Annotated in this window: 412 protein-coding genes, 5 tRNA genes, 1 other RNA gene, 2 pseudogenes and 3 riboswitches (2 of these 423 running past the window's edge); of the genes and pseudogenes, 165 read left to right on the top strand and 255 right to left on the bottom strand. The window is 66.1% G+C overall.

Translation table 11 applies throughout. The annotated features are described in order from the left end of the window. A protein-coding gene (locus HUT07_RS15435; protein WP_176021660.1) for a 3-deoxy-7-phosphoheptulonate synthase class II crosses the window boundary here: on the bottom strand, positions 1–406 show its 5' portion. 986 nt of this gene lie to the left of the window's left edge; the window shows 406 of its 1,392 coding nt (coding positions 1–406); the start codon lies at positions 404–406; the stop codon falls past the left edge of the window. A gap of 223 nt (positions 407–629) precedes the next feature. Here HUT07_RS15435 and HUT07_RS15440 point away from each other — a divergent pair, with 223 nt between their 5' ends. Next, complete coding sequence (locus tag HUT07_RS15440) at positions 630–2,756, top strand: TonB-dependent receptor (protein ID WP_176021661.1); 2,127 nt, start codon at positions 630–632, stop codon at positions 2,754–2,756. 114 nt (positions 2,757–2,870) lie between these two features. Here HUT07_RS15440 and HUT07_RS15445 read toward each other — a convergent pair whose 3' ends face one another. From HUT07_RS15445 to HUT07_RS15675, 47 genes are all read right to left on the bottom strand, one after another. Next, a complete protein-coding gene (locus HUT07_RS15445; RefSeq protein ID WP_176021662.1) occupies positions 2,871–3,377 on the bottom strand; it encodes a disulfide bond formation protein B in 507 nt (168 codons plus the stop codon). Between the two features lie 189 nt (positions 3,378–3,566). After that, the gene (gene rplQ, locus HUT07_RS15450; RefSeq protein ID WP_176021663.1) at positions 3,567–3,950 is read right to left on the bottom strand and encodes a 50S ribosomal protein L17; all 384 of its coding nucleotides are present in this window, start codon (positions 3,948–3,950) and stop codon (positions 3,567–3,569) included. 197 nt (positions 3,951–4,147) lie between these two features. Beyond that, complete coding sequence (gene rpoA, locus HUT07_RS15455) at positions 4,148–5,146, bottom strand: DNA-directed RNA polymerase subunit alpha (protein ID WP_004145453.1); 999 nt, start codon at positions 5,144–5,146, stop codon at positions 4,148–4,150. Positions 5,147–5,201: 55 nt separating this feature from the next. Continuing rightward, the gene (gene rpsD / locus HUT07_RS15460) at positions 5,202–5,831 is read right to left on the bottom strand and encodes a 30S ribosomal protein S4 (protein ID WP_025879319.1); all 630 of its coding nucleotides are present in this window, start codon (positions 5,829–5,831) and stop codon (positions 5,202–5,204) included. A 15-nt stretch (positions 5,832–5,846) separates the two neighbouring features. Beyond that, positions 5,847–6,236, bottom strand: coding sequence for a 30S ribosomal protein S11 (gene rpsK / locus HUT07_RS15465; RefSeq protein WP_004145443.1), 390 nt, complete (start codon positions 6,234–6,236; stop codon positions 5,847–5,849). A gap of 11 nt (positions 6,237–6,247) precedes the next feature. Beyond that, entirely contained in the window at positions 6,248–6,604 is a 357-nt protein-coding gene (gene rpsM, locus HUT07_RS15470) for a 30S ribosomal protein S13 (RefSeq protein WP_025879318.1), read from the bottom strand. 346 nt (positions 6,605–6,950) lie between these two features. Continuing rightward, positions 6,951–8,318 carry a preprotein translocase subunit SecY gene (gene secY, locus HUT07_RS15475; protein ID WP_025879317.1) on the bottom strand — a complete coding sequence of 456 codons (1,368 nt, stop codon included), beginning with the start codon at positions 8,316–8,318 and terminating at the stop codon, positions 6,951–6,953. 7 nt (positions 8,319–8,325) lie between these two features. Then, on the bottom strand, positions 8,326–8,769 hold the full coding sequence (gene rplO / locus HUT07_RS15480) for a 50S ribosomal protein L15 (RefSeq protein WP_089239007.1): 444 nt from the start codon (positions 8,767–8,769) through the stop codon (positions 8,326–8,328). 4 nt (positions 8,770–8,773) lie between these two features. Beyond that, a complete protein-coding gene (gene rpmD, locus HUT07_RS15485; RefSeq protein ID WP_025879315.1) occupies positions 8,774–8,965 on the bottom strand; it encodes a 50S ribosomal protein L30 in 192 nt (63 codons plus the stop codon). Beyond that, the gene (rpsE, locus tag HUT07_RS15490; protein WP_025879314.1) at positions 8,958–9,500 is read right to left on the bottom strand and encodes a 30S ribosomal protein S5; all 543 of its coding nucleotides are present in this window, start codon (positions 9,498–9,500) and stop codon (positions 8,958–8,960) included. Before rpsE ends, rpmD begins: the two co-directional genes overlap by 8 nt. A gap of 161 nt (positions 9,501–9,661) precedes the next feature. Continuing rightward, on the bottom strand, positions 9,662–10,015 hold the full coding sequence (gene rplR, locus HUT07_RS15495) for a 50S ribosomal protein L18 (RefSeq protein WP_176021664.1): 354 nt from the start codon (positions 10,013–10,015) through the stop codon (positions 9,662–9,664). Positions 10,016–10,101: 86 nt separating this feature from the next. After that, complete coding sequence (gene rplF / locus HUT07_RS15500; RefSeq protein ID WP_176021665.1) at positions 10,102–10,626, bottom strand: 50S ribosomal protein L6; 525 nt, start codon at positions 10,624–10,626, stop codon at positions 10,102–10,104. A gap of 17 nt (positions 10,627–10,643) precedes the next feature. Next, positions 10,644–11,042 (bottom strand): 30S ribosomal protein S8, encoded by a 399-nt coding sequence (gene rpsH / locus HUT07_RS15505; protein ID WP_025879311.1) that lies wholly within the window; start codon positions 11,040–11,042, stop codon positions 10,644–10,646. Positions 11,043–11,275: 233 nt separating this feature from the next. After that, positions 11,276–11,581, bottom strand: a complete 306-nt coding sequence (gene rpsN, locus HUT07_RS15510; RefSeq protein WP_089239001.1) for a 30S ribosomal protein S14 — start codon at positions 11,579–11,581, stop codon at positions 11,276–11,278. 18 nt (positions 11,582–11,599) lie between these two features. Continuing rightward, positions 11,600–12,142 (bottom strand): 50S ribosomal protein L5, encoded by a 543-nt coding sequence (gene rplE / locus HUT07_RS15515; protein ID WP_025879309.1) that lies wholly within the window; start codon positions 12,140–12,142, stop codon positions 11,600–11,602. 11 nt (positions 12,143–12,153) lie between these two features. Next, on the bottom strand, positions 12,154–12,471 hold the full coding sequence (gene rplX, locus HUT07_RS15520; protein ID WP_025879308.1) for a 50S ribosomal protein L24: 318 nt from the start codon (positions 12,469–12,471) through the stop codon (positions 12,154–12,156). Positions 12,472–12,487: 16 nt separating this feature from the next. Beyond that, on the bottom strand, positions 12,488–12,856 hold the full coding sequence (gene rplN / locus HUT07_RS15525; protein ID WP_025879307.1) for a 50S ribosomal protein L14: 369 nt from the start codon (positions 12,854–12,856) through the stop codon (positions 12,488–12,490). 12 nt (positions 12,857–12,868) lie between these two features. Further along, a complete protein-coding gene (rpsQ, locus tag HUT07_RS15530) occupies positions 12,869–13,138 on the bottom strand; it encodes a 30S ribosomal protein S17 (RefSeq protein ID WP_004145355.1) in 270 nt (89 codons plus the stop codon). Positions 13,139–13,149: 11 nt separating this feature from the next. After that, a complete protein-coding gene (gene rpmC, locus HUT07_RS15535) occupies positions 13,150–13,335 on the bottom strand; it encodes a 50S ribosomal protein L29 (RefSeq protein WP_025879306.1) in 186 nt (61 codons plus the stop codon). After that, entirely contained in the window at positions 13,335–13,748 is a 414-nt protein-coding gene (rplP, locus tag HUT07_RS15540; protein WP_025879305.1) for a 50S ribosomal protein L16, read from the bottom strand. The genes rpmC and rplP overlap by 1 nt, the downstream gene beginning before the upstream one ends. 5 nt (positions 13,749–13,753) lie before the next feature. Further along, positions 13,754–14,488, bottom strand: a complete 735-nt coding sequence (gene rpsC, locus HUT07_RS15545; RefSeq protein ID WP_176021666.1) for a 30S ribosomal protein S3 — start codon at positions 14,486–14,488, stop codon at positions 13,754–13,756. Positions 14,489–14,506: 18 nt separating this feature from the next. Continuing rightward, the gene (rplV, locus tag HUT07_RS15550; RefSeq protein WP_004145348.1) at positions 14,507–14,842 is read right to left on the bottom strand and encodes a 50S ribosomal protein L22; all 336 of its coding nucleotides are present in this window, start codon (positions 14,840–14,842) and stop codon (positions 14,507–14,509) included. Positions 14,843–14,854: 12 nt separating this feature from the next. After that, positions 14,855–15,124 (bottom strand): 30S ribosomal protein S19, encoded by a 270-nt coding sequence (rpsS, locus tag HUT07_RS15555; RefSeq protein WP_108767850.1) that lies wholly within the window; start codon positions 15,122–15,124, stop codon positions 14,855–14,857. A 6-nt stretch (positions 15,125–15,130) separates the two neighbouring features. Continuing rightward, positions 15,131–15,958, bottom strand: coding sequence for a 50S ribosomal protein L2 (gene rplB, locus HUT07_RS15560; protein ID WP_004145339.1), 828 nt, complete (start codon positions 15,956–15,958; stop codon positions 15,131–15,133). A gap of 10 nt (positions 15,959–15,968) precedes the next feature. Further along, entirely contained in the window at positions 15,969–16,268 is a 300-nt protein-coding gene (rplW, locus tag HUT07_RS15565) for a 50S ribosomal protein L23 (RefSeq protein ID WP_025879303.1), read from the bottom strand. After that, a complete protein-coding gene (gene rplD / locus HUT07_RS15570; protein ID WP_176021667.1) occupies positions 16,265–16,870 on the bottom strand; it encodes a 50S ribosomal protein L4 in 606 nt (201 codons plus the stop codon). The genes rplW and rplD overlap by 4 nt, the downstream gene beginning before the upstream one ends. A 12-nt stretch (positions 16,871–16,882) precedes the next feature. Further along, on the bottom strand, positions 16,883–17,533 hold the full coding sequence (rplC, locus tag HUT07_RS15575; protein WP_176021668.1) for a 50S ribosomal protein L3: 651 nt from the start codon (positions 17,531–17,533) through the stop codon (positions 16,883–16,885). A gap of 11 nt (positions 17,534–17,544) precedes the next feature. After that, positions 17,545–17,856, bottom strand: a complete 312-nt coding sequence (gene rpsJ / locus HUT07_RS15580; RefSeq protein WP_010341589.1) for a 30S ribosomal protein S10 — start codon at positions 17,854–17,856, stop codon at positions 17,545–17,547. Positions 17,857–18,189: 333 nt separating this feature from the next. Beyond that, positions 18,190–19,380 (bottom strand): elongation factor Tu, encoded by a 1,191-nt coding sequence (tuf, locus tag HUT07_RS15585; protein WP_100463176.1) that lies wholly within the window; start codon positions 19,378–19,380, stop codon positions 18,190–18,192. Between the two features lie 51 nt (positions 19,381–19,431). After that, positions 19,432–21,573 carry an elongation factor G gene (gene fusA, locus HUT07_RS15590; RefSeq protein ID WP_176021669.1) on the bottom strand — a complete coding sequence of 714 codons (2,142 nt, stop codon included), beginning with the start codon at positions 21,571–21,573 and terminating at the stop codon, positions 19,432–19,434. Positions 21,574–21,711: 138 nt separating this feature from the next. Next, a complete protein-coding gene (rpsG, locus tag HUT07_RS15595; RefSeq protein ID WP_025879343.1) occupies positions 21,712–22,179 on the bottom strand; it encodes a 30S ribosomal protein S7 in 468 nt (155 codons plus the stop codon). 12 nt (positions 22,180–22,191) lie between these two features. Then, positions 22,192–22,566, bottom strand: a complete 375-nt coding sequence (rpsL, locus tag HUT07_RS15600) for a 30S ribosomal protein S12 (protein ID WP_025879344.1) — start codon at positions 22,564–22,566, stop codon at positions 22,192–22,194. A 394-nt stretch (positions 22,567–22,960) separates the two neighbouring features. Continuing rightward, positions 22,961–27,199, bottom strand: a complete 4,239-nt coding sequence (gene rpoC, locus HUT07_RS15605; RefSeq protein WP_176021670.1) for a DNA-directed RNA polymerase subunit beta' — start codon at positions 27,197–27,199, stop codon at positions 22,961–22,963. Between the two features lie 89 nt (positions 27,200–27,288). Then, entirely contained in the window at positions 27,289–31,443 is a 4,155-nt protein-coding gene (rpoB, locus tag HUT07_RS15610; RefSeq protein ID WP_176021671.1) for a DNA-directed RNA polymerase subunit beta, read from the bottom strand. Positions 31,444–31,769: 326 nt separating this feature from the next. Beyond that, entirely contained in the window at positions 31,770–32,135 is a 366-nt protein-coding gene (gene rplL / locus HUT07_RS15615) for a 50S ribosomal protein L7/L12 (RefSeq protein ID WP_176021672.1), read from the bottom strand. Positions 32,136–32,198: 63 nt separating this feature from the next. Then, the gene (gene rplJ / locus HUT07_RS15620; RefSeq protein ID WP_004145252.1) at positions 32,199–32,735 is read right to left on the bottom strand and encodes a 50S ribosomal protein L10; all 537 of its coding nucleotides are present in this window, start codon (positions 32,733–32,735) and stop codon (positions 32,199–32,201) included. A gap of 389 nt (positions 32,736–33,124) precedes the next feature. Continuing rightward, entirely contained in the window at positions 33,125–33,823 is a 699-nt protein-coding gene (gene rplA, locus HUT07_RS15625) for a 50S ribosomal protein L1 (protein ID WP_176021673.1), read from the bottom strand. 4 nt (positions 33,824–33,827) lie between these two features. Then, positions 33,828–34,256, bottom strand: a complete 429-nt coding sequence (gene rplK, locus HUT07_RS15630; protein WP_004145248.1) for a 50S ribosomal protein L11 — start codon at positions 34,254–34,256, stop codon at positions 33,828–33,830. A 196-nt stretch (positions 34,257–34,452) separates the two neighbouring features. After that, the gene (nusG, locus tag HUT07_RS15635; protein ID WP_176021674.1) at positions 34,453–35,013 is read right to left on the bottom strand and encodes a transcription termination/antitermination protein NusG; all 561 of its coding nucleotides are present in this window, start codon (positions 35,011–35,013) and stop codon (positions 34,453–34,455) included. A 10-nt stretch (positions 35,014–35,023) separates the two neighbouring features. Next, entirely contained in the window at positions 35,024–35,437 is a 414-nt protein-coding gene (secE, locus tag HUT07_RS15640; RefSeq protein WP_176021675.1) for a preprotein translocase subunit SecE, read from the bottom strand. A gap of 48 nt (positions 35,438–35,485) precedes the next feature. After that, positions 35,486–35,561 (bottom strand) — tRNA-Trp (locus tag HUT07_RS15645). 101 nt (positions 35,562–35,662) lie between these two features. After that, the gene (gene tuf, locus HUT07_RS15650) at positions 35,663–36,853 is read right to left on the bottom strand and encodes an elongation factor Tu (protein WP_100463176.1); all 1,191 of its coding nucleotides are present in this window, start codon (positions 36,851–36,853) and stop codon (positions 35,663–35,665) included. Positions 36,854–36,892: 39 nt separating this feature from the next. Then, positions 36,893–36,968, bottom strand: a tRNA-Thr gene (locus HUT07_RS15655). A 48-nt stretch (positions 36,969–37,016) separates the two neighbouring features. Continuing rightward, positions 37,017–37,090, bottom strand: a tRNA-Gly gene (locus tag HUT07_RS15660). A 26-nt stretch (positions 37,091–37,116) separates the two neighbouring features. Further along, positions 37,117–37,202, bottom strand: a tRNA-Tyr gene (locus HUT07_RS15665). Between the two features lie 144 nt (positions 37,203–37,346). Continuing rightward, positions 37,347–38,357, bottom strand: a complete 1,011-nt coding sequence (locus tag HUT07_RS15670) for an isoaspartyl peptidase/L-asparaginase (protein WP_176021676.1) — start codon at positions 38,355–38,357, stop codon at positions 37,347–37,349. 65 nt (positions 38,358–38,422) lie between these two features. Next, complete coding sequence (locus tag HUT07_RS15675) at positions 38,423–39,442, bottom strand: cyanophycinase (protein WP_176021677.1); 1,020 nt, start codon at positions 39,440–39,442, stop codon at positions 38,423–38,425. A gap of 170 nt (positions 39,443–39,612) precedes the next feature. Between HUT07_RS15675 and HUT07_RS15680 the strand changes: the two genes are divergently transcribed. The 6 genes from HUT07_RS15680 (at position 39,613) to HUT07_RS15705 (ending at position 53,967) form a co-directional block, all read left to right on the top strand. Beyond that, complete coding sequence (locus HUT07_RS15680) at positions 39,613–42,351, top strand: TonB-dependent receptor (protein ID WP_176021678.1); 2,739 nt, start codon at positions 39,613–39,615, stop codon at positions 42,349–42,351. A 178-nt stretch (positions 42,352–42,529) separates the two neighbouring features. After that, positions 42,530–45,295, top strand: coding sequence for a response regulator (locus HUT07_RS15685; RefSeq protein WP_176021679.1), 2,766 nt, complete (start codon positions 42,530–42,532; stop codon positions 45,293–45,295). Continuing rightward, positions 45,292–46,509 (top strand): EAL domain-containing response regulator, encoded by a 1,218-nt coding sequence (locus HUT07_RS15690; RefSeq protein ID WP_176021680.1) that lies wholly within the window; start codon positions 45,292–45,294, stop codon positions 46,507–46,509. Before HUT07_RS15685 ends, HUT07_RS15690 begins: the two co-directional genes overlap by 4 nt. 126 nt (positions 46,510–46,635) lie before the next feature. Next, on the top strand, positions 46,636–49,836 hold the full coding sequence (locus HUT07_RS15695; protein ID WP_176021681.1) for a hybrid sensor histidine kinase/response regulator: 3,201 nt from the start codon (positions 46,636–46,638) through the stop codon (positions 49,834–49,836). Next, entirely contained in the window at positions 49,833–50,474 is a 642-nt protein-coding gene (locus HUT07_RS15700; RefSeq protein ID WP_176021682.1) for a response regulator transcription factor, read from the top strand. Before HUT07_RS15695 ends, HUT07_RS15700 begins: the two co-directional genes overlap by 4 nt. Positions 50,475–50,634: 160 nt before the next feature. Beyond that, positions 50,635–53,967 (top strand): autotransporter outer membrane beta-barrel domain-containing protein, encoded by a 3,333-nt coding sequence (locus HUT07_RS15705; protein ID WP_254898881.1) that lies wholly within the window; start codon positions 50,635–50,637, stop codon positions 53,965–53,967. A gap of 399 nt (positions 53,968–54,366) precedes the next feature. Here HUT07_RS15705 and HUT07_RS15710 read toward each other — a convergent pair whose 3' ends face one another. From HUT07_RS15710 to HUT07_RS15750, 9 genes are all read right to left on the bottom strand, one after another. Then, complete coding sequence (locus HUT07_RS15710) at positions 54,367–55,008, bottom strand: hypothetical protein (RefSeq protein WP_176021683.1); 642 nt, start codon at positions 55,006–55,008, stop codon at positions 54,367–54,369. 110 nt (positions 55,009–55,118) lie between these two features. Further along, a complete protein-coding gene (gene ychF / locus HUT07_RS15715; RefSeq protein WP_025879150.1) occupies positions 55,119–56,210 on the bottom strand; it encodes a redox-regulated ATPase YchF in 1,092 nt (363 codons plus the stop codon). A 119-nt stretch (positions 56,211–56,329) separates the two neighbouring features. Continuing rightward, entirely contained in the window at positions 56,330–56,908 is a 579-nt protein-coding gene (gene pth, locus HUT07_RS15720) for an aminoacyl-tRNA hydrolase (RefSeq protein ID WP_176021684.1), read from the bottom strand. A 50-nt stretch (positions 56,909–56,958) separates the two neighbouring features. After that, positions 56,959–57,576 (bottom strand): 50S ribosomal protein L25/general stress protein Ctc, encoded by a 618-nt coding sequence (locus tag HUT07_RS15725; protein WP_176021685.1) that lies wholly within the window; start codon positions 57,574–57,576, stop codon positions 56,959–56,961. A 108-nt stretch (positions 57,577–57,684) separates the two neighbouring features. Further along, complete coding sequence (locus HUT07_RS15730) at positions 57,685–58,644, bottom strand: ribose-phosphate diphosphokinase (RefSeq protein WP_025879147.1); 960 nt, start codon at positions 58,642–58,644, stop codon at positions 57,685–57,687. 138 nt (positions 58,645–58,782) lie between these two features. After that, positions 58,783–58,859 (bottom strand) — tRNA-Gln (locus HUT07_RS15735). An 11-nt stretch (positions 58,860–58,870) separates the two neighbouring features. Next, on the bottom strand, positions 58,871–59,740 hold the full coding sequence (gene ispE, locus HUT07_RS15740; protein ID WP_176021686.1) for a 4-(cytidine 5'-diphospho)-2-C-methyl-D-erythritol kinase: 870 nt from the start codon (positions 59,738–59,740) through the stop codon (positions 58,871–58,873). Continuing rightward, positions 59,737–60,396 carry a lipoprotein insertase outer membrane protein LolB gene (lolB, locus tag HUT07_RS15745; RefSeq protein ID WP_176021687.1) on the bottom strand — a complete coding sequence of 220 codons (660 nt, stop codon included), beginning with the start codon at positions 60,394–60,396 and terminating at the stop codon, positions 59,737–59,739. Before lolB ends, ispE begins: the two co-directional genes overlap by 4 nt. Beyond that, positions 60,393–62,078 carry a tetratricopeptide repeat protein gene (locus tag HUT07_RS15750; protein WP_176021688.1) on the bottom strand — a complete coding sequence of 562 codons (1,686 nt, stop codon included), beginning with the start codon at positions 62,076–62,078 and terminating at the stop codon, positions 60,393–60,395. The genes lolB and HUT07_RS15750 overlap by 4 nt, the downstream gene beginning before the upstream one ends. A 63-nt stretch (positions 62,079–62,141) precedes the next feature. Here HUT07_RS15750 and hemA point away from each other — a divergent pair, with 63 nt between their 5' ends. The 4 genes from hemA to ppk2 are packed head-to-tail and all read left to right on the top strand — an operon-like array spanning position 62,142 to position 67,026. Continuing rightward, positions 62,142–63,425 carry a glutamyl-tRNA reductase gene (gene hemA / locus HUT07_RS15755; protein WP_176021689.1) on the top strand — a complete coding sequence of 428 codons (1,284 nt, stop codon included), beginning with the start codon at positions 62,142–62,144 and terminating at the stop codon, positions 63,423–63,425. After that, positions 63,403–64,485 (top strand): peptide chain release factor 1, encoded by a 1,083-nt coding sequence (prfA, locus tag HUT07_RS15760; RefSeq protein WP_176021690.1) that lies wholly within the window; start codon positions 63,403–63,405, stop codon positions 64,483–64,485. Before hemA ends, prfA begins: the two co-directional genes overlap by 23 nt. Positions 64,486–64,490: 5 nt before the next feature. Further along, positions 64,491–66,197 (top strand): tetratricopeptide repeat protein, encoded by a 1,707-nt coding sequence (locus tag HUT07_RS15765; protein WP_176021691.1) that lies wholly within the window; start codon positions 64,491–64,493, stop codon positions 66,195–66,197. Between the two features lie 46 nt (positions 66,198–66,243). After that, positions 66,244–67,026 carry a polyphosphate kinase 2 gene (ppk2, locus tag HUT07_RS15770; protein WP_176021692.1) on the top strand — a complete coding sequence of 261 codons (783 nt, stop codon included), beginning with the start codon at positions 66,244–66,246 and terminating at the stop codon, positions 67,024–67,026. A gap of 588 nt (positions 67,027–67,614) precedes the next feature. Here ppk2 and HUT07_RS15775 read toward each other — a convergent pair. Together HUT07_RS15775 and HUT07_RS15780 are read right to left on the bottom strand one after the other, a co-directional pair. Beyond that, positions 67,615–68,178, bottom strand: a complete 564-nt coding sequence (locus HUT07_RS15775; RefSeq protein ID WP_176021693.1) for a TlpA disulfide reductase family protein — start codon at positions 68,176–68,178, stop codon at positions 67,615–67,617. Continuing rightward, on the bottom strand, positions 68,175–69,449 hold the full coding sequence (locus HUT07_RS15780; protein ID WP_176021694.1) for a YihY family inner membrane protein: 1,275 nt from the start codon (positions 69,447–69,449) through the stop codon (positions 68,175–68,177). Before HUT07_RS15780 ends, HUT07_RS15775 begins: the two co-directional genes overlap by 4 nt. Positions 69,450–69,526: 77 nt before the next feature. Between HUT07_RS15780 and wrbA the strand changes: the two genes are divergently transcribed. The 3 genes from wrbA (at position 69,527) to HUT07_RS15795 (ending at position 71,017) form a co-directional block, all read left to right on the top strand. Then, positions 69,527–70,120: an NAD(P)H:quinone oxidoreductase gene (wrbA, locus tag HUT07_RS15785; RefSeq protein ID WP_093818977.1), complete on the top strand. Its 594-nt coding sequence runs from the start codon at positions 69,527–69,529 to the stop codon at positions 70,118–70,120. Next, positions 70,117–70,452: a DUF2069 domain-containing protein gene (locus HUT07_RS15790; RefSeq protein WP_176021695.1), complete on the top strand. Its 336-nt coding sequence runs from the start codon at positions 70,117–70,119 to the stop codon at positions 70,450–70,452. The genes wrbA and HUT07_RS15790 overlap by 4 nt, the downstream gene beginning before the upstream one ends. 79 nt (positions 70,453–70,531) lie before the next feature. After that, a complete protein-coding gene (locus tag HUT07_RS15795; RefSeq protein ID WP_025879135.1) occupies positions 70,532–71,017 on the top strand; it encodes an asparaginase domain-containing protein in 486 nt (161 codons plus the stop codon). Between the two features lie 306 nt (positions 71,018–71,323). Here the strand turns inward: HUT07_RS15795 and HUT07_RS15800 are convergent, their stop codons facing one another. The 3 genes from HUT07_RS15800 to sufT form a co-directional block, all read right to left on the bottom strand. Beyond that, positions 71,324–73,063: a S8 family peptidase gene (locus HUT07_RS15800; protein WP_176021696.1), complete on the bottom strand. Its 1,740-nt coding sequence runs from the start codon at positions 73,061–73,063 to the stop codon at positions 71,324–71,326. Between the two features lie 448 nt (positions 73,064–73,511). After that, positions 73,512–74,606 (bottom strand): branched-chain amino acid aminotransferase, encoded by a 1,095-nt coding sequence (locus HUT07_RS15805; RefSeq protein WP_176021697.1) that lies wholly within the window; start codon positions 74,604–74,606, stop codon positions 73,512–73,514. Between the two features lie 59 nt (positions 74,607–74,665). After that, positions 74,666–75,217 carry a putative Fe-S cluster assembly protein SufT gene (sufT, locus tag HUT07_RS15810; protein WP_025877975.1) on the bottom strand — a complete coding sequence of 184 codons (552 nt, stop codon included), beginning with the start codon at positions 75,215–75,217 and terminating at the stop codon, positions 74,666–74,668. A gap of 121 nt (positions 75,218–75,338) precedes the next feature. On the opposite strand from sufT, the gene HUT07_RS15815 reads away from it, so the two are divergent. Then, on the top strand, positions 75,339–75,758 hold the full coding sequence (locus HUT07_RS15815) for a hypothetical protein (RefSeq protein WP_176021698.1): 420 nt from the start codon (positions 75,339–75,341) through the stop codon (positions 75,756–75,758). A 143-nt stretch (positions 75,759–75,901) separates the two neighbouring features. Here the strand turns inward: HUT07_RS15815 and HUT07_RS15820 are convergent, their stop codons facing one another. Beyond that, entirely contained in the window at positions 75,902–77,362 is a 1,461-nt protein-coding gene (locus HUT07_RS15820; protein WP_176021699.1) for an NAD(P)(+) transhydrogenase (Re/Si-specific) subunit beta, read from the bottom strand. After that, positions 77,359–77,679 (bottom strand): NAD(P) transhydrogenase subunit alpha, encoded by a 321-nt coding sequence (locus tag HUT07_RS15825; protein ID WP_176021700.1) that lies wholly within the window; start codon positions 77,677–77,679, stop codon positions 77,359–77,361. Before HUT07_RS15825 ends, HUT07_RS15820 begins: the two co-directional genes overlap by 4 nt. 97 nt (positions 77,680–77,776) lie before the next feature. Between HUT07_RS15825 and HUT07_RS15830 the strand changes: the two genes are divergently transcribed. From HUT07_RS15830 to HUT07_RS15840, 3 genes are read left to right on the top strand one after another with little or no spacing between them, the layout of a single operon-like run. Next, a complete protein-coding gene (locus tag HUT07_RS15830) occupies positions 77,777–78,361 on the top strand; it encodes an RNA polymerase sigma factor (protein ID WP_176021701.1) in 585 nt (194 codons plus the stop codon). After that, the gene (locus HUT07_RS15835; protein WP_176021702.1) at positions 78,358–78,684 is read left to right on the top strand and encodes a hypothetical protein; all 327 of its coding nucleotides are present in this window, start codon (positions 78,358–78,360) and stop codon (positions 78,682–78,684) included. The genes HUT07_RS15830 and HUT07_RS15835 overlap by 4 nt, the downstream gene beginning before the upstream one ends. A 3-nt stretch (positions 78,685–78,687) precedes the next feature. After that, positions 78,688–79,152 carry a DUF3106 domain-containing protein gene (locus HUT07_RS15840; protein WP_176021703.1) on the top strand — a complete coding sequence of 155 codons (465 nt, stop codon included), beginning with the start codon at positions 78,688–78,690 and terminating at the stop codon, positions 79,150–79,152. Positions 79,153–79,226: 74 nt separating this feature from the next. Here the strand turns inward: HUT07_RS15840 and HUT07_RS15845 are convergent, their stop codons facing one another. Together HUT07_RS15845 and HUT07_RS15850 are read right to left on the bottom strand one after the other, a co-directional pair. Then, positions 79,227–80,306 carry an NAD(P) transhydrogenase subunit alpha gene (locus HUT07_RS15845; protein ID WP_176021704.1) on the bottom strand — a complete coding sequence of 360 codons (1,080 nt, stop codon included), beginning with the start codon at positions 80,304–80,306 and terminating at the stop codon, positions 79,227–79,229. 52 nt (positions 80,307–80,358) lie between these two features. Next, positions 80,359–82,686: a DUF1631 domain-containing protein gene (locus HUT07_RS15850; protein ID WP_176021705.1), complete on the bottom strand. Its 2,328-nt coding sequence runs from the start codon at positions 82,684–82,686 to the stop codon at positions 80,359–80,361. Positions 82,687–83,018: 332 nt separating this feature from the next. Here HUT07_RS15850 and HUT07_RS15855 point away from each other — a divergent pair, with 332 nt between their 5' ends. The 4 genes from HUT07_RS15855 to HUT07_RS15870 are packed head-to-tail and all read left to right on the top strand — an operon-like array spanning position 83,019 to position 85,870. Then, the gene (locus tag HUT07_RS15855) at positions 83,019–83,600 is read left to right on the top strand and encodes a nitroreductase (protein WP_176021706.1); all 582 of its coding nucleotides are present in this window, start codon (positions 83,019–83,021) and stop codon (positions 83,598–83,600) included. Continuing rightward, positions 83,597–84,529, top strand: a complete 933-nt coding sequence (locus HUT07_RS15860; RefSeq protein ID WP_176021707.1) for a 5'-3' exonuclease H3TH domain-containing protein — start codon at positions 83,597–83,599, stop codon at positions 84,527–84,529. Before HUT07_RS15855 ends, HUT07_RS15860 begins: the two co-directional genes overlap by 4 nt. Further along, positions 84,526–85,080 (top strand): NUDIX hydrolase, encoded by a 555-nt coding sequence (locus tag HUT07_RS15865; protein ID WP_176021708.1) that lies wholly within the window; start codon positions 84,526–84,528, stop codon positions 85,078–85,080. The genes HUT07_RS15860 and HUT07_RS15865 overlap by 4 nt, the downstream gene beginning before the upstream one ends. Next, positions 85,073–85,870, top strand: coding sequence for an N-formylglutamate amidohydrolase (locus HUT07_RS15870; protein ID WP_176021709.1), 798 nt, complete (start codon positions 85,073–85,075; stop codon positions 85,868–85,870). Before HUT07_RS15865 ends, HUT07_RS15870 begins: the two co-directional genes overlap by 8 nt. Before the next feature lie 112 nt (positions 85,871–85,982). Here the strand turns inward: HUT07_RS15870 and HUT07_RS15875 are convergent, their stop codons facing one another. Together HUT07_RS15875 and HUT07_RS15880 are read right to left on the bottom strand one after the other, a co-directional pair. Then, positions 85,983–86,654, bottom strand: coding sequence for a hypothetical protein (locus HUT07_RS15875; protein WP_176021710.1), 672 nt, complete (start codon positions 86,652–86,654; stop codon positions 85,983–85,985). Continuing rightward, entirely contained in the window at positions 86,651–88,069 is a 1,419-nt protein-coding gene (locus HUT07_RS15880) for an MFS transporter (protein ID WP_176021711.1), read from the bottom strand. The genes HUT07_RS15875 and HUT07_RS15880 overlap by 4 nt, the downstream gene beginning before the upstream one ends. Before the next feature lie 106 nt (positions 88,070–88,175). On the opposite strand from HUT07_RS15880, the gene HUT07_RS15885 reads away from it, so the two are divergent. Continuing rightward, entirely contained in the window at positions 88,176–89,060 is an 885-nt protein-coding gene (locus tag HUT07_RS15885; RefSeq protein WP_176022565.1) for a LysR family transcriptional regulator, read from the top strand. A gap of 130 nt (positions 89,061–89,190) precedes the next feature. On the opposite strand, the gene pip is transcribed toward HUT07_RS15885, so the two are convergent. Together pip and prmC are read right to left on the bottom strand one after the other, a co-directional pair. After that, on the bottom strand, positions 89,191–90,132 hold the full coding sequence (pip, locus tag HUT07_RS15890; protein ID WP_176021712.1) for a prolyl aminopeptidase: 942 nt from the start codon (positions 90,130–90,132) through the stop codon (positions 89,191–89,193). 49 nt (positions 90,133–90,181) lie between these two features. Further along, positions 90,182–91,039 carry a peptide chain release factor N(5)-glutamine methyltransferase gene (prmC, locus tag HUT07_RS15895; protein WP_176021713.1) on the bottom strand — a complete coding sequence of 286 codons (858 nt, stop codon included), beginning with the start codon at positions 91,037–91,039 and terminating at the stop codon, positions 90,182–90,184. Between the two features lie 323 nt (positions 91,040–91,362). Between prmC and ahpC the strand changes: the two genes are divergently transcribed. From ahpC to HUT07_RS15920, 5 genes are all read left to right on the top strand, one after another. Further along, a complete protein-coding gene (ahpC, locus tag HUT07_RS15900) occupies positions 91,363–91,926 on the top strand; it encodes an alkyl hydroperoxide reductase subunit C (protein ID WP_004144811.1) in 564 nt (187 codons plus the stop codon). 239 nt (positions 91,927–92,165) lie between these two features. After that, the gene (ahpF, locus tag HUT07_RS15905) at positions 92,166–93,758 is read left to right on the top strand and encodes an alkyl hydroperoxide reductase subunit F (protein WP_176021714.1); all 1,593 of its coding nucleotides are present in this window, start codon (positions 92,166–92,168) and stop codon (positions 93,756–93,758) included. Positions 93,759–93,838: 80 nt separating this feature from the next. Then, positions 93,839–94,804: a LysR substrate-binding domain-containing protein gene (locus HUT07_RS15910; RefSeq protein WP_176021715.1), complete on the top strand. Its 966-nt coding sequence runs from the start codon at positions 93,839–93,841 to the stop codon at positions 94,802–94,804. Between the two features lie 123 nt (positions 94,805–94,927). Then, a complete protein-coding gene (gene rnk / locus HUT07_RS15915) occupies positions 94,928–95,332 on the top strand; it encodes a nucleoside diphosphate kinase regulator (RefSeq protein ID WP_176021716.1) in 405 nt (134 codons plus the stop codon). A 58-nt stretch (positions 95,333–95,390) separates the two neighbouring features. Next, entirely contained in the window at positions 95,391–96,347 is a 957-nt protein-coding gene (locus HUT07_RS15920) for a transaldolase (protein WP_176021717.1), read from the top strand. A 534-nt stretch (positions 96,348–96,881) separates the two neighbouring features. On the opposite strand, the gene msrA (HUT07_RS15925) is transcribed toward HUT07_RS15920, so the two are convergent. Both msrA (HUT07_RS15925) and HUT07_RS15930 read right to left on the bottom strand, forming a co-directional pair. Next, positions 96,882–97,547, bottom strand: a complete 666-nt coding sequence (gene msrA / locus HUT07_RS15925) for a peptide-methionine (S)-S-oxide reductase MsrA (protein ID WP_176022566.1) — start codon at positions 97,545–97,547, stop codon at positions 96,882–96,884. A 30-nt stretch (positions 97,548–97,577) separates the two neighbouring features. After that, positions 97,578–97,841 carry a DUF2007 domain-containing protein gene (locus tag HUT07_RS15930; protein ID WP_089238899.1) on the bottom strand — a complete coding sequence of 88 codons (264 nt, stop codon included), beginning with the start codon at positions 97,839–97,841 and terminating at the stop codon, positions 97,578–97,580. A gap of 238 nt (positions 97,842–98,079) precedes the next feature. Between HUT07_RS15930 and HUT07_RS15935 the strand changes: the two genes are divergently transcribed. From HUT07_RS15935 to HUT07_RS15955, 5 genes are all read left to right on the top strand, one after another. Further along, positions 98,080–99,828, top strand: a complete 1,749-nt coding sequence (locus HUT07_RS15935; RefSeq protein ID WP_176021718.1) for a glutamine--tRNA ligase/YqeY domain fusion protein — start codon at positions 98,080–98,082, stop codon at positions 99,826–99,828. A gap of 181 nt (positions 99,829–100,009) precedes the next feature. After that, entirely contained in the window at positions 100,010–100,741 is a 732-nt protein-coding gene (locus HUT07_RS15940) for a DUF6348 family protein (RefSeq protein ID WP_176021719.1), read from the top strand. Between the two features lie 94 nt (positions 100,742–100,835). Continuing rightward, positions 100,836–101,396 (top strand): nucleoside deaminase, encoded by a 561-nt coding sequence (locus tag HUT07_RS15945; RefSeq protein ID WP_176021720.1) that lies wholly within the window; start codon positions 100,836–100,838, stop codon positions 101,394–101,396. Continuing rightward, a complete protein-coding gene (gene rlmM / locus HUT07_RS15950; RefSeq protein WP_176021721.1) occupies positions 101,380–102,447 on the top strand; it encodes a 23S rRNA (cytidine(2498)-2'-O)-methyltransferase RlmM in 1,068 nt (355 codons plus the stop codon). The genes HUT07_RS15945 and rlmM overlap by 17 nt, the downstream gene beginning before the upstream one ends. Positions 102,448–102,496: 49 nt before the next feature. Beyond that, the gene (locus HUT07_RS15955; protein WP_176021722.1) at positions 102,497–102,892 is read left to right on the top strand and encodes an EF-hand domain-containing protein; all 396 of its coding nucleotides are present in this window, start codon (positions 102,497–102,499) and stop codon (positions 102,890–102,892) included. A gap of 169 nt (positions 102,893–103,061) precedes the next feature. Here the strand turns inward: HUT07_RS15955 and HUT07_RS15960 are convergent, their stop codons facing one another. After that, a complete protein-coding gene (locus HUT07_RS15960; RefSeq protein ID WP_176021723.1) occupies positions 103,062–104,243 on the bottom strand; it encodes a UbiH/UbiF family hydroxylase in 1,182 nt (393 codons plus the stop codon). Then, complete coding sequence (ubiH, locus tag HUT07_RS15965; protein WP_176021724.1) at positions 104,240–105,445, bottom strand: 2-octaprenyl-6-methoxyphenyl hydroxylase; 1,206 nt, start codon at positions 105,443–105,445, stop codon at positions 104,240–104,242. Before ubiH ends, HUT07_RS15960 begins: the two co-directional genes overlap by 4 nt. 108 nt (positions 105,446–105,553) lie before the next feature. Here ubiH and HUT07_RS15970 point away from each other — a divergent pair, with 108 nt between their 5' ends. The 10 genes from HUT07_RS15970 to HUT07_RS16015 are packed head-to-tail and all read left to right on the top strand — an operon-like array spanning position 105,554 to position 115,452. Then, a complete protein-coding gene (locus HUT07_RS15970; RefSeq protein WP_176021725.1) occupies positions 105,554–106,138 on the top strand; it encodes a hypothetical protein in 585 nt (194 codons plus the stop codon). A gap of 8 nt (positions 106,139–106,146) precedes the next feature. Next, positions 106,147–106,701 (top strand): cob(I)yrinic acid a,c-diamide adenosyltransferase, encoded by a 555-nt coding sequence (locus HUT07_RS15975; RefSeq protein WP_176021726.1) that lies wholly within the window; start codon positions 106,147–106,149, stop codon positions 106,699–106,701. Positions 106,702–106,707: 6 nt separating this feature from the next. Continuing rightward, complete coding sequence (locus HUT07_RS15980) at positions 106,708–107,646, top strand: histone deacetylase family protein (protein ID WP_176021727.1); 939 nt, start codon at positions 106,708–106,710, stop codon at positions 107,644–107,646. Between the two features lie 47 nt (positions 107,647–107,693). Next, a complete protein-coding gene (gene lptD, locus HUT07_RS15985; RefSeq protein ID WP_176021728.1) occupies positions 107,694–110,237 on the top strand; it encodes an LPS-assembly protein LptD in 2,544 nt (847 codons plus the stop codon). After that, positions 110,234–111,577 carry a peptidylprolyl isomerase gene (locus HUT07_RS15990; RefSeq protein WP_176021729.1) on the top strand — a complete coding sequence of 448 codons (1,344 nt, stop codon included), beginning with the start codon at positions 110,234–110,236 and terminating at the stop codon, positions 111,575–111,577. The genes lptD and HUT07_RS15990 overlap by 4 nt, the downstream gene beginning before the upstream one ends. Positions 111,578–111,580: 3 nt before the next feature. Next, positions 111,581–112,561 carry a 4-hydroxythreonine-4-phosphate dehydrogenase PdxA gene (gene pdxA / locus HUT07_RS15995; protein ID WP_176021730.1) on the top strand — a complete coding sequence of 327 codons (981 nt, stop codon included), beginning with the start codon at positions 111,581–111,583 and terminating at the stop codon, positions 112,559–112,561. After that, positions 112,558–113,361: a 16S rRNA (adenine(1518)-N(6)/adenine(1519)-N(6))-dimethyltransferase RsmA gene (rsmA, locus tag HUT07_RS16000; RefSeq protein ID WP_176021731.1), complete on the top strand. Its 804-nt coding sequence runs from the start codon at positions 112,558–112,560 to the stop codon at positions 113,359–113,361. Before pdxA ends, rsmA begins: the two co-directional genes overlap by 4 nt. A 13-nt stretch (positions 113,362–113,374) precedes the next feature. Next, on the top strand, positions 113,375–113,758 hold the full coding sequence (gene apaG / locus HUT07_RS16005) for a Co2+/Mg2+ efflux protein ApaG (RefSeq protein WP_025877914.1): 384 nt from the start codon (positions 113,375–113,377) through the stop codon (positions 113,756–113,758). A 15-nt stretch (positions 113,759–113,773) separates the two neighbouring features. After that, positions 113,774–114,811, top strand: coding sequence for a symmetrical bis(5'-nucleosyl)-tetraphosphatase (locus HUT07_RS16010; RefSeq protein WP_176021732.1), 1,038 nt, complete (start codon positions 113,774–113,776; stop codon positions 114,809–114,811). Further along, positions 114,808–115,452: a DUF1287 domain-containing protein gene (locus tag HUT07_RS16015; RefSeq protein WP_176021733.1), complete on the top strand. Its 645-nt coding sequence runs from the start codon at positions 114,808–114,810 to the stop codon at positions 115,450–115,452. The genes HUT07_RS16010 and HUT07_RS16015 overlap by 4 nt, the downstream gene beginning before the upstream one ends. A gap of 48 nt (positions 115,453–115,500) precedes the next feature. Here HUT07_RS16015 and HUT07_RS16020 read toward each other — a convergent pair whose 3' ends face one another. From HUT07_RS16020 to HUT07_RS16065, 10 genes are all read right to left on the bottom strand, one after another. Next, on the bottom strand, positions 115,501–115,992 hold the full coding sequence (locus HUT07_RS16020) for a dihydrofolate reductase (protein ID WP_176022567.1): 492 nt from the start codon (positions 115,990–115,992) through the stop codon (positions 115,501–115,503). Between the two features lie 2 nt (positions 115,993–115,994). After that, on the bottom strand, positions 115,995–116,576 hold the full coding sequence (locus tag HUT07_RS16025) for a hypothetical protein (RefSeq protein WP_176021734.1): 582 nt from the start codon (positions 116,574–116,576) through the stop codon (positions 115,995–115,997). Next, positions 116,573–117,367, bottom strand: coding sequence for a thymidylate synthase (locus HUT07_RS16030; RefSeq protein ID WP_176021735.1), 795 nt, complete (start codon positions 117,365–117,367; stop codon positions 116,573–116,575). Before HUT07_RS16030 ends, HUT07_RS16025 begins: the two co-directional genes overlap by 4 nt. Beyond that, positions 117,364–118,251 (bottom strand): prolipoprotein diacylglyceryl transferase, encoded by an 888-nt coding sequence (gene lgt, locus HUT07_RS16035; RefSeq protein WP_176021736.1) that lies wholly within the window; start codon positions 118,249–118,251, stop codon positions 117,364–117,366. The genes HUT07_RS16030 and lgt overlap by 4 nt, the downstream gene beginning before the upstream one ends. A gap of 84 nt (positions 118,252–118,335) precedes the next feature. Then, positions 118,336–118,830: a TPM domain-containing protein gene (locus tag HUT07_RS16040; protein ID WP_176021737.1), complete on the bottom strand. Its 495-nt coding sequence runs from the start codon at positions 118,828–118,830 to the stop codon at positions 118,336–118,338. Continuing rightward, entirely contained in the window at positions 118,830–119,717 is an 888-nt protein-coding gene (locus HUT07_RS16045) for a TPM domain-containing protein (protein ID WP_176021738.1), read from the bottom strand. The genes HUT07_RS16040 and HUT07_RS16045 overlap by 1 nt, the downstream gene beginning before the upstream one ends. Before the next feature lie 3 nt (positions 119,718–119,720). Then, complete coding sequence (locus HUT07_RS16050; protein ID WP_025877902.1) at positions 119,721–120,341, bottom strand: LemA family protein; 621 nt, start codon at positions 120,339–120,341, stop codon at positions 119,721–119,723. Positions 120,342–120,927: 586 nt separating this feature from the next. After that, positions 120,928–122,088 (bottom strand): MFS transporter, encoded by a 1,161-nt coding sequence (locus HUT07_RS16055; RefSeq protein WP_176021739.1) that lies wholly within the window; start codon positions 122,086–122,088, stop codon positions 120,928–120,930. Between the two features lie 208 nt (positions 122,089–122,296). Next, positions 122,297–123,046, bottom strand: a complete 750-nt coding sequence (locus tag HUT07_RS16060; RefSeq protein ID WP_100434065.1) for a TerC family protein — start codon at positions 123,044–123,046, stop codon at positions 122,297–122,299. 33 nt (positions 123,047–123,079) lie between these two features. Continuing rightward, complete coding sequence (locus HUT07_RS16065; RefSeq protein ID WP_176021740.1) at positions 123,080–123,475, bottom strand: diacylglycerol kinase; 396 nt, start codon at positions 123,473–123,475, stop codon at positions 123,080–123,082. A 223-nt stretch (positions 123,476–123,698) separates the two neighbouring features. On the opposite strand from HUT07_RS16065, the gene HUT07_RS16070 reads away from it, so the two are divergent. After that, positions 123,699–124,397, top strand: coding sequence for an SGNH/GDSL hydrolase family protein (locus tag HUT07_RS16070; RefSeq protein ID WP_176021741.1), 699 nt, complete (start codon positions 123,699–123,701; stop codon positions 124,395–124,397). A gap of 288 nt (positions 124,398–124,685) precedes the next feature. On the opposite strand, the gene HUT07_RS16075 is transcribed toward HUT07_RS16070, so the two are convergent. The 3 genes from HUT07_RS16075 to HUT07_RS16085 all read right to left on the bottom strand — a co-directional run bounded on the left by HUT07_RS16075 (position 124,686) and on the right by HUT07_RS16085 (position 127,559). Continuing rightward, positions 124,686–125,957: a HAMP domain-containing sensor histidine kinase gene (locus HUT07_RS16075; protein WP_176021742.1), complete on the bottom strand. Its 1,272-nt coding sequence runs from the start codon at positions 125,955–125,957 to the stop codon at positions 124,686–124,688. 150 nt (positions 125,958–126,107) lie between these two features. Then, complete coding sequence (locus tag HUT07_RS16080) at positions 126,108–126,821, bottom strand: response regulator transcription factor (RefSeq protein ID WP_002811889.1); 714 nt, start codon at positions 126,819–126,821, stop codon at positions 126,108–126,110. Between the two features lie 90 nt (positions 126,822–126,911). Continuing rightward, complete coding sequence (locus HUT07_RS16085; RefSeq protein ID WP_176021743.1) at positions 126,912–127,559, bottom strand: arylesterase; 648 nt, start codon at positions 127,557–127,559, stop codon at positions 126,912–126,914. Positions 127,560–127,634: 75 nt separating this feature from the next. Between HUT07_RS16085 and HUT07_RS16090 the strand changes: the two genes are divergently transcribed. The 3 genes from HUT07_RS16090 to HUT07_RS16100 all read left to right on the top strand — a co-directional run bounded on the left by HUT07_RS16090 (position 127,635) and on the right by HUT07_RS16100 (position 131,214). Continuing rightward, on the top strand, positions 127,635–128,282 hold the full coding sequence (locus HUT07_RS16090; protein WP_176022568.1) for an ATP-binding cassette domain-containing protein: 648 nt from the start codon (positions 127,635–127,637) through the stop codon (positions 128,280–128,282). Next, a complete protein-coding gene (locus HUT07_RS16095) occupies positions 128,279–130,792 on the top strand; it encodes an FtsX-like permease family protein (protein WP_176021744.1) in 2,514 nt (837 codons plus the stop codon). The genes HUT07_RS16090 and HUT07_RS16095 overlap by 4 nt, the downstream gene beginning before the upstream one ends. 68 nt (positions 130,793–130,860) lie before the next feature. After that, a complete protein-coding gene (locus HUT07_RS16100) occupies positions 130,861–131,214 on the top strand; it encodes a DMT family protein (protein WP_138953239.1) in 354 nt (117 codons plus the stop codon). A 99-nt stretch (positions 131,215–131,313) separates the two neighbouring features. On the opposite strand, the gene HUT07_RS16105 is transcribed toward HUT07_RS16100, so the two are convergent. The 5 genes from HUT07_RS16105 to HUT07_RS16125 form a co-directional block, all read right to left on the bottom strand. Next, on the bottom strand, positions 131,314–132,249 hold the full coding sequence (locus HUT07_RS16105; protein ID WP_176021745.1) for a DUF6607 family protein: 936 nt from the start codon (positions 132,247–132,249) through the stop codon (positions 131,314–131,316). A 72-nt stretch (positions 132,250–132,321) separates the two neighbouring features. Continuing rightward, positions 132,322–132,924, bottom strand: a complete 603-nt coding sequence (locus tag HUT07_RS16110) for a Hemin transport protein (RefSeq protein WP_176021746.1) — start codon at positions 132,922–132,924, stop codon at positions 132,322–132,324. Positions 132,925–132,928: 4 nt separating this feature from the next. After that, a complete protein-coding gene (locus tag HUT07_RS16115) occupies positions 132,929–135,115 on the bottom strand; it encodes a TonB-dependent hemoglobin/transferrin/lactoferrin family receptor (RefSeq protein ID WP_176021747.1) in 2,187 nt (728 codons plus the stop codon). 152 nt (positions 135,116–135,267) lie between these two features. Continuing rightward, the gene (locus HUT07_RS16120; protein WP_005412278.1) at positions 135,268–135,462 is read right to left on the bottom strand and encodes a hemin uptake protein HemP; all 195 of its coding nucleotides are present in this window, start codon (positions 135,460–135,462) and stop codon (positions 135,268–135,270) included. Positions 135,463–135,659: 197 nt separating this feature from the next. Beyond that, a complete protein-coding gene (locus tag HUT07_RS16125; RefSeq protein ID WP_176021748.1) occupies positions 135,660–136,631 on the bottom strand; it encodes an aldo/keto reductase in 972 nt (323 codons plus the stop codon). A gap of 193 nt (positions 136,632–136,824) precedes the next feature. Here HUT07_RS16125 and HUT07_RS16130 point away from each other — a divergent pair, with 193 nt between their 5' ends. The 4 genes from HUT07_RS16130 (at position 136,825) to HUT07_RS16145 (ending at position 141,287) form a co-directional block, all read left to right on the top strand. Then, positions 136,825–138,123 (top strand): nucleoside transporter C-terminal domain-containing protein, encoded by a 1,299-nt coding sequence (locus HUT07_RS16130; protein ID WP_176021749.1) that lies wholly within the window; start codon positions 136,825–136,827, stop codon positions 138,121–138,123. A gap of 25 nt (positions 138,124–138,148) precedes the next feature. Then, the gene (locus tag HUT07_RS16135; protein ID WP_176021750.1) at positions 138,149–139,114 is read left to right on the top strand and encodes a ribokinase; all 966 of its coding nucleotides are present in this window, start codon (positions 138,149–138,151) and stop codon (positions 139,112–139,114) included. A gap of 339 nt (positions 139,115–139,453) precedes the next feature. After that, positions 139,454–140,449, top strand: a complete 996-nt coding sequence (gene dusB, locus HUT07_RS16140; RefSeq protein WP_176021751.1) for a tRNA dihydrouridine synthase DusB — start codon at positions 139,454–139,456, stop codon at positions 140,447–140,449. Between the two features lie 10 nt (positions 140,450–140,459). Continuing rightward, positions 140,460–141,287, top strand: coding sequence for a class I SAM-dependent methyltransferase (locus HUT07_RS16145; protein WP_089238831.1), 828 nt, complete (start codon positions 140,460–140,462; stop codon positions 141,285–141,287). 1,044 nt (positions 141,288–142,331) lie between these two features. On the opposite strand, the gene HUT07_RS16150 is transcribed toward HUT07_RS16145, so the two are convergent. The 3 genes from HUT07_RS16150 to HUT07_RS16160 all read right to left on the bottom strand — a co-directional run bounded on the left by HUT07_RS16150 (position 142,332) and on the right by HUT07_RS16160 (position 145,988). After that, positions 142,332–143,363, bottom strand: coding sequence for a metal-dependent hydrolase (locus HUT07_RS16150; protein WP_176021752.1), 1,032 nt, complete (start codon positions 143,361–143,363; stop codon positions 142,332–142,334). A gap of 118 nt (positions 143,364–143,481) precedes the next feature. After that, on the bottom strand, positions 143,482–144,282 hold the full coding sequence (locus HUT07_RS16155) for a UDP-2,3-diacylglucosamine diphosphatase (protein WP_099820276.1): 801 nt from the start codon (positions 144,280–144,282) through the stop codon (positions 143,482–143,484). Next, on the bottom strand, positions 144,279–145,988 hold the full coding sequence (locus HUT07_RS16160) for a lysophospholipid acyltransferase family protein (RefSeq protein ID WP_176021753.1): 1,710 nt from the start codon (positions 145,986–145,988) through the stop codon (positions 144,279–144,281). The genes HUT07_RS16155 and HUT07_RS16160 overlap by 4 nt, the downstream gene beginning before the upstream one ends. Positions 145,989–146,301: 313 nt before the next feature. Between HUT07_RS16160 and metK the strand changes: the two genes are divergently transcribed. Together metK and HUT07_RS16170 are read left to right on the top strand one after the other, a co-directional pair. Next, on the top strand, positions 146,302–147,513 hold the full coding sequence (metK, locus tag HUT07_RS16165; RefSeq protein ID WP_176021754.1) for a methionine adenosyltransferase: 1,212 nt from the start codon (positions 146,302–146,304) through the stop codon (positions 147,511–147,513). Positions 147,514–147,694: 181 nt separating this feature from the next. Next, complete coding sequence (locus HUT07_RS16170; protein WP_176021755.1) at positions 147,695–148,201, top strand: acyl-CoA thioesterase; 507 nt, start codon at positions 147,695–147,697, stop codon at positions 148,199–148,201. A 67-nt stretch (positions 148,202–148,268) separates the two neighbouring features. On the opposite strand, the gene ppc is transcribed toward HUT07_RS16170, so the two are convergent. Then, the gene (gene ppc / locus HUT07_RS16175) at positions 148,269–150,980 is read right to left on the bottom strand and encodes a phosphoenolpyruvate carboxylase (RefSeq protein ID WP_176021756.1); all 2,712 of its coding nucleotides are present in this window, start codon (positions 150,978–150,980) and stop codon (positions 148,269–148,271) included. Between the two features lie 237 nt (positions 150,981–151,217). After that, positions 151,218–153,728 (bottom strand): prolyl oligopeptidase family serine peptidase, encoded by a 2,511-nt coding sequence (locus tag HUT07_RS16180; protein WP_176021757.1) that lies wholly within the window; start codon positions 153,726–153,728, stop codon positions 151,218–151,220. Between the two features lie 123 nt (positions 153,729–153,851). Next, positions 153,852–153,934, top strand: a riboswitch (S-adenosyl-L-homocysteine riboswitch). Positions 153,935–153,970: 36 nt separating this feature from the next. Here HUT07_RS16180 and ahcY point away from each other — a divergent pair. From ahcY to HUT07_RS16195, 3 genes are all read left to right on the top strand, one after another. Continuing rightward, positions 153,971–155,416, top strand: coding sequence for an adenosylhomocysteinase (gene ahcY, locus HUT07_RS16185; RefSeq protein ID WP_176021758.1), 1,446 nt, complete (start codon positions 153,971–153,973; stop codon positions 155,414–155,416). A 515-nt stretch (positions 155,417–155,931) separates the two neighbouring features. Continuing rightward, the gene (ybaK, locus tag HUT07_RS16190) at positions 155,932–156,405 is read left to right on the top strand and encodes a Cys-tRNA(Pro) deacylase (RefSeq protein WP_176021759.1); all 474 of its coding nucleotides are present in this window, start codon (positions 155,932–155,934) and stop codon (positions 156,403–156,405) included. After that, a complete protein-coding gene (locus tag HUT07_RS16195; protein ID WP_176021760.1) occupies positions 156,405–156,890 on the top strand; it encodes a hypothetical protein in 486 nt (161 codons plus the stop codon). The genes ybaK and HUT07_RS16195 overlap by 1 nt, the downstream gene beginning before the upstream one ends. 102 nt (positions 156,891–156,992) lie before the next feature. Here the strand turns inward: HUT07_RS16195 and HUT07_RS16200 are convergent, their stop codons facing one another. Next, on the bottom strand, positions 156,993–157,628 hold the full coding sequence (locus HUT07_RS16200; RefSeq protein WP_176021761.1) for a TonB family protein: 636 nt from the start codon (positions 157,626–157,628) through the stop codon (positions 156,993–156,995). 112 nt (positions 157,629–157,740) lie between these two features. Further along, positions 157,741–158,298, bottom strand: a complete 558-nt coding sequence (locus HUT07_RS16205) for a DUF3228 family protein (RefSeq protein WP_176021762.1) — start codon at positions 158,296–158,298, stop codon at positions 157,741–157,743. Positions 158,299–158,434: 136 nt separating this feature from the next. Here HUT07_RS16205 and HUT07_RS16210 point away from each other — a divergent pair, with 136 nt between their 5' ends. From HUT07_RS16210 to HUT07_RS16220, 3 genes are all read left to right on the top strand, one after another. Beyond that, positions 158,435–159,949 (top strand): amidohydrolase family protein, encoded by a 1,515-nt coding sequence (locus HUT07_RS16210; RefSeq protein ID WP_176021763.1) that lies wholly within the window; start codon positions 158,435–158,437, stop codon positions 159,947–159,949. Positions 159,950–160,021: 72 nt separating this feature from the next. Continuing rightward, positions 160,022–160,849: a methylenetetrahydrofolate reductase [NAD(P)H] gene (metF, locus tag HUT07_RS16215; RefSeq protein WP_176021764.1), complete on the top strand. Its 828-nt coding sequence runs from the start codon at positions 160,022–160,024 to the stop codon at positions 160,847–160,849. Between the two features lie 41 nt (positions 160,850–160,890). Further along, positions 160,891–161,469: a DUF4124 domain-containing protein gene (locus HUT07_RS16220; protein WP_176021765.1), complete on the top strand. Its 579-nt coding sequence runs from the start codon at positions 160,891–160,893 to the stop codon at positions 161,467–161,469. 193 nt (positions 161,470–161,662) lie between these two features. Here HUT07_RS16220 and HUT07_RS16225 read toward each other — a convergent pair whose 3' ends face one another. The 3 genes from HUT07_RS16225 to HUT07_RS16235 form a co-directional block, all read right to left on the bottom strand. Next, a complete protein-coding gene (locus tag HUT07_RS16225) occupies positions 161,663–162,616 on the bottom strand; it encodes a Nudix family hydrolase (RefSeq protein WP_176021766.1) in 954 nt (317 codons plus the stop codon). Positions 162,617–162,714: 98 nt separating this feature from the next. Further along, positions 162,715–165,432, bottom strand: a complete 2,718-nt coding sequence (gene secA, locus HUT07_RS16230; RefSeq protein WP_176021767.1) for a preprotein translocase subunit SecA — start codon at positions 165,430–165,432, stop codon at positions 162,715–162,717. A 207-nt stretch (positions 165,433–165,639) separates the two neighbouring features. Continuing rightward, positions 165,640–166,593 carry a M23 family metallopeptidase gene (locus HUT07_RS16235; protein WP_108267187.1) on the bottom strand — a complete coding sequence of 318 codons (954 nt, stop codon included), beginning with the start codon at positions 166,591–166,593 and terminating at the stop codon, positions 165,640–165,642. Between the two features lie 12 nt (positions 166,594–166,605). Between HUT07_RS16235 and HUT07_RS16240 the strand changes: the two genes are divergently transcribed. Further along, the gene (locus tag HUT07_RS16240; RefSeq protein ID WP_176021768.1) at positions 166,606–167,055 is read left to right on the top strand and encodes a DUF721 domain-containing protein; all 450 of its coding nucleotides are present in this window, start codon (positions 166,606–166,608) and stop codon (positions 167,053–167,055) included. Between the two features lie 280 nt (positions 167,056–167,335). On the opposite strand, the gene lpxC is transcribed toward HUT07_RS16240, so the two are convergent. The 15 genes and pseudogenes from lpxC to mraZ all read right to left on the bottom strand — a co-directional run bounded on the left by lpxC (position 167,336) and on the right by mraZ (position 184,166). After that, positions 167,336–168,247: a UDP-3-O-acyl-N-acetylglucosamine deacetylase gene (gene lpxC / locus HUT07_RS16245; protein ID WP_089238783.1), complete on the bottom strand. Its 912-nt coding sequence runs from the start codon at positions 168,245–168,247 to the stop codon at positions 167,336–167,338. 193 nt (positions 168,248–168,440) lie between these two features. After that, the gene (ftsZ, locus tag HUT07_RS16250; RefSeq protein WP_025876577.1) at positions 168,441–169,676 is read right to left on the bottom strand and encodes a cell division protein FtsZ; all 1,236 of its coding nucleotides are present in this window, start codon (positions 169,674–169,676) and stop codon (positions 168,441–168,443) included. A 161-nt stretch (positions 169,677–169,837) separates the two neighbouring features. After that, on the bottom strand, positions 169,838–171,073 hold the full coding sequence (ftsA, locus tag HUT07_RS16255) for a cell division protein FtsA (protein ID WP_025876580.1): 1,236 nt from the start codon (positions 171,071–171,073) through the stop codon (positions 169,838–169,840). Between the two features lie 68 nt (positions 171,074–171,141). Beyond that, a pseudogene (locus tag HUT07_RS16260) lies at positions 171,142–171,819 on the bottom strand (cell division protein FtsQ/DivIB); the annotation flags it as partial. Continuing rightward, complete coding sequence (locus HUT07_RS16265; protein ID WP_176021770.1) at positions 171,816–172,778, bottom strand: D-alanine--D-alanine ligase; 963 nt, start codon at positions 172,776–172,778, stop codon at positions 171,816–171,818. The pseudogene HUT07_RS16260 and the gene HUT07_RS16265, both read right to left, overlap by 4 nt. Continuing rightward, entirely contained in the window at positions 172,775–174,211 is a 1,437-nt protein-coding gene (gene murC, locus HUT07_RS16270; protein WP_176021771.1) for a UDP-N-acetylmuramate--L-alanine ligase, read from the bottom strand. The genes HUT07_RS16265 and murC overlap by 4 nt, the downstream gene beginning before the upstream one ends. A 40-nt stretch (positions 174,212–174,251) precedes the next feature. Then, on the bottom strand, positions 174,252–175,349 hold the full coding sequence (murG, locus tag HUT07_RS16275; RefSeq protein WP_176021772.1) for an undecaprenyldiphospho-muramoylpentapeptide beta-N-acetylglucosaminyltransferase: 1,098 nt from the start codon (positions 175,347–175,349) through the stop codon (positions 174,252–174,254). Next, positions 175,346–176,665 (bottom strand): putative lipid II flippase FtsW, encoded by a 1,320-nt coding sequence (gene ftsW / locus HUT07_RS16280; protein WP_176021773.1) that lies wholly within the window; start codon positions 176,663–176,665, stop codon positions 175,346–175,348. Before ftsW ends, murG begins: the two co-directional genes overlap by 4 nt. After that, positions 176,665–177,750, bottom strand: a complete 1,086-nt coding sequence (mraY, locus tag HUT07_RS16285; protein WP_176021774.1) for a phospho-N-acetylmuramoyl-pentapeptide-transferase — start codon at positions 177,748–177,750, stop codon at positions 176,665–176,667. The genes ftsW and mraY overlap by 1 nt, the downstream gene beginning before the upstream one ends. Continuing rightward, positions 177,740–179,134, bottom strand: coding sequence for a UDP-N-acetylmuramoyl-tripeptide--D-alanyl-D-alanine ligase (gene murF / locus HUT07_RS16290; protein WP_176021775.1), 1,395 nt, complete (start codon positions 179,132–179,134; stop codon positions 177,740–177,742). The genes mraY and murF overlap by 11 nt, the downstream gene beginning before the upstream one ends. Further along, positions 179,131–180,639, bottom strand: a complete 1,509-nt coding sequence (locus HUT07_RS16295; RefSeq protein WP_176021776.1) for a UDP-N-acetylmuramoyl-L-alanyl-D-glutamate--2,6-diaminopimelate ligase — start codon at positions 180,637–180,639, stop codon at positions 179,131–179,133. The genes murF and HUT07_RS16295 overlap by 4 nt, the downstream gene beginning before the upstream one ends. Further along, positions 180,636–182,480, bottom strand: coding sequence for a penicillin-binding protein 2 (locus tag HUT07_RS16300; protein WP_176021777.1), 1,845 nt, complete (start codon positions 182,478–182,480; stop codon positions 180,636–180,638). Before HUT07_RS16300 ends, HUT07_RS16295 begins: the two co-directional genes overlap by 4 nt. Beyond that, positions 182,477–182,740 (bottom strand): cell division protein FtsL, encoded by a 264-nt coding sequence (gene ftsL, locus HUT07_RS16305; protein WP_025876599.1) that lies wholly within the window; start codon positions 182,738–182,740, stop codon positions 182,477–182,479. The genes HUT07_RS16300 and ftsL overlap by 4 nt, the downstream gene beginning before the upstream one ends. Continuing rightward, complete coding sequence (gene rsmH / locus HUT07_RS16310) at positions 182,737–183,705, bottom strand: 16S rRNA (cytosine(1402)-N(4))-methyltransferase RsmH (RefSeq protein WP_176021778.1); 969 nt, start codon at positions 183,703–183,705, stop codon at positions 182,737–182,739. The genes ftsL and rsmH overlap by 4 nt, the downstream gene beginning before the upstream one ends. A 14-nt stretch (positions 183,706–183,719) precedes the next feature. Then, on the bottom strand, positions 183,720–184,166 hold the full coding sequence (mraZ, locus tag HUT07_RS16315) for a division/cell wall cluster transcriptional repressor MraZ (RefSeq protein WP_025876601.1): 447 nt from the start codon (positions 184,164–184,166) through the stop codon (positions 183,720–183,722). 324 nt (positions 184,167–184,490) lie between these two features. On the opposite strand from mraZ, the gene HUT07_RS16320 reads away from it, so the two are divergent. Together HUT07_RS16320 and HUT07_RS16325 are read left to right on the top strand one after the other, a co-directional pair. Continuing rightward, entirely contained in the window at positions 184,491–185,243 is a 753-nt protein-coding gene (locus HUT07_RS16320) for an NRDE family protein (RefSeq protein ID WP_176021779.1), read from the top strand. Positions 185,244–185,341: 98 nt separating this feature from the next. After that, complete coding sequence (locus HUT07_RS16325) at positions 185,342–185,821, top strand: DM13 domain-containing protein (RefSeq protein ID WP_176021780.1); 480 nt, start codon at positions 185,342–185,344, stop codon at positions 185,819–185,821. Between the two features lie 125 nt (positions 185,822–185,946). Here the strand turns inward: HUT07_RS16325 and rnpB are convergent. Both rnpB and rsmI read right to left on the bottom strand, forming a co-directional pair. Further along, positions 185,947–186,298, bottom strand: an RNA gene (rnpB, locus tag HUT07_RS16330) — RNase P RNA component class A. Positions 186,299–186,427: 129 nt separating this feature from the next. Then, on the bottom strand, positions 186,428–187,246 hold the full coding sequence (rsmI, locus tag HUT07_RS16335) for a 16S rRNA (cytidine(1402)-2'-O)-methyltransferase (protein ID WP_176021781.1): 819 nt from the start codon (positions 187,244–187,246) through the stop codon (positions 186,428–186,430). A gap of 81 nt (positions 187,247–187,327) precedes the next feature. Here rsmI and HUT07_RS16340 point away from each other — a divergent pair, with 81 nt between their 5' ends. The 4 genes from HUT07_RS16340 to HUT07_RS16355 are packed head-to-tail and all read left to right on the top strand — an operon-like array spanning position 187,328 to position 191,447. Continuing rightward, complete coding sequence (locus HUT07_RS16340) at positions 187,328–189,049, top strand: penicillin-binding protein activator (protein ID WP_176021782.1); 1,722 nt, start codon at positions 187,328–187,330, stop codon at positions 189,047–189,049. After that, complete coding sequence (locus HUT07_RS16345; protein WP_176021783.1) at positions 189,039–189,407, top strand: YraN family protein; 369 nt, start codon at positions 189,039–189,041, stop codon at positions 189,405–189,407. Before HUT07_RS16340 ends, HUT07_RS16345 begins: the two co-directional genes overlap by 11 nt. A 49-nt stretch (positions 189,408–189,456) precedes the next feature. Continuing rightward, positions 189,457–190,065, top strand: a complete 609-nt coding sequence (locus tag HUT07_RS16350) for a metal-dependent hydrolase (protein ID WP_176021784.1) — start codon at positions 189,457–189,459, stop codon at positions 190,063–190,065. Further along, positions 190,062–191,447 (top strand): FAD-linked oxidase C-terminal domain-containing protein, encoded by a 1,386-nt coding sequence (locus HUT07_RS16355; RefSeq protein WP_176021785.1) that lies wholly within the window; start codon positions 190,062–190,064, stop codon positions 191,445–191,447. The genes HUT07_RS16350 and HUT07_RS16355 overlap by 4 nt, the downstream gene beginning before the upstream one ends. Positions 191,448–191,610: 163 nt before the next feature. Here HUT07_RS16355 and HUT07_RS16360 read toward each other — a convergent pair whose 3' ends face one another. Continuing rightward, positions 191,611–194,841, bottom strand: a complete 3,231-nt coding sequence (locus HUT07_RS16360) for an autotransporter outer membrane beta-barrel domain-containing protein (protein ID WP_176021786.1) — start codon at positions 194,839–194,841, stop codon at positions 191,611–191,613. Between the two features lie 346 nt (positions 194,842–195,187). On the opposite strand from HUT07_RS16360, the gene HUT07_RS16365 reads away from it, so the two are divergent. Together HUT07_RS16365 and HUT07_RS16370 are read left to right on the top strand one after the other, a co-directional pair. After that, complete coding sequence (locus tag HUT07_RS16365; protein WP_254898884.1) at positions 195,188–197,578, top strand: autotransporter outer membrane beta-barrel domain-containing protein; 2,391 nt, start codon at positions 195,188–195,190, stop codon at positions 197,576–197,578. A 542-nt stretch (positions 197,579–198,120) separates the two neighbouring features. After that, on the top strand, positions 198,121–198,531 hold the full coding sequence (locus HUT07_RS16370; protein WP_176021787.1) for a hypothetical protein: 411 nt from the start codon (positions 198,121–198,123) through the stop codon (positions 198,529–198,531). A 91-nt stretch (positions 198,532–198,622) separates the two neighbouring features. On the opposite strand, the gene thiL is transcribed toward HUT07_RS16370, so the two are convergent. The 5 genes from thiL to HUT07_RS16395 all read right to left on the bottom strand — a co-directional run bounded on the left by thiL (position 198,623) and on the right by HUT07_RS16395 (position 202,584). Then, positions 198,623–199,585 (bottom strand): thiamine-phosphate kinase, encoded by a 963-nt coding sequence (gene thiL, locus HUT07_RS16375; RefSeq protein ID WP_176021788.1) that lies wholly within the window; start codon positions 199,583–199,585, stop codon positions 198,623–198,625. A 126-nt stretch (positions 199,586–199,711) separates the two neighbouring features. Beyond that, positions 199,712–200,191 carry a transcription antitermination factor NusB gene (gene nusB / locus HUT07_RS16380; RefSeq protein ID WP_049469504.1) on the bottom strand — a complete coding sequence of 160 codons (480 nt, stop codon included), beginning with the start codon at positions 200,189–200,191 and terminating at the stop codon, positions 199,712–199,714. Beyond that, positions 200,188–200,655 (bottom strand): 6,7-dimethyl-8-ribityllumazine synthase, encoded by a 468-nt coding sequence (gene ribH, locus HUT07_RS16385; RefSeq protein ID WP_025876639.1) that lies wholly within the window; start codon positions 200,653–200,655, stop codon positions 200,188–200,190. Before ribH ends, nusB begins: the two co-directional genes overlap by 4 nt. Positions 200,656–200,860: 205 nt before the next feature. Then, positions 200,861–201,961: a 3,4-dihydroxy-2-butanone-4-phosphate synthase gene (ribB, locus tag HUT07_RS16390; RefSeq protein ID WP_176021789.1), complete on the bottom strand. Its 1,101-nt coding sequence runs from the start codon at positions 201,959–201,961 to the stop codon at positions 200,861–200,863. Beyond that, positions 201,958–202,584: a riboflavin synthase gene (locus tag HUT07_RS16395; RefSeq protein WP_176021790.1), complete on the bottom strand. Its 627-nt coding sequence runs from the start codon at positions 202,582–202,584 to the stop codon at positions 201,958–201,960. Before HUT07_RS16395 ends, ribB begins: the two co-directional genes overlap by 4 nt. 77 nt (positions 202,585–202,661) lie before the next feature. Beyond that, a riboswitch (FMN riboswitch) is annotated at positions 202,662–202,808 on the bottom strand. A gap of 200 nt (positions 202,809–203,008) precedes the next feature. Between HUT07_RS16395 and HUT07_RS16400 the strand changes: the two genes are divergently transcribed. From HUT07_RS16400 to HUT07_RS16430, 7 genes are all read left to right on the top strand, one after another. Continuing rightward, positions 203,009–203,632, top strand: coding sequence for an outer membrane beta-barrel protein (locus HUT07_RS16400; RefSeq protein ID WP_176021791.1), 624 nt, complete (start codon positions 203,009–203,011; stop codon positions 203,630–203,632). Between the two features lie 149 nt (positions 203,633–203,781). Next, on the top strand, positions 203,782–204,663 hold the full coding sequence (locus HUT07_RS16405) for a hypothetical protein (RefSeq protein ID WP_176021792.1): 882 nt from the start codon (positions 203,782–203,784) through the stop codon (positions 204,661–204,663). After that, positions 204,650–205,294, top strand: coding sequence for a hypothetical protein (locus HUT07_RS16410; RefSeq protein ID WP_176021793.1), 645 nt, complete (start codon positions 204,650–204,652; stop codon positions 205,292–205,294). Before HUT07_RS16405 ends, HUT07_RS16410 begins: the two co-directional genes overlap by 14 nt. An 11-nt stretch (positions 205,295–205,305) precedes the next feature. Then, positions 205,306–205,890, top strand: a complete 585-nt coding sequence (locus HUT07_RS16415; protein ID WP_176021794.1) for a hypothetical protein — start codon at positions 205,306–205,308, stop codon at positions 205,888–205,890. Between the two features lie 172 nt (positions 205,891–206,062). Beyond that, positions 206,063–206,926, top strand: a complete 864-nt coding sequence (locus HUT07_RS16420) for a hypothetical protein (protein ID WP_176021795.1) — start codon at positions 206,063–206,065, stop codon at positions 206,924–206,926. A gap of 29 nt (positions 206,927–206,955) precedes the next feature. Then, a complete protein-coding gene (locus tag HUT07_RS16425) occupies positions 206,956–207,609 on the top strand; it encodes a hypothetical protein (protein ID WP_176021796.1) in 654 nt (217 codons plus the stop codon). Positions 207,610–207,732: 123 nt separating this feature from the next. After that, positions 207,733–208,470: a hypothetical protein gene (locus HUT07_RS16430; RefSeq protein ID WP_176021797.1), complete on the top strand. Its 738-nt coding sequence runs from the start codon at positions 207,733–207,735 to the stop codon at positions 208,468–208,470. A gap of 17 nt (positions 208,471–208,487) precedes the next feature. Here HUT07_RS16430 and ribD read toward each other — a convergent pair whose 3' ends face one another. From ribD to HUT07_RS16460, 6 genes are all read right to left on the bottom strand, one after another. After that, complete coding sequence (gene ribD / locus HUT07_RS16435) at positions 208,488–209,573, bottom strand: bifunctional diaminohydroxyphosphoribosylaminopyrimidine deaminase/5-amino-6-(5-phosphoribosylamino)uracil reductase RibD (RefSeq protein ID WP_176021798.1); 1,086 nt, start codon at positions 209,571–209,573, stop codon at positions 208,488–208,490. A 153-nt stretch (positions 209,574–209,726) separates the two neighbouring features. After that, positions 209,727–210,248: a transcriptional regulator NrdR gene (gene nrdR, locus HUT07_RS16440; protein ID WP_025876654.1), complete on the bottom strand. Its 522-nt coding sequence runs from the start codon at positions 210,246–210,248 to the stop codon at positions 209,727–209,729. A gap of 94 nt (positions 210,249–210,342) precedes the next feature. Continuing rightward, positions 210,343–210,786 (bottom strand): hypothetical protein, encoded by a 444-nt coding sequence (locus HUT07_RS16445; protein ID WP_176021799.1) that lies wholly within the window; start codon positions 210,784–210,786, stop codon positions 210,343–210,345. A gap of 30 nt (positions 210,787–210,816) precedes the next feature. Next, positions 210,817–211,245 (bottom strand): hypothetical protein, encoded by a 429-nt coding sequence (locus HUT07_RS16450; RefSeq protein WP_176021800.1) that lies wholly within the window; start codon positions 211,243–211,245, stop codon positions 210,817–210,819. Continuing rightward, positions 211,245–212,498, bottom strand: a complete 1,254-nt coding sequence (gene glyA / locus HUT07_RS16455; protein WP_176021801.1) for a serine hydroxymethyltransferase — start codon at positions 212,496–212,498, stop codon at positions 211,245–211,247. Before glyA ends, HUT07_RS16450 begins: the two co-directional genes overlap by 1 nt. 255 nt (positions 212,499–212,753) lie before the next feature. Beyond that, on the bottom strand, positions 212,754–213,230 hold the full coding sequence (locus HUT07_RS16460) for an RcnB family protein (protein WP_099820331.1): 477 nt from the start codon (positions 213,228–213,230) through the stop codon (positions 212,754–212,756). Positions 213,231–213,482: 252 nt separating this feature from the next. Between HUT07_RS16460 and ettA the strand changes: the two genes are divergently transcribed. The 4 genes from ettA to HUT07_RS16480 all read left to right on the top strand — a co-directional run bounded on the left by ettA (position 213,483) and on the right by HUT07_RS16480 (position 218,524). Continuing rightward, positions 213,483–215,147 (top strand): energy-dependent translational throttle protein EttA, encoded by a 1,665-nt coding sequence (gene ettA, locus HUT07_RS16465; RefSeq protein WP_025876664.1) that lies wholly within the window; start codon positions 213,483–213,485, stop codon positions 215,145–215,147. A 243-nt stretch (positions 215,148–215,390) separates the two neighbouring features. After that, on the top strand, positions 215,391–216,080 hold the full coding sequence (locus tag HUT07_RS16470) for an outer membrane beta-barrel protein (protein ID WP_176021802.1): 690 nt from the start codon (positions 215,391–215,393) through the stop codon (positions 216,078–216,080). A gap of 63 nt (positions 216,081–216,143) precedes the next feature. Further along, positions 216,144–217,460, top strand: coding sequence for an NCS2 family permease (locus tag HUT07_RS16475; RefSeq protein WP_025876668.1), 1,317 nt, complete (start codon positions 216,144–216,146; stop codon positions 217,458–217,460). Positions 217,461–217,525: 65 nt separating this feature from the next. Then, positions 217,526–218,524, top strand: coding sequence for a DUF4434 domain-containing protein (locus tag HUT07_RS16480; RefSeq protein WP_176021803.1), 999 nt, complete (start codon positions 217,526–217,528; stop codon positions 218,522–218,524). An 87-nt stretch (positions 218,525–218,611) separates the two neighbouring features. Here HUT07_RS16480 and HUT07_RS16485 read toward each other — a convergent pair whose 3' ends face one another. The 28 genes from HUT07_RS16485 to purL all read right to left on the bottom strand — a co-directional run bounded on the left by HUT07_RS16485 (position 218,612) and on the right by purL (position 263,573). Then, entirely contained in the window at positions 218,612–219,745 is a 1,134-nt protein-coding gene (locus HUT07_RS16485) for an acyl-CoA dehydrogenase family protein (protein ID WP_176021804.1), read from the bottom strand. 4 nt (positions 219,746–219,749) lie between these two features. Further along, positions 219,750–220,433 (bottom strand): alginate O-acetyltransferase AlgF, encoded by a 684-nt coding sequence (locus tag HUT07_RS16490; RefSeq protein ID WP_176021805.1) that lies wholly within the window; start codon positions 220,431–220,433, stop codon positions 219,750–219,752. Beyond that, positions 220,430–221,908: an AMP-binding protein gene (locus HUT07_RS16495; RefSeq protein ID WP_176021806.1), complete on the bottom strand. Its 1,479-nt coding sequence runs from the start codon at positions 221,906–221,908 to the stop codon at positions 220,430–220,432. The genes HUT07_RS16490 and HUT07_RS16495 overlap by 4 nt, the downstream gene beginning before the upstream one ends. A gap of 27 nt (positions 221,909–221,935) precedes the next feature. Beyond that, positions 221,936–222,169, bottom strand: coding sequence for a phosphopantetheine-binding protein (locus HUT07_RS16500; protein ID WP_032978935.1), 234 nt, complete (start codon positions 222,167–222,169; stop codon positions 221,936–221,938). A 16-nt stretch (positions 222,170–222,185) separates the two neighbouring features. Then, a complete protein-coding gene (locus HUT07_RS16505; RefSeq protein WP_176021807.1) occupies positions 222,186–223,766 on the bottom strand; it encodes an MBOAT family protein in 1,581 nt (526 codons plus the stop codon). 13 nt (positions 223,767–223,779) lie between these two features. After that, complete coding sequence (locus HUT07_RS16510) at positions 223,780–224,904, bottom strand: cell division protein FtsQ (protein ID WP_176021808.1); 1,125 nt, start codon at positions 224,902–224,904, stop codon at positions 223,780–223,782. Between the two features lie 4 nt (positions 224,905–224,908). Further along, a complete protein-coding gene (locus HUT07_RS16515; protein ID WP_176021809.1) occupies positions 224,909–225,937 on the bottom strand; it encodes a twin-arginine translocation pathway signal in 1,029 nt (342 codons plus the stop codon). 21 nt (positions 225,938–225,958) lie between these two features. Further along, on the bottom strand, positions 225,959–228,772 hold the full coding sequence (locus HUT07_RS16520) for a tetratricopeptide repeat protein (protein ID WP_176021810.1): 2,814 nt from the start codon (positions 228,770–228,772) through the stop codon (positions 225,959–225,961). Then, positions 228,769–230,916 (bottom strand): glycosyl transferase family protein, encoded by a 2,148-nt coding sequence (locus HUT07_RS16525; protein WP_176021811.1) that lies wholly within the window; start codon positions 230,914–230,916, stop codon positions 228,769–228,771. The genes HUT07_RS16520 and HUT07_RS16525 overlap by 4 nt, the downstream gene beginning before the upstream one ends. Before the next feature lie 6 nt (positions 230,917–230,922). Then, a complete protein-coding gene (locus HUT07_RS16530; protein WP_176021812.1) occupies positions 230,923–233,124 on the bottom strand; it encodes a hypothetical protein in 2,202 nt (733 codons plus the stop codon). Next, positions 233,121–234,305 (bottom strand): UDP-N-acetylglucosamine 2-epimerase (non-hydrolyzing), encoded by a 1,185-nt coding sequence (gene wecB, locus HUT07_RS16535; RefSeq protein WP_176021813.1) that lies wholly within the window; start codon positions 234,303–234,305, stop codon positions 233,121–233,123. Before wecB ends, HUT07_RS16530 begins: the two co-directional genes overlap by 4 nt. A 147-nt stretch (positions 234,306–234,452) precedes the next feature. Next, positions 234,453–235,637 carry a nicotinate phosphoribosyltransferase gene (pncB, locus tag HUT07_RS16540; RefSeq protein ID WP_176021814.1) on the bottom strand — a complete coding sequence of 395 codons (1,185 nt, stop codon included), beginning with the start codon at positions 235,635–235,637 and terminating at the stop codon, positions 234,453–234,455. A gap of 391 nt (positions 235,638–236,028) precedes the next feature. Then, complete coding sequence (locus tag HUT07_RS16545; RefSeq protein WP_176021815.1) at positions 236,029–236,868, bottom strand: glycosyltransferase family 2 protein; 840 nt, start codon at positions 236,866–236,868, stop codon at positions 236,029–236,031. Continuing rightward, positions 236,865–237,719 carry a glycosyltransferase gene (locus tag HUT07_RS16550; RefSeq protein ID WP_176021816.1) on the bottom strand — a complete coding sequence of 285 codons (855 nt, stop codon included), beginning with the start codon at positions 237,717–237,719 and terminating at the stop codon, positions 236,865–236,867. Before HUT07_RS16550 ends, HUT07_RS16545 begins: the two co-directional genes overlap by 4 nt. A gap of 513 nt (positions 237,720–238,232) precedes the next feature. Further along, positions 238,233–240,440, bottom strand: coding sequence for a type II secretion system secretin GspD (gspD, locus tag HUT07_RS16555; protein WP_176021817.1), 2,208 nt, complete (start codon positions 240,438–240,440; stop codon positions 238,233–238,235). A gap of 9 nt (positions 240,441–240,449) precedes the next feature. Next, positions 240,450–241,238, bottom strand: a complete 789-nt coding sequence (locus HUT07_RS16560) for a general secretion pathway protein GspN (RefSeq protein ID WP_176021818.1) — start codon at positions 241,236–241,238, stop codon at positions 240,450–240,452. Continuing rightward, positions 241,228–241,947 carry a type II secretion system protein GspM gene (gspM, locus tag HUT07_RS16565; RefSeq protein ID WP_176021819.1) on the bottom strand — a complete coding sequence of 240 codons (720 nt, stop codon included), beginning with the start codon at positions 241,945–241,947 and terminating at the stop codon, positions 241,228–241,230. The genes HUT07_RS16560 and gspM overlap by 11 nt, the downstream gene beginning before the upstream one ends. Beyond that, entirely contained in the window at positions 241,922–243,091 is a 1,170-nt protein-coding gene (locus HUT07_RS16570) for a PilN domain-containing protein (protein WP_176021820.1), read from the bottom strand. The genes gspM and HUT07_RS16570 overlap by 26 nt, the downstream gene beginning before the upstream one ends. Next, a complete protein-coding gene (locus HUT07_RS16575; RefSeq protein ID WP_176021821.1) occupies positions 243,088–243,951 on the bottom strand; it encodes a general secretion pathway protein GspK in 864 nt (287 codons plus the stop codon). The genes HUT07_RS16570 and HUT07_RS16575 overlap by 4 nt, the downstream gene beginning before the upstream one ends. After that, positions 243,948–244,580: a type II secretion system protein J gene (locus HUT07_RS16580; protein ID WP_176021822.1), complete on the bottom strand. Its 633-nt coding sequence runs from the start codon at positions 244,578–244,580 to the stop codon at positions 243,948–243,950. The genes HUT07_RS16575 and HUT07_RS16580 overlap by 4 nt, the downstream gene beginning before the upstream one ends. Beyond that, positions 244,577–244,996 carry a prepilin-type N-terminal cleavage/methylation domain-containing protein gene (locus HUT07_RS16585; RefSeq protein WP_176021823.1) on the bottom strand — a complete coding sequence of 140 codons (420 nt, stop codon included), beginning with the start codon at positions 244,994–244,996 and terminating at the stop codon, positions 244,577–244,579. Before HUT07_RS16585 ends, HUT07_RS16580 begins: the two co-directional genes overlap by 4 nt. After that, a complete protein-coding gene (locus HUT07_RS16590; protein WP_165376228.1) occupies positions 244,993–245,487 on the bottom strand; it encodes a GspH/FimT family pseudopilin in 495 nt (164 codons plus the stop codon). The genes HUT07_RS16585 and HUT07_RS16590 overlap by 4 nt, the downstream gene beginning before the upstream one ends. Positions 245,488–245,493: 6 nt before the next feature. After that, positions 245,494–245,937 carry a type II secretion system major pseudopilin GspG gene (gene gspG, locus HUT07_RS16595; RefSeq protein ID WP_032951922.1) on the bottom strand — a complete coding sequence of 148 codons (444 nt, stop codon included), beginning with the start codon at positions 245,935–245,937 and terminating at the stop codon, positions 245,494–245,496. 49 nt (positions 245,938–245,986) lie between these two features. Then, positions 245,987–247,207 carry a type II secretion system F family protein gene (locus HUT07_RS16600; protein ID WP_176021824.1) on the bottom strand — a complete coding sequence of 407 codons (1,221 nt, stop codon included), beginning with the start codon at positions 247,205–247,207 and terminating at the stop codon, positions 245,987–245,989. A 24-nt stretch (positions 247,208–247,231) separates the two neighbouring features. Next, positions 247,232–248,953, bottom strand: a complete 1,722-nt coding sequence (gene gspE, locus HUT07_RS16605) for a type II secretion system ATPase GspE (protein WP_176021825.1) — start codon at positions 248,951–248,953, stop codon at positions 247,232–247,234. 135 nt (positions 248,954–249,088) lie between these two features. Further along, complete coding sequence (locus tag HUT07_RS16610) at positions 249,089–250,975, bottom strand: S8 family peptidase (RefSeq protein WP_176021826.1); 1,887 nt, start codon at positions 250,973–250,975, stop codon at positions 249,089–249,091. A gap of 162 nt (positions 250,976–251,137) precedes the next feature. Further along, complete coding sequence (locus tag HUT07_RS16615; RefSeq protein ID WP_176021827.1) at positions 251,138–259,249, bottom strand: ESPR-type extended signal peptide-containing protein; 8,112 nt, start codon at positions 259,247–259,249, stop codon at positions 251,138–251,140. 439 nt (positions 259,250–259,688) lie between these two features. Continuing rightward, entirely contained in the window at positions 259,689–263,573 is a 3,885-nt protein-coding gene (gene purL, locus HUT07_RS16620) for a phosphoribosylformylglycinamidine synthase (RefSeq protein ID WP_176021828.1), read from the bottom strand. A 905-nt stretch (positions 263,574–264,478) separates the two neighbouring features. Between purL and HUT07_RS16625 the strand changes: the two genes are divergently transcribed. Further along, complete coding sequence (locus HUT07_RS16625) at positions 264,479–266,590, top strand: glycosyl hydrolase family 18 protein (protein ID WP_176021829.1); 2,112 nt, start codon at positions 264,479–264,481, stop codon at positions 266,588–266,590. A 120-nt stretch (positions 266,591–266,710) separates the two neighbouring features. Here the strand turns inward: HUT07_RS16625 and HUT07_RS16630 are convergent, their stop codons facing one another. Further along, entirely contained in the window at positions 266,711–267,502 is a 792-nt protein-coding gene (locus HUT07_RS16630) for a thioredoxin fold domain-containing protein (RefSeq protein WP_176021830.1), read from the bottom strand. A gap of 100 nt (positions 267,503–267,602) precedes the next feature. Further along, on the bottom strand, positions 267,603–268,580 hold the full coding sequence (xerD, locus tag HUT07_RS16635; protein ID WP_176021831.1) for a site-specific tyrosine recombinase XerD: 978 nt from the start codon (positions 268,578–268,580) through the stop codon (positions 267,603–267,605). A 56-nt stretch (positions 268,581–268,636) separates the two neighbouring features. Between xerD and HUT07_RS16640 the strand changes: the two genes are divergently transcribed. Continuing rightward, entirely contained in the window at positions 268,637–269,125 is a 489-nt protein-coding gene (locus HUT07_RS16640; protein WP_176021832.1) for an RDD family protein, read from the top strand. Positions 269,126–269,207: 82 nt separating this feature from the next. Here the strand turns inward: HUT07_RS16640 and lptG are convergent, their stop codons facing one another. Together lptG and lptF are read right to left on the bottom strand one after the other, a co-directional pair. Then, the gene (lptG, locus tag HUT07_RS16645) at positions 269,208–270,314 is read right to left on the bottom strand and encodes an LPS export ABC transporter permease LptG (RefSeq protein WP_176021833.1); all 1,107 of its coding nucleotides are present in this window, start codon (positions 270,312–270,314) and stop codon (positions 269,208–269,210) included. Next, positions 270,311–271,393, bottom strand: coding sequence for an LPS export ABC transporter permease LptF (gene lptF, locus HUT07_RS16650; RefSeq protein WP_176021834.1), 1,083 nt, complete (start codon positions 271,391–271,393; stop codon positions 270,311–270,313). Before lptF ends, lptG begins: the two co-directional genes overlap by 4 nt. A gap of 104 nt (positions 271,394–271,497) precedes the next feature. Here lptF and HUT07_RS16655 point away from each other — a divergent pair, with 104 nt between their 5' ends. From HUT07_RS16655 to HUT07_RS16675, 5 genes are all read left to right on the top strand, one after another. After that, positions 271,498–272,976 carry a leucyl aminopeptidase gene (locus HUT07_RS16655; RefSeq protein ID WP_176021835.1) on the top strand — a complete coding sequence of 493 codons (1,479 nt, stop codon included), beginning with the start codon at positions 271,498–271,500 and terminating at the stop codon, positions 272,974–272,976. Between the two features lie 97 nt (positions 272,977–273,073). Next, positions 273,074–273,499 carry a DNA polymerase III subunit chi gene (locus tag HUT07_RS16660; protein ID WP_176021836.1) on the top strand — a complete coding sequence of 142 codons (426 nt, stop codon included), beginning with the start codon at positions 273,074–273,076 and terminating at the stop codon, positions 273,497–273,499. A gap of 19 nt (positions 273,500–273,518) precedes the next feature. After that, entirely contained in the window at positions 273,519–273,710 is a 192-nt protein-coding gene (locus HUT07_RS16665; RefSeq protein ID WP_025879360.1) for a YqaE/Pmp3 family membrane protein, read from the top strand. Between the two features lie 34 nt (positions 273,711–273,744). Further along, complete coding sequence (locus HUT07_RS16670; protein WP_176021837.1) at positions 273,745–276,573, top strand: valine--tRNA ligase; 2,829 nt, start codon at positions 273,745–273,747, stop codon at positions 276,571–276,573. Positions 276,574–276,679: 106 nt separating this feature from the next. Continuing rightward, positions 276,680–277,501 (top strand): EamA family transporter, encoded by an 822-nt coding sequence (locus HUT07_RS16675; RefSeq protein WP_176021838.1) that lies wholly within the window; start codon positions 276,680–276,682, stop codon positions 277,499–277,501. A 45-nt stretch (positions 277,502–277,546) separates the two neighbouring features. Here HUT07_RS16675 and rimI read toward each other — a convergent pair whose 3' ends face one another. The 3 genes from rimI to pssA are packed head-to-tail and all read right to left on the bottom strand — an operon-like array spanning position 277,547 to position 279,335. After that, a complete protein-coding gene (gene rimI / locus HUT07_RS16680) occupies positions 277,547–278,044 on the bottom strand; it encodes a ribosomal protein S18-alanine N-acetyltransferase (protein WP_176021839.1) in 498 nt (165 codons plus the stop codon). Continuing rightward, on the bottom strand, positions 278,041–278,559 hold the full coding sequence (locus HUT07_RS16685; protein ID WP_176021840.1) for a hypothetical protein: 519 nt from the start codon (positions 278,557–278,559) through the stop codon (positions 278,041–278,043). Before HUT07_RS16685 ends, rimI begins: the two co-directional genes overlap by 4 nt. Then, complete coding sequence (gene pssA, locus HUT07_RS16690) at positions 278,556–279,335, bottom strand: CDP-diacylglycerol--serine O-phosphatidyltransferase (RefSeq protein WP_176021841.1); 780 nt, start codon at positions 279,333–279,335, stop codon at positions 278,556–278,558. The genes HUT07_RS16685 and pssA overlap by 4 nt, the downstream gene beginning before the upstream one ends. Positions 279,336–279,415: 80 nt before the next feature. Here pssA and HUT07_RS16695 point away from each other — a divergent pair, with 80 nt between their 5' ends. The 3 genes from HUT07_RS16695 (at position 279,416) to HUT07_RS16705 (ending at position 282,687) form a co-directional block, all read left to right on the top strand. Continuing rightward, complete coding sequence (locus tag HUT07_RS16695; RefSeq protein ID WP_176021842.1) at positions 279,416–279,793, top strand: DUF4124 domain-containing protein; 378 nt, start codon at positions 279,416–279,418, stop codon at positions 279,791–279,793. 585 nt (positions 279,794–280,378) lie between these two features. Further along, positions 280,379–282,082, top strand: a complete 1,704-nt coding sequence (locus HUT07_RS16700; protein ID WP_176021843.1) for a proline--tRNA ligase — start codon at positions 280,379–280,381, stop codon at positions 282,080–282,082. A gap of 221 nt (positions 282,083–282,303) precedes the next feature. Then, a complete protein-coding gene (locus HUT07_RS16705) occupies positions 282,304–282,687 on the top strand; it encodes an H-NS histone family protein (protein WP_089238647.1) in 384 nt (127 codons plus the stop codon). A 93-nt stretch (positions 282,688–282,780) separates the two neighbouring features. Here the strand turns inward: HUT07_RS16705 and HUT07_RS16710 are convergent, their stop codons facing one another. Continuing rightward, entirely contained in the window at positions 282,781–284,040 is a 1,260-nt protein-coding gene (locus HUT07_RS16710) for a threonine/serine exporter family protein (RefSeq protein WP_176021844.1), read from the bottom strand. Between the two features lie 92 nt (positions 284,041–284,132). Here HUT07_RS16710 and HUT07_RS16715 point away from each other — a divergent pair, with 92 nt between their 5' ends. Genes HUT07_RS16715 through HUT07_RS16730 form a run of 4 tightly spaced genes read left to right on the top strand, consistent with a single transcriptional unit; the run spans position 284,133 to position 287,651 of the window. After that, entirely contained in the window at positions 284,133–285,254 is a 1,122-nt protein-coding gene (locus tag HUT07_RS16715) for an ABC transporter permease (RefSeq protein ID WP_176021845.1), read from the top strand. Position 285,255: 1 nt separating this feature from the next. Beyond that, positions 285,256–286,083, top strand: a complete 828-nt coding sequence (locus HUT07_RS16720) for an ABC transporter ATP-binding protein (RefSeq protein ID WP_176021846.1) — start codon at positions 285,256–285,258, stop codon at positions 286,081–286,083. Between the two features lie 3 nt (positions 286,084–286,086). Beyond that, positions 286,087–287,013, top strand: a complete 927-nt coding sequence (locus HUT07_RS16725) for an MlaD family protein (protein WP_176021847.1) — start codon at positions 286,087–286,089, stop codon at positions 287,011–287,013. Next, the gene (locus HUT07_RS16730) at positions 287,010–287,651 is read left to right on the top strand and encodes an ABC-type transport auxiliary lipoprotein family protein (RefSeq protein ID WP_176021848.1); all 642 of its coding nucleotides are present in this window, start codon (positions 287,010–287,012) and stop codon (positions 287,649–287,651) included. The genes HUT07_RS16725 and HUT07_RS16730 overlap by 4 nt, the downstream gene beginning before the upstream one ends. Positions 287,652–287,735: 84 nt before the next feature. Here HUT07_RS16730 and HUT07_RS16735 read toward each other — a convergent pair whose 3' ends face one another. The 3 genes from HUT07_RS16735 to HUT07_RS16745 are packed head-to-tail and all read right to left on the bottom strand — an operon-like array spanning position 287,736 to position 289,732. Beyond that, positions 287,736–288,320, bottom strand: coding sequence for an alpha-ketoglutarate-dependent dioxygenase AlkB (locus tag HUT07_RS16735; protein WP_176021849.1), 585 nt, complete (start codon positions 288,318–288,320; stop codon positions 287,736–287,738). Positions 288,321–288,366: 46 nt separating this feature from the next. Next, positions 288,367–288,999 carry a CoA transferase subunit B gene (locus HUT07_RS16740; protein WP_176021850.1) on the bottom strand — a complete coding sequence of 211 codons (633 nt, stop codon included), beginning with the start codon at positions 288,997–288,999 and terminating at the stop codon, positions 288,367–288,369. Position 289,000: 1 nt separating this feature from the next. Beyond that, positions 289,001–289,732, bottom strand: a complete 732-nt coding sequence (locus HUT07_RS16745) for a CoA transferase subunit A (protein WP_176021851.1) — start codon at positions 289,730–289,732, stop codon at positions 289,001–289,003. 173 nt (positions 289,733–289,905) lie between these two features. On the opposite strand from HUT07_RS16745, the gene HUT07_RS16750 reads away from it, so the two are divergent. From HUT07_RS16750 to HUT07_RS16760, 3 genes are all read left to right on the top strand, one after another. After that, positions 289,906–292,518: a DEAD/DEAH box helicase gene (locus HUT07_RS16750; protein ID WP_176021852.1), complete on the top strand. Its 2,613-nt coding sequence runs from the start codon at positions 289,906–289,908 to the stop codon at positions 292,516–292,518. Positions 292,519–292,700: 182 nt separating this feature from the next. After that, positions 292,701–294,047 (top strand): phosphomannomutase, encoded by a 1,347-nt coding sequence (locus tag HUT07_RS16755; protein WP_176021853.1) that lies wholly within the window; start codon positions 292,701–292,703, stop codon positions 294,045–294,047. A 14-nt stretch (positions 294,048–294,061) separates the two neighbouring features. Beyond that, positions 294,062–295,465 carry a mannose-1-phosphate guanylyltransferase/mannose-6-phosphate isomerase gene (locus HUT07_RS16760; RefSeq protein ID WP_176021854.1) on the top strand — a complete coding sequence of 468 codons (1,404 nt, stop codon included), beginning with the start codon at positions 294,062–294,064 and terminating at the stop codon, positions 295,463–295,465. Between the two features lie 75 nt (positions 295,466–295,540). Here HUT07_RS16760 and rfbD read toward each other — a convergent pair whose 3' ends face one another. Genes rfbD through rfbB form a run of 4 tightly spaced genes read right to left on the bottom strand, consistent with a single transcriptional unit; the run spans position 295,541 to position 298,942 of the window. Further along, positions 295,541–296,434 carry a dTDP-4-dehydrorhamnose reductase gene (gene rfbD / locus HUT07_RS16765; protein WP_176021855.1) on the bottom strand — a complete coding sequence of 298 codons (894 nt, stop codon included), beginning with the start codon at positions 296,432–296,434 and terminating at the stop codon, positions 295,541–295,543. Then, positions 296,431–296,988, bottom strand: coding sequence for a dTDP-4-dehydrorhamnose 3,5-epimerase (rfbC, locus tag HUT07_RS16770; protein ID WP_176021856.1), 558 nt, complete (start codon positions 296,986–296,988; stop codon positions 296,431–296,433). The genes rfbD and rfbC overlap by 4 nt, the downstream gene beginning before the upstream one ends. Further along, the gene (gene rfbA / locus HUT07_RS16775; RefSeq protein WP_176021857.1) at positions 296,985–297,872 is read right to left on the bottom strand and encodes a glucose-1-phosphate thymidylyltransferase RfbA; all 888 of its coding nucleotides are present in this window, start codon (positions 297,870–297,872) and stop codon (positions 296,985–296,987) included. Before rfbA ends, rfbC begins: the two co-directional genes overlap by 4 nt. A gap of 14 nt (positions 297,873–297,886) precedes the next feature. Continuing rightward, positions 297,887–298,942 (bottom strand): dTDP-glucose 4,6-dehydratase, encoded by a 1,056-nt coding sequence (gene rfbB, locus HUT07_RS16780; protein WP_176021858.1) that lies wholly within the window; start codon positions 298,940–298,942, stop codon positions 297,887–297,889. Between the two features lie 286 nt (positions 298,943–299,228). Here rfbB and HUT07_RS16785 point away from each other — a divergent pair, with 286 nt between their 5' ends. From HUT07_RS16785 to HUT07_RS16850, 14 genes are all read left to right on the top strand, one after another. Beyond that, positions 299,229–299,975: an electron transfer flavoprotein subunit beta/FixA family protein gene (locus tag HUT07_RS16785; protein WP_176021859.1), complete on the top strand. Its 747-nt coding sequence runs from the start codon at positions 299,229–299,231 to the stop codon at positions 299,973–299,975. Continuing rightward, on the top strand, positions 299,975–300,916 hold the full coding sequence (locus HUT07_RS16790) for an electron transfer flavoprotein subunit alpha/FixB family protein (RefSeq protein WP_176021860.1): 942 nt from the start codon (positions 299,975–299,977) through the stop codon (positions 300,914–300,916). Before HUT07_RS16785 ends, HUT07_RS16790 begins: the two co-directional genes overlap by 1 nt. Positions 300,917–301,180: 264 nt before the next feature. Next, on the top strand, positions 301,181–303,607 hold the full coding sequence (locus HUT07_RS16795) for an LTA synthase family protein (RefSeq protein WP_176021861.1): 2,427 nt from the start codon (positions 301,181–301,183) through the stop codon (positions 303,605–303,607). Between the two features lie 239 nt (positions 303,608–303,846). Continuing rightward, positions 303,847–304,818: a glycosyltransferase family 2 protein gene (locus tag HUT07_RS16800; protein WP_254898885.1), complete on the top strand. Its 972-nt coding sequence runs from the start codon at positions 303,847–303,849 to the stop codon at positions 304,816–304,818. Continuing rightward, the gene (locus HUT07_RS16805) at positions 304,815–305,573 is read left to right on the top strand and encodes a hypothetical protein (RefSeq protein WP_176021862.1); all 759 of its coding nucleotides are present in this window, start codon (positions 304,815–304,817) and stop codon (positions 305,571–305,573) included. Before HUT07_RS16800 ends, HUT07_RS16805 begins: the two co-directional genes overlap by 4 nt. Further along, complete coding sequence (locus tag HUT07_RS16810) at positions 305,570–305,818, top strand: acyl carrier protein (RefSeq protein ID WP_176021863.1); 249 nt, start codon at positions 305,570–305,572, stop codon at positions 305,816–305,818. The genes HUT07_RS16805 and HUT07_RS16810 overlap by 4 nt, the downstream gene beginning before the upstream one ends. 11 nt (positions 305,819–305,829) lie before the next feature. Further along, positions 305,830–306,564, top strand: coding sequence for an SDR family NAD(P)-dependent oxidoreductase (locus HUT07_RS16815; RefSeq protein WP_254898886.1), 735 nt, complete (start codon positions 305,830–305,832; stop codon positions 306,562–306,564). Beyond that, positions 306,565–307,965, top strand: a complete 1,401-nt coding sequence (locus HUT07_RS16820) for an AMP-binding protein (protein ID WP_176021864.1) — start codon at positions 306,565–306,567, stop codon at positions 307,963–307,965. It begins immediately after the preceding gene. Then, positions 307,962–309,068, top strand: coding sequence for an acyl-protein synthetase (locus HUT07_RS16825; RefSeq protein ID WP_176021865.1), 1,107 nt, complete (start codon positions 307,962–307,964; stop codon positions 309,066–309,068). Before HUT07_RS16820 ends, HUT07_RS16825 begins: the two co-directional genes overlap by 4 nt. Next, a complete protein-coding gene (locus tag HUT07_RS16830) occupies positions 309,065–310,288 on the top strand; it encodes an acyl-CoA reductase (protein ID WP_176021866.1) in 1,224 nt (407 codons plus the stop codon). The genes HUT07_RS16825 and HUT07_RS16830 overlap by 4 nt, the downstream gene beginning before the upstream one ends. A gap of 4 nt (positions 310,289–310,292) precedes the next feature. Beyond that, a complete protein-coding gene (locus HUT07_RS16835; RefSeq protein ID WP_176021867.1) occupies positions 310,293–310,658 on the top strand; it encodes an EamA family transporter in 366 nt (121 codons plus the stop codon). A gap of 3 nt (positions 310,659–310,661) precedes the next feature. Beyond that, positions 310,662–311,288, top strand: coding sequence for a class I SAM-dependent methyltransferase (locus HUT07_RS16840; protein ID WP_176021868.1), 627 nt, complete (start codon positions 310,662–310,664; stop codon positions 311,286–311,288). 29 nt (positions 311,289–311,317) lie between these two features. Next, the gene (gene rffA / locus HUT07_RS16845) at positions 311,318–312,451 is read left to right on the top strand and encodes a dTDP-4-amino-4,6-dideoxygalactose transaminase (RefSeq protein WP_217706642.1); all 1,134 of its coding nucleotides are present in this window, start codon (positions 311,318–311,320) and stop codon (positions 312,449–312,451) included. Continuing rightward, positions 312,448–314,349: a hypothetical protein gene (locus HUT07_RS16850; protein WP_176021870.1), complete on the top strand. Its 1,902-nt coding sequence runs from the start codon at positions 312,448–312,450 to the stop codon at positions 314,347–314,349. Before rffA ends, HUT07_RS16850 begins: the two co-directional genes overlap by 4 nt. A gap of 59 nt (positions 314,350–314,408) precedes the next feature. On the opposite strand, the gene HUT07_RS16855 is transcribed toward HUT07_RS16850, so the two are convergent. From HUT07_RS16855 to HUT07_RS16925, 15 genes are all read right to left on the bottom strand, one after another. Beyond that, positions 314,409–315,410 (bottom strand): acyltransferase, encoded by a 1,002-nt coding sequence (locus tag HUT07_RS16855; RefSeq protein WP_176021871.1) that lies wholly within the window; start codon positions 315,408–315,410, stop codon positions 314,409–314,411. A gap of 31 nt (positions 315,411–315,441) precedes the next feature. Next, positions 315,442–315,795, bottom strand: coding sequence for a hypothetical protein (locus tag HUT07_RS16860; protein WP_176021872.1), 354 nt, complete (start codon positions 315,793–315,795; stop codon positions 315,442–315,444). Between the two features lie 231 nt (positions 315,796–316,026). Continuing rightward, positions 316,027–316,632, bottom strand: a complete 606-nt coding sequence (locus tag HUT07_RS16865; RefSeq protein ID WP_176021873.1) for an HAD family hydrolase — start codon at positions 316,630–316,632, stop codon at positions 316,027–316,029. After that, a complete protein-coding gene (locus HUT07_RS16870; RefSeq protein ID WP_176021874.1) occupies positions 316,629–317,336 on the bottom strand; it encodes a nucleotidyltransferase family protein in 708 nt (235 codons plus the stop codon). The genes HUT07_RS16865 and HUT07_RS16870 overlap by 4 nt, the downstream gene beginning before the upstream one ends. Before the next feature lie 50 nt (positions 317,337–317,386). After that, on the bottom strand, positions 317,387–317,977 hold the full coding sequence (locus tag HUT07_RS16875) for a D-sedoheptulose 7-phosphate isomerase (protein WP_176021875.1): 591 nt from the start codon (positions 317,975–317,977) through the stop codon (positions 317,387–317,389). Then, positions 317,974–319,002, bottom strand: coding sequence for a dehydrogenase (locus HUT07_RS16880; protein ID WP_176021876.1), 1,029 nt, complete (start codon positions 319,000–319,002; stop codon positions 317,974–317,976). Before HUT07_RS16880 ends, HUT07_RS16875 begins: the two co-directional genes overlap by 4 nt. Further along, positions 318,999–319,967 carry a GDP-mannose 4,6-dehydratase gene (locus HUT07_RS16885; RefSeq protein WP_176021877.1) on the bottom strand — a complete coding sequence of 323 codons (969 nt, stop codon included), beginning with the start codon at positions 319,965–319,967 and terminating at the stop codon, positions 318,999–319,001. Before HUT07_RS16885 ends, HUT07_RS16880 begins: the two co-directional genes overlap by 4 nt. 10 nt (positions 319,968–319,977) lie before the next feature. Then, on the bottom strand, positions 319,978–323,235 hold the full coding sequence (locus HUT07_RS16890; RefSeq protein WP_176021878.1) for a glycosyltransferase: 3,258 nt from the start codon (positions 323,233–323,235) through the stop codon (positions 319,978–319,980). Then, entirely contained in the window at positions 323,232–324,593 is a 1,362-nt protein-coding gene (locus HUT07_RS16895; RefSeq protein WP_176021879.1) for an ABC transporter ATP-binding protein, read from the bottom strand. Before HUT07_RS16895 ends, HUT07_RS16890 begins: the two co-directional genes overlap by 4 nt. After that, positions 324,583–325,377 (bottom strand): ABC transporter permease, encoded by a 795-nt coding sequence (locus tag HUT07_RS16900; RefSeq protein ID WP_176021880.1) that lies wholly within the window; start codon positions 325,375–325,377, stop codon positions 324,583–324,585. Before HUT07_RS16900 ends, HUT07_RS16895 begins: the two co-directional genes overlap by 11 nt. Continuing rightward, positions 325,377–326,561, bottom strand: coding sequence for a cystathionine gamma-synthase (locus tag HUT07_RS16905; RefSeq protein ID WP_176021881.1), 1,185 nt, complete (start codon positions 326,559–326,561; stop codon positions 325,377–325,379). The genes HUT07_RS16900 and HUT07_RS16905 overlap by 1 nt, the downstream gene beginning before the upstream one ends. A 123-nt stretch (positions 326,562–326,684) precedes the next feature. Continuing rightward, on the bottom strand, positions 326,685–328,055 hold the full coding sequence (locus tag HUT07_RS16910) for a pyridoxal-phosphate dependent enzyme (protein ID WP_176021882.1): 1,371 nt from the start codon (positions 328,053–328,055) through the stop codon (positions 326,685–326,687). Positions 328,056–328,408: 353 nt separating this feature from the next. After that, positions 328,409–328,645, bottom strand: coding sequence for a YdcH family protein (locus HUT07_RS16915; protein ID WP_025878453.1), 237 nt, complete (start codon positions 328,643–328,645; stop codon positions 328,409–328,411). Positions 328,646–328,968: 323 nt separating this feature from the next. Continuing rightward, on the bottom strand, positions 328,969–329,853 hold the full coding sequence (locus HUT07_RS16920) for a hypothetical protein (RefSeq protein WP_176021883.1): 885 nt from the start codon (positions 329,851–329,853) through the stop codon (positions 328,969–328,971). Beyond that, entirely contained in the window at positions 329,850–330,215 is a 366-nt protein-coding gene (locus HUT07_RS16925; RefSeq protein ID WP_176021884.1) for a DUF4398 domain-containing protein, read from the bottom strand. The genes HUT07_RS16920 and HUT07_RS16925 overlap by 4 nt, the downstream gene beginning before the upstream one ends. A 121-nt stretch (positions 330,216–330,336) precedes the next feature. On the opposite strand from HUT07_RS16925, the gene HUT07_RS16930 reads away from it, so the two are divergent. The 3 genes from HUT07_RS16930 (at position 330,337) to HUT07_RS16940 (ending at position 334,322) form a co-directional block, all read left to right on the top strand. Continuing rightward, positions 330,337–331,464 carry a PilT/PilU family type 4a pilus ATPase gene (locus tag HUT07_RS16930; RefSeq protein WP_176021885.1) on the top strand — a complete coding sequence of 376 codons (1,128 nt, stop codon included), beginning with the start codon at positions 330,337–330,339 and terminating at the stop codon, positions 331,462–331,464. 133 nt (positions 331,465–331,597) lie between these two features. Then, positions 331,598–332,881 (top strand): putative DNA modification/repair radical SAM protein, encoded by a 1,284-nt coding sequence (locus HUT07_RS16935; RefSeq protein ID WP_176021886.1) that lies wholly within the window; start codon positions 331,598–331,600, stop codon positions 332,879–332,881. Then, the gene (locus HUT07_RS16940; RefSeq protein WP_176021887.1) at positions 332,862–334,322 is read left to right on the top strand and encodes a UdgX family uracil-DNA binding protein; all 1,461 of its coding nucleotides are present in this window, start codon (positions 332,862–332,864) and stop codon (positions 334,320–334,322) included. Before HUT07_RS16935 ends, HUT07_RS16940 begins: the two co-directional genes overlap by 20 nt. Before the next feature lie 45 nt (positions 334,323–334,367). Here the strand turns inward: HUT07_RS16940 and maiA are convergent, their stop codons facing one another. Together maiA and HUT07_RS16950 are read right to left on the bottom strand one after the other, a co-directional pair. After that, positions 334,368–335,036 (bottom strand): maleylacetoacetate isomerase, encoded by a 669-nt coding sequence (gene maiA, locus HUT07_RS16945; protein ID WP_176021888.1) that lies wholly within the window; start codon positions 335,034–335,036, stop codon positions 334,368–334,370. 14 nt (positions 335,037–335,050) lie between these two features. After that, positions 335,051–336,040 (bottom strand): fumarylacetoacetate hydrolase family protein, encoded by a 990-nt coding sequence (locus tag HUT07_RS16950; protein WP_176021889.1) that lies wholly within the window; start codon positions 336,038–336,040, stop codon positions 335,051–335,053. A gap of 734 nt (positions 336,041–336,774) precedes the next feature. Between HUT07_RS16950 and HUT07_RS16955 the strand changes: the two genes are divergently transcribed. Further along, positions 336,775–337,689 carry an IS110 family transposase gene (locus tag HUT07_RS16955; protein WP_176019965.1) on the top strand — a complete coding sequence of 305 codons (915 nt, stop codon included), beginning with the start codon at positions 336,775–336,777 and terminating at the stop codon, positions 337,687–337,689. A 513-nt stretch (positions 337,690–338,202) separates the two neighbouring features. Then, a complete protein-coding gene (locus tag HUT07_RS16960) occupies positions 338,203–339,624 on the top strand; it encodes a DEAD/DEAH box helicase (protein WP_176021890.1) in 1,422 nt (473 codons plus the stop codon). A 234-nt stretch (positions 339,625–339,858) separates the two neighbouring features. Here HUT07_RS16960 and HUT07_RS16965 read toward each other — a convergent pair whose 3' ends face one another. The 3 genes from HUT07_RS16965 to HUT07_RS16975 form a co-directional block, all read right to left on the bottom strand. After that, positions 339,859–340,086 (bottom strand): hypothetical protein, encoded by a 228-nt coding sequence (locus HUT07_RS16965; RefSeq protein WP_176021891.1) that lies wholly within the window; start codon positions 340,084–340,086, stop codon positions 339,859–339,861. Positions 340,087–340,261: 175 nt separating this feature from the next. Further along, entirely contained in the window at positions 340,262–342,862 is a 2,601-nt protein-coding gene (locus HUT07_RS16970; protein ID WP_176021892.1) for a M14 family zinc carboxypeptidase, read from the bottom strand. Between the two features lie 64 nt (positions 342,863–342,926). Continuing rightward, positions 342,927–345,566: a TonB-dependent receptor gene (locus tag HUT07_RS16975; RefSeq protein WP_176021893.1), complete on the bottom strand. Its 2,640-nt coding sequence runs from the start codon at positions 345,564–345,566 to the stop codon at positions 342,927–342,929. A 195-nt stretch (positions 345,567–345,761) separates the two neighbouring features. On the opposite strand from HUT07_RS16975, the gene queD reads away from it, so the two are divergent. Beyond that, positions 345,762–346,124, top strand: coding sequence for a 6-carboxytetrahydropterin synthase QueD (queD, locus tag HUT07_RS16980; RefSeq protein ID WP_108265045.1), 363 nt, complete (start codon positions 345,762–345,764; stop codon positions 346,122–346,124). Positions 346,125–346,707: 583 nt separating this feature from the next. Here queD and asnB read toward each other — a convergent pair. Then, entirely contained in the window at positions 346,708–348,609 is a 1,902-nt protein-coding gene (gene asnB, locus HUT07_RS16985; RefSeq protein WP_176021894.1) for an asparagine synthase (glutamine-hydrolyzing), read from the bottom strand. Positions 348,610–348,954: 345 nt separating this feature from the next. Here asnB and HUT07_RS16990 point away from each other — a divergent pair, with 345 nt between their 5' ends. Continuing rightward, complete coding sequence (locus tag HUT07_RS16990; RefSeq protein ID WP_099821602.1) at positions 348,955–349,644, top strand: winged helix-turn-helix domain-containing protein; 690 nt, start codon at positions 348,955–348,957, stop codon at positions 349,642–349,644. After that, positions 349,641–350,984, top strand: coding sequence for an ATP-binding protein (locus tag HUT07_RS16995; protein WP_176021895.1), 1,344 nt, complete (start codon positions 349,641–349,643; stop codon positions 350,982–350,984). Before HUT07_RS16990 ends, HUT07_RS16995 begins: the two co-directional genes overlap by 4 nt. On the opposite strand, the gene HUT07_RS17000 is transcribed toward HUT07_RS16995, so the two are convergent. After that, positions 350,981–352,453 (bottom strand): HAMP domain-containing sensor histidine kinase, encoded by a 1,473-nt coding sequence (locus HUT07_RS17000; protein WP_176021896.1) that lies wholly within the window; start codon positions 352,451–352,453, stop codon positions 350,981–350,983. The two genes, HUT07_RS16995 and HUT07_RS17000, sit on opposite strands and share 4 nt — an antisense overlap. Then, on the bottom strand, positions 352,450–353,169 hold the full coding sequence (locus tag HUT07_RS17005; RefSeq protein ID WP_025878436.1) for a response regulator transcription factor: 720 nt from the start codon (positions 353,167–353,169) through the stop codon (positions 352,450–352,452). The genes HUT07_RS17000 and HUT07_RS17005 overlap by 4 nt, the downstream gene beginning before the upstream one ends. A 144-nt stretch (positions 353,170–353,313) precedes the next feature. Between HUT07_RS17005 and msrB (HUT07_RS17010) the strand changes: the two genes are divergently transcribed. The 4 genes from msrB (HUT07_RS17010) (at position 353,314) to HUT07_RS17025 (ending at position 358,071) form a co-directional block, all read left to right on the top strand. Then, positions 353,314–353,889, top strand: coding sequence for a peptide-methionine (R)-S-oxide reductase MsrB (msrB, locus tag HUT07_RS17010; RefSeq protein ID WP_176021897.1), 576 nt, complete (start codon positions 353,314–353,316; stop codon positions 353,887–353,889). A 2-nt stretch (positions 353,890–353,891) separates the two neighbouring features. Further along, positions 353,892–355,655: a cytochrome c biogenesis protein DipZ gene (locus tag HUT07_RS17015; protein WP_176021898.1), complete on the top strand. Its 1,764-nt coding sequence runs from the start codon at positions 353,892–353,894 to the stop codon at positions 355,653–355,655. Between the two features lie 14 nt (positions 355,656–355,669). Further along, complete coding sequence (gene msrA / locus HUT07_RS17020; protein WP_176021899.1) at positions 355,670–356,407, top strand: peptide-methionine (S)-S-oxide reductase MsrA; 738 nt, start codon at positions 355,670–355,672, stop codon at positions 356,405–356,407. Positions 356,408–356,619: 212 nt separating this feature from the next. Continuing rightward, positions 356,620–358,071 (top strand): PLP-dependent aminotransferase family protein, encoded by a 1,452-nt coding sequence (locus HUT07_RS17025; protein WP_176021900.1) that lies wholly within the window; start codon positions 356,620–356,622, stop codon positions 358,069–358,071. 212 nt (positions 358,072–358,283) lie between these two features. On the opposite strand, the gene bioD is transcribed toward HUT07_RS17025, so the two are convergent. Beyond that, positions 358,284–358,967, bottom strand: coding sequence for a dethiobiotin synthase (gene bioD / locus HUT07_RS17030; protein WP_176021901.1), 684 nt, complete (start codon positions 358,965–358,967; stop codon positions 358,284–358,286). Positions 358,968–359,034: 67 nt separating this feature from the next. Here bioD and HUT07_RS17035 point away from each other — a divergent pair, with 67 nt between their 5' ends. Both HUT07_RS17035 and HUT07_RS17040 read left to right on the top strand, forming a co-directional pair. Then, a complete protein-coding gene (locus tag HUT07_RS17035) occupies positions 359,035–359,517 on the top strand; it encodes a GAF domain-containing protein (RefSeq protein ID WP_176021902.1) in 483 nt (160 codons plus the stop codon). Then, positions 359,514–359,876, top strand: coding sequence for a TfoX/Sxy family protein (locus tag HUT07_RS17040; protein WP_176021903.1), 363 nt, complete (start codon positions 359,514–359,516; stop codon positions 359,874–359,876). Before HUT07_RS17035 ends, HUT07_RS17040 begins: the two co-directional genes overlap by 4 nt. Before the next feature lie 33 nt (positions 359,877–359,909). Here the strand turns inward: HUT07_RS17040 and HUT07_RS17045 are convergent, their stop codons facing one another. Next, complete coding sequence (locus tag HUT07_RS17045) at positions 359,910–360,488, bottom strand: histidine phosphatase family protein (RefSeq protein ID WP_176021904.1); 579 nt, start codon at positions 360,486–360,488, stop codon at positions 359,910–359,912. A gap of 176 nt (positions 360,489–360,664) precedes the next feature. Continuing rightward, positions 360,665–360,886: riboswitch (cobalamin riboswitch) on the top strand. 117 nt (positions 360,887–361,003) lie between these two features. Between HUT07_RS17045 and btuB the strand changes: the two genes are divergently transcribed. Continuing rightward, on the top strand, positions 361,004–362,845 hold the full coding sequence (gene btuB, locus HUT07_RS17050; RefSeq protein ID WP_176021905.1) for a TonB-dependent vitamin B12 receptor: 1,842 nt from the start codon (positions 361,004–361,006) through the stop codon (positions 362,843–362,845). Between the two features lie 120 nt (positions 362,846–362,965). On the opposite strand, the gene gph is transcribed toward btuB, so the two are convergent. Genes gph through HUT07_RS17065 form a run of 3 tightly spaced genes read right to left on the bottom strand, consistent with a single transcriptional unit; the run spans position 362,966 to position 365,402 of the window. After that, entirely contained in the window at positions 362,966–363,634 is a 669-nt protein-coding gene (gene gph / locus HUT07_RS17055; protein WP_176022572.1) for a phosphoglycolate phosphatase, read from the bottom strand. A 50-nt stretch (positions 363,635–363,684) separates the two neighbouring features. Then, positions 363,685–364,476: a class I SAM-dependent methyltransferase gene (locus HUT07_RS17060; protein WP_176021906.1), complete on the bottom strand. Its 792-nt coding sequence runs from the start codon at positions 364,474–364,476 to the stop codon at positions 363,685–363,687. Further along, complete coding sequence (locus HUT07_RS17065) at positions 364,473–365,402, bottom strand: LysR family transcriptional regulator (protein WP_176021907.1); 930 nt, start codon at positions 365,400–365,402, stop codon at positions 364,473–364,475. Before HUT07_RS17065 ends, HUT07_RS17060 begins: the two co-directional genes overlap by 4 nt. Before the next feature lie 105 nt (positions 365,403–365,507). Between HUT07_RS17065 and HUT07_RS17070 the strand changes: the two genes are divergently transcribed. Both HUT07_RS17070 and HUT07_RS17075 read left to right on the top strand, forming a co-directional pair. After that, complete coding sequence (locus HUT07_RS17070; RefSeq protein WP_176021908.1) at positions 365,508–366,146, top strand: NAD(P)H-binding protein; 639 nt, start codon at positions 365,508–365,510, stop codon at positions 366,144–366,146. Between the two features lie 164 nt (positions 366,147–366,310). Continuing rightward, a complete protein-coding gene (locus tag HUT07_RS17075; RefSeq protein ID WP_176021909.1) occupies positions 366,311–367,222 on the top strand; it encodes an MBL fold metallo-hydrolase in 912 nt (303 codons plus the stop codon). Between the two features lie 270 nt (positions 367,223–367,492). Here HUT07_RS17075 and dinB read toward each other — a convergent pair whose 3' ends face one another. Next, positions 367,493–368,563: a DNA polymerase IV gene (gene dinB / locus HUT07_RS17080; RefSeq protein ID WP_176021910.1), complete on the bottom strand. Its 1,071-nt coding sequence runs from the start codon at positions 368,561–368,563 to the stop codon at positions 367,493–367,495. Positions 368,564–368,754: 191 nt separating this feature from the next. On the opposite strand from dinB, the gene fabA reads away from it, so the two are divergent. Next, positions 368,755–369,270, top strand: coding sequence for a 3-hydroxyacyl-[acyl-carrier-protein] dehydratase FabA (fabA, locus tag HUT07_RS17085; RefSeq protein WP_004154008.1), 516 nt, complete (start codon positions 368,755–368,757; stop codon positions 369,268–369,270). After that, the gene (gene fabB / locus HUT07_RS17090; RefSeq protein ID WP_176021911.1) at positions 369,270–370,478 is read left to right on the top strand and encodes a beta-ketoacyl-ACP synthase I; all 1,209 of its coding nucleotides are present in this window, start codon (positions 369,270–369,272) and stop codon (positions 370,476–370,478) included. The genes fabA and fabB overlap by 1 nt, the downstream gene beginning before the upstream one ends. A gap of 56 nt (positions 370,479–370,534) precedes the next feature. Here the strand turns inward: fabB and HUT07_RS17095 are convergent, their stop codons facing one another. Genes HUT07_RS17095 through HUT07_RS17105 form a run of 3 tightly spaced genes read right to left on the bottom strand, consistent with a single transcriptional unit; the run spans position 370,535 to position 372,983 of the window. Beyond that, positions 370,535–371,218: an HAD family phosphatase gene (locus HUT07_RS17095; RefSeq protein ID WP_176021912.1), complete on the bottom strand. Its 684-nt coding sequence runs from the start codon at positions 371,216–371,218 to the stop codon at positions 370,535–370,537. Continuing rightward, positions 371,215–371,916 carry a pseudouridine synthase gene (locus HUT07_RS17100; RefSeq protein WP_176021913.1) on the bottom strand — a complete coding sequence of 234 codons (702 nt, stop codon included), beginning with the start codon at positions 371,914–371,916 and terminating at the stop codon, positions 371,215–371,217. Before HUT07_RS17100 ends, HUT07_RS17095 begins: the two co-directional genes overlap by 4 nt. Next, positions 371,913–372,983 carry a class I SAM-dependent methyltransferase gene (locus HUT07_RS17105; protein WP_176021914.1) on the bottom strand — a complete coding sequence of 357 codons (1,071 nt, stop codon included), beginning with the start codon at positions 372,981–372,983 and terminating at the stop codon, positions 371,913–371,915. The genes HUT07_RS17100 and HUT07_RS17105 overlap by 4 nt, the downstream gene beginning before the upstream one ends. A 158-nt stretch (positions 372,984–373,141) precedes the next feature. Here HUT07_RS17105 and HUT07_RS17110 point away from each other — a divergent pair, with 158 nt between their 5' ends. Next, positions 373,142–373,405 (top strand): hypothetical protein, encoded by a 264-nt coding sequence (locus tag HUT07_RS17110; protein WP_176021915.1) that lies wholly within the window; start codon positions 373,142–373,144, stop codon positions 373,403–373,405. 113 nt (positions 373,406–373,518) lie between these two features. Here HUT07_RS17110 and HUT07_RS17115 read toward each other — a convergent pair whose 3' ends face one another. Next, a complete protein-coding gene (locus tag HUT07_RS17115; protein ID WP_176021916.1) occupies positions 373,519–373,809 on the bottom strand; it encodes a DUF3247 family protein in 291 nt (96 codons plus the stop codon). A gap of 51 nt (positions 373,810–373,860) precedes the next feature. After that, a complete protein-coding gene (locus HUT07_RS17120) occupies positions 373,861–375,846 on the bottom strand; it encodes an ATP-binding protein (RefSeq protein WP_254898887.1) in 1,986 nt (661 codons plus the stop codon). Positions 375,847–376,096: 250 nt separating this feature from the next. Here HUT07_RS17120 and HUT07_RS17125 point away from each other — a divergent pair, with 250 nt between their 5' ends. Then, on the top strand, positions 376,097–376,663 hold the full coding sequence (locus HUT07_RS17125) for a DUF3016 domain-containing protein (RefSeq protein WP_176021918.1): 567 nt from the start codon (positions 376,097–376,099) through the stop codon (positions 376,661–376,663). Positions 376,664–376,725: 62 nt separating this feature from the next. Here HUT07_RS17125 and alr read toward each other — a convergent pair whose 3' ends face one another. Both alr and HUT07_RS17135 read right to left on the bottom strand, forming a co-directional pair. Continuing rightward, positions 376,726–377,796 carry an alanine racemase gene (gene alr / locus HUT07_RS17130; RefSeq protein ID WP_176021919.1) on the bottom strand — a complete coding sequence of 357 codons (1,071 nt, stop codon included), beginning with the start codon at positions 377,794–377,796 and terminating at the stop codon, positions 376,726–376,728. Beyond that, complete coding sequence (locus HUT07_RS17135) at positions 377,775–379,079, bottom strand: D-amino acid dehydrogenase (RefSeq protein ID WP_176021920.1); 1,305 nt, start codon at positions 379,077–379,079, stop codon at positions 377,775–377,777. The genes alr and HUT07_RS17135 overlap by 22 nt, the downstream gene beginning before the upstream one ends. Before the next feature lie 149 nt (positions 379,080–379,228). Here HUT07_RS17135 and HUT07_RS17140 point away from each other — a divergent pair, with 149 nt between their 5' ends. Further along, complete coding sequence (locus tag HUT07_RS17140) at positions 379,229–379,708, top strand: winged helix-turn-helix transcriptional regulator (protein WP_176021921.1); 480 nt, start codon at positions 379,229–379,231, stop codon at positions 379,706–379,708. Positions 379,709–379,765: 57 nt separating this feature from the next. Here HUT07_RS17140 and HUT07_RS17145 read toward each other — a convergent pair whose 3' ends face one another. Continuing rightward, positions 379,766–379,921, bottom strand: coding sequence for a lana protein (locus tag HUT07_RS17145; protein WP_176021922.1), 156 nt, complete (start codon positions 379,919–379,921; stop codon positions 379,766–379,768). Between the two features lie 434 nt (positions 379,922–380,355). After that, positions 380,356–380,730: a classical arabinogalactan protein 4 gene (locus HUT07_RS17150; protein ID WP_176021923.1), complete on the bottom strand. Its 375-nt coding sequence runs from the start codon at positions 380,728–380,730 to the stop codon at positions 380,356–380,358. A 137-nt stretch (positions 380,731–380,867) separates the two neighbouring features. Between HUT07_RS17150 and msrB (HUT07_RS17155) the strand changes: the two genes are divergently transcribed. The 5 genes from msrB (HUT07_RS17155) (at position 380,868) to HUT07_RS17175 (ending at position 384,151) form a co-directional block, all read left to right on the top strand. Continuing rightward, on the top strand, positions 380,868–381,335 hold the full coding sequence (msrB, locus tag HUT07_RS17155) for a peptide-methionine (R)-S-oxide reductase MsrB (RefSeq protein WP_176021924.1): 468 nt from the start codon (positions 380,868–380,870) through the stop codon (positions 381,333–381,335). Positions 381,336–381,436: 101 nt separating this feature from the next. Further along, entirely contained in the window at positions 381,437–382,291 is an 855-nt protein-coding gene (motA, locus tag HUT07_RS17160; RefSeq protein ID WP_012509934.1) for a flagellar motor stator protein MotA, read from the top strand. A gap of 3 nt (positions 382,292–382,294) precedes the next feature. Then, a complete protein-coding gene (gene motB, locus HUT07_RS17165; RefSeq protein WP_176021925.1) occupies positions 382,295–383,233 on the top strand; it encodes a flagellar motor protein MotB in 939 nt (312 codons plus the stop codon). Positions 383,234–383,352: 119 nt separating this feature from the next. Further along, entirely contained in the window at positions 383,353–383,862 is a 510-nt protein-coding gene (locus tag HUT07_RS17170) for a hypothetical protein (RefSeq protein ID WP_176021926.1), read from the top strand. A gap of 13 nt (positions 383,863–383,875) precedes the next feature. Then, the gene (locus HUT07_RS17175; RefSeq protein WP_059065859.1) at positions 383,876–384,151 is read left to right on the top strand and encodes a DUF4031 domain-containing protein; all 276 of its coding nucleotides are present in this window, start codon (positions 383,876–383,878) and stop codon (positions 384,149–384,151) included. A gap of 137 nt (positions 384,152–384,288) precedes the next feature. Here the strand turns inward: HUT07_RS17175 and HUT07_RS17180 are convergent, their stop codons facing one another. After that, positions 384,289–384,831 carry a hypothetical protein gene (locus HUT07_RS17180; RefSeq protein WP_089238429.1) on the bottom strand — a complete coding sequence of 181 codons (543 nt, stop codon included), beginning with the start codon at positions 384,829–384,831 and terminating at the stop codon, positions 384,289–384,291. Positions 384,832–384,921: 90 nt separating this feature from the next. On the opposite strand from HUT07_RS17180, the gene HUT07_RS17185 reads away from it, so the two are divergent. Continuing rightward, positions 384,922–385,170, top strand: coding sequence for a DUF3297 family protein (locus tag HUT07_RS17185; protein WP_025878401.1), 249 nt, complete (start codon positions 384,922–384,924; stop codon positions 385,168–385,170). Positions 385,171–385,230: 60 nt separating this feature from the next. Here HUT07_RS17185 and HUT07_RS17190 read toward each other — a convergent pair whose 3' ends face one another. The 4 genes from HUT07_RS17190 to HUT07_RS17205 form a co-directional block, all read right to left on the bottom strand. Then, positions 385,231–386,874, bottom strand: a complete 1,644-nt coding sequence (locus HUT07_RS17190) for a Na+/H+ antiporter (protein WP_176021927.1) — start codon at positions 386,872–386,874, stop codon at positions 385,231–385,233. A 107-nt stretch (positions 386,875–386,981) separates the two neighbouring features. Next, a complete protein-coding gene (locus HUT07_RS17195; RefSeq protein WP_176021928.1) occupies positions 386,982–387,638 on the bottom strand; it encodes an alpha/beta fold hydrolase in 657 nt (218 codons plus the stop codon). After that, entirely contained in the window at positions 387,635–388,444 is an 810-nt protein-coding gene (locus tag HUT07_RS17200; protein ID WP_176021929.1) for a class III extradiol ring-cleavage dioxygenase, read from the bottom strand. The genes HUT07_RS17195 and HUT07_RS17200 overlap by 4 nt, the downstream gene beginning before the upstream one ends. 43 nt (positions 388,445–388,487) lie before the next feature. Continuing rightward, complete coding sequence (locus HUT07_RS17205; RefSeq protein ID WP_176021930.1) at positions 388,488–388,898, bottom strand: DoxX family protein; 411 nt, start codon at positions 388,896–388,898, stop codon at positions 388,488–388,490. Between the two features lie 94 nt (positions 388,899–388,992). Here HUT07_RS17205 and HUT07_RS17210 point away from each other — a divergent pair, with 94 nt between their 5' ends. Next, complete coding sequence (locus tag HUT07_RS17210; RefSeq protein WP_176021931.1) at positions 388,993–389,874, top strand: LysR family transcriptional regulator; 882 nt, start codon at positions 388,993–388,995, stop codon at positions 389,872–389,874. Positions 389,875–389,923: 49 nt separating this feature from the next. On the opposite strand, the gene HUT07_RS17215 is transcribed toward HUT07_RS17210, so the two are convergent. Beyond that, entirely contained in the window at positions 389,924–392,986 is a 3,063-nt protein-coding gene (locus tag HUT07_RS17215; protein ID WP_176021932.1) for an EAL domain-containing protein, read from the bottom strand. Between the two features lie 174 nt (positions 392,987–393,160). Here HUT07_RS17215 and HUT07_RS17220 point away from each other — a divergent pair, with 174 nt between their 5' ends. Further along, positions 393,161–395,272: a M13 family metallopeptidase gene (locus HUT07_RS17220; RefSeq protein ID WP_176021933.1), complete on the top strand. Its 2,112-nt coding sequence runs from the start codon at positions 393,161–393,163 to the stop codon at positions 395,270–395,272. 247 nt (positions 395,273–395,519) lie between these two features. On the opposite strand, the gene HUT07_RS17225 is transcribed toward HUT07_RS17220, so the two are convergent. After that, positions 395,520–396,449, bottom strand: coding sequence for an oxygenase MpaB family protein (locus HUT07_RS17225; protein ID WP_176021934.1), 930 nt, complete (start codon positions 396,447–396,449; stop codon positions 395,520–395,522). A 310-nt stretch (positions 396,450–396,759) separates the two neighbouring features. Here HUT07_RS17225 and HUT07_RS17230 point away from each other — a divergent pair, with 310 nt between their 5' ends. Then, complete coding sequence (locus HUT07_RS17230; RefSeq protein ID WP_033832034.1) at positions 396,760–397,374, top strand: hypothetical protein; 615 nt, start codon at positions 396,760–396,762, stop codon at positions 397,372–397,374. A 39-nt stretch (positions 397,375–397,413) separates the two neighbouring features. Here the strand turns inward: HUT07_RS17230 and HUT07_RS17235 are convergent, their stop codons facing one another. The 13 genes from HUT07_RS17235 to HUT07_RS17295 all read right to left on the bottom strand — a co-directional run bounded on the left by HUT07_RS17235 (position 397,414) and on the right by HUT07_RS17295 (position 410,285). Next, positions 397,414–397,758: a hypothetical protein gene (locus tag HUT07_RS17235; protein WP_176021935.1), complete on the bottom strand. Its 345-nt coding sequence runs from the start codon at positions 397,756–397,758 to the stop codon at positions 397,414–397,416. A gap of 32 nt (positions 397,759–397,790) precedes the next feature. Then, positions 397,791–398,561: a LytTR family DNA-binding domain-containing protein gene (locus HUT07_RS17240; RefSeq protein ID WP_100462764.1), complete on the bottom strand. Its 771-nt coding sequence runs from the start codon at positions 398,559–398,561 to the stop codon at positions 397,791–397,793. Then, positions 398,551–399,810, bottom strand: coding sequence for a histidine kinase (locus tag HUT07_RS17245; RefSeq protein WP_176021936.1), 1,260 nt, complete (start codon positions 399,808–399,810; stop codon positions 398,551–398,553). The genes HUT07_RS17240 and HUT07_RS17245 overlap by 11 nt, the downstream gene beginning before the upstream one ends. A 161-nt stretch (positions 399,811–399,971) precedes the next feature. Next, positions 399,972–401,621 (bottom strand): M28 family metallopeptidase, encoded by a 1,650-nt coding sequence (locus HUT07_RS17250; RefSeq protein WP_176021937.1) that lies wholly within the window; start codon positions 401,619–401,621, stop codon positions 399,972–399,974. 761 nt (positions 401,622–402,382) lie between these two features. Continuing rightward, complete coding sequence (locus tag HUT07_RS17255) at positions 402,383–404,029, bottom strand: CsgG/HfaB family protein (RefSeq protein ID WP_176021938.1); 1,647 nt, start codon at positions 404,027–404,029, stop codon at positions 402,383–402,385. Positions 404,030–404,045: 16 nt separating this feature from the next. Beyond that, positions 404,046–404,720, bottom strand: a complete 675-nt coding sequence (locus tag HUT07_RS17260; protein ID WP_176021939.1) for a hypothetical protein — start codon at positions 404,718–404,720, stop codon at positions 404,046–404,048. A gap of 133 nt (positions 404,721–404,853) precedes the next feature. Next, a complete protein-coding gene (locus HUT07_RS17265) occupies positions 404,854–405,954 on the bottom strand; it encodes a hypothetical protein (RefSeq protein WP_176021940.1) in 1,101 nt (366 codons plus the stop codon). Then, a complete protein-coding gene (locus HUT07_RS17270) occupies positions 405,945–407,141 on the bottom strand; it encodes a hypothetical protein (RefSeq protein ID WP_176021941.1) in 1,197 nt (398 codons plus the stop codon). Before HUT07_RS17270 ends, HUT07_RS17265 begins: the two co-directional genes overlap by 10 nt. 107 nt (positions 407,142–407,248) lie before the next feature. Continuing rightward, a complete protein-coding gene (locus tag HUT07_RS17275; RefSeq protein ID WP_176021942.1) occupies positions 407,249–408,511 on the bottom strand; it encodes a sigma-70 family RNA polymerase sigma factor in 1,263 nt (420 codons plus the stop codon). A 45-nt stretch (positions 408,512–408,556) separates the two neighbouring features. Further along, positions 408,557–408,913, bottom strand: a complete 357-nt coding sequence (locus HUT07_RS17280; RefSeq protein ID WP_176021943.1) for a DUF1428 domain-containing protein — start codon at positions 408,911–408,913, stop codon at positions 408,557–408,559. Between the two features lie 24 nt (positions 408,914–408,937). Beyond that, positions 408,938–409,348, bottom strand: coding sequence for a VOC family protein (locus HUT07_RS17285; protein WP_176021944.1), 411 nt, complete (start codon positions 409,346–409,348; stop codon positions 408,938–408,940). Between the two features lie 33 nt (positions 409,349–409,381). Beyond that, a complete protein-coding gene (locus tag HUT07_RS17290; RefSeq protein WP_176021945.1) occupies positions 409,382–409,804 on the bottom strand; it encodes a VOC family protein in 423 nt (140 codons plus the stop codon). 67 nt (positions 409,805–409,871) lie between these two features. After that, positions 409,872–410,285 (bottom strand): YciI family protein, encoded by a 414-nt coding sequence (locus HUT07_RS17295; protein ID WP_176021946.1) that lies wholly within the window; start codon positions 410,283–410,285, stop codon positions 409,872–409,874. A gap of 714 nt (positions 410,286–410,999) precedes the next feature. Between HUT07_RS17295 and HUT07_RS17300 the strand changes: the two genes are divergently transcribed. Beyond that, complete coding sequence (locus HUT07_RS17300; protein ID WP_049464203.1) at positions 411,000–411,407, top strand: YciI family protein; 408 nt, start codon at positions 411,000–411,002, stop codon at positions 411,405–411,407. On the opposite strand, the gene HUT07_RS17305 is transcribed toward HUT07_RS17300, so the two are convergent. Continuing rightward, the gene (locus HUT07_RS17305; protein WP_176021947.1) at positions 411,385–413,469 is read right to left on the bottom strand and encodes an SMP-30/gluconolactonase/LRE family protein; all 2,085 of its coding nucleotides are present in this window, start codon (positions 413,467–413,469) and stop codon (positions 411,385–411,387) included. The genes HUT07_RS17300 and HUT07_RS17305 overlap by 23 nt on opposite strands. 150 nt (positions 413,470–413,619) lie before the next feature. Here HUT07_RS17305 and HUT07_RS17310 point away from each other — a divergent pair, with 150 nt between their 5' ends. Then, the gene (locus HUT07_RS17310; RefSeq protein WP_176021948.1) at positions 413,620–415,155 is read left to right on the top strand and encodes a hypothetical protein; all 1,536 of its coding nucleotides are present in this window, start codon (positions 413,620–413,622) and stop codon (positions 415,153–415,155) included. A 7-nt stretch (positions 415,156–415,162) separates the two neighbouring features. Here HUT07_RS17310 and HUT07_RS17315 read toward each other — a convergent pair whose 3' ends face one another. After that, a complete protein-coding gene (locus HUT07_RS17315; RefSeq protein WP_176021949.1) occupies positions 415,163–415,939 on the bottom strand; it encodes a lytic transglycosylase domain-containing protein in 777 nt (258 codons plus the stop codon). A 381-nt stretch (positions 415,940–416,320) separates the two neighbouring features. Further along, positions 416,321–417,694, bottom strand: a complete 1,374-nt coding sequence (cycA, locus tag HUT07_RS17320) for a D-serine/D-alanine/glycine transporter (protein ID WP_176021950.1) — start codon at positions 417,692–417,694, stop codon at positions 416,321–416,323. 228 nt (positions 417,695–417,922) lie between these two features. Here cycA and HUT07_RS17325 point away from each other — a divergent pair, with 228 nt between their 5' ends. After that, on the top strand, positions 417,923–419,542 hold the full coding sequence (locus tag HUT07_RS17325) for an EAL domain-containing protein (RefSeq protein ID WP_176021951.1): 1,620 nt from the start codon (positions 417,923–417,925) through the stop codon (positions 419,540–419,542). A gap of 294 nt (positions 419,543–419,836) precedes the next feature. Here HUT07_RS17325 and HUT07_RS17330 read toward each other — a convergent pair whose 3' ends face one another. Together HUT07_RS17330 and HUT07_RS17335 are read right to left on the bottom strand one after the other, a co-directional pair. Next, on the bottom strand, positions 419,837–421,021 hold the full coding sequence (locus HUT07_RS17330) for an MFS transporter (protein WP_176021952.1): 1,185 nt from the start codon (positions 421,019–421,021) through the stop codon (positions 419,837–419,839). Next, positions 421,018–422,196 carry a serine hydrolase domain-containing protein gene (locus tag HUT07_RS17335; RefSeq protein WP_176021953.1) on the bottom strand — a complete coding sequence of 393 codons (1,179 nt, stop codon included), beginning with the start codon at positions 422,194–422,196 and terminating at the stop codon, positions 421,018–421,020. Before HUT07_RS17335 ends, HUT07_RS17330 begins: the two co-directional genes overlap by 4 nt. A gap of 227 nt (positions 422,197–422,423) precedes the next feature. Here HUT07_RS17335 and HUT07_RS17340 point away from each other — a divergent pair, with 227 nt between their 5' ends. Beyond that, positions 422,424–423,323, top strand: a complete 900-nt coding sequence (locus tag HUT07_RS17340) for a LysR family transcriptional regulator (protein ID WP_176021954.1) — start codon at positions 422,424–422,426, stop codon at positions 423,321–423,323. A 166-nt stretch (positions 423,324–423,489) separates the two neighbouring features. Next, positions 423,490–425,097 carry an ATP-binding cassette domain-containing protein gene (locus HUT07_RS17345; protein WP_176021955.1) on the top strand — a complete coding sequence of 536 codons (1,608 nt, stop codon included), beginning with the start codon at positions 423,490–423,492 and terminating at the stop codon, positions 425,095–425,097. A 158-nt stretch (positions 425,098–425,255) separates the two neighbouring features. Here the strand turns inward: HUT07_RS17345 and HUT07_RS17350 are convergent, their stop codons facing one another. Beyond that, a complete protein-coding gene (locus HUT07_RS17350) occupies positions 425,256–426,581 on the bottom strand; it encodes a GTP-binding protein (protein ID WP_176021956.1) in 1,326 nt (441 codons plus the stop codon). A gap of 69 nt (positions 426,582–426,650) precedes the next feature. On the opposite strand from HUT07_RS17350, the gene HUT07_RS17355 reads away from it, so the two are divergent. Continuing rightward, positions 426,651–427,022 (top strand): MerC domain-containing protein, encoded by a 372-nt coding sequence (locus HUT07_RS17355; RefSeq protein ID WP_176021957.1) that lies wholly within the window; start codon positions 426,651–426,653, stop codon positions 427,020–427,022. An 85-nt stretch (positions 427,023–427,107) separates the two neighbouring features. Here HUT07_RS17355 and HUT07_RS17360 read toward each other — a convergent pair whose 3' ends face one another. Beyond that, a complete protein-coding gene (locus HUT07_RS17360; protein ID WP_176021958.1) occupies positions 427,108–427,392 on the bottom strand; it encodes a metal-sensing transcriptional repressor in 285 nt (94 codons plus the stop codon). A 46-nt stretch (positions 427,393–427,438) separates the two neighbouring features. Here HUT07_RS17360 and dmeF point away from each other — a divergent pair, with 46 nt between their 5' ends. The 3 genes from dmeF to HUT07_RS17375 all read left to right on the top strand — a co-directional run bounded on the left by dmeF (position 427,439) and on the right by HUT07_RS17375 (position 429,912). After that, on the top strand, positions 427,439–428,419 hold the full coding sequence (gene dmeF / locus HUT07_RS17365) for a CDF family Co(II)/Ni(II) efflux transporter DmeF (RefSeq protein ID WP_176021959.1): 981 nt from the start codon (positions 427,439–427,441) through the stop codon (positions 428,417–428,419). A gap of 91 nt (positions 428,420–428,510) precedes the next feature. Next, the gene (locus tag HUT07_RS17370) at positions 428,511–428,927 is read left to right on the top strand and encodes a hypothetical protein (RefSeq protein ID WP_176021960.1); all 417 of its coding nucleotides are present in this window, start codon (positions 428,511–428,513) and stop codon (positions 428,925–428,927) included. A 142-nt stretch (positions 428,928–429,069) separates the two neighbouring features. Then, a complete protein-coding gene (locus HUT07_RS17375; protein WP_176021961.1) occupies positions 429,070–429,912 on the top strand; it encodes an MnmC family methyltransferase in 843 nt (280 codons plus the stop codon). A 3-nt stretch (positions 429,913–429,915) separates the two neighbouring features. Here the strand turns inward: HUT07_RS17375 and HUT07_RS17380 are convergent, their stop codons facing one another. The 3 genes from HUT07_RS17380 to HUT07_RS17390 all read right to left on the bottom strand — a co-directional run bounded on the left by HUT07_RS17380 (position 429,916) and on the right by HUT07_RS17390 (position 432,830). After that, a complete protein-coding gene (locus tag HUT07_RS17380; protein ID WP_176021962.1) occupies positions 429,916–430,884 on the bottom strand; it encodes a polysaccharide deacetylase family protein in 969 nt (322 codons plus the stop codon). A 115-nt stretch (positions 430,885–430,999) separates the two neighbouring features. Beyond that, on the bottom strand, positions 431,000–431,644 hold the full coding sequence (locus tag HUT07_RS17385; RefSeq protein ID WP_176021963.1) for a hypothetical protein: 645 nt from the start codon (positions 431,642–431,644) through the stop codon (positions 431,000–431,002). A 373-nt stretch (positions 431,645–432,017) separates the two neighbouring features. Beyond that, complete coding sequence (locus HUT07_RS17390) at positions 432,018–432,830, bottom strand: alpha/beta hydrolase (RefSeq protein WP_176021964.1); 813 nt, start codon at positions 432,828–432,830, stop codon at positions 432,018–432,020. A gap of 218 nt (positions 432,831–433,048) precedes the next feature. On the opposite strand from HUT07_RS17390, the gene HUT07_RS17395 reads away from it, so the two are divergent. Beyond that, positions 433,049–433,528 (top strand): nuclear transport factor 2 family protein, encoded by a 480-nt coding sequence (locus tag HUT07_RS17395; RefSeq protein WP_176021965.1) that lies wholly within the window; start codon positions 433,049–433,051, stop codon positions 433,526–433,528. Between the two features lie 22 nt (positions 433,529–433,550). Here HUT07_RS17395 and HUT07_RS17400 read toward each other — a convergent pair whose 3' ends face one another. Then, positions 433,551–434,069, bottom strand: a complete 519-nt coding sequence (locus HUT07_RS17400) for a hypothetical protein (protein ID WP_176021966.1) — start codon at positions 434,067–434,069, stop codon at positions 433,551–433,553. 173 nt (positions 434,070–434,242) lie between these two features. Between HUT07_RS17400 and HUT07_RS17405 the strand changes: the two genes are divergently transcribed. After that, complete coding sequence (locus HUT07_RS17405) at positions 434,243–434,641, top strand: XVIPCD domain-containing protein (RefSeq protein ID WP_176021967.1); 399 nt, start codon at positions 434,243–434,245, stop codon at positions 434,639–434,641. Positions 434,642–434,671: 30 nt separating this feature from the next. Here the strand turns inward: HUT07_RS17405 and HUT07_RS17410 are convergent, their stop codons facing one another. The 6 genes from HUT07_RS17410 to HUT07_RS17435 form a co-directional block, all read right to left on the bottom strand. Beyond that, positions 434,672–435,640, bottom strand: a complete 969-nt coding sequence (locus tag HUT07_RS17410) for an XVIPCD domain-containing protein (RefSeq protein WP_176021968.1) — start codon at positions 435,638–435,640, stop codon at positions 434,672–434,674. Then, positions 435,640–436,473, bottom strand: a complete 834-nt coding sequence (locus HUT07_RS17415) for a hypothetical protein (RefSeq protein ID WP_176021969.1) — start codon at positions 436,471–436,473, stop codon at positions 435,640–435,642. The genes HUT07_RS17410 and HUT07_RS17415 overlap by 1 nt, the downstream gene beginning before the upstream one ends. Positions 436,474–436,489: 16 nt before the next feature. Next, on the bottom strand, positions 436,490–437,650 hold the full coding sequence (locus HUT07_RS17420; protein ID WP_176021970.1) for a YncE family protein: 1,161 nt from the start codon (positions 437,648–437,650) through the stop codon (positions 436,490–436,492). Between the two features lie 180 nt (positions 437,651–437,830). Then, complete coding sequence (locus HUT07_RS17425; RefSeq protein WP_176021971.1) at positions 437,831–438,841, bottom strand: XVIPCD domain-containing protein; 1,011 nt, start codon at positions 438,839–438,841, stop codon at positions 437,831–437,833. Positions 438,842–438,843: 2 nt separating this feature from the next. Further along, positions 438,844–439,479, bottom strand: coding sequence for a hypothetical protein (locus tag HUT07_RS17430; protein WP_176021972.1), 636 nt, complete (start codon positions 439,477–439,479; stop codon positions 438,844–438,846). Beyond that, the gene (locus tag HUT07_RS17435; RefSeq protein WP_176021973.1) at positions 439,476–440,402 is read right to left on the bottom strand and encodes an XVIPCD domain-containing protein; all 927 of its coding nucleotides are present in this window, start codon (positions 440,400–440,402) and stop codon (positions 439,476–439,478) included. The genes HUT07_RS17430 and HUT07_RS17435 overlap by 4 nt, the downstream gene beginning before the upstream one ends. A gap of 581 nt (positions 440,403–440,983) precedes the next feature. Between HUT07_RS17435 and HUT07_RS17440 the strand changes: the two genes are divergently transcribed. From HUT07_RS17440 to HUT07_RS17460, 5 genes are all read left to right on the top strand, one after another. After that, positions 440,984–441,499 (top strand): hypothetical protein, encoded by a 516-nt coding sequence (locus tag HUT07_RS17440; protein WP_176021974.1) that lies wholly within the window; start codon positions 440,984–440,986, stop codon positions 441,497–441,499. A gap of 181 nt (positions 441,500–441,680) precedes the next feature. Beyond that, the gene (locus HUT07_RS17445) at positions 441,681–442,190 is read left to right on the top strand and encodes a hypothetical protein (RefSeq protein WP_176021975.1); all 510 of its coding nucleotides are present in this window, start codon (positions 441,681–441,683) and stop codon (positions 442,188–442,190) included. Position 442,191: 1 nt separating this feature from the next. Beyond that, positions 442,192–444,543 carry a hypothetical protein gene (locus HUT07_RS17450; RefSeq protein ID WP_176021976.1) on the top strand — a complete coding sequence of 784 codons (2,352 nt, stop codon included), beginning with the start codon at positions 442,192–442,194 and terminating at the stop codon, positions 444,541–444,543. After that, entirely contained in the window at positions 444,534–445,169 is a 636-nt protein-coding gene (locus HUT07_RS17455) for an XVIPCD domain-containing protein (RefSeq protein ID WP_254898888.1), read from the top strand. The genes HUT07_RS17450 and HUT07_RS17455 overlap by 10 nt, the downstream gene beginning before the upstream one ends. Positions 445,170–445,262: 93 nt before the next feature. Beyond that, positions 445,263–446,897 (top strand): hypothetical protein, encoded by a 1,635-nt coding sequence (locus HUT07_RS17460; protein ID WP_176021977.1) that lies wholly within the window; start codon positions 445,263–445,265, stop codon positions 446,895–446,897. Positions 446,898–447,099: 202 nt separating this feature from the next. Here HUT07_RS17460 and HUT07_RS17465 read toward each other — a convergent pair whose 3' ends face one another. Together HUT07_RS17465 and HUT07_RS17470 are read right to left on the bottom strand one after the other, a co-directional pair. Then, positions 447,100–448,071, bottom strand: coding sequence for a lytic enzyme (locus HUT07_RS17465; RefSeq protein ID WP_254898889.1), 972 nt, complete (start codon positions 448,069–448,071; stop codon positions 447,100–447,102). A 4-nt stretch (positions 448,072–448,075) separates the two neighbouring features. After that, entirely contained in the window at positions 448,076–448,669 is a 594-nt protein-coding gene (locus HUT07_RS17470; protein ID WP_254898890.1) for a hypothetical protein, read from the bottom strand. A gap of 388 nt (positions 448,670–449,057) precedes the next feature. Between HUT07_RS17470 and HUT07_RS17480 the strand changes: the two genes are divergently transcribed. From HUT07_RS17480 to HUT07_RS17490, 3 genes are all read left to right on the top strand, one after another. Then, on the top strand, positions 449,058–449,267 hold the full coding sequence (locus HUT07_RS17480) for a hypothetical protein (protein ID WP_176021980.1): 210 nt from the start codon (positions 449,058–449,060) through the stop codon (positions 449,265–449,267). 91 nt (positions 449,268–449,358) lie between these two features. Then, the gene (locus HUT07_RS17485; protein WP_176021981.1) at positions 449,359–449,784 is read left to right on the top strand and encodes an energy transducer TonB; all 426 of its coding nucleotides are present in this window, start codon (positions 449,359–449,361) and stop codon (positions 449,782–449,784) included. Positions 449,785–450,236: 452 nt separating this feature from the next. Next, positions 450,237–450,605: a hypothetical protein gene (locus HUT07_RS17490; RefSeq protein WP_176021982.1), complete on the top strand. Its 369-nt coding sequence runs from the start codon at positions 450,237–450,239 to the stop codon at positions 450,603–450,605. Between the two features lie 111 nt (positions 450,606–450,716). On the opposite strand, the pseudogene HUT07_RS17495 reads toward HUT07_RS17490, so the two are convergent. Then, positions 450,717–450,812 (bottom strand): annotated as a pseudogene (locus HUT07_RS17495) (transposase); the annotation flags it as partial. Positions 450,813–450,948: 136 nt separating this feature from the next. Here HUT07_RS17495 and HUT07_RS17500 point away from each other — a divergent pair. The 5 genes from HUT07_RS17500 to HUT07_RS17520 all read left to right on the top strand — a co-directional run bounded on the left by HUT07_RS17500 (position 450,949) and on the right by HUT07_RS17520 (position 455,789). Beyond that, a complete protein-coding gene (locus HUT07_RS17500) occupies positions 450,949–452,043 on the top strand; it encodes a hypothetical protein (protein WP_176021983.1) in 1,095 nt (364 codons plus the stop codon). A gap of 201 nt (positions 452,044–452,244) precedes the next feature. Next, positions 452,245–453,495, top strand: a complete 1,251-nt coding sequence (dcm, locus tag HUT07_RS17505; RefSeq protein ID WP_176021984.1) for a DNA (cytosine-5-)-methyltransferase — start codon at positions 452,245–452,247, stop codon at positions 453,493–453,495. Positions 453,496–453,497: 2 nt separating this feature from the next. Continuing rightward, complete coding sequence (locus tag HUT07_RS17510) at positions 453,498–453,929, top strand: very short patch repair endonuclease (RefSeq protein ID WP_176021985.1); 432 nt, start codon at positions 453,498–453,500, stop codon at positions 453,927–453,929. A gap of 18 nt (positions 453,930–453,947) precedes the next feature. After that, entirely contained in the window at positions 453,948–455,300 is a 1,353-nt protein-coding gene (locus HUT07_RS17515; protein WP_254898940.1) for a type II restriction endonuclease, read from the top strand. Positions 455,301–455,561: 261 nt separating this feature from the next. After that, on the top strand, positions 455,562–455,789 hold the full coding sequence (locus HUT07_RS17520; RefSeq protein ID WP_176021987.1) for a hypothetical protein: 228 nt from the start codon (positions 455,562–455,564) through the stop codon (positions 455,787–455,789). 551 nt (positions 455,790–456,340) lie between these two features. On the opposite strand, the gene HUT07_RS17525 is transcribed toward HUT07_RS17520, so the two are convergent. The 3 genes from HUT07_RS17525 to aceE all read right to left on the bottom strand — a co-directional run. Then, positions 456,341–457,357 (bottom strand): ImmA/IrrE family metallo-endopeptidase, encoded by a 1,017-nt coding sequence (locus HUT07_RS17525; RefSeq protein WP_176021988.1) that lies wholly within the window; start codon positions 457,355–457,357, stop codon positions 456,341–456,343. Further along, positions 457,327–457,653: a hypothetical protein gene (locus tag HUT07_RS17530; protein ID WP_176021989.1), complete on the bottom strand. Its 327-nt coding sequence runs from the start codon at positions 457,651–457,653 to the stop codon at positions 457,327–457,329. The genes HUT07_RS17525 and HUT07_RS17530 overlap by 31 nt, the downstream gene beginning before the upstream one ends. A gap of 330 nt (positions 457,654–457,983) precedes the next feature. After that, positions 457,984–457,989, bottom strand: the 3' end of a protein-coding gene (aceE, locus tag HUT07_RS17540) for a pyruvate dehydrogenase (acetyl-transferring), homodimeric type (protein WP_100554575.1). The gene runs 2,682 nt beyond the window's last position; the window shows 6 of its 2,688 coding nt (coding positions 2,683–2,688); its start codon lies beyond the right edge, outside the window; the stop codon is at positions 457,984–457,986.

Raw genomic sequence — 457,989 nt, forward strand, 5'->3', positions numbered from 1 at the left:
CGGCCGAGCGCGGCTTGGCGTACTGCCCGGCGAAACGGCCGACGCGGATCACCGGCTGGCGCAGGCCGTGCACCAGCACCAGGCTCATCTGCAGCAGCACCTTCAACCGGTTGGAAATCGTGCCCGATTCGCAGTCGCTGAAATTCTCCGCGCAGTCGCCGCCCTGCAGCAGGAAGCGCTTGCCTTCCTGGGCGTCGGCCAGCTGCTGCTTCAGCGCCAGGATCTCCCACGAGGTCACCAGCGGCGGCAGCCGCTTCAACTCGTGCAGCGCGGCATCCAGTGCCACCGGATCGGGATAGGTCGGCATCTGCAGCGCGGTCTTGCCCCGCCAGCTCTCCGGTGACCAGGCAGCGCCAGCAGCGGTGGCGGCAGGATCGGGAGCGGGCGGAACGGCGGACAGGCTCATCACGGACATCCGGGGGTGGGGGGCGGTCATGGTCGCAGAGCCAGCCGCTGACGCAAAGGGCCAGGCGTCGCTGCGATTGCCTGAACGGCGTGGAAAGGGGCCACGTGATCGGCCAGAAACGGCATGGTCGCCACCGCTCGACAGGCGCATGATCGGCACGCAGTTGTTACGGAGTAACACTTCCTCATGGACCGGCCCCTTCCCTCTTCCCTGCCCATCTCCCATGAAGCCCTCCCTGCTCACCACCGCCATCACCTTTGCCCTGATCCTGGCCAGCCAACCCGTGCTTGCCGCCGACACTGATTCCAGCACGGCTGCGGTCAAGGACCTCGACGTGGTCACCGTCAGTGCTCAGCTCGACCAGGCCCGCAACGCCCTGTCGCCGGACATCGGCAGCAGCCAGTACCAGATCACCGCCGAGGACATCCAGAAGCAGCCCCTGGGCGCCTCTGCCCCGCTCAGCCAGGTGCTGCTGCAGGCTCCGGGCGTGGTCCAGGACTCCTACGGCGGCGTGCACGTACGCGGCGACCACGCCAACCTGCAGTACCGCATCAATGGCGTCCTGCTGCCCGAATCGATCTCCGGCTTCGGCCAGACCCTGGACGCACGCACCATCAAGAGCATCCGCCTGATGGACGGCGCCCTGCCGGCCCAGTTCGGTGAACGCACCGCTGCAGTGGTGGATATCACGACCCGCAGTGGCGCCGAGCTGGGCAATGGTGGCAGCGCCGGCATCACCACCGGCTCGTACGGCAAGGTCAACCCGAATGCCTCCTGGTGGGGCAACCAGGGCCGCTGGAGCTGGTTCCTGACCGGCAACTACGACCAGAACGAGGTCGGGCTGGAGAACCCCACCAGCGCACGCAAGCCGCTGCATGACGATACCCACCAAGGGAAAGCGTTTGCCGATCTGACCTATCTGGTCAACGACAGCACCCGCCTGAGCGTGTTTGCCGGCTTTGCCAACAACCGCTTCCAGATCCCGGTCAACCCCGGGCAGACCCCGCAGTTCGGTTACCTGGACACCACCACCTACGATTCCAGCCAACTGGACGAAACCCAGCGCGAGACCACCCGCTTCGGCATGCTGGTCCTGCAGGGCACGCTGGGCCAGACCGCGTACCAGCTCTCGGCCGGCCAGCGCTACAGCGATGTGGCCTACAACCCGGACATCGTCGGCGACCTCGTGTTCAGCGGCGTCGCCTCGCAGGTCCAGCGCAGCAACCGCGCCAACACCCTGCAGGCCGATTTCTCCACACCATTGGGCGATAACCACACCCTGCGCTATGGCCTGTATGGCAACTACGAACATGCCGCGGCCAACAACAGCAGCTGGGTCTTCCCGGTCGATGCCGATGGTCGGCAGACCAGCACCACGCCGCAGCTGATCCCGGACCGCAACGCCTTCCACGCCAGCACGGCCGCGCTGTACGTGCAGGATGAGTGGCGGATAGGGGATGACTGGACCGTCAACTATGGCCTGCGTGGCGACCGCTTCAAGGCGTTCGGCCACACCGAGGGCCAGCTCAGCCCGCGCCTGGGCGTGGTCTGGAATGCCAGCGGCAGCACCACCGTGCATGCGGGCTATTCGCGCTACTTCACCCCACCCGCCAGCGAACTGGTTGCCGGCAGCGATCTGGCATTGTTCGACGGCACCAGCAACCAGCAACCTGCCGGCGGCAGCAACACGCCGCTGTCCGAGCGCAGCGACTACTACGACATCGGCGTGTCACAGCAGGTCGGCGACCACCTCACTCTCGGCCTGGACGCCTATGACCGGCGCGTGCACCGCCTGCAGGATGAAGGCCAGTTCGGCGCCGCCTACATCTACTCCACCTTCAACTATCGGCGCGGCCACATCCACGGCCTGGAGTTCAGCGCCGACTACAGCAACGGACCGATCAGCGCGTACTTCAACGCCGCCTACAACAAGGCGATGGGCACCCAGGTCATCACCAGCCAGTACAACCTCGATCCGGATGCATTGGCCTACGTGCAGCAGAACTGGATCCACCTGGACCACGACCAGAAGCTGACTTCCTCGGGTGGCATCAGCTACGCCTTCTCCGGCCACAACCGGGTGGGTGCGAACTACGTGTACGGCAGCGGCCTGCGTTCGGACAACGAGGGCGTGCCCAATGGCGGCGAGCTGCCGTCATACCTGCAGCTCAATCTCAGCGCCGCACATGACTTCAACGCCGACAGCGGCCATCCGCTGCATGTGCAGCTGGCGGTGCTCAACACGCTGGATCGCAGCTACCAGCTGCGCGATGGCGGCGGCATCGGCGTATTCGCGCCGCAATGGGGCCCACGTCGTGGCGCCTATCTGAGCCTGCAGCAGGATTTCTGAGCTGGCGCGCGGTGGCGCCGGCCAGCGGCCGGCACTACCAGAACCCAGTAGAGCCACGCCATGCGTGGCTGCCGATATGCGGTAGAGCCACGCCATGCGTGGCTTCAGACTGGATCAGCGCTTGACCTTGCGCAGCGACACAACCAGCGCCCACAGCGCCAGCAGCACGAACCACACGCCCGACCACATCGGCATGGTCAGGCCAAGGAAGGTCCAGTCGATGTTGCCGCAGTTGCCGGTGCCGGTCAGCACGGTGCGGAACACTTCCAGCGGCCCCATGGTCTCGCTCAGGAAGGCCAGCGGCGGACCACAGGTCGCACCCATCTCCGGCGGCAGCATCTGCACGTAGACATGGCGTGCGGCGATGCCGACGCCCACGGCAGCGGCAATGAAGACGAGAACGCCGTAGGTCGCCCGCCCCGGACGGTTGGACGGCCCATGCAGCGCACCGATCAGGAACAGCAGGCCCAGGGCCGCAAACGCCAGGCGCTGGAAGATGCACAACGGACAGGGCTCCAGCCCCATCTGCAACTGCAGGAAGATGGCGTAGCCCAGCAGGCCCGCGCAGATCAGGAAGCCCAACAGGAACTGGGCGCGGAAAGGCCAGCGCAGAGGATTCATCGGCAACGCTCGTGTAGTACGGACCGCAAGCGTAACCGAGAGCAGGCGCCGTTCGAACCACCACACGCCACGCCTGTCGGAACGGTGCAGGTCGGATCGCCCTGCAGATACCAAGGGATCGACCCGCAGAAACGGAAAAACCCGGCACAAGGCCGGGTTCTTCACCGAATGACGGGTGTCGCGCGTCGATTACTCTTCGACGGCTTCAGCCACGACCGGACGGTCAACCAGTTCGACGTAGGCCATCGGCGCGTTGTCGCCGGCGCGGAAGCCGCACTTCAGCAGGCGCAGGTAGCCGCCCGGACGGTTCGCGTAGCGCGGGCCCAGGATGGTGAACAGGTTGCCGACGGCTTCGTTGTCGCGCAGGCGGGCGAAGGCCAGACGACGGTTGGCGACGGAGTCGACCTTGGCCAGGGTGATCAGCGGCTCGGCGACGCGGCGCAGTTCCTTGGCCTTCGGCAGGGTGGTCTTGATCAGCTCGTGCTTGAACAGCGAGGAGGCCATGTTCTTGAACATCGCTTCGCGGTGGGCGCTGGTACGGCTGAACTTACGGCCGGATTTCTGGTGACGCATGGTGATATTCCTTGGTTAATGATGTGGCTGTGCGGATCGTTGTCGCCTTCCTGGCGCTGCTGCTCGGACTGCGGTTGGTCCTGGCCATCCGTCCTGGACGACCTGCCCGCGAACCTTCGTTCGTCGTGGCGGTATTGCCTTGGTGCAATGGCCCCGTCGTTGCCGACGGGGCCATGCAGTCCTGCAGGAAGGCTATATCAGCCCAGCATGCCGTGGCTGGCGACGCCGGCCGGCGGCCAGTTCTCCAGCTTCATGCCGAGCGACAGGCCACGCTGGGCCAGCACTTCCTTGATCTCGGTGAGCGACTTCTTACCCAGGTTCGGGGTCTTCAGCAGCTCGACTTCGGTCTTCTGGATCAGATCGCCGATGTAGTAGATGCTCTCGGCCTTCAGGCAGTTGGCCGAACGCACGGTCAGTTCCAGATCGTCGATCGGGCGCAGCAGCACCGGATCCACGCCGTTGTTGGCCGGCTTCGCCGCACCGCGGTCGCGGTGGGTGAAGTCACCGAACACCGACAGCTGATCGCTGAGGATGTCGGCAGCGGTACGCACTGCTTCTTCGGCGTCGATGGTGCCGTTGGTCTCGATATCGATGACCAGCTTGTCCAGGTCGGTGCGCTGTTCGACACGAGCCGCTTCCACGGCATAGGCGACGCGGCGGACCGGCGAGAACGAGGCATCCAGGACCAGACGGCCGATGGCACGGGTTTCTTCGTCCGGACGACGACGCGCAGCAGCCGGCTGATAGCCGAAACCACGCTCGATCTTCAGACGCATGTTCACTGCCGTGTCCTTGGTCAGGTGGCAGATCACGTGGTCGCCGTTCAAGATCTCCACATTGTGGTCGACCTTGATGTCGGCAGCGGTGACAACGCCCGGACCCTGCTTGGACAGGGACAGCGTCGCGCTGTCGCCGGAGTGCATACGGATGGCCACGTCCTTCAGGTTCAGCAGGACTTCCAGCACGTCCTCCTGCAGACCTTCGACCGTGGTGTACTCATGCAACACGCCGTCGATTTCGACTTCCGTGATGGCGAAGCCCGGGATGGACGACAGCAGCACGCGACGCAGGGCATTGCCCAGCGTATGCCCGTAACCCCGCTCCAAAGGTTCGATAACGACCTTTGCACGGGTGTCGGTAAGGCGTTCGATCTGCGGACCGCGAGGACGCAGAACCTGGTTGGCGGTAACCGTCATGTTGCGGGTTCTCCTAGTGAACCCCCGGCCGTCGCCGGGGGCTCTCCAATGTGAATTACTTCGAATACAGCTCGACGATCAGCGCTTCGTTGATGTCCGCAGGCAGATCCGAACGATCCGGAACAGCCTTGAAGATGCCGGAGAACTTGCCGGAATCCACTTCAACCCACGACGGGCTCAGGTCATGCTGGGCGGCGACGGTCAGGGCTTCCTGGACGCGCAGCTGCTTGGCAGCCTTTTCAGACAGAGCGATGGCGTCGCCAGCCTTGACCTGGTACGAGGCCAGGTTGACCGACTTGCCATTCACGGTGACGCCGCGGTGCGACACCAGCTGACGGGCAGCCGGACGGGTCACGGCGAAGCCCATGCGGTAGACAACGTTGTCCAGGCGGGTTTCCAGCAACTGCAGGAGGTTCTCGCCGGTGTTGCCCTTCTTGGTCGAGGCCTTCTTGTAGTAGTTGCGGAACTGACGCTCCAGCAGACCGTAGATACGCTTGACCTTCTGCTTTTCACGCAGCTGGGTAGCGTAGTCGGACAGCTTGCCCTTACGGGCAGTGGCGCCATGCTGGCCGGGCTTCTGCTCCAACTTGCACTTGGAATCCAGCGCACGCGCCGGGCTCTTCAGGGACAGGTCGGCGCCTTCGCGACGGGCGAGCTTACAGGTAGGACCGATATAACGAGCCATTTCTTATCGCTCCCTTTAGACGCGACGCTTCTTCGGCGGACGGCACCCGTTGTGCGGGATAGGCGTCACGTCGATGATGTTGGTGATCTTGTAGCCGACGTTGTTCAACGAACGCACGGCCGACTCACGGCCCGGACCCGGACCCTTGATGCGGACTTCCAGCGACTTCACGCCGTAGTCCAGCGCAGCACGACCGGCCTTCTCGGCAGCCACCTGGGCTGCGAACGGGGTCGACTTGCGCGAACCGCGGAAGCCAGCGCCACCGGAGGTCGCCCACGACAGAGCGTTGCCCTGGCGGTCGGTGATGGTCACGATGGTGTTGTTGAACGAAGCGTGGACGTGGGCAACGCCGTCGGTGACGACGCGCTTGATCTTCTTCTTGGTCTTAGCAGCAGGCTTAGCCATTTATAGGTCCCTTACTTCCTGATCGCCTTGCGCGGGCCCTTGCGGGTGCGGGCGTTGGTACGGGTGCGCTGGCCACGCAGCGGCAGACCGCGACGGTGACGCAGGCCGCGGTAGCAGCCCAGGTCCATCAGGCGCTTGATCGCGATGCCGATTTCACGGCGCAGATCGCCTTCCACGATGTACTTGCCGACTTCGGCGCGCAGGCGCTCGATTTCCGGCTCCGACAGATCGCGGATCTTGGTGGTCGAAGTGACGCCTGCGACTTCGCAGACCTTCTTCGAACGGGTACGGCCGATGCCGTAAATGCTTTGCAACCCGACCCAGACATGCTTCTGGGCTGGCAGGTTGACGCCTGCAATACGCGCCATGACGCGGTTCTCCAGCTGAGTGATGGCCGACAGCGCGCTCAAGGCACGCCGATCCGGCAGGATGGATCAAAAAAGTGAACCAGTGATACTAACAAGGTTCCGGTTTACTTGGAAGCCCGTGAAACCAGAGGTTTCATGAACCCGGCCCGGGGAGTGTGCCCAGGCTCCGGCGCCGGATGGGGTTGGACCTGGAGTTTCCTCCCGGGCCGCCCGCGCTACTCCAGCGCGGGACCACCTCATCACACCCCCACCCGGAACCGCTGCGGGGGCCGCCCTTCGTTTGTGTGGCCGGAGTCCGCGAAGCGGAGGACCATCACGTCAGGAAGACGAAAGTATAGCAGGCTAATCAGCCGCGAGCAAAACCGCCGCGGTTGCCGCCCTTCAGGTTGGCCTTCTTCAGCAGGCTCTCGTACTGGTGGGACATCAGGTGCGCCTGCACCTGGGCGATGAAGTCCATCACCACCACCACCACGATCAGCAACGACGTACCGCCGAAGTAGAACGAGGCATTCAGCTGCGTGCGCATCAGCTCCGGCAGCAGGCAGACGATCACCAGGTAAGCCGAACCGGCAGCGGTCAGTCGGGTCAGCACGCCGTCGATGTAGTCGGCGGTGGCCTTGCCCGGACGGATGCCCGGAATCAGCGCACCCGACTTCTTCAGGTTGTCGGCGGTTTCCTGCGAGTTGAACACCAGCGCGGTATAGAAGAACGCGAAACCGGTGATCAGCGCAGCGAACACGATCATGTGCAGCGGCTCGCCCGGACCCAGGGCATTGGCGACCTTCTGCAGGGTCTGGCCAAAGGTGCTCTGGTTGGCCGCCTGGCCGGACCACATGGCCAGGGTGGCCGGGAAGGCCAGCAGGCTCGAGGCGAAGATCGCCGGGATGACGCCGGCCATGTTCAGCTTCAGCGGCAGGAAGGAGGTCTGGTTCATGTACGCGTTGCGACCGCCCTGGCGGCGCGCGTAGTTCACCGTGATCCGGCGCTGGCCGCGCTCGACGAACACCACGAAGAAGGTGAAGGCGAGCACGACGATGGCGATCAGCAGCAGCTGGATGAACTGGATGTTGCCGTCGCGGTAGGCGTCGAAGGTGTGGATGACCGCACCCGGCAGGCCCGCCACGATACCGGCGAAGATGATCAGCGAGACGCCGTTGCCGATGCCGCGCTCGGTAACCTGTTCACCCACCCACATCAGGAACATGGTGCCAGCGGTCAATGCGACCACGGCGGTAAGCACAAAGCCCATGCCCGGCATGTACACGACCGGTGCGCCGGTCGGCGACACCTGGCCCTGCAGCGCCAGAGCGATCGAACCGCCCTGCACCACCGCGAGCAGCACGGCGCCGATGCGCGAATACTGGGTGATCTTGCGGCGGCCGGACTCACCTTCCTTCTGCATCGCCTTCAAGGCGGGGAAGATGTGCACAGCCAGCTGCATCACGATCGATGCCGAGATGTAGGGCATCACGTTCAGCGCGAAAATGCTGAAACGGTGCAGGGCGCCGCCCGAGAACATGTTGAACATGTCCACGATGCCGCCGCCCTGCTGTTGCATCATGGCAAGCATGGCATCGGGATTGACGCCCGGCACCGGCACGTAGCAGCCGATGCGATAGACGATCAAAGCCCCGACGACGAACAGCAAACGTTGGCGAAGTTCGGTGAACTTGCCCATTCCGCCCGCGAGGTTACCAATGCCAGCTTGCGCCATGACTTTCTTACTCCGTTACGCTGCCGCCGGCAGCTTCGATCGCAGCCTTGGCACCAGCCGTGGCAGCAACACCCTTCAGGGTGAACGCCTTGGTCACTTCGCCCTTGACGACGACCTTGGCCTTCTTGGCAGTGCTCGGGACCAGCTTGGCAGCACGCAGGGCAGCGAAGTCGATCTCGCCGGCCGGCAGCTTGTCCAGCTGATACAGCAGCACTTCAGCGGTGTCCTTGGCGATCGGCGAACGGAAGCCGATCTTCGGCAGACGACGCTGCATGGGGGTCTGGCCGCCTTCGAAGCCAGCCTTGATCTTGCCGCCACCCTTACGGGCGAACGAACCCTTGTGGCCACGGCCGCAGGTCTTGCCCAGGCCGGAGCCGATACCACGACCGACGCGGGTGCGCTCTTTACGCGCGCCCGGTGCCGGGCTCAATTCATTCAGATGCATGGTCATTGGATTATTCCTCAACCTTGACGAGGTAGTGGACCTTGTTGATCAGGCCGCGAACCTGCGGGCTGTCCTTCAGTTCACGCACATCGTTCAGCTTGCCCAGACCCAGCGCACGCACCGACAGGCGATGACGCGCCTGGGCACCACGCAGGCCGCGAACCAGACGGACCTTGACGGTCTTGTTGGTTTCATTAGCCATGGTTGAGATCCTCCACCTTCTTGCCGCGCTTGGCCGCGATGCGAGCCGGCGACTGCGCTGCAGTCAGGCCCTTCACGGTGGCACGCACCAGGTTGATCGGGTTGCGCGAGCCGGTGGCCTTGGCCAGCACGTTCTTCACGCCAACTGCTTCCAGCACGGCGCGCATGGCACCGCCGGCGATGACGCCGGTACCTTCGGAAGCCGGCTGCATGAACACGCGCGCTGCGCCGTGACCATCCTTGATGGTGTGCCACAGGGTGCCGTTGTTCAGATCGACGGTGACCTGGTTCTTGCGAGCCTGCTCCATCGACTTCTGGATGGCGACCGGCACTTCACGTGCCTTGCCATAACCGAAACCGACCTTGCCTTCGCCGTCGCCGACAACAGTCAGGGCGGTGAAGGTGAACTGACGGCCACCCTTGACGGTCTTGCTGACGCGGTTGACCGCGACCAGCTTTTCGATCATGCCGTCGTCGACTTTCTCTTCGCGGTTACGGTCGCGATCGCGACCCCGCTGCTGACGTTCTTCTGCCATGTTTATTCCTTGGTTGTTGGGTTATGTACGGCTCGAAGCCGCTTATGGTTGTGGAGTGCTGCGTTGTTGCGGTGGGCCGCTGCAGAAGAGCGGCGCCGCCCAGCCTCACTCAGGCTGGCGAGCAGGCGGGCACGGGGGCGCAAGCCCCCTGCCCTGATCCCTTAGAACTGCAGGCCGGCTTCGCGGGCAGCGTCAGCCAGGGCCTTGATGCGGCCATGGTAACGGTAACCCGAACGATCGAAGGCAACCTTCTCGATGCCGGCGGCCTTGGCGCGCTCGGCAACGATGCGGCCAACCTTGGCGGCGGCATCGGCGTTCTTGCCGTTCTTCAGGCCTTCCTTGACGTCGGCCTGGGTGGTGTTGGCAGCAGCCAGCACCTTCGAGCCGTCGGCGGTGAAGACCTGTGCGTACAGGTGCTGACCGGTGCGCAGCACCGACAGGCGGGCCACACCGAGCACACGGATGTGGGCACGGGTCGACTTGGCGCGACGCAGGCGGGCGATGTTCTTGTTCATGATGTTTTTTCCTTGAAAGCTGAAGGTTGGGCTTTTCCCTGGAAAGTCCGCACATGGATGTGCGGGCTCTTGCGAGGGACTCGCGCTTACGCCTTCTTGGCTTCCTTACGGATGATGACTTCGTCGGAGTACTTCACGCCCTTGCCCTTGTACGGTTCCGGCTTGCGGAACGCACGGATCTTGGCGGCAGCTTCACCGACGGCCTGCTTGTCAGCGCCCTGGACCAGGATTTCAGTCTGGGTCGGGGTGCTGATGGTGATGCCTTCCGGCGCCACGAACACGATCGGGTGCGAGTAACCCAGCGACAGGCTGAGGTCCTTGCCCTGCATCGCGGCACGGTAACCCACGCCGACCAGCTCAAGCTTGCGCTCGAAGCCTTCGGAAACACCCTTGACCATGTTGGACAGGATGGCGCGGACGGTACCGGTCAGCGGGATCAGCTCCACGTTGTCGGTGCTCAGGGTGGCAACGCCGTTTTCGACATTGATGTTGATACCAGCCGGCTTGGCCAGCGACAGGGTGCCCTTCGGGCCCTTGGCGGTGACGTTGTCGTTCTGGACGTTCAGTTCAACCTTACCCAGGTCGATCGGCTTCTTGGCTACGCGGGACATGGTCTACTCCTTTCGCCTTAGGCCACGAAGCACAGGACTTCGCCGCCGACGCCCAACTGGCGCGCCTGCGCATCAGTCATGATGCCCTTGGAAGTGGAAATGATGGAAATGCCCAGGCCGTTCATGACCTTCGGCAGTTCGCTCTTGCCGCGGTACTGGCGCAGGCCCGAACGCGAGAAGCGCTTCAGGGTCGCGATGACCGGCTTGCCTTCGAAATACTTCAGCACGATTTCCAGCTCGGACTTGTTGTTCTCGAGCGCGGTCACGCGCAGGTCGGCGATGTAACCCTCGTCCTTCAGGACCTGGGCGATCGCAACCTTGATCTTGGACGACGGGGCTTTCACCGTCTGCTTGCCAACCGCGGCCGCATTCTTGATGCGGACCAGCAGGTCGGCGATGGGATCAGTCATGCTCATATGAGTACCTTTGAGTGCACCGATATCCGCTTTCGCGAAAATCTGTTGTCTCCTGGAAACGGGCCAGGCCCCCTCCCCCTACGCGTCGCGCAGAGCAAGACGCGGGAGTATACGCCAAAAGAGCCCGACTTGCGTCGGGCTCTTCAGGTTTTTTGCAGAGGGAAAGCTGAACGCTTCCCCTCCCCGGCTGCGAAGGCCCCCAAAGGCGCCTTCGCTGGCAGGTCCGGCTGGGATTACCAGCTGGCCTTGCGCAGGCCCGGAACGTCACCACGCATGGTGGCTTCGCGCAGCTTGTTGCGACCCAGGCCGAACTTGCTGTACACGCCACGCGGGCGGCCAGACAGTTCGCAACGGTTGCGGTGGCGGCTCGGCGACGAATCGCGCGGCAGCTTCGACAACTTGGTGGAAGCCTCGATCTTCTCTTCGTAGCTCGCGTCCGGGGAGGACACGATCTTCTTCAGAGCAGCACGCTTGACAGCGAACTTTTCAGCCAGCTTCTTCCGCTTGATGTCGCGGTTGACCATGGAGGTCTTTGCCATTTCGGTTTCCTCGACGAATCAGTTACGGAACGGGAACTTGAACGCTGCCAGCAGCGCCTTCGCTTCCGCGTCGGTCTTCGCAGTGGTGGTGATGGCGATATCCATACCGCGGATCGCGTCGACAGCGTCGAAGTCGATTTCCGGGAAGATGATCTGTTCCTTCACACCCATGTTGAAGTTGCCGCGACCGTCGAAGGAACGACCGGAAACACCACGGAAGTCGCGCACGCGCGGCAGCGAGATGTTGATCAGGCGGTCCAGGAACTCGTACATCTTGTGGCGACGCAGCGTGGTCTTGCAGCCGATCGGCCAACCATCACGGATCTTGAACGATGCCACCGAGATACGCGACTTGGTGACGATCGGCTTCTGGCCCGAGATCTTGGTCATGTCGCCAACGGCGTTTTCCAGGATCTTCTTGTTGGTGGCCGCTTCGCCGACACCCATGTTCAGGGTGACTTTGACCAGCTTCGGCACCTGCATGGAATTGGTGTAACCGAACTGCTTCATCAGCGCCGGAACCACTTCTTCCTTGTAAAACTTTTCGAGACGGGAAGTCATCTTCTCATTCCTCAGGCGTCGAGCGCCTCACCGCTGGAGCGGAACACACGCAGTTTGCGTCCATCCTCCAGCACCTTGAAGCCAACGCGCTCGCCCTTGCCCGAAGCCGGGTTCAGCACATTCACGTTGGAGATATGGATCGACGCTTCACGCTCGACCACGCCGCCGGCAACACCTGCCTGCGGGTTCGGCTTGGTGTGGCGCTTGACGATGTTCACGTTGGCGACGACCAGACGGTCGCCATCGACGCGGACGACTTCGCCCTGCTTACCCTTGTCCTTGCCGGCGTTGACGACAACCTGGTCGCCCTTCTTGATACGGTTAGCCATGATTATCTCCTGTCGCTCACAGCACTTCGGGAGCGAGCGAGACGATCTTCATGAACTTCTCCGAACGAAGTTCACGAGTCACCGGCCCGAAGATACGGGTCCCGATCGGCTCCTGCTTGTTGTTAAGCAGAACGGCAGCATTGCCGTCGAAGCGGATCAGCGAGCCGTCGGCGCGACGCACACCCTTGCGGGTACGCACCACGACGGCGTCATACACTTCACCCTTCTTGACCTTGCCGCGCGGAATCGCATCCTTCACGGTGACCTTGATGATGTCGCCGATGCCGGCGTAACGGCGCTTGGAACCACCCAGCACCTTGAAGCACATCACTCGCTTGGCACCAGAATTGTCGGCGACGTCAAGGTAGCTCTGCATCTGGATCATGATTCAGACTCCTTATTCAGCCGCACGCGTGATGACTTCCACCACGCGCCAGTTCTTGGTCTTGGACATCGGAGCAATCTCGGTCACGCGGACGACATCGCCTTCCTTGCAGGCGTTGTCGGCATCGTGGGCGTGCAGCTTCGTCGAGCGCTTGATGTACTTGCCGTACAGTGCGTGCTTGACCTGACGCTCGACCAGGACGGTAACCGTCTTGTCCATCTTGTTGCTGACGACACGGCCTTCGACCGTGCGCAGCGCTTTGTTTTCAGTATTGTCGCTCATAGCGGCCATCCTTACTTCGTGCTGCCGAGCAGGGTCTTGACGCGAGCAATTTCGCGACGCACCCGGCGGATGTCGTGTGTCTTCGGCAGCTGGCCGGTGACCTGCTGCATACGGACAGAGAACTGTTCCTTACGCAGGTCGATCAGGTGGGCCTTGAGGTCGTCAGCCGACTTTTCACGGAGAGTTTTGATATCCATCAGCGCACCGTCCGGGTCACGAAAGTGGTGGTGACCGAGAGCTTGGCAGCGGCCAGGCGGAACGCCTCGCGTGCCACTTCTTCGGTAACACCCTCGATTTCATAGATCATGCGGCCGGGCTGGATCTGGGCCACCCAGTATTCCACGTTGCCCTTACCCGAACCCATTCGAACTTCGATGGGCTTCTTGGTGATGGGCTTGTCGGGGAACACACGGATCCACATCTTGCCGCCGCGCTTCACGTAGCGGCTGATCGAACGGCGAGCCGCTTCGATCTGACGCGCGGTCAGCTGACCGTGGGCGGTTGCCTTCAGGCCGTACTCGCCAAAGCTGACAGCGTTTGCGCTCCAGCTGAGGCCTTCGTTACGGCCCTTGTGCACCTTGCGGTACTTGGTTCGCTTGGGTTGCAACATTGTCGTTACCTCGCTTCACGAGCCGGGCGCTGACGGTCACCGCGGTCGCCGCGATCGTGACGATCGTTGCGCGACGGGGTGTCGTCCTGCTTTTCCTGGCCAACCTGGGAGAAATCGAAGACCTCGCCCTTGTAGATCCAGACCTTGATGCCGATGATGCCGTAGGTCGTCTTGGCTTCAGCGAAGCCATAGTCGATGTCGGCACGCAGCGTGTGCAGCGGCACGCGGCCTTCGCGGTACCACTCCGAACGGGCGATTTCTGCACCGTTGAGGCGGCCACCGACGTTGACCTTGATGCCCAGGGCACCCAGGCGCATCGCGTTGCCGACCGAGCGCTTCATTGCACGGCGGAACATGATGCGACGCTCCAGCTGCTGCGCGATCGATTCGGCAACCAGCTGTGCGTCCAGCTCGGGCTTGCGCACTTCGGTGACGTTGATGTGCGCCGGGACGCCCATCATCTCGCTCACTTCCTTGCGCAGCTTCTCGATGTCCTCACCGCGCTTGCCGATCACCACGCCCGGACGGGCGGTGTGGATCGTCACGCGAGCGGTCTTGGCCGGACGCTCGATCAGGATCTTGCTGATGCCGGCCTGAGCCAGCTTCTTGCGCAGCATGTCGCGCACTTTCAGGTCGGCTGCCAGGTAACCAGCGAACTCGGCCTTGTTGGCGTACCACTTGGAGTTCCAGTCCTTGGAAATGCCGAGGCGGATACCAACCGGATGAACTTTATGACCCATGGTCTTTTCCTTATCCGCTTACTTGGCGGCGCCCACAACCACAGTGATGTGGCTGGTGCGCTTGAGGATGCGGGTACCGCGGCCTTTCGCCCGCGCCATGAAACGCTTCAGGGTCGGACCTTCATCTACCATGATGGTCTGAACCTTCAGCTCGTCGACGTCGGCGCCCTGGTTGTTCTCGGCATTGGCAATAGCCGACTCCACCACCTTCTTGATCAGGTGGGCAGCCTTCTTGTCCGAGAACTTCAGCAGGTTGACGGCACGCTCGGCCGGCAGACCGCGCACCTGGTCAGCGACCAGACGTGCCTTCTGCGGGGAGATGCGCGCGGTGCGCAGGATGGCTTTCGCTTCCATTGTCATCTCTCCTTACTTGCCCGACTTCTTGTCACCACCGTGACCCTTGAAGGTCCGGGTGATGGCAAATTCGCCGAGCTTGTGGCCGACCATGTTCTCGTTGACGAGAACCGGGATGTGGTTCTTGCCGTTATGCACGGCAATGGTGACGCCTACCATGTCAGGCAGGATCATCGAACGACGCGACCAGGTCTTGACCGGACGCTTGCTACCCGCAGCGGCAGCCACCTTAGCAACCAGGTGGTGATCGACAAACGGGCCCTTCTTGAGTGAACGTGCCATGGTCGATTAGCCCCTACGATCGCGGACGATGAACTGCTGAGTGCGCTTGTTATGGCGCGTCTTGTAACCCTTGGTCGGAACACCCCACGGGGTGACCGGATGCGGATTACCCTGGCCGGCCTTCGCCTCACCACCACCGTGCGGGTGGTCAACCGGGTTCATGGCAGCACCACGAACGGTCGGGCGGACGCCGCGCCAGCGCTTGGCACCGGCCTTGCCCAGCTTTTCCAGGCTGTGCTCGTCGTTGCCGACTTCGCCGATGGTTGCGCAGCACTCGACCGGAACCTTGCGCATTTCACCCGAGCGCAGGCGCAGGGTGGCGTAGATGCCTTCACGAGCGACCAGCTGCACCGCAGCACCCGCAGCACGGGCGATCTGAGCGCCCTTACCCGGCTTCAGCTCGATGCAGTGGATGGTGGTGCCGACCGGGATGTTGCGCAGCGGCAGGGTGTTGCCAGCCTTGATCGGGGCGTCCGAACCAGCGATCACCTGATCACCAGCCTTCAGGCCCTTCGGGGCGATGATGTAGCGACGCTCACCGTCGACGTAGCACAGCAGAGCAATGTGGGCGGTGCGGTTCGGATCGTATTCGATGCGTTCCACGCGCGCCGGGATGCCCAGCTTGTTGCGCTTGAAGTCGATGATGCGGTAGTGCTGCTTGGCACCACCACCGACGTGACGCACGGTGATGCGGCCATGGTGGTTACGACCACCCGAGCGGCTCTGCGACTCGACCAGTGCGGCGTGCGGAGCACCCTTGTGCAGGTCGGGAGTAACCACGCGCACGGCCGAACGGCGGCCGGGGGAAGTGGGCTTGAATTTCATCAATGGCATGGGATGTACCTCAGGCCTTGGCCGTTACATCGATCGACTGGCCGTCGGCCAGGCGAACGTACGCCTTGCGCCAATCGCCGCGGCGGCCAGCACGGTTACGGAAGGACTTGTTCTTGCCCTTGACGTTGACCACGTTGACTGCTTCGACCTTGACGTCGAACAGCTGCTCAACCGCGGCCTTTACATCGGCCTTGGTGGCTTCGTTCGAAATTTCGAAGACGTACTGATTGGAGAGTTCCTGCAGGCGCGCGGTCTTTTCGGAGACACGCGGGGCGAGCAGCACGCTGAAGATTTTTTCGTTGCTGTTCATGCCAGCCACTCCTCGACCTTCTTGACCGCGTCAGCGGTGATGACGACCGTGTCGGCACCGACCAGCGACACCGGATCCAGGCCCTGGACGTCACGCACTTCCACGTAGGGAATGTTGCGAGCCGACAGGTACAGGTGCTCGGAGGCTTCTTCAGTGACGATCAGCGGGCGCTTGCCCACTTCCAGGCCGGCCAGCTTGGCGATCAGACCCTTCGTGTTGGTCACTTCGACATCGAAGGACTCCACGATGGTCAGACGGCCCTGACGGTTCAGCTCGGACAGGATCGCGCACATGGCGGCACGGTACTGCTTACGATTGACCTTCTGCTCGAAGCTGCGCGGCTTTGCCGCGAAGGTGACACCGCCGCCGACGAAGATCGGAGCCGTCAGTGCGCCATGACGCGCGCCGCCGCCCTTCTGCTTCTTCGACTTCTTGGTGGTACCTGCCACTTCGGAGCGAGTCTTCTGCGCCTTGGTGCCGGCGCGACCGGCGTTGCGGTAAGCAACGACAACCTGGTGAACCAGATCTTCGCTGAAATCGCGACCGAACACGGCGTCGGAGACCGAGACCTTGTTATTGCTACCCGTGATAACGAGTTCCATCGTCATCTCTCCTTATGCCTTGCTCGCCGGACGGACGATCACGTCGCCACCCGCCGCGCCCGGAACGGCGCCGCGAACTGCGATCAGACCGCGCTCGACGTCGACCTTGACAACTTCCAGGTTCTGGGTGCTCTGCTGCACGGCGCCCATGTGACCGGACATCTTCTTACCCGGGAACACGCGGCCGGGCGTCTGGCGCTGACCCAGCGAACCCGGCGCGCGATGCGACAGCGAGTTGCCGTGGGTAGCGTCACCCATACGGAAGTTGTAGCGCTTGATGGTGCCCTGGAAGCCCTTACCCTTGGTGACACCCTGGACGTCGACGATCTGGCCGACTTCAAAGATGTCCGCCTTGACTTCGCCACCAACGGCGAAATCGCCGAGCTGGGAATCTTCAACGCGGAATTCCCACAGGCCACGGCCCGCTTCCACTTTCGCCTTGGCGAAGTGGCCGGCTTCCGGCTTGTTGACCAGGGCAGCGCGACGCGCACCGACGGTCACCTGCACGGCGCTGTAGCCGTCAGACTCGACGGTCTTGATCTGCGCGATGCGGTTGGGGGTTGCTTCGATCAGGGTCACCGGGATGGAACGACCATCTTCGGTGAACACGCGGCTCATGCCAGCCTTGCGGCCCACGAAGCCCAACGAATACTTCTTCGTCATGGTCGTAGTCCTCAGGTCAGCTTGATCTGAACGTCGACGCCGGCAGCCAGTTCGAGCTTCATCAGCGCGTCCACGGTCTTGTCATTCGGGTCAACGATATCGAGCACGCGCTTGTGCGTGCGGGTCTCGTACTGGTCACGCGCGTCCTTGTCGACGTGCGGGGAGACGAGGATGGTGTAACGCTCGATCTTGGTCGGCAGCGGGATCGGGCCACGCACTTGCGCGCCGGTCCGCTTCGCCGTCTCAACGATCTCGCTGGCCGAACGGTCGATCAGACGATGATCGAACGCTTTCAGCCGGATCCGGATCTTTTGGTCCGCCATGGCGGTAGGTTCCTTCGATAAAAGAGCGACAGACAAAGCCTCTGGGTTGCTTTGCCCCATGAAATCCTTGAATGCAGACGGCCTGCACTCCCGCAGGCCGACAAGGTCAATCCGTAGACCCCAAAAGCACAGGCAGACCCGTGAAACCGGCCTGCCCAGACGGAGAAGCATAATGGCACGCAAGGCAGCTGTCAACAGTCTCCTGTTGACGCCGCCTGAATGGCATTGACCCTTCCTGGTCCGGGGAACACAAGGCACATCCTGTGCCTACTTTCCCGTTTGATACGCCCCGATGCCCTACCCAGGCAACATCGGGGCGCAGAGTCTAACAGATTACTCGAGGATGGTGGCAACCACGCCAGCACCGACGGTACGACCACCTTCGCGGATTGCGAAGCGCAGGCCGGCGTCCATGGCGACCGGGTTGATCAGGGTGACAACCATCTTGATGTTGTCGCCCGGCATCACCATCTCGACGCCTTCCGGCAGCTCGACCGCACCGGTGATGTCGGTGGTACGGAAGTAGAACTGCGGACGGTAGCCCTTGAAGAACGGGGTGTGGCGGCCGCCTTCGTCCTTCGACAGCACGTAGACTTCGGCGTCGAACTTGGTGTGCGGCTTGATCGAACCCGGCTTGGCCAGAACCTGGCCACGCTCGACGTCGTCACGCTTGGTGCCGCGCAGCAGCAGACCGGCGTTGTCGCCTGCCTGGCCCTGGTCCAGCAGCTTGCGGAACATTTCCACGCCGGTCACGGTGGTCTTCTGCACCGGACGGATGCCGACGATTTCGATTTCTTCGCCGACCTTGATCACGCCGCGCTCGATACGACCGGTCACCACGGTGCCGCGGCCCGAGATCGAGAACACGTCTTCGACCGGCATCAGGAATGCCTTGTCGACGTCACGCTCCGGGGTCGGGATCCAGGTGTCCAGCGCCTCGACCAGCTTGATGACGGCCGGCACGCCGATCTCGCTCTGGTCGCCTTCCAGCGCCAGACGGGCCGAACCCGAGATGATCGGGGTGTCGTCGCCCGGGAAGTCGTACTTGCTCAGCAGCTCGCGGACTTCCATTTCAACCAGTTCCAGCAGCTCGGCATCGTCAACCATGTCGGCCTTGTTCAGGAACACGACGATGTACGGCACGCCGACCTGACGCGACAGCAGGATGTGCTCGCGGGTCTGCGGCATCGGGCCGTCAGCGGCCGAGCACACCAGGATCGCGCCGTCCATCTGGGCAGCACCGGTGATCATGTTCTTGACGTAGTCAGCATGGCCCGGGCAATCGACGTGGGCGTAGTGACGGACGGTGGATTCGTATTCGACGTGCGCGGTCGAGATCGTGATGCCACGTGCCTTTTCTTCCGGCGCGGCGTCGATCGCGGAGTAATCCTTGAACTCGCCACCGAAGCGCTCGGCACCGATCTTGGTCAGTGCGGCGGTCAGCGTGGTCTTGCCATGATCGACGTGACCGATGGTGCCGACGTTGACGTGCGGCTTGGTGCGCTCGAACTTACCCTTTGCCATTTCGTTCTACCTTTTAGTTCGTAAGTGGTTTGGAGGACCTGAGCGTTACGCTCAGGCCTTCTTCATGACTTCGTCGGCGATGTTGTTCGGCGCCGGCTCGTAGTGGTCAAATTCCATCGTGAAGGTGGCGCGCCCCTGGGTCTGCGAACGCAGCGAGGTCGCGTAGCCAAACATTTCGCCCAGCGGGATCATCGCGTTGATGATGCTGGCCGAACCGTCACCAGTGGTATCAGAACCCTGCAGAACGCCGCGACGACGGCTCACGTCGCCCATCACGTCACCCTGGTAATCCTCCGGGGTCACGATCTCGACCTTCATGATCGGCTCCAGCAGGACCGGCTTGGCCTTGCGGAAGCCTTCCTTGAAGGCCATCGAGGAAGCGAGCTTGAACGCCATTTCCGAGGAGTCGACGTCGTGGTACGAGCCGAACACCAGCTTCACCTTGACGTCCACGACCGGGAAGCCAGCCAGCGGACCGCTGGTGATGGTTTCACGCAGGCCCTTTTCGATCGACGGAATGAATTCCTTCGGAATCACGCCACCGGTGATGTCGTTGATGAACAGGAAGTCGTCCTTGATGCCAGCGGCGATCTTCGGATCTGCACGATCGGCCTCGGTGATCGGCGACAGCTCGATCACGACGTGACCGTACTGACCCTTACCACCGGACTGCTTGGCGTGCTTGTAGTCCGACTTCACGTCCGACATGGTGATCGTTTCGCGGTAAGCCACCTGCGGCTTGCCGACGTTGGCTTCAACGTTGAACTCGCGCTTCATGCGGTCAACGATGATGTCCAGGTGCAGCTCGCCCATGCCCGAGATGATGGTCTGGCCGGACTCTTCGTCGGTCTTGACGCGGAACGACGGATCTTCCTGGGCCAGACGACCCAGTGCCAGACCCATCTTTTCCTGGTCGGACTTGGTCTTCGGCTCGACAGCCATCGAGATGACCGGCTCCGGGAACACCATGCGCTCGAGGATGATCGGCTGATCCATGGAGCACAGGGTGTCACCGGTGGTGGTGTCCTTCAGGCCCACGGCAGCGGCGATGTCGCCTGCCAGCACTTCCTTGATTTCTTCACGGTTGTTGGAGTGCATCTGCAGGATACGGCCGATGCGCTCCTTCTTGCCCTTCACCGAGTTCAACAGCTGATCGCCTGCGTTCAACGTGCCCGAGTAGACACGGAAGAAGGTCAGCGCGCCGACGAACGGATCGGTGATGATCTTGAAGGCCAGGGCCGAGAACGGAGCCTTGTCGTCCGACTTGCGGCTCATTTCCTTGGTCTCATCGTCAACGTCGGTACCGGTCACGTCCGGCACGTCGATCGGCGACGGCAGCAGCTGGATCACGCCGTCCAGCATGGCCTGCACGCCCTTGTTCTTGAACGCCGAGCCGCAGTACATCGGCACGATGTCAGTGGCCAGGGTGCGCACGCGCAGGGCTTCGATGATCTCGGCCTCGGACAGCTCATCGCCGCCCAGGTACTTGTCCATCAGCTCTTCGCTGGCTTCGGCAGCCGCTTCGATCATGAAGGTACGGGCTTCGGTCGCTTCAGCCAGCAGTTCGGCCGGCACATCGCTGTACTCGAACTTCATGCCCTGCGAGGCCTCATCCCAGTGGATGGCCTTCATCTTCAGCAGATCGACGACGCCCTTGAAGCCTTCCTCAGCGCCGATCGGCAGCTGCATCGGAACGGCCTTGGCACCCAGCTTCGCCTTCAGCTGGCCAACGACCTTGCTGAAGTTGGCACCGGTACGGTCCATCTTGTTGACGAACGCGATGCGCGGGACCTTGTAACGGTTGGCCTGGCGCCACACGGTTTCCGACTGCGGCTGCACGCCACCGACGGCGCACAGCACGAAGACGGCACCGTCGAGCACGCGCAGCGAGCGCTCCACTTCGATGGTGAAGTCGACGTGCCCGGGGGTGTCGATGATGTTGAAGCGGTGCTCCGGCAGGGACTTGTCCATGCCCTTCCAGAACGCGGTGGTCGCAGCGGACTGGATCGTGATGCCACGCTCCTGCTCCTGCTCCATCCAGTCCATGGTGGCGGCGCCGTCATGCACTTCACCGATCTTGTGGCTCTTGCCGGTGTAGAACAGGATGCGCTCGGACGTGGTGGTCTTGCCGGCATCGATGTGGGCCATGATGCCGAAATTGCGGTAACGCTCGATGGGAGTGGAACGGGCCACGGGGAGCCTCTCAGATTTCTTGGATTTCGGATGGCCGAACGCCGCCTTTCGGCGGCCTTCGGATTGGCGCAGCCCTTCTGGGGCCGCGAGGCAGCACCGAGATGGTGCTGCCCTGCCTGTTTTACAAGGCCGTCAAACTCACCAGCGGTAGTGGGCGAAGGCCTTGTTGGCTTCGGCCATGCGGTGGGTTTCTTCGCGCTTCTTGATGGCGCCGCCACGGTTTTCCGAGGCGTCGATCAGTTCAGCAGCCAGCTTCTTCGGCATGGTGTTCTCACCACGCTTGCGCGCGGAGTCGATCAGCCAACGCATGGCCAGAGCCATCTTGCGCGAGGCGCGCACTTCGACCGGCACCTGATAGGTGGCACCACCAACACGGCGGGACTTGACTTCGACCGACGGAGCCACGTTTTCCAGAGCCTTCTGAACCAGCTCGACGGAATTCGGGTTCTTCTCACCGATCACGTCCATGGCGCCATAGACGATCTTTTCAGCGACCGACTTCTTGCCGCTCAGCATCACCATGTTGATGAAACGGGCGATGGTTTCGCTTCCGTGCTTCGGATCCGGCAGGACTGCGCGCTGCGGCGTATTACCTTTACGAGACATGTGTGCTTTCCCTTAGCTCTTCGGACGCTTGGCGCCGTACTTGGAACGGCCCTGGCGACGCTTGGCAACGCCGGAGGCGTCGAGCGAACCACGAACGGTGTGGTAACGCACACCCGGCAGATCCTTGACGCGACCGCCACGGATCAGGACCACGGAGTGCTCCTGCAGGTTGTGACCTTCACCGCCGATGTAGGAAATCACTTCTTCCTGGTTGGTCAGGCGAACCTTGGCAACCTTGCGAAGCGCCGAGTTCGGCTTCTTCGGAGTAGTGGTGTAAACGCGCGTGCAGACGCCACGGCGCTGGGGGCACTTTTCGAGAGCCGGCGAGGCGCTCTTATAAGTGGTTGCCTGCCGCGGCTTGCGGACAAGCTGATTGATCGTCGCCATCAGTATGTTCTTCTGAGAGAGGCCGAAAAAACCGGCCATGAATGCGGATATGTGCGAGCAGGCGAAAAACCGGCCTGCTGAGACAGACGATTGTAGCAACCTGGCGAAAACGCGGTCAAATGCGCACACGCCAAGCCAGCCCTGATCCTGGGCCGTTACAGGGGAGCCTTCTCCATGCCCCCCGTTCAGGTTGTCGTCCGACCCATCGCTGGGCCGGGCGGCATCCTACCTCATCGAGGGCGAACAGACCAGCGGCCTGTGCCCTCGAATGCAGATCCGGCCGGAGCCGGTCCTGCGTGATGCGTTGTCCGGCACGGAGCCGGAGCATCCAGCAGGGAACGGCCAGTGGCCGCCCCCTGCCCGATCGAGGTCCGGCCGAGGCCGGACCCGCCGATCAATCCTCGGCCTGCTCGGCGTCGGTCGACTCCACCACCACTTCCGGCGCGGCCACGACCGGGGCTGCAGCTGCCGGGGTGCCGGCGAGGGTCTGCATTTCCGAGTCGGTCAGCCCGCTCGCGTTGCGGCGGCGGTTGGCGTGGTACGACAGACCGGTACCGGCCGGGATCAGACGGCCGACGATCACGTTCTCCTTCAGGCCGCGCAGGTTGTCCTTGGTACCGCGGACGGCAGCCTCGGTCAGCACGCGGGTGGTTTCCTGGAAGGAAGCCGCCGAGATGAACGACTCGGTTGCCAGCGACGCCTTGGTGATGCCCAGCAGGACCGGATCGAAACGAGCGATCAGCTCGTTGCGGGTGGTCAGGCGTGCATTTTCCTCGATGACGCGCTGACGCTCGACCTGTTCGCCGTTCAGGAACTTGCTGCTGCCCTGATCGGTGATCTCGACCTTGCGCAGCATCTGGCGGGTGATCACCTCGATGTGCTTGTCGTTGATCTTCACGCCCTGCAGGCGGTACACGTCCTGGATTTCCTTGACCAGGTAAGCCGCCAGCGGCTCGACACCCAGCAGACGCAGGATGTCCTGCGGGCTCGGCTCGCCGTCGACGATGGTTTCGCCCTTCGTCACGTGCTCACCTTCGAACACGATGACCTGACGGTACTTCGGAATCAGCTCTTCGTGTTCCGAACCATCGGTGTCCTTGATGATCAGGCGCTGCTTGCCCTTGGTGTCCTTGCCGAAGCTGATGATGCCCGAACGCTCGGCCAGCACCGCCGGATCCTTCGGCTTGCGCGCTTCGAACAGATCGGCCACGCGCGGCAGACCACCGGTGATGTCGCGGGTCTTGGACGCTTCCTGCGGAATCTTGGCAACCACGTCACCCACGCCGACGGCGGCGCCGTCCTGCAGGTTGACGATCGAGCGCGGCGGCAGCAGGTACTGCGCCGGCAGGTCGGTGCCCGGAATCGACAGGTCGTTGCCCTTGCCATCGACGATGCGGACGATCGGACGCAGATCCTTCGCCTGGGCGCCGCGGCGCTTCGGGTCGGTGATTTCGCGCGACGCCAGGCCGGTCAGCTCATCAGTCTTCTCGATGACGGTGATGCCGTCGACGAAGTCGATGAAGCGGATGAAACCAGCCACTTCCGAAACGATCGGGTGGTTATGCGGATCCCAGTTGGCCACGGTCTGGCCAGCCTTGACCGCATCACCGTCCTTGGAGGTGATGGTCGCACCGTACGGCAGCTTGTAACGCTCACGCTCACGGCCGTGCGCATCGAGCACGGACATTTCGCCCGAGCGCGACACTGCGACCAGCGAGCCGTTGGCATGGGCCACCGACTTGAGGTTGCTGAACTTGACCGAGCCGGTGGTCTTGACCGTGATGTTGTCGACCGCAGCAGCTCGCGATGCCGCACCACCGATGTGGAACGTACGCATCGTCAGCTGGGTACCGGGCTCACCGATGGACTGGGCGGCGATGACGCCGACCGCTTCACCGATATTGACCAGGTGGCCGCGGGCCAGATCGCGGCCGTAGCAGCGACTGCAGACGCCGAAGGCCGATTCGCAGGAGATCGTCGAGCGGACCTTGATGGTCTGCACGCTGGCCTCTTCAAGCTTGGCGACCCAGGCTTCGTCGAGCAGGGTGTTGCGGGTGACGATCGGATCTTCGTCGTTACCCGGCAGGAACACGTCCTCGGCAACCACGCGACCCAGCACGCGATCCTTCAACGGCTCGACCACGTCGCCGCCTTCAACGATCGGAGTCATGATCAGGCCTTCGGTGGTACCGCAATCCACCTCGGTGATCACCACGTCCTGTGCGACGTCGACCAGACGACGGGTCAGGTAACCCGAGTTCGCGGTCTTCAGCGCGGTATCGGCCAGACCCTTACGGGCACCGTGGGTGGAGTTGAAGTACTCCTGCACGTTCAGGCCTTCGCGGAAGTTCGCCTTGATGGGCGTCTCGATGATCGAGCCATCGGGACGGGCCATCAGGCCACGCATGCCGGCCAGCTGACGGATCTGCGCCTGGCTACCACGCGCACCGGAGTCGGCCATGATGTACAGGGAGTTCATCGACTTCTGGTCGATGGTCTCGCCCTTGGCATTGACGACCTTCTCGGTACCGATGGTGTCCATCATCGCCTTGGCGATGCGCTCATTGGTGCGCGACCAGATGTCGACCACCTTGTTGTAGCGCTCGCCGGCGGTGACCAGACCCGACTGGTACTGCTCCTGGATTTCCAGCACTTCGGCTTCAGCCTCGGTGAGGATGCCCTTCTTCTCGTCCGGAATCAGCATGTCGTCGATGCCGATCGAGACGCCGGCACGGGTCGCATAGGCGAAGCCGGTGTACATCAGCTTGTCGGCGAACACGACCGTGTCCTTCAGACCCAGCTGACGGTAGCTGGAGTTGATCAGGCGGCTGATGTTCTTCTTGGTCAGCTCGGTGTTGGCCAGCGCGAACGGCAGGCCTTCCGGCAGGATTTCAGCCAGCAGGGCGCGACCGATGGTGGTATCCACGATCGAGGTCTTGCTCTGCTTGTTGCCTTCCTCGTCGGTCACCACCTCGGTGATGCGGACCTTGACGCGTGCGTGCAGTTCCACCACGCGGTTGTCGTAGGCGCGCTTGACTTCGGCGATGTTGGCGAAGGCCATGCCCTCGCCCTTCTTGTTTTCCAGCGAGCGGGTCATGTAGTACAGACCCAGCACGACGTCCTGCGACGGCACGATGATCGGCTCGCCGTTGGCCGGCGACAGGATGTTGTTGGTGGACATCATCAGCGCACGCGCTTCCAGCTGGGCTTCCAGCGAGAGCGGCACGTGGACGGCCATCTGGTCACCGTCGAAGTCGGCGTTGAACGCGGTGCAGACCAGCGGGTGCAGCTGGATGGCCTTGCCTTCGATCAGGACCGGCTCGAAGGCCTGGATGCCCAGACGGTGCAGGGTCGGCGCACGGTTCAGCATCACCGGATGCTCGCGGATGACCTCTTCCAGGATGTCCCAGACTTCGGCTTCTTCGCGCTCGACCAGCTTCTTGGCGGCCTTGATGGTGGTGGCCAGGCCACGACGCTGCAGCTTGGCGAACACGAACGGCTTGAACAGTTCCAGCGCCATCTTCTTCGGCAGGCCGCACTGGTGCAGGCGCAGGTACGGACCGACCACGATGACCGAACGGCCCGAGTAGTCCACGCGCTTGCCCAGCAGGTTCTGACGGAAGCGACCCTGCTTGCCCTTGATCATGTCGGCCAGCGACTTCAGCGGGCGCTTGTTGGTGCCGGTGATGGCACGGCCACGACGGCCGTTGTCCAGCAGCGCATCGACCGATTCCTGCAGCATGCGCTTTTCATTGCGCACGATGATGTCCGGCGCGCTCAGCTCGAGCAGGCGACGCAGGCGGTTGTTGCGGTTGATGACGCGGCGGTACAGATCGTTCAGATCGGAGGTCGCGAAGCGGCCACCATCCAGCGGGACCAGCGGACGCAGGTCCGGCGGCAGCACCGGCAGCACGGTCATGACCATCCACTCCGGACGGTTGCCCGATTCCAGGAAGGCTTCGATCAGCTTGATGCGCTTGGTGAGGCGCTTCAGCTTGGTTTCCGAACCGGTGCTGGCGATTTCTTCGCGCAGGCGGGTCATTTCCGACTGCAGGTCGATGGTGCGCAGCAGCTCGTACACAGCCTCGGCGCCCATGGCGGCGTCGAAGTCGTCACCGTGCTCCTGGCGGGCCTGCAGGTACTGTTCTTCGGTCAGCAGCTGGCGGCGCTCCAGGGCGGTCAGGCCCGGCTCGGTCACCACGTAGGCTTCGAAGTACAGCACGCGCTCGATATCGCGCAGGGTCATGTCCAGCATCAGGCCGATGCGCGACGGCAGCGACTTCAGGAACCAGATGTGCGCGACCGGCGAAGCCAGGTCGATGTGGCCCATGCGCTCGCGGCGCACCTTGGCCAGGGTCACTTCGGTGCCGCACTTCTCGCAGACCACGCCGCGGTGCTTCATGCGCTTGTACTTGCCGCACAGGCACTCGTAGTCCTTGACCGGTCCGAAGATGGCGGCGCAGAACAGGCCGTCGCGTTCCGGCTTGAAGGTACGGTAGTTGATGGTTTCCGGCTTCTTCACTTCGCCGAAGGACCACGAACGGATCAGGTCCGGCGAAGCCAGCGCGATCTTGATCGCGTCGAAGTCCAGCGTCTGGCGCTGCTGGTTGAAGAGGTTGAGCAGGTCTTTCATGGTGTTCTCCAGAAGGAGGAATGCTGTGTCGATGGGCTTTCAGTTGACTGCCAGCGGCGCGGCGGCGTTGGCCGCCGCGCCGGCATGGATCAGTTGTCTTCCAGTTCCATGTTGATGGCCAGCGAGCGGATTTCCTTCACAAGCACGTTGAAGGATTCCGGCATGCCCGCGACCATCTCGTGCTCACCGTCGACGATGTTCTTGTACATCTGGTTGCGGCCCTGCACGTCATCGGACTTCACCGTCAGCATTTCCTGCAGGGTGTAGGCCGCGCCGTAGGCTTCCAGCGCCCAGACTTCCATTTCACCGAAGCGCTGGCCGCCGAACTGCGCCTTGCCGCCCAGCGGCTGCTGGGTAACGAGCGAGTACGGACCGGTCGAACGGGCGTGCATCTTGTCGTCGACCAGGTGGTTCAGCTTCAGGTAGTGCATGTAGCCGACGGTGGTGTGGCGATCGAAGGCTTCACCGGTGCGGCCGTCATACAGCTGGGTCTGGCCACTGCTCGGCAGGTCGGCCAGTTCCAGCATGCGCTTGATTTCCGCTTCGGTGGCGCCGTCGAACACCGGGGTAGCCATCGGCACGCCGTCGGTGAGGTTACGGGCCAGACGCAGCAGTTCCTCGTCGCTGAACTGCGACAGGTCGACACGGTTGGCCACGTTGGTGTCGTCGTGGTTGTAGATGTCGTCCAGGAACTTGCGCAGGTCGGCGACCGCAGCCTGGGCTTCCATCATCGCCTGGATCTTGCGACCCAGACCCTTGGCGGCCCAGCCCAGGTGCACTTCCAGGATCTGCCCGATGTTCATACGCGACGGCACGCCCAGCGGGTTCAGCACGATGTCCACGGTTTCGCCCGAGGCCATGTACGGCATGTCCTCGACCGGCACCACGTTGGACACCACACCCTTGTTGCCGTGGCGGCCTGCCATCTTGTCGCCCGGCTGGATGCGGCGCTTCACGGCCAGGAACACCTTCACCATCTTCAGCACGCCCGGGGCGAGGTCATCGCCGGCGGTGATCTTGCCGCGCTTGTCAGCGAAGCGACGCTCGAACTCCTTCTCGTGCGCCTGGATCTGCTTCTGTGCGCGCTCGATGGCTTCGGCAGCGTCCTCGTCCTTCATGCGCAGCACGAACCAGTCAGCCTTCTTCAGGCCATCCAGGTAGGCGTCGGAGATGACGTCGCCCTTCTTCAGGCCGGCGCCGCCGTTGACCACCTTGCCCACGATCTGCGAACGCAGGCGCATGTAGATGGCCGCTTCCAGGATGCGGAACTGGTCGTCGAAGTCCTTCTTGACGCGCTTGATTTCAGACTCTTCGATCTGACGGGCGCGCTTGTCCTTCTCGATGCCGTCGCGGGTGAAGACCTGCACGTCGATGACGGTGCCGTCCATGCCCGGCGGCACGCGCAGCGAGCTGTCCTTCACGTCCGAAGCCTTCTCGCCGAAGATCGCGCGCAGCAGCTTCTCTTCCGGGGTCAGCTGGCTTTCGCCCTTCGGGGTGACCTTGCCGACCATGATGTCGCCGGCGCGGACTTCGGCACCGATGTACACCACGCCGCTCTCGTCCAGGCGGTTCAGCGCCTGCTCGGAAACGTTCGGGATGTCGGCCGAGATTTCTTCCGGCCCCAGCTTGGTGTCACGCGCAACGCAGGTCAGCTCTTCGATGTGGATCGTGGTGTAGCGATCCTCTTCCACCACGCGCTCGGAGAGCAGGATGGAGTCTTCGAAGTTGTAGCCGTTCCACGGCATGAAGGCGATCAGCATGTTCTGGCCCAGGGCCAGTTCACCGATGTCGGTGGACGGACCATCGGCCAGCACGTCGCCACGCGCCACCACGTTGCCCACTTCCACCAGCGGACGCTGGTTGATGCAGGTGTTCTGGTTGGAGCGGGTGTACTTGATCAGGTTGTAGATGTCGACGCCGGCATCGGACGCATCGGTGATCTCGGCTTCGTTGACCTTGACCACGATGCGGGCGGCGTCGATCTGCACGATCTCGCCACCACGACGTGCATTCACGGTCACGCCCGAGTCACGCGCCACGGCGCGCTCGATGCCGGTACCGACCAGCGGCTTCTGAGCACGCAGGGTCGGCACTGCCTGACGCTGCATGTTCGCGCCCATCAGTGCGCGGTTGGCGTCATCGTGCTCCAGGAACGGAACCAGCGCGGCCGCGATCGACACGGTCTGCATCGGCGAGACGTCCATGAAGTGGACTTCCGCCGGCGGCTTCAGCAGCGATTCGCCCTGGAAACGGCAGGGAACGAACTGCTCGGTCAGCATGCTGTCGGCATTGGTCAGGGCGTTGGCCTGCGCAATGACGTACTCGTTTTCTTCGATGGCCGACAGGAACTCGACTTCATCGTAGACCTTGCCGTCCACGACCTTGCGGTACGGGGTCTCGAGGAAACCGTACTGGTTGGTGCGGGCGTACACGGCCAGCGAGTTGATCAGGCCGATGTTCGGGCCTTCCGGGGTTTCGATGGTGCAGACGCGGCCGTAATGGGTCGGGTGCACGTCGCGCACTTCGAAGCCGGCGCGCTCACGGGTCAGGCCGCCCGGGCCCAGGGCCGAGACGCGACGCTTATGGGTCACTTCCGACAGCGGGTTGTTCTGATCCATGAACTGCGACAGCTGCGAGGAGCCGAAGAATTCCTTGATCGCCGCAGCCACCGGCTTGGCGTTGATCAGCTCCTGCGGGGTCAGGCCTTCCGACTCTGCCATCGACAGGCGCTCCTTGACCGCGCGCTCGACGCGGACCAGGCCCACGCGGAACACGTTCTCGGCCATTTCACCGACCGAACGCACGCGACGGTTGCCCAGGTGATCGATGTCATCGACCACGCCACGACCGTTGCGGATCTCGGTCAGGACCTTGATCACGTCCAGGATGTCCGAGCTGTCGCCATGGGCGGCAACCAGGCGCTTGGACTCTTCGTCGTTGCGCTCGCCGTAGTACTTGCGGTCGTACAGCACGGCTTCGCCGGTGGTTTCCTTGCGGCCCACGCGACGGTTGAACTTCATGCGGCCGACCGCGGACAGGTCGTAGCGCTCGAAGGTGAAGAACAGGTTGTGGAACAGATTCTGCGCGGCATCCTTGGTCGGCGGCTCGCCCGGACGCATCATGCGATAGATCTCGACCAGGGCTTCCAGCTGGGTCTTGGTCGGATCGATGCGCAGGGTGTTGGACAGGTACGGGCCACGATCCAGGTCGTTCACCCACAGGGTGCCCACTGCATCGACGCCGGCCTTACGGAAGTTCTGCAGCTGCTCGTCGCTGATTTCGTCGTTGGCCTGGGCCAGCAGTTCGCCGGTCGAGGCATCGACCACGTCGTGCGACAGGATGCGGCCGACGATGTAGTCGTCCGGCACGGCCAGGGCAGCGATGCCCGAGGCTTCCAGCTGCTTGATGTGGCGCGCGGTGATGCGCTTGCCGGCTTCCACGATGACCTTGTCGCCGTCGGCGAGGTCGAAGCCCAGGGTTTCGCCACGCAGGCGCTCCGGCACCAGCTCCAGCTGGACGCCTTCATCCGGGTTGATGTGGAAGGTGTTGATCTCGAAGAACTCGGCCAGCATCTCTTCGTTGCTGTAGCCAAGCGCACGCAGCAGGATCGACACCGGCAGCTTGCGGCGACGATCGATACGGGTGAACAGTGCGTCCTTCGGGTCGAACTCGAAGTCCAGCCAGGAGCCGCGGTAAGGAATGATGCGGGCGCTGTACAGCAGCTTGCCCGAGCTGTGGGTCTTGCCACGGTCGTGGTCGAAGAACACACCCGGCGAGCGGTGCAGCTGCGAGACGATGACGCGCTCGGTGCCGTTGACGATGAAGGTGCCGTTGTCGGTCATCAGCGGGATTTCGCCGAGGTAGACCTCCTGCTCCTTCACGTACTTGATGGCCTTGGTCGACGACTCGCGGTCGTAGATCACCAGGCGCACGGTGACGCGCAGCGGCGCACCGTAGCTCATGCCACGCTGACGGCACTCACGCTCGTCGAAGACCGGATCGCCCAGCTTGTAGCCGACGTATTCCAGGGCAGCATTGCCGCTGTAGCTGGCGATCGGGAAGACCGACTTCAGTGCAGCGTGCAGGCCGTGGTCCGTGCGCTTGGCCGGATCGACGTTTTCCTGCAGGAATTCACGGTAGGAATCCACCTGGATGGCGAGCAGGAACGGCACTTCGAGAATCGAACGCTGCTTGCCGAAATCCTTGCGGATACGCTTTTTTTCGGTGAACGAATAGGACGTCATGAGGTCTTCCACCTTGTTGTGCGGGTCGTGCGCCCACGACCCGAAGGGAACTTGAAATTGTCAGTTGGAAGTCGCTGGTATTGCCGGCACCAGCACGCCTTCTCCCGCTACTTCCAACTGCCAACTCGTCTGCATCCACTCCCCCGCCGCCGCGCGTTGCGCTGGCCGACCAGGGTTTGACCGCAGCCCGTGTTGGGCTTTCTCACCGTATTTCCGTAGAACCGCGCCATGATTGACGGGCCCTACAACAACGACCAAAGGCCGGGGGCTTACGCCCCCAGCCTTGGCTGCATCGCCGGATTTCGATGGCGACGCAAAGGAAGTGCTTACTTGACTTCGACAGTCGCGCCAGCAGCTTCCAGGTCCTTCTTCATCTTCTCGGCTTCGTCCTTCGAAGCGTTGTCCTTCAGGACGCCGCCGGCTTCGGCCAGGTCCTTCGCTTCCTTCAGGCCCAGGCCGGTGATGGCGCGGACGGCCTTGATGACTTCGACCTTCTTGTCGCCAGCGGTCTTCAGGGTGACGACGAATTCGGTCTGCTCTTCAACGACGGCAGCCGGGCCAGCCGCAGCAACGGCGACCGGAGCAGCGGCGGAGACGCCGAACTTCTCTTCGATGGCCTTGACCAGCTCCATCACTTCCATCAGGGACTTCTCGGCGATGGCGTCGACGATCTGTTCGTTGGTAAGGGACATGATAATTACCTTTGGATGTTTTTCTGGATTGAGGTTCCGTCAGGAACCACGATTGGTCGAAACTCAGGCGGTCTCGGCGGCCGGTTCAGCAGCGTCGGCGGCGACGTCGCCACCATTCTGCTTGTCGCCGATTGCCTTGATGGCGCGGGCGAACATCGTGACCGGCTCGGTCAGGACGCGTGCCAGCATTGCCAGGGCCTGGTCGCGGGTCGGCAGCGAAGCCAACACGTCGACATGGCTTGCCGGGAACACTTCACCACCGATTGCGACGACCTTGGCCTTCAGCTTGTCGTTGCCCTTGGCGGCTTCCTTGATCAGGCGACCGGCAGCGCCGGGTTCCTCAAGCGAGAACGCGTACAGCAGCGGACCGACCATCTGGTCCTGTGCGACTGCGAACTCGGTGCCTTCAACAGCACGCGACGCCAGGGTGTTCTTGACAACTTTCAAGAAAACGCCGGTTTCACGAGCCTGCTTACGCATCGCGGTCATCTGAGCGACCGTGGTGCCAGCGTATTCGGCTGCGATCAAGGAGTGGGCCTTGGCGGCGATGTCTGCCAGCTCCGCGACTACTTCTTGCTTCTGGGACAGATTGAGAGCCATTGCACTCCTCCGATTGAACTCCGCTTACGGCTCCTGCCGTGTGCGGTCCTGTGCGGCATCCGTCCTGGACGCCGGGAACATCGGAATGATGTTCCGGGGGGGTGGGCCGTTCTAGACCTGGAGTGGGCCAACCTGGGTAACCCCAGACGTGCGTGAACCAGAAAAACTCCAGAAGGGCACCATCTACGCAGGGTGATTCCGGGGAATCGATTAAGCGTTCGTGACTGCTCCGGCGGCGACTCCCTGCCAAATCGAGCTTCCGTGCCCGTCGCCGGCATGCCACGACCGCACCTGCGGTCTTTGACGGCTACCACCGGCGATGGGTTGCCGGCGATGCCTTCAAATGTCACGGTCGCGGGGCCCGAAGAACCCGCGACCGCTTGAAACGATTACTTCAGGCTCAGCGACGACTGGTCGACGGTGACGCCCGGGCCCATCGTCGAGCTGACCGAAACCTTCTGCAGGTAGGTGCCCTTCGAGGTGGCCGGCTTGGCCTTGATCAGGTCCTGCAGCAGCGCGGTCAGGTTCGACTTCAGCGCGTCTTCGGCGAAGTCGGCCTTGCCGATGGTGCAGTGGATGATGCCGGCCTTGTCGGTGCGGTAACGCACCTGACCCGACTTGGCATTCTTCACAGCCTCACCCGGGTTCGGGGAGACGGTGCCGACCTTCGGGTTCGGCATCAGGCCGCGCGGGCCCAGCACGGTACCCAGCTTGCCGACGACGCGCATTGCGTCCGGGGTCGCGATCACGACGTCGTAGTTCAGATCGCCGGCCTGCATCTTCTCGGCCAGATCGTCCATACCGACGGCTTCTGCACCAGCGGCCAGGGCTTCATCAGCCTTGGCACCGGCCGGAGCGAAGACAGCGACGCGGACCGACTTGCCGGTACCGGCCGGCAGCACGGTGGAGCCACGGACCTGCTGGTCGGACTTCTTCGCGTCGACGCCCAGGCGCACAGCAACGTCGATCGACTCGACGAACTTGGCCTTGGTGGCGGTCTTCAGGATGTTGATTGCGTCCTCGAAGGCGTACGACTTGCCCGGGACAACGGCGGCCTTGATGGCCTTCTCACGCTTGTTCTGTGCCATCTGATTAACCCTCCACCACGAGGCCCATGGAACGGGCAGAGCCAGCGATGGTACGCACGGCGGCGTCCAGGTCGGCGGCAGTCAGATCCGGTTCCTTCGCCTTGGCGATCTCTTCCAGCTGCTTACGGGTGACCTTGCCGACCTTCTCGGTGTTCGGGCGCTTGGAGCCCGACGAGATGCCAGCGGCCTTCTTCAGCAGGGTGGTGGCCGGGGTGCTCTTGGTGATGAAGGTGAACGTACGGTCCGAATAGGCCGTGATGATCACCGGAACCGGCAGACCCGGCTCGAGCTTCTGCGTGGCGGCATTGAAGGCCTTGCAGAATTCCATGATGTTCAGGCCGCGCTGACCCAGCGCAGGACCGACCGGCGGCGAGGGGTTGGCCTGACCGGCCTTCACCTGCAGCTTGATATAACCGACAACTTTCTTTGCCATGTGAGTACTCTCCGGGTGCTAGCGCCTTGCGACAACAGGCTCCCCATCGGACCGGGAATCACGCGTCCCGGCATCGCGTTTTGAAATCATGCCGAAGGCCACCTTTCGGTGGCCTCGTCCCGCCAGCTTCCCAACGGGAGCCGCGCAGCATATCAGGTTTTTTCTTCACATGCCTGAAGCGGCATGTGAATACAGATCAGACGGCCTTTTCGACCTGGCCGAACTCGAGCTCGACCGGAGTGGCGCGGCCGAAGATCAGCACCGAGACGCGCAGACGGCTCTTCTCGTAGTTGACCTCTTCGACGACACCATTGAAGTCGTTGAACGGACCTTCGGTGACGCGGACCATCTGGCCCGGCTCGAACAGCACCTTCGGGCGCGGCTTCTCGACGCCTTCCTGGACACGATTCAGGATCGCTTCCGCCTCGGAGTCTGCGATCGGCAGCGGGCGATCGGCGGTTCCGCCGATGAAGCCCATGACGCGCGGAGTTTCCTTGACCAGATGCCAGCTTTCGTTGTCGATGCGCGGGATGCCCGCTTCTTCGTGGGTCTCGATCTGGACCAGCACGTAACCCGGGAAGAACTTGCGCTCGGAACGGCGCTTCTGGCCGGCGCGCATTTCGATCACTTCCTCGGTCGGAACCAGGACGTCGCCGAAGCGCTCTTCCATGCCGTCACGGGCGATGCGATCTCGCAGAGCCTGCGCCACCGACTTCTCGAAGCCCGAATAGGCGTGAACGACGTACCAACGCTTCATGCATTTCTCCTTAGCGGCTCAGGAACCACTGAGTCAGTTTCTGGATGAAGAAGTCGAACCCACCCAGCAGCAGGCTGAGGATCAGGACGACGACAATCACCACCCAGGTCATGCGAACGGCTTCCTGACGGGTCGGCCAAACCACTTTACGTAGTTCGAAGCGCGACTCGGAAAGGAATTCGCGGGTGTCGCGCCCCTTGCCGGTCAGCATGAACACGCCGATACCGCCGACCAGACCGACCACGACCGCCAACGCACGCAACTGACCCGCCCACGCACCCAGCTGGGCAGCGCGACCGGAATCGGCGGAGAACCAGAACCAGACGAACAGACCTGCCAGCACCAGCAGCGATGCGAGGACGTACTTGACGATATCCCCGCCTTGCGCGGAGGTGTCCTTGGAATGTTCGATCTTGCTATTCATCAGGCTGTGTCTGCTTTAGCGGCAAGGCCGCTGGGTAAGGTGGGCAGATGGCACGCCAGGAGGGACTCGAACCCCCAACCTGCGGTTTTGGAGACCGCTGCTCTGCCAATTGAGCTACTGGCGTACGTAGAAAACTTGCCTTCCCTTAGACGGCGAAGGCGGACCGAGGTTCCCGGCCCGCCACTCGCCAGACCGGCAGCGCTATGCGACCGCCGGCATGCAGGCTTACTCGAGGATGGTGGCAACCACGCCAGCACCGACGGTACGACCACCTTCGCGGATTGCGAAGCGCAGGCCGGCGTCCATGGCGACCGGGTTGATCAGGGTGACAACCATCTTGATGTTGTCGCCCGGCATCACCATCTCGACGCCTTCCGGCAGCTCGACCGCACCGGTGATGTCGGTGGTACGGAAGTAGAACTGCGGACGGTAGCCCTTGAAGAACGGGGTGTGACGGCCGCCCTCGTCCTTCGACAGCACGTAGACTTCGGCGTCGAACTTGGTGTGCGGCTTGATCGAACCCGGCTTGGCCAGAACCTGGCCACGCTCGACGTCGTCACGCTTGGTGCCGCGCAGCAGCAGACCGGCGTTGTCGCCTGCCTGGCCCTGGTCCAGCAGCTTGCGGAACATTTCCACGCCGGTCACGGTGGTCTTCTGCACCGGACGGATGCCGACGATTTCGATTTCTTCGCCGACCTTGATCACGCCGCGCTCGATACGACCGGTCACCACGGTGCCGCGGCCCGAGATCGAGAACACGTCTTCGACCGGCATCAGGAATGCCTTGTCGACGTCACGCTCCGGGGTCGGGATCCAGGTGTCCAGCGCCTCGACCAGCTTGATGACGGCCGGCACGCCGATCTCGCTCTGGTCGCCTTCCAGCGCCAGACGGGCCGAACCCGAGATGATCGGGGTGTCGTCGCCCGGGAAGTCGTACTTGCTCAGCAGCTCGCGGACTTCCATTTCGACCAGTTCCAGCAGCTCGGCATCGTCAACCATGTCGGCCTTGTTCAGGAACACGACGATGTACGGCACGCCGACCTGACGCGACAGCAGGATGTGCTCGCGGGTCTGCGGCATCGGGCCGTCAGCGGCCGAGCACACCAGGATCGCGCCGTCCATCTGGGCAGCACCGGTGATCATGTTCTTGACGTAGTCAGCATGGCCCGGGCAATCGACGTGGGCGTAGTGACGAACGGTGGATTCGTATTCGACGTGCGCGGTCGAGATCGTGATGCCACGTGCCTTTTCTTCCGGCGCGGCGTCGATCGCGGAGTAATCCTTGAACTCGCCACCGAAGCGCTCGGCACCGATCTTGGTCAGTGCGGCGGTCAGCGTGGTCTTGCCGTGGTCGACGTGACCGATGGTGCCGACGTTGACGTGCGGCTTGGTGCGCTCGAACTTACCCTTGGCCATGGCTGCTTATCTCGAATTCGTCTGGTGTGGTGCTGAAGATGGTGCTCACAAAAGGAATCGAACCTTCGACCTCTTCCTTACCAAGGAAGTGCTCTACCGACTGAGCTATGTGAGCGAGTTTTGCATTATGGCATGAACTCGATAATATTCAAAGTTCACTCAATGGAGCGGGAGACGGGGATCGAACCCGCACCATCAGCTTGGAAGGCTGAGGTTCTACCATTGAACTACTCCCGCACCGGGAATGTGCCACAACGTGAAGCTGGTGGAGGGAGGTGGATTCGAACCACCGAAGGCGTAAGCCAGCAGATTTACAGTCTGCCCCCGTTGGCCGCTTGGGTATCCCTCCTTTTACCACCCCGTCCCGTGCCGCCGAAGCGTTGCGGTGTGTGGTGGTGAGCCCGCAATTCTGGAGATGAAGCGGGGGTCTGTCAACGCTTTTTTTCACTTTTTTTCACACGCGTCGCAAACCCCTTGATACGCAAGGGTCTGCTCACGGCAGTGCGATTGTCTCGTCGGCAAAGATGGCCACGTGGGCAACACCATCGGCCCCGATCCAGCCCCGATACATGCCCTGGGTGTTGAACGGCGCTGCTGCTTTTCCATCTGCGGAGAGCACGATCGCCCCGCCGTCGCCGCCCATCTGCGGAATCGCGTCGTTGATCACGCCCTTGCCCGCCTGCTCCGGCGATTGACCGAGGTAACGCATGCGCGCGCAGATCTCATGCGCTGCCGCGGTGCGGATGTAGTACTCGCCCCAGCCGGTACCCGATACCGCACAACGCGCATCGGCCCAGGTGCCGGCACCGATGATCGGCGAATCACCGACACGGCCATAGCGCTTGTTGGTCATGCCGCCGGTGGAAGTGCCTGCGGCCAGGTGCCCCTGTGCATCCAGGGCGACCGCACCGACCGTACCGAAGTGCTTTGCGGTTTCCAGGTCGGCATGCGCCTGCCCGCTCGCTTCTTCCTTCAATGCACGCTGCAGCTGCTGCCAGCGCTTGTCGGTGCGGAAGTAGGAGGGATCGACCAGGGTTACGCCCTGTTCGGTGGCAAATGCTTCGGCGCCCTGCCCCACCATCATCACATGCTTGGATTTCCGCATCACCGTCTGCGCGAGGAGGATCGGGTTGCGCACGCGCTGCACGCCGGCCACTGCACCGGCTGCCTGGGTGGCACCGTCCATCACCGCAGCGTCCAGTTCATTGCGCCCTTCGTGGGTGAACACTGCGCCCTTTCCCGCGTTGAAGGTCGGATCATCCTCGAGCACGGTGATGGCCGCGGTGACCGCCGCCAGTGCAGGACGCCCGGCGGCAAGTTCGGCATGGCCCTTGAGCAACGCCGCCTTCAGCGCAGCGCGCGCGGCCTGTTCTTCCGCCGCAGAGAGATCCTTGCGCTCCACCCCGGCGCCGCCGTGGATGACCAGCAGCGGTGATGCAGCGGGTGCGGCCTGGGCCAGCAGTGGCAGGGACAACAGCGCGGACAGCGCCAGGCGCAGTTTCATCGGGATCTCCAGAACACGGGATTGATAGAGGCAGGCAGTGCCGGGCCATGCCCGGAACCACCCGATCATTGACGAATCAGTTCGATCTGGCCGTCATCGACGTCGGCCATCGCCTGGTAGGCTGCGTCGGCCTGCAGATCGTCCAGGCGCATGCGACTGCCACTGGCAACCACGGTGACCGGCACCGCGTGGAAGCGCAGGGGTTCACCTTCCACCAGCCGATCAGCGTCGCGTCCGGGGCTGACCACCCAGACTTTGCCTTCGCCGTCGGCGCTGTAGACCTGGGCCTGGCCGTCAGGCTCCACGCAGAGGGCGGTGTCTTCATCGACGCCGATGCCGACCATGTCCGGGTCACCACTGTCATGTGCGGCGCGGGCCACGAACACGATCAGGCGGCCGAGACGGTCGCGCTTGTCGAAGTGGGTGTCGGTGACCACCCGCTGCAGGTAGGGCAACTGCAGGAAGCCACGATCCATGGTCACCGCCTCGCCCATCGGGTTGGCCAGGGCGCTGGCCGAGTCGATGCTGCCGCCGTCCAGTGCGCCATAGGCGTAGCCGCCGAGGATGGCCAGCCCGGCGCTGGTGCCGGCAATCGGCTTGCCGGCGCGCACGTGGGCATTCAGTGCACGATTGAGCGCGGTGCCCTTCCAGAAGCGGATGTAGCGGGACTGGTCGCCACCGGCGATGAAGATCGCGTCGGCCGCAGCCACGACGCGCAGCACGGCCGGGTCATCAGCGCCGCGACGGTTGTCGAACACCAGAGTCTGCACGGCGGTGGTGCCGCCGATGTCGTGGTACAGACGCTCCTGAAGCTCATCGGTCCCGGAGGCGCGCAGGATCAGCACGCGGCCATTGCCCGCCTGGCGCAGCCACCACTGGAAGGCTTCAGGCACCCATTCGCCGCCGCCCATCAGCATCATCGCGGGGGATCGCGGACCAGGCCGAGGCGCATCCAGATCGCCTACTTCGTAGTAGGCGAAGCCGGGCTCCATCAGCTCCTGTGCAACCGCCGGCGATGACCCGCAGAACGCCAACAGCAGCAGGGCGATGAGCGGGCCATGCAGCCCGTGGCAAAGGCGTCGCATCTTGATCTCCCTGAACAAAAACGACTTGCAACCGTTTTCACTCTTTGCCAGACATATCCCCAGTAGTCAAGGACATAAAAAAGGCGTTAAATGCGCGCGCCCATTCCTGAAATGTGAATGGGGGACAGGGCCCCTCCTCTGCGGGCCGGCATTACTTCCGAGAATTTCTCATGCGTAGACAGGCGATGGCGTGGTCGATCCAGCTGGCGTTGATGGGCGTTGCTGCTTCGGCCGCGGCTCAGACTCCCGCTTCCTCTTCGGTACAACAGCTGGACGCGGTGCAGGTGACCGGCTCACGCATCCCGCGCGCCCAGGTGGAGGGGCCGGCGCCGATCACTGTCATCAACGCAGAGCAGATCCGCTCCAGCGGCTTCACCAGCGTGCCGGACGTGCTGCGCGCGATGACCCAGAACGGCGGCGAGACGCAGAGCCAGCAGTCGTCCAGCGGCGCCGATTTCTCGCCGGGCGCACAGCAGGTCGATCTGCGCGGGCTCGGCCCGAACCACACCCTGGTGCTGGTCAACGGCCGCCGCATCGCCGACTTCCCGATGCCGTTCCAGGGCCGCAGCAACTTCACCGATGTGTCCAACATCCCGCTGGGCATGATCGAGCGCATTGAAGTGCTGACCGGTAGCGCCTCGGCCATCTACGGCTCGGACGCGATCGCCGGCGTGGTCAACTTCATCCTGAAGAAGCAGGCCGATGGCACCACCATCGACATGCGGATGGGCACCACCACCGAAGGTGGCGGCGATTCCTTCGACATGAGCCTGGCCAGTGGCTTCAGCCGCGGCAACTTCAACGCGGTGTACAGCGTGGAACTGCAGTCGCAGACCCCGCTGTGGGCGTACGAGCGCGAGCAGCAGGACTCCACCCAGGACGGCCCCACCGAAGGTTCGCGCATTGCCCGCCGTGCCTACCTGCGCACCGACTACAACGATGACTACCTGGACCCGGGCGCTGCGACCTGCGAGGCGCTGGCCGGGCAGAACCAGGGCAGCACCTACCGCGCGTTCCGCCCCCGCTACGGCTACTACTGCGGCAGCGATGCGTCGATCGGCTACGGCACCATCCTCAGCAAGCGCCGCGGCGCCAATGGCTATGCCTCGCTCAGCTACGACTTCGACAACGGCCAGCAGTGGTTCGCCGATGTGCAGCTGGGCTACCACAGCCTGGCGCTGATGCGCGATGTCACCTCCTGGGGCCGCATGGCGCCCGATGGTGACGAGTCGGGCTACTTCAACAATGCAGCCACCGGTGAGATCGAGTTCTGGCAGCGCCAGTTCTCGCCGGAGGAAATGGGCGGCCTGCGCAACGCCATGGTGCGCAGCACGCAGAAGACCTTCAGCGTGACCACCGGTTTCAAGGGCAACCTGACCGGCAACTGGGATTACGAAGCCGCCCTGAGCCATTCGCAGTACCAGTCGCGGATCAGCTGGCCGCAGATCGTGGCGGCTAAGGCCAACGACCTGTTCCTGGGCCCTCAGCTGGGCGAGGACGATGATGGCTTCCCGATCTACAACGCCGATCCGGACCGTCTGTACCGGCCGCTGACCCGTGCCGAGTACGATTCGATCGCCGCACGCACCACCTATACGCCGAAGTCGCGCACCGAAACGGCCGCCTTCACCCTGACCAACGGCGCACTGTTCGGCCTGCCCGGCGGCGACGCCGGCTTTGCCGCCACCGTGGAAGTGGGCCAGCAGGCGTACGCGCTGAATCCCGATCCGCTGGCCACGCAGTACTACTACTACAGCTGGAAGGATTCCAACGGCGAAGGCTCGCGCAACCGCTGGGCGACCGCCGCCGAACTGCGCATGCCGCTGCTGGACAGCGTGAACCTGAGCGTGGCCGGCCGTTACGACCAGTACCGCTATTCGGGCAACACGATCGGCAAGGCCACCTGGAGTGGCGGCCTGGAATGGCGCCCGATCGACACCCTGCTGGTACGTGGCTCCTACGGCACCGCGTTCCGCGCACCGGACCTGCACTACGTATACGCCGGCCCCGGCAATGACGAGACTGCCGGCAACGACTACTACGGCTGCCTGACCGACGGCGCCGATGACTGCAGCGATTACGAAGAGAACCTGGTGCGCAGCCGCGAAGGCAACCGTCGCCTCGACCCGGAAACCAGCACCTCGTGGAGCGCCGGCTTCGTCTGGTCGCCCGGCGGCGGCTTCGATGTCAGCGCGGACTGGTTCGACATCGACATGCGCAACCAGGTGCAGGACATGAACGTGGACGCGATCCTGCGCGACGAGGCGGCCTGCCGCTTGGGCGAGCTGGACGCCGCCTCGGCCACCTGCGTGGACGCGCTGGCCCGTGTGACCCGTACCGACGACGGCCGCCTGTATGGCGTGCACGTGAACCCGGTGAACATCGCCCGCGAGCGCACCCAGGGCGTGGACGTAGGCCTGCGCTGGCGGGTGCAGACCGGCATCGGCGAGTTCTCCTTCAGCGGCAACCACACCTGGGTGAAGAAGCACGACTTCCAGCAGTTCCCGGGCGATCCGGTGGAAGACCAGTTCGCAGTGAACAGCGGCTTCGATATTCCCCGTACCAAGACCAGCGTCAGCGTGACCTGGGAGAAGGATGCCTGGTCGGCCACCGTGTACGGCTCGCGCCTGGGCAAGCTGCCGACCTCGGACAGCTACGACCAGGTGTTCGACGAGGAAAGCGGCGACAGCCCGTGGATCAAGGCGACCTACCGCTACAACGCTTCGCTGCAGTACCGCTTCGACGATCACTCGCGGTTGTCGCTGTCGGTGGTCAATGTGTTCAACAAGATGCCGCCGAAGGACAAGACCTACACGTCGTACCCGTACTACGACGTGTCCTGGTTCGACAGCGTCGGCCGCACCATCAACCTGCAGTACACGCACAAGTTCGGCGGCAGCGCGCTGTAAGGGTGCACCTGCTGGCGGCACGCCACGGACCCCCGCTTCGGCGGGGGTCTTTTTTTGAGCGTCAGCTCCGGCCCCAGCCTGAACGGTTCCCAGCCAGCGCCCACCGCTATGGGCTGCAGGCCGCTTTTTAGGACATGGCTGATTCCGGGCGGGTGACCGTCCTCCCTAGGATCGGTGCATGTTCCGATTCCCTCGCCCTTCCCTGCCCCAGGTCGCACCGCCGACCACCGCATCGGTGCTGCTGCACTGGCTGACGGTGTGCGTGTTCCTGTGCCTGGCAGCCGCCACTGGTTTCTATCTGCTGACGGCGTTGACCGAAGACATCTCCAGCCACCGCCGTGACATGAACGCTGCCGCGTACAGGGCGCAGATCTACTTCGACCAGCGCGAGGCCCTGCTGCGTTATCTGGGCGATTCGGTGGTGGTGGGTGATCCGGCTGCGCCGTCCAGCGAGGGCGTCCGCCAGTTGCCACTGGATGGGCCGGGCGGAAAGCCCGGCCAGCGCCTGCTGCTGTCGCCGCGCGCGGAACACACGCTGCAGACCCTGCAGACCCACCTGCTGCTGGTCGATGTGCGGGGAACACATTGGCTGGCGGGCGGCCAGGCCGACGTGGACATCGCCGGCCTGCCCACTTTGCAGGTGCTGCGACAGCGCAGCGGCACGCATGCCGCTACCGATCCGGTGTACTGGCTGCGCGCGGGCGATGCCGGCGTCGCCCTGGCACAACCGGTACAGGCCGGACCGCAGTCAGGCCAGTGGCTGATGCTGCTGCTGGACAGTGCGGCTGCCTCGGACATGATCGATGGCCAGGGCATCGGCGGCTACGCCCTGCTGGACCGTGACGGGCAGCCCGCCCTGTCAAGCCTTGCCCCACGCCTGGACAGCGCAGGCTGGAAAGCACTGCAGCAGCGCCAGGACGACAGTTTCGGCGTGCTCTGGAGCACGGGCCTGCCGCGCGGCGTCGCCCTGGTGAAGGGCGTGGGCAACGACGGCTGGCGGCTGGTCTATCACCTGCCTCCGCGCCTGCTGCTCGGCGACATGGCGACTTCGCTGCTGATCAGCAGTGCATTGCTGCTGCTGGCTGGCATTGCCCTGCGCCTGCTGCGGCACCGCGTCGACCGCCAGTTGATCCAACCGGCCGTGCTGCAGCACCGGCGCCTGCTGGAAAGCCTGGATTTCAGTTCGACGGTGATCGACCTGGCGCCGGTCGGCATCTGTGTCCTGCGTCGCAGCGACCGCCAGCTGCTGCTGTCCAACCAGCTGCTGCGCGACTGGCTGGGCGAGGACGGCACCGACAGCGATTGGCAGGCACCGTGGCGCGGGCATGCCGGCGAACGCGGTCGCGGGCTGGAGTTCACCGCACGCGACGGTCGCCAGTTGCAGGTACTGCATGCCGCCTGTCGCTACCAGGATGATGACGTGCTGCTGTGCGTGTTCCATGACATCTCACGCCACCGCCAGGCGCAGGCTGCGCTGTCCTCGGCGCGGCAGGCGGCAGACGCTGCAAACCAGGCCAAGAGCGCGTTCCTGGCAACGATGAGCCATGAAATCCGCACGCCGCTGTACGGCGTGCTTGGCACGTTGGAGCTGCTCGGCCGCACGCCCCTGGATGCCCGTCAGTCGCAGTACCTGCGCACCATCGAGAGTTCCTCCTCGGTGCTGCTGCAACTGATCAGCGACGTGCTGGACGTGTCCAAGATCGAGTCGGGCCAGCTGAGCCTGGAGCCGGCATCGTTCTCACCGCGCGAGCTGACCGAAAGCATGCTGCGCAGCTTCGCCGCTGCGGCGACGCGCAAGGGCCTGCAGGTACTGGTCTGCACCGATCCACGGTTGCCGACGCGCGTGCTCGGCGATGCCGACCGGATCCGCCAGGTGCTGGGCAATCTGCTCAGCAATGCCATCAAGTTCACCGAGCATGGCCGGGTGGTGCTGCGCGTGCGCTTGGTGCAGCGCGAAGGCGAGTCGAGCGTGCTGGCCTGGCAGGTCACCGATACCGGCGTGGGCATCGCCACCGAGGAGCAGGCGCGCCTGTTCGAGCCCTTCCGCCAGGTCCGCGGTGCCGCAAGCGCACAGGGCACCGGGCTGGGGCTGTCGATCAGCGACCGCCTGGTGCGGTTGATGAGTGGCGAACTGCGCGTGGTCAGCGAACCAGGACTGGGCAGCAGCTTCACCGTGCGCCTGCCCTTGCCGGTGCTGGCCGCGACCGAGGATGGCCCCGCATTGCTGCCCGAACCGGCGGTCTACGTGCGCGGCCGCGATCGCGAACTGGTCGACAGTGCCTGTGGCTGGCTGCGCCGCTGGGGTGCCAATGCGCAGCCTCTGCAGGGCGACCCTGCCCTGCTCGACCACGCCGGCGCGATCCTGATGGATGGCGAGGCGGAGCAACCGCTGGCGTGGCAGGGCCCGCGCGTGCTGGCCTCGATCGATGGTGGCGACCAGCCCACAGCCACCACCGATGGCGCGATGCTGGTGACCCTGCACGGCATGTCCTCGATCGGCCTGGCGGTCGCACGCCAGCAGCGGCAAAGCGCAACGCTGCCGACCGCAGCGCGCGATGTGCAACCCGGCCCGCTGGGACTGCGGGTGCTGGCCGTGGAAGACAATCCCATCAACCGGGTGATCCTGGCCGAACAGCTGCAGGCGCTGGGCTGTGAGGTGGAACTTGCGCAGGATGGTGTCGAGGCATTGCAGCTGTGCCAGACCCACGACTTCGACCTGGTGGTCACCGACATCAACATGCCGCGCATGGACGGCCATACCCTGGCGCGCCGGCTGCGGGCAGAGGGCAATCTGCTGCCCGTGATCGGCGCCACTGCCAACGCGACCGCCGAGGAGCGCGAGCGTTGCCTGGCCAGCGGGATGCAGGGCTATCTGAGCAAACCCATCGACATCGCACGCCTGCGTCAGGCGCTTTCCGCTGTTCGTCAAGGAGATCCTGCATGACCCACCGCGTCCTGATCCTGGAAGACCAGCCGTTCCAACGTGGTTATCTCGTCAATCTGTTCAGTGCCCGTGCCGGTATGCAGGTCGATGCCTGCGAAGACGTAGACGCGGCGATCGCCCTGTGTGCCTGCCAGGCATACGATCTGGTGGTGAGCGATCTGTTGATGCCCGGCCAGGACGGCATCCAGTTCATCCAGGCACTGGCCGCGCAACCGCGCCCGCCGCGGCTTGCCGTGGTCAGCGCAGCCTCGCGGCGGATGATGAGTTCAGCGCGGTTGATGGCCGAATCACTGGGCCTGGACGTGGTGGGTCTGTTGGCCAAGCCGGTCGCCGCCAGCGATGTCGATGCACTGCTCGATGCATTGGCCGAGAGCCGGCCAGCCGTGCGTACCAGCCCGGCCTTGCTGACTCCCGAGCCGGACGCGGCGCAGTTGCGGCAGGCGCTGGCCGAGGGCAGCCTGACCGCCTGGTTCCAGCCGAAGAAGTCGTTGCAGTCCGGGCGCGTGGTCGCTGCCGAAGCACTGGTGCGCTGGCGCCACCCGCAGCTGGGGACGCTGGCGCCAGGCAGTTTCCTGCCGGCGCTGTGCCGTCATGGCCTGGAGCGCGAACTGCTGTACGCGATGCTCACGGCCAGCATCCAGGCACAGGCACGCTGGCGCGCCCAGGGATTCCGCGTGCCGGTATCGATCAACCTGCCGCCGCACCTGCTGGAGCAGTCCGATCTTCCGGATGAGCTGCTGGCGTTGACCCTGGCCGCTGGTGGCAATCCGGCAGACCTGTGCTTCGAACTGATGGAGAACAGCACCACCCGGCACGTCAGCGACTTCTATGCAGGGGCGTGCCGGTTGCGGATGAAGGGGTTCGGCTTGGCCCAGGACGACTTCGGCCAAGGGCTGAGCTCGGTGCACAACCTGGTCAATACACCGTTCACCGAGGTCAAGATCGATCGTGCGCTGGTCAGCGGTTGCGCGCGCGATCCCGCCCTGCACCTGACCTTGACCACGGTGATCGCGCTGGCCAACCAGCTCGGCCTGACCATCGTTGCCGAAGGCGTGGAGAGCGACGCCGATCTGGCCGCGCTGCGGCAGCTCGGCTGCAACCAGGTCCAGGGCTTCCTGATTTCGCAGGCGCTGCCCTCGGACGACTTCACTCGTCTGCTGGACGAAGATGTTCCCTATGCTGCAGCTGGCAGCAACCGGGCCGGGTCGCGCTGACAGGCGCGGCCGAAAGGCTTCACAATCCCATCAAGAGTCATTGACGATCCTCGTTGCGCGGCGACACCGGCCGTGCCCTGGGCCTTTCGGGCCGCCATCGACCGCCTACTGTTCCGAGACCTGTCCATGCCGGCCGAGGCCGCTCCCGTACGCCGACTCGCCCGCCGCTCCCTGCGTGTACATGCGCTGTTGATTGGCGTGGTGGTGCTGGCCACCCTGCAGGCCGGCCTGCTGCTGTCCACCGGCAGCCAGCTGTTCAACGAAGAACAGAGCAAGATCCGCTATCACTTCCGTCGCCTGGACGGCACGCTGCAGGAACAGGATCGCTTCCTGCGGCAATGGCGCCTGCATGACGTGGGGAGCAGCGGCCCGCCGGTGGACGAGGCCGTCTCACGCGCACCGCCCAGCCCGTTGTTCGCCAGCTTCGCCCGCATCGGTGGCGACGGCGGCGCCTCGACACAGGCAACGGCCGAACTGGGCGACCGCTTCCTGCGCTTCTACGGCGCTTTCTGGGCCGCCTCGCGGTTTCCGCCTCCGCAATGCCTGCTGGTCGATGGCCAGGGCCGCCGTGGCCTGCTGGCACCCATCCAGACGACGCGCGGTGATCCCGGCCAGAGCAGCCCACATCACCTGCAACCGGCACTGACCGCCATCCACCAGGTTCTACGCGAACGACCGGCGCTGCGACGCGGCAACGTGGTCTGGACACCGGTGGCCTGGCGCGAGGGACAGACCCGGCTGCTTGCCATCGCGCACGCGCCGCAGGATGCCCGCCTGTGGGGCGAGAGCGAGGATGAGTCACTGGCCGCGGTGGCCTGCCTGCTGGATCCGGGCCGCGTTGACGACTACCGCCAGGTGATGGGTACACCGGTTTTCGAACGGATGTCGCTGTTCGATGGCAGCGGCCGCCTGCTGCTGGGTGACGCCAACGATGCCAGCCGCGCCGGCACGTCCTGGCGCGCGGGCCTGGACGGCCTGCTGTTCCGCATGCGCAGCGAACAGGGGTGGCTGGCGGTGTATCACGTTGGCTGGCAACAGGTGTTCCAGCACCCGCGCGGGCCCCTGCTGGGAAGCATGGTGGTGGCGTTGCTGCTGGCCACCGGTGGCGTGCTGATCCTGCGTGCCTACCGGCGTTCGGTGATCGAGCCATTGCGCCGCAACCATGCGCGGCTGCTGGAAAGCGAAGCCTTCAGCCGCACCCTCCTCGACAACGCGCCGATCGGGTTGTGCCTGCTGCGTCGTACCGATGGCCGCGTACTGCTGGACAACGCACTGGCGCGCCAATGGCTGGGGCAGGACCATGATGAGGGCGGCTGGCACGGCCCCTGGCGGCGCAGCGTGCTTGCCGCCGGCGGCACCACGGCGGGCGGCGGTCTGGCCTATACCACGCCGGACAACCGCCACCTGCTGATCACCGCAACGCCCGCGCGCTATCGTGGCGAGCCCGCCGTGCTGTGCTTGTTCATCGATCTCAGCAGCCAGCATGAGGCCGAGCAGGTGCTGCAGCAGGCACGGCGTGCGGCCGACCAGGCCAACCGGGCCAAGAGCCAGTTCCTGGCCACCATGAGCCACGAGATACGCACCCCGCTGTACGGTGTGCTGGGCACGCTGGAACTGCTGGGCCTGACCCCGCTGGATGCGCGCCAGCAGGACTACCTGGATACGATCCAGCGCTCGTCCTCGACGTTGATGCAGCTGATCAGCGACATCCTGGATGTCAGCAAGGCCGAGGCCGACCAGCTGAGCCTCGAGCCCAGCGCGTTCGATCCGGTGCGGTTGACCGAGGACGCGCTGGATTCCTACGCCGCCGCCGCCGCGCACAAGGGCCTGCAGTTCTACGCCTGCATCGAGCCGGACATGCCGGTTGCGGTCAACGGTGATGCCGCGCGCATCCGCCAGATCCTCAACAACCTGATCAGCAATGCGCTGAAGTTCACCGACAGCGGCCGGGTCGTGGTGCGTCTGGGTGCGCTGCACAGCGAGGGTCGCTGCTGGCTGCGCTGGCAGGTGGCCGATACCGGCATCGGCATCGCCAGCGAGCACCAGGCACATCTGTTCGAACCCTTCTTCCAGGCCAACCCGGGCACCGATGCCATGCGCGGCACCGGATTGGGCCTGGCGATCTGTGCGCATCTGACCACGATGATGGAAGGCCACCTGCGGGTGGTCAGCGAAAGCGGCCTGGGCAGCAGTTTCTCGGTCGAGCTGCCGCTACCGGAGGCCGCAGCCGATCCGCTGCAGGCTGCACCACCGCGGTTGCCGGCAGCGTTGCCGGTGCAGGTCCGCGGCAGCGTTCGCGAGTTTGCACACTCGATCTGCGAGCGCTTGCAGCAGCGCGGTGCACAGGCCAGCGTGCATCGCGACGATGCGCCGGAGCTTGCCGATCCTGGCACGGTGATGCTCGACCTCGTACTGGACGAGGGCACGCCCACGTGGAGTGGACCGCAGGTGGTGGCCTGCCGCGAAGGTGGAATTCAGCCGCAGCAGGTGCAGGGACATTGGCAGGTCGGCGTGCATCGCCTGGATGCGATCGTGATGGCGTTGGCGGCTGCGGCGGGGCAGCCCCTGCCTGCCGGCGTCAATGGGCGCCTACCTGCGCCGCGCAGGTTCGGCCTGCAGGTGCTTGTCGCCGAAGACAACCCGATCAACCAGGCGATCCTGCGTGGTCAGCTGGAGCAGCTCGGTTGCCATGCGGTGGTTGCCAGCGACGGCAATGAAGCCCTGCGCTACTGGCAGCAGCGTCCCTTTGCCCTGGTGCTGACCGACCTCAACATGCCGGGACTGGATGGCTACGGTCTGGCCCGCGCATTGCGCGCGCGCGGGGTTGGCGTACCGATCCATGGCGCAACCGCCAACGCCGACCCGGCCGAACGGCAACGCTGCCACGAAGCGGGGATGCAGGGCGTGCTGGTCAAGCCGATCACCCTGGCAGCATTGCAGCGCCTGCTGACCCAGGTTGCGGCCCTGCCGCACGGCGAGCCCATCGACGATGACGCCGATGCGTCCCTGCAGGTTCCGGAAAAAATGCAGGCATTGTTCGTGCAGACCATGCAGGCCGACCTGGACAGCCTGCAACGGGCAATCGACGATGCCGCGCCAGAGCGCATTGCACAGGTACTGCACCGCATCCGCGGCGCACTGGTGATCGTGGGCGCACCGGCACTGGTGGCGCACGGCCAGCAGATCGAACAACAGATCGGCGACGGCGATGAACTGCCCGTGCTCGCCGAGGCCATCGACCATTTCCAGCGGCGCCTGCAGCGACTTCTGCAACCGTTGGCGCACGCCATCGCCCCCTCATCTTCCAGCAACCCGACGCCGCCATGACCACCCGCATCCTCATCGCTGACGACCACCCGATCGTGCTTGCTGGCATCCGCGATGTACTGGCCGGCGAACTGGACCTGGATGTGGTTGGCGAGGCAGCCGATCCGGTGACCCTGATCGAGCTGATGTCCAGCGCCCAGCCCCACGCGGTGATCACCGACTACAGCATGCCGGGCGATGACAGCTTCGGTGACGGCATCAAGCTGATCTCGTTCCTGCATCGCAGCTTTCCCGACGTGCGCCTGCTGGTGTTGACGATGGTCTCCAATCCCTCGCTGGTGGCGGCCATGTACGCTGCCGGTGCCAGCGGCGTGGTGCTCAAGAGCCACGGCCTGGGCAGCCTGGTACAAGCGCTGCGCACGGTGCTGGCAGACCGCGTGTACCGTCCGCCGGGTCTGCTGCCGGTTGCAGCTGCAGAACCCGCCGATGCCGAGGAGGTGCTGGCGCGCCTCTCGCCGCGCGAGCTGGAAGTCATCCGTCTGTTCACCGGCGGAATGAGCGTGGGGGAGATCGCCCGCCAGCTGCAGCGCAGCGCGAAGACGGTCAGTACGCAGAAAATCAACGCGATGCGCAAACTGGGGGTAGATAGCGACCAGGCGCTGATCGAGTACTGCCTGCAGGCATCGTTGTTCGGCTGAGGCGTCCACATCACTGAACCCTTCCCTGCCCACGCGCAGGGGAAGAATGGCTTTAGGAAACGCCTGATTCCATCGGACAGGCCTGGTTTCTAGTCTGGATGCATCCCGCCACGGTGACGATTTCCCATCGTCATCGCGTTGCCGGCGGGAGAGAAACCGGATGGCGCCTGCTGCGGCCATCGCACGCGGTTTCCACAGCGACGCGGCCCTGCCGCGCCAGATCGCGCAGCCGCGCTGCGCCCTGCCACAGGAATACACCAGCATGAACGCCTCTTCCCCACGGCGCCGCCGTGCGTCCGCCTGCGCGCGCGCGTCGCGCCTTCCCTTGATTCCCAGCCTGCTGGCCAGCGCGCTGTGGGCGGCATTGCCGGTCCATGCAGCGGATCTGACCGGCCCGCTCAAGGTCACCGATGGCGGCAGCCTGCAGTTGGGTGCCGACGACACCCTGTTGCACAGTGCCGGAGGCTTCGCGCTGGACGTCGATGGTGCCGGCAGTACCGCCACCGTGGATGGCAGCCGCATCGAGATCACCGGGGGCGGTAGCGGCATCCAGGCCAAAGCCGGCGGCAACGTGCTGGTCGAAGGCGGTCACATCCAGCTGGGCAATGGCAGCGGCAGCACTGCCGGTTATGCGCTGAACGCCAGCGGCCTGGGCAGCGTCATCCGCGCCAACAATCTGGTCATCGACGCCTATCGCAACGGCTCCGGCTACGGCACGGTCAATGCTACCGCCGGTGGCAAGCTCTGGTTGAATGGCGGCAGTGTCAGCAGCGGCGGCCACGCGCTGTACTCCAGCGGCGTTGGCAGCGAGCTGCATGTATCGGGAACCACCATCAACAACGGTGCCAACAGCGCTGCGTACGCCGATGGCGGCGCATTGCTGTCGCTGGAATCGCTGACAATGACCTTCGCCGAGGCCGCCAGCGGTTACAGCGGTCGCGTCTCCAGCAGCGGCAACGGCAGCGTCCTGTCGCTGCGCGAGGTGGACGTGGTCAACGGCAACTTCGATATCAGCAATGGCGGCGCGCTGCAGATCGTGGGAGGCAGTGCCAGCGGCAGCGGCGGCAGCATCCGCCTGCTCGGAAATAGTGGCAACCGGCTGTACTCCACCGCCGATATCACCGGTGGCCGTTTCGAGACCATCGGCGGCTATGGCGTCAACGTCAACAGCTGGGCCAAGCTGACCGCCAACGGCGCCCACTTCACGGTGCGCGATGGTTATTCCGGCATCTGGCTGTCCGGTGCGGACTCGCTGGCCGACCTCACCGACACCACGATCAGCACTTATGGCGACAACGGCTACGGCCACGGCGTGGACGTCTGGGGTGGTACCGCCACGATCACCGGCGGCAGCATCGATACCCACGGCGATGGTGTCTACGGCCTGCGCGCATCGGGCAGCAACCCACCGACGCCCTATTCGCGCATCCGTGCCAAGGGTCTGGACATCACCACCTCCGGCACCGGTGGTGGCGGCGTCTTCCTGGGTGGCAGCACCGCCGACATACAGCTGGACGGCGGCTCGATCACCACGCGGGGTGCATCTTCGTTCGGCATCGTGCAGATGAACACCGCCAAGCTCACCGCCGACAACCTGAGCATTCATGCACAAGGGACGAATTCGGGTGCCTATCGTTCCTACATCACGGTGTTCGGACCGCACTGGGACCGTCTGGTGTTCAACAACAGCCGCCTGCAGACCCAGGACGGTCCCGCGCTGTGGCTGCAGGGCAGCAACCACGAGCTGACGCTCAACAACACCGATGTCGTCGCGCGCCAGCTGGGCAACCTTGATGGTGGCCGCTTGCTGCGGGTGAGCGATACGGTGTTCACCGATGGCAGTTCAGTTGCCACCTCGGACATTCTTTTCACTGCCGACAACAGTCGCCTGACCGGCGATGTGGTGGTCGACAGCGCCACCGCCAACGTGCAGATGACGCTGCGCAACGGCACCGTGCTCAACGGCGCGCTGCGCAACGATTCGGGCTACCAGGTCGCACAGCTGGCGATGGATGACAGCAGCCAGTGGAACGTGCGTGGCAATTCCAGCGTCGGTTCGCTGGACCATGCCGGCACCATCGCCTTTGTCGCTCCCACCACTGATGACTTCAAGACCCTGACCGTCACCGGCGACTATGCTGGCAACGATGGGCATTGGCTGTTCAACCGCGCGCTGGGCGACGACGCCTCGCTGGGTGACCAACTGGTGATCCAGGGCAACAGCAGCGGCACGGCCTCTGTCAGCGTGCGCAACGCGGGGGGCGCCGGCGCCCTGACCAGCGAAGGCATCCGCCTGATCAGCGTGGGCGGCCAGTCCGATGCGCAGTTCACGCTGCAGGGACGCGCGGTGGCCGGTGCTTACGACTACTTCCTGTACAAGGGCGGCGTCTCCACGCCGGACGACGGCAACTGGTACCTGCGCTCGGAATACGGATCGCCGGTCGACCCGCCGGAACCACCCGATCCGCCGCAGCCGCCGATCGACCCGCCGGCCCCACCGATCGACCCGCCTGCTCCGCCGATCGATCCGACGCTGCCGCCGGCCCCGCCGCGCGTGGAGCGACCGGAGCCGGCGGTGTACATGGCCAACCAGAGCAGTGCGCTGGGCATGTTCCGGCACAGCCTGTACGACCGCAGCGGTGATCCTGCCGATGCGACCGACGGCGGCAGCGACGCCATTGCATGGGCACAGGTGCGCAGCAGCCAGCCCGGCAGCCGTGGCCACCAGGTGGATGTGGACAGCCAGCTCAACAGCGTGCTGCTGGGCGTCGGTCGTCGCTTCGAAGCCAATGCCGGCGGCCAGCTGCAAGCGGGGGTGATGGCCGGTCAGGGCCGGGCGCGCAACGACAGCCGTTCACAGGTGACCGGTTACACCGCGCACGGTGTGGTCAACGGCACCAGCCTGGGTCTGTATGCCACCTGGCTGCAGGACGCACGGATGGACCACGGCGCGTATGTGGATGGTTGGCTGCAGTACGGGCGATTCCGCAACAGCGTGCAGGGCGAAGGGCTGCAGAAGGAGCACTACCGCTCGCACAGCTGGACCGGTTCGGCCGAGGCAGGCTATGTGCTGCCCGTGCAGCGCACGGCGCAGCGCAGTGTCTACCTGGAGCCACAGCTGCAGGTGATCCACAGCCGCTACGACGCCGACCGCGTGGTCGAAGCCAACGGCACGGTGGTTGAAGGGCGCGACAAGGACAGCACCACCACGCGTGTGGGCCTGCGCCTGTACACGCGTTCGCTGACGCAGGGCGAGGGGCAGGTACAGCCGTTCGTCGCGGTGAACTGGTGGTCCGGTGGCAACGACGCGGCCATCGCCGTGGACGGCGAACGCCTGCACCGGCAGTTGCCGCGTGACATCTACGAAGCCAAGGCTGGCGTGCAGGTGAATCTGTCGGGTGGCTGGCGCGGCTGGGGTGAAATCAGCCGGCAGACCGGTGGCATGGGCTTCCGCGATACCAGCGGTCAGCTGGGCGTCTCTTACCGCTGGTAAGACCTGCCACGGGCGAGCCCAGCGAGGGGTCCGACGAAGCATCGTCGGACCCCTCGTTGTTTTCCACATCACGCGTGGAAATCGGTGGGGGTTGGATGTGGACAAGTGGGCGCGAGCACTGCCGCACAAGCGTTTGCAGGTGTGGTGATTTTTTATCCAGGCCGACGTTTGTTTTTCCACACGGCACGTGGAAAGCGATGGGAACTTGGTGTGGACAAGTGGGTGCGAGCGTTGCGGCGCAGGCGTTCCAAGGTGTGGTGAAAATTTGTCCATGCCGTGCGGTGCCAACCAAGGTTGGCACCCCCCCAGGCGGGCTACCCGCGGTTTTCCACACCGTGCGTGGAAAGCGGTGGGGGTTTGGTGTGGACAAGTAGCTGCGAGCCACGCACTGCAGGCGTTTCAGTGCGCGGTGATTTTTTGTCCAGAGGCACGCCAACGCAGCGTCAGCAGCAGCAACACCCCCAGCAGCGCAGCACCAATCAGGCAGGACAGAGCAATATGGAAGTCCGTTCCGCCACTGGCGATGTGCCGGACGGCGGCTGTGCCGTCGATGCCCATCGCGCGCATCCGGCTCCAGCCCCGCAGCACTTCCACTGCGGAACGCAGGCCGCTGTAGAGCAGCGGCAGGGCGAAGATCAGCAACGCCACACGCAGCACCCACACGCCCACGCGTTGCAGCCGGTTGCTGGCGGTGCGCAGGACGGGCGCCGTGGCATTGGCCAGCCGGGCGCAGGCGATGGCGGCGGATGTCGCACCCCAGGTTGCCACTGCGGCGATCATCAGCATCACGCCGGCCAGCCCCGACAGCGTAGACGTCAGTCGCCGCCAGACGAAGGTCAGACCGCCACGCCAGGACGGCGCATCGCCCATCAGCATGTGCACGGCGCCCTGCACATGTTCGCGGTCCTGCAGCGAGAAGGCCGTTGCCACCGCGCCCAGCGTGATGACAGCACACACGGCCACGGCCAGCAGCAGGAGCAGGCCCAGCAGCAGCCGGGCAGCACCGCCGGGGCGCGGCATGTCGGATTGCGGGGGCGTCATGGCCAAACCTTCCCTGGTCGCTCGATTCGCCGCGCAGGATGCCGCGCAGCCCCGGAAACAACAAGGCCCCGCACTGCGGGGCCTTGCTGGACATCACGACGCGTAGTCGATCAGACGTTGAAGCGGAAATGCAGGATGTCGCCTTCCTGCACGCGGTATTCCTTGCCTTCCAGGCGCAGGCGACCGGCTTCCTTGGCACCCGCTTCGCCCTTGTACTTGATGAAGTCGTCATACGCGATGGTTTCGGCGCGGATGAAACCCTTCTCGAAGTCGGTGTGGATGACCGCGGCGGCCTGCGGCGCGGTGGCACCCTTGCGCACGGTCCATGCGCGTACTTCCTTTACGCCCGCAGTGAAATAGGTCTGCAGGCCCAGCAGGCTGTAGGCCGCGTTGATCACGCGGTTCAGGCCCGGCTCGGTCAGGCCGAGGTCGGCCAGGAAGGTATCGCGGTCTTCGTCATCCAGCTGCGACAGCTCTTCTTCGATCGCCGCCGACACCGGCACGACCTGTGCGCCTTCTTCGGCGGCACGGGCGCGCACAGCGTCCAGGTGCGGGTTGTTCTCGAAGCCGTCTTCCAGCACGTTGGCGATGTACATCACCGGCTTCAGGGTCAGCAGGAACAGATCGCGCACCAGCGCCTTCTCTTCCTCGTCCAGGCCGGCCGAACGGCCGGCCTTGCCATCAGCCAGCGCGGCCTGCAGCTTGGCCAGCACCGGCTTGCGTGCCGCCGCGTCCTTGTCGCCGCCCTTGGCCGCACGCTCGGCGCGGTTCAGTGCCTTCTCGACGCTGTCCAGGTCGGCCAGGGCCAGTTCGGTATCGATGGTGTCGATGTCCGAAATCGGGTCGACCTTGTTGTTGACGTGGATGACGTCAGCGTTCTCGAAGCAGCGCACCACGTGGGTGATCGCATCCACTTCGCGGATGTGGGCCAGGAACTTGTTGCCCAGGCCTTCGCCGCTGGCGGCACCGGCCACCAGGCCAGCGATGTCGACGAACTCCACCGCAGTCGGAATGACCTTCTGCGGGTTGATGATCGCCGCCAGCTCGTTCAGGCGCGGATCCGGCACCGGTACGATGCCGACGTTCGGTTCGATGGTGCAGAACGGGAAGTTCGCCGCGGCGATGCCCGCCTTGGTCAGCGCGTTGAACAGGGTCGACTTGCCGACGTTGGGCAGGCCGACGATGCCGCATTTGATACCCATGGGTGACAGCTCTCTGGGGTGAAAGTGATTGGTGAAACAGCGCACGCGCTGCTTGGCCAATCCATCTCGTTGCCGATCAATGTTCGTGCCAACCGAGGTTGGCACCTACCAGAAGCGGGTCAGCGGGGAGTGTGCAGCCGCTTCATCGCTTCGCTGAAGTCGCCCTGCACTGCCAACGGCAGCACGTCGATCGCATCGTCGATGGCGCGCGAAATCAGTACTTCATCATCCTTGGACGGGCGTCCCAGCACCCAGCCCACCACGCGGTCCTTGTGGCCGGGATGGCCAATGCCCACGCGCAGGCGATGGAACTTGCCATGGCCGAGCAACCGGATGGTGTCACGCAGGCCGTTCTGTCCACCGTGGCCACCGTCGAACTTCAACCGCGCCACGCCGGGCGCCAGGTCCAGTTCGTCGTGGGCCAGCAGGGTCTCCTCCGGCTCGATCTTCCAGAACCGCTGCGCGGCGGTGACCGACTTGCCGCTGAGGTTCATGAAGGTGGCGGGCTTGAGCAGCCACACCGTCTGCCCAGCGATGTCGACCTTGGCGGTCTCGCCAAACAACTTGCTGTCCACGTTCCATCGCGCACCGGCCTTTTCAGCCAGGGCCTCAACGAAATGAAACCCGGCATTGTGCCGGGTCCGGGCGTGCTCCGATCCGGGGTTGCCCAGACCGACGATCAGTCGCAATCCTGCCATCGTTCCATCCAGATACGGCGCCTGCCCCGAAGGACAGGCGCCGCGGGGTATTACTCGGCCGCTGCTTCTTCAGCGTCGGCAGCGTCCTGCTTGCCGTGCTTGGCAGTGACGATCGCGTCGTCGTGGTCCTTGCCCAGCGCCAGCGCCGGGATTTCCACGCCCTTCGGCAGCTTGATGTCCGACAGGTACACAACGTCGCCAGCCTTCAGCTCACCCAGGTCGACTTCGATCGACTCCGGCAGGTCCTTCGGCAGGCAGCTGATGGACACTTCCTTCAGTTCGTGGGCGACCACGACGTCGGCAGCCTTGCCAGCCGGCGAGGTGTCTTCGTTGATGAAGTGCAGCGGAACCGAAGCGGTCAGCTTCTCGTTCTCGTTCACGCGCAGGAAGTCCAGGTGCATGATCAGCTGCTTGAACGGATGGCGCTGCATGTCACGCAGCAGCACCTTCTGCACCTGGCCGTCCAGGTTCAGGTCCAGGATCGAGGCATAGAACCACTCGTTCTGCTGGGCCAGCCAGATTTCGTTGTGGTCCAGGCTGATGGCGACCGGTTCGGCGTTGCCGCCGTACACGATCGCCGGGATCACACCAGCGGTACGCAGGCGGCGGCTCGCACCCTTACGCTGCAGTTCACGCTTGGTGACCTTGATTTCATGGGTCTTCGACATTTTCGACTACTCGGTTGTTGCCTCGCCTTGCGGCTTGGCGGTTGAAGGCACTTCCGCGACCAGAAGCACCCGGTGTGTCCCTGCCGTTGCCGGCGGGGACGAAAAAAATCAATCCACGTACAGCGAGCTGACCGATTCGCCGAAGGCGATGCGGCGCATCGTTTCAGCCAGCATTTCCGCCACGCTCAGCTGACGGATCTTGCTGCACACCCGCGCGGCGTCCTTCAGCGGGATGGTATCGGTCACCACCAGCTCATCGAGCTGGGAATTGGTGATGTTGTCCACCGCCGGGCCGGACAGCACCGCGTGGGTGCAGTAGGCGGCGACCTTGAGCGCACCGCGCGCCTTCAGGGCAGCGGCAGCGGCGCACAGGGTGCCGGCGGTATCGACGATGTCATCGACCATCACGCAGGTCTTGCCTTCGACGTCACCGATGATGTTCATCACGGTGGAGACGTTGGCGCGCGGGCGGCGCTTGTCGATGATCGCCAGGTCGGCGTCATCCAGGCGCTTGGCCACCGCACGGGCGCGGACCACGCCGCCCACGTCCGGCGACACCACGATCAGGTTCTCGGTACCGTAGGCGCGCCAGATGTCGGCCAGCAGCAGCGGCGAGGCATACACGTTGTCGACCGGAATATCGAAGAAACCCTGGATCTGGTCGGCGTGCAGGTCGACGGTCAGCACTCGATCAGCGCCAGCGGTGCTGAACATCTTCGCCGCCAGCTTGGCGGTGATCGGCACGCGCGAGGAACGCATGCGGCGATCCTGGCGCGAATAGCCGAAGTACGGCACCACGGCGGTCACGCTGGCCACCGATGCGCGCTTGAGCGCGTCGATCAGCACCAGCAGTTCCATCAGGTTCTCCGCGCTCGGCGCCGAGGTCGGCTGGATCACGAACACGTCCTGCTTGCGGACGTTCTCTTCGATCTCCACCTGCACTTCACCATCGGAGAAGTGCGAGACCAGCGCCTTGCCCGGGCGCACTCCCAGTTCCTTGCAGATGTTCTGCGCCAGACGTTTGTTGGCGTTGCCGGAAAAGACCAGCAGGTTCGGGGACTCTTGCATCATGATTGTCTCGGGCGGGGACGAGTGGCGGGGATCCGGTAGCGGCAAGGACCACTTCGGCCCCTGCTGCTGACAACACCGCGACTGTTCCCACGTCCCGCGCAGGTGATGCGCTGGAAGGCGCGGACGCAGCCGCATTGGCAGGGGCGGGAGGATTCGAACCTCCGAATGCCAGGATCAAAACCTGGTGCCTTGGGCCTCTTGGCGACGCCCCTGCATTGATGAATCAGTGTTGCTCGAGTGCATCCAGCAGTGGCGAACGTGCAACGCCCGCAGCCACCCTTGCCCGCAACTCCTTCGACAACTTCGCTCGTCCCTGCTCGGCGGCAGCCTGCGAATCGAACTCGACGAAACAACCACTTCCCGAACCGGTCAGTCGTGCCGTGCCGATGTCGCTCAACGCAGCAAGCACGGCCTCGACGGCAGGCTCACGGCGGCGCAGCACCGGTTCGAACACGTTCCCGACCAGCGTGCCGGAAGCGAAGTCCTCTATTTTCGCCTGTGGACAGTCGCGCGTCAAATCCGGATCAGCGAACAGCAGTGGCGTCGGTACATGAACGCCCGGTTCGACGACCACATACCAGGCCTGCGGCAGGGTGATCGGCTGCAGCTGCTCGCCCACCCCTTCGGCCCAGGCGTTGTGCCCACGCACGAACACCGGTACGTCGGCGCCGAGACGCAGGCCAAGCGCGGCCAGCGCGTCTTCGTCCAGGCCCGCGCCCCAGAGCCGGTTCAGCACCACAAGCACGGTGGCCGCATCGGATGAGCCACCGCCGAAACCGCCGCCTGCCGGAACATGCTTTTCGACGATGATGTCGACACCTTGCTCGACATTTGCCGCTTCTTTGAGCATCCGCGCTGCGCGGACCGCCAGATCATCCGCCTCTGCGACGCCGGCCAGGCCCCCGCCCTGGCGCCGCACCTGATCGTCTTCACGCAGGCGCAGGCCGATCCGGTCGCCCCAGTCGAGCAGGCGGAACACCGTCTGCAGCTCGTGGTAGCCATCGGCACGGCGGCCGGTGATGTGCAGGAACAGGTTCAGCTTGGCCGGGGCCGGCCACCAGGACCAGCCCGCGTCATCCGCCCGCGCGTTCATGGCGCGCCCTGACCCCATTGGTCGACCAGCAGGCGCACCTTGGCGTCGCCATTGACCGCTTCGACCCTGCGCGGCAGGGCCGGACGCCCGGCTTCGGCCGGATACCAGTCCAGGTACTGGATGACCCAGCCCATCTGCTGCATGCGCCGCGGACGGCCATCAGCATCGCGGTCGATCTTTTCCGGCCCAGCGCTGTCGCCAGCGACCAGGCCGCGTACCCAGTCCGGCAGCTGATTGACCGGTATATCCCAGCCGGTGGCCTCCAGCAGCAGCGCCTGCGCGTCTTCACCCTCGCGCGGACCACCGGCCAGTCCTTCCAGGCGCCCGGCTTCATGATGGGCATCACCGCTCAGCTTCCAGCTCTGGCGGGTCACCGGCGCGCTCAGCTCAACGACATAGCGCTGGCCTTCCTGCTTCCAGTCGATGCGGCCGCTGCCACCGTCCTTGCCCTTGCTGACCGCCACCCGGCCCTGGAAATTCCAGTCCGATGCCGATCGCAACGCTTCTACACGCGCGACCTCGGTAGCGGCCGCTTCGGCGGAAACGGTGGTGACCACGGCCGGCGCCGGCGTCTTCTGCCGGCCAACGGTGGTACAGGCACTCAGGGCCAGGGTCACGGCCACCAGCAGCAATGGCCGGATCGTGGAAACACTCATGGATTGAATTTCTCGCGGGCGCGCTGCAGCGCGCGGTTTTCAGGGTCGAGCCGGGCCGCTTCCTCGAAGAAGTGACGGGCTTCATCGTGCTTGCCCAGCACCCACAGCACCTCGCCCACGTGGGCGGCGATTTCCGGGTCCTTGGCCAGCGTCCAGGCGCGGCGCAGCTGCACCAGCGCGTCGGCGCTGCGCCCAAGGCGATACAGCACCCAACCATAACTATCGACGATGGCCGCGTTGTCCGGCTCGGCCACGCGCGCGCGGTCGATCAGCTCGAGTGCTTCCTGGTAGCGGCCGGTACGGTCGGCCAGGGTGTAGCCCAGTGCGTTCAGTGCCGGCACGTTCTCCGGCTCGGTCACCAGGATCTTGCGCAGGTCGGCCTCGGCGCGGGCGATGTCATCGCGACGCTCCCAGGCCAGCGCACGGGCATACAACAGGCCGTTCTCGTCCGGATACGCAGCCAGGCCACGGGCCAGTGCATCGATCTCGCCGGGAAGATCATCGGCACGCTGGCGCAGCTCGGCTTCCAGCAGATACGCATCGCGTCGCACATCGTCATCCACGCCAGCATCGGACTGGATCGCATGCACTTCCTCCAGCGCCAGCGACTGCCGACCCGCCAGGCCCTGTGCATTGGCCGCACGCAGGCGCGCTTCATTCAGCTCATCGCCGCCAGGCACGCTGTGATACCAGTTGACCGCCTCCGGGTAGCGCTTGAGGTACTCGGCGATCTTGCCCAGCAACAGGCGCTGCGCCGGGTCCGGCTTGGCCGCCTGCCGCGACAGCTCGTTGTACAGATTGGACAGCGCGGCCTTGTCGCCCTGCTTGGCCAGCAGCGAGGCACGCATGCCCCACGTCTGCACATCCTGCGGGCCAACCGCCAGCACGCGCTCGGCCGCTGCCGGCTGGCCGAGGCTGTCATAGGCGATGGCCACCGCGTTGCGCAGCTCGGGGTCCTGGCGGGTCTTCGGCTCCACCCCGCGCAGCAGCGACAGTGCCTGGTCGGTCTGCCCGGCCTGCTGCAGCTGGCTGGCACGCAGCAGGGCGACGCGCGGCTCCTCGGGGAAGCGCTTGACCACCTCGTCGATCATGCGCCGCGCCAGTTCGGGCTTTTCCATGCGCAGCGCCAAGCGCCCAAACTCCTGCCAGGCCTCGATCTTCTGGGGAATGGCGTTGGCATCGACCAGCTCGCCCAGCACCTGGGCTGGCACGGCCGGATCGCGGCCACCACCGATCAGGGCACCCAAGGCGAACTTCCAGCCCTCATCCCCCGGCTCCTGCAACAAGGCCTGAAGTTCGCTGCGCGCGGCCTTCACATCGCCCTCGCGCATCGCCAGTGCACCGGCTGCGCTGCGCATCGCCAAAGAGCGCGGCGCACGCTGCTGCCACAGGGCCAGGCCCTTGGCCGCAGCCCCATCGTCGTTGGCCAGCATGGCGATGCGGGTCGCCCGCTCGGCCAGGGCGGCGTCGCCGTCGGTCTGCTGGGCGGCCTGCAGGTACCAGCGCGCGGCCTCGGCCAGCTTGCCCGCCTGCAGGGCGAATTCGCCTGCCAGGACCGGCTCCAGCGCCAGTTCCTCAGTCACCGCTGGCCGCGCAGGGGCCTTGGCGGGCACCGCCGCCAGGGCCTGGGCGCAGGCCAAAGACAGCAGCAGAACACTGGGGATGCGAATCAATGCGGGCATCGTCGGCATCGGGGCCTTAAAATGTCGTCCAATGGCCAGCAGCTTATCGCAAGCAACTGAACAATGACCCTGTGGGTGCTCGGACTGAATCACCAGACCGCACCGGTGGAACTGCGCGAACGCGCAGCCTTCGCCGGTGACGCGTTGCCGCGCGCGCTCGGTTCGCTGCGCGATACCCCGCAGATCGCCGAGGCGGTGCTGCTGTCCACCTGCAACCGCACCGAGCTGTATGCCGTGGCCGAGTCCGCGCAGGCACTGGACCAGTGGCTGCACGCCCAGGCCGGCGACCTGCAGGGCTATCTGTACCAACACGCCGATGCCGATGCCGTACGCCATCTGTTCCGGGTGGCGACGGGGCTGGATTCGATGGTGCTGGGCGAGCCGCAGATCCTGGGCCAGGTGAAGGATGCCTGGTCGACCGCGCGCGACCATGGCCTGCTCGGCCAGCGCCTGGACCGGCTGTTCCAGCAGACATTCTCGGTGGCCAAGCGCGCACGTACCGATACCCAGGTCGGCGCCAATCCGGTATCGGTGGCTTCAGCAGCGGTGCGTCTGGCGCAGAACGCGTTTGCCCGCCTGGATGATTCCACCGTGCTGCTGGTCGGTGCTGGCGAGACCATCGAACTGGCCGCGCGCCACCTCAGTGAAGGCAAGGTGCGGCGTCTGCTGATCGCCAACCGGACGCTGGCCCATGCGCAGGAACTGGCCAGCCGCCATGGCGGCGTGGCGCTGCCGCTGACCGAGCTGGAGCGCCACCTGGCCGAGGCCGACGTGGTGTTCTCGGCCACCGCCGCCCGTGAACCGGTGATCCACCGTGCCGCGGTGGCCAACGCCCTGCGTGCGCGCCGGCACAAACCAATGCTGCTGTTCGACCTGGCCGTGCCGCGCGACATCGAAGCTGACGTTGCCACGCTCAAGGATGCGTTCCTGTACACCGTGGACGATCTCGAGCGCGCGGTGGAAGACAACCGCCGCAGCCGCCGCGAGGCCGCCGCCGAAGCCGAGACGATCATTGACCTGCAGGTCTCGCGCTTCGTCGAAACGCTGCAGGCCAATGCCCACCAGGCACCACTGCGACAGCTGCGCGCCTTCGGCGAGGCCACCCGGGTCGAACTGCTGGAACGCGCGCGACAGCAACTGGCCAACGGCAAGCCCGCCGACGAAGTGCTGGAACTGCTTGCCCACGGCTTGACCAACCGCCTGCTGCACCCGCCGACCGCCGCCCTGCGTGCGGCCGCGCTCAGCGGCGATGCCGACCTGACCCGCGCCGCCGAGCGCCTGTTCCCGGCCACGCCGGGTTACCGCCACCCACCTGTGAGAACCGATGACGCCGACCCTGCGCCGTAAGTTGGAAGCGCTGGCCGAGCGCCGCGAAGAACTGGAACGTCTGCTCGCCGAACCGGAGGTGGTCGCCAACAACGCGCGCTTCCGCGATCTTTCGCGCGAGTTTTCCCAGCTCGAACCGATCGCCACCGCACTGGCCGATGAAGCACGCGCCAAGGCCGACCTGGCAGCGGCCGAAAGCATGCGTGCCGACCCGGACCTGCGCGAGCTGGCCGACGAGGAGATCGCCGACGCACAGGCCCGCCTGCAGGAACTGGAGCAGGAACTGGCGCTGCTGCTGGTGCCCCGCGACCCGCGCGATGAAGGCAACCTGTTCCTGGAAGTGCGCGCCGGCACTGGCGGCGACGAGGCGGCGATCTTCGCCGGCGACCTGTTCCGCATGTACGCCCGCTACGCCGAGCGACAGGGCTGGAAGGTCGAGATCGAATCGGACAATCCCGGTGAACATGGCGGCTACAAGGAAGTGGTGGCGCGCGTGGTCGGCCGAGGCGCGTTCTCGCGCCTGAAATTCGAATCGGGCACGCACCGCGTGCAGCGTGTGCCGGCCACCGAATCGCAGGGCCGCATCCACACCTCGGCGGCAACCGTGGCGATCATTCCGGAAGCAGACGAAGTCGACGAGATCGTCATCAACCCGGCCGACCTGAAGGTTGATACGTTCCGGTCATCCGGCGCCGGTGGCCAGCACGTCAACAAGACCGAATCGGCGATCCGCATCACCCATGTGCCCAGTGGCGTAGTGGTCGAATGCCAGACCGAGCGCAGCCAGCACGCCAACCGCGACAAGGCGATGAAGCGGCTGAAGGCACAGCTGCTCGATGCCGAGCGCCAGCGCCACGACGCGGCGCAGGCTGAATCACGGCGCCTGCAGGTCGGCAGCGGTGACCGCAGCCAGCGCATCCGCACCTACAACTTCCCGCAGGGCCGGATCACCGACCACCGCGTGGAAGGGCTGACCCTGTATGACCTGCCCAACGTCCTGGCCGGCGATCTGGACCCACTGCTGCAGCGTCTGAGCCACGAACACCAGGTCGACGCCCTGGCCCAGCTTTCGGCGGGCTGACCCGCGTGTCGGCCTGGCAGCAGCGGCAGCAACTGCAGCAGGCGATCACGCGCCAGCCCGGCGACTTCGTCGCCTGGGTGATGCTGGCCGATCTGGAACTGGAAGCCGGTGACATTGCGGCCGGCGAGCAGGCCGCGCGACGCGCGCTGCAGCTGCGGCCCAACCATCCTGAAGCACTTGCCCGGCTGGGCCGGGTAGCGTGGATGGCGGGGGCGCATGCCGATGCCGCCAAACTGCTTGGCCAGGCCTCCGCGCTGGCACCGGAGCACCCGGGCATTGCGTTGTGGCTGGGGCATGCGCTGGAAGATGCCAACGATGCAGAGGGCGCATCCGCGGCCTATCGCCGCGCGCATGCCCTGATGCCCGATGAGCCCTATATCGCCGCACAACGCCTCGCCTGGCAGCGTCGCCTATGCGATTGGCAGGACGTGGATGTGCTGGCCACGCGGGTGCGCGGCGCATTGGTGTCCGGTCAGGGCGTGGTGGAACCCTTTGCGTTTCTCAGCGAAGACGCCAGCGCGGCCGAACAGCTGGCCTGTGCCCGAGCGCGCGCGGCCGCTGTCGCTGCTGCGGTGCGGCCACTGCCGCCGGTGAAGCTGCGCAAACGAGGTCCACTTCGCGTGGGTTTCCTGTCCAACGGTTTCGGCGCTCATCCCACCGGATTGCTGACGGTGGCGCTGCTGGAACATATGAGCCAGGACCCGGCCCTGCACCTGCATCTGTTCGCGCTCAACGCCGACGATGGCAGCCGCATCCGCCAACGCCTGCGGACCGCCACCCGGCTGCATGACGTGGCGGGATTGCGCCATGCCGATACCGCCGCGCGCATCCGTGCACAGGGCATCGACCTGCTGTTCGACCTGCGCGGCTGGGGCGGCGGCGGCACACCGGAAGTACTGGCGATGCGCCCTGCCCCGCTGCAGCTCAACTGGCTGGCCTACCCCGGCACCTCCGGTGCGCCGTGGCTGGATGCCGTGATCGCCGACCCCTTCACGCTGCCGCCCTCGATGGAAGCGCACTACAGCGAACGTGTACTGCGCCTGCCGCGTGCATTCCAGCCCTCGGACAACACCCGTCTGCTGGAACCGGCACCGGACCGCACGGCATGCGGGCTGCCCGCGCAGGGCGTGGTGTTCTGCTGCTTCAACAACAGCTACAAGCTCAACCCGCGCAGCATGGGCCGCGCGTTCGCGGTGCTGCAGGCAGTCCCCGGCAGCGTGCTGTGGCTGCTGTCCGGCCCCGGCCACGCCGATGCCCGCCTGCGTATCGCCGCGCAGGCTGCTGGCTTGGATCCGGCGCGCTTGGTGTTCATGGCCAAGCTTCCCCATCCGCAGTACCTGGCCCGCTATCAGCTGGCCGATCTGTTCCTGGATACGAACCCGTACAACGCGCACACCACCGCATCGGATGCACTGTGGGCTGGTTGCCCGGTACTGACCTGCCCCGGCGATACCTTCGCCGCGCGCGTGGCCGGCAGCCTCAACCATCAGCTGGGGCTGGACCACATGAACGTCACCGACGATGCGGCATTCGTCGCCTCCGCCAGTGCACTCGGCAACGATCCAGCCGCCTTGGCCGCTGTGCGCGCAGAACTTGCGCAGGCACGCGAGCGCAGCGGCCTGTTCGACATGGCGGCCTTCGCACGCGATCTGTCCGCACTGCTTCAGCAGCTGGCCCGCGAACACGGCTGGCAGGACCTCGACACGCCCTGACATCGCCCTGCGCTACGCTCGGGCTTCCCTCCCGCGTGGTATGACGATGGCCAAGCTCAAGCGCAAGGAATACGACGAACTGCTGCAGCCACTGCAGCTGGAACTGGCGGCGATGGCGCGCTGGGTGCAGCACAGCGGACAACGCCTGCTGGTACTGTTCGAAGGACGCGACACCGCCGGCAAGGGCGGCGCCATCCAGGCCATCAGCGAGCACCTCAACCCGCGCCAATGCAGGGTGGTGGCGCTGCCCAAACCCACCGACCGCGAAGCCACGCAGTGGTATTTCCAGCGCTACGCCACCCATCTGCCGGCCGCTGGCGAAATCGTGCTGATGGACCGCAGCTGGTACAACCGCGCTGGCGTGGAACGGGTGATGGGCTATTGCAGCGAGACCGAATACCAGCAGTTCCTGCGCCAGGCACCGGTATTCGAACAGCTGCTGGTGGATGACGGCATCCTGCTGTTCAAGTACTGGTTGTGCGTGGACCAGGAGCAGCAGGAGAAGCGCTTTGCCGAACGCCACGTCGATCCGCTGAAGGGCTGGAAGCTGTCGCCGGTGGACCTGAAGTCGCGCAGCAAGTACAGCGCGTACACCGAAGCGCGCGAGGCGATGCTGCGCGCCACCCATCGCGACGGTGCGCCGTGGACGCTGGTGGATTTCAACGACCAGCGGCTGGGTCGCCTGACCCTCGCCCGCAACCTGCTGGACCGGCTGCCGGACACGCGGGTGGATGCACCGTTGCCGGAGCTGCCGAAGCTGAAGGGCAAGCTGCATCGCGAGCACTACGACGTGCTGAAGCCGATCGAGGATTTTCCGGTCGAGGGTTAGGGTGGGTCGGCAGGGCCTGCGGCCCTGCACCTGCTACAGGCAACGGCAACAGCCGAAGCAACAGCGAAAGCGGGTATCACGTGGGATGGCGGGGCGGTGTCGGAGTGCGGGGACGCCGCAAGTACGTCCTTGTAGGCTTGGCCGCGGCATCCATGCCGCGGACACCCCGCAATCCGACACCGCCCCACCTTCGACAGATTTCCGGTGGCTGATGGATTCACGCCATGCGTGAATGAATCTCCATCGAAATCGAATATTTCGACAATTGAACGAAGAACATCCACGCATGGCGTGGATCTACGTGTCGACCAAGGCCGACACACACCAAGAACAGGCCATGACATTCCGACAGATCGCGGGAATCTGTCGAAGGCGGGGTGGGTCCGGTTGCGGGGGCGTGAGCCGCATGGATGCGGCGACCGAGCTTACATGGACGTACTTGCAGCGTCCCCCGCAACCGGACCCACCCCGCCATCCCACGGATCGCCGCTGTTGCTGTTGCTTCGGCTGTTGTTGTTGAGGTTGCCGGCCAGCGGCCGGCACTACCGCGGGTGGCGGGTGCAGGGCGCAGCCCTGCCGAGCACCCCCTTATTTGGCAGCCGCGATCTGCTGTTCGATGTCGGCGGCGGTGACCGGGCCGAGGAAGCTGTGCGCCAGCTTGCCCTGCGGGTCGATCAGATGGGTCAGCGGCAGGCCGCGTGGGGTGGCGAAGTCGGCCGGCGGATCAAACGGATCGACGATCACGATCGGATAGGTCACCGGATGCTTGGTCAGGAACGACTGCATCTCCGGCGCCTCGATGTCCTCATAGGCCAGGCCGACCACTTCGATGTTGCTGCGCATGGCATGCAACGCCGACAGCTCGGGCATTTCCTTGCGGCAAGGCGCGCACCAGGTCGCCCAGAAATTCACCACCACCCACTTGCCACGATGCGCGGCCAGATCGTAATCACTGCCATCGACCGCCTTCATCTTCAGCGTCGGGAACTCGGCGGTGACGCGCTCGGCGGGCGTGTCCTCAACCGGCGCCGGGGCGGCCGGGGTCGGTGCCTGTGCCGGCGGCTGGCTGCTGGCCGGGGTCGGCTCCTGTGCAGGTTTGCAGGCGGCCAGGGCCAACAGCGCGGCCAGCAGCAACGGGGTCTTGCGGGTCATGGAGTGTCTCCAGAATCAGGGTAGATGTCGCTGACGCGACGCTTGAGGCGTTCACGCAGCGGCAGGCGCAACTCGTCCAGCGCAGCCAGTGCGGCCTTGCCCAGGCCGTCATCGCGGTAAGGCAGGTGCTGTTCGGCCACTGGAATGCGCAGCTGTGTACATTCGTACAGATCGCCCAGGCTGACCTGGTCCAGGTCACGGGCCAGCAGCCACTCGCCGCGCTCATCGCGGCGCAGCAGGCCGATGCCCTCCAGGTTGCAGGCCAGGTCCTGCAGCAGCGAGTCGGTCAGCATCGGCTCCAGCCGCAGGATCTCGTCGTCGGCCAGCCCCTTGCCCTTGGCGCGTGCGTGCTGGAAGCGCCCGAGCAAACGCAGCAGGCCATAGAACTCGTAGCCCTGCGGCAGGCGCAGTTCTATCGGCTGGTAGCGGAAGGCCGCCATCGACGACGCCAGCGACGCGCCCAACAGCACGGCCACCCAGCACAGGTAGATCCACAGCAGCAGGATCGGGACGAAGGCCACGGTGCCATACAGCTTCTGATAGGACTGGAAGCTGCCCAGGTAGGCGCCGATGCCCCACTTCACCAGCTCGAGGATCACCGCAGCGAGAATCGCGCCTGGAATCGCGTGGCGCCACTTCACGGTGTGGTGTGGCACTACCCGGAACATCAGGGTGATGCACACGAATTCGATCAGGATCGGCGCCAGCCGCAGTGCAAGATCGGCCAGCCAGCGTCCCTCCTGCGTGCCGAACAGCGGCATCGCGAATACCCTCGCCGACACGGCCAGCGACGCAGCGGCGAGCATCGCGCCGAGGGTCAGCACCGTCCAGTAGACCAGGAAGCGGGTCAGCCGCGGCCGGCTGCTACCGACTCGCCAGATCTGGTTGAAGGTCTCTTCAACACTGTTGAGGGTGATCAGCAGCGAGATGACCAGGGCGATGAAGCCGGCGGCGGTGAGCTGGCCGGCACTGGCCGAGAACTGCCGCAGGTAACCCTCGGCGGCGCGCGCGGCGTTGGGCACGAAGTTGGAGAAGACGTAGTCGCTGAGCTGGTCGCTCCAGCGATCGAACACCGGGAAGGCCGAGAGCACGCCGAACACCACGATCGCCAACGGCACCAGCGCGAACACCGTGGTGTAGGCCAGCGCGGCGGCCGCCTGGAACAGGCGGTCGTCGAGGAAGCGGCGCCACAGGAAGCGGCCGAAGCTGGCGGCGCGTGCGCGATCCCGCGCGCGCTCCATCCACAAATTGAGCGTATCCAAAGGTTCCATCGGCGCAAGGGTACCCGATGCGGAATCGGTGCAGGATAGCCATACTGGTGTCCACACGATGAGGAGAGCTGGGCGCGATGGGCGAAATCCTGGTGCTGTACTACAGCCGCGGCGGTTCGGTGGCACGGCTGGCGCGCCAGATCGCGCGGGGCATCGGCGAGGTGCCGGGCATGGCTGCACGGCTGCGCACGGTGCCACCGGTGGCTGCCGTCACCCAGACCGCGCAGCCGCCGGTGCCGGACGATGGCGCGCCTTATGTAAGCGTGCAGGACCTGGTCGAGTGCCAGGGACTGCTGCTTGGCAGCCCTACCCGTTTCGGCAACATGGCCGCGCCGGTCAAGCATTTCCTCGATGGGCTGGGCGCCGAATGGGTGAACGGCACGCTGGCGGGCAAGCCGGCCGGGGTGTTCACGTCCACCGCGTCGATGCATGGCGGCCAGGAGTCGACCCTGCTGTCGATGCAGGTGCCGCTGCTGCACCACGGCTGCCTGATCGTCGGCATTCCGTTCACCGAGCCGGCACTGAGCCACACCACCAGTGGCGGCACACCGTATGGTGCCAGCCACGTAGCGGGCGCCGCCGACGACCCGCAACCCACCGACGATGAAGCGGTGCTGGCACGCGCGCTGGGGCGGCGTGTGGCCGACATCGCGCAGCGGCTGGCGCGATGAGCAGCGCGCCGCGCACCGTGCTGCTGCTGGCCTTGATGGGGCTGGCGGCGCTGTTTGCCGGCTGGTTCATCAACGACAAACACTGGTTGGCCACCCAGCTGGTGTTCACTGCACCGCCGCTGGCGCTGGCCATCGCCCTGCGCCTGGGCTGGCGCAAGGCCGGTTTCTGGGCCGCGGTGCTGGCGCTGGGCTGGTTCAGCCACGGCGTAATGAGCGCCTGGAGCCATCCCGAGACCCGCTGGCTGGCACTCCTCGAAATCGTGCTGGCGCTGCTGGTGATCTTCTCGGCCAGTCTGCCCGGCCTGCGCGCCCGTTTCGGGCGGCGGCGCTGACGCTGCGCCCGGCGGGCCGTATCATCTGCAGTCCCGGCCCAGCGCCGCTGTACCTGCCTTGGTTTCGCGCATGCACATGATGGAAGAGCTCCTGGTCGTCACCACCGGTGGCACGATCGACAAGATCTATTTCGACGACAAGTCGGACTACCAGATCGGCGACCCGCAGATCGGCATGATCCTGCGCGAACTGGGGGTCACGTTCCGTTTCAACGTGATTCCGATCCTGCGCAAGGATTCGCTGCACATCAACGACGACGATCGTGAGTTGATCCGCGCGACGATCGCTGCGCAGCCCACCCGCCATGTGCTGGTGACCCACGGCACCGATTCGATGGTGCAGACCGGCAAGGTGCTGGCGACGATTCCCGACAAGACCATCGTGATGACCGGCGCACTGAGCCCGGCGCGTTTCCGTGGTTCGGACGCGGAGTTCAACATCGGCTGCGCGATCGGTGCGGTGCAGTCGCTGCCGGTGGGGGTGTTCATCGCAATGAATGGCCGGATCTTCGATCCGCAGCATGTGCGCAAGAACGTGGCGGCGAACCGGTTCGAGTCGGTTTGAGGGATCAAGGCGCGCTGTCGCGCGGATGGGTTCAGCGTTTTGGTTGCTGCTGGGTTGAGGGGGTGATCCCCCCGACGCAGGACACGCCGTAAACCCATCCCTGGGGGCTCGATGGCGCCATCCTTGGCGCCAACGGTCCTGCGTCGGGGGGATCACCCCCTCCTGACAGATCATCGCGCGCGGCCAGCAAGGTCAAGGGCAGAGCAAGAGCAAATGCACTGCTGCACATTGCTCTCTCCGCTTCGCCGCCCCTAAAAAAAACGCCCCGGCCGAAGCCGGGGCGTGCCCATGGAGAGGGGCTTGGGCTCAGTACTGGGCGTTGAGGGTCACGCCCGAGAAGGTGCTGTACGCCTTCACCCGCACGTGCCATACGCCGGCAGCGGGGCTGTTGACGGTGCAGGTCTCGTTGTTGCCGCTCAGGTACGGGCGGCAGGTGTAGACGGTGTCGGTCGGGGCACTGCCCTGGCGCAGGTACAGGTCGGCATCACCGCTGCCGCCGCTGATCGCCACGCGCAGCTGCGCGCTGCCAGCCGGGACGTTGACGGTGTAGCTGAGCGATGCGCCGCTGGCCGCGCCGAGGCCGGTGACCGGTACGTTGTTCTGCAGCACGGTGCCACCCGGGTTGGGCGTGGTGCCGTTGATCGCAGCGGTCACCGCAGCGTCGGCGTCGATGATGCCGGCGCCGCAACCACCCGAGCACGCACCCGGCAACGGACGCGCGGTGCTCTTGATGATGCTCTCCACCTGCGCCGGGCTGAGCGGGCTCGGTGCCACCGACTGCATCAGCGCGACCACGCCAGCCACGTGCGGTGCCGCCATCGAGGTGCCGTTGTAGGACGCGTAACTGGCACTGCCCGGCGTGGTGGTGCCACTGTTGAGGGTGGACAGGATGCCCTGGCCCGGTGCGGAGATGTCGATGCCGGTGCCGTAGTTGGAGAAGCTGGCACGTGCACCGGCCGAGGTGGTCGCCGCCACCGCGATCACGTTCGGGCAGTTCGCCGGGACCGACGAGGACACGTTGGTGTTGCTGTTGCCCGCAGCGACCACCACGGTGGTGCCACGGCCGACCGCGCCGTTGATGGCATTCTGGTAGGTGGTCGAGCAGCTGCCGCCGCCGCCGAGCGAGAGGTTGATGACCTCCGCCGGATTGGCGTTGGCCGGTACACCGCTGACCGTGCCGCCGGAGGCCCAGACGATGGCGTCGGCGATGTCGGAGGTGTAGCCGCCGCACTTGCCGAGCACGCGCACCGGCACGACCTTGGCATTGAATGCGGTACCGGCCACGCCAGTGCTGTTGTTGGTCACCGCGGCGACCGTGCCTGCCACGTGAGTGCCATGCCAGCTGGAGTTCGAGCCCGGGTAACCGGCCTGGCACTCGTTGTCGCCGTACCAGTCACCCTCGTCGTTGGGATTGCTGTCGCGGCCACCGCCATCGCGCGCCATCGCAGCGTCACTGATGAAGTCATAGCCGGGAAGGATGTTGGCGTTGAGGTCGGCATGGTTGGTGATGCCAGTGTCGATCACGGCCACGACTACGCCAGTGCCCGTGGCCTTGTCCCAGGCCGGGCGCACGTTGATCGACGCATTGGACGTACCGAAGCCCCACTGCTCGCTGAAGCGCGTGTCGTTCGGGGTCAGCGTCGCGCGCATGATCTGATCGACTTCCACGTATTCCACATTCGGGTCGGCGGCGAGCTTGCGCATCAGCAGTTCCGACTCGGCCTGGTCCAGCGCCCGGTCGGTCCTGACCACGGTGGCGCCGACAGCGAGCTTGCGGACCTGCTGCAGGCCCAGCGCGCGGCCCTGGCTGCTGGCGATGCCTGCAGCGGCAGTCTTCAGCGAGGATGCGAGCGCGGTGGTATTGGCCACCGGCGCACTGCCGTCGCGGAACTTGACGATGAATCGCTCGTGGGTCTGCGCGGACTGCAGGCCGCTGAGCTGGACATCACCGGCCAGCGCAGGCGTGGCCAGCAGCAGCGATGACAGAACGGACGCACCAAGGACCACCCACACACGACGCACACGCGGTTGCGTTACCTGGGACATCGGATTTCCCTTCTAATGGTAGGAATGCCGGAATCGGCAGAAGCACCGGCCTGAACCGTGGGCTGGCTTGCGTTGGCGAGGTTCGGGTCCGGCGAGCCAGCGGAGTCCCCTGAACATCCGCTGTGTTGATGACGCTAGTGGCTCAAACCGGACACCACAAGATTTTCAGCGTCTTTTCAGCAAGATGAAATGTTGGATCTGAGACTTTCCGGGTCGAGGGTTTGTGAAGGTGAAGGAACTTTCGCGCCACCTGCACAGACCTGACTGCGGAATGTCCTGTCTCGCCATGTCTTTGCTGACATCGGCGTCTGTAGATTCGGGGTCAGATCCCTTTTCCGCAGGAAAGGGATCTGACCCCAGGCTCACAACGCAGAAAGCCCGTCACGAGGACGGGCTTTCCGGAGGAGCAGCCGAGCGTCGGCTCGGCTCTACAGTTCAGTGCGGGCGATCAGCCCAGCTTGACCAGCCAGTTGTGGCGGTCCGGCAGGCGGCCGTACTGGATGTCGGTCAGTTCCTTGCGCAGCGACATGGTCACTTCGCCGGCCGGTGCGTTGATGTCGCCCACCGAGAAGCCTTCGCCCTTCAGCTGGCCGATCGGGGTGACCACCGCCGCGGTACCGCAGGCGAACACTTCGGCGATCTCACCGGAGGTCACGCCCTGCTTCCACTCATCGATGGTGACCTTGCGCTCTTCGACCTTCATGCCACGGTCGCGGGCCAGCTGCAGGATGCTCTCGCGGGTGATGCCTTCCAGGATGCTGCCGGACAGTTCCGGGGTCACCAGGGTGCCGTCCTTGTAGACCAGGAAGACATTCATGCCGCCCAGCTCTTCCAGGTACTTGCCTTCAACCGGATCCAGGAACAACACCTGCGAGCAGCCCTGTGCCTGCGCCTTCTGCTGCGGCAGCAGCGACGCGGCGTAGTTGCCACCGCACTTGGCGGCGCCAGTGCCGCCCTTGGCCGCACGCGCGTATTCGGTGGACAGCCAGATCGAGACCGGGGCGACGCCCTTGGCGAAGTACGGGCCGGCCGGGCTGGCGATCACGTAGTAACCGGCCTTGTGCGCGCCGCGCACGCCGAGGAACGCTTCGTCGCCGATCATGAACGGACGGAAGTACAGGCTCGACTCGTCGGCCGACGGCACCCAGGCACTGTCGACGGCAATCATCTGCTTCAGCGATTCGACGAAGATCTCCACCGGCAGTTCCGGCAGCGCCAGGCGCTGCGCCGAACGCTGCAGGCGACGGCCGTTGGCATCGGGGCGGAAGGTCCAGATCGAGCCGTCGGCATGGCGGTAGGCCTTGATGCCTTCGAAGATCTCCTGGCCGTAGTGCAGCACGGCCGCGGCCGGGTCCAGCTGCAGCGGACCATAGGCACGCACGTTGGCGTTGTGCCAGCCAGTGTCCTTGTCCCAACGCACTTCCACCATGTGGTCGGTGAAGTGCAGGCCGAAGCCCGGCTTTTCCAGGATCTGGGCGCGCTCTTCAGCGCTGCGCGGGTGGTCCGAACGGGTGACGGCGAAGCTGGGAATGGACTGGGACACCGGAGATTTCCTGTTCTGGTTGCGGGTAATGCCGGGCCCGCGTCACTGCGGGCCGTGGGTCAAAGCATGCCGGTTTCTAGCCGGGCGGCCTCGGACATCATGTGCTGGTTCCACGGCGGATCGAAGACCAGCTCGACGTCGGCCTCGGCCACCGTCGGGATCATTTCAAGCTTGCTGCGCACGTCGTCGACCAGGATGTCGCCCATGCCGCACGCGGGCGCGGTCAGGGTCATCTTCACGTCGATCTCGCGCTGCCCTTCGTCCAGGTGCTTGATCTCCACCTCGTAGACCAGCCCCAGTTCGACGATGTTGACCGGAATCTCCGGGTCGAAGCAGGTACGCAGCTGTTGCCACACCAGCTGCTCGACCTGCTCGTCGCTGGCATCGTCGGGCAGCTCCAGCGGCGCAGGCGCTTCCTTGCCGATGGCATCGCCATCCTTGCCGGCGATACGGAACAGATTGCCCTCGACGAACACCGAATAACTGCCACCCAGCGCCTGGGTGATGTACCCATAGCTGCCGGCGGGCAGGGTCACGGTGTCGCCCTGCGGGACCATCACGGCCTCGCAATCGCGTTCGAAGTGGACAGGTTCGCTGCTACGGGAATACATGGGGACCGATATGGGGCTGCGGCCGAAGCCACGCAAGATGGCATTCTAACGTAGGCGCCCCGCCCTCGCCGGTGCACTGCGGCAAACCACAGTATCCTGTGGGTGACCTTCAGGAGCTTCGATGTCCTCCAATGCCGCACGTGCCAGGACCGTTACCTGGCTCTGGCCCTTCATGTTGTTGCTGGCGCTGGCCACCGCCCCTCTCGCCTGGATGCTGATCGCCCTGTTCACCGGCCGTCCGGTCGGCTGGATGGCGGTACTGACGGCCCTGGAACTGGTGTTCATGCTGCGTCTGGGCACGCTCGGCCCCGGCAAGCTGCGTATCGCCCTGGTCGTGCTGGGCACGCTGCTGGTGACCGCGATCGCGAACTGGGCCATCGCCAGTGCCTGGATGGGCGGCTCGATGGGCCTGAACCCGTGGGACGCCTCGCTGCGGATGGGCCCGCACCTGGCCTGGACGCTGATCACCCTGGCCAATGGCGTGGTCGAGTGGCTGTGGCTGGCGGTGGGCGTGGTGGTCGGAGCGTGGCTGGCGCGTTGATCACGCCTGTGATGCCGTAGCTCCACGCCACGCGTGAACGTGCCTTGGTAGATCCACGCCATGCGTGGATGGGGGGTAACGCCGGTCACTGGCCGGCAGAAGCGTGCGGACCAAGGTCCGCACCCACCGGATCCAGCCAGCCCTCAATGCCCGCCGTCGAGCGCCTTCAGTTCGCTGACCAGCGACGCCGCGGCCTCTGCACCATCGCCGTACAGCATGCGCGTGTTGTCGGCGTAGAACAGCGCATTCTCGATACCGGCAAAGCCAGTGCCCTTGCCGCGCTTGATCACCACCACGTTGCGCGCGTTGACCACGTCCAGTACCGGCATGCCGTAGATCGGGCTGGCCGGATCGGTACGCGCCACCGGATTGACCACGTCGTTGGCGCCGATCACCAACACCACGTCGGTGGTGGCGAATTCGGGATTGATATCGTCCATGTCCGCGATCAGGTCGTACGGCACACCCGCTTCGGCCAACAGCACGTTCATGTGCCCCGGCATGCGTCCGGCCACCGGGTGGATGGCGAATTTGACCTTCACCCCGCGCGTGATCAGCCGCTGCGCCAGCTCCCAGATCTTGTGCTGGGCCTGGGCCACAGCCATGCCATAGCCGGGCACGATCACCACACGCTCGGCAAACCCCATCATCGCGGCCACGTCGGCAGCTTCAATGGGCTTCTGCGAACCGGAAATCGCCTGCGCCTCACCACCGGCACCACCGCCGAAATTGGAGAACAGCACGTTGCGGATCGGCCGGTTCATCGCCTTGGCCATCAACCGGGTCAGCAGGATGCCCGCTGCGCCGACCATCATGCCGGCGATGATCAGCGCTTCGTTGCCCAGCACGTAGCCTTCGAACGACACGGCCAGGCCGGTAAACGCGTTGTACAGCGAGATCACCACCGGCATGTCGGCGCCACCGATCGGCAGCGTCATCAACACGCCCAGCGCAAGCGCCAGCACGAAGAAGGCGACGATTGCCCACGTGCTGAGCGTGCTGGCAGCGATGATGCCCAGCACCACCACGGCCAGCGCCACCAGCAGGTTCATCACCTGCTGGCCCGGCCACGTGACGCGCTTGTCGAGGCGGCCGTCGAGCTTGGCCCAGGCGATCACCGAGCCCGACAGCGACACCGCACCGATCGCCGCGCCGACCACGGCCAGTACCAGCACCGTGCTGGACGGCTGGCGTGCGGCAAGGTCGGCCAGCGCCTGCGCACTCCAGTGCGAGGTATCGCGATTGGCCAGGAAGGCATAGCGCAGCAGTTCCACCGCACCGATGGCCGCCGCCGAGCCGCCGCCCATGCCGTTGTACAGCGCGACCATCTGCGGCATGTCGGTGACCGCGACCTTGCCCGCCGACCACCAGGCCAGGCCGGCCCCCAGCAGCAGGGCCACCAGGATCAGCGGGACGTTGTGCAGTTCGGGCAGGAAGAAGGTTGCCACCGTGGCCAGCAGCATGCCCAGCCCCGCCCAGCGGATACCGCTGCTGGCGGTCATCGGCGAGGCCATGCGCTGCAGGCCGAGCAGGAACAGGGTGGCGGCAACCAGGTAGCTGGCCTTGACCAGCCAATCGAGCAGTTCGACGGTGCTGATGTTCAAGCCTGTGGCTCCTTCGGTTCGTCCTTGCTGCCCTTGCGTACGCTCGGCTTGAACATTTCCAGCATGCGCGCGGTCACCACATAGCCGCCGGCTGCATTGCCGGCGCCGAGCACCACGGCAAGGAACCCCAGGATCTTCTCCAGCGGTGTCTGCGCGTGCCCCAGCACCACCATCGCGCCGATCAGCACGATGCCGTGGATGAAGTTGGAGCCCGACATCAACGGGGTATGCAGGATCACCGGGACCCGGGAAATGATCACGTGGCCGGCAATGGCGGCCAACATGAAGATGTACAGCGCCACGAACCCGTCACTCACCGGCAACGCTCCTGCTCTGTCTTCGTCGCCCCATCATAACCACGGGCTGAACCCCGCGCGCGTTCCGGTCAACCACGGCGGCGCTCACGCGTTGTCGATGGTGACCCCTGCCGAGGAATCGTACCCTGTGCTGGTGAGCAGCCCTGTCCCTTCAACCACCGATGCCGACGCCGTTCCGGCCTCGCTGGAGGTGTTCCTCGCCAGCGTCGGGCCACGCGCCTTCCGCTTCGCCGAGGCTGGCCTGCGCCAGCGTGATGACGCGCTGGATGCGGTACAGGACGCCCTGCTGCGCATGTTGGACTATGCCGACAAGCCCGCTGCCGAGTGGGCGCCGTTGTTCTGGAGCATCCTGCGCCGGCGGGTGATCGACGTGCAGCGTCGCGGCCGCTTCCGGCTGCCGTTCTGGCGCGACAACCAGGATGCGGATGGCGGCGAGATCGACTGGGCCGACCCCGGCCCGGACCCTTCGCAGGCCCACGAGCAGCGCCAGCAGTACCAGCAGCTGGTGCAGGCACTGCGCAACCTGCCCGCCCGACAGCGCGAAGCCTTCACCCTGCGCGTGCTGCAGGACCTGGACGGCGCCACCACCGCCCACGCCATGGGCTGCAGCGAGGGCGCGGTGAAGACCCATCTGGCGCGCGCCCGACAGGCGCTGCAGAATCAACTGGAGATGTACCTGTGAACCGCCCCCTGCCTTCCGATGACGCCCTGCGCAGCCTGCACGCGCAGTCGTTGCAGGCGCTGTCGCCGGCCACGCTGGCACGCCTGCGTAGTGCCCGTCACAGCGCCAGAACGGCGCACGCCGGTCGCTGGCGCTGGTGGTTGGCCAGCGCCTGTTCGCTGGTGATCGCGCTGGGCATCGGTGTCCAGTTCGTCGGCCCGGGCGAGCATCCAGGCGCTGCCACCGCGCCGATCGTGGCCGCAGAACAAGACAATGGCGCGCTGTACGACGAGAATCCCGATCTGTACCTGTGGCTGGGCGACAACGACCTGGCGATGGAGTGAACCATGTTGCGATACCCCTCCCTGCCCCTGCTGATTGCCCTGACCCTGTTGCCGGCTGCATCGGCCCTGGCGCAGACCACCGCATCGGCGCCCGCCGCGAGGCCGGTCCCAGCTGCCGTGCCGCTGCCGAACTGGGAACAGCTGAGCCCGGCCCAGCGCGAAGCACTCTTGGCTCCGCTGCGTGACCGCTGGAACGGCGCCGATCCCGCGCAGCGCCAGCGCATGCTGTCGCACGGCCAGCGCTGGCAGTCGATGAGTCCGGAAGAACGCGACAAGGCCCGCCGCGGCCTGCGCCGCTTCGAACACATGAGCCCGGAGCAGCGCGATCAGGCTCGGGCGCTGTTCGGCCAGATGCGCGACCTCAGCCCGGCCCAGCGCGATGCCATGCGCGAGCGCTGGTCGCAGATGACCGCGGACGAAAGAAAGGAATGGGTGCGGGACAACCCGCCGCCGGCGAAACCGCGGTAAGTCGCCATCCGCACGCTGGGCCCCTCATCCACGCATGGCGTGGATCTACCGTAGAGGCAACCAGCGTTGCCGGGTCAGGCCTGCCAGCGCGTTTTCGCCAGCAGCTCGTCTTCCCAGTCGAAGCCAAGCTGGCCGTCGCGTACGAACAGGGCAACGAAGTTCATCAGGTTGCGCGCATACATCTCGCTGGCCTGGGTGGCACCCCGGCTGGCCAGGCCCAGCGGGCCATCGATGGTCACACCCTGGTGCTCGATGCATGCGCCGGGCTGGGTCAGTTCGCAGTTGCCACCACTCTCGGCGGCCAGATCGACGATGACACTGCCTGCCGCCATGCCTTCAACCATCGCCGCGGTGACGATCGTCGGCGCCCGGCGCCCCGGCACGGCGGCTGTACAGACCACCACGTCCACGCTGCGCAGATGGTCGCCCAGGCGCTTCTGCTGTTCGGCGCGCTCTTCATCGGTCAGCGCCCGCGCATAACCGCCCTCGCCCGCCGCGCTTACCCCGAGGTCGAGGAAGCGCGCGCCGAGCGACTGGATCTGCTCGCGGGTTTCCGGGCGAACGTCGAAGCCCTCCACCTGCGCGCCCAGGCGGCGCGAGGTGGCAATGGCCTGCAGACCCGCGACACCGGCACCGATCACCAGCACCTTTGCCGGCCGCACGGTACCGGCCGCAGTGGTCAGCATCGGGAAGAAACGCGGAGCGCGTTCGGCAGCGATCAATGCCGCCTTGTAGCCGGCCATGCCCGCCTGCGAACTGAGCACGTCCATCGCCTGCGCGCGCGTGGTCCGCGGCAACTGTTGCAACGGGAACAGATGCAGGCGGTCATCGGAGGCCAATGCGGCCAGCGCCGGGTCGGTCGCCGGAGTCAGCAGTCCGACCACACTGGCGCCTGGCTTGAGCTGGGCCAGCACCTCGGCCGCTGGCGCCTGCACGCACAGCAGGATGTCGATCTCGGCCCAACGCCCGGCGTCGAAGGCGCGGGCACCAGCGTCGTCGTAGGCGGCATCGGTGAAACCGGCGGCCTGGCCCGCACCGGGCTGGTACCACACGGTGATGCCCAGCGCACCGAGCTTGCGCGCCGTCTCCGGCGTGAGTGCAACGCGCCGTTCGCCCAGCGCGGTCTCCTTGATCCCCAGCAACGCCACGGCCATGCAGATTCCCGCTGATCGGTGAGTGTGTCCGATCCTAGCAGGCACACGCGGCTCAGTGCAGCGTCGCGCCACCGGGGTCAAGGCGGTCGAGCACGCCCTGCATGGCGCTGTCGAAGGCGCCATCGTCAACGTGGGGACGCAGGCGACCCAACCGCACCATCACCGCCAGCTCCTCGGGCGAGGCCACGCAGAAGCGCACGCCACGACGGTTGACGAACAGCAGGCGTGCGGAAATCGGACTGATCCAGGACAGCTTGCCTGCCTGCACCTTGCCGTCCTTGTCGACGAAGTCCAGCCAGTTGCCGATCTCCATCCGACGGAAGCGATCGGCATCGGCGTTGTCGAAATCGTCGGTATTGAACGTGCTGCCCAGTTCCACCGCCGGCGTCTCCGGTGCCGGCGGCGCGGGCAGCACCACCTGCGGCAGTTCCGGCAACGCGCGCTCCAGCTCCGGTCGTGATTCGGCGATGCCCTGCAAGGTGTCGTGCAACGCATCGATGGCTACGGTGGCGGCGTCGCCATGCACGCCGACGCTGGCAAATACCTTGGCCAGCAACGGCTGCCATGCCTGCAGCCATGGCTTGCCGACGATCTTCCGGCGGGCCTCGGCCACTTCCTCCAGCAGGCCGTCGGCCAAGGTCAGCGCCTCGGCCACCGATGCCCCCTCCTCACCCTCCCGCAGCAGCGCCAGCGTGAGGTGGTGCTGCCAGGGCTGGCGCAGGAATTCGGCGATCGCGGGCGGCAGGGTGGCATCGCCGATGCGGCGATCCAGTTCGGTACCGGCACGGGTACGGGCCATTTCCAGCTTTTCCTGGCCGCGCTGGGTCTCGGCAGCCCGGCGCTCGGCGATTTCCACGCGGCGGCGGTGCTGGACCAGGAAATCGCGGAATTCTTCTTCCAGGGTCAGGAAGATTGCCAGGTTCTCGTTGAACTCGGCGACCAGCCGCTCGATGATCTCTTCCACCTTGGCCATCAGCATGCGCTCGGCCTGGCTTTCGCCAGTGTTGCCCTCGCAGGCCTCAGCCAACGAGTTGAGCAGTTTGCGTGCCGGGTGGGTCTTCTGCACGAACATGCGGCGGTCCAGCATCGCCACTTTCACGAACGGGACCACCAGGCGGCCGATCAGCTCACGCGAACGGCCTTCCAGCTCACGCTCATCGAGCATCACATCGAACAGCATGCCAACCAGGTCGATGGCATCCTCGTCCTGCGCGTCCAGCCGGGTCTGCCCTGGGTCGACGCCGAGCCGCGTGGCGCTCGACAGCACTTCGCTCTTCAGCCGCTGCGCCAATGATTCGCCGTCCTCACCGATCGCCGCACGCAGGGTTGCGCTGGGCGTGGCCTGCAGCAGCGACAGTACCGACATCATTTCGCGCTGGCTCAACGGACGATGCTGGCCAACCGCAACCTGCGCCGCCGAGGTCGCGTCATCGCGCACGTGGCGGGTCTGCTGCAGCAGTTCGTGCAGGGCTTCCAGCAGCATGCCCTGCTGGCCGGAATAGGCTTCGCCTGATGGGCTCTCTTCGCCACCCGCATGTTCATGTTGCTGCATGTGGCCACGACGCTCGGACCAGCGCGCGGCAAAACGCTGTGCCCAGGCCGGCGCAGCCTGCTCGTCGTCATTGAATTCGTTGTCGAAGCCCGGTGCCGTGCGCTGCTCGACCAGATCCTCCAGGCCATGCGGAGCGTGCTGCGTCGGGGCCGGCCCCAGCGGTCGGCGCGGGGCCCCCATCTGCGACATCACCCCGGCCGCAGCCAGGTGCTCGTCCAGCTTCTCGTAGATGCGGCCGACCGGCGCGCGCAGGTCGCGCTCGCACAGCTTGATCAGCACCAGCAGGACTTCCGGGGCCAGCTCACAGCCAGCGAAGGCTTCGTGGATGGCCACGCCCAGATGCTCCGGGCTGATCGGGTTGCGGTCGGCATCGAGCTCGATGCCGCCGCCCAGCCAGCCCAGGCGACGGTCGAGCCGCGCCAGCACCGGCTTGAAGTCACGCAGCAGCACGGTGGCGAAGTTGCGCACCGCCAACCGCGATTCCAGCACATGCTCCGGCACCAGGCTCAGGCCATCCTGCGCCTGCCCGGACAGGGTCAGCTCGGCAGAGACCGGCTCGCCCGCCGCCAGACCGTCCCAGGCATGGCCGAGATGGCCGGCAAACGCACCGGCAATCTCCTCACGGCGGCGGCGCAGTTCGCGCATCGCGTCCAGGAACAGCAACTGCGACGAGCCGGCATTGCCGGCACGGTCGAACAGGGCATCATCGAAGCGGGCCAGTGCCGCGCCAAAGGCCTGGCACAACGCCGGCAGGACGATGTCCCGGGCAAGCTGGAGCTGGGCCGGGTCACGGCCCGGCGATCCCATCGGAGTGGGCGCGCTCATCATTCGGGAAGGCTCCCCACCTTCTCTGGTGCGACAGACATCATGGACATCGCGAAGGCCGGTACACCCCATGCACCGGTTCCTCGATGGTAGGCCGGCCAGCCCATCACGGACAGTGAAACAGTCCTCACTTCAAACCTCATGAACGGCGGCCCGGCAATAGTGCGTATCGTAAGCCGTGCGGGGCCTGCGAGGCGAGGGGAAGCGGGGCTCCGTTATCCGCCAGTGGCATGATGTTCATCACAGTTTGCTATTCAAAGGTCTGACGCGGCACAAACGGCGTCATCTACCTCCCCGACTATAATCAGCGACCCGTGATGACCGGTTCAGACTCCATGCCCGACCCTGCTGCCCTGCTTGCCCTGGATGCCCGCCGCTCGGTGCCCTCGCGGCAACTGGGCGAGCCCGGACCGGACCCGGCCACCCTGCAGCGGATGCTGGCCTCGGCGGTCCGCGTGCCCGACCACGGCAAGCGTGTTCCGTTCCGCTTCCTGAAGATCGCCGGCGATGCACGTCACACTCTGGGCGACTTCGTGGCCGCGCGCAGCCGTGAGCGCGACCCGCATGCCGGCGACGCCGTGTTCGAAAAGGACCGCCAGCGCTTCAGCCATGCGCCGCTGGTGATCGCGGTGGTGACCAGCCCCCGCCCGGACCCGAAAGTGCCCGAACAGGAACAGCTGATGACCGCTGGCTGCGTGTGCTTCGCCCTGCTGCAGGCGGCCCAGGCGCTGGGCTTCGGCGCGCAGTGGCTGACCGCCTGGATGGCCTTCGATCCCGCCGTGCATGCCCATCTGGGGCTGGCCGAGGGCGAAGGCATTGCCGGTTTCATCCACATCGGCACGCCCAAGGCCGACGTACCCGAGCGCGAGCGCCCGGACCCGGCGGCCCTGCTGCGTGACTGGTTCCCGCCGGCATGAGCCTGCCGGCACCGCCGCCGCTGTACCTGGTCGACGCCAGCATCTACGTGTTCCGTGCCTGGCATTCACTGCCGGACGAATTCCAGGACAGCCAGGGCTGGCCGACCAACGCCGTGCACGGATTCGCCCGCTTCCTGCTCGATCTGCTGGAGCGCGAACGCCCCCGGCACATCGCCATCGCCTTCGACGAAGCATTGGACAGCGGCTTCCGCCATCGCCTGTACCCGGCCTACAAGGCCAACCGCGACCCGGCACCGGAAGCCCTCAAGCGCCAGTTCGTGCACTGCAAGGCGTTGTGCGCAGCGCTCGGCCTGGCGGTACTGGCCCACCACGATTACGAAGCCGACGACCTGATCGGCAGTGCGCTGCACGAGCACCGCGGCAGCCATCGCGGCGTGATCATTTCCGCCGACAAGGACCTGTCACAGCTGCTGCTCGACCATGACGAGCAATGGGACTACGCACGCAACCAACGCTGGGATGTGGCCGGGGTAAAGGCCAAACACGGTGTACACGCGCACCAGATTGCCGACTACCTGGCGTTGTGCGGCGATGCGGTCGACAACATTCCGGGCATCAGCGGTGTCGGCGCCAAGTCGGCGGCCGTGCTGCTGGCCCATTTCGGCAGCATGGACGTGCTGTACGAACGCTTGGACGAAGTGCCGTTCCTGCGCCTGCGTGGCGCGGCCCAGATGGCGGTGCGCCTGCGCGAGCAGCACGAGCACGCCCAGCTCTGGCGCCAGCTGACCACCATCGCGCTGGACGCCCCACTGGAAGGCTGCCTGCCCGGCATGCCCCGCCAGGCGGCCGATCCGGAGCTGCTCGGCGGCCTGTGCCAGACCCTGCGCTTCGGCCCCATGACCCGTCGCCGGCTGTTCAACGCCGCCGGCGTATCCGACCCTGCCCCTACTTCCAGCGAGCCCGCATGAGCCAGCGCAACACCGAAGCACCGCGTGTCGTCTACGAAGGCAAGTACCAGCGCATGGTCGTGCGCGGCACCTGGGAGTACAGCGAACGCACCCACGCCGGTGGCCTGGCCGCGATCATCATCGCCGTCACCCCCGAGGACAAAGTGCTGTTCGTCGAACAGTTCCGCGTGCCATTGCAGGCGTCGACCATCGAGATGCCGGCCGGGCTGGTCGGTGACGTCGATGCAGGCGAGTCCATTGAGGTTTCCGCAGTACGCGAGCTGGAAGAAGAAACCGGCTGGACCGCCGAGCACGCCGAAGTGCTGATGATCGGTCCTACCTCTTCCGGTGCCAGCAACGAGAAGATCGCCTTCGTGCGTGCCACTGGCCTGCGTCGCATCGGCGAAGGCGGCGGCGACGAGAGCGAGGACATCACCGTGCATGAGATTCCGCGCACGCAGGCAGCGGCCTGGCTGGTGCAGAAAATGGCAGAAGGCTACGAAGCCGACGCCAAGCTGTGGGCCGGCCTGTGGATGATCGAGCACCACCTGGACGGCCGCCCCCGTGGCTGATGCCGACCTGCACGCGCTGCCGGCGCTGCTGGATGCCGACGATCCAGCGATCTACACGATCCACCGGCCGCAGGGCGCCTCGCCGTTCCTGCTGCTGGCCGATCATGCCGGCCAGCAGGTACCGCGTTCGTTGGCCGATCTTGGGTTGCCGCAGACCGAACTGGACCGGCACATCGGCTGGGACATCGGCATCGGCGGCACCACTCGTGCACTGGCCGAGCGACTGGATGCGTGGGCGATCGAGCAGACCTATTCGCGGCTGCTGATCGACTGCAACCGGCCGCTGGTTTCGCCCACGCTGATTCCCGAGGCCAGCGACCACACTGTTGTGCCGGGCAATGCAGGGCTGTCGCCCGCGCAGCGGCAGCAACGCATCGATGCGATCCACGCGCCCTACCATGCACGCATCGCAGCCGAATTGGATGCACGCCGCGATGCCGGCCACCCCACCCTGCTGGTGATGATGCACAGCTTCACGCCGACCATGAATGGCGTGAAGCGTCCCTGGCATGCCGGCGTGCTGTACCACCAGGACACGCGCTTTGCCCACGCACTGCTGCAGGCACTGCGCGATGAAGGCGACCTGGTGGTGGGCGACAACGAACCCTATTCGGTCAACAGCAGCAGCGACTACGCGGTGCCGGTGCATGGCGAAGGCCGTGGGCTGGTGCATGTGGAACTGGAGATCCGCCAGGACCTGATTGCCGATGAAGCAGGGCAGCAGGCGTGGGCCGAGCGGTTGGCGCGTATTCTCGGCGCATTGCAGCCGCGGTTGTTGGCGTTCGGTTGACCGCATCCACGCATGGCGTGGATCTACTGCAGCGCTGACGGACATCCGCATTCGACGAAGTACGAACGAGGCCGGTTCCCAGTAGATCCACGCCATGCGTGGATGATTTTCGTCAACGCAGCACGGGCGCATCCATCCACGGGAACGGCTTGAAGCCGCGCACCTGCAAGCGCGCGCCGATCGCTTCAAAATCATCCTTGATCGCCTGTGCCCGACGCCGATCCAGTGCCTCCCCCAGCACCAGCGGCAGCGCACGGCAACGCCCCAGCGCCTCGCCCACCGGCATGTCGAGCAGGTGCGCCACGCGCTGCGCGGCCGCCTTCAGCTGATCTGCCGAGCACGCCACCAGACGCAGGTCGAACGAAGCGAAGATGCCTGCCCCCACACCGGCGTCGCGTGCCGCAGTCTGCTCCAAGGCGGTCGCTTCACCGAGCGCCTCGTCGATGCCTTCCACCTGCTGGAACGCGTCGTACTCGTGGTAGTACGCCAGCGCCTGGGCGTACTCGGCCAGGGTGGAGAGGGGGCGCTGCCGCTTCTGCACGTCGAGCACATCCGCAAACGTCGCAGGTTCCAGAAACGTGCCCAGGCCCAGCGCGCGCGCTTCAGCCGGCACCTCACTGTCGTCGTCGAAGGCGGTGTCCTCGTCGGGTGGCAGCCAGAACCGCGCCTGCAGCAGGTCGCCGTCGGTGGCGTGCACCCAACCGAAGGAACCGTACACCTCATCATCATCGTTGCAGGCTGCGAAGGCATGCAGGGTCTGTTGCAGGTCCAGCAGTTCGATCACGCGTCGGTACTCAGGCAGGTAGTCGCAGCCGAGTTTACCGGCGCCGGGCGCAGCCCCAGCGCGATGACCACGCCGAGCGCGGCGAACAGCGCGGCGCCGTACTGGGCATTGACCATGCCCTGCAGGGCATCAGGACTGGTTGCCGCCTGCGTTCCGCGCACGGCGTTGGCCACCATCACCAATACCGCCAATCCCAACGCGCCGCCGATCTGCTGTGCGGTGGCGGCCATGCCGGACGCGACACCCTGCTGCGGACCCGGCACACCCTGCCCGGCCACGATCCACATCGCCGTCCAGCTCATGCCCTGGCCGATGCTGAGCACCACGATGCCCGGCAGCAGCGGCCAGTAACCGGCGCCATGCGGCATCGCCAGCGCCACCGCAGCGATGCCGATGGCGCCGGCGGCGAAGCCCCAGGCCAGCACCTGCCGCGGCGAGCGGCGGTGCAGCATGCGTTCGGCGATGCGGATGCCGAAGGTGCATACCAGCGTCGGCAGCAGGAAGGCCATGCCGGCCTGCAGCGGGCTCCAGCCATAGCCATCCTGGAAGTACAGCGCCAGGAAGTAGTACTGCACGCCATAGCTGCTCATGAACGCGAAGGTCAGACCGAGTGCGGCGCGCAAACCCGGCAGTCGCAGCAGCGCGAACTGCATCAGCGGGTCACGGCTGCGCTTTTCGATCTGCACGAACACTGTCAGCAGCACGGCTGACAGCAGCAGGCAGATGAGCGTGGCCGGTGCGGTCCAGCCCCACTCCGGCCCCTGCACCAGGGTGGTGACCAGCAGGCTGCCGCCGGCGGTGACGGTCAGGCAACCTGCCAGATCGAAGGAGCGGCCGCGCACGCGCGGGCCATCGACCGGCAGCCATGCACCGGCGGCAACCGCACAGGCCGTGGCCAGCGGCACGATCACCGCCAGCACCGCCGGCCAACCGAAGGCCTGGGTCAGCACGCCGCCCAGCAGCGTGCCCAGCGCCAGACCCGCCGCGCTGGCCATGCTCCAGATTGCCAGCGCGCGGTTGCGCACCGGGCCTTCCGCATACAGGGTATTGATCAGGGCCAGGGTGGCCGGGAACAGCAACGCGGCACCGATGCCCTGCGCCGCACGCGCCACGATCAGCAGCGTGGCATTGGGTGCCAGCGCGCCCAGCAGCGAGGCCAGCGCGAACAGCAACATACCCAGCCGGTAGAAGCGGCGGCGGCCCAGCAGATCGGCCGCGCGCCCACCCAGCAGCAGGCTGCCGCCAAAAGCCACGGTGTAGGCGCTGACCACCCACTGCAGCTGCTGCGCGTTGATCTGCAGTGCGCGGCCCATGTCATGCAGGGCGACGAAGATGATGGTGGCGTCCAGGGCAATGATCAGCTGCGCGGTGGCCAGCAGGGTCAGCGCCCAGCGCGGGTATTTCAGGGGAGGCATACGGCGCCCGGTTCGGAGGGGGGACGGCAGTCTCATTGATGCGATCGAATCAATAAACCCCCTGGTGACCATATCTGTCATGATTTTCAGCATGAATGGATCATCGATGGACCTCAATGCAGTACGCATGCTGGTACAGGTGGCCGAAGCGCGCAGCTTCACCGTGGCCGCTGGTCAGCTCGGCCTGAGCCAGTCCGGGCTGTCACGCGCGATCGGCCGGCTGGAAGCCTCGCTGGGGGTGAAGCTGCTGCAGCGGAATACGCGCAATGTCGCGCTGACTCCGGATGGCCAGCAATTCGTCGAGCAGGTGGGACCGTTGTTGTGCGGGATGGAAGACGCAGAGCGACTGCTGGCCGACCGCCCCTGCACGCCTTCGGGTGTGCTGAAGATCAGCGCGCCGTCGATGTTCGGCCGCAAGGTGCTGGTGCCATTGCTCGGGCCATTGCTGCAACGGCATCCGCAACTGCAGGTCGAAGCGGTGCTGAGCGACCGCCTGGTGGATCTGGTGGAGGAAGGCTTCGATGCCGCCCTGCGCACCGGCACCATCGCCGACCAGCGCATGGTCGCGCGGCCACTGAAGCCACTGCGCTGGGTGACCGTGGCCAGCCCAGCCTACCTGGCCGCGCAGGGGGAGCCTGCCGACGTAGCAGCATTGCAGGACCACGCCTGCCTGGCGGTGCGCAACCTGCGCAGTGGTCGCCAGGTCGACTGGCAGTTCCTGCAGGACGGGCAACTGCGCGAGATCACGCCACCGACGCGGATGGTGTTCGACAGCGGCGATCCGCTGGTGGAAGCGGCCATCGCCGGTATCGGCATCGTGCAGGTGATGGATTTCGCAGTGGCCGACGCGTTGGCCGATGGCCGCCTGCAGCGCGTGCTGCAGCCGTATGAAGGCCGCAGCCGCGCCCTGTCGCTGATCTACCCGCCGTCGCGCCAGCACTCACCAAAGCTGCAGGTATTGGCCGAGGCGTTGTTGGCCGGGGATTGGTAGATCCACGCCATGCGTGGATACCAACCCAGTAGATCCACGCCATGCGTGGATGATTCAACGCGAGAGCAGCCAGGCATGGCCTGGCGCTACCGGTAAGGCGTTGCCGGCCAGCGACCGGCACCACCTGCGATCAGGCGAAGCTATCGGTGGCGCGCACCAGCGCGTCGACGTTCTCGGCCTCGAACGCGGAATGACCCGAGGCCGGGGTGATTTCCAGCTTCGCCTTCGGCCACACCTTGGTCAGGTCCCAGGCGTTGGCCAGCGGGCAGACCACGTCGTAACGGCCGTGCACGATCACGCCCGGAATGTCGGCGATGCGGTGCGCGTCGCGCAGCAGCTGGTCTTCCACTTCGAAGAAACCGCCGTTGACGAAGTAGTGGTTCTCGATGCGGGCAAACGCCAGCGCGAAATGCGGGTCTTCATGGCTGTTGATGAAGTCGTCGTCCACGTGCAGGAAGCTGGTCGCACCTTCCCACACCGCCCAGGCCTTGGCTGCTTCCAGACGGGTGGTTTCGTCCTCGCTGGTCAGGCGGCGATGGAAAGCCGAGATCAGGTCATGACGCTCCACCGACGGGATCGGCTTCAGGTAATGCTCCCACGCATCCGGGAACAGGCGGTTGGCGCCTTCCTGGTAGAACCATTCCAGTTCCCAGCGGCGCAGCATGAAGATGCCGCGCAGCACCAGTTCGGTCACGCGCTGCGGATGGGTTTCGGCATAGGCCAGCGCCAGGGTCGAGCCCCAGCTGCCACCAAATACCTGCCAGCGATCGACCTTCAGGTGCTCGCGCAGCTTCTCGATGTCGGCAACGAGGTCCCAGGTGGTGTTGTCCACCAGATCCGCGTGCGGGGTGGAACGACCCGCGCCGCGCTGGTCGAACAGGATGATGCGGTACTTGGCCGGGTCGTGGAACTGACGCATCTTGTCGCTGCAACCGCCGCCCGGGCCACCATGCAGCATCACCACCGGCTTGCCGTCCGGGTTGCCGCACTGTTCGAAGTACAGCGTGTGGCGGTCGTCGACCTTCAGGGTGCCGACGTCGTAAGGGGTGATGGCGGGGTACAGCGTACGCATGCTTGCAGCTCCGTGATGGTGCCCTGCCCTTGGCAGGAGAACCCCCATTCTAGGCCGGTCGCCGGCCCAGGGTGACCCGGTCGCGCTGCTCGAGATCCTGCACGGTCTGCACGTCGCTGTAGCCGGCCTGCTCGAACAGTGCGCGGATGGCATCGCCCTGGTCCCAGCCGTGCTCGATCAGCAGCCAGCCACCGGGCTGCAGACGCGCCTGGCCGCCGTCGATGATGCGGCGGATGTCATCCAGGCCGTCCACACCGGACGCCAGCGCGGAGGCCGGTTCGAAGCGCAGGTCACCCTGTTCCAGGTGCGGATCGTCGCTGGCGATGTACGGCGGGTTGCTGGCAATCAGGTCGAAACGCGCGCCCTGCAGCGGCGCATACCAGTCGTCGCCCCCTTCGGCGAAGCGCACGTTGCGCAGTTCATGACGGGCGGCATTGCGTGCGGCCACGGCCAGCGCGCCCGGGCTGGCATCGGTGGCCAGCACCTGCGCCTGCGGCCGCTCGCTGGCCAGCGCCAGCGCGATCGCACCACTGCCGGTGCCGAGATCGGCCAACTGCAGGTCGCGATCCGGCGGCAGGCGGTCCAGCGCCAGTTCCACCAGCAGTTCGGTCTCCGGGCGCGGAATCAGGGTGGCCGGGTCGACCTCCAGGTCCAGGGTCCAGAAACCACGACGGCCGGTCAGGTAGGCCACCGGCTCGCCCGCGAGGCGACGGTCCAGCAAGGCCTCGAAGGCGGCCTGCTCGGCGGCCGGCAATGGATCGGTGGCGTGCGCGAACAACCAGCTGCGCGGTCGCTCCAGCACATGCAGCAGCAGCAATTCCGCCTCGTGGCGTGCCTCGGCCCCGGGCAGGCGGGCGCTGGCGTCTGCCACGACCTGGCGCAGGGAGGGTTCGATTTGGGAAGACATTACCCAATTGTAGAGCCGAGCCCACGCTCGGCTGCCCGGGAAACAGCCGAGCGTGGGCTCGGCTCTACAAAAGCTGAAATCCGTTCAGGTTGCGGCAAACGGAATAAGGAGGAACTATCAGCCCCGTTCAGCGGCCCGGGAAGATTTTCCTTGTCATACAGTCAGTTGCAGGATGGACGCGGTGAGATTCAGTGCCCGCTCATCGCTTTTTGATAGTTTTTATCTATCAAATACATGCAATCAATTCATTGTCCTTATCGAAATGAAACCAGTAACCTAGGTCCTGTCGATTCACCCACTCCCCTTCACCCAGAGGAAAAACGATGTCCCTGATCAACACCCAGATCCAGCCGTTCGAAGCCAACGCTTACCTGAATGGCGAGTTCATCAAGGTCTCCGACAGCACCCTGAAGGGCCAGTGGTCGGTCCTGATCTTCATGCCGGCAGCCTTCACCTTCAACTGCCCGACCGAGATCGAAGACGCCGCTGACCATTACGCCGAGTTCAAGAAGGCTGGCGCGGAGGTCTACATCGTCACCACCGATACCCACTTCTCGCACAAGGTCTGGCACGAAACCTCGCCGGCCGTCGGCAAGGCCCAGTTCCCGCTGGTCGGCGATCCGACCCACCAGCTGACCAACGCCTTCGGCGTGCACATTCCGGAAGAAGGCCTGGCCCTGCGCGGCACCTTCATCATCAACCCGGAAGGCGTGATCAAGACCCTGGAGATCCACTCCAACGAGATCGCCCGTGACGTCTCCGAGACCCTGCGCAAGCTGAAGGCTGCCCAGTTCACCGCCGCCAACCCGAACCAGGTGTGCCCGGCCAAGTGGAAGGAAGGCGAAAAGACCCTGACCCCGTCGCTGGACCTGGTCGGCAAGATCTAAAGCAGTACCGGCCTGCCGCAGCCCCACGCTGCGGCGCGCCCTTCATCCCCGTGCCGGTCCCCCCGCCGGCGTGGGGGTGAACCCAAGACAGCCGAGCCCGCAAGCCACCGCTCGCCAGCCCCTTCCACAGCTGTCTCCAGCTGCCTTTGCTGCCTTGGGTTCACCCCTACCCCCTGCTGGTCCGCTACCTTCTACAGCGGTGCCACGCCCCCGTTTGCCTGAAACCAGGAGATGACCCGATGTTGGACGCCAACCTGCAGTCGCAGCTGAAGACCTATCTGGAGCGCGTGACCCGCCCGATCCAGATCACCGCGCATGCCGACGATGGCGCCAAGTCGCAGGAGATGCTGGAACTGCTGCAGACCCTGGAAAGCCTGTCGGACAAGATCTCGCTGCAGGTGCTGCGCGATGGCCAGGGCCGCGTGCCGTCCTTCGACCTGGGCACGCCGGGCCAGGACATCCACCTGACCTTCGCTGGCCTGCCGATGGGCCACGAGTTCACCTCGCTGGTGCTGGCCCTGCTGCAGGTCGGCGGCCACCCGTCCAAGGCTACTGCCGAGCTGATCGAGCAGGTGCAGAACCTGGAAGGTGATTACAGGTTCGAAACCTATTTCTCGCTGTCCTGCCAGAACTGCCCGGACGTGGTGCAGGCCCTGAACCTGGCTGCGGTGCTCAACCCGCGCATCCAGCACGTGGCCATCGACGGCGCCCTGTTCCAGGACGAAGTCGAGAAGCGCGAGATCATGTCGGTGCCGACCGTGTACCTCAACGGTGAAGTCTTCGACCAGGGCCGCATGACCCTCGAGCAGATCGTCGCCAAGCTGGACACCAATGCCAGCAAGCGCGATGCCGAGAAGATCGCCGCCAAGGACGCCTTCGACGTACTGGTGGTGGGCGGTGGCCCGGCGGGTGCCGCTGCGGCGATCTACGCTGCGCGCAAGGGCATCCGTACCGGCATCGCCGCCGAGCGTTTCGGTGGCCAGGTGCTGGACACCATGGCGATCGAGAACTTCATTTCGGTCAAGGAGACCGAAGGCCCGAAGCTGGCCACGGCGCTGGAACAGCACGTGCGCGAGTACGAGGTCGACATCATGGACCTGCAACGCGCCACTGCGTTGGTGCCTGCCGGTGAAGACGGCCTGGTGCAGGTGCAGCTGGAAAACGGTGCCGTGCTGAAGTCGCGCTCGGTGATTCTGTCCACCGGCGCACGCTGGCGGCAGATGAACGTGCCCGGCGAAGACCAGTACCGCAACAAGGGCGTGGCTTACTGCCCGCACTGCGACGGCCCGCTGTTCAAGGGCAAGCGCGTGGCGGTGATCGGCGGTGGCAATTCCGGCGTTGAAGCCGCCATCGATCTGGCCGGCATCGTGTCGCATGTGACCCTGCTGGAATTCGATTCCAGCCTGCGTGCCGACGAAGTACTGCAGAAGAAGCTGCGCAGCCTGGCCAACGTCACCGTGCTGACCAGCGCGCAGACCACCGAAGTGCTGGGCGACGGCAGCCGCGTCACCGGCCTGGTCTACAAGGATCGTGTCGGCGGCGATTCCCATCGCGTCGAACTGGAAGGCATCTTCGTGCAGATCGGCCTGCTGCCGAACACCGAATGGCTGAAGGACACCGTGGCCCTGTCGCCGCGTGGCGAGATCGTCATCGATGACCGCGGGCAGACCAATCTGCCGGGTGTGTTCGCCGCGGGTGATTGCACGACGGTACCCTACAAGCAGATCATCATCGCGATGGGCGCCGGTTCGACCGCCGCACTGAGCGCCTTCGATCACCTGATCCGCTCCTCCGTTCCCAAGAGCAGCGGTGCGGTGGCCGAAGCGGCCTGATCCAACGTTCCCGGGCCATCGGGAGCACCCTCAGCCTGCAGGGTAAGCCATGCCGGTCCATTACCCCGAGAGGTCTAAGGATGAACCTGCGTGACCTGAAATACCTGGTGGCCCTGGCCGATCACAAGCACTTCGGCCGGGCCGCCGCCTCCTGCTTCGTCAGCCAGCCCACGCTGTCGACGCAGATCCGCAAGCTGGAAGAGGAACTGGGCCTGCCGCTGGTGGAACGCGCGCCGCGCAAGGTGATGCTGACCCCTGCCGGCCAGGAAGCGGCCGCGCGGGCGCGGGTGATCGTGGCCGAAGTGGAGCAGTTGAAGGAAGCGGCGCGACGCAGTCGTGATCCGGAAGCGGGGACCGTGCGCCTGGGGATCTTCCCGACCCTGGGCCCGTACCTGTTGCCGCACGTGATTCCGCGCATCCGCACCCGCTTCCCCGAGCTGGAACTGCTGCTGGTGGAAGAAAAGAGCGATGTGCTGCTGGAGCGCCTGCGCGAGGGCAAACTCGATGCCGCGCTGTTGGCGCTGCCGGTGATCGACGACCAGCTGCATGCCGAGTTCCTGTTCGAGGAACCGTTCCTGCTGGCCGTGTCCGGTCGCCATCCGCTGGCCACGCGCGAGCATCTGGACGTACAGGAGCTGGCCACGCAGAAGCTGCTGCTGCTGGAAGACGGCCACTGCCTGCGTGACCAGGCGCTGGAAGTCTGTCGCCTGTTCGGCGCCAATGAAAAATCCGAATTCCGCGCCACCAGCCTGGAAACGCTGCGACAGATGGTCGCCGCCGACGTGGGCATCACCCTGCTGCCCAGCCTGTCGGTACAGCCGCCGGTGCCGCGTTCGAACAACATCCGTCTGATCGACTTCGTCGGCGAGGGCCGTCCCAGCCGTCGCATCGCCATGATCTGGCGCCGCAGCTCGGCGATGAACGAGTTCCTGATGGAGCTGGCCGAACAATTCAAGCGCCTGCCCGATGCGCTGTTCACGCTGGAAGCGTTGGCCCCGGCAAACGGCGATGCTGCCACCCCGCCCACGCCGGTGCTGAACGGCTGAGACACCGCAGCCGGGTCTCGAAACCGCCGGGAGTCGATTCCGGCCGCATTTGTCCCCACAATACAGTCAGGCGGCGCCAGCAGGTGCCGCCTTTTGCATGGCTTTCAACCAAGGAGCGTCACCATGAATACCGCCAGCGGCCTGCCGCCGTCGATCACCGTTACCACCCTCGACATGGACCGCCTGGACGCCATGCTCGAATCCCCGGCACACAGCCAGACGCCGGCTGCGCGCGCGCTTGCCGACGAACTCAACCGGGCGACCGTGTTGCCGCCAGACCAGATTCCCGAAGGCATCGTCATGATGCATTCGCGCGTGGAGTGCGAAGATGAAGTGTCGGGCGAGAAACATGTCCTGACCCTGGTCTTCCCCCGCGAAGCCAATGTCGATGAAGGCAAGGTGTCCGTGCTGGCCCCCGTCGGCAGCGCCCTGCTTGGCCTGGCCGTTGGCCAGAGCATCGACTGGACCGCCCCGGGCGGCCGCAAGCTGCGGCTGCGCGTGAGCGCGGTCCACAACGACCGTCCCTGACCTGCGCTGCGTACCGCGCGCGATCAGTTTCCCTGCTATCCCCGCACCAGGAGCCGTAATGAGTACCCCGTCCAAACTGTCCCAGCTGCGCGAACTGTCCGTGGTCGTTGCCGATACCGGTGACTACGAGGCGATCAAGCGCCTGCAGCCGGTGGACTGCACCACCAATCCGACCCTGGTGAAGAAGGCATTGGACCTGCCGGTCTATGCAGAACTGATCGAACGCGAACTGGCCTGGGGCCGCGAGCAGAGCGGTGACCGCGAGACCGTGGTGCACGCCGTGGCCGACCGACTGACCATCGGCGTCGGCGCGCTGCTGAGCACGCTGGTACCGGGCCGCGTGTCCACCGAAGTGGATGCCGACCAGGCCCATGACACCGCCGCGACCGTAGCCAAGGCCCGCCAGTTCATCCAGATGTACGCCGATGCCGGCGTGCCGCGCGAGAAGATTCTGATCAAGATCGCTGCGACCTGGGAAGGCGTGGAAGCTGCGCGCGTGCTGCAGGCCGAAGGCATCGACTGCAACCTGACCCTGATCTTCAACCCGACCCAGGCACTGGCCTGCAGCGAGGCCGGCGCGTTCCTGATCTCGCCGTTCGTCGGCCGCATCCTGGATTGGTACGTGGCCAACGGCCAGACCCCGGCCACCATCGACGAAGACCCGGGCGTGGTGTTCGTGCGTGGCGTGTATGCCGAATTCAAGCGTCGCGGTTCGCCGACGGTGGTGATGGGCGCGTCGTTCCGTTCGACCGCGCAGATCGAAGCGCTGGCCGGCTGCGACCGCCTGACCATTTCGCCGGACCTGCTGGAGAAGCTGGACGCCGACCACGGCGCGCTGCCGCGCAAGCTGGTGGCCGGGGCGGCCGACGGCGTGACCGTCACCCCGATCGATGCGGCGAAGTTCGCGGCGGATCTGGCGGCCGACCCGATGGCGACCGAGAAGCTGGCTACGGGTATTGATGCGTTTGCCAAGGATCTGGAAGCGCTGCGCGAGCGCATTCGTTCGGAACTGTGATTCCGGCCAACGGCTGAGCCCCTCGTGGCGGGCTGCTCGGTTCGGTAGAGTCGACTGTTAGTCGACTTGTGTCGCGCTGGGTCGGGCGGGTTGGATTCGCGGGGGACGCCGTGAATCCGTCCCTGGAGGCTTGGCCGCGGCATCCATGCCGCGGACACCCCCGCGAACCCAACCCGCCCGCCCTCTGACAGTTTCCGGTGGCCACCCGCCACGGAAGAAAGAAAGAAGAGCAAAAGCGGGTCGCGCGCTACGCGTGCTCACAAACAAAAAGGACGCGGCGAATGCCGCGTCCTTTTTGTTTTCTTTCAGGTCGTCAGTAACCAATGCTCTTACCCACCGTCACCGGGAAACTGTCGAAGGTGGGACGGGGGCGGCTGGCAGGACCGTTGGCGCCATGGATGGCGCCATCGAGCCCCCATGGACGGGTTTACGGCGTGTCCTGCCAGCCGCCCCCGTCCCGCCAAACCATCAGCAACCCAGAGCCGCTTTGGATGTTGATGTTGACGTTGCCCGCCGCAGGCGGACCACCGCGCGTCAGCGCGGCCCCTCCACATCCAACCCGATCGGGCAGCTCACACCGGTGCCGCCGATGCCGCAGTAACCGTTCGGGTTCTTCGCCAGATACTGCTGGTGGTAGTCCTCGGCGTAGTAGTACGCCGGTGCCGGGTACACGATCTCGGTGGTGATCGGGCCGTAGCCGGCCGCGTCCAACTGCGCCTGGTAAGCCTCGCGGCTTGCCAGCGCCGCTGCGTACTGCGCTTCGTCAGTGGCGTGGATCGCCGAGCGGTACTGGGTGCCGGTGTCGTTGCCCTGGCGCATGCCCTGGGTCGGGTCGTGGCTCTCCCAGAACAGCTGCAGCAGCCGCTCCAGGCTCACCACCGCCGGGTCGAACACGACCTGCACCACTTCGGTATGGCCGGTCAGACCGGAGCAGACCTCTTCGTAAGTGGGGTTCGGGGTGATGCCGCCGGCATAGCCGACTGAGGTGCTGTACACGCCCGGCTCGCTCCAGAACTTGCGCTCGGCGCCCCAGAAACAGCCCAGCGCGAAGCGGATCTGCTGCAGCCCGGCGAACCGGTCCTTCAACGGATGGCTGTTCACGAAGTGCTGGTTGCTGTGCAGCGGCAGCGGCTGGTCGCGCCCCGGCAGCGCTTCTTCCAGGCGCGGCAAGCGCTGCTTGAAGGCCCCGATGCCGAGGATGCCCTGGCCAATTCCCAACATGATGCGCTCCTACGCCGGAAGTCCGGCAATGTCGTCGGCATCTGAAATGGGGTCGCCGGGGGCGTGGCCCAAGTCCAGCGCGGCCACGATGTCCTCCGCCTGCGGCCTCGCGGCGTCGGGGATACCGACACGCAGCACGCCAAACAGCGGTAACTCGCCCATGCCGCCCAACAGCGACTCGCCAAACACGAAGGCCGGGATACCGGCGTCTTCCAGCGCGTGCTTGACCAGGTGGGCGTCGAACAGATTGTCGGCCTTGTACACGATGTGCATGGGCGGCTCCTCGGGGCAGGAATCCAGCATACGCCCGGGGGCTGAATGCCGGCGGTGCGTCCTGCCGGCCAGCGGCCGGCACTACCCCCATCTGCGCGTCGATCCACGATCCGCCGGCCGGCCACCCCGGAAAGTAGGTGGTAGTGCCGGCCGCTGGCCGGCAACCCCCTGGCCCACCGGGCAACCCTTCCCGGTAAGCGTTAGACTGGCGATCTTTCTGCCTTACTTTCGCCGACTCATGTCAGAGCACACCCCCGCCAGCCCCGAGACCCCCGCCGACAGCCACGAGAAGCGCGATTTCATCCGCCAGATCGTGCGCGAGGACCTGGCCAGCGGAAAGCACCAGGCGATCAAGACCCGCTTCCCGCCGGAACCGAACGGCTATCTGCACATCGGTCACGCCAAGTCGATCTGCCTGAACTTCGGCATCGCCGGTGAGTTCAGCGGTGTCTGCAACCTGCGCTTCGACGACACCAACCCGGCCAAGGAAGACCCGGAGTACGTGGCCGCGATCCAGGACGACGTGCGCTGGCTGGGCTTTGAATGGAACGAGCTGCGCCACGCGTCGGACTACTTCCAGACCTATTACCTGGCCGCCGAGAAGCTGATCGAACAGGGCAAGGCCTATGTATGCGACCTGTCGGCCGAGGAAGTGCGTGCCTACCGCGGCACCCTGACCGAACCGGGCCGTCCGTCGCCGTGGCGCGACCGCAGTGTCGAGGAGAATCTCGACCTGTTCCGCCGCATGCGTGCCGGTGAGTTCCCGGACGGCGCGCGCACCGTGCGTGCCAAGATCGACATGGCCAGTGGCAACATCAACCTGCGCGATCCGGCGCTGTACCGCATCAAGCATGTCGAGCACCAGAACACCGGCAACGCGTGGCCGATCTACCCGATGTACGACTTCGCGCATGCACTGGGCGATTCGATCGAGGGCATCACCCACTCGCTGTGCACGCTGGAGTTCGAAGACCACCGCCCGCTGTACGACTGGTGCGTGGACAACGTCGATTTCGCCCATGACGATGCGCTGACCCAGCCGCTGGTCGATGCGGGCCTGCCGCGCGAAGCGGCCAAGCCGCGCCAGATCGAGTTCTCGCGCTTGAACATCAACTACACGGTGATGAGCAAGCGCAAGCTGATGGCACTGGTCACCGAACAGCTGGTGGATGGCTGGGAAGATCCGCGCATGCCGACCCTGCAGGGCCTGCGTCGTCGCGGCTACACCCCGGCCGCGATGCGCCTGTTCGCCGAGCGCGTGGGCATCAGCAAGCAGAATTCGATGATCGACTTCAGCGTGCTGGAAGGCGCGCTGCGCGAAGACCTGGACAGCGCCGCAGCGCGCCGCATGGCCGTGGTCGACCCGGTCAAGCTGGTGCTGACCAACCTGGCCGAAGGCCACGAAGAGCAGCTGACCTTCAGCAACCACCCGAAGGACGAAAGCTTCGGCAGCCGCCAGGTACCGTTCGCACGCGAAGTGTGGATCGACCGCGAGGACTTCGCCGAAGTACCGCCGAAGGGCTGGAAGCGCCTGGTCCCGGGTGGCGAAGTGCGCCTGCGCGGCGCCGGCATCATCCGCTGCGATGAAGTGATCAAGGACGCCGACGGCACCATCACCGAGCTGCGCGGCTGGCTGGATCCGGAATCGCGCCCGGGCATGGAAGGCGCCAACCGCAAGGTGAAGGGCACCATCCACTGGGTCAGCGCCGTGCACGGCGTGCCGGCGGAAATCCGCCTGTACGACCGCCTGTTCTCGGTGCCGAACCCGGACGACGAATCGGAAGGCAAGACCTACCGCGACTACCTCAATCCGGAATCGCGCCGCACCGTCATCGGCTATGTCGAGCCGGCCGCGGCCAGCGCCGCTCCGGAACAGTCGTTCCAGTTCGAACGTACCGGCTACTTCGTTGCCGATCGCCGCGACCACACCGAAGCCAAGCCGGTGTTCAACCGCAGCGTGACCCTGCGCGACACCTGGTCGGCCTGAGGTCCTGCGCGGGCGCCGCAAAGGCGCCCGCGTCATCCGGCAACGGCCTCATCCTCCGCTGAAGCCCACCTGGCCGCCTCCTCGTAACGGCCAGTCCTGCGGCGCGACCGCAGGCATGTGACGCCATCACGCAGGCGCTGCCTGCATCATCATCCCCTACTTGCTCCTGTCAGGCCCTGCCATGTCCGCTGCCCCGAGTGCACTTCTGCCACTGCTGCAACAGGTCCTGCTGGGCCGCGACATCGCCTGCACCGTCGAGGGTGACGAACTGCTGCTCGACAGCGGCCTGTACCTGACGCCGCACGGCGTCGCCAGCAACGCGCGCGACAACGGCGGCTGGCAGACCTCCACCGTCATCGAGACCCGCCACGCTGGCCTGTTCGCCGATGGCCTGTTCGAGTACCAGCACGCCAACGGTGCGACCGAACAGGAATCGTTGTTGTCCGGCTTCGAGACATGGGTGCGGGTGGATCTGGCAACCCTGCAGGCCGCCGTCGGCGCCGAAGACGCACCGGATCTGCCGATGATGGGCCTGATCTATCCGGCCGGCGACGAAGGCGAAGAGCACGAGCGCACCGTGGTGCTGGGGCCACTGGCCCATTACCGCGCCAGCGAACTGGACGACGCTGCCGCGTGCAGCGAAGACGACCATGGTTCCTGCCCCTGCTGCCTGTTCACCAAAAGCATCGATGCCTTCGACGACCTGCTGAAGGCCCACCACTTCCTGGCCATCCGCCTGTTCGCATCGCGCGACGAGCAGGGCCAGTGCGAAGCCGACTGCCGGGTCAACGGCCATGACTTTGCCCCTGCACTGCCGTTGCTGCGCGCCTATGCCGCACGCTGGCCGCAAGCCGGGCTGGAGTTCCGCAAGCAGTACGTGGTGATCCGCACCGGCTCGCCCTCGCCGGCCTGAATCCAGCGCGCACGCCCGGTACATGCCACTGCCGCTACACTGCGCGCCGACATCTGTTGCACCTGTTCCTTTCACTCCCAACGAGGCACCCGCGATGCTGTACGCGCAAGTCCACCTGACCCTTCCCGCCTGGATCCACGACCAGATCGACCTGGATCGTCGATATCCGGGCGATGAGGCCAAGGTCGCGCTGGCGATCGAGCTGTCGCGGCTGAATGTCGACCACGCCAGTGGCGGCCCGTTCGGCGCCGTGGTGTTCGGCCCGGATGACAAGGTGATCGCCGCCGGCGTGAACCGGGTCATGCCACACTCGACCTCGTTGGCGCATGCCGAGAACATGGCCTACATGCTGGCCCAGCAGCGTCTGCAGACCCCGCGCCTGAACGCGGTGCTGTCGCCGGTCACCCTGGCCACCAGCTCGCAGCCGTGCTGCCAGTGCTATGGCGCCACCGTGTGGGCCGGCATCGACCGCCTGCTGATCGGTGCCAACTCGGCCGACGTCGAGGAACTGACCCCGTTCGACGAAGGCCCGCTGCCCGCCGACTGGGTGGGCGAGCTCAACAAGCGTGGCATCGAAGTGGTGCAGGGCCTGAACCGCGATGCGGCGCGCAGCGTGCTGCGTGCCTATGGGGAAAGTGATGGCGCCCGTTACTGAGTCCGGCATCGGCCTGCTGTGCCTGTGCAGGCAGGGCTTCGAGCCCGAGCTGGCCGGCGAACTGCAGTTCCGCGCAGGCGCCGCCGGTTTTGCCGGTTACGCCCGTACCCAGCGCAATGATGGCTACGTGCTCTTCATGTGCGACGAGGCCGCGGCGCTTGCACCGCGACTGCCGTGGCGCGAGCTGATCTTCGCCCGCCAGAAGCTGGTGGTGCTGGCCGAGCTGCCGCAGCTGGACCCGGCCGACCGCATCACCCCGATGCTGGAGGTGCTGGCCGATGCGCCGCGCTTCGGTGATCTGTGGGTGGAACATCCCGATTCGGACGCGGGCAAGCCGCTGTCCGGGCTCGCGCGTGCGTTCGGCAATGCGTTGCGCCCGGCGCTGCGCAAGGCCGGCAAGCTCAGCGACAAACCCAACGCACGCCTGCCGCGCCTGCACGTGGTGTTCGTCGATGGCACCCACGCCTTCGTCTGTGTGGCCGATCCGGCCGACAGCGCGCCGTGGGCCTTGGGCATTCCGCGCCTGAAGCTGCTGCCCGACGCACCTTCGCGCTCAGCGCTGAAGCTGGATGAGGCACTGCTGACTCTGCTTGCCCCTGAAGAACGCGAAGCGCTGGTTCGCCCGGGCATGCGCGCGGCCGACCTGGGCGCCGCACCGGGCGGCTGGACGTGGGTGCTGACCCGCCAGCACGTGCATGTGCTGAGCATCGACAATGGTCCGCTGCGCCAGCACGTGCTGGACACTGGACTGGTCGAGCACCTGCGCGCCGATGGCTTCCACTGGCATCCGGAACAACCGCTGGACTGGATGGTCTGCGACATGGTCGAGCAACCGCGTCGCGTTGCCGAGCGCATGGCCACCTGGTTCCGCGAGGGCTGGTGCAGGCACGCGATCTTCAACCTGAAGCTGCCGATGAAGAAGCGCTGGGACGAGACCCGCCTGTGCCTGGACCTGTTCCAGGACCAGGCCGGCAAGCCGCTGGTGGTCCGTGCCAAGCAGCTGTATCACGATCGGGAAGAAATCACGGTGCTGGCCTCGCCGCTGCGCTGAACCCATTGCATCCGCCGGGCATGGCCCGGCGCTACCGGGGAACGGAACCATGCGCTACCACTCGCTCACCCTGCTGATCACCTTGCTGGCTGCCGCACCGGCCATGGCCCAGCAACTGCCGCACACCCCGGCGCAGAGCCAGCCGCTGGGACCCACCGGCGGCGCGATCCGCCAGCAGCCGCTGGATGCGGGCCGGGTCAGCGGCAGCGTCGGGATTGCACGGCCGGCCGGCGAGGCACAGGTGACGGTGCGTTCGCTGGAGCCCAGCAGCGTGGTTGGCCAGTACCGCATCCACTTCGCTGCGCTGGATGTGAACGGCGATGGCTTCATCAGCCGCGAGGAAGCACAGGCGAATCCGGCGCTGGCCGATGAGTTCAATTCGCTGGACCGCAAGCATCGCGGCAAGCTGGATCGTGCCGACCTGGCCGGTTGGCTGGTTGATTGAGGCCGTTGCGGTAACCCTATCCACGCATGGCGTGGATCTACCGACAGCGTTAGCGCCGGGCCATGCCCGGCGGAATCCATGAACCGCGCTGCGCGCTCGCCGGGCATGGCCCGGCGCTACCGGTGAATGATCCGGGACACGCGCGCCAACCTTGGTTGGCACCCAGCGGTCACACCCCTGCGGCGCGCTTCCAGAACGCCTGCACCAGCGGCGGCCACTTGCCCACACAACCCAGCGCGCGGCCACGCGCCAGGGTCAGGTGCATCTCATCGTTGGAGAACAGCCGGTTGATCGCTTCGAAGCTGTAGGCGGCGATCTGGTTGTCGCTGCGACGCTCACGCGCCCAGCGTTGCAGGCGCTGCGGCGACAGGCGTGGCTGCCCGCGGCGCTCTGCCGACGGTGCCAGCCAGTGCTGCAGGGCAGCGACGTCGCGCAGGCCGAGGTTGACCCCCTGCCCGGCCAGCGGGTGCACCACGTGAGCGGCATCGCCCAGCGCCAACACGCGACCGGCCACATAGTGGCGGGCCAACTGACGGCGCAGCGGGAACGCCGCGCGCGGCGAGGCCAGCCGCAGCGCGCCCAGGCGCGCGGCGAAAGCGCGGGTCAGTTCACGATTGAATGCGTCGTCGTCCAGCGCCAGTACCCGCGCCGCCTCGTCGTCGGGCAACGTCCAGACGATGGAACTGCGGCGCTCGGCCACCGGCAGCAGCGCCAGCGGACCGGTCGGCAGAAAGCGCTGCCAGGCGGTTGCCTGGTTGGGCAGCTCGCTGTCCACATAGGCGACCACACCGCGCTGCTGGTAGTCATGGCGCTCAACGTCGATCCCGGCCAGTCCGCGCAGGGTCGATTCCGCACCGTCGGCAGCAACTGCCAGTGCGGCTTCGATGCGACGGCCATCATCCAGGCGCAGGCGCACACCGTGCTCGTCCTGTTCAAGCGCTTCCACGCGCGCCGGGCAATGCAGCTCCACACCTGCGGCAGGCAGTGCCGCCCACAGGCGATCCTGCAGCAAGCCGTTCTCGACGATGAAGCCCAGCTGGCGACGGCCGAAGCGATCCGCGTCGAACAGCAGGTCCTCGCCTCCGGCCGCGTCCCACACCTGCATGCGCCGGTACGGCCAGGCGCGCGCCTGCGCGATCGTCGGCCATACACCGAGGCGCTCCAGCAACTGCACGTTGTCGGCGGCGAAGGCGAACACCCGCAGATCCGGCTGTGCAGCCTGCCACGGCGCCGGCTCACGGCCTTCCACCAGTGCCACGGCAAGACCCGCATTGGCCAGGGCCAGCGCACAGGCAGCACCGACCACACCGCCACCAACGATCACCACGTCCAGCCGTGCGCGCCGGTTCATGCGGCTTCTCCACGGCACAGGCGCGGCACATCGCCACGGAAGCCCATCGCGCCACCGACCAGCATCGACTGCACCGAAGCGCGCTGCGCAGCCACCAGGCCCAGGCTGCGCAGGGGGCGCAACAGCGGTGCCGGATTGCTGGTCAGCCGGGCCAGACCGCCGGAAAACGCGACCGTCTGCCGTCGATCTTCTTCGCGGCGGGCCACATAGGATCGCAGCAGTGCGTCGCTGCCAGCGTCGCCGTCCACTTCCAGCAGCTCGGCCAGCGTCAAGGCATCGCGCAGACCGAGGTTGAAACCCTGCGCACCCAGCGGGTGGATGGTCTGCGCGGCATTGCCAAGCAGCACCGTGCGCTCCCCCACCAGCGCGCGCGCCAGCACCTGGATCAACGGATAGGCGCCGCGCGGACCGGAGTCGAGCAGGCGACCCGCACGCCAGCCGATGGCCTGCTGCAGGCGTTGCAGCCATGCCGTATCGTCCAGCGCCATCACCGCGTCGGCCTGGTCACGGGCAACGCCATGCACGGTGCCGAAATGGCGGTCGCCACGTGGCAGCAACGCCGTCGGGCCGGTATCGGTAAATCGCTCCCAGGCGGTTCCATCGGGCGCGCGCTGGCTGCGCACGCGGGCGACGAACAGCGTCTGCTGGAAGTCGTGGCGATCAACATCGATGCCCAGCGCATCGCGCACGCCGCTGCTGGTGCCGTCGGCACCGACCACCAGCCGCGCCAGCAGCACGCGCTCGCCGCTGTCATCGGCCACCCGCACCTGGCGGTAACCGTCGACCACATCGCCCAGGCCAAGGAAACGCATCGGCCGGTAGCGGCGCAGGTGTGACAGCTCCTGCAGCCGGCTTTCCAGCGCCTGGCCGAAATCACGCGCGACCACCACCTGGCCGAACCACGGTCGGTCGTAATCCGCTGCATCGAGCTGCACACGGCCAAAATCACCGGCGCGGCTGACATGGATGCGGCGGATTGGACCGGGCGCCATCGACAGCTTCTGCATGACCCCCAGCGCAGTCAGCGCATTGATGGTGGCCGCAGCAAAACTGAGGTTGCGCTGATCGAACACCGCAGGCAGTTCGCCCGCCGGGCTGGCTTCGAGCAGGCCCACGTCGCGGCCCAGCCGATCCAGGGCGATGGCCAAGCTGGCCCCCACCAGACCGCCACCGACGATCAGCACGTCATGTCGTTCACTCATGAGCGCATGATACGCGCTCGCCGCGCCGGCATGCCCGACACGGCCCCGCCTGCGCCAAGCGCCGCACCGGGCTAGAATGAAACCTGAATCCGCTCCGGCCCCACCGCCATGTCCGACTCCGCACCCCGCGCCTTCGTCCTGTCAGTGCTCGTGCTGTTGCTGGCAGCGACCCGCGTCAATCACTTCGCGGCCATCCCGGACGCCTCCTGGGCGGTGTTCTTCATCGGCGGCTTCTACCTCGCCCGCTGGACCCGCTGGGCGTTCCCGCTGCTGATGGTGTTCGCGGTGCTGGTCGACTGGATCGTGATCCGCAGCAGCGGCCTCGATTTCTGGCAGCACTACTGCGTATCGCCGGGTTACTGGCTGCTGCTGCCGGCGTACTTCGCCATGTGGGCCGGTGGCATGCTGCTGGGCCGCAACTACCGCAGCGCGCAGTGGTCGACGCTGGGCAAGGGTGCGTTGCTGCTGGTGGCGTCGGTGGCGCTGTGCCATCTGCTCGCGCAGGGCGGTTTCTACTGGACCAGCCAGAACGTGGCCGAGCCGACGGTGGCCGGCTGGGCACAGAACTACGCGCAGTGGTTCGGTCCCTACCTGCGCACCACCGCGATCTACGTGGCTCTGGCCGCCGCACTGCAGCTGGCCGTGGAGCAGGTGCTCAAGCTCCTGCAAGCCCGCCGCGACATCCATCACTGAGCCACGTCATGGGTCATCGCCTCTCGCGCATCTACACCCGCACCGGCGACGACGGCAGCACCGGCCTGGGTGACGGCAGCCGGGTCGGCAAGGACGATCTGCGCGTTGCCTCCTATGGCACCGTCGACGAAGCCAATGCCACGCTCGGCCTGTTGCTGGCCGTGCCGCTGCCGGAGGACGTCCGTGCACTGCTCGTGCACCTGCAGCACCAGCTGTTCGATCTGGGCGCCGAGCTGTGCATTCCCGGTCATGCCGCGATCCACGCCGCCGATGTGTCTGCGCTGGAACAGCAGCTGGACCACTACAACGCTGACCTGCCGATGCTGAAGGAGTTCATCCTGCCGGCCGGTGGCGAGGCCTCCGCGCGTTGCCACCTGGCCCGTACCGTGGTTCGCCGCGCCGAGCGCGACACGGTGGCCCTGGCCCGGGTGGAACCGGTACGCAGCGAAGCGCTGCAGTACCTCAACCGGCTGTCGGACCTGCTGTTCGTGCTGGCCCGGGTGCTGGCACGGGCCGATGGCCACGGCGAAGCGCTGTGGCAGCCACAGCATCGCCAGCGCTGAGTCGCCATGCTGGTCTTCACCCACCCCGCCTGCCTGCTGCACGACCCGGGCCCCGGCCACCCTGAATGCCCGCAGCGCCTGCAGGTGGTGCTCGACGCACTGCATGAGGCCTTCCCCGGCCAACTGGAGTGGCGCGAAGCGCCGCCAGCCAAGTTCGGTGAACTGACCCGGGTCCACGACAGCGCGCTGCTGGATCTGGTGCTGCAACCGCAGACCGCACCGCTGCGCCAGCTGGACATGGACACCTGGACCTCGCCGGGTTCGGCCAGTGCCGCGGTGCATGCCGCCGGCGCAGGTGTCGCTGCCGTCGATGCGGTGATGCTGGGCGAGGATCCGCTGGCCTTCTGCGCGGTGCGCCCGCCCGGCCACCATGCCACCAGCAGCACCGCGATGGGCTTCTGCCTGCTCAACAACATCGCCATCGCCGCCGCCTATGCCCGCGACCGCCACGGTCTGGAGCGGATCGCGGTGGTCGACTTCGATGTCCACCATGGCAACGGCACCCAGGACATCTTCCAGCACGACGCCCGGGTGTCCTACTACAGCACCCACCAGGCCGGTCTGTTCCCCGAGTCCGGCCTGCGCCGTGACCGCGGTGCCGGCAACCTGATGAACATCCTGCTGCCACCGGGCAGTGGTGGCTTCCGCTTCCGCAATGTCTGGGCCGACGAGATGCTGCCGGCGATCGACGACTTCCGGCCCCAGCTGCTGCTGATCTCGGCAGGCTTCGATGCCCACCTGCGCGATCCGCAGGCCGACCTGATGCTGGAGACCGACGATTTCGCCTGGATCACCCGCGAACTGCACGCGCTGGCACGCCGCCATGCCGCCGGCCGGGTGGTGTCGATGCTGGAGGGTGGATACGACCTGCAGGCCTTGGCCGAGTGCAGCGTGGCCCACCTGCAGGCGCTGATCGCAGCCCCCTCCAGCAACGGGGTTGGATGAACCCGAACCGGCAATCCGGGGAGGCCTTCATTGCCCCTATGCAAGGGATGGGGCAAGCTACCGTCCGTTTTCGCCCGAATCCGAACCGCGTGCGCCGAGCCCTCCGCCTGCTTCCCCTGCCCCTGAGCATCGCCGTCTGCCTTCCGGCTTGGGCTGATGACAAGCCGCTCAACTGGGGCCTTTGCCCGGCCACAGACGTGATCCCTGCGTTCACCGATGCGCCGACGCCGGTGCCCGGCCAGGACAAGGCCGCCGCCAGCGCTGCGCGCGAACAGCAGCCCACCGATATCGAGGGCGACCAGCTGCTGGGCACCACCACCGTGCCGCAGTACCAGGGCAACGTGGCGCTGCGCCGGGGCGACCAGTTCGTAGGCACCGACAAGCTCAGCTTCGATACCGAAAGCGGCAACTACATCGCCGATGGCAACGTCCGTTACCAGGATGCCTCGATCCGGATGGTTGCCAAGCGCGCCGAGGGCAACCAGGAAAGCGACACCCACAAGATCACCGACATCCAGTACCAGCTGGTGTCCCGCCGCGGTAACGGCGAAGCCGAATCGGTCGACCTGCAGGGCGCGGTCGGGCAGATGCACCGCTCCACCTACACCACCTGCGACCCGTCGCAGCCGGTGTGGCGGCTGACGGCGCCGGAGATCGAAGTCGACAACGACGAAGGCTTCGGTACCGCCCGCAACGCGGTGCTGCGGATCGGCAAGGTGCCGATCCTGTGGGCGCCCTACTTCAAGTTCCCGATCGATGACCGGCGCAAGACCGGCCTGCTGTTCCCGCAGCTGGGCATGTCCGGGCGCAACGGTTTCGACTACGCGCAGCCGATCTACTTCAACCTGGCGCCGAACTACGACGACACGTTGACCCCGCGCTACATGAGCCAGCGCGGCCTGATGCTCGACAACGAGTTCCGCTACCTCTACGAAGGCGGCCGTGGCGAACTGCTGACCGCGTTCATGCCCAACGACAAGCTGCGCGACCGCGACCGCGGCCGGGTGATGTTCGGCGGCTACCACAACCTCGACGACCACTGGCAGGCCCGCGCCAACCTGGCCTGGGTCAGCGATGAGCGTTACGTGGAAGACTTCGCCAATCGCCTGGTGGGGGTCACCGCATCGAACCTGCAGAGCGTCGTGGGCCTGTACGGCACCGGCAAGAACTGGACGGCCGGCATCATGGCCGACCGCTGGCAGCTGACCGACTACACGCTCAACGAGAGTGCGCTGGCCTACAACCGCCAACCGCGCGTGTACTTCAACTGGGACAAGCCGCTGCTGCCGTGGCTGGAGACCGGTGTCTACGCCGAGGCCGTGCGTTTCACCCACGATGACGTCAACTACAAGTACGACGCCAGCGCCGGCCCGGACCTGCAGTACACGCGCAATGGTGTCCGCAAGACGTCCGGCATCGGCGTGGACGGTGGTTCACGCCTGGATGTGAAGCCCTACGTGTCGTTCCCGATCACCGGTGCGGCCTGGTATGTCACCCCGACCCTGGCCTACCGCTATACGGCTTACCAGCTGGATCGCGGTCTGGTCGATGGCGCCGACGGCATCCGCGGCCAGATCCTGGCCTCGCAGGGCATTGATCCCAAAACGGCCACGCCGGAACAGCTACGCGGCAACACCTCGCCCAGCCGCAGCCTGCCGATCGCCAGTCTTGATGCCGGCATGTTCTTCGACCGCGAGACCACCCTCGGTGGCAAGTCGTTCCTGCAGACCCTGGAGCCGCGCCTGTTCTACCTGCGCACGCCGTACCGCAACCAGGACGACCTGCCGATCTTCGACACCCGCGACTTCACCTTCAGCTGGGGCCAGCTGTTCCGCGATTCGCGCTATACCGGCGCCGACCGCCAGAACGACGCCAACCAGCTGACCATGGCGCTGAGCACCCGCTTCATCGACCAGACCACGGGCAAGGAGCGCTTCTCGGCCTCCATCGGCCAGATCCAGTACTTCGACGAATCGCGGGTGAGCGTGACCCCCGGCGGTGCGCCGGTGGAAAAGGGCAAGTCGGCCTGGATCGCCGACGGCAACTACATGATCAACGACCGCTGGACGCTGGGTGCCACCTATCAGTGGGACCCCAAGTACAAGCGCGAGGATCTGGCCAGCGTGCGTGCCCGCTACCTGATGTCCAACGACGGCGTGGTCAACCTGACCTACCGTTACCGCATCAATTCCGGCGCCCCGGCCACCGCCAACAAGCATGACCGCACCCTGCTGGAGCAGGCCGACCTGTCGTTCCTGTACCCGCTGAACGAGCGCTGGAGCCTGGTGGGCCGTTATTACTACTCGCTGCAGGACAAGGAACCGCTGGAAATCATCGGTGGCGTACAGTGGGACAGCTGCTGCCTGGCCGTACGCGCCGTGGCCCGCCGCTACGTGCGCAACCGCGAAGGCGAAATGAACAACTCCATCCAGCTCGAGTTCGTGCTCAAGGGCTTGAGCTCCCTCGGCCAGGACACGGACCGCACTTTGCGCCGTGCTATCCTCGGCTACAACCGCGACGACCTCTATCTCGTGCCGCCCAGCAACACCGGAGCGACCCGCGATGACTACGATCCGAATCTGATCCCATGACCAAGAGCTTCCCCGTTCTCCTCGCATCGCTTCTGGCGGTGTCCAGCGTGTCCGCCCCCCTGCAGGTCATTGCGCAGGAGGCCCAGCCGTTGGACCGCATCGCGGCTGTCGTCGATGAGGACGTGATCCTGCAGAGCGAGCTCCAGCGGGCGATCGCCAACATCAAGGCGCAGTACGCCGGCCGCGAGGCCCAGCTGCCCCCGGATGACGTGCTCAGCCGCCAGGTGCTCGAGCGCCTGGTGCTGGTCAAGCTGCAGGTGGCCCGTGCTCAGGGCAGCGGTATCCATGTCGGCGACCAGGAACTGACCCAGGCGATGAATGCCATCGCCCAGCAGAATGGTTCAACCCTGGATGCCCTGCGTCAGCGCCTGGCCCATGACGGCATCGACTTCAACGATTTCCGCGCCTCGGTGCGTGACGAGATCACCGTGCAGCGCCTGCGCCAGAGCTTCGCGCAGAGCCGCATCAGCGTCAGCGAAGGCGAAGTCGACGCGGCCCTGAAGCAGCAGGCTGATGCCGGCAACCAGTTCCATCTGGCACACATCCTGGTCGCCCTGCCCGACGGTGCCACTGCCGAGCAGATCGCCACCGGCCAGAAGAAGGCTGACGGCGTGAAGGCGCTGCTGGACAAGGGCGAGCTGGACTTCAATGCAGCGGCCGTGCGCTATTCCGACAGCCCCAATGCACTGGAAGGCGGCGACCTCGGCTGGCGCACCCTGGATGAAATCCCGGCGGCGTTCGCACAGACGATGCAGCAGATGAAGGCGGGCGAAGTGGTCGGCCCGATCCGCGGTCCGAGCGGCTTCCAGCTGCTGAAGCTGGTGGAAGTCCGTGACGCCAGCGCGGCGGCAGGCACCCACACCGTTACCGAGTACCACGGCCGCCACATCCTGGTGCGCGTGGACGACGCACAGTCCGACGCGGCCGCCAAGGCCAAGATCGACACCCTGCGCGCCCGTGTTGTCGGCGGTACCGACTTCCAGCAGGTGGCCAAGGAATCGTCCGAGGACACCAACAGCAAGGGCCAAGGCGGCGATCTGGGCTGGTTCCCGGCTGACGCATTCGGTCCGGCCTTCGGCCAGCAGGTGGAAGGTATCCAGGACGGTGGCGTCAGCCAGCCGTTCCGTACCGATGCGGGCTGGCACATCGTGCAGCGCGTGGCCACCCGTCAGACCGACGTGGGCAGTGACAACCAGCGCGCCCAGGTCCGCGAGACCATTGGTCGCCGCAAGCTGGAAGACGAGTACAACCGCTTCCTGCAGGAGCTGCGTGGCGAAGCCTACGTCAGCTTCCGCAGCGGTGACCGGGCGGAAAACACCGCCACGCCTCCGCAGTCCTGAGCCATGCTCCCCGAGCTCGCTCTGGTACCGGGCGAGCCCGCCGGGATCGGCCCGGAGTTGTGTGTCCGACTGGTCCAGCAGCCGCGCGATGATTGCCGGCTGCTGGCATTCGCTGATCCGGACACACTGCGCGCGGCCGCAGCCGCGCTGAACCTGCCCCTGCAACTGCTGCCCGAGGACGCCCACGCACGCGTCCCCGGCGATCTGCGCCTGCGCGCCGTCGCCAACACTACCCCCAGCCGCTTCGGCCATACCGACCCTGCCAACGCAGGTGCGGTGATCGGTGCGCTGCTGGGTGCCGGCCAGGCCTGCCTGTCCGGTGAACTGGACGGTGTGGTGACCGGCCCGGTGCACAAGGCGGTGATCAACCAGGGCGGTATCGCCTACAGCGGCACCACCGAACTGCTGGCCGACCAGGCCGGGGTGAAGGTGGTGATGATGCTGGCCAACGACATCGTCCGCGTCGCCCTGGCCACGACCCACCTGCCGCTGCGCGAGGTCGCCGACGCGATCACCGTCCCCGGCCTGGAACACACCCTGCGCACCGTGCACGCCGCACTGCGCCGCGAGTTCGGGCTGACCGCACCGCGCATCGCCGTGCTTGGCCTGAATCCGCATGCCGGCGAAGACGGTCACCTCGGTCGCGAGGAACTGGATCTGGTCATCCCGCTGCTGCAGCGCCTGCGTGGCGAGGGCATGGACCTGATCGGTCCGCTGCCGGCCGATACCGCGTTCCTGCCGGCCAAGCTGGCCGGCTTCGACACCGTGCTGGCCATGTACCACGACCAGGGCCTGCCGGTCCTGAAGTATTCCGGCTTCGAGCAGGCGGTGAACCTGACCCTGGGCCTGCCCTACCCGCGCGTGGCGGTGGACCATGGCACCGCGCTGGATCTTGCCGGCCGCGGCATTGCCGATCCTTCCAGCCTGCAGGCCGCCACGACGCTGTGTGCGCGGCTGGCGCGGCAACGTACACTGAGCACATGACTTCCCCGCATTCCCCCTCCGGCCCGGTGTTTTCCGCCCCGGCCAAGAAGCAGCTCGGCCAGCACTTCCTTGCCGACCGCTACTACATCGACAAGATCGTGATGGCGGTCAATCCCGGTGACGGCGACCGTCTGGTCGAGATCGGCCCGGGCCAGGGTGCCATCACCCTGCCGCTGCTGCGCGTGCACCCGAAGATGACGGTGATCGAGTTCGACCGCGACCTGATCGCGCCGTTGACCGCCGCCGCCGAACCGCTGGGCGAACTGACCATCGTCAACCGCGACGTGCTGCGGGTGGACTTCACCGAACTGGCCGACGGCCAGCCGATCCGCCTGGTTGGCAACCTGCCCTACAACATCTCCTCGCCGATCCTGTTCCATGCGCTGGAACACGCTGCGGTGATTTCCGACATGCACTTCATGCTGCAGAAGGAAGTGGTCGATCGCATGGCTGCCGGTCCCGGCAGCAAGGTGTTCGGCCGCCTCAGCGTGATGCTGCAGGCCTACTGCGAGGTGACCTCGCTGTTCGTTGTGCCGCCGGGTGCGTTCAGGCCGCCGCCGAAGGTCGATTCGGCCGTGGTGCGTCTGATACCGCGCGATCCCGCCACCATCAACATCAAGGACCACAAGCGCTTCGCCGACGTGGTCAGGGCCGCCTTCGGCCAGCGCCGCAAGACCCTGCGCAATGCCCTGAACAACGTGGTCAGCGCCGAGCAGTTCGCGGCCGCCGGCGTGCGTCCCGACGCCCGCGCCGAACAGCTGGACGTGGCTGAATTCATCGCTTTGGCCAATGCCTCCTGATTACACTGCCGGTATGGAAGACGCTGACGTTTATGCCATCTCCGTCGAAGTCGCGCCGCGCTTCCTCGACGACCAATCCGCACCGGAAGACGGTCGCTATGCGTTCGCCTATACGATCCGCATCCACAACCAGGGCCGCGTTGCCGCACGTCTGGTCGCACGCCACTGGCGCATCACCGATGCCAACGGCCGCGTCGAGCATGTCGACGGCGATGGCGTGATCGGCGAACAGCCACGACTGCGGCCGGGTGAAGACTTCCATTACACCTCAGGTGTCATGCTTGGCACCGAGCACGGCACGATGCAGGGCCATTACGACATGGTGGCCGACGATGGCACCGAATTCGCCGCGCCGGTCGCACCCTTCGTGCTGGCCATCCCGCGCACCCTGCACTGACACGGAGGCCGAACGATGAGTGTATGGGCGATCGGCGACCTGCAAGGCTGCTATGACGTAACCCAGCGCCTGCTGGAAAAGATCCGGTTCGATCCAGCGCAGGACACCCTGTGGTTCTGCGGCGACCTGGTCAACCGCGGTGGACAGTCGCTGGAAACACTGCGGCTGGTGCATTCGCTGCGCGACCACAGCGTGGTGGTGCTCGGCAACCACGACCTTTCCCTGCTGGCCGTCGGTGCGCGCACCGAAGAAGAACAGCGCAAGGTCAACCCGGACCTGCTGCGCATCGTCCAGGCCGAAGACCGCGATGTGCTGCTGGACTGGTTGCGCCTGCAGAAGCTGGTGCACGTGGACCGCGAGCTGGGCTGGATGATGGTGCATGCCGGCCTGGCACCGAAATGGACCACGCAGATGGCCGAGAAGCACGCGGCCGAAGTGGAGGTGCAGCTGCACGGCGCCGGCTACCGCAAGCTGTTCCGCAACATGTACGGCGACAAGCCCAGCTGGGCGCCGAACCTGACCGGCTACGAGCGCTCGCGGGCGATCATCAACGTGCTGACGCGCATGCGCTACTGCACCTCACGCGGTCGCATCGGCATCGAGGACAAGGGCACGCCGGGCACCCAGGAACAGGGGCTGTATCCCTGGTTCGAAGTGCCGGGCCGGGTCGAGCGCGACCTCAAAGTGGTCTGCGGCCACTGGTCGGCACTGGGCCTGACCATCACCCAGGGCATCCACGCGATCGACACCGGTGCGGTATGGGGCGGCAAGCTCACCGCACTCCAGCTCGACACCGATGAGCTGCGCGTGGTGCAGGTACCGGGACGCGACGTGCCGGCACCGGTCGCCAACGCACGGCCGCCTGCACGACCCGCACACGAACGCAGCGCAGGCCAGGGCAAGGGCAACAGCCAAGGCAACAGCGCTGCGGGCGCCGCCCCTGCTGCCCCCGGCAACCGTGGTCCGCGTCGGCGTCGCCGCCGTGGTGGTGGTGGTTGCGGTGGTGGTGGCAACAACAACAACAACAACAACGGCACGCCTCCTTCGGCATGAGGCCAGGCACCCGCGCGCCATGGACGGTGCTGCTGCTGACGCTGGCCCTGGCCAGCGGCTGTCAGCCCTCGTCATCGCCAGCGACCGGCGGCGCCGACACTGCCGCCGTCCCTGCATCCGCCCCCACACCTTCACCACCGCTGGTCGCTGCCGCCCGCGCGCAGATCGGCGTCACCACGCGCTATGACCCTGCGTACCAGGTGCTGGACTACCCCGGTGGCGACGTGCCCGCTGATCGCGGCGTATGCACCGACGTGGTGGTACGCGCCCTGCGCACGCAGGGGCTGGACCTGCAGGCCCGCGTGAACGAAGACATGCGCGCTGATTTCAGCGCCTATCCGGCCCTCTGGGGCCTGTCCCGACCAGATCGCAACATCGACCATCGGCGCGTGCCGAACCTGATGCGCTGGTTCGAACGGCAGGGTTGGCAGCAACCGATCACGGCCGCAGCCGCCGACTACGCGGCCGGCGACATCGTTGCCTGGAAGCTCAACGGCAACGGCCTGCTGCATGTGGGCATCGTCTCTGACCGGCGCCTGGCCAATGGCACACCACGGGTCCTGCACAACATCGCGCGCGGTACGCGGGAAGAGAATCTGCTGTTCCAGCACACCATCATCGGCCACTACCGGATGCCGTGAGGCAGTGCTGTGCAGCCGAGCATGGCTCGGCTCTACAGGAATCCGCGATCAGCGGCGCACGTAATGCACGAAGCGGAACGCGTAGGCGTGGCCCTCGTCAGCGGGATGCGGCTCGCTGCTCACCTCCTGCCAATCACCCGGGTCCACCTCGGGGAAGTGGGTGTCGGCCGGCACTTCTGCGTCCACCCAGGTCAGGTACAGGTCACTGGCCTGCTCCAGCAACTGGTGGAAGATCTCGCCGCCACCAATGATGCACAACTCGCTGGCGCCCTCGCCTACGGCAATGGCCCGCGCCTCGTCCAGCGAGGCCACCGCACGCATGCCTTCGAACGGCACCTGGCCGCTGCGGGTCAGCACCAGGTTGGTCCGCCCCGGCAGCACGCGGCCGATCGATTCGGCGGTCTTGCGCCCCATCAGGATCGGCTTGCCCAGGGTGAGCGCCTTGAAGTGCTTGAAATCATCCGGCAGGTGCCAGGGCATGGCGTTGCCCTGGCCGATGCCACGATTGCGATCCAGCGCCACCACCATCGACAGCTTCAGCATCATCCTTCCCGTGAGGTCGCGGCCGCGGGGTTGGCACCACACAGGATCTTCATGCCAGCGACAGCAGCCAGCACCTGCGGGTCGATCGGCGTGTCCTGCGGCCGATCAAACTTGACCCAGGCAAACGAAGACGATCCCAGGACCAGCCACTGCGTCAGCCGCGTAGCGTCACCGCGCACAGCCTCGAAGCGATAGGCGGGCATGGCATCCACCGTAATCCACTCGCCGGCCTTCTCAGGCTTCAGTGCCTTGTCCAGCTGGGTCGTTGTTGTGGCCAACCGTTCCATACCCTCCGCCGAGCCCAGCGCACCGAATATCGGCGCGCAGGTCATCGTCAGCGTGATCGGTCCGCGGGTCTCCGGCGCCGCCGGAAGCAGCGTGACGACCACGCTCACCTTCAGGTTCGGATGCTTGGGATTGGCCGCTGCGATGGATGTTTCAATCCCTTCGGGAAGCTCAAGACTGCCCGCCGGCCCAAGGACCGTGCCAGCGTTGGCAAGCCCACTGGTAGAGGCCAGCATGAGCAGGGCCGAAAAAGCGAAAAAGCGCATTGCCATGAACTCGTCCTTGAATGATTTCACACCGCCACCGGCGCCTTGATGGCCGGGTGCGGATCATAGCCCTCGATACGGATGTCATCGAACTGGAAGCCGAACAGATCGGTCACCTCCGGGTTCAACCACAGCGTCGGCAGCGCGCGCGGCGCTCGCGACAGCTGCTCGCGGGCCTGTTCGAAGTGGTTCGAATACAGGTGCGCATCGCCCAGCGTGTGCACGAAGTCACCCACGCCCAGGCCGGTGGCCTGCGCCACCATGTGGGTCAGCAGCGCATAGCTGGCGATGTTGAACGGCACGCCGAGGAAGATGTCGCCACTGCGCTGGTACAACTGGCAGCTGAGCTTGCCGTCGACCACGTAGAACTGGAACAGGTTGTGGCACGGCATCAACGCCATCTGCGAGAGCTCGCCCACGTTCCAGGCACTGACCACCAGCCGCCGCGAATCCGGATTGCGCTTGATCTCGTCCACCAGCCACTGCATCTGGTCGATCTCACCGCCGTCGGCCGTTGCCCAGCTACGCCACTGCTTGCCGTACACCGGGCCGAGGTCACCGTTCTCGTCGGCCCACTCGTCCCAGATGCGCACCTGGTTGTCCTTGAGGTAACCGATGTTGGTGTCGCCCTTCAGGAACCACAGCAGCTCGTGGATGATCGAGCGCAGGTGCAGCTTCTTGGTGGTGACCAGCGGAAAGCCATCATTGAGGTTGAAGCGCATCTGCCAGCCGAACACGCTGCGGGTACCAGTGCCGGTGCGATCGCTCTTCTCCGCACCGTGTTCGAGCACGTGCGAGAGCAGGTCCAGGTAAGCCTTCATGCCTTGCCCTCTGCCACCACCAGCGGCTGCGGCTGCAGCACCGGCGCGCGGCGCGACATCACCAGCAGCACCAGGCCGAAGGCGATCAGCGGCACGCACAGGATCTGGCCCTTGGTCAGCCAACCGAATGCCACATAGACGCCGTTGTCGGGCATGCGCACGAACTCCACGGCGAAGCGGAAGATGCCGTACAGCAGTGCGAACAGGCCACCGATGAGGTAACGATGGCGCGGCTTGGCCGACACCGTCCACAACACCACGAACATCACCAGGCCTTCCAGCAGCGCTTCATACAACTGCGACGGATGGCGGGCGAACTGATTCAGCGCACCGCTGGCGAACTGCGACTGCAGGGTGGCGTGGTCGAGCTGGTTCAGCGGCGCTGGCAGGCCGGACGGGAACACCACGCCCCAGCTGCCATCGGTGTACTTGCCCCACAGTTCGGCACCGATGAAGTTGCCGATGCGGCCGAAGCCCAGGCCCAGTGGCACCAGCGGCGCCATGAAATCCATGGTGTCGAAGAAGTGCAGCTTGTGCTTGCGCGACCACCACCAGCAGGCGGCGATGACGCCCAGCAGGCCGCCATGGAAGCTCATGCCGCCGTCCCAGACCTTGAACAGCAGCAGCGGGTTGTTCAGGAAATCGCCCAATGCGTAGAACAGCATGTAGCCGATGCGGCCGCCCAGCACCACGCCGAGCATGGCGTAGAACAGCAGGTCGGAGAAGCCATTGGCATCGACGCCCGGCAGGCGCCCGTCGGCAATGCGCTTGCGCCCCAGCAACCAGGCGGCGGTGAAGCCGAGCAGGTACATGATGCCGTACCAATGCACCTTGATCGGCCCCAGCGAGAGGGCGATGGGGTCGATGTCGTGGAAATAGATCATGAAGGGCGCCTTGCAGGGATACCGATATTCTAGCGCCGCCCGGGAGCGGCCTCGCGGCGGCCCCGGTCACGCGATTGCCGGGCTTCAGCCCAGGATCTGCGGCGAGTCCGGCAGGCCGTCCTGATCGGACCGCGCCGAGGCCGGAAAGTGCCCTTCCACCAGAGTGGAAACCTCATCAATGGCATCACGTAGTGCCTCCACCGGCTGGGAACCGCGCAGGCCCTCACGCAGGTGGGTGCAGACGCGCTGCCATTGCTCCGGCGTGACCCGCCCCTGCAGGCCGCGGTCGGCCACGATCTCGATGGCATGGTCGGCCAGCAGCAGGTAGATCAGCACGCCATTGTTGTGCGCGGTATCCCAGGTGCGCAGGCGGGCGAACGCATGCTCGGCCGCCTGCCTCGGGGTGACCTTGTGCCACAGCGCGTGCAGCGGCAGATCGGCCTCGACGGCGAACATCACCTGGCCGCCATGGCGCTGCTCACCTGCGGCGATCGCCTCGGTGATCGCCTGCAGCGTGGCCGGCGGGAACGCCCGGCGCACCGACGGCGAAAACAGATGCCTGCAGAGACGCTGGATCATCACCAGCCCCCCGACGCGCCGCCGCCGCCGGAACGGCCTCCACCGCCGCCCCAGCCGCCACCGCCGCCAAATCCGCCGCCGCCGCCGAAGCCACCACCTCCGCCCCAACTGCCTCCACCCCATCCGCCACCGCCGGCGAAACGCCCCGGATGGCCGGACAGCATCGCCACGACCAGGCCAACCACGCCGGCCAGGCCACTGGCCAGCAGCGTGGAGGTGAACAGGAAGGCAGCAACGGCCGCACCGGCACCAGCGAGCAGGCCGCGCAGCGGACGCGGCACGCGTGAGAACACGCCACGCAGGATGCTGCCGGCGAATACACCAATGAACAGCGCCAGGAACCAGGTATCGCCGCCACCCTCGGGCGCACGACCCTGCTGGCTGCTGACCGGCGCCGGCAACGGTTCGCCGTCGATGATCTTCACCAGCACCGCCGTGGCGTCGGTGATGCCGCCGGCATAGTCATTGGCGCGGAAGCGTGGCACCAGGTACTCCTGGATCACCCGGTTGGCGATCGCATCGGGAATCGCGCCTTCCAGGCCGTAGCCCGGTTCGATGCGCACGCGCCGATCGTCCTTGGCGACCACCAGCAGCACGCCGTCATCCACGCCCTTGCGACCGATCTGCCACTGGTCGAACACGCGGGTGGTGTACTGGGCGATGTCTTCCGGCTGCGTGGTGGGTACCACCAGCACCTGCATCTGGCTGCCTTTGCGCTGCTGCAGGTCCAGCGCCTGCTGCACCAGCGCCTGCTTCTGCGCGGCATCCAGGGTGCCGGTGGTATCGACCACCGGCGAATCCAGCGCCGGGATCGGCGCCAGCGTCTGTGCCTGCGCGGTCAACGGCAACCACAACAGCAGGACCAGCAGTGTGGCTGCCAGGCGCATCGGTCAGTGGCCCGGAGCCGGGGCCGGCTGCTGCTGCGGCGCGTTGCCGAAATCAACCGCCGGCGCGTTGGAGATCTGCGCTTCGTTTTCCACGGTGAAGTTCGGCTTGGGCTGGTAGCCGAAGATCTTGGCGGTGATCAGCTGCGGGAACGAGCGGATGTAGGTGTTGTAGTCCTGCACCTGCTGGATGTAGCGGCCACGGGCGACGGTGATGCGGTTCTCGGTGCCTTCCAGCTGCGCCTGCAGATCGCGGAAGTTCTGGTCGGACTTGAGCACCGGGTAGTTCTCGGTGACCACGAGCAGGCGCGACAGCGCGCTGCCGAGTTCACCCTGCGCCTGCTGGAACTGCTTGAGCGAGGCTTCATCGTCGGCGTTGACGTTGATCTGACCCACACGCGAACGGGCGTTGGTGACTTCGGTCAGCACGCGCTCTTCCTGGCTGGCGAAACCCTTCACGGTCTGCACCAGGTTGGGCACCAGGTCGGCACGACGCTTGTACTGGTTGAGCACTTCGGACCAGCTGGCCTTGACCGCTTCGTCCTTCTGCTGGATGGCGTTGTAGCCGCAGCCGGACAGCAGGGAGGCCAGCAGCAACAGGGGAATGAGGCGGGTCAACAGGCGCATGGCCAAGGCTCCGGGTGGACTGAGCGCCGAGCATGCCATGGTCGGTGTTAACGGGCGTGTGGAGAGTGTCGGCCGTCGTCGGCCATCGGGCGCCGCCCCCTCCGCGGTGGTTGTGTTTGCTGGATATCGGGGTGGGCCGGGAGGGTGGGTTGGCTGGGGGCCGCCGTGAATACGTCCTTTTAGGCTCGGTCGCCGCATCCATGCGGCTCACGCCCCCAGCCAACCCACCCTCCCGGCCACGGACGGTTTCCTGCGCACCGCGGGAAGATCAAAAGAAAAAAATCAAAATCAAAAGCAAAAGCCGATTCTTCAGACATTCCTGATGCCTGCCATCCACGCATGGCGTGGATCTACCGTGTCGACCAAGGTCGACACCCACCAACAGCGGCGGGAGACTGTCGAAGGCGGGGTGGGTCCGGTTGAGGGGGTGTGAGCGGCATGGATGCCGCGACCAAGCCCCCATGGACGGGTTCACGGCGTCCCCCTCAACCGGACCCACCCCGCCAACCCACGGAATGCGGGCTTTTGCCGTTGACGTTGATTCGGCGGGTGCAGGGCTGCAAGCCCTGCCAGAATCCAACACCCCTCAGCAAGCCTCAGCAGCCGGCACGCGCGCACGGCCCAGCCACGCCAGCAGCAGCGCCGATGCCGCCAGCAGGCCACCGGCCACCGGAATCGCCGCGTAGCCCAGCCCCAGGCTGATCACCGCACCACCCAGCGCCGCGCCCAGTGCATTGCCGAGGTTGAACGCACCGACGTTGATCGACGACGCCAGACCCGGCGCCTCGCTCGCAGCCTGCATCACCCGGATCTGCAGCGGCGGCACGATGGCGAAGGTCGCCGCGCCGAACAGCAACACGCCAAGCGCTGCGGTCGCGTGGCTCATGAAGGCCAGCGGCAGCACGAACATCAACAGGGCCAGAACCGCCAGCAGGATGCGGGTCGAACCGTCCAGCGACCAGTCGGCCATGCGTCCGCCGATGCCGTTGCCAACGGTGAAACCAATACCGATCAGTGCCAGCGACAATGCAATGAAGGCATTCGACGCGCCGGTCAGCTCGGTCAGTACCGGCGCCACGTAGGTGTAGAGGGTGAACATCGCGCCAGCGCCCAGCACCGTGGTCGCCATCGCCAGCAGTACCTGCGGTTGCAGGATCGCTTTCAGTTCACGTCGAACGTCCGGGCGCGCACCCGCGGCCGACGGCGGCAGTGCCATCGCCAATGCGGTGATCGCCACCACGCCGAGCACGGCAGTGCCGGCAAAGGCCAGGCGCCAACCGAGTTGTTGGCCGACCCAGGTCGCCAACGGCACGCCACCGATGTTGGCGATGGTCAGGCCCATGAACATCGTCGCCACCGCCGCGGCTTGCTTCTCCTTCGGTACCAGGCCGGCGGCAACCACTGCGCCGATGCCGAAGAACGCGCCGTGATTGAGACTGGTCACCAGCCGCGACAGCAACAGCAGACCGTAGTTCGGTGCCAGCGCCGACAGCACATTGCCGACCACGAAGATCGACATCAGCAGCATCAGCGCGGTGCGCTTGCCGAAGCGTCCCATCAGCAGGGTCATCACCGGCGCGCCCAGCATCACGCCCACCGCATAGGCGGTGATCAGCATGCCGGCGGTGGGGATGCTGACCCCCACTCCGTTGGCGATGACCGGCAGCAGGCCCATCGGCGTGAACTCGGTGGTGCCAATGGCGAAGGCGCCGACGGCGAGTGCCAGCAATGCGGCTCTGGAATTCATGGGGGTTGCCTGCGTGGGGCAGGCCCTGTGGAAAATGAGCGCGTAGCCTGCGCGCTTTGCCGGCCGGGAGTAAGCCTCGCCGCGGGAAAACAGTGTTGATCCCGATTCACAAGTGCCGCCATCCGGGTAGCACCGCGCCACGCCCGGCGAGCGCAGCGGCGCCCGGAAAGCAGAACCCCCGGCGCGGGCCGGGGGTTCGGGGGAGTGCTTACCAGTCGCCGGCGCCCGGCACGTGGTGTTCGCGTGCGCGGCGGCGCATCAGCAGGTTCAGCCACTCCACCAGCACCGAGAAGCCCATCGCGGCGTAGATGTAGGGCTTGGGCACGTGCACGTCCAGGCCGTCCAGGATCAGCACCGCGCCGATCAGCAGGATGAAGGCCAGGGCCAGCATCTTCACGGTCGGGTTGGCATCGATGAAACGGCCCAGCGGGTTGGCCGCCAGCAGCATGACCGCCACCGACAGCAGGATCGCAGCCACCATCACCGGCACGTGGTCGGCAATGCCGACGGCGGTGATCACCGAGTCCAGCGAGAACACGATGTCGATGATCGCGATCTGTGCGATCACGTAGCCGAACACGGCCGAGGTCTTGGTGGTGCTCGGGTCCTCATCTTCGCCACCGGTGATCATTTCCTTGATCTCCATCCAGCCCTTGATGATCAGGAACAGGCCACCGACGATCAGCACCAGGTCGCGGATGGAGATACCCATGCCGGCCACGGTGAACAGGTTCGCCTGCATGTGCGCCAGGTACGCCAGCGACACCAGCAGGCCGATACGGGTGATGCAGGCCACGGCGATGCCGAGGCGGCGCGCGAACGGGCGGCGGTTCTCGGGCAGCTTGCTGACGGCGATGGAGATGAACACCAGGTTGTCGATACCGAGCACGATTTCCAGCGCACTGAGGGTGAACAGGGTCAACCAGACGTTCGGATCGGCGAGAAACTCAAGGGACATGGGAAGTCTTCAACAAGGGGGGAGGAAGAAGGATCAGCCGACGCTGGCCGGGAACAACCGCGGCACCAGCACCAGGCCCCAGCACAGCAGCACGTTCATCATCAACACGAACACTGCCGCCGAGCCCATGTCCTTGGCGCGGCCGGCCAGTTCGTGGATTTCCGCGCCATAGCGCTCGATCACCGCCTCGATGGCCGAGTTGGCCAGCTCCATCGCCAGCACCAGCAGCATCGAGCCGATCATCAGCGCGCGCTCCACCGGTGTCTGGCCCAGCCAGATCGCCAGCGGCGTCAGCATCACCAGCAGGTAGACCTCCAGCCGGAACGACGACTCATGCAGCCAGGCGGCTCGCAGGCCCTGCCAGGACCAACGGGCGGCCTGGAAGATGCGGCGCGGGCCGCGAGGCATGTGGCCGAACTGATCAGCCACGGGTGAAGGATCCAGCAACAGGGGCGCGGCGCAGCGACCGCTCAGACGCACGGCAGGGAGTCATGGGTGCACAGGGATAGGCAGACAGCCCCCATTTTGCCACAAGGGCGACAGTGGCACCCCGGACGACCCGCCACGCGGCCCCGCGAATGGCCCGGCGCGGCCAAGCGTGGGGCCGGACCAGCTTCTATGATGAATGCCCCCTGCCCTGCCGGAGTGCCTGATGACCCGTCCCCGTACCTGCCTGATCCTGCTTGGCCTGCTGGCCGCGCCGCTGGCCCAGGCCCTGAGCCCACCCGCTCCGCCGCAGGTACCCGCGCAGGTCTCTAACGTGGCCTGGGCCGCCGACATGGCGGCCTTCGCCAGCGCCGACCGGACCAATCCGCCGCCGCGCGGCGGCATCGAATTCATCGGCAGCTCGTCCTTCCGCATGTGGGACACCCTGGCCGACGACTTCTCCGGGCAACCGGTGTTCAACCGCGGCTTCGGTGGCTCGGAAGTACGCGACAGCACCTGGTATGCCGGCCAGGCCATCGTGCCGTACGCGCCATGCAAGGTGTTCTTCTATGCCGGCGACAACGACCTGAACAGCGGCCGCAGCGCGACCCAGGTACGCGACGACGTGGTGGCCTTCGTGCAGCGCGTGCATCGCGACCTGCCGAAGACGAAGGTGGAGTACGTTTCCATCAAGCCCAGCCCGTCGCGCGCGCACCTGCTGCCGGCGATCAACGACGCCAACGCGAAGATCAAGGCCGCGCTGGCGAAGCTGCCCAACACCGGCTACACCGACATCTACACCCCGATGCTGGGGGCCGATGGGCAGCCCGATGCCGCGTTGTTCCGCGAGGACATGCTGCACATGACCCCGGCCGGCTATGCGATCTGGACCAAGGCGCTGGCGCCGAAGGTCAACTGCAACTGAGTGATGCTGTGGTTGCCGGCCAGCGGCCGGCACTACCGGAGACGCTTCATCCACGCATGGCGTGGATCTACGTGTCGACCAAGGTCGACACCTACCAACAGCAGCGGGAACCTGTCGAAGGCGGGGCGCTGTGGGTTTGCGGGGTGTGAGCCGCATGGATGCGGCGACCAAGCCCCCATGGACGGGTTCACGGCGGCCCCGCACACCCACAGCGCCCCGCGCTCCCACGGAATGCCCGCTGTTGCTGTTGCTTGAACGCCTCTGCGGGTGCCGGGCGCAGCCCGGCCCTCAGCGGAAAATCACCGTCGCTTCGGTGCCCTTGCCCAGCTCGCTGGCCAGGCTGACCTTCCAACCGAAGCGGTCACACAGGCGGCGCACGATCGACAGACCCAGGCCCGTACCCTGCGGGCGGCTGGGATCGGCACGATAGAACGGCTCGAACGCACGCGACAGCGCGTCGGCGGACATGCCGATGCCGGTATCGCTCACCACCACCCGGTCATTGTGCACGTGCACGTCGATGCGACCTTCGTCGGTATAGCTGCAGGCATTGCGCACCAGGTTGCTGACCACCACCTGCAATACCCGCGGCGGTGCGTGCAGCTGCACGGTCGCGTCACTGTGCAGGTGCACCGCCAGCGGTCGGCCCACCAGCAGCTCATTGGCGTTGTCCACTTCGTAGCGGACGATGTCGTTGACGTCGAACAGTTCCACCTGCGGCTCGACGTCGGCCTCGCGGGCCAGGATCAGGAACGCATCGATCACCGCTTCCATGTCCCGCCCTGCACGCTGGATGCGCTGCAGGCTGCGGCGCAGGCGCGGCTCCAGGCTTTCATCGCCCAATGCCATGTCGCTGGCCACGCGGATGACGGTCAGCGGCGTGCGCAGTTCATGGCTGGCATCACGGGTGAAATTGCGCTCGCGTGCCACGTGCGCGGTGACCCGGTTGGCCAGCGAATGCAGCGCCGCCGCCAGTTGCCGGGTCTCGCCCTGCATGTCCGCAGGCAGCTTGTCCGGCTCCAGATCGGCCGCTTCCGGATGCCCAGGATCCCAGCGCGAGACACGGCGCGCCAGCCAGTTCACCGGTGACACCAGGCGTTTGGAAGCACGGTAGGTGATCCAGGAGGCGCCATACACCGCCAGCAGGGTCAGCAGCACCGGCACGATGCCGAACCAGAACGCCAGCATCTCCGCGCGCGAGCGCAGGAACACCAGGTACAGGCGTCCCTCTTCGCGGGCGTCGACCAGCACCAGCTGATCGTCGTCGGGCAGCTCGTGGAAACCCGGTTCCAGCGTACGCAGGTTGGCGGGCAGTGACAGGCTGGACTGCCCGCGTTCCAGCAGGTAGCCACGGATGTTCTGGGTATTGGGCGGCGGCTGCACGGGCGACGCCTCGTGCAATGTCCAGTAGTACGCCGCCTCTTCGCGCAGGGCTGCACCGACCAGGCTGTGCTTGATCACCAGCGAAACCAGCCAGGCACCCAGCAGAATACCCAGGCTGGCCAGCACGGCTTGCAGGATGAAGGCGATACGGATCTTGCGCGGCAGGCCGTGCGGCATTGCGGTGTCCCGGTCAGAGCGCTGCGATTATAGGCAGCGCACTGTGCCGTGATCGTGCATGGATGATGACGACCGGGTCTCCGGACCGTTCACCTCTTCCCTGCCGACCACGGCCGTGCCGGTTCTGCTGCAACACCGGCACGACGTGGGTCAGGCCATCGGCTGGGCGATATCGGCGATGCGATAGCCCGCACTCTGCACGGTGTGCAGCAGCGGCCGGTCGAACGGCTTGTCGATGATCTTGCGCAGGTTGTACAGGTGGCTGCGCAACGTGTCCGAATCAGGCAGGCCGTTGCCCCAGATTTCGCGCTCGATTTCCTGGCGGGTGACCACACGCGGCGATTCGCGCATCAGGATGGTCAACAGGCGCAGGCCGATCGGCGACAGCTGCAGTTCGGTGCCGGCACGCGTGGCACGCATGCTGACCGGATCGAGCACCAGGTCGGCGACCTTGAGCACTTCCGAACCGACCTGGCGACGCTCGCGGCGGATCAGCGCGCGCAGGCGGGCTTCCAGTTCCTGGATCGCGAACGGCTTGGTCAGGTAATCATCGGCACCAAAACCGAGGCCGGTAAGCTTGTCATCCAGCGTGTCGCGCGCGGTCAGCATCAGCACCGGGGTCGACTTGCGCGCATCGTTGCGCAGCCGGCGGCACACTTCGATGCCATCCAGTCGCGGCAGCATCAGGTCCAGCACGACCACGTCGTAGCTGTTCTCGGCAGCCAGACGGTAGCCGTCCAGGCCATCCTGCGCATAGTCCACCTCGAAGCCACGGCCTTCCAGGTATTCACCGATCATCTCGGAGATGTTGCGGTTGTCTTCGACCACCAGCACCAAGCCGGAAGTCTCCTTCGTCTGACGCATGAGAATCCCTTTTTCTTCAGCTTTGTGAAACATGCCCGATCGACGGTGCACGCGATGTGAAGCTGCGTCAATGAAAAGAAGATGATGTGCTCACAGCAGCGGTTTCAACAGCGGCCATACGTTGTCCAGCACTTTCGGCTGCGCCTGCGCGGTGGGATGCAGGCCGTCAGCCTGCATCAACCCCGGCTGCAGGGCCACGCCTTCCAGCAGGAACGGCAGCAACGGCACCTTGTACTGCGTGGCCAGTGCACGGTACGCCGCCGCCAGGCGCTGGCGGTAGCCCGGCCCATAGTTGGGCGGCACGTCGATGCCCAACAGCAGCACCTTGGCCCCGGCCTTCTGGCTGGCCTGCACCATTTTTTCCAGGTTGCCCTGCACCTGCGCCGGGGTCAGCCCGCGCAGCGCATCGTTGCCACCGAGGGCGATCACCACCACCGTGGGCTTCTCGCGGCCGAGCAGGCCCGGCAGGCGGGTCAGCGCGCCAGCGGTGGTTTCCCCGCTCATGCTGGCGTTGACGATGCGCGGTGGGGTTTTCGACTGCTGCCTGACCCGCTGCTGCAGCAGGCTGACCCAGCCTGCATCGGCCGGGATATTGTGGGCGGCACTGAGGCTGTCACCGAGCACCAGCACGGTACCGGTGGCCGGACCTTTGGCACACGCCAGTGCCGGCAACAGCAGCAACCCTAGCAACAGCATCATCATTGCGCCGGCTTGCCGGCTCCATCCCGTCTTGCGCATTGGAGTCTCCTCATCGACAGCCTGTCCCCCCGCAGCGCGCCCGTCGCCATCGCCGTCGACCAGGTCGGCAAATCCGTGCATGGCCCGGAGGGTGAAGTCCACATACTGGACAACATCACCCTGACCGTCCATGAAGGCACCAGCGTGGCGATTGTCGGGGCCTCCGGTTCCGGCAAGACCACCCTGCTCGGCCTGCTGGCCGGGCTGGACCTGCCCAGCCGCGGCCGCATCGCGCTGGCGGGCCAGGAACTGACCGCATTGGACGAAGAAGCGCGTGCACAGCTGCGCGCACGCGAAGTCGGCTTTGTCTTCCAGAGCTTCCATCTGCTGCCGGCGCTGACGGCCGCCGAGAACATCGCGCTGCCGCTGGAACTGGCCGGGCGCGAGGACCGCAGGCGGGTGGATGAGGTGCTGGCTGCGGTCGGGCTCTCGCACCGCGCGCGCCACTATCCACGGCAGTTGTCCGGCGGCGAACAGCAGCGTGTCGCCCTCGCCCGTGCCTTCGTCACCCGCCCGCGCATCCTGTTCGCCGACGAGCCCACCGGCTCGCTGGACCAGGCCACCGGCCAGCACATCAGCGATCTGCTGTTTGAACTCAATGCCGGCAGCGGGACCACGCTGGTGCTGGTCACCCACGATCTGCGCCTGGCGCAGCGCTGCCAGTACATCCATCGCATCGACAACGGCCGCCTGCAGCCGGTGGAACACGGAGTGGACGCATGAACCTGCTGCGGCATGCGTGGCGCGCACTGCGCCGCGAAGCCCTGGCCGGTGACCTGCTGACCGTCTTCGCCGCCCTGGTACTGGGCGTGGCGGTGATGACAGCGGTGGGCACGCTGGTCAACCGGGTCAACCTGGCATTGACCAGCAGCGCCGCGGAAATGCTCGGCGGCGACCTCGGCGTGGCCGGGCGCGACGACCCGCCTGCTGCGTTCGCCGACGAAGCGCAGCGACGCGGCCTGGCGCACACGCGGCTGGCCAGCTTCGGCAGCGTGCTGTTCCAGGGCGATGCCAGCCAGATGGCCAGCATCAAGGCCGTGGAAGCAGGCTACCCGCTACGCGGTGCGTTGCGCGTGCGCGCCACGCCCGGCGGCGCACTGATCGCCGACGCCGGGATGCCCGCAAAGGGCCAGGCCTATGCCGATCCACGCCTGCTGCAGGCGCTCGGCCTGAAGGCCGGCGATGATCTGGAATTCGGCGCGGGCACGCTGCGCATCGCCGGCATCATCGAATCGGAACCGGATGCCGGTGGCGACCTGCTGACGCTGTCGCCGACCCTGCTGGTCAACCGCGCCGATGTGGAAGGTACCGGCCTGCTCGGCCCTGGCAGCCGCATCAACTACCGATTGATGTTCACCGGCCCAGCCACCGATATCGCGGCCTTCCGGCAATGGCTGCTGCCGCAGGTGAAAGGCATGCGCCTGCTCAGCGTGAACGATACCCAGCGCGGGGTACGCCAAGCCTTCGACCTGGCCGGTCGCTTCCTCGGCCTGAGCGCACTGCTGGCGGTGCTGCTGGCCGGCGTGGCCACCGCACTGGCGGCCAACCGGTTCGCCCTGCGTCGCATCGACCAGGTGGCGATCCTGCGCTGCCTGGGCGCACGCCAACGCGACGTCCTGTTCGGCCTGGCACTGCAGCTGTTGATGCTGGCGGTACCGGCCTGCGCGATCGGCATCGGCCTGGGCATGGCCGCGCAGGAAGGGTTGGTGCAGGTGCTGGGCAGCTTGGTGCCGCAACGCCTGCCGCTGCCCGAAGCGATGCCCGCGCTGACCGGCGCGGGGATCGGCCTGTTGCTGCTGTTCGGCTTCGGGCTGCCGCCGCTGCTGCGCCTGCGTGGGGTGCCGCCGATGCGCGTGCTCAACCGCTCGTTCGCGGCCTTGCCGCCGGCCTCGCTGCTGGCCTATGTGGCCGCACTCGCGGCCAGTCTGGTGCTTGCTGTGCAGGTCACCGGCGACTTGAAGCTGGCCTTGTGGGTGCTGGGTGGCCTGGCCGGGCTGGCGGTCGCCGCAGGCGTGGTCGGGTTCCTGCTGCTGCAGTTGTTGCGTGGCCTGCAGCATCGTCTGCACGGCAACTGGCGGTTGGGACTGGCCGCGCTGACCCGGCGGCGGATGCTGGCAGTGATGCAACTTGTGGGGTTGTCACTGTCGCTGTGCGCCCTGCTGTTGCTGGCGGTGATCGGCCCCGGCCTGTTGCAGCAATGGCGCGAGCGCCTGCCCGCGGACACGCCGAACTACTTCCTGATCAACATCCAGCCCGAGCAGCGCGACAGCGTGCTGGCCGCTCTGCACGGCCTGGGTGCGGACGACGCCAGCATCGAACCGATGGCCACCGGCCGCCTGATCGCGATCAACGGCAAGCCGCCGCTGCGGGTGGACCGCACCCCGGCCGAAGGCAATCAGGCGCAGGGCGAAGGCCAGCGCGACGACGATGACGAGAACCGGCCGCTGAACTTCAGCTGGCGCAGCACGTTCCCGCCGGCCAATACACTGGTCAACGGCACGTTCTGGACGCCGGACAGCACCGCGCCGGAAGCCTCGGTGGAGATCGGCTGGGCCAAGCGCTACGGCGTGCATCCGGGCGACCGCATCACCATTGCGGTGGGTGAGCAGGAGCGCGAGTTCGCCGTGACCAGTGTGCGCAAAGCGGACTGGAACACCTTCCGGCCGAACTTCTTCGTGCTGTTGAACCCGAACGCGGTGGGCGATACGCCGCACAACCTGCTGTCGGCGTTCCACCTGCCGGCGGGACAGGCGGCGGGTCTCGGGGCCCTGGTGCGCGCGCAGCCGAACCTGTCGCTGCTGGACGTGGATGCGGTGATCTCGCAGGTGCGCGATGTAATGGAACGGGTGGCGCAGGCGGTGCAGCTGGTGATGGTGTTCAGCCTGCTGGCTGGCGTGCTGGTACTGCTGGCGGCGCTGCAGGCGACGGCTGGCGAGCGCCGCTATGACAGCGCAGTGCTGCGTACGCTGGGTGCAACGCGGCGGCAGCTGCGTGGCGCGGTGCTGGTCGAGTTCGGTGCGCTGGGCGCCCTCGCGGCGCTGCTGGCGGTGGGCGCGGCAGCAGTGATCGGCGTGGCGGTGTCGCAGAAGGTGTTCGAGCTGCCGCTGCTGCCGCCTTGGCCGGGCCTGCTGCTGGGTGGCCTGCTCGGCATCGGCCTGAGCCTGCTGGCCGGCTGGTGGGGCACCCGGCGGATCCTGCACACGCCACCGGCATTGGCACTGCGCGAGGCCTGATGCCGTTGTGAAAGCCCGGAGGGCGCGCGGTTGTATGCTGCGCGCCCCATTCCCACGAGATCGCCCGGATGCCCGGCACGTCGTTCGCCGCCTACCTGTACCCGGTGTTGCTGCTGCTCGGCAGCAACATCTTCATGACCTTCGCCTGGTATGGGCACCTGAAGTACAAGAGCGCGCCGTTGATGATGGTCATCATGGTCAGCTGGGGCATCGCGTTCTTCGAGTACTGCCTGCAGGTGCCGGGCAACCGGCTGGGCAGCGCGGTGTATTCGGCGCCGCAGCTGAAGGGCATGCAGGAAGTGATCACGCTGCTGGTGTTTGCGGTGTTTTCCGCGTTCTACCTGGGCCAGCCGCTGAAGTGGAACCACTATGCGGCGTTCGGGCTGATCGTGGCGGCGGCGTTTTTGATGTTCAAGGAATGAAAGCATCCACGCATGGCCTGGATCTACTGCGGATTGCCCCGGTAGATCCACGCCGTGCGTGGATACGGTGCCGGGCAGCCCGGCACCCTACCGCACCGATCAACCTTCCTTCGGCGCCTTTTCCACGTACTTGGCGAAGACCTCGTCGATCTGCTTGTCCTTCACCTTCTTCCCGGCCTGGATCTCTTCGGCCTGGGTGAACAACGGGATGATCATCGCCATGCCGTCGAGCTTGGTCTTCAGGTGCACGCCCGGGGCCTGGGTCAGGAAGCCGTCCCAACGCTGGCGCACCTTGCTCCAGTAACCGGCAGTGGCCTTCCAGTAATCGCGCGCCGGGGTGAAGTCGACCTCAGTGGTCTTGATGTAGTCGTTGAAGCCGAATTCGCGGGCGATTTCGACCTGGCTGCCATCGACGTTGCGCTGCACCTTGGTGTTGAACTGCTCGTGGGTCCAGCCGTTCGGCGTCAGGGTGTGGCGGTTGACCACGGCCAGCGCGTTGTAGTCGCTGCGCTTGGTGTACTCGCGGCGTGGCAGCGGGCGCCAGCTGATGTCGCTGGTCCAGGTCGGAACGTTGTTGCCGTAGGTCCACGTGCCGGTGCCGCAATAGCGCGGTGCGTCGCTGACTTCGTACACGCACTGGGTCCAGGCGCCCTGGTTGGTCGCAGCGGCAATCGTGCGTACCTGCCACGTCTGGTCGGCGCTGAACTCGAAGCGGTTCGGCGCTTCGTACACCCAGTCCTGGCGCCAGTGCTTGGTCACATGGCCGCTCTTGCTGTCCACCAGCAGGTGCTGCAGCACGATGCGCTTCGGGCTGTCCTCGACCACGATAACCACTTCGTTGCCGCCGCTGCGCATGGCCGGTGCGCGCTCGTAGCCCGGCTTCAGCAGCACGGTCTCATCGAAGGCGAAATCCACCGTGTACTCGCCCTGCATCGCCAGGATGCTGTCGTGGTCACGGGCGATGTCGGAGGGCTGTGCGTTGGCGGCGCCACTGGCGGCGAGCAGCACCATCACGCTGGCTGTCTGGAACTTCATCGGGTCTTCCTTCGGGGTTGCAGGTTTCGTGGAAAGGCCATCCTGGCCAGCAGGCGATCCATCGGAATCAGGTCACAGGCGGACCAGCGGCAGATCGCCGGGAGCACGCGCGGCGGGACGGCGTGCGGCGTCGGCGCAGCAGCAGTCATCGATCGCCAGCTCACCTTCGGCGCCTTCCATGCGCGCGATACGGCGTGCGGTGGCGGCACCCAGCGAGGACAGCGTGGACAGGCTGGCTGCGAGAGTGCGGCCCTCGTCGGCGGCATGCAGGCGCAGCGTGCACAGGCGCCAGCGTTGGCCGCCCAGGTGCCCGGCCAAACGCCGCCACAGGCGCTCGCCGACGCTGCCATCGGCATCGTGCGAAGGTCCCGGCGGCAGCGTCGCCACCAGCCGGTCCCAGGCCAGGAAATCGCTGTCCGGCAACAGGTACAGCCGCCACACGCAACGGCCACGTGCATCGAGGAAACACAGGCTTTCGCGCAGGCCTTCGCTGTCCACGCCCTGGCAGGCATGCACCGATACCGCCTGGCGCCAGCCGCCCAGTTCATTGCCATCGGCGTGGTACAGGCACAACACGGTGCCGAGCGCTGCCAGCTGTGCCGGCGCGGGCCACGCCCGCAGCGACGAACGCGACAGGGAGGACGGCAGGCGACGCGCGGACAGGGCTCGGCTCATGGGATCACCAGGACACGGCAAGGCTGGCCGACAGGGTGCGGCCGGGGCTGGTATAGCGGTCCAGAACGGTGCTGGTGGCCGACAGGGTCGAGCCGACGTTGGACCAGTCGATGTAACGCTTGTCACCCAGGTTGAAGACACCAACGTTGAAGGTTGCGCCCGGAGCGAAGTTCCAGTGCGCCATCAGGTCGGCTACGCCGTAGCCGGCCGGGCGATAGGCGGTGGTGCTGGCCAGCCGGTCCTTGCGCTTGACGAAGGTGCCGGCCAGTTCGACGCCCCAGGTATCGGTGTCGTACATCAGGCCGACGGTACCGCGCATCGGATCAACCGAATCCAGCGGCACATCGGCGGTCTTGTTGTCGCCGCGCGACCACGCCACCGCACTGCGCAGCGCCCAGCCCTGCAGCGCCGGACTGATCTGACCGAAGTCGACGCCGGCCTTCAGTTCGGCGCCGTAGATGCGCGCGTCGGCGATGTTGCGCGACTGGAACACCATCAAGCCCTGCGCGTTGGTACCCACCAGCGTCTGCGACTCGATGAAGTCCTTGTAGTCGTTGTAGTAGCCACTCAGGCTCACGTACGCCGCCGGGGTCAGGAAGCGCATGCCCAGCTCGACACCGTCGCTGGTTTCCGGCTTCAGGTCCGGATTGGGAATGGCGGTGTAACCGAAGGCGAAGTTGGTGAAGCCGAGGTTGACGTCGTTGTACGGCGGCGAGCGGAACCCACGCGAATAGCCCGCGAACAGCGACAGCTCGTCGGTGAAGCGATAGACCAGGCCGAACTTCGGCGACACGCTGGTCTTCTTCAGTTCGGACACGGCCACGCCCGGATTGTCCTCGGCGAAGATGCTGTCCACGTCCGGCTTCAGTTCGTAGCGGTCCACGCGCACGCCGGGCACCAGCGACAGCTTGCCGTCGGCCAGGCGCATTTCATCCTGCGCGTACAGGCCCAGCTCGGTGGTCCTGCTGATCGGGAAATCGCGCACGGGGAACGCGTCGGGCAGGATCGTGGTGCTGACCACGCCGCGGTTGCTGACCTGGTAGCCATCACGCTTCTGGCGGATCTCGGTGCGGGCGCCATCGAAGCCATAGGTCAGCGCGTGTTCGACGCTGCCGGTGGTGAAGGCCTTGTTGAACACCGCCTGCAGACCATACACGCGCTGGTCGAAACTGAACTCGCGATGGCGGGTGCTGCCATTGGCGCGCGCCTCATTGGTGCGCTGCCGGGTTTCGCTGTCCTGCGTGTAGACCTGCCAGTGCAGGCTGTCGGCGAAGCCCTTGTCCAGCGCATCCATCTCGTGGGCAAAGGACACGCGGGTGCGGTTCTGCGTGTCGCGCGCCTTCATGCCGGTGGTGGTGGTGCGGTCGATCGCGGACAACACTTCGGTATCGGTGTTGTCTTCGTTGCCTTCCACGGTCAGGCGGAAGCGCTGGTCTTCGCTGGGTGCATAGACCAGCTTGGCCAGGCCGCTGCGACCATCACGGTCCTGCGGGTTGGCCGCCGTACGCGTGTTGTCGTTGCTGCGCACGTTGCCCTTGTTGTCGGTTTCCTGGCCCTGGCGGTGGTTGATGTTGACCATGCCGCTCCAGTGCTCGCCACCGAAGGCGCTGGTCACGCCGCCGAGCAGGCCCTTCCACTCGCCGTCGTAGCCGAACTTCAGGCCGACGTAGCTGTCCTTGCCATCCTTCAGGTAATCCGCAGGGTCCTTGGTGACGAAGGCAACCACGCCGCCGAGTGCGTCCGAACCATACAGCGAGCTGGCCGGGCCGCGCACGATCTCCACGCGCTTGAGCGTGTCCAGGTCGGTGAAGTTGCGGTTGGCGTTGGAAAACGAGCCGATGTTGAAACTGGTCGGCATGGCGATGCCATCGGTCTGGATGCGCACGCGGTTGCCGTCCAGGCCGCGGATGCGGATGCTGCCCAGGCCGAAGCGCGTAGCGCTGCGGCTGACCGACAGGCCCGGCTCGTAGCGGACCAGATCCTTGATGTCCTGCACCAGCTGCCGGTCCATCTGCTCGCGGTCGATCACATCGACGGTGGCGGCGACATCGCTGACCGCACGTTCGGTACGGGTGGCGGTGACCTGCACGCGATCAAACTCGCGCGCGTCGGGCGCGGCATCGGCAGCAGCATGGGCGGACAGCGGCAGGGCCATCCACAAGGCAATGGAAAGGGCAGTCGGGCGGGTCATCGGCATCGTTCGGTCAGGCAGGGGAACCCCCGGCCACCGCCACGCCCAGCAGGCATGAACGGTAGACCGAGGGGGAGAGAGCAGGAGCGGACGGGTCGCCCACCCTGCCGGCGCTGCCGACAGGAGGGAGGGAGGCAGGCGACCAGACCGCGTTACTTGGTCAGGATCAGCTTGTCGTTGCTGGTATGACGCAGACGGTAGAAGCGGTCACCGTGCTGGATCAGGATTTCACGACGGCCCTTGAGCAGAGCTTCGCTGTCGATGACCTCTTCCGGCGGAACGACACGAACCGGGCGGTCGCGGAGGGTCAGCGTTTCGGGGCGCAGCAGTACAGGTTGAGCATTCATGAGCATCTGGACTCGTGCGAGGGACGAGTTAAATGATAATGATTCTCAGTTGACAATCAACAATCATTCTCAACTTAGTTGATGGAATTAATGATCGAAATTGAAAATTCGATAGCTTTCATCTATCGACTACGCCGTTGCGGGGAACAGAAGGGCCGCCCAAGCGTGGGCTCGGCCCTACAACCTGTCCTCGGTCCTCAGGCGAATACGGCGTCCACCTGCGCCCAACCAACGTCGTCCACCTGTGCCAGCACGTCCAGCGCCTGCAGGTTCTGCAGCAGCTGGCTGACCCGGCTGGCGCCGAGGATCACACTGGAGACGTTGGGATTGCGCAGGCACCAGGCGATGGCCAGGCTGGCCGGGGCGTGTCCCAGCTCGCGGGCCACTGCACTGAAGCGGCGTACCTGGGCCAGGCGCGCATCGGCGTTGTCGCCCAGCACCAGGTCCTGCAGCCAGCCCATGCCTTCGCGGCCCAGCCGCGCATCGGCCGGGACGCCGTCGTCGTACTTGCCGCTCAGCAGGCCGGAGGCCAGTGGCGAGAAGATGGTGGTGCCGAGCCCGGCGGTGGCATACAGCGGCGCGTACTCCACTTCCACCCGCTGCCGGTGCAACAGGTTGTATTGCGGCTGCTCCATCGACGGCGCCTGCAGGTTGTGGCGCGCGGCGATGTCCACCGCTTCCTGGATCTGGTTGGCCGACCATTCCGAGGTGCCCCAGTACAGCACCTTGCCCTGCCGGACCAGGGTATCCATGGCATGCACCGTCTCAGCGATCGGGGCGTCCGGATCCGGGCGATGGCAGTAATAAAGGTCCAGGTAGTCCACCCGCAGGCGCTTGAGCGCGGCGTGGCAGGCGTCGGTCACATGCTTGCGCGACAGCCCGCGCTGGGTCGGCCGCGGGTCCTTGGCACTGCCGAAGAACACCTTGCTGGAGACGCAGAAACCATCGCGCGGCAGCCGCAGGTCGGCGATCACATCGCCCATCACCTGCTCGGCGCGGCCGTTGGCATAGCCCTCGGCGTTGTCGAAGAAGTTGATGCCATGGTCCCAGGCCGCCGCCACCAGGTTGCGCGCCTCATCGCGCGGCACCTGGTCGCCGAAGGTCACCCAGGCGCCGAAGGACAGGGCGGAAATCGGCAGGCCGGTGGAGCCAAGGCGACGGTAGAGCATGCGATTCTCCTGCTGCGGGCCCGCATACGGGCCGGGATCAAGCCACCATTCTACCTGTCCGGGCAGGCGCAACCCCTTGCTGTTGCTGGCCTGATCGGAGCCGATGGCCGCGCGCAGACGGCTTTTCCTTGCTCCGGCCCCGGCCCTGCACTAGGCTTCCCGTTTTTCGCGACGCCCCAGGGGAGTCACTCAGATGGTCGAAGGTTTGGGCAGGATCGGCTTCGGCCTGTTCGGTTTGGCGGTGCTGATCGGCATCACCTGGCTGTTTTCCAACAACAAGCGTGCGGTGGACTGGAAGCTGGTCGCCACCGGCATCACCCTGCAGATCGCATTTGCGGCACTGGTGATCCTGGTACCGGGCGGGCGCGACGTGTTCGATGCGCTGGGCCAGGGCTTCGTGAAGGTGCTGAGCTTCGTCAACGAGGGCTCAAGCTTCATCTTCGGCTCGTTGATGGACACCAAGAACTACGGCTTCATCTTCGCCTTCCAGGTGCTGCCGACGATCATCTTCTTCTCGGCGCTGATGGGGGTCATGTACCACCTCAATGTCATGCAGGCGATCGTGCGGGTGATGGCCTGGTCGATCACCAAGGTGATGCGCGTGTCCGGTGCGGAAACCACCAGCGTCTGCGCCAGCGTGTTCATCGGCCAGACCGAGGCACCGCTGACGGTGCGTCCGTACATCGCCAAGATGACCCAGTCCGAGCTGCTGACGATGATGATCGGCGGCATGGCGCACATCGCCGGCGGCGTGCTGGCGGCCTACGTGGGCATGCTCGGCGGCGGCGACCCGGTGCAGCAGGCGTTCTACGCCAAGCACCTGCTGGCAGCCAGCATCATGGCCGCGCCAGCCACCCTGGTCGTGGCCAAGCTGCTGATTCCGGAAACCGGCACCCCGCTCACCCGCGGCACGGTGAAGATGGAAGTGGAGAAGACCTCCAGCAACATCATCGACGCGGCCGCCGCCGGCGCCGGTGACGGCCTGAAGCTGGCGCTGAACATCGGCGCGATGCTGCTGGCCTTCATCGCCCTGATCGCGCTGCTCAATGCGCCGCTGACCTGGTTCGGCGAAGTCACCGGCCTGGCGGCGGCGATCGGCAAGCCGACCGACCTGTCGACCATCTTCGGCTACGTGCTGGCCCCGATCGCCTGGGTGATCGGCACCCCGTGGGCCGACGCCACCACCGTGGGTTCGCTGATCGGCCAGAAGGTCGTGATCAACGAGTTCGTCGCCTACACCGAACTGTCGCGTATCGTGAACGGCCAGGTGCCGGGCATGAGCCTGTCCGACGAAGGTCGCCTGATTGCCACCTACGCGCTGTGCGGCTTCGCCAATTTCAGCTCGATCGCGATCCAGATTGGCGGCATTGGCGGGTTGGCACCGGAACGACGCCATGACCTGGCCAAGTTCGGCCTGCGCGCGGTGCTGGGCGGTACCATCGCCACCTTCATGACGGCTACCATCGCCGGCGTGCTGACGCATTTCAGCTGAACCCTTGTTTGAGAAAAGATTCCCTATGAGCAGCAGTGTCGTTGTCGTCGGTTCCTTCAATGTCGATCACGTGTGGCGGTGCGAGTCGCTGCCGGCGCCGGGTGCGACCATTGCCGGCCGCTACAGCACCGGCCCGGGTGGCAAGGGCTTCAACCAGGCCGTGGCCGCCTGCCGTGCCGGCGCTGACACCAGCTTCCTGTGTGCGCTGGGTGACGACGCCGGTGGTGCCACCGCCCGTGACCTGGCCGCGCAGGATGGTTTCGCGCTGATCGCCGAAGCCAGCAGCGAACCGACCGGCACCGCCGGCATCTACGTTGATGCCCGTGGCCGCAACACCATCGTCATCGGTCCGGGTGCCAACGCGGCGCTGGGCACCGACTTCGTGCAGCAACAGCAGGCCCTGCTGACCGGTGCCAAGGTGGTGCTGGCGCAGCTGGAATCGCCGGTGCAGACCATCGAAGCGGCACTGGCCGTGGCCCGCGAGGCCGGTGTCACCACCGTGCTCAACACCGCCCCGGCCGATGCGCCCTCGACCATCGGCCTGCTCAAGCTGGCCGACGTGATCACCCCGAACGAGACCGAGTTCGCTTCCCTGCTCGGCCGTCATGTCGGTGAACGCGTTGATGCCAATGACGTCGCCGCGCTGGACGGTGCCAGCCTGCATGCGCTGTGCCGCAAGCTGGTCGGCAACGGCACCGTGGTGGTCACGCTGGGTTCGGTGGGCGTGTTCGTGTCGCACGCCGACGAACACCTGCGTGGCGACACCCAGCCGTACTACCGCGTGGGTGCCGAGCAGGTGCAGGCGATCGACACCACCGGTGCCGGTGATGCCTTCAACGGTGCGCTGGCTGCATCGCTGGCGCAGGTGGCCGATGCCCCGTTCGCCCGCCACGTGCGCTTCGCCAACCAGTTCGCCGGTCGCTCCACCGAGAAGGAAGGCGCCGCCGCCGCGATGCCGCGCTTCACCCCGGCCGATGCGGAAGTGAAATAACGCTCATCCCCGCGGGGATGATGATCGGGCCCGGGCATGCAGATGCCCGGGCCTTTTCACGTTCATGGGCAAGGCTCCATCCACGCATGGCGTGGATCTACCAGGACGCGGGGCGCGAAGGCCCCATCCGCGCGGGTCGGGCGCGCAGTAGATCCACGCCATGCGTGGATGGGGCCTTACCGGTACACCCAGCCGATCACCATCGCCTGCCCTTGGGGGCGACGGAAGCAACCGTCAAGCATCTGCTGATGCCCGTCCGGCATGAGGTCGGTCCGGATGGGCCTGAACCGGCAGTCCGCCAACCCGGCCGGGGCGCCGCCCGCGCCCTACAATGGGCGCATGCAGATCGGCCCGTACTCCATTGCCCCCAACGTCGTGCTGGCGCCCATGGCCGGTGTCACCGACAAGCCCTTCCGCCTGCTGTGCAAACGGCTGGGCGCAGGCCTGGCCGCCTCGGAAATGACGATCAGCGACCCGCGCTTCTGGAACACGCGCAAGTCGATCCATCGCATGGACCATGACGGCGAGCCGGCACCGATCAGCGTGCAGATCGCAGGCACCGAGCCGCAGCAGCTGGCCGAGGCCGCGCGCTACAACGTCGACCATGGCGCGCAGATCATCGACATCAACATGGGCTGCCCGGCCAAGAAGGTGTGCAACGCCTGGGCCGGCTCGGCGCTGATGCGCGATGAACAGCTGGTGGCGCGCATCCTTGAAGCGGTGGTCAACGCGGTGGACGTGCCGGTCACCCTGAAGATCCGCACCGGCTGGGACTGCGACCATCGCAATGGTCCGGTGATCGCCCGCATCGCCGAGGCCAGCGGCATCGCCGCACTGGCCGTGCATGGCCGCACCCGCGACCAGCACTACACCGGCCAGGCCGAGTACGCCACGATCGGCGAGATCAAGGCCGCACTGCGCATTCCGGTAATCGCCAACGGCGATATCGATTCACCGCAGAAGGCTGCGTTCGTACTGAAGCAGACCGGCGTGGACGCGGTAATGATCGGCCGCTCCGCACAGGGCCGGCCGTGGATCTTCCGCGAGGTGGCGCATTACCTGGCCACCGGCCAGGAACTGCCGCCGCCGTCACTGGCCGAAGTGCGCGACATCCTGCTCGGCCATCTGCACGCGCTGCATGATTTCTACGGCGAACCGCAGGGCGTGCGCATCGCGCGCAAGCACCTGGGCTGGTACGCCAAGGACCGGCCGGAGAATGCCGCGTTCCGCGCGGTGGTCAACCGTGCTGAAGATCCGGCCAGCCAGATCGCGCTGACCACCGATTATTTCGACCGCCTGATCGCTGGGGAACCGGCGATGTCTTCTGCTGCCTGAGCCCGCAATCATGACCCCGCCGATTTCTTCCCCGACCTACCTGCACGGGTTCTCCGGCACCGAGCAGCAGCGCCTGATGACCCAGGCGCGCCTGCTGGAATCGAGCATCTTCGGCCAGATCGATTACAGCGGCGCAAAGCGCCTGCTGGAAGTCGGCAGCGGCGTGGGTGCACAGACCGAGATCCTGCTGCGCCGCTTCCCCGAGCTGCACGTGACGGGTGTGGACCTGAGCGAGACCCAGCTGGAAACGGCGCGGGAGAATCTGGCGCGCACGCCGTGGTGCAGCGACCGTTACACGCTGCAGCAGGCCGATGCCGGCGAACTGCCGTTCGAGGCGCGCACCTTCGATGCGGCCTTCCTGTGCTGGGTGCTGGAACACGTGCCCTCGCCCGCGCGCGTGCTGAGTGAAGTGCGCCGCGTGCTGGCCCCGGGCTCGCCGGTCTACATCACCGAGGTGATGAATGCTTCGTTCCTGCTTGATCCGTATTCGCCGCACATCTGGCGCTACTGGATGGCCTTCAATGATTTCCAGTACGACCACGGCGGTGATCCGTTCGTCGGCGCCAAGCTCGGCAACCTGCTGCTGGCCGGCGGCTTCCGCGACGTGCACACCGAGATCAAGACCATCCACCTGGACAACCGTGAACCGGCGCGTCGCAAGACGATGATCGCGTTCTGGGAACAGCTGCTGCTTTCGGCGGCCGATCAGCTGCTGCAGGCCGGCACGGTGGACGAAGAAACCGTTGAAGGCATGCGCCGCGAGTTCCGGCTGGTGCAGAACGATCCGAACGCGGTGTTCTTCTATTCGTTCGTGCAGGGCCGCGCGACGGTGTATTGAGCGGCCGAGGTATATGCCACTCACGTGACCGGCGTGCCCGGATGCAGTAGAGCCACGCCATGCGTGGCTGCCGCCGCCGGTGCACACCCCATCCACGCATGGCGTGGATCTACTGTCCGGGTGCGTGCCAGATGCGCTGTATTGAGCGGCCGAGGTATACGCCACTCACGTGACCGGCGTGACCGGATGCAGTAGAGCCACGCCATGCGTGACTGCCGCCGATGCCCCACATCCACGCATGGCGTGGATCTACTGTTCGGGTGCGTGCCAGATACGCTGTATTGAGCGGCCGAGGTATGCGCCACTCACGTGACCGGCGTGCCCGGGTGCAGTAGAGCCACGCCATGCGTGGCTGCCCCACATCCACGCATGGCGTGGATCTACTCGGGTGGCGGCCGAGGTATGCGCCACTCACGTGACCGGCGTGCCCGGATGCAGTAGAGCCACGCCATGCGTGGCTGCCGCCGCCGATGCACACCCCATCCACGCATGGCGTGGATCTACTGTCCGGGTGCGTGCCAGATGCGCTGTATTGAGCGGTCGAGGTATACGCCACTCACGTGATCGGCGTGCCCGGATGCAGTAGAGCCACGCCATGCGTGGCTGCCGCCGATACCCCACATCCACGCATGGCGTGGATCTACTGTCCGGGTGCGTGCCAGATACGCTGTATTGAGCGGCCGAGGTATACGCCACTCACGTGACCGGCGTGCCCGGATGCAGTAGAGCCACGCCATGCGTGGCTGCCGCCGCCGGTGCACACCCCATCCACGCATGGCGTGGATCTACTGTTCGGGTGCGTGCCAGATACGCTGTATTGAGCGGCCGAGGTATACGCCACTCACGTGACCGGCGTGCCCGGATGCAGTAGAGCCACGCCATGCGTGGCTGCCCCACATCCACGCATGGCGTGGATCTACTCGGGTGCGCGCCAGATACGCTGTATTGAGCGGCCGAGGTATGCGCCACTCACGTGACCGGCGCGCCCGGATGCAGTAGAGCCACGCCATGCGTGGCTGCCCCACATCCACGCATGGCGTGGATCTACTCGGGTGCGCGCCAGATACGCTGCCACATCGCCGACAACCGGCGACCGGCATCGGCACGCGCGGCCGGGCTGCTGTAGTCCACCCGCAGCTGCTCGGGCACGATCGCACGCCACTGGCCGTCAACCTGCTCTGCCACCGCGAAGTTGAAGGTGTAGTCCGGCTCCAGGCCCATGCGCAAGTCGCTCAGCACCAGCTTGCCGTCCACCACCTGCGCGCGCATGAAGCCACGGTTGAACCACTGCAGGCGCTGCACTGCAGGAATTCCCGCGGCTTCGCGCAATGCCTGCACGTTGGACGGATGCCCCTCGAAACGCATCGGCGCATGGTCGGCCACCAGCGAGCGGTCACCCACCACGTAGCCGTTGGGGGTCATCGCGACGACTCGCCACAGCAGGGTATTGAACGGCATCGGCACCGAGAACCGCGGCGCGTCGCCCAGGCCCATCGCCGCCAGGCTCTGCTGCGCGGCACGATCAACCTGTCCCTTGGCGATCAGCCCCCAGCCCAGGTACGCACTGCTGAGCAGCAAAGCAACGCCGAGCACCTTGCCCGCCCACGGCCGCGCGCGACCAAACCAGGCCAGCACGCAGCCCAGCAGCAACCACACCGTGTAGGCGGGATCGATGATGAAGACACTCGAGCCCATCGCCGGATGCGGCTGCAACGGCCACCACAGCTGCGTGCCATAGACGGTGAATGCATCCAGCACCGGATGGGTGACCAGCGCCAGCTGGATCGCCCAGAACCAGCGCACCGGAGATTGCGCCACCCGGCCCTTGCCGAAGCGCTTGAACAGCCACCAGATCAGCGCGGCCACCCACGGCAGCACCAGCAGCGAATGGCTGAAACTGCGGTGGTCGGTCATGTTCGCCACCGGATCGGCGGCGGCAAAGCCGAGCCACAGGGCATCCAGGTCCGGCAGGGTGCCGAGCGCGGCACCGGCCAGCAGAGCGGCACGTCGGTGTCCGGGCGGGGCGATGGCGGCAGCGACGGCGCCGCCGAGAACGATCTGGGTCAATGAGTCCATCGGCCGATGCTAGCGGGTTGCGCGGCGTATGTAGAGCCGAGCCCATGCTCGGCTGCGCTTCGTTCGGCGCCACGACAGCCGAGCATGGGCTCCTGCTCTACAAGGTGACAGAAGCGGGTTACGCCGCCTGCGACAACCGCGCCCCGGGCAGCTCCACCAGTGTCTGCCCGTTGTGGTCCAGCAGCCGCAATGCGCCGTCGTGATCCTCGGCCAACGCGGTCAGGCTTTCCACCCAGTCGCCATCATTGGCGTAGACCAGACCGTCTCGTTCGATCAGCGCCGCGCGGTGGATGTGTCCACAGACGATGCCATCCAGGCCGCGACGGCGAACATCGTCCAGACCGGCCTGCACGAAGCGTTCGATGTAGCGTTCGGCCGCACCGCTCTGGCGTTTCAGGAATTCCGACAACGACCAGTAGCGCATCCCGAGTCGACGCCGCACCGCGTTCAACAGATGGTTGCCGGTGAGGATGCGGTAGTACAGCCAGTCACCAAAGCGCTCCTGCAGGCCGCCGAAGTGGGTGACACCGTCATAGTCGTCGCCATGCGCCACCAGCAGCCGGCGGCCATCGGCCGTGGTGTGGATCGCGCGGCGGCGCACCTGCATCGCCGGCAGCATCAGGCCGCACACCTGGCGCAGCGAGGCGTCGTGGTTGCCGGGGATGTAGATGATCTCGGTACCGGCGCGGCGCAGCGCATGCAGGGCCAGGATGACCTCGCTGTGCGACTGCCGCCAGTTGGCGCGCCGGTGTGCCATCCACCACAGGTCGATGATGTCGCCGACCAGATACAGGCGCTCGCAGCGCAGGGTGCCGAGGAAACGCGCCAGCTCGGTGGCATGGCAATGCCGCGACCCCAGATGCACATCGGAGACGAACACGGCGCGACGATGCGGTGCCAGGTTCGCCAGCGTGCTCACGCCGGCATCCCCGTATCGCGCAGGTAGCGTTTGCGCTTGTGTGGCCGGATCGCGTGCAGGTCGACTTCGATCAGGCCGTCGATCGAGTCGCTGAAATCCGGGTCGACGCCGAACGCCAGGAACCGTGCACCACCGGGTTCGCACAGGTCGGTGTACTGCCGGTACAAGGTGGGTACACCCGTGCCAAGCGCGGCGAGATTGGCTTTGAGCACGTCGAAGGCAGCGGCCGCATCCAGTTCGCCGAAGCACGGTGGCGCGGCGAAGTACTGGAATGGCCGGTTTGATTGCACGCGCCCATCGGCCGCGCCGTAGTAACGCTGGTAATAGGCCACCAGCTGCTCGCGCGCGTCGCGGGGCAAGGCCGCACTGATCGACACCGCACCGAACAGATAGCGGATGCCAGGCTGGCACTGCAGATACGCGCCGATCCCCTGCCACAGGTAATCCAGGCTGCGGCTGCCCCAGTATTCGGGCACCACGAAGCTGCGGCCCAGCTCCAGCCCTTCGGCAATACGTGGAATGGCATCGTCGGAATAGCGGAACAGCGAAGCGCTGTAGAGCCCGGCCAGGCCCCGACGCGCCAACCCCTGCGCGCCACGCATGATCCGGTAGGCACCGGCGATGCGCTGGGCGGCGCCGTCCCAGATCACGATGTGCTGGTACTGCAGGTCGAAGTCGTCCAGGTCGCGGCTGCGCCCGGTGCCCTCGCCCACCTGGCGGAAGGTCAGCTCGCGCAGCCGCCCCAGCTCATGCAGCAGCGGCGAATCAGCCGCGCAGCTGGCCAGCAGGATCTGTTTGCCATCGGCGGTCTGCCCCAGCACGGTGGCGGCGGCAATCCCAGCGGCGACCTGAGCAGGCGGCACCGGCGCGGCCAGCGGCTCGGGCCCTGCGGGGCAGCCTTCGGCAACCGGCGTTGTGCGCCCAAGCGCATAGACCGCGCGGCGCACCGCCAGCAGCTGCGCGCCGGGGTCACCCTGCCCCAACTGCATCGGTTCGCCGATGCGCAGCCGCAGCGGCCGGCCACGACGGGCAAACATCTCGCGTGCCAACAGTGCCGTACCGGCCGGCTTGAACAGGGTCGAAGCGCCGTAGAACAGCGCGGAGTTGCGCCCTTCAACCCGCACCGGCAGTACCGGTGCGCCGGCAGCACGGGCAAAGCGGACAAACCCCCGCTGCCAACGGCCATCGCGGATGCCGAGCAGCGACAACCGCGAGACCTCGCCGGCCGGGAATACGATCACGCACTGCTCGGCCGCCAGCGCCTGCTCCACCGCCTGCAGGCTGCTGCGCTGCACCTTGCCACCGAGGATGCGTACCGGCAGCAGCAGGTCCTGCAGCGGCCCGATCGCGCCCAGCAGATCATTGGCCACGATGCGCACGTCACGGCGGATGCGGCCGACGGCATCCAGCAGGGCCAAGGCATCCAGCGCTCCGGAAGGATGGTTGGCCACGATCAACAGGCGGCCGCTGGCCGGGATCCGCGCCAGCGCGGCGGGGTCCACCTGGTAGCGCCCCTCGATGAACTCCAGTCCGGCGGCGACGAAGTCGAAGCCGCGCACGTTGGCGTTGCTGCGCAGGAACGCCTCGATCCGATCCAGCCGCGACCAGCGCCCCACGCTGCGCAGCAGGGGCCGGGCCAGTTGGCCGCGACGCCCATGGAACCAGTCGGGATAGCGTTGCTGCAGACGCTGTTCGAGTTCCTGCATGGCGTGTCCACTCCTGCCCGGCGGCCCGGTTGGCCGAGAGCCTGCGCCCGGCAGGCGGCAGCCAGATGGCGGTTTGGCGGCAGAATGATGACGGCGCCTGTGCAGGCCTGTCCGGACCTGCCGGGGGCGGCAATGGTCACGCCAGTGGAACACTGCCTGTGCAAGATGCCCCCGCAATGCCCGCCAGGCCTTGCCCTGCCGGGCACAACACCTTAACCACCGGCAACCCATACGGGTTCACAATGCACAGGCGGCGCACCCCGTGTATCATTCGCGCCCATCTTTCCATCCGAATCAAAGGATATTAAGCCTGATGTCCAGCTACCTCTTCACCTCCGAGTCGGTCTCTGAAGGCCATCCGGACAAGGTTGCCGACCAGATCTCCGATGCGGTGCTGGACGCGATCCTGACCCAGGACCAGCGCGCCCGCGTGGCCTGCGAGACCATGGTCAAGACCGGCGTTGCCATCGTTGCCGGCGAGATCACCACCAGCGCCTGGATCGACCTGGAAGCGCTGACCCGCAAGGTCATCGTGGACATCGGCTATGACAGCTCCGACGTCGGCTTCGACGGCGCCACCTGTGGCGTGCTGAACCTGATTGGCAAGCAGTCCCCGCACATCGCCCAGGGCGTTGACCGCAAGAAGCCGGAAGAAATGGGCGCTGGCGATCAGGGCCTGATGTTCGGCTATGCCACCAACGAAACCGACAGCTACATGCCGGCGGCGATCCACCTGTCGCACCGCCTGGTCGAGCAGCAGGCCAAGATCCGCAAGAAGCGCAACTCGCCGCTGTCCTGGCTGCGTCCGGACGCCAAGAGCCAGGTCACCCTGCGCTATGAAAACGGCGTGGTCTCGGCCATCGACGCCGTGGTCCTGTCGACCCAGCACGCCCCGGGCATCAAGCAGAAGGACCTGATCGAGGCCGTCCGCGAAGAGATCATCAAGCCGGTGCTGCCGGCCAAGTGGCTGCACAAGGGCACCAAGTTCCACATCAACCCGACCGGCAAGTTCGAGATCGGCGGCCCGGTGGGCGACTGCGGCCTGACCGGCCGCAAGATCATCGTCGACACCTACGGCGGCTGGGCCCGTCACGGTGGTGGTGCGTTCTCCGGCAAGGACCCGTCCAAGGTCGACCGTTCGGCGGCCTACGCTGCCCGCTACGTCGCCAAGAACGTGGTTGCCGCCGGCCTGGCCGACCGTTGCGAAGTGCAGGTCTCCTACGCCATCGGCGTGGCTGAGCCGACCTCGATCTCGGTCACCACCTTCGGCACCGGCAAGATCAGCGACGACAAGATCGAGAAGCTGATCCGCAAGCACTTCGACCTGCGCCCGTACGGCATCATCAAGATGCTGGACCTGATCCACCCGATGTACCAGCAGACCGCAGCCTACGGCCACTTCGGCCGCAAGCCGAAGGAGTTCAGCTACGTCAACGGCGAAGGCGAGACCGTCAACGCCACGGCCTTCTCCTGGGAGAAGACCGATCGCGCCGCCGCCCTGCGCGCCGATGCGAAGCTGAAATAAGACAGACGAAGGGCCGCTGTAGAGCCGACTGTTAGTCGGCTGACCTTCGAGAAGGGCCGCGAAAGCGGCCCTTCTCTTTTGGTAGTGCCGGCCGCTGGCCGGCTTTTTCATGGCCTCCGGAAACAATCGCGTGGCTGCCGGCCAGCGGCCGGCACTACCCGGTTGCCGATACAATCGCCGCATGTCGACCGAACTCAAATCCCACCAGCTGTCCATGACCGTGCTGATGTCGCCGGAGATGGCCAATTTCTCCGGCAAGGTCCACGGCGGCGCGATCCTGCGCCTGCTCGACCAGGTGGCCTACGCCTGCGCCAGCCGCTATGCCGGCCGCTACGTGGTCACCCTGTCGGTGGACCAGGTGGTGTTCCGCCAGCCGATCGCGGTGGGTGAACTGGTCACCTTCCTGGCCTCGGTGAACTACACCGGCACCTCGTCGATGGAAATCGGCGTCAAGGTGGTGGCCGAGGACATCCTCAAGCGCAGCGTGCGCCACGCCAACAGCTGCTTCTTCACCATGGTGGCGGTGGACGAGGAAGGCCGGCCGACGCCGGTTCCGCCGCTGCAGCCGGCCAGTTCAGACGAGAAGCGCCGCCAGGCCGCAGCGCTGATCCGCCGACAGCTGCGGCAGGAAATGGAACAGCGGCATCTGGAACTGCTGGCGTCGAATCCGCCGTCGCCGGAAGAATGAAGGCGTGCGGGGCAAGCCCCGCACCTACCGAGGCCGGTAGCGCCGGGCCATGCCCGGCGGATACATTTCACCCGGTGTTCTGCACGCCCTGCGAAACACCGTTCACGCAGGCCACCAGCGCGCGCAGCAGGTCATCGTCCTCGCGCCCACTTTCGCGCCAGCGCTGCAGCAGATCCACCTGCAGCACGCTGATCGGGTCCACATAGGGATTGCGCAGGCGGATCGACAACGCCAGCCGTGCGTCGTGGTCCAGCAGCGTCTGCTGCTCCATCAGCGTCAGCAGCCAGTGCCGGGTCAGCTCCAACTCGCGTTCGACTTGCGGGAAGAACGCATCATGCAGCTCGCCTGACAGGCGCGAGAACTGTTCGGCGATGGTGATATCGCCCTTCGACAGCACCATCGCGATGTCGTCCAGGAAGGTGCGGAAGAACGGCCAGTCACGCGCCATCTCGCGCAGCGTGTCCTCATGCCCGGCGTCCACCGCCGCCTGCAGACCACTGCCCACGCCATACCAGCCGGGAATGACCGCGCGCGCCTGGCTCCAGGCGAACACCCACGGAATCGCGCGCAGGTTGCCTAGCGCCGCATCCTGGCCGAGCCGCCGCGAAGGCCGCGACCCCAGCGTCATCCGTTCGATCACATCGATCGGCGTGGCGGTGCGGAAGTAATCCATGAAACGCGGCTGGCCGACGAACGCCCGATAGATCTCGCTACTCGAACCGGCGACCACGTCCATCACCGGCCGCCAGTCCTCTTCGCGCGGTTCGGCGGCGCGCGGGCGCAGGCTGGCACGCAGTACCGCACCGGTAGCCTGCTCCAGCGAACGCAATGCCAATGCACGGATGCCGTACTTGCGGTGGATCACTTCGCCCTGCTCGGTCACCCGCAGGCGGCCATCGATGCTGCCACGCGGCGAGGCATCGACCGCGTGCGTGGTCTTGCCGCCACCGCGGCTGATCGAGCCGCCCCGGCCATGGAAGAAGGTCAGCCGCAGGCCCGCTTCGGCCGCCACCTCCAGCAGTTCCACCTGCGCGCGTTGCAGGCCCCAGCGCGAGGCCGCAATGCCGCCATCCTTGCTGCTGTCCGAGTAACCGAGCATCACCATCTGCACATCGTCGCGGGCACGCAGATGCGCGCGGTACACCGGGTCGGCCAGCAGATCGCGCAGTGTTGCAGTGCCACGCTTGAGGTCGTCCACGGTTTCAAACAGCGGCGCGATATCCAGCGGCACATCGCCGGTGTCATCGACCAGGCCACCACGACGCGCCAGCGCCAGCACCGCCAGCACATCGCCGCGATCGTGCGCCATCGAGATGATGTAGCTGCCCAGCGCGTCGCCGCCATGCCGCGCACGTGCATCGGCCAAGGCGGCGAACACCGCATCCAGGCGCTGGTTGCCTTCGTCATCGCCAGCGGGCAAGGATGTTTCACCACTGGCATGTGGCGCCAGCAGGCCTGCGCGTCCGGCTGCATCCAATGCGTCCCACGCAGCTTCGCCACCCAGCACCGCCGCCAGCACGCGTGCATGCACGCTCGATTCCTGGCGCACATCCAGCCGCGCCAGATGGAAGCCGAAGGTCTTTACCCGCCACAGCAGGCGCTGCACGGCGAAGCCGCCGGCATGTTCGCCACGGTTCGCGCGCAGGCTTTCGAGGATCAGCTGCAGGTCATCGATCAGCTCGTCCGGGCCGGCATAGGCGCCGTCGGCATCATCCAGCGTAGCCTGCAGGCGCGCGCGCATGCGGTCGTTGAGCAACCGATACGGCATGTCGGCATGGCGTGGCCGCGACTGCACCTGCGGCAGCAACTGCTGGTAATGCACCACGCGTGCCTGCAGCGCATCGCTCACACCCACCCGCTCGGTGGACTGGCTGAGCAGGCTGGCCAGCTGCAGCAGTTCCTTCTGGTAACGGCCCAGTACGGCAACGCGCTGTGCATCCAGGGTGTTGCGGATGGTGTGGGCATCCACGTTGGGATTGCCGTCCATGTCGCCGCCCACCCATGTGCCGAAACGCAGCAGGCGTGGCAACGGCAGTTCCTCGCCGTAGGTATCACGCAGCGCCTGCTGCAGCGATTCGTACAGCACCGGGATCACCCGATACAGCACCTGCACCAGATAGAAGCCGACGTGCTCGCGTTCGTCGTCCACGGTCGGACGCACCGGCGAGGAATCGGTGGTCTGCCACGAGGCGGTCAACGCCATGCGGAAGCGCGCGGCGTCGGCGGCGGCTTCGCCGGGTGTGCGCTGGCCATCAAGGTTGTCGACCAGGCTGGCCACCATCAGCTGCTCTTTTTCCAGCAGCGCGCGGCGCACCGCCTCGGTCGGGTGCGCGGTGAACACCGGTTCGATATCGATGCGTGGCAGCCACTGTGCCAGTTCATCCAGACCAACGCCCTGTGCCTTCAGGTGCTGCAGGGCATCCTGCAGGCCGTCGGGTTGCGGTGCAGCGGCAACGGCGCGCTGATAGTCGCGGCGGCGGCGGATGCGATGCACGCGCTCGGCGATGTTGACCACCTGGAAGTAGGTGCTGAACGCACGCACCATGGTCTCGGCCTGCTGCGGCGCACGCCCGGCCAGGCCATCGGCCAGCTCGGACAGTGGCGCCTGGTTCTCGCGGCGGGCGATGGCACGCGTACGCACGTCCTCGACGTCATCGAGGAAAGCGGCCGACACCTGCTCGACCAGCAGGTCGCCGACCAGTGCACCCAGACGGCGCACGTCGTCACGCAGGGGAAGATCGGGGGAAGCGAACTCGATACTGCTGCGGTACTCGTTCATCGGCGACGCACAGGCCTCGGTCAACGGATCCAGACCCCAAGCCTAAACCAGATTGCGCACGATGCTGCGATGCGGAAATGGTTTCATCTGCACGTATCCGCAGCAGAAGCAGCCGAGCGTGGGCTCGGCTCTACGGACATCATCACTCGCCATACCGTGTAGCACCCGAGCCCATGCTCGGGCGGCGGCGCAGCCGCGCAAGCGGCCCCTGTTGCTGGGGCCGCGCTCATGCGCGGGTCAGCGCTTCTTCTTGGCCTTGCCCTGCTCGGCCGGGCCGATGGTCTGCTCCAGCCAGCGCTCGCTTTCTGCCAGCATGGTCATGATCGATTCGCGCGCGCGGTAGGCGTGCGATTCGTTCGGCAGCATCACCAGCCGTGCAGTGCCGCCCAGGCCCTTCACCGCAGCGAACATGCGCTCGCTCTGCAGCGGGAAGGTGCCGGAGTTGTTGTCGTCCACGCCATGGATGAAGAGGATCGGATCCTTGATCTTGTCCGCGTAATTGAACGGCGCCATCTTCTGGTACACGTCCTGCGCCTGCCAGTAGTTGCGCTCTTCGGCCTGGAAACCAAACGGGGTCAGCGTACGGTTGTAGGCACCGCTGCGGGCGATGCCGGCCTTGAACAGGCGGGTGTGCGCCAGCAGGTTGGCGGTCATGAACGCACCGTAGGAATGGCCACCGATGGCGATGTGCTCACGATCCGTCACGCCGCGACGCACCACCTCGTCCACTGCGGCCTGCGCATTGGCCACCAGCTGTTCGATGTAGGTGTCGTTGGGTTCCTTGTCGCCTTCGCCGATGATCGGCATCGACGGGCTGGCCAGCACCACATAGCCCTTGGCCAGGAACGCCTGCGGACCCCAGTAGCTGATCGCGTTGAAGCGGTACGGCGAATCGGTCACCTGGCTGGCGGCCGCCGCGCTCTTGAACTCACCCGGGTAGGCCCACATCAGCAGCGGCCGCGGACCATCACGCTTCGGGTCATAGCCCGGCGGCAGCAGCAGGGTCGCGGTCAGGTCCACGCCGTCCTTGCGCTTGTAGCGGATCTGCTCCTTCTGCACGCCCTTCAACTGCGGCAGCGGATGGGCGAAACGGGTCAGCGCACGCGGCGCGGCATTGGTGTCGTCCAGCGACTGTACGTAGAAGTTGGTCGGTTCATCCGGGCTCTCGCGGCTGATCAGCAGCGAACTGGCCTGCGCGTCCAGCAACGTCACCGGCGCGGCATAGGTCGGTGCCTGCGAATGGAACAGGCGGGTCGCCTTGCCGCTGGCGACGTCGAAGCGGTCAACGAACGGACGGTCGCCCTCCGGCGATGCACCGGCACCGGCCAGGTACAGGCTGCCACCATCAGCGGTGGTCTGCAGCAGCGAGCGGCCGCGATCATCGCTGGTCATCAGCGGGCGACCCGGATCAGCGTAGCGGTCCTGCGCATCGCGATCCCACAGCAGCCTGGCGTCGGCACTGGCGTTGTCCGGCGCGATCAGCCACGTCTTGCTGCGGCGGGTCTTCCACCACGATTCGTTGAGCAGGGCCAGGTCGCCACGGCCCCAGCTGATGCCGGCATAACGGCTACCGAGCTGGGCCAGGGTCACAGGCGGGGTATTGAACGGTGCGGCCTGCATGAATACCGCATCGCGTACCTTGGCATCCTTGTTCGGGTCGCCGCCGTCCTGTGCTTCGGCCCAGACCAGGGTGGCATCGGCATCACCACGCCAGCTGATGTCACGCACGCCGGTCACTTCGGCGTCGTTGCCGGTCGGCAGGCCTTCCACCAGCGGACGCACGGCCACGGTATGCACCAGCTTGCCGGTGCTGCGGTCGAGCACTTCGATGCGGCGCGGGAAACTGCTCACCGGCACCACGTAGGAGTACGGGCGCTGCACCGGCTGGCTGAGCACGAAGCGGCCATCGGGCGACACCGCAAAGCCCATGAAGATGCCGGCCGCACCGATGGCACGGCTCTGCCCGTCCAGGCTGACCTCCACCGGCTGGGTGGTGGCGTAGTAGTCGAACTGGCGTGCGTCGGCCTGGTTCTTCAGCAGATCCTGGTAGGTGCGGATGGAGACCACGCCCCCGCCCTGGCTGGTCTGCTGCACGGCCGGGCCGGTCGGGATGCCATCAGCGGCCGGCGCGGCACCCAGGTTGGCCGGGCGGGTGAACGCCACCAGCCCACGGCTGTCCGGCAGCCACTGGTAACCGCTGCCGATCACGGTGTTCAGGCCCGCGACGAGGCGACGGGCGCTGCCGCCAGCCACGTCCACCAGCCACAACTCATTGGCACCGGTGTTGGCGTCGACCTGGTTGAAGGCCAGCCACTTCTGGTCCGGCGACCACATCAGGCTGGCAATCGACAACGCGGCCGGCAACCCGCTGATCTGCCGCTCCTTGCCGTCGGCCACATTCATCAGCCACAGCTTCTGGCCGAAGCTGAAGCGGCTGTCGGAGAAGGTGCGCGGATTGATGCGCAGGCCGGCCAGCTTCAGCTCCGGCTGCGCCACCACCTGGATCGACGGCAGCGACGGCATCTGCATCAGTGCGGCCACATCGCGGCGGGGCGACAGGTACAGCGACGGCGCCCGCGGCGCATCGACCACCGCCTGCAGTGCCGCCGAGGGCAGCTCGTAGCCGGTCACGCCCTGCGCTTGCGCCGCCTGCGGGGCCGCAGCCCAGGCCTGCGGGACCACCGCCAGCAGGGCCATGGACAGGACCAGGCCAGTCAGGCGCCGGCTGCGGCGTGCGTGCATGCTCATCATTGTTCCACCCGTTCGCTGCGTGAAGCCCTTGACCTTAACAGGCCATGCACCTCCGCCCATCTGCCGATGGTTGGGTCATCGCTGTGTCACAGCGGAGGCGCGATATAATGGGCAACCTCCCCTGCCGAGGGGCGCTGCGACCGGATCCCCTGAGACCGGCCAGGCTCGGCCAGGTGGCTTTGCAACAACGGCGCCCGGCCAGATGCGAGCATCCGCTCGCCCACAACCGGAGCTACTGCATGAATGCTGTTGCCAAGACCTTCTCCACCGAAGGTGATTACAAGATCCGCGATATCGGCCTGGCCGATTGGGGCCGCAAGGAGCTGGACATCGCCGAGCACGAGATGCCGGGCCTGATGTCGATCCGTCGCAAGCACGCCGCCACCCTGCCGCTGAAGGGCGTGCGCGTGACCGGTTCGCTGCACATGACCATCCAGACCGCGGTGCTGATCGAGACCCTGAAGGACATCGGCGCCGACGTGCGCTGGGCCTCGTGCAACATCTTCTCGACCCAGGACCACGCCGCTGCGGCCATCGCCGCCACCGGCACCCCCGTGTTCGCCTGGAAGGGCGAGTCGCTGGAAGAGTACTGGGACTGCACCCTGGACGCGCTGACCTTCACCCTGGCCGACGGCACCCTGACCGGCCCGGAACTGGTGGTCGACGACGGCGGTGACGTCACCCTGCTGATCCACAAGGGCTACGAGCTGGAAAACGGCAGCACCTGGGTGGACGAAAAGGCCGCCTCGCACGAAGAGCAGGTCATCAAGAACCTGCTCAAGCGCGTGGCCAAGGAGCGCCCGGGTTACTGGGGCCGCGTGGTCAAGGACTGGAAGGGCGTCTCCGAAGAGACCACCACCGGCGTGCACCGCCTGTACCAGCTGGCCCAGGCCGGCACCCTGCTGATCCCGGCGATCAACGTCAACGACTCGGTCACCAAGAGCAAGTTCGACAACCTGTACGGCTGCCGCGAGTCGCTGGCCGATGGCCTGAAGCGCGCGATGGACGTGATGCTGGCCGGCAAGGTCGCCGTGGTCTGCGGCTACGGTGACGTCGGCAAGGGCTGCGCCGCGTCGCTGCGTGCCTACGGCGCGCGCGTCGTGGTCACCGAGATCGACCCGATCTGCGCCCTGCAGGCAGCGATGGAAGGCTTCGAGGTCAACACCATCGAATCGACCCTGGGCCGTGCCGACCTGTACGTCACCACCACCGGCAACAAGGACATCATCCGCATCGAGCACCTGAGCGCGATGAAGGACCAGGCCATCGTCTGCAACATCGGCCACTTCGACAACGAGATCCAGGTCGATGCGCTGGTCGCTTTCCCGGGCGTGAAGCACGTCAACATCAAGCCGCAGGTGGACAAGTACATCTTCCCGAACGGCAACGCGATCTTCCTGCTGGCCGAAGGCCGCCTGGTGAACCTGGGCTGCGCCACCGGCCACCCGAGCTTCGTGATGTCCAACTCGTTCGCCAACCAGACCCTGGCCCAGATCGACCTGTGGGCCAACAAGGGCAGCTACGAGAACAAGGTGTACCTGCTGCCGAAGAAGCTGGACGAAGAAGTGGCTCGCCTGCACCTGGAAAAGATCGGCGTGAAGCTGACCACCCTGAGCCAGGAACAGGCCGACTACATCGGCGTGCCGGTGGAAGGTCCGTTCAAGCCGGATCATTACCGCTACTGATCGGCCGATGCAGCCACGCATGGCGTGGCTCTACAGAGGCTGCGGGGTGCCGGCCAGGGGCTGGCACTACCGACGCATGCAACACACGGAACGGGCGCCTTCGGGCGCCCGTTCTGCGTTGGTGTGCGGGGCGTCCTGCATCCACGCATGGCGTGGATCTACTGAACGCCCCGCGCTCGTAGATTCACGCATGGCGTGGATGCAGCCCCAGTAGATCCACGCCATGCGTGGATGCTGTTCGTCGGTCCCCCGCAGTAGTCTCGGTCAAGGCAACGCACCCGCGCTCGTAGATTCACGCATGGCGTGGATGCAGCCCCAGTAGATCCACGCCATGCGTGGATGCTGTTCGTCGGTCCCCGCAGTAGTCTCGGTCAAGGCAACGCCCCGCGCTCGTACATTCACGCATGGCGTGGATGCAGCCCCAGTAGATCCACGCCATGCGTGGATGCTGTTCGTCGGTCCCCCGCAGTAGTCTCGGTCAAGGCAACGCACCCGCTGCGCGCTACGATTCCCCCATGACCCCGGCCATCAACCTGCTCAAGCGCGAGAAGATCGCCCATACCGTGCACAGCTACGTGCACGACGCCCATGCCGAATCCTACGGCGGCGAGGCCGTCGAAAAGTTGGGCCTGGACCCGGCGCAGGTGTTCAAGACCCTGCTGGCCAGCACGGAAGCCCACGAACTGCTGGTAGCGATCGTGCCGGTGGCTGGCCAACTCGACCTCAAGGCGCTGGCCGAAGCCGCCGGCTGCAAGAAGTGCGAGATGGCCGCCGTCGATGCCGCACAGCGGGCCACCGGCTATCTGGTCGGTGGCATCAGTCCGCTTGGGCAGAAGAAGCGCCTGCGCACGTTCCTGGATGCCAGCGCGCAGGCACTGCCCAGCCTGCACGTCAGCGCAGGACGGCGTGGCCTGGAAGTGGAGCTGGCACCGGCCGATCTGCTGCGCCTGACCGGTGGCCATTACGCCGCGATCGGCAAGGCACGTTGATGCGCTGGCCGTGGTCCACAGCGCCGGCGCCCCGGCTTGAGGATACTCAGGCCGACGTGCTGCTGCAGGACCTGCTGTCGCGCGACGCAGCGCGCATCACCGATGCCGCACGTGCGGTCGCGCGGCTGTTCACCGCGTCCTCGCTCGATGCACTGGCTGCGCATGTGGACCTGATCGAACAGCGCTGCCAAGGCATTGCGCTCGGCGGCATGCTGATCAGCAACCAAGCCCACCTCAAGGCGGCGCTGCACCGATTGCGCTACTGGCAGGCGCGCGAAGGCTGCCTGTGCGCACTGTACCCGTCGTATGTCTTCTTCAATCCCAAGCCGCTGCTGGAACAGGGTCACGTGCAGTTGCGCGGACTCGGCGACGCCGAGGATGGCTGGGGTGAGTGCTACCGGGTGACCTGCACGCACTGCGAGCAGCAATGGCACGCCACCGAACGCGAGTACCACTATCCCTGGTGGGAATGGAGAGCCGTCTGATCGGCAAGCAGCCACGCATGGCGTGGCTCTACTACGGTCCGTGCAGCCACGCCGCACGTGGACGGCATTGCCCAGTAGATCCACGCCACGCGTGGATGCCGATCATTCCACCAACTCATACCGCATCGGAACACGCACGATGCTCAGTTCCGGCACTGTGCTCTTCGCGTCGGTGCGGGTGAAGCGCCAACCGCGCAGTTCCTCAACCGCCGCTTCATCCAGTACCGGGTGGCCACTGGATCTTTCGACGACCACTGCAGCGACGGCGCCCTGCGCATCCACCACTGCCTTGAGCAGACTGCGACCGGAAAGCCCTTCCTGCATGGCCTCCCTCGGGTAGCGCGGTGACACACCACGGGGTGGCATCCGGACCGTCTCGTCGCCCGCGAACAGATCCTGGCTGCTGCGCGCTGCGCAGCGCCTCGGCAGGCGCAGCTGCAGTGACACCTGCGTGTCATCCACGGTTGCTTCCGCCGGCGCGGCGCAGAGCTTCTGCGCAAGCACCATCAGCATCTGCTGCTGGCGCAACAGCGCCTTGCCATCGACCGCCGTCACCTCCACCACGCAACGGCCTTCGCGGGCCTGCATCGACAACGCGGTCACCCCCGCATCGCGCAGCCAGGACGTGGGGGGCAGTAGCGAACATGCGGTCTGCGTGACCGGCGTTGCTGCCAGAGCGCCGGCAGCCGGCAGCATGCCTGCCAGCAGCAGCGGAATGATCCTTGCCCCGATATCCATGCCCCGCCCTCCGTGCGTTTGCCTGCCCGATCATAGGCCATCCGCGCGAACCTGCATGTCAGGCTCGGATCAGCCTGTAGATCCACGCCACGCGTGGATGACCACGACCGGGCTACGGCCGCCAGTTGGCGTTGCTTTCCCAGAACGCCACCGCACGCTGGTACGCCTCGCGATCCAGCGGCACGCCCGAACCCCCCTCCTCCACGCCCAGCGCATTGCGCATCATCGTGATCGGTGCCATCGGCACTTCTTCCGGCTCGGCGGTGTAGATGCAGCCGACGATGCCCCAGTCCGCATCGACGGGCGAACCCTCCTTGGCCAGCTGCTCGGCGCTGTACAGGATCACCACCAGGTAGTTCGCACGCGGCGATTCCACGCCCTCGAACCAGCGCACCAGCACCGGCAGTTCCTCGCGGTTGCGCGCTTCGTAGCCGCTGCGCAGCTGGTGCCGGTTGGCGTCGGTGATCGGCACCGTCAGGCAGCGCGTGCTGGTCCAGTTTTCGTACACGAACAGTTTGCAGAATGGCGCGTAGCCATCGAGCACCTTCAGCGGCGGGTGCGCGTTGAGGTGTGCCTCGAACTGCTCGGCACTGCAGTCCTGGATGGTGTTGCCACGCGGCACGCGCGGGAACAGGCGGGGACGGGCGAAATCGGTGAGGACGATGGACATGGCGTGGCGCGATCAGGAATTCCGCTGCACAGGGTAACCGGCGCGGAGACCCGGCGCGCGGGATGCCGATGGTCACTGGCATCGGCGCCCGTGTTGACGCACCCTGCGGACGACCCACCGCAAGGATCGTCGGCTCATGGAAGCAGCACGCGCATTGCTCCGCCCCGTCCGCCGTCGATGGCTGAAGATGCTGGCCGTCGTCCTGCTGGCACCGCCATTGCTGTTCACCGCCGCCCTGCTCTGGCCGCTGCGTGCACCGCCGCTACCTGAGGCTGGCGACAACCGGATGATCATCAACGCGCGGGTGGTGGACATCGTGCGCGGTCAAGCCAGTGATCCCACCACGGTCACCATCCGCAACGGCGCGATCACCGCCATCGGCGAAGGCGTTGCCGATACAGCGTTACCGGTCTTCGACGCCGGTGGCCGCTGGCTGCTGCCAGGCTTCTGGGACATGCACACCCACGCCCTGCAGCTGTCGCCACAACTGCAGTTCCCGCTGATGCTGGCCAATGGCATCACCGGCACCCGCGACATGATGGACTGTCCGCAGGCTACCGATCCGCTGATCGCCTGCGTGGCCGACAAGCGTCGCTGGACCGCACAGGCCATTGCAGGCCAGCTGACCGCACCGCGCTTCGTGCAGGTAGCCAGCTTCTACTTCGAAGACCCTGAGCTGGGCCCGCAGGACGCCGCTCATCGCGCACGTGAGTACGCCGGACGCGGCGTGGATGCTCTGAAGGTCTACAACCGGCTGCGCCCGGATTCCTACCAACGACTCGCTGCCGAGGCGCGGCAACTGCATCGTCCGCTGGTGGGCCACCTGCCCAGGGCGGTGGCGCTGGAAGAGGCACTGCAGGCCGGTCAGCACAGCTTTGAGCACGCGCATCTGTTCGTCCGCCACTGTTCGGATATCGCAGCTGCATGGCGCAGCGGCGTGCTGGACGAAGAAGACCCGACAGCGGTGGCCGAGCGCATGGTAGTCAACTACGAAGCGGCAACGTGCAATACCGCCTTCACGCTGATGCGTGCCAGTGGCAGCGCATTCGTCCCCACCCATGTCACGCGCGAGGAGGATGCCCGCGCGCGCGATCCGACCTTCATCGATGACCCGCGACTGACCTACCTCGATCCGCTTTCGCGCTGGGCCTGGCGCGACGACCTGCTCGCCACGGCCACCCGCTATCCGGGCCCGCGTGGAGAACACGCGCTGCAGGCCTACTTCAATCATGGCCTGGTGTTGACCGGCGCTGCGCATCGCGCAGGTGTTCCAGTGTTGGTGGGCACCGACACCGGGCTTGGCGGCTTCCGCTATCACGATGAACTGCAACTGCTGCACCAGGCTGGCCTCAGCCAGGCCGACGTGCTGCGCGCAGCCACGCTGCACGCTGCGCAGCATCTCCATCTGCAGGCGCGACACGGCAGTGTCGAGGTCGGCAAAGCTGCCGATCTGGTGCTGCTCGACGGCAATCCTCTGCTGGACATCGGTAACAGTCGACGCGTGCATGCGGTGCTGCTGGCCGGTCACCTCTACGACCGGCCACGGCTGGATGCACTGCTGGCCTATGCCCGCGCGCAGGCACGCTCACCCGCGGTCATGACGCGCTTGCTGTGGGGATTCCTGACCAGCCCGGTCAGTGCGGAACTGTAGCGACCGACCTTGTTTTACATCCATCTCGATGAAGCGATATACTGATCCGCACCCGCCATCGCCGCCCGTGCCATGACCGCCATCAGCTTTGAGTTCTATCCGCCCAAGACCGACGAACAGCGCACCCAGCTGGACCGTGCCGCGGCCAGGCTGAAGGCGTATGCCCCCGAGTACGTGTCCTGTACCTTCGGCGCCGGTGGCTCGACCCTCAGCTACACGTCCGAGACCGTGCGCCATCTCAACCAGCACCACGGCTTCGATGCGGCACCGCATCTGTCCTGCGTGGGCGGCACCCGCCAGGAGATCCGCGAGCTGCTCAAGCTGTACCGCGCCATCGGCTGCCGGCGCCTGGTCGCACTGCGCGGCGACCTGCCGTCGGGCATGGGCTTCCCGGGCGACATGCGCTATGCCTCCGAACTGATCGCCTTCATTCGTGCCGAACACGGCGATGCCTTCCGCATCGAAGTGGGTGCGTATCCGGAAACGCATCCGCAGGCGCAGGACGCACTGCTCGACCTGAAGCACTTCAAGGCCAAGATCGACGCCGGTGCCGATGCGGCGATCACCCAGTACTTCTTCAACCCCGATGCCTACTTCCACTTCGTCGACGAAGTGCAGCGGCTCGGCGTGCAGGTGCCGATCACCCCGGGCATCATGCCGATCTCCAACTTCAGCCAGCTGCGCCGCTTTTCCGAGCAGTGCGGTGCGGAAATCCCGCGCTGGATCAGCCGCAAGATGCAGGCCTACGGTGACGACGCCGAATCGGTGCGCGCCTTTGGTGCCGAAGTGGTGGCCAAGCTGTGCCAGCGCCTGATCGAAGGCGGCGCACCAGGCCTGCACTTCTACACGTTGAACCTGGCCAAGCCGACGGTCTCGGTACTGACGCTGCTGCGCGGCTGAAAAGTACGCTGCGTTGTCGTAATTGGCGCTACGCTGCGTCGATGAAGGTTGCCCTGTCCCTGCTGCTGGTCCTGTTGCTGCCCGGCGTCTGCGCCATCGCACAGGCGCAGCCTACGCGTTTGAACCGCTGCACCGATCCACAGGGGCAAAGTGTCTACACCGACCGCCCCTGCGACAGCTTGGGTGCGCAGTCCCGGCGACCGCCGCCGGCGCCTTCCGGCAGTACCCTGCAGCGCGACAGCCTCGGCAGCAGCTGCCCGCGCCGGTTGAGTGAACTGGTGCAGGCGCTGCACACGGCGGTCAGCATCGGTGACGTGAACCGGCTCTCTTCGCTGTACCTGTGGGGCGCGGTGTCCGATGCGGGCGCGCAGCGCATCCTTGGCCAGCTTGAATCGGTGGTGCGGCGACCGCTGGTGGATGTGGTGCCGGTGTATCCACAGCAGGAGCTGGATGAGGATGCAGGCAGTGCCGCGCAGGCATCAGCATTGGAATCGGAGCCAGCGGTACGGCGCCATCCGGTCGGGTTGCGGTTGGAGCAGACCCTGCCGGGCAGCGCCACGCGGGCGGCGACGGTGCTTGGGCTGCGGCGGCAATATGGGTGTTTCTGGATTACGTTGTGAGCGGGTCGGGCTGAGCGTCATCCACGCATGGCGTGGATCTACTGATCCTTGCGTGGCGGAGGTCTGCTCATCCACGCATGGCGTGGATCTACTCGTTCCTGCGTGATTGGATCAGCTCATCCACGCATGGCGTGGATCTACCCGGCCCCGGTGTCGATTCAGGGGGCCTCGGATCGGCAGCGGTGCCTGAGCGTCAGGCCGGCCACAGGCCGCGGATGGCGGCAATACCCTGCCCGCCGTGACGGCGCGCCTCGGCCACGTGCTGCGGCGTCATGCCGCCGAGCGCGTAGATCGGCAGCGAGACCTGCGCGCGCATCGCGGCGAAGGCCTCCCATCCCAACGGCACTGCATCTGGATGGCTTGCGGTGGCCTGCACCGGCCCCAGCACGGCGAAGTCGCAGCCTAGGCGCTGTGCGGCCAACAGCTGTTCAAGATCGTGGCAGGAGGCCGCCACCAGCTGCCCGGTCGGCAGCGGCCGTTCCTGCAGTGACTGCAGCTGCTCGCTGCCCAGGTGCACGCCGACGCCGAGGGTGCGTGCCATCTCGATATCCCGGTTGAGCAGCCACTGCACGCCGCGACGGTGCGCGCGCACGACCTGCTCGATCATGCCCTGCCGCTGCGGATGGTCGGTGGGCAGGCGCAGCTGGATGCGTTGCTGTCCCGCGGCCACCGCCTGCTGCAGCTGGCCATGCCAACGCTGCAGGCCGCCCTCATCGGCGCCTGGCGCAGGGGTAATCAGATAGCAGTCTGGTTGGCGCAGCACGGCCACCACCGGCAGGTCGGCCGGCGGCATTGAATAACGGGCCAGCTTGTCCGGTGCCACCCAGGTGATGGCCTGGCCCTCGCGTCCACGCGGGGTGCCCTTCCAGCTGCGTACATGCCGCACTTCCAGGATCAGGTCCTTGTCCGGGTAGCGCTGCGGCACGTCCATGATCCACTCGCCCACCTCGGCCTCGATGCCCAGCTCTTCGTGCAGCTCGCGCGTCAGCGCCTGTGCAGAGGTCTCACCGGGCTCGCGCTTGCCGCCCGGGAATTCCCAGAGACCGGCCATGTCGCGGCTCTCGGTGCGGCGGTTCAGCAGGATACGGCCGCGGGCGTCGGTGATGACGGCGGCAACGACGTGGATCGAGCGTTTCGGGGAAGGCATGGGGAGGAGCATGCCGAAAACCGGGGCACCGGCGCAATCGCCGGGCACTTCATTGCCCATAACAGGAAAGCCCCGCTTTCGCGGGGCTCTCCGGGGGGTCAGCTCAGCTGGCCGTGGCAGTGCTTGTACTTCTTGCCACTGCCGCACGGGCACGGATCGTTGCGACCGATCTTCGGCTCGTCACGCTGCAGCTGGGCCGCCTCGACCTGCGCCGCTTCCTCGTCGGCGCTGTAGCCGCCTGCGTCCTGGTGCTGGAACTGCGACTGGCTCAGGCGGGCTTCCACCTGCTGGCGCTCGGCCGCTTCCAGTGCCTGCACTTCCTCGTCGCTGCGGATGCGCACGCGGGCCAGCAGGGTCACCACTTCGCGCTTGACGTTCTCCAGCATGTCCGAGAACAGCTCGAAGGCTTCCTTCTTGTATTCCTGCTTCGGCTGCTTCTGCGCGTAACCACGCAGGTAGATGCCCTGGCGCAGGTAATCCATGCGGGCCAGGTGCTCCTTCCAGCTCTGGTCGAGCACGGTCAGCATCACGTGCTTCTCCAGTGCGCGCATGGTCTCTTCGCCCACACCCGCTTCCTTCTCGGCGAAGTGCTGGTTGATGCGTTCCTGCACCTTGGCGGTGATGCCTTCGGCGTCCAGTTCTTCATGCGACTTGACCAGATCGGTCAGCGACATGTCCACGCCGAAGTCCGACTGCAGGGTGGCTTCCAGGCCACGCAGGTCCCACTGCTCGTCCACCGAGTTCGGCGGCACGAAGCGGGCGACGATGTCGAAGATCACGTCGTCGCGGATGCCATCGACGTTGTCCTTCACCGACTCTGCGTCAAGCAGTTCGTCGCGCTGGGCGTAGATCACCTTGCGCTGGTCGTTGTTGACGTCGTCGAAGTCCAGCAGGTTCTTGCGGATGTCGAAGTTGTGGGCCTCGACCTTGCGCTGCGCCTTCTCGATCTGGCGGCTGACCAGGCGGTCCTCGATGACGTCGTCTTCCTTCATGCCCATCATGCGCATGGCCTTCTGCACCCAGTCGGAGGCGAAGATGCGCATCAGGTTGTCTTCCAGCGACAGGTAGAAACGGGACGAACCCGGGTCACCCTGACGGCCCGAACGGCCACGCAGCTGGTTGTCGATACGACGCGATTCGTGGCGCTCGGTGCCGACGATGTGCAGGCCGCCCGCGGCCTTGACCGCGTCATGGCGCTTCTGCCACTCGGCCTTGACCGCCGCCTTCTGTTCGTCGGTCGCGCCGTCGCCCAGCTCGTGGATTTCAGCTTCCAGCGAACCGCCCAGCACGATGTCGGTACCACGGCCGGCCATGTTGGTGGCGATGGTCACCGCCGCCGGACGACCAGCGTTGGCAACGATGGTCGCTTCGCGGTCGTGCTGCTTGGCGTTGAGCACTTCGTGCTTCACACCCGCCTTGCGCAGGTGTTCGGACAGCATTTCCGAAGTTTCGATCGAGGTGGTACCCACCAGCACCGGCTGGCCGCGCTTGGCGCACTCTTCGATGTCGGCCAGCACCGCGTTGAACTTGCCCTTGCGGTTGAGGAACACCTGGTCCGGGCTGTCCTTGCGGATGGTCGGGCGGTTGGTCGGGATCACCACCACTTCCAGGCCGTAGATGCTCTGGAATTCGAACGCTTCGGTATCGGCCGTACCGGTCATGCCGGACAGCTTCTTGTACATGCGGAACAGGTTCTGGAAGGTGATGCTGGCCAGCGTCTGGTTCTCGCGCTGGACCGGCACGCCTTCCTTCGCTTCCACCGCCTGGTGCAGGCCATCGGACCAGCGGCGGCCGGCCAGGGTACGGCCGGTGAATTCGTCGACGATGACCACTTCGCCATCGCGCACGATGTAGTCCACATCACGCTGGTAAATGGCGTGCGCGCGCAGGGCGGCGTTGAGGTGGTGGACCACGGTCAGGTTCTGCGCCGCGTACAGGCCTTCGGTCTCGGCATCGAGGATGCCGGCATCGACCAGCAGCTGCTCGGCGTGCTCCATGCCCGCTTCGGACAGATGCACCTGCTTGCCCTTCTCGTCGACCCAGAAGTCGCCTTCGCCGTCTTCCGCTTCCTGCTTGACCAGGTTCGGCACGATGCGGTTGACGCGGATGTACAGCTCCGGGGAATCATCGGCCGGGCCGGAAATGATCAGCGGGGTACGCGCTTCGTCGATCAGGATGGAGTCGACTTCGTCGACGATGGCGTAGTGCAGGCCGCGCTGGTAGCGGTCAGCCTTGGACAACGCCATGTTGTCGCGCAGGTAGTCGAAACCGAATTCGTTGTTGGTGCCGTAGGTGATGTCCGAACCATAGGCTTCACGCTTGTCGCTGTGCGGCATGCCCGGGTAGACCACGCCCACGCTCAGGCCCAGCCAGTTGTACAGCTTGCCCATCTGCGCGGCATCGCGGCGCGCCAGGTAGTCGTTCACGGTGACCACGTGCACGCCCTTGCCTTCCAGCGCGTTGAGGTACACCGGCAGGGTTGCCACCAGGGTCTTGCCTTCACCGGTGCGCATTTCTGCGATCTTGCCCAGGTGAAGCACCATGCCGCCGATCAGCTGCACGTCGTAGTGGCGCATGCCCAGCACGCGGCGGCCGGCTTCGCGGCAGACCGCGAACGCTTCCGGCAGCACCTTGTCCAGGGCTTCACCACCGGCGATGCGCTGCTTGAACTCCGGCGTCTTGGCCTGCAGCTGCTCGTCGGAAAGCTTCTCGATCTCCGGCTCCAGCGCATTGATCTTGGCGACGATGCGGTTGAGCTGGCGCAGCTGTCGTTCATTACGACTGCCAAATACGCGGGTAAGCAGGCTGTTGATCATTGAAGGAACCGGGTTGGATGGACACAGCGGCCCGGTCGTCCCCCTGGGGATCCGTCCGCCGCAAACGAAACAGGGCGCCTGGCGCCCTGTCGATGGCAACACCCATTGTAGCTTGGGACGGGCGCGAGGGGTTTCAACCCTTGGCGGCCGCGCTACCGCCGGGTCCGACGGCGTCCCGGTAGCGCCGGGCCATGCCCGGCGTTGCAATCAGCCGCGGGTGATACGGCCCACCGGCGTGTTGCCACCGTCACCGAGGAACTTGCGCGGGTTGACCACGTTGCCGTTTTCCCACACCTCGAAGTGCACGTGAGCGCCGGTCGAACGACCGGTGGAACCGGCCTTGGCCACTTCCTGGCCCGCACGAACCAGGTCACCGACCTTCACCACCAGACGCGAATTGTGCGCGTAGCGGGTGACGTAGCCATTACCGTGGTCGACATCGACCACGTTGCCGTAGCCGCCCTTGACCCCGGAGAAGCTGACCACGCCGTCGGCCACCGACATCACCGGGTCCCCGACGCGGGCGTGGAAGTCCATGCCCTTGTGGGTGGCGGCACCGCGACCGAACGGGTCAGCACGGGTACCGAAGCCGGACGTGACATAGCTGTTGCGGATCGGCATGCGCGAGGGCACGGCGTTCTGCTGCAGCTGGTGGTCGAACATCAGCGATTCCATCACCGACAACTGGCGGCCTGAAGCAGCAAAGCGCTGCTCCAGCACCTGTAAGTCGGCGTTGACGTCCTTCACCGGGATGTCGGCGGTCGGGCCGCCGGCATCGCCGTCACCGAGGCCGGGGGTCTCGTTGAAGTCGAATTCGCCATCTTCCAGCTTGCCCATCTGGGTCAGTCGCTCGCCCAGGGCGTTCAGGCGGGTGGCCTGTGCCTGCAGCTCGCCGAGGCGGGCGGCCAGCGCGTTGACCTGGGTCTGCGCATCGCGCTGGACCTTGGCCAGCTCGGCCTCCTGGCGGTCGACCTTGGCCTGCAGGCGCGAATCATTGAGCGCACTGGCGCCAATGCCGCCGGCAAGGCCGATAATGCAACCTGCGCCGAGCACGCTGCCCAGCAGGGCTCGGGGGCGGTCCTCGAAGTAGAACCGCAAACGCGTGAGCGCCGATTTGGCCTGTCCTTCACGCGTTTTGATTACGATCTTTTTGAATGCCATCAGTGAGTTTTCATGTCTGAGCCGAAATCCAGCGTTCGTCCCGCATCCAGACCGAAACCGGCCCTGGATGTAGTGATGGCGGACAAAAGCGGGAACCCGCTGCGGCGTGCCTTGTGGCTCGACGCGCTGGACCGTCAGTTGCGCCCCCAGTTGCCGCCACCTCTGCGCAGCCGTTGCCGGCTGGCCAATGTGGACGGGGAACACCTCGTTTTTATCGTCGAGTCCCCGGTCTGGCATGCCAAGTTGCGGCTTGCCGAAGCCCAGTTGCTCGACGCGGCCCGGTCCATCGGGCTGAAGGCCACCAAGGTGACCGTCAAGACTGCGTCTCCCACTCCCACGCGCTCCCCAGCGCTCGACAACCGGAATGGACCCCACGCAGTTTCAGCCGCCACGCACAAAGGGCTACGCGACGCCTTGGCAGCTCTGCAGGACCTTCCTTCGAAACCGAAGCGGGAAACCTGAAAGCAGCAGAGCGTCCTGCTCCACTCCCCGTCGCGCGTGTCACCGCAGCGTGAAACATTTCGGGGGCCGGGTCGCATCCTATCCGGACCACGTGGTGCAGTCGTTAGATTGAAGTTAATTAATCGTTAAATTCAGGCTTTCCAGCGGCCTGGTTCACAAAACCGTGACTTCGGCCCGTGCGTCGCGCCGCCGCTTGCGCCAGTCGCGGCACCCGCTCCGGAAACGCAAACGCCGCCCTGGAAGGCGGCGTCTTTTCATTGAAATTCAATGATTTGCGAAATCAGGCATAAGCCGGCGTGGCGTATACCACCGGGTCCGGCACCGCCGGCGAGTCGTAAGTGACCCATTCCCATGCGGTGGCATCGGCCATCAGCGCCCGCACCAGCTTGTTGTTGAGCGCGTGGCCGGACTTGAAGCCTTCGTAGGCGCCCAGCACCTGGCCACCGGCCAGATAGAGGTCGCCGATCGCGTCGAGGATCTTGTGGCGCACGAATTCGTCGGCGTAGCGCAGCCCGTCTTCGTTGAGCACGCGGAACTCATCGAGCACGATGGCGTTGTCCATCGAACCGCCCAGGCCGAGGTTGCGCTCGCGCATGTATTCCAGGTCGCGCATGAAGCCGAAGGTGCGCGCGCGGGAAATTTCCTTGGTGTAGGCCATCGTCGAGAACTCGATTTCCTGGCGCGACTGCTTGGCCGGAATCATCGGGTGGTCGAACTGGATGGTGAAGCCCAGCTTGTAACCCTCGTAGGGCGTGAAGCGGGCCACCTTGTCGCCTTCGGTCACTTCCACGGTCTTCAGCACGCGGATGAAGCGCTTGGGCGCATCCTGTTCCACGATGCCTGCCGACTGCAGCAGGAACACGAACGGGCCGGACGAACCGTCCATGATCGGCAGCTCGGCCGAGGACAGTTCGACGATGATGTTGTCCACACCCAGGCCGGCCAGGGCCGACATCAGGTGTTCGACGGTCTGGATCTTGGCGTCGTTGCAGGTCAGGCCGGTGCAGAGGGTCACTTCAGTGACCAGCTCGGCCTTCGCAGGCACTTCCACCACCGGGTCCAGGTCCACGCGGCGGAACACGATGCCATGGTTGACCGGCGCCGGACGCAGGGTCATGTAGACCTTGTCGCCGCTGTGCAGGCCTACGCCGGTGGCGCGGATCGTGTTCTTGAGGGTGCGTTGCTGGATCATGGGGGGACGACCGGAAGTGACACATTAGATTAACACGCAGGGTCCCCTACCCCGGCTGAAACGCCGGCAGGACACACCGGCGCGCCGATAGGACGCGCGTGAAGCAGGGCGGCCGGGCCCATCCTGGCCCGGCGCCCGCGTTTTCAGGACATGGTGGCGCAACCCGGGGGGGACAAGCCCCGGGCAGCGTCGATCAGTCCGCCTGGCGGCGCAGGAACGCCGGGATGTCCAGGTAATCGTTCGGCAGTTCCGCCGCGGCCGGGGCCGAGGAGGCCGGAGCCGACGGGGTGGACGCTGCCACGCTGTCGCTGCTGGCGCGACGCAGGCCCAGGCCCATGCCGCCGACAGCCTTGGACACCGCATCGCCGCCGTTGTCGAACTCGCCGAACTCCGGCTGGCCGGTGGTGGCGTTGCGCACCAGCTTGATCGGTGCACGCTCGCCCGGACGCTGGGTCTTGCTGGCCGAGACGCGGTTCAGGCCCGTGGCGACCACGGTCACGCGCACTTCGTCCTGCATGTCCGGATCAAGCACGGTACCCACCACCACGGTGGCGTCTTCCGAAGCGAAGCCGTCGATGGTGCGGCCGATCTCGTCGAACTCGGCCATGGTGAAATCGGCACCGGCGGTGATGTTGACCAGGATGCCGTTGGCACCAGCCAGGTTCACATCGTCCAGCAGCGGGTTCTGGATGGCCGACTCGGCCGCGGCCTGGGCGCGGTCATCGCCGCGGGCGGTACCGGTACCCATCATCGCCAGGCCCATTTCGGACATGACGGTGCGCACGTCGGCGAAGTCGACGTTGATCAGGCCCGGACGCACGATCAGGTCGGCGATGCCCTGCACGGCGCCCTGCAGCACGTCGTTGGCAGCGCGGAACGCCTGGATCATGGTGGCGTTGCGGCCCAGCACGGTGATCAGCTTTTCGTTCGGGATGGTGATCAGCGAGTCGCAGTGCTGGCTCAGTTCTTCGATGCCCTTCAGCGCAACCTGCATGCGGCGGCGGCCTTCGAACGGGAACGGCTTGGTGACCACGGCCACGGTCAGGATGCCCATTTCCTTGGCCAGCTGTGCCACCACCGGCGCAGCGCCGGTACCGGTGCCACCGCCCATGCCAGCGGTGATGAACACCATGTCCGCGCCCTGCAGGGCGTCCATGATGCGCTCACGGTCTTCCAGCGCAGCCTGGCGGCCGACTTCCGGATTCGCGCCTGCGCCCAGGCCCTTGGTGACATTGGTACCCAGCTGCAGCTGCAGCTTGGCACCACAATTCTTGATGGCCTGCGAATCGGTGTTGGCGGTGATGAATTCCACGCCATCCACCGCCGAGTTGACCATGTGCGCCACGGCATTGCCGCCGCCGCCGCCCACGCCAACAACCTTGATCACCGCATTGGGTGCCATCTTTTCGATCAGTTCAAAATGCGCCATGTCCGTGTCCTCGTTGTATCCGCTTTCGATTGCATGGGCGTTCGGGCGTCCTGCCTTCATGCTGCATGCCGTCGTTGCGGCTGTGTGGGTTATGTGTTGCCGGTGTTGCGTCGTGTTGCCGGTGTTGCAACCGGGCGAGCCCGGGTAGTGCAGGTTCCGCGTCAGAATTCGCCGCGGAACCAGGTCTTGAGTTTCTTGAACATGCTTCCAGCGCGACCGGTCGGCAGCGACGGCCGGCGCGGATGCTCGATCTGGCTACCCATCAGCAGCAGGCCCACGCCGGTGGCATGCACCGGGTTGCCCACCACTTCGCCCAGCCCGGTGACGTGCTGCGGAATGCCCACGCGCACCGGCATCTGCAGCATTTCCTCGGCCAGTTCGACCACGCCTTCCATCTTCGAGGCACCACCGGTCAGCACCATGCCGGCGCGCACCAGTTCCTCGAAGCCGGAGCGGCGCAGTTCGGCCTGCACCATTTCAAAGATTTCTTCGTAGCGGCCCTGTACGGCCTGGGCCAACGCGTGGCGCGGCATGCGGCGCGGCGGACGATCACCGACCGACGGCACCTGGATGCTCTCCTCGGCGGTGGCCAGCTGGGCCAGGGCACACGCGTAGCGCACCTTGATCTGCTCGGCTTCCGGGGTCGGCGTGCGCAGCATGTGCGCGATGTCGTTGGTCACGTGGTCGCCGGCGATCGGCAGCGAGGCGGTGTGGCAGATCGCGCCCTGCACGAACACCGCGATGTCAGTGGTGCCGGCGCCCATGTCCACCAGCACTACGCCGAGCTCGCGCTCGTCGGCGGTCAGCACCGCCACGCTGGACGCCAGCGACGACAGCACCAGGTCGTCCACCTGCAGGCCGCAGCGCTGCACGCACTTGCTGATGTTGGCGGCGGCCGACTGCGCGCACACCACCAGGTGCGCATGCACTTCCAGGCGCACGCCGGTCATGCCGACGGGGTTGCGGATGCCTTCCTGCGAATCGTCCAGCACGTACTCGCGCGGGATCGCATGCAGGATCTTCTGGTCGGCCGGAATCGCCACCGCCTTGGCTGCATCAAGCACGCGATCCAGGTCGCCCCAGGTCACTTCACCATCGCGGATCGGCACGATGCCGGGCGAGTTCTTGCACTGCACGTGGTTACCGGAAATGGAGGCGTACACCGAACGGATCTCGCAGCCGGCCATCAGCTCGGCTTCTTCCACCGCGCGCTGGATCGACTGCACGGTCGATTCGATGTCCACCACCACGCCGCGCTTCAGGCCGCGCGACTCATGGGAACCGATGCCGATCACTTCGATCGGATTGCCCGGCGAATACTCACCCACCAGCGCCACCACCTTGGAGGTGCCGATATCCAGGCCGACGATCAGCGATTTGTCACCCTTGCGATTCATGTTCTTTCCTGCGTCCTTCGTGCCGGGGTGCCCGGTGCATTGGCGGGGGCGGCCGGAGTGCCCCAGCTCAGCGTGAAACCATTGGTATATCGGAGGTCGGCGCGCTCGATCGGCGCGGCCTGGTTGGCCAGCTGCGGCAGCACGCGCACGAAGCGCTGCAGGCGCGAACGCGCGTCATCGCGACCGACCACGACTTCGGTGCCATTGCTCAGCAGCAGCGACCAGCTGCCGCGCGCGTCCATGGTCAGCCGGCGCACATCGACGCCAGCGGGCGCGAACAGCGCGCGCGAATCGTTGTACAGCTTGACCACTTCTTCGGTCTGGCTGTCCGGGCCGTCCAGCTCGGGCAGCTGCAGGTCGGCCAGCTTCTTCGGCGTGGGGAACAGCTTGCCCTGCTCGGACAGCAGGCGACCTTCGCCCCAGCGTGCGAACGGCTTGTGCTCGACCAGCGTCACTTCCAGCACGTCCGGCCACTGCTTGCGCACCTGCGCGCTTTCCACCCAGGGCAGTTTCTCCAGGGCGTCCTGTGCGTCCTGCAGCTTGACCGCGAAGAAACCGGCATGCGCATACGGCAGCAGCACCTGCTGCAGCTGCTCGGCCGGCACCCGCTTGAACTCACCGTGCACGCGCAGCTTCGCCAGCGGCCAGCGCTCGGCGCCAACCCAGCCATTGACCACGGCCACCACCGGCAGTGCAACCACCGACAGGGCCAACAGCCAGACGAAGATGCGCAGCACCGCGTTCATGCGTGCGAGGCCTCCAGGGTCTGTTCCAGCACGCGCCACACCAGCTCCTCGAAGCTGATGCCGGCCTGCCCGGCGGCCTTGGGCACCAGCGAATGGCTGGTCATGCCCGGCGCGGTGTTCACTTCCAGCAGGAAGAAACGGCCGCTGGCGCGGTCACGCATCACATCCACGCGACCCCAGCCACGGCAACCGGCGGCGCGGAAGGCCGCCAGCGCGATGCGGCGGATCTCTGCTTCGTCATCACCGTCCAGGCCCGGGCACAGGTACTGGGTGTCTTCGGCGATGTACTTGGCGTTGTAGTCGTACCACTGGCCCTTGGGCACGATGCGGATCGACGGCAACGCGACATCACCGAGGATGGCCACGGTCAGTTCGTCACCGACCACCATCTGCTCCATCAGCAGCTGGCCGTCGTAGCGCGCGGCCAGGGCCACGGCTTCGTCCAGGCCTGCATCGTCGGTGACCCGACTGATGCCCACGCTGGAGCCTTCGTTGGCCGGCTTGACCACCACCGGCAGGCCGAGCTCGGCTGCCAGCGCGTGCACGGTGGAGGCATCGACCTTCCGGTACTGCGGCGTCGGCAGGCCCAGCGACAGCCACACCTGCTTGGTGCGGATCTTGTCCATGCTCAAGGCCGAGCCCAGCACGTTGGAGCCGGTGTAGGGCACGCCGAAGGCATCCATCAGGCCCTGCACGATGCCGTCCTCACCGCCACCGTTGTGGCCGTGCAGGATGTTGAACACGCGATCGATGCCACCGGCCGCCAGCGCCTTGGCCAGCGCCGGGATGCCATCGATGGCGACGGCATCGATGCCACGCGACTGCAGCGCTTCGAGCACGTTGCGGCCCGAATCCAGCGACACCTCGCGTTCGCTGGAGCTGCCACCGAGCAGCACGGCGACGCGGCCGAACACGGCCGGGTCGGTGCTGCGCAGCGGCGGGAAGGTCAGCGTGCTCACGCCTCGCCCTCCGCCTTGAAACCTTCCACTGCAATGTGGCTTGCAACGGCGCCGATGTCGCCCGCACCCATCATCAACAGCAGATCACCGTCCTGCAGCACGTCCGGCAGCACGCTGGCCAGTTCGGCAGCCTTGCCCACCACCACCGGTTCGCTGCGACCACGCGCACGGATGGCGCGGGCCAGCGCATGCGAATCAGCACCGGCAATCGGCTCTTCACCAGCCGGGTAGACCTCGCTCAGCACCAATGCATCGACGCTGGACAGCACGGCGGCGAACTTGTCGAACTGGTCGCGGGTACGGCTGTAACGGTGCGGCTGGAAGGCCACGACCAGGCGCTTGTCGGCCCAGCCGCCGCGGGCGGCGGCGAACACCGCTTCCAGCTCGCTCGGATGGTGACCGTAGTCGTCGATGATGCGGACCCTGGCGCCGCTGGCGGTGGTCACTTCACCCAGATCGTTGAAGCGGCGACCGACGCCAGCGAAGCCGGCCAGCGCACGCGCGATCGTGTCCGGAGACACGCCCAGCTGCCAGCCCACCGCCGCCGCGGCCAGTGCATTGAGCACGTTGTGCTTGCCCGGCAACGCCAGCACCACTTCCTGGCTGGTGCCCTGCGGCAGGCGCAGGGTGAAGCGCATGCGCGAACCTTCCTGCACCACGTTCTCGGCGCGCACGTCGGCCTGCGGGCTCATGCCGTAGCTCATCACGTGGCGCGGGGTCTTGGCGGCCAGTGCGGCCACTTCCGGATCGTCGATGCACAGCACCGCCAGGCCGTAGAACGGCAGGCGCTGCAGGAACTCGGCAAACGCCGCCTGCACGCGGGCGAAGTCGTTGCCGTAGTTCTCCAGGTGATCCGAATCAATGTTGGTGATGATCGACATCAACGGATTCAGGCGCAGGAAGCTGCCGTCGCTTTCGTCAGCCTCGGCCACCAGCCACTGGCCACCGCCGAGCTTGGCGTTGGCACCGGCCGCCAGCAGCTGGCCACCGATCACGAAGGTCGGGTCCAGGCCGCCTTCGCTCAGCACCGCGGCGGTCAGGCTGGTGGTGGTGGTCTTGCCATGGGTACCAGCCACGGCGATGCCGCGGCGGAAGCGCATCAGCTCGGCCAGCATCGCTGCACGCGGCATGATCGGAATGCGCTGGCTGCGCGCCTCCATCAGCTCGGGGTTGTCTTCGCGGATGGCGCTGGAGACCACCACGCAGTCGGTGCCAAGCACATTGGCCGCCGAATGGCCGCGCATGATGCGCGCACCCAGACCGGCCAGGCGGCGGGTGGCGGCGTTGTCGGCGTTGTCCGAACCGGACACTTCATAACCCAGCGTCAGCATCACTTCGGCGATGCCGCTCATGCCGGTGCCGCCAATGCCGACGAAATGCACGCGCGGGAACGCGCGCACCAGATCGTTGGTGTCATGCAGGCGGCGGATCATGCGCGGCCTCGCGCAGGGCAGGCGCTGGAGCGTGCCTTCTTCATACAGCTTCCTCGAGAATGATATCGGCGATGCGCTCGGCGGCATCGACCTTGGCCAGGGCACGCGCGGCTTGCGCCATCTGCATGCGGCGGGCGGGATTTTCGGACAGATCACGCAGCAGCGCGGCAATGCCGTCCGCCAGCGTTTCGTCCTGCTTCAGCAACACAGCCGCGTCGCGCTCGACCAGGTACTCCGCATTGCGGGTCTGGTGATCGTCGACGGCGGCGGGGAATGGCACCAGCACGCTGCCGATGCCGACCGCACAGAGTTCGGCCAGCGTGGACGCACCGGAACGGCACACCACCAGGTCGGCCCAGGCGAAGGCTTCGGCCATGTCGGCGATGAAGGGCGTGACGTCACCCTGCACGCCGGCCTTGGCATACGCCTCGACCGCTTCGGCATGCAGCTTCTCGCCACTCTGGTGGCGCACCACCACCGGCACCTGCGCACCGAGAGCGGCCAGTGCCTGCGGCACGCCGCTGTTGAGCGCGCGAGCACCCTGGCTGCCGCCCAGCACCAGCAGGCGCAGCGGACCGCTGCGATCGGCCAGCCGCTGTTGCGGCGGTGCGACGGCGGCGATTTCGGCGCGCACCGGGTTGCCCACGAATTCCTCGCGTGCAGCGAAAGTGCCCGGGAAACCGGTCAGCAGACGGCGCGCGTAACGCGACAGGATGCGGTTGGTCAGGCCCGGCGCGCGGTTCTGTTCGTGCACGATCAGCGGCAGGCCGTGCAGGCGCGCAGCCATGCCACCGGGACCGGAAGCGAAGCCACCGAATGCGACCACCGCACGCGGCTGGCGATCACGGATGATCAGACCGGCCGCACGCAGCGCGCGCATCAGCCGCCACGGCGCGGCCAGCAGGGCCAGCTTGCCCTTGCCGCGCAGGCCGGTGATGGCCAGCGTGTCGATGTGGATGTCGTGCTGCGGCACCAGACGGGTTTCCATCGCGCCATCGGCACCCATCCAGGTGACCGGCACGCCGCGCGCGCGCAGCACGCGGGCCACGGCCAGGCCGGGGAAGATGTGCCCGCCGGTGCCACCGGCCAGGATCATCACCGGGCGGTTGCTGGCCGTCGTGGTCGGGGCGGCGCTCATGACAGCCTCCCGAAGGTCGGTTCGACGCGCGACTGCAGACGGCTGGTCCCGCGCACGGCTGCCGACTCGGCCGCAGCCGGTTCTGCAGCCTTCGGTACGCTCTTTGCCACCGGTGCGACCGGCGCATCGGCCGGCGCCGGACCAGCCAGATCCTCGGCAGCGCCCATGCGCACGGCCTGGCGACGTTCGGCACGCTTCAGTTCATAGGACACGCGCAGCAGCAGGCCCATCGCTACGCAGGTCATCAGCACCGACGAACCACCCGACGAAATCAGCGGCAGGGTCAGGCCCTTGGTCGGCAGGATGCCCAGGTTCACGCCGATCGAAACGAAGGTCTGCATGCTGATCCACAGACCGATGCCGAAGGCGATGTAGCCGGAGAAGTGGCGCTTCATTTCCACGCAGCGCATGCCCAGCCAGAAGGTGCGGCCGACCAGCAGTGCGTACAGGGCCACGATCACGCAGGTACCGAGGAAACCGAATTCCTCGGCGGTGACCGAGAAGATGAAGTCGGTGTGCGCTTCAGGCAGGTAATAGAGCTTCTGCACCGAATTGCCCAGGCCGACGCCGGTCCACTCGCCACGACCCACCGCCATCAGCGCGTTGGACAGCTGGTAGCCGTCGCCCTGCTGGTCGGCCCACGGGTCGAGGAAGGAGGTGATACGGCGCATGCGGTACGGCTCGATGATCGCCAGCGCGCTCATGCCCACCAGGCCGATCACCACCGGCATCGACATGCGCGGCATGTTCACGCCGCCCAGCACCAGCATGCCGGCGGTGATCGCCAGCAGCAGGGTGGACGAACCGAAGTCGGGCTGCAGCAGCAGCAGCACCACCAGTGCACCGGCCACGCCCAGCGGCTTCAGCATCGCCGGCCACGTGGCGTTGACCTCGTCGCGGAAGCGCACCAGGTAGCTGGACAGCCAGACGATGTAGAGCACCTTCACCGCTTCGACCGTCTGGAACTTGGAGATGCCCAGGTTGATCCAGCGGCGGGCACCGTTGACGCTGCTGCCAAGGCCCGGAACGAACACCACCACCAGCAGCGCGAAGCAGCCCAGCAGCAGCATCTGGTTGTACTGCTCGATGGTCTTCAGCTCGGTACGCGCGGCGATGATGGCCAGCACGATGCCGACCGCCAGGAAGATCAGGTGGCGGTTGAGGTAGTAGAACGGGCTGCTCATCAACGCGATGGAGCTGGACGCGACCATCACCACGCCCAGCCCGGTGAGCGCGATCATCGCGCCGAGCAGCCACTTGTCGTAGCTGCCACCGATGGCCTCAAGGCGTGTTGCCTGGTGCGACAGGTCATTCATCAGCGTACCTTCAACGTGGCCAGGCCGATCAGCACCAGCACGACGGAGATGATCCAGAAGCGCACGATCACGCGCGGCTCCGGCCAGCCCTTCAGTTCGAAGTGGTGGTGGATCGGCGCCATGCGGAACACGCGCTTGCCAGTCAACTTGAACGAGGCGACCTGGATCATCACCGACAGCGTTTCGATGACGAACACGCCGCCCATGATCACCAGCACCAGTTCCTGGCGGGTGATCACCGCGATGGTGCCCAGCACCGCGCCCAGCGACAGCGCGCCGATATCGCCCATGAACACCATGGCCGGATAGGTGTTGAACCAGAGGAAGCCCAACCCTGCGCCGGCAATTGCCGCACAGATGATGACCAGCTCACCGGCGCCCGGAATCTGCGGAATCTGCAGGTAGTTGGCGAACACCACGTTGCCCGAGGCATAGGCGAACACGCCCAGCGCGCAGGCCACCAGCACGGTCGGCATGATCGCCAGGCCATCCAGGCCGTCGGTCAGGTTGACCGCGTTGGAGAAGCCGACGATCCAGAAATAGGCGATGGCCACGAAGCCGATGCCGGCCAGCGGCAGCGCCACCGACTTGAACATCGGGATGTAGAAGGTCAGCGCCGCCGGCACATCGGCAGTCTGGAACAGGAAGATGCCCGCAGCCAGGCCGAAGATCGACTGCAGCAGGTACTTCCAGCGCGACTTCAGGCCGTTCGGATCGCGACGGACGATCTTGATCCAGTCGTCGTACCAACCGATGGCACCGAAGCACAGCATCACCGCCAGCACCAGCCACACGTAGCGGTTGCGCAGATCGGCCCACATCAGCACCGACAGGGTGACGGTGAGCAGGATCAGCGAACCGCCCATGGTCGGCGTACCGGCCTTGGAGAAATGGGTCTGCGGGCCGTCCTTGCGGATCGGCTGGCCACCCTTGAACTGGGCAAGCTTGCGGATCACCGCCGGGCCGAGCCACAGCGACAGGAACAGCGCCGTCAACGCGGCAAGGATGGCGCGGAACGTCTGGTAGTTGAACAGCCCGAACAGGCTCTCCAACTGCTGCAACCATCGAGCCAGTTCATACAACATGCGGGGATTCCTCTCCTTGCGCCAGCAGCGCTTTGACAATCGTGTCCATGGCGCTGCCACGGGAACCCTTGACCAGGCAGCGCACGCCAGCGTGCAGCTCGTCCTTCAACGCCTGCGACAGCGCGTCATGGGTGGTGAAATGACGTCCGCCCTCGCCAAACGCGGCGGCGGCGGCGGCGCTGAGCGGGCCCAGCGCATACAGGCGTTTGAGGCCGGCAGCACGCGCGCGGAGACCTGCCTGTGCATGCAGCGCCTCGGCATCGGGACCCAGCTCGCGCATGTCGCCCAGCACCAGCCAGCCCTCTTCCGGTGCGGCGGCCAGTGCGTCGATGGCGGCGGCCAGCGAACCGGGGTTGGCGTTGTAGCTGTCGTCCACCAGCACCGCACCGTTGCGCAGCTGATGGGCGATCTGGCGGCCCGGCACCGGCTGTGCTTCGGCCAGACCCGTAGCCACCCATGACAGCTCGATGCCGGCGGCAAGCGCCAGGCTGGCGGCGGCCAGCGCATTGCTGATGTTGTGGCGGCCCGGCAGGCCCAGCACCACGCCCGCCTCGCCCATCGGCGTGACCAGGGTGAAGCGGCTGCCCTGCGCACCGGCGCGGATGTCGCGCGCGGTGACGTCGGCGCTGTGCTCCAGGCCATAACGCAGCACCCGGCAACGTGCCGGGGTACCGATGAAATGCTGTTCGAACCAGCGCCCGTAGGCGTCGTCGACGTTGATCACGGCCACGCCATCGGCCGGCAGTGCGGCGTAGATGGCACCCTTGGTCACGGCAACGCCGAGCAGGCTGCCCATCCGCTCCAGGTGAGCCGGGGCGATGTTGTTGACCAGGGCGTAGCGCGGGCGCGCGATGTCGGTCAGGTAGGCGATGTCGCCCGGCTTGCCCGCGCCCATCTCGTAGACGGCGTAGTCGGCATCTTCCGGTGCGTCGATCACCGCCAGTGGCAGGCCGATCTCGTTGTTGCGGTTGCCCGGGTTGGCGTACACCACCTTGTGCGCGTGCTGGGCCACCTGCTGCAGGATCGCCAGCAGCAGGCTCTTCACGCTGGTCTTGCCGTTGCTGCCGGTGATGGCGAACAGTTCGGTCGCGCGGTCGCGCTGCATGCCGGCGGCGATCTTTGCCAGCGCGCGCTCGCTGTCGGCCACCAGCACCTGCGGCAGGTCCAGCGGCAGCAGGCGCTCGACCAGCAGCGCGCTGGCGCCACGTGCCTGCGCATCAGCGGCGAAGTCATGGCCGTCGAAGCGTTCACCACGCAGCGCCACGTACAGGCTGCCCGGGCCAAGGCTGCGGGTATCGTTGCTGATGGCGTCGATGGCCACGTCGTCGCCGTGGATCTCGCCACCGGCCCAGTGCGCGATCAGCGAAAGCAGGGTGCGCTTCATTCGGCGCTCTCCCCGGCCTGCGCCGAAAGCACACCGACCTTGGCGGCCAGTGCCGCGGCGGCTACTTCGGTGTCATCGAAGTCATGGCGCACGCCATTCACTTCCTGGTACGGCTCGTGGCCCTTGCCAGCGATCAGGATGATGTCGCCGGCACCGGCACGCTTCACCGCCAGGCCGATTGCTCGCGCGCGGTTGCGCTGCACGGTCACGGCGGAAGCATCGGCGAAGCCGGCCAGGATGTCGGCCACGATCACGTCGCCATCTTCGCCACGCGGGTTGTCGTCGGTGACGATGACCTGGTTGGCCAGGCGCTCGGCAATGGCGGCCATCTGCGGGCGCTTGCCGGTATCGCGTTCGCCACCGCAACCGAACACGCAGAACAACGTGCCCTGCAGGTGGCCGTGCAGGCTGTCCAGCGCCTGTTCCAGCGCGTCAGGGGTGTGTGCGTAGTCCACCACCACGGTCGGCAGGCCATCTTCGCCACCGAGGCGGTTCATGCGGCCACGGATCGGCTGCAGTGCCGACAGCACCTCGGCAATGCGCGGCAGCGGCTGCCCCAGCGCATGCAGGGTACCGGCCACGGCCAGCAGGTTGTCCACGTTGAAGCGACCCAGCAGCGGCGACTGCACGGCAGCGCGCTGGCCATCGATGACCAGCTCGAACGCAATGCCACGGCCGTCCAACTGCAGCGCTTCGGCGCGCACGCTGGCATCGGCGGCGCCACGCGAACTCAGGCCGATGGCCTGCACGCCTGCCGGCAGGCCGGCGAACAGCTGGCGACCGAACGCATCGTCAAGATTGATCACCGCCGCCTTCAGACCCGGGCGATGGAACAACCGCGCCTTGGCCGCGCCGTAGCTGGCCATGTCGCCGTGGTAATCGAGGTGATCGCGGGTGAGGTTGGTGAACACCGCCACGTCGTAGTGCACGGCATCCACGCGGCCCTGGTCCAGCGCATGCGAGCTGACTTCCATCGCCACCGCACGCGCGCCGTCGTCGCGCAGCTGCGCCAGCAGTGCATGCATCTGCAGCACCAGCGGAGTGGTAAAGCCGGTCGGCTCGACCGCACCATAAAGTCCGGCGCCCAACGTGCCGATACTGCCACTGGGCGTACCGAGCAGGTGCCAGGCCTGGGCCAGCAGCTGCACGGTGGACGTCTTGCCGTTGGTGCCGGTCACGCCAACCATGGTCATCGCCCGCGAAGGCGCCCCATGGAACTGGTCGGCCATCGCACCCAGCCGCGCACGCAGGCCCGGCACGGCAATTGCATCGGCTGGTGCAGGCAGTTCGGCGGGCGCCGGCGCTTCGAACAGGATCGCGCCGGCACCGGCTGCGCGCGCCTGCTCGACAAAGCCCAGTCCATGCGCGCCGAAACCGGCGATGGCGACGAAGGCATTGCCGGGACGCACGGCACGGCTGTCCAGCACCAGGCCGGTCAGAACGGGATCATGGCCCACCAGGGCCACGTCCGGAAGCAACTGCGAAAGCAACATCGAAGGACTCATTGCGTGCCTCCCGTAGCGGGTGGCACATGGTTTTGCGCGCTGGGCAGCGCGGCATCAAATTCAGCGGCGGCATCCACCGGCAGTGCGGCTTCGACCGGCGGCACCGGCAGCACCGAAGCCGAATGGCCGATCTTTCCGGACTGCTGGGCAGCCAGCCACGACTGCAGGTCGTCCAGCGGCACGTCCATCAGGCGCAGGGTGCCTTCCATCACGTTGTGATAGACCGGTGCCGACACCAGGCCGCCGTAGAACTTGCCGCCCTGCGGGTCGTTGATGACGATGACGGTGGCAAAACGCGGATTGGTGGCCGGCACCACGCCGGCAAACAACGCGTTGTAGTGGCCACGCTCGTAACCACCGGGACCGGTCTTGCGCGCGGTACCGGTCTTGCCGGCCACGTGGTAGCCCAGCACCGCTGCCTGCTTGGCGCCGCCCTGGGTGACCACGGTTTCCATCATCGCCACCACCTGCTTGGCGACGCCCTCATCGATGATCTGCTGGCCTTCGTTGCGCTGGCCCTTCACGAACGTCGGTGCGATCAGCTTGCCGCCGTTGGCCAGCGCCGAATAAGCGGTAGCGATCTGCAGCGGCGTGACGTTCAGGCCATAGCCGTAGGACATGGTCGTCTTGGTGGTGCCCGACCAGCGGGCCGGGCGCAGCACCACGCCACCCGACTCACCCGGGAAACCACTGTGCGGTACAGAGCCATAGCCGAAGCGGCGCACACCGTCGTAGAACACCTGGTCGGGCATCTTCGCCGCCACCTTGGCCGCACCCACGTTCGAGCTGCGGGTGATCACGCCGGTGACGTTCAACACGCCGTTGTTGCGCGGCACGTCGCGGATGGTGAAACGCCCCAGGGTCATGTAACCCGGGTTGGTGTCGATGACGGTGTCCTTGGTCACCGCACCGGCCTGCAACGCGGTGGCGATGGTCAACGGCTTCATCGTCGAACCCGGCTCGACCAGATCGGTCACCGCGCGGTTGCGGCGCGTGTCCGGCTGTGCGCTGGTCAGCGAATTGGGGTTGTAGGTCGGCAGGTTGACCATGGCCAGGATTTCGCCGGTGGTCACGTCCATGATCACCATCGAGCCGCCGGCCGCCTTGTTGGCCACCAGCGCGTTGCGCAGTTCCTTGAAGGCCAGGTACTGGATGCGGCGGTCGATGCTGAGCGTCAGGTCCTTGCCCGGCTCGGCGGCACGCAGCAGATCGCTCTCGACCGTCTCGCCCTTGCGGTTGCGGATCACCCGCTTGCCGCCGGGCTTGCCGCGCAGCCATTCGTCGAAGGCCAGCTCCAGCCCTTCCTGGCCACGGTCGTCGATGTTGGTGAAGCCCAGCACGTGCGCCATAGCCTCACCCTGGGGGTAGAAGCGGCGGAACTCGCGCTGTGCCGCCACGCCCGGGATCTTCAGTGCGACCACGCGCTCTGCCTCGTCCGGATTGATCCGGCGACGCAGGTACATGAATTCCTTGTCCGACTTCTGCGACAGGCGGCTGCTCAGCTCGTCCACCGACATGCCCACCGCCTGTGCCAGCTCGGGGATGCGCTCGGGCGAACGCAGCAGGTCCTGCGGGTTGACCCAGATCGAAGCGACCGGCGTGGACACCGCCAGCGGCTCGCCGTTGCGGTCGGTGATCATGCCGCGCGAGGTCTTGATCGGCAGTTCGCGCAGGTAGCGCGCTTCGCCCTGGCGCTGGTAGAAATCGCTGTTGATGATCTGCACGTAGGCGGCACGGCCGACCAGCGACACCGAGCACAGGCCGAGCGCCAGGGCCACCCAGCGCAGGCGCTGGCGCAGGTTGAAGGCGTTGCGGGGACGGTTGCGGCCGGTCTTGCTCATGGGCGCACCACCACGACGTCGGCGGCCTCGGGGAACTTCATGCCGAGCTTTTCGCGGGCGATGCTGTCCACGCGGTTGGCTTCGGCCAGGGTCGCCTGCTCCAGCTGCAGGCGGCCGAATTCGATGTTCAGGTCATCGCGCGCACGCTCGGCGCGCGACAGCTCGATGAACGTCTGCCGGTGACGGTGACGCACGAACACGACGCCGATCGCCGAGGCCACGGTGCAGGCCAACAGGATGATCAGCAGCAGCCGGCTCATGCATCGGCCTCCCGCTTCTGGGCCACACGCAGCACGGCGCTGCGGGCGCGCGGGTTCATCGCCAGCTCTTCGTCGGTGGCTTTGATGGCGCCACCGATCAGGTCCAGCGTCGGCACGAACACCTGCGCTTCGGGCAGCCGACGGTTGGCCGGCGGCGCCTTGGCCAGGCGGTTCATGTACTGCTTGACGATGCGGTCTTCCAGCGAGTGGAAGCTGATCACCGCCAGGCGGCCGCCGGGCTTGAGCCGTTCCACCGCCGCATCGAGCCCGGCTTCGAGATCGGCCAGCTCGCGGTTGATGTGGATGCGGATGGCCTGGAAGCTGCGCGTGGCCGGATGGATCTTTTCCTTGCCACGCGGCATCACCGAGGCGATCAGCTCGGCCAGTTCGGCAGTACGCGAGAACGGCTGCTTGTCGCGGCGGGCCACGATGGCCTTGGCGATGCGTCGGCCCTGGCGCTCTTCGCCATAGGTCCACAGCACATCCATCAGCTCGCGCTCTTCAACGCGGTTGAGCCACTGCGCAGCGCTTTCGCCGCTGTCAGGGTCCATGCGCATGTCCAGCGGACCATCCTTGCCGAAGCTGAAACCACGCTCGGCCACATCCAGCTGCGGCGAGGACACGCCAAGGTCGAACAGCACGCCATCCAGGCCCTCGGCGGTCTCGTTCCACTGCAGCAGCTGGGCGAAGCTGCCGCGGAAGATCGACACGCGCGGGTCCGGCGCGAAATCGCGCTCGGCAACGGCAATGGCTTCCGGATCCTTGTCCATGACCAGCAGGCGTCCCTCGGGACCGAGCTGGGTGAGCACGCCACGTGCATGACCGCCACGACCGAACGTGCCATCCAGATAACGTCCGTTTTCGATCACCCTCAGGCCTTCCAGGACCTGGGTGTACAGGACCGGCAGATGCACCGCCGGCGACTGCGACACCGGAAGGTGACCGGTCTGCGCTTCTGGGCGCATCCGGGCACCCCGGCTCACAACTTCAGGTCGAGCAACCCATCACCCAGATCCTCATCAGACAACGTCTGCTGGATCAGGGCCCGATGCGCCTGCTCGCTCCACAATTCGAATTTGTCGCCCATACCGAGCAATACCGCCTTCTTCTCAATGCCCACCGCACCGCGGTGGCTGGCGGGAATGCTGATGCGACCGTTGCCGTCCAGCTCCAGGTGGGCGGCTGAGCCGACCAGCTTCTGCTGCAGCAGACGTACGACGCGCTGTGTGTTGGGTTTGGACATGACGTCGTCGCGTACCCGCTCCCATTCCGACTCGGCATACAGCCACAGGCAGCCGGATTCGAAGGGGTTGTAGGTCAACACGAGACGGTTGTTGCTGACGCGCGCAACCAGGTCGCGGTGAGCGGTGGGAACCGCCATGCGTCCTTTGTCGTCAACTGTGATGGCCGTCTCGCCCTGGAACACGACGCCTGCACCTTATCCTTCGCCCGGTGAAACATTGAACCACGAAAATCCACAAAACACCCGGATTTCCCTCTGATGCCCACCTTAGCAGCGGCCCAAGGGTTGTCAACAACTTTTCAGCAGGGAAATCGCCAGCCGCATCAATGGCTTGCACCAATGTTTAGAGAGTTGTTCAAGGTTTATCCACAAGTTGCTGATCCGTCTCAATTTTTGAGATTGAACGGAAGTTCAGGGGTGTGGAGGGCGCGTGAAACATGGCCTGCGCATTCATCCAGAACGGCCCGAAAGCGACGCCGCTCTGCGCAAACCGGGCACAATGGGGCCATGTGCCTGCTTGCTCTTGGCTGGTTGCACCACCCGCGCTGGCGGTTGGTCATGGCCGGCAACCGTGATGAGTTCCACGCCCGCCCGACCGCGGCCCTGGCCCCCTGGCAGGATGAGACGTCCGTCATCGGCGGGCGCGACCTGCGCTCCGGTGGCGGCTGGGCCGGCGTCGGTGCCGGCGGCCGGATGGCGGTGGTGACCAACGTCCGCGATCCGCAGGCATCCCAGACCGGGCCGTCACGTGGCGCGCTGGTGGCCGACTATCTGCGCGGGCGCGATCCGGCGGGTACGCATATGCAGCGCCTGGCCACCGTGGCCAGCGCCTACGCCCCGTTCAACCTGCTGCTGGCCGACGGCAACAGCCTGGAATACCTGGGCAATCACCCGGCCGAGCGGCAGACGCTTGGCCCCGGCGTACATGGCATGTCCAATGGCGCCATCGACGCACCCTGGCCAAAGACACGGCGATTGATGGACGCGCTATCGGTCTGGCTGGCAGACGGCTGCAACGCGCTCGATCCGCTCTGGCAGGCGCTCGCCGACGAGCATCGCCCGGCCGACAGCGACCTGCCCGACACCGGTATCGGCCTGGAGCGCGAACGCTGGCTCAGCCCCGCCTTCATCCGCGGCGACGATTACGGCACCCGCGCCAGCACGGTGTTGTTGATTGACGCGAACGGTCACGGCGCAATCCACGAGCGCCGCTTTGGGCCGCAAGGTGCCGCCTTGGGGCAGAGCCAGGTCGACTTCTGACCTTGTACCTGTTTTCTGTGTCTATAAATGTCTGCACGTACGCCACACGATGACCTGGCGCGGTCCCCCGCGCGCTTTCGATCCATAGGGAGTCATCGATGCGCCGCATCCTCGTTCTTGTCGCCACCCACGTGCTCACCCTCGGCCTCGGCTTCGGTCTGGGCGTGTATTTCCTGCCCCTGCTGATCGCCCCGGACGATCCGCCGGTCGAGCAGGTACAGACCGCGATGGCCGATGCCACCTACCGCACCGACTTCCGTCGTGACCTGAAAGGCAGTGACGCAGTTCATTGGGCCGAAGGCAAGGTCGGCGTCAGCGCCCGCCAGGTCGCCTTCGACGGGAAGATGGGCCCGGGCCCGGACTACAAGGTCTACCTGGTGCACGACTTCGTCGACAACAAGGCCGACTTCCTGAAGATCAAGGACAAGGCCCAGCGCATCGGCGAGGTCAAGACCTTCAACCGCTTCCTGGTGGATGTGCCGGACGATGTGGACGTGGACGAGTTCACCACCGTGGTGGTGTGGTGCGAGCGCTTCTCGCAGTTCATTTCCGGCGGGCAGTACCGCACGCCGGGCTGAGCCCGGCCGTCATCCGGGTAGTGCCGGCCGCTGGCCGGCAACAGTAGATCCACGCCATGCGTGGATGGCCCTGGCCGGCAACAGTAGATCCACGCCATGCGTGGATGGCCGTCGATGGAATGAAGGGGCGGAGCCGGCCGATAAGCCGGGTTCTGTCGTGGACAGTCATTCCTCTAGGCGTTACGTCGCCGCAACGCTCAAGCAACCTACCCGGATCCAACGCGGGCCGCGCCAATGGATCCCTATTTGGTCTTGCTCCAGGTGGGGTTTGCCGTACCGGTCTGTTGCCAGACTCGCGGTGCGCTCTTACCGCACCATTTCACCCTTACCGGCCTTCCGAAGAAGACGTAGGCGGTATCTTTCTGTTGCACTTTCCGTCGGCTTGCGCCGCCCAGGCGTTACCTGGCACCTTGCCCTATGGAGCCCGGACTTTCCTCGGCATCCCCGAAAGGATGACGCGACTGTCTGGCCGACTCCGCCGCGCGCATTCTAGCGTACGCGCCGCATTCCTGCCGGGTTGAATGCGGCGCTCTGTTCATCCATCCACGCATGGCGTGGATCTACTGCGTCCCGGAGCTCTTCCATATGCGTGGCTGCGGCCATCCATCAACTGCCGTACAACGCCTTGCGCGGCGCACCGGTCATTTCGGCCGCCAGCTTGGCCGCGGTGGACGGCGGCAGATGCTCGCTCAGCTTGGCGTAGACCTGCCGGCCATGGGCCAGCTGCGCCTCGGCATCATCGCCAGCGCCCTGCACCATCACCACGAACTCGCCCTTGCGCTGGTTGTCGTCCGCTTCCACCTGCGCCAGCAGCCCGGCCAGGTCGCCGTCCAGCACGGTCTCGAACAGCTTGGTCAGCTCGCGCGCCAGCACGGCCGGGCGTTCGCCGCCAAAGATCGCGGCCATGTCGGCCAGCGATTCGGCAATGCGGTGCGAGGACTCGTAGAACACCATCGTGCGCACCTCGCCGGCCAGCCCCTGCAGGCGATCGCGGCGGCCGCTGGCCTTGGCCGGCAGGAAGCCCTCGAAGGTGAAGCGATCGCTGGGCAGACCGGCCACGCTCAACGCGGCGATGGCAGCGCAGGCGCCCGGAATCGGGCTGACCTTGATGCCGGCCGCGCGCGCGGCACGCACCAGGCGGAAGCCCGGATCGCTGACCAGCGGGGTGCCTGCATCGCTGACCAGCGCCAGCGACTCGCCCGCCTGCAGACGCGCCACCAAGCGCTGGGCCAGGGCCTCTTCGTTGTGTTCGTGCAGCGCCACCAACGGTTGCTGGATGCCGAAATGGGACAGCAGCTGGCCACTGCGGCGGGTGTCTTCGGCACAGATGGCCGCCACCGAGCGCAGCACCTCCTGCGCGCGCGGGCTCAGATCGGCCAGGTTGCCGATCGGCGTGGCGACGACATACAGGGTTGGCACACTCATTTCAGCGGTACTCACGGGGCAAGGGTAGAATCCTAGCGTGTACCTGGCCAAGGCCGCTGCCCTCATCGCATGGACCCGATCATGAACAAGCCCGCCGCACGCATCTCTGCCCTGTCGCTGTCGTTGATGCTGCTGGCCGGTTGTGCCACCACCAGCCTCGTCAGCGCGCCCGAATCGCCGGCCCAGAGCCAGGCGCTGGCGCTGATCGAACAAGGCAAGCCGCGCGACGCCGCCCTGCAACTGGAAGCGCTGGCCGCCACCCTGAAGGGGGGCGCCCGCAGCAACGCACTGGCCGATGCGGCCTGGGCCTGGCATCTGGCCGGCGACAGCGCACGCGCGCGCAGCCTGCTGGGCCAGGTGACCGCGCGCCAGGTGAACGGTGCCAGCCTGCAGCGTTACCAGCTGGCCAGTGCCGAGCTGGCGCTGGCCGACAAGCAGCCGGCACAGGCGCTGGCCCTGCTGAGGGATCAGGCCGACAACGTGCACCCCAGCCTGCGCACGCGCTGGTCCCTGGCCCGCGCCAATGCCCTGCAGGCCACCGGCGATGCCTTCGGCGCCGCCACCGAACGCGCCCGTGCGCATGCCGGTCTGGCCGGTGCTGCGCGCAGCGAGAACCAGGCCGCCATCTCCGGCCTGCTCGGCACCCTCGACGATGCCACCCTGCGCAGTCGTGCCGCCGCATTGCCGGCGAACGACCCGCTGTACAACTTCGCCGGCCGCGCGCTGATCGCCCGAGGCCTGCCGCTGCCGCGCCCGTTCGATCGCGATGGCGCCGCCCAGTTCGACACCAGCAAGCGCCCGCCGGCCATGAGCGATGGCTACCGCCCGCCGGCCAAGCTGGCCGTGCTGCTGCCGCTCAGCGGCCGCCTGGCTACCGCCGCGCAGCCAGTGCGCGATGGCCTGCTCAGCGCGTACTACGGCGAAACCCGCCGTCGTCCGGAGGTCAACTTCTTCGATACCGCCGGTACTCCGGCAGGTGCGCTGGCCGCGTATGACAAGGCGGTGGCGTCCGGCGCCGACTTCGTGGTCGGCCCGCTCGGCCGCGACGAAGTGGATGCCGTGTATGGCCGCCAGCAGCTGCCGGTGCCGGTGCTGGGCCTGAACCGCGGCAAGGATGCGCCGCCGGCCGGCAGCGCCGGTTTCTCGCTGGCACCGGAAGACGATGGCATCGTCGCCGCTGAATACATGCGTGGCCGCGAGCGCAGCAAGGCGTTGGTGATCAACAGCAGCGACGACACCGGCCGTCGCGCCGCTGCCGCGTTCGCGCAGCGCTTTGCCCAGCGCGGTGGCAGCGTCGCCGCCACCATCGCGGTCAGCGAAACGGTAGGGGATGTCAGCGCGCAGGTGCGCAACGCCGGCGCGGTCGATGCGGTGTTCCTGGCCGTACGTGCACCGCAGGCCCGCCTGCTGGCGCCGCAGCTGGCGCTGGCCGGCGCCGGGGGTGCCACCCGCGTGGGTACCTCGCAGCTGACCACCGGCAGCGGCAAGGTCGAAGAAGACGTGGCGCTGGACGGCATCATCTACCCGAACGAAGCCTGGAACGTGCGCAGCGTGTCCGGCGTGCCGTCCGCTGCCCAGGTCGCGCAGACCCTGCCCAGCGCGCGCGGCGCGGCCAGCCGCCTGTTCGCCTTCGGCGCCGATGCCTGGAAGATCAGCGCCTATCTGGACAAGCTGGCCACCGAAGGCGGCCTGGACGGCGCCACCGGCACGCTGTACCTGGACAGCAACGGCAACATCCTGCGCCAGCCGGCATGGTCGACCTTCAGCGGTGGCCGGCCGATGCCGATCGCCGGTGGTCGCTGAGCACCTGCAACGGGGCTCGGCGGTGGAAGCCGCCGCCGAGCAGCATCTGCAGCAGGCCGGGTTGCAGCCGCGCGCACGCAACGTGCGTTATCGCGGCGGTGAACTGGACCTGGTGATGGATGACGCCGGCACCGTGGTGTTCGTGGAAGTGCGTTACCGCGCGCGATCCGACTTCGGTGGCGGCGCTGCCTCGGTGGACGTGCGCAAGTGTCGACGCCTGGCCCATGCCGCGTTGTTGTACCTGCAGGACAACCCTGCGCTGGCCGATGCGCCCTGTCGTTTCGACGTGGTGGACGCCACGGGTGAACCGCCGCAGCTGCATTGGCTGCGGGATGCGTTCCGGTTGGATGATTGCTGATGGGTACCCATTGCCGGCCAGCGGCCGGCACTACCACGGGGCATGACTGATGCCTTCGATCATTACCCATGCCGCCGTGCCGCTGGCGCTGTGGTGCGCTGCTGATCGCGGTCGCATTCCGCCATGGCTGCTGACCGCTGGCGTGGTCGCGGCGATGCTGCCCGATGCCGATGTGCTGGCGTTTGCCCTGCATGTTCCGTATGCCGATGCCTTCGGCCATCGCGGTGCCAGCCATTCGTTGTTGTTTGCCGGCGTGCTGGCGGCATTGGCCGCGGTGTGGGCGCTCTTTGGTAGTCGCCGACCTTGGTCGGCGGTTTCGTGCCAACCAAGGTTGGCACCCACCACACAGGCGGCAACGTTGGTATCCACCGTTCAAGCGGCGACGTTCGTCTTCGTCTGCGCCGCCAGCCATCCCCTGCTCGACGCAATGACGTCCGGCGGCCTCGGCGTCGCCCTGGCCTGGCCGTGGAGCGAACACCGCTTCTTCGCCCCATGGCGGCCGATCCGCGTTTCTCCCTTCGCCCCGCAGTTCTTCAGCGCGCGCGGCGTGGCCACGTTGCTGTCGGAACTGCGCTGGGTCTGGCTGCCGCTGGCCGGCGCCGTTGTTGCCTGGAAACTGATCCAACCCGCCCCTGCTGTCCCGCGAGATCCATCATGAGTACTGCCCTGCCCGCTGCCCTGGTTGCCGAACTGTCCGCCCTGCTGGGTGCGGAGGGCTGGCGCACGGATGACAACGCGCTGGAGGCGAACGCGCAGGACAATTCCTGGCGCCGCCAGCGCCCGGCGGCCGTTGCGCTGCCAGCCGACGTCGAACAGGTGCAGGCGCTGGTGCGTGCCTGCCGCGTGCATGGCGTGGCGCTGGTCGCGCGCGGCGCGGGCACCGGCACCACCGGTGCTGCCGTGCCGCTGCCCGGCAGCATCGTGCTGTCGTTCACCCGTATGGACCGCATCGTGGAGATCCGTGCCGGCGACCGCTGCGCCGTGGTGCAGCCCGGCGTGCTCAATGGAACACTTCAGCAGGCGCTGGCACCGCACGGCCTGTTCTGGGCACCGGACCCGTCCAGCGCGGAGATCTGCAGCGTGGGCGGCAACCTGGCCTGCAATGCCGGTGGCCCGCGCGCGGTGAAGTACGGCACCAGCCGCGACAACGTGCTCGGCCTGGTAGCGGTGACCGGCACCGGTGAGGTGATCCGCTGCGGCGGCGCCTACACCAAGGATTCCACCGGATACGACCTCACCCACCTGCTGGTGGGCAGCGAAGGCACGCTGGCGCTGATCGTGGAAGCGACATTGAAGCTGACCCCGCTGCCGGTCAGCCAGGCCGGCCTGCGCGTGCTGTACCGCGATGCCGATGCCGCCGCCGCCGCGGTGTCGCGGCTGATGTCGCAGCCGGTGGTGCCCACGCGCCTGGAATTCATGGATGCACGCAGCCTGGAGCTGCTGCGCCTCAATGGCGCCGAGGTACCGGACGCCGGGGCGATGCTGCTGGTCGAGGCCGACGGTGACCACGACACGCTGCCCTACCTGCTGCAGGCACTGGCCACTGCCGCCGAAGGCGACGGCATGATCGAGCTGGACGTGGCAATGGAAGGCCGCGCGCGTGACCAGTTGTGGGCGGCACGCAAGGCGTTGTCGCCAGCGCTGCGGACCGTGGCGCCCGGCAAGATCAACGAGGACGTGGTGGTGCCGGTATCGCGCATCCCCGAACTGGTGGCCGGTGTGCAGACGCTTGCGCGCGACTACGCGCTGACCATCGTCACCTTCGGCCATGCCGGTAACGGCAACCTGCACGTCAACATCCTCTACCACCCGGACGACGCCGACGAGAACGCACGCGCGCATGCTGCGCTGCCGAAGATCTTCGAACTGACGCTGGCGCTGGGCGGCACGCTGTCGGGCGAACACGGCATTGGCCTGGCCAAGCGCGATTTCATGGCGCAGGCGTTCACCCCGGCCACGCTGGCGGCGATGCGCGCTATCAAGGCCGCGCTCGATCCGGATGGAATTCTCAACCCGGGCAAGGTATTGCCACCGGTGTGATGCCCGCCGGGCATAAACCGGCGCTACCAAGGCGTGCACCTGTAGAGCCGAGCCCATGCTCGGCTGCTCTCCGTTCAGATCACGATGCACCCGCGCTTCGCGCGGTGAGCCGAGCATGGGCTCGGCTCTACAGAGGCCCGCGTGCCGACCCCGGCGCTGTCGCTTACCAGGCCATGCGCACGCCCACCTGACCACCCACGTTGCGGTAGCCATGGTCACCGCGCTGTACGCTCAACCCGCCCCATGCACCCCAGCGCTGGCCCAGCTTCAACTCGGCACCCGCCTGCACTTCATAGCGATTGCGCGGCACATCCGCGCCCAGCGTGTCATCGTTGAACTGCAACGTGCTGGTACCGCTGCCGCGCAACCAGTTCACGCCCAGGTACGGCTGCACGATAGTGCCGGCTGCAGCACCATGGCCGAACACACGCATGCCCAGGCGCCCGCTCAGGCCACCCACATCCGCATCATCGACAACCGTGCCGTTGGTCTCCACGTGACGATCGGCGCGGTAGTCTGCATACGTCAGCTGCAGCTGCGGCTGCACGTACAGAACACTGGCGGCGCCCTGCCACACATTGAAGGTATGGCCCACTTCCAGTGACGCAGTGGCCACACGCGAATCATAGTGCTCCGGCTCCAGGCCGATACCCTGCACACGGTTGTCGAAGCGGCCGAACTGCACGGTCGCATCCACATAGGCGCCGCCGGTTCCCTCTGCATCCTGCAACCAGGTGCCGTACACACCCACGGCGGTACCACGCACGCGGCCGGTGGCGGTGTAGCCGGTCAGATCCGAGGCGACACGATTGTCAGCACGGCCATTGCCCAACATCACACCGAATGCGGCGTTGCCACGCCGCAGCAGGTCACTGCCGATCTGCAGCACCGACGTATTGCCATCCACCGACAGCTGGCCACCCACCGCAGTGAAGTCCGCATTGCTACGACCCACGCGTGCCCATGCAATCCGCTCGTCAGTGCGCGTGCCGCTACGATCATGCATCCGGTGCGCGAACATGTTCACCGCGGCCGACTGGTTCGCCAGATAGGCACCGGCTTCCGGGCGCAGTACCGGCGGCGGCCGGATCGGATCCACGATGCCGCCACCGTCCTCGCCCTCTCCCCCTTCAATCGGGTCCGGACCCGGGCCCGGGTTCACCACGCACCCCGGCGCACCCGGGTCGTCCTCGCAGACATCGAACCACTGCGAGCGCAGGTACCAATGGCCATCGGTGGGATCTGCCACGCCGCCCTGGAACAGGAAGTACTCGTACGAACCACCCACGGCACGCCCGGTCAGCGCATAGCTGGCCAGCGATGCGCCGTCCACTTCGATCAGCTGGATGCCGTCAACGGTGGGCGCACCCACACCGCCGATGTTCCTCACCGCGATCAAGGCATCACCGGAGGTATCACCGCGCACATGCAGGCGGTCGATGGCCGAATCATCGGCCGCCAATGCACCGTGGAAGACGAAGGTGGCTCCCGTGCTGTGCAGGTCACCGTCCACGGTGAGCGTATTGAACCGGTCACCCAACCCCGCCGACAGCAGCACTGCGCTGTCGCGCACATCCAGCGTGCCCACGCGGGCATCGCCACGCAGCGTCCACTGACTGCCTTGCTCCAGCGACAACGTCTGCACCAGATCTGAACTGCCCCACCACTGCGCGCCGTCACGCAGCGCGACATGCACTTGTGACTGCGGCACAAGTCCGGCATCCACATCCTCAGGTGTGATGACGATGTCGCCTTCCATCACCGCGCCCTGTGACAACGCTACATCGAAGCGTCCGGACACCGCAGCATCCAGCGCCAGCGCGGTTCCGTTGCCGCCCACCAGCACAGCCCCGTTGCCAAGGGCCAAGCCAGCATCACGGGTGCTACGCACCCACACCCCGCCATGCCGTGCGCTGGCCAGCGAGCCGCCGTCGATGCTCATGCGGCCGTTGTCATTGATCACCGCCGCCCAGGCACCTTCACCTTCGGTGCGCACGTGGGTATTGGCCAGCGTCATTTCGCCCCTGCCGCCGGACAGCACGCCATGCGAATTGATGCCGGTGGTGCGCACCACGCTGTCGGCGAGGTGGACGGTGCCGCCAAGGCGGGCGATCGCGCCGATGGCGCCGTCGCCTTCGGTAAGAATGTCGATCATGCTGCCGTTCGCTGTCGGCGTGGCAGATACACCGCCTTCCGCGTACAACCCATGACCGTTCTGGCCGAGCGTCCGCAGCCGGCTGCCACTCACCCGTGCGGTGCCTCCCAGCACCGAAATGGCCTGCCAATAGGTGCCATCGGCCGTGATGGTCGATCCGTCGACTACCAGATCGCCATTCATCACTCGAATGCCAACGCCATTGCGAGTGGTGATGAACGAATCGGTCACACGCGCAACCACATCACGCTGGTTCATGTCGATGCCGGTCGACACGCTGTCGAGCCGGCTGCCATGCAGGGTGAGGTCCGCGCCTTCGGTCATATGGATGCCGAAGTGACCGGACAGCTCAACCCCATCCAAGCGCAGCACGCCGCCGCCACCGGTGGCGAAGCTGACCGCGGAGGCGTTGTCACCCCGTGCATGCACGCTGCCTCCGCGCATCTCAAGCTCGCCGCCGACGAACAATCCCATGCCGGAGCGCTCGTGGGTCAGATCGATGTCGACATCTTCCAGCACCACCTTGCTGCCCAGCCCCACCAGCACGCCCGATGCCCCGGCGCCGCTGCCATCGATCCGCACCGAGCGCAGCGTGACATCGCTCCCACCCTGCGCCCACACGCCATGACCTGCTCCCGCCACTGCGATGTGCAGACGCTCGGCCAGCAACGTTCCATCACGCACGTCCAGCCCATTGGCCTGATCGCCAAGAATCTCGATCGCGCTGTCGCGCACCACTGCCTGCCCCTGCTGCACGCTGATGCCGTGGGCCAACCCGCCACGGGTAGTGATCCGCACGTTGTCCAGTGACAGCGCACCAGACAGCGCTTCGGCCCCCGACGCTGCCGTGCCACGCGTTTCGATATGCGTTCCGCTGGCGTGTACCTGGCCGCCATTGGCGGCGGAAAGGCCGGCGGCACCATAGCCGGAGGTGAGGACGCTGCCCGCCTGCAGTTGGATACGGCTTCCTGCACCCTCGGCGCGTGCAGCGGAAGCACGCAGCCCTTCGGTAATCAGATTGACCGGTCCGGTTGGAATGAGGGTGCCGCCATTGATCGCAAGGAATGCATACCCGGCCGGATTCCCCGGCTCCACCGGATCAGTGGTGCGGTAATCGCCCGCAGCCGGGTTCTGTTCGTCGCCATCGGCGATGACCTGCTGTGCCATGGCGACCGACGACGCCAGGGCGGCGGACAACCCCACGGCAAGCAGATGGGGGCGGGGAAGTACACGACGCATGCGGGGGACGCTCCAATGGAAGGGCCCCTACCGTAGGAAGGTGCCGCAATGGCGCCTATCGAATAGGTTGCATTCCCATGCCGCTGCGTCGTCCTGTCGCACCCGTGTCCGCACCGGATTCACCGCGCTGAACATTGCCCGACCCGCGCCTCCAATCGAGCCGCGCTTTGCAACTAATTGCATGGGCGGGCGCCGCGCCCCCGCCCAGAATTCGTGCCGATCAAGACACGGGCTGCCCACTTAGCCCCATCACGCACGCTTCACACGAACAGGCCGAAAAGGCCACTTACGTGAACCGCTGCATGAATGGCCCCTGTGTCGACACTTTCCCAGAAAGGACCAGACCATGAACCGTCATCGCACCCGCACTGCTTATCCCCATCAACGCCCGCTGACGCGTGGCATCGTTCTCGCGCTCTGCATGCTGCCGCTGGCCAGCGCCTGGGCCGGTGATCTGGACGGTACCGCTGCAGTGGTCAATGACGGTGACCCGGTGGAGGAGTGGACGCTGCGCAACAATGCGCAGCTGATTGTGAATGGCGGCCAGACCCACAACATCATTGCCACAGATTCACTCGTACATGTGGAGAACGCTACCATCGACCGCAGCGGCTCCAATCAGCGTGCCGTGGTTCTGGATGGAACGGCACGCTTCCAGTCCGAGCGCAGCACGATCCGCGGCGGCGGCGTCCTCGTGCAGGGGGCAGCATCGGCTCATCTGGTCGGCAGCCGCATTCTGGTAACCGCCGCCGACGGCCTGCCGCCGGGCGAAGTGCTCAGCATCGGCCTGTCGCTGGGCCGCACCCCCGCCAGCATTCCCTTGCCCGGCGCTTGGTCCATTCTGGATTCCACGTATGTGCGTGTGGAGGACACCGCAAGCGGCAGCGACTTTTCCAGCGGCCTGGGCGTGCGCATGCAGAACGGCAGAGTGGATATCGTCAACGGTTCGGAGATCGACGCCGACAATGTGGGCGTGTTGATGAACGGCATCATCGAAACGCCTGATACGCTGCGCCTGGGTATCGACGGGTCCACCGTTCGCTCCGGGCGCGGCGCCGCGATCCGCGTGGCCGCCGACGAGGCTGCCGACTTCGAGATCACCGTGGCAAACGGTGCACAGTTGATCGCGGGCAATGGCAATCTGCTGCAGGTGGACTCTCGCAACGGTACCGCCACACCCGGCGCCAGCCATGTGCGCTTCAGCGTGGACGACGCGCGCCTGATCGGCAATGTCAGCTTCGATGCCGCCACGGTCGATGGCAGCTTGGACGTCGCCCTGCGCAACAAGGCCCAGATCGACGGCCGCTTCATCAACGTCACCACCGCCAGCATCGACAGCGATGCCACCTGGCTGATGACCGGCGACAGCAACGTCCGCCATCTCACCCTGGGTGCGGGCGGTACCGTGGCGCTGGGCAATGGCAGCAGCTTCAACACCCTCAGCCTGGACGAGTTCACTGGCAACGGCGGTACCCTGCTGTTCAACACCCAGCTGGGCGACGACACTTCGCTGACCGACAAGCTGGTCATCGCCGGTGATGCCAATGGCCAGGCCAACGTGCGCGTGCTCAATGCAGGCGGTGCCGGTGCCAAGACCAATCGCGGCATCGAGCTGATCGATATCGGCGGTGCGTCCAACGCGCAGTTCGATCTGGTCGGCCGCGCCGTGGGTGGCCAGTACGAGTACTTCCTGGTGAAGGACGCCAACGGCAACTGGTACCTGCGTTCGGAACTGGGCGGTGCGCCGGATCCGTGCCAGGTGGACCCGACCCTGCCGGAGTGCAAGCCGGTGGATCCGGTCGATCCGATCGACCCGCCGATGCCGATCCTGCGCCCGGAGACCGGCGCGTATCTGGCCAACCAGTTCGCGCTGGACCAGATGCTGCGCCACAGCTACCGCGACCGCCAGGGCGGCGCCGCGGCGGCGGAGGGCATCCGTGGCTGGGCCCGTGTTGACGCTACCCAGAGCAAACTGGGCGCGGTGGATGACCAGCTCGACCTGCGCGTGGACCGCTCGCGCCTGCAGCTCGGTGCGGACATCGGCGTGTTCGATGACGGCCGTGGCCGCGTCGGCGTGATGGGCACTGCGGCACGCAGCAGTGCCACTTCGCGTTCGGACGTGACCGGTTTCAGCGCACGCGGCAAGGTGGAAGGTGGTGCGCTGGGCGTGTACGGCAACTGGGCTAACGATGCGATGTACGTGGATGCCAGCGTGCAGCGCGGCCAGTTCCGCAACCGCGTGCAGGGCGATGGCCTGGCCGAGGAGCGTTACGACTCGGATATCTGGCAGTCGTCGGTGGAAGCCGGCTACCGCTTCGGCATCGGCCAGATCGGCAACACCGCGCTGAGCCTGCAGCCGGAGCTGCAGCTGGTGTACACCGATGCGAAGACTGACGTGCATACCGAGGCCAATGGCACCGTGGTGCGTGCACAGGGCAACAGCGGCCTTTCCGGCCGTGCCGGCCTGCGCCTGCAGGGTGAATCGCGCTCGGCAGTGGGGGCCTCGGTCAGCCCGTATGTGGCGGCCAACTGGTACCGCGATGGTGCGGGTAATGGCATCGCCTTCGATGATGAAGTATTGAAGGCCGGCATTCCGCGCAACCGCTATGAGCTGAGCGCCGGTGCGCGGGTGGAATTCCGCTCCGGGTTCAGTGCGTGGGGTGGGTTCGGCGTGATGCGCGGTGACAGCGGGTATCGCGAGGCGACTGCCAATCTGTCTGTGGCCTACAGCTGGTAATGAAACGAAAACGGCGCCGGAGCAATCCGGCGCCGTTCCACTGTGCGCGATGCACTTTCTGTAGAGCCGAGCCCACGCTCGGCTGCTCTCTGGTCAGATCGCGCGAAAAGCACCGCGCTTCGCGCGGCAAGCCGAGCATGGGCTCGGCTCTACAGGGAAGCCGTGCGAACTCTGACGCAATCGCCTCACTCTGCATGACCACGCAACGCGTGCATGCAGATTGCAACAATCTTTAATTTGAAACTTATCTGATTGGTGCAGCGGCACTTCCGTGCACATCATGGATCGCCACCGACAACGGGTGGCACGGGCTTGCAATCCCGCTTGGCAACTCTGTTGTTTACGCTTGCCTGTCGGCGTCGCTCCTTCCTTGTTGGGCGGCGTCGGCAGGCAATCCGTCCCTGCCCTATGGCGGGCGGTGCGTGGGGGTCTTGTACCCGCCGGCGTTTCGCAGAGTTGCCACCGGTATTGCAACCACGCACCGTCCGCCGCCCTCGCCCAGCGCGAGGGCGGCCCTTTGCCATCAGCACAAGGATGCCGCCATGACTACTTCGCTCTATCCCTATCTGTTCGCCACACTGGGCGACGCCGTTGAACGCCTGCCGGAAGACCTCGCCAAAGCGCTGGAAACCACATTGGGCAGCACGATGAGCGCCCAGACCGATGAGGGCATCACCCTGCTCGGTTGCCTGCAGGGAATCCGCCACGTGGAGGCCGCCGACGGGCGACCGTGGCCCTGGAAAACCCGCACCCAGGGTCATGGCATCGCGATGGCACGCCTCGACCGCGCCAACGCCGGGCTGACGCTGCTGCTGGAACTGCTGCACGCCATGGAGCGTGTACGCGTGGACGGCGATGCGGATCAACAGGTGGGCGACGATGTGCGAGAAGGCGTGCTGTTGGCCTGCCGTGGGCTGGCCGAATATGTCGGTTTGCAGGTGCACGCAGCTTGAGCGAAAGCTGCACCGATTCTGGTAGATGCCAACCTTGGTTGGCACCTACCACAACAGCGCGGTAGCGCCGGGCCATGCCCGGCGTCTTCGCTCAGGCGAAGTGCTGGTATCCGCCGTCGGCGGCTTCGCCATCCACATGCACGCCCTGCCCTTCGGCGATGCGGCCGATACGGGTCAGCGGCAGCTCCAGCGATTCGGCGAGGTAGTGCAGCGCGTCGCGCTGGTCGGCGGCGGCGGTGAAGCACAGCTCGTAATCGTCGCCACCACGCAGCGCGCACTCGCGGGCAGTTTCGCGGCCCAACAACTCGCGCAACGCATTCGAAATCGGCAACAGGTCGGCATCGACATGCGCGGCCACCGCGCTGCGCGTGGCGATGTGGCCCAGGTCGGCCAGCAGGCCATCGGACACATCCACCGCCGCGTGCGCGAACGCACGCAGGCGCAGGCCGAGGGTGACGCGCGGGGTGGGACGCAGCAGGCGCAGGCGCAGGGTTTCGTAGTCGGCCAACAGTGTGGCCGCGGCCACGTTCAGTGCCCCCTGCTGCCACAGCCGCAGCGCACCGGCAGCATCGCCCAGCGTACCGCTGACCCAGATGTCATCGCCAATCTGAGCGCGATCACGACGCAGCGCCTGGCCGCGTGACACCTGCCCCATCGCGGTGACCGACAGCGACAGCGGGCCGCGTGTGGTGTCACCACCAATCAGCGCGATGTCGTGCTGGTCGGCCAAGGCGAAGAAACCGTCGGCGAAGGCCTCGATCCAATCCTCGCTCGCATCGGGCAATGACAGCGCCAACGTGCACCACGCCGGGCGCGCGCCCATCGCAGCGAGGTCGGACAGGTTGACGGCCAGCGTCTTCCAGCCGATGTCGAACGCTGGGGTTTCGGCCGGGAAATGCACGCCACTGTTGAGGGTGTCGGCGGTGACCACCAGTTGCTCGTTGGGGCGCGGCTGCAGCAGTGCAGCGTCATCGCCGATGCCGAGCACGATGTCGTCGCGCTCGACGGTGCGGGCGCGGATGCGGTCGATAAGGGTGAATTCGGCCAGGGACATGGGGGCGTTCTGCTTTCATGTAGAGCCGAGCCATGCTCGGCTGCAGTTCGATCACGCGCCGCACTGCCGGACGCAACCGTGCGCTGCACGGTGAGCCGAGCATGGCTCGGCTCTACAGAAATCGGGTCAGTGACCCGATTCGACCTTGCGCCATTCCACGGCGGCACGATCCAGCACGCCGTTGACGTAGGTGTGGCCGTGTTCGGAACCGAAGCGCTTGGCCGATTCGATGGCTTCGTTGATGACCACGCGGTACGGCACGTCCAGGCGGTAACGCAGTTCGTAACCGGCCAGGCGCAGCACGGCGCGTTCGATCGCGTCCACTTCGTCGATGCTGCGGTCCAGGTACGGACCGAAGGCTTCATCGATGTCGCGACGGTTGTCGAGCACGCCATGCACCAGCGCTTCGAAATACGCCAGGTCAGCGATTTCGCGGGCCTGCTCGTGGGCGAACTGGGCGATCAGCGACTGGCCGTTGCCGCCGGAGATCTGCCAGGCGTAGATGGCCTGCACGGCACGACGGCGCGCGCGCGAGCGCAGCACCGGATCGATGCCATCGCGGCGGACGGGTTTACCGGAGGGCTTGCCCTGGGTGTTCTTGTTCATGGCAGCTGCTCCAGAAGGTTGACCATTTCCAATGCGGCGAGTGCGACTTCCTCGCCCTTGTTGCCGTGGCTGCCGCCTGCGCGGGCCTCGGCATCTTCCACGCGTTCCACGGCCAGCACGCCATTGAGCACCGGCACGCCGAAATCCAGCTGCACGCGCATCAGGCCTTCAGCGCAGCGGTCGGCCACGTGTTCGTAGTGACGGGTGTCGCCACGGATCACGCAGCCCAGGGTGAGGATGGCGGCGTGTTCGTGGGCGGCGGCCAGGCGCGCGGCAACCAGCGGCAGTTCCCAGGCACCCGGCACGCGGATCACGTCGATGTTGGCTTCGGCAATGCCGTTGCCGGCCAGGCTCTGGCGGGCGCCAGCGACCAGCACGTCGGTGATGCGGGCATTCCAGCGGCTGGCCAGGATGGCGAAGCGCGCCGATTCGGGAGTGCGAAGATCGCCTTCGTAGTGGCTCATATGCGGCTTGGGGGTTCGATAAGGGGGTAATTCTACCGTGGATGGGCCCCGGCCGTGGTTGGCGGGGGCCTGCAGGGTGTGCCGACCAACGGTCGGCACCCACCACAGGTAGGGCATGGTCGGCCCCCATCACAGGTAGGGCATGGTCGGCACCCACCAGAGGGCAGACGGTGGGTGCCGACCGTTGGTCGGCACGCCAAGGGGTTTACGGGGTAACCGTCTCCACCACTTCCAGGCCGTACCCGGCCAGGCCGATCTGGCGGCGCGGGGTGCCCAGCACGCGCAGCTTGCCCAGGCCCAGGTCGGACAGGATCTGCGCGCCGGCACCGTTGCGGCGCCACTGGCTCACGTCCTTGTCCTTGCCCGGCACCACCGGTGCCGGCTGCTGGCGCAGGCGGGCCAGCAGGCTTTCGCCGTCGCGCGGGGCCTGCAGCACCACCATCACGCCACTGCCTTCGGCATCGATGGCGCGCAGGGCATCAGTCGCGGCCACGCCGAAATCATCACGCCGCCAGTGCAGCAGGTCGGCCAGCGGGTTTTCCACCTGCACCCGTACCAGGGTCGGGGTGTCAGCGTCCGGGGTACCGCGTACCAGGGCGAAATGCAGGTCGTGCGCGATGCGGTCGCGGTAGGTGACCAGCTTGAACGGGCCGAATTCGGTGTCGATGTCGCGCTCGTCCACGCGCTCGACCGTCTTTTCGGTGGCCAGGCGGTAGGCGATCAGGTCGGCGATGGAGCCCATCTTCAGGCCGTGCTCGCGGGCGAACACTTCCAGTTCCGGGCGGCGCGCCATGCTGCCGTCAGGATTGAGGATCTCCACCAGCACGCCGGCCGGTTCCAGCCCGGCCAGCATGGCCAGGTCGACGCCGGCTTCGGTGTGGCCGGCGCGGGTCAGCACGCCACCGGGCTGGGCGATCAGCGGGAAGATGTGGCCCGGCTGATGCAGGTCGGCCGGCTTGGCATTGGGCTTCACCGCGGTACGGATGGTGTGCGCGCGGTCGTGGGCGGAAATGCCCGTGGTCACGCCTTCAGCCGCTTCGATGCTGACGGTGAAGTTGGTCTGGAACTGCGCGGTATTGGCCTGCACCATCGGCGCCAGGCCGAGGTCGGCCGCGCGGGTGCGGGTCAACGGCAGACACACCAGGCCGCGGCCGTGGGTCACCATGAAGTTGATGTCGCTGGCCTTGACCAGCTCGGCCGCCATGATCAGGTCGCCTTCGTTCTCGCGGTCTTCGTCATCGACGATGACGACCATGCGGCCGAGGCGGATGTCTTCCAGGATTTCCGGGATGGGGGCGAAGTTCATGCGGCATCTCCCTGTGCGTGCTGACCGTTGGTCGGTACTCCGATCAACCGCTCGACATACCGAGCGACCAGGTCGATTTCCAGATTGATCGCGCTGCCCACGCCGGTGGCGGAGAACGCGGTATTGGCCACGGTGTGCGGAATCAGCGCGACTTCAAAACCTTCATCGTCCACTTCATTGACGGTGAGGCTGACGCCGTCCACGCAGATCGAGCCCTTCTTGGCAATGTAGCGGCGCAGCGCGACCGGCGCGGCGAAACGCCAACGCTGGGCGCGGGCATCTTCGTGGATGGACAGCACCTGGCCGAGGCCGTCGACGTGGCCGCTGACCAGATGGCCGCCAAGGCGGTCGGTCGGGCGCATGGCACGTTCGAGGTTGATGACTGCACCTTCGGCTAGCTGGCCCAGCGTGGTCAGGCCCAGGGTCTCGGTGGACGCGTCGGCCTGGAAGCTGCTGTCGTCGAACGCGATGACGGTGAGGCAGACGCCGTTGATGGCGATGCTCTCGCCCATCTGCACGTTGTCGAACGGCAGATTCCCGACATTGAACGTGAAGCGGACATCGCCGCCGATGGATTCGCGTGCGGCCAGACGGCCGACGCCTTCGATGATTCCAGTAAACAAGTAACGTTCTCCGCGAAAAGTGAGCGAAAAACGCCGCAAGGCAAACAGGCGGGCGCAGGGCCGCAAAGGCCCTGTGGCACCGTCTTCTTTCATCCGGACTATGACCGTCGGCTCCGGCATTGGACCGGATCTGCTGACCCCCGACGGTAAGGCCGGGGCGCTCGCGGGCTCGTGCTTGCGCACCTACCGCCGGTGGGGAATTGCACCCCGCCCTGAAGACGTTTGTGTACCGGCGAACCGGCGCGCCCAGTGTACCAGCCCGGGCTGAACGGGGTCGGGATGCAGCGGGGCGTGCCCTGGCCTGTGACCGCCGTCGCTCGCATTTCGTAAAACTTTCATTAAAATCGGCGATCGGACGACATGAGGTCGCCACGGACTGCCGCATCGGTAGACCGCCAATGGACTGATATTCACAGGAATTCCCATGCGCAAGATCCTGATCGTGGCCGCCCTGCTGGCCGCCGCTCCGTTCTCGGCCTCGGCCGACGCCCTGAGCTACACCTACGTCGAAGGCGGCTGGACCCAGGTCAAGACCGACGATGACGTGTTCAACGATCCGAAGGTTGATGGCGGCTATGTGCGCGGTTCGATCGCGCTGTCCGAGCAGGTGCACGTGTTCGGCGGCTGGAGCTACGCCAGCAAGAGCTACGACTACACCTACGGCTCGCTGAAGCTGAAGCTGAACCAGCCGGAGCTGGGCGTTGGTTACCACATGCCCTTCAGCGACCGCGTCGACTACACCGCCGACATCGCCTGGGTGCGTCAGCAGGCCGAACTCACCGTCAAGGACGTGGACTACGGTCGCTTCAGCAGCAAGGACCACACCAACCTGGTGCGTGCCACCATGGGCCTGCGCGGCAAGCCGTCGCGCATGACCGAAGCCTGGATCAAGGCCGGTTACATGGATGGCGGCAACGAATTCAAGGGCACCTGGGTCGGTACCCTCGGCGGCCAGATCAATTTCACCCGTACCTGGGGCCTGGTCGGCGAGATCTCCGGCTACCGTGATGTCACCCAGTACTCGGCCGGCGTGCGCGCCAGCTTCTGATTGCCCGATCCTCGTCGTGTGATCGAACGGGTCCCGCAAGGGGCCCGTTTTTCATTGGCCGCCGCGCGCAATGCGCTTGGCTGCCGCGCGCCATCGAATGCCATGGCAATTGCGCTAGGCTTGCCGCCCTCTGGAACAGGAACACCGTCATGAAGACCCCGATCCGCGGCCTGCTGGCCACCGCACTGCTGTGCGCCCCGTTGTTCGCTGCAGCTGCACCGGCGCAGCTGACGCCCGAACAGACCTTCGATCTGTATGCACGTGCGCTGCTGGAAGACGATGCCACCGCCACCCGCACCCTCAACGACGCCCTGAAGCCGGCATTCGATGGCCAGGATTCGCTGACGCCGGTGCCGGGCATGATGGCCCTGGCGCTGGCCGAACCGTGGCAGACAGTGCTGGCCGTCGCTGGCGCGAAGGGCGATCCCGCCGCCGCTGAAGCGATGTACGCCAAGGCGCTGAAGGCCTCGCAGTGCCGTGCCACGCGCAGCACGGTGGAAGACAACGAGTACGTGGACGACCAGAAGATCGCCCGGGTTGATTTCAGCTGCCAGCTGGCCGACCTGGACAGCGTACGCCCGCTGTTCACTGCCAGCTTGAGCGGCGATGACAAGGCCGCACGCACGCAGTTCACCGAGGCCTACACCAAGGGCCTGCAGAGTGGCCCGCGCAAGGCCGTGACCGGCACCCTCACCCTGTACACCGCCAAGGACAAGGCTTACTGGTACAGCAGCAACTTCGACGACCTGGTGGACCCGGTGCTGGGGGCGCTGGCGCCGTTCGAAGAATGGCTGCAGGACGTTGAAGCGGCCAAAGCACCGAAGGTGACCGGTGTGCCGGGTTGCGACCTGCTGCTGCAGCAGCATCGCAGCTGCGTGGCGAAGATCGCGCCGGACCAGATCAGCGGTGTTGATGCGATGGCCGAAGAGCTGAAGGCCAAGGCGCAGGTGATGTCGGCCGAGGAGATGACGCAGGAGTGCAAGTCGCTGCGTCCGATGGCCGAAATGATGTGGACCGATGAGTGCGCGTGAGGCCACAGCGCTGAAACGACTGGGACTGGCAGCACTGCTGCTGGCCCCTGTTGCCTCCCTGGCGTCGGCACCTGCGCTGACGCCTGGGCAGGTGTTCGACCTGTATGCACAGGTGATCGTGCACGGTGATGCGGCCGCGCAGGCGACGCTGGCCCGCTATCTCGATACCGACAACGGGCCTGCCTTCGCCGCGGCACTGGCAGCAGCAAGCCATCTGGAAGAAGCACCCGAACTGGCTGATTGGCCGAAGGCTGCTGCAGCACTACGCGAGCGGCAGAAGTCAGTGCGATGCGTTATCGACAGCGTGCGGCATCCGCAGACTGACAGCGCCGACGTCGACTATCGATGCCAGCTGCCCAACCTGTCAGCACTGCTGCCCGTGTATCGGCAGCATCGCGTGCCATTCAATGGGCCGCATCCACCACAGATGGCGAGCGAGCTGGCGATGGCATATACGCAGATGATCGCCGTGGCACCGGACCGGTACAAGGTCATCACGATGTCGTTCAAGCGCGATCATGGCGATGGCCCTTGGCGCGTGCAGAACCCAACGCCGCTGATGAGCGGACTGGCGGACGCGTTCCTGCCGTTCTTCGAGTGGAACGAGCACCTGCCCGACGAGGCCGAATGATGCCGCGCCTGATGTTCTTCCTGCTGTGGGTTGCTTCAGCGGCCTCTGCGCAGGCACCGGTGCCGACACCGGAGCAGAGCTTCGACCTGTTTGCACGCTTCATGCTGGAAGGTGACGCCGACGCTGAGGCACAGGTGGCTACATTGACCGGCATGCCAGTGCGCACCGAGCGCTGGGAGGACGCGGTGGACCGGATGGTCGCTGGTGACTCTCTGGCAGATGACGCGCGCACGCGCGCTGGCCGCGAACTTTCACGCCAGGTAGCGCTGGCGCTGCGTCAGACCCACTGCCGCAGCACGGGCAGCGAACGCCAGGACAATGGCGATGTACAGATTGCCATCGTTGCTTACGCCTGCCGGGTCCCCGATTACGCGCAGGCAAAGGAGAGGAGGTCAGACGACGCGGCTCCCGAGCCGGGAGATGAGGATGAACTCGCAGGTGTCAACGAGGTGATCGCCCTGCTGCAACGCGCTCCCAAACGCGTCCACACTGGAAGCGTGACCTTGGCACGCGGCGACGAGAACGATGTCTGGGCACCGCAGGACCTGCCGCCGCTGCACCAGTGGATCCAGCTACTGCTGGCGTTGCCCGAATAGTCGCGGCACCTGCCTGCGGTAGCGCCGGGTCGGACCCGGCGGATGCTTTCAGGCCGCGTGGGCGGCGCGCGACTCGCACCACGCGAACCGCGGGAATTTCAGACAAGTTGTATGGATCTGCAAGCGCAGGTCCCTGATCCTCGGGGCCCTCCTGGATTGCCCGTGTGCCGCCATGCTGAAACCCGCCTTCATCCTGCTGCTGGGAACACCGCTCACCGCTGTTGCCGCACAACCTGTCGCGCTTTCACTGGAAGACACCTTCGACGCCTATGTGCAGGTCATCCTCCACGGCAACGAGGCGTCCAAGGAAACACTACGCGAGAACCTGCTTTTGCTGGAGAACAGCGATAGCGTTGATGCGATCGTCGACGCCCTCGATGCGCTTCAGCTGTCCAAGGCCGCCTTCAACGGCACGGCAATGGAGCCGGTTTCCCGCGCTCTGGAGATGCGGCGGAAGACCCTGTCCTGCACCATCACCAACATCACCAGGGAGACGGTGCATTCGACGCCGCAGGCCAAGGTGGCGTATCGATGTGCCTTCCCCGACCTCTCCGGCTTCTTCGCGACCTACCGGAACGCGCAGAAGCGACGCGCCGTCGTTGGTGACGTTCCGGAAGACGCCAAGGCCCTCTTCGTCGCGTTCGCCAACGCCCTGCGCGACGCGCCGGATCGGTCACATGAGGGCAGCGCGGTATTCCTCAAGATGCCAGATAACGGTCCTTGGTTGAGCAGCAACCTGCCGCAACTGGGTATGACATTGCTGCAGCAGGCACTCCCCTTCGACACGTGGAATACGCGTGTCGAAGCGGAGTCCGTGCCCACGGTCACCGGCATTCCCACCTGCGACCTGATGATGGCCGCAGAGCTGACGTTCATCGCCAGACACCATCCCCAGAACCCCTTCCTGAGCAACGGCATGCTGCAAGGCAATCTGCTCAAGCGTGTGGAGGGAATGAGCGACGAGGAGGCAACGCGCGACTGCCGCATGGTCCATGAGCGCAACCGGGAACTGTGGAACAGGGAGAAGACCGACTGATGCGGGGATCGGTCGTTATCAGGCCTCTTGTGACTCTGCTCTTGGGCCTGCCGCTCCGGGCAGCAGCCTCGGAGCCTGCCGATCTCTCGCCGCAGGCCGAATACACCCTGCAGGCGCGGGTGCTGCTGCACGACGATGCCGGGGCCCGGCAGACGCTGCGCGAGTGGGGAGAAGGATACGAGCCAGCCGTCGCACTGGAGTGGCGGCTCCTTGTGGACGATGTGCCCGCAGCACTCTCCCGGCAGGGAGCCGCTGCGCCTTCGCCGGCAGCCACGCGGGCCTTCGTACAGGCACTGGCGTTGCGACTGCCCAGGGTCAACTGCGCTGCCGAGGCGTTCGTGCCGTTGGGATCGCCGGAGGTCGGCCTGTACCAGCTGGTCTGCCAGCATCCCGACGTTGAACCGCTGCGGCAGGAGTATCTGGCGTTGCGGGCTGCGCCTGAAGCCGGGCGCCAGGCACGCATCGATGCGCTCTTCCTGCGCTGGGCGGCGATGCTGCGTGAAGCGCCCGACGTGCCGCATTGCAGTCGGGTCACCGGGTGGTACCAGGCCCGTCATGCGTTCGCCCATGCCGAGCGCGTGCATCAGCTCTACCAGATCATCCTGTGGCGATTGCTGCCGGTCGAGTTGTGGCTGGGTGAACCCCTTCTGCCACAGGCGGACGAGCTATGTAATGACGACTGAAGGTTGTCAGCTATGGCCTGCCCGCACGCGCGCACAGGCAGTGCCCGAAATTCGGAAAGATTGCATGGACCTTAAGGCTGCATGCATGGATTCTCGAAGCCCGCCCCAACCTACCTACCTTGAATGTTCAAACTGCTCTTTGCCCTTTCGCTGCTCGTCACCGCCGCCGCATCGGCTGCAAAGCCCGCCGCACTCTCGCTGGAGGAGACGTTCGACGCGCATGTACGCGTAATTACCCAGAATGATGAAGACGCCAGGACAGCCCTCCGCAACAGCCTGCGCACTGCGGATCCAGCGCAGTACCCGGACATTGGCGACATCGTCGACACGCTCTACGCTTTCGAGCACCTGACGACAGGATTCGACGGAACTGCCGCCGTGGGCATCGCTGCGCGGCGGCGATCCATTAAGTGCGGCGCACTAAGGGTGGAGGAGAATGACGCGTCCGATCGGGGCACAGTGGACTACCGTTGCAGGCTTCCCGATATCTCCGCCGCATTTGATGCCTACCGCGAAAGCCGCACGCGCTTCCGCAGGGAACAGAGCGCCGATGCGCTCAGTGCTTTCGTGGAAACGTACGCGATTACCTTCCGCGATGCGCCTGATATCACATTCGAGGCAACCGCCGAATTCTCCCGTGCAGGCGAGAATGGTCCTTGGTCCAGTGCTCACATGACGCTGCTGGGCTTGGAGCTTCTGAAGGTGTTGATGCCCTTCGAGCAATGGGACGAACAGATCGAAGCGGAGGCCGTCTCCGCCCATTCCGGCATTCCTGTCTGCGCCAGGATGCATGGCGTACATGCGCTCTGCCTGCCGAGTATCCCCGTGCGAGACAGTTCAGGCCTACTGGCTGCTGCATAGCGCGCTGCCGGACATGATCAGGCGCGCAGCAGCAACCGGAGATCCTCGCCTACCTGCCGCTGGTCGACCACGCGCAGTCGGCGCTGCTGGTCCATCGCTTCGATGCCAAGGCCAGCCAACAGCGGACGGCCGCTGTCACCCAACAAAGTGGGTGCCTGGTACAGCAGCAGTTCGTCCACCCAACCACCGCGAAGCAGTGCACCAGCCAGCGTCGCACCGGCTTCGGTGTGCACTTCGTTGATGCCGCGCTCGGCGAGGAGCGCCAGTACCGCGCCAAGGTCAAGACGGCCATGACGCACCGCCACGCTGGCGAATGCCGCATCCGCCGCGTCGGGCGGGCTGACCATCGCATCGTGCAGGTACAGCGTGGGTGCTCCACCCTTGCGCACGCGGCTGCATTCCAGCGAGCGCAGGCGCGAATCGAGAACGACGCGCAACGGTGGCATCACCTCGATGTCAGCCAAGCGCACGGTCAGCATCGGGTCGTCGGCGAGCACCGTGTCGGCACCGGTCAGGATCGCGCCAGCGCGTGCACGCCAATGCTGCACGTCCTCACGCGCGGCCGGGCCGGTGATCCACTTGGAGGTGCCGTCGGCCATCGCGGTGCGGCCATCGAGGCTGGCGGCCAGCTTCACCCGCAGCCATGGGCGATTGCGCTCCACGCGCGACAGGAAGCCCTTGTTGAGTTCGCGCGCCTGCGCGGCCATCAAGCCCTCGGCGACCTCGATGCCTGCTTCGCGCAGCAGGTCGAAACCGCCGCCATCAACTTTCGGGAACGGATCGCGCATCGCCGCGACCACGCGCGACACGCCCGCCTCGATCAGCGCCAACGCACAGGGCGGCGTGCGCCCGTAATGCGCGCACGGTTCCAGGGTGACGTAGGCAGTGGCGCCACGCGCGTCGCTGCCCGCTTCGCGCAGGGCAAACACTTCGGCATGCGGTCCACCAGCACGCTGGTGCCAGCCCTGCCCGACCACGCGTTCGCCATGGGCAATCACGCAACCGACCATCGGGTTGGGACGGGTGGTGTAGGCGCCACGCTCGGCAAGCCGCAATGCGGTGGCCATGTGCAGGTGGTCGAGGACGGAGAACGATGTGCTCATGCCGCCATGGTAGCGCCGTTGGCGTAGATCCACGCCATGCGTGGATGTAGATCAAAGCGCCAACCAAGGTTGGCACCCACCAGGCCAAAGTGGATCCACGCCACGCGTGGATGGGTGTCTCCGCGCCAACCAAGGTTGGCAGCTACCAGAGCGTCAGCCCTTCTTCTTCTTGGTCAGGGCGATCACATCGCCCAGCAGCTGAAGCTGTTCGGTACTGGACGGCAGGTCACGTTCGAGCTTCTCGATCTCCTCGCGGAAATCGGCCACGTCCTCGAAGCTGCGGTAGACCGACGCAAACCGCACATAGCCCACATGATCAAGCTTGCGCAGTTCGTTCATCACGAACTCGCCGACCTTGATCGACGGCACTTCGCGTTCGCCGCTGATGCGCAGCTGATGCACCACGGCGCGCACGGCGGCTTCGATCTTCTCTTCCGGCACGGCACGCTTCTGCAGCGCGCGATCGAAGCCGGCGCGGACCTTGCGGGCATCGAAGGCTTCGCGGGTGCCATCGCTCTTGACGATGGCCGGCAGCTTCAGTTCGACGGTTTCCAGGGTACTGAAGCGTTCGTTGCACGCCTCGCACTCACGCCGACGACGAATCGTCGCGCCGTCTTCGGAGACGCGCGAGTCGATGACCCGTGTATCGGCATGCTGGCAGAAGGGGCAGTGCATTGAACGCCTGGCTCAGGAAAATACCTGCTGCCACGGTCGTGGCAGCGTCGCAACGGTACCTGAGAAGGGCTTTCCCAGCAAATGCTGCCTGCAATCAGCCTTGTTCGGCAATACCGGGGGCGCGACGCAGCCACACCAGATGCGCCGCTGGCAGCAGCAACGGCACGCCCAGCACCAGATACCCCAGCACCTGCCAGGGGCTGCCAGCACTCAAGCTGAAAAGCACGACGCCGACCACGGCCAGTGCCGCGATGGCGCCGAGCGTTAGGCCGATCCACGGCAGCGCTGGTGAAAGCCGCAGGCCATTACGCCCGCGCCGCAGGTAGCGGATGCTGAGCCACAGCCACGCCAGCAACCCGGCAACACCCGCCATCGACCATAGGAACAGCGCGGCACCCTCACTGCCACGCATCAGCCCATGACGGATCAGGAAGGTGTAGATGCCGAACCCCGCGACGCCACCACCGGCCACCAGCGCAGGCAGCCCCAGCAGCAGGCATTGGGCGATATACAGGCGTTTGTGCAAACGCTCATCCATGCGTTCGAATTTCCTTGCAGATCGCTCGATTCACGCGCGCGGTCGCAGCCACAAGAGCATGCCGGCCGGAACCAGCAGCGAAGGCCCCATCAGCAGCAGACCCAATCCCTCGATACCGTGGGTGATTCCCAGCCACAGCCCCATGCCCAACAGAGGCAGCGCCGCGAGCATTCCCAGCAGCAGCGCGCCCCACTGCACCCGGCTACGGGTGCGCAGTGCGCTGCGTCCTCCAAACAGATAGCCGCAGCTGAGGTCGAGCCAGGCAAGGCAACCGGCCAGGCCGGCCAACCCCCACACCAGCATCAAGGCCTGGCTGGGCAGTTCGACCGTGCCGTCGGCAAGGGAAAGCACGCTTCCGGCCATGCCGATCACCGCCATCGCGCCACCGAACAGCACGCTGGGTGCGCCAAACGGCACCGCCAGCGCTGCATAGAGCAGGCGCTGGCGGCGTTCACTCATCAACCGTAGACCGGGTACTTGCGGCACTGCGCGCTGACGGCATCGCGTACGCGGGCGATGACGGCTTCATCGGCCGGCGCGTCGAGCACGTCGGCGATCCAGTTGGCGAGGTCCACGCAGTCCTGCTCGGTGTAGCCACGGGTGGTCACCGCCGGGGTGCCCAGGCGCAGGCCCGAGGTCACGAACGGCGAACGCGGGTCGTTCGGTACCGAGTTCTTGTTGACGGTGATGTGGGCCTTGCCCAGCGCGGCTTCCGCGTCCTTGCCGGACACGTCCTTGCCGATCATGTCGACCAGCATCAGGTGGTTCTGGGTGCCGCCGGAGACGATCTTGTAGCCGCGCGCGATCAGCGTGTTGGCCATCGCCTGGGCATTCTTCACCACCTGCTGCTGGTAGGCCTTGAAGCCCGGCTCCAGCGCTTCCTTGAAGGCCACGGCCTTGCCGGCGATGACGTGCATCAGCGGACCGCCCTGGATGCCCGGGAACACGATCGACTGCAGCTTCTTGACCAGGTCTTCGTCGGCGCCCTTTGCGACGATGATGCCGCCGCGCGGACCGCGCAGGGTCTTGTGGGTGGTCGAGGTGACCACGTGGGCATGTTCCAGCGGGCTCGGGTAGACGCCAGCGGCGACCAGACCGGCAACGTGCGCCATGTCCACGAACAGGTAGGCACCGACCTTGTCGGCGATGGCGCGGAAGCGCGCCCAGTCGATCACCTGCGAGTAAGCCGAGAAACCAGCCACGACCATCTTCGGCTTGTGCTCAATGGCCAGGCGCTCGACTTCGTCGTAATCGATCAGGCCCTGGTCGTTGACGCCGTACTGCACGGCGTTGAACAGCTTGCCCGAGGCATTCACCTTGGCGCCATGGGTGAGGTGACCGCCGTGGGCCAGGCTCATGCCGAGGATGGTGTCACCTGGCTGCAGCAGGGCGAAGTACACGGCCTGGTTGGCCTGCGAGCCGCTGTGCGGCTGCACGTTGGCGTAGTCGGCGTCGAACAGCTGCTTGAGGCGGTCGATCGCCAGCTGCTCGGCGATGTCCACGTATTCGCAGCCACCGTAGTAGCGCTTGCCCGGGTAGCCCTCGGCGTACTTGTTGGTCAGCTGGCTGCCCTGGGCTTCCATCACCGCCGGGCTGGTGTAGTTCTCGCTGGCGATCAGCTCGACGTGGTCTTCCTGGCGCTGGGTCTCAGCGGCGATGGCCTTGGCCAGTTCGGGATCGTAGGTTTCGATGCGGACGTCACGCGGGAACATCGGGTACTCCAGCAGGCGGGGAAAGGGGTACGACTCAGCCCTTGATTGTAGCCCCGCCCCGGCCTGCTGGGGCCGAAACGGGCCCGTATGGTCTGCAATCCCCGGGCAGGCCGACGGCTGTGGCGGATCATCCACGCATGGCGTGGATCTACTGCCGGTTCTCCAGTAGATCCACGCCATGCGTGGATGACGATGGCAGGACGACAAAAGGCGCCCTCAGGCGCCCTTCGTCCTTGCGCGTGCCGGCTGCGGTCCTCAGCGGTTGTTGATGATGTAGTCGGCGATGATGCCGGTTGCCACGGCGACCAGCAGCATGTTGCCGCGGTCATCGCGGATCCAGTGGTGGCCGTATGGCGGGCGGCGCAGCTGGTAGCGCGGGTAGTCGTTCACCACGTAGATCGGGCCGCGGTAATAATCGCGGTAGCGGTGGCCGCGCTGCCAGCCATAGCCATAGCCGGGCCGGTAGCCCGGGCTGTAGACCACGCGCGGCGGCGGCGGTGCCGGGCGGTAGTAGCCATGGTCGTAGCGGCGGTCGTGACGGTAGTCACGGCGCGCTTCGCGGCGGTCGCGTTCCCAGTCGCGCCGGTCGTGGCGCCATTCCCGGCGATCCTCGCGCCACTCACGGCGGTCATGATCGCGGCCACGGTGGTCGTTGTCGGCGAAGGCCGGGGCGATGGCACCCAGCGCCAGTACGGAGGCCACGGCGCCGGCCATGAGTCGATGGAGTTGCATGGGGAACCTCTGCTGGGTGGGTGGTGATCCCATCTTGCGCATGCGATCTGAACGGTTTCCGGCTGGAAACGCTTCCCGCTGCGGGACTGTGACGGGGTATTCAGGCCGCGGCCAGCCCCGGGCGCTCAGGCCAGCGCGGGCCGGAACCGGTTCCGGCTATAATTGGGGGTATTCCATTCAGTCTGTGCCCGCTGCCGCAACGGGAAATTCCCCGTGACGGACCGGGCGCAGGGTCGCGCCTACGGAGACCTCATGTCCTCGCAATACATCTACACCATGAACCGCGTGTCCAAGGTGGTCCCGCCCAAGCGGCAGATCATCAAGGACATCTCGCTGTCCTTCTTCCCGGGCGCGAAGATCGGCCTGCTGGGCCTGAACGGCGCCGGCAAGTCCACCGTGCTGAAGATCATGGCCGGCGTGGACACCGATTTCGAGGGCGAAGCCCGCCCGCAGGCCGGCATCAAGGTCGGCTATCTGGCGCAGGAACCGGAGCTGGACCCGACCAAGACCGTGCGTGAAGCGGTTGAGGAAGGCGTGGGCGAAGTGCTGCAGGCACAGGCTGCGCTGGACGCGGTCTACGCGGCCTATGCCGAAGAAGGCGCCGATTTCGACGCGCTGGCCAAGGAACAGGAGCGCCTGGAGGCGATCCTCGCTGCCGGCGACGCGCACACTCTGGAAAACCAGCTGGACGTGGCCGCCGATGCGCTGCGCCTGCCGCCGTGGGATGCCATTGTCGGCAAGCTGTCCGGTGGTGAAAAGCGCCGCGTGGCACTGTGCCGCCTGCTGCTGCAGAAGCCGGACATGCTGCTGCTCGACGAACCGACCAACCACCTCGACGCCGAGTCGGTGGAATGGCTGGAACAGTTCCTGGCGCGCTACACCGGCACCGTCGTGGCGGTCACCCATGATCGCTACTTCCTGGACAACGCCGCCGAGTGGATCCTGGAACTGGACCGCGGCCGCGGCATTCCGTGGAAGGGCAACTACACCGACTGGCTGACCCAGAAGGATGAGCGCCTGAAGCAGGAAGACAACCAGGAAAAGGCTCGCCAGAAGGCAATCCAGAAGGAACTGGAGTGGTCGCGGCAGAACGCCAAGGGCGGCCGCACCAAGGGCAAGGCCCGTCTGGCCCGTCTGGAAGAGCTGCAGTCGGTCGATTACCAGAAGCGCAACGAGACCAATGAAATCTTCATCCCGCCGGGCGAGCGCCTGGGCCAGGCGGTGATGGAGTTCAAGAACGTCTCCAAGAAGTTCGGCGACCGCCTGCTGTTCGACAACCTGAACTTCCTGGTGCCCTCGGGCGCCATCGTCGGCATCATCGGCCCCAACGGTGCCGGTAAGTCGACCCTGTTCAAGATGATCACCGGCCAGGAAAAGCCGGACACCGGCGAGATCGTGGTCGGCCCGACCGTGCAGCTGTCCTATGTCGACCAGAGCCGTGACGCGCTGGAAGGCAACCACAGCGTGTTCCAGGAAATCGCGGGCGGTCTGGACATCCTCAACATCAACGGCATCGAGATCCAGTCGCGCGCCTACATCGGCCGCTTCAACTTCAAGGGCCAGGACCAGCAGAAGATGGTCGGTTCGCTGTCCGGTGGTGAGCGTGGCCGCCTGCACATGGCCAAGACCCTGCTGCAGGGTGGCAACGTGCTGCTGCTCGACGAACCGTCCAACGATCTGGACATCGAAACCCTGCGTGCGCTGGAAGATGCGCTGCTGGAGTTCCCGGGCAACACCTTCGTCATTTCGCATGACCGCTGGTTCCTGGATCGCATCGCCACGCACATCCTGGCGTTCGAAGGCGATTCGCACGTGGAGTTCTTCCAGGGCAACTACCGCGAGTACGAAGAAGACAAGCGCCGCCGCATGGGCGACGACGCTGCGCCGAAGCGCCTGCGCTTCAAGGCGCTGAAGTAAGCAGAAACGAAAGGCCGCGCTCGCGCGGCCTTTCGCCTTTCAGGGGCCGCAATCGATTTTTGTTGACGCTTTTGACCCTTTCGCGCCGCGCTTCTATACCCCACGGCTGAACGCCGCAGGTGTAAGGCAGTAGTGATGCCTTTTCGCACACGGCAACGTCCGCACTTTGCAACTCGTTGTATGTTCCCGGCCCAATGCTTCGGTTTTCCTACGCACCCGATTCACCCCCACGTAGGAAACACAATGAAGGCACTGATCTCCACCACGGCGGCACTGCTGCTGTCCGGTACCGCTGCCGCCGCGCCGGCGAACTGGGAAGGCATCCATCTGGGCGCGCAGGCCACCCATGGCGAAGGCCACAGCCAGGACCGCGGCAATGCCAATGCCTCTGAAAAGAGCATCCGCGGCTTTGCAGGCGGGCTGCAGGTCGGCCGCAACTGGCAGTTCGACAACAACGTCGTTGCCGGGATCGAAGGCAGCCTGTCCTTCGGCAACATCAGCCAGGAGTGGAAGGACCGCGACAACCATCAGTACAGCCCTTACTACGGCAAGGATGCGGTGACCCGTTCGGGCGCGGTCAACCTGATGCTGGGATACGCAGCAGGCCAATGGCTGCCGTACGTCAGCGCCGGTGTGACCGTGGCCCGCCAGGAGTTCTCGCTGGGCTGCGACAAGTCCCTGGTGGAGGCTACCAACGGCTGCCGCGTCGCCGAATTCGAGAACCGTGCGTCCCATGTTTCCACCGGCGCCAACGTCGGCGCAGGCGTGCTGTACCGCTTCAACGACCGGCTTTCGGCAGGTGCCGAGTACCGCTACACCCATCTGGGCGCCAGCCCTGTTTACCTGGAAGATCCCAACTATCCGGCTGCGGCGCGACGCAGCTTCCATACCAACTACAGCAGCGTTACGCTGAAGTTGAACTACCACTTCTAACCGCCTGGCGACGCATCCGCAGGCCCTTTGGGCGGCAGGGCGCGCAGGTACGAGAGATCTGCGATGTCCCTGTTCGAACGCCTGTTCCAGCTGCAGCAGCACGGCACCACCGTGCGCACCGAACTGCTGGCCGGTGTCACCACCTTCCTGACGATGTCCTACATCGTCTTCGTCAATCCCGAGATCCTGGGCACCACCGGCATGGACGCGGGTGCGGTGTTCGTGGCCACCTGCCTGGCCGCCGCGCTGGGCTCGGTGGTGATGGCGCTGGCAGCCAACTTCCCGGTGGGCATGGCCCCGGGCATGGGCTTGAATGCGTTCTTCGCCTTCACCGTGGTCGGTGCTGCTGGCCTGCCCTGGCAACAGGCGCTGGCAGCGGTGTTCATTTCCGGCCTGGTGTTCCTGGTGCTGTCGCTGACAGGCGTGCGTGCGTGGCTGGTGTCGGGCATTCCGGCGTCGCTGCGTTCCGCCATCGTGGCCGGCATCGGCCTGTTCCTGGCGATCATCGCACTGCAGAAATCCGGCGTGATCATCGGCAACGAGGACACGCTGGTGGCACTGGGCCCGCTCAATACCGCGCCGCCGCTGCTGGCACTGGGCGGCTTCCTGCTGATCGCGATCCTGGAAGCACGGCGTGTGCGTGGCGCGATCCTGATCGGCATCCTGGCGGTGACTGCCGCCGGCTGGGCCTTGGGCGATCTGCAGTACCACGGTCTGGTGTCGTTGCCGCCGAGCCTGGCACCGACCTTCCTGCAGCTGGACCTGCCTGGCCTGCTGCACCACAACGGTGGCGCGCCGATCGCCGTGCTGCTGCAGGTGGTGCTGGTGTTCGTGCTGGTGGAAGTGTTCGATGCCACCGGCACGCTGTATGGCGTGGTCGGCCGTGCCGGCCTGCTGAAACTGCCGGGCGCGCAGAAGCGGTTCGGCCGTGCGCTGCTGGCGGACAGCACGGCGATTGTCGCCGGCTCGCTGCTGGGCACCAGCAGCACCACGGCGTTTGCCGAAAGCGCCTCCGGCGTGCAGGTGGGTGGCCGTACCGGTTTGACCGCACTGGTGGTGGCTGCGCTGTTCCTGGCCGCACTGCTGTTCTCGCCGCTGGCGGCAATGGTGCCCGGCTATGCCACCGCGCCGGCACTGCTGTTCGTGGCGGGGCTGATGCTGCGCGAACTGGTGGAAGTGGACTGGAGCGATCTGACCGAATCGGTGCCGGCGGCGTTGTGCGCGCTGGCGATGCCGTTCACCTATTCCATCGCCAATGGCCTGGCCTTCGGCTTCATTGCCTATGCCGCGCTGAAGGCCGGTACTGGCCGCTGGCGCGAGGTGCATCCGGCGGTGTGGCTGGTGGCGGTGCTGTTCGTGCTGCGCTACGCGTTGGAGTAAGCGGCAAGCACTGCCGGCGACGTGCGGTTCACCCGTTGCGAACGGTGCTCTGGGATGATGGGCGCATGTCACTGCCTGTCCTGCCATCTGATCCGTCTTCACCGCTGCGCCGACGCCTGCTGCGTGCCGCCCTGTTGGCACCGGTAGCGGGCGCTCTGGCCACCCTGCCCGGCTGTTCGCTGCCGGAGCAGGTGGACGGCACTTTCCTGCAGCCGTGGCGCAGCCACCTGCAGTGGCGCATGGTCGATTGGCAACGCTCGTTGCAGCTGGCGCGCAGACTGGGCTGCAGGCAGCTGGTGCTGCAATGGACCGGCATCGTCGGCGGCGCCGAGGGTGATTGGCAGCTGCCCGATACCAGCGTGCGCATGCTGTTCACCGCCGCCTCCGAAGCCGGTATTGCGGTTCGTGTCGGCCTGCCCTTCCAGCAACGCTGGTGGCAGGCCATCGGCGGCGACGATGCCGCACTGCAGAGCTTCTTCGCCGACAGCCTGACGCAGGCGCGCAACTGGCTGGCGCAGGCACCGTGGGCACGGCTGCAGGCATTCAATGGCTGGTACATCCCCTACGAACTGGAGCAGTACCACTGGGCCGATCCGGCGCGTCAGCAGTGGCTGGCGCAGTGGCTGCACGGCATCTCCCAGGCGGCGGTCGACCGCGGTGGCGACTGCGCGATCTCCTGTTATTTCAGCCGCCTGCAGACCCAGGGCGACCTGGTGACCTTGTGGGATGCCGTCCTCGCGCAGGCATCGGTAAGACCCATGGTGCAGGACGGTGTAGGTGTTGCCGGTGCCGGCAACGTGCAGCAGTTGCAACCGTTGTTGCAGCACCTGCGCACGCGTGGCGTTGCCTTCGATGCCATCGTCGAGCTGTTCCGCGAACTGCCCGGCGAGAACAACGATGGCACCCAGTTCAAGGGCGAAACCGCCGATGCCGCCCGTATCGAACGGCAACTGGCATGGGCCCGCGACAGCGGCGCTGAGCACGTGCTGGTGTACGCGCTGGACCCTTGGCTGTCGCAGGACACGCCGGAAGCGGCCGCCTTGCGCAAGCGCTGGGGGATCTGACCGGCACCGACGCGAAAAAGGGGACGGAGGGGATTAAGTCGTTTGTGGCATGAACGACTTAATCCCCTCCGTCCCCTTTTTTTCGCGTTACAGCGAGCGGCTGATGAGGTCGCGCAGGATCTCGCTGGTGCCACCGAAAATCCGTAGTGCGCGCGCGTCGGCCCAGGCGCGGCCTATTCCATATTCGCTGCTGTAACCGTAGCCACCGTGCAGCTGCAGCAGGTCGTCCAGCACCTGCCCTTGGATTTCGGTGGCGTTGAGCTTGGCTATCGCCGCACGGGTCGGGTCCAGCTGTCCGTTGATCTGCTCGCCCAGGCATTGGTCGAGGAAGCTGCGCAGCATCGCTAGCTGTGCAGTGGCCGAGGCCAGCACGAAGCGGGTGTTCTGGTGGTCGATCAGCAGCCGGCCGAACGCCTTGCGCTGTCGAACGTAGGCGACCGTCGCAGCCAGCATGCCTTCGGCCGAGGCCGCCGCACGCAATGCGATGGCCAACCGTTCGGCCGCCAGCTGCTCTTCCAGATAGGCAAAGCCATGACGCTCCTGACCGAGCAGGTGATCGGCCGGCAGGAACACGTCTTCGAAGAACAGTTCGGTGGTGTCCTGCGCGTGCTGGCCGATCTTGGCCATCGGTGGGCCACGGCTGACACCCGCAGCGGCCAGGTCCACGCAGAACAATGTCAGGCCGCCGGCACCGAGTTCCGGAGCGACGGTGGCCACGACCACGGCGACGTCGGCATTGCTGCCATTGGTGATCCAGGTCTTCTGCCCGTTCAATCGATAGCCACCGTCCACCGCGTCGGCGCGGGTGCGGATCGTCTTCAGGTCACTGCCGGCATTGGGCTCGGTCATCGCGATCGCACCGATCGCTTCACCCTGCGTCATCTTCGGCAGCCAGGCATCGCGCACGGCGGGCGTGGCGTACTGCATCAAATACGGCGCGACCATATCCGAGTGGATCGAGAAGCCGATGCCGAGATAGTTGGCGCGTGCCAGTTCTTCGATCACGCAGGCAGCATGGCCGTAGTCGCCGCCCATGCCGTACGGCTCGGGCAACTGGCAGTTCAGCAGCCCAGCCTCGCCCGCCGCGCGCCACAGGGCGCGTGGGGTGATGCCATCGCGCTCCCATTGCGCGTACCCGGGCGCGATCTGCGCGTCGATGAAGCGACGGACCTGGTCGCGGAACAGTGCGTGGTCCTCGCGGAATACCGGCCGGTCTGCCATCGGATCAGCGGCCCACCGCGTCGGTGCCACTGAGCTGGCCCTGCAGCACCGGTGCGTTGGCCGTACCGGTCAGGAACAGGCTGTAATGATCGCCGGGCTGCAACGCAGGCAGTTCGAGCGCAGCACTGTCCTTGCCGCCGCAACCGGCCACCAGCCGTGCCTTGACCGGATTGATGCCACGCGCGGCACTGCGTCCCGCCGCCACCGCCGGGAACACCACCGCGCCCTTGTCGGCCATGGCCAGCTTGCCCTGGGCGCAGTTGCCGGCGAGGTTGTAGAAGCGGATCTCGGCCTTGAGCGCATCACTGCTGCCACCGCCGTCTTCCAGCACGTTGAGGGGTTTGGCCGCGGCGCTCGCATCCAGCACCAGGGTGGTGAAACTGCCGGTGGCCACCGCCGGCTGCGTGCGTGTCTTGCCGGCCACGCGCACGCTGAACGGCTTGCCGCCTTCAACGATGGCATAACGGGTGGCGCGTGTTGCCGGCCCGATGTTCTGGTCGGCACCATTGCCGATACCGGCCTTGAGCACTGTGCTGCCCGGGTTGAGCACACGCACGAAGGCCGAACCGGCCGGCGGGCGCGCGGCGTACAACTGGGCCAGACGCCCTTCCGGCGCGGCTTGGGCGAAACCTGCACACGGCGACAGCAGCAGCGCGGTGGCAACCAGGGATTTCAGGACAGCATTCATGCGGGTTTCTCCGTCGTGCGGAGCGTGCGCGCCAGGATCTGGTAGCGCTGCTCCAGTTGCTTGCGATCCACCTTGTTGCTGATCGTCTGCGGCAGGGCGTCCACGGCGAACAGCTCGGAAGGGATCATATAGGGCGGCATGTAGCGTTCGAGCTGGACCTTCCAGTCGGCCAGATCCGCTGGCGGGCGCTGCAGCGGGCCGGTCTGTGGCTGCGTGGTTTCAACAAAGCCGATCATCCGCACCAGGCTGCCGTCGGGCCGCCGCAGCACCACGGCGGCTCCCGCAACCACGCCAGGCAGGCGAGCCAGGCCGACATCGACCTCGGCCAGTTCGATGCGGTAGCCATTGAGCTTGATCTGATCGTCGCGGCGGCCACGGAAATAGAACCGGCCCTTCTCGTCGACATCACCCAGATCACCGCTGCGGTACGCACGTTTGCCGTTGTGTTCGAACAGCACGCCGGCATCCAGGTCGGGGCGATCAAGGTAACCACGCATCACATGGTCACCGGCCATGCAGATCTCGCCGTCATCGAGGAACACCTCGGCATAGGGCTTGCCGATGCCGATCGGGAACGGGTTGGGTGCCGCCGCACGCAGGGCCGGATCGATCTCCACCCAGGTGGTGGAACAGGTCGCTTCGGTCGGCCCATAGGAATTGATGATGCGCACCTGCGGGAAACGCGCCCACAGTTCTTCGGCCACGCGCGGCGTAAGTGATTCGGCACCGAACACGAACACCTTCAGGTCGGGCAGGTGCGCGGCGTCGAAACGCGGATTGAGCATCTGCTGGCGCACGAACGAGGGCGTGGATGCCCATACGGCCACGTGTGAATCACGCAGATGATCGACGAACTGTTCGCTGCTGGCTATCACCTCGCGCGGGCACAGCACGCAGCAGCCGCCCAGACCCAGCGCGCCGCACAGGTCGAACAGCGAGAAGTCGAAGCTGAAGAGCATCTGGTTCATGAACGCCGGCGCCGGGCCGAGCGTGAGGCAATCGCGGATCCACCCGGTGAACAGGGCAACGCTGTCGCGGCCGATCTGCACCCCCTTGGGGTCGCCGGTGCTGCCGGAGGTGAACATGATGTAGGCCAGGTCCGGCACCGCCAGCGCGCGCGGCACGTCGGCACCGGGCAGGAACGCGTCGGCGGCAGCATCGTAGACCGCACGCGCGTGCACCAGCGTGGTAATGCGCTGCAGGCGTGCTGGCGGGTTGATGGTGTCCACCGGCACGTAGGTCACGCCCAGGCAGAGGCAGCCGAGCATGGCCACCACGAACGCCGATTCCTTGTGGCCGGAGATCACCAGCGCGTCGCCGTGCCCCAGGCCGGCAGCACGCGCACGATCGATCCACTGCTGGGTGGCGCGATGCAGCCCGGCCCAGTCCAGTACGCCATCGGCCGCATGCAGGGCGGGCGCCTGCGTGGCGACATCCAGGTCGGCGAAACGGCATTGGTCGAAATCGAAGTACATCGCGCTACCTCCGGTGCCCGCAGGCGATCAGCTGGGGCGGTGCTCGGCCACGTAGTCGGCCAGCACCTGCACCGAATCGACCAGGGCGTCGATTTCATCCACCGGCAGGGTGACGCCAAGGCGGTCCTTGACCTCGACCATCAGCTGCACCTTGGACATCGAATCGAAGAAGGACTCCATGTATTCGTCCGGCTGCACCCGGGTACCGATCACCGCCTCGACGATATCGATGAGCTGGTTCTGGATTGTCTGCTTGTCCATGTTGGAATCCACCTTGTCAGAACTGGAAGTAAAGGAAACGGGTTTCTTTGTGCAGGTTCAGCAGGCACAGCGACAGCAGCACCAGCATTACCAGCAGCCAGGCCCAGTTGGGCTGCCAGCGCATCCACGCGCGGGGCGCCGGGCTGGGTTTTGCCAGCGAAGGAGAATACACACCCATGATCTGGTGCGCGTTCGGTGCCAGCCAGACAATGGCCAGTGCCACCAGGATGTACAGCAGCTGCAGGTGATGGCCCAGCAGCAGACGCATGCCATCGGCCAGGCCCATGCCAGAAACATGGCCAAGGTTCTCCATGCTTTCCCAGCCGCGCACGCCGAACATGCCCTGTACCAGCTGCCACGCATCGTGCACGCCATCGGCACGGAAGAAGGCCTGCGCCACCAGCACCGCGCCGAAGGTCAGCAGCAGGTAGCCCGCATGCTGGAATGGATTGAGCGTGCGCATCGCGGCAGGCTTGCGACCGCCGACAAACACCCGCCACGCGTGGTTGATGACCAGGTAGGTGGCGTGCAGCAGGCCGAAGATCAGGAACTGCATGCCGGCGCCATGCCAGATGCCGGCCAGGCCCATCGCCCACACCGTGGGCAGCACGATCATCGAGAAGAAGCCGCCGGCCGAGGCCACCGCCGCCGGGCCGGTGGGGCGTCCGTGGCGGGTACGCCAGCGGGTCACGGCCATCGCCACCGGGTAGTACAGGTAGGCGGTGATGTAACGGGTGAGCGTCATGTGCCAGCGCGCCCAGAAGTCGATGATGCTGGTGGCCTTGTACGGCGAATTGAAGTTCAGCGGGAAGCGGATGCCGAACATGCGGGCCAGGCCCAGCGCCATGTCCGAATAGCCGGAGAAATCGAAGTACAGCTGCAACGCATAGCTGAGCGCGGTAGCCCACGCGCCCCAGAACTGCACATCGCCGGTGGAGGCGAAGCCGGCATCGGCATACGGCGCGATGCTGTCGGCGATCAGGACCTTCTTGGCCAGGCCGATGACGAACAACATGCCGCCGATGGACAGGTTCTCGGCCTGGAAGCGATAGGTCTCGCGCTTGCTGAACTGCGGCATCATCTCCTTGTGGTGCAGGATCGGACCAGCAATCAGGTGCGGGAAGAAGGTCACGAACAGCACGTAGCTCAGCGGGCTGCGGTCATTGACCACGCCCGCGCGGCAGTCCAGCAGGTAGCCGATCTGGGTGAAGGTGAAGAAGGAAATACCCAGCGGCAGGATCAGCGTGTCCATCGGGCCGACGTTGAAGCCGATGTCGTGGACGAAGTTCACCATCGCCGCGAAGTACTTGTAATGCACCAGCAGCAGGATGTCGGCGGCGACGCCCAACGCGGTGGCCAGCAGCTGCAGCTTTGGCCGCTTGGCCAACGCCAGGATGACCAGGCTGACCAGATAGTTGAAGACGATCGAGCCGGCCAGCAGGATCACGAACTGCGGATTCCACCAGCCGTAGAACACGATCGAGGCCACGCACAACCAGAGCGCGGCCAGCCGTGGCTGCAGCGCGCCCAGAAGGTAGTGCACGCCCAGCGCTATCGGCAGGAAAATCAGCAGGAACAGGAAAGAGTTGAACAGCATGGTCGGTCGGCGCTCAGTCGATACCGGCCAATGCCTTCTGCTCGCCTTCGGTCAGCGGCAGGGACAGGGCCATTTCGGAAAATTCCCAGATCACCAGTTTCACGGTGGGCGGCCACGTCGACTGCTGCGGCAGTGCCGTCAGCAGTGCGCCGGAAAACTGGCCGCCGTCCATGCTCTGGTTCCATACTTCGCGCCCCAGGCCATGGCCCAGGCGTTCGGCAAACAGGCTGCGACGGCCGTTGGAGCTGCCCAGCAGCAGCACCTCCACCGGCGGTGTGTCATCGAGCAGGCCGCCACTGCGCAGCGGCGCGATGACCTGCTCCGGCTCCAGGTCCAGCGGCGGTCGCCATGAGGGCGGGGCGTGTTCCAGGCCCGCCAGCACGATCAGGTCGCCCATGCGCGGCTTCGGTGGGCCCAGGGGGCCAACCTCGAAGGCCTGGCTGCCCTGCCCGCCCAGCAGCGGCAATGCCACCGCGCTCACCGCGTCGGCCGCGCGCTGCGCGCCGATGCGGTTCATATGGACGTCGGTGCGGAAGAACACCGGCGCGTCCTGACCGGACAACACCGGCAGCAGGTCCACGCTGGGTACGTTGGCAGCGGCCAAGGCCTGCTGCCATTGCCCGTAGCGCGCACGCATCGGCTCGGAATAGCGCAGGCCACAGGTGTGCGCCTGTTCGATGCGCGACTTGTCCGGCACCACCACCACCAGCAGCTTCGCGCCGGTGGCCTGCAACTGCTGCGACCAGTGCTGCATCAGCCGCACGCGGTCGTTGAATACCTTGGCGCCCGCGCCCGGCTGCGGACGCAGGCCATCGCGGTAGAACAGCCAGTCCGGGCAGCCCAGCGCCACCTGCTCGCCAAGGTCGCCCAGCAGGCGGTAGCGCACGGCGGCCCCCAGCAGGTCGCCCTGGGCCTGGATCGGCAGCCGCAGCGCCTGGTTGATCGCCTGACCGGCTTCGCCGTCGGCCCAGCGCGAGGGCAGCAGTTTTTCGGCCGGCAGCTTGGCATTGGCCAGCATCCAGGCACCGGCGCAGACGCCGATCAGCAGCAGTGCCGACACCACCACGGCGGTCAGCCGATGGGCACGTGGCGGGGCAGCAGGTGGCAGGGGCGCGGGCGCCCCGGGACGGGCATTCATCGGATCACTGCCCCAGCGCCTTGTGCAGGCGTGCCTTCCATTGTTCGGGGGTCATGATCGAGGCGTTGTCCCACTGGCCACGGGCGTCGGGGCCCTGCGGGTAGGACGGCTCGAACATCTGCCAGACCAGCACCTGCGGCTTGTTCTGCTTGAACTCGTTGGACTCCAGGTACTCCAGCAGCATGACCCAGTGACCGACGTTGCCCGGCTTCCAGTTGACCGACACCGGCCGATCCAATGCATTGGACAGCTTCTGCGGGAAGCCGAAATACGGCTGCACCATGCTGTGGCCGGTGACGTGCACCGGTGCCGGTGCATCATCCAGCAGCGACTGCTGCTCGGCCTGACGGCGCACGGTGAAGGTGTCGCGGCCAATCGCCTTGCGCTGTTCATCGGTAAGGAACAGCTCGGCCAGGTCACCGAACCGGCGCTCCTTGATCTCGCTGCCCAGCGCCATGCCGCTGCCGGCCTGGCCGGCCAGGGTCGGCACCTGCTCCTTCACCTTCGCTGCCACTGCCGTCGCCACCGCGTCGGCGGCCGGCTGGGTCCAGTGCTGGTCGCTGCGGTAGAACACTTCCTGGCCGCCCTGCTTGACCTGACGCAGCACCTGCAGCGCATCGATGGCCGGCACCTTGGCCTTGTTCAGGCCATCCAGTTCCAGCGCATAGCGTCCGCGCACAGCATCGCCCAGGCGCTTGCCATCGGGCAGCTTGTCTTCATAGAACAGCGCCTTGTCCGGCAGCACCAGCACCTGCAACGTGACCCCGGCAGCGCTCAGCGCGCGCTCGGCTTCGGCGATCAGGGCGGTGTTGCGGGCCACTGCGGCGGTGTCCACTTCTGTCAGGCTGCCCCAGGCGGGGAACAGCCAGCCGTCCTTGCCGGTCAGCACGATGGACGAATCCTGTGCGGCGGCGGCGATGGTGGTTGCAGGCGCCTGTGCCTGCACGGAATTGCCCAGGCCCAGCGCGCACAGTGCGGCCAGCAGGAGCATGCGCGGACGACGCGCGGTGGTGGAGAGCGGAACAGGCTTCATCTGCAGATCCTTCGTGCGGAGTCAGTAGTACAGGGTGGCAGTGGCGAACAGGCCCTTGGCCCGCTGGGTATCGCCGCCGCCGATGGCGAAGCGGTAGGAGACCGACAGGTCCAGGTAGGAACGCGCCGCGTTGTAGTGGTCCTCGCGGAACCAGTAACGCAGGCCGACACCGGGACCGGCGCCGAGCGACCAGCTGCGCTGGGTGTCGGACAGAGCGAACGACTGCGCGCCGATGCCGGGATACTCGATGCCGCGCACGCGCGAGCGCTGGTCCTGCCAGTCGGCCCCCACCACCAGGTACGGGGTCAGCAGCCAGCGGGTCTGGTCGGCGCCGAAACGATAGTTGCGACCGGCCCGCAGCTCCGCCGCGGCGAAGGCCTGCTGGCGGCGCAGGCGCCCGTCGGATTCACTCACCCGCTGCGACGGGTTGCCGCTGGCATCGAGCGCATCCACGGTGAAGTGCGCGCGATTGTCGTCCCAGCTCAGGCCGGCCTGGGCGTAGCCGCTGATCGTCCACCACTGGGTGACATCGGTACGCACGCCAGTGCCTTGGTAGAAACCGTAGGTGGCATAGGTCATCCAGCCGCCAGCGCTGTCGTTCAGGCGGTAGCGCGCCAGCAGGTTCGCCTGCAGCGGCCGCTCGGATTCGAGCTGGATCTGGCAGCGCACCGCCGCGGAGTCGGCATAGATGCCACCGCGACGGGTGGCGCTGCCCAGGAACTGACGGCGCTCCAGGCCAACGCTGAGACCGGTCTGGCCGAAGGCATAGCGCACACCGAACGAGCCGATGGTGGACGGCCAACCGGCGATCGAACGCGAACGGCTGAGGCGTTCGGCGCGCTCGCGGCTGTCCGGCGTCGCCACCCCGGTACAGGGATCGGTGAACAGCAGCGATTCGAACGTGCCGCCTTCGTCGTACAGCGTGTTGGCGATACGTGCATAGGCTTCCAGCGTGCCGTGCTGGTTGTTGGTCGCCTGCGGCCGCCAGAATGCTTCCAGCGTGCTGAACACCGAGGCGCCGGGCGTGCTGATCGACGCACCGCCCAGGTTGGTCGCCGCCTGGCGCGAACCGCGATAACCGGCCGAGGCGGTCACGCCCCAGTTGCGCGAGTAGCCGGCGATGGCACTGCGGGTGTTGTAGCGCTGCGCCTTGTCCAGCGGCAGCTGGCCAGCATCGGCGGCATCGATCGCACCCCGCAGCAGGGTCACGGCCTGGCGGTGATCGCCGGTGGCGGCGCTGGCGTAGGCCTGGTCCATCACCACGGTCCTGGGTGCCTTGCCGGTGGCTTCGGCAGCGCGGAAGTCGGCCAGTGCCAGTGCGGGCTCGCGCGCGGCCTGGTTGAGGTAGCCGCGCTGCATCAGCAGGCCGGCATCGTCAGGGTGTGCAGCCAGTGCGCTATCCAGGCGTTGCCGCGCTTCACCCTGCTGGCTGCGATTGCCGGCGGCCAGCGCGGTGGTCAGCAGGCCCTGCAGCGGCACGCTGTCTGGTGCCTCCTGCACGGCCTGGCGTGCATCGCTGATCGCCTGCTGGTAGTCCTGCCGTCCGTAGGCGGCGTAAGCGCGCTGGGCGGGGCCACCCTCGCCCTGCAGGTCGGCGGGCATCAGCTCGCACTGCGTGCCGTACGGCGTATCGCGGCATTGCTGGAACGGCGCCGGATAGGACTGCAGGGTCAGGGTCTGGCCAGCACGCGCGCTGTGGATGCCCTTGTTGCGCACCGCGATGGCCTCGCGGATGCCCTGCCGGTTCTTTTCTTCCTCGTCGGCCAGGGTGTCGGCCTGCAGCGGTGCCAGCAGTGCCGTTGCGCGGGCACGGTCACCGGCGGCGATGGCTGCATCCACCGCCAGCAGGCGCACGTTGCGCTGCTGCTGGCCATCCAGCCAATCCTGTTTCAGCGCGGCGTCGAAATCGGCGTTGGCCTGTTCGGTGTGTCCCTGGCGCTGGCGCAGGTAGGCACGCATGACCAGAGCGACGGTGTCGTCCGGATCGTTGTCCAGCGCCTGGTTGGCGGTGGTTTCAGCCTCGGCCAGCTGCCCGTCCAGCAGCTGCGTGGTCATCAGCAGCAACCGGTGCGAGGCCACGTCGGGGGCACGCGCCACCGCTTCACGGGCGAAACCGACAGCGGCGGCGAAGTCCTGGGCGATCAACGCCTGATAACCCTCCTGTGCCGGTTTCACTGCGCGCTGGCGGCCCAGCGCCACGCGCTTGGCGCGCAGGTCGGCCACGTTCGGCGCACCCAGCTGCAGCGCGGTGGCGGCGGCGGCGTCAGCCTGTTCCAGTTGTTGCTGCGCTTCCAGCGACGCCACCCACAGCATCGCCCAGGCGCCCTGCTGCGGCTGCTGGCGGAAGGCCTGCTCGGCCTTGCTGGCCGCCACGGCCATCTGGTCGTTGTTGTAGGCGGTGTAGGCCTCGGTGGCCAACGCGAACGACTGCTGGTAGGCACGCTGCGCGGGTGTCTGCGCCACCGCCGGTGCGGCCCGCGAACCGCCGCCGGTGTTCACCGCGGGGGCCGTTGCCAATCCCGCCAACGCCGGATCCTTCAGCCCGGCATCCAATGCGCGTCGTGCCTGCTGCCGCGCTTCGTCGCCACGGCCAAGCTTCTGCAACGAATAGATCTGCAACAACCGCAGGCGCACTACGTCCGGGCGCAGCCGTGATGCTTCGCTGGCCTGTCGCAATGCCGCGCTGTAATCGCCACGCTCATACGCAGCGAATGCCTGCTCGGCCATGCGGTAGGCAGGCCCGGACAGCGGCAACGGCGCGTCGGCCTGCGCGTATGCCGGCGCAGCAGCGGCAAGGGCAACCGCAATGACGGTGGACAGCAGCGAGGTCTTCATGCCGTTGCAACTCCAGGAGGCGGCGACTGCAGCATCGCCGCACGGCGGCGTTGTTCTTCCATGGCCTGGGCGATGGCCTCTTCGGTGGCGATGCCTTTCTTGACCAGGTAGTCGCCGATGCGACCATCACGCTGCGGTTTGTACTCATCCAGCGCGATCTCGAAACGCGCGTGGTCGATCAGGCGCATTTCCACCAGCAGGTCACCCAGCAGCGGCACGGTATCGATGCGCCACTGTTCGGCGCCACCGATCAGGCGCAGACCGGCGTTGATCTCGCTTTCGCGCGCCACGCTCTGCTCGACGTGGGCGTTGCCGGTTTCCTGCTTGAGCAGGGCCAGCGCGGCGTCGGACAGCGGGTTGGCCACGGCCAGCCGCAACGTACCCGGCTGCAGCTGGGGCAGCGGCAGCATGCGCCACTGCACGCAGGCGTCGACGCTGACCGGGAACCCGCCCTTGCCGAGGTAATCGACATCGATCACCGCACGCGGCAGGTCGCCCTGGAAGGCGATGGCCTCGGCCAGCGTCTCGTCGTCCAGCCAGCCCTGCGACAGCAGGATGCGGCCAAGTGGCTGCTGGCGCCCTCCCTGCTGCTGCTGCAGTGCCTGTTCCAGGCGCTCGGGTTCGACCGCCTGCCAGGTGGTCAGCAGTTCGCCCAGGCGCTTGCGCGTCTGTACCAGTGCCGCCGCATCGGGGAAGTCATGCATGGTCTTGTCCCAGACCATGCGCTTGCCGAAGAACAGATAGGCCAGGAACATCCGCCACGCGCGTGCGGTGGCCATGAAGTTGACCATGTTGCCGACCACCATGCGCGGGATCGACATCAACGCGTGTTCCCAACCGTACAGGCGGTTGACGAAATAGAAGCGCTGCACCACGCGCGTGGCCAGCGCCGCGGTGGTCAGCAGTGCGATGTTCATCTGCCAGGTGCCCGGCTGGAACACGCTGGGATACTGCATGTGCCAGAGGCCGGTCATCTTCAGCACCCAGAACAACAGCAGCTGCAGGAAGATGAGGTAGGCGATGATGCTGACGAAGGACGTGATGATGCCCTTGCGGTCGCGCGCCAGCAGGTACTTGGTGGCCAGCGAACCACGCCACCCCAGGGTTTCCCAACTCTGCAGGCCGATACCCAGCACCCAGCGTGCCTTCTGCCGGTATGAGGCGCGGAAGTTGTCGGGGAAATACTCGCGCACGCACAGGGCCATCTGCTGGGTGCGCTCGCGCACCGGCCCCCAGCCGAACCACGACGGCCGCCGCACCAGGAACTGCACTGGGAAGCGGGCGAAGATCGAGTGCATGCCCATCGCGGCCAGGCGCGCACCGACGTCGTAGTCCTCGGTCAGGCTGTCGGTGTTGAACGGCTGGTTGTCGGTCGCCGCGCTCAACGCCAGCAGCGCACGCCGCGAGAAGCAGGTGCCCACGCCGGCCGAGGGCACCATGCCGGACACGCTTTCGCGCACCACCAGGTCCTTGGCGTGCCATTCGGCGAACTCGTCCATGTACACGCCGGCCACCAGTTCGTACCACTCGCGGTCCAGCGAGGTCACCGGCAGCTGGATCATGTCCTTGCGTGGCAGCAGGTAGTTGAAGAAGCGCAGCTCCATCGGGTGCAGCACGTCTTCGCTGTCGTGCAGGATGACCCCGGCGAACTCGATGTCGTGGCGCTTCTCGTAGTCGAAGATCGACAGGATCAGCCAGTTCAGGCAGTCGGCCTTGCTGGTCGGGCCATCGTGCGGCACTTCCACCCGGCGCAGGCGCTTGTAGCGGCGCCGCATGCGCTCGACTTCATCAATGGTCGCCTGATCGTTGGGATAGGTACCGACGAACACCACGTACTCGCGGTAATCGAGCACATTGATCATGTTCTCGACCATCTGCGCGATGACGTCGTATTCCATCCACGCCGGCACCATGATCGCCAACGGCTGCTCGGGCCGCTGCAGCAGGTCCTGCTGGGTCAGCGGCTTGTACTCGCGGCGCTTCTTCACCGTCAGCGTGCGCCAGCTTTCGCGGATCCAGTACCAGACGTCGATGAACAGGTCATCAAGGCTGGAAATCAGGATCAGCACGGCCACCGCCGCTGCCACTGTTTCCAGGGCAGCGTAGTAGTTGGCCAGCTGGATGTTCCAGAACAGACCGTCCACGATCGATCAGTGCCCGGCGCTGGCGGACTTGCGGCGGCGACGGATCTGGGTGATGCGGGCGGCCGCCAGGGCGAACACCACGATGCCCACCAGCAACAGCAGCCAGACCATGTGCTGTTCCCATTTCGACTGCGGATTGCCGTCCTGGGCAATACGCGAACCGTAAGGGTCCTGGCTGTCGAAATCGCGGACGACGTTGCTGCCGTCGATCACGGCAAGGTCGCCACGCAGCAGGCGGAAGGGGGTGCCAAGCGTCGGCCCCTGGGTACCCAGATCGCTGTACAGCACGCCGATCTGGCCACCGGCAGAGGCCACCTGCACGGCAGCGGCGTGTTCCAACCCGGTCAGGTCGAGCAGCGGCTGCGGCTTGCCGGCAATCAGCAGCTGGCCATCCTTCAGGCCCGCCAGCGAGACACCGGACGGTGCCAGCGCGAAGGCCAGGTACGGCTTGGTCGGACTGATCGCCGCACCCGCATCCACGACCTTGAAGCTGGCCGCTTCCGGCGATGCGCCCACGGCACTGGCAATGGCGATGACCTTGGCCAGCGAGGTCGGCGCATCCTGCAGCCAGGTCCCTGGCACGAACACTTCATTGGCATGCGCCAGCTGGCTGGCCGCACCGATGAAGTCGGCGCCGAGCGTGCGCTTGGCCAGTTTCAGGTGGCTGCTGGGCAGGATCGACACCGGGAAAGCGGTGGCTGGATCGTGGCAGTACGGCCGCGCCGGCTGCCGCAGGAAGCTGACGCGCACTTCATTGCGGGCCGACAAGGCATAGGTGGGCACCTTGGCAACCAGCCGCTGCGGCTTGCCGTCGGAGGACAGCACCTTGGCCCCCAGCAGGTAGTCGTTGAAGTAGATCGTTGCAACCGCACCCTGCCCGGCCGCATTCGGTGCAGCCGATACATCCAGCACCACTTCTTCCGGCAAGCGGCCATCGGCTGACAGTGCGCCCAGTTCGAAGGTCGCGCTGCGATCGCCGCGGGTGACGATGTCCTGGGTACCGGCGATGTTGCCCAGCCGGCTCAGCAGCACGCGATCGCCCTCCATTGTCGGTGCGGTCGCCTGCGCGACCTGCAGCGAACGCCCCAGCGCATAGTTGCGCCACTGTTCGGACAGCAGCCCTGCCACCTTGCCGCCGGCTGCGGGGTCGACCACCAGGGTCGGCCGTCCGGCAACGGTGGTCACGCTCACCGAGGCATTGGCCACCGGCTTTTCCAGTGCCGCCATGTCGGCAGCGCGCCAGGTGCTGAACGCGTTGGCGGCATCCGCGCCGCTGGCACCGACCTGCACGGCCAGCGCATCCAGTGCCGCGCGTACGCCGTTTCGCAGCGCATCGCTGCCGATCATCACATCGGCCGCCAGTGGGCCGCTGTCACGCAGCGACAGCAGCGCACCGACTTCGGCCAGATCCTTGATCGCGTGCGCGCGCTCACCTGCGGCCAGCGCCGCATAGGCCGGCACGCCCTGCAGGCTGGCGGGAATGATGATGCCGGTCAGGTCCACGCTGTCGCCGACCTTGGGCAGGGCGACCACGTCGACCTGCTTGCCACCGGTCTGCAGTGCTGCACCGATGCGCCAGGCCGCGTCGTAGGTCGATGCCTGCAGCGCCTTGCCTTCCACCAGCAGGCGCACGCGCGGAGGCAGTGCACCCCAGGCCTTGGCCACGGTGTCCACCGCACGCCCATCGAAGCGATAGCTGAAGCGCGACTCCGGCGACAGCCGCAGCACGTTGGCCGGCGCGCTCTGATCGGCGCAACGGTAGTCGGAAACGATCGACCACCAGCCCACGCCGACACGGACGAACCCGTTCTCGCGGGGCTCGCCATCAATGGCCAGCAGCTGGCTTGCGTCGCCCTGCGCATCGGTGATCGAGCGCGCGGCGATCGGATCGCCATCGACCGACCACAACCCGGACGTGCGCCCGGTGTGGCCACGCACATAGCGGCCATCCAGCTGCAGCTGCGCATCGCGGGTCGCCACGCCTGCAGGTACGGGCAGGTAGACCTCGCGCTGGCTCTCCTGCCCGCTGAGCACCAGCGGCTGACGGAAACCGAGCTGGCGCAGCGTCATCTGCCGGCTCACCGTGCTGTCTCCGGTCCATTCGGTGAACTGGCCAGCAGCGCTGTCTGCAGCGCCAGCGGTAGCGGAGCTCGCCAGGGCCAGCATGGAGGAAACAACGAGGAAGCTACGTCGGCCGGTCTGGGTCATGGCGTCACTTCTTGCAGAGGAGGGGGAGCAAGGCCGGCGCTGCGGTGGCCGGTGTGGAATTCGGGCAGTGGATGCCCACGCAGGGCGGCGACGATGCGCGCACTGGCTCGACCGTCACCATAGGGACTGGCGTCGGGGTCGAATCGGGTCGAATGCGGAGGTTGTTCCAGCGCGGCGTTGACGGCATCGACGATCCGCTTCGGCGCGGTGCCCACCAGCTTCACCACCCCGGCATCGACTGCCTCCGGGCGCTCGGTGACATCGCGCATCACCAACACGGGTTTGCCGAGCGCGGGCGCCTCTTCCTGCACACCGCCGGAGTCGGTGAGGATCACGTCGGCGCGTTGCATCAGGCGCACGAAGCTCAGGTAGTCCTGCGGCGGTACCAGGTGCACGTTGCCGAGATTGCCCAGGTGCGCGTTGACCGGCCCCTGCACGTTCGGGTTGAGGTGCACCGGGTACAGGATCTGCAGATCCGCGCGTTGCGCCAGCTCGGCCAGCGCGCGGCAGATGTTCTCGAAGCCGTGGCCGAAGCTCTCGCGGCGATGGCCGGTGACCAGCAGCAGGCGGCGCTGGGGATCAAGCATCTGGAAAGGCGCATCGGCGCGGGCGCGCAGTACCGGATCGCGGTCGAGCTGCTGCACGGTCTGCTGCAGGGCGTCGATGACGGTGTTGCCCGTCACCAGGATCCTGCCGCCCAGGTGTTCACGTGCAAGGTTGGCACGCGAGCTCGGCGTGGGCGCGAACAGGAAATCAGAGACGACATCGATGACCCGTCGGTTCATCTCCTCCGGCCACGGCCGGGTGATGTCACCGGTACGCAGGCCCGCTTCGACGTGTCCCACCGGAATGCGGTGATGGAAGGCCGCCACGGCAGCCGTCATCGCCGTGGTGGTATCACCATGGACCAGCACGCGATCAGGCCGCACCTGCGTGTACAGCGCGTCCAGGCGCTCGAACAGCTTGGCGCACAGGCCGTTGAGGGTCTGGTTGGGAACCATCACATCAAGATCGTGGTCGGCGGTGATCTCGAACAACGACATCACCTGGTCCAGCATCGCCCGATGCTGACCGGTGGTGCAGACGATGGATTCGATGTCCGGCGCCTCACCCAGCGCCTTTACCAGCGGCCCCATCTTGATTGCTTCAGGACGGGTACCGAAAACAGAAAGAACCTTCACCGCAGAACTCCCTCAAGACCTGCAAACATCCTGTACGCGGATCGTAAGCGATCTCGTGAAGTTCGGCCATGTAAATGTGATATGCATCACAAAGATGCGGAGTAAGGTATCGGTCACAGGGTGACGCTGAGCGTCACAGTGTGACGTTCAGCTCCCCTCGGACGGCAACTCGAACACCTGCCGCAGGTAGGACAGGTAGCCCGGGTCATCGCACATGCTCTTGCCCGGCGAGTCGCTGAGCTTGGCCACCGGCTGGCCGTTGCAGCGGACCATCTTGATGACGATGTTCAGCGGCGTCGGCCCCAGATCGTTGGTCAGATGGGTACCTACGCCGAACGCCACCTGGCAGCGGCCACGGAAGTAGTCGTACAGGCGCATGACCTTGGTGATGTCCAGGCCATCGCTGAACACCAGTACCTTGCTGCGCGCGTCGACACGGCGCTGCTGGAAGTGGGCCAGCATGCGGTCGCCCCAGTCGAACGGGTCGCCGGAATCATGCCGCACGCCATCGAACAGCTTGCAGAAATACATGTCGAAGTCGCGCAGGAACGCGTCCAGCCCGACCACGTCCGACAGCGCGATGCCGAGATCGCCGCGGTACTCGCGCGCCCACGATTCCAGCGCCGCCACCTGCGAATCGCGCAGGCGCGGACCCAGCGCCTGGAACGCCTGCAGGTATTCGTGGGCCATGGTGCCGTGCGGGGTCATGCCGTACAGGCGCGCGAAGTGCACGTTGCTGGTGCCGACCAACTGCGGGCCCAGCGCATCGCGCAGCAGCGGCAGCAGGCGCGCGTGCCAGTCGCGCGAGTAGCGGCGGCGGCTGCCGTAGTCGGCAATGCGACACTGTTCGAAACCCGGGGTATCGCGCAGCAGCGCCGCCTTGGCCTGCAGGCGGCGTTCGCCTTCGGCAAAATCAGCGGTGGTGGTGTTGCGGAACCAGACTTCGTTGATGATCGCCAGCAGCGGCACTTCGAACAGGATGGTGTGCAGCCACGGGCCGGTGATGTCCAGCTCGATCTCACCGGGCACGGTCTTCGACGCGCGCAGCTGGATGTACTTGCGATCCAGGTGGAACAGGCCGAGGAAGTCGGCGAAATCCGGCTTCACGAAGCGCAGGCCACGCATGTAGTCCAGCTCTTCCTGGCTGAAGCGCAGGCTGCACAGGTGGTCGATCTCTTCATCGATCTGGTCGATGTAGCGGGCCAGCTCGATACCGGGGGTGCGGCATTTGAAACGGTATTGAACCTGCGCGCCGGGGTGCTGGTGCAGCACCGCCTGCATCATGGTGAACTTGTACAGGTCGGTGTCGAGCAGGGACTGGATGATAGGCATGGCTGCAAGTATGCGCCCGGACGGGTGAACCGGGGGCGCCACCGGTAGATCCACGCCATGCGTGGATGACCCCATCCATGCAGCCGAGCGCGGGCTCGGCCAGTAGATCCACGCCATGCGTGGATGACCCCTTCCATGCAGCCGAGCGTGGACGCGGCCAGTAGATCCACGCCATGCGTGGATGACCCCTTCCATGCAGCCGAGCGTGGGCTCGGCCAGTAGATCCACGCCATGCGTGGATGACCCCATCCATGCAGCCGAGCGTGGACGCGGCCAGTAGATCCACGCCATGCGTGGATGACCCCTTCCATGCAGCCGAGCGTGGACGCGGCCAGTAGATCCACGCCATGCGTGGATGAGCCCTTCCATGCAGCTGAGCGTGGGCTCGGCTCTACAAAGACCTGCGCAGCAGCCTCGGCACCTGCACCAGTGCATGGGCCCAGATCGCGCCCCACACCGCCAGCCGCACCGGCAACGACCGCTGCGACGCCTCGAACTTGCTGAAGTAGCGCCACAGGCCCTTGTGCTTGTGCCATTCCACGAAGAACGGCCGCGAACGGCTGGACACCCCGCGCACGTGGGTCACCTTCAGATCGTTGGCGATGGCCACCACGCCGCCCGCTTCGCGCACACGACGGCACAGGTCCAGGTCTTCGGCATGCAGCCGGTAGCCCGCATCCCAGCCGCCGATGCGATCGAACAGGACCCGCGGCATCAGCAGCAGCGCACCGGACAATGCCGGCACCTGCTGCAACGGCTGCGCCGGATCGCGGGCAATGGCCAACCGCGCGCCGCGACCGGGCGAGCGCAGCATGGCGAGGAAATCCGGATCGCGACGCCGTACCGCGTCGTCGGCCTGGCCGTGTTCGTCCACCTGCTCTACCCCCAGCAGGCTGTCGCCCACCGCAGTGGCGCGGTCACGCAGTGCGGCGAGGGTATCGATTTCGACCATCAGGTCGGGGTTGATGAAGGCCAGCCACGGACTACGCGAATCGGCAACGCCCTGGTTGTTGGCTGCAGCGAAACCGGGATTGTCCGGATTGGCGATGAAACGTACGCGCGGATCGTGGCTGGCATGGCGCTGTACGATTTCCAGGGTGTCATCCAGCGAACCGTTGTCGATCACCCGGATCTCGGCCACGTCCTGCGCCTGGCGCAGTCGCGACAGGCAGGCATCGATGGTACTGCCGCTCTGGTAGGTGACGACGATGGCGGCAATGGCGGCATTCAAGCAGGCGGCTCCAGCGATGATGACGAGACGAACAGGTCACCCTGCCCGCGCGGCATTATCGCCTGCTGGAGGTTGCGCTGCAGGTCCTGGCGCAGCGTGTGCAGCGGGTCGTGCATCAGGAAGTCAGCCAAGCGCGGCACCCAACCTGGCCAGCGCGCGGCCAGCGCTTCAAGGTCGCCGTCGCGGCTGGGCGCTTCATTGGCACGGCCGACGAAGGCGTTTTCGCACAAGACGTTACGCCAGCCGAGACCGGCCATGCGCAGGCTCAGGTCGACCAGCGCCGCGTTCCAGCCGAGATAGCTTTCTGCATCCAGGCCACCGGCGCGGCGCCGCGCATTGGCACGCACCAGTACCGCGTGGGTGACGGCCGAAGGGAGTTCGGGATGCAGGGTCGGCAGTGCGGCGCAGGCGTGGGACAACAGCGCCGGGTCGCTCGGTTCAGGGTTGAGCTCACCCAGCCGCGGCCACGCAGCGGTTTCGCCGACGTTGCACCACGGCGTGGCCGTGGCGATGGCCGCGTCACGGGCGAAGGTGGCCTGCAACTGCTGCAGCCAGCCCGGCGCCGGCACGCTGTCCGGGGCCAGCACCGCGACGTCCAGGCCATCGCAGGCGCGCAGCATTTCGTCCAGGTGCGCGACCTCGCCGAGTGGCCGGGCGCGGCGGGTGTATTCGGCCTGCAGCGGGGTATGCGCCAGCCAGTGTTCGACCACCGCCTGTGCGCGCGGTCCAGCCTGCGCATCATCACCCAGCCAGATCGATGTCCCGGCTGCGGTACCGGCATCGAGCGCGGCCAGGCAGCGGTCGAGCACCGCGTCGTCCACGCCCAGCGGCAACAACACGATCGCCCCCATTCCGCCTCCGTGGTTGTCGGTGGCCACAGCGTAGCACCGGGAGGGTATCGGCCGGGTTGCACCCGGCACCTGCAGAGGCTTCAAGCCAAGGCCACGGCCGAAGCAACAGCAACAGCTGGGCTTCTGGGGGATGGCGGGGTGGGTCCGGTTGCGGGGGACGCCGTGAATACGTCCATGTAGGCTCGGTCGCGCCATCCATGGCGCTCACGCCCCCGCAACCGGACCCACCCCGCCTTCGACAATTCTCCGGTGGCCAGTAGATCCACGCCATGCGTGGATGAATCTCCATCGAAATCGAATAGTTCGACATCGAAACGAGAGCATCCACGCATGGCGTGGATCTACCAGACAGGGGGGCGCGTCTGGGGCAGAGCCCCCTGAGTCAGGGGGCGGCCGCGAAGCGGCGGGGGTCTGGAAGCTGGTAAGCGGGGCCCGCGGTTCGCGCAGCGAAGCGTGGGAGCGACAGCGCGCATGCGGTGGCGTGTTACCCGGGCGCAGCCCGGCCGATACCCCTTACTTCCTGCGCGGCTGGTTCAGCGGCTCCATCGCGCGGAAGCGCTGGCTGTATTCGTCTGTCAGGTTGCGTGCTTCCTGGCCATTGCGGACGATGGTCGGGGTCAGCAGCACAATCACTTCCGAACGACGGCTGGTGCGGCTCTTCTGGCCAAACAGTGCGCCCAGCACCGGAATCCTGCTCAACCCGGGAATGCCATTGCTGCCATCGGTGGCCGAATCGGTGATCAGGCCGGCCAGCATGATGGTGTCGCCGCTCTGCACCGCCGCCTCGGTGGCCAGCTTCTTGGTGGAAATACGCGGATTGCAGTTGCGCTCCTGCGGATTGCAGTTCTCCGGCACGTCCGATGCGCTGCTGATCTCCTGCACGATGTCCAGGAACACCGTACCGTCGCGGGTTACGCGCGGGCGCACCTTGAGGATCACACCGGTGTCGATGTACTGCACCGAGCTGTAGGTGCCGGTGCCGATGCCGGTGTTGACCGTGGTGGTGTTGATCGGCACCTTGTCGCCCACGTTGAGCGTGGCTTCGGCGTTGTTGCGCACGAACACCGAGGGCGTCTGCAGCAGGCGCACGTCGGTCACCTTGTCCAGTGCGCTGACCACGGCAGCACCGTTGTGGCCGGTGAACGCCCAGTTGGCGCCATCGGTGCCGGTCACCGCGCCGGCAAAGGTGTTCCAGGAACCGCCTGCCGCCGCCGGCAGGGTCAGCCCCGCCAGCGCACCGGTGAGCGCGCGGCCGGCCACGGCATTGTCGAAGAACCAGTTCACGCCGTACTTCAGGTCGCCAGTCAGCCCCACTTCGGCCACCTGCGCTTCGATGTGCACCTGGAGCGGCATCACGTCCAGCTTCTCGATCACTTCACGGATCGAACGCCATGCCTGCGGCGTCGAGCGCACCAGCAGCGTGTTGGTTTCCTCCACCGCCGACACGCCGACACGATCACCTTCCACTTCCAGGCTGATGCTGACGTTACCCGACTGGCGCTGCGGAAGATTCAAGGAACCGGAACTACCACCGCTGCCGCCGCTGCTGCCACCCACCGTGTTGTTGAAGCTGCTGCCGTTGTTGGCATCCATGCCGCGCTCGCCATCGCTGCCCAGCTGCGACGGAATGGCGCCCGGTGCCAGCGCTGCCGGACTGGAGCCGCTGCGGTTGCCGCTGCTGGCGAAGGCTTCGCTGAGGCGCTCGGCCAGGTCGCGTGCCTTGATGTAACGCAGTTCATGCGAGAACAGGCGCGCGCTGCCACCGGCGGTATCGATGCGGTCCAGCCACTGCTGGATCTGGTCCAGGTAGCGCACCTGCGGGGTGATCACCAGCACGGCGTTGGCGTTTTCCAGCGGCAGGAAACGGAACATGCCGGCGCTGGGCGTCTTGCTCTCTTCGCCGAATACCTTTTCCAGATCAGCGGCGACCTGCTCGGCCTTGCCGGACTGGATCGGGAACACACCCACCGACATGCCCGAGAGCCAGTCGACGTCGAAGATTTCGACGGTATGCAGGTAGTTTTCGAGTTCGGCACGGGTGCCGCCCAGGGTGATCACGTTGCGGCCGCTGTCGACGTTGACGATGGCATTGGGCCGCGCATAGGGCTCCAGCACCTTCTTCATCTCGGTGGCGGAGATGAACTGCAGCGGCACCACGCGCACTTCGAAGCCGCGTGCGCTGGATGCCGGCGCGGTGCTCGGCGCCACAGTGCCGGCCAGAGCCTGGTCGGCGGCGACGATGTTGTAACGGCCACCGCTGTAGACCATGCGCGCGTTGTTCCAGCCCAGCACCATCTCCAGCAGGTTCAGCGCCTGTGCCGGCGATACCGGCTTCGGCGTGGCCAGGGTCACCGTGCCCTGCACACCGGGAGCGATCACGTAGTTCTGGCCGAGCATGTCACCGAGGATGGCCTTGACCACCGCGTGCACCGATTCGCCTTCGAAGTTGAAGGTCGCTTCACCGGAACTGGCCGCATGCAGCGCGGGCGACGGCTTGCGCGCGGCCTCGCGGTTGATCATGGTGCCGGTGCCTCGGCGGATCACCGCCTGCGGTGCGCCTTGGACCTGATCGGCCGCGTCGGCCTGCGCATCGGCGGCAGCCTGACCGGCGCTGGCCGATGGCTGCAGGTTGCCGTTGCGTTGCACATGCGGGGCCGACACGGTGCTGCAGCCGACCAGCAGCGTCAGGGCAAAGGACCAGGGAAGAAAACGCAGATTCATGCATTCACTCTATCGGTTGGTGCCATCGCCCGGGGGCGGCGACGGTTGTTGCTGCTGTTGCTGCAGCTGACGGCGGCGGGCCTGGATGCGTTCGCGGATGGCCTGCATCTGCGCTTCGCTGGGACCGTTGGTGTTGGCAGGGGGCGCGGCGGCCGCGGCCGGTGCCGGCGACACGGGCGCCACGTTGCCATCGCTGGCACGAGGGTTGGGCAGGGTCTGGCTGGGCGCCGGCGGTGGCGGTGGCGGCGGAACCACCGCACCGGGTACCGGCGCCGCGCCGTTGGCACCGCGCAGCGCCGTCGGCGCTTCACCGCCCTGGCCATTGAACACGGCCAGTTCCAGCACCTGGCTGCCACTGGAGCCGATCACCGTGGCCTGGCGTGGTTCCAATGCAACCAGCTGCCAGCCATCGACGGCATCGCCGTTGAGGCGCAGGCGCAGCGACCGGCCCTGCTCGGTGGTGAAGGTCGCCATGCTGAAATCACCAGTCATCAGCACGCCGGTCAGGCGCAGTGCGGGACTGGTGGCCGCTTCGCTGCCCCCCAGCAGGTACGGGCGCGGCTTGCGGTCTTCGGCGAACAGCGGCCGCTCGCTGATCACGCTGTAGCTGTCTGCGCCGGCCATGCGTTCGGGCGCCAGCACAGGCAGTGCCGGCAGCGCGGCCTGGGTATCGCCCTCTGCGCTGATCGTGGGCAGTTGGCTGCCCAGGCCGAAACCGGTGGCCAGCCAGACCGCAGCGGCCCATCCGGCCAGCGCCAGCAGCAGCCCGGTGCGCAGGTTGATCTGCTCAAGCTTCATCGGCCACCTCCTGCGCATCGGCAGCAGGCTGCTCTGCCGGTGCCGGTACAGGTGCCGGCGGCGACACCACCGGCGCCGCTGCAGGTGGGGCGGCCGCGGGCGCTGCGGAGGAATCGGCAGCAGCACTTGGCAGCAGGTAGCCCGCCAGCTCGAAAGACACATCCAGGCCGAGGCCGGATTCGTTCGGCGATTGCTGGAATCGCTGCGCGATCAGGTTGAGGTTGTCCACGAACAGGCGCGGGCTGCCGGTCTCCAGGCTGTGCAGGACGGTGGCCAGTTCGGCCACGCCGCAGCGCAGGCGCACCTGCATGGCCACGCGGACGAAGGCGGCATCGCGACGGTTGTCGCTCAAGGGCGTGCGGTTGCTGATGGTGCAGCTGCGGTTACCCGGGCTGGCCATCGCCACCGCATCCTGCAGGCGTGCGCCGAGCGCGGCCGCAGCGGCCTCGGCGGTGGCTTCCTGCAGGAAACCCGGGCGCTGCTGCAGGGCGTCGCGGGTCGCGCGCAGCCGTTGTTCGATCTGCGGCTGCTGCTGCAGCTGCGCCTGCACGCGCTGCTGGCGTTCGCGCAGGGCAGCAGCATCGGCGTCGATCGCCAGCAGCGGCTGGGTGAACCACGGGTGCACCAGCAGCAGGTAGGCCAGGCCCAGCACTGCCAGCAGCAGCGCCAGTGCCAGCCAGCGGTCACGGCGTGCGCTTGGCATCGGCATCGGCCGCCTCCGGGGTGTCAGTCGGGGCGGGTGCCGGTGCAGGTGCGGCCGAAGGCAATGGCTGCAGCTCGGCGGTCAGGGTGAAGCGGTCGCGGCCACTGGCGGCACCGTCGGCCTGCAGCACGCCCGTGAGATTGACCTTGCGCCACTGTGGCGCGTCCTGCAGCAACGGAACCAGCTGCGATGCTTCACTGCTGAGGCCGATCAGCTGCAGGCTGCTGTTCTCGATCGCCAGTTTTTCCAGGTAGGTGCCGTCGGGCAGGCGTCGGGTCAGCTCATTCCACACTTCAACGGTACTGGCGCGCTGGTTGCGTTGTGTTTCCAGGAACGCCGCTCCATCCAGCAGCGCCTGCAGCTGGCTGCGCTCGCTGGCGACGCCACGCGCGCTGCGGGCGCTGCGCTCGACGTCTTCGCGCAGCGCATCGACGGCGGCGCGGCGATTGTCCAGCAACTGCATTGCCGCCAGCACCAGCATCACCAGCGCCGCTGCAGCGAGCAGCAGGTTCCAGCGCCGCATCGGGTCCGGCCGCTGTTGACGCTGCGCGGGTGGCAGCAGGTTGACCTGCAGCGCGCGGCCCTGCGCGTCGAGCGCATCGACGCCGGCAAGCGCATCGGCCCAGTCACCGATCTGCGCGCGCCAGTCATCGAGCTGACGCAGCGGCCACGCCACCAGCTCCACCTGCAACAGGCCTTCGCCGGCACTGCCCAGTTCACGGATGTCATAGCTGACCTGGCTGGCTTCGAACGGTGTCTGCCGGTCGATCTCGTAGCCGACCACCGCACGCAGGCGGTCAGCGGCCGCAGCAGGCAGGCGCAGCGTGCGCCGCAGGACCTGCCCGGCGGGCAGCAGCCACACCCGTGGCAGGCTGCGCAGGCGCGGCTCGAGCACGCGGTCCAGGTCCGCCGGTTGCAGCGGCCACGGAAGACCGGCCACAGGCTCAAGGCCGTCACCGGTTTCGCGCCAGACCTGCAACTGCCCGTCTTCGCACTGCAGCAGCAGGCGGGTCTGCGACCAGCCCAGTGCCCATTGCCAGCGCATCGGCACCCACGCCAGCAACGACTGCCGCCACCAGCGCAGGAAACGGCCGGCACCGGGGCCGATCTGGCCCTGCACCTGCCGCAGACTGTCCTGCCAAGCCGTCATCTTGCTGCCATTCCCTGCTCCCAGCGAAGCACTGTGTAAGTCCGGCCGGGCACCCCGCCCGATCCGTTGCGCACCACCGCCTGCAGCACCGACAGGCGTCCGCTGCCGTCAGTGGCACGGGACTCGATACTATAGGTGCCACTGCCGCTGGCAAGCGCCGATGCATCCGCAGCGTTATCTCCGTCACGCTCCTGCTGGGCGCGTTGCGCCAGCAGTTGTTCCGCATCCAGGCCCATGGCGGTCAACACCGGGCCACTGGCGAAGCGCGGATCCGGACGCGCCTGCCGGCTGTAGAGCGTCAGGTGCGGCAGCATCGCGGCATACAGCGACCCGCGCATCCCCAGCACCCGCTGCAGTTCGCCCAGGGTTTCAAAGCGCTTGTTGCGCGGGCCATAGGGCAGGCCTGCCGCAGCGTACTCGGGGGCTTCGGCACCGCCACCGGGCTGCAGCAGGCTGTCTTCATCGCGCCAGTCGATGATCGCACCGGCCAACTGCTTGGCGGTATCCGCGGGCTCGCCCAGTGCCTGCATGAATGCGGACAGCAGTGCCGCATCCGCCAGGTTGAGGTTGATCTTGCCGTTCTCGTCCAGTACCCGGATCTCGATGCGGGCGTCGTCGAACTGCCAACGATAGGCGCGCCCGTCGGCCTGCCACGGCGGACGCTGCGGGTCTGGCTGCAGCCGCAGCAGCGCGTACTCCAGGCCGGCGCGAGCGCGCTCCTGGCCACGGGCATCATCACCGAGCACCCGCTGCTGCAGGTGTTCGACCCGTGCGCTGAGCGCGAAGGCGCCGACCAACGCGGTCATCAACGCAATCAGCCACAGCACCAATACCAGCGCGGCACCGCGCGGATGGCTCATCGCGCGCCTCCACTGCCACCGGCACGCAGTGACACCACCAGCGGCGGCCACGGCGTGCCTCTGCTTGGCACGATCTGCACTTCCACCAGCAATGGCAGGCGCCGGGTGTCGTCCCAACGAGGTAACCACTCGGTCAATTGCCCGTTGCTGGCGTCGACACCGCGATAGCGCAGCCGTACCTCCTTCAAGTCCTCCGCCAGCACTTCGGGCGGGCGCGGCGGGTTCTCTTCAATGCGCTCACCTTCCTGCAGCAGCACCAGCTCCAGCAGCAGCCGGCGGTGGCCGGCGGCGCCATCCACCTGCAGCGCATGCAGGTAGGGGCCGCCGCGACCGAGATAACCCGGCAGGTCGGCAACGAACGTCATGCCCTGATCATCGCCCTGGAAGAACACCGGTTCGCGGGTAGGGTCAGGCACTTCCAACGGACTGCGCAGGGCACTGGCAAGCTGACGCCGCAGCAGGGCCTGCACCGCGCGCATGCGTTCGCTCTGCGCGGCGATCTGCTCACCGCGCTGGCTGATCGCCATCGCCGAGCGCACGCTGGCGAAGGCCAACGCCAGGCCGCCGGCCAACAGCACGGTGGCCAGCATGACTTCGATCAGGGTGAAGCCCCGCGCACGGTGCCTCATCGTGCGTTCTCCACGGTCGGCGGCAACAGACGCAGGCTGCGCCAGCGCATCTGCTCACGCTCGCTGTCACCCCAGCGCACCTGCAGCTGCAGTTCCGCCAGCCACGGGCCACCCGGCGCCTGCGCAGCGGGCAGCGCACCACTGCGCGGCTCGGCCCAGGGCTGCACCTGCAGCTGCCAGTGATAGCGCCCCTGCTCCCACTCGCCCTGCTGGCTGCCGGCCTGCAGTGGCGCTTCCACGCCAGCGGCGGCCAGCAACGATTGCGCGTGCAGCACCGCGCGCGTACGCAGCTCGGCATCGCGCACCTGGCGCGCGCCACCAGACAGGCTGCCCAGCAACAGGGTCAGCGCCAACCCAAGCAATGCGAAGGCAATGATCACTTCAAGCAGGGTGAAGCCACGGGCGCGCGACCTCATTGCGCCCGCCACGGTCCGGAACGGACTTCACCGGTCAACCAGCCCACATCGATGCGCCACTCGGCGCTTTCCAGCTGCAGGCGGATGCGGCCGCCGCTGGAGCCGCCGTCGGGATGGAATTCGATCACGCCCTGGCCGGGCGCGGTGGCCAACTGCGCGGCCCCCTCGAACTGCACCTTCAGCTTGGCCGGCACTTCACCGTGGCGCTGGTTGGCGCCCTGCCAGCGATGCTGTGCCGGTTCGATCACGAAGCGCTGCGGCTCGCCGCGGGCAATGGCCTGCGCGCGCACCATGCGCAACTGGTTGGCGATGTCCTTGCCGGCACTGCGCAGCTGCATGCCGGCAAAGCCACGCGACATGCCCGCGGCGGTGATCAGGCCGATGGCGGCGATCAACGCGATCACCAGCAGCATCTCCAGCAGCGACAGCCCCGCTGCGCGCCTGCCGTGCAGGCGCGGGCGTGACACCCGGCGCGGCAGGAAAAGCAGCATGCGTGCTTACGGCTGGTAGCGGATGTCGGCGTCGACGCTGCTGCCGCCGGCCTTGCCGTCCTTGCCCAGGCTGATCAGTTCATACGCCTGGCCTTCGCCCGGTGCGCGGTACTCCAGGGCGTGGCCCCACGGGTCGTTGAGGTCGGCGGGCTTGGCATACGGGCCCAGCCAGCCACCGACGCCGGCCGGAGCGGTCACCAGGTCGTTGAGCGAGGCAGGCAGCTTGCCGGTATCGATCTGGTAGTTGTCGACCTTGGAAGCAACGGTCTGTACCTGCGCCTTGGCGATGTTGGCCTTGCCACGGTCGGCACCGCCGAGCACGCGGCTGGCGACCAGGGTCAGTACCGCGCCGATCAGCACGATGACGATGATGATCTCCAGCAGGCTCATGCCCGACTGGTGGCGTGCAGCGGTGAAGGAAAGGCGGATCGGTCGACGGGAAGCAATCATGGTCGGTCCTTTCAGGTACGGGATGTCGGGGTTGCGAAGGAGGCCATCATCAGCCGATGGCGTTGGTGAGGTCGTACAACGGCACCAGCACGGCCACGATCACCGCGCCGACCACCGAGGCCAGCACCAGGGTGATCGCCGGCACCATCGCCGCCAGCAGGCGGTCGATGCGGCGGGCACTGTCCTGTTCGAAAGTATCAGCCGCTTTCAGCAGCATGGTATCGAGTGCACCGGACTCCTCGCCGACCTGGATCATCTGCAGTGCCAGGCGCGGGAAACGCTTGCCACGCGACAACGCCAGCGACAGGCCGGTGCCGTTCTTGACCTCGTCGGCGGCGGTCTCCAGATCGGCCGCCAGCGCGCGGTTGCCCAGCACGTTGCGGGCGATGCCCAGCGCCCCCAGCAGCGGCACGCCGTTGCGCAGCAGCGTTCCCAGGGTGCGTGCCAGCCGCGCGGTTTCCAGCTCACCCAACAGGCGGCCGATGCCGCGGCGCTGCAGCAGCCAGCCGTCCAGCGCCAACCGGAACGCGGGCTGCCGCACCTTGCGTTCAAACAACAGCAGCAGCACGCCGGGCACCACCAACAGCAGGACCCACCAGTCACGCACGAACAGGCCCAGCTGCAGCACCAGGTTGGTGAACCACGGCAACGCCACGTCCAGGCTTTCGTACATCTGTGCGAACTGCGGCACCACGTAGCCCAGCAGGAACAGCAGCGCGCCGCCCACCACCACCAGCAGGATCGCCGGGTACACCAGCGCGTTGATCACCTTGCCCTGCAGCGCGCGGCTGCGTTCAAGATAATCGGCCAGGCGTTGCAGGGTCTCGTGCAGGCTGCCACCGGCTTCACCGGCGCGCACCATGTTCACGTACAGGCGCGAGAACAACCCGTGCTGGCGTTCCAGCGCAGTCGACAGCGGCGCGCCGCCACGCACCACGTCGCGGATATCGGTGATCGCGCGGCGCGAGCGCTCGTCTTCGGGCAGGCTGAGCAGGATCGACAGTGCGCGGTCCAGCGGCTGTCCGGCACCGAGCAGCGTGGCCAGCTGCTGGGTGAACTGCAGCAATGCCGCGCCCTGCAGCGGGCGCTGGCGGAACAAGCCGCGCAGGCTGCTGCCGCCCACCGCCCCGCCGTCGGCCAGCTGCGTTTCCATCGGCAGGTGGCCCTGGTCCTGCAGGCGCGCGACCAGGTCGGCCTCGCTGGCCGCTTCCATCTGTCCGTCGAAGATCTCGCCGTGCGTATTGAGCGCCTTGTAGCGATAGTTCGGCATGTCAGCCCCTGCGTCCTGCGCGCATCAGCTTTCCTCGGTCACGCGCAGGACTTCCTCGAGGGTCGTCTGCCCGCTGAGGGCCTTGGCCAGGCCATCCTCGTACATGGTGCGCATGCCGGCTTCGCGGGCGATGCGTTCGATCTCGCCCATGCCATCACGGCGCATCACCGCACGCCGCAGCGCGTCGTTCATCACCAGGAATTCCATGATGGTGGTGCGCCCCAGGTAGCCGGTCGGTGCCAGCGCCGACGGCTTCGGCCGATACAGGTGGATCGTTCCCTGCGGCTGCAGGCGGCGCAGGTCGAAGCGCTCGATTTCTTCCGGCGAGGCTTCGTACCGCTCCGCGTGGGTAGGCTCCAGCCGGCGCACCAGGCGCTGGGCCAGGATGCCGTTGATGGTGGAGGTCAGCAGGTAATCCTCCACGCCCATGTCGAGCAGGCGGGTAATGCCGCCGGCGGCATTGTTGGTATGCAGCGTGGACAGCACCAGGTGGCCGGTCAACGCCGATTGGATCGCGATGCGCGCGGTTTCCAGGTCGCGCATTTCGCCGATCATGATGATGTCCGGATCCTGGCGCACGATGCTGCGCAGCGCATTGGCGAAATCCAGCCCGATCTGCGGCTTGGCCTGGATCTGGTTGATGCCTTCGATCTGGTACTCGACCGGATCCTCGACGGTGATGATCTTGACGTCGGCGGTGTTGAGCTGGCTCAGCGCGGTATACAGCGTGGTGGTCTTGCCCGACCCGGTGGGGCCGGTCACCAGCAGGATGCCGTGCGGCTGTTCAAGCACCTTGCGGAACTGCGGCAGGAAGGCGTCGGTGAAGCCCAGCCGATGGAAGTCGAACACCACCGTTTCGCGGTCCAGCAGTCGCATCACCACGCTTTCGCCGTGCGCGGTAGGCACCGTGCTGACACGCAGGTCCAGTTCCTTGCCCTGCACGCGCAGCATGATGCGGCCGTCCTGCGGCAGCCGGCGCTCGGCGATGTTGAGCCGGGCCATGATCTTGATGCGGCTGATCACCGCGGCGGTCAGGTTGGCCGGCGGGCTCTCGCCTTCGACCAGCACGCCATCGACGCGGTAGCGCACTTTCAGCCGGTTTTCGAAAGGCTCGACGTGGATGTCCGATGCGCGCAGTTCGACCGCGCGCTGGATCACCAGATTGACCAGGCGGATCACCGGCGCTTCCGAGGCGAGATCGCGCAGGTGCTCGATATCGTCCACTGCGCCGCCTTCGCCATCGGCGGTCTCCACGATCGCCCCCATCGCGCTGCGGCCCTGCCCGAACCAGCGCTCGATCAGGTCATCGATTTCTGCGCGCATGCCCAGCAGCGGCGTGACCGGCACGCCCAGCGCCAGCTGCACGGCCTGTTGCGGGTAAGCATCGTGGGCGTCGGCCAGCCACAGCTGCACGCCGTGTTCATCCAACGCCAGCGGGCACACGTGGAACTGCTTGAGAAAGCGCAGCGACAGCGGCAGGCCCTCGGCCAGCGCCTGCGGCGGCGACTCAGGCAGCTGCCGTCCTTCCAGCAGCGGCAGGCCCAGCACATCGGCACTGGCCTGCGCCTGGTCACGTTCGGACACCAGCCCAAGCCGCACCAGCAGACCCAGCAGGCTGCCGCCGGCTTCGGCATGCAGCGGCCGCGCACGCGCCAGATCTCCTTCCTTGAGCCGACCACGTGCCAGCAGCGCATCGAGGATGCGGCCTTCAGTGTCGTCGATGGCGGTGGCAGCGAGCGCGTTCACGTGACTCTCCTGTCGATCGTCCCGACTTTAGCAGTTAAGCCGTGGTTTCCACCCTCTCCGATTCTTCTTTCGTAAAAAGACGAAGCCCGTCACACAGGTGACGGGCCTCGCTTATTCATTTACGACGGTCGCTGATTACTGGGTCGCCAGGATGCTCACCCCGCTGTAAGCGGCCTCACCCACCACCTTGATGTAGTAGGTCCCGGCCACCGGCTTGGCGACGCGCACGGTTTCGGTATTGCCCGGGCGGGTCGACTTTGCATCGTTGTCGGTCGCGGTGGGCACGCGGCCCTGCGCCAGGTACACCGACACGTTGCCGCTGCCGCCGTAGGTCAGCACGCTCAGCGTCTTACCAGCCGCTGCTTCGAAGGTGTAGACGGTTTCGCTGGCGGCCGCGCCGGTCAGCCCACCCACGGTCACCTTGTTGGTCAGCGGAATGCCTTCCGGCTCGCAGTTCTCGGTGCATGGCTCCTTCAGCGCGGCATCCAGTGCGGCCTTGGCATCGAGGATGCCGGTGCCGATCGGGGTGGCCGCCGGGATGGTCACCGGGAACTTGCGCGCGCTCTGCTTCAGCAGGGTTTCCAGCGCGGCCGGGGCCAACGGTTCCTTGCCCTTGGCGATCAGCGCGCTCTGCACCATGGCAGCCACGGCGGCAACGTGCGGCGAGGACATCGATGTGCCGCCCTTGCCCATCAGCACCCACTCGCCAGCGTCCGGGGTGGTTTCCGAACTGGAACCGACCTGCCAGATGTAGCCGTTCGGATTGCCGTCGACACCGCCGCCACCGCCCGGGGCCGACAGATCGACCGCGGTACCGTAGTTGGAGTAATAGGTGATGCCACCGGTGACACGGGTCGCGCCCACCGCCACCACGTTGTTGCAGCTGGCCGGACGGTACTTGGACGCGTTGTCGGTTTCATTGCCGGCCGCGACCACCACCAGGGTGCCTCGCGACACCGCGCCATTGATCGCGTCCTGGTACGCGGCATCGCATGCGCCGCCACCGCCCAGGCTCATGTTGATGATTTCCGCCGGGTTGGTGTTGGCCGGAATGCCCGGTACGGTACCGCCTGAGGCCCAGGTGATGGCGTCGCTGATGTCGGCCAGCGTGCCACCGCACTTGCCCAGCACGCGTACCGGCAGCACCTTGGCCTTGTAGGCCAGGCCCGCCAGGGCACTGCCGTTGTTGGTTACTTCGGCAATGGTGCCGGCAACGTGCGTACCGTGCCAGGAACTGCCTTCCGGTTCGGAGCCGGTGTAGCACTCGTTGGCCGTTTCCACCCAGTCACCGTAGTCGGTGGCGCCCGGTGCGCGGCCGTCATTCGGGCGGCGCGAGGATTCCTTGTCACTGATGAAATCGTAGCCTTCCAGCAGGTTGCTGCCGAAGTCCGGCACGCCTGGCAGGATGCCGGTATCGAGCACGGCGACCACGATGCCCTCGCCCTGCGAGAGATCCCACGCGGCCGGTGCGTTCACACCACCGGTGGCGTTGAAGAAGTTCCACTGGTACTGCGCGTAGTTGGGATCGTTGGGCACCAGTGCCGGCTGCGCATTGGTGGCACGCAGGTCCGAACGCTGCAGGCGCACGTTGGCCACCGCGTACTGCACCGACGGATCGGCATTCAGCTCAGCCAGTACCTTCTGCATGTCGGCCGAGCCCAGCTTGGACTTCAGGCGGATCAGGTCGCCACCGGCACCGAGCTTGCGCTCCACCAGCGGGGACAGTGCCGCAGCGCGGCTGGTGGTGCCGCTGCTGACGATGGCACGCGACAACGCCGACTGCACGACCGAGAGCTTGGTCGAACGATCGCTGGCAGCAGCAGTGCCGTTGCGGTACTTCACGATGATACCGTCCACGCTCTGCTGGGCAGTGCTGGCCACGCGAGCCGGTTCCTTGGCCACGCCCGGCTTTGCCGCATGCGCCGCACCGACGCCGACAGTCAACGACAGCACGGCGGCAGCCAGCACATTGATGCGAAGGGTCTGCTTCTTGGTCACGTTCGAAATCCTCTTCAAGGTCATGGTTGAGCTTTCCTTCTCCGCCCGTTGCACGGACGGAGCTCACTACGGCCATCACTCCCTGCGACTGCCCTGGCTGGCCCACCAGGGTTGCCGTGCCACGCCCCTTTGGCGCTCACTGCTCGACGTGCCGATGGGATGGCCCACCGGCACGTTGTTGCGCACTTACCAGCCGAAGCCGGCACCGACGCCGACCGAGCTGTCATCACTGCTGAAGGCACCACCGATGGTGACCGTGGCGCGATCGCTGATCGCGCGCTGGTAGCCCAGCGACATGGCCGACTCGCCACCCTGGAAACCAATGCCTACGCCAACCCGGTTCTGGGTACGGATGCCGGCGGCACTGGTGGCCATGTTGAGCATCGCCGAGCTCATCGCGCCCTGGCGGTCGATACGGCGATCCATGTGGCGCAGGCGTCCATCGACTTCGCCCTTGAACACATCGAAGCTGTCGCTGACTGCCTGCACGCGGCTGTCGGTGTAGCTGTTGGCGGTGGTGATGCCGCGGTCCAGCTGGCCCTTGTTGACCGCATCGGTTGCGGTGGTACCGGCCGCCACGTTGGTGACCTGGCGTTCGTTGCCCTCGCTGCCGACCGAGACGGTGTTGGCGCGATCGGCAACCGAGCCCTGGCCCAGTGCCACCGCATTGGCGGCCGTTGCGCTCGCGCCCTGGCCGACCGCGGTGGACGATGCACCGCTGGCGACGGCACCATCCCCCATCGCGACAGCGTTGATGCCACCGCCTGCGACCAGTGCCGGCTGTGCATTGCCTGCGCTGGCGGCGGTCGGCGTGCCCTGCACTCGGGCCGTGGCCGACCCGCCATCCGCCAGGCCCGCATCGGCGGTGGCCGAAGCCGTGGCCGCGCTGGCCGCGTCGGCGTCCAGCGGAGCGGCCATCGCACGCAGGCTGGCCGCGCCGGAACGCGTGCCGCTGGCGGTGCGACGATCGATCTCGCTGACCTTGCGGTCCAGTGCGCCCAGTGCGTCGCCGACGTTGCTGTAGGTGGAACCCTGGATCACATAGTTCGGCGCAACGAACACCCCCTGCATGCCGACGCTGGCACCGCCGCCGAGGAAGCTGGCGGCATCGCTGAGCGACTGGAACAACTGCCCACCGTTGATCGCCTGGCGGCTGCCGGACGCAATGCTGCCGGCGCCGACGTTGTCGATGGTGGTGCCCTGGATACCGGCCAGGGTCAGGCGGTCGCGGCTGGCATCGTCGTAGCCGACCGAACTGGCCGCGCTGGTTTCAACGGTGGCGATGCGCGAGTCGAAATCTCCGACCCGGGTTTCCACCGCGCCCACGCGCTGGTTGGTGACGTTGAGCTGTGAACCGGTCACGGCATCGCTGCTGCCGGCAGCAATGCGGCCGTCGGCGACGTTGACGATGCGGCGCCGGGTCGGGCCGTTTGTGCCGGTACTGTTGCCCACCGAGACCACGTTGGCCTCCAGAGCGACCGCGCCCGTACCCAGAGCCACCGAGTTGACGCCGGTCGCACCGGTGTTGGCACCCACGGCAATCGCACCGCTGGCGGGAACCGTGGCGTTGCTGCCCAACGCGATGCTGCGTGCGCCGACGGCGGTGGCAGTCGAACCCATCGCCACCGAGTCGGTACCTACTGCGCTCGCGGTTCCACTGCCGTTGCCTCGGAAGTAGCGATTGGTGGTGTTGGCCGTGAACGCGACCACATCCAGCTGGCCTCGATTGACTGCGTCGTTCCACTCGGTGCCGTTGGCGACATTGGTGACCTGCCGGTTGAAGCCGCTGTTGCCCACCGACACCGTGTAGGCACGGTCGGCCACCGAGCCGCCGCCCAAGGCGACGCTGTTGGCCCCGTTGGCCTGGGCACTGACACCGAGGGCCGTTCCGTTACCGCCTGCGGCCTTGGCGCCATAGCCCACCGCGGTACCGAGACGGCCACTGGCCTCGGCGTAGGCACCGATCGCCGAAGCGCCATCAGCCGTGGCCGTGGCACGGAAGCCACTGGCCTGCGACTGCGTGCCGCTGGCGACAGACTGCGCGCCGCTGGCGGTGCTGTAGGCACCCTTGGCCTGTGCACCAGCACCGGTGGCGCTGGCGCCAAGCTCGGTCGCGGCGGCACCACTGCCCAGTGCAACGCTGTCGACGCCGGTGGCCTGTGACGCATTGCCCAGCGCAGCGCCGTTGGCGCCGCTGGCCAGTGCATTGAAGCCGACCGCCGTAGCGTTGGCCGCGACTGCGGTGGCACCGCTGCCGAGTGCACTGGCGCCGTTACCGATCGCATTGGCTGCTTCACCCGCAGCCAGCGCGTTGTCACCTTCCACGTAGGCACCGGCATCACTGTCGGCACTGCCGCTGGCCTGGAAGTGCTTGCTGGTCTTGTCGGCGACACTGGCCACTGCATCCAGCTGGCCCTTGTTCACCGCGTCAGTGGTCTCGGTGCCAGCGGCAACATGGGTCACCTGGCGTTCGCCGCCGGCACTGCCGACGGCCACCGTGTTGGCACGGTCCGCCTTCGAACCCGCACCAAGAGCGACGCTGTTGGCAGCACTGGCCGTAGCGCTGGCACCCAGCGCGGTGCTGTCTGCCGCATCAGCCCACGAGTTCCAGCCGATGGCGGTGGCGTAGTCGTCGGTAGCCCAGGCACCGGCGCCGAAGGCCGCCGCACCGGTACCGCTGGCACGCGAGGGGATCAGGCCGAAGAAGGTGCTGCCACCGATGGCGACACTCTCTGCGCCACTGGCTTCGCTGGATTGACCGACGGCGACCGCGCCGCTGCCTGCCGCTGCTGCACCGAAACCGACAGCCGTGGTGTTGGCACCGGTCGCCGCCGAGCCGTAGCCCAGCGCAGTGCCGAGACGCCCGCTGGCTTCGCTGTAGCCACCGATGGCGGTGGTGCCATCGGCCGAGGCCGCACTGCGGAAACCACTGGCCAGCGATTGCGCACCGCTGGCGACAGCCTCCGCACCGTTGGCGGTGCTGTAGACGGCGCTGGCCTGTGCGGCGGTGCCGGTAGCGGTGGCACTGATGCCACTGGCGACCGCGCCGTTGCCGAGCGCCGCACTGTCTTCGCCGGTGGCCTGTGCGTTGCTGCCAACCGCGGCCGCATTGGTACCGGTCGCAAGCGTGTTGAAGCCCACGGCGGTGGCGTTCGCGGCTACCGCCGTGGCACCACTGCCGAGTGCGGTGGCACCGCTGCCGATCGCATTGGCCGCTTCACCGGCAGCCAGCGCGTTGTCACCTTCCACGTAGGAACCGGCATCACTGTCGGCACTGCCACTGGCCTGGAAGTACTTGCTGGTCTTGTCTGCCGTGGCAGCGACGGCATCGAGCTGGTTCTTGTTGACCGCATCGGTGCCTTCAGTGCCCGCGGCGACGTGGGTGACCTGGCGTTCGCTGCCTGCGCTGCCGACGGCCACGGTGTTGTCACGGTCAGCCTTGGAGCCTGCGCCGAGCGCCACGCTGTTGGCTCCATTGGCCGTAGCGCTGGCACCCAGCGCGGTCGACTCGGCGCCATCGGCCCACGAGTTCCAGCCGATGGCAGTGGCGTAGTCGTCGGTGGCCCAGGCACCGGCGCCGAAGGCCGCTGCACCGGTACCGCTGGCACGCGACGGGATCAGGCCGAAGAAGGTGCTGCCACCGATGGCGACACTCTCTGCGCCACTGGCTTCGCTGGATTGACCGACCGCGACCGCGCCGCTGCCTGCCGCTGCCGCACCGAAGCCGACAGCCGTGGTGTTGGCACCGGTCGCCGCCGAGCCGTAGCCCAACGCGGTGCCGAGGCGACCGCTGGCTTCGCTGTAGCCACCGATGGCGGTGGTGCCATCGGCCGAGGCCGCACTGCGGAAACCACTGGCCAGCGATTGCGCACCGCTGGCGACAGCCTCCGCACCGTTGGCGGTGCTGTAGACGCCGCTGGCCTGTGCGGCGGTGCCGGTAGCGGTGGCACTGATGCCACTGGCGACTGCGCCGTTGCCGAGCGCCGCACTGTCTTCGCCGGTGGCCTGTGCGTTGCTGCCAACCGCGGCAGCATTGGTACCGGTCGCAAGCGTGTTGAAGCCAACGGCGGTCGCGTTCGCTGCCACGGCCGTTGCACCGCTGCCCAGTGCGGTGGCCCCGTTGCCGATCGCATTGGCCGCTTCACCGGCAGCCAGTGCGTTGTCACCTTCCACGTAGGCACCGGCATCACTGTCGGCACTGCCGCTGGCCTGGAAGTACTTGCTGGTCTTCGCGCCTTCGGCGGCCACGGCGTCCAGCTGATCCTTGTTCACCGCGTCGGTACCCAGGGTACCGGCGGCCACGTTGGTGATCTGACGGGTGTTGCCGCCACCGCCTACCGATACCGTGTTGTCGCGGTCGGCAATCGAATCGGCACCCAGCGCCACGCTGTTGGCGCCGCGCGATTCAGCCGCATTGCCCAGCGCGGTGCTGTTGATGCCCGGCGCATAGGCGCCGCCACCGACTGCGGTGGAATAGTCGCCGGATGCTTCGGTCGCCAGCAGGCCGAACAACGAACCACCCACGGCGACGGCATTGGTGCCGGTGGCCAGACTGCCCTGACCGGTCGCGGTGCTGTAGGCACCGGACGCTTCCGAATCGCCGCCAAGCGCCACGCTGTTGGAACCGGAGGCGTTGGCGAAGTTGCCGAAGGCGGTGGCGTTGAAGGCCGATGCGTTGGCGTAACCACCGATGGCGGTGCTGTAGCCGCCGGTCGCTTCTGCGCCGATGCCGAACGCCGCCGACGCGGTGCCGCTGGCCACGCTTTCACTGCCGACCGCCGTGGCGGCCTCACCGCTGGCATTGCTGAAGTAGCCCACCGCCACGGCTTCTTCGCCGCTGGCCTCGGACAGCACACCGGTGGCGGTACTGCCGGCGCCGCTGGCTACCGAGGCCGCACCGAAGGCTGCACTCTGCTCGCCGCTGGCTTCGCTCTCGGCACCCTGCGCGGTGGCGTATTCGCCGGTCGCCTGTGCATTGGCACCGATGGCGCTGGCATTGGCCGCGCTGGCCAGCGCATTGAAGCCGATGGCCTGTGCATTGCTGGCCAGCGCATTGGCACCACTGCCCAGGGCGGTTGCGCCGTTGCCGATGGCGTTGGCCGATTCGCCGGCGGCCAGCGCGTTGTCACCTTCCACGTAGGCACCGGCATCGCTGTCGTCGCTGCCGCTGGCCTGGAAGTACTTGCTGGTGGTTGCCGCACTGGCGGCAACCGCATCGAGCTGCGCCTTGTTCACCGCGTCGGTGGCCTGGCTGCCCGCCGCCACGTTGGTGACCTGGCGTTCATTGCCGGCACTGCCCACCGAGACGCTGCGGTCACGGCTGGCCACCGAACCGGCACCCAGTGCAACCGCGTTGTTGCCACTGGCCGTGCTGCCCGCGCCCAGGGCGATCGCACTTTCACCGCCGGCCACCGTGTTGGTGCCGATGGCGATGCTGTTGATGCTGTTGCCCAACGCCTGGAAGCCCAGCGCAACACTGTTGTCGCCATAGCTGAAGGCGCCGCGGCCGACAGCGGTGGAGCTGATGCCGTTGGCCCAGCTGTTGTAGCCGATGGAGGTGGCGCCATTGGCACTGGCCCATGCCGCAGGGCCGAACGCCGAGGCATTGCGGCCGGTGGCCCAAGCGCCGGCACCGAACGCGGTGGCCCCCTCTTCGCTGGCGGTGCTGTAGCCACCCACCGCGGTGCTGTCGTCGGCCTTGGCAAAGGCGCTGTCGCCAATGGCGACGGCATAGCTGCCGGTAGCGCGCGACTTGCCGCCCGCTGCGAAGCTGTTGTCACCAGTGGCCTGTGCCGCATTGCCGAAGGCGCTGCTGCTGGCACCGGTCGCCTGCGCGGCATTGCCGACGGCGGTTGAACCGGCCGAAGCGGTGGTGCCGACCTGCACCGGGTTGCCTTGGTCATCCAGCAGCGGCTGGTTGTATTCGTCGTACGCCTGGCCCAGCCCGCCCACGGCTACCGCACCGTCACCGTCGGCGAAGGTGTTGCGGCCCAGTGCCACGCTGTCGGCGCCCATGGCTGTTGCGCCCGCCCCCTGCGCCAGCGCACCGGCACCGATGGCGTTGCTGGCCGAACCCGCCGCCACGGCACCCTCGCCTTCTGCATACGCACCGGCATCGCTGCCGCTTTCCGGCTGTGCCTGGAAGAAGCGCGCGGTGGTGTCGGCGGTACTGGCCACTGCATCCAGCTGCGCCTTGTTCACTGCATCGGTGGCTTCGCTGCCTGCCGCCACGCTGGTGATCTGCCGCTCGTTGCCGGCGCTGCCCACGGCCACGCTGTTGGCGCGCACCGCTTCGGAATTCGCACCCAGTGCAACGCTGTTGGCACCGCGCGCGGTGGCGTAGTAGCCAACGGCAGTGCTCTGCGCGCCACTGGCCCAGGTCTGCGCACCCAGTGCGCTGGCGTTCTCGCCCGGCGCATAGGCGAAGTAGCCCACCGCGACCGACTCCGCACCGGAGGCCTCGGTCAGGCTGCCGTTGGCCACGGCATGGTCGCCGCTTGCAATCGCACCGGCACCGACGGCCGTGGCCGCTTCACCACTGGCCTGGGTCTGCACGAAGAAACCCAGGCCCGGGATCAGGTCGGCCGGACCACCGATGGCAACGCTGCTGGTACCGGTAGCGTTGCTCTGCGTACCGACAGCCGTGGAGTAGTCGCCGATGGCATTGGAGACCGCACCGAACGCCGAGGACTGCGCGCCTGCCGCATAGGCGCCGACACCGTACGCCGACGCGGCGAAACCACCGGCATCGGCGCTGGCACCGACGGCGGTACCGCCAACGCCGGCACTGGTGGCACCGGTCTCTACCGGCACGCCACCACTGGTGATCAGCGGATTGCCATCGGCATCCACCGCAGCACCGCCAACAGCGACGCTGCCCGGACCGACGGCCTGTGCGTTGTTGCCGAAGGCCGCACTGTTCTGGCCCGACGCCAGCGCGTTGTTGCCGACCGCAGTGGCGTTCTGCGCGACGGCGGTCGCACCTGCACCGACGGCGGTCGTGCCGTTGCCGATCGCATTGGCGGCTTCGCCTGCGGCGAGCGCGTCCTCTCCTTCGGCCAATGCACCAGCATCGCTGTTGCTGCTGCCGGTGGCCTGGAAGCGCTTGGCGGTGGTATCGGCTACCGCTGCCACATTCCTCAACTGGCCGACGTTGACCGCATCGGTATCTTCGGTACCTGCGGCAACACTGGTGATCTGCCGGGTCAGGCCATAGTCGACCGCACCCACCGAAACGGTGTCCACGCGATCAGCCAGCGAGCCGGCGCCCAGCGCCACGCTGCCGGTGGCCACGGCGGCCGAATTGGAACCCAGCGCAGTGCTGTACTCGCCCACCGCCGTGCTGAATGCACCAACGGCAATCGACGCTTCGTTGGCAGCGGTCGCACCGCGGCCCAGCGAGGTGCTGCCGGGGCCCATCGCCACCGCGCCTGCGCCCACTGCCGTGGCGCCATCGGCGCTGGCTTCGGACAGTGCACCCAATGCGGTCGCTGCGCCGTTCTCGCTGGCGGCAACGGCATGCGCACCAACAGCGGTGTCGCCCAGGCCGAATGCGGCCGCGCTCTGCCCGACCACCACGCTGGCATCACCGAAGGCGAGCGCGTTCTGGCCAAAGGCACTGGCTCCGACGCCCGCCGCAATGGCCTGCGTACCCACGGCGGTAGTGGCATTGGCCAACGACTGGCTGCCGCTGCCCACGGCAATCGCACCGTCGCCATCGATCTTCGCCGCGTCGCTGTTGTCACCAGCGCCATCGGCCTTGAAATAACGGCTGCCCTCGGCAGCCGCCTGCGCAAGCGCCGCCTGCGTGGCGCGCGCCTGTGCATCCAGCTGCGCCTTGTTCACCGCATCGGTGGCGGCGGTACCGGCGGCGACGTTGGTCACCTGCCGTTCCTTGCCGGCATCACCGACAGAGACGGTGTTGGCGCGCGCTGCCTTGGAACCGGCGCCGAGTGCCACGCTGTTGGCACCGGTAGCGCTGGTACCCGCACCGATCGCCACGGCATTGCTGCCCTTGGCGCTGGCAGTGCCATCGACCGCGCACTTGTCCACCACCTTGCTGTTGAGCACCACGCAGTTCGCGCTGCCGCCAATCTCGACCGACTGCGCCGAGGCGATGCCGGTCATGCCCAATCCCATTGCCAAGGCCAACGCTGCGGCCAGTCGTGCCGGCGCGGCATCCGTCGCACTGCGGCGCTGGTCGACGACCCCGCCTGATGAGCCGGAAGAGGCCAGTTCCGAGGCCACCACCAACTGACCCAATGCTTTGTTCCAGACCTTGCGATAAATCCGATTCATCGGTACGGCTCCTGATTGGACTGGTTTTGGGCAAAGCAACGCCACCGCCGAACCTTCGTGGTTCAACGTCCCCTGGGGGCGTTATTCGCGTGATTTACTGCGGGGTATTGCCGAACGGCGCGCAGGGACAGAAAACCGAGCGCATGCGCCGTGCGGTTACTGCGGGATGAACAGATTTGAAACGGGGGTCAAGTGTTAACGGCATCTTTGCGAATCGTCAAGACTTTGACGCAGCAAATGCCATTGCCGTGAAGCAGTTCACTATTTCACTTGTTTATGTACGTATTTTGTTAGGCATGCGTGAGGAAATTCACACATATGAAAACGCATGTAACTGATGGCCAGTACAGGAGTTTCCGTATTCAAAAAGAAAAACCCGCCGGTTTCCCGGCGGGTTTCCATACGCAATGGCATCGTCAGCTGCGCAACGCGTGTGCGATCAGCCGCACCACACCCGCGCGTTGCGGAACATGCGCATCCACGGTGAATCGCCCTGCCACTCGGACGGGGCCCAGCTCAGGTTGAGCGCGCGCGGGGTGCGCTCCGGGTGCGGCATCATGATGGTCACCCGGCCGTCGGTGCTGGTCAGGCCGGTGATGCCGTCGGGCGAGCCGTTCGGATTCAGCGGATACTGGCTGGCGACGTTGCCGTTGCCGTCGATGTAGCGCAGCGCGACGCGGGCGGTGGCCTGGTCGACGGTGTTGTCGAACACCGCCTGGCCTTCGCCATGCGCCACTGCCACCGGCAGGCGCGAACCGGCCATGCCACGCAGCAGGATCGACGGTGACTCCACCACTTCCAGCAGCGCGGTGCGGGCTTCGAACTGCTCGCTGGCATTGCGACGGAACTGCGGCCAGTGTTCGGCACCGGGGATGATGCCCTTCAGCTGGCTCATCATCTGGCAGCCGTTGCACACGCCCAGGGCGAAGCTGTCATCGCGCGCGAAGAACGCGGCGAAGGCATCGCGCAGCGCAGTGCGCTCGAGGATCGAGGTCGCCCAGCCGCGGCCGGCACCGAGCACGTCGCCGTAGCTGAAGCCGCCGCAGGCGACCAGACCGGTGAAATCCTGCAGCGCCACGCGGCCTTCGATGAGGTCGCTCATGTGCACGTCGAATGCACGGAAGCCGGCACGTTCGAAGATGTTGGCCATCTCGATCTGACCGTTGACACCCTGTTCGCGCAGCACGGCCACGCGCGGGCGTGCACCGGTCTGCACGAACGGTGCGGCGACATCCTCATTGAGGTCGAAGCTCAGCTTCGGCTTCAGGCCCGGCGCGGTGAAGGCACGGGCGATCTCGCGCTCGGCATCGGCATTGGCCGGATTGTCGCGGCGCTTCTGCATGGCGTGGGTGACCGACCACCAGGCATCGAACAACGCTTCCCAGCGCCATTCGGCCAGCGAGTCACCACCCAGCGACACCCGTACGACCGGCGCGGTGGTCGGCTTGGCGATGCGCTGCGCGCACTCGGTAAGGGCGTGGCGCTCGACCAGATCGGCGAACGCGGCGCGGTCTTCGCGGGCAATCTGCACCACGGCGCCCAGCTCTTCATTGAACAGGCTGCGGAACGGGTCATCGCCCCAGGCATCGAGGGTGATGTCCAGGCCCAGGCGCGAGGTGAAGGCCATTTCGCACAGGGCAGCGAACGCACCACCGTCGCTGCGGTCGTGGTACGCGCGCAACAGGCCGGCCTGGCGCGCATCGCGGATCAGCTCGAAGAAGCCCCGCAGGCGCTGCGGGTCATCCAGGTCCGGAGCGGCACCGGCGAAGGCCGGCAGGTCACCGTGGTCGGCGTGCACCTGGGCCAGGATCGAACCGCCCAGGCGCTGCTTGCCAGCACCGAGGCCGATCAACCACAGCTCGCTGTCGATATCGCGATCCAGCAGCGGGGTCAGCTGCTGGCGTGCATCGGCTACCGGCGCGAACGCGGTGATCACCAGCGACACCGGCGACACGCTCTTGTGCGCCTCGCCCTGGTCGTGCCACTGCGCCTGCATCGACAGCGAGTCCTTGCCCACCGGGATGCTGATGTCCAGCTGCGGGCACAGTTCCATGCCCACTGCCTTTACTGCGTCGTACAGCAGCGCGTCTTCGCCCGGGTGGCCTGCAGCGGCCATCCAGTTTGCCGACAGCTTGATTTCATCCAGTGCGTCGACCGGGGCCGCGCACAGGTTGGTCAGTGCTTCGCCGACGGCCATGCGGGCTGAGGCCGCCGCATCCAGCAGCGCCAACGGCGTGCGTTCACCCAGCGCCATCGCCTCACCGGCCACGCCGTCGAAATCGGCCAGGGTGATCGCCACGTCGGCCACCGGCAGCTGCCACGGGCCGACCATCTGTTCGCGCGCGGTCAGGCCGCCCACGCTGCGGTCACCGATGGTGACCAGGAAGTTCTTGGAGGCCACGGTCGGGTGCGCGAGCACGCGCAGACCGGCTTCCTGCAGATCCAGGCCACCGGTCTTCAGCGCCGGCCAGCGCGGTGCCGGCGGGTGCGCGGTATCACGGTGCATCTTCGGCGGCTTGCCGAACAGCACGTCCATCGGCAGGTCGATTGGCGCGTCGGCCGGAATGTTGCCCGGCACGGCGCCATAGGCCACCACCAGATGTTCCGCTGCGGTGGCGACACCGACCGCAGCGAACGGGCAGCGCTCGCGTGCGCACAGCGCGGCGAATTCGGCCAGGCGCTCCTGCGCCACACCGAGCACGTAGCGCTCCTGCGACTCGTTGCACCACAGCTGCATCGGCGACAGCGACGGATCGTCGGTGGGCACCTTGCCCAGGTCGATGATGCCGCCCACGCCGGAATCGTGCAGCAGTTCGGGAATGGCGTTGGACAGGCCACCCGCACCGACGTCGTGGAAGAACTTGATCGGGTTGTTGGCACCCATCGCCACGCAGCGGTCGATGACCTCCTGGCAGCGACGCTCCATTTCCGGGTTGTCGCGCTGCACGCTGGCGAAGTCCAGGTCCTCGGCGCTTTCACCGGAGGCGACCGAACTGGCGGCACCGCCGCCGAGGCCGATCAGCATCGCCGGGCCGCCGAGCACGATCACGGCATCGCCGTCCTGCAGCAGGATCTTGTCGACCTGCACGCGATCGATGGCACCGAGGCCACCGGCCAGCATGATCGGCTTGTCGTAGGCGCGCACCAGATCAGCGCCTTCCGGCAGCTCAAAGCTGCGGAAGTAGCCAAGCAGGGCCGGCCGGCCGAACTCGTTGTTGAACGCCGCGCCGCCCAGCGGGCCGTCGGTCATGATTTCCAGTGCCGGGGCCATCCGCGGGTTCAGCGCACGCGGCGCCTCCCACGGCTGTGGCAGCTCGGGGATGCGCAGGTGCGAGACCGAGAAACCGCTCAGGCCGGCCTTCGGCTTGCCGCCACGACCGGTTGCACCTTCGTCGCGGATTTCACCACCGGCGCCGGTCGATGCGCCCGGGAACGGCGCGATCGCGGTCGGGTGGTTGTGCGTTTCCACCTTGATCTGGAACGCGCTGGGCACCTGCGGTTCGCGGCGGTACTCGCCACTGGCCGGATCCGGGCGATAGCGCGAGGCCGGATGGCCTTCGATCACCGCCGCATTGTCGCTATACGCACTGAGCGTGTGCTGCGGGGTCTGCTGGTGGGTGTTCTTGATCATCCGGAACAGCGAACGGTCCTGCTCCTGGCCGTCGATGGTCCAGCTGGCATTGAAGATCTTGTGGCGGCAGTGCTCGGAATTGGCCTGCGCGAACATCATCAGTTCCACATCCGACGGTGACCGGCCCAGCGCGGTGAAGCGCTCGCGCAGGTAGTCGATCTCGTCCTGCGCCATGGCCAGGCCGAGGCGCTGGTTGGCAGCCTCCAGCTGGTCCACCGGCACCCGCTCCAGTTCACCACGGGCCGGGGTCGAGAACAGGGACTGGCCCTGATCGACGGTCTCCAGCACCGACTGCGTCATCGGGTCGTGCAGCACCTTGACCAGCGCCTGCTGGGCGGCGGCATCGGCCGGCCAACCCTGCACGTCGATGCGCAGACCGCGCTCGACCCGGCTCACCGGCTGGCCAGCACCGCGCACCAGTTCGGTGGCCTTGCTCGACCACGGCGACAGCGTGCCCAGGCGCGGCACCACAATGCGGCTGACCGCCCCGTCAGCGACCGCTTCGGACTGCGGGCGGGCTTCCAGAATGCGGCACAGGGTATCGATGTCGGGGGCGGCAGTGCCCTCGGCCTGCACGAAGTAGACGTGCCAGGCACCGCTGATGCGCAGGGAGGGAGCGATGGACTGCAGGCGGGATTCAAGACGTTCGCGGCGGAACGGCGACAGGGCGGGCGCGCCCTCAAGGACCATCATGTCCGGGGAACCGTAGTTGGGAAACGGGCCCGACATTGTACCGGAAGCGGGGGGAGGCTTCGGCCGGGCGGCGCCCGGCACCCGCAGAGGCCAGAGCCAGAGGCAGAGGCAGAGCCGAAGCAACGGCAACGGCAACGGCCAAAGCCAAAGCAACCGCTGGATTGCTGTGGGCTGGGCGGGGCGGTGGGGGCCAGCAGGACACGCCGTAAACCCATCCATGGGGGCTCGATGGCGCCATCCATGGCGCCAACGGTCCTGCTGGCCCCCACCACCCCACCCTCGACAGATTTCTGCGATCTGCCGGAACGGCACGGGGTCGGAGCCCGTTGTTTCGCAACGGGCTCTGACCCTGGACTTGTTGCGATGCCTGATGGATCCATCCACGCATGGCGTGGATCTACTGGCGGTCCCGGGAACGGGTAGATCCACGCCATGCGTGGATGAGAGCGAAGCGACCGGCGTTTGCTTTTGATTTTTTGTTCGTCTTTCGTGGCTGGCGCCCGCATGAACCTGTCGGGGGCCGGGCGGGTGGGGTCAGGCGGAGTGTCCGCGGCATGGATGCCGCGGCCAAGCCCCCATGGATGGGTTCACGGCGTCCCCGCATGACCCCCCCCGCCCGGCCCAACTCCGGAACCTGCTCCAGCCCCAACCACGAGGGGGCTCCGCCGATGGCCGCCGACCGCGCGCCAGCGCCGCTCTCGCCCAAATCCCCGAACCATGCACTCGCTCACGGATTGACCACGCAATTGATGACAACGTTGTCCCCACCTGGCGCCGGACTCTCTCCCCGGCCCACCAGGTACCTCCGTCCGCCCCCTCCGTCGCCTTCCCGGGCGATGTCCGGACCCTGCGTTACGTGCGGCGCCGTCGTGGCCCGTGCGCCAACCATCGATCGGAGACACACCATGTACGACCCGCTTGTGCAGAGTGCCGATGTACGCAGTGCCCACCCTTCCCTTCATCGCTGTCGCCCGCGCCGTCTGGCCTGGTTGCTGGCCCTCGCCGGGGCCGTTGCCCTGCCCGGCCTGGCCCAGGCCGCCAGCTGTGCCGGCGTGGCCGAATGGGACCAGGCCAAGATCTACCGGAGTGGCGATACCCTGCAGAAAGGAGGCGTCCTCTACCGGGCGAACCAGGACATCTGGAACGCGCCGCCGGACCATCCAGCCGGGGCGCCCTACTACACCAACCTCGGGGCCTGCGACGGCAGCGGCGCCAACCAGCCGCCGGTGGTCAGCCTGACCTCGCCGGCCAACGGCGCCACCTTCAGCGCCGGCAGCACGGTCAACGTGACCGCCAATGCCAGTGATGCGGACGGCAGCGTCAGCAAGGTCGAGTTCTTCCGCGATGGCAGTTCGCTGGGTGTCGACACCAGCGCGCCGTACAGCGCCAGCTGGGCCAACGCCAGCGCTGGCAGCCACACCCTGCGCGCGGTCGCCACCGACAACAACAACGCCACCGCCAGCACCGCGACCATCACCATCACCGTCAACGCGGCCAGTGGCGATACCACCGCGCCCAGCGTGCCGGGCGGCCTGGCCGTGGGCACCCGCACCGCCAACAGCATCGCGCTGAGCTGGAGCCCGTCCACCGACAACACCGGCGGCAGCGGCCTGGCCGGTTACGACGTGTACCGCAACGGCAGCCTGGTCGGTTCACCGTCCAGCGCCAGCTATGTCGATGGCGGGCTGACCGCCTCCACCAGCTACAGCTACCGCGTGCGTGCCCGCGACAACGCCGGCAATGCCTCCGCACAGGGCACGGCGGTGACCGCCAGCACCCTGGCCGGCGACGGCGGCACCACCGGCAAGCGTGTCATCGGCTACTTCACCCAGTGGGGCATCTATGGCCGCAACTACCGGGTCAAGAACATCGACAGCAGCGGTTCGGCCGCGCGGCTGACCCACATCAACTACGCCTTCGGCAACGTGCGCAACAACCGCTGCGAAGTGGGCGTGACCCAGGCATCGGATCCGAACACCGGCGTGGGCGGCGATGCGTTCGCCGATTACACCAAGGCCTTCGGTGCCGGCGAAAGCGTGAGCGGCAGCGCCGATACCTGGGACCAGCCGCTGCGCGGCAACTGGAACCAGCTCAAGCAGCTCAAGGCCAAGTACCCGGGCATGAAGGTGCTGATCTCGCTGGGTGGCTGGACCTGGTCGCGCGGCTTCTCCAGCGCAGCGCAACCGGCCAACCGCCAGGCCTTTGTCGCCTCGTGCATCGACGCCTACATCAAGGGCAACCTGCCGGTGACCGACGGTGCCGGTGGCCCCGGTGCAGCCCTGGGTGTGTTCGACGGTATCGACATCGACTGGGAATACCCGGTGGCCTGCGGTATCGCCTGCGGCACGCCCGAGGACAATGCCAACTTCACCGCGCTGATGGCCGAATTCCGTCGCCAGCTCGATGCGGTGCGTCCGGGTCTGCTGCTGACGGTGGCAGTCGGCGCCGGCATCGACAAGATCCGTGTCACCGATCCGGCCGCGTACCACCCGTACCTGGACTACATCAACGTGATGACCTACGACTTCCACGGTGCGTGGGATGCGAAGACCAATCACCAGTCGGCACTGTTCGATTCGCCGAGTGATCCGTCCACCGGCGACCAGAAGCTCTACAACAGCAACGACGCCATCGAGGCTTTCATCAGTCGCGGCGTTCCGGCCGCCAAGCTCAACCTGGGCATCGGCTACTACGGGCGTGGCTGGACCGGCGTGGCCAACGCCAACAATGGCCTGTACCAGACCGCCACTGGCGCTGCTCCGGGTACGTATGAAGCCGGCATCGAAGACTGGAAGGTGCTGAAGAACCTGACGTGGCCGGGCTACACCGACAACACCGCCGGTGCCACCTGGATCTACAACGGCAGCACGCTGTGGAGCTTCGATACCCCGGCCAACATCACCCGCAAGATGGGCTACGTGAAGACCCAGGGACTGGGCGGTGCGTTCGTCTGGGAGTTCAGCGGCGACGATGCGCAGGGCACGCTGACCAAGGCGGTCAGTGATGGCTTGAAGTAAGAAAGATGCCGGGGGTGCAGCGCGCCCCCGGCTTCCTGCCTGTAGAGCCGAGCCCATGCTCGGCTGCGGAAACATCAGCCGAGCATGCGTTCGGCTCTACAGAAACAAGGTCGGCCGCGATCAGCGCTTGGCCGACAGCTTCTCCAACGCGGCACGTAGCTGCGCCGGCGGCAGGTAGCCGCCAAGCTGGGTGCCATCCGGCGCGAAGATGGCCGGCGTTCCGTTCACGCCCAACTGCTGGCCCAGCGCGTACTGCATCGCCACCGGGTTGGTGCAGTTCTTCGCTGCCACCGTGCCACCACGCTTGGCATTGGTCAGCGCCTGGCGACGATCGGCCGCACACCAGACCGAGATCATGTCGGTGTAATCCTTGCTGCCCAGCCCCATGCGCGGGAAGGCCAGGTATTCAACGGTGATGCCGTTGCGGTTGAGCTCGGCGATGTCCTGGTGCAGCTTGCGGCAATAACCGCATTCGATGTCGGTGAACACGCTGATGGTGTATTTCGCGTTCGGCGCGGCGAACACGATGCGGTCACCATGATTGGCCTTGGCCAGCAGGTCACGACGGTAACCCAGCAGGCCTTCGCTGTTGGCCGGGCTCTTGGCGCGGATGTCGTAGGGCTGCGACTGGAACAGGTAACGGCCGTCGTCAGAGACGTACAGCAGCTGGCCGGAGACCACCACTTCACGGAAGCCCGGGAAAGGTGCAGCACCGATGTAATCCACCTGGAAGCCGGGGTTGAGTTCGGTCAGGGCCTTGCGCACGGCCTGCTCGGCCGGAGCATTGGCGGTGGCGGCAGGAGCGGCCTTGGCCGCCGCTGCGACGGGCGCCTTCGCGGCGGGCGGGGCCGGCTGGGCGCAGGCACTCAGGCTGAGCGCGCCGAACACGGCGGCGATGGCGAATCGGAGCATGGAGCAGTCCGCAGCAGAAGGAAGACTTCGGATTCTGACACAGCCATCCTGAGTGGTCCGCGATGCCGCGCACAGGCCCGGCAGGGATCCAGCCGTGGGCTCAGCCGCGTGGATGATGGCGGGCGTGCAGTTTCTGCAGGTGCTCGCGTGCGACCAGCGTGTAGATCTGGGTGGTGGACAGCGAGCTGTGGCCCAGCAGCATCTGCAGCGCGCGCAGGTCGGCGCCGCGGTTCAGCAGGTGCGTGGCGAAGCTGTGCCGCAGGCCATGCGGACTGATCCGCGCCGGGTCGATACCGGCCACCGCCGCGTAGCGCTTTACCAGGTGCCAGAATGCCTGGCGGGTCAATCCATGCAGTGCCGGCTCGATGAACAAGGGCGTCTGCCCGTCGGCCAGCGCCTGCACCTTGCCCTTCCCCACCAGTTGCGGTCGCGACTGCTGCAGGTAGCGTTCCAGCCAGTACTGCGACTCCTCGCCCAGCGGCACCAGGCGTTCCTTGCTGCCCTTGCCGGTCACCCGCAGCACGCCCTGGCGCAGGTTCACCGCCGTGGCGGGCAACAGCACCAGCTCGCTCACGCGCAGCCCGGCGGCATACATCAGCTCCAGCATGGCGCGGTCGCGCAGGCCGAGCGGACTGTCGATATCCGGCGCCGCCAGCAGCGCATCGATCTGGCTCTCGGCCAGCGCCTTGGGCAGCAGCCGTGGCAGCTTCGGCGGGTCGAGCAGTGCGCTGGGATCCTCGATGCGTTCGCCACGCCGCACGGCGTCGGCGAAGAAGGCACGAAGCGCCGACAACAGCCGAGCATTGCTGCGCGGCGACCAGTTGTGGCGGGTGCGCCACGCCAGGTACTCGAACAGGCAGGCACGTTCAACACCGGCCAGACCACCGTCGCGCCCATCGCACCAGCGCGCCAGGCCTTCAAGGTCGCGGCGATAGCTGTCCAGCGTGGCGCGGGCCAGGCCGTGCTCGGCCCAGATCGCGTCGAGGAAACGCTGGATGCGCTGGCCGTCCTCGCCGCGCAGCTCGGGTAACTGCTGGACCAGCTGACGACGTTCGGCGGGGGTGGAAGTGACGGCCATGCACGCAGGATACGAGGCCAACTGCGGGCACGGCCAGCATTGCGTATGCTCGGCACATGTCGAGCCCCGCTACCGATGCGGCCCACGCCGCCGCTGATACGCCCCGCCCGCGCGCGCTGCTGCTGTGGCGCCTGCTGGCGATGATCTATGACGCGTTGCCGGTACTGGCGCTGTGGATGCTGGCCGGCACCGTGTTCACCCTGGCCTATACCTTCAGCGGCCATGCGCAGCGCGAGAACATCGCGCCTTTCAGTGCATGGCAGTGGCTGCTGTGGGCCGTCTGCTGGGGCATGACCGGGTGGTATGCCACAGCCAGCTGGCGGCGTGGCGGGCAGACATTGGGCATGCGCCCGTGGCGCTTGAAGCTGGAATCACGCGACGGCGCGCCACTGCGACGCGGCCAGTTGTGGCTGCGGTTCGCAGTGTGCACGCTGTCGCTGCTGCTGGGCGGATTGGGCTTCTGGTGGGCGCTGGTGGATCGCCAGCACCTGACCTGGCACGACCGCGCCAGCGGCACCCGCATGGTGCGGATGCCGAAACGCTGACCTGTCCTGGTAGCGCCTGGCCATGCCCGGCGGACGTGGGATATCGGACACCTTCGCCGGGCATGGCACGGCGCTACCGCAATCAGCCGGACTTGCGCCGGAACAACAATCCGGACACCGCCAACATCACGATCGGCGGCAGCGCGTAGGCAATGCGATAGTCGAACTTGAGCGCGCCGGCCATGCGGCCGAAGAACAGCTGCAGCAGCCAGAACGCCAGCGCGAACAGGATGCCCAGGAACAGGCGCTTGCCCATGCCGCCACTGCGCAGTGAACCGAACGCGAACGGCACCGCCGCCAGGCACAGCGCCAGCACATTCAACGGATAGAACCAGCGGCTCCAGTACACATCCTCGTAGTCGCGCGCATCCAGTCCGTTGCGCTCGCGGTAGGCGATGCTGGTGCTCAGTTCGGACACGCTGAGGTTGCGCGGCTTGGCGATGCCGGTGGCCAGGGCCCCTGCGTCCAGCTTGGAATTCCACGGCTCGCGGGCCGCTTCCTGGCGCGTTGCCGAACGCTCGCCGAAGGTGTCGCGGCGCACGCCGGTCAACACCCAACCGTCCTTGTCATGCTCGGCGGTGGCGGCATGGGTCAACGTGCCGACCCGCCCGTCCTCGTTGATCCTGTAGAGGCGCACGTCACGCAGAATCAGCCGCGTGCCCTTGTCGCCCACCAGTTGCTCTTCGCCCGTCTGTGCGTTGAGGAACGTGTCACCCTCGCGCGCCCACAGACCGGAATAACGCGCCACCGCCATGTCGGTGCCCCACTTGGCACTCATCTTCAGCGAATCGGCACGGTTCTGGCCCCAGGGGCCCAGGGTCTCGGCGCTGATCACCATCAGCCCGGTCAGCAGCGACAGAGCGATCGCTACCGACACGCTCAGGCGCTTGCGCGACAGGCCCAGCGCGCGCAGCGCGGTCAGCTCCGAGGTCGCGGCCAGCTGGCCCAGGCCCATCAGCGCGCCGATCACCGCGGCAGTCGGGAACATCGTGTAGGCCCGACGGGGCACGGTGTACAGCACCCAGGCTGCCGCATGGCCCAGCGAATAGCCGTTCTTGCCGATGTCCTTGAACTCGCCGGAGAAGGCCATCAGCACGTCCAGGCCGACCAGCACCGCCCAGGTCAGCAGCACGGTACCCAGCACCGCCCGGCCCAGGTACAGATCGAAACGCATCGGTCGCAGCATCATGCGCGGGCTCCCTTCGGGCGGGCCATGCGGCCGTCACGCGCGTACATCCAGATCGCCAGTGCCAGCAGAGGCAGGGTCAGCCACCACAGGCCAAGCGCCGGCGGAATTTGGCCGTTGGCAATCCAGCCGCTGCCGATGAACATCATGTTGGTGCCGACCATGTACGCCAGCAGGGCCAGCATCATCCGGCCATAGCGCTGCTGGCGCGGCGAACTGCGGCCCAGCGGCACGGTCAGCAGGGCAAAGGCCAGTGCGATCAGCGGCGGTGCCAGGCGACGGTGCAGCTGCGCCTGCGCCTCGGGGCGCTTGTCGCCGAACAGCGCGGTGGTCGGCATCAGCTCGGGGTCATCACTCTTGCGGGCTTCACTGCCATCGGGCAGCGCCACGTCGTTGCGGGCGAAGGTCGCCAGACGGTAGTCCAGCGCGCCGGCCACCGGCCCTTCCAGCTGGTGGCCATCATCCAGTTCGAGGAAGCGCTGGCGCGCCCCTTCGAAGTACATGCGGCCGCCGGCGGCGGACACCACTTCAAGGCGATCTTCCTTCTGCCGCTGCATGAACACCCGGCCCAGCTGGCTGCCATCGGGGGAGATCGAGGCGACGTAGACCACCCCACCATTGGGCAGCGGGGTGAACCGGCCCGGCTCCAGGCCGGCCATCAGCACGCTGCGGTTGGCGTCCTGGATCATCTGTTCGGCGGTTCGCTGGGCCCAGGGCCCCAGCCACAACGAACAGGCGCCGACCACCGTGATCACCGGCAGCACCAGCAGCAGCAGGGGCTTGAGCAGGCGCTTGGGGCCGACACCAATGGCGGTGATGACCGCCATTTCCGAGTCGCGGTAGAGGCGGGCGATGGCCAGCAGCAGGCCCAGCATCAGTGCCAGCGGCAGGATCAGCGGCATGTAGACGATGAACTGCAGGCCCAGCTGCGAGAACAGCAGCTTGGCCGGCAGCCGCCCGTCGGCGATGTTGCCGAGGATGTCCACCAGCACGCCGCCCACGCTGACCACCAGCAGGACGATCAGGGTAGCCAGGAAACTCTGGACGAAATCGCCCAATAGATAGCGGTCGAGCTTCAACATGGGGCGGTGGTTTAAACTCTCAGGTTCGTTCGCGGTGCCGCCCAGTCTAGCGTCTGGGCGTAAACGGTCCGCGATTGTACGGACTTGCCAATGGAATCTGCTCAATGGCTCTCGAATTCACCCTGAACCACCTCGCCGCGGCTTCGGCCGCCGTTGACTGCCTCGTCGTCGGCGCCTATGCCGACCATACCCTGACTGCGTCCGCGCAGGCACTGGATGCTGCAAGCGGTGGCCGCCTGGCCGCCCTGGCCCAGCGCGGCGACCTGTCCGGCAAGACCGGCGCCACCACCCTGCTGCACGATCTGCCGGGCGTGACCGCCCCGCGCGTGCTGGTGGTCGGGCTCGGCGATGCTGCCCGCTTCGGCGTGCCGCAGTACCTGAAGGCAGTCGGCGACGCCGTGCGCGCGCTGAAGGCTGGCGCTGCCCGCAGCGCACTGTTCACCCTGTCCGAGGTGGCCATCAAGGACCGCGACGCGGCCTGGGCGATCCGCCAGGCAGTGATCGCCGCCGACCACGCCGCCTACCGCTACACCGCCACCCTGGGCAAGAAAAAGGCCGATGATGCCGGCCTGGCCCAGCTGGCCATCGCCGGTGATGACGCGCAGGCCCTGGCCCAGGGCCAGGCCATCGCCGCCGGTGTCGAATTCGCCCGCGAGCTGGGCAACCTGCCGCCGAACTACTGCACCCCGGCCTACCTGGCTGAAGTGGGCGTGAAATTCGCCGGCGAGCATGACGGTGCCGAAGCGGAAATCCTCGACGAGACCCAGATGGAAGCGCTGGGCATGGGCTCGCTGCTGGCCGTGGCCCGTGGCTCGGCCAACCGCCCGCGCCTGGTGGTGCTGAAGTGGAACAACGGCGGCGACGCCAAGCCCTACGTACTGGTCGGCAAGGGCATCACCTTCGATACCGGTGGCGTCAACCTGAAGACCCAGGGCGGCATCGAAGAGATGAAGTACGACATGTGCGGTGGCGCCAACGTCATCGGCACCTTCGTCGCTGCGGTCAAGGCCAAGCTGCCGTTGAACCTTGTCGTGGTGGTGCCGGCGGTGGAAAACGCCATCGACGGCAACGCCTACCGTCCGTCCGACGTCATCACCTCGATGTCGGGCAAGACCATCGAAGTGGGCAACACCGACGCCGAAGGCCGCCTGATCCTGTGCGACGCCCTGACCTACGCACAGCGCTTCGAGCCGCAGGCGCTGGTCGATGTGGCCACCCTGACCGGTGCCTGCATGGTCGCCCTCGGCCACCAGACCGCAGGCCTGATGAGCAAGCACGACGACCTGGCCAACGAACTGCTGGCCGCTGGCGAGCAGGTCTTCGACCGCGCCTGGCGCCTGCCGCTGTGGGACGAATACCAGCCGATGCTGGATTCCAGTTTCGCCGACGTCTACAACATCGGCGGCCGCTGGGCCGGTGCCATCACCGCCGGTTGCTTCCTGTCGCGCTTCGCCGAAGGCCAGCGCTGGGCCCACCTGGACATCGCCGGCGTGGCCAGCGATGAAGGCAAGCGTGGCATGGCCACCGGCCGTCCGGTCGGCCTGCTGAGCCAGTGGTTGCTGGACCAGGTCGCCCGCGCCTGACGCTGTACCTGACCCTGGCCGGCAACCGCCGGCCGGGGCCTCGCCGATCCAGCCGTCACCCGGCATGGATCGGCACCTGCCTCACCTGGATGCCGCCATGCCCCGCGCCGACTTCTACCTGATCGCCAAGCCCCGTTTCCTGACCGAGCCACTGCGCCTGGTCTGCGAGCTGGCGCGCAAGGCCAACGACGCCGGGTTGTTCACCCTGGTGCTGACCCGCGACCAGGCCCAGGCCGAAGAACTCGACGAACTTCTCTGGTCGTTCGACGACGATGCCTACATTCCGCACCAGATCGTGGGTGAGGATGTGGACGAGGAAGAGGCGCTGGTGCTGATCGCCCCGCCCGGTGGCGAGGCGCCCGTGCGGCCGCTGGTGATCAACCTGCGCGACGAACCCTGGCTGGGCCAGTGCGAGCGCGTGCTGGAAGTGGTGCCGGCCGATCCGGAAGCACGTGAACCGCTGCGCGAGCGCTGGCGCCAGTACAAGACCGCCGGTTACGACCTGAACAAGCACGACATGTAAGCCCAGCGAGGACCCCTTGATGCGCCTGTTGATCGCCCTGATTCTTCCCTGGCTGTCCTTTTTCACCATCGGCCGGCCGTTTGCCGGCATCGTCTGCCTGATCCTGCAGATCACCCTGATCGGCTGGCTGCCCGCCGCGATCTGGGCTGCCTATTCGGTCAGCCAGTACCACACCGACCAGAAGATCCGGCGCACCCTCGGGTCGCGCTGATCTCCCTTCCCGCCTTGATGACTGGTTCCCCCGCATGACCCAACTCGCCTCCAGCTACGACCCGAAGTCCTTCGAGACCGACCTCTACGAGGCCTGGGAGAAGGCCGGCCATTTCAAGCCGTCCGGCAAGGGCGAGCCGTACACCATCCTGCTGCCGCCGCCGAACGTAACCGGCACCCTGCACATGGGCCATGCCTTCCAGCAGACGCTGATGGATGCGCTGGTGCGCTACCACCGCATGCGCGGCTACGACACGCTGTGGCAGGTCGGCACCGACCATGCCGGCATCGCCACCGAAATGGTGGTCAGCCGCAACCTGGCGCTGGAAGGCAAGGGCGAGACCCGCGATTCGCTGGGCCGCGAAGGCTTCATCGGCAAGGTGTGGGAGTGGAAGCAGCAGTCCGGTGACATCATCGAACGACAGATGCGCCGCCTCGGCACCTCGGCCGACTGGTCGCGCAGCACCTTCACCATGGACCCGCAGCCGTCCGAAGCGGTGATCGAGGCCTTCGTGCGCTGGCACGAACAGGGCCTGATCTACCGCGGCCAGCGCCTGGTCAACTGGGATCCGGTGCTGAAGACCGCGATCTCGGATCTGGAAGTGGAGAGCGCCGAGGAAGACGGTTTCCTGTGGTCGATCGCCTACCAGCTGGATGAAGGCCTGAGCTACGAGCACGTCGAGCGCGATGCCGACGGCGTCGAGACCCTGCGCGAAACCCGCGATTACCTGGTGGTCGCCACCACCCGCCCGGAAACCCTGCTGGGCGACACCGCGGTGATGGTGCACCCGGAAGACGCGCGTTACCTGCACCTGATCGGCAAGAGCGTGGTGCTGCCGCTGACCGGTCGCCGCGTGCCGGTGATCGCCGACGACTATGTGGACCGTGCGTTCGGTACCGGCGTGGTCAAGGTCACCCCGGCGCATGACTTCAACGATTACCAGGTGGGCGTGCGCCACAGCCTGCCGATGATCAACCTGTTCACCCCGGTGGCGGCGATCAACGACAACGCGCCGGAACGTTTCCAAGGGCTGGACCGTTACGACGCGCGCAAGGCCGTACTGGGTGAACTGGAAGACCTGGGCATCCTGGTCGAGACCAAGGCGCACAAGCTGCAGGTGCCGCGCGGCGACCGTACCGGCCAGGTGATCGAGCCGTACCTGACCGACCAGTGGTTCGTGAAGATGGACGAACTGGCGCGGCGTGGCCTGGAGCTGGTGGAGGACGGTTCGATCTCGTTCGTGCCGCCGAACTGGATCAACACCTACCGCCACTGGATGACCAACATCCAGGATTGGTGCATCAGCCGCCAGCTGTGGTGGGGCCACCGCATTCCCGCATGGTTCGATGCAGCCACCGGCAACTGCTACGTCGGCCGCAGCGAGGACGAGGTGCGGGCGAAGCACAATCTCGGCAGCGACGTCGTGCTGAGCCAGGAAAGCGACGTGCTGGAGACCTGGTTCTCCTCGCAGCTGTGGCCGTTCTCCACCCTGGGCTGGCCGAACGAACAGGCGATGGCCGAGCGCGGTTTCGACCGCTACCTGCCGTCGTCGGTGCTGATCACCGGCTTCGACATCATCTTCTTCTGGGTGGCGCGCATGATCATGGCCACCGACAACCTGACCGGCAAGGTGCCGTTCAAGGACGTCTACTTCACCGGCCTGATCCGCGATGGCCAGGGCCAGAAGATGTCCAAGAGCAAGGGCAACGTGCTCGATCCGTTGGACATCATCGACGGCATCACCATCGATGACCTGGTGGCCAAACGCACCGGCGGGCTGATGCAGCCGCGCATGGTGGAAAAGATCGAGAAGGCCACGCGCAAGGAGTTCCCGGACGGCATCGCCGCCCATGGCGCCGATGCGCTGCGCTTCACCATCGCCGCGCTGGCCACCCATGGCCGCGACATCAAGTTCGACATGAACCGCGCCGAGGGTTACAAGAATTTCTGCAACAAGCTGTGGAACGCCAGCCGCTTCACCCTGATGAACACCGAAGGTGCGGCGTTCACCGGCGTGCCGACCCCGCGTACCGATGCCGAGCGCTGGATCCTTTCGCGCCTGGCCGCCACCACCGCCGAAGCGCAGGGCCATTTCGCCGCCTATCGCTTCGACCTGCTGGCGCAGTGCCTGTACGAGTTCGCCTGGAACGAGTTCTGCGATTGGTTCCTGGAGCTGAGCAAGCCGGCGTTGAACGGCGCCGATGCGGCTGACGCCCACAGCACCCGCCACACGTTGCTGTATGTGCTGGAAGCGCTGCTGCGCCTGCTGCACCCGCTGACCCCGTTCATCACCGAACAGCTGTGGCAGCAGCTTGCGCCGCGCCTGGGCTTGGCCGAAACCACGCTGTCGCTGCGCCCGTACCCGACTGCCGCCGAGTTCGAGGGCGATCATGCCCAGGCCGAAGCCGACGTTGAATGGCTGAAGGCCGTGATCAGTGCGGTGCGCCGCGTGCGCAGCGAGCTGAATGTCGCCCCGTCCAAGCTGGTACCGCTGCGCCTGCTGGCCGGCCTGGAGCAGGACCGTGTGCGCATCGAGCGCTTCAGCGCATCGCTGTCGTTCCTGCTGAAGCTGGACAGCATCCAGTGGCTGGCCGACGCACAGAGTGCGCCGCCTGCAGCAGCGGCGATCGTCGGTGAGCTGAAGCTGCTGGTACCGCTGGAAGGCCTGGTCGATCTCGATGCCGAGCGTGCGCGCCTGGACAAGGAGATCAAGCGCGTGGAAGGCGAGCAGGAGAAGAGCGAGACCAAGCTGGCCAAGTTCTCCGACAAGGTGCCGCCGGCGGTGATCGAGCAGGAGCGCGTGCGCCTGCTCGACTGGAACAACCAGCTGAGCGGCCTGCGCGAGCAGCGCGCGAAGCTGTAACACCTGTAGGTTGGGTGCCAACCAAGGTTGGCATCTACCAACGCGGAATCGGAAACGCCGGGCACTGCCCGGCGTTTCCATTTCTGCCACATGGCATCATCGGGCGATGCCGCTTTCCCTCTTCCTGCTGGTCCTCGCTGCTGCGGCACTGCACGCCAGCTGGAACGCGATCGTCAAACGCGGGCCGGACAAGTTCCTCGGCACCGTACTGGTGACCGGCAGTGCGGCGTTGCTGTCGGCGGCGGCGTTGCCGTTGTTGCCCTTCCCTGCCATGGACAGCTGGCCGTGGCTGGTGGCGTCGGTGCTGCTGCAGGTGACCTACTACGCCCTGGTCGCACGCTGCTACCAACAGGTCGACATGAGCCTGGCGTATCCGATGATGCGCGGCTGCGCGCCCATACTTGTTGCGTTGGCCGGCGCCGTGCTCGGCGAACGCCTGCCGCCTTCAGCCTGGCTCGGCGTCATCCTGGTGAGCGGCGGCATCCTGTGCATGGCCCGCGGCGCACGCAGTGGCCAGCTGCGGCTGCCGGTGCTGACGGCGGCGATGATCGCCACCTACACGCTGGTTGATGCACAGGGTGCGCGGCTGTCCGGCAATGCGCTGAGCTATACGTTGTGGTTGTTCCTGCTGTCGGGCATCCCGCTGCCAGCGTGGGCGTTGTACACGCGACGTGGCGCGGTGCTGGCCTACGCGCGCCAACATTGGCCGCTGGGTCTGGCCGGCGGCATCGGCACCACCGCGTCGTATGCGATGGCGCTGTGGGCGATGACCCAGGTACCAGTGGCGATGGTGTCGGCGCTGCGCGAATCGTCGATCCTGTTCGCGCTGCTGATCTCGGTGTTCCTGCTGCGCGAACGGGTACCGCGTGCACGCTGGCTGGCGGCGGTATTGATCGTCGGGGGTGTGCTGGCGCTGCGGTTGGCGTAAACAACGCTCCGGTAGTGCCGGCCGCTGGCCGGCAACCCTTCGACCTTACAGCGGCGGCATTGTCTCCAGCTCGCCGTCCACCAGTTCGATCGCCATCACCAGCGCATCTTCGCGCCCCTCCGCAGCAGGATAATAGCGGGGGCGCCGGCCAATCTCGTTGAAGCCTTCGCTGTGGTACAGCGTCAGCGCCGGGGTATTGGACGGACGCACTTCCAGGAACACCCGCTGGGCGCCACGATCACCGGCCAGGCGAACCAGCGCACGCAGCAGTTCACGGCCAAGCCCACGCGACTGCACCAGCGGATCGATGCAGATGTTCAGCACATGCGCTTCATCGGCAGCCAGGCTGAGCACGCCATAGCCGATCAACAGGCCATCGCGCTCCATGGCCAGACCGGGGTAACCGGCACGCAGGCAATCCAGGAAAATGCCGCGGGTCCAGGGATAGGGATAGCCACGCACTTCGATGGCCATTACTGCGTTGAGATCACTCTCGCGCAGTGCACGCATCGCCACCGGCCCGGGCTGGCTGACCGCACTCATGCGGCTCCGCCCTTGCGCAATGCACGCAGCTGCGGCCACAACGCGCGTTTGGCTGCGGGGTCGCGACGTAGCTGCTCCAGTGGCCAGCTGTCCATCAACGCCTGCGTGGCCGGATCATTGGGATTGCAGCCCGACGCACGCAACAGCGCGATCTGCAGGCGATCAGGCAGGCGCACCAGCGGCTGGCGTGCGTTACCGGTGGCCAGCGGACGGGCCGCCGCCGGTACGGTGTCCGGCGCCGCCACCGGCACGGCAGTGCGTGGCGTCGCGCGCTCGGGCCGGGCTTCCAGCACCGGATCGCGCTGGCTGCGTTCCTGCGGCATCGACGGCGGCGGCGTTCTTGCCGACTCCACCGCCACCGCTGCGGGCATTGATGCCTCGGCGTCGGCCACGCTCAGCTGCAACGCTGCGTCCATCGCGGCGGCCAGCTGACCATCGTGATAGACGGTGTAGCCCATTGCCTGCAGCCAAGCCTGCTGGGCCGGGGACCACAACACGGGCAGGTCCTGGCTCACGCCGCCTCGGGCTTCTTGCGCAGGCGCTGCATGCCCCACATCACCGGGCCTGACAGGGCGTACAGGATGCCGACGACGAACAGCACGCGGGGCAGATCGATCACCGCGATGGCGATGCCGATCGGCACCAGTGCCAGCACCAGGAACGGGACGCGGTCCGAACGTGCGCCCTCCTTGGCCGGACCGCCCTTGAAGCTCCAGAAGCGGATGCGGCTGACCATCAGCAGTGCGGCGACAAGGGTCACCGCCAGCGCCACGAAGCGCAGCTCGTTGCCGTTCCAACCCAAGGTGCCATCGGCGAAGGCCCAGACGAAGGACATCATCAGGCCCGCAGCAGCCGGGCTGGCGAGGCCGACGAACCAGCGCTTGTCGACCACGGCCACCTGGGTATTGAAGCGCGCCAGGCGCAGCGCCGCGCAGGCGGCATACAGGAAGGCCACTGCCCAGCCCAGGCGGCCGACCAGCTCACCGTCGTACTTCAGTTCCGACAGCGACCAGTGGTACATCACCAAGGCGGGCGCCATGCCGAAGCTGACCAGATCGGCCAGCGAGTCGTACTGCACCCCGAACTCGCTGCTGGTACCGGTCAGGCGCGCGACTCGGCCATCGAGGCCATCCATCACCGCCGCGACGAACACAGCGATGCTGGCATTGACGAAATCCCCGTTGGCCGCGGCGATGATGGCGTAGAAGCCAGAGAACAGCCCAGCCGTGGTGAACAGGTTGGGCAGCAGGTAAATCGTGCGCGAGCGCGGCGGCGGTGTGATCGGGTCCATGGAATCCAGTTTAATCGACTTGCCAGCGGTCGGCGCCAATGCTGCAATCGGCGTTCTACGCCCATTCTGCGGAGTTTGCCATGCGTGCCCTGTCCTGCCTGGGTTGCCTGCTGCTGTTGGCCAGTACCACGGCGCTGGCCGGGCCCGTCTACAAATGGAAGGATGCCAAGGGTGTGACCCAGTATTCGGAAACGCCGCCGACCGGCGCCAAATACGAGACCCGCGCCCAGGCCAAGGCCGCTGTGACGGAAGAAGCGGAGGCGGCCAGTGCCGCCCCGGTGCCCAAGGAATGCAGCACCGCCCGCGCCAACCTTGCGCTGCTGGAGGGCGGTGGCCCGGTGATGCAGGACACCGATGGCGACGGCAAGGCCGATACCGCGCTCACCACCGAACAGCGCAGCAGCCAGAAGGGTCTGGCCGAGGCGACGATCAAGGCGTACTGCCCACCGGCGGGTTGAGGGGTATCGGCCGGGCGGCGCCCGGCACCCGCAGAGGCCAGAGCCAAAGCCAAAGCCAAAGCGGCTTTCTGCGGGATGGCGGGGCACTGTGGGTTTGCGGGGCCGCCGCAAGTACGTCCGTGTAGGCTTGGTCGCCGCATCCATGCGGCTCACACCCCGCAAACCCACAGTGCCCCGCCTTCGACAGTTTCCCGGTGGCCAGTAGATCCACGCCATGCGTGGATGAATCTCCATCGAAATCGAATATTTCGACAATTGATCGAAGAGCATCCACGCATGACGTGAATCGTGTCGACCAAGGTCGACACCCACCAAGAGCAGGCCATGCCAGCCCGACAGATCGCGGAAACCTGTCGAAGGCGGGGAGGGTCCGGTTGCGGGGGTGTAAGCGCCATGGATGGCGCGCCCAAGCCCCCATGGATGGGTTCACGGCGCCCCCCGCAACCGGACCCACCCCGCCATCCCACGGAACGCCCGCTTTTGACGTTGCCGTTGGTTCGGCGGGTGCCGGGCGCCGCCCGGCCGATACCCCTGCCCCGGCCGGGCTGGCAGAATAGGTATCTCTGCCGTAATCCGAAGCCGACGATGCGCCTCTCCCAGTTCCACCTGCACACCACCAAGGAAACCCCCAGCGACGCCGAGCTGACCAGCCACCGGCTGATGCTGCGCGCGGGCATGATCCGCAAGCTCGCGTCCGGCCTGTACACCTGGTCGCCGCTGGGCCTGCGCGTGCTGCGCAAGGTCGAACGCATCGTCCGCGAGGAAATGGACCGTGCCGGTGCCGTCGAATTCCAGATTCCGACCATCCAGCCGAAGGAACTGTGGGAGCAGACCGGCCGCTGGCAGAAGTTCGGCCCGCAGCTGCTGAAGATCAAGGACCGCAAGGAACAGACCTTCTGCTACAGCCCCACCGCCGAAGAAGCCGCCTGCGATTTCGCGCGCAGCGAACTGTCCAGCTACAAGCAGCTGCCGGTGAACTTCTACCAGATCCAGACCAAGTTCCGCGACGAGATCCGCCCGCGCTTCGGCGTGATGCGTGCGCGCGAGTTCCTGATGAAGGACGCCTATTCGTTCCACCTGCATGACGAAGATCTCGTGCGTGAGTACGAAAACATGAAGGTGGCCTACAGCCGCATCTTCACCCGCCTGGGCCTGGACTTCCGCATGGTGCAGGCCGATTCCGGCGCGATCGGCGGTGACGCCTCGCAGGAATTCCACGTGATCGCAGATTCCGGTGAGGACGCGCTGGTGTTCTCCACCGGTTCGGACTACGCCGCCAACATGGAAGCGGCCATTGCCGCCGATCCGGCTGCGCGCGCTGCGGCCAGCGAAGCACTGCGCAAGGTCGAAACCCCGACCCAGAAGACGTGTGAAGACGTCGCCGCCCTGCTCGGCATCGATCTGCAGCGCACGGTGAAGTCGGTGGCGCTGATCGCCGGTGAAGGCAAGGCACAGCAGTTCGTGCTGGTGCTGGTGCGTGGCGATCACGAGGTCAACGAAATCAAGCTGGGCAAGGTTGCGGGTCTGGACGAACAGCGTTTTGCCAGCGAAGCAGAGATCGCCGAGTATCTCGGCAGCGTGCCGGGCTTCCTCGGTCCGGTCGCGCCGGCGAAGCCGATCCGCGTGGTCGCTGATCGCGAAGTGGCAGCAATGTCCGACTTCGTCGTCGGCGCCAACGAGGCCGGTTTCCACCTGGCCGGCGTCAACTGGGGCCGCGACCTGGCCGAACCGGAAGTGGCGGACATCCGCAATGTACGCGCCGGTGATCGTGCGCTGGATGGCGGCGAGCTGAAGATCGCCCGCGGCATCGAGGTCGGCCACGTGTTCCAGCTGGGCCGCACCTATGCCAAGGCGCTCGATGCCACCGTGCTGGACGAGAACGGCAAGGCCGCGGTGATGACGATGGGCTGCTACGGCATCGGCATTTCGCGCGTGGTCGCTGCCGCAATCGAACAGAACCATGACGATGCCGGCATCATCTGGCCCGACGCGATGGCGCCGTGGCAGGTGGTGGTCTGCGTGATCAATCCGAAGGGTGACACCGGCGTGGCCGATGCAGCAGCCAGCCTGCTGCAGGAGCTGCGCGATGCAGGCCTGGACGCGGCACTCGACGACCGCGGCCTGCGCCCGGGCGCGATGTTCGCCGACATGGAACTGATCGGCATCCCGCACCGCGTGGTGGTCAGCGAGCGCGGCCTGGCCGCAGGCACCTTCGAGTACCGCGCGCGTCGCGCCGCCGAAGCGGAGAGCCTGGACAAGGCCACCCTGCTGCAGCGCCTGCAGGGTTGATCGGAAAAGACCGGGGTATACCCCGGTCTTTTTTTGCCGGATGGCCGCCTCCGGAAAATCGCCGCGGACATAATCCGGTCAAAATGGTCGCAACCGGGCCAGGCAGCCGACAGACGGTGACCGCAACCGTTTGTGCTGGGATTAATTCCTCATTACTCTGTCCCGCGACGCCACGGACCGGCTCGTCCCTGTCCCTAAATTAGTTTCTGGAGTAATCGTTGATGAGCATCGACCTGACCGGCCTGTCGGCACGTGAGCTGGGCGCATTGATCCGCACAGCCAAGAAGCAGCAGACCATCGTCGCCAAGCGTCGCCCGATCACCAAGGTGCGTGCCCAGCTGAGCAAGCTGGCCAAGACCGAGGGTTACACCATCGAGGAACTGTTCGGTGGTGAACCCGCACCGCGCGCGCGCAAGGTCGCCAAGGCCACCAAGGCCCCGTCCAAGACCGCCGGCCGCAAGCTGGGCAAGGTTGCGCCGAAGTACCGCAACCCGGCCAACCCGAAGGAAACCTGGACCGGTCGTGGCAAGCAGCCGCGCTGGATGGCCGAGCTGACCGCCAAGGGCAGCAAGAAGCCGGAAGATTTCCTGATCAAGAAGGCCTGAGGCCTGATCGGGTTGCAATGAAAAACGCCGGCGAAAGCCGGCGTTTTCTCTTTGTCCGGTGTGTGGACCAACGGTCCACACCCACAAGCGCCATCAGAGCGTCTTGCGCGCCGGCATCAGCAGGTTGCCGAACAGCAGGCCGGCGACCAGCGCCATCACCACGTTCAACACGGTCAGGAACACGCTCTGGCCAGCGCCCACGTCCTGTTGCTGGACCAGGGTCAGCACGCCCCGCAGGCTCGTGCTGCCAGGCACCATCATGATGATGCCCGGCAGGCGGATGATCGCGCCGGGACGACCGACCACGCGCCCGAACAGGTTGCCGCCGGCGGTCAGCAGCATGGCCGACAGGAAGATGCCGGCCGGCGTACCCCAGGCATGACCGCCAAATTTGGAGATCGCATAACCGGCCACCGAGGCGGCGATCACCCACGGATAGTCGCGGCGGTTGGCCTTGAACAACATCGCGAAGGCGAACGCTGCAGTCAGCAGCGAGCCCCACTCCACCCACGGTCCCTGCGGCCGCGAGGCACGGATCATCGGGTCCAGCCCCAGCACATCGGCCAGGGTCACCGCGATCATCGCGCCGACGCTGAGCTTCATGATCGTGGTCAGCGCGCCGGCAAAGCGTGCGGTGCCGGACACCCAGTGCTGGCTGGCCAGTTCATTGACCGCATTGGTCAGTGACATGCCGGGCAACAGCACCACCAGCGAGGCGATGATCACCGTGTTGAGATTCAGTGCGCCCACGAACGTGGCGACGACGGTGGCGACCAGGCCGGCCAGCAGCGCCGCCAATGCTTCGCCCGCTTCGCGGCTGGCCGGGCGCCGGTCGGTGACCATGCCGAGCAGGCCGATCAACAGACCGATGACGCCGGCCGTGGCAATGTCCAGCCACGGCAGCTTCCACATGCCCGCCACGCCGGCCGCACCGAGGGTGAAGGACAGGATGGTGCGCAGCTTGCCGCGCCGGCCCGGATCCTTGTCCAGCTGGCGCAGCGCAGTGTGGCCCTGGGCGATGCTCATGCGGCCGTTGGCCACTTCTTCGGCGATCCCGTCAGCCACGCTGAGCTTGTGCAGGTCGTTCTCGCCGGGCGCCAGCCGGATCACCCGGGTGATGTCGCTGGAGCCGATGGCCTGTGCCGGGTCGCTGAAACTGAGGATGATGCCCGTGGGGTTCGACCACGGTTCACAATCCAGATCGAGCTGCCGGGCCAATGCAACCACCGCCGCTTCCAGGCGCTGGGCCGTTGTGCCGTAGCTGTGCAGGCGGCCGGCGATCTCGGAAACGAAGGCCACGCGCTGCGCGTAGGTGGCCTGGGGCGTGGGGATCGTGTGAGCGTCTGCGGACATGCGCCGTAGTATTACCTACGTCAGGCTCTGCTGGAGAAATTCATCCTGGTTCGACGCGACGTGCAATTCAGAACGGTTATGCTGCGACCCGAATGGCCCCCATGACCCCGACCCACGCCCCCCAGCTCGAACAGGACGCTCAGGATCCGGGACTGATCCGGCTGTCCGGCCACTGGACCCTGAAGACCGCGCTGGCCGCGGCCGAAGTGCTGCGCGGTGTCCCGGACAAGCTGACCGGCATCGACGCCACCGGCATCGAACTGCTCGACTCGGCCGGCGTGCTGCAGGTACTGCGCGTCGCCCATCGCGCCGATCTCAGCGAGCAGGCGCTGCAGTTCCGCCCGGACCACCAGGCACTGGTGTGCACCATTGAAGAAGTGGCCGATGACCGCCCGAAGCCGAAGCGTGACTTCGGCGTGCTGGCGGCGCTGGAGCGGCTGGGCGTCAGCGTCCATGCCACGGGCCACAACATCAAAGCGCTGTGCAGCTTCCTCGGTGAAAACCTGGTCAAGGCCGCACGCCTGGTCAAGGAACCGCGACGTTTCCGCCTGACCGCGACCGTGCACCAGATGGAGCAGGTCGGGCTGGACGCGGTACCGCTGGTGGCGCTGCTGTCCTACCTGGTCGGTGCGGTGATCGCATTCCTCGGCTCGACCATCCTGCGTGATTTCGGCGCGGAGATCTTCGTGGTCGAGCTGGTGAACATCGCCTTCCTGCGCGAATTCGCCGTGCTGCTGACCGCGATCGTGCTGGCCGGTCGCACCGCCAGCGCCTTCACCGCACAGATCGGTGCGATGAAGGCACGCGAGGAAATCGATGCGATGCGCACCTTGGGGCTCGACCCCATCGACCTGCTGGTGCTGCCGCGCCTGATCGCGCTGCTGGTGACCCTGCCGCTGCTGACCTTCATCGCAATGGTCGCCGGCCTGGCCGGCGGCATCACCGTCGGCGCGTTCGACCTGGATATTCCGCCGCAGATGTACATCGCGCGCATGCACGACACGATGGAAGTACGGCACATGCTGGTGGGCCTGGCCAAGGCGCCGGTGTTCGCGCTGGTGATCGGCCTGATCGGCTGCCTGGAAGGCCTGAAGGTCGAAGGCACCGCGCAGTCGGTCGGCGAGCGCACCACGTCCAGCGTGGTGCAGACGATCTCGCTGGTGATCATCATCGACGCCTTCGCGGCGTTGTGGTTCATGCACATGGACTGGTGACATGAGCACGCATTCGGCCCCCGAAGAAATCCCCATGCAGGACGACGACGGCCACGACCTGGCGATCCGCGTGCGTGGGCTGGTCAACCACTTTGGCAGCCAGACCGTGCACGAAGGGCTGGACCTGGACGTGCGGCGTGGCGAGATCCTTGGCGTGGTGGGCGGCTCGGGCACCGGCAAATCGGTGCTGATGCGCTCGATCCTGGGCCTGCGTGTGCCCAATGCCGGGCAGATCGAAGTGCTCGGCCGCGACGCGCGTGCCGACGATGCCGAGAGCCGCCTGCACATCGAACGCAATACCGGCGTGCTGTTCCAGGACGGCGCCCTGTTCTCATCGCTGACTGTCGGCGAAAACGTGCAGGTGCCACTGAAGGAACATCACCGCGAGCTGCCCGAGCGCTGGCACTACGAACTGGCGCTGCTGAAGGTGAAACTGGCCGGCCTGCCCGCCGATGCGATCAACAAGCTGCCCTCGCAGCTGTCCGGTGGCATGCGCAAGCGCGCTGGCCTGGCACGTGCGCTGGCACTGGACCCACCGCTGCTGTTCCTGGATGAGCCCACCGCCGGCCTCGACCCGATCGGTGCGGCGGCATTCGACCGCCTGATCAAGACCCTGCAGGAAGCGCTGGGGCTGACCGTGTTCCTGATCACCCATGACCTGGACACGCTGTATGCGATCTGCGACCGGGTAGCGGTCATCGCCGACCGCAAGGTGGTGGCCAATGCGCCGCTGCCGGAAATCGAGAGACTGGATCATCCGTGGATCCAGGAATACTTCCACGGACCCCGCGCGCGCGCCGCGCGTGGCGAACAGATCGAGAGTGCCTGAGCCATGGAAACGAAAGCCAACTACGTGCTGATCGGCGCGTTCACCCTGATCACCGGCCTGGCCCTGCTGGCCTTCGGCCTGTGGGCCGCCAAGTACTCCTCCGACCGTACCTGGCAGGAATACCGGGTGGTGTTCCGCGAGGCGGTGACCGGCCTGTCGGTCGGCAGCCCGGTGCAGTACAACGGCATCGCGGTGGGCTCGATCACCGAACTGAACCTGGTGCCGGACGATCCGCGCCAGGTGGTCGCACGCATCCGCCTGAACTCGACCACGCCGGTCAAGACCGATACCCGCGCCAAGCTGGCGATCACCAGCCTGACCGGCCCGTCGATCATCCAGCTCAGCGGCGGCACGCCGCAGTCGCCGGCACTGACCACGGTCAACAAGGACCCGGCTCCGATCATCCCGACCACACCGTCGGCCCTGCAGAACATCACCGACGTGGCCAACCGCATCGTCGAGCGCATGGACCAGGTTCTCAGCGACCGCAACGTCGCCTCGATCAACGCCACCCTCGCCAATCTGGAAACGATCAGTGGCGGACTGGCCGACCGTGACCAGGGCACGCAGGCGCTGCTGCTCAGCGCACGCGACGCCGCGCGCAGCCTGGACACCACCCTGAAGACCACCAACGGCACCATCGAGCGCCTGGACAAGAACCTGGTGCAGCAGCTGCCGGGCATCATCGACAAGCTCGACGCCACCCTGGCCAAGCTTGATTCGGCCGCCGGCAATGCCGATTCGATCCTCGGCGAGAACCGTGCCGCCATCAACAGCTTCGCCAATGACGGCCTGGGCCAGCTCGGCCCGACGCTGGGTGAACTGCGCGGCCTGATCCGCGACCTGCGCAGGGTCAGCGACCGCCTCGAGAACAACCCCGCGCGCTACCTGCTCGGCCGCGATGCCCCGAAGGAGTTCGAACCCAAATGAGCCCGACCACCCTTCCGCGCCTGTTGCTGGCCGCCTCGCTGGCCACCCTGCTGGGTGGCTGCTCGATCCTCGGCAGCGGCGACAAGAACCCCGTCACCCTGTATTCGCCGGCCGTGCAGGTCAAGGTCGACCCCAGCTGGCCGCAGGCCGACTGGCAACTGGTGCTGGCCAAGCCCAGCGCCGCGCGCATGGTCGACAGCCCACGCATCAACGTGCGGCCGACGCCGTCGGAGCTGGAGATCTACAAGGGCGCCAGCTGGGCGCAGCCGGCCACCGACATGATCGAAGACACCCTGCTGCGCGGCTTCGAGGATTCCGGCCGCATCCACGGCGTGGCCCGCGTCGCCGCCGGCATCCGCGCCGATTACAAGCTGTCCACCGACATCCGCCGATTCGAGTCGGACTACCAGGGCCAGCCCACGCCGACGGTCGTCATCGAGATAAACGCCAAGCTGATCGACGTGACCAACCAGCGGGTGGTCGCCGACCGTACCTTCCGTCAGCTGCAGCCAGTGGGGAGCACCGATGTGCCGGCAGTGGCCGCCGCCTTCGAGCGCGGCCTGCAGCAGGTGGCGCAGGACGTGGTGGGCTGGACGCTGAGCAGCGGGCAGAGCGACAAGCAGGCGCTGAAGCGCTGATCAGTCTCCGCTGATCGCGCCGGCCCTGGTCCTGCAGAGCGGGTAGATCCACGCCATGCGTGGATGAATGCTCTGGGACCTGTGTCAGGTTCGCGGCATGATCCAGCGGAACGTCAGGTTGATGCGTTCCCCCTGCACCCGCGCCATCTTCGGTAGCGCGTGCTGGTAGTGGCGCTGGGTCGTACCGCCCATCAGCAGCAGGTCGCCATGGCCGAGCAGGTACTCGGCCTTGCGCGTGTTGTCATCGCGGCGGCGCAGCAGGAAGCGCCGCGCTGCCCCGAGGCTCAACGACGCAATCAGTGGCGCCGGCCCCAGCTCCGGCTCGTCATCGCTGTGCCAGCCCATGTAGTCGGCGCCGCCGCGATAGCGGTTGAGCAGCACGCTGTTGAATCGACCGACGCTCTGCAGCCGATCACGCAGCGCGGACAGCAGTGGCGGCCAAGGATGCGGCACGAACTCGGCACCGGAATAGCGGTAACGTGCTTGCGGATCGCCGATCCAGCAACTGAGCCGGGGTGAATCCACCCAGTTGCCGAACATGCGGATGCGGTGGACCTGCCACGGGACCGCTTCACACAGCGATTGCAACAACGTGTCCGCGTCTCCCACTGGCAACCAGCCCGGCAGATGGCGGACATCAGCATCAGGCAGATCGTGGGGAAACAGCATGGCGGCGCCAGGGATATGGGGCAGCGACGCGCCGCCCCGTGGAGGCTCAGCGGCGTTTGAACGCAACGCCGGTCTTTTCCTTCAACTCGTCCTCGCCCACACCTTCAGCGGTCTCCACCAGCACCAGACCGTCATCGGTCACGTCGAATACCGCCAGATCGGTGATGATGCGATCGACCACGCCCACGCCGGTCAACGGCAAGGTGCACTCGGACAGGATCTTGTGTTCGCCGTTCTTGGCGGTGTGCTCCATCAGCACCACCACCCGCTGCACGCCCGCCACCAGGTCCATCGCCCCGCCCATGCCCTTGACCATCTTGCCGGGCACCATCCAGTTGGCCAGGTCGCCCTTGTCGGTCACCTGCATCGCACCCAGGATGGCCAGGTTGACGTGGCCACCGCGGATCATCGCGAAGCTGTCATGGCTGCCGAAATAGCTGGCACCGGCGCGTGCGGTCACGGTCTGCTTGCCGGCGTTGATCAGGTCGGCATCCACTTCGCTTTCGGTCGGGAACGGACCGATGCCGAGCAGGCCGTTTTCCGATTGCAGCCACACGTCCACACCGTCGGGAATATGGTTGGCCACCAGCGTCGGCAGGCCGATGCCCAGGTTCACGTAGGCGCCATCGGTCAGTTCACGGGCAGCGCGCGCCGCCATCTCGTCGCGGGTCCATGCCATGTCAGTTGCCCTCCGCACGGATGGTGCGCTGTTCAATACGTTTTTCGGGAGTGGGGTTGTGCACGATGCGGTGCACGTAGATACCCGGCAGATGCACCTGGTCCGGGTCGATGCTGCCGACCGGCACCACCTCCTCCACTTCCACGATGCAGACCTTGCCGGCCATTGCGCAGGCCGGGTTGAAGTTGCGCGCGGTCTTGCGGAACACCAGGTTTCCGGCCTCATCAGCCTTCCACGCCTTGACCAGTGCCACGTCGGCGCGCAGCGCGGTTTCCATCACATAGTGCTTGCCGTCGAACTCGCGGGTTTCCTTGCCATCGGCGACCACCGTGCCGTAACCAGTGGCAGTGAAGAACGCCGGAATACCAGCACCGCCGGCGCGCAGGCGTTCGGCCAGGGTGCCCTGCGGGTTGAACTCCAGCTCCAGTTCACCCGCCAGGAACTGCCGTTCGAATTCCTTGTTCTCGCCCACGTAGGACGAAATCATCTTCTTGATCTGCCGGGTTTCCAGCAGCTGGCCAAGGCCGAAGCCGTCCACGCCAGCGTTGTTGGAGATCACGGTCAGGCCCTTGGCGCCGCTGTCGCGCAGCGCGGCGATCAGTGCCTCGGGAATACCACACAGGCCGAAGCCACCCACGGCCAGAACCTGGCCGTCGGCGACCACGCCCTGCAGGGCATCCGCCGCAGAGGCGAAACGCTTGCTGCGCGTGCCGCTGGAAGTCGATTGCTGCATCTCTACTGCCCTACCCGGTGAGAATGTCGCCATTCTAGCGGCACACCCGTTGCCGGCTGGGATGCGCCGCAGCATGAACCGGCATGCCGGGCCGCCAATCCGTAGAATGTCCCCTTCCCCGCTTGCGGTGCCCTTGGCAACGCGTGCTGCAGATGGAGAGGACAGGACGACGCATGGCCGAAGTATTCACCGGAGGGGAACTGTCCCGCTGGCTGGATGCCGGGACGCTGGAAAAGGGCAACCGCCGCGTGTCGGCAGTGGGCGAGCTGCGCTACCAGTCACCGCTGCTGACCGCGCAGGTCGAAGGCTGGCAGGTATCGCTTGACCTGGACGCCAGCGCCCGCACACCGCACAGCCCCCTGCAGAGTCGCTGCACCTGCCCGGCTGGCCAGCCCTGCGAGCATGTCGCCGCCGTGCTGCTGGCCGCGCTGGAGACCTCCCTGCAGGGTGCTCCGGGCCCGCTGCGTCCAACCGCCAATCCAACGCTGCCCACCCTGCAGATCCAGGCAATGACGCCGATCCTTCATCTGCACAGCATGGAGTACCGTCCTGCCTGGCTCACCGAACGTGACCCTTCGCAGTGGCTCGACGTCGCCACCGTCGCTTTCGAATACGACGAACACGTGCGTTTTCTCGACGAACCGTCGCTGTTCGTGCATGGCGTCGAGGGCCAGCTCTACCTGCTTCCACGTGATCTGCCCGGGGAAGCGCGGCGCGAAGCGGAACTGAACAGCGTCCATCTGCATCGCGAGCGGCAACCGCGCATCGTGCTGGATGGCGGCGGGCCGTTGTTCGAGCTGCGCAGTTTCGACTGGACCCGCTTCCTGCTGGAGGATGTGCTGCGCCTGGAGGCGCTGGGCTGGAAGATCGAGACTGACGATGCCTTCCGCCATCGCATCACCCGGGTGGAGGAGATCGATCTGGATGTGCGGTCGGTGTCCACCGACAGCGCCGCGTTCGACCTGGCCCTGACCATCGACGTGGACGGCCGCAGCATTGCGCTGGTTCCGTTGCTGCAAGGCGTGTTGCAGTCCGATCCGCGCTGGCTGCGCGGTCAGCTGGACGCAATCGGCGATGACGAGAACGTGCTGCTGACGACGGCGGGCAATGAACGCCTGGCCCTGCGCGCGGGGCGCCTGAAACCGGTGATCGCGCTGCTGGCGGATCTGTTCGGCGACCGCGGGCAACCGCTGCGCCTGCTGGCGAACGACCGCGGACGCCTGCAGGCATTGCAGGAAGCCGCGCAGCTGCGACTGCACAGCAGCGACGATACCCGCGCACGCGTACAGCGACTGCTGGATGCCCCGGCGATGACCGCTGTTCCAGCCCCCCAAGGCTTGCGCGCGACGCTGCGCAGCTACCAGCTTGAAGGCCTGTCCTGGCTCCAGTACCTGCGCCAGCAGGGCCTGGGCGGCGTGCTGGCCGATGACATGGGGCTGGGCAAGACACTGCAGACCCTGGCCCATCTCCTGGTTGAAAAACAGAGCGGCCGCCTGGACAGGCCAGCATTGTTGGTCGTGCCGACGTCACTGCTGCACAACTGGCAGAGCGAAGCTGCGCGCTTCACCCCGGACCTGCGCGTACTGGCCCTGCACGGACCTGCACGCGACACGCAGTTCGATGCCATTGCCGCGCATGACCTGATACTGACCACCTACCCCCTGCTCTGGCGCGACGAACAGGCGCTGCAGGCGCATTCCTATCACCTGCTGATCCTGGACGAGGCACAACAGGTGAAGAACCCCCGATCACGCGCGGCGGCCACGCTGCGCACGCTGCAGGCCCGACATCGACTGTGCCTGACCGGTACTCCGCTGGAAAATCATCTGGGCGAGCTGTGGACACAGTTCGACTTCCTGCTTCCTGGCCTGCTGGGCAGCGAAAAGCAGTTCAACCAGCACTGGCGCCACCCCATCGAGCGCGGCAGCGACCGCCGGCGTGCGCAGCTGCTGGCCCAGCGCATGCGCCCTTTCATCCTGCGCCGACGCAAGGACCAGGTCGCCTCCGAACTTCCACCGAAGACCCTCATCACCCGCACCGTGGCGATGGAGGGCGGTCAGCGCGAACTGTACGAAACCGTGCGTGCAGCAATGGAAAAACAGGTACGCGACGCGATCAACGGTAGTGGCCTGGCACGTAATCACATCGTGGTGCTGGACGCGTTGCTGAAGCTGCGCCAGGTCTGCTGCGATCCGCGTCTGCTGCCGGGCGGGACACCCGCGCGCACTGCCGGCTCGGCCAAGCTGGACCTGCTGCGCGAGATGCTGCCGTCCATGGTCGAAGAGGGCCGCCGCATCCTGCTGTTCTCACAGTTCACCGGCATGCTGACCCTGATCGCGCAGGCATTGGATGCGCTGGGCCTGGCCTACGTGACCCTGACCGGCGACACCCAGAACCGGGTCACCCCGGTGCAGCGCTTCATGCAGGGCGAGGTGCCCATATTCCTGATCAGTCTGAAAGCCGGTGGCGTGGGGCTGAATCTGACCGCCGCCGACACTGTCATCCACTACGATCCCTGGTGGAACCCGGCCGCCGAGGACCAGGCGACCGACCGTGCCCATCGCATCGGCCAGAACCAGCCGGTGTTCGTCTACAAGCTGATCGCCGCAGGCAGCATCGAGGAACGGATCGCCGAGCTGCAACAGCGGAAGGCGTCCCTGGCCGAGACCATTCTGGAAGGGGCCGGAAGCAGCGGCCCGCGCTTCAACGACGAGGATCTGGAAGCGCTGCTGGCGCCCTTGCCCGGGGTGACGCCGAAAGCCAAGCGCGGGCGGCCTGCCAGGTAGATCCATGCAGCGCATGGATGCGCTTCAGCCCTGGGGAGGATTCATCCACGCATGGCGTGGATCTACTGTCACCAGGCCAGCACCGCCAGCCCCCTGCGTTCAGCGCCGGCATGGGCATGGAAACGATTCCCACACAGGCGTGGGATTACACTAGCCGACTGATCTCACCAAGGATTCGCTCGATGCCCCTGCCCGCCTTCAAGGCCTATGACATCCGCGGCCGCGTGCCGGAAGAACTGAACGAAGACCTCGCCCGCCGGATCGGTGTGGCCTTGGCCGATCAGTTGTCGCCCGGGCCGGTGGTGGTGGGGCACGATGTACGTTTGACCAGTCCGGCGCTGCAGGACGCACTGGCTGCGGGCCTGCGCGGTGCCGGCCGGGAAGTCATCGACATCGGTCTGTGCGGCACCGAGGAGGTCTACTTCCAGACCGACCATCGCGGTGCAGCGGGCGGTGTCATGGTGACCGCCAGCCATAACCCGATGGATTACAACGGGATGAAGCTGGTCAAGGAGAACGCGCGACCGATCAGCTCGGACACCGGCCTGTTCGCGATTTCCGATGCGGTTGCCGCCGATACCGCGCCCGCTTCACCGGCCAGGGCCGGGCAGACTGCCGAGCATGACAAAAGTGCCTACATCCAGCATCTGCTGTCCTATGTCGATGCAAACAAACTGAAGCCGCTGAAGCTGGTGGTGAACGCCGGCAACGGCGGCGCGGGCGCCATCGTCGACCTGCTGGCACCGCATCTGCCGTTCGAGTTCATCCGCATCTGCCACGAACCCGATGGCAGCTTCCCCAACGGCATCCCCAATCCGCTGCTGCAGGAGAACCGGGCCGCGACCGCTGAAGCGGTTCGCGAGTACGGCGCCGACTTCGGCATCGCCTGGGACGGTGACTTCGACCGCTGCTTCTTCTTCGACCATACCGGGCGCTTCATCGAAGGCTATTACCTGGTCGGCCTGCTGGCAAAGGCGGCGCTGGACCGCAACCCGGGTGGCAGGATCGTGCACGACCCGCGCCTGGTCTGGAACACCGTGGAGATGGTCGAGCAGGCCGGCGGCGTGCCGGTGCTGTGCAAGAGCGGCCACGCCTTCATCAAGGAGAAGATGCGCGCAGAGGATGCGGTGTACGGCGGTGAAATGAGCGCCCATCACTACTTCCGCGAATTCGCCTATGCCGACTCGGGCATGATCCCCTGGCTGCTGATCGCCCAGCTCGTTTCCGAAAGCGGTCGTTCGCTGGCCGACTGGGTCGAAGACCGCATGGCCGCCTATCCATGCAGCGGCGAGATCAACTTCAAGGTCGCCGATGCGAAGGCAGCAGTCGCGCGGGTGATGGAACACTTCGCCGCGCAGTCACCTGCACTGGACCATACCGATGGCATCAGTGCCGACTTTGGCGACTGGCGTTTCAATCTGCGCAGCTCCAACACCGAGCCATTGCTGCGCCTGAACGTTGAATCGCGCGGGGATGCGGCGCTGATGCAGGCGCGCACCGATGAAATCGCCACGCTGTTGAAGTCCTGAGCGGAGATGTCCCGATGAACACCGTCCAGCCCGTCATCCTCTCCGGGGGTTCCGGCACCCGCCTGTGGCCCCTGTCGCGCGAAGCGTACCCAAAGCAGTTCCTGCCTCTGGCCGGTGAGCTGACGATGCTGCAGGCGACCTGGCAGCGCGTGGCCCCCATTGCCAGCCGCGGCCCACTGGTCATTGCCAACGAAGAACACCGCTTTGTTGCTGCCGAACAACTTCAGCAGGTCGGCGCCGAGCCGGCCGCGATCATCCTTGAACCGATCGGCCGCAACACCGCCCCGGCGATTGCCGTGGCCGCACTGGAAGCTACCCGCGACGGCACCGATGCGCTGTTGCTGGTACTGCCCTCCGATCACGTGATCACCGATGAGGCCGCATTCCGCGCAGCGGTACAGGCCGCTGCCGGCGCCGCTGAAGCCGGCAAGCTGGTCACCTTCGGAATCGTGCCGACCGGTCCGGAAACCGGCTATGGCTACATCAAGGCCGCCGATGGCCAAGGCGTGCGCGCGGTCGAGCGCTTCGTCGAGAAACCCGACCTGGACACCGCCACCGGCTACGTGGCCAGCGGGCAGTACTACTGGAACAGCGGCATGTTCCTGTTCAAGGCCTCGCGTTACCTGCAGGAACTCGAGCGCCTGCAGCCAGCCATGCTGTCTGCCTGTCGCGACGCCTGGCAGAGCGCACGCCGGGATGCCGATTTCACCCGGTTGGACAAGGACGCGTTCACTGCCGTGCCGTCCGATTCGATCGATTACGCGGTGATGGAAAAGACCGCCGATGCGGTGGTGGTGCCGCTGGATGCGGGCTGGAATGACGTTGGCTCGTGGACGGCACTGCGCGATGTGTCGCAGCAGGATGGCGACGGCAACGCGCACCAGGGCGATGTGATCGCCATCGACTGCCGCAACACCTACGCCTATGGCGAGCGCCTGGTGGCGATGGTCGGTCTGGATGATGTGATCGTGGTGGAGACCGACGATGCGGTGCTGGTCGGCAAGGCCGACCGCATGCAGGAGGTCAAGACCGTGGTGGCGCAGTTGAAGGCCGACGGCCGCAGCGAAGCCACCTGGCACCGCAAGGTCTACCGCCCGTGGGGGGCCTACGATTCGATCGACAATGGCGAGCGTTTCCAGGTCAAGCGGATCACGGTCAAGCCGGGCGGTACATTGAGCCTGCAGATGCATCACCACCGTGCCGAGCACTGGATCGTGGTCAGCGGCACCGCCGAAGTCACCCGCGGCGATGAAGTGATCCTGCTGAGCGAGAACCAGAGCACCTACATCCCGCTGGGTGTGACCCACCGTCTGCGCAACCCGGGCAAGCTGCCGCTGGAGCTGATTGAAGTGCAGTCGGGCAGTTACCTCGGCGAAGACGATATCGTGCGCTTCGAGGATACGTACGGGCGCAGCTGAGTCGTCGCCCTGTGGTGCATGCCGACCGTTGGTCGGGGTGGGTGCCGACCGTTGGTCGGCACGCCGCCTACCGGGTCAGGCAATCTCAGCCATGACCCGCTTCAACCCGTCCTGCCACGTCGGCAGTTCGATGCCGAAATCCTGCTGTAGCTTGCGGTTATCGAGCACCGACCATGCTGGACGCTTTGCCGGGGTCGGGTATTCGGCACTGGGGATGGCTTCAACCGACGGCACCTTGGTCAGCACGCCCGTCGCCAGCGCTTCAGCGAAAATCGCTTCGGCAAAGCCATGCCAGCTGGTCTGGCCACTGGCGGTGAGATGCCAGGTGCCCGACAACTGCCCCGGGTGCTGCAGCGCCTGTGCGGTGACATCGGCAATCAGTGCGGCCGGCGTCGGGGTGCCGATCTGGTCGGCCACCACCCGCAACTGGTCGCGCTCGGCACCCACACGCAGCATGGTGCGCAGGAAATTCGCGCCATGCGAGGCATACACCCACGCGGTGCGGAAGATCAGATGGCGTCCGCCCGCGGCACGCACGGCGTCCTCGCCGTCGCGCTTGCTGGTGCCGTACACGCCCAGCGGGGCGGTCGGTTCGTCTTCGCGATAGGGCGCGCTGCCCTGACCATCGAACACGTAGTCGGTGGAGTAGTGCACGAACGGCACGCCATGCGCCGCACACCAGCGCGCGATCACACCCGGCGCCTGCGCATTGGCCAAAAACGCGGCCTCAGCATCCTGTTCGGCACGATCCACCGCCGTGTAGGCGGCTGCATTGATCACCACCGACGGCTGCAGGCGATCCAGCAGCGCCGGCAGGCTGTCGGGCTGGCCAAAATCGGCCACTTCGCAGGCACTGCCATCGGGCAGCTTGCCGCTGCGGGTGGTGGCGATCACCTGTCCATACGGCGAAAGCGCGCGCAGCAGCTCCTGTCCAACCTGGCCATTGCCACCGAGCACCAGATACTTCATGGGGTATAGACCGGCAGTCGATCCTGCGCGACGTCCTTCAGGAACGGCGCATTCTCGTCCTTGGTCGACAAGGTCGGCGCACTGATCGGCCAGTCCACCGCGATATCGGCGTCGTTCCAGCGAATGCCCGCATCCGCTTCCTTGACGTATACATCAGTGCAGAGATAACTGAACAAGGCCCGTTCGGACAACACCGCGAACCCATGCGCGAAGCCTTCCGGAATCCAGAACTGTTTCTTGTTCTCCGCGCTCAGGATCACCGCTTCCCATCGACCGAAGGTCGGCGAGCCGCGGCGGATATCCACGGCGACGTCGTAGACCTCGCCCTCCAGCACCGACACCAGCTTCCCCTGGGGCCGCGGCCATTGGTAATGCAGTCCGCGCAGGACGCCCCTGCTGGAGGAAGAGACATTGCTCTGCACGAAGCGATCAGGCAGGCCGAGTTCGGCAAATCGAGCGGCATTCCAGGTCTCGAAGAAGAACCCGCGCTCGTCACCGAACACGGCCGGCTCGATCACCCGGCACCCTGGCAATGAAGTCTCGATCACTTTCACGGAACAACTCCACGCAGAGCGAGCGTATGCAGGTACTGGCCGTAGCCGTTCTTGATCAGCGGCGCCGCCAGTGCTTCCAGTTGTTCGGCACTGATCCAGCCTTGGCCAAAAGCGATTTCTTCCGGGCAGCACACCTGCAGACCCTGCCGGGTCTGGATCGTCTCGATGAAGTTGGACGCTTCCAGCAACGACTGGTGGGTACCGGTATCCAGCCACGCGTAACCGCGGCCAAGGGCCTCCAGGTGCAGGCTGCCTTCCTCCAGGTAGCGCTTGTTGAGATCGGTGATCTCCAGCTCGCCACGCATTGAAGGCTTGAGCTCGGCAGCGTAGTCGCTGGCGTTGCCATCGTAGAAGTACAGGCCCGTCACCGCATAGTTCGAGCGCGGCTTCTCCGGCTTCTCGACCAGGTCGATCACCTTGCCGGTCTTGTCGAACTCGGCCACGCCGTAACGCTCCGGATCATTGACCCAGTAGCCGAACACGGTTGAACCGTCCACACGCTCATCGGCACGCTTGAGCACTTCGCGCAGGCCATGGCCATGGAAGATGTTGTCGCCCAGCACCAGACAGCTCGGCTTGCCGGCCACGAAGTCCCTGCCGATCAGATACGCCTGCGCCAGCCCGTCCGGGCTCGGCTGTACCGCGTACTGGATGTCCATGCCCCACTGCGAACCGTCGCCCAGCAACTGCTGGAACAGCGCTTGTTCGTGCGGGGTGTTGATGATCAGCACTTCGCGGATGCCCGCCAGCATCAGCACGCTCAGCGGGTAATAGATCATCGGCTTGTCGTACACCGGCAGCAGCTGCTTGCTGACGCCCTTGGTGATCGGATACAGCCGGGTGCCGGAGCCGCCGGCGAGGATGATGCCCTTGCGTTGGGTCATGTCGTGTCCTTGGTTCAGGCCGCGGTGCCGATGCGCTGCAGGCGGTAGCTGCCGTCGAGCACGCCGTTCACCCATTCCTGGTTGTCCAGGTACCAATCGACGGTGAAACCGATGCCCTGCTCGAAGGTGTAGGCCGGTTCCCAGCCCAGATCGTTCTTCAGCTTCGACGCGTCGATCGCGTAGCGACGGTCATGGCCCGGGCGATCAGCCACGTAGGTGATCTGGCTGCTGCGCGGCTGGCCGTCTTCGCGCGGACGGCGCTGGTCCAGCAGTGCGCAGATCGCCTGCACCACCTCGATGTTCTGCTTTTCCGAATTGCCGCCGACGTTGTAGGTCTCGCCCACCTGGCCCTTGGCCAGCACGGTGCGGATCGCTTCGCAGTGGTCGGACACGAACAGCCAGTCGCGCACCTGCTTGCCGTCGCCGTACACCGGCAGCGGTTCGCCGGCCAGCGCCTTGGCGATCACCAGCGGGATCAGCTTCTCGGGGAAGTGGTACGGGCCGTAGTTGTTGGAACAGTTGGTGGTCAGCACCGGCAGCCCGTAGGTGTGGTGGAACGCGCGCACCAGGTGGTCCGAGGCGGCCTTGGACGCCGAGTACGGCGAATTCGGCGCATATGGCGTGGTTTCGCTGAACTTGCCGGTCTCGCCCAGGGTGCCGTACACCTCGTCGGTGGAGACGTGCAGGAAGCGGAAGGCCGCGCCCTGCTCGGCCGGCAGCGCCTTCCAGTAGTCACGCACCGCCTCGAGCAGGCCGAGGGTGCCAACCACATTGGTCTGGATGAACGCACCCGGGCCATCGATCGAACGGTCGACGTGGCTCTCCGCGGCGAAGTTCAGCACGGCATCGGGCTGATGCTCGGCCAGCAGGCGTGCAACCAGCGCGCTGTCGCCGATGTCGCCCTGCACGAACACATGGTCTGGATTGCCGTCGAGGCTGGACAGGGTCTTCAGGTTGCCGGCGTAGGTCAGCACGTCAAGATTGACGACCTTGACGCCGCGGGCGACCGCCTCGAGAACGAAGTTACCGCCAATGAATCCGGCGCCGCCGGTGACAAGCCATGTGGGCACTACCTGTTCTCCTGTTGATGTCTCGACTGCAGGCTCCGTACGGAGGCCCGATTCAGCGTTACAGGATACAACGGGGCTGTCTTCACGACTGCCTGCATGAGGTGAACGGCCGTCGTCGCACCGGGGGTTTTTGACGCATCGCAGCATCACCATACGCATTCGCATGGTCACCCCAAGCCAGCTAGAATCGGGGTCCCACCCCCGAACCGGTTGCTGTCGCAGAGCCGGACGTTCTCCAGCAAAAGTGAGCCGGCCAGCAACCGGCACTACAAGGATCTCGTACCAGATGAAAATCCTCGTCGCGTACAAGCGCGTGGTGGACTACAACGTCCGCATTCAGGTCAAGCCGGACGGTTCCGGCGTGGTCACCGACGGCGTCAAGCTGTCCCCCAACCCTTTCGATGAGATCGCCCTGGAAGAGGCCCTGCGCCTGCGTGACAAGGGCATCGCCACCGAGGTCGTCGTCGCCACCATCGCTCCGGCCGACGCCCAGGCGCACCTGCGCAATGGCCTGGCCATGGGTGCAAACCGTGCCATTCACGTCGTCACCGATCAGGCCATCCAACCGCTGACCGCTGCCCGCACCCTGCTCAAGCTGGTCGAGAAGGAGCAGCCCGATCTGGTGATCCTGGGCAAGCAGGCCATCGACGACGATGCCAACCAGACCGGCCAGATGCTGGCCACGCTCTGGGGCCGTCCGCAGGCCACCTTCGCCAGCAAGCTCGACATTGCCGAGGGCAAGGCCACCGTCACCCGTGAAGTCGACGCCGGCCTGGAAACGCTGGAAGTCGATCTGCCGGCCGTGGTCACCACCGACCTGCGCCTGAACGAACCGCGTTTCATCAAGCTGCCCGACATCATGAAAGCCAAGGCCAAGCCGCTGGAGACCCTGCAGCTGGCCGACCTCGGCGTTGAAGCCGCCGACACCTTCAAGACCACCCAGTACGCCGCGCCGTCCAAGCGCAGCAAGGGTGTGATGGTCAAGGACGCGGCCGAACTGGTTGCCGCACTCAAGCAGAAGGGGCTGCTGTAATGAGCAAGATTCTCGTCATCGCCGAGCACCACGACGGCAAGCTCAATGCCGCCACCGCCAAGACCGTCAGTGCCGCCGCCGCGATCAGCGGTGCCAGCATCGACGTGCTGGTGCTGGCCGCCGACCCGACGGCCGTCGCTGCTGAAGCCGCGAAGATCGCCGGCGTCGCCAAGGTCCTGACCGTCGCCAACGCCGCCAACGCACAGGCCCTGGCCCAGGTACTGTCGCCGCAGATCGCGCAGCTGGCCAAGGGCTACACCCACGTGTTCGGCCCCTCGACCACCTTCGGCAAGGACCTGATGCCGTGCGTGGCCGTCCTGCTGGGCGTCAACCAGGTCTCCGACCTGATGACCGTGGAAGGCAGCCATACCTTCAAGCGTCCGATCTACGCCGGCAACGCCATCATCACCGTGGAAACCCCGGCCGACCAGATCGTGGTTGCCACCGTGCGTGCCGCCTCGTGGCCGGAAGCCTCCCAGGGTGGCAGTGCTGCCATTGAAGCGGCCAGCGTCGATGCGGCCCTGCCGACCCACACCCGCTTCGTCGGCCTGGCCGCCGGTGCCAGCGACCGCCCGGACCTGCAGAGTGCCAAGCGCGTGGTCTCTGGTGGTCGTGGTGTCGGTTCGGAAGAGAACTTCAAGGTGATCTTCCAGCTGGCCGACAAGCTCGGTGCCGCCGTGGGTGCCTCGCGTGCAGCGGTCGATGCCGGCTACGTGCCCAGCGACCTGCAGGTTGGCCAGACCGGCAAGATCATTTCGCCCGAGCTGTACGTGGCCGTCGGCATCAGCGGTGCCATCCAGCATCTGACCGGCATCAAGGATGCGGGCACGATTGTCGCAATCAACAAGGATGCGGATTCGCCGATCTTTGAGATTGCCGATATCGGGCTGGTCGGGGATCTGTTCACGATCCTGCCGGAGCTGGAAGCGGCGCTGGGCTGAGGCGGCCCCCTCACCTGCTGTTGCGGAAACAACGCCCCGGTCGATTGACCGGGGTTTTTTTTGTCCTGCATTTCAAGCAACCGGCTGCGATACGTGACGACACAGTCCAAGGCTGGCGTTTCTGCGTGATGCGGTCGAAAATGCGGCCGATTTCACGCAAATGTCACAAACATGAATAAAGGAATGGGCGCAGCAGCCCGCTTGTTTGCCAGGGATCTGGCGCAGTTTTGGATATACCTGCCGATCAGCCTCCTGGCCTGCAGCGTGGCGGCCCTGCTCGCCTGGGCACTCTGCGACCTGCAGTACAGCATGGGCGCGGTTGCCGCCACGGCAGTTCCACTGGGTCTTGCAATGTGGTTGCTTGGCCCCGCCGTTCGCAACCACTGGTGGGGTACCGCAGTGATCACCGGTGCAGCAAGCCTGCTGCTGGTCGGCAATGCGGTCAAGATCGGCATGCTGCATACCCCGCTTTCAATCGCCGACGTACAAGCCCTGCCGGTCCTGCTGTCCACCCTGTCCGGTCACACCCTCTTGCTGGCCATGGCACTCATCACCTTGGCGGCGTTGCTGGCACTGGCCAGCCTGCGGCCGCGCTGGGTGACCCTGGGCCTGCTGGCAGCCACGGCGTCGGCGGCCGTCCTGTTGGCGGCGGCGGCAGGCACAGTGCGTTCGGCCAGCGAGTTGTTGCTGCCTGTCGCCCTGCAGGAACAGAAAATGCCCAACGGAGAGATCGTCCGGGTGCCTGGCCGACAGGACCAGCTCAGCCTGCTGCGCGCACGTGGGCCGTTGCTGTATCTGCTTGAGGACTGGCGGTTGATGCGCGAGGACTCGCGCGGCGTACCCACGGCCGCGGAGATCAATGCGCTGTCACTGCAGGCGTGGCATCCAGGTCGGATCGAGGTGCGGCGCAATGTGCATATTGTCCTGCTCGAAAGCGTCTGGGACATCTCACTGCTGGACCACTACCACAGCAACCGCTCGCCGTTCGACCCCCGGTTCCAGGCATTGTGGGAACGCGCAGGACGCCCCTACGTGCTCTCGCCTGAAATGGGCGGTGCCACGGCCAACGCTGAATTCGAAGTGCTGTGCGGCCTGCCCGCGCCTCGCAATTCGGTCGCCTTCGTCAACCTGATGCGCAACCCTTCCCCCTGCCTTCCCGCGGTGCTGGCACGTGCCGGCTACCGTTCGGTGGCAAGCCACGCACACCAAGCCGACAACTGGAACCGGATCAGTGCGTACGACCAGGCCGGCTTCGATCTGTACCGCCCGATCAGCGCGTTCGACCTGGACGATCTGGAAGGTGACCTGCTCGCCGATAGCTCCTTCTTCCGCCAGAACCTGCAGTATCTGGATGAGAACCCCACAACACAGCCACGCCTGAATTATCTGGTGTCACTGTCCTCGCATTGGGGCTTCGTACGCAACACCGAGCGCCGTCCCGATCTGGTTTCAATCAGCCCGGACAATGCTCCAAGGCTGCGCGATTATGCCAATGCCGTGGCGTACACCACCCGCGCGTTCATGGACTGGGCCGAGGCGATCGTTGCCCGCGACCCCGATGCGCTGATCGTCGCCTTCGGCGACCATTCTCCCTCGCTGGATGTCGATCCAGACCCCTACATCGCTGTCAATGGAAAGGATCCAGCCAGCTTCGACAACGCCGAGACACGGCGCAAGGTAGGTATCAGCCGCACCCCGCTGCTGATCATCGACGGCAGCCGAGGCGCTGTCCGCACCGGCACCGACCTGCCGATGTACGAGCTTCCAGGACTGATCGGCCAGCTGCTGGGCAGCAGCGCACTGCTTCCGCAATCGGCCCAGCGTGGAGTGATGACACTGCGACCCTTCCGCGGCCACCTGCTTGCCAGTGACGACGGCAGCTGGAGCGACTGTGCCAGCCGCGAAAGCGCACCACGTACATCAGCCTGCAATGCCGCCTGGCAGCAGTTCGACAGCCTGCGCGCACTGCGCCAGGACATTGTGCTGGGCCAGGGTCATTACCTGCGCGCGCAGCACGCCACGGATTACCGCACGCCACGCCTGCAGGCGATGGCGATCGATGAGCGTCACGCGGCGTGTGAATTCGAAGCCGACCTTGACGGCTGGGGCCCAAGACAGGCGGTCCAAGGGCAGGGCGTGAACGTCCAGCCCGATGGATCAAGCGCCATGTGGTTTCCAATGAAGCACCTGCGCGGCACCCCCCAGGTGCTGATCGGCAGCACCCCGGCTGTCGTGACCACAGTGGAGGGCTTGATCACGGCCGCGTTCCCGACGCCAGCCCTCGCCACCCTGTCCGGGCGCGTCCCGGTCACCCTCGCCTGCCCGGGCCAGACGGCGGTTGAGATAGGCGTGCTTGACCTGCAGCCACCGGCTCCGGTACCCGGAATGGTCGAAGACTGCAGCTTCAGCGTTGAGGCATGGGGCCCCAAGACAGGCACGGCTGGGCAAGGCTTCAACCTGCAGTCAGATGGAAGCAGTGGCCTCTGGATCAGCATGAAGCATCTGCGGGGCCAGCCCCGGGTCTATCTGGGCCAGACGGTCGGCACCAGCAGCTATGGCAGCGCGCTGGTGACATCCGCATTCAGCGATCCCGGGCTGTTCGCAGGTGCCAAGGCTCTCCCAGTGTCGGTCGCCTGCCCAGGACAGCGTGCCATTGAACTTGGCACCATTGAAATGACCAGCGCGCGCTGAAGTGCTCCCGCGCCGTTGCCGGGCGGGGCCGGGCGCCGAAGCCCGGCCATGGCCTGGGCGGGCGTGTTCCGGCCTGGACCGGGCCGGTAAAGCTATAATCGGCGACTGCCGGCACTGATCGTCGCGTGGGCGGCATGTCAGGGCACGCGTGTCCTCATGCCTCCGCAGCAAGGCGATGCGGTGCCATTCATGTGCCTGGGCAGAGCACGCAAGGATTCCACGACGCCATGACAGACGCGATGTCCTCCTCACCGTTCGGCGGGGAACTCTGCCCGGAAATCTCGGTGGTGGCACCGGTCTATGGCTGCCAGGGCTGTCTGGAAGACCTGGTGGACCAGGTGCAGGCGGCGATCGCAACGATGGGCGTGAGCTTCGAGATGATCCTGGTGGACGATGCCAGTCCCGACGGCGCCTGGACCCGGATCGCCGAGCTGGCCGCTACCCGCCCCTGGCTGCGCGGGCTTCGCCTGTCGCGCAACTTCGGCCAACATTCGGCCATCTCCGCCGGTATCGAGCATGCCACCGGCCGCTGGACCGTGGTGATGGACTGCGACCTGCAGGATGTGCCCAGCGAGATTCCGGCGCTGTACCGCAAGGCCAACGCTGAACAGCTCGATGTGGTGTTCGCGCAACGCCTCGAGCGCCAGGACAAGCCACTGAAGCGCCTTTCGTCCTGGGCCTTCTTCAGCGTACTGGGCTGGCTCACCGGCGTTCCGCAGGACCCAAGCACCGCCAATTTCGGTATCTACCACCGCAAGGTCATCCAGGCGGTATGCCAGATGCCCGAGCGTGACCGCTCGTTCCCGTTGATGGTCAAGTGGGCCGGCTTCCGCACCGGCAAGCTGCCGGTCCAGCACCAGGCGCGCGCGGTCGGGGAAACCTCCTACACCCTGCGCAAGCTGCTCAAGCTGTCCATGAACATCGCGCTGGGCTATTCGGAGAAGCCGCTGCGCATGGTCGCCGGCACCGGCATCGTGTGTTCGCTGGTCGCCTTCGTGCTGGTGGCCATGAGCCTGCTGCGCTGGTGGGACGGCGACATCGAAGTCGCCGGCTACACCTCCATCATCGGCTCGGTGTGGCTGATCGGCGGCCTGGTCATGTTCTGCCTGGGGGTGGTCGGCTTGTATGTCGGCCAGGTATTCCGCAACGTTCAGAAGCGCCCCTATTACATCGTCGCCGATGCCGTGAACGACGAGCGGGAGGCACGATGAACCTGCTCATCGACAACGTCCATGGCCGTCTCGCCGCGCGCCTGACCCCTTGGGACGAGCGCGCTCTGGGTTTTGTCACCGCCGAAGTGACGCAGCTGCAGATCGACCACCCCGAACAGGCCACTGCACTGCTGGCGGAGCTGGAACAATGGTGCGCGACGCAATCGGTGCACTATCTGTTCGGGCGCATCGATGCCACCCAGGCAGCGGCGAAGGCCGCCCTGCTCCAGCACGGCTACGCATTCGTTGAAACATCGCTGACCGTCTCGCGCAGCGGTTTTGCCAACCTGCCTCCCGTTCCGCGCGGCATGCTGCCGACGCTGCGCGCTGCAACCGCCGACGACATCGCCGCGCTGCGCCATATCGCCGCCACCGATTTCGCCCACGGCCGATTCCTCGAAGACCCGGCCATCGACCCGCAGCGCGCCGCCCTGCGCACTGCCAACTGGATTGAAGACCTGGTCAATGCCGGGCTGGTGCAGGTGGCGGAATCACGCGGGCGCACCATCGGCTTCCATGCCGAACGCGTGGCCGCCGACCACAGCAACTGCGAGCTGCTGCTGACCGGCGCCAGCAGCCCCTATGCGATGCTGGCCCTGCCGCTGTGGATCACCGCACTGGAATCACTTGCCGCGCGCGGCCTCCCGCAGTGCACGACCCTCGTTTCTGCCGCCAACACGGGCATTCTGAACCTGTATGCCCGCCTCGGCTTCCATTTCAACAGCACCCTGTTTGGGTTCAGGAAATTTCTATGAATGATGCCGTCACCGAAGATCAGGTCGTTGCCGTTTTCGCCCGCGTGCTGGGCATTCCGGCCGATAGCGTGAATGATGACCTGCGCTACAACACCATCCCGCAGTGGGATTCGATCGCACACATGTCCGTGGTGGGCGCGCTGGAAGAAGCGTTCGGCGTGATGATCGACATGGATGAAGTGATCGACATGAGCTCGGTCGGCAAGGCGCGCGAGATCCTGCGCAAGCACGGCGCGGCCGTTTGACCGTGGCTGACGTGCTGCCTGTCATCCTGGTCACCGGCGCATCGCGCGGCATCGGCCGGGCCATTGCCCTGCACCTGGCCGCGCAGCATGCGCAGCTGGTGCTGGTGGCCCGCGACGAACAGGCACTGGCTGAACTGGACACGCAGATCCAGGCGTTGGGTGCGCCAGCAGCGATGTGCGCCGCTCTGGACCTGACCGATGCCGATGCCATCGCCGGGCTGTTCAAGCAGGTGTTTGCCCGCTTCGGGCGGCTGGACGGACTGGTCAACAACGCCGGTGTCCTGCACGAAGGGCTGCTCGGCATGATCCGTGCCGAGGACATCGACCAGGTGCTGGCGGTCAACGTCAAAGCGCCGCTGATGGCAATGCAGTACGCCGCACGGCTGATGGCACGTACCGGCAAGGGCAGCATCGTCAACCTGGTCTCGATCATGGGCGTCAATGGCGCGGCTGGCCTCAGCCTGTACGCGGCCAGCAAGGCTGCGCTGGTCGGAGCCACCCGTTCGGCATCCAAGGAATTGGCCGCACGCGGCATCCGCGTGAACGCGGTGTCGCCGGGCTTCATCGATACCGACATGACCCGCAGCATGCCCGAGGCTGCGCACGCCAAGCGTGTGGCTTCGATCGCGATGGGCCGTGCCGGCACTCCGGAGGAGGTCGCCGCACTGGTGGCCTTCCTGCTCAGCGATGCTTCCACCTACGTCACCGGACAGGTGATCGGCATCGACGGACAAATGGTGGTCTGAATGCCGTTCTGGAACCTGGAACAACACGGCAACCGCGTCGCCCTGATCGAGGGCGATCAGCTGCTGGACTATGCCACCCTCGCCAAGCTGGCGGACCAACAGGCGGCGCGACTGCCCGACGGTCGCGGCATGGGCCTGCTGTGCATGCCCAGTCATACCGAGGCCGTGGCGCTGTATCTGGGCGCACTGCGCAGTGGCCGGCAGGTGCCGTTGCTGCTGCAGCCGGATACCGACCCGCAGCTGCTGGCCGAGCTGGTTGCGCACTACCAGCCCGACTGGATCGCAAGCCCAGGCCCGGCCGCCGAAGGTTACCAGACCGTACAGCAGGGCCAGGCGCTGGCACTGCACGTGCGCCGCACGGCGCCCGGCGTGGACGCGCCGCACCCCGACCTTGCCCTGCTGCTGAGTACATCCGGCAGCACCGGTTCGTCCAAGCTGGTGCGCCTGTCGGCGCAGGGCCTGGATGCCAATGCCAGCGCCATCGTCCAGTACCTGGGCCTGCAGGCCGACGACCGCGCGATCACGACCCTGCCGCTGGCCTACTCGTTCGGCATGTCCATCCTCAACAGCCACCTGGCCGCAGGCGGTTCGGTGGTGCTGAGCGAGGACAGCCTGATGACGCGCGGCTTCTGGGACAGCGCGCGCCGCCACGCCATCTCCTCGCTGTCCGGTGTTCCGGCCACCTTCGAGATCCTGCGCCGGATGGGATTGGCGCGCATGCAGCTGCCCAGCCTGCGCATGCTGACCCAGGCCGGCGGCCGCCTGCGCGACGAACTGGTGGCCTACTTCGCCGAATCCAGCCTGGAACATGGCCTGGCGTTCTTCGTCATGTACGGGCAGACCGAAGCATCGCCGCGGATCAGCTACGTTCCGGCTGCACGCATCGTCGACAAAGTCGGCAGCATCGGCGTGCCGGTGCCCGGTGGTCACATGCAGGTTGATGCTGCCACTGGCGAGCTGGTCTACTCCGGCCCCAACGTGATGATGGGCTACGCCACCGCACGCAATGACCTGGCCAAAGGCGACGAACTGCACGGCGTGCTGCGCACCGGCGACCTGGCCCGCGTCGACGAGGACGGGTTCCACTACATCACCGGTCGCGCCAAGCGCTTCCTGAAAATTTCCGGCAACCGGGTCAACCTTGATGAAGTCGAAGCCATGCTGTCTTCGGCATTGGGCCAGCAGATCGCGTGCTCGGGCGCTGACGATGACCTGGTAGCCTTCAGCCACGGCGCACAGGTGGCCGACCAGGCGCAGGTGCGTCAGCTCGTGCAGGAACGCTACAAGCTGTTCGGTGGTCACGTCCGTACCCTCCACCTGGAGGCGCTGCCCCTGATGGCCAGCGGCAAGGTGGATTACCAGAGTCTCCGGCAGATGGCCGGACAAGGAGCTGCAAGGTGACCCTGCCTGCCCCATCGGCCGCCAACGCAGCGGCCGCACTGGATGTCGACGTCTTCGGCATGGACCGTACCCATAAGCGCACGTGGTTGCTGGAGGGGCTGAACCGCCTGACCGCCCACCATCGCGCGCACTGTGCGCCCTACGCCCGCATCCTTGATGGCCTGTGGCCGGCTGAAGACGCTGCCAGCCTTGAGCAGGTGCCGTGGCTGCCGGTGCGCATGTTCAAGCTCATGGACCTCAAGAGCGTTGCCGATGACCAGGTCTCGCGCACGCTGGTGTCCAGTGGCACGACCGGCGCCGCGGTGTCGCGCATCTTTCTCGACGCTGATACCGCACGCGCACAAGCGCGGGCATTGACCCGCATCTTTTCCCATTTTGCCGGGTCCAAGCGCCTGCGCATGCTGGTGGTCGACGATTCAAGCTTCCTGCGTGATCGCAGCCGCTTCAACGCCCGTGCAGCCGGCATCCTGGGCTTCTCCAATTTCGGCCGCGACCACCTCTACCTGCTCGATGAAGACCTGCAGCCGGACTGGGCCGCACTGGAACACTGGCTGCAGGCAAATCCTGACGAGCCGGTCCTGCTGTTCGGCTTCACCTTCATCGTCTGGCAATCGTTCGTGCAGGCCGCACGCCGCGACGGCAAGCAGATCCGCTTCCCGGCCGGCAGCATGCTGGTGCACGGCGGCGGCTGGAAGAAGATGGACGAGCAGAAGGTCGACAACGTGGCCTACAAGGCAGCGCTGTCGGAGACCTTCGGCATCGAGCGCGTGCACAACTACTACGGGATGGTCGAACAGGTCGGCTCGATCTTCTTCGAATGCGAACACGGCCACCTGCATGCGCCCGCTTATGCCGATGTGATCGTGCGTGACCTGCAGGACCTGAACCCGGTGGCGCATGGCACGACAGGCGCGATCCAGGTACTGAGCCTGCTGCCGGAAAGTTATCCCGGCCACAGCCTGCTGACCGAAGATCTTGGCGTGATCCATGGCGAGGACGATTGCCGCTGCGGCCGCCCCGGCAAGCACTTCGCCGTGCTCGGCCGCATCAAGAACGTGGAAATCCGCGGCTGCAGCGATACCCGCACGGTACCCAACGCATGACCAGACTGCTCTTCTCGATCCATCCCGATGCCACGCTGGACGCTGAGCTGGCGCGCCTTTCGGCATTGCCTCCGCTGTTGCCTTTCAGTGCTCAGCTTCGCGAGTTCGTGGCTGATTTTTCGCGACGGGTGTTCAACCTGCCGCAGCTGCGCCAGCATCCGGAACTGGCCACGCTTGGCCACTGGTTCCGGGGTGCGGCGGTCAACCAGCTGTCACAGCGCATCGGCACGCGCGCATCCGAACTGGACCTCGCCCGCGGTCTGGTCTTCCACCTCGCGCCAGCCAATGTCGACGTGCTGTTCGCCTATGCCTGGCTGATGTCGGTGCTGTCGGGCAACACCAACGTGGCACGCCTGTCGCAGAAGCAGAGCACCCAGCGCGATGCGCTGGTGTCGATCCTGCATGACATGCAGCGCGAAGGCCTGCACCCACAGGTGCTGGAACGCGCGGTACTGCTGACATATCCGCACGACGATGCGATCACCACGGCGATTTCCCGCCATTGCCATGCGCGCATCATCTGGGGCGGTGACGCCACGGTCGCCAAGATCCGCTCGCTGCCCATCGCCCCGCTGGCTGTCGAACTCGCCTTCCCCGATCGTTTCGGCGTGGCGGTGATGCGCGCCGCCGCTCTGGTTGAATGCAGCGAAGCCGATCTGCAGGAACTGGCGCGGCGCTTCTGCAACGACGTGCTCTGGTTCGGCCAGCAGGCCTGCTCCTCACCTCGCACCCTTTACTGGGTGGGTGATGATGCCGGGATTGCCGCAGCCAAGTCTCGCTTCTGGCCGACAGTGCGCGCCCAGGCCGCAGCGCTGGAGGACGAGCCCGCAGCACTGATGGCGCGGGTAACGGATGCCAACCTGCTGGCTGCAACTGGTCATGGCGTGCATTCAGCCGATGCCATCGGCCTGTATCCGCTGCGTCTGGAAGCCGCGCGTGCCGATGGCGGGATCCGCGAAATCCAGTCCGGTCACGGCCTGGTGGTTGAGATCGACCTGCCTGCACTCGATGCATTGGCGCCACAGCTTGACGACCGCGACCAGACGCTGGTCCAGCATGGTTTCAGCACATCGGCGCTGCGCGACTTTCTGTGCCATCTCGCCAATCGCGCCATTGATCGCGTCGTGCCGTTCGGCCGCGCCCTGGACTTCCACCCGGTCTGGGACGGCACGGACCTTCTCGATGTCCTTACCCGCAAGATCACCCTACCAGCGACCTGACCCGATGAGCTACGTTTTCATTGCCCTGACCATCCTGCTGACCGTCTACGGCCAGCTCATGCTGAAGTGGCAGGTCAGCCTCAATCCCGGGTCGACCATCGACGGCATGAACCTGCGCGCGATCCTCACCCTGCTGCTCAATCCCTGGGTGATCAGCGCCTTCGCGGCGGCCTTCGGCGCTTCTTTGTGCTGGATGGCGGCCATTGGACGGATGCCGCTGAGCAAGGCCTATCCCTTCACCGCATTGAGTTTCCCGCTGGTGGCAACCCTTGCGGTATGGCTCTTTCGCGAGTCCTTCGACTCGCATAAGATCGCCGGCACCGCCTTGATCATCCTGGGCGTCATCGTACTGTCTCGTTCCGGAGCCTGAACCATGTCGCAGAAGACCGATGGGTTGCACGCAGTGCTATCACACCCGGCGGTCTACGACCTGCTGCAGAACCTGCTGGGGGCGCGTCGTTCCCGTACGCGACTGATCCGGGACCACATCCGTCCCCGCCAAGGCGACCACATCCTGGACATCGGTTGCGGCACCGGCGAGCTCTTCAGCCAGATGCCACCTGGCCTGCGCTACGTCGGATTCGATCTGTCCCAAGCCTATATCGATGCCGCACGGAAGCGGTTTGGTGACAGGGCTCGCTTCGAGTGCATGGACGTGGCCGACTATGAAGTGGGCCAGGAGCAGCAGCAGAAGGCCGATCTGGTGCTGGCCATCGGCATCCTGCATCACCTCGACGATTCCCGTGCACGTGCGCTGATGCGGACCGCGCATGCCGCCCTCAAGCCCGGCGGCCGTTTCATCTCACTCGATGGTGCCTATGTGGATGGCCAATCGGCCATCGCCCATGGCCTGATCGCGCGCGACCGTGGCCAGAGCATCCGCACTCCGGCCGCTTACCAGTCCCTGGCCGAAGCCGAATTCGGCTCGGTCAAGGGCCAGGTGAGAAGCGATATGCTTTTCGTACCCTATACACACTACATCATGGAATGCGTGCGCTAGGCCAACGCCTGCCACGATCAGGAGCAGCAGTGATTCCGTTCAACAAGCCCTTCATGACTGGCCAGGAGCTGGTCAACATCACCCATGCGCACGCCAATGGGCATCTCAGTGGCGATGGTCCGTTCACCAAACAGTGCCACGCGTGGCTGAACCAGCGCACCGGCGCCAACGCATCGCTGCTGACCCACTCCTGCACGGCCGCACTGGAAATGGCAGCGCTGCTGCTGGACCTGGAGGACGGCGACGAAGTGATCATGCCGTCCTACACGTTTGTCTCGACCTCCAATGCCTTCGTGCTGCGTGGGGCGGTACCCGTGTTCGTGGACATCCGCGCCGACACGCTGAACATCGATGAGACGCTGATCGAGGCCGCGATCACTCCGCGCACCAAGGCCATCTGCGTGGTGCATTACGCCGGTGTAGCCTGCGAAATGGACGAGATCCTGGCCATCGCCGCACGCCATGGTCTGGCCGTGGTCGAGGATGCCGCGCAGGGGATCATGTCCACCTACAAGGGACGGCCGCTGGGCACCATCGGCGACCTCGGCGCACTGAGTTTCCACGAAACCAAGAACATCATCTCCGGTGAAGGTGGCGCGCTGCTGTGCCGCGACCACACCCACGCCGAACGTGCCGAGATCATTCGTGAGAAGGGCACCAACCGCAGCCGCTTCTTCCGCGGGCAGGTCGACAAATACACCTGGGTGGACGTAGGTTCCTCGTTCCTGCCCGGCGAGATCACCGCAGCGTTCCTTGCTGCCCAGATGGACGCCGCCGAAGACATCACCGCGCGCCGCCTGGCCATCTGGGACCGCTACCATGCCTGGGCAGCGCCACATGAGGCGGCAGGTCGTCTGGTGCGGCCAACCATTCCGGCGCACACCACCCACAACGCGCACATGTACTACATGCTGCTGCCGTCGCTGGAGGCACGCACTGCATTCATCCAGCTGCTGCGCGAGCAGGGCGTGCAGGCCGTCTTCCACTACATCCCGCTCCACTCTTCGCCCGCTGGCATCAGCAACGGCCGCACCGGTTCGACCATGCAGATCACCGACAGCCTCAGCGAGCGCCTGGTGCGCATGCCGCTGTGGATCGGTGTGGAATCCCAGATGGACCTGATCCTGGAGGCCGCCGACAAGGCTCTGGAGCAGATCGCATGACCCAGCTGCACCCCTCTGCCAGCGGCGCGATCCCGGCGTGGCGCGCGCCGCCGGTGCAGGCATCGGTCGCCTTCGTGGTACGCATGCTGGGGCTGATGCTGGTCGCCGCAGCCTGTGGCAACGCCCTGCTGTACAGCGACGCGGCGGCCACACCGCTGGTCCAGTCCGATGCCTGGTACTTCCTGGAAAGCTTCCTGACGCGCTATTTCGACGGCACGCTGACCTTCCTGGATCTGTTCGTGCAGCGGGGTGCAGGCGACCATGCACAGCCATTGCAGAAGCTGGTGCTGTTGTTCCACACCCGCTACTTCGGCATGGACTTCGGCATCGAAGGACTGATCGGCACTGCCATCGGCATCCTCTGGTGCTGTGCCATCGCGCACGAGATGCGCCGGCAGCCGGCCACCGATGGCCTGCGCAATGCCCTGTCGTGGCTGTCCATCGGCCTGGTGTTCGCACTCGGGCTTTCGCTGAACAGCTCCAACATTTTCACGTGGCCGCTGGCCACGCTGGGGTTCATACCGCTGCTTCTGGGCACACTGTACTTCTCGCTGACGATGACCCAGCTGGAACGGCAACGGCCAGGCTGGGTCCTGCTGGCCACGGCCCTGCTTGGCGCGTGCATCGACGAGATCGCCGTGGTGGTGGTGATCGCCGCCGTGCTGGCCTGGATTCCGATGCTGGGCTCCAGCACCCGGCAGAAGGCGCGGACCGCAGGTGCAGCGGTGCTGGGCCTGGTGGCGGCGCGGCTGTTCCTGGCCTGGGCAGCCCATCGTGCAGGCGCGACATCGGTGCTGATCGAGCCCAAAGGTTCACTGGTCGATACACTGCTGACCGGCGAAGCCTTGCGCGGCCTGCTCATCCCCTTCTCCGACAGCCTCATCCACGTCGAGCACCTCGCCCGCTGGTTCCCGGCATCGACGACCTCGATGATCGCCCTGTGTGCCGCCCTGGTAGCGGGCCTGCACCTGTATTTCTGGGTCAGCGTCCTGCTGGCGTGGCGCGCGGGCCGCTACACGCGCACGCTGGCGCTGGCGACGTTCCTGATGCTGGTGGCCTATGGCCTTACCGCCGGCATCATCATCAGCCGCGTACCCGCCTATGACTGGAACTACCTGCACCAGCCGCGCTACGTGATGTCCTACCAGATGAGTCTGGTGGCATTGGCGGTGCTGTTCCAGCAGCGCCTGTGCCAGATCGACCTGACAGCGTCCGCCCTGCGCCTGTGGATCGAGCGCACCAGTGTCGTGATGGTCATGGCCCTGCTGATCTGGCTGCAGTGGGCAGTGACCCAGGCCAACTGGGGCCTGCCCTACTACCTGTCTTCCTATTGGCAGAACGCCGCGCTCTCAATGCAGAAACTGGCCGCCGACCCCTTGCATGAGCCGGGCCCGTGCCCGGACATCATGACCGTATGCGCCTACCCGGCCGAGCGACGGGCCAAGCTGATCGGATTGCTGCGGGACAAGCAGTTGAACGTGTTCTCACCCGCCTTCCAGATGCGCTACCGGCTGTATCCCTCGCTGGCCAACATTCCCGGCTTCGGCCCTGGCCAACCGCAGGAGCAACAGTTCGACCCGCGCATTCGCGAAGCGGCGGCGCCAGCCGTTCTGGCCGCGCTCCCCGTTGCGGGCAGCTGTGCGCTGGGCACGGCCCCGCAGGCGATGCGGATCGAACTGGATTCGCGGGACCTGGCACCGTTCGGCGCGCATCTGTGGGTCGAATCGGTCGGTGCAAGCCGCACCCTGTTGGCGGCCACAGCACCCGGCCAGACCACGCTGACCCTAGAGCATGCGGTTCCCAACCATTCGCTGCTGACACTGGTGCGCGCCGATGGGCAGGGCGTTCTGGCCCAATCGCAGATCGACCTGCCCGCCTGCACCGCCCCGACGCGCTAGCGCCTGGCCCTTTGATGCCGGTGCCCCGCCAACGACGGCGCGGCACCGGCATGCCTGGATCAGGCGGCAGGGACCACGTGGGCCGGTGGCTTGCGCTTGAGGCGCGACAACGGCCGGTCGATCAGGATCACGATCAGCCAGGACAGCGCAACGGTTGCCGCGAAGGCAGGCAGGAAGAAGGTCGCGAACGGACGGGTGAAGCCGCAGGCGCAGACGAACCAGGCTGCAACCGTGGTGTGGATCAGGTAGATCGGATAGCTCAGGTCACCGAGCATCTTGTCCACCTTGCCCGAGGGCTGCGCGTGCAGCGACACCACCATCCACGCCGACAGCACCAGCGACACGTACAGGCCCCACGTCCACGGCCAGCTCTGCAGGAACACCCAGACCACGCCGTGCAGCATCCAGACGATCGAGCTGGTCCACGGCATGCGGAACCGCTCCAGCTGGGTACGGTACTGGCAGACCAGCGAGCCGACGGCAAACGGCAGCAGGCACGGCAGGAAGGTGGCGTAACGGTCGCCGAAGGTCTCGGTGACGATACCCATCTTCAGGTTCAGCAGCGCACCGATGACCACGCCCAGCCACGCCGCTCCGCGCGAGGTCGCCATCAGCGGCAGCAGCAGGTAGAAGCCCACTTCGATGGCCAACGCGTTGGCCACCGGCACCGGCATGCCACCGCGCTGGATGCCCGGGAACAGCGTGATCACGTAGGCCCAGTCCTGCAGGCCCTTGGGCATGTGGAACTCGCCATTGATCGGACGCAGATCGATACCGATGCCGTTGTAGTACCAGAGAGTCAGCAGGCCCATGATCGCGGCCAGCCAGTACAGCGGGAAGATGCGCATGAAACGGTTGAAGGCATATGCCTTGATGCCACGGCCATCAAAGCCATACTTGGTGGTCAGCACCAGCGTCATCAGGAAGCCGCTGAGCACGAAGAATGCCCAAACCGCGTAGGCCGCATAACCCTGCGGCATGTTCGACCAAAGGTGTGAACCGGCCACCAGCGAGGCCAGCACGAAGCGGCTGGCACCAAAACCAAACACAGGAAGTTTCAAGAGAGTGCTCCACTCAGGGGCGAAGGCCGCATCACGGTGCGGCCGGGCTGTCGGACGTGCATTCGGTTGCGCTGGCGCGAACCACGCCAATCACGCGATCGGTCCCGTCCAGCAGCGTCAGTTCGCCACCATCCTCGAACCACGGCCCGGTGGTCTCGGTGCCATTGGCGCCACCTTCCGCCCACAGCTTGGCCACCTGGGTGCGGCTGCCGGCGGTGATCTGCACGAAGGTCAGCCCCGGCAGCGCCGAGCTCCACTGCACCTGGACTTCAGCGGCAGCACCGCGTCCAGCCCGGCACTTGAGCTTGCTTACGTGTGCCTGCAACGTGATGCCCTCCACGCTGGCGTGGGTCAGGGTCAGGCCAGGCACGGATGCGTCGGTCACGCTTGCTCCCATCTCGGCGGGCATCGTGCTGGTTCCCTGGGCCCCCGCGCGACGGCGGCCCTCTTCGTCGCAGCAGCCTGCCAGGGCAAGGCCCAGCAGAACGGACGCGAGCATCCTTGGAGTCAAGCTCATTCTTTATCTCTGATGAACGCCACTGCGGCGACGGGGCATTCTTACCCACGTCGCAGGGTCGGTAAAGCACCGGGCTTGGCCGAAATACTTTCTGCCTGTTCAGATCGGCAACAACGCCTGCACCTGTGAAAGCGTCATGCACGCGTGGAAACTGCCCTCATCCACGACACCCTCGCCGGTGTCATCACCAAGCAGGAAGCACTGCCCGACGCCGGCGGCCTGGCCAGCCTGCACATCCGTGCGCTTGTCGCCCACCAGCACCGAGCGGGGCCAGTCCACCGCATGTGCCTGGTCCATGGCATGCAACATGCCCGGTGCCGGCTTGCGACAGCTGCACTCCACCCGGTAGGCGCCCTGCCCGGCCTGCTGGTGATGCGGGCAGTACCAGGTTGCCGCGATCTGCACGCCTTCAGCGGCGAAACACGCGTGCATCCATGCGGTGTACTCGGCAAACTGCTGTTCGCTGTAGTAGCCGCGTGCAATTCCCGCCTGGTTGGTCACCACCACCAGTGCATACCCACGCGCCTGCGCCTCGCGGCACAGCTCGAAAATTCCCGGCACCCATTCGGTGCCGGCCGGGGTATGGACGTAGCCATGGTTGATATTGATCACGCCGTCGCGATCGAGAAACAGCACCCGGCCCAGTGGTGCGCCTGCGGCCGGCCAACCTGGACCGACCACGCACCCGGGTTGCGGCATCGTCATGGTTTGCCGCCGGCAAAGATGTGCTGCGCGCGCCGGTAGTCCTCAGGCACCCCGATATCGATGAAGTCAGCGGTATCCACGCAGGCAGCCAGACCCTCACTGGCGGCCCGTGGCAGCAGCACATCGGTCTCGAACGAGAACACCGGCTTGTCCGGCAATGAAGACAGCGCGGCTGGGCCGAGGAAGTAGCTGCCGGCATTGATGAAGCCGGGGCCGTGACCGCCCTTTTCGTTGAATGCCGCAACACGGCCATGCGCGAGTTCGACGGCACCGTAGCGGCCAACGTCCTCGACCTTGGCCAGGGCGACCGCAAGGGACACCTGCTCGCGCTCCGCATGTTGCTGCAACTGCCGCGGCGAGTAACGCAGATAGGTATCGCCGTTGCTCATGTGGACGGCATGGCCGTGCAACTGACGGGCGGCCAATGCCAGTGCACCGCCGGTCCCCAGCGGCTCGGGCTCGCGCGAATACACCACGTCCATGCCCTGCCAGCGGCGCCCGATGGCCTGTTCGACACGCTCGGCCAGGTATCCGGTGGCCAGGATCACGCGACGGATGCCGCCCTCGGCGAGATTGTCGAGCACGTAGGCCAGGAACGGACGTCCCGCCACCGGCGCCAGCGGCTTGGGCAGATCGGGCACTTCCGAGCGCAGGCGGGTACCGAAGCCTCCCACCAGCACAATGGCTTCATCGGCAATGATCATGGTCGAGTGTCCTGCAGAAGAGTCATCATGCTCCGGGCCATCGCGATGGATCAGCCCGCTTCCGCGCGCGGGAACATTTCGCTTTCGATCAGCGCGCACAGCAGGTGGCCGATGAACTCATGGCCCTCCTGGATGCGCGGCGTTTCGTTGGAGGGAATGCAGAAGCAGATTTCGCAGCGATCCTTCATGTCGCCACCGTGCTCGCCGGTGAAGCCGATCACCCGCACGCCCTTGGCTTCGGACGCTTCAAGCGCGCGCATGATGTTCTTCGAACGACCCGAGGTCGAGATCGCCACGAACACGTCACCTGCCTGGCCCAGCGCTTCAATCTGGCGGGCGAAGGTGTAGTCGTAACCGTAGTCGTTGCCGATGGCGGTCAGGATCGAAGTGTCGGTGGTCAGCGCGATCGCCGGCAGGCCCGGGCGATCGTAGTAGAAACGGCTGACCAGCTCGCCGGCCCAGTGCTGCGCGTCGGCGGCACTGCCGCCGTTGCCGGCGAAGAGGATCTTCTTCCCGGCGCGCAACGCCTCTACGCACAACGCCACGGCGTCGCGGATCTGCTGCTGCAGCGCGGCGTCGGCAGCCATGCGGCGGAAATTCTCCTGCGCCTTGCCGAACTCTTCTTCAATGAAGGCGTTCATCCCAGTTTCCATGAGGTAGCTCCGTGGTGCGTAAAGTGGGTGTCATAGACGGTACCGCCGGCCTGCGCCAATGCGCGCACCAATCGCAGGCGGTCGGCGGGATCACAGACGAACATCATGAAGCCGCCGCCACCGGCGCCGGAAACCTTGGCTGCGCGCGCACCATTGGCGAAAGCGAGCTGCTCGATCTCGTCGATCATCGGATTGCTGATGCTCGATGCGCTCTGCTTCTTGGCCTGCCAGCCGGACTGCATGACTTCAGCGAAACGGACCAGATCGCCACGCAGCAGCGCTTCCTTCATCTGCGTCGCTTCGGCCTTCAGGCGGTGCATCGCGTCTAGCGAGTCGGAGCGGCCTTCCTTGATGTTGCGCGACTGCTCATCGATGATCTTGGCCGATGCGCGTGACACACCGGTGAAGTACAGCACCAGGCTGGACTCGAGTTCGGCACAGATCCAGTCCTTGATGCGCAGCGGATTCACGATGACGTGATCTTCGGCATAGAACTCCATGAAGTTGAAGCCGCCGAAGGCCGCCGCGTACTGATCCTGCTTGCCGCCGGAAAGACCCAGATCGCTGCGCTCGATCCGATACGCCAGCTGCGCGACTTCATACTCGCCAAGGGGCAGCGAGAAGTACTCGGCGAACGCGGCGACCAAGGCCACCACCATCGTCGAGGACGAGCCCAGGCCAGACCCTGGCGGTGCGTCGGAATGGGTGCGCACGCGGATGCTCGGCCGCACACCGCCGAGGTAACGATCGGTCAGGTGCAGGTACACGCCCTTCATCAGCTGCAGCGGCCCGGCATGGGCCTGCACGTCGGCAACGGCAAGGGTTTCGCTCGCTTCGGCGTCCTGCGCGTGGAAGGAGACCGTGCCGGCAGGCGCGTCATCGATGGTCGCGTAGGCGTACTTGTCGATGGTGACGTTCATGACGAAGCCACCATGCTGATCGCAGAACGGCGACACGTCGGTGCCGCCACCCGCCAGGCCAAGCCGCAGCGGTGCGCGCGAGCGGACGATCATGCGCGGTCCCCGTCGGCCACGCCCAGCGTCCTGCGCCAATAGGCCAGCATGTCCTTCAAGGTCTGCTCCAGCGGCACCTTCTGCTGCCAACCGGTGCGCTCCACCAGGCGCGAGGAGTCACCGAAGATGACCTTCTCGTCGCTGGGCCGCAGCAGTGCCGTATCGACCTGCACCTCGACGGGCACGCGTGCGGCGGCCACCACCTGCTCGACGATCTCGCGGATCTGGTAGGTGCGCGCGCCACTGATGTTGTAGATGCCACCCGGCTCACCCTTGGCGGCCAGCAGCTCCAGTGCGGAGGCCAGGTCGCGCACATCGGTGATCGCGCGCCAGGTGTCCTGGTTGCCCACTCTCAACACCGGCTCGATCTGGCCGGCCTCGATGCGGGCAATGCGCTGGGTCAGATCGGCGCACACGTCGCCGGCCTTGCGTGCACCCGTCGTGTTGAAGATGCGCGCGCATACTGCGCGGATCTTCCAGTTGGACCAGTACTGCAGCGCCAGCATCTCGGTGGCCACCTTGCTGATGCCGTACGGGTGGAGCGGACGCAACGGGTGCGATTCCTTGACAGGAATGTCCTCGGCGGCGACCTCGCCATACTGCGCGCTGGAACAGGCGACCACCACCACCGGATCGATGCCGGCGGCACGGATGGATTCAAACACGTTGGCCGTGCCGACGACGTTGGTGTCCAGCGTTTCCGCCGGAGCCGACCAGGACAGTGCCGGATAGCTCTGCGCCGACAGCAGGTAGACCACATCCGGGCGGAATGCATCGATCACCTGCGAGGTCTGCTCGCGGTAGCGGATGTCACATCGCACCACGCGATCCTGGAACGAGGCCCAGTCCTTCGGCTCGATGGTCGGGTTGTAGCTGGTACCCAACACCTCGTGGCCCTCGGCGATGGCGCGCTCCATCAGGTAGCTGCCAACGAAACCGGTTGCTCCCATCACAAGTACTTTCATGGCCTGCTCCTCAATTCGCATTCGGTGTATTGGCGCGCACGCGTTCGCGGCGCGCGTCGACGTCGGCATAGGGGGTCGGGTCGACATCGTGGCTGACGATGTTCCACAGCGCCTTCTCCGAGAACGTCTCGCGGGCGAAATCCTGCGCGCGTGCGGACACCTCGAACCAATGCGCGTCATCATCAAGCAGGCGAAGCACACGGTCGGCGAAGGCCTGTGCATCGTCGGCCACGGCGATGAATTCCGATGCAGCCGCCAGACCCTGCGCGCCTGCCGGCGAGGTCACCAACGGGACGCCGAAGCGCATCGCCTCGACCACCTTGCCCTTCATCCCCGCACCAAACCGCAGCGGCGCAACGACTGCGCGGGCGTGCGCGTAGTACATCTCCAGTTCCTCATCGGTGACGTAGCCCGGCACGTGGATCATGTCACTGGCCAAGGCCTGCACTTCCGGCTTGGGATTGGAGCCGACCAGGCTGACCTTGATATCCGGCTTGTGGGCACGGATCAGCGGCAGCACCTGTTCGACGAACCACAGCGCGGCATCCACGTTCGGGTCGTGGGCGAAGCCGGCAACGAACAACAGACCGCTGCGTCGGTGCAGGCCTTCGGCATCGATCGTCGGGAAGCGGTCGAAGGCATATACCGGAATGGTGAAGTTCTTCGCGCGTACGCCGTCACGATCTTCCATCCAGCGCGCAACGTGCGCCGTCTCCAGCTCGGAGGGGTAGTAGATGGTATCCACCTTGCTCCACAGCGATTCCTCCAGCACCTGCATCGCATCACGCTGGATGGCCACTGCCGGGTCATGGGCGATCTTCAGCTGCTCGGTCATCCGCTGGTAGTGCACGTCATGTCCGTAGTAAAGAAGCGTGGCGCGGCTGTGTCGGCGCAACGCTTCGATGTACTTGACCGACACCTGCGGACGGCTCAGCAGCACGTAGTCGATGCAACCGCCATGAGCCGCGATCCAGCTGCTGAAGTTCTCCACGTGTTCCGGACCGTAGATCGCTTCCACGCCCATCTGCTGCAGGCGCGGGGTATAGACCGGATCGTGCCAGAGGTTGTCGGACCAGAATTTCACGCTCATGCCGTGCTTCTGGAACAGGCCGATGAACTGGTCCATGGTGCGTGAGCCGGCGTCACGATCCGGCTGCGGCACGTAGTGGTCGATCACCAGGACCGTCTTGCGCAGCTGCGAACGGTCGCGCGCCAGGAAGGGCAGTTCGGCATTGGCGAAGTGCTGCTGCACCAACGTGTCCTGCCAGCGCTCACGCAGTTTCTTCTGGTTGGCCACCTGGTAAGCCTTGATGCCGGTGGACACGTCGGTGCCGTGGGAAACGCCCTCGTAATGCACCACCATCGACTCAGGCTGGTAATAGACCTTGTAGCCCGCCTCGCGCACACGGAACGCCAGGTCGGTATCTTCGCAGTAGGCCGGCAGGTAGTGCGGATCGAAGCACCCCAATGCATCCAGCAGGGACTTCGGCAACAGGATCGCCGCGCCGGAAATGTAGTCCGCCTCATGCACGTAATTGAATTCGGACGCCGCCGGGTTCTGCAACCGGCCCACGTTCCACGCCGTGGCGTCATCCCAGACGATGCCACCGGCTTCCTGCAGCCGGCCATCAGGGTAGACCAGCTTGGAGCCGGCCATGCCCGCATCGGGGTAGTTCTTGAACACCTCCAGCAACGCATCGAGCCAGCCATCGGTGACTTCGGTATCGTTGTTGAGGAAACAGACATAGCGGCCGCGTGCCAGCGTCGCGGCGTTGTTGCAGGAAAGCAGGAAACCGAGATTCTTTTCGTTCTCGTGGTAACGCAGGCCCTGGACCTCGCGCAGCCGACCGATGTCGGCGTCACCGGAGGCATCCTCGGCAACGATCACCTCGAACGAGGCCCGGGTCGCGGCGCGCGACAGCGAACGCACGCAGGCCAGGCTGATCGGCAGGTTACCGTACGTCGGCACGATTACCGACACCAGCGGTGCATCCACCTTCGGCAGCCTGGTATTTGCCAGGCAGACGTCGATGTTGGCCTTGACGTACTCCAGGCCCAGCCCTTCAAGCTGCTTGACCGGAGCGAAACTGCGCTTGACGAGGAAGCGGCGAACCGGACGCACCAACGGTGCCAGCAGCGGCATGCGGGCCAGGCCGGTGGCGCGCAGCGAATTGGCTACGCCATTCCAGTCGCCACGCACCACGCGTGAAAGGAAACGCAGCGGTTTGGTGATGCGCCAGGAACTGGAGCGCAACAGGGCTGCGGTCATCGCCTGGCTTGCGTCGTTGTCGGCCCGCAGGCGATCCACCTGCGCCTGCAGCTGGCTGCGCGCGTGGTCACCGACAATGGCATCGGCAAGCAGTTCACGCAGTTCAGCCGCGCTTTCCAGGTGCTGCGCGATCTCACCGCGCAGCGCTTCGCGCTGGCCGGCTGCCTGATCGAGCTCCCCGCGCAGCGAAGCGACGTGACTGCGCAACGCATTGATCTCGGCGTCCTGTGCTTGAGCCCAGCGCGCCACTTCGTGGTGATGGTTGTACAGGTCTTCCTGCTCGGCCAGAAGCAGCGAGGCCGGTGTTGCCGGCAGCAGGGACGAATCGGCAGCGGCCACGGCAATGTAGTAGACCGGATCAGGAAGCGCGGCCACACGATGTTCGATGGCCTGGCCGCCGTCGGTGATGGCCGTGTAGTCGCCCCCGATCGTGCCTTCCAGCGGGGTGATGGTCGACCCCACCGACATCCGGTGACCGACGATCCGCACCGCCGGGAACTGCGTGTTGAGCAGCGCGACGAACTGGTCCAGGTACAACTCTTTGACGTGGTACTCGTTGTGGTAGCCCGCCTTGTCGGAGTAGACCTCCTTGTTCGGCGAGGACATCACCAGCACGCCACCGGGACGCAGCACGCGGCGGATCTCGGCCAGCATCTGCTCCTGTTCCAGCAGGTGCTCTACGGTCTCGAAGGAGACCACCACGTCCACGCAGTCCTCGGGCAGTGGCACCTGCGCGGCCGAGCCCTGCAGGTACTGCAGGTTGGCGCGGTCGGCGTACTTCTCGGCGGCATGCGCTACGGCATCGGCGGAAATATCGACGCCGCGCACCGAGCGCGCCTGGCCGGCCAGCATCGCGCTGCCGTAGCCTTCGCCGCTGGCCAGATCCAGCACATCCTTGCCGGCCACGATGGGAAGGCACCAGGCGTACCGATGCAGGTGCTCCTGCCGGATCACGCCCTGCTCGCTGGGAACAAAGCGCTCGCCAGTGAACTCGATCATTTCTTCTCCTTGGAAAGCTCGATGGCCAGCATGGGCAGGCCGACCAGCCCGTATCGCATCGTCTCGTCGGTCGCGCGGAATTCCAGCGCGTCATGGATCCAATGCTGCTGGGTGTGGTCGTGCTGGTCGCCGGAGGCCACCGCTGCATCGACCATGTAGGAACCTGACGGCATCACCGGCATGCGGAACAGGAAGCTCGCCGAGATCTGCTCGCCGGGCTCGCCCGAGACCGGGGCATGCTGCCAGGCCAGGAAGGTGTTGTCGCCGAACAGGCGCTGGCCCAGACGGTCCTTGACGTAGAAGCCGAGGATCAGGTTCTGCAGCGACTGCGCCAGCTCCACGGTGATGTCCAGCCGCACCAGCTCGCCGCCGGCCAGCAGGCCGACCGATTGACCGTGCTCATCCAGCAGCTGCACCTGGACGATGCGTGCACCCTGCGCACCGAATTCCTGGCCGACGTTGTCCGGGTCGAACTCGAAGGTCTGGATGCGGTTGCTCCAGCCGGCATCCTGGCGCGCCTGCGCGCGCACGTCCGGAGCGTCGCCGATGGGTCGCCGCACGCGCTTCTCGCCGACCACCACGTTGGCATCACCGGCATCGCGGCGACCCACGGCGTGCTGCTCGGTCATGTACGCTTCGATCACCTCCTGCGACGTACCGACCAGACGCATCTGCCCGCTCTGCAGCCAGACCGCGTTCTCGCACAGGTTGGTCACGGCAGCAGCATCGTGGCTGACAAACAGCAGCGTGCCGTTCTTCTGGAACTCACGCAGGAAGCGCATGCACTTCTGCGAGAAGAACGCATCGCCGACCGCCAGCGCCTCATCGATGATCAGGATGTCGGCATCCACGTGGGCAATCACTGCAAAAGCAAGGCGCACCGACATGCCGCTGGAATAGCTGCGCACTGGCTGATCGATGAACTCACCGATGTCGGCGAAGGCAAGGATCTTCTCCAGGCGCTGTTCGATCTGTGCACGGGAAAGACCGAGGATCGCCGCATTGAGGAACACATTCTCGCGGCCGGTGAATTCGGGGTTGAAGCCGCTGCCCAGCTCCAGCAACGCCGCGACGCGCCCGTTCACCGATATTGAACCCTCGGTAGGATTGAGCGTGCCCGCGATCATCTGCAGCAGCGTGGACTTGCCAGAGCCGTTGCGACCGACGATGCCGACGGTCTGCCCGCGACGCACGCTGAAGCTGACGCCACGCAGCGCCCAGAAGTCCTTGTAGTACGCCTTGCGCTTGCCGGCCAGCGCCTGCCACAAGCGATGCGAGGGGCGCTCGTACATGTGGTAGCTCTTGCCGACCCCACGCACGTCGATCACTACTTCCGAATCGACACGATCAGAGCACATCGGCAAACCCCACTCGCAACTTGTTGAACACGCGATGCCCAATCAGTGCCACGGCACAGGCGATCAGCGCATAGATGCCCAACCCCTCCCAATCCGGCAACCGTCCCCAGATCACCACTTCACGCACCTGGTTGATGATGAAGGTAAGAGGGTTGAGTTCGAATACGATGCGATAGCTGGCAGGCACCGATTCCGGCGGCACGATGGCCGAGGAAAGGAACAGCATCGCGGTGGCGATCACACCGGCGATCTGGCCGATGTCGCGCAGGTAGACGCCCAGCGCGGAAACAATCCAGCTGATACCCACCGTCAGGATCACCAGCGGCAGCAGTACCACCGGCACCAGAACTGCCGTCGGGGGGATGCTGCCCTTCACTGCCAGATGCAGCAGCAGAAGGACCACGATGTTCATCAGCAGATGGAACAACGCAGAGAACGTCATGCTCCAACCGAGGATGTCCAGCGGGAACACCACGCGCTTGACGTAGCTGGTGTTGGCCACGATCAGCTGAGGGGCGCGCGTGAAGCACTCGGCAAAGAACCCGTGCACGGTCAGGCCCGCGAAAAGGATCAGGGCGAAGTCAGTCGTCGAACCCGTCGAACCCGGCCAGCGCCCCTTCATGATGTAGCCAAAGGCCATGGTGTAGACCAGCAGCATCAGGAACGGACTGATCAGCGACCACAACAGGCCGAAACTCGCGCCGCGATACCGGCCCAGCACTTCGCGCTGGGTCAGTTCGAAGGCCAGCGAGCGATGCTTGCCGAAGACCGAGAGAATTCCCATCAGGCTGCCTGCGCTTCCAACGCCCGCTCCAGATCCACCTGCAGGTCACCCAGATCCTCGACACCCACGCTCAGCCTGACCAGCGCATCGCTGATGCCCAACTGCTCGCGGCGTGCCACCGGGATCGACGCATGGGTCATCACTGCCGGATGGTTCACCAGGCTTTCCACCCCGCCCAGCGACTCGGCCAGGGTGAACAGTTCGGTCTTCTCGCAGAAGCGCTTGGCGGCCTCGAAACCACCCTTCAGCACGATCGAGACGATGCCGCCGTAGCCGGCCATCTGCTTGCCCGCCAGCGCATGCTGCGGGTGCGAGGCCAGGCCCGGGTAGATCACCTTTTCCACCGCCGGGTGCTTTTCCAGCCACTGTGCCAGCGCCATCGCGTTGGCGCAGTGCGCCTTCATGCGCAGCGGCAGGGTCTTCAGGCCACGCAGGGCCAGGAAGCTGTCGAACGGGCCCTGCACGCCACCCACCGAGTTCTGCAGGAAGGCCATCTGCTCGGCCAGTTCGGCGTTGTCACCGACCACGACCATGCCACCGACCATGTCCGAATGGCCATTGAGGTACTTGGTGGCCGAGTGCAGCACCAGGTCCGCGCCCAGCTCCAGCGGACGCTGCAGCATCGGCGAGGCGAAGGTGTTGTCGACCACCACGATCAGGCCAAGACGCTTGGCGATGGCGGCCACCGCGGCGATGTCGACGATCTTCAGCATCGGGTTGGTCGGGGTCTCGATCCATACCATCTTCGTCTTCGCCGTGATCGACGCTTCAAACGCGGCCAGGTCGGTCAGGTCGACAAAGCTGAAATCCAGCCCGGCGGTGCGGCGGCGCACACGCTCGAACAGGCGGAAGCTGCCGCCATAGATGTCGTCCATCGCCACCACGTGGCTGCCGGCATCCAGCAGTTCAATCACGGTCGAACTGGCGGCCATGCCCGAAGCAAAGGCGAAACCACGGGTGCCGCCTTCCAGCGAGGCCACGCAACGCTCGTAGGCGAAGCGGGTCGGGTTGTGGGTCCGCGAGTACTCGAAGCCCTGGTGCTCGCCCGGGCTGGACTGCGCATAGGTCGAGGTGGCGTAGATCGGCGGCATCACCGCGCCGGTGCTCGGGTCGGGCGACTGGCCGCCATGGATGGCCAGGGTGGCCAGCGCCAGCGCGCGGTCCGGGGAAGAAGCGTTGGACATGTCGTTTCCTGAATGGCGCCGATGACCGGCGCCGTCGAAGGAGCGGGAGTCTATCAGCGCGGCCTTAACAGGCTTTGACGCGGATAAACCGGAATTCAGCGGTGATCTGCAGCGATAAACGCGTTACTGAACGCGCCGACGCAGGTAGTTGAGCAGATCGATGCGGGTGATCAGGCCCAGGAAGGTATTGCCATCCATCACGATGGCCACCTGGCCGCGGTCGAACACCGGCAGCAGCGCCTCGATGGGGGACTTCACGTCCAGGCGGTCCAGCTTGCTGACCATGGCCGTAGCCACCGGGTCGCGGAAGCGTGCTTCGTCGCCGTAGACATGCAGCAGCACGTCGCTTTCATCGACGATGCCAACCAGCTGATCGCCATCCATCACCGGCAGCTGCGACACGTCGTACAGCTTCATGCGCTGGTAGGCGGTGGTCAGCAGGTCATTCGGGCCGATCACGACGGTGTCGCGCTGGCCATACGGACGCAGGATCAGGTCGCGCAGGTCGCCGTGCTGCGGGCGCTCCAGGAAACCGTTGTCCAGCATCCAGTAGTCGTTGTACATCTTCGACAGGTACTTGTTGCCGGTATCGCAGACCAGCACCAGCACTTTCTTCGGCGTGGTCTGCGCCTTGCAGTACTTCAGTGCCGCTGCCAGCAGCGTGCCGGTGGAGGAGCCGCCGAGGATGCCCTCCTTGGCCAGCAGCTCGCGCGCGGTGTGGAAGCTCTCCGCGTCGGTGATCGCATAGGCCTGCTTGACCCGGCTGAAATCCGAGATCGAGGGCAGGAAGTCCTCGCCGATGCCTTCCACCAGCCAGCTGCCCGACTTGTCGTTGAGCACGCCGTCATTGATGTATTCGGCCAGGATCGAGCCGACCGGGTCGGCCAGCACCAGCTCGGTCTTCGGCGACAGCGTGGCGAACGCGCGCGACAGGCCGGTCATGGTGCCGGAGCTGCCACAGCCGAACACGATGGCATCCAGATCGCCATCCATCTGCTCGAGGATCTCCGGACCGGTGCCGAATTCATGCGCGGCCGGGTTGTCCGGGTTGCCGAACTGGTTGATGAAGTACGCGCCCGGGGTCTGCTCGGCGATGGTCTTGGCTAGGTCCTGGTAGTACTCCGGGTGACCCTTGGCCACGTCCGAGCGGGTCAGGCGCACTTCGGCACCCATCGCCTTCAGGTTGAAGATCTTTTCGCGACTCATCTTGTCGGGAACGACCAGAATGAGCTTGTAGCCCTTCTGCTGCGCGACCAGCGCCAAGCCCAGGCCGGTGTTGCCGGCGGTGCCTTCCACCAGGGTCGCACCGGGCTTCAGGTCGCCGCGCTTTTCCGCCGCCTCGATCATCGACAGGCCGATGCGATCCTTGATCGATCCGCCCGGGTTGGCGTTTTCGAGCTTCAGGTAGAGCTCGCAGACGCCGGTGTCCAGGCGCTGGGCCTTGACGATCGGGGTCTGGCCGATGAGTTCGAGGACGGAAGAATGGATGGGCATTCGGGGGACTTTCGGTTCGCGCCACGTAGGGCCGGACCGGTGATTATCCGACGGATGGCGACGAAAGTCAGGAGCCGTTTCTGTAGCGCCGGGCCATGCCCGGCGGGGGGCGTGCCGACCAACGGTCGGCACCCACCAGCTCGGCGCGTGGAAAAAGGGATGCGGACGGCCCCGGATCGACGAGGAGACCGGTACCGCCCGCATCGGGGGACGTGCCTGCAGGGCCAAGGCACCACCGCGTGTGGTGCCTTGGCGCGACGCCTGTGTTCAGCGGCGCCGCGTTGCCAGGTCAGGAGTGCCTGGCAGGGCCATCGATGGCCGGGTCATGCCATTCCGGGCACGACAGGGGTGCGTCAATGCGTGGGGGACGACGTTGCGAGCGGTGTTTCGTACATTCGCAGAAGGCGTTGCTTGGCCAGCAGCTTCTCGCGCTTCATTCGACCCAGGGTGACATCATCGATCGGGAGTACACCCAACTCCGCATCCATGCACTTCTTGTTCAACTTGCGGTGCTGGTCATGGAGTGCCCGGAACTCCGGATCGCGCGCGCGACGGGCGTCGATCTCGCTCTGGGGCTGATCTTCAAACATGATGGACCTCCTTCGACAGATACACGAACGCCCCGGCCGCAAGGCACGGGGCGTTGTTCATGGAGGAGTGCCGGTCGATGCCCACATGGGTGCCCACAACGACGTGCGGCACTGGCCTGCGCACGTCGATCTGCTGCGGTTCGCGCCCTGCTTGCATCGGCCCGGCCCTCCCATCGTCCGGTCCGCGTTATTGCGTCCCGGACAATTGACCCTACGCTTGCTCCGGACGGGGTTCAAGCCCCTGCGGCAAAAAGACCGAACCCCGCCGGGGCGGGGTTCAGGCTGAATACTCAACACAACGAAAAACAAACAATATCAAGCAATTACGGTGCGATCACGACCTCAGCCGAGCGCGCCCGGGTCGAGGCGGCCTTCTTGCCGGCCACCTGGATCCGGCTGCTGGCGACACCGGCCGAGACCAGCGCATCGCGCAGTGCCTCGGCCCGCTTCTGGCCGACGCCATTGGCGCTGTCGTAGGCCTCGATGCGGATCCTGCCCTTCTTGCCGATGTTGACGTACTCGGCCAAAGCCTTGGCCTGGTTGCGGGCGCCACCGGACAGGCTGGAGGCCCCGGCAGCGAACGCGTCTCCGGCAAAGGTGAAGACCTCGCCGCGGCCATCGAACTTCGAGCCCGGCAGCTTCTGCCCAGAGACCAGCTCGGCTTCCTCACGGGCCAGCTTGGCCGCGTTCTGCTGGGCCGAGCTGAGGCGCTGCTGCTGCTTGCCGGCCACGCTGGTCAGGGCGTTCTCGGCATCCTGGCGGGCCAGGGTCTCGGCCTCGGCGGCCAGGCGCAGGCGCTCGGCCTCTTCCGCCTGCATCTGCGCCTGCATGCGCAGCTGCTCGGCTTCCTGGCGGGCGCGGGCGGCATCGCGGCGGCTGGCCTCGATCAGCAGATCGCTGCGGGTGCGCTCCAGGCGGTCGACCTCGCGCGCGGCCAGTGCAGCCCGCACGGCGGTCTCGGCGATCTCGACCCGGCGCTCGGCCAGATAGGTGGCCAACTCCTGGTCGCGGCGCTTGGCCTTCTCCAGGGTAGCGATGGCCTGCTGCGCCTGCATGCGCTCGAAGGCGCCCAGCTCGGCGGTGGCCGGATTGGCCTGGATCGACAACAGGCGCTGGCTCAGCTGGCCCACCATCGGGTTGTCGGCGGCCAGGGCCAGCGTCGGCAGGGCAAGCAGCGTGGCCACGGTCAGGGCAGAGATCGCCTTCATCGGCGGTCCTCCCCGGTCGACAACTGGCGCTGCAGCTGGTTGACCTCGTTGCGGCGCAGCTGCAGCTGTGCGGTCGCCATGGCTTCCTCGCTGCGGGCACGGGCCAGATCGGCGTCCACGGTGGCACGCAGGGCCATGGCCGGCGCGTTCTTGCGCTCGCGGCGGTCGCCCGCTGCACGCTGGGCCTGCTCCAGTCCCTGGCGGGCCAGCCCGATCAGGTCCGGGGCGTACTGGTCGGCATCGGCCTGGGTGGCTTTGTCCACCGCCTGCCGGGCCTGCGCCAGTTCCAACGCGCCGTCCTGCGCCCAAGCAGGGGCAGAGAGTGCGAATGCAAACGCCATCACATACAGGCTGTGGCGCATTCGTGCGAAGCTAAGTCGTTTCATTGGGGAGGCCGTACCGGTTGTCGGTTCGCGGCCATTGTCGTCAAGCCGGTACCGTGCTTGCAACGGGCACCGGCAGTTTCGTTGGGGAAAATTCGCAATGGATATCGGCTACTTCCTGAAGCTGATGACCGAAAAGAACGCTTCGGACATGTTCTTGACCACCGGCGCGCCGGTTTACATCAAGATCGAGGGCAAGCTGTATCCGCTCGGCAATACCGGCCTGCCGCCGGGCATGGTGAAGAAAATCGCCTACTCGCTGATGGACGAGGGCCAGGTGCCCCAGTTCGAGCGCGAACTGGAGCTCAACATGGCCATCGCCCTGGCCGATGCCGGGCGTTTCCGCGTCAACGTGTTCAAGCAGCGCGGTGAAGTGGGCATGGTCATCCGCGCCATCCGCAGCCGGATTCCGAGCATCGAAGAGCTCAACCTGCCGCAGGTGCTGAAGGACGTCATCATGACCCCGCGCGGGCTGGTGCTGGTGGTGGGGTCCACCGGCTCGGGCAAGTCCACCTCGCTGGCGTCGATGATCGATCACCGCAACAGCACCACCACCGGTCACATCCTCACCATCGAGGACCCGATCGAGTACCTGCACAAGCACAAGATGTCCATCGTCAACCAGCGCGAGGTCGGGCTGGATACCCATGCCTTCCACAACGCGCTGAAGAACGCGATGCGTGAAGCACCGGACGTGATCCTGATCGGCGAGATCCTGGATGCGGAAACGATGGAGGCGGCGATCGCCTTCGCCGAAACCGGCCATCTGTGCCTGGCCACCCTGCACTCCAACAACGCCGACCAGACCATCGAGCGCATCCTCAACTTCTTCCCGGAAAGCGCGCACAAGAATGTGCTGATGAACCTGGCGCTGAACCTGCGTGCGGTGATCAGCCAGCGCCTGGTGAAGAACAAGGAGGGGCGCCGCCTGCCGGCCACCGAAGTACTGATCAACACGCCGATGATCCGCGACCTGCTGCGTCGCGGCCAGGTACACGAGATCAAGGCGGCGATGGAGGCTTCGCTGGAAGAAGGCATGGAGAGCTTCGACCAGTGCCTGTTCCGCCTGGCCAAGAACGGCACCATCGATCAGGAAGAAGCACTGCGTGCGGCCGACTCACGCGATGGCCTGGCGCTGAAGTTCCGCCTGTCCGAAGGCGGCAGCGGCGAGCATGATCCGTATGCGGACTTCTCGGCGGCCGCACCGTCGATCACCCACGGGTTCTGACACGGGTATCCGCCGGACATGTGCCGGCGCTACCTGCCCGCCACAGGTAGCGCCGGGCCATGCCCGGCGTCGCCTGCTGAATTGTTCACCGGCTGTCTCATCCAATGAGACCTGTTGTCCGTAGGTTCCTTCAATGGAAACCATACGCAAGCTGGCCATCCTTGCCGACGCCGCAAAATACGACGCTTCCTGCGCCTCCAGCGGTGCGGGCAAGCGCGATTCGCGTGCCTCCGGCGGCATCGGCAGTACCGAAGGCATGGGCATCTGCCACAGCTACACGCCCGATGGCCGCTGCGTATCGCTGCTGAAGATCCTGCTGACCAACTTCTGCGTCTATGACTGCGCCTATTGCGTGAACCGGGTGTCCAGCAACGTGCAGCGCGCGCGTTTCAGCGTGGATGAGGTGGTCACGCTCACCCTGGACTTCTACAAGCGCAATTACATCGAAGGCCTGTTTCTTTCCAGCGGCATCATCCGCAATGCGGACTACACGATGGAACGCATGGTGGAGGTGGCACGTCGGCTGCGCGAGGAGCATCGGTACGCCGGCTACATCCATCTGAAGACGATCCCCGAGGCATCACCAGAGCTGCTGGCCGCTGCGGGTCGTTACGCCGATCGCCTGTCGATCAACGTTGAACTGCCCACCGAGGCGGGCCTGGCCACGCTCGCTCCGGAAAAGACCAGTACATCCATCCGCGGCGCGATGGGTGAGCTGCGCTGGCGCATTGAAGAAGCCAAGGAGGCCCGCAAGGCGCCGGCGGTGATCGCACCGGTTTCCACCCGCAGCGCGCGCCCTCGCCCTCCCCGTTTCGCACCCGCAGGGCAGAGCACCCAGATGATCGTGGGTGCCGACGGTGCCAGCGACCGGCAGATCCTGACCAGTGCCGACAGCCTCTACGGCAATTACCGCATGCGCCGGGTGTACTACTCCGCTTTCAGCCCGATTCCCGATGCGAGTCGGCAACTGCCGCTGCAGCCGCCCCCACTGCAGCGCGAGCACCGGCTGTACCAGGCCGATTGGCTGCTGCGCTTCTACGGCTATGGCGTGGAAGAGATCACCGACACCACCCAGGGCGGCATGCTGGATCTGGACATCGATCCGAAGATGGCCTGGGCGATCCGCCATCCCGAGCGCTTCCCGGTGGACCTGAACCGTGCCCCGCAGGAACTGCTGCTGCGCGTGCCCGGGCTGGGCGTACGCAACGTCAAGCGCGTGCTGATGGCACGTCGCCACGGTCGCCTGCGGGTGGCCGACCTCGCCCGGTTGAAGGCGCCGATGAGCAAGCTGCTGCCGTTCGTGCAGTTGGCCGACCACCACCCCCGCAGCGCGCTGGATGACCCGGCAGCGTTGCGCGCGAAGCTGGCGCCACCACCCCGCCAGGGCTCGCTGTTCGATGCCGCGCCCGCTGCCTGAGATGCAGCGCTGGTCGCTGCGGGTGGACCCGCCGTGGTCACTGGACGCCTGGCGCAATGCAGCGCGGGAGGCGTTGCTGCGCGGCGTGCGCCCTGAACAGCTGGACTGGCGGGTGGATTCCGAGGCGTCCCTGCTGGATGCGCCAGCGGTACAGCAGGCGCCGTTGCCCGACGGAGCCGTCGCGCCGAACGTGCCACGCGACTTCGTGGAACTGGCGGCGACCTGCCTGTGCCATCGCGATCCGCAGCGCCTGCCGCTGCTGTACCGCCTGCTGTGGCGCATCGCCCACGGCGAACGCACGGTACTGTCCAATCCGGCCGATGCCGATGTGCTTCGCCTGATGGCGCTGGCGCAGGCAGTGCGCCGCGATACGCACAAGATGAAGGCCTTCGTTCGCTTCCGTGAGGTGCCCGGCGAAACCGACGCGTTCATTGCCTGGTTCGAGCCCGACCACAACATCGTCGACCGTGTCGCGCCCTTCTTCGCCCGCCGTTTCGCCGGCATGCGCTGGGCGATCCTGACGCCCACGCGCAGCGTGCAATGGGATGGCAGCGCGTTATGGTTCGGCGATGGCGGCACCCGCCAGGATGCCCCCGCCGAAGATGCACGCGAGACCCTGTGGCAGACCTATTACGCCAGCATCTTCAATCCGGCCCGGCTCAACACGCGGATGATGCAGCAGGAGATGCCCACCCGGTACTGGAAACATCTTCCCGAAGCACAGCTGTTGCCTGGCCTTGTGCGCGATGCGGCCAGCCGCGTGCAGGAGATGCACGATCGGCCGGCGCAGGCACCACAACGACGTATTCCAGCGCGGCAGAACGCTGCCGCCGATGCCGCTGCGGACGATGGCAGCCTGCAGGCACTGCGCCAGCAGGCGGCCGTCTGCCGGCAGTGCCCATTGTGGGAGGCGTCCACCCAGACCGTGTTCGGCGAAGGTCGTGCCGACGCACGCATCATGCTGGTGGGCGAACAGCCCGGCGATGTCGAGGACCTGAGTGGCCGCCCCTTTGCTGGTCCGGCAGGCAAGCTGCTGGACCGCGCGCTGCAGGAACTGGGCATCGAGCGCAGCGCGCTGTACCTGACCAACGCGGTGAAGCACTTCCACCACGAGCGGCGCGGCAAGGTGCGCCTGCACAAGCGCCCTGAGAGCCGCCATGTGCATGCCTGCCGGCCGTGGCTGCAGGGCGAGATCGCACGGGTGAAACCGCAGGTGATCGTCTGCCTGGGTGCCACCGCAGCGACCGCGGTGTTCGGCAGCGGCTTCAATCTGATGCGCGACCGCGGCGGCTGGCACGTGCTGGACGATGGCACCCGGGGTTACGCCACCGTGCACCCGGCCTGGGTACTGCGGCAAAAGGATGAGACGCGGCGCGAGGACGCCTACCGGTTGTTCCGTGAGGACCTGCGGCAGCTGCAGGAAGGGGACGGAGGGGATTAAGTCGCTTGTGCCACAAACGACTTAATCCCCTCCGTCCCCTTTCCGTCAGGCAGCGTCGATCTGGTTTTCCGGGCGTGCAGCGGTGAACGCGTCCAGCTGCTGGCAGGCGGTCTCAATCCGGCGGAGGGTCGGGTACGGCGCCAGGTCCAGACCAAACCGATGCGCGTTGTACAGCTGCGGGAGCAGGCAGATGTCAGCCAGGCCCGGACGATCGCCGTGGCAGAACGTGCCTGTCTCCGCGCTGGCCGCCAACATCGCCTCCATCGCCGCGAAGCCTTCGGCCATCCAGTGCAGCGTCCATTGCGTGCGTGCATCGGCCGGCAACTGCAGATCGCGCTCGAGATACTGCATCACCCGCAGGTTGTTGATCGGGTGGATGTCGCAGGCCACCAGTTGCGCCAGCGCCCGCACGCGTGCGCGGCCAGCGGCATCAGCCGGCAGCAGCGGCACCTGCGGGAAGCGCTCTTCCAGATATTCCAGGATCGCCAGCGACTGGGTCAGCACGTGGCCCTCATGCAGCAGCGCGGGCACCAGCTGCTGCGGGTTGAGCCCACGGTAGGCGTCATGGTGCTGCTCGCCACCCTCACGCACCAGATGCACCGGCCGCGCGTCGAAGGCCAGGCCTTTCAATGCCAGGCCGATGCGCACGCGGTAGGCGGCGCTGGATCGCCAGTAGGTGTACAGCACGATGCCGTCGTCGACCGGAATGTCCATCGCCGCCTCCATGCTCAGGGCTTGGCCGCCTGTTCGATGCGCTGCTCGATCGCACCGAAGATGCTGTTGCCGGCGGCATCAAGCATCTCGATGCGCACCACGTCGCCGAAGGACATGAACGGCGTGCTCGGCTTGCCGTCGCGCAGGGTTTCCACCACGCGCTGTTCGGCAAAGCACGAAGCGCCCTTGCTGGTGTCTTCGTTGGCGATGGTGCCCGAGCCGACAATGGTGCCGGCACTGAGCGGACGCGTCTTCGCCGCATGCGCGACCAGCTGGGCGAAGTTGAACTGCATGTCCACGCCCGCTTCCGGCGCACCGAACCACGCCCCGTTGATGTGGGTCAGCAGCGGCAGATGCACCTTGCTGTCCTGCCAGGCAGCGCCCAGCTCATCGGGGGTGACGAACACCGGCGACAGCGCCGAGCGCGGCTTGGACTGCAGGAAGCCGAAGCCCTTGGCCAGCTCGCCCGGGATCAGGTTGCGCAACGAAACGTCGTTGACCAGGCCGATCAGCTGGATGTGGCCGGCGGCCTGTTCGGCCGTGGCCGCCATCGGCACATCGTCGGTGATCACCACGATCTCAGCTTCCAGATCGATGCCGTAGTCCTCGCTGACCACCTTGACCGCATCGCGCGGGCCATAGAAGCCGGCGCTGGTGGCCTGGTACATCAGCGGGTCGCTGTAGAAGCTTTCCGGCACCTCGGCACCGCGGGCGCGACGCACGCGTTCGACGTGCGGCAGGTAGGCGCTGCCATCAACGAATTCATAGGCACGCGGCATCGGCGCGGCCAAGGCCTGCGGGTCCAGATCGAACACGCCATCGGCGTCACCGGCATTGAGCGAGTCATACAGGGCGTTCAGGCGCGGGGCCAGATGGCTCCAGTCCTCCAGGGCCAGCTGCAGGGTGGCGGCAATGCCGGTGGCGCGGACGCCGTGGCGCAGGTCACGCGAGACGACGATCAGGGTGCCGTCGCGGCCGCCTTCCTTCAAAGAACCAAGCTTCATGGTGGGTGTCCGGAGTCGTGGGCAAACAAGTTTCAAGTGTAATCAAATATCCGGTACAGCCAAGCTGCAGCGCGGCATCGGCCCACCCTACCGTAGTGGGGGGGTGTCAGGCAGGGCTGCGCCCTGCACCTGCAGAAGCTTTCGAGCAACAGCCGAGGCAACTGCCAAAGCGGCATTCCGTGGGATGGCGGGGCGGTGTCGGATTGCGGGGACGCCGTAAACCCATCCCTGGGGGCTTGGCAGCCGCATCCATGCGGCTGACACCCCGCAATCCGACACCGCCCCACCTTCGACAGTTTCCCGGTGGCCAGTAGATCCACGCCACGCGTGGATGAATGTCCATCGAAATCGAATATTTCGACAATTGATCGAAAATCATCCACGCATGGCTTGGATCTACTGTGTCGACCAAGGTCGGCACCCACCAAGAGCAAGCCATGCCATTCCGACAGATCGCGGAAAACTGTCGAAGGCGGGGTGGGTCCGGTTGCGGGGGTGTAAGCGCCATGGATGGCGCGCCCAAGCCTTATCTGATCGGAATCTGGCAGCGTAGGTGCCGAGAGCCGGCGTGGGCCGCCGTGCAAGCCTGGATCTCGACGATCGCCTTGGAGCTTGGCGCCCACGCCGGAATCTCCCTTGATCCGCCCGAACAGTTGCTGGAGCTGACACTCGCAGTAATAAGACTGGGCAAGCGGGGGAGCTCTCGACCCTTCCAGACTATACGGAGTCCGGTGATGAACGGGATCGGGATTGATGTCAGCAAGCGCCAACTGGATGTCGGCACGACGGACGGAGAGGTGCTGCAGGTTAGCAATAGCGCTTCGGGTTTCGCTGAATTGGATCTCTGGTTGAGGAAACATCCGGTGAGCCAGATCGTGCTGGAGGCCACTGGGGGCTACGAACAGTCAGTACTGAACTTTCTGCACAACGCCGGTCATGCGGTGGTTCGTGCCAACGCGCTGCGGGCTCGCAGGCTGGCCCAGGGAATGGGCCAGGTGGCCAAGACCGACCGTCTGGATGCCTATGCATTGGCGCAGATGGCGGCCTTGGTGAAACTGCCCGCCTATCAGCCACTGGAGCCCTGGCAGCAAAAGCTGCGGGAATTTGTGCGGGCGCGTCGACAGACGATGGAAGCCCTGACCGTAGCGCGCCAGCAGCAGGAGATGGTGACCGATCGTGAGTTGCGCCGACTGCTGCAAGCCAGCATCAGCCGCCTGCAGAGGATGGTTGGGCGTTTGGGACAGCAGATTGCCGAGCAGGTTGCCCAGCAACCCCAGCTGGCGGTACTGAAGTCGATGAAAGGCGTGGGCCCTGTCCTGCAGGCGGTATTGGCCAGCTATCTGCCGGAGCTGGGCAAGATCAGCGGCAAGGCCATCGCCAGTCTGGTCGGTGTAGCACCCATGTCCCACGACAGTGGAACCATGCGCGGCAAACGAAGCATCCATGGCGGCAGGGCCGAGATCCGTCAGGTGCTTTACATGGCCAGCATGTCGGCCATGCGGCATGAACCTCGACTGCGCGATTTCTACCAGTCGCTGCGAGCCCGAGGCAAAGAAGGAAAAGTAGCCATCGTGGCGGTGATGCGGAAGATGCTGGTGATTCTCAACGCCCGCGTGCGTGACGCTCAAGGCGGATCGATCCCCGCCTGAAGCCAGTCTGCGCGTGCCCCAAAAGGCTGCCGGCCAGCGGCCGGCACTACCGTGCGTGACTGTCGGAGGGGCCGAGGCCCCTCTCTCAACACAGTTGCTCCAAGGACGGATTCACGGCGCCCCCCGCAACCGGACCCACCCCGCCATCCCTCAGGAAACCAGCTTTTGACGTTGACGTTGACGCTGCTTCGGTCTCTGCGGGTGCAGGGCGCAGCCCTGCAGAGAGAACCCCAACCTGAACAGACCGTTTTGCGTGAAGTCTCATCCTTCCGCTAGACTATGCGGGTCTGCAGCGGCCGTCCGTTTCCCTCCGGGATCGCCGGCGACAGGGGTCCGCCCCATCGCCCGCCCCCACTCCGACGCCGTTCGTCACGCATTCCAGCCTGCGCTTCGCGTCGGCTGCACCCAATTCTCGCAGCGCGGTTCACGGGAACGCTCCGAGTCAGCCGATCAGTTTGATCTGCCCCCGTCTGTCCGTTCGGACAGGCGTTACTTGTACTTGGAGCAATCTCAATGTCTTTTGAATCCCTGGGCCTTGCGCCCTTCCTGCTGCGTGCGCTTGCCGAGCAGGGCTACGAAACCCCGACCCCGATCCAGCAGCAGGCGATCCCCCTGGTGCTGGCCGGCCGCGACCTGCTGGCCGGCGCACAGACCGGTACCGGCAAGACCGCCGCGTTCGGCCTGCCGCTGCTGCAGCACCTGGGCACCGCCTCGCAGGAAGTGCGCACCGGCCCGCGCAAGCCGCGCGCGCTGATCCTGGCACCGACCCGCGAACTGGCCACCCAGGTGCATGACAGCCTGCGCGGTTACAGCAAGTACCTGCGCATCCCCAGCGCCTGCATCTACGGCGGCGTCGGCATGGGCAACCAGCTGGACATCCTGCGTCGCGGTGTGGACCTGCTGGTGGCCTGCCCGGGCCGCCTGATCGACCACCTGGAGCGTCGCAGCATCGACCTGTCCGGCATCGAACTGCTGGTGCTGGACGAAGCCGACCGCATGCTGGACATGGGCTTCCTGCCGTCCATCAAGCGCATCCTGGCCAAGCTGCCGAAGCAGAACCGGCAGACCCTGCTGTTCTCGGCCACTTTCGAGGACAACATCCGCCAGCTGGCGCTGGAATTCATGCGCAACCCGGAACAGATCCAGGTGACGCCGAAGAACACCGTGGCCGAGACCATCACCCACAAGGTGCATCCGGTTGATGGCGGCCGCAAGCGCGACCTGCTGCTGCACCTGCTGGCGCAGGACAGCCGCGAGCAGACCCTGGTGTTCGCACGCACCAAGCACGGCAGCGACAAGCTGGCCGCGTTCCTGGAAAAGTCCGGCATCAAGACCGCGGCGATCCACGGCAACAAGAGCCAGGGCCAGCGCCTGCGCGCGCTGGGCGATTTCAAGGCCGGCCGCGTCACCGTGCTGGTAGCGACCGACATCGCCGCGCGCGGTATCGACATCAACGAACTGCCGAAGGTGATCAACTTCGATCTGCCGATGGTGGCCGAGGACTACGTGCACCGTATTGGCCGCACCGGCCGCAACGGTGCTACCGGCCAGGCGATTTCGCTGGTGGCGCAGGATGAAGTGAAGCTGCTGCGCGCGATCACGCGCCTGCTGGGCCGCGACATGGACATCCGCGATGTGCCGGGCTTCGAGCTGCAGGTGCCGATCCGCTGGGGCAACAGTGCGCCGGGCAAGGCCGAGCATGAGACCGGTGAGCGTGCGCCGCGCAAGAACCATGCGCGCCGTCCGCACGGCGATGCACCGCGTCACGCACATGCAGGCCCGAAGAAGGCCGGCGGTGGCCGTCGCGAGGGCGGTGGCAACGGCCAGCAGCGCGCCGGCGCCGGCGCCGGCCAGGGCCAGCGTCGCGGTGGCGGCAACAACAGTGGTGGCGGCCGTGGCCGCGGCCAGGGTGGCGGCGGCGGTCGCGCCAGCTGATCCCAGCTGACAGGGATGGCGTCACCCGCTGGGCGGGGGCTGCTTATCGGGGGACGACGCTGACGCGTCGTCCCTTTTTTGTTGCTGGCTACCGGGTGCTAAAGCGTGCGGTTGGTCTGGCTTGGGGCGGCGCAGGCGGAGTGGGCGCAAAACACGCCGTAAACCCATCCATGGGGGCTCGATCGCGCCATCCATGGCGCTCACGGTTTTGCACCCACTCCGCCCTACGCCGCTTCAATCATTACCAGCGCCTTCTTGTCCCGCCGGGTAGCCGGGAGAAGAAGGATCAAGTTCAAATTCAAATTCAAATTCAAATTCAAAGACAAAGACAAAAGCAAAAGCCGGAATTCCAGCTTTTGCTCTCTGCTTTTGCCCTTGCTCCCGCCCTGGGTTTGATGCATCCGCGCCCGCAGGAAACTGTCTGGGGAGGACGGATGGGCCGTGCAGGACCGCAGGCGCCATGGGCCCGAGGCATGCCTCGGGCGGGTTGGGCAGGACGCCCAACCCCGGTCTTGCCGTGTGCGCAGGACAGCGCACACGAGCAAGGCGCCTACGAGCCTACACGGACGTACTTGCGGCGTGTCCTGCGCGGCCCATCCGTCCTCCCAATCCTTGAATCAATCCGGCGCGTAATGCCTCAACCCCGCGCTTTACTCGGATTCACCAGATTCCCGAAGAAGATCGCGTTGATCAGCAAGCGGTCGGTACCATGCCAGTACTTGCGGTGCGCCGGATCATCGGCGAACAACACCACGTTGCCCTGCCCCTGCGCCGACACCAGCAGCCACGCACTGCCTGCCACTTTCGCTCGGTTGCGCTCTGACAGATAGCCATTCACCCGCGGTGGCGTGTCGATGCGCACCACCGTCGAGAACGCGTTCGCGCTCGACTGCAGCGTCACCGTGTTCTCCTTGTTGATCGCCAGCTGCCGGCGCGGAACACCAAACGCCAGCGGGTGACTGGTGTCGACATCGGCGCTGAGGATGTTGCCGCTGACTCGCTCGATCGCGGCGATATCGCGCTGGTCGCCGAATGCACGGCGGCCTTCATCAGTGGCCTCTTCGTCCTTGCCGAGCTTCTCGCCTTCGGCGAGCTTCTGTTCGATCGCCCACTTCGACGCGCTGCCGTAGGTGACCAGCGAGCCACCGGCCTGGACCCAGCGCTTCAATGCCGCCACCGCGGTCGCGTCAATGCCGGTATAGGTGCCGCCGGACAGCACGATCGTGGTGTAGCGGTCCAGCGATGCCTTGCCCAGTTGCTGCGGGTCCAGCTTGCTGGCCGGCAGGTGGAGCTGCTGGTCGAGCAGGAACCAGGCCGAGCCGATTTCGGTGGCGGCCACGCCCTCCCCCATCACCAGTGCAACGGCAGGCTTGCGCAGCGCCTTGACGCCATCGCTGCCGAGGTCGATGCCCTCGCGGCTGCGGCCACTGGACAGCACATGCACCTGCACCCCGGCATCGCGCGCGGCGGACGTAACTGCCTCAAGCAACGCCGCGCCCTGCAGTGGTTGCCCGGCCACCGGAATGACGATGCTGCCTGCGGCAAAGTCGACCTCGCCCTGTGCCGTGGACGTGGTGAACCGCTGGAAGGCGGCGCGTGCGTTCAGCCCCTTGCCCTGCAGCGCGGCCAGCGCGCGGCCAGCGTTGTAGTCGCGCCAGTCGATTGCGTAGGCGAAGCCGGCCAGGCCACCCAGCACCGCACCCTGTTCCGCCGGCAGCGTGGTCACGCGCACCCCACCGTCGATACGGCTGCGGCTGCTGGCGAAGGCCACACCGTAGGCCGGCGCGATCGCATAGCTGGTGCTGCCGTAGAACACGTCGCCCTTGATCGGCGGGGTCTCGGCGAAGATCGAATGCACCAACCGGAACTGCGCCTGCTGCACCGGCACCACGTAGGCGCTGCCCGCTTCGAAACGCTGGCCATCCACGGTGACGGCACGATCCAGCGCATGCACTTCAATCCTGTGCAGCAACAGCAGTTCCAACAGGCGTCGGGTCAATGCCGGATCATGCGCGTCGCCGAACACGAAGCTCTTCACCGGCTGCTGCGCAGCCTGCTTCAGCGCGCTCTGGAAGAAGGTTTTCTGCAGATTGAACAGGCCTTCGCGCTCGGTGACCGCACCACGCACCGTGCCCAACCCAGTGGCAACCTGGTTGCGGATGGTGAACGGGAACGTCAGCAGGCCATTCACCGATTCCTGCACGCGACCACGCGAGCTGGCCTGTTCGACGGTGACACCAACCGCGCCGTGGAAGTCCGGATAGGTCGAGCCGTACACGGGCGAGAAATTGTCGAAGTTCTCACCGGTGTAGTACAGCGACCCAAGCGCATCGAGCGCCTGGGCGTGGTACTTGGCCAGCGTCTTGTTGAAGTCGTACGACGCCGCCGGAATCAGCGGGCTATGCATGCTCTTCGGCGAGGGCTCGAAGTAATAGGTGCTGTCCTTGCCCATCTCGTGGAAGTCGATCTGCACGTTCGGGTACCACTGATGGAACACCTCCACCTTCGGACGCGAATCCTGCTGAGTCAGCGCCAGCCAGTCGCGGTTCAGATCGGTGAAGTAGTGGTTGGTGCGGCCCTGCGGGAACGGTTCGACGTGCTCCTTGTCGGCCGGATCGGCCGAGGCAGGATCGGATGCCCAGGCGTTGTGCCAGTTGGCGGCACGATCGCGGCCGTCAGGATTCTGTGCCGGGTCGAACAGCACCACCGCCTGCTGCAGCCACTGCTGCGTTTCCGCACTGCGATTGGCCACCAGGTAGTAAGCGGTCAACATCGCGGCTTCGCCGCTGGAGGTCTCGTTGCCGTGCACGCTGTAACCCAGCCACACCACCACCGGGCTGTCGCCGGCCGCGCTGCGCGGCTGCGCCGGATCGACCAGGGTCGCGTGCTGTTGGCGGATCTGTTCCAGCCGCGCGTGGTTGCCTGCAGCGGTGACGGTAGCGATCAGCAGCGGCCGGCCCTCGTAGCTGCGGCCGATCTCGCGCACGCTGATCTTGTCCGAGTGCTTGGCCAGTTCCTGGAAGTAGGCCACCAACTGGTCGTGACGGGTGTAACGACTACCGATCGGATAGCCGAGGAACTGCTCCGGCGTGGGAATGGCGGTCTCGAAGGCCGTTGCATCGGTGGTCTGCGGGAAGAAGTAAGCGCTCTGTGCATGAACCGCAGACGGCAGCGAAACGGCAACGGCGACGGCGACGGCGAGCAGCAGCTGGAAAACAGCACGGCGGTGGAAGGACACGGTGACTCCCCAGGAACATGGCAACACGGCCGGCCACACAGGGTGGCCGGCCGCGGCGGGTGGATCAGAAGCGGTAATCAAAGCCCAGCGTGAAGTAGCGGCCACGCAGGTCGTACTGGCTGAAGTCGTACGGCGCGCGGATGCCCGGGAACGAGGCGTCATACGGCGGCGTCTTGTCACCCAGGTTCTGCACCTTGGCGTACACGGTCAGGTTGTCGATGCCGGTGTAGCCCAGATACAGGTCGAACTGGTTGTAGGCGTCGACGCGATCCTGCACGGCAGCGGCGGCGGTACTGGCCTTCTGGTCGTAGCCGCTGGTGTAGTACCAGGTCAGCGCAGCGGTGTAGTCGCCGTACTTCCAGTCGAGGGTGGTAGTGGCCTTGTTCTTCGGCAGGGTGGCGCCGAGGTTGCTGCCGGCGTAATCCACCAGCGGGCCACCGACCACGGTCGGGCGACGGTAATCGCGCACGTGGGTGTAAGCCGAGGTCACGGTGAAATCACCGAAGGCGGTGGTCGGGATGCGCTGGCGCAGCTCGACGTCGATACCCGAGGTCTTCAGCTCGCTCAGGTTCTGGTAACGGTTGTAGACCGCCTGCAGCTTGCCGCGCTCATCGCGCTGCACGGCACCGGCGACGTTGTCGTTGACCAGGGTCTGGGTGTTGTTGGTACCGACCAGGTTGTCCAGTTGGATGCGGTAATAGTCGATGCTCAGGTTGGTGTTCGCCCACGGTGACAGCACCACGCCGAAGTTCACGCTCTTGGTGCGCTCCGGCTTCAGGTCGCTGTTGCCGACGGTGAAGAAGGTCGGGTTCTGCCGCGAGCCCGGCACATCCGGATCACGCGGGTCGACCACGCTGCCGTAGGCGATGCTGGTGCTGTTGGAGTTCTCCGACAGCGACGGTGCACGGAAGCCCTTCGACGCCGAAGCGCGCACCAGCAGGAAATCCAGCGGCTGCCAGCGCAGGCCGAGCTTGGGCGAGAAGGCGTCGCCGAAGTCATCGTAATGATCGGCACGGGCGGCGGCGGACAGCTCCAGGGTAGATGCCAGCGGTACATTGACCTCGGCATAGGCGGCACTGACCTTGCGCTCGCCATGCACTTCGGCAATCGCCGGGCGCACCTGCAGGCCGGCATCGATCTGCCACGGGTTGTTCGAATCAAGCTTCTCGCGGCGCCATTCGGCACCGGCGGCGAAACCGATGTCGCCAGCCCAGGTGTGGCCGAGGCTGCCGGAGATCTTCGCGTCGATGCCCTGCAGCACCGACTCGGCCGGACGCAGGGTGGCGATGTTGATCGAATCGCGCACCGACTGCGGCGTGGCCGCCGGGTTCAGCAGGTTGTAGCTGCCGGTCGCCAGTGCGTTGGCCAGTGCCCAGCGGTTGGCGAAGCCGCCGGAGACGGTTTCGCGCTCGCTGCTGCGCGCGCCGAATGCGGCCACTTCCCAGTCCCACTTCTCGGTGTTGCCACGCAGCCCGAACACACCGCGATAGGCCGTGGAGCGGTTGGTCTTGATGGTGCCGCCGAGGTCGAAGAAGGTGTATTCGATCGGGATCGCACGACCGTACGGGTTGTACGGGTTGCTGGCCGGCAGGTTGGACGACACCGGCTCGGCCAGGCCGGTCTGTGCGTTCAGTGCGAAGCGACCGCTTTCCAGAGTGAAGAACGGGCTGCTGCCGAACCAGGCCGCGCTCTTGATCTGGCTGTACAGCACTTCGCCGAACGCTTCGACGTTGTCACCGAGGCGGAAGGTGCCGTTGGCGTAGGCCTGGTAGCGCTTGGTCGAGGGAATCAGCGTGGTGAACGGGGCCTGGTTGAAGCCACAGGTATCACCGGCCAGGCCGTCCATCGGCGCGCTGGCCACGCGGGTGGTACCGGTGGGGCAGTTGCCGTTGGCATCGAGCATCGGCACTGACACGCCGTTGACGAGGTAGCGCGCGCCCTTGGCCGACCAGCCGTTCCAGCGGCCGCCGGGCTGGTCGCTGTAGATGCCGCTCTTGGTCAGGTTGCGCTCGTCCTGGTCCAGTCGCTCGCGGTTGTAGGCCTGCAGGCTGAAGAGGATGTTGTAGCCGTCCTTGTCGATGTCGCCCAGGCCACCGACGAACTTCAGGTTCTGCTCGTGCAGGCCGCCCTGGTCGGCGCCGCCGAAGCTGCCACCGACTTCAGCGCCTTCGAAGTTCTGCCGGGTGATGATGTTGACCACGCCGGCCACTGCGTCGCTGCCATACACCGCAGACGCACCATCCTTCAGCACTTCGATGCGTTCCACCGCGACCAGCGGCAGCGCGTTGAGATCGACGAAGGTGTCCGACAGGCCACCGGCCGGGAAGCCGTAGTTGGCCAGGCGACGACCGTTGAGCAGCACCAGCGTGTTCTTCTGCGAGAGACCGCGCAGACCGATGCCGGCCGAGCCCGAGGCCCAACCGTTGTTGGTGGTCTCGTTGCTGGCGTTGCCGGTGTTGGCCGAGATCGAGCGCAGCACATCGGCGACGGTGGCCTTGCCGGTCTGTTCCAGCTGCTGGCGGCCGATCACCTGCACGGGGTTGGAGGCTTCGGTATCGGCGCGCTTGATGTTGGAACCGGTGACGCGCACGGCGGCCAGGGTGCTGGCTTCGCCGCTGGCGTCGGCGGTGGTTTCGGCGGCGGCAGACAAAGGCGCGGCCAGAGCGACGGCCAGGGCCGCCACGAGCAGGGTGTGCTGGGGCATGACGATGTGGGGGAGGTAGTGGAAGGACGAGGTAAGTTCCGCAGTAGTCCATGCCCGGCCGGGTTGCGGCCAATAACATCTCTTCATACGGATATAAGAGAAACTATCATCTCTTCATCCGGATGGAAAGAATTTCTTCACGCAAAGGCAACACGAAGCCGGGCTGATCGGGCGCCCGCGGCGTACAATCGCGCCATGGAAATCTTCAAAGTCTTCATGCTCGAGGCGGCGCACCGCCTCCCCAACGTGCCGCCGGGGCACAAATGCGCGCGCCTGCACGGCCACTCCTTCCGGGTGGAACTGAAGGTGGAGGGCGAGCCGGGTGCGCAGACCGGCTGGATCATGGATTTCGGCGATGTGAAGGCGGCGTTCCAGCCGATCTACGACCGCCTGGACCACCACTACCTCAATGACATCCCCGGCCTGGAGAACCCGACCAGCGAGAATCTGGCGGTGTGGATCTGGAACGAGCTCAAGCCCATCCTGCCGGCGTTGAGCGAGATCACCGTGCACGAGACCTGCACTTCGGGCTGCCGCTACCGCGGCCCTGCGGCCTGATCAACCCCTTGATCTGAAAGGCATCAAGGCGCCCCAGACGGCGCCTTGATGATTTTTGTTGCAATGCCGCATGATCGGCGTATGCTGCATTGCATCAACGCAAATGCACGGCGGATGCGACTGGCGACAGCCACTGGCGCGACGCCCACGCTCATTGCATGGGTCCCTCCCCCCATGCAATCCGGACCCGGCAGATCCCTCCCTCTGCCGGGTCTTTTTTTGCCTGGCGTCTGGATTCTGGAGCGCCTCTTCGTCTGGACGTTCTGCGAACTGATGGGCCCCGTCGGGGCGGGTAGGGGTCTGGGCAAATGTCCCCCGGCGCCGGCCTGCGGCCGCCCCCTCCTCCTTTACTTTGCCCAGACCCCTACCCGCCCCGACGAGGCTCGGCTTGCGGCGCGCAGAAGCAGCGCTCGCGACGGCTCTTCAATGAGACGCCGACGAGCTCCGGACGCAGGGCGGAGGCCCTTGCGTGCGAAGTAAAGGGGGAGGTGACGGCCAACGGCCGGCGCCGGAGGACATTCGCACGCAAGGGTCTCCGCCCTGCGCCAGCAAGATTGGCCGCGCCCGCAAGGATCTCTGCCGGCTAGCGCCCGCGATTCCCGTGCCAGTGCTGGTACCACGCCTGGAACATCAACACGTTCCACAGGTGCGTATGCCATTTGCGCTCGCCGCGCAGGAACGCCTCCCAGATCGCGCGCACGCGCACCGCATCGAAGCAGCCCTGGTTGCGCAGCAGCTGCGGGTCGAGCAGCGCTTCCGCCCAGTCGCGCAGCGGACCGGCCAGCCAGCGCGCCATCGGCGGGCCGAAACCGCGCTTGGGGCGATAGACCAGTGGCGCAGGCAGATAGCGCGAGAGAAGATGCTTGAGGATCCGCTTGTGCTCACCGTCGTGATACTTCAGGTGCTGCGGCAGGCGCCAGGCCAGGCGCACCACCTCCATGTCCAGCAACGGTGAGCGCGTTTCCACGCCGGCCGCCATGCCGGCGCGGTCGACCTTGGCAAGAATGCCTTCGGCCAGATCCATGCGGAAATCCAGCAGCTGGATGCGCGCTTCTGCCGGCAATGCGCTGTCCTGCTGCTGGAAGATCGTCGCCGGTTCACGCGCGCCCAATACCACCTGGGTCGGTTGCCGCCAGCGGGTGACGCGTTGCAGGTAGTGCCCCTCCACATCATTGGCGGCCACTTCAGCCACCAGCGCCCGCCAACCGCCAAGACGACCCCGTTCGACGTTCAAGCGGCTGCTGCCACGCCGTGCGAGATCGCGTACCCAGTCCGGCAGGCCCCCGCACAGGCGCGCATTGCGCAACGCGCGGCCATAGCTGGGATGGCCGAAGAACAGTTCGTCGCCGCCGTCGCCGGTCAGCGCCACCGGCTTGCGCGCACCGAGCAGCTCGCTGGCCAGCAGGGTCGGCAGTTGCGAGGCATCGGCGAACGGTTCGCACCAGACCTGCGGCAAGCGCTGCAGCAGCTCCAGACCTTGCCGACTGTCCATCCGGTGCAGGTGGTGATGCACGCCCAGGTGACGGGCGACCTGCGAGGCCCAGCCGCTCTCGTCGTGACCGGGGTCGTCGAAACCCACCGTCCATGCTTCGACCGGCAACGCCGACTGCGCCTGCATCATCGCCACCACCAGCGACGAATCGGTGCCCCCGGACAGGAACGCACCACAAGCCACAGGCGAATGCATACGCGTAGCGATTGCCTGCTGCAGCACCACCTCCAACTGGTCGGTGGCCTGCTCCAGGCTGGGCGCTGGCTGCAACGGCTGCTGCAACGCTGATTGCATCGCATCGCGCGCGCACCAGTAGCGATGGCCGCCCTGCCTCGCCTGGGTTGATCCGCCGGCGGCATGGTCGTTGAGGTCCACGCGCAGCATCGCCCCGGCCACCAGCTTGTGGATACCGCGATAGATGGTGTGCGGCGCGGGCACATAGTCATGGCGCAGCAGCAGGCTCAATGCATCCTGGTCGATGCTGGGAGCGAACCCGGCGAACGCCTGCAGCGCCTTCAACTCCGAAGCGAACAGGAACTGGCCCTGGTACCAGCCGTAATACAACGGCCGCTCGCCAACCGGATCGCGCGCCAGCCACAGCTCATGTGCGTGGCGGTCCCAGACGCTGAACGCGAATGCGCCTTCGATGCGCGACAGCGCGCGCTGCACGCCCCACTCGACGATGGCCTGCAGCAGCAGGCGGGCGTCGGTGCAGCTGCCCGGCAGATCGCGCAGTTGCGACTGCAGAGCCGCTCTGTTGTAGATACGCCCATCCAGGCACAGCACGTAACGCCCGCAGCTGGAACTGAGCGGCTGCAGCGGCATGTCGGTCGGCGCACGGCAATGACCGAGGGCCAGACCTGCCTCGGCATCGGTCCAGTAACCGATGCGGCCGCGGCCACGCTGCTGCAGGGCGCGCAGCATCGGCGCCAGCTGTTGCAGCAGCTGCTCGTCGTCGGCTGGCGGCAGCCAGGCCCCGACCACGCCGCTCATCGGTGGCCTCCATGGCAAGGGCAATCCAGGAAAAGCACGGGGCAGATGGCGGACGGCATGATGGCGGCACGCGGTTGGGGAGTGCTGCCATGCTCGGCCCCGCCGCGCGCCACGTCAGTCGTAGCGCTGTCAGCGACCGTCACCGCAGGCGCGCCTTGCGTAACGTTTTGTAACGAGGCGATTGCTACCCTGCAGCCAAGTCCTTGCTTGGCATGAGGCCCGGCCCGTGTGCCAGCAACCCCGGCTGAATGGCGCCCGCCCCTTGGACCCGGGCGGCCCGACAGCTGGGATAGCATCGCCGCGCTCGTGCCACGGCGGTACGGAAGCGCCCCGGAGGCCTTGTAAATGCTGGATATCGTACTGGTTGAAGACGACGCTCGGCTGGGCACGATGGTCAGCGACTACCTGCAGCGCCACGGTTACCAGGTCGCCCATGAGCGCTGTGGCCAGCGCGCGATTGCCCGGATCCTCAGCGAGAAGCCGGCGCTTGTCCTGCTCGACATCGGCCTGCCGGGCCAGGATGGTTTCGAAGTGTGTCGGCAGATCCGGCCCCACTATGACGGCATCATCTGCGTGCTGAGCGCCCGTACCGACAACATCGACCAGGTGCTGGGGCTGGAACTGGGCGCCGACGACTACATCGGCAAGCCGATCGAACCGCGGGTACTGCTTGCCCGGCTGCGCGCCCATCTGCGCCGCCACCGCCGGGTCGAGCCACGCGATGAAGCGCTGCGTTTCGGTGAACTGAGCATTGATCCGTCCACCCGCAACGTGCATCTGCAGGGCCGCCTGCTGGAGCTGACCACCGCCGAATTCGACCTGCTGTTCCTGCTGGCCGGCAACGCGGGCCAGATCCTGGACCGCGATGCGCTGCTGCGCGGCCTGCGCGGCATCGCCTTCGACGGCCTGGACCGCTCGATCGATGCGCGCATTTCACGCCTGCGGCGCAAGCTGGGCGACAACCCGGAACAGCCCGAGCGGATCAAGACCGTGCGCGGCCGCGGCTACCTGTTCAGCCGATCGGCATGGGGATGAAGCGCCCGTCTTCGGCCATGCGTGGCCACGCCTTCCACTTCCTGCGCTATGGCATCGGCTTCCTGGTCGCCCATCTGCTGCTGATCGTCGCCGGGTTGTGGGCCTGGGATGCGCTGCTGGAAGACCGCACCGAGGCCAGCCTGCAGGCGGAAATGCGCGGGCCGCACGCGATGCTGCAGCATCGTTTCGCCGAAACACCCGCTGCGCAGTGGCCCGCGCTGACGCGCCAGCTCGACAGCGATTTCGCCTATCCGCTGCAGATGATGCCGTTGACCGAGGCGGCCGCGATACTGCCGGCGAAACAGCGCCAGGGCCTGTACAACGGCCACGTGCAGATCGAGCTGGACAGCATGCGCAGCCTGCAGCGCGTCGGCAACAGCAGCAGTGCGCTGATTCTGGGACCGTTGGACCAGGCCCTGCCCGAGGAAGGCTGGCAGGACAGCGAGGCCTCTGGTGTGGCCATCATCCTGCTGATCCTGATGGTGGCAGTGGCCTTGCCGATGTACGTGATGGTCTACCGGCTGTGGCGCGATGTCTCGCAGCTGGCGCAGACCGCGCGACGGATGCGTGATGGCCAGCTCGACAGCCGCGCGCCACGTGCCGGTACCGCGCTGGTGCGGCCGTTGGCCAAGGCGTTCAACCACATGGCCGAGCAGCTGCAGCTGTTGCTGGAAAGCCAGCGCGTGCTGGCCCAGGCCGTGGCGCATGAAGTACGCACGCCGCTGGCGCGGATGCGCTTCGGCCTGGCCGATCTGGAAGACACCGGACTGGATGACGCCCAGCGCGATGCGCTGTCCGGGCTGCGCATCGATGTGGACCGGCTGCAGCACCTGACCGACGCCGGCGTCGAATACGCCGCGCTCGGCCGCTGCCATCAGCTCACCCGCCAGCGCCTGCAGCTGGCTGCACTGGTACGCGGCGTCGTCGACCAGTTAGCACCGCTGACGATCCCGATACAGCAGGACCTGTCGCCGGCAGGGCTGGTCAACGTCAACCGGCACATGCTGGAACTGGCGCTGCGCAACCTGCTGGGCAATGCGCTGCGCTATGCGCGCCGGCAGATCCGCATTGTCAGCACGCTCAACGAGGGATGGCTGTGCCTGCAGGTGGAGGATGACGGCCCCGGCATCGCTGTCGAACTGCGCAGCCAGGTGCTGCAGCCCTATGTGCGACTGGACCAGGCCAGCCCGGGCTTCGGGCTGGGGCTGGCGCTGGTGCAGGTGGTGGCGGACAAGCATCGCGGCCACGTGGAAGTGGCCGATTCGGCGCTCGGTGGCGCCTGCATCCGGCTGCTGCTGCCGATGGAAAGCGGTGTCGCGCCACCGGCAGAAGACATCTAGTTCGTCTCGGCATCCGCGCGTGGCAGGGCGAACACGAACAGCGCGCCCTGTTCGCTGTCGCGCAGTTCGATACGGCGACCATGCAGCTGCACGATGCGCTGCACGATCAGCAGGCCGAGCCCGCCGTTTTCGCCACGCTGCGCGCCCAGTGCGGCCGGTGCCTGGAACAGTTGCTCCCGCATCGCCGGCAGCACGCCGGGGCCATCGTCCTGCACCGCAACCTGCACGCTGTCGGGCAGCGCGGACAGCTGCACCTGCACGCGGCCACCGTCCGGCGCATGCCGCAGCGCGTTGTCGAGCAGGTTGGTCAGCACGCGCTCCACAAGTCCCAGATCGGCACGCACCAACGGCAGGCCCGGCGGGAACTCGGCATGCAGGCGCTGCCCACGTGCCTGCGCGGCCAGTTCGAATTTCTGCAGCACGTCCTGCAACAGCTCGGGCAACGCGAACACTTCCCACTCCAGCCGCACTTCACCGTGTTCCAGCCGCGCCAGTTCAAACAGCGCGCGGGCAAGACGGCCGACCTTGGCGCTCTGCGCCAGCGCGATACCGAGATAGCGACGGCGCTCCTGCGGCGACAGCGTGGCTTCCTTCAGCGCCAGCGTTTCCAGGTAACCATGCAGCGAGGACAACGGCGTGCGCAGGTCATGCGAGATGTTGGCCACCAGTTCGCGGCGCTGCAGGTCCTGCTGGCGCAGCTGCTGCCATTGTTCGCCCAGCCGTTGTGCCATCTGCGCGTGGGCATGTTCGAGGATCTTCAGCTCATCGCGCTCGCCCGCGCGCAGCGGTACCGGCGCGGGCAGCGGCGTCGGCGCGTCGATGTCGAAGGCCTGTATGCGCCGGGTGACCTGGCGCAGCGGCCGGGTCACCCAATAGAAGGCCACCAGGCCGGCAAGCAGGCCCAGCCCGCCTATCAACAGCACCGACCACAGGGTGGTGTGCCATTGGCTGCCAGCGGCGAGATCATCGGCCAGCATCTGCCGGTGTTCGCCCACCAGCACCACGTACACGTAGCCCGCCTGCCGCCCCTGCACCACCAGCGGCGCGACGCTGAACACCTTGCGGCCATCAGTACTGCGCGGATCGTCACCGAGGATCGGCAGCGGCGCACCGGACAGCAGCCGTCGCAGCGGCGCTACATCCACCTGGTTGCGCATCAGATGGCCGCTGGGCGCATCGTGGCCAAGGATGCGACCCTGCTCATCCAGCAGGTACACCTCGACACTGGGATTGACCGCCATCAGCTGGCCGAACAACGCGCGCACCGCTGCATCGCGCATGCCGCTGGTGTCCATCAGCTCGCTGCGCTGGGCGATGTGCTCGGCCAACCCCAGCGACAGGCGCTGCACCACTTCCTGCTCATGCCGGGTATTGGTGCGCATCTGCCAGGCCAGCAACGCCATGCAGCACGTCAGCATCAGCGCCGACATCACCAGCGCCAGTTTCTGCCACAGGTTCGGTTTGATCATGCTGCCGCCCCGGCCGGGTCGACCAGCTTGTAGCCGCGCCCCCACACCGTCAGCAGACGCCGTGGGTTGCCCGGATCGGTTTCGATCTTGCTGCGCAGGCGGTTGATGTGGGTGTTGACCGTGTGCTCGTACCCATCGTGCTGGTAGCCCCAGACCTGGTTGAGCAGTTCCATCCGCGCAAATACCTGGTCCGGGTGGCGGGCGAAGAACAGCAGCAGTTCGAACTCACGCGGGGTCAGTTCCAGTGCATTGCCATCGACGGCGGCCGTACGCGCGACCGGGTCCAGGCGCAGCCCACCCAGTTCGATCGCCCCGGCATCGATGCGCGCGTTCTGTGCCATGGCTTCGGCACGGCGCAGCAGCGCGCGTACGCGTGCCACCAGCTCCGGCATCGAGAACGGTTTGGCCAGGTAGTCGTCCGCGCCCAGTTCCAGGCCGACGATGCGCTGGGTTTCGCTGCCGCGCGCACTGATGATGATGATCGGCACATAGCGCGCCATCGCGCGTGCACGCTGGCAGACCTGCAGGCCGTCCACGCCCGGCAGCATCACGTCCAGGACCAGCGCGTCCCACGGGCCTTCCTGTTCGATCAGGCGCAGGCCAGCATCGCCGCTGGCGGCGTGCGCGACTTCATAACCCTCATCACCCAGGTGCATGCGCAGCAGGTCGGCGATATGGGCATCGTCTTCAACGATGAGGACACGTTTGGCGGACATCGGCAGGTTCAGGCCAGCGGGGAAGCTGCCCGCATTGTGGCGCGGGAGCGGCGCGGATACCTCACGAAAAATTGAATCCTGCGTGAGGATTCGTTGACCGGAGGGGGCGCAGGATGGCCCCGTCGCCCCTTCCCGGAGTCCGCCATGTCCCTCACCCGCCGCCACCTGCTGGGCCTGGGCGGTGCTGTCACTGCCGCCGGCCTGCTGGGACTTGGCGCGTGCAGCCGTGCTACCCCCGCCGCTGCCGAGGCACGGCCTTCGCGACCGTTCGAGGTGACCCGCAGCGATGCCGAGTGGCGCCGGTTGCTGAGCCCGGCGCAGTACGCCGTGCTGCGCCAGCAGGCTACCGAACGCCCCGGGAGCAGCCCGCTGAACAAGGAACACCGGCAGGGTACGTTCGCCTGCGCCGGCTGCGCGTTGCCACTGTTCTCGTCATCCACCAAGTTCGAGAGCCACACCGGCTGGCCCAGCTTCTGGGCACCGCTGCACAACGCCATTGGCGAGGATCGCGACACCACCTTCGGCATGTTGCGGGTGGAGGCACATTGCCGCCGTTGTGGCGGCCATCTCGGCCACGTGTTCAACGACGGCCCGCGCCCGACCGGACTGCGCTACTGCATGAACGGCGCCGCGATGGTGTTCACGCCCGGGGCTGCACAGCAGGACGCCGCTGGCGACTGGCGTGTGCCGCTGGGTTCTTCCCCCACTTCGGGAGCGTGATGATGCTGCTGTTGCTGCTTGCCTATCTCGGGGGCGTGCTGACCCTGCTCAGCCCGTGCATCCTGCCGGTGCTGCCGTTCGTGTTCGCACGCGCTGATCGTCCGTTCCTGCGCAGCACCCTGCCACTGCTGCTGGGTATGGCGCTGACCTTCACCGTGGTCGCCAGCCTGGCGGCGGTCGGCAGCCAGTGGGTGGCACAGGCCAACCAGATCGGCCGCTGGGTGGCGCTGGTGCTGATGGCTGTGTTCGCCATCGCGCTGTTGTGGCCGACCCTGGCCGACCATCTGCTGGCGCCGTTCCAGCGCATCGGTGCGCGCCTGAGTGCGCGTGCTGACGCTGCTGATGCGGCCGGCCGCGGCGGTGCCTGGACCTCCCTGCTGATCGGCATCGCCACGGGCCTGCTGTGGGCACCCTGCGCCGGTCCGATTCTGGGCCTGGTGCTGACCGGTGCCGCCCTGAACGGTGCCAGTGTCGGCACCAGTTCACTGTTGCTGGCTTACGCACTGGGCGCTGTCACTGCACTGGCGCTGGCTGTGTGGGTCGGCGGCCGCGTGTTCCGCGCACTGCAGGCCCGGCTCGGCCTGGGCAATGTGGTGCGCCGCGTGTTGGGCGTGGCCGCGTTGCTGGCGGTGGTGGCGATCGGGCTGGGCTGGGACACCGGCCTGCTGACCCGTCTGTCCGCGGTCAGTACCGCACGCATCGAACAGGGCCTGCTGGATGCCGTGCCCAATGCGCAGCCCGCCGCACCGCCGATGATGATGATGGCGGCCGGCCAGGCAGACACACCGCTGCCGGTGGAGGGCACCCTGCCCGCGCTGGACGGCGCCACCGGCTGGCTCAACAGCCCGCCGCTGAGTGCCGAGCAGCTGCGTGGCAAGGTGGTGCTGATCGATTTCTGGACCTACTCCTGCATCAACTGCCTACGTGCGATGCCGTTCGTGCACGAGTGGGCGCAGCGCTACCGTGACCATGGTTTGGTGGTGGTGGGCGTGCATACGCCGGAGTTCGCGTTCGAGCGCGACCCGCGCAATGTGATGAAGGCCGTGCAGCAGCTGAAGGTCGAGTACCCGGTCGCGCTCGACAATCAGTATGCGATCTGGCGCGCGTTCAACAACCGCTATTGGCCAGCGCACTACTTCATCGATGCGCAGGGCAACATCCGCGGCCACCAGTTCGGCGAGGGCAACTACGCGCACTCCGAGCAGGTCATCCGACGCCTGCTGGTGGAAGCCGGCCAGACCGACCTGCCACCGCCTGCAGACCCCGCTGCGGCCGACCTGCAGGGCGTAGCCACGCAGGCCGACATGGGCAACCTGCGCTCGCCGGAAACCTACCTGGGCCACGCACGTGCCGAGCAGTTCGCCTCGCCGGGCGGGCAGCGCGCCGACGCAGTATCCGGCTACACGCTGCCGTCCACCCTCGCGCTGAACCAATGGGGCCTGTCCGGACAGTGGCGGGTCAACGATGAAGCGGCACAGCTGCAGCAGGCCGGTGGGCGCATCGCCTTCCAGTTCCATGCCCGCGACCTGCACTTGGTGCTGGCACCCGGCGAGGAGGGAAAACCGGTGCGCTTCCGCGTGCTGCTTGATGGCAAGCCACTGCCGGCGGCCGATGCCGGCGCCGACGTGGCTGCCGATGGCACCGGCACCGTCAACGAACACCGCCTGTACCAGCTGATCCGCCAGCGCGGCACGGTCGGTCCACATCGCTTCGAGATCGAATTCCTCGACGCAGGCGTGCAGGCCTACGCCTTCACCTTCGGTTGAACCGGGAGCACCTGATGAAACTCTCCTTCGAACAGGGTATTGCCGCCGGCGTCGCCGGCCTGGTTGCCACCGCGTTGATCGCTGGCGTACTGCTGGTGGACCACAGCGCGATCGCCGCGCCGACCGAGCCCACGGCGCAGCTGCAGGCGCTGCCTGTACCCAGCGGCGACGCGGCGTTCCGCGATGACGCCAGCCACGCCAGCGTGGTCTTCGCCGGTGGCTGTTTCTGGGGCGTGCAGGGCGTGTTCCAGCACGTGAAAGGGGTGAGCAACGCGGTGTCCGGTTACATCGGAGGCAGTGCCAGCGATGCCCGCTATGAACGCGTCAGCGGGGGCCGCACCGGCCACGCCGAAGCGGTGAAGGTGGACTACGATCCGCGCCAGGTCAGCTATGGACAGCTGATGCAGGTGTTCTTCTCAGTGGTGCACGACCCGACCCAGCTCAATCGCCAAGGGCCTGACCACGGCAGCCAGTACCGCTCGGCGATCTTCGTCGATGATCCGCGCCAGCAGGCAGCAAGCCGCGCCTACATCGGCCAGCTTGGCCAGGCAGGCAGCTACCGCGCGCCAATCGTTACCCAGGTGGGTAGTGGCCAACGCTTCTACCCGGCCGAGAGCTACCACCAGAACTACATGAGCAACTACCCGCAGGCCGCGTACATCCGCTACTACGACGCCCCCAAGCTGGCCGCGTTGGGCAAGCAGTTCCCAGCGTTGTACCGCCGCGATCCGGCGCTGGTCCCCATGCGCTGACACCGCTCTTCTGTAGAGCCGAGCCCATGCTCGGCTGCTGTTGGCCGAAGAGCAGCCGAGCATGGGCTCGGCTCTACACACAAGAAAAAAAACGCACGGCCATTCAGCCGTGCGCTTGGAAAGTATCGACCGGGCCCCGATCAGGCCCGGCCGACAACGACATGCTAGGCTCGCCGGCATCATGGGTACAGAACCAGATGCGGGTCGAGTCGATGGATACAGAAGACACCACCACAATGATCCCACCCCGCTACCAGCGGCTGTCGGACGAGCTGGCCGAGGCGATCCATGGCGGGCGCCTGCCGGTCGGCAGCCGGTTGCCCTCGCTGCGGCAGATGGCTTCGCAGCGCCAGCTCAGCCTGAACACCGTGATTGCAGCCTATCGCCAGCTGGAAGACGCAGGATTGGTCATTCCGCGGCCGAAGGCTGGCTTCGAAGTCGCGCCGCGACTGTCGGCACCGCAGCGATCGCTGCGCGATACGCCGTCAGCACCCACTGCACCGCTGCAGCAGGTGCTGATGGCGCGCGTGCTGGAAGCACAGCGACGCCCAGGCGTGGTCGACCTCGCTTTTGCCGGCCCGCGCGGACGGCAGTTCTACCCGGGCGCACAACTGGCCCGGCACACCGCGCAGGTACTGCGCCATGGCCAGCAGACTGTGGAAACCTACGCCCGCCCCAACGGGTCGCAGCGCCTGCTGGCGCAGATCGTGCGGCGTGGCCCACGGCTGGGCCTGCATACCCACGCCGAGCGCCTGCTGCTGACCCATGGCGCGATGGAGGCACTGCAGCTGGCCCTGCGTGCGGTGACCCAGGCCGGTGATGCTGTCGGCATCGAGGCACCCTCGTACTTCAATCTGTACCCCTTGCTGACCACGCTCGGCCTGCAGCCGATCGAACTGCCCACCCATCCGCAGCATGGGCTGGACGTGGATGCACTGGAAGCACTGCTGGAGCACACACCGCTCGCGGCGCTGGTGGTGATGCCAACCGTGCACAACCCGCTGGGCTGCACGATGCCCATCGCTGACAAGCAACGCCTGGCCGAACTGGTCAACGCACGCCAGCTACCGCTGATCGAAGACGCGGTGTATGCCGAACTGCAGTTCTGCGAACCACCGGCCCCCTTGTTGAAGGCCTTCGACCGCGATGGCTGGGTGATGGTGGTCGGTGGCTTTTCGAAGACGCTGGCACCGGACTACCGGATCGGCTGGCTCGATGGCGGACGCTTCGCCGAACGCATCGCGCTGCTCAAATTCCAGTCCACCGGCGGCGAACCGCAGCTGCTCGGCGATGCAGTGGCGGCCTACCTGGAAGCAGGCAGTTACGAGCACCACCTGCATCGCATGCGCCGGTTGTACCGCGAGCAGGTCGGTCGCCTACGGCAACTGGTGGCCGAACACTTCCCGGCCGGCACCCGCGCCACCGAACCGCAGGGAGGGTTCCTGCTATGGCTGGAAGTGCCGGGCGTGGATACCCGGGAATTGTTCGAGCGCGCACTGGCAGAGGACATCGTGTTCATGCCGGGCCAGGTGTATTCGCGTGGCGCGCGATACCGGCATTGCCTGCGGTTGTCGTGTTGCCAGACCCTGGACGCGCGCTTCATCGGTGCGGTGGAACGGTTGGGTGCGATTGCGCGGGAGCTGGCGGCACACCGGCTTCTGTAGAGCCGAGCCTGCGCTCGGCTGCTTTTCGCCGTTGCCCCACACTGAGCCGAGCATGGGCTCGGCTCTACACGGAGCAGATCAATCGAGCAGATGCGGCAGCCGTCTCCAGGCTGATGGCACGCAAGCTTCTGTAGAGCCGAGCCTGCGCTCGGCTGCTTTTCGCCGCAGCCGCGCGCTGAGCCGAGCATGGGCTCGGCTCTACACGGAGCAGATCAATCGAGCAGATGCGTGCTCAATGCTTTGCCATCGGCACGGGCCAGATGCGGCAGCCGTCCCCAGCAAGGCATCGGCAGACGCTGCTGCAAGGTCGCAAAGTTCTCATCCTGGCGCTGCATCGAAGGATCGATGTGGTTGCCGATCCAGCCCAGGCAGTCCACATCACTGGCCTGCAGCGATTGCGCGGTCAACCGCGCATGGTTGACGCACCCCAGGCGCATGCCGACCACCAGCACCACCGGCAGCCGCAGCGCTCGCACCAGATCAAGCTGGTCCAGCTGCGCCGACAGCGGTGCCATCCAGCCGCCCACGCCTTCCACTACCACCACGTCGGCCTGCGCGCGCAGGCGTTCGAAGGCCGCCACGATCGGTGCCAGTTCAATGCGCACGCCATCTTCTGCAGCTGCCAGCTCCGGCGCCAGCGGCTGGCGCAATGCGTAGGGGTTCAGATCGGCGTAGTCCGGCACCGGCAGGCTGGCGGCCTGCAGTGCCAGCGCGTCGTCGTTGCGCAGCCCCTGCCCCAGATCATGGCTGCCGCTGGCCACCGGTTTCATGCCCACCGCGCGCAGGCCGCGCCGGCGCAGCGCGTGCAGCAGTGCGGTACTGGCGGCGGTCTTGCCGATCTCGGTATCGGTGCCGGTAACGAACAGCGCCGTCGGCAACGTGGCAGGCAGGGACATTACAGGCTCCAGCGGGGCAACAGGGGCTGCATTATCGCTGGCCCGGCACGCTTGCTAGACTGCGGCCATGTTCACCAACGCCTCGCTCACCGGCAGCAAGCCGGAACAATACGCCCAGCTGCTGGAACAGGCCCGTGGCCTGGTCTACGGCGAGTCCGACCGCATCGCCAATGCGGCCAACCTCGCTGCGCTGGTCTACCACGCCCTGCCCGACCTGAACTGGGTGGGCTTTTACCTGTACGACGGCAAGGAACTGGTGGTCGGTCCGTTCCAGGGCCTGCCGGCCTGCGTGCGCATTCCGCTGGACAAGGGCGTGTGCGGTGCGGCCGCCAGCCAGCGCGTGACCCAGCGCATCGAGGACGTGGAGGCCTTCCCCGGCCATATCGCCTGCGATGCAGCATCGCGCTCGGAGCTGGTGGTTCCATTGATCCGGGATGATCAACTGATCGGTGTGTTCGATATCGACAGCCCGGTTGTCGGCCGCTTCGATGCTGAGGACCAGGCCGGTCTGGAAGCCATCGCCCGCGTGTTCGTCGGGGCGTTGCCGTGAGCGCGGTCAAGCTGCGCAACATCGGCCCGAAGAGCGCGGCATGGCTGCGCCAGGTGGGCCTGCGCAGCCGTGAGGACCTGGTTGCCCTCGGTGCCGTCGGCGCCTTCGTCAAGGTCAAGCGCGCCGGCTTCAAACCCAGCCTCAACCTGCTGTATTCGCTGGAAGGTGCGCTGCTGGACTGCCATTGGCAGGAACTGAGCGAACCGCAGCGCACTGCACTGGTGCAGGACTACGAAGCACGTATCGCCGTGCATCCGCTGAAGGCGGCAGGTCCGGCATCGGGCCCGGTGCATGAGCAGCGCTTCGACGCCGAGGACGACGGCGAAGAAAGCACGGCCGAAAGCGCCGGCGAGGATTGATCGGTAGCGCCGGGCCATGCCCGGCGAATGCGCTCAGGGCTGCTGCAGCTCCAGCAGCTCGCCCACCAGCCCGGTTTCACCACGCTCGACCCGCACGCGCAGGCGCGTGCCGTGGTCGATGCGCAGCGCCCAGCACAGCGACATCGGCAAGCCACACACCTGCGACAGCACCATGCGCAGCGGACCGCCGTGGCTGACCACTACCGTCGGCGGCGCGTCGTCGTCGTCCAGCAGCCGATCCAGCGCGCGCGCGATGCGCCGTTCGAAGTGGCCCCAGCTCTCGCCATGCGGCGGCGGAAACGCATGCGGATCCGCGTGGAAGGCGGCCAACGCGTCTTCCGGCAGATCGAACAGCGATTGGCCATCCCAGTCGCCGAAATCCAGCTCTTCCCACTCCTCGTCGGCCTCCACGTCCAGCGCGCGTGGTGTGGCCAGTGCCATCGCCGTATGCAGCGAGCGCAGGCGCGGCGAACTGATCACCCGTTCCCACGATTGCCCGGCATAGGCATCGACCAGCTCCTGCGGCAGGCGGGCCAGCTGCGGCGGATCGCTGCGGCCATCGAGGAACTCATCACGACCGTTGCCGGCATGGCGGACCAGGTCGAGGATCATGCGCGTGCCCAGTACGGGCGGCGCGGGAACAGCGGGAAACTGACGGACATCGGCAACGGCACCACGATAATTCGAGCTGCATTCTAGGCGCTGGCGCAGGCCCACTGCACCGTCCGGGTGCATCCGCGCCGGATCAATCGCGCAGGTTCCCCGCTACGGGCCGGCCGCGATGCCGTAGACTGCGCGCACTTCCAGGTGACCTGCGGCCCTGCCGGCAGGTTGAAACGGGAAGCCGGTGACGCGTGACAACACGCCATGCCGGCGCTGCCCCCGCAACGGTAAGCACGTCAGTTCCAGGCATCCCGCCACTGTGCCGCAGGCATGGGAAGGCGCTTGGACGGTGGCCTCGAGCCACCCGGCGGCGAGCCCGGAGACCGGCCCGGAAGCCTCAGGTCGCGATGCGGTGGGCATGGCGCTGGATGTCTGTGGCGATGGCCGCGGCATCGGCGCGTGCCTGCCTGTTGCGACTCCTCCCCTTCGCTGCGCGGGCGTGCGCGGCACCTGGAGTCCCCCCGATGAAACTGCAGTCCCGAATGCTGTCCCTGGCTGTGTTGGCCGCTCTTCCCGCGTTGGCCCTGGCCGAAGATGGCGCTGCCGATCTCGATCAGGTGCTGGTCACCGCCACCCGCACCCCGATCGCCCTGCAGGACAGCATCGCGCCTGCACAGGTGATCGACCGTGCACAGATCGAATCCAGCCAGGCCACCTCCCTGCAGGAACTGCTGCAGGGCCGCGCCGGCATCAACCTGACCAATGCCGGTGGCCTGGGCAAGCAGAGCTCGCTGTTCCTGCGTGGCACCAATTCCTCGCATACGGTGGTGCTGGTCGATGGCGTGCGCATCAACAGCGCCGACCTCGGCCTGGCGATGTACCAGGATCTGCCGCTGGCGCAGATCGAGCGCGTGGAAATCGTGCGCGGCCCGCAGTCCAGCCTGTACGGCGCCGATGCCATCGGCGGCGTGATCCAGATCTTCACCCGCCACAACCAGGGCGACTTCGCTCCGCACTTCCAGCTGGGGGGCGGCAGCAATGGCCTGCGTGAGGCCAGCGGCGGCATCGGCGGTGGCACCGAACGCGGTTGGTTCGGCGCCGACATCGCCTACCAGCATTCGGACGGCATCGATGCCTGCCGCGGCTCGGCCACGCTGTCTGCCGGCTGCTTCGCCGATGAACCCGACCGCGACGGCTATCGCAACCTGTCCAAGAGCCTGCGTGGTGGTTACAACCTCAACGACCAGTGGACCGTGGAAGGCAGCGCGCTGCGCGCCGACGGCGAGAACCACTACGACGGCTACTACAACTACTCCGAGACCCGCGAGCAGGTGCTGGCCGGCAAGGTGCGCTACACCCCGTCCGAGCAGCTGACGCTGACCGCCAATGTCGGCCGCAGCGACAACGAGTCCGACAACTTCGGCGACTTCGGTGCACGCGGCAGTGCACAGACGCACCGCGACAGCGCCTCTCTGCAGGCTGACATCGGTGTTGCCGAAGGCCAGCTGCTCAGCGCCGGCGTGGACTGGAGCGAGGACAACCTGGACGGCAGCAGCGCCGGTTACCTGGTCGACAGCCGCCGCAATACCGGCGTGTTCCTGCAGTATCAGGCGCGCTTCGGCCGTCACCAGCTGCAGGCCAGCGCGCGCAATGACGACAACCAGCAGTTTGGCAACCACGCCACCGGCAGCCTCGGCTGGGCGATGGAGCTGGGCCACGGCCTGCGTGTCAACGCCAGCTACGGCACCGCGTTCAAGGCGCCGACCTTCAGCGACCTGTACGACCCGTGGAGCGGCGTGCCGACGCTGGACCCGGAGACGTCCAAGAGTGCCAACCTCGGCATCTCGCAGCAGGGCCAGGGCTGGCGCTGGGGCCTGGACGTGTACGAGACCCGCATCGATGACCTGATCACCTATGACGCGGCCACCTTCCGCATGCAGCAGGTCGAGAAGGCACGCATCCGCGGTGCGGAACTGACCGGCGGCGCCACCGTGGCCGGCTTCGACATCAACGCGCAGCTGAGCTTCACCGACCCGCGCAACCGCACCAATGGCAGCGCGCAGTTCGACAACTGGCTGGCACGCCGCGCGCAGCAGACTGCGCGTCTGGACATCGACCGCCGCTTCGGCGACTTCCGCACCGGTCTGACTGTGCAGGGCGCGGGCAAGCGCTACGACGATGCCGCCAATGCGGTGAAGGTCGGCGGCTACGGCACGCTGGATCTGCGCGCCGAATATGCGCTGACCCCGGCATGGTCGGTGCTGGCGCGGGTGGCCAATGTGTTCGACCGCGCGTACGAGACCGTGGCGTGGTTCAACCAGCCGGGCCGCGAGTACCAGCTGAGCGTGCGTTACCAGCCGAAGTGAAAAAACGCGCCGGGCATTGCCCGGCGCCTCCTGACGCCATTGACGCATGGCGTCGATCTACGTGCAGAGCCGGGCCCATGCTCGGCTCAGGCATCGAAGCAGCCGAGCGCCGGCTCGGCTCTACACCGGAATGCCTGCAGCCAACCCTGGCAACTCGCGCAGGTCGTCGATCACTGCCACGGCGTGCGCGTTGTCCAGGTCCAGACCTCGCGGATAGCCATAACGCACCAGGGCGATCGGCATGCCGGCGTCCTCAGCGGCGCGGTAGTCGGTAAGCGAATCGCCAACCATCAGGCACGCCTCGACGGGCAGTTCAAAGTGTGCGGCGATATGCCGCAACGGCTCACCGCTGGGCTTGCGCTGCGGCAGGGAATCACCGCCCAGCACCAGCGCGAAGGCCTCGGCGATGCCCAGGTGCTGCAGCAAAGGCGGCACCAGGGCTTCGGGCTTGTTGGTGCAGATCGCCAGTGGTACGTTCAACGCGCGCAACTGCGTCAGCGCGCCCACGACGCCATCGAACAGCTGCGGGCTGCGCAGCAGGCATTCGCGGTAGTGGACCATGAAGGTCGGCATCACCGCTGCCAGGTCGATCTCGCGCCCGGCAGCCTGCACGGCCTGTTCGACCAGCCGGCGCACGCCGTCGCCGATCCAACCCAGAACGGTGGCTTCGGCTACGCGTGCGATGCCGATGTCCTCCAGCGTGCGGTTCAGTGCTTCGGCGATATCGGCAGCGCTGTCGACCAGCGTGCCATCGAGGTCGAACACGACCAGCGGATAGGGATACGACAAGGGACGGCTCACTCGTGCAACGTGGGGCCGTCCATTGTACGCCCGCGCTTTCAGCCGATCCGGCGTGCGCGGGTGGCCAGGAAGGTCGGCAGGTAGCGGTCGATCACGAAGCGCGGCTGCGGTTGCCAGTCTTCCATGAAGCGATCAATGACGAACCCGGCATCCAGCTGCCCGGCGATCAGATCAGCCAGGCTGTGGCCGAATGTCAGCGCTTCGCCACGGGCCAGCTTGGCCTCGCGCGCGGCTGGCTCCAGGTCTTCCAGGTCGGAATAGGGAATCGCGTACTGCGGGCGGATCAGGCCCTGCTCGCTCAACTGTGCGTCACGCGCAGCGACGAACACCACCGGATTGTAGAAGCTGGCCATCAGCAGGCCATCGCGGGCCAGCACCCGGTGGCACTCGGCCCACACCGGACGCACGTCGGGCACGTACAGGTTCGAGATGGGATGGAACACCACGTCGAAGCTGCCATTGGCGAAGGCCTGCAGATCGCGCATGTCACCCTGCACGGTGCGCAGCGACAGACCATCGCGGTCGGCCACGGCGCGGTCCTGCGCCAGCTGCCCGTCGGAAAGATCGAACACGGTCACCTCGGCGCCTGCCGCAGCAAGCACGGGCGCCTGCTGGCCCCCGGCCGAGGCCAGGCACAGGATGCGCCTGCCCCGCACATCGCCGAGCCAATCCAGCGGCAGCGCACGCGGCGTCAGGTGCACCTGCCAGCGCCCCTCGCGGGCGTCGGCAATCGTTGCGGCGTCCACCGGCCGCGACCACTCGCGCACCTCGCTGGCCTGGCGGTCCCAGGCCGCACGGTTGTGGTCGATCAACGCCTGTCCATGGTTCATGTGTTCTCCTTGCCCGAGGGGCGCCAGTCCAGATCCTGGAAGGCCGGGCTCGCGAAGCATTCGGCGAGGAAGTCCAGGAATCGCCGCATGATAGCGGGCTGTTGTCGACGCGACGCGTACACAGCATGAATGCCGAGCTCGTCCAGGCTGTACTCGGGCAGCAGTTCGATCAGTTCGCCACTGCGCAGCAGCGGTGCCACCTGGTAGGTCGGCAGCATGGCGATGCCGGCATTGGCGCGCACGGCCTCCAGCAGCAGCGATGCTTCATTGGCACTGATGTTGCCGCCCACCGCAACCGACAACGAGCGCCCTGCGCGATGCAGCTGCCATAGGCTCTTGCCAACGTAGTGATGGGTCAGGCAGTTGTGCGTGACGAGGTGTTCGGGCGCGGTCGGCGTGCCACGTACCTGCAGGTAGGCGGGCGTCGCGCACAGCACCGAGCGGCAGATCGCCAACCGACGGGCGATCAGGCTGGGATCGATCTGCCGCGCGATGCGCACGGCCAGGTCGACGCGCTCCTCCACCAGGTTGACCATGCGGTCCACCAGCAGCAGTTCGATGCGTGCGGCTGGATGGCGCTGCACGAACGCGGCCACCGCGCGCGCCAGATGGCTCTGCCCGAACGACACGCTGGCGGTGATGCGCAGCGTGCCGTGTGGCTCGGGATCGTCGCTGGCCAGCTCGCCCTGTAGTTCCTCGCCGATCGCCAGCATCTGCCGGAAGCGCGCCAACGCGGCTTCACCGGCTCCGGTCAGGCTCACCCGCCGCGTGGTCCGGTGCAGCAGCCGCGCACCCAGCCAGCCTTCTACTTCGGCCAGGTAGCGGCTGACCATCGCCCGCGACATGTCCAGCACCTCGGCGGCGGCGGTCAGGCTGCCGCGCTCGGCGACTTCGACGAACACGGTCATGGCGGTCAATCGGTCCATCTGCTCGATCCATGCAACAAACAAGCGCGTTATACGCTGTTTTTCGAGCGACTGCAGCGGCCTACAGTGGCCTCATTCCCCCGCCCTACCCCACGGAGTCCTGCCATGAAGATCGCCCTCGTCGGTGCCACCGGCAACATCGGCCGCCAGATCGCCCGCCACGCGCTGGCCAACGGCCACCAACTGACCGTCATCGTGCGCAGCGCGCAGGACCTGCCGGCCGAGCTGGCCGGCGCCCATCCGGTCATCGCCTCGCTGGATGACCAGGATGCCCTGGTCGCCGCCATCACCGGCCACGATGTGCTGGCCAGCGCCTATGGCCCGCGTCCGGGCGACGACATCGGTCGCGTCGGCGAGGTGGCCGCGCAGCTGGCCGATGCCGCCCGCAAGGCCAACGTGCCGCGTCTGGTGGTGGTCGGTGGTGCGGGCAGCCTGGAAGTCGCACCCGGCGTGCAGCTGGTCGATACCCCCAACTTCCCGGAGGCGTACAAGCCGTACGCACTGGCCCACCGTGAGGCGTTCAACCGCCTGCAGGCGGTGGATGACCTGGACTGGACCTTCTTCTCGCCGGCCGCCGAAATCGGCCCGGGTGAAGAGCGGGGCCAGTACCGCGTGCAGCTGAAGGCCTTCCTCGCCGATGCCAGCGGCCACAGCCGCATCAGCTACGCCGACTACGGCGCCGCGTTCGTCGCCGAACTGGAAGCGCGCAAGTACCCGAAGCAGATCATCACGGCCGCATATTGATCGACACGCTTGTTCTGTAGAGCCGAAGGCAACGGCAGGAGCCGTTGCCAACGTCGCTTGCGACGGCCCGCAGGGGGCCGGGCAAGGACGCCCGGCATAGCCCACGCTCGGCTCAACGCAAACATGCAGCCGAGCATGGCTCGGCTCTACACGAGGAATGCCCCATGCGAACCGCTGCCCTGCTGTTCCCCCTCGCGCTGGCTGCAGGCTTCGCCAGCACCCCGCTGCTGGCCGCGCCGGCCGCCCCTGCATCTGCCAGCGCTGCGAAATCCGAGCTGCGCCTGCAGACCTTCCATCCCGGCCCGCAGGCAATGTTCTCGGTGTCCTCGGTGCTGATCGAAGGGCGCAACGATGCGATCCTGGTCAACGCGCAGTTCGGTGCCGGCGATGCGCGCCGGCTGGTCGAGCAGATCCGCGCCAGCGGCAAGCAACTGACCACCATCTACATCAGCCATGGCGACCCGGATTACTACTTCGGCCTGGCCACCGTGCAGGACGCATTCCCGCAGGCGCGCATCGTCGCCACCGCGCAGACCGTGGCGCACATCCGAGAATCCCAGGCCGGCAAGCTGGCGTACTGGGGGCCGAAGATGGGCGCCGACGTTCCCGCACGCATCGTGGTGCCAGCCGTACTGGAAGGCGATGCACTGCAGCTGGAAGGCCAGCGCCTGCCGTTGATCGGCCTGGATGGCCCGACGCCGGACCGCAGCGTGCTATGGGTGCCGTCGCTGCGCGCGATCGTCGGTGGCATTCCGGTGGTGGCCGGCGAGCATGTGTGGATGGCCGATACGCAGACGCCGCAGTCGCATGCCGTTTGGCTGCGCACGCTGCAGCAGCTGCAGGCGTTGAAGCCGAAGGTGGTGGTGCCCGGTCATTACGCGGAGGGCGCGGCACTGGATGCCAGTGCGTTGCGCTTCACGGCGGACTACATCCGCGCCTTCGATGTTGAAACGGCCAAGGCCAAGGACAGTGCGGCGTTGGTGAGGGCGATGCAGGCGCGCTATCCGACGCTGGCGGGTGTGGAGTCGCTGCAGTTGAGTGCGAAGGTGGCCAAGGGCGAGATGCGGTGGCCGTAAGGTAGGGGGTCTTTTGCAGGGCTGCGCCCTGCACCTGCCGAATCAACGTCAACGTCAACAGCTGGGTATCCATGGGATGGCGGGGTGGGTCCGGTTGCGGGGGACGCTGCAAGTACGTCCCTGTAAGCTCGGTCGCGCCATCCATGGCGCTCACGCCCCCGCAACCGGACCCACCCCGCCTTCGACAGTTGGCCGCGATCTGTTGGAACCTGCTGCTGATGGAACCTGCTGCTGATGGTGGGTGCCGACCGTTGGTCGGCACGGCAATGATCAGTGCTCGAACAATTCGCCCTGCACCACCGCTTCCTTTTCGCGGAAACCACCGAGGCCGACGCCGACCAGGCGGTAGCGGGTGTCGGCGGGCAGGTCGACGCGGGCGCGCAGGGCCAGTGCGATGTCGCGCAGTTCGACCATCGATTCCGGCGGGCGTTCGGGGGTGAAGCTGCGGGTGAGGATGCGGAACTGCGCGGTCTTCAGCTTCAACACCACGGTGTGGCCGATGCGTTCGGTCTTGCGCGTGGCATGCCAGGTCTTCTCGGCAAGCTGCACGATCGCCTCAGTCAGGTCTTCCAGCAGCAGGTCCTCGGCGAAGGTGTCCTCGGAGGAGATCGACTGCACCTGCTGGTCCGGTTCCACCGGCCGTTCATCGATGCCGCGGGCGCGGTTGTACAGGCTGCGGCCGAAGCTGCCGAAGTTTTCTTCCAGATCCGGCAGCGTCCAGTTGCGCAGATCACCACAGGTGATGATGCCGCGCTCGGCCAGCTTGCCCTCCATCACCTTGCCCACGCCCGGCACGCTCTTCACCGGCAGGGTCAGCAGGAACGCGTCCACGCGCTGCGGCGGAATGACGAACTGGCCGTCAGGCTTGCGCCAGTCCGAGGCGATCTTGGCCAGGAACTTGTTCGGCGCGATGCCGGCTGAAGCAGTCAGGTTCGTCTCTTCGCGGATCTGCGCGCGGATGGTGCGGGCGATCTCGGTGGCCAGTTCGATGCCGCTCTTCGGCGCGGTCACGTCCAGGTAGGCCTCATCCAGGGACAGCGGTTCGACCAGATCGGTATGGCGCAGGAAGATCTCGCGCACCTGGCGTGACACGGCTTTGTAACGCGCGAAATCCGGCGGCACGAAGATCGCATCCGGGCACAGGCGCTCGGCGCGCAGTGCCGGCATCGCCGAACGCACGCCGAACACGCGCGCCTCGTACGAGGCGGCACACACCACCGAACGCGCGCCGCGCCATGCCACGACCACCGGCTTGCCGCGCAGTGACGGATCGTCGCGCTGCTCCACCGACGCGTAGAAGGCGTCCATGTCGACGTGGATGATCTTGCGCAGTGCGTTCATGTGTGGCCCACATGATACCTGCACCGTACCCGTCCAGACGCCGAAGTATGGTCGTTGTGCATCAACGGGATGCGTGGTTTCAGCTGAAAACACTACGCACGCGTACGGAAGCGCGGTTTGATATCCGCCTGATCCGTCGTGCATCCTCGGGAACTCGTTGCCTTGTTTTCGCTTCCAGGATTGCGCTTTCCATGACTCGTCTCCACGCGTTCAACCGCGACCAGCTGCTGGCCAGCGCACGCGGTGAACTGTTCGGCGCTGCCGCCGGCCGGTTGCCCAACGACCCGATGCTGATGTTCGACCGCATCACCGAAATCCGCGAGGACGGCGGACCGCATGGCAAAGGCATGGTACGCGCCGAACTGGATATCCGCCCGGACCTGTGGTTCTTCGGTTGCCACTTCATCGGCGACCCGGTGATGCCCGGCTGCTTGGGCCTGGATGCCATGTGGCAGTTGACCGGCTTCTTCCTCACCTGGCTCGGTGCCCCCGGCAAGGGCCGCGCCCTGGGCTGCGGCGAAGTGAAGTTCACCGGCCAGGTGCTGCCCGACGCCAAGCTGGTGCGCTACGAGATCGACATCAGCCGCGTCATCAACCGCAAGCTGGTGATGGCCCAGTCCGATGCCCGCATGTACGTGGATGACCGCGAAATCTACAGCGCGCGCGACCTGCGCGTGGGCCTGTTCACTGAAACCGGGAGCTTCTGATGCGTCGCGTCGTCATCACCGGCATGGGCATCACGTCCTGCCTCGGCAATGATCTGGATACCGTTTCGGCCGCCCTGCGCGAGAGCCGCGCCGGCATCACCGCGCTGGCCGACCACGCCGAAGCCGGCCTGCGCAGCCAGGTGGGCGGTCGCGTCGACCTCGACCTGGACGCGCTGATCGACCGCAAGCAGAAGCGCTTCATGAGCGACGCCGCTGCTTTCGCCTATCTGGCGATGGCCGATGCCATCACCGATGCGGGGCTGACCCCGGAACAGGTCAGTGGCCTGCGCACCGGCCTGATCGCCGGTTCCGGCGGCGGCTCCAGCGAATGGCAGGTGGGTGCGGTCGATCTGCTGCGCAGCCGTGGCGTGCGCAAGGTGGGCCCGTACATGGTGCCGCGCACGATGTGCTCGACGGTGTCGGCGTGCCTGGCCACTGCGTTCCAGATCAAGGGCGTCAGCTACTCGCTGTCGGCTGCCTGCGCGACCTCCGCACACTGCATCGGTGCCGCTGCCGACCTCATCCGTCACGGCGCACAGGACATCATGTTCGCCGGTGGCGGCGAAGACCTGCACTGGTCTATGAGCGTGATGTTCGATGCGATGGGGGCACTGTCCACCAGCTTCAACGAGACCCCCGCCAGCGCGTCGCGCCCGTATGACAAGGACCGCGACGGCTTCGTCATCGCCGGTGGCGGCGGCATGCTGGTGCTGGAGGATTACGACCACGCCGTGGCCCGTGGCGCACACATCCATGCCGAGCTGATCGGCTATGGCGTGACCTCCGATGGTGCCGACATGGTCGCGCCGTCCGGTGAAGGCGCCGTGCGCTGCATGAAGATGGCACTGCAGAACGTGGACCGTCCGCTGGATTACCTCAACACCCACGGCACCTCGACGCCGCTGGGCGACGTGACCGAGCTGGGCGCGATCCGCGAGGTGTTCGGTGATGCGATTCCGCCGCTGTCCTCGACCAAGGCACTGTCGGGCCATTCGCTGGGCGCTGCCAGCGTGCATGAAGCGATCTACTGCCTGTTGATGATGCGCGACGGCTTCGTGGCCGGTTCGGCCAACATCGGCGAGCTGGACCCGAAGGTGGAAGGCTTCCCGATCCTGCGCGAAAGCCGCGAGCAGAAGCTGGACACGGTGATGTCCAACAGCTTCGGTTTCGGTGGCACCAACGCGGCGTTGGTGTTCGGCCGCGTTTGATGTGAGGACGTGCCGACCAACGGTCGGCACCCACCATCACCCACCATCACCCATCGTTACCTGGGCAACAGCGGCAGCAGCAGCGCGTGGGCGTCCACCAGCGAGCCGACGATGCGGTGGCCCAGCGCGCGCAGTTCTTCATCGGGATGCACCAGGTCCGGCACCTGGATCACGGTCATGCCAGCCGCCAGCGCGGCACGCGTGCCCGCTGGGGAATCCTCCAGCGCCAGGCAGCGTTCCGGTGCCTTGCCCAGCCGCTGCGCCGCCAGCAGGTAGATGTCCGGTGCCGGCTTGGCCCGCGCCACGTCACCACCGGCAACCACCGCATCGAAGTACGGCAGCAACCCGGTCGCCGCCAGCTTGCGGTTGGCCCGCGGCTGCCGTGTCGAGGTCGCCACCGCACGCGGCACCGCGTGCGACTTCAGCAGCTCCAGCAGTTCCAGGATGCCCGGGCGCAGCGGCAGGCCGGTCTGGGTGCGTTCGTCGTACAGCTCATGGCAATGCGCGGCCATGGCCTCGATCATGCTGTCCTCGATGCCCTGCTGGCGCAGCAGCGCCTGGCTGTCGCGGTCGCCGAGGCCGACCATGCGCACGAAGAAGGTGGCATCCAGGGGCAGGCCGAACGCCTCCGCCGCCTCGCTCCAGCACGCGAGCGACACGCGCTCGCTGTCGATCATCAGGCCGTCCATGTCGAAGATGACGGCGTCGGGCAGGAACGGCAGCGCAGCGATGGCGGTCATGGAGCGAACAGCGTATCCAGATCGGTGGAGGTCAGCAGCCGCCATTGCCCTTCGGCCAGTCCCTGCAGGTCCAGGCCACCGACACGGCTGCGATGCAGTGCCTGCACGTGGTTGCCTGCGGCAGCGAACATGCGGCGTACCTGATGGTAGCGGCCTTCGTGCAGTACCAGGCGCGCTTTGCGCGGGCCCAGTACCTGCAGTTCAGCCGGCAGCAGGGGCGTCTTCTCCGCCTCCAGCATCAGCGTGCCGCTGGCAAACAGCGCCACCTCGTCACCGCGCAGGTCTTCGGCCAGCTCCACGTCGTAGACCTTGGGCAGCTTCGACTTCGGCGAGATGATCCGGTGCAGCAGGTTGCCGTCATCGGTCAGCAGCAGCAGGCCGCTGGTCTCGCGGTCAAGTCGGCCAACGGTGGACAGCACCGGGTCGCGGTCGCGGAAGCGCGGCGGCAGCAGGTCGTAGATCAGGCGGCCTTTGTCCTTGGTCGAACAGGTGTAGCCGGCCGGCTTGTACATCGCCAGCGACAGGCCCACCGGCGGATCCAGCGGCTCGCCATCGACGCGCACGGCTTCATGCGGTACCTGGTCGTCGGCATACAGCACCTCACCGTCAGCGTCGGTGACGCGGCCTTCGCGGAACATCCACTGCACCTGCTTACGGCTGCCGTAGCCGAGGTTGGCGATGTGCTTGACCAGCTTCACCGGCCCTTCCCCTTGCCCTTGACTGCCTCGACCAGCTTGAAGCCATCGCGCTCGGCAACCACGCGCACCGCGCCGAAGCTCTCGTTGAGCGTGTACTCGTACGGCAGGTGGCGGTTGGCCACCACGTACAGGCGTCCACCCGGACGCAGTGCCTGCGCGGCCACGGCGATGAAGCGCTGGCCGATATCCGGACGGTCTGCGCGCGAGGGCGTGTGGAACGGCGGATTGCTGATGATGACGTCGTAATCCGGTTCGATGCCGGCGGTGACATCGCGCCACAGGAAGCGCAGCGGCACCGGGCGCGGCGGCGGCGCCAGATTGAGTTCGGCCAGGTCCAGCGCGCGCTTCTCGGCCTCGTACAGGTCCAGCGCGGTGATCTTCGGGCAGCGTTCCAGCAGCTCGCGCGACAGGTAGCCGTAGCCAGCACCGAGGTCAGCGGCACGCCCGGCCAGGTCAGCGGGCAGATGCTCGGCCAGCAGGGCCGATGCCGGGTCGATGCGGTCCCAGGCAAACACGCCGGGACGGCTGAGAAAACGGCCGCCGACGATCGGCCGCACCGCGTCCAGGCTGCCCCAGCGCTTGGCCACGTCCGCATCGTGCTGGCCCTGCAACGGTGCGGTCCAGAACACGCGGCAGTGGTTCTTGGTCAGGCTGCCGCCGAGGCCGGCCAACTGCTTCAGGTCGCCTTCGCCGGAACGTGCACCTTCGTTGTTGTGCTGGCAGGCCACGATGCGGCCTCCCTCGGCGACCAGCGCCAGGGCGCGGGCGAACAGCGCGCGGGCTTCCTCGCGCTGGCGCGGCGGCAGCACCAGCACCAGCGGGTAACGGCCGCGGCCGGCAGCATCATCCAGCTGCCCGCTGACGGTCCAGCCAGCGGCCTGCTGCAGCGGCTGCGCGAACGGGGCGAAGCTCTGCTCGCAGTCCACCTCGCGGCCACCGGCCTGCTCGCGCAGGGGCCAGCCGTCACGGGCGCGCAGGAAGGCCACCGGACCCTCCGGCCAGCGCAGGGCACCGCTGGAGAACGGCAGGAACAGGGTCTGCAGGGGGGCGTCGTCGCTGGATGCCATCGGCGCGGGTACTGGAAGCGTGAGGGCCGTCCATTGTACCGGCTTGTCCGGCCCTGGCCCCTGGCCGTCGCTTTGCGAAACTTCAACGTTGCCTTGATGCCGCAGCAACATGCCAGCGTTCAGGGTAGAAGCTCCCCCGCAACTCCTGGAGATCCTGCATGCGTGCCTTGTTCGTCGGAGGTGTTGTCGACAACAGTGAAATGGACCTGGAAGGCAGCCATCCCCCCGTGCATTACCCCGAGGACACCGGCGGCGGCCATTCCCGCTATCGCCTGCACCAGGTCGGCCACGGCGCCGATGGCAGCGTGGCCTACGCCGTGTATGGCGCACCGGATCTGGCCGACGAGGAGGTGGCGCGGGTCGCCGAGGAGCGCGCCTATGCGCGCAGGTTCGAGGCAAAGGCCACGCTGTTCGAGCACTGATTGCCGCAGATCGTCGCAGCCACGCATGGCGTGGCTCTACTGATGATGCCGTCGCCGTAAATCCACGCCATGCGTGGATGCAGCCATCCGCAGATGCCGCCGGCAGGTTGCCGTCAGGGCCTCGGCGGCAGTCTGCGGATGCTGGCGATTTCGTCCAGCCACACGTGATGCTGCTGCACCGGTGTATCGAGATCGTCCAGCCGCAGCTGGCCATTGCTGCCTTCGTCGCCGGCCTCGTTACGGTACTGCTGCAGTGTCGGCTGCACCGCCACCGTGCCCAGAAGGCGGCGGCCATCATGCAGGGTCAGCTGCACCTCGGTTTCCCCCTGCAACTGCGGCAGCAGGGATTCCAGGCGCGCGATCTGCGCGGCATCGGTATGGATCCGGGGAGCAATACGGGACATCGACGACCTCCTGCGTGCAGGCGTGCAGGGTCGCCGATGGGCCGTGAATGCTCAGTGCAGCAGGTTGTCCCCGCGCGTGGCCTGCACGCGCCGCACCACACCCACCAACTGGGCCACCGAATACGGCTTGGCCACATGCTCCTGGAAGCCCGAGGCCAATGCACGGCGACGATCATCTGCACGCGCCAGCGCCGTCACCGCCACCGCCGGCAGTGCCGCGGCATCCACGCCCAGGTCCTCGCGCAGCGTGCTCACCAGGCCATAGCCATCCATGCCTGGCATGCCGATGTCGGTCAGCAGCACGTGGTACTGCAGGTGGCCATTGTCGGCCAACAGCGCCAGTGCCTCGCCCGCCGAACTGGCCGCAGACACGCTGGCGCCCTGCTCTTCCAGCATGCGCCGCAGGTACTCCAGCACTTCTGGCTGGTCTTCCACTGCCAGCACATGCAGGCCGCGCAGCGGATACGGTTCGACCACCATCGGCTCCAGGATCGGACCGCTGACCACCTCACGCAGCGGGCGCCGCTCGGCATCGGGCAAATGCTGCGGCAGGCGCACGGTGAAGGTGGCGCCGTGACCGTGGCCATCGCTGGCCGCGCTGACCGTGCCGCCGTGCAGTTCGACCAGCTGCTGCACGATCGCCAAGCCCAGTCCCAGACCGCCATGGCGGCGGGTGGTGGTGCCGTCGGCTTGGCGGAATCGGCTGAACAGGTGATTCAGGAACTCCGGTGCGATGCCGTCGCCGGTATCGCGCACGGTGATCGTCCAATAGTTGCCATCGGCCTGCAGCTGCACGTCGATGCGGCCTTCGGCCGGAGTGAATTTGATCGCGTTGGACAGCAGGTTCCAGAACACCTGCTGCAGCCGGGTGGCGTCGCCCAGCACCTGGCAGGCCTGCGCCGGCAGCTGCAGGGTGACATCCAGCGCCTTGCCCTCGGCGACCAGCTCCTGCGCGCCCATCGCTTCGTTCAACTGGTCGCGCAGGTCCAGCACTTCCACTTCCAGCTGCACCTTGCCCAGCAGCATGCTGCTGAGATCGAGCATGTCCGAGATCAGCCGCTTCTGCGCGGTGGCGCTGTTGGCGATCACGCCCAGGCCCTTGTACAGCGGACTGGTGGAATCCACGCGCTGCAGCAGCAGTTCGCTCCAGCCCAGGATCGTGGTCAGCGGCGTGCGCAGCTCGTGCGACAACGTGGCCAGGAACTCGTCCTTCAGCCGCGCCATGTTTTCCGCGGCGCTGCGCGCGGCACGCTCGGACTGCAGCAGCTCCTCGCGCGCCAGTTCGATCTCGCGACGCTCGGTAACGTCCGGGCTGCTGCCGGCCAGACCGATGAAACGGCCCATCCGTGAGAAGCGCGGACGGGCGTTCATTTCCAGCCAGCGCCACTGCCCATCGGCGCGCCGGGCGCGTACCAGCGCGTGCATCGAACGCTGCGCTTTCAGCGCTTCCAGCAGTTCGTATTCGAACACCGAGGCATCATCGGGATGCACCAGGCCACGCCAGACATCTTCCGGCACACGGTTCTCGTCGCCGCCGAAGAACTCGCTGAAGGCGCTGTTGACGAAGCGGGCGTGGCCGCGCTCGTCCAGCACCCACACCGGCATCGGCAGGCCATCGGCCAATGCGCTGAAACGGGCCTCGCTCTCGCCCAGCTCCACTTCCATCTGCTTGCGTGCGGTCACATCGAAGAACAGGATGCCGACCTTGTCCTCGCCGGGCTGCCCCACCCGCACTGCATCTACCGCGAACGAGCGGCCAAGTGCGCGTGCATCCATCTCGAACTGGGCCGGCCGCCCGGTCCGCGCCACCTCGCCATAGATGCGGAACCAGTCGCCTTCATGCTGCGGCTCCAGCGCGCTCATGCGCTTGCCGCAGGCATCCTTCAGGCCGGTGTGGCGCTCGAACGCATCGTTGACCTCGAGGAAGCGGTAATCGATCGCCTCGTCACCGTCGAACAGCACCTGGATCACACAGAAACCTGCGTTGATGCGGTCCAGCACGCCATGGTGCAGGTCGGGTTCGGGCGTCGGCACCATCAAGGGTGAGCGCTCCACGAGGGGCGGCAATGTGGACAAGGGCGTGGTGAGGAAAAGACCGGATGGAGGTACAGCATCTTCCAGAGGGCGTATTCACAGCGTCAAGCGCCGTCAGTCAGGGTTGACGACCATGAATTGGCGGCAACTGTTGACGCATTTGACGCTATTGGCCATTGCTGCGGCCCCTCGGCGGGATCAGACTCGTTCCGAGATCATCATCCTCCCCACTTCGGGGACGCAGGAGACTGCCATGAAAGGTTCGCTTTCAACCGCCCTGCTGCTGGCAGGCATGCTTGCCGCGGGCAGCGTGACCGCCGCGCCGCAGACGGTGACGGCGCCGGATGCACCGCGCGCGCTGCAGGCCGATGGCCCGGTCAGCGTGAAGTGGGACGATCCGGCGAAATTCACCGAGATCCGCCAGACCAGCAACCGCTTCGAGGCTGAACGCGGGGACTGGGTGCAGCAGCTGGCACGCTACGTACAGACCAGCGCCGCCAAACCCTTGCAGGCCGGACAGACGCTGGACGTGACTCTGGTCGATATCAAGCGCGCAGGCGACTACGAACCCTGGCATGGTCCGCGTGGCAGCGATATCCGGATCATGCGTGATATCTACCCGCCGCGGATCACCCTGCAGTACACCCTGAAGGACGCCAGTGGGCGCATCATCGATGAAGGCGACGCACGCCTGAGCGACAGCGGCTACCTGCACAACATCGGCCTGAAGAGCGATACCGATCCGCTGCGCTATGAAAAGCGCCTGATCGATGATTGGGTGAAGCGTCAGCTGACCTCGCGCGTTACCGCTGCGCGGTAGGTGTCGACCTTGGTCGACACGCATTCAAAGCGCCGACCAAGGTCGGCCGCTACCAGCGCCGGTCAATCCTGGTAGACGCGTGCCACGCGCTTGACGCCGCACGGCAGCTGGTAGGCACTGACACCGCAGCGCGGCGCCAGCTCGGACAGCGTCGGCGCAGTTCCCCACAGTTCCACAACGCTGCCGACGCCCGCCTGCGCATGCGCGGTCAGGTCCACGGTCAGCATGTCCATCGACACGCGGCCGATCAGCCCACCGGGCTGGCCATCGATCAGCAGCGGGGTGCCATTGGGCGCGAACTGCGGATAGCCATCGGCATAGCCCAGTGCGACCACGCCCACGCGCGTGCGTGCCTTGGCCACGAAGCGCGCTCCGTAGCCGACCGGCTCACCGGCCTCGATCCAACGCTCGGCGATCACCTTGGACTGCATCGTCATCACCGGGCGCAGGCGCGCGGTGAGTTCGCTGTTGTCCGGCAGCGGATTGGCGCCGTACAGCATCAGCCCCGGGCGCACCCAGTCACTGCGTACGTCGGGCCAACCCAGCAGCGCCGGCGAATTGCAGATACTGGTCTCGCCTTCCAGACCTGCAATGGCCTCGACGAAGGTGGCGGCCTGTTCATGGGTGCGCTCGCTGTCCAGCTCATCAGCGCGTGCCAGGTGGGTCATCAGTACGATCCGCGCCACCTGCGGCAGTGCGGACAAACGTGCGTGCGCGGCGCGGAACCCGGCAACGTCCAGGCCCAGCCTGTGCATGCCGCTGTCCAGCTTCAGCCACACCGTCAGCGGACGCGGGCTGTCGAACGCGGCCAGCGCGTCCAGCTGCCACGGCGAACCCACCGAGAACCACAGGTCATGCTCGGCCACCAGCGCCATCTCGCTGGGTTCGAAAATGCCTTCCAGCAGCAGGATCGGTGCACGGATGCCGGCCTGGCGAAGTTCCAGTGCCTCTTCGATCGTGGCCACGCCAAAGCCGTCGGCCTCGCCTTCCAGCGCCTGCGCGCAGCGCACCGCACCGTGGCCGTAAGCATCGGCCTTGATGATCGCCAGCGCCTTGCCACCACCCAGTTCACGGGCCAGACGATAGTTGCTGCGCAGTGCGCCCAGGTCGATCAACGCGCGGGCAGGACGCATGTGCGGCTCTCATGTTGCGGGGCGTGGCGGTACTGGCCGTAGCGGAAGATATCCAGGCCTTCGGTGCTGATCTGCGGCTGGCGCGCGCTCATCAGGTCGGCCAGGTAGCGGCCCGAGCCGCAGGCCATGGTCCAGCCCAGCGTGCCGTGGCCGGTGTTGAGGAACAGGTTGCGGAACGGCGTGGCGCCGATCACCGGCGTACCGTCGGGCGTGGCCGGGCGCAGGCCGGTCCAGAACTCGGCCTTGGCCAGGTCACCGCCTTTCGGGTACAGATCGCGCACCACCAGCTCCAGCGTCTCGCGCCGGCGCGGCGACAACGACAGGTCGAAGCCAGCCACTTCGGCCATGCCGCCGACGCGGATGCGGTTGTCAAAGCGGGTCACCGCAACCTTGTAGCTTTCGTCGAGGATGGTCGAGGTGGGCGCCATCGCCGGGTCGGTGATCGGCAGGGTCAGCGAGTAGCCCTTCAGCGGATACACCGGCAGGCGCATGCCCAGCGGCGCAACCAGTCCCGGCGAATAGCTGCCCAGTGCGACCACGAAGCGGTCTGCGGTTTCCAGTTTGCCGCCGATGCGCACGCCGGTGATGCGGTCACCGTCGAATTCCACGCCGGTGATGTCCTGGTCGTAACGGAACTCGACACCCGCTTCGGCCGCCATCTGCGCCAGGCGGCGGGTGAACAGCTGGCAGTCGCCGGTCTGGTCGCGCGGCAGGCGCAGTGCGCCCACCAGGCCATCGACGTGGGCCAGCGCGGGCTCGGCCTTGATGATGCCGGCGCGATCCAGCACTTCGTACGGCACGCCGTACTGGGCCAGGATCTCGATGTCCTGCGCCGATGCGTCCAGCTGCTGCTGGGTGCGGAACAGCTGGGTGGTGCCCAGGTCGCGCCCTTCGAAATCGATGCCGATCTGCGCACGCAGCTCGTTCAGGCAGTCGCGGCTGTACTCGGACATGCGCACCATGCGCGCCTTGTTGATCGCGTAGCGCTCGTGGGTGCAGTTGCGCAGCATCTGCCACAGCCAACGGTACTGGGCCAGGTCCATGCCCGGCTTGATCGCCAGCGGCGCGTGCTTTTCGAACAGCCAGCCGATCGCCTTCTTCGGCACGCCCGGGGCGGCCCACGGCGAGGTGTAACCGAAGGACAGCTGACCGGCATTGGCGAAGCTGGTTTCCAGCGCGGGACCGGGCTGGCGGTCGACGACCGTGACTTCAAACCCGGCCTGTCGCAGGTACCAGGCACTGGTGGTGCCGATCACGCCGCTGCCGAGAACTAGGACTCGCATGGAAATTCTCCAACCCGATCATTCCCTGCTTTTGAGTGCGCAGGGGCCATAATCGGGGAAGTATATTCTTCCATTCCCAGGTGATTTGCCTGATTTCAGGAAGACATGCAGGATGTTTCCCTGTGATTCATTCCCCGAGGTTGACGGCCATGACCACCCGCCCCCGCGAACTGGACAAGATCGACCGCAAGATCCTGCGCATCCTGCAGGGCGAAGGCCGCATTTCCTTCACCGAGCTGGGCGAACGGGTTGGTCTGTCGACCACGCCGTGCACCGAACGCGTGCGCCGGCTGGAGCGCGAAGGCGTCATCACCGGCTATCACGCTCATCTGGACCCTTCAGCGCTGAAGGCCAGTCTGCTGGTGTTCGTGGAGATCAGCCTGGCCTACAAGTCCGGTGACATCTTCGAGGAGTTCCGGCGGGCGGCACTGAAGCTGCCCAACGTACTGGAATGCCATCTGGTGTCGGGCGATTTCGATTACCTGTTGAAGGCACGCATCAGCGAGATGGCTTCGTATCGCAAGCTGCTTGGCAGCACCCTGCTGACCCTGCCGCATGTGCGTGAATCGAAGAGCTACATCGTGATGGAGGAGGTCAAGGAGACCTGGACACTGCCGATTCCCGATTGAAGCGACGGGCGGCAGCGGGGCCAGACCCCGTACAACGGGCTCTGGCCCCTGGCTGCATCAGCGCTGCTGCGGGTTCTTCATGGAGCCCTGTTGCGGGTGCTTCTTCTGCTGCTCGTTCGGCTGCTGTTGCTGTTGCTGCTGCTGGCGCTGCTGTTCCTGCGGTGCTTTGCCCTGCTGTTCCTTGCCGGGATGACGGTTCTGCTGGTTGCTCATGATCGTGTTCCAAGGGGACAAGGGAAGTGCGACGGCGGGGATGCCGGCGCAGGTCCACCGTGGTCCTGACGCGGTTAATCGCAGGCGAAAAACGGGTGATGCGGGGCGTGCAGGGCAGGTGCTGTTTTCCGGCGTTCATGTGGGTTTCCTGCCAACGGCTGAGCCCCTCGTGGCTGGGCCGGAGTGTGTTGCTGCGGGTGGGCCGGGTGCAGTGCTGCGGGTAGGCCGGGCGGGTGGGCTGTGCAGGGGACGCCGTGAATACGTCCCTGTAGGCTCGGGCGCGCCATCCATGGCGCTTACGCCCCTGCACAGCCCACCCGCCCGGCCACGGACAGTTCCGGCGGTGTCCAGCCACGGAAAAGAAAAAGAAAAAAAGAGCGACAGCGGGTCGCTGCGCTCTTTTTGGGTTGCGCGGTTGGTTGCAGGCGCTGGGGTCAGCGCTTGATCTGCTGGCCGTCGCCGGTGGGTACGCTGTCGTAGTAACGGCCGGTGCGCGAGTCGAACACGCGGTTCGGGCCGACCGGTTTGACGCCGGGCACGATGCGGCCATTGCGGTCGTAGACCTTGTCCGGCAACGCCGGTGCGGGCGTGGGGGTCACCTGGGCGGGGCCGGTCGAGCGGATCGGCTGTGCCGGCTGCGGCGAGGGCAACACTTGCGGCTGCGGGCGCGCCGCCTGCGGTGGCGGTGCCACGGGCGGTGGCGCCACCGTCGCGCTGCTGCGGGTGGCGGTTGGATTGCCGGTGGGCACCTGCGCCTGGGCGAGCAGAGGCAGCAGGGCCGACAACAGCAGGACAAGGCGGGGTTTCATGGCGCGCTCCAGGGTGGACCGCGTTCACCCTGCGCCTGCCCCTGTGTGCCAGCCATGAACGGCCATCACACTTGCAAGCGCGTGTTCACACCCCCACGTCTGCGGCATCCCAGGCCACAACCCCACGGAGAGCCGGCATGAGCGCTTTCGATCTGACGCCCCCCACCGCCACGCAGACCGAAGCCCTGGTCGCCGGGCTGAGCGCCGAGGAGCGCCGCGTGCTGCTGCAGCACGGCACCGAGGCGCCCTTCTGCGGGGTGTTCCTCGACAACAAGCGCGAAGGCGTCTACTGCTGCCGGCTGTGCGCGCTGCCGCTGTTCCGCTCCAGCACCAAGTTCGATTCGGGCACCGGCTGGCCCAGTTTCTTCGCCCCGTTCGATCCGGCGCATGTGCGCGAGATCCGCGACACCAGTCATGGCATGGTCCGCACCGAGATCACCTGTGCCCGCTGCGGCAGCCACCTGGGCCACGTCTTCCCGGACGGCCCGCCGCCTACCTACGAGCGCCACTGCCTGAACTCGGTCTCACTTTCGTTCACCGGCAACGGCGAGCCGTGGCCCGATCCGCTGCAGCGTGGCGGCGCGGAAGCCGGCGTGGCGGGCTGAGACCCGCCGAAATGGCCCGCTGACCGACTTCACAGAATTCCCTCTTCAGAAACACCGGTGTCAGGCCGACAAGGAGATATCCCCCCTCCTTGCGTCGCGCCATGCTCATCATCGTTGGATTCCTGGTCGTCATCATCAGCGTGCTGGGCGGCTACCTCGGCGCACACGGCCGCCTTGGGGCGCTGTGGCAGCCTTACGAACTGGTCATCATCGGCGGTGCCGCACTGGGTGCGTTCCTGGTCGGCACCCCGGCCAAGACGGTCAAGCAGACGCTGCAGGCGATGGTCGGCGTGTTCAAGGGCCCGCGCTACAAGCAGCAGGACTACATCGATGTCCTCAGCCTGGTGTACGAACTGCTCAACAAAGCCCGCCGCGAAGGCTTCATGGCGCTGGAAGACCACGTCGAGCGCCCGGCCGAAAGCGCACTGTTCGGCAACTACCCGAAGGTGCAGGCCGACCACCACCTGATCGACTTCATCACCGACTGCCTGCGCCTGATGATCGGCAGCAACATCGAGCCGCACGAGCTGGAACCGCTGCTGGAGCTGGAGCTGGAGAAGCACCACGCCGAAGCCATGGCACCGTCGCAGGTACTGACCAAGGTCGCCGACGGCCTGCCCGGTTTCGGCATCGTCGCGGCGGTGCTGGGCATCGTCATCACCATGGGCTCGATCGGCGGTGACATCGTCGAAGTGGGTGGCCACGTGGCCGGCGCGCTGGTCGGTACCTTCCTCGGCATCCTGCTGGGCTATGGCTTCGTCGGCCCGATGGCCTCGGCGATGGAAGCCCGTGCCGAGCAGGACAGCCGCATCTACGAGTCGGTGAAGACCGCCCTGCTGGCCTGCCTGCGCGGCTACAACCCGAAGATCGCGCTGGAGTTCGCCCGCAAGACGCTGCCGTCGAACGTGCGCCCGGCGTTCTCCGACTTCGAGCAGCACCTGAAGACGGTCAAGTAAGCCATGGCCGAGACCAAGCCCACCGTCATCGTCCGCCGGGTCAAGAAGGCCGGCCACGCCGCCCACCACGGCGGCTCGTGGAAGGTGGCCTATGCCGACTTCGTGACCGCGATGATGGCCTTCTTCCTGGTGCTGTGGCTGATGGCCAGCACCAGCAAGCCCGAGCGCGCGGCCATTTCCGAGTACTTCCGCAACCCCAGCCCGCTGGTTGGCTCCAGCGCGACACCAGCGCCGGGCATGGCCGGACCGGGCGGTGCCAGCACCTCGATGATCAAGCTGGGCGGTGCCACCGATGTCTCGCGTGGCAACAGCAACGATCCCTTCCAGAACCAGCAGAAGTCGATTCCGCAACCAGTGGACGAACAGCAGCGCGACAAGCAGCAGCTGGAAGCGCTGATGAAGGAACTGCAGGAGGCGATCAGCCGCAGCCAGGCGCTGGAACCGTTCAAGGACCAGCTGCTGCTGGACCTGACCCCGGAAGGCCTGCGCATCCAGATCGTGGACAAGCAGAACCGGCCGATGTTCGACCTCGGCAGCGCCACCCTGAAGCCATACACGCAGCAGATCCTGCACGAACTGGCCGAGTACCTGAACCACGTGCCGAACCGGATCAGCCTGACCGGCCACACCGACATCACCGCCTATTCGGCCGCGCGCGGCTACGGCAACTGGGAACTGAGCGCCGACCGTGCCAATGCCGCGCGTCGCGCGCTGATCGATGGCGGCATGGACGACAGCAAGATCACCCGCGTGGTCGGCCTGTCTTCGTCGGTGCTGTTCGACAAGGCCGACCCGCAGAACCCGATCAACCGCCGCATCAGCATCGTGGTGATGACCAAGGCCGCCGAAGAGGCCGCGCTGGCCGGCGCCGGGCCGCAGGTGGGCCTGTCGGCAACCACCGTGGACCCGGACGTGCAGGCCGCGCAGGCGCCAGCAAAGTAATAGGTGGGTGCGGACCTTGGTCCGCACATCCGGGAAAGGCGTGCGGACCAAGGTCCGCACCCACCCATGGTGATGCCGCTTACAATGGCGGTCTTTCCGATTCCAGGTGATCCCACCCCATGTCCCAGTCCTCCAAGGCCAAGCGCGACAAGCGCAAGAAGCACCAGGCCAAGCGCCCGTTCCTCCGTCTGAACGCCCAGCAGCAGGTGCAGAACCATGCCGTGCTGGTGAACGAAGACGGCCAGGCCGTGGCTGCCATCGGCCTGCAGGGCCGCGAGTGGCTGCTGGCCATCGGCGGCCAGACCATGGGCAACGCCGACAACCCGGTGCCGATGCTGGCCATGCTCAAGCACCTGTCCAACGTGCAGGAAGCTGAAGGCCGCAAGGTCACCCTGGAGTATTCGGAGCTGATGCAGAAGCTGCTCGACACCCTGGCCGCCGAAGCGGGCCAGACCGGCGAGGAGTACCTGGACAAGCTGGTGGCCGAGTTCGCCAGCGAGCAGGCTGAAGACGCAGCCGCCGAAGGCGAAGCTGCCGATGAAGCGGCTGCAGACACTGCCGGCGCCGAAGGCGCTGCCGACGCCGAGGCCGCTACGGCCGCCGACGCCGACGGCAAGCCGCAGGCCTGATCCGGCTGCGGCGGTGTCGGTCTACGTCGATGACGCGGTGCATCCCTGGCGCGGTCAGCGCTGGGCGCACCTGATGGCCGACACCCTGGCCGAGCTGCACGCGATGGCGGCGCAGCTCGGCATTCCGCCACGGGCCTTCCAGAACAAGGCCAGCGGGGCGCACTACGATGTCACCGCCGAACTGCGCGCGCAGGCGCTCGCACTGGGTGCGGTGGCCATTTCCCGGCACGTGGATCGCGCGCAGGTGAAAGCGGTGATCGCCAATGCCAGGGCGCAGTACCGGCCGTAGGCCGCGCCCAAGGAACACGAGGGCGCGATTGGCATGAACGCATCGCAATGCGCGCGGAACCTGCCGCGACACATTGGACACGATTCATCCAGCGCGGCGAGAAGCCGCCGGGCATGGCCCGGCGCTACCGGTGACGCTCAGAACGGGTCGCTGCCCAGCCGCACTTCCACGTTCAGCAGCGAGCACAGCGCCAGCAGGGCGTCGTCATCGCGGGTCAGCGCCATCCAGCCACTGAAGCCCTCGTTGCCGGCATCCACGCTCCACAGCGTGTAGTTGTGCTCACGCAGGCGGTCGAAGGCGGTGCTCATCAGCTGCACGCCGTCCAGGTCTGCGGCAAAGTCCTCATCGTCCAGGTCGCCACCCCAGTCCAGCTGCAGGTTGAAGCGCGCCGACAGCTCGTTTACCGCCGACTGCAGCGAATCGAAGTCATCACGCTCGACCTCGAAGCCGGACTGCCAGGCGATGGCGGTGAACAGCGCCGGCAGCCAATCGCTGTCGGCTTCCAGCGGCTGTCCGTCCTCGGACAGATGCTCGCGCCAGCGGTTGAACTGCTGCAGGGCCAGCTCTTCGTCGCCCGGATTGATCAGCACGAGCAGGTTCCAGACCCGCGCCTCGAAGTCGTCCTCGTCGAAATCGTGGGCGTCTTCCTCGAAGTCGAAATAGTCGCTGTTGTCAGGCATGGCGGAACGTCCTCGGGAGCAGGTGGGCATTCTACGGTTTATCCTGTACCGCTGAAGCCGGCCGTGGTGGCCGTCACTGTGAATGAAGCGATGAGCGATACCCCTCCCGACCACCTGGCGATCAACCCGGCCAGCCCCTTCCACGATGCGCAGGCCCTGGAGCGCGGCGTTGGCGTGCGCTTCAATGACGTCGAGCGCGACAACGTCGAGGAATACTCGGTCAGCGAAGGCTGGATCCGCGTGCAGGCCGGCAAGGCCCGCGACCGTCGCGGCAACCCGATGACCATCAAGGTCAAGGGCAAGGTCGAGGCGTATTTCCTGGAACAGAAGCCGGAATAAGGGCTGAAAGGTGTGCGGACCAAGGTCCGCACCCACCCAAGGGCCGGCGCCACCGCACGCTTACTCGCGCTTGCGCGATTCCAGCAGGTCCAGGTTGCGGATCAGCCGCCGCGCGATCTCGTCCGACACCACCCCGCGACGGGTCAGCCGGAACAGTTCCTCGCGTTCGGCGTTGAGGCCGGCGTTGCGCAGCTGGCGGTAGCCGACTTCCATCCGGTTCACCTTCTCCGGGTCCACGTCGGGGTTGTCGCGGTCCAGGTGGCGCTGATACAGCATGCTCACCCGCGATGCGGCGTCGTTGTACAGCTGCACGTTCTCGGTGTTCTGGTTCAGCACCAGCTGCTGGCGCATGCGCTCCACGCCCGCCAACGCCGCCTTCGAGGACAGCTTGCGGGCCAGATCCTCTTCCTTGCGCTCACCCGAATCGGCCGGCAGCTGCAGGCCCTTCAACAGCTGCGGCAGCGCCACGCTGGCGCCAACCAGCGAGCACAGGATCACTGCGGCAGCCAGGAAGATCACCAGATCGCGTGCCGGGAACGGGCTGCCATCGGGCAGGAACAGCGGCAGGGTCAACACACCCGCCAGGGTGATCGCACCACGTACGCCGGCCACCGAGGTGGCCACCACGATGCGCCAGTTCGGTGCCTCGCCGTGCTCCAGGCCGCGCCGGCGCGCGCGCAGCAGGTTCCAGCGCAGCGACAGCCACACCCACAGCAGACGCAGCGCGATCAGCGTCGCGTTGATCACCAGCACGTACACCAGCAGCCACCACGCACTCTGATGACCGCTCTCGTTCATGGTGGTGGTGGCGCGTTCGACGATGCCCGGCAACTGCTCGCCCAGCAACACGAACATGATGCCGTTGAAGCTGAACTGCAGCATGTTCCAGACGCCGGCACGCTGCACGCGCATGCTGCCGGACACGCGGCCGGTCAGCTCGACGTAGCTCATCGCGATGCCGGCAGCGACCGCCGCCAGGATGCCCGAGGCGTGGATCTCTTCTGCCAGCAGGTACGCCGCGAACGGGATCAGCAGGTTGACCAGCATCGCCGCACCGGGCTCTTCGCCGAAGCGGCGCCACAGCCAGCGCTGGAACGTAGACACGCCCAGGGTGACCGCCACGCCGACGGCCAGGCCGGCCACCGCCACCCACAGGAACGTCAGCGACGCGGTCGCCAACGAGAAGGTACCGGTCATCACCGCCGCCACCGCGAAGCGGAAGCAGACCAGGCCGGACGCATCGTTGAGCAGCGACTCGCCTTCCAGGATGTGCATCAGGCGCTTGGGAATCGGTGCCTTGGCGGCGATTGCACCGACGGCCACCGGGTCGGTCGGTGACACGATCGCGGCCAGCGCGAAGCACACCGCAAGCGGCATCACCGGAATCATCCAGTGGATCAGCAGGCCTGCACCGATCACGGTGAACACCACCAGCCCGAATGCCAGTTCGAGGATCGCGCCCTTGTCGCGGAACAGGCCCTGCTTGGGAATGCGCCAGCCATCAAGGAACAGCAGCGGCGGCAGGAACAGCAGGAAGAACACTTCCGGTTCCAGCGCGTGGCCGCGGTTGAACACCCCGGCAATCACCGCACCGAGGCCGATCTGTACCAGCGGCAGCGGCAACGAGAATGGCAGGACGCGAACCAGGTAACCGCTGGCGACAACGGCCACCAGCATCGCCAGGACGACTTCGATGGTGTGCATGCTTCTTCCAGGAGCGGCGCGTGGGGCCGGAAAAACCGGAGTACGCCGGGGGACGGAAAAAACTTAACACAGCAGGCCGCCACTGCGGCCAGCCATCTGAATGCGCGTCAGGGCCGCGACAGCAAGCGCCGCTCGAGCCACGCCAGCGTGTCCCGCTGCATGTCCGGCGACAGCGCATGGCCGACCGGGTAGCCCTGCAGCTGATGAGCCACGCCCAGCGCCTGCAACCGCCGCGATGCGGCTTCGGCCAGGGTGTAGGGCAGCTTGTCGTCGTCGTAGCCGTGCACCACCAGCGCGTCCAGCCCGGCGTGGCCCACATCGGCCGGGATGCTCGGCGCGATCTCCGGCAGGATGCGTCCGCTCAGGATCGCGAAGGACGCCACCCGCTGCGGCTGGGTCAGGGCAACGCTGGCGGCCATGATGCCGCCCTGGCTGAAGCCGGCCAGCGCGGTCTGCCGGGCGTCCAGTCCCAGCCGCTGTTGCTGGGCCGCCAGCCAATCCCCCAGCAGCAGGCGCGAGGTCTCGGCCTGCGCCGGATCGATCACTGGCCCCTGCGCGTCGAAGCGCACCGTGAACCAGCCGAACGCCTGTGGCCCGAAGACCAATGGGCCGCGCGGCAGCAGCACGTGCAGCCGCGGGTCGATGGCCGAGGCCAGCGGAAGCAGCGACTGCTCATTGCTGCCCACCCCGTGCAGCACCACCACCAGGCCCTGCGCCGGTCCTTGCGCAGGACGTTCCAGCACCGGTTGCAGCAGCGGGCTCATGCCGCGTCCTGGGCGCGGTCGGCGCCGTCAAAGCGGTACAGATCCATCGCCAGGAAGCCGGCATCGATACCGGCATCGATGCGCTTGGCACCAAAGCCGCCCTCGCCCGCTGCACCCATCGCGAAGTACAGCGGCAGCAGATGCTCATCGGTAGGGTGCGCACGCTCCGCAAACGGCGCCTGTCGACGGTAATCGAACAGGGCATCGCGGTCATTGGCGGCCAGCCGCTGCTCCACCCAGTCGATGAAAGGCCGCACGTAGGGCGCTTCCTTGCCGTCCTGGTAGTTGCCCCAGTCGTGCAGGTTGTGGGTGATGCTGCCTGAGCCGATCAGCAGCACGCCCTGTTCGCGCAGCGGCGCCAGTGCACGACCCAGCGCGAACTGATGCTGCGGGCCCAGCATCGGCTGGATCGACACCGGCACCACCGGGATGTCGGCCTGCGGGTGCAGCAGGCGCAGCGGCACCCACGCGCCATGGTCGAGGCCACGCTGCGGGTCGATTGCCACCGGCAGGCCGGCGGCGGCGATGCGGCCCGCCACGTCCTCGGCCAGCGCAGCATCACCGGGGGCCGGGTACTGCAGCTCGAACAGTTCGCGTGGGAAACCACCGAAATCGTGAATGGTCGACGGCTGCGGATGGCTGCCGACCAGCGGCTGTCGGGCCAGCCAATGCGCCGAGGCGATGACGATCGCACGCGGCGTCGGTAGGTCGTGGGCCAGCTCGGCCAGGCGAACGCCGACCTGACCCGGGTGCAGGGCCGTCATCGGCGAGCCGTGGGAGATGTACAGCGAAGGCAGGCGGGACATGATCTTCTCCAATGACAGGAACAGGCAGCGGGCCGGCTGACGATCAGCGCGAACGCAGGGTCCAGCGACCATCGCCCAGCAGGAACAGCACGATCAGGGCCAGCGCCCAGAACGCCGGGTATTCCCAGCCACCGCCCGCGTTGGCGAAGCTGAAACCGTTGGCGCCGTGCACCGTCACGATGGTGCCCAGCAGCAGTGGCACGCCAAGCAGGCCGATCCAGCGCGCGTAGATGCCGAGCAGCAGCGCTGCGGAAATCGCCAGTTCAACGGCGATGGTGAGGTAGCCCAGGACGCCGGGCAGGCCCAGCGACTCGAAGAAGGCCGCGGTACCGGCCGGGGTGAACACCAGCAGCTTGGTCAGCGCGTGGACCAGGAACAACACGCCCAGGGCCAGCCGCAGCAGGGTCGCGGCATACGGGGCGAGGGGGGACAGGGGAGCATGGGTAGCGTTCATGGGGCACCTCGGTGGGGACGATGCACAGGTTATTGCGCTCTCTATCGCCGATAAATACGATGAATCGACCGTATTTATTTCAAAAGGCGCAACAATGGACACTCTGGATGCCATGCGCGTGTTCGTCACGGTGGTCGAACGCAACGGCTTCAGCGCCGCCGCACAGGCGCTGGACATGTCCACGGCCGGGGTCACCCGCCAGGTCGCCGCGCTGGAAAAACGGCTGTCCACCCGTCTGCTTCACCGCACCACCCGCCGGGTCAGCCCGACCAGTGCCGGCGCCGCCTACTACGCGCAATGCGTGCGCCTGTTGGCCGAGTTCGATGCATTGGAAGCCAGCATCGGCGCACAGGCGCTGGAGCCGTCCGGCATGCTGCGCATCAATGCACCGGTCAGCTGGGGCATCGCCTGCCTCGGCCCTTTGCTGGCCGGCTACCGCGAGCGCTTCCCGCAGGTCGAACTTGACCTGGCACTGTCTGATCGCCTGGTGGACATGGTCGAGGAAGGCTATGACGTGGCCATCCGCATCACCCGCGAGCCGGGCCCGACCCTGATCGCGCGGCGCCTCGGCCAATCGCGGATCAGCCTGTGTGCCGCACCGGCCTACCTGGCCGCGCATGGAACACCACAGACCCCGCAGGACCTGCAGATGCATGCCTGCCTCGGCTACAGCTACTGGGCAGCGGGCGACCACTGGCCACTGCAGGGACCCGGCGGCGAAGTGAAGGTCGCGGTCACCACCCTGCTACGCGCCAACAACGGCGATGTCCTGCGCGAAGCTGCCATCGCCGGCATGGGCGTGATCCTGCAGCCGGACTTCCTGCTGGAGGAAGCGCTCGCCGATGGCCGCCTGGTGCGCATCCTGCCCGGATGGGAAGCCGCACCCATCGGCATCTTCGCCGTCTACACCAGCCGCAGCCACCTCGCGCCGAAGGTACGCAGTTTCATCGACTACCTGGTGGAAACCGGGGTGTGAGGGATCTGCCCGATTTCCGGTAGTGCCGGCCGCGGGCCGGCACTACCGGTCATGCAACAACCTCATCCAGCTGCGCGATGATCTTCTCCAGCGGTGCCGGTCGCCCCAGCAGGTAACCCTGCACCTGGTCGCAGCCATGCGCGGCCAGCCAGTCCAGCTGCCCGGGCGTCTCCACGCCCTCGGCGATGATCGTCAGCCCCATGCTGTGGCCCAGCGACAGCAGCGCCCGGCAGATAGACGCGTTGCGCGGATTGGTTTCCACGTCGGCGACGAAGCTGCGATCGATCTTGAGGATGTCCAGCGGCAGGTGCTGCAGGTAGGACATGCTCGAGTAGCCGGTACCGAAATCGTCCAGCGACACGCTGATGCCCTGCTCGTGCAGGCGCTGCATGGTCTGCATCGCCTGTGCCGGCTTGCGCATCAGGCTGCTCTCGGTCAGCTCCACGTGCAGTGCGCCGCGGGCCAGGCCGAAATCCTGCTGCGCGCGGGCGAACTCGGCCACCAGATCGCTGTTGAAGAACTGCACCGCCGACACGTTGACCGCGATCGACAGTTCGCCCCACCCCGCTTCGACAAGACGCCGCTGCGCCTGCGCCGCCGCGCGGATCACCCAGCGGCCCAGCGCCAGGATCAGGCCGGTGTCCTCGCACAACTGGATGAACTCGCTGGGCGGGATGAAACTGCCGTCGGCCTGCGGCCAGCGCAGCAGCGCCTCCAGTGACGCCGGGCTGCCATCGCTGGCATGCCGGATCGGCTGGAAGTACAGCTGGAACTCGTTGTCGATGGCCGCGTGGATGCGACCGGCCAGGCGCAGGCGGTCGGCCAGGCGGGTCGTCACCGCCGCATCGAACCAGGCCACGACGTTGCCTTCGGCGCGCGCCGCGTGCGCTGCCTGCGCGGCCATGCCGATCGCCTGTTCCGCCGTGTGGCCTGCGTCGGCGTCACGTACCGCCACACCAATGCGGGGTTCGAACTGGTGCAGCGAATCCTGGCCGCGCATCGGTGCCGATACGATCTGCAGCAGATCGTCCAGCACGCGCTGGGTGTTGTGTTCCGGCGCAATGGCCAGCACGAAGTCCTCCGCGGGCTGGAACGCCAGCAGGCCGAAGCGCGCGCCGAGCCCACCCAGGCGCGAGGCCATCGACTGCAGTACCGCGTCGCCGATCTCGCGGCCCAGCGTATCGGCCACCAGCTGCAGGCCGCGCAGCTGCACATAGGCGATGGTGTAGGCACCGGACTGCTCGTCCAGCTGTTCGCTCAGTGCGCGCACGTTGAGCAGGCCCGTGGCCGGGTTGTGGCGTGCGTGATAGGCCAGGTCGCGTTCGTAGGCCAGCCGCTCGCTGACATCCTCGGCCAGCACCAGGCACGCGGGCTGGCCATCGAAGTCCAGCTGTGACAGGTGCACGCGCACTTCGAACACCGTGCCATCCTTGCGCTGGTGCAGGCGCACCGCAGCATCCTGAAGCTCCCCACTGCGCACCTGCGCGATCGCGCCCTTGACCTCGTCCCAGCCCTCGCGTGGGCGGATGTCGAGGATGCTCATGGCCAGGAATTCATCGCGGCTGTAACCATACTGCTGCACGGCCGCCTCGTTGACCTCGATGAAGCGCAATGTGTCCGGATCGAATACCCAGAACGGCGCAGGATTGCGATCAAACAGCAGACGGAAGCGGCGTTCAACCTGGCGCATCTGTTCGCGCGCCTGATAGCGCTCGCTGAGGTCGGTCAGTGCGCCGATCATGCGCCGCTGCCGATCCGCCACCGCTACCCGTTGGCCACGCGCGGCAACCCAGCGCACTGCCCCGCCCGGCAACACAAGCCGGAATTCTTCATCGAGTACGGCATTGCCGGCAAAGGCCTGGTCGAACGCCTGCTGCATGCGTGCGCTGTCATCGTGGTGCACGCGGGCGAAGAAATCGGCTACGGGGAGTGCATCGGTCTGCACACCGAAGATCTCGCGCGCCAACGGTGACCAGCGCAGCAGCGCCGCGTCTTCGTCGACATACCAGGTGCAGACACGGCCCACATGATGGGCCAGGCGCAGCTCGGCGTGGCCCGTCCGCAGTTCTTCGGCCATCGACTGCTGCCGGTGTGTGCTGCGGCGCACGGCATACAGCAGCACCAGCAGCAGGGCGGCGTAGGCCAGCATGATGGCGATCGCCGCCTGGAGATACGGCCACCACGGCTTCAGCACGTCCTCGTCGGCCAAGCCAACCTGCACGGCCAACGGGCTGTTTTCGAGGGTACTGATGGTGGAGATGCGCGGTATGTGGTCCACCGCGCCGGGAATGCTGCCCAGTTCAACCACGGCCTGCCGGCCCAGCAGCTTGCGTGCGGGCAGCGTGTAGCGACGGCCGACGGTGCCTTGCGGATCGGGAACACGGGCCAGCATGTAGCCATCGGCGTCACTGATCGAGGCCAGACCGTTCGGCCCCACATCCAGACCGCCCACGATCCGCTGCAGTTCGCCGCAGCGCAGCCGCGCCAGCAGCCAGCGATTGCCAGCCATTGGCAGCGCCAGCGGCACCACCCAATCCCCGTCGCTGGCACGCTGCGGCGGCCCGATGTACAGCGCACTTCCCTGACCTCGCCGCTGCGGATCGGTCCACAGCGGCAATTGCAGGTCGCCCTTGCCCGCCGTCAGGGCACGGCCGTAGGTATCGAGCACGACGATGCTGTGCAGCTCGGCATGCCGGCCCAGCACGCCGGCAATGGCGGCGTCCAGCAGCGCGGGCGCCTGCGCAGGTACGGTGCGGAACAATTCGGCCGCATCGGCGGCGATACCGCCCATCGCCCGCTCCAGATTGCGCAGCTCCAGTGCCAGCAGCCGTTCGCTACCTACCGCCAACGCCCGGCTCTGCCGCTGTGCGGCTTCCAGCCGGCGCTGGTAATCGTTGGCCAGCATGGCGGCCAAGCCCACTGCCAGCAGCACGCCCAGCACCACACCGCCCCAGGTAATGGCACGCAACGGCCGGGCCAGCGCGTGTCTCAGCGCCGGCATCGGTCGGTCTTCCCTGTGCAGTCGGCTGGCTTCATGCGCGAACGATTCCTCCACGTCCCCGACCTCAACGGCCGGCGGACGCCATTCTTGACGCCTCGACCCGTCCTGCATGCGCCCTCCCCCGGGTGCTGCAGACATCCAGCCCGCAGCATGCACCACGCCGATGACCGCGTGAAGGTCATCGCTGCGTGTTCAGCCAGATCACGCACAGTGCTGAACCTTTCGAGCGCGTCCAGCCGGCCCGCAGCGGATTAGACTTGGCGTTTTCCGCCGCAAGAGAAGTCCATGTCCAAGCTGCGCCGCCCCACCCTGGCACTGGCCATCGTTGCCAGCCTGTCCCTGGCCGCCTGCGACCGCCCGGCCGATCACGCCGCCGGCACCGCCGCACCGACCGAGGCGACACCCGCTGCTGCCAAGCCGATGCTGGGCAGTTTCGGCTTCGACGCCAGTGGCATGGACCGCAGCATCGCCGCCGGTGATGATTTCTTCGGCTTCGCCAACGGCAGCTGGGTGAAGAACACCGAGATTCCGGCAGACCGCTCGCGCTTCGGCAGCTTCAACGTGATTGCCGAGAAGACGCAGGCCGACACCCGTGCGATCCTGGAAGGCGCCGCCGGCAACGCCCAGGCCAGCGGCGAAGACAAGCTGATCGGCGACTACTATGCCGCCTACATGGACGAGGCTGGCATCGAGCAGCGCGGCCTGGCGCCGCTGCAGCCGCAGCTGAAGACCATCGATGCGATCGCCGACAAGGCCGGCCTGGCCCGCGCCCTCGGCGGCGACGTGCGCGCCGATGTCGACCTGCTCAACGCCACCAACTTCTACACCGACCGCCTGTTCGGCCTGTGGGTCTCGGTGGACCTGCTGCAGCCGGACCGCACCGCGCCGTACCTGGTGCAGGGCGGCCTGGGCATGCCGGACCGCGACTTCTACCTGGGCGGCGGCCGCATGGCCGAACTGCGCAAGCAGTACCAGGCCTACATCGCACAGGTGTTGCAGTTGGCCGGCGTGGCCGACCCGGCCGGCAAGGCGCAGCGCATCCTCGCCCTGGAAACCAAGATCGCCCAGGCGCATGCCACCCAGGAAGAAACCAATGACGTGACCAAGGGCGCCAACCCCTGGACCCAGGCCGACTTCAACGCCAAGGCCCCGGGCATGGACTGGGCCGCGTTCCTGGACGCTGCCGCGCTCGGCAAGCAGCAGGACTTCATCGTGTGGCAGCCCAAGGCCGTGGCCGGCCTGTCCAAGCTGGTGGCCACCGAGCCGCTGGATGCCTGGAAGGACTACATGACCTTCCACGCGCTGGACCGTGCCGCCGCCTATCTGCCGAAGAAGTTCGCCGATGCGCGCTTCGCCTTCCACGGCACCGCGCTGAGCGGTACGCCGCAGCAGAGCGACCGCTGGAAGCGTGCCGTGGATGACGCCAACCATGCCGTCGGCGAGGCCATCGGCAAGCGCTACGTCGAAAAGCACTTCGATGCGAAGACCAAGGAACGTGCCGACGCGATGGCGAAGAACATCATCGCTGCCTTCGCCAAGCGCATCGATGCACTGGCCTGGATGTCGCCGCAGACCAAGGCCAGTGCCAAGGCCAAGGTGGCCGGCCTGACCGTGGGCATGGGGTATCCGGACACGTGGCGCGACTACACCGGCCTGGACATCCGTCGCGATGATCCGCTCGGCAATGCGCAGCGCGCCGAGCTGTTCGAGTACCAGCGCAACATCGCCAAGCTGGGCAAGCCGGTCGACCACAGCGAGTGGGCGATGCTGCCGCAGACCATCAATGCGATGAACGTGCCGCTGGAAAACCGCCTGGTGTTCCCGGCAGCGATCCTGCAGCCGCCGTTCTTCGACGGCGCCGCCGACGACGCGGTGAACTACGGTGCGATCGGCGCGGTGATCGGCCACGAGATCAGCCACGGCTTCGACAACGCAGGCGCGCTGTTCGACGACACCGGCAAGCTGCACAACTGGTGGACCGCCGAAGACCTCAAGCAGTTCAACGCGGCGGGCGATGCACTTGCCGCGCAGTTCAGCAGCTACGAGCCGTTCCCGGGCGTGCATGTGAACGGCAAGCTGACCCTGGGCGAGAACATCGCCGACGTCGCCGGCCTGGGCACCGCTTACGACGCCTACCAGCTGTCGCTGCAGGGCAAGCCGGGCCAGACCCTGGAAGGCTTCACCCCGGACCAGCGCTTCTTCCTCGGCTTCGCCCAGGCCTGGCGCAGCAAGAGCCGCGAGCAGGCGCTGCGCAACTCGCTGCTGACCGATGTGCACGCGCCGGGCCAGTTCCGCGCGTTGACGGTGCGCAACATCGACGCCTGGTACCCGGCATTCGAAGTGAAGGAAGGCCAGAAGCTGTACCTGGCCCCGGACAAGCGGGTCAAGGTGTGGTGATGTAACGCGAACGGGCGCCGAAAGGCGCCCGTTTTGTTTGGTGAGTGCCATCCACGCATGGCGTGGATCTACTGGTGCCATCCACGCATGGCTGGAATCCACCCACCCCGCTCTGGTGGATGCCAACCTTGGTTGGCGCTTTTCAGGCATCCACGCATGGCGTGGATCTACCGCAGGCCCGGACACAGTAGATCCACGCCATGCGTGGATGGGCGCAGCGCGAAAGCGCGCCGCCCCAGGCCGGCGTCTACCGGGGCAATGCCGGCCACTGCCGCAACACCTCCACCGGCACACCCACCCGTGCGCAGGCGCGTGTCGCCAAGCCATCGGGCAGCGCGCGACGGAACAGCGGCGCCATCCCCTGCATCAGCTTCGATGATGCTGCGGCCTGCGCACGCTGGCGCGCGCTGCGCTCGAGCATGCCCTCGGCCCAGTCCGGCAGCAGCGCGGCACCCGACCCCAGGAAGATCTCGCGTGACAGACCGGGCACCGGCACCGGCAGGCGCACGCCGGACAGCACCTGCAGCACTTCGCGGGAGCGTTCGTCCACCACCAGCTCAGGCTGCCGCGCGCAGAAGTACGCATCCACTTCCGCCGTACTGCGCGGCACGTCCACCGCACCCAGCGCTTCGGCCACGCAGCGGTACTCGTCGTAATAGCGGTCGGCAACCTCAGCCGGCACTTCGCGTCCGTAGCGGCGATAGCCCTGCAGGAAGCCGTAGGCCTCGGTCACATGCACCCACGTCAGCAGCTGCGGATCATCCGCGGCATACGGCTCGCCCTGCGCGGTCTGGCCACGGATCTGCGCGTGGATGCGCCGCACCTTGGCCACCAGCGCTTCCACCTCACCTGCCGGTGCGTAGCTGGTGCCCGCCACGAAGGCAGTAGTGCGGCGCAGGCGGCCGACCAGGTCCTGGCGGAAATTGGAATGATCGTAGACACCGGCCAGTGCCCGCGGGTGCAGGGTCTGCAGCATCAGCGCACACAGGCCGCCGGCCAGCATCGAGGGCAGTTCGGCGTGCATCCGCCAGGTCACGCTGTGCGGCCCGAACCAACCGGGATCGCCCAGCGGGTGGTCGTAGTCGATACCGCTCTGGCCACGCGGAAACGCATCCAGTACCCAGCGCCGGATCGGGGCGGTGACGGGGCGGGAAAGACGGTGCAGCAACGGCGGCATCACGGGTCCAGATCGGCAAAGGGACGGACCGCGTCCTGCGCGGTCCACCCCGATTCTGGTCGATCACGACAGGCACGGCGAGCCCGGCCGCTCAGCGTCGGTTTCATGTGCGCGCGCAGCACGTTTCACCCTGCGACATCTTGTCGCAGGCCACGCGAGCAATGTTGCGTCGCACCAATATTCACCTGTTCAGACAGAACCCTTATCCCGCGTGGCCTTGAGGCCATTGCACCGCTCGCTGGAAGTGCTAGAACTGAACCCGCCACACCGTCCACTGCAGATCGCCGCACGTTCCACCAAGGAGCCAGCCATGATTGCTTTGTTCAAGGGTTTGGGATTACTGCTTCGCGACAACGAGCTCTACAGCAGCCCGTTCGAAAAACAGGTCGCGCACTGGCGCACCCTCAGCGAACAGCAGATCCGCGATGAAGTGGCGGTGCTGGCCCAGGCCAAGTGCCAGTGGCTGATTACTTCGATCGTCGGATGGCAGGCGGCCTCGCTGCTGATCCTCGGCCTGATCACCAACTACCTGTGGCGCGACGATTACCACATCACCTTCACCCGCGTGGTCGTGGTGTTCGGCTCGTGGATCTCGATCCTGTTCGTGATCTGGTTCATGGCCAACATGTTCGACCGCACCGCCGGCTTCGAGCGCTGGATGAAGGCCTTCAACAGCCGCGCCCGCATCACCTCCAAGGCCGACAGCGTCGAGCACGTGGCTGAAGCGCTGGACCTGGCCGAGCACTATCCGGAAGTGCTGGACTACAAGCAGGCCGTCACCGCCAAGCGCGAACTGCGCCACGAGGACATCCGCATCATGACCGAGATCGGGCGCATGAAGCAGCACTCCGAACTGGTGGGTCGCCTGAATCATGTCGGTGAAACCGAACACCATCACGACATGACGCTGCAGCCGGCTTACTGAGCCGAACGCAATCCGGGGGGAGCCACAATGCCACCGTGCTCAGTCACGGTGGCATTGTTCTTTCTGCACGTCGCTGACGCACTGGCGGAACTCCTTGGGCAGGCCGCTCACCTGCTCGGTCTTGCCTACAGCCACCGCGAAATGGCGCAGCGGTGGCGTGGCACAGGCAGCGTCGGTGCTGCAGCCCGGTGCCAGCACCAGGTAATGGCATTGCCCACTGCTGCTGGCAATGCATTCGAAGCGCGCCACGCCATCGACCACCGTGCTCTTGCTGTACAGCGTGTCCACGCCATTGGCATTGGTGCGGGTGATCGAGGTGTTGCTGGATTTTTCGCAGCCGGCGATGGCCAGCACGACGGCAGCGACAAGCAGGATACGGCGCATGTTCGTTCCTCGATGGATGGCGAAGGCCGCGGCTACATGCCGCGGAACAGGCTCATGAACGGTTGGCTGACCACCAGTGTTTCTGCACGCTGACGCAGGCGCAGCACACCGCGGCCGGTGTCGTCACGGCTGACCGCTGCCACGGCCTTCATGTTGACGATGGTGGAGCGGTGCACCTGGCGGAAGTGCTGCGGATCGAGTACTTCCAGCAGCTCGCGCAGCGGTGTGCGCAACAGGCTTTCGCCGGCCGCAGTGACCACCGTGGTGTACTTGTTGTCAGCGCGGAAATAGATCACATCGTCGAGCATGATCAGCTGCGTATCGCGACCGTTGCTGGCGGTGATCCAGGCCAGCGGTGGCCGATCGTTGGCGACCGGGCCTGCACCCAGGCGCTGCAGCAGGCGCTCCAGCACCGCATCGTCCTGGCGCGTGGACGGCAGCCGCGAAAGAATGCGGTCGCGCGTGGCCAGCAGCCGCTCGTCGCTGACTGGCTTGAGCAGGTAATCCATCGCGCCCTGCTCGAAGGCATCGATGGCGTATTGGTCATAGGCGGTGACGAATACCACCTGGGTGCGTGGGCTCAGCTCGGCCAGTGCACGCGCCACTTCAATGCCGCTGATGCCGGGCATGCGGATGTCGAGGAAGGCGATGTCCGGCTGCTTCTCGGCCAGCTGTTCCAACGCACTGGCACCGTCCTCGCATTCGGCCACCAGCTTCAGTTCCGGCCACAGCCGCCCGAGTTGCTCGACCAGCGAGTGCCGCAGCAGTTCCTCGTCTTCGGCGATCAGCGCTTCAAGCGGCATGGCGGGGCTCCTTGGCCGACTGCGGCAGGGTCATGGTGGCGGCCACGCCGCTGGGGAAATTGGCGACGATCGCCACACCGGCCTGCTCGCCGCAGGTCAGGCGCAGGCGCTCACGCAGGTTCTTCAGGCCGATGCCGGTGCCACTGGTGCCCTGGCCGAAGCCGAGCCCATCGTCGGCCACGGTTACGGTGACGTGGTCATCGAAACCACGCGCGATGATCCAGATCGTACCGCCACCGGGCTTGGGCTCCAGGCCATGCTTGATCGCATTCTCGACCAGGGTCTGCAGCGCCATCGCCGGCAGCTTCACGTCGTGCAGCTCGGCGGGCACCTGCACTTCCACCGCCAGACGTGCGCCCATGCGGATGCGCAGAATCTCCAGGTAGGCGCGGGTGCGGTCCAGCTCCACGCCCAGCGTGGACACCGACTCATCCACCTGCGGCAGCGAACTGCGCAGGTACTGGATCAGGTGACCCAGCATCTGATCAGCGCGCGCCGGGTCGGTGCGGGTCAGCACCTGTGCGTTGGCCAGCGAGTTGTACAGGAAGTGCGGTTCGACCTGCGCATGCAGCAGGTTCAAACGCGCGACCGACAGTTCCTTTTCCACCTGGGTCTGCTCGGCAGCGGCCTGCTCGTCGCGGCGCTGGTCGGCCACGCGGCGGCTGATCGCTCGGGTCACCGCTTCGGCGTTCTCGTAATTGCTGCCTTCATCCAGTGCCAGCAGATCGGCCCACCAGCCAGCATCCGGCTCGAACAGCAGGGTGACCGTGCAGGTGCCCTGCCCCGGCGTCACCGTGGCCAGCACGCTGTTGCGCTTGATCGCCAGCCGCGCAGGCAGGTTCCAGCGCGACGCCTGACGCCCATTCCAGGGATCCACGCGGCGCACATAGGCGCGCACCTGCAGGCTGCCGGCGGAGCTCTCCACCTCTTCAACCCGAGGCAGTTCGCCGACGGCCGCTTCGACCACCGCGAACGCCTGGCCGGCATCCATCGGCAGTTCGATCTGCCGGCGTTGGCGCCCGGACAGGGTGGCACCATCCAGGCGGCCGGCCACCAGCCAGACCCGGCGCACGTGGGTCACCGCGCTGCCCAGCGCGGAGATCATCAGGAACATCACCAGCAGCCCGAACACCCAGCCCGGGCCGTCGCGCATACCGCTGAAGATGCCGCTCCAGACCATGCCGGCAACGAACAGCGCTGCGGCCCAGGCCAGCAGGTGGCGAATGATGAGGGAGAAGCTGGCGATCACGGCGGCGCCTTGGTGGAAGGGGTGAGCCGAGCATAGAGCGGCCCTTCGGGCAAACAAGCGGTGTGCGACGAAGGGCCGGAAAGCGGCGATGGAATCCCTTACGCAAACGCCGGGCATGGCCCGGCGCTACCAGGTCTGGCGGGGCGGTGCCCCGCATTCCCTTATTTGCGCTGGTCGGCGCTGGCGTCACGCACCGCGCGGAACGCCTCGTCCTTGCTCCAGTTCGGCCAGGCACGCGAATTGGCCAACTGGTTGCCCAGGGTGTACAGCACTTCCAGGTCACGAGCGGCGCCGGCGAACACCCAGTCCGGCTGCCACTCGTCGCCCTGCTGGTGGTAGCGCTTGGCGGTGTAGTCCTCGGACGCCTTCTTGCCCGCCGCGACGCCACCGTCCACCCAATCCTGTCCTGCCGACCAGGACAGCGCCGGCACGCCACGCTTGGCAAACGGGAAGTGGTCGGAACGGAAGAACAGACCGGCCTCCGGCTTCGGGTCCGGCGTGTAGCGGATGTCCCAGCCCTTGGCCACGTCCTTCAACTGGTCCAGCAGTTCAAAGCGCGCAGCGCCGTAGATGCCGAAATCGCGCGACGGACCGAACGGCGCCATGCCGTCCATGTTGATCATCGCCACGGTCTTCTCCAGCGGGTACAGCGGATGCGTTGCGTAGTACTCCGAACCCAGCAGGCCCTTCTCCTCGGCCGTCACTGCCAGGAATACGACCGAACGCTGCGGACGCGGTGCCTTGGCGAAGCCGCGCGCCAGTTCGATCAGCGAGGCGGTGCCACTGGCGTTGTCCAGCGCGCCGTTGAAGATGCGGTCACCGCGTGCGTCCGGTTCACCCACGCCGATGTGGTCCCAGTGCGCGCTGTAGATGACGGTTTCATCCGCATGCGTGCTGCCTTCCAGGCGTGCGGCCACGTTGTGCGACGTAATCACTTCGGTCTTCACCGCGTACTTCGCGTCCAGGCTGGCGCCGGTCAGCGGCACCGGGGTGAAGTCGCGCTGCTGCGCCTTCTTCTTCAACGCCTCGAAATCCTGCCCCGCCGAGCGGAACAGTTCCACCGCCAGATCGCGCTGGATCCAGCCTTCCAGCAGTGGGTGGCTGTCGGCCGGGTTGTCACGCACCACGTCGAACATGGTGTTGGTGTTGGAACCGGCCACCGTGGCCCAACCGTATGAGGCCGGTGCGGTCTCATGCACGATCAGCACGCCGAGTGCGCCCTGGCGTGCGCCTTCTTCGTACTTGTAGGTCCAACGGCCGTAGTAGGTCATGCCCTTGCCGTCGAAATCGCCCTTGCCGGTCTCGAAGTCCGGGTCGTTGATCAGCACGACGGCGATCTTGCCCTTCAGGTCCACGCCCTTGAAGTCGTCCCAGTTGCGCTCTGCTGCCTTCACGCCGTAACCGAGGAACACCAGCGGTGCCTTGCTGATATCCACGTTGGTGGCGCCGTTCATGGCCGCACGCACGGCAATCTGCTTGCCCTGCTCCAGCGTGATGGTCTTGCCGCCCTGCTGCAGCGACAGCTGCGGGGTGCCGACGATGTCGCCCTTGCGCAGCGGTACGGCCTGCGTCCACAGGCGCTTGCCGTCCTTGAGGTCGCCGCCGGGCTGAAGCCCGGCATCGGCGAACTGCTTGCTGAGGAAGGCGATGGTTTTCTGTTCGCCGGCGGTGGCCGGCGAGCGGCCTTCGTAGGCGTCGGAGGCCAGTTCCTTGACGTCGGCGGAGATCCGCGCGCCATCGAATTTCGGGGTGGCCGCCATCAGTGCGCTCGACACCGACAGGGCCAGCACGCCCAGTACTACTCGCTTCATTGCTCTCTCCAGCAGGGAAATCGTTCTGGAGTGTAAGGGGTAAGGGGTTCGGCAGGGCTGCGCCCTGCACCCGCCGAAACAATGGCAACGGCCTGAGCAACGGCCGAAGCAACAGCAACAGCGGGCATTCCGTGGGATGGCGGGGTGGGTGTCGACCTTGGTCGACACGGTAGATCCACGCCATGCGTGGATGACCAAAAGAAAGGAGGCTCGGTCGCGCCATCCATGGCGCTCACGCCCCCGCAACCGGACCCACCCCGCCTTCGACAGTTTCCCGCGATCTGCCGGAATCGCATGGCCTGCTCTTGGTGGGTGTCGACCTTGGTCGACACGGTAGATCCACGCCATGCGTGGATGACCAAAAAAAGGAGGCTCGGTCGCGCCAACCATGGCGCTTACACCCCCGCAACCGGGCCCACCCCGCCTTCGACAGATCTCGGCAATCTGTCTGGATGGCATGGCCTGCTATTGGTGGGTGTCGACCTTGGTCGACACGGTAGATCCACGCCATGCGTGGATGACCAAAAAAAGGAGGCTCGGTCGCGCCAACCATGGCGCTTACACCCCCGCAACCGGGCCCACCCCGCCTTCGACAGATCTCGGCAATCTGTCTGGATGGCATGGCCTGCTCTTGGTGGGTGTCGACCTTGGTCGACACGGTAGATCCACGCCATGCGTGGATGACCACAAACAAGAAGGGGGCAGATCCCTTTCCCGGCGGGAAAGGGCTCCGACCCCCACGTGCATGGAACTGGAGGTTCTTACCAGTTCGGGTCTTCAGCCGGGGCCGCGGCGGGCTTCGGCTTCGGCTTGCTGGCCGGACGCGCTGCGGCGGCCGGGGCGGCCGATGCGGTTGCGCCGGCGGCTGCCTTCGGCTTGCTGCCGAGCTTCTGACGCAGTTCGATCTGGCCCGGGCGGAAACCGCCGCGCATCGCATCCACGCCCTCTTCCAGGGTGCCGTAGGAGGTCTGCGCGGCCACGCGGTCGATGCGGATGGTGCAGCACGGATGCTCGCTGCGGCCGAGCGAACGCCCGGTCTGCGGGTCCTTCAGCTCTTCGCCCAGGCGCACGGCCTGCCAGCGCTGGCCGACCTGCACGGTGTCACCGCCCTGGCTCAGCACCACCTGGTCGCCGTCCACCGAAACCACAGACACCGGGAACAGCGTGGTGACGATATCGGTGCCGATCTGACCCGACAGCGAATCCATCATCGCTGCCGCCATGCTGCGGCCGTTGACCACGCGCGGCAGCGTACTCGGGCCGGTCGAGGCCAGCTGGTGATCGAAGCTGTCGGACATCACCACCTGGCCGGTGGTGGCGTTGACCAGGCGCAGGGTGATGCGGCCGCCACCGGAGTACGAGGTCACCTGGCGATCGGACATGCGCAGGTTGCGCACGCTGCGCGGGTACTCGAAACGTTCGATGGTCGGAATCAGGATCAGGTCGGTCGCCAGCTGCTGGCCAACGCGAGCGGTGTCCTGCAGGCGCACGTTGCCACTGTTGATGTGGTCGATCTCGGCCTGCAGTTCGTCGCCGAACTCGCGGTCCAGCACGATGAAGCGCTGGGTCTGGGTAAGGGTGTCGGACAGACGCGCGCGGATCGCCTGGGCGACCTCGTCGGCATTCACCCTGCCATCGCCCACGGCATAGCTGCCCGACTTGGTACGTGGCAGCGCCACCACGATCTTCGGCTTGCCTTCTTCATCCGGCGCACGGTACTGGGCAATCTGCGCGCGGACACGCACCTTCCAGTAGCTGCGCATGCTGCGCCGGGTGACATCCGAATCGAAGGAGCTGGCACCGCGCTTGGCGTCCACCTTCACCTGTTCTTCGTAGTTTTCCTTGACGCTGGCCGACGCCGAGCCCCCCTTGGCGGTGGCTTCACCGGAGGCGCTGGCCGAGGCCGAACCCTTGAAGCTCCAGCCTTCGTCGCTGGCACGCACGCGGGCGATGGTTTCTTCGTCGAGCTGGCTCACTTCATCCTGGGAGAGGATTTCATAGCCCAGCACCGCGCCCTGCGAACCGGCAATCATCTGCTGGGAGAACGCGTCGGCGCGGATATCGCCGACGTGTTCTCCGTCCACGTCCACATGCAGGCCTGCGCGCAGGCTCTGCATCTGGCTGGCCACGCGTACGCCGTTGACCTGGGCCACGGCCGACTGCAATGCCGCCAGCACCGCCAGTTCCGGGGTGCTGCCGATGCCGTCGGCTTCGCGCGCGACCTGGGTGGTGCCGCCGAAATCCGGCGTGCCACGCAGGGGCGCTTCCTGCACCGGCGCATTGCTGGCCAGTGCACTGGCGGCCTTGTCCTTGGCGGGTGCGGCTTCTGCCGGTGCATCCTGCTTGCCGCAGGCTGCCAGCAGGGCCGCGGCCAGGCCCAGGCCGATCAATCGAGTCGTCGTACGCATGCTGCGTTGCCTCGTATCAGAGCGAATCCAGCATCGAATCGGCGTTGGACGGCACCTTCACCTTGCTCTTCTTGGCGAAGGTCACGGCCGACTTGGTCGAGCCGTACAGGCCCTTGATGAAGCCCGGCGATTCCTTGGCGACCCAGGCACCGGCAGCCAGCTTGCGGCCAACGGTGGCCATCTGGCTGGCGCCCAGGTTCTTCAAGCCGGCCGCAAAGCCGCTGGCTTCGCCGCTCAGCTTCTGTGCTTCGGCAGCCGAGGACAGCAGCGAGACCAGGCCTTCGGCGTAGTGCTGCTTGGATTCAGCATTCAGTTCCGGCTGTGCGGCCTGGCGCTCGTCGATGGCAGCCTGTGCAGCCTGGCTGACCGAGACCGACTTCTTCATCGCATCGACGTTCACCGAACCGGACGACAGCGCCTGGCGCTCGGCTTCCAGCAGCTGCACCTGCTCGGCCAGGCCGAAGGCGCGGGCGAAGGAGGTCTGGGCCTGCAGCGAGTGCGACTGCGAGCTGACGAAACGACGGACCAGCGCTTCCTGCGCGGCTTCGTCCGGGGCGGCAGCGCTGGTGCTGCTGCTGGAGGTGCCGGTAGCGGCGCCGGCGATGTCCTTCAGCTTGCCGAACTGGGCATGCGCCGGCATCGACAGGGTAGCGGCCGCAATGGCAACGGCGAGAGCGGTAGTGCGGATCATGGAAGATTCCTTTGGGAGAGACGGCCGCGATGCGGCACGTGGAAAGACGGGAATTCTGCGGCGATGCCGGGCACGCTCGGCACCCACCAGAGCCGGTAGCGCCGGGCCATGCCCGGCGAGCGCAGCGGTAACGTCAGCGGACCGCCTTGACGTTCAGCTCGTTGATCATCTGCTGGGCGGCCTTTTCCGAAGCCAGCTGCAGCGCGTTGGTGCGGGCGACGGTTTCGTTCGGGCCGGTACCGGAGAACTGCACCGGACCCACCGACGACACGGTGCGCGGGAAGCGACCGGTCACGTCCAGCACCTTGCCGGTGACGGTGACGAACACGCGGGTGTTGCCGCTGGCCGGATCACGGTCGCGCATGCCGACGTCGAGGGTGCCGACGGCGATGTACGGGATGTTCGCCGCGCGGATGCCGTTGGCGGTGTCACGCAGGGTGGCCGGGGACAGGTCGTTGCCGGTGCTGAAGTCCTTGCGGATGCGCTCGATGCTGAGCAGGCCGCGCGACTCGCCTTCCACGTATTCGGCTTCAACCACTTCGTAGCCGGCGGCACTGAAGGCACCGGTGATAGCGGTGTTGACCTCGGCGGCGTTGGCCACTTTCCAGCTGATGTTGTCGCTGCGCGCAGTGGTGCTGCCGCCGCTGGTGACCGACACCGAGCCGTTCTGGTTGATGCTGCCGTTGGTGCTGACCGAGTTGCCGCGGAAGCTGTCGCCTTCACGGGTGTTCTCGCTGTAGCTGCTGCTGGCGTCGACGCGACGGTATTCCTTGTCCTGGAACGACTGCACGGTGTCCTGCGAGCGCGCCATGAACAGGAAGGTCAGCAGCGAGCGCTGTGCAGCGGTGGAACCGGCCACGGCCGAACCGGCATCCAGCTTGGTCTGCAGCAGGGTGGTGTTGATCTCGGCGCGGACAGTGACGCTGTAAGTCTTGGCCTTCTTGTCTTCGGTGTCCGACAGCTGCACGGCACTGAGCACGTAGCGATCGATTTCGCCGAGGAACTCGGCGCGACGCGATTCGAACAGGCGCAACTTGGCCGCACCGGACTCGGCGATATACGCCTCCAGTGCATTGGCCTTGGCCTTGTTCAGGGCCTGGGCACGGGTGTCGGCACTCAGGCGCAGGCTGTAGCTGGCCGAACCGGTACCGCGCGAGCTGGCGGTCTGCGCGGCGACCGGCGAGGCCACCGCCAGGGCGATGAGGATGAGCAGGATGGTACGCATCAGCGACATGATTTGATCAACTCCTGGAGGGCTTGGGTCTGTTGCTGCAGCGGGCGGCCGCCCGGCTTCTGCTCGTCCAGCCAGGCGCGCGAATCGGCACGCTTGGCGGCGGCGCCGGCGAAGGCATCGAAGCCGGCCAGCAGGGTTTCGTAGCTGGCCGACCACTGGTCGACCTGCCACTGCGTAACCGGCACCACTTTGGTGGCGCCCTTGCGCAGCGGTTGTTCGAAGTACACCTTGCCGGAGAACGGCTCGGTGACCTTGGCGGTGAAGAAGGCGCCGAACAGCATCGTCTTCATCGCTGGCGTTTCACTGATGACGCCGTTCTTCAGCGCATCCACCTGCAGGCTGATGACGTAGTCCGCCTCGGGAATCTTCAGCTGGTAGACCTTGCCGTCGGCAAAGCGCGCCGCCATGGCACCGCCGATGGCTTGGCCCGAGGCCGGCGGCAACAGGCCGACACCGGTGTTGGACGACAGCGTCTTGGACAGTTCATGGGCCAGCGTGGCACGCAGCGGGCCGGCCCACTTCGGGTCGGGCAGCTTGGCCAGCGTGGCGTCGGACAAGGTCACCGCACCCACCTGCAGGCGACGCGTGGCCGCTTCCGGCAGCTTGGCCTGGGCCAGGGTCGTGGCCAGCACCTGCGACAGGCTGGTGTCGGCGCCGCCGTACAGCAGATCGGCGACGATCGCATCGATATCGTCGCTGTCCGGGCGGTACTCCTGCACGTCGATGCGCTGCAGGGTCAGCGGATAGGAGGCGATCACCTGGCGCTCGCGGAAATCGAAGAACAGCGCCTGCAGGGCCACTTCCACCAGCACCTTGTACTGGCCGCCGATCGGTTCGACCGACACCAGTTCGCGGTCCAGCGCGGCGGCCAGGACCACGGCACTGGTGGTGCCATCGAGCATCGCCACCGGCTGGTCGATCAGTTCCAGGTTGGCCGGTGCGCGGCGCTTGAGCGCCTGTGCCAGCGTCTGGTTGAGCGGAATCAGGCCACGCTTTTCCAGCACGGCATGCGCATGCGGGGTGGTCGCCTGTACGGCGGCGGCGTCAGCGGTATAGGCAAAACCGGCCCAGTAGGCCTGCTGCGATTTGTCTGCGGCCTGGCTGGCCAACGGCCATACGGCCAGGCACAGGGCATAGGCAAGCAGGCGCGCAAAAGCGCGCGGTGCGCTCTTCGTCCTTGAAAACATCCAACCGCTCCTCGGTCACGACACACGAAAGACAGGCGTGAACACGCCCGCTGGGCGCGAAACATAGCCGCTCCGGGGCAAACCGACAAGTGCTGACCTTGTCGGCTTCAACTTTCCTGCGGCAGGCCGGCCCATTGCCGCAGCAGGGTCCGCTCGGCCTGGTTCTGGCTCAGGTTCGCCGCCGAGGCAAATGCGTCACGTGCATCCTGGTCCCGTCCCAGCTGCAGCAGCAGCTCACCCCGCACCACCATCAGCGGTGCATACCCCTGCAGTCGTGGCTCGTCCAGCAACGGCTGCAGCAGCGCCCACGCAGCGAACGCACCTTCGCTGCGCGACACCGCCACTACCCGGTTCAATGCCACCACCGGCGACGGCATCACCTGCAGCAACTGCGCATACAGTGCGGCGATCCGCGCCCAGTCGGTGTCTTCGGCGCGGCGCGCACTGGCATGGCAGAACGCGATCCGTGCCTGCAGCACGTAAGGATCATCGCCGCCCCCTGCGGACACCGCGCGCGTCAGTGCCTGCTGGCCGCGTTCGATCTGCAGCCAGTCCCACTGCGCCCGGTTCTGCTGGTCCAGCAGGATCGGCGCACCCTGCGCGTCCACGCGTGCCGCCGCACGCGACGCCTGCAGCTCCATCAGCGCCAGCAGACCGAGCACCGGGGGCACCGGCATCCGATGGGCCAGAATGCGCGCCAACCGCAGCGCCTCGGCACACAGCGCCGGTCGCATCCAGTCATCGCCCGCACTGGCCGCATAGCCTTCGTTGAATACCAGGTAGATGGCCTCCAGCACCGATGCCAGTCGTTCCGGCAATGCGTCGGCACGCGGCACTTCGTAGGGCACCTGCTTCTGCGCCAACGTGCGCTTGGCACGCACGATGCGCTGGGCAATGGTCGGCTCCGGCTGCAGGAACGCGCGGGCGATCTCGATCGTGGTCAACCCACCCAGCAGGCGCAGGGTCAGCGCCACCCGCGCGTCGGCAGGCAGCACCGGATGGCAGGCCACGAACATCAGCCGCAGCAGGTCATCGCCGATGTCGTCTTCCAGCGCCTGGCTGTCGTCGGGCGCGGGTAATGCGGCCGGATGCAGTTCCTCTCCCCATTGCGCATGCTGCTGCGCCACCCGCTGGTGCTGGCGCAACACATCGATGGCACGGTTGCGCGCAGTGGTCATCAGCCAGGCTCCGGGATTGTCCGGGATGCCCTGCACCGGCCAGCGCTCCAGCGCGGCCAGCCAGGTGTCCTGGGCCAGCTCTTCGGCACGACCGACGTCGCCGCCGAGCAGGCGCGCCAGGCGCGCGATCAACACTGGCGATTCCATCCGCCAGAGGGTGTCCAGACGCTGACTCAGGGCGGGCTCGTGCATGCGCCGATCACAGCACGCAGGCCGGGCCCACACAAGCGCCGCAGCTCACGCTTCAACAATCGGCTTGAAGCCGCCCCAGAACATGCGTTTGGTATCGAACGGCATGTCCTTGGGGCCGATATGCGCCAGCCGCGGATCCGCCATCACCTTCTTGTTGATGCGATCGCGCGCAGCACGCGAGCGGAACACCACGAAGGCCACGATCACCGTTTCGCCAGGCTTGAGCTTCACGGCCTGCGGGAACGAGGTCGATTTTCCGGGTTGCACGTCATCGGCCACGCATTCCATGTACTGCAGCGCGCCATGGTCCTTCCACACCGCGCCGGCCTTGCGGGCAAGGCGGCGGTAGGCCGCCACCTTGTCCTGCGGGCACGGCAGTACGTAGGCATCCACGTAAGCCATGAGGGTTCTCCCTTGCGGCGGCCGTCAGCCCGGCTCGCCGTCCATGTGTGCGATTTCCCAGAGATGCCCATCCAGGTCCTGGAAGCCGCGCTGGTACATGAAGCCAAGGTCGCGCGCCGGCTGCGGTTCGCTGGCGCCTGCGGCCAGTGCCTTGTCCACCATCGCGTCCACCGCCGTGCGGCTGTCGGCCGACAGGCAGGTGATCACTTCGGTCTGCGTGTGCGCATCGGCGATGCCCTTGGTGGTGAACTGCTGGAAGAACGGCTTCACCAGCAGCATCACGAAGATGCTCTCGCTGATCACCATGCAGGCGGCGTTCTCATCAGTGAAGGCCGGGTTGAAGCTGTAGCCCAGCGCGGCGAAGAACGCCTTGGCTTTTTCCAGATCCTGCACGGGCAGGTTGACGAAGATCATCTGCGGTTGCGGCGTGCTCATCGGTGCGGTTCCTTGCGGTAGAGGGAAAGAGAATCAGGGCTGCTTCATGCAGTTGACCATCCACGGCTTGCCGTAGCGGTCGGTCAACATGCCCCAGCGATGGGCCCAGAAGGTTTCGGCGATCGGCATCTGTACCTGGCCACCTTCGGCCAGTGCCGCGAACACGCGTTCGGCCTCTTCGATGCTGTCCACGTCGACGTTGATGGTGGTCGAGCCACCCTCGCCGCCGCCGGGACCATCGGCCGCCATCACGATGGCGTTGCCGATCTCCAGCTGGCTGTGCGCGACGTGGTCGAGAGTTTCCGGCGGCATCTCGTTGCAGCCCGGCGAGCCGTCGGACGGCGGCATGTCGCGGTACTTCATTTCCGACGTGACCTGCCCGCCGAGCGCCTTGGCATAGAACGCCATTGCGTCGTGGGCCTGGCCGCTGAAGCCGAGGAAGGGAATCAGTTTCATGGGAATGCTCCGTTGTACGTTTCAGGGCGGCAGCGCCGGGCCATGCCCGGCGGGGAAATGGATCGGATCAACCTTCCAGCTGTGCACGCAGACGCTGTTCCTGCTGCTGTAAGTCGGGGGTGAAGGCTTCACCGAAGTCTTCGGCGGTGATCAGGGGACGCAGTTCCAGCGTGCCGCCACTGCCGAACGGCGCGCGGCTGGCCCACTCGACGGCTTCCTCCAGCGAACGCACCTCCCACAGCCAGAAGCCGGCGATCTGCTCGCCGGCCGGGCCGAACGGGCCGGCCTCGACCCTGGGCGCGCCGCTGCCGAAATGAATACGCCGGCCACGCTGGGTGGCATGCAGGCCTTCCCCGGCGAGCATGATGCCGGCGGCCACCAGTTGTTCGTTGTAGGCGCCCATGGCGGCCAGTTCCTGCTCGCTGGGCAGGCGTCCGGCTTCGGAATCGGCGTTGGCTTTGACGATCACCATCACTTTCATTGCGGTCTCCGCTGGGCTGCGGGTGCGTGCCCTTCCCTCATACAACGAACCACGGTCGCGGGAATCGACAGGTTCTTGGAAATTATTTTTGTCGCGGAAGGCGCGCCTTCGGCGGGGATCGGCGAACGGCGAGGCCCCTCCGTGGTGGAAGCTCAGGCATGGGGCTGGGGGTTGGCCGGGTGGGTAGACGGGTCGGGGGACGCCGTAAACCCATCCCTGGGGGCTTGGCCGCGGCATCCATGCCGCGGACACCCCCGCCCCGCCTACCCACCCGGCCACGGACAGGTTCCTGTCTCCGATCCACCACGGGAAGATCAAGAAAAAAGGCAGAAGCAACAGCAACAGCAAAAGCGGTCGGCTGGCTGCCTTGGCTTTACGAGCGAAGCGACCCGCTTTTGCCCTTGTTTATGATTTCCCGTGGTGGACGCCGCAGGAACCTGTCCGTGGCCGGGCGGGTGGGCTGCGCAGGGGCGTAAGCGCCATGGATGGCGCGCCCGAGCCTACAGGGACGTATTCACGGCGTCCCCTGCGCAGCCCACCCGCCCGGCCAACCCACAGAGATGCAGCTCTTCACGACCAACCGCCACCGCGGAGGGGCTCCGCCGTTCGCCGATCCCCGCCGCAGGCGCGCTCTCCGCTCTGCCTTTCGCAGTGCAGCATGCCCACGCGCAAACCTGCGCCATCATGGGCACCCGCCCCCGCCAGGACTCCGCCATGCAGCAGTACCTGCTCCTGATCTACATCGACCCGTCGCTGCTGCGCACGCTGCCCATCGACGACTTCAATACGTTGATGCGCGACTGCCTCGCCCACGCCGACAAACTGCAGGCCGAGGGCACGCTGCTGGCTGCGCAGAAACTGCAGCCGATCGAATCGGCGCAGACCCTGCGCGTGCGCGATGGCCACAGCCGTGTACTCGATGGTCCCTTCGCCGAAACCCGCGAACTGCTGGCCGGCTTCAACCTGATCGTCGCCCGCGACCGCGATGAGGCCATGCGTATCGCCCAAGGATTCCCATGGGCCCGCTTCGGCAGCATCGAGGTGCGGCCGCTGGAAGACATGGACGCCGAGCGCGAACGCTGCGGCGCCCCTGCTGCGGCTATGGCAGCAGCCGTACCCTGATCTCGCGCGGACCTACGCCTTCGTTGCCGCTGTAATCGCGTGCACTGGCACGCACGATGTACTCGCCCGGCGGCAACGCCGCCGGCTGCCAGCGGCCGGTTTCCATCAGGCCATCGCGCACGGTGTTGGTCACCAGATAACGGAAGCGGGTGACTGCGCTGCCATGCACGGTGATGCCACTGTCCGGCGCATAAGCCACTTTCACCGCCTGCTTCTGCGGTGGCATGCGGTTGAAGACGATGTTCCAGCGCGGTTGCTCGTAGCCCTGCAGCGGCTGCCCGGCGGCATCCAGGATCTGGTAGCCCACCTGGTATGGCCCCAACCGGCGACGCGGCAGGTTGTTGTCCACCTGGTCCCAGGCTTCCACCACGATCTGCACGCCACGTCCCTGCCGGGCCAGCATCACTACACCGTCGCTGCCGGCGGTCAGTGGCTGGTCGTTGTCATCCAGCAGCGCCACATCGGTGATGCGCGGCGCGAAGCGATCGGCATAGTTCTTGAACCCCAACGCCACCGCATTGGTCTCGAAACCGCCATTGCCCACGGCCAGGTGCACATGCGCCTGGTTGTTGATGCTGCCCAGGCGGTCGCCTACGTGGATGCGCGTGCCACGCCGCACGCGGATGCGCTCCAGCGTGCCGTCTTCGGCATACAGCGGTTGCCAGCGCGCGTCGAACGGTTCGCCGCGTGGCGTACGACCGACGCGCATATGGATGTACTTCAACCGGTCCACGGCCAATCCCTCCGCTTGCCCACCCAGGCTCCAGGCGGCAATCGGGCTGCTGATCTTGCCCTCGGCAATCGCCAGCACGGTCTGGCCCACATCGCCGCGCACGTCGAAGCCACCGTGCAGGTGGTGGCGGCTCTCGCCCTGGAAGGTGCCGCGCACCTCACCGAGCGTGCCGACCACTTCGTGCCAGCCGTCCTGTGGTGCCAGCGGCCAGCGCCCACCACTGTCCGGCAGCGCCGCATCGGAGGCCGGGCCCACCAGCGCCGGTGCGGGCAGTTCCCCCACTGGCAGCGGGCGCAGGCGATGCAGTCGATAGCCCGCGGAGTCGGCCACCAGCAGGGCGCCGTCGGCTTCCACGGCCAGGCCACTGGGACGCGCCAACCGTGGCAGGCGGTCATTGCCCAGCAACGCCAGTTGATGGCCCTGCGGCGTCACCTGCACGATGCGCCCGTCCAGGTCACCTACATACAGCACACCGTCATGGGTGGTGGCCAATGACAGCGGACCGTTGATGACCTCACCCTTGCCGACCGCGGTGCTGACCGTGCCATCGGCGCCGACACGACGGATCGCATTGTTGAACAGGTCGGCCACCAGCAGCGCGCCGTGCGCATCGAAGGCGAGCGCAACGGGCGTATCGAAGCGGGCATCAACACCCGGTGCGTCGACGAAGCCCGGGCGGTCGCCGCCGGCCAGCGTACGCACGTTGCCATCGGTACCGATCACGCGGATGCGGTCGTTCCAGGTATCGGCCACGTAGACCTGTCCCTGCGCATCCACGGCGATGCCCATCGGTCCATCGAAACGCGCCTGTGCGGCGGGACCATCGGCGAAGCCCTGCTGGCCACCGGCCAGCGTCGTCACTTGGCCATCGGTGCTGATGCGCCGGACCGCATGATTGCCGGTGTCGGCCACATACAGATTGCCCTGTGCATCGGCGGCAATGCCCGAGGGTGTGTTGAAACTCGCCTGCAGCGCAGGTCCGTCAACACGTCCCTCGCCCTGCCCCGCCACCGTTTCGACACGCCCATCGGCCAGGCGGCGGCGGATGCGGTTGTTGTCACCGGCATCGGTGAAGTAAACGCTGCCATCGGCAGTGCCCAGCAGCGCATAGGGATCGGCGAAGCGTGCCTGCGCCGAGGCGCCATCGCGATCACCCGGATGACCGTCGCCGGCCAGCAGCTCGATCTGTGCGGTCCACGCCAGCGGTGTCGGTACAGGGCCCGCCGGCACCTGCGGGCCGGAAGCGGGGAATTCCCACCAGGTTGCCGCCAGGGCGACTGCCGTTGCCACCACCACCGCACCCACCGCCATCCCTTGCCACCGCGCCATCGTCCCGTTTGCCTGTGCTTGCATGAAGAGGCACGAACGATAATCGCTGCGCCCGTGCAGCGCCATGGCCGATGGTCAGGGCCCTTTCACAACGCTTGTCCTGCGCAGCCACAGCGGGTTCAATGTCCGCTCCATGGACGGAGGTCTACCATGCCCCGCTGTACCCCACTCTTCCTGCTGCTGTTTACCGCCCTGGCCAGCGCCAGCGCGTCGGCGAACGTGCCGCGCACATCCACTTCCCCTTCGCAGCCTGCGGCCGATGTGACGATGGACGCTGCGCATGCGGCGTACGCGCAGCAGTGGGATACGGCCATCGAGCAGTCCAGCAGTGGCAATACACTGGCCGCGTTGATCGCCATGGAACGGCTGATGGAGAGCCCGCTGCTGGCAGATTTCGACGCCGAGCGCCGCGGCCGCGCCGCGCATTTCGCCGGTTGGACGGCAGCCAGGCAGAAGCAGCCCGCACTGGCGCGGCGCTATCTGCAGCAGGCACTGCAGGCATTGCCGGGCGATGCACAGATCCTGGCCACGCTGGTGTCGATGGACCTCAACGATGACCAGCCGGCACTGGCGGTCGAGCATCTGACACAGGCGCTGGCGCGTGCCAACGGCCCGCTGCCGATCGACCATCACGTCATCAGCTACCTGCAGCACCACCTGCGCGAACAGCCTGTGCAACGCATGGCGCTGCTGCAGGCGCTGTTCGACAACGGGTGGAAGAGTGGCGGCATCGAACCCACCGGGCTGTGGTTGGCGCTGGCCACGCTGCAGGCCGACAACGGTCGCGGCGATGCCATACCGGCCACGCTGGCCCGCATCGACAGTCCGGGCGAAATCATCCGCCTGCGCAGCGACAAGCGCTTCGACCGTTACGTGGACCGCACCGATGCACGCTTCGATCCGGTCAAGGCCGCGCAGGCCCATCTGGACGCCCTGCGCGTCTCCGGCCTGCTCGATCGCGACCTGGATGCACGCTTGGTGGATTTCAGCAGCACGCTGCTGATGCTGGATCGCAACGAGGAAGTGCTGGCGCTGACCAATGATCTGGCCGAAGCCGTCGCGGAAGGACAATCGCCATCCGCCGCCAAAGCAGAGTGGTTGGGGTGGTTGCTCAACAGCCGCATCGGCGCGCTGCGTCGCTTGGGGCGCACCGACGAAGCGCTGGCGACGGCAAAGCTTGCCGCCCGCATCGGCGCTCTCGGGCCCGATGGCCTGGAGCACCAGATGAACCTGGCCTTCGTACTCAACTCACTTGGCCAGACACAGGAAGCAGGCGCGGTGATGGACACATTGACCGAACTGAGCGGCTACGGCCAGGCCGCACAGGCCTTGATCCAGTTCGCCGCTGCGCGCCAACGCGGTGATGCCAGCGCTGCCGCCGCGGCACGTGCGGTCATCGTCGCCCAGCGCCAGGACGCGCGCCTGTTCTACCGCGAGATGCTGCTGGAGGAAGGCGATCTGGATGCTGCCGCAGCGGTGCTGATCGAGCAGCTGCGCTCGCCGCTGGAACGCAGCGACGCGCTCGCCAGCCTGCAGGACATGCGCGTGTATCCCTCGTTGGCGGGCGATGTGCGCATTGATGCCGCCTGGCGCGAACTCAAGCAGCGTGCCGACGTGCAGGCCGAAGTGGCGCGCGTCGGTCGCATCGAGCGTTACGACCTGGTGGGCAGCACCACATCGCGCTGAGCGCGGGCTACTTCGCCGGCACTTCGATGCGGATGCCCATCGCCTCGCGATAGCGGGTGTACAGGGCCATCACCTTGTCCACGTAGGCAAGGGTTTCGGCATACGGTGGCACGCCCTTGTAGCGTGCCACCGCACCGATGCCAGCGTTGTAGGCGGCCGCCGCCAACGGACGGTCGCCGTTGTAGCGACGCAGCAGCGCGCGCATGTAGCGGGCGCCGCCATCGATGGACTGCTGCGGCGAGAACGGGTCGCGCACGCCGTATTCCATTGCGGTGTCGGGCATCAGCTGCATCACGCCCTGCGCGCCCTTGCTGGACACCGCCAGCGCGTCGAAATTGCTTTCGGCATGGGCAATCGCCCGCAGCCAGGCATCGTCCACACCGGTGGCCTTGGCCGCCGCCTTGAACTGTTTTGCGTGCTGGGCCAGCTGCGGCTTGCCGACCTTGCCCAGGCCTTCGTGCGCCGGCTCGCCCGGCGGTGTGGCCACGGTGAACTTCAGGAACACCCGCGAGCCGGGCAGGTTGCGGGTGGAATAGACGAGCGTGCCGTCCTGTTCGCGCTCGTACAGCACGCCACTGAACACGCCCATGTTGCCCCACAGGTTGGGGGTCTGCACGGCGCTGTCGTCGATCTCTTTCGGCGTGCAGCGCGAGCCGGGCTCCGGTGCGGTGGCCAGGCTGACCGTGTTGCCCTGTACGCAGCGGTAGACCGTGCGCGCAGCGGCCAGCCCTGGCCATAGGCCAGACAGCAGCAACAGCGCGACGAGGGTGGGACGGAGGGACATGGCGGCCGGATGATCCGGCGGCGGCCGCTAACAATGAGTGAATGGGGGTTTTCGGCCGGGCGGCGCCCGGCACCCGCAGAGGCAACGGCAACGGCAACGGCCGAGGCAACAGCAACTGCAACAGCGGCATTCCGTGGGATGGCGGGGTGGGTCCGGTGGCGGGGGGCGCCGTGAATCCGTCCCTGGAGGCTTGGGCGCGCCATCCATGGCGCTTACACCCCCGCCACCGGACCCACCCCGCCTTCGACAATTCCCCGCGACCTGGGAACGGTGTTCTGTGCGGCTGTTGGTGGGTGTCGACCTTGGTCGACACGTAGATCCACGCCATGCGTGGATGGGACTCACCGAGGCTGTGAGATCTGTTGGCGAGGGTCTTCCTGATTACCGGGCCATCTTCCGCCGCAGCCAATAGCCCGCGCCCAGCAGCACGAACCATGCCGGGCTGGCCACCAGCGCCTGGCGGGTGTCGGCCTGCAGGCTCAGCAGCACCAGCACGGCGGCAAAGAACACCAGGCAGGCCCAGCACATCACCACGCCACCGGGCATCTTGAAGATCGAGGCCGCGTGGCGCTCCGGGTAGCGACGGCGGTAGACCATGTAGGCCACCAGGATCAGCGACCAGACGAAGATGAACAACACCGTCGCCAGGGTCGTCACCAGGGTGAAGGCGGTCACCAGGTTGGGGATCAGGTAGATCAGCAGGGTGCCGCCCAGCAGGCACAGGCAGGAGAACAGCAGGCCGCGTGCCGGCACCGCTGCGCGCGAGAGCTTGGACAGGCCACGCGGTGCATGGCCTTCCTCGGCCAGGCCGAACAGCATGCGGCTGGTGGAGAAGATGCCGCTGTTGGCCGAGGACGTGGCCGAGGTCAGCACCACGAAATTGATCAGACTGGCGGCGGCGGGAATACCGGCCAGCACGAACAACTGCACGAACGGGCTCTTGTCCGGTACCACCTGGCGCCACGGGGTGACAGCCATGATCGCGACCAGCGCCAGCACGTAGAAGATGATGATGCGCACGGGAATCGAGTTGATCGCCTTGGGCAGGTTGCGCTCGGGGTCGGCGGTTTCGGCGGCGGTGGTGCCGACCAGTTCGATGCCGACGAAGGCGAACACCGCGATCTGGAAACCGGCGAAGAAACCGACCAGGCCCATCGGGAACATGCCGCCGTCATTCCACAGGTTCGACAGTGATGCGGTGTGCCCGCTGGGCGAGGTGAAGCCCCACGCGACCAGGCCGGCACCGGTGATGATCAGCGCGCAGATCGCCACGATCTTGATCAGTGCGAACCAGAATTCCATTTCGCCGAACAGCTTCACCGTCACCAGGTTCAAGGCCAGCAGCAGCATCACGCAGGCCAGTGCGGGTATCCATGCGTCCAGCCCGGGGAACCAGAACTGCGCATAGGCGGCGATGGCGATCACATCGGCGATGGCGGTGACGATCCAGCAGAACCAGTACGTCCATCCACAGAAGAATCCGGCCCACGGCCCGAGCAGATCAGTGGAGAAATCGATGAAGGATTTGTACTGCAGGTTGGACAGCAGCAGCTCGCCCATCGCCCGCATCACGAAGAACAGCATTGCGCCGATGATCAGGTAGACGAAGACGATGGAGGGGCCGGCCAGGCTGATGGTCTTGCCCGAGCCCATGAACAGGCCGGTGCCGATGGCACCGCCGATGGCGATCAGTTGCAGGTGGCGGTTGGACAGGCTGCGGCGCAGGTGCTCGGGGGGCGTGGCGGGCTCGGTCATGGGCGCGGGAAGAGGCGGGTGAAGCGTCCGACGGTAGTCCTCCCGCTGCCACAACGCCAGCGCCGGGCGGCCCCGATCCGTCAGCAGGTGTCACTTTCACCACAATGTGACCCATTACCGGATTTATCCCATTCCACCCAGCCCGGCGCCGTGTTCATATACCGCCATCGCCCAAGGACCGGCCCCTCCCATGTGCCCAGCCCTGCACACTTCCCTGGAGCCCCGGTCATGAGCCGCCTGCGGGTCATCATCGGCGGCACCGTACTGGCCGTACTGGCCGCTGCAGTGCCGATCGCGGTCATGGTCTATGCCACCTGGGACCGAGCCGTAAGCGTCGAACAGCAGCGACTGCATGCCATCGCCGAGCGCACCCTGCAGCGGACCGAAATGTCCTACCAGGAAGCGCTGGCGGCGCTGAAATCGGCCGAGGCCAGTACGCTGCCGCCATGCGGGGCCGAACACATCCGGCGCATGCAGACCTTGGTGATGACCACACCCTCGTCCGACCAGATGGGCTACTTCGAGGACGGCAAGCTGCGCTGCACGTCCTGGGGACCGTTCCAGCGGGATGTGGACCAACCCACACCGGACCATGTCACCAGCGATGGCGCCGGCATCACCGTGGATGTCCGCCCCGAGGCGGCCGGTCGGCGGCCGATGCTGTCGATCATGTACGGCTCCTACGACGTGCTGGTCGATCCTCGACGCTTCATCGATGTCGTCGTCGATCCGGATGTGCGCATGGCACTGGCCAGTCCGGATGGACGGCTGCTGACCCGCCAGGACGGCATGGACCCCACCCTGTTGCAGCAACTGCTGCGTGAGCCCGGCGAAGGCCTGGACCGCGACACCCTGTACGCCAGTGCACGCAGTGGCGAATGGCTGGCGATCGCCACGGCGCCGCGCACCGCGCTGGCGGCCACGTTCCGGCAGCAGGCGTGGCTCTTCGTACCCTTGGGACTGCTGATGGCCGCCGCCGGTGCCGGCCTGGTGATCTGGCTGTCGCGACGCCGGCTGTCGATGCGTGGCGAACTGGGCATCGCCATCCGCCGTCGTGAACTCTACCTGCACTACCAGCCGATCATCGAACTGGATACCGGCATCTGCGTCGGCGCCGAAGCGCTGGTGCGCTGGCAGCGCCCCGACGGTACGCAGGTGCGTCCGGACCTGTTCATACCCTTGGCCGAAGAAGCTGGAATGATCGCCGCCATCACCGATCTGGTGATCGAGAACGTCGTTGCCGACATGCGCGAACTGCTGGCCGAGGATCGCAGTGCGCACATCGCGATCAACCTCGCGGCGGAAGACATCAGCAGCGGGCGGGCCCTGAAGGTGATTTCCCAGCGCATGGCCGGCAGCGGCATCCTGCCGCAGCAGATCTGGCTGGAGGCCACCGAGCATGGCTTCCTCGATATCGACCGGGCCCGCACCATGCTGGCTGCGGCGCGACGCGCGGGCCACAGCGTGGCCATCGATGATTTCGGCGTCGGCTATTCCAGCCTGCAGTACCTGCAGCAGCTGCCGTTGGACGCGCTGAAGATCGACAAGTCCTTCGTCGATGCGATCGGCACTGAAAGTGCGACCAGCCCGGTCACGCCGCACATCATCGGCATGGCCCGCGAGCTGGGCCTGTGGCTGGTGGCCGAAGGCGTGGAAACCGAAGCACAGCTGGCCTACCTGCACAGCCAGCACGTGCAGTTCGGCCAAGGGTGGTTGTTCTCGCGGCCGTTGCCGCGCGATGAGTTCATCGCCTTCCATCGCAAGCGCCAGCAGCAGTACGGTGCGGCACGGGAGCATATGCAGAATCCGCGCAGCGTGCCGTTCGAGCGTGAGCAGGCGGGGGAGTAGTCGGCGAACGGCGCAGCCCCTCGTGGTGGATCGCTAAGAGCGGTTCGTGGGTTGGTCGGGCGGGGTGGATACGCGGGGGACGCCGTGAATCCGTCCATGGAGGCTTGGCCGCGGCATCCATGCCGCGGACACCCCCGCGTACCCCCCCCCCCCGACCCGGGACAGATCTCTGCGGCGCTCCACCACGTAGAAGAGAAAGAAAAAGCGAAAGCAACAGCGGGTCGTTGCGCTCTCGCGTTCTGCTCTCTGTAGTGCCGGCCGCTGGCCGGCAACCCCGTCACCCTTGATCGATGCCTACGCCCAGGCCTTCGGCCGGGCCCACAGCCATGCTGCGCACACCACCAGCAGCAGCAACGGCAACCAGGCCAGATGCTGTGCACCGCTGGCCTGCAGCATCAGGCCGCCGCCGACGCCACCGGCGGCGATGGCCAGGTTCCAGCCGGTCACCAGCATCGATTGCGCGAGGTCGGCAGCGGCGCCGGCGCGGCGGGCCAGTGCGGTCTGGAACAGGGTTGGTACCGCACCAAACGCGACGCCCCACAGGATCGTCACCAGCAGCAGCACAGCCGGCACGCCCGGCCACAGCAGCAGCGAAACCACTGCCATCACGAAGCCGATCACGCTGGCCCACACCAGCGCGCGCAGGTGACGGTCAACGCCCCAGCCGGCGATGGCGATGCCCACGATCGCGGCGATGCCAAATGCCAGCAGCAGCCGGTCCAGCCAACCACCCGCGCCCGCCTGCACCGCCAACGGCTCGATGTAGGTGTACAGCACGTTGTGCGCCAGCACGTACAGCACCATCACCAGCAACGTACTGCGGATGCCTGGCATGCGCCAGACCGAGCCCAGCGACATGCGCCGGCCCGCACCAGCTGCCGGCAATGCAGGCAGCGCCCACCGCGCATAGCCGAGCAGCAGCACTGCCAACACGCTCATCAACGCGAACGCCCAGCGCCAACCGATCTGCTGGCCCAGCAACGTGCCGGCCGGTACCCCCAGCGACAGCGCCAGCGGTGAGCCGATCATCGCCACCGCAATCGCCCTGCCCTGCAGTTCCGGCACCACCATGCGCGCGGCATAACCGGCCACCAGCGACCACAGCAGGCCCGCGCCCACGCCTGCCAGGAAGCGCGCCACCAGGGTCAGTACGTAGTCGTGGCTCAACGCGGTCACGGTATTGACCACCATGAAGCCGGCAATCGCCGCCAGCAGCAACGGACGCCGCGGCAGGCGCTGGGTGAGTGCGGTCATCGGCAGAGCGGCCAGCACCGAACCCAGTGCGTACACGCTCACCAGTTGTCCTGCCGCCGCGTCGCTGACGCCCAGACTCTCGCCCATCGGCCGCAGCACGCCGGCGGGCAGCGTTTCGGTCAGCAGGGTGATGAAGCCACCACCGGCCAAGGCCAACAGGCCCCGCCACGGCAGGCGTGTTGCCTCACCAGCGGGTGCCCCTGCATCGATCGCGTGGCCGCTCATCGCACCGTCTCCATGTCGGTGTACACCGCGTCGCGCAGTTCATCGACAAACGCGCCATGCATGCCTTCGTACAGCGTGTTGGTCAGCGCGACCACGCTCAGGCCGCGCGCCGGGTCGACGAACCAGCTGTGGCCGTAGGCACCGCCCCAACGCCATGTGCCCACCGACTGTGGCGTGCCGCTGGCCGCTGCATCACGCAGCACGGCAAAGCCCAAGCCGAAGCCCCAGCCGGGCGGATCGACCGGTCCCAGCTCGCCCAGCTGCGGTGTTCCCATCTGTGCCACGAGGGTGTCGGGCAGCAGGCCCGATGCACGCCCATCGCGCAGCGCCTCCAGCACGGTCATCAGCTCGTCAGCGGTGCCCACCAGGCCCGCGCCGGCCGACGGATAACGATGCGGATCAGTCGCCCGCGCCAGGCTGTACTCTATGCCCACCGAGCCCTCGAACGCAGGTACCACTTCGCCCTCACGCAGCCGATGCGGCTGCGGCAGGTCAGTGACATACGGCGTCGCCAGGCGGCTGCCCTCGGCGGTAGCGAAGCGGGTGTCGCGCAAGCCCAGCGGCTGCGCCAACAGTCGATCGAACAGCGCCTGCAATGTCTCCCCTGTCGCCGCTTCAGCCACCGCGCCGGCCACGTCCACGCCCAGCGAATACAGCCACTGGCTGCCCGGCGCAAACAACAACGGCGCCTGCGCGATGCGCTGCACGTTCTGCTGCAGCGTCACTGCGTTGGCGTCCATGCCATCGCTCACGTCCGCCTGCGCATACGGCCCCTCGGCATCGGCTTCCAGGAAGCGGTAGCCCAGCCCGCTGCTGTGGCTGAGCAGCTGTCGCAGGCTGATCGGTGGCCGGCTGCCATCGGCCAGTGCCGGGCGGAACGCTGGCAACCAGCGCTGCACCGGCGTGTCCAGGTCGAGCACGCCCTCGGCTACCAGTCGCAGGAACACCGTGGTCAGCAGCGGCTTGCTCACCGAAGCCAGCCGGAACAGGTGATCTCGGCGCATCGGTGTGTTCGATTCACGCTCGGCCAGGCCGCTGGCGCTGGCATGGCGCAGCACGCCGTGCTCGCGTACCAGCACCACCGCACCCACCAGGCGCTGCGGATGCACGGCCTGCAGCAGCGTGCTCACCGAGGGTAGCGCCGGCGCAGTATCAACAGGGAGGGCGAGTGTCATCAGGGTGATCCGTGGGGAGAGGTCGCCACGGTAGGCAGCTGCGGCGCCGGCAAAAAGCGGGGTCGGGCTCCGGGCATCATGGACCGCAGGGTCCGCAATCGGCATGATGCCCGGAACCACTGGGCCGCACCGAGCCCCCAGGCGCCCGCACCGCACTGTTGCACCCGCCGCGTCACTGGGCAGGTCGGCAGCCGCCTACCCTGCCCTCTTTCGCAGCGACCGTCCCCATGTCCGTCCTCGACAACCTGGCCAACCTGCAGACCTTCGTGCACGCTGCCGACACCCGCAGCTTCGTCGACACCGGCCGCGTGCAGGGCATCTCCGCTTCGGCCGCCGGCAAGTGCGTGGCCCGGCTTGAACAGGCACTCGGCGTGCGCTTGTTCCACCGAAGTACGCGCAGCATCACCCTCACCGCCGAGGGCCAGTTGTTCCTGGCACGCTGCCGGCGCATCCTCGACGAGCGCGACGCCGCACGCACCGAACTGGCCCAGCAGCATGCGGCACCCAGCGGCACCCTGCGCATCAGCCTGCCGCTGGTGGGCGACCTCACCCTGCCGCTGATGGCCGAGTTCATGGCGGCCTATCCGGACATCCGCCTGGAGCTGGATTTCTGCGATCGTCTGGTCGATGTCATCGAGGAAGGGTTCGATGCCGTGCTGCGCGTCGGCGAGCCCAGCGATTCACGCCTGACCGCGCGCCGCCTCGGTGTGTTCCCTCGCCGCGTGGTTGCATCGCCTGCCTACCTGCAACGGCAGGGCACGCCACAGGTGCCGGCGGACCTGTTGCAGCACCGCCTGCTGCATTACCGCTTCCCCAGCACCGGCAAACTCGAACCGTGGCCGATTCTCTGGCCAGAGGGCGAAGCAGCGCAGGAACTGCCGGTGCACATGGTCGCCAACACCATCGAGGCGCGGGTGGCACTGGCACTGCGCGACGGTGGCCTCGCCTTCGTGCCGGTGCATTCGGTGCGCGATGCACTGGCGGATGGCCGGCTGGTCACGGTGCTCGACGAGCACGTGCATTCCTGCGGCATCTTCCACCTGTTGTGGCCTTCCGGCCGTCATGTGCTGCCGAAGCTGCGGGTGTTCATCGAATTCGTCGGCGCGCGGCTGGATACGGTGCCGTAACGCGGCGCAGTGGCCGCGACCATTCAGCTCGCGGCGCTATACTGCGCACTCATTCCTGCAAGAGGCTCGCGACCAATGCGCCAGTGATGCCGCCGTCTTCGCACTAGACGGCCCGACTCTTCCCGCCCCTGCGCGCAGGGGAGAACCAGGCATCCATGGAGGTCGCATGACTTCGCATTCCCTCACGCTCGATCGCGTGTCGTATCGGTTGGCCGATGGCCGTCCGCTGTTTTCCGATCTGTCCTTTTCCTTCGAACCGGTGGCCACCGGCCTGGTCGGCGCCAATGGTGTGGGCAAGAGCGTGCTCGCGCGCCTGCTCGCTGGCCAGCTGTCGCCCGACGAGGGCCAGGTGCACCGCAGTGGCCAGGTATTCCTGTTGCCCACACCCGGCTATCCGCCACGTGGCACGGTGGGCGAACTGGCCGGCGTAGGCGCCGAACTGGCGGCGCTGGCACGCATCGAAGCAGGCAGCGTGGATGAGGTCGATTTCGCCTGCATCGGCGACCGCTGGAACCTGCGCGAACGCCTGCTGCAGCAGTGGCAGGCACTACAGCTGCCGGCCGATCTTGATCCTTCCCAGCCCGCCGCGCGGCTCAGTGGTGGCCAGGCGATGCAGGTCGCCCTGTCCGGTGCATGGGCCAGCGGTGCTGACTGGCTGATCCTTGACGAGCCGAGCAATCACCTCGATGCCCATCATCGCCGCCAGCTGCATGCACAGCTGCAGCAATGGCAGGGCGGTCTGCTGGCGATCAGCCACGACCGTGGCCTGCTCTCGCAGGTGACGCAGATCGTCGAACTGGACGCGCACGGCCTGCATCGTTACGGCGGCCCATGGCAGCACTATGCGGACGTCCGTGCCGCCGAACGCGAGGCCGCCACCGCCCAGCTCGACCACGTCCGTGCCCAGTACCGGCAGCAGCAACGCAGCGCGCGCGAGCAGCACGAGCGTCAGCAGCAGCGCCAGGCACGCGGCAACCGCGAGGCGCGCGAGGCCAACCAGGCACCGATCCTGCTCGGCCGGCAGAAGCAGCGCGCCGAAGCAAGCCACGGGCGCGCGCAGCAGATCCAGAGCGATCGCCTGCAGGCCAGCGCGGCACAGGTACGCGCCGCCGCCGCAGCGGTGCACGTGACGCCGGAACTGGCGTTGTTCAGTGGCGAAGGCGAACGTGGTCACGCCCGTTTGCTGCAGGCGCATGACCTGGTGCTGCCACGCGGTTGTCGTGCGCCACTGCAGCTGGAGATCCGTCGGGGCCAGCGCATTGCCGTGGTCGGCAACAACGGCAGCGGCAAGTCGACGCTGCTGCGCGTGCTCGCCGGCGAGTTGCCTGCTGACAGTGGGCAGGTGCAGCGGCATGCGCCCCTTGCCCTGCTCGACCAGCAACTGCTGAACCTGCGCAGCACGGCGAGCATTCTCGAGGCAGTGCAGGCTGCCCATCCCACGGCCGATCCGGCTGAGCTGCGCACGCGGTTGGCGTTGCTGGGCCTGGATGCACAGCGCATCCAGCGTCCCGCCGACAGCCTCAGCGATGGTGAGCGGGTGAAAGGTGCGCTGGCCAGCGTGCTGTATGCCGATCCCGCCCCGCAACTGCTGTTGCTGGACGAGCCGGGCAACGCGCTGGACCTGGCCGCGCTGCAGGCGTTGGAAGAACTGCTGGCGGCATGGCCGGGGGCGTTGCTGATGGTCAGCCATGACACGCACCTGCTGCAGGCGTTGCGGCCAACGCAGGTGCTGCAGGTGAGTGAGGCAGGTTGGCAGTGGCGGGATGCGTTGTAGAGCAGAGCCCTGCTCGGCCCCTGCCGATTCTCATCCACGCATGGCGTGGATCTACTGTGCAGCAAGGCCTCCACATCCAATGGAAGCGGTGAACTGTAGAGCCGAGACCATGCTCGGCTCCTGCAGTCGCTCATCCACGCATGGCGTGGATCTACCCGTCAGCGCTTCCACACCGGGAACGCTTGTGGCATCTGCTGCCACAGCAATGGCCCTGCCTGCAGTTCGGTATCGTTGAGCAGGCAGGCGTCCAGTGTCGAGCGCACCACGCGCTCGTCCATGTGCACGCCGATCACCACGAGCTCCTGCCGACGGTCACCCCACAGCGGGTGCCACAGGCGTGCCATCGCCGAGTGCGCAGCCGCGTCCGGGAATTCCTGTGCATCGGGCAACGGCGCGCTCCAGCAATCGGCCTGCTGCCGTGCCCAACCCAGATCGCTGTAGGGCAGCGGTGTCGGCGGCAGCAGCGGTGTGGTGTCCTCCAGACCGGCGCGCACACGCTCGCGCGCCGCATACCAGAAGCCCGCCGCCTGCGTGCGCGTGGCCGCGCCCACACTGTTCAACTCACCCACCCAATCCATGCGGTTGGCCAGCCAGAACCAACCCTTGCTGCGGATCACCCCCGGCATGCCATGCTGCAGCGTGCGTGCGAAGCGGGCCGGGTGGAACGGCCGTCGCGAGCGGTAGACGAAGCTGGCAATGCCGTACTCCTCGGTTTCCGGCGTGTGCTCGCCGCGCAGCTCCTTCACCCATCCCGGGGCCTGCTGCGCGCGCTCAAAATCGAAGCGGCCGGTATCCAGCAGCTCGGCAAGCGGCACGTCGCCGAAACGGGACAGCAGCACCCTCGCATCACGGTTCAAGCCGCGCAGCACCGCCAGCGTGTCCTGCAGCACTTCGTCATCGACCTGGTCGACCTTGCTGACCACGATCACGTCGGCGAACTCGACCTGCTCGCACAGCAGGTCGACCACGCCGCGGTCATCGTCCGGCCCCGCCTGCTGGCCGCGTTCGGCCAGGCGCAGCGTCGAACCGAAATCGGCCAGGAAGGCACTACCGTCGACCACCGTCACCATGGTGTCCAGCCGCGCGATATCGCTGAGACTGAAACCGTGCTCATCACGCACTGCGAAGGTGGCTGCTACGGGCATCGGCTCGCCGATCCCGGTCGATTCGATCAGCAGGTAGTCGTAGCGGCCGCTGTCGGCCAGGCGCCGGACCTCCTGCAGCAGATCATCGCGCAGCGTGCAGCAGATGCAGCCATTGCTGAACTCCACCAGCGTCTCTTCGGTGCGACGCAGTTCTGCGCCGCCATCGCGCACCAGCTGCGCATCGATGTTGACCTCACTCATGTCGTTGACGATCACCGCCACGCGAAGGCCATCGCGGTTGCGCAGGATCTGGTTGAGCAGGGTGGTCTTGCCGGCCCCAAGGAAGCCGGACAGCACGGTGACCGGAAGGCGACGGTCGGCGCGGGAAACAGTGTTCATGTCGGAGCGGGTTGGCTGCGGAACGGAAATGTTACTGTATAACAATTGTCGCGCAAGGAACCTCCCCGCATGAAGTCGCCCTCCGCCGCCCTGCTTGATGCCGGTGCCGTCGCCCTGTCCAGCCTGTGCCTGCTGCATTGCCTGGCACTGCCCCTGCTGGCGGCCGCGCTGCCGCTGTTCGGCGTCTGGGCCGAAGCGGAATGGGTGCACCTGGTCTTCGTGGCCATCGCGATGCCGACGACCGGCTTCGCCCTGTGGCGGGCCGAACGCCGCCACCCCCTGCCTGCGCTGGCGTGGTTGAGCGCCGGCATCGGCCTGGCCCTGCTGATGGCCGGGGCGCTGGCGCTGCCCTCGCATGACTGGGAAACACCGCTGACCGTCACCGGCAGCCTGCTGCTTGCGGCAACGCATATCTGGAACGCGCGGCGCCGGCATCGGTAAGCGCGGTAGTGCCGGCCGCTGGCCGGCAACTACAGGCTACGTCCACGGTTCATGAGGTTGCCGGCCAGCGGCCGCCACTACCCCGCTATTTGCCGTAGCGGCGCAGCAGCTCCACCAGCACTTCGGCCTCGGCGGCCCGCTGTTGCGGGTCCTCGGCGCCCACCACGTGTTCCTGCAGGTGCTCGTGCAGCAGCTCCATCAGCAGGCTGTGGGCAGCGCCACGCACGGCGGCCACCTGCACCAGCACGTCGGCGCAGTCGCCTGCCTCGCCCTCGGGCGCATTCAATGCCTGTTCCAACGCCGCCACCTGGCCGCCTATGCGGCGGACCCGGGTCAGCAGCTGCTTTCGATTCCTGTGTACATGTGCCATGACCGGATCATATACCCTATAGGGGTATCCATCCAACACTGCCGCCATGCACCTGGACACCCTCGCCGCCGCCCGCCGCCACGAACACCGCTTCGACGACGGCAACCCGCTGGCCGAACGCAACACCCGTCGCGCCATGTGGCTCACCGTCAGCATGATGCTGGTCGAGATCGTCGGTGGCTGGTGGTTCAATTCCATGGCGGTGCTCGCCGACGGCTGGCACATGAGCTCGCACGCACTGGCGCTGGGCCTCTCGGTGTTCGCCTACCGCTGCGCGCGCCGCTACGCGCACGACCCGCGCTTTGCCTTTGGCACCTGGAAGATCGAGATCCTGGCCGGCTACACCAGCGCCATCGCCCTGCTCGGCGTCGCCGCACTGATGTCGGTGCAATCGCTGGAACGGCTGTGGGTGCCCGCGCCCATCCACTACGACGAAGCCATCGCCATCGCTGCGGTTGGCCTGGGCGTGAACCTGCTGTGCGCGTGGTGGCTGCACGACAGCCCTGGCCACGCGCATCACCACCACGGGCACGGCCACGATCATGGCGAACACCACGGGCATGATCACGCGCACCACGATCACGACCACGCGCACGGCCACGATCTGAACCTGCGTTCGGCCTACGTGCACGTGCTGGCCGACGCCGCCACCTCGGTGCTGGCCATCGTCGCCCTGCTGGGCGGCAAGCTGCTCGGCCTGACTTGGCTGGATCCGGTGATGGGCCTGGTCGGCGCGGTGCTGGTTACCGTGTGGGCGATCGGCCTGCTGCGCGACAGCGGCCGCATCCTGCTGGACGCGCAGATGGACGCGCCGGTGGTGGCCGAGGTCCGCGAGGTGATCGAGCAGGGCCCGTGGCCGGCACGCCTGGCCGACCTGCACGTGTGGCAGGTGGGCCGCGGCAAGTACGCCGTCGCCGCCAGTGTGGTCACCAGTGATGTCACCCTCGATCCGGACACCGTGCGCCAGGCACTGGCGATCCATGAAGAACTGGTGCACGTCACCGTGGAGATCCATCGCAGCGCGTGACCCCGGTGGGGCGCGTTTCTTGCCGAAAACCTGTACCGGGCGCCACCGCGTACTGCCTACACTGGCCGCACCTGCCCCGTCGGGACATCCCATGCGCGCGCTCCGCCTGCTGCTGCCCGGTGCCCTCCTGCTGCTGGTGGCCTGTTCCGGCGACACCCAGCTGCCGTTCTCCTCCGACCCGATGCTCGGCTGCTTCGCCACCAGCCCGCGCAAGTCCGCCGAGTTCCGCATCGAGAAGGAAGGAAGCCAGTACTTCGTGTCCTTCGAGCGCGACGGCCAATGGCAGCGCGAACCCAATGCGCTGTACAAGGCCAGCCGCAGCGACATCCAGCAGTACTTCCGCGACGACGCCGAGCAGATCGACAGCGCACTGATCCGCGTGGCCGGTGGCTTCGGCATCTTCCACGTCAAGGATGGCGCCACGTTGAAGGCCCGGGCACGCGACAGTGACTACATGGCGCTGTTGCTGATCGGTGCGGGGCCGGTGTATGCGGTGAAGTGCGAATAACGTGCAGTTCTTCCCGTGGCGGATATCTGGATGCGCGCATTCCGGGCTACAGCAGGCGATGCGGCAGCGGCACCTGCCACGGCCTTCAGCCGTGCAACAGCTGCGGTACCATGCCCTCCCCCGAACCACCCCTGTACCCACCGTGCCCCACTACTCCGGCCCCCTGCTGACCCGTGACAGCACTGACACCCTGCGCCGTGCCCACGACAAGGGCGCCACCGAATGGCAGGGCTCGCTCGATCTGGGCCGCAACGAAGAGGCGGCGCAGCTGGACGCCGAGGGGTTCACCTTCCGTGGCCAGCACTACCCGTGGCCGGGCAAGCTGAAGGACCGCACCCTGTACTACTGGGATGGCGAGGAGTTCTCCGCCATCTCCCGCTTCAGCGGCTCGCTGATCAAGCTGGTGCCGACCGAATGGGGCGCACCGACCTTCGAGATCGACGGCATCAAGATGCTGCCGACCTCCAAACTGTCGCCGTTCGAGGACGCGCGCCGTAAGGTTGAGCTGGTCGCCCCGGCCGGCAAGATGATCCTCGATACCTGCGGTGGCCTGGGTTACTTCGCCGCCTGCGCGCTGGAAGCTGGCGTCGGCCAGATCCGCTCGTTCGAAAAGAACGCCGACGTGATGTGGCTGCGCACACTCAACCCGTGGTCGCCCGATCCGGATTCAGCCGCCGCAGGCGGTCGCCTGCAGTTCAGCCACGGTGACGTGTCGCAGCAGATCGAACAGGTGGCCAGCAACAGCGTCGACGCGATCCTGCATGACCCGCCGCGCTTCGGCATCGCCGGTGAGCTGTATTCGCAGGTGTTCTACGACCACCTCGCCCGCGTCATCCGCAAGGGCGGTCGTCTGTTCCACTACACCGGCGCGCCAAACAAGCTGACCAGTGGCCGCGACGTGCCGCGCGAAGTGGCCAAGCGCCTGGAAAAGGCAGGCTTCAAGGCCGAGCTGGCGCTGGACGGCGTGCTGGCTGTGAAGCGCTGAGCCTCACTCGCCATCCACCTTGGCCAGCTTCATCACCCACTTCGGCACGACCGGCTCGCCGGCATAGAAATCCTTGGGCTTGTTCTCGGCCATCGCCCAGCGGTGCAGCCAGCTCGGCCCATAGCGACCGCTGTAGCCCTCCGCACCGCGCGCATAGGCGGGGTCGCGCACGGCCTCCTGCAGCGACACGAAGCGATAGCCACGACGCTTGGTGGCCGCCACCAGCTCGGCGAAGGTCGCCGCATTGAGTTCGTTGGCATGCATCAGCCACACCTGCGGCACCGCATACCCCAGCAGCGCCAGCGACTGCTTCTCGTAGTAATCCACCTTGTTCAGCATGTACGGCACATAGCCCTTGCGCAGGCTCGCCAGCGTCGCCTCGCGCTCGGCTGAATCGGGCTGCTCGTTCATCACGTTGGCATAGGCGAAGGCCCACACCCACTCGCCGTTGTCGACCGTCACAGGCGCGACGCGGTAGCCATGCTGCTTGAAGAACACGTCCATCGCCGCGCGATCTTCCGGCGTGCGGCCGGCACGCAGATACGGATGACGCATCCACTGTGGCGTCTGCCCACGCTCGGCCAGCAGCGGTCGCAGCACGTGCTCGCCGCGCAGGAAATCCTGCTGGAATGCCGCCACGCCCTTGGCGTTGAGGTCCATGTGTGACCAGGTGTGGTTGCCCAGCTCGTAGCCGGCATCCAACCAATCGCGCAGCATCTGCACGCGCGCCGGCTGCACCTGGCCATCCACTTCCAGCTTGTTCTCGTTGACGAAGCCGATCACCGGCACCTCAGCTTGGCGCAGCTGTGCCATCAACGCAGCATGGCGCGCCTGCAGGTCCGTCGGCACGATCTCATCCAGGCGCGCCCACGGCAGATCGTCGATGGTCACCGCGATGCGCCGATCGACTTCGGCGGCATGGACGGTCAATGACAGCAACAGCAACGGCAACGCACGCAGGAACAGACGCATCGGTACATCCATGGGATGAGGATGCAGCGACTGTAACGCGATTGGGCCTTGCAGCCGAGCATGGACAGGCGTTGCGGCGCCAGGCCGAGTCAGTCGGCGATATCCGCACCGGGCCTCAGAGCTGGGTCAATTGCGAAGTGGTGCGCCACAGCCACAGGCCAATCACCATCGCCGCCATCAGCACTCCGCACAGTACGATGGCCAGCACGTCAGGTGCGTGTGGCGGCATCAGGTCGGCCTTGGCGAAGAGCTGCAGCAACCATCGCCGCATCGACGGCGGCGGCGCATGTCCGTCCGGCGCCAGATCTGTCATGCATGCAGCAGGCAAGGCGGTGATGATGCCCTCCCAGGCATGGTCATACAGTCGCAGCATCGCGCCGGCCAGCAACAGCGCCGCCGCGTGCAGGGCCAGCAGGCCCCACGCGCTGCGGCGTAGCGATGCATCAGCATGGCGCAGCCAGTGCACGCTCACCGACAGTGCACCCAGCACAGCAAGCAACAGGGCTGCCATCGGCAACCAGCTCAGCTGCTGCCAGCCATCCAATGCGGCGGCACGCGCCAGCAGGTGCTCGGCAACCTGCATCCGGGCAGCAGCATCGTTGCCGCCGCAAGCACGCGTCAGCGGCTCCAGCAGCAGGCCCATGCGGTGGTGGAAGTAGCCTACGGCCAGGCCAACCGACAGCAAGGCCACCACATGCAGCAGAAACAGCATCAGGCCGGCGCCGAAGAAGCGCCCGAGGCGGGCAGTGAAGGCGGTCATCGATGTATCCCCAGCGAATGACGCGCATGCTAGCCAAGCCAACTGCCGCTGTCGGCTGGCAGATGCGACACCACCACGTGTGGTGGCCGATCATGCTCACTCCATGCAGGGGCACTGGCGATTGCAGACGGGGGGCTGGCAGCCGTGGGCGTCGCGCCACACCGCAATCAGTAACGCTTCAACCGCGCGGTAGTTTGGCCGCCCACATGTTATCCACCAGGTTCGGGTAGCGCCGCCCATTCTCTTCCGCACGCTGCCGCGCCGCCGCCTTCTGCGACTCCGTCAAAGGCTGCGCCTTCTGGCCCTTCGGGTTGGGCTTCTTCCAGGGCGGGGTGCGGGCAGTTGGCATGTGCTGATGATGCCGTAGTCGGCGTTACTTCTTCAGGAATTCCAGCAGGGCCAGATTGAAGTCGTCGGCGTGGCTGGTGTTGCAACCATGCGGTGCATGCTTCAGCACCACCACCTCGCTGCCGGCGATGGCCGCGTGCGTACGCTTGCCTGAACCTTCGAACGGCACCGTCGCGTCGCTGTCACCGTGCAGTACCAGCGTCGGTACCGTCACCTTCTTCAGGTCCGTACGGAAATCGGTGGTGGCGAACGCCTTCATGCATCCCAGCGCAGCAGTCTGGTCGGACTGATGGGCGAGCGCGATAGCGGCCTGACGTTCGTCCTCAGTGACCATCAGCTTGTCGTCGGCACTGAAGAAATCACGGGTGAAGCCATCAAAGAACGCTTCCCGGTCGTTCTCCAGCCCCTGGCGCATCTCATCCGCCTTTTCCTGGGTGAGCGGCCCGTCCGGGTTGTCCGCACCCTTCAACAGGAACGGCGGTACGGCCGAAGCGAACACTACGCTGTGCAAGCGACCCTCTCCGTGGTTGGCGATGTAACGGGCCACTTCGCCACCGCCCATCGAGAAGCCGACCAACGAGACATCGCGCAGATCACGCTCGTCGATCAGGCCAGCCAGATCAGCGGCCAGGGTGTCGTACTCATAGCCGTCGGCGGGCTTTTCCGAGCGACCGAAGCCACGGCGGTCGTAGCTGATCACGCGGTAACCCGCATCGCGCAGCAACGGCACCTGGGCTTTCCATGACTCGGCCGACAGTGGCCAGCCGTGGATCAGGATCACAGGGCGGCCGGTGCCGCCGGTGTCTTCGATGTGCAGGCGGACGGAGGGGGTAGGCATGGGCGCTCCTGGGGAGAATGAAGAACCCAGCCTAGGTACCTGCATCGGAGCCGCCCGTGATGGAATCGGCGCAGGCCATGACACCGCCTACACGGGCCAGCAGCGGTTCGCACCCGCCAGCGCGGCATTGGTCGGCCCCTGCCCCAGCTTCGTCAGCAACCGCTTACGGTGGCACGGCGCCCGTGCCAGTCTGCGCCGGTCCTCAACGGAGCCATGCCATGCTGCTCGCCCTGCCCCTGCTTGCCGCCGCACTCGCCGGCACCTCCCCCGCCAGCGACACCCTGCGCGAGCAGATCCGCGCGGCCGACATGCAACTGTTCGCCGCAGCGTTCGACGCCTGCGACGCCGACAAGGCCGCCGCGATGACCACCGAAGACATGGAATTCTTCCATGACAAGGACGGCAAGTCCGCCAGCAGTCGCGCCGACTTCCGGCGCAGCGTGGCCAATCTATGCGACAACGCGCGCAAGGGCGGCTGGCACCTGCGACGCGAGCTGGTGGAGAGTTCGCTGCAGGTCTTTCCGCTGCAGGATGATCGCGCCCTGGAAATCGGTGATCACCGCTTTCACGAGCGTGGCGCCGATGGCGTTGAGCGCTGGACCGGCCAGGCCCGTTTCATCCAGGTCTGGCGACGGGTGGACGGCCAATGGCAGGCCGAGCGCGTGATCAGCTACGACCACCGCCCAGCGGACAAATGATCGTCAGCGCCGCAGCGCCCGCTCAGTCACGCAGGTTGATGGCGCGCGTCAGCATCCAGCAGCCGTAGCGGCGCGCGAAGATATAGGTATCGCGCTCGGTGTCGCTGCCGAAGGTTACGCGCTGCCCGTTGTCATCGATGGGCGCGATCTGCGTGGGTGCGGTGTAGGTGCCTGCACGCATGCGCTCGAGCGCGGCCGGGTCACGGCTGACCGGTGATGGCACGAACAGATCGAACGCAGCGAGGTAGCGATAGCTGAAACGCTTCAACCGCGCGACGCCCGGTTCCAGCACGACGTGAGTGGGCGCCAGCCCCTCGTGATCGTCGCGCACGGTATGCATCGGCACCTCGTACTCCAGCGGGTCTGAGGTGTAGCGCAGGCGCACCCGGTCATCGGCCGGGTCGGCAAAGCGTTGCAGGAAGCGGGTGAAGTCCTGTGATGGGCAGGCGGGATCATCCGCTGCCACCGGCGCGTCGGCCAGCGCACTACCTGCGCAGGTCCACAGCCCCGCGACCAGCAGCAACCGCGCGGCCGCCTGCATCCGTATCCCGATTGTCTCCCCGTGCACCACGCTCTCCCTCGCTGCCATTGCACCGGACGCCATCCCCTGCGCCGCCGGGCCACAGGCTAGCAACAAAGCAGTTACCGGCGCAGCCCGCGACCGATTTACACTGGCACCATCTGGCCACACGGTAGCGGCCACCTGGAGCCCCGATGACCCCTGACGATTCCCTCCACCAGCAGATCCGCCAGAACGTGGCCGCCCTGGACGAGAAACACGGCCGCGCGTTCGATGCCACCAGCGAGAACGTGGCCGCCAGCCTGGCCGTGAAGGCCCGCGAACAGGGCCTGGAACGCGCCGACCACGTGCTGGTGAGCAATGCCACGGCCAATCATCCTGCCGGCCACAACATCTTCGTAGTGCAGGGCGATCCGGCCAACCCGGCGCACCTGCGCGCGATGCTGCCGACTGCCGTGGCCGCGCAGACGCCGGCCGAGCAGTCGCTGCAGAAGCTGGGGCTGGGTGGGCAGCAGCCGGTGCAGGACCAGCAGCAGACGCTGGATGCGCAGGCGCTGGATCAGCAGCAGAACCCTGCGCATCGGATGGGGTGATGGGACGGTGGCCGGATTGGCGGCCCCGCGTTACACCATGCGCGGCCCGGCCTGTTCCTGCACCTGCCGTTGTTGGATCTCGTCCTGCGTGCGGACCTGCGCGGACTGCGCCAGCTGCTCTGCACGTTCAAACGATGCTTCCGCGGGTGTCTGCGCGGCAAGCGCCGTGTCCATGCTGGCGCGCACGTGGGCCGGGTCGCTGCGCTCGCCCTGCACGATAAAGATCTTCTGCGCGGCATCAGCCTCCTGCGTGCGCTCGCTCAGCAGCACGTGGTCGACCTGGGTCATTCCATTGGATTTGGCCAAGGCGTAAAGGCTGGCACCGATGTTCGCACTGATGACATCGAATGATCGCCCCCTTTCGGCGTCGAGCTTCGCCACCCCCTCGTTGATCTGCGACAGCAGCGGATCATCCCTGTGGTTGGGCGCGCTCTCTGACAGCATCTTCTGCTTCCAGTCGCGCTCCGGCATCGGGTTGTAGTGCTCGGTATTCAGCTCGCTGTCCGGGAACGGCGGCTTGATGCTCTGCACCTCGGGCAGATTGAACAGCACCTTCATCTCGCCTTCGTAGTCCTTGTCGGCGCCCATCCACGTCTGGCGATGAATGCCGGCATGGTTCATCGCTGCCCAAGCAAAATCGGTGCAGCTGTGTGTGATGCCGTTGTACTTCATGTCGAAGCCGTGGGCGGCGGGAGCGGCGGCGAACTCCTGCACCTTTTCGTACTGCTCTTTGGTGATCTCGATCGTGCGGGAGTAGTAGGGGTCCAGATACTGCTCGCTGTCATGGTTGCTCACGCCACCTCGAACGGACCCCAACTGCTTATCCCACTCGCTGATGGGCGGGCCACTCGAATCTGGCTGCAAGCCATAGCTGATGGCCGTTGTACCGTGCTCGAGGTGCACATACATGTGCCCGGTCATCGAGCTTCCGCCGTCCTTCAGCGGTGTACCCGGAGCAGCCAGGTAAACAGTCAACGTGTATCGATCGTCCTTGTTCATCACTTCGACCTCGGTCCATATCCAAGCAACAGTTCAACATTCAACCCCTGGAGATCAGGTCGATCCGAGGGCAGCTCGATGAGTAGACGATAGCGACCTGGTTCCACTCGCGATGCCTCCGCGATCCTGACCACACCGTAGACCCTTCGCTCATCGACAAGGCCTGCACTCCGTAATACGCCTTGCGCCACGCTGCTTACGGTAGTGAAAGGAACCGCGCCATCGGGACCAACTGACAGCTCCGTACGCCGGTCGCGCGAGGTGTAGTTGAGAGGGGTTTCAACCGTCGAATCGCCATCAAGCCGTTGTAGATGCACAAGGGTCGCGAAGGGCCGAACATCGATACGGCTCTGCTGGGCAAGCATGGCCTTCGCGTCCATCCCCCACACGCGCAGACCCAGCATCAGATCGGGGACGGTGCCCGGTCCAGCGGGTGGCAGATCGAATTCGATGTCTACCACCTTGCCCGCCTTGTCCAACGCAATTGGGCGCGTCAACGGCACTACCGTGCGCGCGGCGGCTTCCTCTGCGGTCAGCAGCTTCGGCGCAGGCTCGGGGGGCGTGGCTGTGCAGCCCGCCAGCGCGAGCAGCAGCATGGCTGCGGCAGGCACACGGGCGAATCGCAGAAAGGCATTCGACATTGCAGCATCCATGGTCAGGTCGGCATTCCATAGCAGCCTGTCCCACGACGGGGGCAGGCTGATGGCCGCATCTTCGCATGTACCTGTGAAAGCGCCTGTAGGACAAATCTGAACGACGACCGCAAGCACGGTTTTCTCGTCCGTCGCCACAAACAGCAAGGGGCAGAGCACGTTGCCCTGCCCCTTGGGCACTACAGAAGCGGTTCCGTTACAGCTGAATCCGCGCCACGCTCTCTTCCGAGCCCTTGGCATCCTTCTCGCCGTTCTTGATGCTCACGTACAGCACGTTGTTCTTCGCATCCAGCGCCAGGCTGTTCGGGTGCGTCGGCACGGCGTAGGTGGCCACCTTCTGGTAGCTGTCGCTGTTGTACGCGGTCACCGTCCCGGCTTCGCGGTTGGTCACATACAGACGCTTGCGCGGTGCATCCAGCAGGATGCCCAGCGGGCCGGCGTCGGTCGGGATGCTGGCCAGTTCCTTGCCGTTGCTGCGGTCGAGCACCAGCACGCGCTGTCCCGGGTGCTTGCTGACCAGCCCGCTGCTCTTGGCCTGGTAACCCCGCAGCATTTCCGAGCCCTGGTCGGTCACGAACAGGCGCTTGCCTGCCGGGTCCAGCGCGATGTTCATCGGCTGCTCGGCGCCGATCTTGTGCTGGGCTTCCACCTTGTTGGAGTCCGTGCCCACCACCACCAGATCGGCCAGCAGGTTGCTGGTGTACACGCGCTTGTTGGCGGCATCCAGCGCCAGGCCCGGCGCCTTGGCATTGCCCAGGCCCGGAATGGTGTTGATCACCTTCAAGGTGTTGGTATCGATCACGAACAACACGCTGCTCACATCGGGCTGGCTGCTGTGGCCGGTCACGTACAGACGGTTGGCGGCACTGTCGACCACCAACTCGCGCAGATCGTGGGTGTAAGCGGCCTTGCCGTCCTTGCCGGTCTTCTTCTCCATCAGCTGCACGGTGCCGATGGCCTTGTTCTGTGCGGTGTCGACCACGGTCACCGACAGGTCCACCGTGTTGCCCACGTACAGGCGGTTGTGGGCGTCATCCAGCACCACGCCGAAGGCCTTGCGCTCCAGCGGGATGCGGGTTTCCACGGCGAGCGTAGTCGGGTTCAGGCGCAGCACCTGGGCCGGGCCGGCGTCATCGCCGAAGCCACCGGACGAGGCGACGAACACCGCGTTCTGCTTGGGGCTGTAGGCCAGCTCGTAAAGGCCCTGGGCGACGGCCTGGCGCTGCACGGCGGTGGCGGGGCTGGTGGCGGGGCTGGTGGCGGGGGCGGCGTCAGCGGCGAAGGCGGTCGGAGCACCGAGGCTCAGCGACACGGCGACGGCCAGCGCGGCCGAACGGAAAAGGGAATTGCGGATCATGCGAGCGTCCTTCAATGGGCACGGAGGGTGTCCTGGCTCGCGGGGCCGTTCTTCGACGGCCCGGCCCTGCATCTGTCTGCGCGGGGTGGGGCTGGCTGGGTAGCGGGGGAATGGTAGCAGGTGGGGCCCGTGGCGTCCGCCTGCGGATGCATGGCGGACGCGCGATCCTGCACGGAGCGCCTACGCCATGCGCGGGGCGTGCGCCTGGGCCAGCTGCTGCTCTTCCTGCTGCCGCTGGGCATCACGCTGCGGCTGTGCCTGTGCCAACTGCTCGATGCACTCGAAGGAGGCGGCCACTGGCGTCTGCGCTGCAACGTCAGCCGGCAGACTGGCGCGTTGATGCGCGGGGTCGCTGCGATCGCCTTGCACGATGAAGAGATTGGGTGCTGCATCGCCACGGCGCTCACCGAGCAGCACATCGTCTACGCGAGCGAATTGCTGCTCCTTGGAGAGGGCGAGAAGGCTGGCGCTGACGTTGCCGTTCTGGGCGCCGAAGGTGCCAAGGTCGGCCACCTGCTGATGGAGCTGGTTGAGGCGGGAGTGATCGGCGTGGGATGGATCGGCGGGGGTTCCCGCCGCTGCGATGGAGTTGTTGCGAAGATGCTCGCCGTTCTCGGTGAACATCCACTCCCGGAACGTCTGCTTCGGCATTGGGTTCCATTGCACCTTGTCCAGCTCGCTGCCCTTTACCTGCTGGGGAATGGCGTTGACTGGAAGGACGTTGTCCAAGACTCTGCTGGCCCCTTCGTAGTTCTTGATCTCACCGGCCAAGCCCACCGGACGCATGCCCGCGTGGTTCAGTGCCCCCCAAGCAAAGTCGGTGCAGGCGTTGGAGAAAAAGTCGTAGTTCATGTCGAAGCCGTGCTTCTTCGGGTCGGCCGAGAACTCGAGAATGCGGTCGTACTGCTCCTTGCTGATCTCGATCGTTCGCTCGAAGCGGGGCTTGTCGTAGACCGACACATCCAGGTCATCAACCTTGCCCCTGTTCGGGTTCTCCTTCGTCCCCGCCAAAGTGAAACCAACGCTCTCCGGCAAGGGCTCGCCCGAGCGACGCAGCGACAGGAACATGTGCCCCGCGAACGATGGCTCCAGCAGCAACCTGTTCCCCTCAGCGTCACGTCCGTAACGGGGTGTACCGGGGGCCGCCAGATGGATGGTCACGCTGTAGCGCTCGGCATCGTCCTTGTGCATGTCTACTTTCCTAGTGATTGGTAGCCAACGATCAATTCTGCTTTCAAGCCTTCCAGCTGGGGTCGATCCTCAACAAGATCTACCAACAGAACGTAGCGCCCAGGCGCAATTCCCCCGACCTGCGCCAACTGCAGCGTGCGATAGAGCGCCTCCTCAGAGTACAACCCCGCCTCGGCAAGACTGTTGATATCAACGCTCCCCGTCGTCAGGTCCGTCACCACGCCATCATCTGGGATCTTCTGCGAGTCACGCCCATCGCGGGTGCGCTGCCAGAGCTGTACAGGGCCAGGCGCGCTACCATCAATCCGCTCCAAGCGCAGCCGCGTTGGCAGCCTCCCCAGCGTGATCTTCTCCGACGCATCCAGCAGCCGGCGCGCGTCGGTGTCCTGCAGCCGCAGCCCGACGTTCAGGATCGGAATGGCCGGCTTCTGAGGCGCGGGCAGGTCGAAAGTGACCTCGGCAATCCGCCCGGCCTTCTGCAACTGCACTACCCGTGTAAACGGCACCACGGTGCGGGCTTCGGCCTGCGCTGGTGTCAGAAGCGTGGGCGCAACCTCAGGCGCTGAAGATGCACGGCACGCCGCCAGCATGCCCAGCACAACCAAGGTCACCAGCACCCGCTGCAGTTGCACGATCATTGCTCCTTCAACCGCAGCGAATCGGCCACATCCGTCTGTGCCGCTACTTCCGTAGCAATGCTCGCCCGTCGATGCCCGGGGTCATCGCGGTCGCCCTGCACGATGAAGATGCTCTCCGCCTCATGGCTGCTCTTGGTAGGCCGGCTGAGCAGCACGTGGTCCACGCGGGACAGGTTGTTCTGCTTGGCCAGCACCAGCAAGCTCGCGCTGATGCGCTGGCTGGTGTCGTCGAAGGTACGGCCGTGGGCGGCGTCCAGCTCGGCCACCTTCTGGATCAGCTGCGCGAACAGCCGGTGGTCGGGGTGCGAGGGGTCCAGCAGCGTACCGGCCACTTCCATCGGGCTGGGCGGCGGCTCGTGGCTCGGACGACCGCCTTCGCGATGCAGCCCGGCCTCGCGTTCGGGCATCGGGTGGTGCTGTTCGCCATTCAATTCGCTTGCCGGGAACGGTGCGGCAATGCACTGGATTTCCGGCAGGTTGAACAGCACCGCGAATTCGCCCAGGTTGCTACCGCCATCGAGCGGTGCAGGCTGCGAATGCAGGCCGGCGTAGTGCAGCGCGGCCCAGACGAAATCGCTGCATCGGTTGATGGTGGCCGGGCGATCGACGTCGAAGCCGAACTCGGCCGGCTCCTCGGCGAAATCGCGCAGGCAGCCGTAGTGCTCCTCGCTGATTTCCAGCGTGCGGCTGTAGTACGGGTCGCGGTGCTCGTCGGCGTCGTCGTGCACGACTTCGGCGTACTGCACACCGGCAGCGGCATCACCGGGCGGCAGGCGCGGCGGTGCGAAGCCGTAGCTGTGCGCTTCCTCGCCGGCGGTGGTCTGGAAATACATGTGGCCGCGCGGTGAGCTACCGCCGCTGTTCAGCGGGGTGCCGGGCGCGGCCAGAAAGAGGGTTACCGTGTAGCGTGCTGCTTGCTCCATGCCTGCTCAGCCTTGTTGGGTACTGCGGTCCTGGCCGGATGATCGCATAGGTGGGTTCGCGGGCAGGTGGAGGCGGCCTGGGTGACGGGATTGGCTTGCTGAATGTGTGAACCAGGGAGCAGTACGGTGCGTCAGCGAGCCGGAGTGTGGAGTACAGCAGGGACGCCTCGTATAGTTGACGCATGTGAAGCAATGGACTTGCTTATGGACCTCATCATGAGGCCGCCGACACTGCTGCCGTTGAATGAACGCCTGCGTGGACCAGGCTTTCAGACCGCGACCACTGTGGTTATTGGCTCGAAACTATGCAAGCGGCTATGCAGACGCGGAACGTCCAAGCCCTCGCACAGTCCGTTTTGGGTTGACCATGCGCCGTGTGCGTCCAGCGCGGTTCAACATGTTGCTGGCTGTTACATCCGGCAACGTATCTGTCACCGGCAGGACCAACGGTCCGATGTCACTCTGCATCAAGGGCGACCGGTCTGTTATCGATGCCGAATCCCTCCTTGTTCTTGTGGACACCGATTGGCCAGTTTGACTGGTCATTACCAGTAGTCTCACCACGAAATGCAGGAATTGAGATGCCCTTCCACTTCCAAGCCAAGCCCTACTCCTCGCTCGATCCAATCAGCGAAACAGAGATCCCTCGTCCAAGAATTGGACCGACTGTGCTGGCTGACGGCCGGCACGGAACCGAGTATCAGTTCGCCATCTATCGAGGAGATTCGCGGGTAGGCGGAGTAGGGTTCGATGGGTGGGATGAAATGACCCAAGATGTGGGTCGCCCTGTCCACGCCTTCGTATTTGACCTTAGGCAAGCTCAGGTCATCCACGCCATGCTGACATACAAGCAGACGTTGGGTAGTGTCGATGACGATTTCACCTATCTCCAAGGCCTCGCGCAAGGCTTCGTACTGTCATTTGCCGGTCGGACTGACAACGATGAGGCCCTAAGGTACCTGGCGGTGACCAGCCCAAATGCACTAATGGAATCGCAGGTCCCAGTGCCTGCAAACGTCGCCCAAAGAGACGACGGTTCCATTGTGCTGGCCAGTATCGACGTCCCTGTACTCGGCGGCCGAGGTCATATGCCATGAGCAAAATCATCTTCGATGACTTTGTGAAGACCACACTCGGCGGCAACTCCTCACGACCGCTCTCGCGGAAATCGGTGTTGCGGCCCATGACGTGAGACCGGACTCTACGCAGCGACACTGCCTGCAGGCGGATGCCCGCAGAGTGAAGGTGCGATACAACCATCACCTCCAGAGAAATAGAATGTCCATTGAATTCAGGCCGGATTCCAACTCCGCATTCGACGCATCGAGTGCAGTAAGAATTTCTTTTCCACGGATTCTACCGGCAACTCTGCCCGACGGAAGCGAAGCCATTGAGTACCAATACACTTTCCGTCGTGACGGAGAGCGGGTTGCGTCGCTCGGAATCCTTGGCACTGAAACTCTTTCGGTTCAGGGCAGCGGACACGAGCGTCTTTGCACACTGGACCTTAGCGCCAGTGAAGTGTTGGAATCGATCATTGATTTTAAGAGAGATATCGAGAATTCAGACGATACCACTTCGTTCATCCGCGCTGTCGCGCAGGGACTACTGAACGTGTTCTCCAATCAACCCAGCATTTTTGAGAGCATTCGTTACATCGCCTTTTGTCGGGTTGATTCATTGATCCAACTCGGTATCGCGTTACCTGAAGACAGCCTACTCCTACGCGATGAAGTGGTACTCCTGGCCAGTCTTTTTGTTCCGCAGCAGCGAGCCGAGGTTGGGTGATATGCCTCAGTTTTCATTTGATAAGTTCGCGCTGACGACGTTGGTACCTGCCACAGATGTGACCACCAGGGCGCGCCTCACGGACCAGCAGAAGGCCGAGATTGTCGACTATCTGAAATCCCCGGGCTCCGGCCCCGATCAGCTAACGAGCTACGAGGAGTTCGTCAACTCAAAGCTCCGTAGTTTTCCTGCTGAGCTACCGTCCGGCGTTGACTATGTGGTGTTCTCCGGTACTGACAGGGCAAAAAAGGGGAACTATTTCAACGCGACGGATTACGGTAAAGATCTGCAGGGAAGCACAGGCATCATCGGGGATACGCCCTGGGGCAAGTACATTGAAGAGGTAGGCAACAATCCCGCAGCCCATCCAGAATTTCATGCGGTTGCAGGCAAGTTTCAAGATTTCATGGATGCCCGGGGCTTCAAGCCGATGGGCACCGGCATTGGCGCGCTCCAGGACATGATGTGGAACGCCGGCAGCTCCCAGTTCCTCGAAAACGCCATCGCCACCGGCAAGCCACTTGTCGCCTTCGTAGACGGAGCGCCCGCCAACCGTGGGTTCAGCAACTTCGAGCTGCCCACCGCCCTCGAACACCCCCAACTCCGCGTCAACGGCTACCCCGTAAGCGCCTTCGGTGCCGACCCGCTCACCTTCGTGAGCCAGTCAGCCGCCGAGTACCAAACCCTCGAGCGCACCCTGGCCCAGCACGCCACCGCCAATACTGGCCAAGCGGTCGACGTGGCCCAGGTACGCTTGCACCTGAAGCCCATCGATGGCTATGACGCCATGGGCAAGACCCTCTTCGAGAAGCCCCTGCACGACTACAGCGCCCTAAGCCTGCACGAGATGTCGACCACCCGCGCGGAATGGGTCGCTGCTCGCTCGGCGCTGTCTACAGGCCCGCGTCTGTTCGCCGATCTGCCTGAGCCAACTCCGCATTCGCCGCTGCAGCCGGGCGCGCCGCGCGGGCCTCCGGGCATGGCAGTAGCCGAGGCGGTACCTCACGGTGTGAACCCCGGCATGAAAGCACTTGGCGTGGCCGGCGTCGCCCTTATGGCGCACGACTTCGCCACCTCCGGCCACAAATGGGTTGAGCTGAACTCGCAAGGCAACACCGCCGGTGCAGATTCCACCTCGGCGCATTTCGTCGGCCGCAACCTGGGCGGTGCGCTGGGCGGCTTCGCAGCAGGTGCAGGCATTGGCCTCGTATCCGGGTCGTGGACGGGCCCCGGCGCTGTCGTCGCTGGCATCGGTGGTGGCGTGTTGGGCGCCCATCTGGGTGAAAAGTGGGCCGAACAGAAGGATATCGAGCGGGTCTACATCCAGCAGGATCCATTGCAGCGTACCTGGACGCGCAACCCGGCAGACCCGGATGGCCGCTGGCTGCGCAACGCCGAGCAACAGCAGGTGCAGAGCGCTGATCTGGGTACAGGCGTGGAGGTGCGGCCAGTGCAGACGGCTCGGGGCGACGATGTCACCTTCCGCGCCGACTATGTGGCTACTGGCACGCTGGAGCGCCAATTGAACTGGCAGGCCGCCCGTGCCTCCTACGAGCTGGGCCTGGCCAACCTGCCGCCGCCACGGGATCCTTACCGACTGAGCGCCAATGGCGTGAGCGAACCGCCACCCGGCGCGTTCGAGACCGGCAGGGCATTCGTCCGCGACACCGCCTCGCGGCAATGGGCGCTGGAGATCAAGGAAGTCGTGGACGGGCGCACACCCATCACTCGACGCGAGCCTGTTCCGCCGGAAAGCGAACCCGCCTTGGATGAGCAGTCGCGCACAGTGATCGCGCAGAACGCAGCGAACACCAAAGCGGCCGTGGCCGCGCGCTACATGGTGGCCCACGAGCAGGGCCGCTGGGGTGATTTCGGCGACGCCCAGAACCCGTCCATTCCGCAGGCCATCCGCGATGCGCAGGACAGCGCCGATACCCTGCGCGCAAGCGACGGCCGCAGCTACAGCCGCCACGCGGATGGCCAGTGGCTGCACGAAGGCGTGGTCTACAACAGCCAGGCCAATCGCAACGTCGGCGATGAGCTGGAGATCACCTGGCAGAGCCAGAACGCCGGCATTGCAGACATGGGCAGGATGGCCGAGCAGATCAAGGCCACCGTGCACATCGCGCCTGAGGGCGTGCGCGGCCAGGTGGAATCGCTGTACGCGAAACATGGCATCCAACGCACCGAGGAGCAGCTTGCCGCCACCACGGCCGCGGTTGAACAGAATCTTGCCGCCGTTGGAAAACAGGCCGACATCACATTGGAGCTGATGCCCGACCCACGCACGCGCCCAGCCCGGATAGTGCGATTACCTCGTTCGGCACTGCCGCGGGCAACCGCATGGTGCTGACCTCCACCACCACCGTGGAGGACATGGCGCGTATTCAATCGGTCCATCGGTCGCCGTCTGCTCCCCTGCCGCAGATGGACGGGCAGCAACGCGAACACTCGACCGTTCCCGCCGTGACACAGGAGCAGGAACACCCGGCCCATGCAGTGCACGACCACGCTCGCAAGGCGGTGGAGGAATCCCGGACCGGAGGCGGCCCGCAAATGCCGGGTCACCCTGATCACGCTCTGTACGAGCAGATACGCGACGGTGTTGCGGCACTGGATGCCAAGCACGGGCGCAGCTTCGATGCGATCAGCGAACGGATGAGCGCCAGCCTGCTGGTGCTGGCCAAGGACAACGATCTGTCACGCGTGGACCACGTGGTGCTGAGCAATGCGACCGCGCAGAACCCTGCGGGACACACGGTGTTTCTGGTGCAGGGCGAGTTGAATGACCCGTCACATGCACGGGCCTCTATGCCAACGGCGCAGGCAGTGCAGACGCCTGTCGAGCAATCGCTGCAGCAGTACGAAAGCGTGAGCCAGGAAGCGCAGCAGCGTGCGATGAGCCGTGAGCTTGAGCAGCAGTCGCAGGAGAAACAGATGCAGCAGGAAGTGAGGGGGCGCGCGGCGAGTATGGGTTGAGTCTGGGGCCCATCAAGTTGCCAGGCCTTTGACTCTCTCAAGATTCCCAGAAGACGGCCGCTATTGCCGTTCGAGCGTCCTTTCGAGATTCCGATGAGCACCGAGTACAGCACGCCGCCTGCACAGGCCGTCACCATCAATCCCATGCGACTGCCAAACACGCTGCATCTCGCACTGGGTGCATTCGCGCTGCTGTTTGGCCTCATCCTGCTGCTCAGCGTTACCAATGCCGATCAGGTTCGCAGCATGGGAATCGGTGCCGTCGGCCGCATGGCCACCGGCATTACGCTGCTGCTGTTCGGCGGCGTGCACATCCGCGAGGCCATGCGCTATTTCCGCTTCACCGTGGTTCCCGGGGAGTCGGGTCTCATTGCCCTGCCGGGTGACGAAACCCACCACCGGCATTACCTGCTCAATGTCATCAACAACGGTATTCCGGTGGGCCAGCGTCCCGAGGGCGCGCTGCTGTCCATGTTCTATGGCCTGGTGCCGCAGCTGATCAATGCACCACCCACCATCCGCTGGCACGCCGAGGTACAGCTGCAGCGGGCGGTCTACCTGGCCGCGCTGCTGGTCAGCTTCGGCCTGGCGTGGGTGTTCGCTCAACCGGCCGCCTTCGCGTGGATGGCCGGCTTCTACTTCCTGATCTCGGTGATGGTGCTGCGGCCCTTCGCCACGCTCTCGGCCATCCGCAAGGGCGCGATGGGTGCGGCCAACAGCCCCGTGCCGGCGCCGCGCTGGCCGGCCATCGTCACATTGCTGCTGATCTCCATTGCCGGCCCGCTGGCCATCACGCTCTCGCCGGTGCAGGTCCCCGCCCCACCGTTCGCCGTTTCCACCGTCGTGCTGCCCACCCTGGCCGTGCTTGGCAGCGGGCTCATTGCCAGCGCCTTGTTCACCGTGGCGCTGATCTCGCAGACCGGTAGCTACAGCGCCTCGGCGGCGCGGCACATCGTAGACGAGAAAATGCAGATGGCCGACCTGAGCGGCGGCCTTCTGCAGCGCCTCTCCAGCCGCATTCCGCAACCCCATCATCGCTATGTGCACGAGCACAACGTCAGCAAGGACAGTTTCGATGGCGAGCTGCTGGTGGAAGAAGAGCCGACCGTGCGTGCCGACCAGAGCGCATCGGGGCTGGTCGAGGCATTCCGTGCCGCGTGGCAGTCGCCCAGTCAGCAACCGCTGCTGGCATTGGGACTGTTCGGCCTGCTGCTGGGCGTCGTCGGCGTGGTTCTGGCCTTCGTGTACGCACGCAGCAGCGGCAATGCAATGGTGGGCCTGGTAGCGCTGGCCTTCATCTCTTCGGCACAGTTCGCGATGGCCTCCGCCCACAAACTATGGAACCGGGTCGATTTCCAATCCACGCTGTACCGCATCCGCTACCTGGGCACCTATCACCGCGGCCAGCGCGTGGCCGGCAACGCGTACGCCGGCAATGGCACGTTGGCCGAAGGCGCGGTGCGCTTCGGGCCGACACGGGTGGAGGTATGCGTGGCGCAGGTGACGTCCGTGGCGTTCATGCACGGCGGCATACGGCATCTTACTGCGGTGGACCTGCAGCGCGATGCCAGCAATGCGGTGATTGGCGTGATGCAGGACTACGCGCGCGAGGCGCAGGACTGTGCCAACCAGTTCTACGCACAGGAACACCAGGTACGCGAGGTGATGAGCCATGGCAGCCGCCCACCGGAGCTGCCGCGAACGCAGCACCCCATGGCTGAGACCTGAGCCGCTCACTCCTCCGCACTGCGTCGAGGCAGGCGGAGGAGTGCCGACTGGGCCGCGAACGCATTGATGTTTTCGATCTCATTCTGGCCTGCGTGAGTACGCGGCCAACAGTGCCGGTAGATAGGACTGCAATTCCGGTACCGGTGCAAGCAGCCGCACGCAGACCTGATAAGGGCCACGCGACAGATTACGCGCCGCACAACTAGCCCATCTGCATGCCACCAGCCGTCTGCGCCGCCGCTTCACGCTGCTGCGCTTCCTGACGCGTCTGCTCAGTCACCCGCGTGTCGATCTGCTGACTGCGGACCACCCCTTCCTCAAGGCTTTGTTGAGGCTGGTTCAGATCTACCATGGCCCTGAAGCCAGGCGTCGTGCCCATCACGAAGATCTTCTCTTCCTGCAGCACCACATCACGCAGTTGTTGCGGCTGGTGAATGCCGTTCTCCCGCGCAGCAACCATCGCTGACATCACCTGCGCATCGCTCACCTTCTCAGGCAAGTCCAATCGCATGCGATCGAACAGTTGCTGCGATTCCGGCGACAGTGCCGCCACCCGCTCCTGCGGAAGTTCGCCATCCACCTCGGTCAACAGCTTCTGCAGCGTGCTTTGCTTCTTGGGAAGCGGATTCTCATGCGTCGAATTGAGCTTGCTGTCGGGGAACGGCTTTGGGATGCTCTTCAGCGCATCGATGTTCGGAAGCACCTTCATCGTCCCTTCGAAGCCGGGATCGGGCTTCTCGAGCTTGGGTCGCAGGCCGGCCTGACCAAGGCCTGTCCATACGTAATCGACGCAGCTGTTCGACAAACCGTTGTAGTAGAGATTGAAACGGTCCTGATCGCGATTGACGCCAGCCTCGCCGTACGCCTTCAACGTGTCGTACTGGTCCTTGGTGATCTCGATCGTGTAGGAAAACCGAGGGTTCTGGTAGGTCTCGAATTCCCCTTTGACCACGTGCCCCGGCCCAGTGATCCCTGTTTTTATCGGCGAGAACCCGTACCCGTCCTTCTTGTCACCATCGGCAACCATGAAGTAGGCATGGCCTGCCGATGATGAGTGCGACGCGCCCTCCTTGCTTGCAACAGGAGTTCCCGGTGCCGCGAGGTAGACCGTGACGGTGTAAGGCCCCTTCTTGCCTTCCTGGGGTGTGGCTGCACTGTTCGATTGACTGTCCATAGTCCTATTTCACGTTGTAGTTGGCGACGAGAAGCTCGATGTTGAGATGTGCAACGTCTGGGTTGCCCTGAAGATTGGTCACCTTCAGCCGGTACTTCCCCGCCGTCAGATCCCCGGAATCGGCACGGGCCACCTCGTATTCCCGGTAGGCCAGTGACATGTCGTACTTTCCTGCATTGACCAGACTGTTCGAATCCGCGCCGACGGCATTCCTGTATTCGAACACATCGCCCCTGGCCGGCTGATATCGGCTGCCCTGCCCGGCAGCGGGCAGATCACGATTCAACTCCTGCAGCGTGATGGGCGTCTCGGTGCCACCATCCAGCTTCCACAGTTGCACCTTCAGGGGAATCCGGGCGTCTTCAAGGAAGTCGACATCCCCCGGTTTCATGTCCGGGCGCTTGGGCGGCCCGCCGGTACGGAAGCCGATGAGGAACGTGCGAGGTTTGGGGTCTTTCTCCCAGGGCGGCGGCAGCTCAAAACGCGCCTCTACCGTCGCACCCGCGTGGACCAGATCCATCGGCTTGGCGATGGGGAAGCCATCGCCGTACATCTGGGGGGCCTGGGTGCCACAGCCGCCCATAAGCAGGGGCAGCATCACCATCCATGGCCTCAGTAGGTGTCGCATCCATTCCTCCCATTCGGGCACTCACTTGTCGGCAGTTTATACACCGCACCGGCCGGCAGGACCTGAACTGGCTTCACACAACCCAGGGGGGGGATGCGGATGCCCTGCCGAAGAACATTGCGCGTGCAAGTTCTGGAGATGGCAGGCACGCGATGGTTGCGACGTCCACGCGTGTGGGGGAACTGGATTGCGCGGCGCTGGATGCACTCCGACAGTGGCGATTCGCACCCACCGAGCAGCAAGGTGCAGCCGTGCGGGTACGTGTGCGGGTCCAAGTGGTAATTGAGATGCGCGGGCGTTGAATCCCTGCATATGAGATACGCCAGGTTCATCCTCTCCAGCCCACCGGAGGATCACCATGACCAAGATCGACCCCACATGGCTGGACGCCTTCGACAAAGAGCTCCTCCACCTGTTCGCCATCGACCACCGCGATGCCGGCATGGATGAGTACTTGCTGCGCTGCTACACAGACCTCCCACCACGCGAAGCAGCACTGGCCTTCGGCAGCGACTACGACCTGGAGCGCGACGATGCGCTGTGGCCACGCCCGCGCGTGCCTGTGTGAACCGCACAGCAGTCCGGCACGCCGGCATTCAAGGCAAGCGATGCCAGGGGATGGCCGCTATGCTGGCAGCGCACCAGAATGGAAACCACGCATGCTTCGTTTGAACACCGCCCTGGCACTGAACCTCGTTCTGACGCTGCTGGGCGCCACATCTGCCATGGCCATGGCGGCAGACCCGCAGGTTTCCACTGAAGTGTTCGTAGAGCGCGGTGACAACCCCACTTTCGAGCTGCAGGAGGCGCCTGCCGTTGTGTATTCAACGGCCCCGGCCACGCCGCCCGATACCTTCCTGCAGATTCCCATGGTGGTGCTGCTGGTTGCTCAATTGGATGAGCTGGGCCACGTTTCCAACGTGATGGTGATGCGGTCCAGCGGATTGCGGGAGTTTGATCGTGCGGCCTTTACCGCAGTGGACCAGTGGCGCTTCGAACCGGTGGTGGTTGAGGGCGTCGCGCAGCACGCGCGGGTTCGGGTCCGTCTGACCTTCGTGCCCACGGCCGAGGCGCCGCCCGGCTGAAGGGCTGCTCCAATCTGTCGTAATTGGTCCTACGCCGTGGGGCAGGCTGTGGGCATCCTGCGCTTGGGGCCAATAGCGCCAAGCCCTTCAAGACCGTTGCGGCGCAATCGCTTGCCGGCTTAACACCGTGTGCGACAATTCCGAAAGCGTCAGGACTGGCAATCATCAGTTCTGCAGTTTCTTGGCATTTGGCCAATACGCGGGTATCTCTTGGCGTGCCACCGAAAAAGGGTGGCGCGGGACTCGAAAACCCGTCTATGTACCAGATGTATGCGCTTGCCAGCCGGCGTCACCTTTCGTGTGGCGTCGGCTGGCAATCCGTTCGCGTTCCATGGCGGGCGGTGCGTGGGGGCCTTCGTGCCCGCCGGTCTGGTACTTACCGGTTTTCGAGCCACGCACCGTCCGCCGCCTTTATTGGTGGCGCTGCTATCTGTCCTGTACGGAGCATTGCCATGAACACATCGGACTTCCGTTCCCTGCACGCGCAGTACGATCCGAACAACGCTGAAGCCGAGCGCGAACCGTCCGTCGATCCCAACACCTTCGTTGCCACGCTGCGCCGCATCGGAACCGGTGCGGCTGCCGACGGCCAGCCTTGGCCGGAACGGCATCAACTGCCGGGTCGATGCCTTCAACTGGCGGATGCGGACTGCGCGCTGGCCGGTCTGCGTGTGGTGGCGGAGCTGATGTTGGCTGCGGAGCGGACGCGGCAGAACGGTGCGCCCGAGGAGTACCTGGGGGATCGGGTGATGGAGGGGTTGAAGATGGCTTGTGTGGCGCTAACGGCGCAGGCCAGTGCGTGCCTGCAGGTGCGCGGGTAGTGCCTCCTACGCTGCGGGTCTGGTGCGATGCGGCGGTGCTGCCGCAGCGCTGCCCATGAGGGTGCCGCCCGTAGTTATCACCACCACGCTCATGTTGATGGGATTGGTGATCTCCCGGGCCACCTGGGCGCAGGTGACACCGGGCTGGCTCGCCTGCTCAACCGCACCGCGCTTGAACTCGGCACTGAACTTCCTACGCTTTGACATGAACACTCCTTATGGCTTGGATCGGCCTTCTTGTAAGTGGCCGTGAAAACGGGGGTGAACCCTTTAGATCGGGCTAAGTGCCGTATGCGACAGCTTCTGGCGCTATCCTGTCGAAAAATGACAGGTACGTCGAAGCATGATGGACGAAACTCCTTGGGGAACCTTCAGTTCACTTGATCGCACTGATCGCGATCTGGCACACGAGATTTTGAAGTGGGACAAACATCAGGTTCTCGAGGGCATGGTCGTTGAACGCGCCTTCGATCAAATGTTCGAACACGCGGCGACTGAATCGAATGGTGGTCTGCAGCTTCTGGACCTGGAAACGTTCGTTGTTAAATCCCCCACGGCCGGATCTCCTCCAGTCGCTTTCGTGTGGCTCCGGGGCACTCAGCCTGGACAACGACGTTACCTTGACGCTCTCGCAAAGGTATTCACCGTGTATCACCTTGAGCTGATCAACGATGATTTCCATGCCAGTCTGTGGGATTCGAAGCACTTGACGCCAAGACGGCCTCTGGCGGATCTGGTTCGGGATATCGGACGAAAGCCGAGGTACCAAGCCGTCGCACCAGATGTCAAGAATGAGGTGCGCCAGAACACAGCCATCTGGGGATTCCTTGCCGAGGCGCTCAGTACTGAGCAGATCTGGACGCAGCTGGTGATTCCGCGGCTCCTTGTGAATTTCCTGCTGCAGCCATTCTTCATCGGCACGTGGAACCTGGACAGGATCTGTCTATTCCGTGAGGAACTCTGGATGCTCGAACTCAAGCATAAGTTCCCTATGGGGTCAGGCGACAACTTCGGGTTGAACGATGGCGAGTTGCGCATGATGAGGTTCATGTCCGATGCCGGCCTGAGGCCTGCGCACATGATCATTGTGAAACCCGTCCGCGACATCACGGTCAAGCCCATGTATCTCTTCAACAACAGACAGTTGCGCGAGCGTGCTGCCGTCATTGGGGTTGAGATGACACGCCAGAAGATCGATCTGATCGAACGGAAACCCCTGCGAAAATCCGCCAAGCACACGACCATCACTGGGACTGGAACCGTTGGATTCCGGGAGCTGCCGGTATCGATCTTTTCCAGACTTGGCACTTATGGTGAGGAGGGTCAGAAGATCTCACCAGAGATCCTGAAGCTCCTGTCGGGCCAGAAGCTCGAGCAGGCATCGGGCGGGTGGTTGGCAGAGTTGGCCCAAGTAGCGCCGACCGCTCCTCGGAAATGATGGGTCTCAGCTTTTGAGATCGACCCGGTGGAAGATGCCCCCGGCTTCTCAAGCCGACATGCGTTTCGGACTGGACCGACGAGCCCCACCACCCTTCTCTAGAGGCGTTGCCCCGACAGCGTGCCGAGGCAAGCCCTGATTGCCCCACTTCACCCACGGGAAGAAATTGGACATACTGTCCCCCGAATTCCCGGAGCACCCATGAACGCGTACGAACTGATCGACCTCTCCCTCCAGCGCTTCAGCCCCAAGGAGGTCGCCCAGGCACTGGGAGTTGATCCGAAGACGGTCCGCCGCTGGCAGCTGCGCGAGACCGAACCCAAGCCTTACATTGCAGATGCCATTCGCCAGCGTCTGCTGCCCTTCGGCGAGCCGCCTTCGGGCCAGGGCCAGTTCCGATTCATCGATCTGTTCGCCGGCATCGGCGGCATCCGTACCGCATTCGAGAAGCAGGGCGGCCGCTGTGTATTCACCAGCGAATGGGACCCCTACGCGGTAAAGACATACAAGGCGAACTTCCACGACGGTCCGGATCACGTCTTCGAGTCGGACATCACCAAGGTTCATGAGAACGACGTGCCAGATCACGACGTGTTGCTGGCGGGCTTCCCCTGCCAGCCGTTCTCGATCGCGGGTGTGTCCAAGAAGAACTCCCTCGGCCGTCCGCATGGCTTCTCGGACAAGACCCAAGGCACGTTGTTCTTTGACGTGGCGCGCATCATTGACGCCAAGCGTCCTCGCGCTTTCCTTCTGGAGAACGTGAAGAATCTGATGAGCCACGACAAGGGCCGCACGTTCTCAACGATCATGGACGTGCTCAAGAACGAGCTTGGCTACCATGTGCAGGCCAAGGTCATCAATGGCAAGCACTTTGGTCCCCAGCACCGCGAACGAATCATCATCGTGGGCTTCCGCGAAGAGACCGCCTTCACGTGGGACGACCTGCAACTGCCTGACTTCGGCACCTCGCCCCGTATGGGCTCAGTCCTGCACAAGCAGGATGGCAGCGAGGGCGAGGATCAACCCTACATCGGTGGCACGAAAGGCAAGGTACTGGACAAGTACACGCTCTCGGACAAGCTGTGGGAGTACCTGCAGAACTATGCGGCCAAGCACCGTGACAAGGGCAATGGCTTCGGCTTCGGTCTGGTGACCCCTGAAAGTACCTGCCGTACGCTCTCCGCGCGCTACTACAAGGATGGTTCGGAGATCCTCATTTCCCAAGGCCCGAAGAAGAATCCGCGTCGCCTGACGCCGCGCGAGTGCGCCCGTCTGATGGGCTTTGATGACAACTTCCGCATTCCAGTCTCCGATACCCGTGCCTACAAGCAGTTCGGAAACTCGGTGGTTGTGCCGGTGATCGCTGAAGTCGCCCGCATCATGGTTCCTCACCTGCTCCATAAGGCTGATTCGGAGCCGGCAAAGCCGGCTAAGAAGAAGGCCAAGGCCTGACCTTGGTCGACAGCCTCACCCCGGAGCAGCGGTCCGCGCAGATGTCGCGGATCCGTGGTTCGAACACCAAGCTGGAGGTCCTTGTCCGCAAGGGCCTCCATGCTCGAGGGCTAAGGTATCGACTGGGTGGTGCAAAGCTGCCTGGCAGACCAGACATCGTGCTGCCTAAGTATCGGACCGTGGTGTTCGTCCACGGGTGCTTCTGGCATGGGCATGATTGTCCGCTATACCGACTGCCGAAGACGCGCCCGGAGTTCTGGGCAGATAAGATTGGCAAGAACAGGATCCGGGATCTGCGCGTTACCGCCGAGCTTGAAGCCCTGGGCTGGCGGGTGCTGACCGTATGGGAGTGCTCCCTGCGCGGCAAGACCGCCCTTGAGCAGGCTTCATTTCTAGATCACTTTGCCGGGACACTACGACAAACAGCTCATTGAGGAAGAACTAACGTGGACATGGATTTTCTGGAGCAGAGCTCAGACCAGTGGTCGCTGATGGAGTCCTTTGTCGGCCGCAGCGGCAAGCTGTTTCTGAAAAAACTCTCGCGCAATGATGCATCGTGGGCTAATGAGGGTGGCGGCCATCAGTATGGCTTCTATGTGCCCCGCGCCGTACGCGAGTCTGAATTTTTTCCGAAGCTTCATGCCCGGGAAGACATCCCGCATATCCTGGAAGCTGACTGCCCATCCTTCTGGCCTCAAACCGGTGAGGTCAGGAGCGACTCAGGTATCAAGTACTACAGCAACAAGGGCTCTGAGTGCCACTTCACGAGGATTCCCGCAGAGCTTTTTGCTGGCCTCAACCCCGCATCATGGCTTCTGGGCGGGACGCTTGAAGAGCCTGAAGGGGATGCGCATCACTGGTTCATGGTGATCGACTCAGCATCTACGGAAGCGGAAATGCTTGAGAGTCGCCTCGACATCCAAGCGAACTTCCACTTCGATCTTTTCGATCCATCGAAGTTCAAACGCGCCTCGGCCATCGAGTCGGACGAAGCTGCGGAACTGATCAGCGAGATCGATGCCGCGATCAGGACTGGCACCGTCGAGACGCTCGTTGCGAAGTACTCGAAGCTTCCTGATTCGCTTGTGCTTGCGGATGAGGCGCGGTTGGATTTCCTCAGATCTGTGAGGTCGAAGACGTTCAACCCATGGGATATCAAAAAGCCTGGCGACGCTCTCATGCGCGTAAGCAGGGACATCGAGTTTTCAATCTACCGCCGACATGAGCTCCGCATGAGGGCAGTAGAAGTCGCCAAAGTTATAGCCCAGCATGATCGGTCTGCGACTGCAGCTGTACGCGGTTTCGCGTCCTTGAACTCGATATTTCTCTCTGCGAGCCAACAGCGGAAGAGCCGTGCTGGAAAGTCATTTGAGACCCATCTGGCCGCCATGTTGAAGGAGGGGGGAGTGAGGTTCGAGGCGCAGGCAATTCTTGGCCAGCGACGGCCGGACTTCGTCCTGCCTGATCAGGCGACGGTCGCCCTGGACACGCAGCGGCGATATGAAGACGCAGCCATTCTTTCGGCCAAGACGACTCTACGCGAGCGATGGAAGCAGATCACCCACGAACGCTTCAATTGTGCAATCTTCCTGGCTACGGTGGATGACCGGGTTTCGAAGGAAGCACTTGCAGATCTACGAAAGGCAGAGATCACACTGGTGGTGCCGGAGTCGTTGAAGATGAAGACCAATGAGTCGTTGTATCACCACGATTCAAACGTCATCTCATTTCGCACGTTTTTTGATGAAGAGCTGGCCTCCAAACGGCCTAAGCTCCTTCTCAATCTTCAGAATAATGTGGAATAGTCGCTAAATTAGAGAATAGGATTTAATTGATTAGCGTGCCGATGACTTCGCAGGTCTGGTTCCATGCTTTGATCGAGCACACGACAGAGGGAAGTAGCCGTCGATGGCTCAAGGCATCAATTGACAGCTGCAAGTCGACCTGATAAACAGAAGAAGTACCACCGCTATAAGGACTTGCGTCGCCAACAGGAATGTCCCGGAGACATTTTTCGCCTTATTTGTGATCCTGTCTAGATTATCGCCAGCAATCAGGGAGGTCGCATGCCGCTTTATTCTGATATTGATGGAGATTCCGGCGTCCACTCATATGAGTTTGGACCCGACTGGATCGTGGTGAACTTCACAAAGGGGGGCTCGTATCGGTATGACGCAAGCCGGCCGGGCATAGCCCATGTGCATGCAATGATTTCTCTTGCAGGAGCGGGCAACGGCTTGAATGCGTATATCAACAAGAATGTACGCGCGAACTACGCTGAAAAGTTGGGGTGATCTTCCTTCTCATGGCAGCATTATCTGCCATGAGACTTTAGATCGAGCCCGTCAAGAAACATAACTTTTTGCGGTGGCCTACCGGCTTTTACTCAGGTCATTGCGGTTAATGTAGCGGCGCAGGCCGCCCTAGGTGTTTTCATCTTCAGCGCTTGGCGAGGGCGCTGTTGGTCGTAAAGCGATCAAGTCAACGATTAGCCGCGATACACGGGTATGGCTCTCGAAGCAATGCCGGGGCACGCACTGCTCTCTCAGCGTTCTGATCACGCATCCAATCATGCCGTTCTGCTTTAGGCCGTGTGGGATGGATTCCTACTTCAAGACGCAGCCGTAGCTGCGCATCAATCCTGTGTAGTCGCGACTGGCACGACCAAGCCGTTATTGAAACGGAATAGGAACGGCTCATGCACTATGTCCCAGCGCAACATAGCGTGTGATAAGAGCACTAACAATGATCCCACTCAGCTCTCTCTACATAGCACAAACGAAATGGCTTGGGCGGCGTCCGGCGGGGCATTACCACAAACGGGATTTCGCACCACCGGCAGCGACTAATCTACAGCGAGCGAGTGCACTCGAGAAGCTACAAAATCAGAAAACTTGGAATGCTTTGCGAACGATGCATACTCAGCCCGATCATTGAATCGCTGGATCACTGCGGCACGAATAGCACCCTGAGATGAAACCGTATTCCGCCGACACTGGCTATTTACGAACCCAACAACCCCATTAACCTTTAACTTAAATTTCTTTGCCGCGTCTTGATCGGATACCAAGTCACCAACAATTTCATCGAGGATTGTCCGCCAGTCCACCAAAGATGCACTGGAGCCTTCCTCACCCACACTGGCCGGCAAACACCACCAATGGTACGTACTTCCAGCCCTTTTAAAACTTCTGTATCTCTCTGCATATTCGTACGAATTAGACGGCAATTGCACTTGCCACTCAGGAGCCACTGCCAGAGTGCCATCTGACCTTCCGGCATTCAGCACCATGTCCGAATCGTCGGTGACGGCGTATACATGGCCTGGAGGGAGCGCCTTAATCAAATTAATAGCAGCAGCTTGGGGCGAAACCTGCGCCTGATCAATCAAGGAAAGATGAACATCAGACGCTTCCATCTCATTTATTAGCTGAGCCAACCACGCTTTGGGCATCAACAATTCAGAAGCAAAAGCATTCGCCTGACGTTCCATCTCAATATAAGCATCGACATTGGCAATTCGCTGAGAGGTGTCAAGTGACTCATCATCCAAGAATACGCCCCGATGCCACGGAATAATAACGTGTCCTAACTCGTGGGCAGCGGTAAATCGCATCCTAGCACCGGGAATTCTCGAATTAATAATTATTCGAGGGCGAGCCCCACATCCAATATCAAGCACAATCCCATCAAACTGGAAAGGAATGGGTACGATCTCTAGCTCAGCATAATTTTTAATAATCCCAATTACATCAACGGGGACTGTTGAACCATGTCTCGCAAGCAGAATAGCTGCAATGTTTCTTGCAGAGTCACAGAGATCGACCCCTTTCACTTTATTCGTCCCGTTCTGCGCAGCCATTTAACGACCGGGCTGTTCTCCGATAGACCTTGGCCTCTCGCGGCCAATGGCAGCGCCATAGCACCCTTGATATACTCGTCAAATGTTTGGCCATTCGTACGCGCGGTAATTACGGAGAGTATTACGGAGGAATCGAGCAGCCAAGCGGAATACTCTTCTTCAGTAAGTCCAATGTATTCAGAAAGTTCCATTTCGATGGACGCGTCATCGTGCCACGCCTGCACAGCACCATCGATGCCGTCAGGTAGCTCTTGGCCGCGAATACATTTGTCTATAAAGCTAAGCTCACGAGACATCGATTTTCCTCCCTCGTACGGCGCCCTTTTGGAAATCCCCTGTCATGGCATCGATCACGCCAAGGTGGTTCCCACGCCGATCATAGACCTCAATCTCTCCGTGATACGCGTCCCATTCATAGTAACGGTCCTGGTTTGGGGACTCCCAACGGGGGGGGACGCGGCGCGGAATTCGCTTGAGTTGATCTAAATAACACGGCTTTGGAATTGGAACCCGAGTCACGCTTTACTCCAAAGAAAATGTGTTGAACCCCAAGGGGATTTCCGGACATTTAGAAAGAGCGAGATAAAGGTAGAGGGCGTGTCGCACCCTCCACCTTTAAACACCTTTCAAAC

The sequence above is a fragment of the Stenotrophomonas sp. NA06056 genome (assembly GCF_013364355.1).
GTDB lineage: Bacteria > Pseudomonadota > Gammaproteobacteria > Xanthomonadales > Xanthomonadaceae > Stenotrophomonas.

Excerpts from the sequence above, each read along its gene's own strand:
- HUT07_RS15440 (WP_176021661.1), top strand. The coding sequence starts at position 630 with ATGAAGCCCTCCCTGCTCACCACCGCCATCACCTTTGCCCTGATCCTG.
- HUT07_RS15445 (WP_176021662.1), bottom strand. The coding sequence starts at position 3,377 with ATGAATCCTCTGCGCTGGCCTTTCCGCGCCCAGTTCCTGTTGGGCTTC.
- rplQ (WP_176021663.1), bottom strand. The coding sequence starts at position 3,950 with ATGCGTCACCAGAAATCCGGCCGTAAGTTCAGCCGTACCAGCGCCCAC.
- rpoA (WP_004145453.1), bottom strand. The coding sequence starts at position 5,146 with ATGACGGTTACCGCCAACCAGGTTCTGCGTCCTCGCGGTCCGCAGATC.
- rpsD (WP_025879319.1), bottom strand. The coding sequence starts at position 5,831 with ATGGCTCGTTATATCGGTCCTACCTGTAAGCTCGCCCGTCGCGAAGGC.
- rpsK (WP_004145443.1), bottom strand. The coding sequence starts at position 6,236 with ATGGCTAAGCCTGCTGCTAAGACCAAGAAGAAGATCAAGCGCGTCGTC.
- rpsM (WP_025879318.1), bottom strand. The coding sequence starts at position 6,604 with ATGGCGCGTATTGCAGGCGTCAACCTGCCAGCCCAGAAGCATGTCTGG.
- secY (WP_025879317.1), bottom strand. The coding sequence starts at position 8,318 with ATGGCGCAAGCTGGCATTGGTAACCTCGCGGGCGGAATGGGCAAGTTC.
- rplO (WP_089239007.1), bottom strand. The coding sequence starts at position 8,769 with ATGACCATGCATCTGAATGAATTGAGCCCGGCACCGGGCGCGCGTAAA.
- rpmD (WP_025879315.1), bottom strand. The coding sequence starts at position 8,965 with ATGGCTAATGAAACCAACAAGACCGTCAAGGTCCGTCTGGTTCGCGGC.
- rpsE (WP_025879314.1), bottom strand. The coding sequence starts at position 9,500 with ATGGCAGAAGAACGTCAGCAGCGGGGTCGCGATCGCGACCGTAACCGC.
- rplR (WP_176021664.1), bottom strand. The coding sequence starts at position 10,015 with ATGAACAAGAACATCGCCCGCCTGCGTCGCGCCAAGTCGACCCGTGCC.
- rplF (WP_176021665.1), bottom strand. The coding sequence starts at position 10,626 with ATGTCCCGCGTAGCCAAGAAGCCGATCGACCTGGGTAAGGTTGAACTG.
- rpsH (WP_025879311.1), bottom strand. The coding sequence starts at position 11,042 with ATGAGCATGACTGATCCCATCGCCGACCTGCTGGTCCGCATCAAGAAT.
- rpsN (WP_089239001.1), bottom strand. The coding sequence starts at position 11,581 with ATGGCAAAGACCTCCATGGTCAACCGCGACATCAAGCGGAAGAAGCTG.
- rplE (WP_025879309.1), bottom strand. The coding sequence starts at position 12,142 with ATGACTTCCCGTCTCGAAAAGTTTTACAAGGAAGAAGTGGTTCCGGCG.
- rplX (WP_025879308.1), bottom strand. The coding sequence starts at position 12,471 with ATGGCTAACCGTATCAAGAAGGGCGACCAGGTTGTCGTCAACGCCGGC.
- rplN (WP_025879307.1), bottom strand. The coding sequence starts at position 12,856 with ATGATCCAGATGCAGAGCTACCTTGACGTCGCCGACAATTCTGGTGCC.
- rpsQ (WP_004145355.1), bottom strand. The coding sequence starts at position 13,138 with ATGAGCGACAATACTGAAAACAAAGCGCTGCGCACGGTCGAAGGCCGT.
- rpmC (WP_025879306.1), bottom strand. The coding sequence starts at position 13,335 with ATGGATATCAAAACTCTCCGTGAAAAGTCGGCTGACGACCTCAAGGCC.
- rplP (WP_025879305.1), bottom strand. The coding sequence starts at position 13,748 with ATGTTGCAACCCAAGCGAACCAAGTACCGCAAGGTGCACAAGGGCCGT.
- rpsC (WP_176021666.1), bottom strand. The coding sequence starts at position 14,488 with ATGGGTCATAAAGTTCATCCGGTTGGTATCCGCCTCGGCATTTCCAAG.
- rplV (WP_004145348.1), bottom strand. The coding sequence starts at position 14,842 with ATGGAAGCGAAAGCCATCCTGCGCACCGCGCGCATCTCCCCGCAGAAG.
- rpsS (WP_108767850.1), bottom strand. The coding sequence starts at position 15,124 with ATGGCACGTTCACTCAAGAAGGGCCCGTTTGTCGATCACCACCTGGTT.
- rplB (WP_004145339.1), bottom strand. The coding sequence starts at position 15,958 with ATGCCATTGATGAAATTCAAGCCCACTTCCCCCGGCCGCCGTTCGGCC.
- rplW (WP_025879303.1), bottom strand. The coding sequence starts at position 16,268 with ATGAACAGCAACGAAAAAATCTTCAGCGTGCTGCTCGCCCCGCGTGTC.
- rplD (WP_176021667.1), bottom strand. The coding sequence starts at position 16,870 with ATGGAACTCGTTATCACGGGTAGCAATAACAAGGTCTCGGTCTCCGAC.
- rplC (WP_176021668.1), bottom strand. The coding sequence starts at position 17,533 with ATGACGAAGAAGTATTCGTTGGGCTTCGTGGGCCGCAAGGCTGGCATG.
- rpsJ (WP_010341589.1), bottom strand. The coding sequence starts at position 17,856 with ATGGCGGACCAAAAGATCCGGATCCGGCTGAAAGCGTTCGATCATCGT.
- tuf (WP_100463176.1), bottom strand. The coding sequence starts at position 19,380 with ATGGCAAAGGGTAAGTTCGAGCGCACCAAGCCGCACGTCAACGTCGGC.
- rpsG (WP_025879343.1), bottom strand. The coding sequence starts at position 22,179 with ATGTCTCGTAAAGGTAATACGCCGCAGCGCGCAGTCCTGCCGGATCCG.
- rpsL (WP_025879344.1), bottom strand. The coding sequence starts at position 22,566 with ATGGCGACGATCAATCAGCTTGTCCGCAAGCCGCGGCAGGCAACCACT.
- rpoC (WP_176021670.1), bottom strand. The coding sequence starts at position 27,199 with ATGAAAGACCTGCTCAACCTCTTCAACCAGCAGCGCCAGACGCTGGAC.
- rpoB (WP_176021671.1), bottom strand. The coding sequence starts at position 31,443 with ATGACGTCCTATTCGTTCACCGAAAAAAAGCGTATCCGCAAGGATTTC.
- rplL (WP_176021672.1), bottom strand. The coding sequence starts at position 32,135 with ATGTCCCTTACCAACGAACAGATCGTCGACGCCATCGCCGAGAAGTCC.
- rplJ (WP_004145252.1), bottom strand. The coding sequence starts at position 32,735 with ATGGCTCTCAATCTGTCCCAGAAGCAAGAAGTAGTCGCGGAGCTGGCA.
- rplA (WP_176021673.1), bottom strand. The coding sequence starts at position 33,823 with ATGGCACAGAACAAGCGTGAGAAGGCCATCAAGGCCGCCGTTGTCCCG.
- rplK (WP_004145248.1), bottom strand. The coding sequence starts at position 34,256 with ATGGCAAAGAAAGTTGTCGGTTATATCAAGCTGCAGGTGAAGGCCGGT.
- nusG (WP_176021674.1), bottom strand. The coding sequence starts at position 35,013 with ATGAAGCGTTGGTACGTCGTTCACGCCTATTCGGGCTTCGAGAAGTCG.
- secE (WP_176021675.1), bottom strand. The coding sequence starts at position 35,437 with ATGAATAGCAAGATCGAACATTCCAAGGACACCTCCGCGCAAGGCGGG.
- tuf (WP_100463176.1), bottom strand. The coding sequence starts at position 36,853 with ATGGCCAAGGGTAAGTTCGAGCGCACCAAGCCGCACGTCAACGTCGGC.
- HUT07_RS15670 (WP_176021676.1), bottom strand. The coding sequence starts at position 38,357 with ATGAAACTGCGCCTGGCGCTGTCCGCGCTGTTGTCCCTGCCACTGCTG.
- HUT07_RS15675 (WP_176021677.1), bottom strand. The coding sequence starts at position 39,442 with ATGCGACGCCTTTGCCACGGGCTGCATGGCCCGCTCATCGCCCTGCTG.
- HUT07_RS15680 (WP_176021678.1), top strand. The coding sequence starts at position 39,613 with ATGCGTAGACAGGCGATGGCGTGGTCGATCCAGCTGGCGTTGATGGGC.
- HUT07_RS15685 (WP_176021679.1), top strand. The coding sequence starts at position 42,530 with ATGTTCCGATTCCCTCGCCCTTCCCTGCCCCAGGTCGCACCGCCGACC.
- HUT07_RS15690 (WP_176021680.1), top strand. The coding sequence starts at position 45,292 with ATGACCCACCGCGTCCTGATCCTGGAAGACCAGCCGTTCCAACGTGGT.
- HUT07_RS15695 (WP_176021681.1), top strand. The coding sequence starts at position 46,636 with ATGCCGGCCGAGGCCGCTCCCGTACGCCGACTCGCCCGCCGCTCCCTG.
- HUT07_RS15700 (WP_176021682.1), top strand. The coding sequence starts at position 49,833 with ATGACCACCCGCATCCTCATCGCTGACGACCACCCGATCGTGCTTGCT.
- HUT07_RS15705 (WP_254898881.1), top strand. The coding sequence starts at position 50,635 with ATGGCGCCTGCTGCGGCCATCGCACGCGGTTTCCACAGCGACGCGGCC.
- HUT07_RS15710 (WP_176021683.1), bottom strand. The coding sequence starts at position 55,008 with ATGACGCCCCCGCAATCCGACATGCCGCGCCCCGGCGGTGCTGCCCGG.
- ychF (WP_025879150.1), bottom strand. The coding sequence starts at position 56,210 with ATGGGTATCAAATGCGGCATCGTCGGCCTGCCCAACGTCGGCAAGTCG.
- pth (WP_176021684.1), bottom strand. The coding sequence starts at position 56,908 with ATGGCAGGATTGCGACTGATCGTCGGTCTGGGCAACCCCGGATCGGAG.
- HUT07_RS15725 (WP_176021685.1), bottom strand. The coding sequence starts at position 57,576 with ATGTCGAAGACCCATGAAATCAAGGTCACCAAGCGTGAACTGCAGCGT.
- HUT07_RS15730 (WP_025879147.1), bottom strand. The coding sequence starts at position 58,644 with ATGCAAGAGTCCCCGAACCTGCTGGTCTTTTCCGGCAACGCCAACAAA.
- ispE (WP_176021686.1), bottom strand. The coding sequence starts at position 59,740 with ATGAACGCGCGGGCGGATGACGCGGGCTGGTCCTGGTGGCCGGCCCCG.
- lolB (WP_176021687.1), bottom strand. The coding sequence starts at position 60,396 with ATGAGTGTTTCCACGATCCGGCCATTGCTGCTGGTGGCCGTGACCCTG.
- HUT07_RS15750 (WP_176021688.1), bottom strand. The coding sequence starts at position 62,078 with ATGCCCGCATTGATTCGCATCCCCAGTGTTCTGCTGCTGTCTTTGGCC.
- hemA (WP_176021689.1), top strand. The coding sequence starts at position 62,142 with ATGACCCTGTGGGTGCTCGGACTGAATCACCAGACCGCACCGGTGGAA.
- prfA (WP_176021690.1), top strand. The coding sequence starts at position 63,403 with ATGACGCCGACCCTGCGCCGTAAGTTGGAAGCGCTGGCCGAGCGCCGC.
- ppk2 (WP_176021692.1), top strand. The coding sequence starts at position 66,244 with ATGGCCAAGCTCAAGCGCAAGGAATACGACGAACTGCTGCAGCCACTG.
- HUT07_RS15775 (WP_176021693.1), bottom strand. The coding sequence starts at position 68,178 with ATGACCCGCAAGACCCCGTTGCTGCTGGCCGCGCTGTTGGCCCTGGCC.
- HUT07_RS15780 (WP_176021694.1), bottom strand. The coding sequence starts at position 69,449 with ATGGAACCTTTGGATACGCTCAATTTGTGGATGGAGCGCGCGCGGGAT.
- wrbA (WP_093818977.1), top strand. The coding sequence starts at position 69,527 with ATGGGCGAAATCCTGGTGCTGTACTACAGCCGCGGCGGTTCGGTGGCA.
- HUT07_RS15790 (WP_176021695.1), top strand. The coding sequence starts at position 70,117 with ATGAGCAGCGCGCCGCGCACCGTGCTGCTGCTGGCCTTGATGGGGCTG.
- HUT07_RS15795 (WP_025879135.1), top strand. The coding sequence starts at position 70,532 with ATGGAAGAGCTCCTGGTCGTCACCACCGGTGGCACGATCGACAAGATC.
- HUT07_RS15800 (WP_176021696.1), bottom strand. The coding sequence starts at position 73,063 with ATGTCCCAGGTAACGCAACCGCGTGTGCGTCGTGTGTGGGTGGTCCTT.
- sufT (WP_025877975.1), bottom strand. The coding sequence starts at position 75,217 with ATGTATTCCCGTAGCAGCGAACCTGTCCACTTCGAACGCGATTGCGAG.
- HUT07_RS15815 (WP_176021698.1), top strand. The coding sequence starts at position 75,339 with ATGTCCTCCAATGCCGCACGTGCCAGGACCGTTACCTGGCTCTGGCCC.
- HUT07_RS15830 (WP_176021701.1), top strand. The coding sequence starts at position 77,777 with ATGGTGACCCCTGCCGAGGAATCGTACCCTGTGCTGGTGAGCAGCCCT.
- HUT07_RS15840 (WP_176021703.1), top strand. The coding sequence starts at position 78,688 with ATGTTGCGATACCCCTCCCTGCCCCTGCTGATTGCCCTGACCCTGTTG.
- HUT07_RS15845 (WP_176021704.1), bottom strand. The coding sequence starts at position 80,306 with ATGGCCGTGGCGTTGCTGGGGATCAAGGAGACCGCGCTGGGCGAACGG.
- HUT07_RS15850 (WP_176021705.1), bottom strand. The coding sequence starts at position 82,686 with ATGATGAGCGCGCCCACTCCGATGGGATCGCCGGGCCGTGACCCGGCC.
- HUT07_RS15855 (WP_176021706.1), top strand. The coding sequence starts at position 83,019 with ATGCCCGACCCTGCTGCCCTGCTTGCCCTGGATGCCCGCCGCTCGGTG.
- HUT07_RS15860 (WP_176021707.1), top strand. The coding sequence starts at position 83,597 with ATGAGCCTGCCGGCACCGCCGCCGCTGTACCTGGTCGACGCCAGCATC.
- HUT07_RS15865 (WP_176021708.1), top strand. The coding sequence starts at position 84,526 with ATGAGCCAGCGCAACACCGAAGCACCGCGTGTCGTCTACGAAGGCAAG.
- HUT07_RS15880 (WP_176021711.1), bottom strand. The coding sequence starts at position 88,069 with ATGCCTCCCCTGAAATACCCGCGCTGGGCGCTGACCCTGCTGGCCACC.
- HUT07_RS15885 (WP_176022565.1), top strand. The coding sequence starts at position 88,176 with ATGGACCTCAATGCAGTACGCATGCTGGTACAGGTGGCCGAAGCGCGC.
- pip (WP_176021712.1), bottom strand. The coding sequence starts at position 90,132 with ATGCGTACGCTGTACCCCGCCATCACCCCTTACGACGTCGGCACCCTG.
- prmC (WP_176021713.1), bottom strand. The coding sequence starts at position 91,039 with ATGTCTTCCCAAATCGAACCCTCCCTGCGCCAGGTCGTGGCAGACGCC.
- ahpC (WP_004144811.1), top strand. The coding sequence starts at position 91,363 with ATGTCCCTGATCAACACCCAGATCCAGCCGTTCGAAGCCAACGCTTAC.
- ahpF (WP_176021714.1), top strand. The coding sequence starts at position 92,166 with ATGTTGGACGCCAACCTGCAGTCGCAGCTGAAGACCTATCTGGAGCGC.
- HUT07_RS15910 (WP_176021715.1), top strand. The coding sequence starts at position 93,839 with ATGAACCTGCGTGACCTGAAATACCTGGTGGCCCTGGCCGATCACAAG.
- rnk (WP_176021716.1), top strand. The coding sequence starts at position 94,928 with ATGAATACCGCCAGCGGCCTGCCGCCGTCGATCACCGTTACCACCCTC.
- HUT07_RS15920 (WP_176021717.1), top strand. The coding sequence starts at position 95,391 with ATGAGTACCCCGTCCAAACTGTCCCAGCTGCGCGAACTGTCCGTGGTC.
- HUT07_RS15930 (WP_089238899.1), bottom strand. The coding sequence starts at position 97,841 with ATGCACATCGTGTACAAGGCCGACAATCTGTTCGACGCCCACCTGGTC.
- HUT07_RS15935 (WP_176021718.1), top strand. The coding sequence starts at position 98,080 with ATGTCAGAGCACACCCCCGCCAGCCCCGAGACCCCCGCCGACAGCCAC.
- HUT07_RS15940 (WP_176021719.1), top strand. The coding sequence starts at position 100,010 with ATGTCCGCTGCCCCGAGTGCACTTCTGCCACTGCTGCAACAGGTCCTG.
- HUT07_RS15945 (WP_176021720.1), top strand. The coding sequence starts at position 100,836 with ATGCTGTACGCGCAAGTCCACCTGACCCTTCCCGCCTGGATCCACGAC.
- rlmM (WP_176021721.1), top strand. The coding sequence starts at position 101,380 with ATGGCGCCCGTTACTGAGTCCGGCATCGGCCTGCTGTGCCTGTGCAGG.
- HUT07_RS15955 (WP_176021722.1), top strand. The coding sequence starts at position 102,497 with ATGCGCTACCACTCGCTCACCCTGCTGATCACCTTGCTGGCTGCCGCA.
- HUT07_RS15960 (WP_176021723.1), bottom strand. The coding sequence starts at position 104,243 with ATGAACCGGCGCGCACGGCTGGACGTGGTGATCGTTGGTGGCGGTGTG.
- ubiH (WP_176021724.1), bottom strand. The coding sequence starts at position 105,445 with ATGAGTGAACGACATGACGTGCTGATCGTCGGTGGCGGTCTGGTGGGG.
- HUT07_RS15970 (WP_176021725.1), top strand. The coding sequence starts at position 105,554 with ATGTCCGACTCCGCACCCCGCGCCTTCGTCCTGTCAGTGCTCGTGCTG.
- HUT07_RS15975 (WP_176021726.1), top strand. The coding sequence starts at position 106,147 with ATGGGTCATCGCCTCTCGCGCATCTACACCCGCACCGGCGACGACGGC.
- HUT07_RS15980 (WP_176021727.1), top strand. The coding sequence starts at position 106,708 with ATGCTGGTCTTCACCCACCCCGCCTGCCTGCTGCACGACCCGGGCCCC.
- lptD (WP_176021728.1), top strand. The coding sequence starts at position 107,694 with ATGGGGCAAGCTACCGTCCGTTTTCGCCCGAATCCGAACCGCGTGCGC.
- HUT07_RS15990 (WP_176021729.1), top strand. The coding sequence starts at position 110,234 with ATGACCAAGAGCTTCCCCGTTCTCCTCGCATCGCTTCTGGCGGTGTCC.
- pdxA (WP_176021730.1), top strand. The coding sequence starts at position 111,581 with ATGCTCCCCGAGCTCGCTCTGGTACCGGGCGAGCCCGCCGGGATCGGC.
- rsmA (WP_176021731.1), top strand. The coding sequence starts at position 112,558 with ATGACTTCCCCGCATTCCCCCTCCGGCCCGGTGTTTTCCGCCCCGGCC.
- apaG (WP_025877914.1), top strand. The coding sequence starts at position 113,375 with ATGGAAGACGCTGACGTTTATGCCATCTCCGTCGAAGTCGCGCCGCGC.
- HUT07_RS16010 (WP_176021732.1), top strand. The coding sequence starts at position 113,774 with ATGAGTGTATGGGCGATCGGCGACCTGCAAGGCTGCTATGACGTAACC.
- HUT07_RS16015 (WP_176021733.1), top strand. The coding sequence starts at position 114,808 with ATGAGGCCAGGCACCCGCGCGCCATGGACGGTGCTGCTGCTGACGCTG.
- HUT07_RS16030 (WP_176021735.1), bottom strand. The coding sequence starts at position 117,367 with ATGAAGGCTTACCTGGACCTGCTCTCGCACGTGCTCGAACACGGTGCG.
- lgt (WP_176021736.1), bottom strand. The coding sequence starts at position 118,251 with ATGATCTATTTCCACGACATCGACCCCATCGCCCTCTCGCTGGGGCCG.
- HUT07_RS16040 (WP_176021737.1), bottom strand. The coding sequence starts at position 118,830 with ATGATCCAGCGTCTCTGCAGGCATCTGTTTTCGCCGTCGGTGCGCCGG.
- HUT07_RS16045 (WP_176021738.1), bottom strand. The coding sequence starts at position 119,717 with ATGCGCCTGGCAGCCACACTGCTGGTCCTGCTGTTGTGGTTGCCGTTG.
- HUT07_RS16050 (WP_025877902.1), bottom strand. The coding sequence starts at position 120,341 with ATGCGCCTGTTGACCCGCCTCATTCCCCTGTTGCTGCTGGCCTCCCTG.
- HUT07_RS16055 (WP_176021739.1), bottom strand. The coding sequence starts at position 122,088 with ATGAATTCCAGAGCCGCATTGCTGGCACTCGCCGTCGGCGCCTTCGCC.
- HUT07_RS16060 (WP_100434065.1), bottom strand. The coding sequence starts at position 123,046 with ATGTCCCTTGAGTTTCTCGCCGATCCGAACGTCTGGTTGACCCTGTTC.
- HUT07_RS16070 (WP_176021741.1), top strand. The coding sequence starts at position 123,699 with ATGACCCGTCCCCGTACCTGCCTGATCCTGCTTGGCCTGCTGGCCGCG.
- HUT07_RS16075 (WP_176021742.1), bottom strand. The coding sequence starts at position 125,957 with ATGCCGCACGGCCTGCCGCGCAAGATCCGTATCGCCTTCATCCTGCAA.
- HUT07_RS16080 (WP_002811889.1), bottom strand. The coding sequence starts at position 126,821 with ATGCGTCAGACGAAGGAGACTTCCGGCTTGGTGCTGGTGGTCGAAGAC.
- HUT07_RS16085 (WP_176021743.1), bottom strand. The coding sequence starts at position 127,559 with ATGCGCAAGACGGGATGGAGCCGGCAAGCCGGCGCAATGATGATGCTG.
- HUT07_RS16095 (WP_176021744.1), top strand. The coding sequence starts at position 128,279 with ATGAACCTGCTGCGGCATGCGTGGCGCGCACTGCGCCGCGAAGCCCTG.
- HUT07_RS16100 (WP_138953239.1), top strand. The coding sequence starts at position 130,861 with ATGCCCGGCACGTCGTTCGCCGCCTACCTGTACCCGGTGTTGCTGCTG.
- HUT07_RS16105 (WP_176021745.1), bottom strand. The coding sequence starts at position 132,249 with ATGAAGTTCCAGACAGCCAGCGTGATGGTGCTGCTCGCCGCCAGTGGC.
- HUT07_RS16110 (WP_176021746.1), bottom strand. The coding sequence starts at position 132,924 with ATGAGCCGAGCCCTGTCCGCGCGTCGCCTGCCGTCCTCCCTGTCGCGT.
- HUT07_RS16115 (WP_176021747.1), bottom strand. The coding sequence starts at position 135,115 with ATGACCCGCCCGACTGCCCTTTCCATTGCCTTGTGGATGGCCCTGCCG.
- HUT07_RS16120 (WP_005412278.1), bottom strand. The coding sequence starts at position 135,462 with ATGAATGCTCAACCTGTACTGCTGCGCCCCGAAACGCTGACCCTCCGC.
- HUT07_RS16125 (WP_176021748.1), bottom strand. The coding sequence starts at position 136,631 with ATGCTCTACCGTCGCCTTGGCTCCACCGGCCTGCCGATTTCCGCCCTG.
- HUT07_RS16130 (WP_176021749.1), top strand. The coding sequence starts at position 136,825 with ATGGTCGAAGGTTTGGGCAGGATCGGCTTCGGCCTGTTCGGTTTGGCG.
- HUT07_RS16135 (WP_176021750.1), top strand. The coding sequence starts at position 138,149 with ATGAGCAGCAGTGTCGTTGTCGTCGGTTCCTTCAATGTCGATCACGTG.
- dusB (WP_176021751.1), top strand. The coding sequence starts at position 139,454 with ATGCAGATCGGCCCGTACTCCATTGCCCCCAACGTCGTGCTGGCGCCC.
- HUT07_RS16145 (WP_089238831.1), top strand. The coding sequence starts at position 140,460 with ATGACCCCGCCGATTTCTTCCCCGACCTACCTGCACGGGTTCTCCGGC.
- HUT07_RS16150 (WP_176021752.1), bottom strand. The coding sequence starts at position 143,363 with ATGGACTCATTGACCCAGATCGTTCTCGGCGGCGCCGTCGCTGCCGCC.
- HUT07_RS16160 (WP_176021753.1), bottom strand. The coding sequence starts at position 145,988 with ATGCAGGAACTCGAACAGCGTCTGCAGCAACGCTATCCCGACTGGTTC.
- metK (WP_176021754.1), top strand. The coding sequence starts at position 146,302 with ATGTCCAGCTACCTCTTCACCTCCGAGTCGGTCTCTGAAGGCCATCCG.
- HUT07_RS16170 (WP_176021755.1), top strand. The coding sequence starts at position 147,695 with ATGTCGACCGAACTCAAATCCCACCAGCTGTCCATGACCGTGCTGATG.
- ppc (WP_176021756.1), bottom strand. The coding sequence starts at position 150,980 with ATGAACGAGTACCGCAGCAGTATCGAGTTCGCTTCCCCCGATCTTCCC.
- HUT07_RS16180 (WP_176021757.1), bottom strand. The coding sequence starts at position 153,728 with ATGAGCATGCACGCACGCCGCAGCCGGCGCCTGACTGGCCTGGTCCTG.
- ahcY (WP_176021758.1), top strand. The coding sequence starts at position 153,971 with ATGAATGCTGTTGCCAAGACCTTCTCCACCGAAGGTGATTACAAGATC.
- ybaK (WP_176021759.1), top strand. The coding sequence starts at position 155,932 with ATGACCCCGGCCATCAACCTGCTCAAGCGCGAGAAGATCGCCCATACC.
- HUT07_RS16195 (WP_176021760.1), top strand. The coding sequence starts at position 156,405 with ATGCGCTGGCCGTGGTCCACAGCGCCGGCGCCCCGGCTTGAGGATACT.
- HUT07_RS16200 (WP_176021761.1), bottom strand. The coding sequence starts at position 157,628 with ATGGATATCGGGGCAAGGATCATTCCGCTGCTGCTGGCAGGCATGCTG.
- HUT07_RS16205 (WP_176021762.1), bottom strand. The coding sequence starts at position 158,298 with ATGTCCATCGTCCTCACCGATTTCGCCCGTCCCCGCCTGTTCCCGCGC.
- HUT07_RS16210 (WP_176021763.1), top strand. The coding sequence starts at position 158,435 with ATGGAAGCAGCACGCGCATTGCTCCGCCCCGTCCGCCGTCGATGGCTG.
- metF (WP_176021764.1), top strand. The coding sequence starts at position 160,022 with ATGACCGCCATCAGCTTTGAGTTCTATCCGCCCAAGACCGACGAACAG.
- HUT07_RS16220 (WP_176021765.1), top strand. The coding sequence starts at position 160,891 with ATGAAGGTTGCCCTGTCCCTGCTGCTGGTCCTGTTGCTGCCCGGCGTC.
- HUT07_RS16225 (WP_176021766.1), bottom strand. The coding sequence starts at position 162,616 with ATGCCTTCCCCGAAACGCTCGATCCACGTCGTTGCCGCCGTCATCACC.
- secA (WP_176021767.1), bottom strand. The coding sequence starts at position 165,432 with ATGATCAACAGCCTGCTTACCCGCGTATTTGGCAGTCGTAATGAACGA.
- HUT07_RS16235 (WP_108267187.1), bottom strand. The coding sequence starts at position 166,593 with ATGGCATTCAAAAAGATCGTAATCAAAACGCGTGAAGGACAGGCCAAA.
- HUT07_RS16240 (WP_176021768.1), top strand. The coding sequence starts at position 166,606 with ATGTCTGAGCCGAAATCCAGCGTTCGTCCCGCATCCAGACCGAAACCG.
- lpxC (WP_089238783.1), bottom strand. The coding sequence starts at position 168,247 with ATGATCCAGCAACGCACCCTCAAGAACACGATCCGCGCCACCGGCGTA.
- ftsZ (WP_025876577.1), bottom strand. The coding sequence starts at position 169,676 with ATGGCGCATTTTGAACTGATCGAAAAGATGGCACCCAATGCGGTGATC.
- ftsA (WP_025876580.1), bottom strand. The coding sequence starts at position 171,073 with ATGAATCGCAAGGGTGACAAATCGCTGATCGTCGGCCTGGATATCGGC.
- murC (WP_176021771.1), bottom strand. The coding sequence starts at position 174,211 with ATGATCCGCCGCCTGCATGACACCAACGATCTGGTGCGCGCGTTCCCG.
- murG (WP_176021772.1), bottom strand. The coding sequence starts at position 175,349 with ATGAGCGCCGCCCCGACCACGACGGCCAGCAACCGCCCGGTGATGATC.
- ftsW (WP_176021773.1), bottom strand. The coding sequence starts at position 176,665 with ATGAATGACCTGTCGCACCAGGCAACACGCCTTGAGGCCATCGGTGGC.
- mraY (WP_176021774.1), bottom strand. The coding sequence starts at position 177,750 with ATGTTGTATGAACTGGCTCGATGGTTGCAGCAGTTGGAGAGCCTGTTC.
- murF (WP_176021775.1), bottom strand. The coding sequence starts at position 179,134 with ATGAAGCGCACCCTGCTTTCGCTGATCGCGCACTGGGCCGGTGGCGAG.
- HUT07_RS16295 (WP_176021776.1), bottom strand. The coding sequence starts at position 180,639 with ATGAGTCCTTCGATGTTGCTTTCGCAGTTGCTTCCGGACGTGGCCCTG.
- HUT07_RS16300 (WP_176021777.1), bottom strand. The coding sequence starts at position 182,480 with ATGAGCAAGACCGGCCGCAACCGTCCCCGCAACGCCTTCAACCTGCGC.
- ftsL (WP_025876599.1), bottom strand. The coding sequence starts at position 182,740 with ATGAGCCGGCTGCTGCTGATCATCCTGTTGGCCTGCACCGTGGCCTCG.
- rsmH (WP_176021778.1), bottom strand. The coding sequence starts at position 183,705 with ATGCGCCCAGAAGCGCAGACCGGTCACCTTCCGGTGTCGCAGTCGCCG.
- HUT07_RS16320 (WP_176021779.1), top strand. The coding sequence starts at position 184,491 with ATGTGCCTGCTTGCTCTTGGCTGGTTGCACCACCCGCGCTGGCGGTTG.
- HUT07_RS16325 (WP_176021780.1), top strand. The coding sequence starts at position 185,342 with ATGCGCCGCATCCTCGTTCTTGTCGCCACCCACGTGCTCACCCTCGGC.
- rsmI (WP_176021781.1), bottom strand. The coding sequence starts at position 187,246 with ATGAGTGTGCCAACCCTGTATGTCGTCGCCACGCCGATCGGCAACCTG.
- HUT07_RS16340 (WP_176021782.1), top strand. The coding sequence starts at position 187,328 with ATGAACAAGCCCGCCGCACGCATCTCTGCCCTGTCGCTGTCGTTGATG.
- HUT07_RS16350 (WP_176021784.1), top strand. The coding sequence starts at position 189,457 with ATGCCTTCGATCATTACCCATGCCGCCGTGCCGCTGGCGCTGTGGTGC.
- HUT07_RS16355 (WP_176021785.1), top strand. The coding sequence starts at position 190,062 with ATGAGTACTGCCCTGCCCGCTGCCCTGGTTGCCGAACTGTCCGCCCTG.
- HUT07_RS16360 (WP_176021786.1), bottom strand. The coding sequence starts at position 194,841 with ATGCGTCGTGTACTTCCCCGCCCCCATCTGCTTGCCGTGGGGTTGTCC.
- HUT07_RS16365 (WP_254898884.1), top strand. The coding sequence starts at position 195,188 with ATGAACCGTCATCGCACCCGCACTGCTTATCCCCATCAACGCCCGCTG.
- HUT07_RS16370 (WP_176021787.1), top strand. The coding sequence starts at position 198,121 with ATGACTACTTCGCTCTATCCCTATCTGTTCGCCACACTGGGCGACGCC.
- thiL (WP_176021788.1), bottom strand. The coding sequence starts at position 199,585 with ATGTCCCTGGCCGAATTCACCCTTATCGACCGCATCCGCGCCCGCACC.
- nusB (WP_049469504.1), bottom strand. The coding sequence starts at position 200,191 with ATGAACAAGAACACCCAGGGCAAGCCCTCCGGTAAACCCGTCCGCCGC.
- ribH (WP_025876639.1), bottom strand. The coding sequence starts at position 200,655 with ATGAGCCACTACGAAGGCGATCTTCGCACTCCCGAATCGGCGCGCTTC.
- ribB (WP_176021789.1), bottom strand. The coding sequence starts at position 201,961 with ATGAACTTCGCCCCCATCCCGGAAATCCTGGAAGACATCCGCCTCGGC.
- HUT07_RS16400 (WP_176021791.1), top strand. The coding sequence starts at position 203,009 with ATGCGCAAGATCCTGATCGTGGCCGCCCTGCTGGCCGCCGCTCCGTTC.
- HUT07_RS16405 (WP_176021792.1), top strand. The coding sequence starts at position 203,782 with ATGAAGACCCCGATCCGCGGCCTGCTGGCCACCGCACTGCTGTGCGCC.
- HUT07_RS16410 (WP_176021793.1), top strand. The coding sequence starts at position 204,650 with ATGAGTGCGCGTGAGGCCACAGCGCTGAAACGACTGGGACTGGCAGCA.
- HUT07_RS16415 (WP_176021794.1), top strand. The coding sequence starts at position 205,306 with ATGTTCTTCCTGCTGTGGGTTGCTTCAGCGGCCTCTGCGCAGGCACCG.
- HUT07_RS16420 (WP_176021795.1), top strand. The coding sequence starts at position 206,063 with ATGCTGAAACCCGCCTTCATCCTGCTGCTGGGAACACCGCTCACCGCT.
- HUT07_RS16430 (WP_176021797.1), top strand. The coding sequence starts at position 207,733 with ATGTTCAAACTGCTCTTTGCCCTTTCGCTGCTCGTCACCGCCGCCGCA.
- ribD (WP_176021798.1), bottom strand. The coding sequence starts at position 209,573 with ATGAGCACATCGTTCTCCGTCCTCGACCACCTGCACATGGCCACCGCA.
- nrdR (WP_025876654.1), bottom strand. The coding sequence starts at position 210,248 with ATGCACTGCCCCTTCTGCCAGCATGCCGATACACGGGTCATCGACTCG.
- HUT07_RS16445 (WP_176021799.1), bottom strand. The coding sequence starts at position 210,786 with ATGGATGAGCGTTTGCACAAACGCCTGTATATCGCCCAATGCCTGCTG.
- HUT07_RS16450 (WP_176021800.1), bottom strand. The coding sequence starts at position 211,245 with ATGAGTGAACGCCGCCAGCGCCTGCTCTATGCAGCGCTGGCGGTGCCG.
- glyA (WP_176021801.1), bottom strand. The coding sequence starts at position 212,498 with ATGTTCCCGCGTGACGTCCGCATCGAAACCTACGATCCCGAACTGGCC.
- HUT07_RS16460 (WP_099820331.1), bottom strand. The coding sequence starts at position 213,230 with ATGCAACTCCATCGACTCATGGCCGGCGCCGTGGCCTCCGTACTGGCG.
- ettA (WP_025876664.1), top strand. The coding sequence starts at position 213,483 with ATGTCCTCGCAATACATCTACACCATGAACCGCGTGTCCAAGGTGGTC.
- HUT07_RS16470 (WP_176021802.1), top strand. The coding sequence starts at position 215,391 with ATGAAGGCACTGATCTCCACCACGGCGGCACTGCTGCTGTCCGGTACC.
- HUT07_RS16475 (WP_025876668.1), top strand. The coding sequence starts at position 216,144 with ATGTCCCTGTTCGAACGCCTGTTCCAGCTGCAGCAGCACGGCACCACC.
- HUT07_RS16480 (WP_176021803.1), top strand. The coding sequence starts at position 217,526 with ATGTCACTGCCTGTCCTGCCATCTGATCCGTCTTCACCGCTGCGCCGA.
- HUT07_RS16485 (WP_176021804.1), bottom strand. The coding sequence starts at position 219,745 with ATGGCAGACCGGCCGGTATTCCGCGAGGACCACGCACTGTTCCGCGAC.
- HUT07_RS16490 (WP_176021805.1), bottom strand. The coding sequence starts at position 220,433 with ATGAATGCTGTCCTGAAATCCCTGGTTGCCACCGCGCTGCTGCTGTCG.
- HUT07_RS16495 (WP_176021806.1), bottom strand. The coding sequence starts at position 221,908 with ATGTACTTCGATTTCGACCAATGCCGTTTCGCCGACCTGGATGTCGCC.
- HUT07_RS16500 (WP_032978935.1), bottom strand. The coding sequence starts at position 222,169 with ATGGACAAGCAGACAATCCAGAACCAGCTCATCGATATCGTCGAGGCG.
- HUT07_RS16505 (WP_176021807.1), bottom strand. The coding sequence starts at position 223,766 with ATGCTGTTCAACTCTTTCCTGTTCCTGCTGATTTTCCTGCCGATAGCG.
- HUT07_RS16510 (WP_176021808.1), bottom strand. The coding sequence starts at position 224,904 with ATGAATGCCCGTCCCGGGGCGCCCGCGCCCCTGCCACCTGCTGCCCCG.
- HUT07_RS16515 (WP_176021809.1), bottom strand. The coding sequence starts at position 225,937 with ATGAAGCCTGTTCCGCTCTCCACCACCGCGCGTCGTCCGCGCATGCTC.
- HUT07_RS16520 (WP_176021810.1), bottom strand. The coding sequence starts at position 228,772 with ATGAAGACCTCGCTGCTGTCCACCGTCATTGCGGTTGCCCTTGCCGCT.
- HUT07_RS16530 (WP_176021812.1), bottom strand. The coding sequence starts at position 233,124 with ATGACCCAGACCGGCCGACGTAGCTTCCTCGTTGTTTCCTCCATGCTG.
- pncB (WP_176021814.1), bottom strand. The coding sequence starts at position 235,637 with ATGCCTATCATCCAGTCCCTGCTCGACACCGACCTGTACAAGTTCACC.
- HUT07_RS16550 (WP_176021816.1), bottom strand. The coding sequence starts at position 237,719 with ATGGGGGCGATCGTGTTGTTGCCGCTGGGCGTGGACGACGCGGTGCTC.
- gspD (WP_176021817.1), bottom strand. The coding sequence starts at position 240,440 with ATGAATCTGCGTTTTCTTCCCTGGTCCTTTGCCCTGACGCTGCTGGTC.
- HUT07_RS16560 (WP_176021818.1), bottom strand. The coding sequence starts at position 241,238 with ATGAAGCTTGAGCAGATCAACCTGCGCACCGGGCTGCTGCTGGCGCTG.
- gspM (WP_176021819.1), bottom strand. The coding sequence starts at position 241,947 with ATGCCGATGCCAAGCGCACGCCGTGACCGCTGGCTGGCACTGGCGCTG.
- HUT07_RS16570 (WP_176021820.1), bottom strand. The coding sequence starts at position 243,091 with ATGACGGCTTGGCAGGACAGTCTGCGGCAGGTGCAGGGCCAGATCGGC.
- HUT07_RS16575 (WP_176021821.1), bottom strand. The coding sequence starts at position 243,951 with ATGAGCCATCCGCGCGGTGCCGCGCTGGTATTGGTGCTGTGGCTGATT.
- HUT07_RS16580 (WP_176021822.1), bottom strand. The coding sequence starts at position 244,580 with ATGAGGCACCGTGCGCGGGGCTTCACCCTGATCGAAGTCATGCTGGCC.
- HUT07_RS16585 (WP_176021823.1), bottom strand. The coding sequence starts at position 244,996 with ATGAGGTCGCGCGCCCGTGGCTTCACCCTGCTTGAAGTGATCATTGCC.
- HUT07_RS16590 (WP_165376228.1), bottom strand. The coding sequence starts at position 245,487 with ATGCTGCTTTTCCTGCCGCGCCGGGTGTCACGCCCGCGCCTGCACGGC.
- gspG (WP_032951922.1), bottom strand. The coding sequence starts at position 245,937 with ATGATTGCTTCCCGTCGACCGATCCGCCTTTCCTTCACCGCTGCACGC.
- HUT07_RS16600 (WP_176021824.1), bottom strand. The coding sequence starts at position 247,207 with ATGCCGAACTATCGCTACAAGGCGCTCAATACGCACGGCGAGATCTTC.
- HUT07_RS16610 (WP_176021826.1), bottom strand. The coding sequence starts at position 250,975 with ATGACCTTGAAGAGGATTTCGAACGTGACCAAGAAGCAGACCCTTCGC.
- HUT07_RS16615 (WP_176021827.1), bottom strand. The coding sequence starts at position 259,249 with ATGAATCGGATTTATCGCAAGGTCTGGAACAAAGCATTGGGTCAGTTG.
- purL (WP_176021828.1), bottom strand. The coding sequence starts at position 263,573 with ATGATGGTCCTTGAGGGCGCGCCCGCCCTGTCGCCGTTCCGCCGCGAA.
- HUT07_RS16625 (WP_176021829.1), top strand. The coding sequence starts at position 264,479 with ATGTACGACCCGCTTGTGCAGAGTGCCGATGTACGCAGTGCCCACCCT.
- HUT07_RS16630 (WP_176021830.1), bottom strand. The coding sequence starts at position 267,502 with ATGCTCCGATTCGCCATCGCCGCCGTGTTCGGCGCGCTCAGCCTGAGT.
- xerD (WP_176021831.1), bottom strand. The coding sequence starts at position 268,580 with ATGGCCGTCACTTCCACCCCCGCCGAACGTCGTCAGCTGGTCCAGCAG.
- HUT07_RS16640 (WP_176021832.1), top strand. The coding sequence starts at position 268,637 with ATGTCGAGCCCCGCTACCGATGCGGCCCACGCCGCCGCTGATACGCCC.
- lptG (WP_176021833.1), bottom strand. The coding sequence starts at position 270,314 with ATGATGCTGCGACCGATGCGTTTCGATCTGTACCTGGGCCGGGCGGTG.
- lptF (WP_176021834.1), bottom strand. The coding sequence starts at position 271,393 with ATGTTGAAGCTCGACCGCTATCTATTGGGCGATTTCGTCCAGAGTTTC.
- HUT07_RS16655 (WP_176021835.1), top strand. The coding sequence starts at position 271,498 with ATGGCTCTCGAATTCACCCTGAACCACCTCGCCGCGGCTTCGGCCGCC.
- HUT07_RS16660 (WP_176021836.1), top strand. The coding sequence starts at position 273,074 with ATGCCCCGCGCCGACTTCTACCTGATCGCCAAGCCCCGTTTCCTGACC.
- HUT07_RS16665 (WP_025879360.1), top strand. The coding sequence starts at position 273,519 with ATGCGCCTGTTGATCGCCCTGATTCTTCCCTGGCTGTCCTTTTTCACC.
- HUT07_RS16670 (WP_176021837.1), top strand. The coding sequence starts at position 273,745 with ATGACCCAACTCGCCTCCAGCTACGACCCGAAGTCCTTCGAGACCGAC.
- HUT07_RS16675 (WP_176021838.1), top strand. The coding sequence starts at position 276,680 with ATGCCGCTTTCCCTCTTCCTGCTGGTCCTCGCTGCTGCGGCACTGCAC.
- rimI (WP_176021839.1), bottom strand. The coding sequence starts at position 278,044 with ATGAGTGCGGTCAGCCAGCCCGGGCCGGTGGCGATGCGTGCACTGCGC.
- pssA (WP_176021841.1), bottom strand. The coding sequence starts at position 279,335 with ATGGACCCGATCACACCGCCGCCGCGCTCGCGCACGATTTACCTGCTG.
- HUT07_RS16695 (WP_176021842.1), top strand. The coding sequence starts at position 279,416 with ATGCGTGCCCTGTCCTGCCTGGGTTGCCTGCTGCTGTTGGCCAGTACC.
- HUT07_RS16700 (WP_176021843.1), top strand. The coding sequence starts at position 280,379 with ATGCGCCTCTCCCAGTTCCACCTGCACACCACCAAGGAAACCCCCAGC.
- HUT07_RS16705 (WP_089238647.1), top strand. The coding sequence starts at position 282,304 with ATGAGCATCGACCTGACCGGCCTGTCGGCACGTGAGCTGGGCGCATTG.
- HUT07_RS16710 (WP_176021844.1), bottom strand. The coding sequence starts at position 284,040 with ATGTCCGCAGACGCTCACACGATCCCCACGCCCCAGGCCACCTACGCG.
- HUT07_RS16715 (WP_176021845.1), top strand. The coding sequence starts at position 284,133 with ATGGCCCCCATGACCCCGACCCACGCCCCCCAGCTCGAACAGGACGCT.
- HUT07_RS16720 (WP_176021846.1), top strand. The coding sequence starts at position 285,256 with ATGAGCACGCATTCGGCCCCCGAAGAAATCCCCATGCAGGACGACGAC.
- HUT07_RS16725 (WP_176021847.1), top strand. The coding sequence starts at position 286,087 with ATGGAAACGAAAGCCAACTACGTGCTGATCGGCGCGTTCACCCTGATC.
- HUT07_RS16730 (WP_176021848.1), top strand. The coding sequence starts at position 287,010 with ATGAGCCCGACCACCCTTCCGCGCCTGTTGCTGGCCGCCTCGCTGGCC.
- HUT07_RS16735 (WP_176021849.1), bottom strand. The coding sequence starts at position 288,320 with ATGCTGTTTCCCCACGATCTGCCTGATGCTGATGTCCGCCATCTGCCG.
- HUT07_RS16740 (WP_176021850.1), bottom strand. The coding sequence starts at position 288,999 with ATGGCATGGACCCGCGACGAGATGGCGGCGCGCGCTGCCCGTGAACTG.
- HUT07_RS16745 (WP_176021851.1), bottom strand. The coding sequence starts at position 289,732 with ATGCAGCAATCGACTTCCAGCGGCACGCGCAGCAAGCGTTTCGCCTCT.
- HUT07_RS16750 (WP_176021852.1), top strand. The coding sequence starts at position 289,906 with ATGGCCGAAGTATTCACCGGAGGGGAACTGTCCCGCTGGCTGGATGCC.
- HUT07_RS16755 (WP_176021853.1), top strand. The coding sequence starts at position 292,701 with ATGCCCCTGCCCGCCTTCAAGGCCTATGACATCCGCGGCCGCGTGCCG.
- HUT07_RS16760 (WP_176021854.1), top strand. The coding sequence starts at position 294,062 with ATGAACACCGTCCAGCCCGTCATCCTCTCCGGGGGTTCCGGCACCCGC.
- rfbD (WP_176021855.1), bottom strand. The coding sequence starts at position 296,434 with ATGAAGTATCTGGTGCTCGGTGGCAATGGCCAGGTTGGACAGGAGCTG.
- rfbA (WP_176021857.1), bottom strand. The coding sequence starts at position 297,872 with ATGACCCAACGCAAGGGCATCATCCTCGCCGGCGGCTCCGGCACCCGG.
- HUT07_RS16785 (WP_176021859.1), top strand. The coding sequence starts at position 299,229 with ATGAAAATCCTCGTCGCGTACAAGCGCGTGGTGGACTACAACGTCCGC.
- HUT07_RS16790 (WP_176021860.1), top strand. The coding sequence starts at position 299,975 with ATGAGCAAGATTCTCGTCATCGCCGAGCACCACGACGGCAAGCTCAAT.
- HUT07_RS16800 (WP_254898885.1), top strand. The coding sequence starts at position 303,847 with ATGTCCTCCTCACCGTTCGGCGGGGAACTCTGCCCGGAAATCTCGGTG.
- HUT07_RS16805 (WP_176021862.1), top strand. The coding sequence starts at position 304,815 with ATGAACCTGCTCATCGACAACGTCCATGGCCGTCTCGCCGCGCGCCTG.
- HUT07_RS16810 (WP_176021863.1), top strand. The coding sequence starts at position 305,570 with ATGAATGATGCCGTCACCGAAGATCAGGTCGTTGCCGTTTTCGCCCGC.
- HUT07_RS16820 (WP_176021864.1), top strand. The coding sequence starts at position 306,565 with ATGCCGTTCTGGAACCTGGAACAACACGGCAACCGCGTCGCCCTGATC.
- HUT07_RS16830 (WP_176021866.1), top strand. The coding sequence starts at position 309,065 with ATGACCAGACTGCTCTTCTCGATCCATCCCGATGCCACGCTGGACGCT.
- HUT07_RS16835 (WP_176021867.1), top strand. The coding sequence starts at position 310,293 with ATGAGCTACGTTTTCATTGCCCTGACCATCCTGCTGACCGTCTACGGC.
- HUT07_RS16840 (WP_176021868.1), top strand. The coding sequence starts at position 310,662 with ATGTCGCAGAAGACCGATGGGTTGCACGCAGTGCTATCACACCCGGCG.
- HUT07_RS16850 (WP_176021870.1), top strand. The coding sequence starts at position 312,448 with ATGACCCAGCTGCACCCCTCTGCCAGCGGCGCGATCCCGGCGTGGCGC.
- HUT07_RS16865 (WP_176021873.1), bottom strand. The coding sequence starts at position 316,632 with ATGACGATGCCGCAACCCGGGTGCGTGGTCGGTCCAGGTTGGCCGGCC.
- HUT07_RS16870 (WP_176021874.1), bottom strand. The coding sequence starts at position 317,336 with ATGATCATTGCCGATGAAGCCATTGTGCTGGTGGGAGGCTTCGGTACC.
- HUT07_RS16875 (WP_176021875.1), bottom strand. The coding sequence starts at position 317,977 with ATGAACGCCTTCATTGAAGAAGAGTTCGGCAAGGCGCAGGAGAATTTC.
- HUT07_RS16880 (WP_176021876.1), bottom strand. The coding sequence starts at position 319,002 with ATGATCGTCCGCTCGCGCGCACCGCTGCGGCTTGGCCTGGCGGGTGGC.
- HUT07_RS16885 (WP_176021877.1), bottom strand. The coding sequence starts at position 319,967 with ATGAAAGTACTTGTGATGGGAGCAACCGGTTTCGTTGGCAGCTACCTG.
- HUT07_RS16890 (WP_176021878.1), bottom strand. The coding sequence starts at position 323,235 with ATGATCGAGTTCACTGGCGAGCGCTTTGTTCCCAGCGAGCAGGGCGTG.
- HUT07_RS16895 (WP_176021879.1), bottom strand. The coding sequence starts at position 324,593 with ATGTGCTCTGATCGTGTCGATTCGGAAGTAGTGATCGACGTGCGTGGG.
- HUT07_RS16900 (WP_176021880.1), bottom strand. The coding sequence starts at position 325,377 with ATGGGAATTCTCTCGGTCTTCGGCAAGCATCGCTCGCTGGCCTTCGAA.
- HUT07_RS16905 (WP_176021881.1), bottom strand. The coding sequence starts at position 326,561 with ATGTCCAACGCTTCTTCCCCGGACCGCGCGCTGGCGCTGGCCACCCTG.
- HUT07_RS16910 (WP_176021882.1), bottom strand. The coding sequence starts at position 328,055 with ATGCCCATCCATTCTTCCGTCCTCGAACTCATCGGCCAGACCCCGATC.
- HUT07_RS16915 (WP_025878453.1), bottom strand. The coding sequence starts at position 328,645 with ATGTTTGAAGATCAGCCCCAGAGCGAGATCGACGCCCGTCGCGCGCGC.
- HUT07_RS16920 (WP_176021883.1), bottom strand. The coding sequence starts at position 329,853 with ATGAAGGCGATCTCTGCCCTGACCGTGGCCACGCTGCTTGCCCTGCCG.
- HUT07_RS16925 (WP_176021884.1), bottom strand. The coding sequence starts at position 330,215 with ATGCGCCACAGCCTGTATGTGATGGCGTTTGCATTCGCACTCTCTGCC.
- HUT07_RS16930 (WP_176021885.1), top strand. The coding sequence starts at position 330,337 with ATGGATATCGGCTACTTCCTGAAGCTGATGACCGAAAAGAACGCTTCG.
- HUT07_RS16935 (WP_176021886.1), top strand. The coding sequence starts at position 331,598 with ATGGAAACCATACGCAAGCTGGCCATCCTTGCCGACGCCGCAAAATAC.
- HUT07_RS16940 (WP_176021887.1), top strand. The coding sequence starts at position 332,862 with ATGCCGCGCCCGCTGCCTGAGATGCAGCGCTGGTCGCTGCGGGTGGAC.
- maiA (WP_176021888.1), bottom strand. The coding sequence starts at position 335,036 with ATGGACATTCCGGTCGACGACGGCATCGTGCTGTACACCTACTGGCGA.
- HUT07_RS16950 (WP_176021889.1), bottom strand. The coding sequence starts at position 336,040 with ATGAAGCTTGGTTCTTTGAAGGAAGGCGGCCGCGACGGCACCCTGATC.
- HUT07_RS16955 (WP_176019965.1), top strand. The coding sequence starts at position 336,775 with ATGAACGGGATCGGGATTGATGTCAGCAAGCGCCAACTGGATGTCGGC.
- HUT07_RS16960 (WP_176021890.1), top strand. The coding sequence starts at position 338,203 with ATGTCTTTTGAATCCCTGGGCCTTGCGCCCTTCCTGCTGCGTGCGCTT.
- HUT07_RS16965 (WP_176021891.1), bottom strand. The coding sequence starts at position 340,086 with ATGGCGCCTGCGGTCCTGCACGGCCCATCCGTCCTCCCCAGACAGTTT.
- HUT07_RS16975 (WP_176021893.1), bottom strand. The coding sequence starts at position 345,566 with ATGCCCCAGCACACCCTGCTCGTGGCGGCCCTGGCCGTCGCTCTGGCC.
- queD (WP_108265045.1), top strand. The coding sequence starts at position 345,762 with ATGGAAATCTTCAAAGTCTTCATGCTCGAGGCGGCGCACCGCCTCCCC.
- asnB (WP_176021894.1), bottom strand. The coding sequence starts at position 348,609 with ATGAGCGGCGTGGTCGGGGCCTGGCTGCCGCCAGCCGACGACGAGCAG.
- HUT07_RS16990 (WP_099821602.1), top strand. The coding sequence starts at position 348,955 with ATGCTGGATATCGTACTGGTTGAAGACGACGCTCGGCTGGGCACGATG.
- HUT07_RS16995 (WP_176021895.1), top strand. The coding sequence starts at position 349,641 with ATGAAGCGCCCGTCTTCGGCCATGCGTGGCCACGCCTTCCACTTCCTG.
- HUT07_RS17000 (WP_176021896.1), bottom strand. The coding sequence starts at position 352,453 with ATGATCAAACCGAACCTGTGGCAGAAACTGGCGCTGGTGATGTCGGCG.
- HUT07_RS17005 (WP_025878436.1), bottom strand. The coding sequence starts at position 353,169 with ATGTCCGCCAAACGTGTCCTCATCGTTGAAGACGATGCCCATATCGCC.
- msrB (WP_176021897.1), top strand. The coding sequence starts at position 353,314 with ATGTCCCTCACCCGCCGCCACCTGCTGGGCCTGGGCGGTGCTGTCACT.
- HUT07_RS17015 (WP_176021898.1), top strand. The coding sequence starts at position 353,892 with ATGCTGCTGTTGCTGCTTGCCTATCTCGGGGGCGTGCTGACCCTGCTC.
- msrA (WP_176021899.1), top strand. The coding sequence starts at position 355,670 with ATGAAACTCTCCTTCGAACAGGGTATTGCCGCCGGCGTCGCCGGCCTG.
- HUT07_RS17025 (WP_176021900.1), top strand. The coding sequence starts at position 356,620 with ATGGATACAGAAGACACCACCACAATGATCCCACCCCGCTACCAGCGG.
- bioD (WP_176021901.1), bottom strand. The coding sequence starts at position 358,967 with ATGTCCCTGCCTGCCACGTTGCCGACGGCGCTGTTCGTTACCGGCACC.
- HUT07_RS17035 (WP_176021902.1), top strand. The coding sequence starts at position 359,035 with ATGTTCACCAACGCCTCGCTCACCGGCAGCAAGCCGGAACAATACGCC.
- HUT07_RS17045 (WP_176021904.1), bottom strand. The coding sequence starts at position 360,488 with ATGATCCTCGACCTGGTCCGCCATGCCGGCAACGGTCGTGATGAGTTC.
- btuB (WP_176021905.1), top strand. The coding sequence starts at position 361,004 with ATGAAACTGCAGTCCCGAATGCTGTCCCTGGCTGTGTTGGCCGCTCTT.
- HUT07_RS17060 (WP_176021906.1), bottom strand. The coding sequence starts at position 364,476 with ATGAACCATGGACAGGCGTTGATCGACCACAACCGTGCGGCCTGGGAC.
- HUT07_RS17065 (WP_176021907.1), bottom strand. The coding sequence starts at position 365,402 with ATGGACCGATTGACCGCCATGACCGTGTTCGTCGAAGTCGCCGAGCGC.
- HUT07_RS17070 (WP_176021908.1), top strand. The coding sequence starts at position 365,508 with ATGAAGATCGCCCTCGTCGGTGCCACCGGCAACATCGGCCGCCAGATC.
- HUT07_RS17075 (WP_176021909.1), top strand. The coding sequence starts at position 366,311 with ATGCGAACCGCTGCCCTGCTGTTCCCCCTCGCGCTGGCTGCAGGCTTC.
- dinB (WP_176021910.1), bottom strand. The coding sequence starts at position 368,563 with ATGAACGCACTGCGCAAGATCATCCACGTCGACATGGACGCCTTCTAC.
- fabA (WP_004154008.1), top strand. The coding sequence starts at position 368,755 with ATGACTCGTCTCCACGCGTTCAACCGCGACCAGCTGCTGGCCAGCGCA.
- fabB (WP_176021911.1), top strand. The coding sequence starts at position 369,270 with ATGCGTCGCGTCGTCATCACCGGCATGGGCATCACGTCCTGCCTCGGC.
- HUT07_RS17095 (WP_176021912.1), bottom strand. The coding sequence starts at position 371,218 with ATGACCGCCATCGCTGCGCTGCCGTTCCTGCCCGACGCCGTCATCTTC.
- HUT07_RS17105 (WP_176021914.1), bottom strand. The coding sequence starts at position 372,983 with ATGGCATCCAGCGACGACGCCCCCCTGCAGACCCTGTTCCTGCCGTTC.
- HUT07_RS17110 (WP_176021915.1), top strand. The coding sequence starts at position 373,142 with ATGCGTGCCTTGTTCGTCGGAGGTGTTGTCGACAACAGTGAAATGGAC.
- HUT07_RS17115 (WP_176021916.1), bottom strand. The coding sequence starts at position 373,809 with ATGTCCCGTATTGCTCCCCGGATCCATACCGATGCCGCGCAGATCGCG.
- HUT07_RS17120 (WP_254898887.1), bottom strand. The coding sequence starts at position 375,846 with ATGGTGCCGACGCCCGAACCCGACCTGCACCATGGCGTGCTGGACCGC.
- HUT07_RS17125 (WP_176021918.1), top strand. The coding sequence starts at position 376,097 with ATGAAAGGTTCGCTTTCAACCGCCCTGCTGCTGGCAGGCATGCTTGCC.
- alr (WP_176021919.1), bottom strand. The coding sequence starts at position 377,796 with ATGCGTCCTGCCCGCGCGTTGATCGACCTGGGCGCACTGCGCAGCAAC.
- HUT07_RS17135 (WP_176021920.1), bottom strand. The coding sequence starts at position 379,079 with ATGCGAGTCCTAGTTCTCGGCAGCGGCGTGATCGGCACCACCAGTGCC.
- HUT07_RS17140 (WP_176021921.1), top strand. The coding sequence starts at position 379,229 with ATGACCACCCGCCCCCGCGAACTGGACAAGATCGACCGCAAGATCCTG.
- HUT07_RS17145 (WP_176021922.1), bottom strand. The coding sequence starts at position 379,921 with ATGAGCAACCAGCAGAACCGTCATCCCGGCAAGGAACAGCAGGGCAAA.
- HUT07_RS17150 (WP_176021923.1), bottom strand. The coding sequence starts at position 380,730 with ATGAAACCCCGCCTTGTCCTGCTGTTGTCGGCCCTGCTGCCTCTGCTC.
- msrB (WP_176021924.1), top strand. The coding sequence starts at position 380,868 with ATGAGCGCTTTCGATCTGACGCCCCCCACCGCCACGCAGACCGAAGCC.
- motA (WP_012509934.1), top strand. The coding sequence starts at position 381,437 with ATGCTCATCATCGTTGGATTCCTGGTCGTCATCATCAGCGTGCTGGGC.
- motB (WP_176021925.1), top strand. The coding sequence starts at position 382,295 with ATGGCCGAGACCAAGCCCACCGTCATCGTCCGCCGGGTCAAGAAGGCC.
- HUT07_RS17170 (WP_176021926.1), top strand. The coding sequence starts at position 383,353 with ATGTCCCAGTCCTCCAAGGCCAAGCGCGACAAGCGCAAGAAGCACCAG.
- HUT07_RS17180 (WP_089238429.1), bottom strand. The coding sequence starts at position 384,831 with ATGCCTGACAACAGCGACTATTTCGACTTCGAGGAAGACGCCCACGAT.
- HUT07_RS17185 (WP_025878401.1), top strand. The coding sequence starts at position 384,922 with ATGAGCGATACCCCTCCCGACCACCTGGCGATCAACCCGGCCAGCCCC.
- HUT07_RS17190 (WP_176021927.1), bottom strand. The coding sequence starts at position 386,874 with ATGCACACCATCGAAGTCGTCCTGGCGATGCTGGTGGCCGTTGTCGCC.
- HUT07_RS17195 (WP_176021928.1), bottom strand. The coding sequence starts at position 387,638 with ATGAGCCCGCTGCTGCAACCGGTGCTGGAACGTCCTGCGCAAGGACCG.
- HUT07_RS17200 (WP_176021929.1), bottom strand. The coding sequence starts at position 388,444 with ATGTCCCGCCTGCCTTCGCTGTACATCTCCCACGGCTCGCCGATGACG.
- HUT07_RS17205 (WP_176021930.1), bottom strand. The coding sequence starts at position 388,898 with ATGAACGCTACCCATGCTCCCCTGTCCCCCCTCGCCCCGTATGCCGCG.
- HUT07_RS17210 (WP_176021931.1), top strand. The coding sequence starts at position 388,993 with ATGGACACTCTGGATGCCATGCGCGTGTTCGTCACGGTGGTCGAACGC.
- HUT07_RS17215 (WP_176021932.1), bottom strand. The coding sequence starts at position 392,986 with ATGCAGGACGGGTCGAGGCGTCAAGAATGGCGTCCGCCGGCCGTTGAG.
- HUT07_RS17220 (WP_176021933.1), top strand. The coding sequence starts at position 393,161 with ATGTCCAAGCTGCGCCGCCCCACCCTGGCACTGGCCATCGTTGCCAGC.
- HUT07_RS17225 (WP_176021934.1), bottom strand. The coding sequence starts at position 396,449 with ATGCCGCCGTTGCTGCACCGTCTTTCCCGCCCCGTCACCGCCCCGATC.
- HUT07_RS17230 (WP_033832034.1), top strand. The coding sequence starts at position 396,760 with ATGATTGCTTTGTTCAAGGGTTTGGGATTACTGCTTCGCGACAACGAG.
- HUT07_RS17235 (WP_176021935.1), bottom strand. The coding sequence starts at position 397,758 with ATGCGCCGTATCCTGCTTGTCGCTGCCGTCGTGCTGGCCATCGCCGGC.
- HUT07_RS17240 (WP_100462764.1), bottom strand. The coding sequence starts at position 398,561 with ATGCCGCTTGAAGCGCTGATCGCCGAAGACGAGGAACTGCTGCGGCAC.
- HUT07_RS17250 (WP_176021937.1), bottom strand. The coding sequence starts at position 401,621 with ATGAAGCGAGTAGTACTGGGCGTGCTGGCCCTGTCGGTGTCGAGCGCA.
- HUT07_RS17255 (WP_176021938.1), bottom strand. The coding sequence starts at position 404,029 with ATGCGTACGACGACTCGATTGATCGGCCTGGGCCTGGCCGCGGCCCTG.
- HUT07_RS17260 (WP_176021939.1), bottom strand. The coding sequence starts at position 404,720 with ATGATCCGCACTACCGCTCTCGCCGTTGCCATTGCGGCCGCTACCCTG.
- HUT07_RS17265 (WP_176021940.1), bottom strand. The coding sequence starts at position 405,954 with ATGTCGCTGATGCGTACCATCCTGCTCATCCTCATCGCCCTGGCGGTG.
- HUT07_RS17270 (WP_176021941.1), bottom strand. The coding sequence starts at position 407,141 with ATGTTTTCAAGGACGAAGAGCGCACCGCGCGCTTTTGCGCGCCTGCTT.
- HUT07_RS17275 (WP_176021942.1), bottom strand. The coding sequence starts at position 408,511 with ATGCACGAGCCCGCCCTGAGTCAGCGTCTGGACACCCTCTGGCGGATG.
- HUT07_RS17280 (WP_176021943.1), bottom strand. The coding sequence starts at position 408,913 with ATGGCTTACGTGGATGCCTACGTACTGCCGTGCCCGCAGGACAAGGTG.
- HUT07_RS17285 (WP_176021944.1), bottom strand. The coding sequence starts at position 409,348 with ATGAGCACGCCGCAACCGCAGATGATCTTCGTCAACCTGCCCGTGCAG.
- HUT07_RS17290 (WP_176021945.1), bottom strand. The coding sequence starts at position 409,804 with ATGAAACTGATTCCCTTCCTCGGCTTCAGCGGCCAGGCCCACGACGCA.
- HUT07_RS17295 (WP_176021946.1), bottom strand. The coding sequence starts at position 410,285 with ATGAAAGTGATGGTGATCGTCAAAGCCAACGCCGATTCCGAAGCCGGA.
- HUT07_RS17300 (WP_049464203.1), top strand. The coding sequence starts at position 411,000 with ATGCAGCAGTACCTGCTCCTGATCTACATCGACCCGTCGCTGCTGCGC.
- HUT07_RS17305 (WP_176021947.1), bottom strand. The coding sequence starts at position 413,469 with ATGGCGCGGTGGCAAGGGATGGCGGTGGGTGCGGTGGTGGTGGCAACG.
- HUT07_RS17310 (WP_176021948.1), top strand. The coding sequence starts at position 413,620 with ATGCCCCGCTGTACCCCACTCTTCCTGCTGCTGTTTACCGCCCTGGCC.
- HUT07_RS17315 (WP_176021949.1), bottom strand. The coding sequence starts at position 415,939 with ATGTCCCTCCGTCCCACCCTCGTCGCGCTGTTGCTGCTGTCTGGCCTA.
- cycA (WP_176021950.1), bottom strand. The coding sequence starts at position 417,694 with ATGACCGAGCCCGCCACGCCCCCCGAGCACCTGCGCCGCAGCCTGTCC.
- HUT07_RS17325 (WP_176021951.1), top strand. The coding sequence starts at position 417,923 with ATGAGCCGCCTGCGGGTCATCATCGGCGGCACCGTACTGGCCGTACTG.
- HUT07_RS17330 (WP_176021952.1), bottom strand. The coding sequence starts at position 421,021 with ATGAGCGGCCACGCGATCGATGCAGGGGCACCCGCTGGTGAGGCAACA.
- HUT07_RS17335 (WP_176021953.1), bottom strand. The coding sequence starts at position 422,196 with ATGACACTCGCCCTCCCTGTTGATACTGCGCCGGCGCTACCCTCGGTG.
- HUT07_RS17340 (WP_176021954.1), top strand. The coding sequence starts at position 422,424 with ATGTCCGTCCTCGACAACCTGGCCAACCTGCAGACCTTCGTGCACGCT.
- HUT07_RS17345 (WP_176021955.1), top strand. The coding sequence starts at position 423,490 with ATGACTTCGCATTCCCTCACGCTCGATCGCGTGTCGTATCGGTTGGCC.
- HUT07_RS17350 (WP_176021956.1), bottom strand. The coding sequence starts at position 426,581 with ATGAACACTGTTTCCCGCGCCGACCGTCGCCTTCCGGTCACCGTGCTG.
- HUT07_RS17355 (WP_176021957.1), top strand. The coding sequence starts at position 426,651 with ATGAAGTCGCCCTCCGCCGCCCTGCTTGATGCCGGTGCCGTCGCCCTG.
- HUT07_RS17360 (WP_176021958.1), bottom strand. The coding sequence starts at position 427,392 with ATGGCACATGTACACAGGAATCGAAAGCAGCTGCTGACCCGGGTCCGC.
- dmeF (WP_176021959.1), top strand. The coding sequence starts at position 427,439 with ATGCACCTGGACACCCTCGCCGCCGCCCGCCGCCACGAACACCGCTTC.
- HUT07_RS17370 (WP_176021960.1), top strand. The coding sequence starts at position 428,511 with ATGCGCGCGCTCCGCCTGCTGCTGCCCGGTGCCCTCCTGCTGCTGGTG.
- HUT07_RS17380 (WP_176021962.1), bottom strand. The coding sequence starts at position 430,884 with ATGCGTCTGTTCCTGCGTGCGTTGCCGTTGCTGTTGCTGTCATTGACC.
- HUT07_RS17385 (WP_176021963.1), bottom strand. The coding sequence starts at position 431,644 with ATGACCGCCTTCACTGCCCGCCTCGGGCGCTTCTTCGGCGCCGGCCTG.
- HUT07_RS17390 (WP_176021964.1), bottom strand. The coding sequence starts at position 432,830 with ATGCCTACCCCCTCCGTCCGCCTGCACATCGAAGACACCGGCGGCACC.
- HUT07_RS17395 (WP_176021965.1), top strand. The coding sequence starts at position 433,049 with ATGCTGCTCGCCCTGCCCCTGCTTGCCGCCGCACTCGCCGGCACCTCC.
- HUT07_RS17400 (WP_176021966.1), bottom strand. The coding sequence starts at position 434,069 with ATGCAGGCGGCCGCGCGGTTGCTGCTGGTCGCGGGGCTGTGGACCTGC.
- HUT07_RS17405 (WP_176021967.1), top strand. The coding sequence starts at position 434,243 with ATGACCCCTGACGATTCCCTCCACCAGCAGATCCGCCAGAACGTGGCC.
- HUT07_RS17410 (WP_176021968.1), bottom strand. The coding sequence starts at position 435,640 with ATGAACAAGGACGATCGATACACGTTGACTGTTTACCTGGCTGCTCCG.
- HUT07_RS17420 (WP_176021970.1), bottom strand. The coding sequence starts at position 437,650 with ATGATCCGCAATTCCCTTTTCCGTTCGGCCGCGCTGGCCGTCGCCGTG.
- HUT07_RS17425 (WP_176021971.1), bottom strand. The coding sequence starts at position 438,841 with ATGCACAAGGACGATGCCGAGCGCTACAGCGTGACCATCCATCTGGCG.
- HUT07_RS17430 (WP_176021972.1), bottom strand. The coding sequence starts at position 439,479 with ATGATCGTGCAACTGCAGCGGGTGCTGGTGACCTTGGTTGTGCTGGGC.
- HUT07_RS17435 (WP_176021973.1), bottom strand. The coding sequence starts at position 440,402 with ATGGAGCAAGCAGCACGCTACACGGTAACCCTCTTTCTGGCCGCGCCC.
- HUT07_RS17440 (WP_176021974.1), top strand. The coding sequence starts at position 440,984 with ATGCCCTTCCACTTCCAAGCCAAGCCCTACTCCTCGCTCGATCCAATC.
- HUT07_RS17445 (WP_176021975.1), top strand. The coding sequence starts at position 441,681 with ATGTCCATTGAATTCAGGCCGGATTCCAACTCCGCATTCGACGCATCG.
- HUT07_RS17450 (WP_176021976.1), top strand. The coding sequence starts at position 442,192 with ATGCCTCAGTTTTCATTTGATAAGTTCGCGCTGACGACGTTGGTACCT.
- HUT07_RS17455 (WP_254898888.1), top strand. The coding sequence starts at position 444,534 with ATGGTGCTGACCTCCACCACCACCGTGGAGGACATGGCGCGTATTCAA.
- HUT07_RS17460 (WP_176021977.1), top strand. The coding sequence starts at position 445,263 with ATGAGCACCGAGTACAGCACGCCGCCTGCACAGGCCGTCACCATCAAT.
- HUT07_RS17465 (WP_254898889.1), bottom strand. The coding sequence starts at position 448,071 with ATGGACAGTCAATCGAACAGTGCAGCCACACCCCAGGAAGGCAAGAAG.
- HUT07_RS17470 (WP_254898890.1), bottom strand. The coding sequence starts at position 448,669 with ATGCTGCCCCTGCTTATGGGCGGCTGTGGCACCCAGGCCCCCCAGATG.
- HUT07_RS17480 (WP_176021980.1), top strand. The coding sequence starts at position 449,058 with ATGACCAAGATCGACCCCACATGGCTGGACGCCTTCGACAAAGAGCTC.
- HUT07_RS17485 (WP_176021981.1), top strand. The coding sequence starts at position 449,359 with ATGCTTCGTTTGAACACCGCCCTGGCACTGAACCTCGTTCTGACGCTG.
- HUT07_RS17490 (WP_176021982.1), top strand. The coding sequence starts at position 450,237 with ATGAACACATCGGACTTCCGTTCCCTGCACGCGCAGTACGATCCGAAC.
- HUT07_RS17500 (WP_176021983.1), top strand. The coding sequence starts at position 450,949 with ATGATGGACGAAACTCCTTGGGGAACCTTCAGTTCACTTGATCGCACT.
- dcm (WP_176021984.1), top strand. The coding sequence starts at position 452,245 with ATGAACGCGTACGAACTGATCGACCTCTCCCTCCAGCGCTTCAGCCCC.
- HUT07_RS17515 (WP_254898940.1), top strand. The coding sequence starts at position 453,948 with ATGGATTTTCTGGAGCAGAGCTCAGACCAGTGGTCGCTGATGGAGTCC.
- HUT07_RS17520 (WP_176021987.1), top strand. The coding sequence starts at position 455,562 with ATGCCGCTTTATTCTGATATTGATGGAGATTCCGGCGTCCACTCATAT.
- HUT07_RS17525 (WP_176021988.1), bottom strand. The coding sequence starts at position 457,357 with ATGGCTGCGCAGAACGGGACGAATAAAGTGAAAGGGGTCGATCTCTGT.
- HUT07_RS17530 (WP_176021989.1), bottom strand. The coding sequence starts at position 457,653 with ATGTCTCGTGAGCTTAGCTTTATAGACAAATGTATTCGCGGCCAAGAG.